This is a genomic window from Pseudomonas sp. S35 (assembly GCF_009866765.1).
In the GTDB taxonomy this organism is placed as follows: Bacteria; Pseudomonadota; Gammaproteobacteria; order Pseudomonadales; family Pseudomonadaceae; genus Aquipseudomonas.
In genome coordinates this window covers 6,054,182-6,508,519 of the sequence record NZ_CP019431.1, presented here as the reverse complement: position 1 = coordinate 6,508,519, position 454,338 = coordinate 6,054,182, and the positions used below count along the sequence as shown (strand labels likewise).

The following is a 454,338-nucleotide window of genomic DNA, read 5'->3' as shown; positions in this document are numbered from 1 at the left end:
TTATTGCTGTTGGGATCCAGGCCCAGATACTGCAAGGCCAGCGGCAGGATTTCCGACGGCGAGTCGAGCAAGGCGACGCCGCATTGCTTGAGCTTGCTGAGGTTCTCTGGCTTGAAGATCAGGTCCCAGCTGTCCACCGGCGCGTTGTCGCCCAGTGCGGCCTTGACCTTGGCCGGGTTGTAGCCGATCAGGATGGTGCCGTACATGTACGGCACGGCGAATTTATTGCCAGGGTCGTTGGCCTCGATCAGCTTCATCAGCTTGGGGTCGAGGTGGTTCCAGTTCGGCAGTTGGCTGCGGTCCAGAGGTTGGAACACACCGGCCTCGATCTGCTTGGCCAGGAATACATTGGACGGCACCACCACGTCATAGCCGGAGTTGCCGGTCAGCAACTTGGCCTCCAGGGCTTCGTTGGTGTCAAAGATGTCGTAGACCAGTTTGATCGCCGGGTTCTGCGCCTTGAAATCCTCCAAGGCCTTGGGCGTGATGTAGTCGAACCAGTTATAGACCCGCAGGGTTTTTTCTTCGGCATGGGCGGCGGTGCTTAGCACGGCGGCGCAAAGCACAAGTGACTGGAGCATGTTCATTCGGCTGACCCCTCAAAACCTTCGAGAACGTTGACGGCATTGATGCCAATTTCTTGCACGGCGTAGCCGCCTTCCATCACAAACAGCGTCGGCTTGCCCAGGCGGGCGATACGCGCGCCCATCGCCAGGTAGTCCGGGCTGTCGAGCTTGAATTGCGAGATGGGGTCGTCCTTGAACGTGTCCACCCCCAGGGAGACGACGATGATGTCGGCGCCATAATGCTCAATCTGCGTGCAGGCTTGTTCAAGCGCTGCGCTCCAGCCTTCCCAGCCGGAACCGGCCGGCAGCGGGTAATTGAAGTTGAAGCCTTCCCCAGCGCCTTCGCCGTGCTCGTCGGCATACCCCAGAAAGAATGGGAATTCTGCCTCCGGATGGCCGTGGATCGAGGTGAACAGCACATCGCTGCGCGCGTAGAAAATCGACTGGGTGCCGTTGCCGTGGTGGTAATCCACATCGAGGATCGCGACCTTTGAGTGGCCCTGATCGAGAAAGGCCTGGGCGGCGATGGCGGCATTGTTGAGGTAGCAATAACCGCCCATCAAGTCGCTGGCGGCGTGATGCCCCGGTGGGCGACACAGGGCAAAGGCGCTCCGGGCGCCGTGCTGGATCGCCTGTTGCGCGGTCAGCGCGACCTGCGCCGCGCTATAGGCCGCTTGCCAGGTACCGGCGGTGATCGGTGCGCCGCCGTCGAAGCTGTAATAACCCAATTGGCCGTGCAGGCTGGTGGGCAGGATCCGGCGCAGGGTGCGGGCCGGCCAGGTGTAGGGCAGCAGGTCACCGTCCTGGCCGAACTCGGTCCAGCGTGCCCAGGCACCTTTGAAGAAGTCCAGGTAGTCGCGGCTGTGGATACGCTGCAGCGGTGCCAGGCCGAAATCCTGGGGCGCGTGTACCGGGCCCAGTTCGCGGTCTTTGACGCGTTGCAGCACATGGTCGGCGCGCGAAGGCATCTCGAAGCAGGGCATCAATTGCCCGTCCATCAATTCGCAACGGCCGTGGTGCAGATGATGATCGTCCGAGTAGATCGTCAGCATTGTTGTTCTCCGCAGGCTGATGGGGTGCCCTGCAGTGTTGCCGTGTGCGCCGGTTTGGAGAACGGCAGGAGCGGCCAAAAGGGGATAAATATGGCCAAAGAGTGTGTCCGTTATTCGCCCCTAAAGTGTGCAGAGGGCGTCACAGCCGAAACTGACTCGGTGCCACGCCGCTCCAGCGCACGAAGGCGTGCCTGAAACTCGCGGTTTCGCTGAAGCCCAGTTGTTCGGCAATGCGGTAGATCGGCAGTTCATCCTCCCCCAGCAACTGCTTGGCCCGCTCGAAGCGCAGTTCGTCCAACAGCTCCTGGTAACTGCACCCGAGGTCGTGCAGGTGCCGGCGCAAAGTGCGCGGCGAGCAGTTCATTTGGTCGGCCAGGCCATCGATGCCGGGCGGGATGTTCAACTGCGCCGCCAGTAACAGGCGCACCCGACCGAGCCAAGCCTGGCGCCCGGTGAACTCGGTGTTTTGCTTGCGGCAACGCTCGGCCATGGCACGGTGGGTGATGGCGTCGGCCAGCGGCAACGGCTGGTCCAGCCAGCCCCGGTCAAAGGCGAAAGCATTGGCGCTGGCCTCAAAGGCCAGCGGGCAAGCGAAGTGCTCGGCATAACGCGCCCGGTAGTGGGGCGCGCAGTGTTCGAAACGGGCGCCGAGCAGCGGCAGACGATGGCCCAGCAGGTCGTCGCAGATCACGCTTAGCGACACCAGGCAGAACTCCACATTGAATGCGGTCAGTGCCGGGTTTTCCCGGTAATCGCCGGCGGTGAACCAGACCCGTTGGCCGTCGTCTTCCAGGCTCAGCTCAAACAGTGTTCCCAACAGCGCCGGGTAGCGCAGTGCCAGGCGCAAAGCGTCACCGAAGGTGGCACTGGTCAGTAGCGCATAACCGAGCATGCCGTAGGACGACACATGCATGCGGCGCCCCAGTTCCAGGCCGATATCCTGGCGCAACGCCACGGCGTTGGTGCACACGTGCATCTCCTGGTTAGTGGTGATGCGCGTATCGGCGCGGTCGAGGTCTGCCCCGCAGATACCGCTGCCGGCCAGTAACACGTGGCTGGGTACGCCGTGCTCTTTGAAGGTCTCCAGCACCAGCGAGACTGCGTTGAGGGTAGTCAGGTGCGAGTGCAGCATGGCGCGGATCCCTTCAGAGTTTGCTGGAGTGCAGCAAGTAGCGTGCCGCCGATCAGGCGTTGAAAAATACCCGGCGAGCTTGGTCCAGGTTGATCTCGCTGCGGTAGTAGTCAGTTCGTTGCTGCTGGTTCAGCCCGCTGAGCGTGTCGGCTTGCGAGCCTCGACGCTGCTCGGCAGGCGTTTTCAAGCGTGCTGACAGAAAGGCCTTGGGAGCGGTCCACGCGGCCGAATAATGGAAATGGGCGTACCACAGCAGGTTATGCGTACCGCGCTCGGTGATGGTGTATTCGTCCAGGTAGTCCGGCCTGGGGCCCTTTATTCGCCGTCGGTTGATGACTTTTTTGAGGGTGATCGCGTTGCGGTTCCTGAGCCACTCCACGCCGATCATGGTCGGTGGCTGCTGTTTCGTCATCTGCACCATGTGCTGGGTGGCCCGCCTGTACACCTGAATGACCGCTTCCTTGAGCTTTCGGCTGACGATGGTTGCAGTGCGCCGTTGGTGATCGGGAATCGGGTCGCGGGCCAGCGTTTGTTCAATCGCCTTTTCGGCGAGCTCCAGCAATTGCGCGTGTTGATGCAGCAGGTATTCGATGCCTACGGGGGTACGCCCGGCTTTTTGTGCCTGTTGGTCGGCGCGCTCGAGGAACGACGCCAGCCCATCAAGGTAGGCCTGGCCGTCGTCGATACAGGCCTGCATCGGGGGCGAAACAGGTGAGGGCTCGGATTCGGTGATGCGTTGCACCCACACGCCCGGTTCCTTTTCATGGTAGGTGGCAATGATTTGCTGGGTCAGCGGCGAGCGGATGTCCACCAGGTCGGTTTCAAGCCCCAGGGCAGTCAGTCGGGGCTCACCGATCAACATGCCGTTATAGCGCGTGTGGATGAATTTTCGCTTGGGTCTTGGCGGCGTAGGGGGCGGTGTCGGTCTGTTTCTGAGGCTGTCGCGCTCGGTATGCAATCGCGACAGGTGAGCCAGCGATGCGTTGGAAAAGTCGCTGATCTGCTTTCTCAAGTGTTCAACCTGCTCGGGAATAATGGCGCTGGCGAAGTCCTGGGGCAGGTCGTCCAGGCGCTCGTCGATGACCGAGAATTGTTCGATCAGGCTGGCGAGGGCTTCAATGCGTTCATCCAGGCGGGCCTCACTGCGTTCTTGCAGGGTGTCGCGCAACGTCTGTATCGCGATGTCGGCGGTATTGATGATGTGGTCGAGGGCGGTCCAGGCAGAGGGAGTGCTCTCAAGCGAGCTTTCTGTCAGGCACAGGTTACGCGACAGGGTGACGTTCAGGGCCTTGAGGTCGTGGCTGGTGTAGGAGGGCATTTGCTTCCTGCGCTCCTGGACCAGGCGCAACCCGTCCAGTGCCAGGGACTTGAGCTGCTCGAAGCGCGATTGCACGTAGTCCAGGCGAGTGATCATGTCCTGGTTCAACGAGGTCATGCGCCTGGCATCCTCGATATGCCGTTCCAAAGGGGCCTGGGCCTGTCGTTCGACCTGTTCGAGCACGGTGCGCAATTGAGGGGTGAAGCGTGTCTGGGCCTCCCGGATGCCGGCTTGGGACAGGTCCAGCTGGGCTTTCACATAGGCCAGTGCCCTGGGTTGGTAGTCCGTCAGCGGGCTGAAGACATTCAGGGTCTGCAGATGTTGCAATGCCGTTTCGTAGTCCGAGCGCTGGCTGTTGAGCTTGTCCAGATAGTGTTGGCGTTTGGCGCTCGCCGAGGTTTCGGGAGCCTGGGTCATATCCAGGTGAGCCCTTTGCAGTTCTTGCTGAGCGGCCTTCTTAGTGTTTTCAAACGCTTCCAGTTTGCTGCGCACCTCTGCTGCTTTTAGTGTCGCGGCATCGTCGGCTTTCTTGATTGCGCGTTTAGGTCCGCCGCCGCGCAAGCGTAGACGGGTATCAATGAACCAATCGCCCTGGGCGTTGTGAATCAGCGCTGGCCCGACACGCTCAGGCTGTTTTGGATCAACAATGACAAGGGGTTCGTCTGCCTGCACCGCGACCTCAAACCAGCGCGTACCGATGGGGGCATAGTATTTGCCCTGGGATCGATAGAGGTGCTGATAGGTGCCCTGGTCTTTGATGGCAGTGCCGATGGTGGGGGGTTTATCGACCTTGAAGCTATCGAGCACGGTGGCCAGGTCCTCAGGCAGGCGATTGATCGCGCCGCTGGTAAACAGCGATGAGTGCTGGTTTGGGGGCGTGTCATGGGTTGCGTAGGTGGGCAGCTGTTTGATCTCGATCGGTTCTGCGGCAGGCAGGGCGGGCGGTGATTTGGTCTCGCCCGGCAGCACCGGTCGCTGGCTTCGCATGGCGATGTGCAGGGTGATCGCCATGCCCAGGTTGAGCAAGACATCGGTCAGCGCAGTCCATTCGGCCTGTTTCTGGCCCAGCGCCTGGGCTTCGGCAAATTGCTGTAATTGATCGACGATCTGCCAGATCCAGGCGGCGGTGTTCACCGCCCGACTTGCAAACGGCAGCACGGCGTTGAAAAGCACCCAGCCTGCCTGCTTCAGGGTCGCCCAGCGTCTCTCGGCGTTGGACACCGATTGTCGATCCGCCAGTTCTATCAGCGCCTGGGTGTTGGCATCGAACAGGGCACCAAGCACGTCACCACTGAGGGACCGATCGCCCAGGGTCATGGGGCCGCTCAGGGCGAGCAGCTTATCGGGCTCCACCAGAAAGTCGGCGACAGCCCAAGGCGACGGCACATCCGCTGGGAACACGTAGTTGGCGTAGTCGCTGTGGGCCGCATCAGGTAGCCAAGCCAGCACGGTATCGCGCAGTTCGGGGGCTTGGGTAATGGCGTAGATCAGGTTGGCGGGCGAGCGATATTGGACCAGCGGCGGCTCGAACAGCGGGCGGTACAACAGGCAGGGGCCGGCAGTAACGTTTCGCGGGCCGATCACATACATGTTGGCCACTGCATCCTGGGTCGCATTTTTTCGGCGCTGGGGGACGAACGCCAGCGGGCGCATTACGATCGCTTGGCCATCGACATAGTGGTCGGCCGCATCGGGCGCCATCAGCGCGGCGACATACCGATAGCCGCGCTCATCAATCGCGTGTTCCTGGCGGATTTTGCTCTGCAAGGCCATCAGCGGTAATTGAATCCGCAACTGCTGGGCGTATAGGTTCTTGCGCCGGGCAGCCTCTTCGCGGATATCCAGCAGCTTGTGCTTGATCAGTTCGGGGTAAGTCTTGCCGATATCGACCTGGCTGATCAGCGATTCCACATAGTCGACGTCCAGCCATGCGGGCAGGTTCTTGCCGTTGCGCAGTTGGATCGACTTTTTGCCGATGGGCACGGCAATCAGATTCTGCAGCGCCAGTTCCGCCAGCGTAAAGGTGGCCGTGTCGGTCACCCCCGGTACGATAAACGTCCCCCAGGTGACGACGCTGCGGACCTGCATGACGAGCTTTTCCAATGCCAGGTTTTCAGCGTCCGGATGGTCTTGGAGCATCTGCTGTTTGATCTGCTCAAGCGCGTATTCCTGAATCGGCGGGATGTCCTCCAGGCAAGGCTGCCCAGCGTTCTGGCTGTTAAGCGCGGCCAAGTCCTTGAGGTGGCGTGCATAGAAGTTCAGATCGGTGGTGGACGCCAGGCTCAGCCAATCGGGGAGTGAATGGTGATACCAGCTCAGGTCGCGGCCGTTTTGAGTGATGGCGCCATTGTCCGCGGCCTGTGTGGTGTTCAGGGTGCGATTGATCTGGCTGGGGTCTGCTTGTCTGAGTTCTTCAAAGGTCATGGCGCCGACGGCTTCGACCTGTTGCGCGATCATGGCGCAGGCCAGTTGATCGAAGAAGTTGCCACTGGGCTCGAACAGGCGCCATTGCACCGTGGTGATGGCTGCGGATGTTCCCAGGTGCGCAGGCAGAGATTGGCCCAGTTGCTCCAGCGACGCGAACTTTTCATGCCCATTGAGCAAGGAGTAGGTGAGGATGAGGGTCCGGCCGTGATCCTGTCCGATCAGCGCCGCGATCATGGTCGGGCCCAGTTGCGCAGGGTGGGCGCCGTCAACTCTAGCGAAATCGATCAGATACGCTTTGCTGTCGAAAGGGTCGTTGACCTGGCGAATGCTGCGGTCGGGGGCGTAGTACAGCCTACGGGCCATCGCGCAGTCGACAGCATCCCATTGCTCGGATGGCTCGACGTTCCAGGCACTGCGCAAGGTACTGGAAAGCGTATGCCAGTGCGGCCCGTTGCCGTTGCTGGCGTTCCAGTAGGCGACCAACTGCTCCTGGTAGGCGCTGAGCAGCACCGGCGCCAGAGTGTTGAGGGTTCTGGCGATGTCGGTGATACGCACGGGCAAATGAATCGCCGGTTCGGTGACGGGATGGCGCGTGAGGAAATGTTCACCCTCAATGCACAGGGTCGGCGTGGCGAGTACCGCTTGCTTGACCAGGATATCGCTGAGGGCGTGATATTCGGTGGGCCTGGCGACGATTTGATCATTGACGACATCCCAGGCAGGCGTCGCCAGCAGGGTAATACTGGGGTCGATCCCCAGGGCTGGGTATTGCTGCTGCAGCGACTGACGCAACAGCGCGGTGGCCGCGTCCCTGAATGAAGGGCCCGCGTACAGCTGGGTAATCAGCTCCAGGTTGGCATTATTGCCGCCTGCTGGAGTGGACGTAGAAGTGCTCATGAGGCATCCCTGTCTTGCCGGTTGATGGAAACGGCCCGAGATACGGTCTCGGGGGGTTCCATGCTAGGGGCCGACAAGCCAGGAAAAGGGGTGTTTATGTCTCGGGGGTACGGAGTCTCAACTCAACTCCGCGCACAGGTCCAGTTCTACCAAGCGGCGCACTTGAGCAGTGTCCAGGCCCGCGCCGATCAATGCGTTGAGCTTGCCGAACACGGCCTCGCGGGTCATCCCGCCACCGGATAACACGCCCACGCCACGCAACCGGCTGCCGGCTTCGTAGACATCCAGCTCGACACCGCCTTCATGGCATTGGGTGATTGCGACCACCACGATGCCCAGCGCTTCTGCCCGCTTGAGGCTGGCGAGAAAGTCGGGGTTGTCGCTTGGGCCGGTCCCGCTGCCGTAGCACTCCAGTACCAACGCTTGAATGCCGCTGTCGATCAGACTGTCGAGTTGCGTCGCGGTGATACCGGGCACCAGTGGCAGCACGGCGACATTCGCCAGCGCTTTGGCGTGGCGGTAATGCAAGGCATCCGGAATGACCTCGGCCTTGGCCGCGCCGCCCTGGCGTTGCAGCGCGGCAAACGGGTGTCGGCCGAAACTGCGCACTTTGGCGCACCGTGTGGGTGCCAACAGCGTGCCGTGAAAATACAACTGCACGCCCGGCGCCAGGCCATTGCCCAGTGCGGCCAGCGCCCCGCTGACGTTTTCCCAGGCATCGCTGTCCGGCACGCCGGCAGGCAACATGGAACCGGTAAACACCACCGGTGCGGGCAGGCCCAGCAGTTGGAAGCTCATCGCGGCGGCGCTGTAGGCCAGGGTGTCGGTGCCGTGCAGGATCAACACGGCGTCGTAGCCTTCGTCCACGGCGTCAACCACGGCCGTGCGCAGGCGTTGCCAGTAGGCAGGTGTCATGTTGGCGCTGTCGATCAGCGGCGCCATTTCCCGCAAGCGCCACGCAGGCACGGGCTGGCTGGCAAGCTGTTCGCGCATGCGCGCTTCAAAACCGGATGCGGGGGCCAGCCCATTGGCGCTGGCCTGCATGCCGATGGTACCGCCGGTGTAGAGCACCATCACGTTGTTAGCTGATTGCATCGAAGACTCTCCTGAACGAAAAACGCCGCCGGGCCCAGAGCATGCCCAAGGCCGGGCGGCGTGTCATCTGGCTGCGATTAACGTTGCGCTTGAGCGCTCAGTTCAGCCGCCGGGGCCGCTTCGGTTTTCACCGGGTTGGCCGGCCAGGCCTTGCGGTCCAGGTCCAGGTCGGGGAACTGGCTGGAATCGAACACCGGGGTCTTGATGCCTGCGGCGCGCTGCTTGTCGTAGTCGTTCAGGATGCGCATGGCGATCTTGAACAGGAACGCCAGGGCGAACAGGTTGACGAAGGCCAGCATCGTCATGGTGATGTCGGCAAAGGCGAACACGGTGCCGAGGTTCTCGATGGAGCCCCAGAAGATCAACACCAGCACCAACGTGCGGTAGCCGATCAGCACCTTGCGGTTGTTGCCCACCAGGAAGCGCAGGTTGCTCTCGCCCAAGTAGTAGTTGTACATGATCGAGGTGAACACGAACAACGCCAGGGCCACCGAGATAAACATGCGGCCCCAGTCACCGACCACAGCGGCCAGGGAGTTCTGGGTCAGGGCAATACCGTCGCCTTCAAAACCTGGGGTGTAGAAACCGGAAAGCAGGATCAGCAGCGCGGTGCAGGTGCAGATCACGAAGGTATCGAGGAACACGCTGAACGCCTGGACCACGCCTTGGGCGATCGGGTGTTCTACGGAGGCCACCGCCGCCACGTTAGGCGCACTGCCCAAACCGGCTTCGTTGGCGAACACGCCGCGTTTCACACCCATGATGATCGCGCTGCCCACCAGGCCACCGAAGGCTTGGTCGAGGCCGAAGGCGCTCTTGACGATGGTCGCGAGCATGGCCGGTACGTGGTCGAATTGCAGCACGATCACATACAGGGTCACGGCGATGTAGACCAGGGTCTTGACCGGCACCAGCAGGTCGGCGATCGAGGCGATGCGCTTGATCCCACCGATGAACACCAGGCCCAGCAGCACCGCCAGCGCGAGGCCGGTGTAGGTGGTGTCGAGGCCAAAGGCGTTGTTCAGCGAGTGGGTCACGGCGTGGGCTTGCAGGCCGTTGAACGCGAAGCCGAAGGTCACCAGCAGCAGGAACGCCATGACCATCCCCAGCCAGCGTTTTTGCAGGCCGTGCTGGATGTAGTAGGCCGGGCCGCCACGGTAGGTGCCTTCGGCATCGGTGCGTTTGTACAGTTGGCCCAGGGAGCATTCGATAAAGCTCGACGACATGCCCACCAACGCGGTGACCCACATCCAGAACACTGCACCGGGGCCGCCGAGGGTGACGGCGATGCCGACACCGGCGATGTTACCGGCACCCACGCGGCCGGCCAGGCTGAGCATCAGCGCCTGGAACGAGCTGAGTTGATCGGAGCTGCTTTTGAGGCTGTCGCGAAATACCGCGAACATATGGAAGAAGTGGCGAAACTGGACGAAACGCGAGCGAATCGTGAAATAACCGCCGAGCCCGACAATGAGCACGATCAGTACTTTCCCTGAGAGGAAGTCGTTGATGACTTCGAGCATGGAGTGTTCCTCGCTGATTTTTTAATGGCAAACGCAGGACGGTTCGACGCCGTCGCATCGCACCAGGCAGTGCGCGACAGTTCGACCCCAATCCTTTTGCGGGTGTTGTTATTCATGCGGTTTCGCGCTGTACCGGGCCTCGTTACCGACGGCCGCAAGCGCGAGAGGGGCGGCACTATACCTAGGAGTAGATGATCCGTCTGCACGGGCCGATTAAAGGTTTCAGCGCCGCTGATTCGGGCAAGGCGGGTTTGCAGGGCGATATTGGAATTTTTATGGGCTTCATTTCACAACCTTGAGGCAAAAAAAAGGGCCTGAAGATCGAGCCTTCAGGCCCTCAAAAGGTGAGAGGTGTCTAGTCCCTCAACCTGGTGAGCGGTGCAACAAACGCTTAGGCCTTCAACGGGACCAAACGTGGAGCGATCATGTTTTCGGGGCGCAGGATGTCGTCGAGCATGGCGTCGTCGAGCAAGCCTTCTTCGCGCACCAGTTCCAGCACGCCACGGCCGCTTTCGAGGGCGATACGCGCAATGCGGGTGGCGTTTTCATAGCCGATGTACGGGTTCAGCGCAGTGACCAGGCCGATGGAGTGCTCCACCAGCTCGCGGCAACGGGCTTCGTTGGCGGTGATGCCGACGATGCAGTGCTCGCGCAGCATGTCCATGGCGCGTTGCAGCAGACGGATCGAGTCGAAGATCTTGAAAGCGATCAGCGGCTCCATCACGTTCAGTTGCAGCTGGCCGCCTTCGGCCGCCATGGTCAGGGCCAGGTCGTTGCCGATGACCTGGAACGCGACCTGGTTCACGGCTTCCGGGATCACCGGGTTGACCTTGCCGGGCATGATCGAGCTGCCTGGCTGACGCGCCGGCAGGTTGATCTCGTTGATGCCGGTGCGTGGGCCGCTGGACAGCAGGCGCAGGTCGTTACAGATCTTCGACAGCTTCACGGCGGTACGCTTGAGCATGCCGGAGAACAGCACGAAGGCGCCCATGTCGGAGGTGGCTTCGATCAGGTCGGCAGCCGGTACCAGCGGCTGGCCGCTGATAGTAGCCAGGCGTTGTACGGCCAGGGCCTGGTAACGCGGGTCGGCGTTGATGCCGGTGCCGATGGCGGTGCCGCCTAGGTTGACTTCGGTCAGCAGCTCCGGCGCCAGGGTTTTCAGGCGGGCCAGGTCTTCGCTCAGGGTGGTGGCGAAGGCGCGGAATTCCTGGCCGAGGGTCATCGGCACGGCGTCTTGCAATTGGGTGCGGCCCATTTTCAGCACGTGACCGAACTCGACGCCTTTGGCGGCGAAGGCTTGGATCAGGCTGTCGAGGCTGGCCAGCAGCGCGTCATGGCCCAGCAGCAGACCCAGGCGGATCGCGGTCGGGTAAGCGTCGTTGGTCGACTGCGCCATGTTCACGTCGTTGTTGGGGTGCAGGTACTGGTATTCGCCCTTTTGGTGACCCATGGCCTCCAGCGCGATGTTGGCGATGACTTCGTTGGCATTCATGTTGGTTGAAGTGCCGGCGCCGCCTTGAATCATGTCCACCACGAACTCTTCGTGGAAATCGCCGCGGATCAGACGAGCACAGGCTTCGCTGATGGCAGCGTGCTTGGCTTCGCTGAGCTGGCCCAACTCGCGGTTGGCGTCAGCGGCCGCTTGCTTGACCATTGCCAGACCGACCACCAATTTCGGGTAATGCGAAATCGGAACGCCCGAGAGGCGGAAGTTATTCACCGCTCGCAGGGTCTGGATGCCGTAATACGCTTGAGCCGGTACTTCAAGTACGCCAAGCAGGTCTTTTTCTGTGCGGAATGATGCAGCGGAGGACATGACGGAAATCATCTCGATAGGGACCCGGAACAGGCCGGAACACCGCGAATGCTAGGCCTGTAGGAAAATTTGGGCCAATGCTGTTAAGCACTGGCCTATGCATAAACGGCATAATGCAGATGTGACCCGGCTATCATGGCGGGCGTGTGTGCCAAAATGGTGCGTACCCGTGGGAGGCAGTGATGAACCTTGAGAGCAAATGGCTGGAAGACTTCAGCGCCTTGGCGGCGACGCGCAGCTTTTCCCAGGCGGCGGAGCGGCGCTTTGTCACCCAGCCGGCGTTCAGTCGGCGTATCCGCAGCCTTGAGGCCGCGCTGGGCCTGACCCTGGTCAATCGCTCCCGCACCCCGGTTGAGCTGACGGCGGCGGGGCAACTGTTCCTGGTCACGGCGCGCACCGTGGTCGAGCAACTCGGTGAAGTGCTGCGCCATTTGCATCACCTGGAAGGCGGGCAGGGCGAAGTCATGCAAGTGGCCGCCGCCCACTCCCTGGCGCTGGGCTTCTTCCCGCGTTGGATCGCGCAATTGCGCAACGAAGGTTTGAACATCGCCACGCGCCTGGTCGCCACCAACGTCGGCGACGCCGTGCACGCCCTGCGCGAAGGCGGCTGCGACCTGATGCTGGCGTTCTACGACCCGGACGCGGCGATGCAGATGGACGCCGAAATCTTCCCGTCGCTGCACCTGGGCAACACCGAAATGCTCCCGGTGTGCGCCGCCGATGCCGACGGCAACCCGCTGTTCGACCTGGAGGGCGAGGGCAGTGTGCCGTTGCTGGCCTACAGCGCCGGCGCATTCCTCGGTCGTTCGGTGCACCTGTTGCTGCGCCAGCGTGCCTTGCGTTTTACCACCGTGTACGAAACCGCGATGGCCGACAGCCTCAAGAGCATGGCCCTGGAAGGCCTGGGCATTGCCTGGGTGCCACAGCTGAGCGTGCGCGCCGAACTGGCGCGCGGTGAACTGGTGGTGTGCGGCGGCCCGCAATGGCATGTGCCGCTGGAGATTCGGCTGTATCGCTGCGCGTTGGTACGCAAGGCGAATGTGCGGTTGTTGTGGCGCAAATTGGAAGGTGGCGCGGCGCAGAACACCTGAGCCCCCTCCCACAGTATTTTGCGGTGTGTGGGGCTGACTTTTAAGTCAATAAAACCGCCACTTTGCGCCGCTAGACAGATGGTCATCCGAGGGGCTGTTTATCTGGATTATTACGGTATACTGCGCGGCCTTCGGCCGGTCCAACCGGCCTAAATTCGTACAACAAGCCACGCCGGATTTCCCGCGTGGCTTGTTGTTTTTTGACGCGCCTGCGGGCGCCCAGAGAGAAGAGGCACGACGATGAGTGCATTGGTTGGCGTGATCATGGGCTCCAAGTCCGATTGGTCCACCCTTAGCCACACCGCCGATATGCTGGAAAAACTCGGCATTCCGTATGAAGTGAAAGTGGTCTCTGCCCACCGCACCCCGGACTTGCTGTTCCAGTATGCCGATGAAGCAGAATCCCGTGGCATCGAGGTGATCATCGCCGGTGCCGGCGGCGCAGCGCACCTGCCGGGCATGTGTGCAGCCAAGACCCACCTGCCAGTGCTGGGCGTACCGGTGCAGTCGGCAATGCTCTCGGGCGTGGATTCGCTGTTGTCCATCGTGCAGATGCCAGCCGGCATCCCGGTGGCCACCCTGGCAATCGGCAAGGCCGGTGCGATCAACGCAGCCCTGCTGTCCGCCAGCATCCTGGGCGCCAAGCACCCGCAGTTCCACGCGGTGCTGAAAACGTTCCGTGCTGAGCAGACAGACAGCGTGCTGGACAATCCAGACCCACGTATCGCCTGAGGTTGTTGACGATGAAAATCGGTGTAATCGGTGGCGGCCAACTGGGCCGCATGCTGGCCCTGGCGGGCACTCCGCTGGGGATGAACTTCGCTTTCCTGGATCCGGCGCCGGACGCGTGCGCCGCAGCCCTGGGTGAGCACCTGCGCGCTGACTACAGCGACCCGGACCACCTGCGCCAACTGGCCGACGAAGTCGACCTGGTGACCTTCGAGTTTGAAAGCGTCCCCGCCGAAACCGTGGCGTTCCTGTCGCAGTTCGTGCCGGTGTACCCGAGTGCCGAAGCCCTGCGCATCGCACGCGACCGCTGGTTTGAAAAGAGCATGTTCAAGGACCTGGGCATTCCAACCCCGGCCTTCGCCGATATCCAGTCCCAGGCGGACCTGGATGCTGCCGTTGCTTCCATCGGCCTGCCCGCGGTGTTGAAAACCCGCACCCTGGGTTACGACGGCAAGGGCCAGAAAGTCCTGCGCACCGCGGCCGATGTGGTCGGTACCTTCGCCGAACTGGGCAGCGTCGCCTGCCTGCTGGAAGGCTTCGTGCCGTTCACCGGCGAAGTCTCGCTGATCGCCGTGCGTGCCCGTGATGGCGAGACCCGCTTCTACCCGTTGGTGCACAACACCCACGACAGCGGCATTCTCAAGCTGTCCGTGGCCAGCACCGACCACCCGTTGCAGGCCCTGGCCGAAGATTATTCCAGCCGCGTGCTCAAGCAACTGGATTACGTCGGCGTGATGGCGTTCGAGTTCTTTGAAGTCGACGGTGGCCTCAAGGCCAACGAAATCGCCCCGCGCGTGCACAACTCCGGGCACTGGACCACCGAAGGCGCCGAGTGCAGCCAGTTCGAAAACCACCTGCGGGCGGTAGCGGGCTTGCCGTTGGGCTCCACGGCCAAGGTCGGTGAGAGCGCCATGCTCAACTTCATCGGTGTGGTGCCGCCGGTTGAGCGTGTGATGGCGATTGACGATTGCCACGTGCATCACTACGGCAAGGCCTTCAAGGCCGGGCGCAAGGTCGGCCACGCCAACCTGCGCTGCAAGGACCGCGCGACGCTGCAAGCGCAGATCCTCAAGGTCGAAGCGCTGATCGCCGAGCAATAAGCCACGTCCGACGGGAACCATTGGTGGCCGTTGTCTCTCTGATTGCAGGATGCCAAAGCCTGTCTAGGCTTTGGCATAGCTCACATCAATCAGAGGGAAATGCCATGGGTATCATCGGAACCATCTTTATCGGCCTGATCGTCGGTCTGCTCGCGCGTTTCCTCAAGCCTGGCGACGACAGCATGGGCTGGATCATGACCATCCTGCTGGGTATCGCCGGCTCCCTGGCCGCGACCTACGGTGGTCAGGCGCTGGGCATCTACCAGGCCGGCCAAGGTGCAGGCTTTCTCGGCGCGCTGGTCGGCGCGATCGTCCTGCTGGTGATCTACGGCCTGATCAAAAAGAAGTAATCCGCCGACAAAGTCCTCTGCGCTGCGCAGGCGCAGGGGGCTAGAATGCTCGGCACTTGTTACTTGCCGAGCCTCTCCATGCGCCGTCTTCTGTTGATTCTCCTCTTGCTGGGCCCTGGCCTGGCGCACGCCGGCGAACTGCCGGAAACCGACTGGCTCGACCTGATGCCACTGTCGGACCAAAAGGCTCTCGAAGCCATGCCCGAAATCGACCACAACTCCCCGGAAGCCCAAGGCACCTTCACCGACAAGGGCGGCCTCAAGCAGAGCAAAGGCTTGCCGGCGGTGATGTATTCGACCAAGACCGTGGCGGCCATGAACGGCAAGGACATCCGCATCGGCGGCTACCCGGTGCCGTTGGAAACCGACGCCAAGGGCCGCAGCACGCTGTTCTTCCTGGTGCCGTACCCAGGCGCGTGCATTCACGTACCGCCACCGCCGCCTAACCAACTGGTGCTGGTGCGTTATCCCAAGGGGTTGAAGCTGGATGATATCTACACGCCGTTGTGGGTCACGGGCACGCTGAAGGTGGAAAAGGTCAATAACGACCTGGCGGACGCGGCCTATGCGCTGGAGGCAGGCAAGGTGCGGGTCGTAAAGGAATCTGATTTATAAGGCACGGCACATTTTGATCGGTGTTTACAGCGCTGCACCCGCTATTTTTACACCTAGCGTGTGGCTTTCACCCGGCGCGAGTACCACCACATCATCCAGCACATTCGCCGTCTCGATGCACAGCATGCCCTGCCAGCCATCGGCGGCCATGTCGTCGAAGGCCTTGGCGCGTTCGGTCCAGGGGTTCCAGATCACGGTCGATTTCGAGCCTTCGCTGGTGAGCTGGATGCGACGCTGCCAGCCTGTGTCGACAATGCTCAACTGCGCGGGCGTATCGAGGTAGATGCGGTCGGTCTCGGCGCGAAAGTGCAGCAGGCCGGATTGTTTCTTCTCGCTCCAGCCGTCGGCGGTGTCGATGTACGCCGAGCCGTCCAGGCCGTCGACCTGCACGTTGCGCACGTCGCTCACGGCGAAGTAGGTGTGCAGCGCCTGGCTCAGGGTGACGGTGTCGGTGCCGCGGTTATGGCTGGTCAGGCGGATGTGAAGTTGCTCGTCCAGCAGCAGGCTCAGCGTCAGGTCGACCTGATGGGGCCAGCCTGGAAAGCCGCCCGGCGGCACGGGCAAGCTCAGGTCCACGCGCAGTGCTTCGCCTTCAAGCGTGGTCCCGGCCAGTTCCCAGAGTGCCGTGCGCACAAAACCGTGGGCGCCGGCTGGCTGCTCGCTCTGGCGCATGGCTTTCACGCTCTGCGGGTTGCGGTCGAACACGCCGAACCACGGCCAGCACACCGGTACGCCAGTGCGGATGCCTTTGCCTTGCTTGAATACGGCTGACGGATTAGGCCAGATCAGCGGCTGCTCGTCCTGGCGCTGGTAACTGAAGATGTGCGCGCCTTGCTGGGCGACCATCAGTTCTGCGCCGTTGTGGCGGATACGCCAGCAGTCCAGCTCGTCGATCTTCACGCTTTCAACGTGGGGCATAGGCATACACAGCACTCTTTATGGCAGGCAATGGGGCAATTGACCGTCAAAACCTGGTGAGGTTTAACGCGCGCGCGACGGAACCGAACGCGTGCGGCCGCTGCCGTCGATGGCGACGAACACAAACACCGCCTCGGTGACCTTGCGCCATTCGCTGGACAGCGGGTCGTCGCTCCATACTTCGACCATCATCTGGATCGAGCTGCGGCCGATTTCCAGGGCCTGGGTATAGAAGGACAACTGCGCGCCCACTGCCACCGGTACCAGGAACGCCATGCGATCAATCGCCACGGTGGCCACGCGACCGCCCGCAACCTTGCTGGCCATTGCCGTGCCGGCCAGGTCCATCTGCGCGACCAGCCAGCCGCCGAAGATATCGCCAAAACCATTGGTTTCACGCGGGAGCGCGGTGATTTGCAGGGCGAGATCGCCTTGCGGGATAGGATCTTCTTGTTCGAGTTCGATCATGCCGGGGGGCCTCTGACCCGTGACGCTTTTATAGATGGAGCAAGGTGGATAGCCGACTGTTGGAAAAACGTTTCAGCACAAACATACTCCGTTCGACACGTTTCTCGTAAGGCGTACTAAAGGGAAACTCTGCCAAAGCGGCTGGATGGCACCCAACGGCGATTTGGCACAGCAGCCCCTCAAGACGGCGGGTCTTACGCTCGCAAGGGCCGAGTATATCGACACCCTGGCGCCACGACGACCTCCCGGCGCTCATTTGGTCGGTAAATAGACGCTGTATCGCGGCTTTTGTGCACAACTGTTCTCCTGGCGCTGTGCTTTTTCAGGCGATTTGCTATCTTGCCAGACCCGCCGCCAGTCGCGGGCGTGCCGTCCTTATCAAGCTGATTACTATAAGAGAAGCCTTGCCATGTCCTCCGTGCCCGCAAGCAGTGCGCAACCGTCGCGCCCGCTGACCCGCAACGACTACAAAACCCTGTCGCTGTCTGCCTTGGGCGGGGCGCTGGAGTTTTACGATTTCATCATTTTCGTGTTTTTCGCCACCGTGGTCGGAAAACTGTTTTTCCCTGCCGATATGCCCGAATGGCTGCGCATGATGCAGACCTTCGGCATCTTCGCCGCCGGTTACCTGGCCCGCCCGCTGGGCGGCATCATCATGGCGCACTTCGGCGACCTGCTGGGCCGCAAGAAAATGTTCACCCTGAGCATCTTCATGATGGCCGTGCCGACCTTGATCATGGGCCTGCTGCCAACCTACGCGCAGATCGGCCTGTGGGCGCCGATCCTGCTGCTGCTGATGCGCGTCATCCAGGGCGCGGCAATTGGCGGCGAAGTACCGGGCGCTTGGGTGTTCGTCTCCGAACACGTACCGCCGCGCCATATCGGCTACGCCTGCGGCACCCTGACCAGCGGCCTCACCGCCGGTATCCTGCTGGGTTCGCTGGTGGCCACCGCGATCAACACGGCTTATACCCCCGAGCAGGTCTCGGATTACGCCTGGCGTATCCCGTTCCTGCTCGGTGGCGTGTTCGGCCTGCTCTCGGTGTACCTGCGTCGCTGGCTGCATGAAACGCCGATCTTCGCCGAGATGCAGCAGCGCAAGACCCTGGCCGCCGAACTGCCGTTGCGCGCGGTACTGCGTGACCACCGTGGCGCCATCGTGCTGTCGATGCTGCTGACCTGGCTGCTGTCGGCTGGCGTAGTAGTGGTCATCCTGATGACCCCGACGGTGCTGCAAACCGTTTACCACTTCAGCCCAACCGTTGCGCTGCAAGCCAACAGCCTGGCCATCGTCACCCTGAGCCTGGGTTGCATCGCCTCCGGCGCCCTGGCCGACCGCTTTGGTGCGGGTCGCGTGCTGATGGCCGGTTGTGCGCTGTTGCTGGCGACATCCTGGACCCTCTACCACAGCCTGATGGCTCACCCGGACTGGCTGTTCCCGCTGTACGCCTTGACCGGCCTGTTCGTCGGCACCATCGGCGTGGTGCCGTACGTGATGGTCAAAGCCTTCCCACCCGTAGTTCGCTTCAGTGGCTTGTCGTTCTCCTACAACGTGGCCTACGCCGTGTTTGGTGGCCTCACGCCGCTGGCGGTGTCGCTGTTGATGAAGGAAAGCGCGATGGGCCCGGCTTACTACGTGGCTGCCCTGTGTGTGATGGGGATGGTGGTGGGTGGGTATCTTTGGAAGCGTGGGCGTTAAAACACGGCCCGTGTGGCGAGGGATCAAGCTCCCTTGCCACCGAAAAGGAGTTCGTTCATTGATTACAGTATTTTACTGATCTGTCGCGTTACGTGCGCATAACCCCCGTATTTCCAAGCTTTTGTCCTCTCATTCGATAGTGGCCTTTCATCTAACTGTCACATTGCAGACATAGAGTGTTCACACGGCCTCCCGATACTTGGCCCCGATCCAACTATCCCTATCTGCTAGGAGCAAGGCATGAAACTGAAACGTTTGATGGCGGCAATGACTTTTGTCGCTGCTGGCGTTGCGACCGCCAACGCGGTGGCCGCTGGTGTTGATCCGGCAATCCCGGCTTACGTTAAGACCACTGGTGTGTCGGGCAACTTGTCCAGCGTCGGTTCCGATACCCTGGCTAACCTGATGACCCTGTGGGCCGAGGGTTACAAAAAGGAATACCCGAACGTCAACATCCAGATTCAAGCTGCCGGCTCCGCTACTGCGCCACCTGCGCTGACTGAAGGCACCTCCAACCTGGGCCCGATGAGCCGCAAGATGAAGGACACCGAACTGGCGGCCTTCGAGCAGAAGTACGGCTACAAGCCAACCGCTATCCCGGTTGCCGTGGATGCCCTGGCTGTGTTCGTGCACAAGGACAACCCAATCCAGCACCTGACCATGGAACAAGTCGACGCGATCTTCTCCTCAACGCGTCTGTGCGGTGGCAAAGCTGACGTGAAGACCTGGGGCGAACTCGGCGTGACCGGCGACCTGGCCAACAAGCCAGTGCAGCTGTTCGGTCGTAACTCGGTATCCGGCACCTACGGCTACTTCAAGGAAGAAGCCCTGTGCAAAGGCGACTACAAGCCTAACGTGAACGAACAACCAGGCTCGGCTTCGGTCGTGCAGTCGATCAGCTCCTCGCTGAACGGCATCGGTTACTCGGGCATCGGCTACAAGACCGCCAGCGTGAAGACTGTGCCTTTGGCCAAGAAAGGCAGCACTGACTACATCGAAGACACCGAAGAAAACGCCCTGAACGGCAAGTACCCGCTGTCGCGTTTCCTCTACGTTTACGTCAACAAAGCCCCGAACAAGCCTCTGGCGCCGCTGGAAGCTGAGTTCGTGAAACTGGTGCTGTCCAAACAGGGCCAGGAAGTTGTAGTGAAAGACGGCTACATCCCACTGCCAGCCAAAGTTGCCGCCAAGGCCCTGGCTGACCTGGGTCTGAAAGAAGGCAACTAAGTTGCCTGGCAGGACCGGCACGCCGGTCCTGCCTTCCTAATTTTTTAATCCGCTGCCAGCCCTGCTTCGCGGCGGATTTGTTGCGTCACTGCACTGTCATCTTTCTGTCATACAGGATCGCTAGGGTGTGCGCATGAATGATCTGGCCAATTCCACCATGACGACGACTTCCCCCCCCAAGCGCATTGATTTCAATACGCCTGAGCTGCAACGCAAGCGCCGCATTCGCGCGCTCAAAGATCGCCTGACCCGCTGGTACGTGCTGGTGGGCGGCCTTGCCGTTCTGGGCGCGATTACCCTGATCTTCTTCTTCCTCGCCTACGTCGTCGCGCCGTTGTTCCAGGGTGCCTCGCTGACCAAGGAAGACGCGCTGACCCCCGCCTGGATCCAGGACGCCGGCAAGCCGCTGATGATCTCCCTCGAAGAACAGAACCAGGTCGCCATGCGGGTTTCCGACAAGGGCCAGGCGCTGTTCTTTGACGTGCAAACCGGCGCCGAGCTCAAGCGCGTCGACCTGCCGCTTCCTGCCGGGGCCAGCGTTGCTTCTATTGGTGAAGACCAGCCGGGCAGCCCGCTGGTGATCCTTGGTTTTTCCAATGGCCAGTCGTTGGTGTTCCGCCACACCTATAAGGTGTCCTACCCGGACGGCAAGAAGACCATCACGCCTGCGATTGAATACCCTTACGGCGAAACGCCGATCGTGCTGGACGATGCCGGTCGCCCGTTGGAGCACGTCGCCCTCAACGCCACAGACACTTCCCTGGTGGTGGCCGGTTCGGCGGGTTCGCGCTTGAACGTGCTGACCCTGAGCCGCGAAGAAAACATGATGACCGGCGAAGTCACCAGCGAGCAGAAGCGTGTCGAGCTGCCGCAAATGACCGAGCCGGTGAAGGCGATCTTCATCGACCCGCGTCAGCAGTGGCTGTATGTGATCAACGGCCGTGCCCTGGCCGATGTGTTCAGCCTGCGCGACAAGAGCCTCAACGGGCGATACAAGCTGTTGGAAGATGGCAACGCCGAAATCACCGCCAGCACCCAACTGGTCGGCGGTATCTCGCTGGTCATCGGTAACTCCAAAGGTGGCCTGGCCCAGTGGTTCATGGCCCGTGACCCGGATGGCGAACAGCGCTTCAAGCAGATCCGTACCTTCCAAATGGGCACTGCGCCGATCGTTGAAATCACCGCCGAAGAACGCCGTAAAGGCTTCACTGCTCTCGACGCTTCCGGCCAGTTCGGCGTGTTCCACAGCACCGCCCACCGCACGTTGCTGGTGGACCCGGTGGTCGACGGCCAGGGCGTGTTCGGCCTGTCGCCACGGGCCAACCGCGTGATCGTGGAAGCCGGCGGCAAGCTGCAACCGTTGCTGCTCGACAACCCGCACCCGGAAGTGTCCTGGAGCGCACTGTGGAGCAAGGTCTGGTACGAAAACTACGACGAGCCTAAATACGTCTGGCAATCGACTGCCGCCAATACCGACTTCGAACCCAAGATGAGCCTGGCGCCGCTGACCTTCGGTACCTTGAAGGCGGCGTTCTACGCCATGCTGCTGGCCGCACCGCTGGCTGTCGCCGCGGCGATCTACACCGCCTACTTCATGGCCCCGAGCCTGCGCCGCAAGGTCAAGCCGGTGATCGAGTTGATGGAAGCGATGCCGACGGTGATCCTCGGCTTCTTCGCCGGCCTGTTCCTGGCGCCGTATGTGGAAGGGCATCTGCCGGGGATTTTCAGCCTGTTGATGCTGCTGCCGATAGGCATCCTGGTGGCGGGCTTTGTGTTCAGCCGCCTGCCAGAGTCGATCCGCCTGCGCGTTCCCGATGGCTGGGAAAGCGCGATCCTGATCCCGGTGATCCTGTTCGTGGGCTGGCTCTCGCTGTACATGAGCCCGTACCTGGAAACCTGGTTCTTCGGCGGCGACATGCGCATGTGGATCTCCCACGACCTCGGCATCACCTACGACCAGCGCAATGCCCTGGTAGTCGGTCTGGCGATGGGCTTCGCGGTGATCCCGAACATCTACTCCATCGCCGAAGACGCCGTGTTCAGCGTGCCGCGGGGCCTGACCCTGGGCTCCCTGGCCCTGGGCGCCACGCCGTGGCAAACCATGACCCGCGTGGTGATCCTGACCGCCAGCCCGGGCATCTTCTCGGCGCTGATGATCGGCATGGGCCGTGCAGTGGGCGAGACCATGATCGTACTGATGGCCACCGGTAACACGCCGGTGATGGAGATGAACCTGTTCGAAGGCCTGCGCACGCTGGCGGCCAACGTCGCGGTGGAGATGCCGGAGTCGGAAGTGGGCGGCAGTCACTACCGCGTGCTGTTCCTCTCGGCGCTGGTGCTGTTGCTGTTCACCTTCGTCATGAACACCCTCGCGGAGCTGATCCGTCAGCGTCTGCGCAAGAAATACTCGTCGCTTTAAGAAAGGTAGAAGTCTGTGAAACAGAACTCCCTGAATGGATGGTTCAAGAGCGGCGCTCCCGGCGTCTGGATCAGCGGTGGCGCGGTGTCCATCGCGGTCATCATGACCATTGGTTTGCTGGCAGTGATTGCGGTGCGCGGTCTGGGCCACTTTTGGCCGGCTGACCTGATCCAGGCCAACTACACCGTGCCGGGCCAGGCAAACCATATCGTCATCGGCGAAGTGGTGCAGAAAGAAGAAGTGCCCCGCGAGCGCCTGAAAAGTGCTGGCCTGCCGGTGCCCGATGAAGGCCCGGAATTCATGACCCGCGAGCTGATCAAGGTCGGCAACCGGGACCTCAATGGCAACGATTTCACCTGGATCGTCGGCGAGTGGTTGAAGGACCAGACCACACCGAAAAACCTGATGGCCATCGAGCGTCGTGAGTGGGGCAATTTCTACGGTACCTTGGTCAACGTCAAACAGGATGGCAAGGTCATCGCCGAAGGCGAGGCCGCGTGGCCGCAGCTGCAGGCCCGCGTTGACCGCGTGAACAAGCTGGCCGCCCAGCTCAAGAGCCTGGAGAAAACCGATATCGGCGCGATCAACGCCGGCCTCGAACGCATTCGCTTGCACGGGCGCAAACTGGAACTGGAAGGCAAGCTCGATGCCGCCGCCCAGGCCGATATGGATGCCGACCGCGCCGAGCTGAATGCGCGTTACCAGGACATCGAAGCGCGCCTGTCCGACCTGCACGCCCAGTTCAACCGCGATGCCCTGACCGCTCGTGATGGCAACGGCAAGGAAATCGAAATCGGCATCGGCAAAGTGGTGCACGCCTACCAGCCGAACGCTATGGGCACGCTGACCAAGATCGGTTTCTACTTCAGCAAGGTCTGGGAATTCCTGAGCGACGACCCGCGGGAAGCCAACACCGAAGGCGGGATCTTCCCGGCCATCTTCGGCACCGTGATGATGACCCTGATCATGGCGATGATCGTGACCCCGTTCGGCGTACTGGCGGCGGTGTACCTGCGTGAATACGCCAAGCAGAACACGCTGACCCGCATCATCCGTATCGCCGTGAACAACCTGGCCGGCGTACCGGCCATTGTCTACGGTGTGTTCGGCCTGGGCTTCTTCGTGTATGTACTGGGTGGCTCGGTTGACCGGCTGTTCTTCGCCGAAGCGCTGCCGGCACCGACCTTCGGTACGCCGGGCCTGCTGTGGGCCTCGCTGACCCTGGCGCTGCTGGCGGTACCGGTGGTGATCGTGGCCACCGAAGAAGGCCTGGCGCGGATTCCGCGTACGGTGCGTGAAGGTTCCCTGGCGCTGGGCGCGACCAAGGCGGAAACGCTGTGGAAGATCGTGCTGCCGATGGCCAGCCCGGCCATGATGACCGGCATGATCCTCGCCGTGGCCCGCGCCGCCGGTGAAGTGGCGCCGCTGATGCTGGTAGGTGTGGTGAAACTGGCCCCGTCGCTGCCGCTGGACGGCAACTACCCGTACCTGCACCTGGACCAGAAGATCATGCACTTGGGCTTCCACATCTATGACGTCGGCTTCCAGAGCCCCAACGTCGAAGCCGCACGGCCACTGGTGTACGCCACTGCCTTGCTGCTGGTGATGGTGATCGCCACGCTCAACCTGTCGGCGGTGTGGATACGTAACCACCTGCGCGAGAAATACAAAGCGTTGGATAGTTAATTGAAGTGAACGCGGACCAAATGTGGGACCGCGTTACACACAGATTTTTGAGTAGACCGCCACAGGCGGTTCAACGAAACGAATTGGTAGCACAGGGAGCATCCCATGCAACACGACACCCATTCCCACGGCATCAACATGTCGGCCCTGGGTCGCGACAAGCAGAGCCTGAGCCTGGCTGAAGAAACCGTGGCCATCGAAGTACCGGGCCTGAGCCTGTACTACGGTGAAAAGCAGGCGTTGTTCGACGTCAGCATGAACATCCCGAAGCAGCGTGTAACCGCCTTTATCGGCCCGTCGGGCTGCGGTAAGTCCACGTTGCTGCGTACCTTCAACCGTATGAACGACCTGGTCGACGGTTGCCGCGTGGACGGTGCCATCAACCTCTACGGCACCAACATCTATCGCAAGGGCGAAGACGTGGCCGAGCTGCGTCGTCGGGTCGGCATGGTGTTCCAGAAGCCCAACCCGTTCCCCAAGACCATCTACGAAAACGTGGTCTATGGCCTGCGCATCCAAGGCATCAACAAAAAGCGCATCCTCGATGAAGCCGTGGAATGGGCCTTGAAAGGCGCGGCGCTGTGGGATGAGGTCAAGGACCGCCTGCATGAGTCGGCCCTTGGCTTGTCCGGCGGCCAGCAGCAACGTCTGGTGATTGCCCGCACCATCGCGGTGGAGCCGGAAGTGTTGCTGCTCGACGAACCGTGCTCGGCACTCGACCCGATCTCGACGCTGAAGGTCGAAGAGCTGATCTACGAGCTCAAGTCCAAGTTCACCATCGTTATCGTGACCCACAACATGCAACAGGCGGCGCGGGTGTCGGACTACACCGCGTTCATGTACATGGGCAAACTGGTGGAATTCGGCGATACCGATACCCTGTTCACCAATCCGGCGAAGAAGCAGACCGAAGACTACATCACCGGTCGCTATGGCTAGGAAGCTGTGGTTCTGATTGCACTGACGCTGCGGTTCTCCGCACCTTACCGGACGCTCCAAGGACGCCAACATGATTAGCAAAGAAGGCCTTACCCATCACATCTCCGCGCAGTTCAACGCCGAGCTTGAGGAGGTGCGCAGCCACCTCCTGGCGATGGGCGGGCTGGTGGAGAAGCAAGTCAACGACGCGGTGACCGCGCTGATCGAGGCCGACTCGGGCCTGGCCCAGCAGGTGCGTGAGATCGATGACCAGATCAACCAGATGGAACGCAACATCGACGAAGAATGCCTGCGCATTCTGGCCCGTCGCCAGCCGGCGGCCTCGGACCTGCGTTTGATCATCAGCATCTCCAAGTCGGTGATCGACCTGGAGCGCATCGGCGACGAAGCCACCAAGATTGCCCGCCGCGCCATCCAACTGTGCGAAGAAGGCGAAGCGCCGCGCGGCTACGTGGAAGTGCGCCACATCGGCGACCAGGTGCGCAACATGGTGCGCGATGCCCTCGATGCGTTTGCGCGTTTTGACGCTGACCTGGCGTTGTCGGTGGCGCAGTACGACAAGGTCATCGACCGCGAATACAAGACGGCCCTGCGTGAACTGGCCACCTACATGATGGAAGACCCGCGCTCTATCTCGCGGGTCTTGAGCATCATCTGGGTGCTGCGTTCCTTGGAGCGGATCGGCGATCACGCACGCAATATCTCGGAATTGGTGATCTATCTGGTGCGCGGCACGGACGTACGGCACATGGGCCTCAAGCGCATGAAGGCCGAAGTTGAAGGTTCTGCCGATCAAATCCCTAATGTTCCGGGCGAACCTGACGATAAGTAAGGTTGCCCGAGAAATTAACGCCCGGCCTTTGGTCGGGCGTTTTCGTTTCTGGCATCTGAATTTTTTGCGCAGCGGAAGAAATAAAGTCCAGCTGTGACTACCGAGTTTTGGCAAAATGCCATCAGTCAGGCGTTCTGCGTGCCGAAGTTTTTATAGGATGAAGGGTCGATGAGTAAAGTCAGTGTATTGGTGGTGGATGACGCCTCGTTTATCCGCGATCTGGTGAAGAAGTGCCTGCGCAACTACTTCCCCGGGATCAAGCTTGAAGATGCGGTGAACGGCAAAAAGGCCCAGGCCATCCTGATGCGCGAGACCTTCGACCTGGTGCTGTGTGACTGGGAAATGCCAGAGATGTCCGGCCTGGAACTGTTGACCTGGTGCCGTGAGCAACCGCACCTCAAGGCTATGCCGTTTGTCATGGTGACCAGCCGTGGCGACAAAGAGAACGTGGTACAGGCTATCCAGGCCGGCGTTTCCGGTTACGTCAGCAAGCCGTTCACCAACGAGCAACTGCTGAACAAGGTCAAACAGGCCCTGCACAAGGTCGGCCGTCTTGATGCGCTGGTTGCCAGTGCACCGACCAAGATGAACTCCGCCTTCGGCAACGACTCCCTCAGCGCCCTGACCGGCGGCAAGCCTGAAGCGGTGCGTTCGGCGCCGATTGCCGCTGCAGCGCCTGCGCCAAGCAAAGGCCTGCTCAACAGCCCGCCGGTGCAAGCCCCAGCTGCAACACCGGCTGCCGGGCGTGGCCAGGGCCAACTGCGCCTGTCCAGCGGTACCCAGCAATGCGTGATCAAGGCACTGAGCATCAAGGAAGCGCTGCTGGTGGTGCGTCGCACTGAGGTCCTGCCTCAGGTACTGGAAAGCGCCGTGCTCGACCTGGAGCAAGGCGACAACGCCGAAGTGGCCCGCCTCAACGGCTACCTGCACGCCATCGTCGCCTTCGAGCCCAAGCCTGACAGCGATTGGCTGCAACTGACCTTCCGGTTTATCGACCAGGATGCGCAGAAGCTCGACTACATCTCTCGCCTGATCGCACGGGGCACGGCGCAGAAGCATTTCGTGCCGGGTGCGTAAGCGCCAGCATAGAGCTGTCATCCACACTTGCTAACCTGCCGCTCAGTCATCTCGGAAGGTTCACACCATGCTCCTTCGCCTTTTACTGTGCTGCGGGCTGGCCACGGTCACTACCTCGACCTTGGCCATGACCGTCTACAAATCCACCGACGCCAATGGTGTGGTGTTTTTCAGCGACCGGCACACCCCGGGCGCTCAAGCGTTTGAGCTGCAGGAGCGCCGAGTCGAGCGTGTAAGACGACCGGTGCTCGACATGCCCAAACCCCTCTACCGACCGCAAGCCTACCGCTACCCCTTACCCTGGCGCGGCGGCCCGTTCCGCCTGACCCAAGGCCCCAACGGCAGCTTCAGCCACACCGACGCCAAGAGTCGCTATGCGATGGACATCGCCATGCCCGAAGGCACGCCGATCATTGCGGCGCGCAGTGGGGTGGTGGTGAAAATCGAGAATAGCCAGGCCGGGCGCGGCAATGATGCGTCGGGGAATTTTGTGCGGGTGCAGCATGATGACGGCACACAGGGCGTGTACCTGCATCTCAAGCAAGGGTCGGTCAGTGTGAGGGCGGGGCAGCGTGTGGCACTGGGGAGCCCGCTGGCGTTGTCGGGCAATACCGGCAACAGCAGCGGGCCGCACCTGCACTTTGTGGTACAGCGCGCCACCGAGGCAGGGCTGGTGTCGATCCCGTATGAGTTCAACCAGCCGGTGGGCGCCTTGCCCAACTTTGCGTTGGGCAAGTGAGGCTCAGTCGAGCATCAACACCTTGGCCAGCACGATCTTCGGTCCTTTCATCTTCTTGATGATGATGCGCAGGCCTTCAACTTCCAGCACTTCTTCCTCTTCCGGCACCCGTTTCAGGGTTTCGTAGATCAGGCCGGCCAGGGTTTCGGCTTCGATGTGGTCCAGGTCGATGCCCAGCAGGCGCTCCACCTTGAACAGCGGCGTATCGCCGCGTACCAGCAGCTTGCCCGGCTGGTAGGCCAGGATGCCGCGCTCGGCCTTGCGGTGTTCGTCCTGGATATCGCCGACCAGCACTTCCAGCACGTCTTCCATCGTCAGGTAGCCGATGATGTTGCCGTCGGCCTCTTCGACCACGGCGAAGTGCGAGCCGCCCTTGCGGAACTGTTCCAGCAACTGCGACAGCGGCATGTGCCGCGACACGCGCTCCAGTGGGCGTGTCAGCTCGGCCAGGTTGAACGACTCGGGGATATGGTCGAGTTCGGCCAGCTCCAGCAGCAAGTCCTTGATGTGCAGCAGGCCGACGAACTCCTGGCGGACGCTGTCGTACACCGGGTAGCGGCTGAACTTGTGGCGGCGGAACAGCGCGAGGATTTCCTTGAGCGGTGCGTTGAACTCAAGCGTCACCAGGTCTTCCCGGGAGTTGGCCCAGTCCACCACTTCCAGCTCGCCCATTTCCACGGCGGAGGCCAGTACGCGCATGCCTTGGTCGCTCGGGTCCTGGCCTCGGCTGGAGTGCAGGATCAGCTTGAGTTCTTCGCGGCTGTAATGGTGCTCATGGTGCGGGCCAGGCTCGCCTTGGCCGGCGATACGCAGGATCGCGTTGGCGCTGGCGTTGAGCAGGTAGATCGCCGGGTACATCGCCCAGTAGAACAGGTACAGCGGCACCGCCGTCCACAGCGACAGCAACTCGGGCTTGCGAATCGCCCAGGACTTGGGTGCCAGCTCACCGACCACGATGTGCAGGTAGGAAATCACGAAGAACGCCGCAAAGAACGACACGCCTTTGATCACTTCCGGCGATTGGACGCCCATTGCGCCCAACAGCGGCTCCAGGATGTGCGCAAACGCCGGCTCACCGACCCAGCCCAGGCCCAGGGAGGCGAGGGTGATACCCAACTGGCAGGCCGACAGGTAGGCATCGAGCTGGTTGTGTACGGTGCGCAGGATCTGTCCGCGCCAGCCATTGGTGTGGGCGATGGCTTCGACCCGGGTCGAGCGCAACTTGACCATGGCAAACTCCGCCGCAACGAAAAATCCGTTGAGCAGTACCAGGATCAGAGCAAAAAGAATCATGCCGAAGTCGGCGAAGAGTGTGGCGAAGGTGATACCTGGGGAAGGGTCCATGATGGGGTTTTGCAGGTTCCGTGTGTTCAATAAGGGGTGACAGGTGGGCCTGAAAGGCAGGCGCAAGTCGGCCAATGTAGCGGCTGACGGGGCGCTTGACTAGTGGTTGCTGCCGGGTGGGGTGTGGAATGCATTGTCCAAAACACTGGAGATCCATTGTGGGAGGGGGCTTGCCCCCGATGGCGGGGTGTCAGTCAACTGATCTATGACTGCTCCACCGCTGTCGGGGGCAAGCCCCCTCCCACATTTCCAGCTGTGTTGTGTTCGGATTATTCGTCATTTCCGACGAGCCGCGAACGCGTCACCTGCCCCGGCGGAAAATGGCAGGTAAAGGTGCTGCCATGCCCCAGCACGCTGCTGATTTCCAGGCGCGCACGGTGGCGCAGCAGCACATGCTTGACGATCGCCAGGCCCAGCCCGGTGCCGCCGGTGTTGGAGTTGCGGCTGGAGTCGACGCGGTAGAAACGCTCGGTCAGGCGCGGCAGGTGCTTGGCGTCGATACCGATGCCGGAGTCCTGCACGCTCAGGTGCGCGCCTTGCTCGTCGGCCCACCAGCGGATGCGGATGGTGCCCTTGTCCTGGGTGTATTTCACGGCGTTGAACACCAGATTGGAGAACGCGCTGCGCAATTCGCCCTCGCTGCCCTTGAGCAACACCTGTGGGTCGGCGTCCAGGCTGATCTGCTGCCCACGCTCGCCCGACAGGGCCTGGGCGTCATTCTTGATGGTCTGCAACAGGCCTTGCACGGCCACCGGATGGTTGTCCGACGGGTAATCGGTGGCCTCAAGCTTGGCCAGCAACAGCAGGTCGTTGAGCAGGGTCTGCATGCGCGAACCCTGCTGCTGCATCTGTTGCAGGGCGCGGCTCCAGCGCGGGTTGATCTCGTCGACGTTGTCCAGCAACGTCTCCAGGTACCCGCAGATCACCGTCAGCGGCGTGCGCAGTTCGTGGGAGACATTGGCGACGAAGTCTTTGCGCATCTGCTCCAGCTGGTGGATGCGGGTCACGTCGCGCACCAGCATCAGGTGCTCGTTGTTGCCGTAGCGCGTCAGGTACAGCTGGATGCGCACGCGGTCGTTGGTCGGCGAGGGGATTTCCAGGGCTTCTTCGTAGTTGTCCTGCTCGAAGTATTCCTTGAAGCGCGGGTGGCGTACCAGGTTGGTCACGGGCTGGCCGCTGTCCTGGGGCGTCTTGAGGCCCAGCAGGGTCTCGGCGGCGCGGTTCCACCATTCCAGGTTGCCGTCGCTGTCGAGCATGATCACCGCGTCCTTCAGCGCGGCGGTGGACTCCTGCACCCGGTCGATCACCGCTTGCAGGCGCCCGCGCACCCGTTGGTCGCGGCGTTGCAGGTGGTAGATACTGTCGAACACCTCGCCCCACAGGCCGTAGCCGTCAGGTGGCGCTTCGTCGGGTTTGTGCTGGCGCAGCCATTCATGCAGGCGCAACAGCTGCTTGAGGGTCCAGCCCAGGTACAGGCCGATGCCGATGGCCAGGCTCCAACCGTAATAGCCGCTGATCAGCCCGACCAACAGGCAACCGGTGATCAGCAGGAGCATGTGGCGAATCAGGGTGCCATGCCAGTTCTGGTTCACTTAAACATGCGTCCTTGTCAGCTGTTAAGGGAGGAAAGTGACTGGCTCAGCCCTTGGTGGAGAACCGGTAGCCGGTACCGCGCACGGTTTGTACCAGATTCTCGTAGGCATCGCCCAAGGCTTTGCGCAGGCGACGGATATGTACGTCGACGGTGCGTTCTTCCACATACACGTTGCCGCCCCACACCTGGTCCAGCAACTGGCCACGGGTGTAGGCGCGTTCCTGATGGGTCATGAAAAATTGCAGCAGGCGGTATTCGGTAGGGCCCATCTCGGCCGGTGTGCCGTCGATGGTGACGCGGTGGCTGATCGGGTCGAGGATCAGGCCGCCGACCTCGATAGGCGCTTCGCCATCGGTCGGGCCGGCGCGGCGCAGTACGGCTTTCAGACGTGCTACCAGTTCCCGTGGGGAAAATGGTTTGGTGATGTAGTCGTCGGCGCCGACTTCCAGGCCCTGGATCTTGTTGTCCTCTTCGCCCTTGGCGGTGAGCATGATGATCGGGATATCCCCCGTCAGCTCATCACGCTTGAGGCGGCGGGCCAGTTCGATGCCGGAGGTGCCGGGCAGCATCCAGTCCAGCAGGATCAGGTCCGGCTTGCGGTCAACGATAATGGCATGGGCCTGCTGGGAGTTCTCCGCCTCCAGGCAGTCGTAGCCGGCCATTTCCAACGCAACGGCGATCATCTCGCGGATGGGCGCTTCGTCGTCAACAATCAGAATGCTCCTGCCAACCATGCTCAAAAATCCTCTTGTCATTTAACTGTCTTGCGCCGCATTAGATAACGGAATTATTGCAGTCGTGTGACAGTAATTTAGTCGCTCGGGCAATTGAGGGCACTCTGGACTAGGCTTTGGGTCCGAATCCTGACAACCACAAAAGGAAGGTTCCGATGACTGACAGCACTGTTTCCTGGAAAGCCCTGCTGGTAACGGCGGCGTTGACGCTGCCGACCCTGGCGTTCGCGGCGGAGCCGGCGATGACCGAAGGCGGCATGTTGGTGGATCACAAGGGCATGACGCTCTACACCTTCGATAAGGATGCCGATGGCAAGTCGGTGTGCAAGGACCAGTGTGCGACCAATTGGCCGCCGCTGAAAGCTGAATCCACAGACACAAAAACGGGCGATTGGACCGTCATTACCCGTGATGACCAGACCAGCCAATGGGCCTACAAAGGCAAGCCCGTCTACACCTACAAGGATGACCACAAGGCTGGGGACAAGACCGGGGATGGCAAGGGTGGCGCTTGGCATGTGATCAAGCCCTGAATCGGCTACGCCGCTAAAAGCATCGCGGGCAAGCCCGCTCCCACATTTTACGGTGTTCACACATCAAAATGTGGGAGGGGGCTTGCCCCCGATGGCGTCGGTACAGGCGCCACAAAACCTCAGCGCAACGCGTAGTCCAGGACAATCCCCACAAAAATCGCCAACCCCGCCCAATGGTTATGCAAAAACGCCTTGAAGCACTTCATGCGGTCCCGGTCGCGGGTGTACCAGAACTCCCAGGCAAAGCAGCCCGCCGCCGCCAGCAAGCCCAGGTGGAACCAGCCGCCCAGCTCGAACCGCGAGCCCGCCAGCAGCAGGCACACCAGCGCCAGGTTTTGCAGGGTCAGGATGATCACGCGGTCCGCATCGCCAAACAGGATCGCGGTGGACTTCACGCCGATCTTCAAGTCGTCGTCACGGTCGGTCATCGCGTAATAGGTGTCGTAGCCCACTGTCCACAGCAGGTTGGCGATGTACAGCAGCCATGCCGCAGCAGGCAAATCGCCGGTTTCGGCGGTAAACGCCATCGGCATCCCCCAGGAGAACGCCGCGCCCAACACCACCTGCGGGTAATAGGTGTAGCGCTTCATGAACGGGTAGCTCGCCGCCAGCGCCAACCCACCCAGGGACAACAGGATCGTGGTGGCGTTGGTCAGCAGCACCAGCAGGAAACTGATGCCCATCAGCACCGCAAAGAACACCAGCGCCTCTTTGGACCTGATCTTGCCGCTTACCAGCGGGCGCTGCTCGGTGCGCTTCACATGGCCGTCGACCTTGCGGTCGGCCCAGTCGTTGATCACGCAGCCGCCGGCTCGGGTCAGCACCACACCCAGCACGAAAACCACGATATTGATGAGGGACGGCGAACCCTTGCCGGCAATCCACAGCGCCCACAGCGTTGGCCACAGCAGCAGGTAGATGCCGATGGGCTTATCCATACGCGTCAACTGAATGAAATCCCAGGCCCTGGGGTTCAGGCGGTTCAAGGATTTGAGCAGGCGTTGGTACATCAGCGGTTCTCCGGGTGGTCGTGCAGCGCGTGCCAAAAGCTCGGCAAGAAGATTTCTGCCACCAGCACGCTCAGCGATCCGCGATCAAAACGCGAGCGGCGTGCCCATAGCCCCTGCGCCTGATCGGCAGTGGGCAGCCATTGTCGTGGGTAATGGCACACTTCGATTGCCTGGCGTGTGAAGGCTTGATCGCAGAACAGCAACTCGCCCAGGGAGCGGCTGCCCAGCTCATCCATGTGCAAGCCATCGCCCTGCAGGGCACTGCGCGCCGCCACGCTGCGGGCAAACACCCACGGCTGGCCGTGCCCACGCAAATACACTTCGCGCACCCAACCGATCGTGGCGGGGGCCAAGTCCAGGGCTGCGCACTCGTCGTCCCGTAGCGGCTGCCAGCCTTCGAACAACGGCGTCACGCTGAAACCGTCGTTGGACAGCCATGTCAGCCGCCGCGTCAGCGAGCCTTCATCGAACAGCCAATTGAGGGTCAAGGGCGCAGGCATAGGGCTCAAACGGCTCTGGATCAGCCATTGGCAAGCAGCGGGGAGGGCGATTGAGTGCGGCACGGAGAGTCAGTAATCGGCAGCAAAAGAGGCGGCGAGCTTATCATGGCACCCTGGACTTTTGCCGGGTTGAACCGGCACCTTGCGTCGATCGCGCTTGCATCTGCCGGCCCCGATCAGTACAAAACGCCCTGAGCCGCGCGGCAACGCTGGATCCATCGACCGTCGGCCAAGACGCCTGAACCTGAGGAAGCAAGTAATGAAGAAGTGGCAATGTATCGTCTGTGGCCTTATCTACAACGAAGCAGACGGCTGGCCTGATGATGGCATTGCGCCCGGCACCCGTTGGGAAGACGTCCCGGCAGACTGGCTGTGCCCGGATTGCGGCGTGGGCAAAATGGATTTCGAAATGATCGAAATCGCTTAATCCCGAATTTAAGAAACGTACTACAAGGAGAAAGGAATGAACGCACCTGTCGTGATCATCGGCACAGGGCTGGCCGGTTACAACGTAGCCCGGGAGTTTCGCAAGCTCGACAGCGAAACCCCCTTGCTGCTGATCACCGCAGATGACGGGCGCTCCTACTCCAAGCCCATGCTCTCCACCGGTTTTGGCAAGAACAAGGAAGCCGACGGCCTGTGCATGGCTGAACCGGGCGCCATGGCCGAGCAACTCAAGGCCCAAGTGCGCACCCACACCCGGGTCAGCGGCATCGACCCGGGCCACAAGCGCTTGTGGATCGGCGAGGAAGCGGTGGCTTACCGCGACCTGATCCTGGCCTGGGGCGCCCAAACCGTGCAGGTGCCCGTGGAGGGCGATGCGGCTGAACTGATTTTCCCGATCAACGATCTCGAAGACTACGCGCGCTTTCGCACCGCCGCCGCCGGCAAACACCGGGTGCTGCTGCTCGGCGCTGGCCTGATCGGCTGTGAATTCGCCAACGACCTGATCCTCGGCGGCTATGAAATCGACCTGGTGGCGCCGTGTGAGCAAGTCATGCCAACCCTGCTGCACCCGGCAGCCGCTGGCGCTGTACAGGCCGGGCTTGAAGGCCTGGGCGCGCGTTTCCACCTGGGCCCGGTGCTCAACCGCCTGCAACGTACCGCTGACGGCCTGCAAGCCCACCTGTCGGACGGCGAAGTGATCGCCTGCGACCTGGTGGTCTCGGCCATCGGTTTGCGCCCGCGCATCGACCTGGCCGCCGCAGCCGGCTTGCAAACCAACCGTGGGATCATGGTGGACCGCCACCTCAAGACCTCCCACGCCAATATCTACGCCTTGGGCGACTGCGCTGAGGTCGACGGCTTGAACTTGTTGTACGTCATGCCCCTGATGACCTGCGCCCGCGTCCTGGCCCAGACCCTGGCCGGTAACGCCACTGCCGTCAGCTATGGCCCAATGCCCGTCACCGTGAAAACCCCGGTCTGCCCGCTGGTGGTTTCGCCACCACCACGGGGCACCGAAGGCGTGTGGAGCGTTGAGGGCCAGGGCGCCGACATCAAGGCCCTGTGCCGCGACGCCAGCGGTCGCCTGCTGGGCTACGCGCTGACCGGCACGGCCGTGATGGAAAAACTCGCCCTCAACAAAGAACTTCCGCCGTTGCTGGCGTAAATGCTGGTCGTTCTGTCGGAATAAGCACGTTTTTCAGCCTAGAAAGGTCGCCGCAAGACTGGCGGAGCGTGCGAGGGCATGCCATCCTCACTTCCGTCTGCCGCAGAGTAGAGCCTGCGGCGCTTTGGGCGCCGTTCCGTCAGAGAGCGGCACGGACATAACAACAAAAAACCGTCAAAGAGGCTTCACACATGCGTAAACCAGAACTCGCAGCCGCCATCGCGGAAAAAGCGGATCTCACCAAAGAACAGGCCAACCGCGTCCTCAACGCCGTTCTCGAAGAAATCACCGGCGCCCTGCACCGCAAGGACAGCGTCACCCTGGTTGGCTTCGGTACCTTCCTGCAACGCCACCGCGGCGCCCGCACCGGCAAAAATCCACAAACCGGCGAGCCAGTGAAAATCAAAGCGAGCAATACCGTTGCGTTCAAGCCGGGCAAGTCGCTGAAAGATACCGTTAACGCGTAAGCAGTACCGTCTCGACAGGGGGGCGGGGTGGTAGAAGAAATGGGCACACCGATTCAGTCGAGTGCCCATTTTTTGTGGGTGTTGATTGACAATCCGTTCAGGTCGTTGTGGTAGTAGCGCACGCTTTGATGCTCGCCCGTGCCGTCCACTCGAGCTAGCGTTACATAGCCGTCTTCTTCATAGATATAGAGGCTGGTCTGGCTATGTCGGTGCTCCCGTAACAGACGGCGTGGGCATTGGGACTGCGTATCCGTGAGCCAACGGCCGTCGGGTAACTGTCCCAGAACGAATCGTAGCAATACCCAAATCGCGGGCTCGGCGTCAGGTCGATTGAAATTATTTGATCTTCATCTTTAACCAGCACATACCAATTAGCTGAGGCGGGATCTTTTAAGTCTTCGTTCATTACAGCAAAGTCTGAACGTTCTAGCGCTGGTGGCTGAACTGTGAAATTGTGCCGGGCCTGTGGATAAAAAACTGCGCTACTGTAATGTTGATAAAAATACGATAAGTCATCAGGAACGGGATGGTTCGACAAACCAATGGATGGTTCTGTCGTGCAATCAGAATTTTCTATCAATTCAAGAATTTTCATCTTCCGCATCCATTGTAGATAAAGAGGGTAACTTTAATTAAAATGAAATGCATCCATCCATTTTTGCCTCAGCCATTTGATCCTTTACCAATCGCCTCGCCACTCCTCAGCGTACTCTGACGTTGGGTCAAGGCCGACAATTTTCCCTATGGCGTAAATGTGTTCAAATATAGATTCGCGTTCGACAGTTTCTATTTCATCCTCGAAATAATTAATGTTAAGTATGCACTTTTTGAAGTTTTCCAAGAGGGTCGATTGATTTGTATTTTTGGGAAGTTGTTGCAGTTCACTGATAAGAGCTTCGAGCAACCTCTTTATCTTGGCGATAAGTTTTTTTTCACCCTCTAGATTGAGGTGATGTATTTGAAAGTCCTGTAACTCTTTGTTTTTCATTTGGCTGGACTCGATTTTTTGGCGTGTGGCGCTGAGATGCCTTTGAATAAGAATTCTTTGGATTTGTCCCAATTCACTCTGTTTTCAAAATAGTTTATTAAACGATTTTGTAGCTTTTCTGGATCGCCGATCATGCCTGATAATTCATATTTATAAATGGTGTCCAGGTCGTCGGTTAACGTTAAGTTGCTTTTCAATGTAATTGCATCAAGCGTTTCAAAAGAATCAGTCAGTTCTATAAGATCCGCGCCGTAATTACCGCCAATAATAGCTCTCAGCATTTTTTTTTCGGGAGGGCGCATATCTATGCGGACTTTATCCGATGACGGCTCACTTATGGCGAGGCCCTTCAAAGCCTTCGTGGACGTGAAAATAAAAAATAGCGGGTCAACTTTTTCGAGGTTTACACCTGTCCAGGTATCCTGAGTAGTTGTCAAGTCGAAAAACTGCAGGTAGTAGTTTTCACGCATCTGGACAAGCGTGTATAGGTCATCTTTTAGTTTTAAACTTAGAATCTTGCCTTCTTGCCATGTGATCTTCTTCAGCATCTTCCGGGACCTTTGGATTTCTTAGTTGGTTTTTGAGGTTTGACACCTCTATCCGTGAGCGCAGGCGGCCGCTGCGGTCATATTCGCTGCGCGTGGTGATCTGGCCTTGGGTACGCAGGACTTCACGGTGCAGGCGGTCGCGTTCGAAGTCGCAGATGACGCGGCCGTCGAGGCTGATCTGGTGCAGGTGGCCGCTGCCGTAGTACGGGCGGTTGAGCCAACGGCCGTCGGAGCATATAGTCTGGTCTCGCTATCAAGTGTGGCCTGGTATCCAGAATAAGCTTTTACCTCCCGATTTAATGATTTTCTCAATCAGCTCAGTAAATGATTTTGCGATCAGTGTGCTCTCATCGGCGGTCGGGTAACTGTCCCAGAACGAGTGGTAGCAGTAGCCAAATTGCGGGCCGGGTTTCAGGTCAATTGAAATTATTTGGTCCTCACATTTAACGAGCGCGTACCAGTTAGCTGAGTCTGGGTCCTCCAAGTCTTCGTTCATAACGACAAAGTCGGAACGTTCAAGTTCTGGCGCCTGAACCGTGAAGCTGTACTGTGCCCTTGGATAGAAAACAGCGCTGCTGAAATGGTTATAAAAATCGGCCAAGTCATCGGGGACGAGATTATTCGGCAACCCAGTGGAAGGTGCTGTCGTGCAGTCAGAATTCTCCATCAAATCAACGACTTTAATCAGGCTCATCTTCCGCATCCCTTACGCAGGTAGTTTTTCATTGCTTTGTTGTACTAGCCGCGTGAAGCCTTCGGGAAACCCTTAACTTCGGCAGCCTTAAAGATTTCGAGTGATGGGAGTGGATTTATTTATATTAATAAGTTGTTAGATAAGCCTGTTCATTTCCTCGTTATTCATATCCGGTGTGCTCAGGTGAATTGAACTAGGAAATAGCCGCCCAGATTGCCTTCCTTCAACTTTTTCGCTCGGTTATCGGCAAACACATAGCCGATACCTCCACCGAATATTCCTTCGTGACTAGGGCTGATTTTTGCAATGTCGGCGTCGGTTAGTTGAGCCAAGAAATAGTAGCGAGGGCTTTCATACAAAGGGTCTTGCAACCATGCGGGGCGCCCAAGCACCTTGCTGATAGCCGCGCCACTGTCCACGTCTTCCAATTCGTCCTCCATTTGTTCGGGAGTGAACGGTTGCTGGGCAATGTACGTTCGCGGAATTGGAGCAATCAACGTAGCGGGTGTTAGTTCGGAAGCCGCCAGTACATGAAGCAGAACTTGGCTATAGCCAAGTTGAAGTTTTTTCATCTCGCTTTGTTGATGGACCGTCAACTTTCGTACAGACGATCGTGTATACGTTTCGTCAGTTCGCTCAACGGAGACGAACACCGTAAGCGCCATCCCGGAGGGTATGAATGGAACGTCCAAGAACGTTGAGTTCATCGTAATCACCGGCAGCATAAGCTGACCGGTTTGCGGGTCTTTAGGCCACAGCTCAAGGTCTGTAAGCCACGCACCTCCACCTATTTGTCCAAGGTTATGGTCTTGCTCTGAGAAAATAATTTGATTGATACCCATAGCCGGTGATCCTTTAGAAACAACCTTTTCGTTTGGCGAATGACGCGGCAGAGCGCCTCGCCGTCCTGGCTTGTTGTTGCGTGATGATGCCGGTTTTGACCAGTGAGTTGTGTATGGCTTGGGACATGAGGCGAATCTCCAGCTTTCCGCGCTTAAGCATCTGATTGGGTCCCATCCCACGAGCGCGCCGCAAACGATTCTCCTCGGCATGCACCATGTCGTGATGCTCGGGAGATAGGGCAATCGACGGGTTGCCTTTGTAACGCCGACCTTTGGCGATACCTTTCTCTTCCAGAAATTTATTGCGGACAATCTCGTGTGCTTCCAGTCCATCATTCTTGTGGGCCTTTGCACCGTAACCTGCTACTTCGCCTTCTTTGAGCAGGCCAAGCGGATCAATCCACCCTGAGGTATTGGGCGCGTATTGGTAAAGGTTATAGCCTCCCGCCAACCCAATCGGATCCGGCGTCGTAAACCGCCCCACATCCGGATCATAAAACCGAAACGTGTTGTAGTGCAGCCCGATCTCCCGATCCAGATACTGCCCCTGGAACCGCACATTCTGCTCTTCGATAAAGTACGCTTCGCGCACCTCTTCGGCCGTATTCCCCCACACCTGATAGCGCGCCTGCCACACGGTCTTTCCATCAGTTTCGGTCAGTTGCTCAGGCAATCCATTCAGGTCGTTGTGGTAGTAGCGCACACGTTGATGCTCGCCCGTGCCGTCCACTCGAGCCAGCGGTACATAGCCGTCTTCTTCATAAATATAGAGGCTGGTCTGGCTATGTCGGTGCTCCTGCAGCAGGCGCAACCCCTCCCACTCAAAGCGGGTCTCGCCCAACGGGTAGCCGTTGCTGTCATGTTCGGTTTTAGCGATGCGCCGGCCGAGCGGGTCGTAGGTCATGTTCACGACCGTTTCGCGACCGTCTTTCTGGCTGCGGACTTCGATCAGGCGATGCTCGGCGTCGTAGGCAAACAGTTGTACGCCGCGTAGCGCACTGCGCTTTTCGATCATTCGGCCAAAACCGTCGTAGCGGTAGCGTTTGTCCTGATAGGTCAGCAGCTTGTTATGCACCACCAGGCCAGCGCTGGCCTGTGGGCCGTCCAGCAGGTTGGCGGCGGCATCGTAGGCGAAGGTTTCGCGCTGACCTTGCAGGTTGTCCTGGCTGGCAATGATGCGACCGGTGGCGTCGTAGTGCAGCAACTGACGATTGTCCCGTCCAGCGTCGCGGTCCCGCTCCAGGCGCCCGATCAGGTTGTCAGCCGGGTCATAGTCGAAGTGTTTTTGCTGGGCGGCCGGCAGTTGTGTGGGCTGGCCATTGGGGCGGCGTATCCGTGAGCGCAGGCGGCCGCTGCGGTCGTATTCGCTGCGTGTGGTGATCTGGCCTTGGGTACGCAGGACTTCACGGTGCAGGCGGTCGCGTTCGAAGTCGCAGATGACGCGGCCGTCGAGGTTGATCTGGTGCAGGTGGCCGCTGCCGTAGTAAAGGCGGTTGAGCCAGCGGCCGTCGGGCAACTGCGTCTGGATCAGGTTGCCGAGTTCATCGTAGTGATAGTTCAGGCTGCCGGCGGCGCTTTGTTCGATGAGCAACTGGCCGCGCGCGTCGTAGGCGAAGGCCAGTGCCTGGGTGGTTTCGTCATTGCCGATGAAGGTGACAGCGGTGAGTTGGTCCAACGGGTCGTAGGCGTATTCGGTGCGACCATCATCGGTTTGTTTCAACAGCAAGCGGCCCACTGCATCTCGTTCGAGGCGATGCACACTTGAAGGCTCAGGTGTCTGCCCGGTGGGCACGTACTCAACGGCGGCTACGTTATCCAGAAGGTCATAGGCATAACGTCGGGCGCTGCCGTCGAGGTCTTGTTGCTCCACGAGGCGGTCGCACGGGTCCCAGGTAAAGCGGTAACTCTCACCATTTTCATTGGTCAGGGTTTGGAGGTGCCCGTAGGCGTCGTAGCGGAACTCAATCTGCCGGCCGTGTGCATCTATTCGTTGGCGCACTTGCCCGCGGCGCCCGTATTGGTAGCGGGTGGTTTGACCCGCTGCATCGGTATAACCGATCAACAGACCGCTGGTGTCGCGCAGGTACTGTTCGGTGCGACCGTCCGGCATTTCGGTCTGCAACAGCCGGCCTTGGCCGTCGTGTCGATAACGCTGCCGTTCACCCAAGGCGTCGACGACCACCTGCAAATGGCCCTGGCGGTCGTACTCGAACGCTGTGGGATACCCTGAACAATCGATATGCTGGATTAACTGCCCGGTTTCATTCCAGCGCAGGGTTTTGCTCTTCCCCGTGGCATCGATGATTTCCACCACCTGACCAAAGGCGTCGTAGCGATAACGTGTGGCATGCCCCAAGGGGTCGATTTCGCTGACGCAATTGCCCCGCTGGTCGTACTGATATTGCCACGCGTGGCCTGCCGCATCGGTCTCCACCAGCGGCAGCGACCAATGCTCCAGCCACAACGTCGACTCGATACGCCCCAACGGATCCTGAGTGCTGCACAGGTTGCCGGACTCGTCATAGCCGAACTGCCATTTGCCGCCTTGTGGGTCAGTCGCGCTGAGCAACTGACGCTCCTCATTCCATTCGAATTGCCACGTCTTTCCCAGGTTGTCGGTGTACTCAGTGATCTGGTACTGCGAGTTCCAGCGGCGTGTGCTGAGACGCTGCAAGCCATCAGTAATGCGTGTCACGCCGGCCGCCAGGTCATAGTCGAACTGGTACTCGTCGCCCTCGTCGGTCCAGTGCCGCACCACGCGCCATTCGCTGCCGTCCACACAGCCCCATTGGTAGTAACAACGCAGCCCGGCGGGCAGTTGGTGCTCGACCATGCGCTGGCCGTCGTCATAGGCGAAGCGGCGTTGCACGTTTGCGTCGGTATCGCGTACTTCGGCCAGGTCGCCGCGAGAATCGTAGCTGTAACTGACAAGGGTTCCCCGGCTGTGATCGGGGTATAGCCGCTCGATGTGCTCCACTCGCGCCGGCCATTGCTGGCTGTAAACAAGTTCGACACGCACATGGTCGAACGTATCTCGTAAGTGGCTCAGCCGACCCTGAATGTCATAGTCGAGGAAGATTCGGTTGTCGTTGCGATCCCCCAATTGGCTAAGGCGCAGGCGTGAGGCGGTGCCTGGCGTTGGTTCGAATAGCCGATAGAGCCCATCAACGCTTTCAATCAGTAGTTGGCCATTGGTATTGCGCCGTACGCTCAAGCCTTCTCCTGCGCTGAATACGGCACCGCCCAGCGGGATGACGCCCATGTCGATCTGTCGCGCTTGCTCATCGGTATAGACCAGCCGTTCCCCACCTTCGGGGTGTACGCCAATCTCGACGCAGACCTCGTAGATCACGCTCCAGCTGGCACCGAACAGACCGTCGCGACGCTCGTCCCGGCTGCTGTAGTAGCGCTGCCACTCGATAGGGAGCAGGCCGGGCAGGGCGAAGTCCAGATCGTCTTCCCCATCAAGAATTTTCGCGCCGGTGGAGCTGTGTACCGGGTTGGGCGAGCCTGCTACTGCAGAGGTAATGGCATTGGTCACTTGGCTGGTGCCCCACGACACCAGTCCACCAACGACCATGCACGGCAGCTTGCTGAAAAACTTGGAGCCGCCGCCACGCAGCATCAACAGTGCGGTTACCGCCAGCCCGACACCGGGTGTCTTGCCACTGCGGATCTCGCGTACCACCACGGGGCTTCCGCCAATACGCACGTTGCTCGAGATCATCCCCGACTCGACAATCGACGCGTCGCACGTGCTGCGGTCGCCGCTGCGGGCGGCCGGCTGACCGTTGATCGTGACCTTGCTGGAGCCTTCGGCAATGAACTGCGGCGGCATTGGCGGATGCTTGGTGCAGATCACGATATCCAGTGGTTTGGGTACTGCACCGGGAGCAGGAACCGCCACTGTGGGTCGCCACATCTGCGAGAAGAAACCCTTGGCCATGTCAAGGTAGCTGGCTTCTTCGGGGCTACCGCCTTCGGCGGGTTGCGAACTGACTGGGCCGATAGCACCTGCGGCACGTGCAGAGGGTATGCCGTTGGTGAACGTGTTGTGGGAGCCGGTGGCGATGGTTGCCATCACCACCGGCGGAAATAACGCGTTGCCTATCCAGTCACAGACTTTTGTCAGCCCCTTGTCTGCCCCCGTCTTGCTCATGCCAATGCCGACGATGATGCCCACTACGGCGCCCAGCACAAAGCAGCCTAGCCCACCGGTTACGACCGTAATACCGGTGGCGGCCACAATTGCAGCAGTGGCAACCGCTGTAATAGCAACGTTGGCCGCAATTTCCAGCACGCCGCCCAGGATGTCGGCCATCGCCGAGGTGTGCAGCAGGCCGTCGCCGAGACGTGCCGCCCAGAGAGCGTCAGACATGGATTAGGGACTTCAAGGCTTGGGGTTCAGCTGCAAGGTGCTTTTGATAGTTGCCCAATGGGCGTTTTCAGCATCGCCCAAGGGTTGGGCTTTGACGTAACTCAGGGCAAGCATCTGCCGAGTGCCAGGTATTACAAGCGCCAATTGGTATTGATGGATGTGTTCGGTGCCCTTGCTGAACTGGTTATGCACTTCGATGGCGTCTATATCCTGCGCCGCGCCTACACGAAGTGCCTTGGCCGGTTGGTAGCGCAGGTCCTGTACCTGTTTCTCCAGCTTCGCCAGTTGCTCTTCGAAGTTGCTTTGCAGCGTCTCACCATCACCTAAAAGGCTACGGCTGACGATCAACGACGTACCCAGAGCGGCGAATTTCAGGATATTGATGGAAGCATCTTGAACGTCATCGCTGGGCAGCGTGAATTGCAGTTCATTGAGTTGATAGGTCATGAAACGGAATCTCGTTATTGGCCGGAAGGCGGCTTGGGAAACATGGAATTGACGGCCGCGTCGATTTCACCCTTGACCCCTTGGCCCATGGGTGTGGTACCGCCTTTTCCCCCAATGTTCAAATGCAGATTGCCGCCGGTGTTGATCTCGGAGCTGCCCTCGGAATACACATTGATCTGCACACCCGTGAGATTGATCTGGCCGCTGGCGTTGAGCTCCAGCACACTTTTGCCGCAAACCAGGCGCAAGTTTTCGCCCACTTCAATTAGATAGCTCTTGCTGATGGCGTCGGTTTTGCTGAACCCCACCATAAGCATGTCGTCATGCTTGACCGCACGCACGCGGTCGTTGCCAATCGTCACTACCTCGTCATGCCCAATGCTCTTGTTGCGGTCATGCCCCACCGAATGGCTCTCATCGACCTCCACCACAATGTCCTGATTGCGCTCGGCATGGATATACAACTGCTCCAACCCCTTCTTGTCCTCCATGCGGATTTCATTGAAGTTGGCCGGTGTGCCGCCCTTGCTCGAACGACTCTTCATGCCGCTCTGGGTCGCGTTTTCCGGCAGGTCGTAAGGCACGGTCTGCTCGGCGTTGTACACCCGCCCGGTGATGATCGGCCGGTCGGGGTCGCCTTCCAGAAAGCTCACAATCACTTCCTGACCGATCCGGGGGATCTGCATCGAGCCCCAGTTCTTGCCGGCCCAGGATTGCGACACGCGAATCCAGCACGAGCTGTTTTCGTTGGATTGGTCGTGACGGTCCCAGTAAAAGTGCACCTTCACGCGACCGAACTGGTCGGTCCAGATTTCCTCGCCTTTGGGGCCGACCACCAGCGCGGTCTGCGGGCCTTTGACGATGGGGCGATGGGTGTTGGCCAGCGGGCGAAAGCTTTGTTGGGCGTCGATGCAGGTCAGGCTGCTTTCGAACTGCGCAGAGCCTGAGCCACCGCCGCTTTCCAGGCTTTCCTGGACGATGAGGTAGCGACAGCCGACGATCAGGTATTCGCGGTTCTGGTCCTGGCGGCTGAAGCCGGTGAGGCTGAACAGGTGGCCCGAGCCGAGGCCGCGGGCATTGCCGTTGAACTCGATCTGCTCATGCAGGGTTTGCAGGGCTTCGATGCGGGTGCGCGCGTAGTGTTCGCCGTCGGCGCTTTGCACATAAGTGCCGGGGTAGTCGTACAGCGGGTAGTCGCCGGCAGTGTGCGGGCGCGGCATCGCCGAGCGCACGTCGATGCTGGCGCTGGGGCGCTGGAAGTCGTAGTCGTTGAGCTCCAGCGAGCCCGGCTGCACTTCCTGCGCCAGGTGCCAGTTGTGCATGTGGTCGCGTTCGCGCTGTTGTTCGTCCTTGGGGTAATACGGGATCGACGCATAGCCCGGCACCGTGGTGTGGGCGCCATAGGCGTCGGCCAGTACCAGCACGTGGCGGTCCTGTTCATGGCGGAAAAAGTAGTAGATGCCTTCCTGTTCCATCAGGCGGCTGACGAACTCGAAGCTGGTCTCGCGGTACTGCACGCAGTATTCCCACTCGCGGTACGGCCGGCTCAGGGCGTCTTCGAAGTCGGAAAACCCCAGGTCGCGAAACACCTGCTTGATGATCTGCGGGATGCTCAGGTTCTGGAAAATCCGGCAGTCCGAGGTGCGGGTCAGCAGCCAGAACCACGGGCGCAGCGTCACTTGGTAACTGGCGAACTGGCCCTGGTCGATGTTCTGGCTGCAACGCGCGACGATGCCGTGGAAGTGCCGCTCGCCACCGTCCGCCAGTTGCACGCCGACGCTCATCGGCTTGCCCAGCAACTGGTTGAGGTCGATGTTGGCGTCCAGGGACGTCAGTTGCAGCTCATAGTTGAACAGCCGCCCCAGCTCTTCGCCGCCGCCCATTTCATTGAGCAGCAGCACATCCGGCCCGAGGGGGCTGGTGATCTTGGCCAGGCGTGAGGCTTGGTTGAATAGCATCGGGCGTCTCGAAAATGACTAAATAACTGAAGAAACTGAGTTCAAATGTGGGAGGGGGCTTGCCCCCCCCCACATTTGCATTGCATTTCAACAGTCGTTATTCGGCGTCGCTGAAGTCGTAGTGCAATTCATTATCCCGACTACTGATCCGCACCCCCGCCAACGCCTTGCCTTCGAGCATGCGCGTGAGGAACTCGCGGCTCATGTCCGGCAGCAAACTGTTGGTGAGGATGGTGTCGATCATGCGCCCGCCGCTTTCGGTTTCGGTGCAGCGCGAAACGATCAAGTCCACCACCGCGTCGTCGTAGTCGAAGGCGACTTTGTGGGTGCTCTCCACACGCTTCTTGATGCGGCCCAGTTGCAGGCGGGTGATCGCCTTGAGCATCGTGTCGCTCAGCGGGTAGTACGGAATCGTCACCAGACGGCCGAGCAGCGCCGGCGGGAAAATCTCCAGCAGCGGCTGGCGCAGGGCCTTGGCGATTTCTTCCGGCTCGGGGATGTTCGCCGGGTCTTTGCAGACCTGGGAAATCAGCTCGGTGCCGGCGTTGGTGGTCAGCAGGATCAGGGTGTTCTTGAAGTCGATGACTCGGCCTTCGCCGTCTTCCATCACGCCCTTGTCGAACACCTGGAAGAAGATCTCGTGCACGTCCGGGTGGGCTTTTTCCACCTCGTCCAGCAGCACCACGCTGTAGGGTTTGCGCCGTACCGCTTCGGTCAATACGCCGCCTTCGCCGTAGCCGATATAGCCCGGTGGCGCGCCCTTGAGTGTGGACACCGTGTGAGCTTCCTGGAACTCGCTCATGTTGATGGTGATCACGTTCTGCTCACCGCCGTACATGGCTTCGGCCAGGGCCAGCGCGGTTTCGGTCTTGCCCACGCCGGAGGTGCCGGCGAGCATGAACACGCCAATCGGCTTGCTCGGGTTGTCGAGGCCGGCGCGGGAGGTCTGGATGCGCTTGGCGATCATCTGCAAGGCGTGGTCCTGGCCGATGATGCGTTTTTTCAGGTGCTGGTCGAGGTTGAGTACGGTTTCCAGCTCGTTGCGCGCCATGCGGCCCACTGGAATGCCGGTCCAGTCAGCGACCACCGAAGCCACGGCCTGGTAATCCACGGTCGGCAGGATCAACGGGGTTTCGCCTTGCAGCGCGGTCAGGCGCTGTTGCAGATCGACCAGCAACGCGCGCAATTCATCGTTGCCACTGTCCACCACGCCGGCTTTCTCGCGCAGGGTTGCGCGGGTGGCGAGCAACTCGTCCACCAGGGTTTTCTCTTCGGCCCAACGGCTTTCCAAGGTCGCCAGGCGCTCACGCTCGGTACTCAGCAAGGCTTCGCTGTTGCTCTGGCGCGCACCGATGTCGATGCCGATGGCATGCTCGCGGGCGATGATTTGCAGCTCGGTTTCCAGGGCTTCGATGCGGCGGCGGCTGTCGTCCACTTCGGCCGGCACGGCGTGCAGGCTGATAGCGACGCGGGCGCAGGCGGTGTCCAGCAGGCTCACGGATTTATCCGGCAACTGGCGTGCCGGAATGTAGCGGTGAGACAGCTTCACCGACGCTTCCAGCGCTTCATCGAGGATCTGCACCTGGTGGTGTTTTTCCATGGTCGAGGCCACGCCGCGCATCATCAGCAGGGCTTTGTCTTCTGATGGCTCGGCGACTTGCACCACTTGGAAACGACGGGTCAGGGCCGGATCTTTCTCGATGTGTTTCTTGTACTCGGCCCAGGTGGTGGCGGCCACGGTACGCAAGGTGCCTCGGGCGAGGGCAGGTTTGAGCAGGTTGGCCGCATCACCGGTCCCGGCGGCGCCACCGGCACCCACCAGCGTGTGGGCTTCGTCGATAAACAGGATGATCGGTTTGGGCGAGGCTTGCACGTCTTCGATGACCTGGCGCAGGCGCTGTTCAAACTCGCCTTTCATGCTGGCGCCGGCTTGCAGCAGGCCCACGTCGAGACTGCGCAGTTCCACGTCTTTCAGTGCCGGCGGTACGTCACCGGCGACGATGCGCAGGGCGAAGCCTTCGACCACGGCAGTCTTGCCCACCCCGGCTTCACCGGTGAGGATCGGGTTGTTCTGGCGTCGACGCATGAGGATGTCGACCAACTGGCGAATCTCTTCATCGCGGCCGACGATCGGGTCGAGCTTGCCGCTGCGCGCCTGTTCGGTCAGGTCCACGGTGAAACGCTTGAGGGCTTCTTGCTTGCCCATCGCGCTCGGCGCCATAGCGCCGCTGGCTTCGCCTGGAACACCGGCGTTGAAACCGTCGCTGGCGCTCAGGGCATTTTCCGGTGAGTCGCCGACGTACTCGTCAAAACGCTCGCTCAGGGCTTCGGCCTTGATCTTGTCGAACTCCGACGACAAACCCAGCAATGCATGGCGCAGGCTCGGGGTCTTGAGGATGCCCAGCACCAGGTAGCCGGTACGCACTTGGCTTTCGCCGAACATCAGGCTGCCGTAGACCCAGCCGCGTTCTACGGCTTCCTCAACATGGGACGACAGGTCGGTGATCGACGTCGAGCCGCGTGGCAGGCGGTCCAGGGCTTCGGTCAGGTCACGGGCCAGGCGTGCCGGCTCCACGTTGAACTGGCGGATGATGCGGTGCAGGTCCGAGTCCTGCAGTTGCAGCAACTGGTGAAACCAGTGGGCCAGTTCCACATAGGGGTTACCGCGCAATTTACAGAACACCGTGGCGGCTTCGATGGCCTTGTAGGCCACGTTGTTGAGTTTGCCGAACAACGCGGCGCGACTGATTTCACCCATGCTCTGGATTCCTTGAGGTGGTGGCGTGATCGGCGTAATGCCGGGCCAGGATTAGGTCGTTGGCATCAACCGCAGGGCGGCCGAGCCAGGTGTTGAAGCCCAGGCGGAACTGGCCGTTGAGTTGCAGCGCCGGGACTTCGGGTTGTTGCAAAACCAGGTTCAGATCCCAGTCCAATTCATGGCCCAGGTACTCGGCGACCCAGGCCACCAGCTCGTTGAACGGCTGATGACCGGGCAGCATGCCCATGTAGTCATCCAGCGTGAGCGGGCCCAGGCGGATACGGAATTTATGCTGGCGGTCCCACACATGGCTGCCCAGGCAGAAGTCCACGCCCAACCGGTTGGCGCTGACCCCCACGCGGCTGCGCTCGGGCAGTTCCAGCCATTGGCCGACGTATTCCTCAATCTCCACCGGCAGGCCGAAATATTCGCTGAGGATTGCCTTCAAGCCGTCTGGATAACGGGTCTGCGCCGACAAGTGGCCGCTGTAATGCAGCTTCGCGGTGTCGGGAATCAGCCCTTGGTTGAGCAGGCTCGGCATGCCGCGGCCGCTCAAGGCGGCGAGGCGTGCGGACCAGTAATCATCGTCCGGGCGGTCATGGCTGACCGTCGGCCGGGCTTCGGCCCAGGCGCGGTAAAACAGGCTGAGCAGACGGTGATGGAACACATCCAGGAACTGCTTGCTGGTGCTGTCGGCATTGTTGCGCTGGCGCTCGCGCACGTACTCGGTGATGTGCAGCGGCAATGGGCCGTTGGGGCCGCCCAGACCGAAAAAGAACTGCTCCAGCCGCGCCGGCTTGCCGTCGCCGCCGGGGTCGACCGAGGCCAACGTGGCCGGGGCGAAGGTGCAATCGGCCTGTTGCCCCAGACGCAGCGGGTCATCTGCCAGACGCAAGGAATGGCCCAGGCGCGGCAGCTCGGGCGATTCGCACTCGATACGCCGCAATGCCTGGAAGAAGTCATATTCCCAGGGCTCCTGATGCATCGCATCCAGGGTACTCACAGGGTCGGGCGCCGCCCGGGCTTGGCTTTCCATCGCATGATCTCGCCGCGTTCGGTGGTACGGATCACCGTTTCGGTAAAGCTGTTGATCGACACATAGCGTGCCAGGAAGCGCTCCAGTACCGCACCGAGCAGGAACACGCCGGTGCCGCGAAACGCGTTTTCATCGAATTCCAATGTGATCTCAAGGCCACGGCCAAACACAATCGGGCCGGGCATCGGCAGGCGTCGGGTCACGGCTTTGCTGCTGACCTCGCGCAGGCCTTCGATCTGCAATTGCAGCGCCGCATCGTTGCTGTCGCCGTACAGGCGCAGCAGTTCGCGCAACGCACCGGCGCCCTGGCCTTGCTCGCTCAAAGACAGGTAGTTGAGCGACAACTGGCTGATCAGGCGCCAGGCCTTGGCGTCATGGGCATGGCTGGCGCGCGGGCGGCTTGGGCCGGCGACGCAGCGCACGGCCAGCACTGGGGCGCTGTCGGCCAGGGTGAAGTCGGTCTTGCCATTGCCCACGCTCATGAACAGCGGCAAATCGCGGTTGGTGCACAGCGCCGTCACGCCCAGTTGGCGCAAGTCGTGGCCGTAGGGCGCCTGGCGGCTGTCCACCAGGCTGACGAAGGTTTCGCTGCCCACATAGGTGGAACGCGGGCCGTTGCGACGTTGGTCGCTGGACAATACGCGGGGCTCGCGACGCACCGTGTAGTAGGCCTGATCACGGCCATAACGGGACGGGTCACGCACCGCGTAGAACGGCAAGAACGGCTGCTCTGGCCCGGTGCCGTGGCCGGTGATGCCGCTGAGCGAGTGAATCTCGAAATCCATCGGCCGTGTGCGGTCGGCGATCACATGGTGCTCGTTGACCCGGTCGGACAAGTGGATACGGTCCACGCGCTTGGGGAACAGGTTGATCGCCGGCGTGCAGAACGGCAGGAACTGCGCCGCGCCGACACTGCCTTCCAGGCTCGGTTCGTGGCGGTCGAACAGTACGATCAGCTCCAGTTCCTGGCCGTCGCAGCGTTTGACCGCACGGCTCAGCTCGGCGAATTCGACGAACAGGAAGCGATGGGGCAGGGCGAAGTATTCCTGCAACAGCCGATAGCCCTGGAACGCCCGCGCTACCACCGGCATGGCCGCGTCGGCGTCGTCAAAACCGCGGGAGCGCAGTGCGTCCTGGGGCAAGCGCTCGACCCAATCGCCACCGGGCTTGCGTGCGAACACCGCGCAGGCGTTGCCCAGCAGTTGCTCGTAAAGGCGGAACGGTTGCTCATCGGCGCCGCTGAGGTACAGCGGCAGGCTGTCCAGATCGAGGCTGTTGAACGGCAATTCGGCGCCGGTGCGCAGGGTCAGGCGCAAGCCGGCCTTGGCCTTGGGCTCGCTGGCGGCCAGGCGGCCGAGCACGGCGGCAGGGTTGCCGAAGTATTCGGCGTTGCTCACCTGCAACGGCCACAACGTCACCGGGTGCGCGGTGCGGTACTCGCAGCAGGTCTGGGTTTCGCGGCCCAGGGCTGCGCGCAGTACGGTGTCGCGGGGCAGCGGGAAACCGCTGGCCAGGGAGCCTTCGTCGGGGTCCGTCTGCAATTGCACCACGGTCATCGACGGCGTGGGCGCCAGGTAATGCGGGTAGGCGATTTCCAGCAGGTTGTGGGTGAAGGTCGGGTACTCGGCGTCGAGTTTGAGCTGCACGCGGGCCGTGAGGTAGGCAAAGCCTTCGAGCAAGCGTTCGACGTAAGGGTCGGCGCAGTCCATGCCGGACAACGTCAGCCGACTGGCGATCTTCGGGTATTCCTTGGCGAACTCGGCGGCGCTTTCGCGCACGTGGTGCAGTTCCTGGTTGTACAGCTCCAGCAGGCGCGGGTTCATGGGCGTCTCCGCTGGTCGGCGTTCACCACGCGCACATGCCCGGACTCAAGGTCCAGGTCGGTTTGCAGCAACAGGCGCAACGGCACCGGCTGCGCCCACAGGTCACCTTCGATCTCGAAACTCAGGGCGTTGTGGTTCATCTCGCCGTGGCCGACCCGGGCTTTGACGCGCAGGGTGTGGCGCAAAATGCGTGGTTCAAAGGTGGCGATGGCCTGGTAGATCAGGGCTTCCAGGGCCTTGATGTCGACACTGGAAACACTGTTGCCCGCCAGCGCCGGCAGGCCGTAATTGACCACCGAGGTGCCGGCCTGTGTGTGCAGCGTGGCATCGGCATCGAGCAACGACGTGGTGTTGAGCAACCACGCCAGGTCGCGCAGCACCGAGGCTTTCAATTGGGTCAGGGACAGCACGCGTTTGTCGGCGCTTTCCTTGGGATTGGTTGGATCGTCGTCGGTCAGCCGGTCCAGCAAGGACGGCTGCAGACGGTCGCGGGAAGCGATTTCAGTTACCACCAAAGCAGCTCCACGGACGGGTTGCGAGAGGGACAAAATGCCTGGGGCCGCGGCGGGGTGCCGCGGCCGCCGAAGCTATCAGCGCTTGGTGTTGGAACGGATGTTCCAGCCAAACTTGATTGCGCCGCCGTCTTTGGTGCCGTCGGCTTTTTGCGGCTGGTAGTCGACCATCACTTGGGCGAAGTTCAGGGTGACGTTCTCGGTCAGGCGGTCATCGGAGCCCGAACCGCCGGTGCTCAGGGACGTGACCAGCACTTCTTCCAGGTTGATCACCATGTACTCGACCTGGCTTTCACCACCGGCCTTGCGCACGGTCAGCTTGACCTTGTCGATGTGCTTGCCGCTGGCGCAGTGCATCATCAGGTTCGGCGAGGCCTTGTCGACGTACTTGGTCAGCGACAGGTCCTGGATATTCACCTTGCCCGCACCGCCGCCGCCGCCAACATGCATGTTGCCGGACTGGGCCATGCCCCAGCTCCAGTTCAGCACGTCGATTTCGTCCTTGTGGGCCTTGTCCATGGACTCGCCCTTGATGTCGCCGATCTTGATGAAAATATCAACAGCCATGTTTTCTCCCTGTGTGGCGCGTGCCACTGAATTTGAGTGACTCCAAATGGGCAGTGCTTTTGTGTGGGAGGGGGCTTGCCCCCGATGCAGGCACCGCGGTGTGTCAGTCACACCCCAGTGATGCTATCGGGGGCAAGCCCCCTCCCACAGCAGAGCCCGCTCATCCGTGGGTTAGGCGCTTTTCGCCGAAGGCAGCTTCGATACCAGGCGCAGCGACACGGTCAGCCCTTCAAGCTGATAGTGCGGGCGCAGGTAGAACTTGGAGTTGTAGTACCCCGGGTTGCCTTCGACGTCTTCCACGATCACTTCGGCGGCAGCCAATGGGTGCTGGGCCTTGGTGGTTTCGGTGGAGTGCGCCGGGTCGCCGTCGACGTAGTTGAGGATCCAGTCCTGCAACCAGCGCTGCATCTCGTCCTTCTCTTTGAAGGAACCGATCTTGTCGCGCACGATGCACTTTAAGTAGTGCGCGAAACGGCAGGTGGCGAACAGGTACGGCAGGCGCGCAGCCAGGTTGGCGTTGGCGGTGGCGTCCGGGTCGTCGTATTCGGCCGGTTTCTGCAACGACTGGGCGCCGATGAACGCGGCGAAGTCGGTGTTCTTCTTGTGCAGCAGCGGCATGAAACCGTTCTTCGCCAGCTCCGCTTCACGGCGGTCGCTGATGGCGATTTCGGTCGGGCACTTCATGTCCACGCCACCGTCATCGGTAGGGAACGTGTGGGCTGGCAGATTTTCCACTTCACCGCCGGACTCCACGCCACGGATGCGCGAGCACCAGCCGTAGTGTTTGAACGAACGGTTGATGTTCACCGCCATCGCGTACGCGGCGTTGGCCCAGGTGTACTTGGAGCTGTCGGCGCCGTCGGTGTTTTCTTCGAAGGCGAAGGCTTCCACCGGGTCGGTCTTGGCGCCGTACGGCAGGCGCGCCAGGAAGCGCGGCATGGTCAGGCCGATGTAGCGCGAGTCTTCCGATTCACGCAGCGAGCGCCAGCCGGCGTATTCCGGGGTGGTGAAGATCTTGGTCAGGTCGCGCGGGTTCGACAGTTCTTGCCACGAGCCCATGCCCATCACGGTCGGCGAGGCCGCAGCGATGAACGGGGCGTGCATGGCGGCGCAGACTTTCGACAGCTCGCCCAGCAGCTCGACGTCCGGAGGCGACTGGTCGAAGTAGTAGTCGCCGACCAGGCAACCATAAGGTTCGCCGCCGAACTGGCCGTATTCTTCTTCGTACATCTTCTTGAAGATCGGGCTCTGGTCCCACGCGGTGCCCTTGAATTTCTTCAGGGTCTTGTGCAGGTCCGGCTTGGAGATGTTGAGCACGCGAATCTTCAGTTGCTCATCGCTCTCGGTGTTGTTGACCAGGTAGTGCAGGCCACGCCAGGCGCTTTCCAGTTGTTGGAAATCCTGGTGATGGATGATCTGGTTGACCTGGGCGGTGAGCTTGGCGTCGATGGCGGCGATGATCGATTCAATCGACTTGATCGCGTCATTGGACACCAGGTCAGTCTGGGCCAGGGCTTGTTCAGCCAAGGTGCGCACGGCGGTTTCCACGGCTTCGCGGGCACGCTCGGTCTTGGGCTTGAACTCTTGCAGCAGCAGGTTGGCGAACTCGCTGGCTTCTTCGGTGGCACCCAGGATCTGGCTGCCTTCGCGGGCGGTATTGTCGGTCATGATTACTGGTCCCCTGCAGGCTTGGGCGCGCTGGCAAGTGCCTGAAGCAGTGCCGGGTCCTTGATCGCCTTCATGATGATTTCTTCAGCGCCGGTCTTGCCGTCCATGTAGGTCAGCAGGTTGGCCAGCTGGGTGCGGGCTTCGAGCAGTTGGTTCAGCGAGTCGACCTTGCGGGCCACGGCGGCCGGGCTGAAGTCGTCCATGCTTTCGAACGTGATGTCCAGGCTCAGGTTGCCTTCGCCGGTCAGCTCGTTCGGTACGTGGAACGCTACGCGCGGCTGCATGGCCTTGAGGCGCGAGTCGAAGTTGTCGACGTCCACTTCAAGGAACTTGCGATCAGCCACTGGCGCCAGAGGCTCGGCAGGTTTGCCGGCGAGGTCGGCCATCACACCCATCACGAAGGGCAGCTGGACCTTTTTCTCGGCGCCGTAGAGCTCGACGTCGTACTCGATCTGCACCCGAGGCGCGCGGTTGCGCGCGATGAATTTCTGAGAACTTTGCTTCGCCACGTTGCTGCTCCTGGTCGCTTGAGCGACGGTGTTGTTACTGCAAGGCCTGGCGACTTACTCGCCGTCCGGGCCACGCAGGTTTTCAAATTGGGACATGCCATCGGGAATCAGGTTGCGCACGATCGCCGCGAAGTCGGCATGCACCAGGTTCTTCGCCCGGTTCAACAGCACCGGCAGTGGGCTCGAAGGCTCGTGCCGGGTGTAATACGCAAGGATCTTGTCGAGGCTGCGCAGCACGTCGTCGCGGTTGGCGATGTCGCCGACCGGGCGCGCTAAGGCGGGGGCAGCGGCATACTCGACCGAGGGGGCACTGTCGTCACTGACGGCCTCGGGTTCGCTGCTGCCTTGGGTGTCTGGAACCGCTTGGTTGAGCACTTGCAACGCCTGCTTGAGCGGCTGCTTCAAGAGGCTCAGGTCCACGCCCTGGGCGGAACCGACCTGGTCGCTGACCTGCTGCTCGATGGCTTCGCAGGCTGCGCGCGCGGCGCTCAAGGCGTCGCGGGTGGCTTGCAGTTGCTCGGGGTCGCTGTCGAGGAATGCAGCGTTCAACTGCTGCGCGCCGAGTTGCTCATCGGGGAAACTCATCAAGCCGCTGGCGTTCAGCGCGGCGCGCAGGCTCACGGGGCCGAAGGTGCGCGAGCGCGTGAGGATGCTCTCGCGCAGCAGGCGGATCGTCGCGTCGCTGGTCAGGCCAGACAGTGCGTTGATGCGCACGGTGGGGTCGTTATCGTCGTCGGCATCCAGGCGCGGGTGCAGCTCGGCCCAGTACTCGCGCAGCAGTGCGTTGATCAGCGTGAGCGCGTCGGCCAGCCCGGCCACGCCTTGGAGGGCGAGGGCGCTTTGCAGCAGAAAGTGGGTGATGCGCAGGTCTTTGCTGCGCTGCAGCAAGTCGAGGCTTTGTTGCTGGATGCTGCGCCAGTCCGGCGGTTCAGCGGGCAGGATGGAATCACCCATGCTGCGCTCGGGCTGGCCCTTGGCATCACGCTCCAGTTGGAGAAATTGCGCGTCATATTCCATGTCTTCGCCACAGGGCGAAGTCGCGCAAACGGCGGCGAGCAGCAACGGCACATCCACTGAAATTGATCTCCCTATCAGCCCGTTAGATGGCGGGCAATTCATGCATTAGTTGCGTAATGAACTTTGCATGTTTTCTTGGTCATATAAGCGTGACGCCACTAATGTGCCATCACTGGTGTTCAAGAAGTTGTGCATTTTTGGTGTAGTAGTTAGGGCTTGTCAAGGTAAGCTATTCGCCCTCTGTGACAGATGTGCGGTGCTTAACAACCTGCGCGACTGGTGGGTCGAACGACGCACCAGGACAGGATTTTTGTCATAGAGCCCAGTTAAGATCAGCGATCATGCTGGCATCAGCAGGTTGTAGACGGTCGGATGCACGACCTGATGGGGGCTCTCGGGAATCACTGTCCCGTGAATCGCCCGCGCGCGAAGTATCAGCAAGGAGGCAAGATGTCGCTGTGTTTGACTATCACTAGTTATCACAAGATCACCCCAGGGCAATGCGCCGAAAAGTCCATGAACCAGGGCTCGATGGCGATCGGCCGCAGTTCGGATAATGACTGGGTATTGCCTGATCCTGAGCGGCTGGTGTCTTCGAAACACTGCGTTATTCAATACAAAGATGGCCGTTATTATCTAACCGATAACAGTACAAACGGTGTGGAGTTGGTCAGCGCCGGTATTCGCATGCGCCGGGGTAATAGCGAGCTGTTGCAAGATGGCGAGCTGATCCGCATCGGCGATTACGAGATTCAGGCGCGTATCGACTTCAACGTGCAGGCCGTCGACAGCCAGTCGTTTACCGGTGATTCGCCGAACAGTTTTGAGGCCTTGATGGGGGCCGTGGTGAGCGCGCCGGTGGCGAGCCCGGTGATCGCGCCGCAGTTCCAGGGGGCTTCGTCGATGGACACTCTGCCGGACCTGTTCGACTTTCTCAGCCCTACCGCCGTGCCGCCGCCCACCGTGCCAGACCATGTGCCCTCCCAGCAGCACGACTTCCGCCCGCCGACGCCGGTGGCCGTGCCCGCGGTCGAAGCGCCCGTGGTGTCGGGCTCGCTGATTCCTGAGGACTGGGACCTGTTCGGCGACACGCCGGCGCCCGTGTTCAGCGCCGCGCCGCCATCGCCGCCGCCACCTGCTCCCGTTATCCAGCCGCCACCTGTGGTCGAGCCCGTGCTCCCCGTGGCCGACACGCAACCGCAGCCTGACCTGTTGCAGGCTTTCCTGCGGGGCGCCGGCCTTGACCAACTGCGCCTGGACAACGCGCAGGCCCAAGCCCAGATGGAAAACATCGGCCGCAGCTACCGGCTGATGGTCGAAGGCCTGATCGACGTGCTGCGCGCCCGTGCCAGCCTCAAGGGCGAGTTCCGCATGCAGCAGACGATGATCCAGCCCGCTGAAAACAATCCGTTGAAATTCGCCCCGAATGCCGACGAGGCGCTCCTGCTTTTGCTTCGCCATGGCAACCAAGCGTTTATGGCGCCGGACGTTGCCGTGCGGGACAGTTTCGACGACCTGCGCGCCCACCAACTGGCGGTGATGGCCGGGGTGGAAGCGGCCATCAAACACCTGCTCACGCGCTTCGAGCCGGCGCAGTTGGAAGAGCGCATGGGCAAGCCCGGCGGGCTATCGAGCATTTTCAACGGCTCGCGCCAGGCCCAGTACTGGCAGCAGTTCACCGAGCTCTACGGCAATATTTCCCGCGAGGCCCAGGAAGACTTCCAGGACCTGTTCGGCCGCGAATTCAGCCGAGCCTACGAAGAACACAGCGCACGACAGCGTCGCTAACGCCACGCCGCAACAATGGATCAACGGATAGCTAAGTACGTCATTGAGGACGCAGGATGATTCCCAGGTTTTTACTCGCAGTCGCCTCCGCGCTGCTGCTGACGGCGTGTGCCAACGACGCGGTCAAACCCGAAGCGGCGGCCGAGGAGCCAGTGGACACCGCCGCCGTCGAGTTGCACTTCCACGCGATCTCCGGGCTCAACCCCGGTGCCAGCGGCCAGGCCGCCCCGGTGCGGGTGCGCATTTTCGAATTGAAAAACGCCGCCACCTTCGCCCGCTCCGATTACTTCGCCCTGGCGGACCGTGCGCAATCCACCCTCGGCCTGGACTTGCTGGACCAGGATGAAGTGATGGTGCAGCCCGGCCAGCAACTGAGCATTCAGCGCGACCTCGACCCGTCCACGCGCCAGATCGGCCTGTTGGTCGGCTATCGCGAGTTGGATCGCGCGCAATGGCGCACGGTGATCAACGTACCCGCGCGCCAATACACCGAATACCAGATCAGCCTCGATGTGCGCGCCGTGCGCGCCGACGTCGTGGTTACCCCATCCAGCCCTGCCCAATAAGAAGCAATCGGAGCCCCCATGTCCTGGAACAATCGCGTGGTCTGGTCGGAAGGCATGTTCATTGGAACGCAGCACTTCCAGCAGCATGACCGTTACCTGGAAAACCTGATCGACGCCCGCAGCCGCCCGTTGTCTGCCGGCGCCTGGGGGTTTTCCGAGTTGCTGATCGACCAGGGCTTGCTGGCCCAGGGCAAGCTGGCCATCGTCTCGGCACGCGGCCTGCTGCCCGACGGTACGCCGTTCAACATTCCCCAGGACGACCTGGCGCCGAGCCCGCTGAACATCGACGACAACCTGCGTGACGGCCTGGTGTACCTGGCCTTGCCGCTCAAGCGCGCCGGTGCGCGAGACACGGTGGACGAAGGCGAAGCCCTGGAAGCTGCGCGCTACGTAAGCCAGGTGCGCGAAGTGCGCGACGACAACGCCCCGTTCGAAAACCGTGCGCCAGTGGCCGTGGGTTCCCGTGCGTTGCGCCTATTGACCGCCCAGGACGGCATCAGCGACTACGCCGCCATCGGCCTGGTGCGCATCAAGGAAAAACGCGCCGACCGCGCCCTGGTGCTCGACGACAGCTACATCCCGCCGGTATTGGACGTGGCCGCGAGCAAACCGCTGAGCGCATTTCGCAGTGAGCTGCTGGGCCTGTTGCACCAGCGCGGCGAAGCCCTGGCTGGCCGCGTGGTTGCCTCGGGCGCCGGTGGTGCCTCGGAGATTGCCGACTTCATGCTGCTGCAACTGGTCAACCGCGCCCAGCCGCTGATCCAGCATTTCAGCCAATTGAGCCCGCTGCACCCAGAGCGTTTCTTCAGCGAACTGGTGAGCCTGGCCGGCGAGTTCTCGACCTTTTCCACCGCGGGCCGTCGCCCCCAGGAATACCCGCAGTACCAGCACGACGACCTGGCCCTGAGCTACGCCCCGGTGATGGCGGCGCTGCGTGAGGCGTTGTCGATGCTGATCGACAGCAAGGCCACGCCGATCCCGATTGTGGAAAAAGCCTACGGCATCCACGTGGCGATGCTGGCGGACAAAACCCTGCTCGACAACGCCAGTTTCATCCTGGTGGTGCGCGCCGATGTGCCCGGCGAAACCCTGCGCGGCCGCTTCGGCCAGCAGAGCAAGGTGGGCGCGGTGGAGCACATCCGCGACATGGTCAACCTGCAACTGCCGGGCATTGGCCTGGTCCCGTTGCCGGTGGCGCCGCGCCAACTGCCGTACCACGCGGGCAGCACCTATTACGAGTTGGATCGGGGCAGCGAGCACTGGCAACAACTGAGCAACTCCGGTGGTTTTGCCTTCCATATCGCCGGGCAGTTCCCGGGCTTGAACCTGGCCTTCTGGGCGATCCGAGGATAATCCGCGATGCATCCCAATGATGACGACCGCACCCAGTTCATGCCGCGCCCAGGTGGCCGTGCGCCGGAACCTGTGCGTGCAGAGCCAGCCCCGCTGTCGATGCCGGCCGCACCGATGCTCACCGGCAAAAGCCAGGGCCTCAACCCCCTGGAAAGCGCCGCCGGCCCGCTGCTGGCCTTGCTGACGCGCCTGCGCAACACCATCGCCCACCCGGCGCCGGCCAGCCTGCGTGCGCAATTGCTGGCCTACCTGCGCCAGTTCGAAGAGCGCGCCGAAGCCGCCGGTGTGGCGCGCAACGAAGTGCTGCTGGCGCGTTACGCGCTGTGCACCGCCCTTGATGAAGCCGTGTTGAGCACGCCGTGGGGCAGCACCAGCGACTGGGGTAAGCAAAGCCTGCTGATCACCGTGCACAACGAAGCCTGGGGCGGCGAAAAAGTCTTCCAGTTGCTCGACCACTGCCTGCAAAGCCCACGCGAACGCCTGTACCTGCTGGAACTGTTGTACCTGTGCATGTGCCTGGGTTTCGAAGGGCGCTACCGCGTGATGAACGACGGTCGCAGCCAGTTGGAAGCCTTGCGCGAGCGCACCGCCGCGGCGATTCGCAGTGCCCGTGGCGAGCATGAACGCGAGCTGTCGCCGCACTGGCGTGGCGTGACCGTGGCGCGGGATCGACTGGCGCAATTCATGCCGCCGTGGATCGCTGTGGCCATCGGCCTGGCGCTGCTGCTGGCGTTGCTGTTCACCTTGCGCATGCTGCTGGCGTCGCAGGCAGAGCCGGTGTTCAAGAATATTCATGCCCTGGGCGAGATCCCGGTGCAGGCCATCGACCGTCCGGTGGCGCAGCCCAAAGTCATCGAGCGGCCGCGCCTGGCCGGTTTCCTGGCTGAAGATATCAAGGCCGGTCGCGTGGCCGTGGAAGATAAGGTCGACCGTTCGGTAGTGACCATTCGTGGCGATGAACTGTTCGCCTCGGCCAGCTCCAGCATTGTCGATGACTTCCAGCCGCTGATGCTGCGCATCGCCGATGCCATCCGCAAAGTGAAGGGCCAGGTGCGCGTCACCGGGCACAGCGACAATCGCCCGATTGCCACGCTGCGCTTCCCGTCCAACTGGGCGCTGTCTGAAGCACGGGCCAAGTCGGTGCTGGAGATCCTCGCGGCCAAGACCGGCCAGGCGGATCGCTTCAGTGCCGAGGGCCGAAGCGACACCGAGCCGTTGGCCACCAACAGCACAGCCGAAGGCCGCGCCCGCAATCGTCGGGTTGAAATCACCGTATTGGCGGAGGGCGTCGAGTGAAGGCGTTTTTCAGTTTCATGATTCGCTGGGTGATCCCGGTGCTGGGTTTGATCGCCCTGAGCCTGATCATCTGGTTTGTCGGGCCGTTGCTCGACGTACTGGTGCCGCAAGGGCGCCGTTGGGCGCTGATCATCCTGGTGTTCGCGGTGTGGATCGCCTACCGCGTATTCCGCATCATCCAGGCGCGCCGTCAGGCCGCCGAAGTGATGCGCAGCCTGGCCGCTGAAACCCCGGCCGACCCCAACAGCGTTGCCACCGCCGAAGAGTTGTCGACCCTGCGCCAGCGCATGGACGAAGCCCTGGCACTGCTGAAAAAAGCCAAGCTCGGCGGTGACGAGCGACGCAATCTCTACGAGCTGCCGTGGTACGTGATCATCGGCCCGCCGGGTTCGGGCAAGACCACCGCGCTGGTCAATTCCGGCCTGCACTTTCCATTGGCCGCGCAGTTGGGCGCCGGGGCGGTGCGTGGCGTCGGCGGTACGCGCAATTGCGATTGGTGGTTCACCGATCAAGCCGTATTGCTCGACACCGCTGGCCGCTACACCACTCAGGACAGCAACTCCACGGTAGACAAGGCCGCATGGCTGGGCTTCCTCGACCTGCTGAAAAAGCAGCGTTCACGCCGCCCCATCGACGGTGCGTTTATCGCCATCAGCCTCTCGGATCTGCTGCTCGGCACCGACGCCGAGCGCGCTGCCCATGCGGCTGCGATTCGCCTGCGTATCCAGGAGCTGTACACCCAACTGGGCGTGCGTTTCCCGATCTACCTGATGCTGACCAAGCTTGACCTGGTGCCGGGCTTTATGGAGTTCTTCGACAACCTGAGCAAGGAAGACCGCGCCCAGGTGTGGGGCATGACCTTTGCCCTGGACGACGGCAAGCACAGCGACAGCCCGCTGGCCCATCTGCAAAGTGAATTCGCAGGCCTGGAGCAACGCCTCAATGAGCGTCTGGTGGAGCGTCTGCAACAGGAACGCGACCCGGCGCGGCGCGACCTGATCTACGGCTTCGCGCAGCAGTTCGGCGCGTTGAAAGATTGCCTGCAAAGCTTCCTCGAAGGCGTGTTCAAACCCAACGCCTTTGAAGAGCGCGTGTTGCTGCGCGGTGTGTATTTCACCAGCGGTACCCAGGAAGGCAGCCCGATCGATCGCCTGATCGGCGCCATGGCCCAGAGCATGAACCTGGACCGCCAGCACCTGGCACGCCAGAGCGGCACCGGGCGCAGTTACTTCATCGAAAAACTCTTCACCGCCGTGGCGTTTGCCGAGCGTGGCCTGGTGGGGGTGAGCCCCAAGGTCGAGCGTCGGCGCAAGTGGATTGCACGCGGTGTGCTCGCGGCCACGGTGGCGTTGGTGGTGGTGGTCAGTGGCCTGTGGTGGGTGAGTTATCGCGCCAACCAGGCGTATATCGACCAGGTCGACCAGAAGGTCGCACCCCTGGGCCAGACCGTGCAGAACCTGAGCCCGGCGCAGCGTGAAGTGCTCGCCGTACTGCCGTTGCTCAACGCAGTGAAGCACCTCGCCGGCGATTCGCCGAGTTGGTCCGAAGGCCTGGGTTTGTACCAGGGCGACATGCTCGAAGCCGAATCCGCCAGCGTGTACCGCAAGCTGCTGATCGCGGTGTTCGCGCCGCGCCTGGTGACGCGCATCGAAGAGCAACTGCACGGCGGCGGCAACTCGGACTTCCTCTACGAAGGCCTCAAGGCCTACCTGATGCTGGCCGACAGCGAGCATTACGACCCGGACTTCATCAAGGCCTGGATCGCCCTCGACTGGGACCGCAACCTGCCGCGCGACCTGCCGGCCGAGCAGCGCCAGGCGTTGAGCGGGCACTTGCAGGCGCTGTTCGATCGTCACCCACCGAACGCACGCCTGGACCCGCGCTTGATCGACGATCTGCGTCGCCAGTTGCAGCAGCTGCCGGTGGCCCAGCGTGTCTACGACCGGGTCAAGCGCCAGAAACTGCCCGAAGGCATCCCGGACTTTCGCCTCAACGAAGCCGCTGGCCGTGATGCCGCGCTGGTGTTCAGCCGCAAGAGCGGCAAGCCGTTGGGCGAGCCGTTGAGTGGGTTTTTTACCGCCAAGGGCTATCGCCAGGCATTCCTGCTGAGCAGCCTGAACCAGACCGGCACCCTCGCCGAGGAGCAATGGGTGCTCGGCCATGAACAGGCCGATCAGCAGAACGTGGTGAGCCTGGCCGCCGACGTGCGTCGCCTGTACTTCCAGGACTACCAGCGCCAGTGGGATGCGTTGCTGGCGGACATCGACTTTGTGCCGATCACCAGCGTGGCTCAGGCGGCCGACGTGCTGCGGGTGATTTCCGGGCCAAGCTCGCCGCTGAAGAAGCTGCTGGTGGCGGTGGCAAAGGAAACGGACCTGCAAGCCGAAGAGCGTCAACTGGCTGCCAAAGGCGTACCGGTTGAAGGCGGTGTCGACAAGCTCAAAGAGCGCCTGGGCAGCCTGCTCGGCCAGGAGCAACCGACCGCCAATGCACCGCAGGCGGCGGATGATCCGGTGACTGCGCACTTTGCCGAACTCAACAGCATCGTCAGCAAGAATGAAGGCGAGCCGGCGGCCATCGATGGCCTGTTGTCGGACATGAATGCGCTGTATGTGCAGGTCAGTGCCATGGTCGGCGCCAGTGGCGATGCGTTGCTCGGTGAGGCAAAAAACCAGGCGGCGGCTGCGGCCACGCGGGTCAGCCTGAATGCCGAACGCCAACCGCCGCTGGTGCAGGGCATGGTCAAGTCGGTGGTCAACTCCACCACCAACAGCATGATGGGCGGGGTGCGTAACCAACTGAACGCGGCCTGGGTCAGCGAAGTAGTCAACGTGTATCGCCAGTCATTGGCGGGGCGTTACCCGATGTCGCCAGGCAGTGCGCGGGACGCGACGCTGGATGACTTCGGCCAGTTCTTTGGTGTGGGCGGGGTGATGGATAACTACTTCCGCAAATACCTGCAGCCCTACGTGGACACGTCTGCGCAGACCTGGCGCTGGCAGCCGGGCGCCGCGCAGAAGCTGGGGATCGCGCCGGGTGTGCTGCAAACCTTCCAGCGCGCCGCGACGATTCGTGATGCGTTCTTCCGGTCGGGGGGCACCCAGCCCATCGTGCGTTTCGAGCTCAAGCCGGTGTCGATGGACCCGACCATCACCCAGTTCCTGCTCGACCTCGACGGCCAGCAATTGAGCTACGACCACGGCCCAAGCCGCCCGGTAGCAATGCAATGGCCGAACCCTGGCAGCATTGGGGTGGTGCGGATCTCGATCATGCCGCCGGCGGCCAGCGGCCGTTCGGGCGTGACCCTGGACGGTCCGTGGGCGTGGTTCCGCCTGCTGGAGCAATCGGACCTAACCGCCGGCAACTCGCCGGACCGTTTCAACCTGCGCCTGCGGGTCGACGGCGCGAGCATCGCCTACGAGTTGCGCGCCAACAGTGCCTTCAACCCGTTCAAGAGCCGCGTGCTCACTGGCTTCAGCCTGCCGGAGCGGCTATGACGGTGCTGGGTTTCTACGGCAAGTTGGCCAGCCGCGGGGACTTTGTCAGCCGCGCCTTGCCCCAGAGCTTTGTCGGCCCGTGGGACAGCTGGCTGGCGGCAGGTTTGCTCGCCAGCCAGAACAGCCTGGGCGGTGATTGGCTCAACGTGTACCTGGTCAGCCCGCTGTGGCGCTTCGTGCTGGCGCCGGGTGTGTGCGGGCCGGAGGTGGCGGCGGGCGTGGTGATGCCGAGCATTGACCGGGTCGGGCGCTATTTCCCGCTGGCGGTGGTGGCGTTGCTTGATCACGACACCAACCCTGCTTCGTTGGTGGGTGGGCCGGACGCGTGGTTCGAGCAGGCCGAAGAGTTGTTGCTCAGCACCCTGGACAGCGGCGCGACCTTTGAAAGCTTCAACGACCGCCTCGACCAGCTTGGCTTGCCGACGACCGAGCCGCGTGCGGTCGACAGCCGTTTCGCCGGGCTGCAACGGGTCGCCGCCACGCTGCCTCATGGGCGCATGGCTGCCCTCGCCGAACAGGCCTGCGAAGGCGCAAGCCTGTGGTGGGGTCGCGGCTCGGAACGTATTTCCCCAGGTTTATTGCGGTGTCAGGGCTTGCCCGCCACCGGCGATTTTGCGCAGTTTTTGCTCGGACAAGAAGGTGTGGTGTAGATGGGCGCGACGTACAAATCCGCGAGCAAAAGCCATGTGGGCATGGTGCGCCAGGTCAACGAAGATGCGTGCCTGGACCTGCCGGAAAACCGCCTGTGGGTGGTGGCCGATGGCATGGGCGGGCATGCGGCGGGGGATTACGTCAGTAGCCTGATCGTCGACAGCCTGCGCAATGTGCCGCTGGGCCGTTCCCTCGACGAATACTCGGCGGCCCTGCGCAATGACCTGATCCGCATCAACGCCGCCGTGCGCGAAGAAACCGCCAACCGGGGCGTGACCATGATGGGCAGCACCGTGGTGGTGCTGGCGGCACGCGGCCTGCGCGGCGTATGCCTGTGGGCCGGTGACAGTCGCCTGTACCGCCTGCGCGACGGCGTGCTCGAAGGTATTTCCCGCGACCACAGCTACGTGCAAGACCTGCAAGACAGCGGCCTGCTCAGCGAAGCCGATGCCCGCGTGCACCCGCGCGCCAATATCGTCACCCGCGCCGTCGGCGTGGAAGCCCAGCTTGAAGTGGCGGTGGTCGACCTGTTGATTGCCCCCGGCGACAGCTACCTGTTGTGCAGCGATGGCCTGAACAAGACCGTCGAAGACCATGAAATCCGCGACGTGCTCAGCCACGACGCGCCGGATGAAATCGTGCGCAGCCTGGTGCACCTGGGGCTCAATCGCGGCGCGCCGGACAACATCACCGCCATCGTTGTGAAGGTATCGGCATGAATATCGTGATTCCTGGCTACGACATCGAAGGCGAGATCGGCGAAGGCGCAATGGCCAGCGTGTACCTGGCGACCCAGCGCTCGCTGGAACGCAAGGTGGCGTTGAAGGTGATGGCGGCGGCGCTGGCGGCCGACCCGAGCTTCTGCGAGCGCTTTCTGCGCGAGGGCAAGACCCTGGCGCGGCTTTCGCACCCGCACACCGTGACCATCCATGACATCGGCAATGTCGGTGAGCTGTATTACATGGCGATGGAGTTCCTGCCCAACGGCACGCTCAAAGAGCGCATTGCCGCCGGTATGACGCCGGAGCAGGGCGTGACGCTGATCCGCCAGATCGCCTCGGCGCTGGGGTATGCCCATGCTCAAGGCTTGGTGCACCGCGACGTCAAGCCGGCCAACATCCTGTTCCGCGCCGACGGCACGGCGGTGTTGTCGGACTTCGGCATCGCCAAGTCCCTGGATGACCGTACGCAGTTCACCCAGGCCGGTTTTGCCGTGGGCACGCCGAGCTACATGAGCCCGGAACAAGCGCGGGGCCAGGAGATCGATGGCCGCGCCGACCTGTATGCGCTGGGCGTGGTGCTGTATGAAATCCTGGTCGGCAAGCTGCCGTACAGCGGCACCGACGCACTCTCCACCGCCCTGGCGCACCTGACCGAACCGTTGCCGGAATTGCCAGTGCATCACGGCCGTTATCAGGGCGTGTTGCGCAAGCTGCTGGCGAAGGACCCGGCCGAGCGGTTCCCGGATGCGGCGGCGTTGCTGCTGGCGCTGGATCAATTGCCGATGGAGTCGCCGCAAGCCACGCTGGTGCGGCCGATTCCCCTCAGCTTCGACCTGGGCGGCATCACGCCGGAGTCCATCGAAATCCCCACCGCCAAACCCGAACCGGTGCGCCAGCCAGTGGTGCCGCCGGCGCAGCACAGCGAGCAGCGTCGCGGGCCGGTGTTGGCGCTGGCAGCGGTGGCTGTGGCGGTTGCCCTGGCGATTGGCGGCGCGTCCTATTGGTGGCTGAGTGGCGATGATGAGCCCGCCAAGCCACCGGCCGCCGTGGTGCCCGCTGCGACACACGCAACACCAGCAACACCTGCAGCGGCAGTGGTCGAGGCGGATGGCGGTCAGCGTCCGCTGTTGATGGCGGGCAAGAAGACCCTGTTCCAGCGCGTCCTCAGCAAGCCCGGCGCGAAGCTTTCGGATGAGGCCGGCGGTGCGCCAGGCAAAGCCTTGCCGGCGTTCTCGGTGCTCTATGTGTACCAACGCAAGGACGTCGACGGCCAACCGTGGGTGCGCGTCGGCACCGCCACCGACGGGCGCAGCGACGGTTGGCTGCCGGCCGCCCAGGTCAGCGACTGGAAGCAGAGCCTGGTGCTCAAGTTCACCGAGCGTTCGGGCCGGGCGCCGGTGATGTTCCTGCGCCAGTCCGGCGAAGTGGAAAAGCTGCTCGCCGACCCGGCCGCCGCCAAAGGCGCATTGGCCAAGGCGCAGAAAAACCGTGAAGACAACGGGCAAATCCTCGCCCTGGAGCCGACCGCCAGCGCCGTGCCGCAGAACCAGTTCTACCTGTTGCCGATCTTCGATTCAAAAGAGAGCTTCGACGAAAACGGCCAACCGGTGCAGTTGCTCAATGTCGCCTCCATCGACCCTGGCAGCAGCGCCGTCGCCAAGCCCGCCGCGCCCGTGATCAACGCCAACGCTGATGCGTTCCGTACCGCCGTGGTGCTGGTGGTGGATACCACGGTGTCGATGCAGCCGTATATCGACCAGATCCGCGACGTGGTGCACGAGTTGCAAACCCGCATTGGCGCACGCGGTGAGCTCGATAGCGTCAGCTTCGGCATGGTCGGTTTTCGCAGCAGCATCAAGAAAACCCCCGGCCTGGAATACGTGGCCAAGACCTTGATCAGCCTTGACCAAGGCCGCGATCCGCAACGTTTCCTCGACATGGCGCGCCAAGTCAAAGCCTCCACCGTGTCGAGCCATTCGTTCAACGAAGACGCGTTTGCCGGGGTGATGCAGGCGGTGGACGGCATGGACTGGTCGGGCTATGGCGGGCGCATCATCCTGCTGGTCACCGATGCGGGCGCGCTGCGCAAGAACGACCCGTTCGCCGCTACCCAGATGAACGAAGCCGAAGTGCGCCAGGCCGCGCTGGGCAAGCAGATCAAGATCTACGCCCTGCACCTGCGCAGCGACGCCGGCAAGAAAACCCACGCCGGCGCCGAGAGCCAGTACCGCATCCTCACCGCCGACGCCAACCCGCAGATCGGCGACCTGTACACACCGGTGCCCGGTGGCGATGTGCGCAAGCTGGGTGAGCGTGTCGACGAGATCGGCAGCGTGTTCGCCAACCTGGTGCACCAAGTGCGCAGCAACACCCCGCAGCCGGTGCCGCTGCTCGGTGCGGCGCCGACCCTGGCGGACAAATCTGCCGCCGTCGGTTACGCCATGCACATGGACTTCCTCGGCCGTAAAACCGCGAGCCAGGCGCCGCAACTGGTGAGTGCCTGGACCGCCGACCGCGACCTGACCAACCCGGCGCTGCCAGCGTTCCAGGTGTGCGTGATGCTGACCAAGCTGCAGCTCAACGACTTGCAGCAGTCGCTGAAACTGATCGTCGACGCGGCGCGCAAGACCCAGACGTCGCCCAAGGACTTCTTCCAGGAAATCGCCAGCGCCTCTGCCTACATGAGCCGCGACCCGCAAGCCCTGCGCAAGGGCGGCAACCTGGCCGATGGCGGCATCCTCGGCGAATACCTGGAAGGCCTGCCGTACCGCAGCAAGTCGCTGAACATGACCCAGGATTTGTGGTTGTCGTTGAGCGTGGCCGAGCAGGAAGACTTTATCGACGAGCTGGATTCGAAGATCCGCCTCTACGAAACCTTCCACAATGACCTGGCCAACTGGGTCCGTTTCGGTGATGCCGAACCGGGCGATGCGTTGTACCGCGTGCCGTTGTCGACGCTGCCGTAATGCTGAACCTGAGCGCGGTGCACAAGAGCCGGGGCGTCGGGAGCCAGCGCTATAGCCTGGTGATCCCGGCACTGCACCTGCGTGCCGGGGAGCAGTTGGCGATTGTCGGGCCCAGCGGTTGCGGCAAAAGCACCTTGCTGGATCTGCTGGCGTTGGTCTTGGCGCCGGATCAGGTGGGCTGCTTTGAATTCAATCAGCAGGACATTAGCGGGCTGTGGCGTGCCGATCAGCAATCGGCCCTGGCCGCATTGCGCAGCCAGCATCTGGGCTATGTGCTGCAAACCGGCGGCCTGCTGGGTTTTCTCGATGTGCGCAGCAATATCGCCTTGTCCCGGCAACTGCTGGGTTTGAGAGATGACGGTAGCGTGGCGCGCCTGGCCGAACAGCTGGAAATCAGCGACCAGTTGGCGAAGAAGCCCTCGGCCCTGTCGGTGGGCCAGCGCCAGCGTGTGAGTTGCGCCCGGGCTTTGGCCCACGCGCCGCAACTGGTGCTGGCGGATGAACCCACCGCGTCCCTCGACCCCTTGAACGCCGAGCGTGTGATGCACGCCCTGCTGGCCCAGGCTCGTGAGCACCATGCTGCGTGCGTGATCGCCACCCACGATGAACCCCTGGCCCGCGCCAGTGGCTTGCAGGTGCGGCGTATCAGTTGCCGCCGCGCTGCCGACGGCGGCGTCACCGCCACCCTTGGGGAAGCGTGCTGATGCGCATCCCCTTGATCGCTTCTTTGGCCTGGCAGGATTACCGCAACGATGCGTGGCTGTCGGCGTGCTCGGTGCTGGCACTGGTGGCGGTGATCGCGCCGTTGCTGGTGTTATTCGGCCTGAAATTTGGACTGGTTAGCAGTTTGACCGAACGTTTGCAGACCGACCCCGCCACCCGTGAAATTATTCCGCTGGGCGGTGGTCGATTCAGCAGCGGATTTATCGAGCAGCTTGGCCAGCGCAGCGATGTGGCGTTTGCCGTGCCACGCACGCGGCAGATTGCGGCGACGGCGCAGGTGGGTACGTTGACCTTGGAGATGCTGCCGACGGCGCCGGGTGATCCGTTGTTGGGCGCTCTGGCGCTGCCACACGGCCTGGACCAGATCGTGCTGAGCCACACCGCTGCCGAGAAGCTGGCAGCGCGGCCTGGGGACTTGTTGGAAGCCCGCTTCGCCCGCCAAGTCGCGGGACGTGTCGAGGAGCAGCGCACTCGGGTGCAGGTGGTTGGGGTGCTGGCGCTGCAAGCTTTCGCCCGCGACGGGCTGTTCGCTGACCTGGGCTTGTTGGAAGCGGCGGAAGATTATCGCGATGGTCGCGCCGTACCGGCATTGGGTTGGGCGGGCGATGAAGTGACGGTGAGTGAGCAGCGGGTGTACCCGGCGTTTCGTTTGTATGCGCGCAACCTCACCGACGTAGAACCCCTGCGGATATTTTTTGCCGGGCAGAATCTGTTGGTAGCCACCCAGGCGAACACCATCGCCCAGGTGCAGTCGTTGAGCCGCAACCTGTCGATCGTATTCTGGGTGATCGCCGGGCTGGCGTTGGCGGGTGCGTTTGCGGCGATCTTCGCCGGGGCGTTGGCCGCGGTGGCGCGCAAGCGTCGAGAATTGTCGGTGTTGCGCCTGTTGGGCTTTTCTACCGGCGCGCTGTTGCTGTTTGTGGTGGTGCAGGCGCTGTACAGCGCAGGGTTTGCCGCCGTGCTCAGTGCCGGGCTGTATGGCCTGGCCGAGTCAGCGTTGAACAAATTATTTGTGCAGGTGCCGGGCGAGTACGCCAGTCATCTGTTGGCGCGTCACTACGGCCTGGCCCTGGTTGCCGTCCTCGGCGTCAGTGCCGTGGCGGCGGCCTGCGGTGGTTGGCGAGTGGCGCGTATCCAGGCTTCTGAAGGAATCAGAGATGTATAAGTTATTGGGCGCCGCTGTGGCGCTGAGCCTGGCTTCAATGGCCTGGGCCGATGAAGCCAGCGACAAGCTGGACAACCCCAAACCGTTGCCGGATGACGTGAGCCTGCCGCTGCCGTGCGAGGGCAACATGGTGTTCCGCTACGCCTACGTGCTGGCGCAGGGCACCCTGGACGACCGCGAAATCAGCCTCGGCTACCCCTTCGCCGAAGGCGAGGCCGGTTACCAGCAGTCGTTTATTTCCGGCTACCGCCGCGACTTCATCAACGGCCAGTTCACCCTCAAGGATTTGCCGAAAGACTGGAGCAAAGTCATCGCGCCCTTGATGCCCAGGACCGATGCCAAGACCCCACTCAAACCGATGTTGTACTTCATCGGCAAGTACGAAGTGACCGCGCGTCAATATGCCCAGGTGATGGCTCAGGCGCAGTCCCTGGCCAGCGGTGAAGCGGCGCCGGCCTGCGATGCGCCGACCGGCATGGCCGGGCGTTTGCCCAAGGTAAAACTGTCGCGGTTTGAGGCCGAGCGGTTTTCGGCGGTGTACAGCGCCTGGCTGATGAAATACCACCGGGAGTTGTTGCCGGTCAGCGGCCGCGGTTCGTCGGCAGAAGACGGCGGCCTGGGTTTTGTGCGCCTGCCCACCGAAGTGGAATGGGAGTTCGCCGCGCGCGGTGGCCAAGCGGTGAGCCGTCAGGATCTGGAAGGGCGGCTGTTCCCGCGCCGTGTCGAAGGCAGCGAAAGCGACGGCCCGCTGGGTGATTACGCGGTGTTCAACCAGGTCGCCGGTGGCACCGGGCAGGCGGCGCGGCTGATGCCCATCGGCACCAAATTGCCCAACCCGATCGGTATGTTCGATGTGATCGGCAACGCGGCAGAGATGGTTCAGGAGTCCTTCCAACTGGTGCACGCCGGGCGTCGCCAGGGCACCTATGGCGGCTTTGTGGTCAAGGGCGGCAACTACCTGGAAGGCGAGGGCACGCTGTTCACCGGCATGCGCCGCGAATATCCGCTGTTCGCCGCCGACGGCACCGAGCAAAGCAACGAAACCACCGGTTTTCGTGTGGCGATTGGCGCGCTGTCGGCGCCGCGTTCGCGCTACAAGGAGCTGTTTGCGCAGTGGCAAAAGGAAGGGCGCCTGGCGTCGCTGACGGACGCCATCGATGACGCTCAGGACCCAACCAAGCGCCTGGACAGCATCATCGCCGCCAGCGTCGATCCCAAGCTGCAAGCCGAATTGGGGCTGGTCAACGAAGAGCTCAAGCGCAATGTCTCGCTGATCGCCCAGCAACGCGAAGAAGCGGCGGGCAACCTGATCCAGTCGGCCGCGTTGGTGGCCGAGACCATCAGCAACTACAACATCCGCCTGGCCAACCTGCAGAAGAGCCGCCAACAGTCCCTGGACAACAAGGACCAGGCGAGCGCGCAGTTGTTTGATATGGCCATTGCCAACGGCCGCAGCGCCCTCGACGGCGCGGTGGCGATTTATATCGACAACCTGGCGACCGGCACGCGCTACACCGATGCGGTGATCCAGGCGCAGTTTCAACGGATCAAGGAAGAGTTGGATCGCAAGCCCGTGCTCGGCAAGAGCCTGGTGACGCGCGCGACACTGTTCGTCCGCCATGTCGGCAACTACCGCAAACAACAGCGGGCCGACCCGGCGACGATCTTGAAGGAATTGCTCGCAGCGAGCGGTCAGCGGTCTTGACCGTTGGTTGTGCGGCGAGCTTGGAAGGGACTCAGGCGGCGGTTGCCGTGCTGGGCAAGTCAAACTTAGAAGAGAACACAACTTATGCTTTTTTCCCGTAAGGCGGTTTCCAAGCGTCATCTGTTGCTGATTGCCGCCGGCTTCAGCACCGTGCTGACAGGTTGCGCGACGTCGCCGGCCTCCAAGGTCGCGTCCAGCACCAAGGTCGAGTACTACCCCAACTGCTACGAGCCGGTGCAGCACCTGCGTGCCACCGATTCGAACATGACCAAGTCGGTTGTCACCGGTGCGGCCATCGGCGCGGCCGGCGGTGCCCTGCTGGGCGCCCTGACCGGCGACAAGGAAAAGCGCGGCCGTAACGCCGCGATCGGCGCAGCGGGTGGTGCCCTGGCCGGCGGCGCGGCGGGCTACTACACCGAGCGTCAGAAGCAAGTCGCCGATGACAACCAACGCATCGCCTCCTACGCCGCCGATGTGAACAAAAGCGCTTCCGATATCGACCGCAGCACCGCGTACGCCAAAGCGTCGCAACAGTGCTACCAGAGCGCATTCACCAAGCTGGTCTCGGACCGCAAGGCCAAGACCGTCAACGACACCGAAGGCCGCAAGCGCCTGGCGGAAATCGTCTCGGGCTTGAAGGAGTCCAATGACCTGATCGTCGCGGTCAACGGCAAGGCCGCTGAAGACCTGAACAATTACACCCAGGCGTACGAGAAAGACCTGCAACAAGTTGGTGTACAGCGTGCCGACGTGGTCACCGTGGCTCAGGCCGATGCAACGCCTGTCGTGACACCGTCCAACAAGAAGAAGGGCACAGGTACCAAGCCGCCGAAGAAGCCACCGCTGCCAACCGTACCGACCGAAGCGGTTTCCACCGAGAAAACCTTCCAGACCGCCCAGACCAAGCAAGATGAAAGCAAGAAGGTCGCCAGCGCCGGCAAGGCTCAGATCGAAGGCACCTGCCGCGATCCAAACCTGGCCGACTGGGCGCCGGTACCTTGCCCTAACGTTTAAGTAACATGCTGCTATAAGCGTCAAACGCCAGCCGATCTTCCGCTAATGCGCAAGATCGGTAGCGTTCTTTTTGCAAATCGTTAAACTGCTGCGGCCACTCAATAATTACACCGAGGCCGTGTGCATGAAATTTCGTCTTCTGCTGTGGGTGCTGGGCCTGATGATGGGCAAAGCCAGCCGCACCAATCCTGCCTTCCAGCAACAGTTGGGTGACAAAGACCTGGCGTTCCAGTTGCAGACCCTCGACGGCAAGGTTGCCCGTCACTTCATCGTTAAAGACCAGCGCATCACCAGCCGCTCAGGGGTTCACCCTGCGCCGGCGTTTGCCATTGCCTTCAAAGATGCCGCCTACGGCTTCGCCACGATGCAGGCGAAGAACAAGCAGCTGGCGTTCATGACGGGGATTCAGGACAAGTCGATCCAGATCAAGGGCAACCCGGCGCTGGTGATCTGGTTCCAGGGGTTGACCAAGTATTTGAAACCGAAGAAAAAGAAGTCGGCCTGACAGAGCACCTGGCCCTGTAGTGAGCGGGCTTGCCCCGCGCTGGGCTGCGAAGCGGCCCCGTCAGCGCCACCCAGTTTTTCCAGATACACCGAGTGAGCTGGTTTTGGGGCCGCTACGCAGCCCAGCGCGGGGCAAGCCCGCTCACCACGACAGCCTGTTTCATTGGACGTTATGTAGATACCCATGGCCATCGGGGCGTCGGTATCTACACAACGCTCAAAGGCTTACACATAACTGTGTGGTGAGCGCGTTTTTTTGTGGTGAGCGGGCTTGCCCCGCGCTGGGCTGCGAAGCGGCCCTGTCAGCGCCACCCAGTTTTTCCAGATACACCGAGTGAGCTGGTTTTGGGTCTGCTACGCAGTCCGGCGCGGGGCAAGCCCGCTCACCGCGACAAGCCCCGTCATCCTTAGAGTGCGCGTCAGCCCTGGCTGAACTGAGAAGCCAGCTCACGCAACAGCACTTCGGCGTCCAGCACTTTACCGACGACTTCCTCAGCCTTGTCGCGGCTCAAACCCAAGCGCTCAAGCAGTTCGTCCGGGATGGTTTCATCCGGCCCGGAGCCAATCCCGCGGCTACGCAGCAGGCGCACGGCCAAACACACCAGGTTCGGGTATTCGGCGTATTGGCCGTCGTAGGTCGGGTCGTGCTGAAAGCGCAGGGCGGTGGACAGTTCGTCGGGCATGTCCCAGTAGCGCATCAGCCAGGCGCCGATCTGTTCACGGCTGATGCCCAGCAGGTGCTGTTCCACGTAGCTGTGGCACAGGTGCGGGTTGACCTCCAGGTGGCGGCAGATCAGCGAGAAGTGCGGCGGGAACACGTGGGCCAGCAGCAGATAGCCGAAGTTGTGCAGCAAGCCGGCCAGGTAGGTCAGGCCAGCTTCGGGGCGCTGTGCGCGGGGCATGGCGCGGGTCAGGCCTTCGATCACGGCGGCGGTGTAGATCGACTGGTGCCAGTACGGCGTGGCTTGGTGCGGGTGGTCCTTGGGCAGGCTCAAGGTCTTGCCCAAGGCCAGGCCCAGCGCCAGGTTGATCACCAGATCAAAACCCAGCACGCGCACTATTGCGTCTTCCACTGAGCGGATTTTACCCGGTGAGGCGTAGTACGGCGATGCCGCCCAGCTCACCACTTGGGCCGCCAGGGCCGGGTCGGTTTCGACCACACCGGTGATGTCATCGATGGTGGCGTTGGGGTCGACACGCAGTTTGATGATCTTCTGCGCGGTGTCGGCCAGCGGTGGAATCTCGATGGTCGCTTCCAGGCGCTGCTGGATGCGGCGGGCGGTGAACGCCTGCATGGCCTGGGTGATTTCCTCGCGGTCATCATTGGGCCGGTCGAGGTTCGGGCGGATGTTGCTCAGCGGCTCGCCGAAGTGCGCGGCGCTGGCCTTGGTGAGCATGGTCTTGAAAGCGTCGCTGGCGATCTCCAGCAGCAACCCGGCTTCGCCCGAATGCACCAGCAGGTTAGGCTCGTCGAGCAGGCTGCCCTCGTACAGGCATGGCGAACTGGTGAGCGCGGGCAGGCCTGGCAGCAGGCTCAGGTCATGCTTGTCCAGCATGCGCCGGACGCGATCCGGCGACACGGCGATGAGGCGGCGACCGGTGAGTTCGGCAAGGCGGTTGAGGTCGAGCAGTTGGTTTTGCGGGAACAGCACCATCAGTGCGCCCACCGCATCTTCCAGCAGCACGGCCTGCACCTTTCGCGCAGGATTCAGGCCCGGTTGTTCTGCGACTTCCGTGTAGGGGATGGCGAGCTTTGCGAGCAGCGCCCGAATAACCGGTGGAGCGGTCAGCGGGGCTGTGGCGAGGGCAACTTCTGACATGGCCTGATCCAATTTCTTACAGTCATCGGAGTATAACCAGCTTGGTACACCTGTAGGTCGCTTAAGTGAGTCAAGCGTCACACTTGGCCGTATTGCTGCCCATGGCGCAGCCAGCGATCGAGCAGCGGGCTGACGTGATCCGGCCAGCGCTCCAGCAGGGCTTGCGCCGCATCGCGCACGGCGGGCAACAGGTCGGCATCGCGCATCAGGTCGGCGACCTTGAACTGCAGCAGGCCGGTCTGGCGGGTGCCGAGCATTTCGCCGGGGCCGCGCAGTTCGAGGTCTTTCTCGGCGATGACAAACCCGTCGTTGGTCTCGCGCATGATACCCAGGCGCTGGCGGCCGATCTGCGACAGCGGTGGGTGATACAGCAGTACGCAATGGCTGGCGGCGCTGCCCCGGCCCACGCGGCCGCGCAGTTGGTGCAGCTGCGCCAGGCCCAGGCGCTCGGGGTTCTCGATGATCATCAGGCTGGCGTTGGGCACGTCCACGCCGACTTCGATCACGGTGGTGGCCACCAGCAGTTGCAGGTTGCCGGCCTTGAATTCGGCCATGACGGCGGCTTTTTCGGCGGGCTTCATGCGCCCGTGGATCAGCCCGACCTTGAGTTCGCCGAGGGCGCTGGTGAGGTCTTCATAGGTGGTCTCGGCGGCCTGGCAGGTGAGTTCTTCAGACTCTTCGATCAGCGTGCATACCCAGTAGGCCTGGCGCCCTTCGGCGCAGGCCCCGCGTACGCGCTCGATCACTTCGACGCGCCGTGTGTCGGTGACCAGCACGGTGTTGACCGGGGTCCGGCCGGGCGGCAGTTCGTCGAGGATCGAGGTGTCGAGGTCGGCGTAGGCGCTCATCGCCAGGGTGCGTGGGATCGGGGTGGCGGTCATGATCAACTGGTGTGGGTTCATGCGCCCGCCCACACCTTTCTGGCGCAGGGCCAGGCGCTGTTGCACGCCGAAGCGGTGCTGTTCGTCGATGATCACCAGCGCCAGGTTCTTGAACTGCACTTCGTCCTGGAACAGCGCATGGGTGCCCACCACCATCGGTGCGCCGCCGGCGATCTGTTCCAGGGACGCTGCGCGGTTCTTGCCCTTGAGCTTGCCGGCCAGCCACGCGACTTCCAGGCCCAAGGGTTCGAGCCAGCGCTTGAAGGTGATGAAGTGCTGCTCAGCCAGAATCTCGGTGGGCGCCATCAGCGCCACCTGGTAACCGGCTTCCAGTGCCTGCAAGGCGGCGAGGGCGGCAACCACGGTCTTGCCCGCGCCTACGTCGCCCTGGATCAGCCGGAGCATGGGTTCTTTCTGGCTGAGGTCGTAGGCTATTTCATTGCCTACGCGTTGCTGGGCCCCGGTCGGCGCAAAGCCGAGGTTGGCCAGGTACTGCGCAGGCAGACGCGTGGCCTTGGGCATCGCGGGGGCGCGCAGGGAGCGCATGCTCTCGCGCAGGCGTTGCTGGGACAGTTGGTGGGTCAGCAGTTCTTCGAAGGCCAGGCGGTGTTGGGCCCAGTGATGACCCAAGGCCAGTTCGTCGACATCGGCGTCGGCGGGCGGGTTATGCAGATAGCGAATCGCATCGTCCAGCGGCGCCAGTTGGTAGTCGCGGGCCAGTTCCAGGGGGAGCCAGTCGGGCAGGCTTTTCGGGCCGAGCATCGTCAGCGTCTGCATGCACAACTGGCGCAGGCGTTGTTGGGTCAGGCCTTCGGTGAGCGGGTAGATCGGCGTGAGTGTGGTGTCCACCGGTGGCGGTTCGTCGCCGGTAATTGCGCGGTATTCCGGGTGGTAGATCTCCAGGCCCGAGGCGCCGGGCCGTGCTTCGCCATAGCAGCGCACGCGGGTGCCGCGCTTGAGGCCGTCCTTTTGTGCATTGCTGAAATGGTAGAAGCGCAGGCTCAGCCCACCGGTGCCATCCTGCAAGCGCACCACCAGGCTGCGGCGCTTGCCCATCACCACGTCGGCGCCGCTGACGGTGCCTTCGACCACGGCGTCCTGCCCAGGACGTAGATGGCCGATGGGCACTACGCGGGTGCGGTCCTGATAACGCAGGGGCAGGTGGAACAGCACGTCCTGGAGGTTTTCCAGGCCAACCTTGGCGAGTTTCTCGGCCATGGCTTCACCGACACCCTTGAGTGCCGTCACCGACACCTGCGACAGCTCAGTCATACGGTTGATCAGCTCGCAACAGCGGGCGGCTTGGCCACCGAGCACAGGCGGATCGAGTCGGCGAGGATCTCAATTGCCTTGGGCCGTGGAAAGCTGGCGCGCCAGGCGATGGCCACGGTACGGAATGGCACGGGTGGCGTGAGTGGGCGCACTTCGATCACGCCGGGGGCGTAGTGATGGCTGTCCACCGCCGACAACGGCAGGATCGAGATGCCCAGGCCGGAGGCGACCATGTGGCGAATGGTTTCCAGGGAGCTGGATTCGACGGTGGTGTGCTTGGCGCCGTCGTTGCCTTTGGTCAGGGTCGGGCAGGCTTCGAGTACCTGGTCGCGGAAACAGTGGCCCTCGCCCAGCAACAGCAGGCTCTTGTCGTTGAGCAGGCCGGCGTCGATGGTGGTTTTCTGGGTCCACGGGTGGGAGGCCGGCATCAGCACCTGGAACGGCTCATCGTAGAGTTGCAGGGTGAGCACGTCGGCTTCGTTGAACGGCAGGGCGATGATGATCGCGTCCAACTCGCCGTTGCGCAGCTTGTCGCGCAGCACGTGAGTGAAGTTTTCTTCGATATACAGCGGCATCTGCGGCGCGACGCGGTGCAGTTGCGGGATCAGGTGTGGGAACAGGTACGGGCCGACGGTATAGATGGCGCCGACTTTCAGCGGTGCGGTCAGCTGGTTCTTGCCAGCCTGGGCCAGCTCGCGAATGCTTTGTGCTTGCTCCAGCACCTTTTGAGCCTGGGCCACAATGCCTTCGCCCACCGGGGTGAGGCGCACGGCGCTTTTGCTGCGCTCGAAAATCAGCACACCGAGTTCGTCTTCAAGCTTTTTCACGCCCACCGAGAGTGTCGGCTGGCTGACGTGGCAACGCTCGGCCGCGTGGCCAAAGTGCTGCTCTTGGGCGAGGGTAACGATGTAGCGCAATTCTGTAAGAGTCATAGCGGGCGTCCATGAGGTTGCGGGCCAAGCATACCGGCTGCAATCGATAGACGCACGTTATCAGAATCTTATTGGGGATTGAGCGGGGAGTTAGGGGGGATTTGAGCTGTGCACCATCAAATGTGGGAGGGGGCAAGCCCTCTCCCACATTGCCCAACGCATGCCTTTAGCGGCGACGCTTCTCGATGTTGTACACGAACGGTGCAACGATCTCGATGCTGCCGCTTTTCACCATGTCGGCCGGTGGCTTGGGCAGCGGCTGGGCACGACGGATCATGTCCAGTGTGGCGCGGTCCAGGTCGGCGTTGCCGGAACGGCCCACCAACTCGTAGGACAGCACGTTGCCTTCGGCATCGACCACGAAGCGCAGGCGGTTCAAGCCTTCCTTGCCACGCGCCTGGGCGCCTGGCGGGTACTTCTTGTACTTCTGCAAGTGCGCCAGCAGGGTACCTTCCCAGGATGCCTTGGCCGCGATTTGCTGCGGTGACGGGCCTGGAACCGGCTGGGCCGATTTTTCAGCGGGCGCGTTGGTCGGTGGAGCATCGCTCGGAGGGTCCTCGGAAGGCTTCTCCTTGGGCGGCTCGATCTTTTTCTCCACCGGCTTGGGCGGTTGTGGCTTGGGCTTGGGCTTGACCGGCTTGGGCACCTGGATCGTTGGCTTGGGTGCCTCGGCCAGTTTCGGCAGGGGCAGTTCTTCCACCGGCGCAGGCGGTTGTGGCGGCGTGATCACCTTGGGCGGTGCCGGCGGCGGCGGTGCTGGCATCGGCGCCAGGTCAATGACCATGGCGGCCGGTGGCAACTGCACGGTATGCGGCGCGGACCAATGGAGCGCGATGGCAATCGCGACGGCATGCACGCCCAGCACGACGGCAAGGCTGGTGCCATAACGCGTCAGTTTGTGGCGCGTCGTGATCATTTCTTGGCTGCCGTCTCAAGTCCGACCAGGCCTACCTTGAGGTAGCCGGCTGCCCGCAGGGCATCCATCACGCTCATCAGGTCGCCGTAGTCCACGCCCTTGTCGGCCTGGAAGAAGATCGTCGTGTCTTTCTTGCCTTGGGTCTTGGCGTCGAGCACCTGCCCCAGGGTTTCGGCTTTGACTTCTTCTTCACCCAGGAACAGACGCTGGTCCGCCTTGACGCTGAGGAACACCGGCTTCTCCGGCCGCGGCGCCGGTTTTGCGCTGGATGCGGGCAGGTCGACCTTGATGTCTACGGTGGCCAGCGGTGCGGCCACCATGAAGATGATCAGCAGCACCAGCATCACGTCGATAAACGGCGTGACGTTGATTTCGTGGTTCTCGACGAGCTCGTCGTCGCCTTGGTTCAAATGCAGGCCCATGGCCGATTACCCCACTTTCACCATGTGCGGTTGCGAGCTGCGCTCGGTAGGCAGGTGATCGAGGTCGCGGCTGACCAGCAGCAGGACTTCTGCCGACGCGTCGGATACCTGGGCTTTGTAGCCGGCAATCGAACGGGCGAAGACGTTGTAGATCACTACCGCAGGAATTGCCGCAACCAGGCCCAAGGCGGTTGCCAGCAGCGCTTCTGCGATGCCTGGGGCAACGACGGCGAGGTTGGTGGTCTGGGTTTTGGCGATACCGATAAAGCTGTTCATGATGCCCCACACGGTACCGAACAGACCGACAAACGGTGCGGTGGAACCGATGGTGGCGAGTACGCCGGTGCCGCTGCTCATGTTGCGACCGCACGCTGCAACCAGGCGCTCCAGGCGGAAGGCAACACGTTCCTTGATGCCTTCTTTTTCGCGGGTGTTGGCCGACAGGCGCATTTCTTCCAGTGCGTCATGGACCAGGGTGTTGGCCAGGGTGCCCTTCTTGGTTGCGCTTTCGCTCGCTTCCTTGAGGGTGGTGGCCTTTTTCAGGTGCACGATTTCAGTGCGCAGGCGACGCTTGGCGCCCAGCAGTTCGAAGCCCTTGGCGATCCAGATGGTCCAGGTGATGATCGAGGCAATGGCCAGGCCGATCATCACGGCTTTCACCACGACGTCAGCATTCTGGTACATGCCCCACGGCGACAGATCGTGGGCCATGCCCAGGGTGTTGTCTTCTTCCAGGACTACGCCGGTTTCATCGGCGGCGCCAGGGTCGGCAGCCAGCGTTGGGTCCGTGGCGACTGGCGCAGCGGCGGGCGCGGCCGGGGCAGCAGCATTGTGCTCGGCGGCCGGCGGCGTGGCTGGGGCGGTGGCGTCGGCGAATGCAGCGGTCGGCGCCAGCAGCACGCTGAACAGCATCGCAGCAATCGCGCGCCAGGCGCGGGATGGGCCGTGAAGCTTGGTTGGCGAAGCGGGGGTTGTATTACGTGTCATGCTGGCCGGACCTGAGAGGAAAAAATGGAGTGAGCGTCCTTCCAGACCCAGTGGGTCGAGGACAAATGGGCCGTTATTATTGCAAGTAATTCTTGTTAACAGAAGTAATACAGTAACTTTATTTGCCCTTTTTCTGGCCGACGGTCATGTGTGAGGGCTAATCTAGGCCTTTAAGAGCGGAGTTTTGTGATGTCTGTGCCTTCTGTTGTGATTGCCGGATGCGGTGATGTGGGTAGTCGGCTGGCTAGCCAATTGCTGGCCTCGGGATGGGAGGTTCATGGCTTGCGTCGCGATATTTCGCGCCTGCCCGACGGCGTGATCGGCATTGCTGGCGACCTGTTCAACAAAGATTGCCCCGACACTTGGCCCATCGGCGGGGTGGATTACCTGGTGTATTGCGCTGCCGCGACCGATCACGATGAAGCTGGCTATCGCGCCGCCTACGTTCACGGTTTGCAGCATGTGCTGGAGTGGTTGCAGGATTACGGCCAGGCGCCCAAGCATTTGCTGTTTGTATCCAGCAGCAGCGTATACGGGCAGCAGGGTGGCGAGTGGGTCGACGAGACCTCTGATACGCAGGCCAAAGGCTATTCCGGGCAAGTGATGCTCGAAGCCGAGCAGGTAGCCCTCAATAGTGGCATTCCTGCGAGCATTGTACGGTTGACCGGTATTTACGGCCCCGGACGCGAATGGCTGCTGACTCAGGTACGCCAGGGTTACCGTGTAGCCATTGATCCACCTTTATATGGCAACCGCATCCACGCCGATGACGCGGCCGGTTTGCTCGCATTTTTGTTGCGCCATGTGGAGCAGGGTGGGGCGCTGGACAAGGTCTACATCGGCGTCGACGACGCGCCAGCGCCATTGGCCGAGGTAGTGGCTTGGTTGCGTGAGTACCTGGGTGTCACGCAATGGTCAGAGGACGCCAGCGTGCGGCGCGCGGGCAGCAAGCAATGCAGCAACAAACGCATCAAGGCGTTGGGCTGGTCGCCGAGGTACCCAAGTTATCGGGAAGGGTATGCCGCGATCCTTGAGGGCAAGCGCTGATGGGAGAGAGGTCGAGAGGCTAATGCCGGTCAGTTAAGGGCGAACACTGTACCTGTGGCGAGGGAGCAAGCTCCCTCGTCACAGGTGAGTTTTTTGCCCTTTTACCTCTTAGCCCAGAGGCTCCTTTTTTCACTGTTTTTCCAGCAGCCACTGCCGTGCGCCTGGGGTCAGTTCAGGAATTTCATCGGGGTTCGAGAGGTTGATCGCCCGGAGAATCTCCATTTGCTTACCGGTGCGCACGAAAATCCAGGCGTCGCCCCTGTCACCCTGGCTCAGGTAGACAGTGTCATTGCCCGCGCCCTGGGAGGCGCAGTCACCGTCCAGGCACAGTTCGTATCCGTCTGTATCTGCTAGCCCGGAAACCTGGCCGTCTGCGGTAAACACGACCATTGTGCCGATACCTGGGCCTTCGATGATGCGCCATTGCCCTCCCAGATAGGCTGAGTTCAGGGCTCTTCTGAATGTGTTGCTGGGCCGGTCCCCGGTTTTGCCGGTATCGGTCGGGCGGCTGAAGACTTGCTGGGCGACATACTCCGTGCTCATTTGTATCAGCTGTTTGTTGTCGAGGCGCAACTCATCCGTGCTGTAGCCGTCATAGTCGACGGTCCAGGTGTTGGAGGATGTTTGTGAGAGCTGGCCTTCACCTATTTCAAAGCCGTTGCTCACCTGGGCCTTGCCAGTATGAGTGTCGATGTTCCATTCCAGATTCCAGCCGCTGGTGTTCAGCGGTTGACCTGAGGCAGCGGCGTCAATGAGTGCCTGGTTGATCCACAGGCCACTGATATCCGTATCTGGCGGCGCGGGGGTGCAACCGCCAAGCAACAAAAAACCGAGGGTAAGCAACGTGCGCATGGAATGCTCTCTGAGGGTAAAAAACCATGGCGCAGGCTAAAGAAAAAGGAGCCCTTGGGCTCCTTTGTTTCGTATCACTGTTTTTCCAGCAGCCACTGACGCGGCCCCGGCGTAAACGAGGGCACCTCATCGGTCTGTGCGGTGTTGATCGCCTGGAAGATTTCCAGTTGCTCGCCTTTTCGGGCAAAGATCCACGGGTTGCCCACGCCGTTGAGTTGCAGCCAGATGCTGTCGTAGCCGCCACTCATGGACGCGCAGTCACCTGCCAGGCACAGGGAGTAACGATCGACGCCCGGTAAGCCTGCGACCTTGCCGTCAGGCTGGAACTGCACGGTGGCGCCGTTGCCGAAGCCGTCGGTGATCTTCCAGTCGCCGCCCATGTACGCCGCGTACAGCGCGCGTTCGAAATTCGCGCCCAGTGGCGCGCCTTCCGGGGCTGGGTCTTTGGCGCGGGCAAACAGCTGTTCGGGCTCATTGTCGTTGGCCACTTGCAGCAGTTGTGTGCCTTTGCGCTTGAGTTCGGTGGCGGAGCTGCCGTAGAAGTCCACGCTCCAGGCGCCGGATTGCTCGCCCAGCAACTTGCCTTCGGCAACTTCAAAACCATTGTAGTAGCGCGCCTGTGCTGCCTTGGAGTTGACCTCCCACTCCAGGTTTGGGCCAAAGCTTTGCAGCGCTTCACGCAAAGGGCCGCCCTTGGCTGCCGCGTCGATGGCGACCTGGTTGATCCAGGTGCCGCTCACATCCAGGTCGGCCGGGTTGCTGGCGCAGCCGCCGAGCAACAGGGCGAGCAACGAAGTGGCTACAAGCGCTTTGCGCATCATGAAATCCTTTTAAAACGAAGTCGGCGCAGCCTGTGGGGAGCTGCGCCGGGTGTTTTTACTCGATGACCAGAATCGCGTCCATCTCAACCTGTGCACCCTTCGGCAGGGCGGCAACGCCGATCGCGGCGCGGGCTGGGTAAGGCTGTTCGAAGTATTTGCCCATGATCTCGTTGACCTTGGCGAAGTGGCTCAGGTCGGTGAGGAAGATGTTCAGCTTGACGATGTCCTTGAACGAACCGCCAGCAGCTTCGGCCACGGACTTGAGGTTCTCGAAGACCTGTACGGTCTGCGCTTCGAAGCCTTCCACCAGTTCCATGGTCTTTGGGTCCAGCGGGATCTGGCCGGACATGTAGACAGTGTTACCCGCCTTGATCGCCTGGGAGTAAGTACCGATGGCGGCCGGGGCCTTGTCGCTGGTGATAACAGTCTTGGTCATTTGTGACTCCTTGTAAGAGTTGGGTTAAGCACGCATACGGGTGATGCGGATGACCCCGGTCAAGGCGCGCAGCTTCTTGATCACGCGGGCCAGGTGCACGCGGTCGTGCACGCTGACCACCAGTTGGACCACGCTGATGCGACCATCGCGTTCGTCCATGCTGATTTTTTCGATATTGCCGTCGGCCGCGTTGACGCTGCTGGCCAGCAGGGCGATCAGGCCGCGCTGGTGTTCCAGCTCCACACGCAACTCGACGTTGAATTCGCCGGTGACATCCTTGGCCCACGAGAGCTGGATGCATTTTTCCGGGTTGTGGCGGATCTCGGTGATGTTGCGGCAGTTGTCCAGGTGCACGACCATGCCTTTGCCTGCGGACAGGTGGCCGACAATCGGGTCGCCCGGGATCGGCGTGCAGCACTTGGCGTAGCTGAGCACCAGGCCCTCGGTGCCGCGAATCGCCAGCGGGCCTTCGGGGCTTGGCAGCTGTTCGCCTTCGCCGAGCAGGCGGCGGGCGACGACGTAGGCCATGCGGTTGCCCAGGCCGATATCTTCCAGCAGGTCCTCGACGGTTTCCTGGCGATACTCGTGGAGCATCGCTTGCACGCGCTCCTGCGGGATCTTGTCCAGGGCGCTGTCGAAACCGTTGAGCACCTTGTTTAGCAGGCGTTCGCCCAGGCTGATGGACTCGGAACGGCGCTGCAGTTTCAGCGCATGGCGGATGTGCGTGCGCGCCTTGCCGGTGACCACGAAGTTCAGCCATGCCGGGTTCGGGCGTGCGCCCGGTGCGCTGACGATCTCCACTGTAGAGCCGCTTTGCAGCGGTTCCGACAGCGGGGCCAGGCGCCGGTTGATGCGGCAGGCAATGCAGCTGTTGCCCACATCGGTGTGCACCGCGTAGGCGAAGTCGACCGCCGTGGAGCCTTTGGGCAGCTCCATGATCCGGCCCTTGGGCGTGAACACGTAGACCTCGTCCGGGAACAGGTCGATCTTCACGCTTTCGATGAATTCCAGGGAGTTGCCGGCACGTTGTTGCATTTCCAGCACGCCTTTGACCCACTGGCGGGCGCGGGCGTGGGTGCCTTTTGGCTGCTCGTCGCCACTGGACTTGTACAACCAGTGGGCGGCGATGCCGTTGTTGGCCATCTCTTCCATTTCGCGGGTGCGGATCTGGATCTCGATCGGCACGCCGTGCATGCCGAACAGCGTGGTATGCAGCGACTGATAGCCGTTGGCCTTGGGAATCGCGATGTAGTCCTTGAAGCGCCCTGGCAGCGGTTTGTACAAATTATGTACAGCGCCCAGCACGCGGTAGCAGGTGTCGACCTTGTCGACGATGATCCGGAACGCGTACACGTCCATGATCTCGTTGAAGGCCCGACGCTTGCCGCGCATCTTCTTGTAGATGCCGTAGATGTGTTTCTGCCGGCCGCTGACCTCGCCCTCGATCTCGTCGATCGCCAGGCAGTGGCTCAGCGACTCTTCGATCTTGTTGACGATTTCCTTGCGGTTGCCCCGGGCGCGCTTGACCGCCTGGTAGATGCGCGCCGAGCGCATCGGGTGCATGGCCTTGAAGCCGAGGTCTTCGAACTCGATACGAATGGCGTGCATGCCCAGCCGGTTGGCGATGGGTGCGTAGATTTCCAGGGTTTCCTTGGCGATGCGCCGACGTTTTTCGCCGGACAGCACTTCCAGCGTGCGCATGTTGTGCAGCCGGTCGGCCAGCTTGACCAGGATTACCCGGATATCGCGGGCCATCGCCATGGCCATCTTCTGGAAGTTTTCCGCCTGGGCTTCGGCCTTGGTCTCGAAGTTCATCTGGGTCAGCTTGCTGACCCCATCGACCAGTTCGGCCACGGTTTCGCCAAATTGCGCACTGAGCGCTTCCTTGGCAATACCGGTGTCTTCGATCACGTCATGCAGCATCGCGGCCATCAGGCTCTGATGGTCCATGTGCATGTCGGCAAGAATATTCGCCACCGCAAGAGGATGGGTGACATACGCCTCACCGCTACGGCGGCGTTGGCCGTCGTGGGCTTGTTCGGCATAGAAATACGCTCGGCGGACCAGGTTGACCTGGTCGGGGCCGAGGTAGGTCGATAAGCGATCGGCGAGGGCGTCTATGCTCGGCAAAGTGTGAACTCCTGCCGAAGGCTGTGACCCCGCGCCGTGCTACGTCGACCAGGCATAGGCTTAGACGGCCTCGTTGGACTCGTCCTCGAACGCTGCAAACAGCGGTTCGTCTTCAACGATTTCAGCGTTGGCGATGAACTCGTAGCTCATCAGGCCTTCAGCGATTTCACGCAGGGCTACAACGGTAGGCTTGTCGTTTTCCCACTGGACCAGGGGCTCTTTGCCGCCAGTGGCCAGTTGACGGGCACGCTTGGTAGAGAGCATGACCAGCTCAAAGCGGTTTGCCACGTGGTCTAGGCAGTCTTCAACGGTTACGCGGGCCATGATATTCCTCGGAGCGGATGCAAGATGCGCGCTGCCCGGTTGGGCGAGCGGACTAAACAGTTTAAAAAATCACCAGCGTTTAGGGAAGCGCTGATTTTTCGCAGGCCCTCGCAAAACCGCTACAAGCGCCAATGTAAAGCCCTTGCAGCGGTTTTGGGAAGGGGCAATCAGCCGAGCAATTCGGCCAGTAACTTGCCAAAACGCTGTTGTTGACGCTTTTGCTGGAGCTGATTGGTGCGGAAAATCGCCTTCAGGTCATCCAGTGCGTGGGAAAAATCGTCATTGATGATCAGGTAGTCGTAGTCGACGTAGTGGCTCATTTCGCTGACGGCTTCACGCATGCGGCCTTCGATGATCTCGTCGCTGTCCTGGCCACGGTTGGTCAGGCGCTGGTGCAAGGCTTCGAGCGACGGCGGCAGGATGAAGATCGAGCGTGCCTGGGGCATCAGCTTGCGCACTTGTTCGGCGCCCTGCCAGTCGATTTCCAAGATCAGGTCGTGACCTTCGTCGAGGGTCTGCTGCAGGTGGCTTTGCGAGGTGCCATACAGGTTGCCGAACACCTCGGCGCGCTCCAGGAAGTCGCCGTGCTCGATCATCTTGACGAACTCGGTGCGCTCGACGAAGTGATAGTGCACGCCGTTCATCTCGCCCGGACGCATGGCGCGGGTGGTGTGGGAGACCGAGATGCGGATCTGATCGTTGGTGTCGGTCAGCGCCTTGACCAGGCTGCTCTTGCCCGCGCCCGAAGGGGCGGAAATGATGTAAAGGGTGCCAGTGCTATGGGTCATGGAGGTTGCCTTACTCAATATTCTGTACTTGTTCGCGCATCTGCTCGATCAACACTTTAAGGTTGACCGCAGCCGTGGTGCTGCGCGGGTCAAATGCCTTGGAGCCCAGTGTATTGGCTTCGCGGTTGAGTTCCTGCATCAGGAAATCCAGGCGCCGACCGGCGGCGCCACCGGACTTGAGCACGCGCCGCACCTCAAGAATGTGGGTGCTCAGGCGGTCGAGTTCTTCTGCGACGTCGCTCTTTTGTGCCAGCAGGACCATTTCCTGTTCCAGGCGCACGGGGTCGAGGTCGGCTTTCATATCGGTGAAGCGGTCGAGGACCTTCTGGCGCTGGGTGGCGAGCATCTGCGGCACTAGCTCGCGCAGGGTGACAACGTCTTCTTCGATCGAGGTCAGGCGCTCGTTGATCAGGCGCGCGAGTTCGGCGCCTTCTCGCTCGCGACCGGCCTTGAGCTCCTTCAAGCCCTGGTTGAACAGGGCGAGGGCTTCGGCGTTGAGGGCTTGCGGGTCGGTGGCGTCGGCCACCAGCACGCCGGGCCAGGCCAGCACTTCCAGGGGGTTCAGCGCGGCGGGTTGCTTGATCAGGCCGGCGATGGTTTCGGCGGCGGCGACCAGTTGGGCGGCGCGCTCGCGATCCACTTGCAGCGGTTTGCCGGTGGTCTCTTCGGTAAAGCGCAGGGTGCATTCGAGCTTGCCGCGGGAAATGCCTTGGCGCAGCGCTTCACGTACGGCGCCCTCGAGGTCGCGGAACGATTCCGGCAGGCGCAGGTGCGGCTCCAGGTAGCGGCTGTTGACCGAGCGCAGTTCCCAGCTCAGGGTGCCTTGGGCGCCGGCTTTTTCGACGCGGGCGAAGGCGGTCATGCTGTGCACCATGGAGGTACCTCGCGTTGCAGCCCCGCAAACACGGGCTGATGGTTAAGAAGGCGCAGGATTGTAGCGCAGTGGGCCGGGCGCGCCCAACCAATGGGCGATAGGCTGCCCATTCGTTACCGGATTTTTTAGCAGTGCCCCGAATCGGCTCGCGGCTCTATAATGCTCGGCAGTTTTTCGTCCTCCGTACAGGTATCCCCTATGAAACGTCCAAGTGGTCGCGCTGCCGATCAGCTCCGCTCGATCCGCATCACCCGCAACTACACCAAACACGCCGAGGGATCCGTACTGGTCGAGTTTGGCGATACCAAGGTGATCTGCACCGTCAGCGTCGAAAACGGCGTGCCGCGTTTCCTCAAGGGCCAGGGCCAGGGTTGGTTGACTGCCGAGTACGGCATGCTGCCGCGCGCTACCGGCGAGCGTAACCAACGTGAAGCCAGCCGTGGCAAGCAAGGCGGGCGCACCCTGGAAATCCAGCGCCTGATCGGTCGCTCCCTGCGTGCAGCCCTGGACATGTCCAAGCTGGGCGACGTGACCCTGTACGTCGACTGCGACGTGATCCAGGCCGATGGTGGCACCCGCACTGCCTCCATCACCGGCGCCATGGTGGCCCTGGTCGACGCACTCAAAGTGATCAAGAAGCGTGGCGGCCTGAAGGGCGGTGACCCGCTCAAGCAGATGATCGCTGCGGTATCGGTCGGCATGTACCAGGGCGAGCCAGTGCTGGACCTGGACTACCTGGAAGACTCGGCTGCCGAGACCGACCTGAACGTGGTGATGACCAGCACCGGTGGCTTCATCGAAGTGCAGGGTACCGCCGAAGGCGCGCCATTCCAGCCGGCCGAGTTGAACGCCATGCTGGCCCTGGCGCAAAAAGGCATGACTGAAATCTTCGAACTGCAGAACGCCGCCCTGGCCGACTGAGCCCGCCTCAAGGAGAAGTGCCATGAATGACAGCCAAATGCCGGTACCTACGCCTTCCTACGAAGTGCGGCAGGGGGCGATGTTGTGTCATCTCGCGGCGTTTCTGGGGTTTGTGTTCCCCTTTGGCAGTGTCGTCGGGCCGCTGATGCTGTGGCAGATGAAGGAAGTGGACCCGTTCATTGATGATCAGGGCAAGGAAGCCTTGAATTTCCAGATCACCGTGGCTATCGCCTGGCTGACATGCATCGTGCTGGCCTTTGCGGTGATCGGGTTTTTCCTGATGTTTGCCCTGGCGATTGCCACGGTGGTGCTGACGATCATCGCCAGCATCAAGGCCAACAAGGGGGTTGCCTATCGCTATCCCTTGACCTGGCGTGTGATCAAATAATGAGCGCCCACAAAAAACCGACAGCGATGTCGGTTTTTTGTGCCTGGAGAAAGACCTTAGATGGTCAGTGTCCAGTCGTAGTCCACGATCAGCGGCGCATGCTGCGAGAAGCGCGGCTGGCGCGGCAAGCGTGCGCTGCGAACAAACCGACGCAGGCCAGGGGTCAGCAACTGGTAGTCGAAACGCCAGCCCAGGTTGAGCATCTCAGCCTGTTCGTTGTCTGGCCACCAGCTGTACTGGTCGCCTTCGCGGCTGACTTCGCGCAGGGCATCTACATAACCCATGTTGCCGACAATCTCGTCCATCCAGGCCCGTTCCGGCGCCAGGAAGCCCGGGGATTGCTGGCTGTCGCGCCAGTTCTTGATATCCAGCTTCTGTTGCGCCACGTACAGCGAGCCACAATAAATGTACTCGCGACGTTTGCGCCGCTGTTTATCCAGATAACGGGCGAAGTCGTCCATTAGCTTGAACTTCTGGTTCAAGTCTTCATCGCCGTTCTGCCCCGAAGGAAGCAGCAAGGTCGCGATGCTGACCTTATCGAAATCGGCTTGCAGGTAGCGCCCGTAGCGGTCGGCTGTCTCGAAGCCGAGGCCGCTGATGACCGCCTTGGGTTGCAACCGCGAATACAAAGCCACGCCACCTTGGGTGGGCACTTCGGCATCGCAGGCATAAAGGAAGTAGCCATCCAGTTGGAAGGCTGGGTCGTCCAGTTCAAAGGCGGAGGCGCGGGTGTCCTGCAGGCAGATGACGTCGGCATTCTGGGCTTGCAGCCAACTGAGCAAACCACGCTCGACTGCAGCCTGAATTCCATTAACGTTCACACTGATGATCCGCATAAATGGCCCCAAAAATCGCGTGCGTGTATGATACACGCCGTCTACCTAATTAGCTAAATCCGTGGTATCTGAGGCTTTTTTCATGCAGGCGTATCAACGCGATTTCATTCGTTTTGCCATCGATCGCGGCGTTTTGCGCTTCGGTGAGTTCACTCTCAAGTCCGGGCGCACCAGCCCGTACTTCTTCAATGCTGGCTTGTTCAACTCGGGTTCGGCCCTGGCTCAGTTGGGTCGTTTCTACGCGGCAGCCATCGTTGAAAGCGGTATTTCCTTCGACGTGCTGTTTGGCCCGGCCTACAAGGGTATACCCCTGGCGGCTACAACGGCCGTGGCTTTGGCTGAGCATCACGGGCGGGACCTGCCGTGGTGCTTCAACCGCAAGGAAGCCAAGGCCCATGGCGAAGGCGGCAGCCTGGTGGGCGCGCCGCTGACTGGCGACGTGCTGATCATCGACGACGTCATCACCGCAGGCACCGCGATCCGTGAAGTGATGCAGATCATCGCCTCCCAGGACGGCGCCAAGGCTGCCGGCGTGCTGATCGCGCTGAACCGCCAGGAGCGCGGCAACGGCGAGTTGTCGGCGATCCAGGAAGTGGAGCGCGACTTTGGCATTCCGGTGGTGAGCATCGTGTCGTTGAACCAGGTGTTGCAGTTCCTGGAAGATGACCCGCAGTTAAAGCAGCACTTGCCGGCGGTGCGTGCGTACCGCGAGCAATTCGGCGTCTGACACCGGACGTATTGCAGGCGCAAGCAAATGTGGGAGGGGGCAAGCCCCCTCCCACATTTTGTTTGCAGCGGTTAAGGACGCTTGCGGTTGCTGATCAGCGTGCCCACACCGGTATCGGTGAAGATTTCCAGCAGGATCGCATTCGGCACACGACCATCCAGGATCAGCGAGCTGCCAACACCGCCTTGCACCGCTTCCAGCGCGCAACGGATCTTCGGCAGCATGCCGCCGTAGATGGTGCCGTCGGCGATCAGTTCGTCCACTTGTTGAGTGGTCAAGCCGGTCAACACCTTGCCTTCCTTGTCCATCAGGCCGGCGATGTTGGTCAGCAGCATCAGCTTTTCAGCTTTCAGCGCCTCGGCCACCTTGCCCGCCACCAGGTCGGCGTTGATGTTGTAGGACTCGCCGTTGGCGCCCACGCCGATTGGGGCGATCACGGGGATGAAATCACCCTTGACCAGCAGGTTCAGCAGGTCGGTGTTGATGCCGATCACTTCGCCCACCTGGCCGATGTCGATGATTTCCGGCTGGGTCATTTCCGGCGTCTGACGGGTCACGGTCAGTTTTTTCGCACGGATCAGTTCCGCGTCCTTGCCGGTCAGGCCAATGGCGCTGCCGCCGTGGCGGTTGATCAGGTTCACGATGTCTTTGTTCACCTGGCCGCCGAGGACCATCTCCACCACGTCCATGGTTTGCGCGTCAGTGACGCGCATGCCATCGATGAAGTGACTCTCGATCGACAAGCGCTTGAGCAGGTCGCCGATTTGCGGGCCGCCGCCGTGCACCACCACCGGGTTGATCCCCACGGCTTTCATCAGCACGATATCGCGGGCGAAGCCGGTCTTCAGCTCGTCGCTTTCCATGGCATTGCCGCCGTACTTGATCACCAGCGTCTTGCCGACATAGCGTCGAATGTAAGGCAACGCTTCGGACAGGACCTTGGCGGTGTTGGCAGCGGCTTCGCGTTCGAGGGTCATTCAGGGCTCCGGTGTAAAAAATCAGAACGGTAATTGGAGATCAGGGGCAACACGTTTCAACTGGGCGTGGAACACGTCCTTGATGCGCTGCAACTCAGCCTCGGTATCCGCCTCGAAACGCAGGACCAGCACCGGTGTGGTGTTGGACGCGCGAACCAGGCCCCAGCCTTTGGCGTAATCGACTCGCACACCATCAATGGTGGTCAGGTTGGCGCCTTCACCCCATTGCGCATCGTGCAGTGCGTCAATGATGCTGAATTTGCTCTCCTCGGTCACATGGATATTGATCTCTGGCGTAGAAATATCATTCGGGAAGGTCTGGAACAGCGAATCGCAGGTGGATTTTTCCTTGCTGAGGATCTCCAGCAGACGAGCGGCGCTGTAAATGCCATCGTCAAAACCGAACCAGCGCTCCTTGAAGAACACGTGGCCGCTCATTTCACCGGCCAACAGGGCGCCGGTTTCCTTCATTTTCTTTTTGATCAACGAATGACCGGTCTTCCACATTAGCGGGCGACCGCCGTATTCCTTGATCAATGGCGTAAGGCGGCGAGTGCACTTCACGTCGAAAATGATTTCGGCGTTGGGATTGCGTGCCACGACGTCGCGGGCGAACAGCATCAGCAGGCGGTCGGGGAATACGATGTCGCCGGTTTCTGTCACAACGCCTACGCGATCGCCGTCACCGTCGAAGGCCAGGCCGACGTCGGCGCCGGTTTCCTTGACCTTGGCGATCAGGTCTACCAGGTTTTCAGGCTTGCCCGGGTCCGGGTGGTGGTTGGGGAAGTTGCCATCGACGTCGCAGAACAGCGGGATCACTTCGCAGTTCAGGGCCTCAAGCAATTGCGGGGCGATCACGCCGGCCGCGCCGTTGCCGCAGTCCACCACCACTTTGAGGCGGCGTGCGAGCTTGACGTCGCGAGTGATCTCGTCGGAGTAGCGCTGCAGGATGTCGACCTTGGTAATGCTGCCTTTGCCGCTGGTCAGGTTGTTAGTCTTCAGGCGCTCGTGCAGGGCCTGGATCTGTTCGTTGGCCAGGGTATCGCCGGCGATGACGATCTTGAAGCCGTTGTAGTCCGACGGGTTGTGGCTGCCGGTGAGCATCACCCCGGATTTGCCGGCCAGCACGTTGGCGGCGTAGTACAGCGCGGGCGTTGGCACCAGGCCGACGTCGCTGACATGGCAGCCGCTGTCGGCCAGGCCCTGGATCAGTTGCTCCACCAGCTCGGGACCGGAGAGGCGTCCGTCACGGCCGACCGAGACGTTGGGCTCATCCTGGGCCAGGCTCTGGGCACCGATGGCGCGGCCGATCCAGTAGGCGGTTTCGGCGGTCAGGGTCTTGGGCACCACGCCACGAATGTCATAGGCGCGAAAGATGCTGTCGGGGAATGTCGGGGCTACTCGGGCTGCGGTACTCATCGCGGGGGGAAACTCCATCTGAAGGGGGCAAGGCTGGCTGTAATGTGGCTGGCCGGCAGGCTCAAACTGAAGGGTATGACGGTGTTTTCGGCAGAGAGTTCGTGGTGCAAAAGTGCCATCGGCGTTTGGATGCCTCGCTTTGCTCTGCGTAATGCATTGATTTCGCTAGGGAAATCTCGCTGATAAATTCCGCGCATTCTTCATCCTGAAAAGCCATGCGGTGGCCTCTGACCGGACGAAAGCGTCCGGCCAGGTTCAGCTTAGTCAGTGGCTGCCCGAATGCCCAAAACCGCCTGCGCCGCGTTGGGTTTCGTCGAACTCCTGCACCAGTTCGAAGTGCGCCTGTACCACTGGCACAAGAACGAGCTGGGCGATGCGTTCGCCGACCGCGATGTTGAATGCGGTCTGGCCGCGGTTCCAGCAGGACACCATCAGTTCGCCTTGGTAATCCGAGTCGATCAGGCCCACCAGGTTGCCCAGCACGATGCCGTGTTTGTGGCCCAGGCCAGAGCGCGGCAGGATCAGTGCCGCCAGGCCAGGGTCGCCGACGTAGATCGACAGGCCGGTAGGGATCAGGACGGTCTGGCCCGGCTCAAGCACGGTGTCTTGCTTGAGCATGGCGCGCAGGTCCAGGCCAGCGGAACCTGGGGTGGCGTAGGCCGGCAGTGGGAATTCGGTGCCGATGCGGGGGTCGAGGATCTTGGCTTGCAAAGCGTGCATGGAAATTAAACCTGGTTCAGCCGTTGGGCGATAAAAGAGATCAGTTGGCGGGCAATTTTGCCCTTGCTGGTCTGGGCGAAAAGGGTGGCGTGCAGGTCGCGGTCGATCACGCTGCAGGCGTTTTCCTCACTGTTGAAGCCGATGCTCGGGTTGGCGACATCATTGGCAACGATCAGGTCGAGGTTTTTGTCTTTCAGTTTGCGCGCGGCGTAGTCCAGCAGGTGCTCGGTTTCGGCGGCGAAGCCGACACTGAACGGGCGATCCGGCCGGGTGGCGATGGTGGCCAGGATGTCCGGGTTGCGCACCATTTGCAGGAGCAGGCCGTCGCCGCTTGTAGGGTCTTTCTTGAGCTTTTGCGGGGCGACGACTTCCGGGCGGTAGTCTGCAACTGCTGCCGAGGCGATAAACAGGTCGCAGGGAATCGCCGCTTCACAGGCCGCGAGCATGTCCCGGGCGCTGACTACGTCGATTCGGGTGACGCGGTCTGGTGTCGGCAAATGCACCGGGCCGGTGATCAGGGTGACACGAGCACCCGCTTCGACCGCGGCTTCGGCCAGCGCAAAGCCCATTTTCCCTGAGCTATGGTTGGTGATGTAGCGCACCGGGTCGATGTTTTCCTGGGTTGGGCCGGCGGTGATCAGCACGTGTTTGCCGGTCAGGGCCAGGTGCTGGAAGCACTCGGCGGCGCACAGCGCCAGGTCGGTGGCTTCGAGCATGCGGCCCATGCCGACATCGCCACAGGCCTGGCTGCCGGAGGCCGGGCCGAACACCTTGAGGCCACGGCTTTGCAGGAGCTGGGTGTTGGCCTGGGTGGCCGGGTCGCGCCACATGGCCTGGTTCATGGCCGGGGCGATGGCAACGGTGGCGTCGGTGGCCAGTACCAGGGTGGTCAGCAGGTCGTCGGCGATACCTTGGGCCAATCGGGCGATCAGGTCGGCGGTGGCCGGGGCGATCAGCACCAGGTCGGCCCATTTGGCCAGTTCGATATGGCCCATGGCGGCTTCGGCCGCCGGGTCCAGCAGGTCCAGGTGAACCGGGTGGCCGGACAAGGCTTGCATGGTCAGCGGCGTGATGAACTCGCTGCCGCCACGGGTCATGACCACGCGCACTTCGGCGCCTTGGTCCAGGAGCCTGCGAACCAGTTCTGCGCTCTTGTAGGCGGCAATGCCGCCGCCGACGCCGAGAACGATGCGTTTCCGATACAGACGCTGCATTGGTTTGCCTTTCCAGTTCAGTGAAGCCAGTTCAGTGACGCCTGCGATCTCCCCTCCCCAGGTGAAATCGCACGCAAAAAAGAGGGCCTACGATAACACAGCGCCCGCTGGGCAACAGCGGCGCACATGCACAGGGAGGTGGGATGAGTATTCGAGATTGGCCGGCGACAGAGCGGCCGCGGGAGAAGCTTTTGGCGTGGGGGGCGGCGAGTTTGTCAGACGCTGAACTATTGGCGATTTTCTTGCGCACCGGTGTCCCCGGGAAAAGCGCGGTGGACCTGGCGCGAAGCCTGTTGGCGCAATTTGGTGGCTTGCGCCCGCTGCTGGAGGCCAGCCAGACGTTGTTCAGCCAGCAAGCGGGCCTGGGGCCAGCAAAATTTGCCCAGTTGCAGGCGGTGTTGGAAATGGCCCGCCGCCATATGGCCGAGCGGCTGCGCAGTGAGTCGGTGCTCGAAAGCCCGCTGGCTGTGCGCAGCTATCTCAAGGCGCTGCTGCGCCATGAGCCCCACGAGATCTTTGGATGCCTGTTTCTTGATTCAAAGCACCGAGTGTTGGGTTTCGAGGCCCTGTTCCAAGGCACCATCGATGCTACGGTGGTTTACCCTCGGCAAGTGGTCAAGCGCGCGCTGGCGTACAACGCTGCAGCGTTGATCCTGTGCCACAACCATCCTTCCGGAAGTGCGGAGCCCAGCGCGGCTGATCGAACATTGACCAAGACCCTTCAGAAGGCCCTGGAAGTGGTGGACGTGCGGTTGCTGGATCACATTATCGTAGGGGATGGCGACCCATTGTCGATGGCTGAACATGGGTGGATGTAGAGAACGCCGCCGCACGTTTCAAGCTGCAAGCCTCAAGTGGGCTTGCAGCTTGTACCTCAGGGCTTGACGCTGACTTTCGAGAAATCCTGGCGCCCGAACGGGCTCACCTGGTAACCCTCGACACTCTTGCGCGCCAGGGCGAACGCCGTTGGGTGCGCCAGCGGCAGCCACAGTGCCTGCTGCTGGATCTGCGCTTGGGCCTGTTGATACAGCTTGCTGCGCACCCCTTGCTCGCTGGTGGTCTTGCCCGCGCTGATCAGCTTGTCCAGCGCCGGGTCGCAGTAGCGAGCGAAGTTGGTGCCGGATTTCACCGCTGCGCAGGAGAACTGCGGCGTCAGGAAGTTATCCGGGTCGCCGTTGTCGCCGGCCCACCCCATGAACAGCAGATCGTGCTCACCCGCCTTGGCGCGGCGAATCAACTCGCCCCATTCGATCACGCGGATCTCGGCCTGGATGCCGACCTTGGCCAGGTCGGCTTGTAGCAATTGCGCGCCCAGGTTCGGATTGGGGTTGAGCAGGCTGCCGGTGGGGCGGGTCCAGATTGTGGTCTTGAAGCCGTCCTTGAGCCCGGCGCGATCCAGCAGGGCCTTGGCCTTGGCGAGGTCCTGTGGATAACCCGGCAGATCCTTGGCGTAGCTCCAGGTGTTGGGTGGGTAAGGGCCATTGGCAGCTTCGGCAGTGCCTTCAAACACGGCCTTGAGGTAGCTGGCCTTGTCGAATGCCAGGTTGATCGCCTGACGCACTTCGGGCTTGTCCAATGGTGGATGCTGGCTGTTGATGGCCACGAATGCGGTCATGAACGCGGCGGTCTTTTCTACCTTGAGCGTAGGATCTTTCTCTGCCTCGCCCACATCCAACGGCTTGGGAGACAGGGCGATCTGGCACTCATCGCGGCGCAGTTTCTGCAAGCGCACATTGGCGTCGGGGGTAATGGCGAAGATCAAGTTATCCACAGCCGGTTTGCCGCCAAAGTAGTCCAGGTTGGCCTTGTAGCGAACCACGGCATCTTTCTGGAAACGGCTGAAAATGAACGGCCCGGTGCCGATCGGTTGGCTGTTGAGCTTCTCGGGTGTACCGGCCTTGAGCAGCTTGTCGGCGTATTCGGCCGGGTAGATCGAGGCAAAGCCCATGCTCAGGGCCGCAAGGAAGGTGGAGTCGGCGTGATCCAGGGTGAAGCGCACCGTCAGCGGGTCGAGGGCGTCGATCTTCTTGACCAGTGTCGGCAATTGCAGGGACTGGGCGTGGGGGAAGCCGCTCTGGGCGATCTTGTGCCACGGGTTGGCGGGGTCGAGCATGCGCTCGAAGCTGAAGCGCACGTCCTCGGCGGTCAGGCTGCGGCTTGGGGTGAAGTACTCGGTACGATGGAATTTAACGTCCGGGTGCAGCTTGAAGGTGTACGTCAGGCCGTCCGGCGATACGTCCCAGCTGTCCGCCAGGCTTGGCACCAGCTTGCCGCTGGCGGCATCGAAGTCCACCAGGCGGTTCATCAGCACGTCGGCCGAGGCATTGGTGGTGGTCAGCGAGTTGTACTGCACCACATCGAACCCTTCGGGGCTGGCCTCGGTGCACACGCTCAGGTTGGTGGCGGCAGAGGCCAGCGGCGCGATAAAGAGAGGGGCAAGCAACAACGGTAGGGCAGCGAGGCGCATAGTCGGTTTCCTTTGCAGATCGAAGGCCCATCTGCGAGTGCAGTCTGGAAAAGTCCTACCGTAGTGGTCTGGTTGATAAATGACTAGTCCATTTTTGCCTGTGCTTTTGGCTCAAATGCTGTTTTGATGGCACCTCAGATTGTTTCGCCGCGCACTTTACGGTGCGCGCGGGCGCTGAAAATCATTCTGTGCGACGAGCGGTCGGCTGTTGTAGCGGCCCCTCCTGGCAACGGTTCAGGCGTCAACGGCCGAGATTTACTCAGGTAAAAACACACTCGCTGTTGTTGCACCAGGGTCTTTCTGGTATAAAGCAGCGCTCTTTTCTAGGGGCCCGGTTCCTTCGCTTGTAGGTGTAGCCGGTAAGACCCTAAAGAAACGCGGCGCCTGGCGCCAAATGACTGAGAGATTAAGCGGCCAACCCATGCCGGGTTGGGCATGTGGTTTTAGAGGGCTGAGGCATGTCGAGAGTCTGTCAAGTTACCGGTAAGGGTCCGGTGACTGGGAATAACATTTCCCACGCAAATAACAAAACCCGTCGTCGTTTCCTGCCGAACCTGCAGCATCACCGCTTCTGGGTTGAAGAAGAGAAACGTTTTGTTCGCCTGCGTGTATCTGCCAAAGGCATGCGCATCATCGACAAGCGTGGCATCACTGTCGTGCTGGCCGAAATCCGTGCCGCTGGCAAGATCTAAGGAGCTCTATCATGCGTGAATTGATTCGAATGATCTCTAGCGCCGGTACTGGTCACTTCTACACTACCGACAAGAACAAGCGTACTACCCCGGACAAGCTCGAAAAGAAAATGTTCGACCCGCGCGTTCGCAAGCACGTGATCTACAAAGAAGGCAAAATCAAGTAATTGATTTTCTTCCTTGTGAAAAAAAGCCCGTATCTCACGATGCGGGCTTTTTTTTGCCTGGCGTTTACTGGTCAGGCTTTCTGTTCGAACACCACGTAGATCTTGCGGCAGGCTTGCAGCACTTCCCAGGTACCGCTGAAACCGGCCGGGATCACAAAGCGGTCACCGGCGCGCAAGGTCTTGGCGTTACCCTCGGCGTCGCGTAGCACGGACACACCCTGCACGATCTCGCAATACTCATGCTCGGTGTAGTTGACCTTCCATTGCCCGACTTGGCCCTCCCAGACCCCGGCGTTCATCTGGCCGCACGGACTGTTGTAGTGGTTGTAGACCGTTTGCTCGGGATCGCCCTTGAGGATTTTTTCGGCGGCAGGGCGATAGCGCTCGGGGGCGGTGTTGGCTTGGCTGAAGTCGACGATGTCCTGGATGCTCATGTGCGTGTCCCGTCTGGCCTGCGGTTGGAGAGCCCAAAGTTTATGTTTATTAAAATGAACATCGCAAGGGCGTTTACCGGCGTTATGTCAAATATATTGAAACATCCCCAGCCGCTGGTTTAGGGTGGCAGCTGCCTTGCGCCGAACCACAGGCGGGCGGGCAAGCATTCTTTAAGGCTGCCGGGGGACATCGCCTGGCCCTTGTATTCAACAAGAGGAGGACACTCGCATGACCACCCTGACCCGTGCCGATTGGGAACAACGCGCCAAGGATCTGAAGATCGAGGGCCGCGCCTACATCAATGGCGAATACACCGCCGCTGTTTCCGGTGACACCTTCGAATGCCTCAGCCCGGTCGATGGCCGCCTGTTGACCACCGTTTCCAGCTGTGACGCCGCCGACGCCCAGCGTGCCGTGGAAAATGCCCGCGCCACCTTCAATTCCGGCGTCTGGTCGCGCCTGGCGCCGGCCAAACGCAAAGCCACCATGATCCGTTTCGCCGCGCTGCTCAAGGCCAATGCCAAAGAGCTGGCACTGCTCGAAACCCTGGACATGGGCAAGCCGATCAGCGACTCCCTGAACATCGACGTACCCGGCGCGGCGAATGCCCTGAGCTGGAGCGGCGAGGCCATCGACAAGATCTACGACGAAGTTGCCGCAACGCCGCACGATCAACTGGGCCTGGTGACCCGCGAGCCGGTCGGCGTGGTTGGCGCCATCGTGCCGTGGAACTTCCCGTTGATGATGGCCTGCTGGAAACTCGGCCCTGCGCTCTCCACCGGCAACTCGGTGATCCTCAAGCCGTCCGAGAAATCCCCGCTCACGGCCATCCGTATCGCGGCCCTGGCGGTTGAAGCCGGTATCCCGAAAGGCGTGTTCAACGTGCTGCCGGGCTACGGCCATACCGTTGGCAATGCGCTGGCGTTGCACATGGACGTCGACACCCTGGTGTTCACCGGCTCGACCAAGATCGCCAAGCAGCTGTTGATTCGCTCCGGCGAGTCGAACATGAAGCGCGTGTGGCTGGAAGCCGGCGGCAAGAGCCCGAACATCGTGTTCGCCGACGCCCCGGACCTGCAAGCGGCCGCCAACTCTGCTGCCAGCGCCATCGCCTTCAACCAGGGCGAAGTCTGCACTGCCGGTTCGCGCCTGCTGGTGGAACGCTCGATCAAAGATTCATTCCTGCCGCTGGTCATCGAGGCGCTCAAGGCCTGGAAACCCGGCAACCCGCTGGACCCGGCGACCACCGTCGGCGCGCTGGTGGACACCCAGCAGATGAACACCGTGCTGTCGTACATCGAGGCGGGTCACAGCGATGGCGCCAAGTTGGTGGCTGGCGGCAAGCGCATCCTGGAGGAAACCGGCGGTACCTACGTCGAGCCAACGATTTTCGACGGCGTGACCAACGCCATGAAGATCGCCCAGGAAGAGATCTTCGGCCCGGTCCTGTCGGTGATTACCTTCGACAGCGCCGAAGAAGCCATCAAGATTGCCAACGACACGGTGTATGGCCTGGCCGCAGCGGTATGGACGGCTGATATCTCCAAGGCGCACCTGACCGCCAAGGCCTTGCGCGCCGGTAGCGTGTGGGTCAACCAGTACGATGGCGGCGACATGACCGCGCCGTTTGGTGGTTTCAAGCAATCGGGCAATGGCCGCGACAAGTCGCTGCATGCGTTCGACAAATACACCGAGCTGAAGTCCACCTGGATCAAGCTCTAAGCAACACCGCAGGCCAAATGTGGGAGGGGGCTTGCCCCCGATAGCAGCGTGTCAGGCACTTAACGTGCTCAATGACCCGCCGCCATCGGGGGCAAGCCCTCTCCCACACTGTTTTGTGTGTTCTCAAGAATTATCCACAGGAGCGTGGCAATGCGTTGGGCGACTTATTTCGCCGTGTTGGCCTCGGTACTCAGTGTCGGCCTGGCTCTGGGGGTGAGCATGCCGTTGGTGTCCCTGCGCCTGGAAGGTTGGGGCTACGGCAGTTTCGCCATCGGCGTGATGGCCGCGATGCCGGCGTTCGGCGTATTGCTCGGCGCCAAGGTCTCTAGCCGGCTGGCCGCATGGCTCGGCACTGCCAATCTGATGCGTCTGTGTATGTGGTGCGGGGCGGTGTCCATCGGTTTACTGGCGATCCTGCCCAGCTACCCGATATGGCTGGTTCTGCGCCTGATGATCGGGGTGATCCTGACCATCGTGTTTATCCTCGGTGAAAGCTGGATCAACCAGTTGGTGGTGGAGCAGTGGCGTGGTCGATTGGTGGCGCTATACGGTTGCAGTTATGCCTTGAGCCAACTGTCCGGGCCACTGCTGCTGGGCGTGATCGGCACCGACCATGACTATGGCATCTGGGTCGGTGTGGGCTTGTTGGTGATTGCCCCGCTGGCATTGCTGGGCCGTTGCGGCGCACCCACCGCCGATTCGTTCAGCGTGACCTTCGCCGACCTGTGGCGCTTTTGCCGCAGCCTGCCGGCGATTGCCTGGGCGGTGGCGCTGTTCGCCGCGTTCGAGGCGATGATCCTGACACTGCTGCCGGTGTATTGCCTGCAACAAGGCTTCACCGCCGAGATTGCCCTGGCGATGGTCAGCGCGGTGGTGGTCGGCGATGCGCTGCTGCAATTGCCCATCGGCGCGCTGGCCGACTACCTGCCGCGACGTACGCTGTTTCTGAGTTGCGCGGTGCTGTTGCTGGTGTCGAGCCTGGCGATTCCCTTGGCGTTGCACACGTTGCTGATCTGGCCGATATGGGTGTTGTTCGGCGCCAGTGCGGGCGGGTTGTTTACGCTGTCGCTGATCTTGATCGGCGAGCGTTATCGCGATGATGCGCTGGTGCGTGCCAACGCTCATATCGCGCAGTTGTGGGGGATCGGTTGCCTGATCGGCCCGCTGGTGGCCGGCGCCGGCAGCCAGTGGATCAGCGGGCATGCGTTGCCCTTCCTGATGGCAGCCGGGGCGTTGGGGTTGGTGCTGCTGTTGCTGCGCCAGGGTGCATTCGGTGCCGCACAGCCAGCCTGACATTTGATCCATTGCGTTTCTAGAGCATGCGTTCCAGGCCGACGCTGGTGGCGAACCATGCATTGAACCGCCGCCACCAACTGCCAGGCTCGCGGGCCAGGGTGTGCAACTGGCCGTTATCTTCAGTCACCCACACCACCTGGCCGCCCTGCAATTTCGCCTCATAGCTCAAGGCTGGCGCCATGCCTTGCAGCGCCAGGTTGCGCACGTGTTCCGCCAGCTCGGGGCTGTCCACCAATACGCCGACTTCGGTGTTCCACAGCACAGAGCGCGGGTCGAAGTTGAGCGAGCCGATAAACGACTTCGTCCGATCAAAGATCATCGCCTTGCTGTGCAGGCTCGAGTCTGAGCCGCGCAAGGTGCCCCGGCGAAACAGGTGCGGGCCGCTGCCGCTGCCGTCACCCGGCTGGCGGCGCAGCTCGAAGAGTTTGACCCCGTGCTCCAGCAGCGCCTTGCGATACGGCGCATAGCCACCGTGCACAGCCGGCACGTCGGTGGCTTCAAGGGCATTGGTCAGCAGGCTCACCGAAACACCCGCGTCGGCCCGGCCTGTCAGGTACACCAGCCCAGGTTGCCCCGGCACGAAGTACGCCGAGATCATTATCAGCTCGTGGTCGACGCCCTCAAGCTCCGGCGCCAGTTGGGTCGTCAGCAGCAGGCGCGGGTCTGGGTCGGCCTTGGCCAGCACCTTGCTCGGCGCGTCCCACAGCGCCTGGTTCCAGGCCCAGATCAGCTCGCGGCGCCAGATGTCCATGCGTGGTTGGGTCTGGTAGGCGCGCAGGCGGTTGTACAGCGCGTGATTTTGCTGGCGCGATTCGGCCAGCGACGCTTCAAGGCGCGCGCGCGCGGCGGCCAAGTCGCCTTTGGAGGGGCTGTTTGAGACGAAGTCATCGATGGGCTTGCTCAGCGCGCTGTTCCAATACTGATCGAAACTGTGCCCGAGCTGCTCGGCTACCGGCCCGACGCTGAGCATGTCGATATCGGTGAAGTTCAGGTTGGGCTCTGCGTCGAAATACTCATCCCCCAGGTTTCGCCCGCCGACGATGGCCACGCTGTTGTCCGCCAGCCACAGTTTGTTGTGCATGCGCCGGTGTTGCAGCGACAGGTCGAACAGGCGCCCCAGAGCCCGCGTCACACCGGTGCTGCGCCCCAGGTGCAGGGGGTTGAACAGGCGAATCTCGATCTTGGGGTGGGCGGCGAGGGTGGCGATGATCTGGTCGAGGCCGTCGCTGGTGGTGTCATCCAGCAGGATGCGCACACGCACGCCACGGTCGGCGGCCTTGAGCAGTTCATCCACCAGCATGCGCGTGCTGATGCCGTCGTGGACGATGTAGTACTGCAAGTCGAGGCTGGCCTGGGCGTTGCGGATCAGCTCGGCGCGAGCCATGAACGCTTCGCTGCTGTTGGGCAGCAGGCGAAAGCCCGAGCGACCCTGATACGGTGCGGCCTGGGCCTGGATCGAGCGCCCGAACGACGACTGTGCCGCCGGCAGCGCGTCGCTGGGGATGCGCGGTGTGCTCACCGTGGCGCAGCCACCCAGGGCGAGGGCTCCCAACAGGCAAAACGGTAAAAGCCGTCGAATCATCAAGGGAGGCGCTTCCAGATCAGGGCGGTTGTCGGCATATGACGGCGATTTCTCGCGAAAGGTCAGTCTGCCGACTCGGCCAGCATCTTGATCGCCGCGGCACCGACCTTGCGCACGGCTTCTTCAACCTGCGGCGTGGGCTTGGCAGCGTAGTTCATGCGCAGGCAATTGCGGTATTTGCCCGACGCCGAAAAAATGCTGCCCACGGCCACCTGTACGCCCTGTTCTATCAGCACGCGATTGAGCTTGAGGGTATCGAAGCCGTCCGGCAGCTCTATCCACAGCATGAAGCTGCCCTGGGGACGGCTGGCGCGGGTGCCAGTTGGGAAGTAGCGGGTAACCCAATCGAGCATCAAGTCGCGATTGCGTTGGTATTGGGTGCGCATCCGTCGCAAATGCGGTTCGAAATGGCCGCCCTTGAGGAACTCGGCGATGGCGATCTGCGGTTGGGTCGCGGTGGAGCCGGTGCTGATGTATTTCATGTGCAGCACCCGCTCAAGGTAGCGCCCGGGGGCTACCCAGCCAATGCGCAGGCCGGGCGCCAGGGTCTTCGAGAACGAGCTGCACAGCAACACACGGCCGTCTTCGTCGAAGGATTTAATGGTGCGCGGGCGTGGGTAGCTGTAGGCCAGTTCGCCATACACATCGTCTTCGATGATCGCCACGTCAAAGCGTTGGGCCAGGGTCAGCAAGGCGCGTTTGCGCGCCTCCGGCATGATGTAGCCCAGCGGGTTGTTGCAGTTGGGAGTGAGCTGGATAACCTTGATCGGCCATTGTTCCAGCGCCAGTTCCAGGGCCTCGAGGCTGATGCCGGTGATCGGATCTGTGGGGATTTCCAGGGCTTTCATGCCCAGCCCCTTGAGGGTCTGCATGGCGCCGTGGAAGCTGGGTGAGTCCACCGCGACGATATCCCCAGGCTCGCAAATCGCGTGGATGCTGGCAGACAGCGCCTCGTGGCAGCCCGTGGTGATCACGATGTCTTCGGCGGTCAGTTGGCAGCCGGAGTCCAATGACAGCCGGGCAATTTGCTCGCGTAATTCCATACAGCCAAGGATGTTGTCGTAGTACAGCCCAGGCAGATCCTGGCGTCGGCTGACGCGGGCAAGGCTTCGCAGCAAGGGCTTCATGGTGGGCGACAATACATCCGGCATGCCTCGGCCCATCTGTATGACGTCTTTGCGTGGTACGGCGCGAATCAGTTCCAGCACCTGGTCCCATTGGGAAATGTCCACCGGGCGTTGTGCCGGTCGGCCTACTTCGGGCAGGGCCGGTAGTTCGCGGCCAACGGGCACGAAGTAGCCCGATTTCGGCTTGGGCATTGCCAGGCCGTTATCTTCCAGCAAGCGATAAGCCTGCTGCACGGTACTCAGGCTGACCCCGTGCTCTACGCTCAAGGCCCGTACAGACGGCAGGCGATCACCGGGGCGATAGAAGCCCTGCTCGATGCGCGTGCCCAGCACTTGCGCGAGGTTGACGTAGAGGGTCATGGCGGTCGCTCCCAAAGGACCAGTACAGATAGGCGGAAAATACAGGATTCAGCCGTACATAGGCAGTGTCTGTATGGATTTAATATAGATGGGTTGAATCTGTAATGGTTTTTGCCGTTCTTGCATGCTGGTCACTCAAGGCAACACGCCAAAGAGGGGCAGCAAAATGAACGGCATGAGCGATGTGCGGCTGGCGTTACACAGTCAGGAACTGGAAGCAGGGCAGGGGCGGGCACTGTCTGCGCTCACGGCTAACCGCTGGAGCCTGTTCTGGCATCGCCGTCACACACGCAAGGCTTTGCTGGCGTTGACCCGCGAGCAGTTGCAGGATATCGGGCTGACCGCCGAGCAGGCGCGCCAGGAAGGCTTGAAGCCCTTCTGGCGCGGCTGATTCACACCAGCTCTTTGAGGCGGTGCCAGAGCATCCCCAGTGCCAGTAGCGGCGAGCGCAGGTGCTTGCCGCCGGGGAAGGTGATGTGCGGCACCTTGGCGAACAGGTCGAAACGACCCTGTTGCTGGCCGCTGATGGCTTCGGCCAGCAGCTTGCCCGCCAGGTGCGTGGCGTTGAGGCCGTGGCCCGCGTAGGCCTGGGCGTAATACACGTTGGGTTGATCCGCCAGCCGGCCGATCTGTGGCAAGCGGTTGGCGCCGATGCCGATCATGCCGCCCCACTGATAGTCGATTTTCGCGGCGGCCAATTGCGGGAAGACCTGCAACATTTTCGGCCGCATATAAGCGCCGATATCCTGGGGGTCACGGCCGGAATAGTGGCAGGCCCCGCCGAACAACAGGCGACGGTCGGCGCTAAGGCGAAAGTAATCCACCGTCACTCGCTGGTCACACACCGCCATGTTCTGCGGCAGCAGGTTGGCGGCTTGCGCTTCGCTCAACGGCTCGGTGGCGATGATGTAGCTGCCGGCAGGTAGCACTTTGCCGCTCAGGTGCGGGTTGAGGCCATTGAGGTAGGCATTACAGGCCAGCACCAGGGTCTTGGCGCGCACGTGGCCGTGGGCGGTGTGCACCTTGACCTCGGGGCCGTAGTCGATGCGCGTCACTTCGGACTGCTCAAACAACTGTACGCCCAAGCCCTGCGCGGCGGCCGCTTCGCCGAGGGCCAGGTTCAGCGGGTGCAGGTGGCCTGAACCCATGTCGATCATGCCGCCCACGTAGCGCTCTGAGCCGATCACGCTGCCCATCTCGGCGGCTTGCAGCAGGCGCACCTCATGGCGATAGCCCAAGCCGCGCAGTTCTGCGGCGTCTTCGGCCAGGCCGTGCAAGTCGCGAGGCTTGTTGGCGAGGTCGCAGTAACCCCAGGTCAGGTCGCAGGGGATCTGGTAGCGCTCGACACGCTCACGCACGATCTCCACGGCTTCCAGGCCCATCCGCTTCATCTGGCGCACGCCATCGGCGCCGATCACGTTGGTGAACTGGTCCAGGCCGTGGCCGACCCCGCGAATCAACTGGCCGCCATTGCGCCCGCTGGCCCCCCAGGCGATCTTGCGCGCCTCCAGCAACACCACGCTGAACCCACGCTCGGCCAGTTCCAGGGCCGTGTTGAGTCCGGAGAAACCCCCGCCGACCACGCACACGTCGGCAATCATTTCGCCCACCAACGCCGAGTAATCGGGTTGCGGCGCGCTGCTGGCGGCGTAGTAGGACGCGGTGTGCCGGGCGCTGGCGGTCATGGGGAGCCTCCCTGTTTGGAAAATTTGACGCAGGATACAGCGGTCGGACGAAGCTGTCTGCGCAGGGCATTTTGCGTCAGAATCCACGCCTATTCGCCGTTCGGTACCTGCTTCGATGAGTTGCAACAGTCAGAAAATCAGCGCATTGCGCCGACAGATTCCTTCGTTCGAGTGCGTTCCGGGATGCCACGACTGCTGCGGGCCGGTGACTACATCGCCCGAGGAAATGTCGCGTCTGCCGCGTAAGACCGCTGCCGAGCAAGACGCGGCCATGGACGAGCTGAACTGCGTGCACCTGGGGCCCAACGGTTGCACGGTGTATGGCGAGCGGCCGTTGATCTGCCGCTTGTTCGGCACCACCAAAACCTTGCCATGCCCCAACGGGCGGCGGCCGGTGGAGCTGATTCACCCGCGCGTGGAGAAGCAGATCCATGAGTACATGGCGAGTACCCGACAGGTGCTGGTGTAGCGGGGCTAGATCAACTGTGGGGCAAGCCCCTCCCACATTTGACCCAGTTGTGTCAGTCAATCCGGGATCGGCAGGTTCAGGCTCTCTTTCACCTCTTCCATCACGATGTAGCTCTTGGATTCCCGCACATGGGGCAACTTGAGCAGAATATCCCCCAGCAATTTGCGGTACGACGCCATCTCGGAAATCCGCGCTTTCACCAGGTAGTCAAAGTCGCCGGACACCAGGTGACACTCCAGCACATGGGGCAGTTTCAGCACGGCCCGGCGGAATTCCTCGAAGGTGTCGCCGGACTTGTAATCGAGGCTGATCTCGACAAATACCAGCAAACTCCCCTTCAAATGCTGGGGGTTGAGCCGCGCGTTATAGCCCATGATGATCCCTTCACGCTCCAACCGGCGGACTCGCTCGGTACAGGGTGTGGTCGACAGCCCGACCTTCTCCCCCAGCTCGGTGAACGAAATTCGCCCGTCGGTCTGCAGGATGCGCAGGATGTTGCGGTCGATCTTGTCCAGCTCCCGCTTGGTCTGGGTGTTGGTACGCATAGGGGATACGCCTCTGTGAAAAGGGTTTTTGCCGAGAATTGTCGCCAAATATAGGCATTTATATAGTGAAATGCACTGGTGATTGCTTTTTATACTGCGCTCATCATTGCTCGAACAACACACGTCGGCGGCCAAGCCGCGATGAGGATATAAAAATGCGCGTTCTGGTCTTGGGTAGCGGCGTCATTGGTGTGACCAGTGCCTACTATTTGGCTCGGGCCGGTTTTGAGGTGGTCGTGGTCGACCGCCAGCCAGCCGCTGCCATGGAAACCAGCTTCGCCAACGCCGGCCAGGTGTCCCCAGGCTACGCGTCGCCATGGGCTGCACCGGGCGTGCCGCTCAAGGCCATCAAGTGGCTGTTGCAACGTCATGCGCCGCTGGCGATCAAGGCCACCGCTGATATCGACCAATACCTGTGGATGGCGCAGATGCTGCGCAACTGCACCGCCAGCCGCTACGCGGTGAACAAGGAGCGCATGGTGCGCCTGTCCGAGTACAGCCGCGACTGTCTCGACGAACTGCGCGCCGAGACCGGTATTGCCTACGAAGGCCGCAGCCTGGGGACTACCCAGCTGTTCCGCACCCAGGCCCAGTTGGATGGCGCCGCCAAAGACATCGCCGTGTTGAAAGAATCCGGCGTGCCCTTCGAGCTGCTCGACCGCGACGGCATTGCCCGTGTAGAGCCGGCCCTGGCCAACGTCACCGATATCCTCGCCGGCGCCCTGCGCCTGCCGAACGACCAGACCGGCGACTGTCAGATGTTCACCACCCGCCTGGCCGAGATGTGCAAGCAGTTGGGCGTGGAGTTCCGTTTCGAACAAGACATCCAGCGCCTCGACCGCGCCGGCGATCGCATCAATGGCGTGTGGATCGACGGCAAGCTGGAAACCGCCGACCGCTACGTGCTGGCCCTCGGCAGCTACTCGCCGAAACTGCTCAAGCCGCTGGGGATCAAGGCGCCGGTGTACCCGCTCAAGGGTTACTCGCTGACTGTGCCGATCACCAACCCGGCAATGGCGCCGACGTCGACCATTCTCGACGAGACCTACAAAGTCGCGATCACCCGTTTCGACAACCGTATTCGTGTCGGCGGCATGGCCGAAATAGCCGGTTTTGACCTGTCGCTTAACCCGCGTCGGCGCGAAACCCTGGAGATGATCGTCAACGACCTTTATCCTTTGGGCGGCGATCTGGCCACCGCCGAATTCTGGACCGGCCTGCGCCCGACCACACCCGATGGCACGCCGATTGTCGGTGCCACCCCGTTCAAGAATCTGTTCCTGAACACCGGTCACGGCACCCTCGGTTGGACGATGGCGTGTGGCTCCGGTCGTTTGCTGGCTGACCTGATGGCGAAGAAAACTCCGCAGATCAGCGCCGCAGGCCTCGATATTTCCCGTTACGGCAACCACCAGGAGTCCGCACAACATGTCAATCCAGCGCCAGCTCACCAATGAGCGCATGAGCCAGATCGTCGTCCACAGCGGTACCGTGTATCTGGCCGGGCAAGTCGGCGACGACATGAACGCCGGGATTGAACAGCAGACCCGTGAAACCCTGGCCAATATCGAGCGCTTGCTGGACTTGGCCGGCACCGACAAGGCCAAGTTGCTGTCGGTGACGATCTACCTGAAGGACATCGACGCCGATTTCGCCGGCATGAACGCGGTGTGGGACACCTGGCTGCCCAAAGGCGTCGCCCCGGCTCGCGCCACGGTTGAAGCCAAGCTGTGCGAACCGGAAATTCTGGTAGAGCTGTCCGTCGTGGCAGCCTTGCCTTAAACACGATCCCTCTCCCGGTGCCGATGCAGTCTGTCGGTGCCGGTTTTTCTTCACTTCGCTGCCTAGAAGCCTGCCGCCATGCGTCCAGCCCGTGCCCTGATCGACCTCCAAGCCCTGCGCCACAACTACCAACTGGCCCGTGAAGTCACCGGGGCCAAGGCCCTTGCCGTGGTCAAGGCCGACGCCTACGGTCATGGCGCCGTGCGTGTGGCCCAGGCGCTGGAGGCCGAGGCCGATGGGTTTGCGGTGGCGTGCATCGAAGAGGCGCTGGAGCTGCGCGCTGCCGGCATTCGTGCGCCGGTGCTGCTGCTGGAAGGCTTTTTCGAGGCCGACGAACTGCCACTGATCATCGAGCATGATTTGTGGTGCGTGGTGCATTCGCTGTGGCAACTGGAGGCGATTGAACAGGCCAAGCTGAGCAAGCCCCTGACGATCTGGCTCAAGCTGGATTCGGGCATGCACCGCGTCGGCCTGCACCCCAAGGATTACCACGCGGCGTACCAGCGTCTGCTAGCCAGCGGCAAAGTCGCGAAAATCGTCTTGATGAGCCACTTTGCCCGCGCCGATGAACTCGACTGCGTCAGCAGCAACGAACAAGTCGCGGTGTTTGAAGCCGCACGCCAAGGCCTGGCGGCCGAGGTCAGCCTACGCAATTCGCCATCGGTGCTGGGCTGGCCGAGCGTGTCCAGCGACTGGGTGCGCCCGGGCATCATGCTCTACGGCGCGACGCCGTTTGGCGAAGACCACGCCATCGCAGCACGTTTGCAGCCGGTGATGACTCTGGAATCGAAAGTGATCTGCGTGCGTGAACTGCCGGCCGGCGAACCGGTGGGCTACGGCGCTCGCTTCATTACGCCCAAACCGATGCGCATCGGTGTGGTTGCCATGGGCTATGCCGATGGCTACCCGCGCCACGCGCCTACCGGTACGCCCGTACTGGTGGCCGGGCAGCGCAGCCAATTGCTGGGGCGTGTGTCCATGGACATGTTGTGCGTCGACCTGACGGATGTGCCTGAGGCTGGCCTGGGCTCCACGGTAGAGCTGTGGGGTAAACATATCCTCGCCAGTGAGGTTGCGGTTGCCGCCGAGACTATTCCCTACCAGATCTTCTGCAACCTGCGCCGGGTGCCAAGGCTCTATTGCGGCGCTTGATCGCCGCGTACGAACACAGCTGCCTGGGATTTAGGCCCAAGTGTTGTAAATACTGAACGCTGTCGCCATGATAACGCTCAATTACAACAAAGCCTGAATCCTAGGAGGCTCCCGCATTGGACGTCGGCGAACGACTGCAATCCATCCGTAAGTTGAAGGGTCTTTCCCAGCGTGAGCTCGCCAAGCGCGCGGGTGTCACCAACAGCACCATTTCGATGATCGAAAAAAACAGTGTCAGCCCCTCGATCAGCTCCTTGCGCAAGGTGCTGGGCGGCATCCCCATGTCCATGGTCGAGTTCTTTTCCGAGGAGATCCTCCAGGAAATACCCACGCAGATCGTCTATAAAGCCAATGAGCTGATCGACATCTCTGACGGCGCCGTCACCATGAAACTGGTGGGTCGGGCGCACCCGAGCCGGGCCATCGCGTTTCTCAACGAGATCTACCCACCGGGCGCCGACACCGGCGAAGAAATGCTCACCCACGAAGGCGAAGAAACCGGGATTCTGGTGGAAGGTCGCCTGGAGTTGGTGGTCGGTCTTGAAACTTTTGTGCTCGAAGCCGGCGATAGCTACTACTTTGAAAGTACCAAGCCCCATCGTTTTCGCAATCCGTTCGACGTACCGGCGCGGCTAATCAGCGCAGCCACACCCGCGAACTTTTAAGAAAAGAGGCGTCCTGCCAGCGTTGCAGAGACCCCGAGCTGTATTCCGCGAGGCCGAATCTCCCTTTATTTAATAGGGTTGTTTCGGCCCGGCGGGCTAACCGTTATACTTTCGCCGCCTGCGAAACCGTGGCCGCAGGCGTGAATAGCCACCATTGAGGGTGAACGCGTGAACCTAATTATGAAAATGCTGGCTGCACCAGCAACCGTACTGGCCCTATGGGCTGTGAGCGCACAAGCTGCGACCAATGATGACATTGCCAAGCGCCTGGAACCCGTGGGCCAGGTCTGCGTTCAGGGCCAGGAATGCAAAGGCATGGAAGTCGCCGTGGCCGCAGGCGGCGGCGGTGGTGCGAAAACCCCGGATGAAGTCATCGCCAAACACTGCAACGCGTGCCACGGCACCGGCCTGCTGAACGCACCAAAAATCGGTGACACTGCCGCCTGGAAAGAACGCGCCGATCACCAGGGCGGCCTCGACGGCATCCTGGCCAAGGCGATCACCGGTATCAATGCCATGCCGCCAAAAGGCACGTGTGCGGATTGCTCGGATGATGAGCTGAAGGGTGCGATCAAGAAAATGTCTGGCCTGTAATCAGCCGATCTTCGCCAAAAACGCCGCTTACGAGCGGCTTTTTTGTGCCTGCAATCTTGGTTTCGAGCTGTTCATTGCAGCAAAGACCCGGCAAGCTCGGTCCAACCCCTAATCACGGAATGTTCAGGAGGGTCGGATGGTGCAGTTGTGTTCAATCGAGCAAGCAGTTGACGACGTACTGGCGCGCTTGCCGGCGCATATCCACATGGGCATGCCGCTGGGCCTGGGCAAGCCCAATCTGTTCGTCAATGCGCTGTACCGGCGTATCGCCAAGCTGCCAGAGCGGGCGCTGACGATCTACACCGCACTAAGCCTGGGCCGCCCGACGCTCGGCGATGGTTTGCAGAAGCGCTTTCTCGAACCCTTTATCGAGCGGGTGTTTGGCGACTATCCCGAGTTGGATTTCCTGGCCGACCTGCATAAAGACGCTCTTCCCAAAAACATCCATGTGCAGCAGTTTTTCATGCAGCCCGGCAGCCTGTTGCACAGCGAATCGGCCCAGCAGAGCTACGTGAGCAGCAACTACAGCCACGCCGCCCGCGATATCAACGCAGCGGGCCTGAACCTGGTCGCGCAGCTGGTCGCCAGCAGCAGCGAACACCCGGATCGCCTGAGCCTGAGCTGCAACCCGGATATCACCCTCGACCTGTTGCCGATGATTGCCAAGCGTCGTGAGGCCGGCGAAACCATTCTGGTAGTCGGCCAGGTTCACAGCGACTTGCCCTACATGCCCGGGGACGCTGAACTGGGCATGGATGCTTTCGATTACCTGATCGATGAAAAAGACAGCACCACGTTGTTCTCCACGCCGAATATGCCGGTGGGTTTCCAGGACCACTTTATCGGTCTGCATGCCAGCACCCTCGTGCGTGACGGTGGCACCTTGCAGATCGGCATCGGCTCCATGGGGGATGCGCTGACGGCCGCGCTGTTGGCCCGCCAGGCGGACAATGAGTCCTATCGACTGCTGCTGACAGACTTGGATGTGTACCAATGGGCGCCGTTGATCAGCCGAGAAGGCGGCGTCGACCCCTTCGCCCGTGGCCTCTACGGTTGCAGTGAAATGTTCGTCAACGGCCTGCTGGTACTGGCAGACGCGGGGATTATCCGCCGCAAGGTCTACCCGGATGTGGCTACGCAAGAACAGGCTAACGCCGGTACGCTCGACGATGCCGCGCAGCCCGACGGCATCTCGATCCACGGCGGATTCTTCCTTGGCCCGAGCAGTTTTTACCAGCGCCTGCAGGAAATGACTCACGCCAAGCGCCTCGAATTCAACATGACCCGTATCAGCTACATCAACGAGCTGTATGGCCAGGAAGAGCTCAAGCGCCTGCAGCGCCTGGACGCGCGGTTTATCAACAGCGCGATCATGGTGACGCTGCTCGGCGCGGGTGTCGCCGACCAACTGGACGACGGCCGCGTGCTCAGCGGTGTGGGCGGGCAATACAACTTCGTAGCACAAGGCCATGCGTTGGACGGTGCGCGGTCGATCCTGATCTTGCGCAGTTGGCGCGAGTCGGCAGGGGAGGTCAGTTCCAACATTGTGTGGGAATACGGCCACTGCACGATTCCTCGGCACCTGCGGGACATTGTCATCACCGAGTACGGCATTGCCGATTTGCGTGGGCAGACGGATGCCAAGGTGATCGAGGCGTTGCTCAATATCACTGACTCACGGTTCCAGGACGACTTGATCGAGCAGGCGCAAAAGGCCGGCAAGCTAGCGAAGGATTTCCAGCTGGATCCACGCTTTGCCGACAACACGCCGGAACGGTTACAGGCGATTCAAGCGCGTCATCGTCGGCTGTTCCCGGAGTATCCACTGGGCAGCGATTTCACGGACGAGGAGCGGGATTTGCTGCGGGCGCTGAACTGGCTCAAGAGCAAATTCAAGCTCACGGAGATTCTGGAGTTGGGCAAGGCGGCGTTGGATGCGCCGGAGCCAGAGGCGTTTCCCAAGCATCTGGAACGCATGGGATTGAATAAGCCCGATGGGCTGAAAGAAGATTTGTATCAGCGGCTGTTGCTCGCTGGCCTGCTGGCCACCGCGAATTAGCCAGCAGCGCCGGGCTTTTGTGGTGAGCGGGCTTGCCCCGCGCGAGGCAAGTTCGCTCACTACAAAAATACCGCCAGGCGTGATTATTCGATGAAGGTCACTACGCCGCCTTCCAACGATTTCACCCGTGCCAGGGATTCCACTCGGTATCCCTGCGCGTCCAACTCCGCACGGCCGCCCTGGAACGACTTCTCGATCACGATCCCCAAGCCAGCAACGGTCGCGCCGGCTTGCTTGATGATCGAAATCAGCGCCTGGGATGCCTTGCCGTTGGCCAGGAAGTCATCGATGACCAGTACGCGGTCGCTGCTGGTCAGGTGGCGAGGGGAAATCGCCACGGTGCTTTCGACCTTCTTGGTGAAGGAATATACCGTCGCCGACAGCAGGTTTTCCGTCAGGGTCAGGGATTGCTGCTTGCGGGCGAAGATCACCGGTACGCCCAGGTTCAGGCCGGTCATGATCGCAGGAGCAATGCCCGACGCTTCGATGGTGACGATCTTGGTGATGCCCGAGTCCTTGAACAGTGCGGCGAATTCGTCGCCGATCAGCTTCATCAGTGCCGGGTCGATCTGGTGGTTCAGAAAGGCGTCGACCTTCAGGACCTGATCGGAAAGCACGATGCCTTCTTCGCGAATTTTCTTGTGCAGTGCTTCCACGGAAAGCTTCCTCTAATGGCGGGTTGTGCGCCGAAAGTAGATTAAAAAGTAGTCGATTCTAGCGCTTTAACATCGCGCGGATGTCCGCCAGGGCGGTGTTGCCGCGGACGGCCTTCACCTCGGTCGGGGTGTCGTCATTGCCTTCCCAGGCCAGGTCATCCGGCGGCAGTTCATCCAGGAACCGGCTGGGGGCACAATCGATGATCTCGCCGTATTGCTTGCGCTTGGCGGCAAAGGTGAAGGCCAGGGTCTGACGCGCGCGGGTAATGCCCACGTAGGCCAGGCGCCGTTCTTCCTCGATGGTGTCGGCTTCGATGCTGGAGCGGTGCGGGAGGATTTCCTCTTCCATGCCCATGATGAACACGTAGGGAAATTCCAGGCCCTTGGAGGCGTGCAAGGTCATCATCTGCACACCCTCGGCGCCGTCTTCCTCTTCCTGCTGGCGTTCGAGCATGTCGCGCAGCACCAGCTTGCCGATGGCGTCTTCGACGGTCATCTCGCCGTCTTCGTCTTTTTCCAGGGTGTTCTTCAGCGCCTCGATCAGGAACCAGACGTTGCCCATGCGGTAATCCGCGGCCTTGTCGCTGGAGCTGTTGGTGCGCAGCCAGTTTTCATAGTCGATGTCCATGACCATGCTGCGCAGGGCGCTGATCGGGTCTTCACCGGCGCACTGCTCGCGCACCTTGTCCATGAAGCGCTTGAAGCGCGCCAGGCGGTCGGTGAAACGCGTGTCCAGGTGTTCGCCCAGGCCGATCTCGTCGGTGGCGGCGTACATCGAGATCTTGCGTTCGGTGGCGTAGTTGCCGAGCTTTTCCAGGGTGGTGGAGCCGATTTCCCGGCGCGGCACGTTGATCACACGCAGGAAGGCGTTGTCATCGTCCGGATTCACGATCAACCGGAAGTAGGCCATCAGATCCTTGACTTCCTGGCGTCCGAAAAAGCTGTTGCCCCCCGACAGACGATACGGAATCTGGTGGTGCTGCAACTTCAGCTCGATCAGCTTGGCCTGGTAGTTACCGCGATACAGGATCGCAAAGTCGCTGTAGGGCCGGTCGGTACGCAGGTGCAAGGTGAGCAACTCGACGGCCACGCGCTCGGCTTCGGCGTCTTCGTTGCGACAGCGGATCACGCGGATCTCATCGCCGTGGCCCATCTCACTCCACAGTTGTTTTTCAAACTCGTGGGGGTTGTTCGAGATCAGCACGTTGGCGCAGCGCAGGATGCGGCTGGTGGAACGGTAGTTCTGCTCCAGCATCACCACTTTCAAGGACGGATAGTCGACCTTGAGCAGCATCAGGTTTTCCGGACGGGCGCCGCGCCAGGCGTAGATCGACTGGTCATCGTCGCCCACCACGGTGAACTGGTTGCGCTTGCCGATCAGCAACTTCACCAGCAAATACTGGCTGGCGTTGGTGTCCTGGTATTCGTCCACCAGCAGGTAGCGCACCTTGTTCTGCCACTTTTCGAGGATGTCGGCGTGTTCCTGGAACAGCTTCACCGGCTGCAGGATCAAGTCGTCGAAATCCACCGCATTGAACGCCTTGAGCGTGCGCTGGTAGTGGGTGTAGACGATGGCGGCGGTCTGTTCCTTGGGGTTGCGTGCGGTTTCCAGGGCTTCGGCGGGCAGGATCAGGTCGTTTTTCCAGGCGCCGATCATGTTCTTGATCTCGTCGACGCCGTCGTCGCCCGCGTATTCCTTCTGCATGATGTCGGTCATCAGGGCTTTGACGTCGGTCTCGTCGAAGATCGAGAAACCCGGCTTGTAGCCCAGCCGCGCATGCTCCTTGCGGATGATGTTCAGCCCCAGGTTGTGGAAGGTGCACACCGTGAGGCCACGGCCTTCGCCACCCTTGAGCAGGGTGCCGACACGCTCCTTCATCTCGCGCGCCGCCTTGTTGGTAAAGGTCATGGCGACGATGTACTGGGCGCGGATGCCACAGCTCTGGATCAGGTGCGCGATCTTGCGGGTGATCACGCTGGTCTTGCCGGAACCGGCACCGGCGAGCACCAATAGAGGGCCGCCGACGTAGTTCACGGCTTCTTGCTGCCGGGGATTGAGTCGGGACATACGAAATTCAGGGAATCGTTGCTAAAAAGGGCGGGCATTTTAACAGGCTGGCAAGATTCTGCTGCTCTGGATCGACGGTGTGACGTACCACTCGATCTAAATTTGCCGGTTTTGCTACTTTGCCGCAGGATGTGCGGGATTTAGCACTAAAGTTTACCGTCTGTGCATTTGATAACCCTTATCATTGGTGATTATCAGGCCGCACGTCATAATGCCCGCCGCCAACGAATTTTTGCAGAGTCTAGGGAGCTAGCTTGTCTACGCCTGTCGAACCCTTGCGTTTGCTGCTACTGGCCGATGCGCCTGAGTGGGCAGCGTTGTTGCGCGAGTGCCTGGCGCCGATGGGCGATGGGGCTGTGCTGATCAGCGCGCCAAACTGGGACTCGGTAAGTCGTCTGTTCGACGATGACGCCAGCGCCGTGCTGTTGACCACGCCCAGCCTGCAACCCGGCCCCGGCCGCTGCAGCTTGCCGTGCGTATTGCTGTTGGAGCAGGAACCGCTGGTTTCGCCGCTTGGCGTCAGTGACTGGCTGATCCGTGGCGGACTCGACGCTGACACACTGCGCCGCTGCCTGCGGCATGTGCGTGAGCGCGGCGTGTTGGAAAACACGCTGCAACGCCTGGCCGAACAAGACCCGCTCACCGGCATTGCCAACCGCCAGGGCTTCCAGACCCTGCTGGCTGCGCGGTTGGCCGAGAACGAAGGTCGCGGCCTGGCGCTCGGTCATCTGGACCTCGACAACTTCCGCCATGCCAACGACGCTCTTGGCCACCAGGCTGGCGACCGTTTGATCCTGCAAGTGGTGTCGCGGCTCAAGAGCCAGCTTGAGGTCGGCGACCAACTGGCGCGCCTGGGCAGCGACGAATTCGCGCTGCTCATCGATACCCGCCGCGCACCGCAGCGCGCCGAGTGGATGGCCGAGCGCATCACCGAAGCCATGTCCGAACCCTATTGGGTGGATGGCGAAAGCCTGCTGATCGGTTGCAGCCTGGGCGTGGCCCATGCCCGCGCTCGGGCGGGTGCCGACCCGCTGATGTGGCACGCCCATATCGCCATGCAGCAAGCCAAAAGCACCCAGGGTTGCACCTTTCATATCTTCAACGAACGCATCAACCGCAACGCGCGCAGCCTGGCCGACCTGGAAAGCGAGCTGCGCCGCGCCTTGCGCCGTGATGAGTTGGAGCTGCATTACCAGCCGCGCCTGGACCTGGATGACGGCCATATCGTCGGCCTCGAAGCCCTGGTGCGCTGGCGCCACGGCGAGCGCGGCCTGTTGCCGCCCAGCGAGTTCGTGCCCCTGGCCGAGCAAAGCGGCCTGATCGTGCCGTTGGGTTATTGGGTGATCTCCCGGGCCCTGCGCGACATGCAGGACCTGCGCGAGCGCGGCCTGCCGCCGCTGCACATGGCGGTCAACCTGTCGTTCCGCCAGTTCCAGGACAGCCAGTTGCTCTCAACCCTCAGCCGGCTGATCAGCGAGCGTGGCGTGGAGGCGCAATGGTTGGAGTTCGAACTGACCGAAACCGCCGTGATGCGCCGCAGCGACCTGGTCAAGCAGACTATGGACGCCCTCGGCCGGCTGGGCGTGCGGTTTTCCCTGGATGACTTCGGCACCGGTTTCTCGTCGTTTGTGCACCTCAACAGCCTGCCGATTGCCTTGTTGAAGATCGACAAAAGCTTTGTCGGCGGCATGGAGGAGCGCGAAGAGAACCGCAAACTGGTGCACGCGATGATCAACCTGGCGCACAACCTCAACCTGGAAGTGGTGGCCGAAGGTGTGGAAACTCCGGAGCAGTTGGCGCTTTTGCGCTTGTTTGGCTGCGACCAAGCCCAGGGCTATCTCATCAGCAAGCCGTTGCCGTTACCGGAGTTGGTGGAGTACCTGACATTTGGCAAGGGCCAGCAGGCGCTGCTGGGCTGCTGACCTGTAAACCCAATCAACTGTGGGAGGGGGCTTTTACTCTGTTTGTGCAGCCTGAAACGAGGCTTGAACCTCAGGCTCCTGGCGAATCATGCGCTTGATCTTCGCTTCAAACGCCCAGGTCAGGCTGACAGCCGCACACGCCAACCCCAGCGCCAATCCCCACCACACCCCCGTCGGCCCCCAACCCAGGGTGAAGGCCATCAGCCAGGCCGAAGGCGCGCCGATCAACCAGTAGCAGCCCAAGCCCACCAGGAAGGTGGTCTTGGCGTCCTTGAGCCCACGGATGCAGCCCATCGCGATGGTCTGCACGCCGTCGAACAGCTCGAACCATGCCGCGACGGCCAGCAGGCTGACGGCGAGCACGATCACCTCATGGAACGCCGGGTCGTCATGGTCGAGGAACAGCCCGATCAGCGGGTCGGAAAACAGCCACAGCACCACGGCAAACCCCAACATCACCGTTGCGCCAAAACCGATGCCGACGCGGCCGGCCATGCGCGCCTGCAGCAACTGCCCAGCGCCGTAATGCTGGCCGATACGCATGGTGACGGCGTAGGACATGCCAGCCGGCACCATGAAGGCTACCGAGACGATCTGCAGGGCAATCTGATGCGCCGCCAATTGCGTGCTGCCCATGGTGCCCATGCACAGCGCGGCAAAGGCAAACAACCCGACTTCCACCGCATAGGTGCCGCCAATCGGCAGGCCCAGGCGCCACAACTCGCGCAGATACTGAGTGTTGAGGCGCAGCAGGCCGGCGCTCAACGGGTAGGCGGCGTAAGCGCGGTTGCTGCGGATGTACCACATCAGTGTCAGGGCCATGCCATTGGCGACGATGGCGGTGACCAGGCCAATGCCCAACAAGCCGAGTTTCGGCAGGCCGAACATGCCTTCGATCAAGGCGTGGTTGAGCAGGTAGTTGAGCACCGTACCGCCAAGGCTGATCACCATCACCGGGGTGGCCTTGCCGATGGCACTGGTGAAGCCGCGCAAGGCCATGAAGCTCAGGTAGCCGGGCAGGGCGAACGGCAACAGGGTCAGAAATTGCCCCGCCGACTGCACGTTGGTGTCGGTCTGGCCGAACATCAGCAGCACCGGCTTGAGGTTCCACAGCAGCAACGCCGCCGCCAGGGCCATCAGCCAGGCGAGCCAGAGCCCGGCCTGGGTCAGGCGGGTGGCGCCTTCGATGTCGCCAGCGCCGTGCCGGATAGCCACCAGGGTGCCCACGGCGGCAATCACGCCGATGCAGAAAATGGACACGAACGAATAGCTCGCCGCACCCAGGCCACCACCGGCCAAAGCCTCGGGGCTCAGGCGCGCCATCATCAGGGTGTCGGTCAGCACCATCAGCATGTGCGCCAACTGCGAGGCAATCAACGGCCCTGACAGCCGCAGAATGGCCCAGAGTTCGGTACGTGCCGGATGCTGCATGATCATCACGCTCAGAAGGTCAGAGGGTTGGGGAGGGTTCGATTCTCGGCGCTCTCAGCCCATTGCACAAAGGGATAAAAGCGATCATTCGCATGATTAAAACTCATGCTGGATTTATTCTGGTAGGGTTTTGTCATCGTGCTGTCGGAGCTTTCCCTATGTCTCGTCGTCTTCCTCCGCTTTATGCCCTGCGGGCATTTGAAGCGGCCTCCCGGCACAATTCCTTCACCCGCGCCGCCGAAGAACTGTCGATCACCCAAAGTGCGGTGAGCCGACATATCCGCACGCTCGAAGAGCATTTTGCCTGCCGCCTGTTCCAACGCAGCGGCCGCAACCTCCAGCTCACGGAAGCGGCGCGCCTGCTGTTGCCCGGTGTGCGCGAGGGGTTCGCGGCGCTGGAGCGGGCCTGCCATACCTTGAACGCTGAAGATGACATCCTGCGCATGAAGGCGCCTTCCACCCTGACCATGCGTTGGCTGTTGGCGCGGCTCAGTCGCTTCCGGGCGTTACAGCCGGGCAATGAGGTGCAACTGACCAGCGCCTGGATGAGCGTGGACGAGGTGGACTTCAACCAGGAGCCGTTCGATTGCGCGGTGTTATTGAGCTACGGGCATTTTCCAGCGGATTGGGAAGCCTGCTATCTGTTCCCCGAGCTGTTGATTCCGGTGGGTGCACCGAACCTGTTGAACGACGGTCCTTGGGACGTGACCCGCCTGGCCGGCGCCGAGTTACTGCACCCCACACCCGACCGCCGAGACTGGCGCAATTGGCTGGAGCGCATGGGGCTATCGTCCCAGGTGTCGCTCAAAGGCGGGCAGGTGTTCGATACCTTGGAGCTGGGCATGATCGCCGCCGCCCGCGGTTATGGCGTGTCGATGGGCGACCTGCTGATGGTGGCCGAGGATGTGGCGCAGGGGCGCTTGAGCTTGCCGTGGCCGACTGCGGTAGCGAGTGGGGAAAATTACTATTTGGTGTGGCCGAAAACCCGTCCAGGCGGTGAGCGCTTGCGGCGTCTGGCGGATTTCCTCCAGAGCGAGGTGCAGGCCATGGTTTTACCCGACGTCGAACGGCTCAATTGAGGGGTTTTGACTCAGCGACGCAACCGTTTGCGTGATACCCCTGCGATTCGCTCAAGTATTGCAAAACGCCGCCGAAGTAGGTGTGTTGGAACCATCGTGCACCAACGTTTCCCACCAGATAATTTGCCGAGCAGCGCTATGAGATCAGGATGATCCTGGCCTCGGCCAGGAGCTGTCATGTCTCAACCTCGCGCCCGGATTGCCTCCCAGTTAGGTCTCGCGTTAGCCGTGATTTTGGCTGTCGTCATCAGCGGCAGTACTGTTTTCGCCTTGCGTTCCCTCGATTCCGCCAACCTCGATACCCGCGAGGAGCACCTGGCCAGCGAGGCGCGCTTGCTTGCCGACCAACTCAATACCTTCCACAGCACGTTGCGCGAGAGCACCCAGCGCCTGACGGGGTTGTTCGAGAAGCGCTTCAGCGCCGGGTTGACGGTGCAGGCCGATCAGCCGGTCGCGGTGGCTGGGGTTCAGACCCCGAGCCTGTTGCTGGGCAGCGAAGTGCTCAACAACAACTTCACCGAAGTTGACGAGTTCAAGCAGATGTCCGGCGGCGTGGCCACGGTATTTGTGCGCAGCGGCGACGACTTTATCCGCATCAGCACCTCCCTGACCAAGCAGGACGGCAGTCGCGCGATCGGCACCGTGCTGGATCGCCAGGGGCCGGCTTACCAGCGTGTGCTCGGTGGCCAGGCGTATATTGGCCGCGCGGTGTTGTTCGACCGCTCCTACATGACCCAGTACAGCCCCGTACGCGACACCCGCGGCAAAGTGATCGCCGTGCTGTTCATCGGTTTTGACTACACCGACGCTCAGGCCGCTCAGTTCGAGAACCTCAAGCGCTTTCGCATCGGCCAGACCGGTTCCCTGGCGTTGCTCGACGAGCAGAAGCGCTGGTTGGTGCCGCCGGCGGGTGTGCAGGCGTTGGACCAGTCGGTTGCGGTGATGCTGGACCTGGCCAAGACCCCAGGCAAAGGCCACTTCTGGAGCGACAAGAACGAAGATTTCTACAGTGTTTCGGTGCCGTTCGACGGTGGCCCTTGGGCTGTGGTCGCGAGCATGCCGAAAGCTGAAATCCGCGCAGTGACCTGGGCGGTGGGCATTCGCCTGGTGATCGGCAGCGTGCTGGCGATGTTGCTGGCAGTGGGCGCCACGGTGTGGCTGCTGCGCAGCAAGCTGCAACCGCTGAGTGACTTGGTACGCCAGGCCGAAGCCTTGGGCGCGGGCGACTTGAGCGCACGCCTCAACGTATCCAGCCATGACGAAATCGGCCAACTGGCGCGCAGCTTCAACCAGATGGGTGAAGCGCTGTCGACGATGGTTTCCCATATCCGCAAGGCGGCCGAGGAGGTCAATAGTCGGGCCCAGGCGTTGTCCGGTCTGTCCGGTGGGGCCTATGACGGCATGGAGCAGCAGTCCGGCGAAATCACCAGCATGGCCGGCGCGGTGGAAGAGTTCAGTGCCACCTCGCTGAACATTGCCGACAACATGGGCAACACCGAGCGCCTGGCCCAAGAAAATGCCCAGCAAACCCGCATTGGTCGCAATTCGATGCAGGAGGCGTCGTCGTCGCTGGAACATATCGCGACCGCGCTGAACAGCACGGCCACAGTGATCAATACCCTGGGCCAGCGCTCCCAGGAAATCGGCGGCATCGTCGGTGTGATCACGTCCATCGCCGAACAGACCAACCTGTTGGCGCTCAACGCGGCCATCGAGGCTGCACGCGCCGGTGAACAGGGCCGTGGGTTTGCCGTGGTGGCTGATGAAGTACGCAACCTGGCATCGCGCACCCGCGAAGCCACCGATGAAATTTCCGGGATGATCCAGAGCATCCAGCGGGAAACCGGTAACGCCATCAGCACTATGGAACACGGCAACACGCTGATGCAGGAAGGCTTGTCGCGCAACGCCGACGTAGCCTCGGCCCTGGCGCGCATTGATGAGCAGAGCCGCTCGGCCGGCCAGCAATTCGCCGCGATCACCACCGCCACCCAAGAGCAGAGCAGCACCGCGACCTTGCTCAGCAGCAACTTGCAGAGCATCGCGCTGGCTAACAGCGAGCAGCGTGAGGTGGTGTCGAACCTGGCGATTACTGCCAAGGAACTGGAGACATTGGCGGCGGGCTTGCGGCATGAGGTTGACAGGTTTCGTTGAGGTTCAGTGGTCTCCGAGCCTGTGGTCCACGCGCTTGCCAATATCTTTGAGTCGCGCCAGTTGATCGACCATCCCTGGCGCTTCATCCATGCTGGTGACGAAGGTCCACAGGTAGGTCATGACCGCGTAGATGTGGCCGGCCTTGACCGCCGGCGACAACGCCAACTGACAGATTGCAACCACAAACAACAATGCCGCCAGCGTACCGAGGAACAGATACGCTGCAGCCTCACGGTCTGACAGCCAGATGCGCAGGCGTGACAGCACGTGGTAGTGGCGTCGCACGGTGGGGGCGCCAACCTTTTCCACCAGGCCGATTTCTTTCTCCAGGCGATCATTCAGGCGCTCATGCAGCTCCTGGTTGCGTTGGGCAACGCGTGGCAGCAGCGTGATGCACAGCAGCAGTGCGGCCAGGCACGCCAGGCCGACCCAGGGCTCGATCACGATCAGCATCACCGCAGCACCGACTATCGACACCAGTGCCGTGGCGATAATCGGCACGTGCTTTTCAAAAAAGTCGACGAACTCCCGCGCGAGCACCACCCGTGCAGCGGATTTCGATGTGCTGTGGTTCTGCTGGCGCTGATTGAGGATCACCGGTACTGCAAGGTCGGCGTAGATCTGTGTGAAGGTGCTGGCATCCAGTGCACGCCGCGCGGCCCCGACCACCCATAACGCCATGACGACGAGGGCGTAGAACTGCGCGCTACTGGCGTATCCACGGATAATCGAGTCCACCGCAAACCCGGCTAACAGCGGATAGGCCAGCAACAACGCGTTCTCAAGTGCCACCGGTGACAAGGTGCAGAACAGTTTTGCGGGATAGGCTTTGGCAATGGACTTGAGCGTCTGGCTGGCGGACTGTTGGCCGATTCTCTTGCTTTCTTCGATCAGAACCTGAGGGGTGAGGGATGTCATGGGTGCACCAAGGGGTTGATAGACGCTATCCTTGAGCGACTGCTCAAGTATCTTTGAGCGATCGCTCAAAAATCAAGCGCCGCTTATCTGTCGGTGCTCGAAGGAATTGCCTATGTCGCGTATCGACCGTAAAGACCAGATCATCACCGCCGCCCTGGAGCTGTTTCGCAGCAAGGGTTTTGCCGATGTATCCACCCGCGATCTGGCCGAGCATGCCGGCTTATCCCGTAGCCACGTCTATCACTACTTCAGCGACTGGAATGAGTTGCGCCGCGAAGCCTTCGTGCGTTTTGCCAATGAACAATTGGATGAAGTGCGCGAACCGTTGGCGGATGCGCCGCCTCTGGAGGCGCTTGTGGGGTTCTTGAGCGACTGCCTGCCAAGCACCGCTGATGCGGGATGGGCGCTGTGGCTGGATGCCTGGGATGAGGCCATGCACGATGCGCAAATGGCCCAGGCTTACCTGGTGATCAACGCCCGATGGCAAAGCATGCTCGCCGAGGTGATCGAGTGTGGCGTTGCGGCTGAGGTCTTTCGTTGCCAATCGCCTCAACGCGCTGCGCGCCAGATATTCGCGCTGGCAATGGGGTATGCCGATGACCTGATGCTCAAGCCTTCCGCCGAGTCGGCAGAAGCAGTGTTGGATGAGGTGCTGGAAGTGGCGAGGCTGCTACTGGGTTTCTCCCGACCGCTGTTAGCCAACTGCTGCCGGTTGGTACTGTAGTGCCTTCGCCAAATATGGCGAGCGATACATTCTACTTGCTCAAGGTCCGCTGGGGTACGCGCGACTTTGAGCAGTCGATGGGCCGAGCGTAGCGCACAGCACCCTTGTAGTAGGCGCGTTGGGCCAATCCACGGTTCGATAAAAAGAACACCGCCACTCCGACTACTGAAACTATCGCTGTGGCGATGATCGGCACATGTCTTTCGAAGACATCGACAAGGTGTCGCGCCAACACCATGCTAGCGGCAACTCCCGATGTTCTGTGTTTTAGCCCATGCAGGCTGAGGATTACTCGGACCAATAAATCAGTGAAGGTATATGTGAGTGTGTGGGTGTTCGAGACTCATCATACGTTTGTCCTATTGCTCAGATTCTTGGTCGAATATTGGGCAGAAGCGACACCGGATGAGGTTATTAGGGGCCGCATATCTATTATTCTCAGCCAACCAAACCAACCATACGGGTATGGTTTTGCCTTTGTACGCAAACTTTCTTGTCGGGAAAAGTGTCCGCGATACATAACTGTGCTTTGACGTAACAGAGGGCCAAGCCGCTCTTACCGTGACGTTCAACCATGCGTAATGATTGTGCGGGTGCGATTTTTCAGAAGTGTTTCTAATTCCCTCGTTTCGAGCATGACTGAAATGCTCGGCTGTCATTTATCCGGTAGTTGAAATTGGATAGGATCCATTTGAGCTTAATACGGTTGTACTGATGTCTTACCCGGAGATATAAATCTGATGAGTGAATCTAGATCGTTTGATATCAATCAAGTGCAGATGGATATTCTTAATAGTGAACCCTATACCGGTCACGACATGTTTTGGGAGCAGCACCGATTTGCTCGGGATGGTTATTTGAAGATTAATCATTTGATTGATCCGATGGTACGAGATGAAATCATCACCGACGTGAAATGCTTATTGGCTAATCATTCAAAACGGCGTGATCTTCTGATCGAATCAACTGGCAATACGCCGCGTTATCTGAGTAATGTCACTCGCGATGATATTGAAAAGTTTGGAAAATATATCCCGACTGCCTATAAATCAAAATATTTGTTGAGTTTGATTCGAAGTATTGTGAAGGAGGAGGTCATCCCTACACCGTGGAGATGGGATAACTATATCATTAATAGTCAACATAAAGCGGGAGATACACATGGATGGCACTGGGGAGACTATCCGTACACAATTATTTGGGTCGTAGAAGCCCCAAGTATAGAATCTGGAGGATTGCTAGAGTGTGTGCCGCACACGAACTGGGATAAGAAGAATTCCAGAATAGAACGTCTGTTGGTAGAAAATACTATCGACTCATACTTTCATGTGACGGGAGACGTATATCTTTTAAAGGCAGATACAACGCTGCATCGTGTAAAGCCATTAACTCAGGATGTGGTACGTATAATTTTAAACACTACATGGGAACGTGCGCGTGATAAAGAGCGTCATGTAGAACATGAGACTTTTGTTTTCAGGGATTGATCTTCGTATCAGGATCAAAAGATGAGCATAAAATACAGTCACACCAACTTGGTCACGCCCAACTGGAGGCGACTTGCAAATTTTTATAAGAAGGTATTTGGATGTGAGCAAGTCGGGCCGCAGCGTTTTCTGTCAGGGAAAAGTCTGTCAGGAGGAACCAACGTCGAGAGTGCGCAAATTGAGGGCGTGCATTTGAGGCTTCCAGGTTGTGGTGCAGAAGGTCCAACGTTGGAAATATTTCAGTATCGCAAGATTAAAGAACGTGAGATCTCATACGCGAATTCTAAGGGGTTAACGCATATTGCTTTCGAGGTGTCGGACTTGAATGAAGTATGCTTAAAAGTTATTCGCGAGGGCGGTTGGATGCTCGGAAAGTTGGTAAGTCAGGTTGTGGAGGGCGTGGGCGTTTGTACCTTTGTCTATGTGAGAGATCCAGACAGAAACATCATCGAAATACAGGTATGGGAGTGAGCGTTAATGGCTATTCTTGCACAGTTCGATTTAGTTAAACCTAGATTTTCAAAGGATGATCCGCGTATGGAAGGGTTTTACTCGTCGACCCAGTATGTAAACGGACTAGCTGAGCGTCATCCGGGTTTTATATGGCGAGAGAGTAACGAAGATCAAAAGCGACTGGATGAACTATGGGGTGAAGGTTATCTCTATACACTTTCATTGTGGAAAGATCCTGAGGCCTTAAAAGATTTTTTATATCGAACGCCCCATGATGAGTTTCGTCGACGAGGACCAGAGTGGTTCTTGCCTTTAAGAGGGCCTCGTGTGGTGTTGTGGTGGGTTGATAATAACCATTTTCCAACATTGGAAGAGGCACATGAAAAAATGACGCTACTTTACGAAATCGGCCCTTCCTTACAAGCATTTGATCTTAAGTCAAGCACACTCCCTGCCGTAATCTATTAGGAGCCTATATATGAACTGTGAAAGTCGAGAAGGCCAGCAATATTTAGCCGATTATTATCGAGCGCTCTTGAGTGATCCCGCGGACTTGGTAGGCCAGGGCCCACACTTGCATGCATTACGGAGAGTGATAGAGCGAATAGAAAGTGAGTGGACTGCTGCAGAAGAAGATAGATTGGATATTCAAAGTCTTCCCAAAACAAAGGAGGGGTTTTTAAAGTGGTACTTGAATCGAGAAAAAGGTATTAATGAAGAAATTGCCTTTTTTGTTGATTATATAAAGTATAGCGCGACATTGGAGCAGGTTGCATTTTACATTTGTATGGAGGAAATGGTGGATGGCTCCTTTGATGATCTGATGGCCATTGTGCAGGTAGGGATGCCAGTGCATTGTAAAATGGTAGCAGGAGAGAACTATTGGGATGAGATGGGGAACGGAAACTTCGATTTTGTCCATACGTCTATGTTCAAAATATCTTCTGCTTATATGCGTCAGGTTTTAGCGCGGACAGATGTTAGTTTAGGAGTGGCTTCTAAAGAGTGTTTGATGAATGGGAATATACTCCTAATGTGGGCAGTTCGTCGAGAATTTAACGTTCGGTTGATAGGAGCTATGGGATTGGTCGAAGGATCGGCGCCAGCTCGATTTGGCGCTACAACACACGCACTCGAGCGATTGAGTTTACCTCGCGAGGTTATCGCTTATCACAAGGCTCATATCGGTATCGATACTCGTCATAGCGAAGCTTGGTTTGAAACAGTGTTGCAGCACTATTCACAAACTGGCGCGGAGGTAATCCAGGAGTTGGCAATTGGAGTTATGATTCGCTACAACGTTGCGGTTAAATATTATAAGTATATGTACGAAGCCATGCGGGGTATCTGAGTATGAAGACGCTCCAATCTATAGTAGTCATTGATCCTGTCAGCTCCGCTAGGCGATACGGAACTGAGATAACAAAGAAAGGTTTTCGTTCGGTGGCGCTTGTTACGAGAGACCGATTCCCCGGGATGCTCGACAGATTGCACAGTTGCGATGGGTTCGAGATGACTGTTAAGGCCTACGATTTTTCTGAAGCAATCGAAAGGCTTTTGGACCTTAATGTTAAGGCCATTTTACCAGGGTCTGACTCTGCTCTTAAGTTGAGTGATGAACTGGCTCAATATTTCGGTCTGATTGGTAATCCGGTCGCAACGCGGCAAGCGAGGACCAACAAACTCGCAATGAAGCATCGCCTGCATGCCAATAGCGTTCCAGCAACTATCTCTACAGAAGTTTCGCTGGATCAACTACTCAAGTGTGATTCTGTTGAGTTTAAGTACCCAGCCGTAGTGAAACCTTGCCAGGGGACGGGGAGCAAAAATGTTAAAATTTGTCATAGTCGAGCTGATGTCTTTAAGGCAGTCGCGGCGATCGAATCGGCGCATGAGGGTTATATACAAGAGGAGAGAGGTGCTCTAATTGAAACGTTCATTGAAGGGCCTGAGTATTTCATGGCTACAGCGAATTTCGGAAAATATAAAAAGAAAAATATATTATGTTTTGCGGAGTACGAAAAAATCCGAGTTGGTAACAATCCCAGCGTGTACAAAAATATTCGATCCCTATCAACCTTGAGTTCGCAGGCAAGGCATGCATTCAAATATATAAGAAAAATCAATGAGGCCTTAGAGGTAGACTATGGGATTAATGACATCGAGTTTAAAAACTCCGTAGATGGATGGGTTATTATTGAACAAAACGGGCGGCTTCCTGGGGCTAATGTGCCCGCTATTGCAGAGCAATGCACTGGATTGAATTGGTATAGCCTCAATCTTGATGTTTTTCTAGGGCGCTTTATAGGTGATTTCAAAGGTGTTAACTATAAAAAACATTTTTGTATTTGTTGTCTTGTTAATGTGAGTGTAGGAGAAGTTATTTCAGTTTCAGGTATTGATGAAGTCAAAGAGCTTTCCTCGTTGGTCAATATCGATGTGTTGGTAAAGGCTGGAGATCTTGTTCAGGATACCCAAGATTTTTTATCCACATGGGGATTTGTGTATTTAATGCATGAAAATCAAAATGTTCTCGAAGAGCACTCGAAACTAGTGCATGGCGTTATGCGGCTGCATTGCCGTTAGTATTCAGTTTAGAGGCAATTCGCTCAGAATAGTAATGCCCATATTCCATCGCGGCGACTTTATGTAGGGCAACAGAATGGCTAGTTGGATGGTGCAAGTCTCTCTAATCCTTATTTTTTCTCTTGTGTTAGGGCGATTAGCGGAGAAGGTCGGACAAAGCCGGATGATAGGAGAAATTAGTGCTGGCTTGTTATTGGGGGGGTCAGTATTTGGTGTCCTTTGGCCCCAGGGGCACGCCGTAGTATTTTTCACTGACTCTTTGGAGGATTTAAAGGTCCTTGCGGACTTGGGACTGGTGCTCCTAATGTTCGAGGTAGTATGGCATACGCCGTTTATGCATGCTGAAAAAATACGTCATACTAGATTGATACCCTTTGTCATCACCCTATTCGGAGTCTCATTAACGTTCCTGATTGGATGTCTAATTGCAACCATCTCCAAGGAAAGTGTAGCGCCTGATATCGCTTTTTGGCCGTACGTATTTTTCTGTGGTCTTGCGTTATCAGTTACAGCGTTGCCAGTATTAATCAGAATAATTAATCACTTGAGACATATATCTGTGTCGACGGCTTCTATTGCGTTATCTAGCGCAATCTACACGGACGTATTTGCTTGGGTCGGAGTAGCCTTTTTAGTTGCTTTTTATACTGCTGAAAAAACAAATATTGTTGGGGTGCTGATAAATACATTGAGTTTAATTGCGTTTTGTGGGTTTTCCTTTTACGTGATTCGTCCTCTAATCTCCCTTTTGTATCGTGAGCGAGCGGCTCAGAGAAATAAGAGCATGCAGTTAGTTTTTGCGATTTGTTATTGTTTGGTGAGCGCTGAGGTAACCTCAAAATTAGGATTCCATCAAGCCATAGGTGTGGTAATTGCGGCATATGTATTTTGCAAGGTTCCTGGGCTTGAGCATACTTGGAGGCGAACAGTTGGGAGTTTTGCGCATGTGTTTTTCATACCTTTATTTTTTGCTTATTCTGGGCTTCGGGTCAGTTTTGACTATTTTTCACAATTTGATACTTGGTTATGGCTAAGTATTTTTGCGGTCGGTGGTTTTTTCGGAAAAGTGGTGGGTACTTATTTAGGCGGTCGAATCTGCGGGCTGAGCCCGACTATAGCTATGGAGGTCGGCTTACTGATGAATACGAAAGGACTCGTCGAACTTGTAATTTTGAGTATCGGATTGCAGCTGGGGGTTTTATCGGAAAAGGCCTACGGAATTTTCCTAATTGTCGCACTTTTATCGATTGTGATGACTCCTCCGCTGCTGAAATTTTTTGCGAAGTTATACGGGGGGGGCGCTGATGTACAAATAAAAGGGATAAAGTGAGAAGTTGACTTTTTTATCGGTCCTAGACTACTTTCTGCCAATTATATAAAAATAATTTAAAGAAGTAGGAAGGGGACTACGGTTATGGATGTGATGATGGGGCTTGTTGCTGCATTGTTTTGGGGGGGGACTGATTTCCTTGTAGGGTTAAATGCCCGTGCTGTTGGCGTAAAAAGGGCTGTTTTTTTTGGTCAGGCATTAGGCTTTGTGTTGATGAGCATCCTATTGTTGCTTTACCCACTCTATTTTATCAAGTCGCTGTCAGCGCCCTTGGTAATTTGGGGCGCGGGGCTAGCTGCTGCGATATGCACCGTAGCAGGTGCTTTAGCACTCTCTAAAGCGTTTGCAGTCGGGAAGACCGCGGTTGTTGCACCGTTGATAACCTCTTATGGTGTATTTACCACTGCGCTAGCTTGGGCTAGTGGAGATGTTATTGTTCTTAGTCAGTTCGTTGGTATTCTAATCTGTGTCGTCGGGGTCCTGCTTACAAGCATTCATGTGGATGTTGATGTGAAGACAAATCGCAGAAATAAAGTGTCGATTCTTTTTGGTCTTGTAGCAGCGATTCTGTACGGTACAAGTTTTTGGATACAAGGGAAATATGCGCTTCCTATATTAGGTCCAGTTACAATGCTATGGCTGGGTTATGCCGTAGGTCTATTCGCGCTGTTTTTTATAGTGATTAAATTGAGTGCGGGTCTCAAATTGCCACCCCGAAAAAATATAGGCTTGTTAGTCATAGCTAGTTTGCTAAATTTAGGTGGGTTTTCCGCTTTTTCTTGGGGCGCTATTAATGGTTCAGTTTCTATTGTTACCGTAATCAGCACGCTTTCGGGTGGAATAGCTGCAATATTAGGTTGTTTGTTCCTCAAGGAACTGCTGCGAGGGTGGCAGGTACTCGGTGTTGTACTTGTGTTGATGGGGGCCATAATTTTGCATATGTTTAATTGATTAAACGGTTAAAGTTATTGTATGTTGAGTCTCTTGCTGTAGGGATGGTATTCATTCATTGAAATACTAATCCATCGAGGTCTTGCTTTTTAAGAGATTTCATTTTCTGGCTTGTTTTTAGTGTTGCGATGCGCACAGTTGGTTTTAGCGAAAGTATGGTTGCGGATATGAAAGTAATCACGAGCCTCAAGGTTGGTGATTTAAAATAATATGACGTTTTCATAGTGAAGCGAGAAGCTATATGCATAAGGATTATGTCGATATGCTCCCCTACATGGCTGCATTCGCAGTTGTAGTGGAAACAGGTAGTTTTATTGAGGCATCGGAAAAGCTAGGGGTATCTGCTTCTGCTGTTAGTCGGCAAATTTCAAAGTTGGAGGGGATTTTGTCTCTGCGCTTAATTGAGCGTAGTACACGACATCTAAAAGTAAATTCTGATGGTGTGAAAGTTTATTACCATTGTAAGGATTTGCTTGATTTTTCGTCGAGAGTATTTGATCTGAAAGAAGAGCTTGGGCAGCCGCAGGGTCTGATAAAGATCTCTGCCCCCAAAATGATGAACAACACTCTTAATCAGCTTATGCCAGAGTTTTTGCGAAAGTTTCCAAAAATAAACGTTCAGTTTATTTTTGATGGTGTTGAAGAAGATTTGGTTTCTGATGGGATTGATTTAAGTATAGGAATAACTGATGCGCCACCTTTGGGGTTGGTCGCTAGAAAACTCTTCAATGTAGATTTTATAGTGTGTGCAACGCCGGAGTATATCAATTTTTACGGAGTTCCAAATCACCCCTCTGAATTGTCGACGCATAGCTGTATCGCAATTGCTGACAGCTCAGGAGACAAGCGGTGGGAATTCGCTAATGAGCACGAAAAATCTGAAGTGATGATCAGCGGGCGCTATTGCTCGAATGATATTGAAGCGGTCCTCAAGGCGACGCTAAATGGTTTGGGAATAGCATGCTTACCTAGTGCCGCTACAGAGTCAGATCTGAGTGCGGGGCGGCTGATTGCTATTTTGCCAAACTGGAGATATATCGGCAGTTCTCAAGGTATGGCGTGGTTATTATATAAGCCTAATAAGTATGGCTCGAAAAAGTTGAAGGTTTTGGTTGATTATTTAATTGCGAACTTTTATGGGATCGTTCGCTGATTTTTATGTGTTTACTGTTGAATTCGTGCTTTTTCTGGAAAATTCTTAATCTATGTGTAGTAGACCACGGGATTGCAATTATATCTGACAGGTAACAGGTCAAGTTGTGTATAGGGTCTCAGGTGGAGGTTGCTGGTCGGTACTGCAGGGCCTCCGCCAAATGATGGCGAGCGATGCCTTCCACATGCTCAAGGTCTGCCAGAGTACGCGCGACCTTGAGCAGCCGGTGGGCTGCGCGTAGGGATAGCGTCAGCCGCTCACACGCGTCCTCCAGCCAGCTTTCATCGGCTTTCGCCAACTGGCAGTGTTCACGCAGCCGCGGCAGATCGAGAAACGCATTGGCACAACCTTGGCGCTGTTGCTGACGCTCACGGGCTTGTGCGACTTGGGCGGACGCTTGCGCGGTAGTGTCACTGGCCTGTCGGGAGGGGTTGAGCGCAGTAGCCTCGCGCGCCACGGTCAGGTGCAGATCAATCCGATCCAGCAACGGTCCGGACAGTTTGTTGCGATAGCGTTGGATCTGCTCCGGTGTACAGCGACAGCGCCCGCTAGGTTCACCCATATAGCCGCAAGGGCAGGGATTCATCGCCGCCACCAGTTGAAAGCGTGCCGGGAAACTTACGCGGTCGCGGGCGCGGGAAATTACGATATGCCCCGACTCCAGCGGTTCGCGCAAAACCTCCAGCACCTTGCGATCAAACTCCGGCAGCTCATCGAGGAACAGCACGCCATGGTGAGCCAGGGTGATTTCCCCAGGCTGTGGTTTCGAGCCGCCGCCCACCAGCGCCGGCCCTGACGCAGAGTGGTGTGGCTGGCGAAACGGCCGGTGTGGCCAATGGCTCAGCGGCGCGAGGCTGACGACGGACTGGATCGCCGCCACCTCAAGAGCTTCCTGTTCGCTCAAGGGGGGCAACAGGCCGGGCAGGCGACTGGCGAGCAAGGTCTTGCCGGTGCCCGGTGGGCCGCTGAACAAGGAATTCATACACCATTAGACCCTAACCCAAAGAAGCGTCAGAATGCGGCAAAGGGAGAGGAACGATGCCTAAGATATGGCCTTACATACGATTCAGTAGCGAAGAGCAACGCAAGGGCGATAGCCTGCGGCGGCAGCAAGATTTGATCGATAGCTTTGCAGCACGCCCTGAAATCATCGCTGAAGGAGCGGTGATTGATACAAGTCTTGACCTGAACGACCTCGGTGTATCCGGTTATACCGGCAAGAACATCTTAAAAGGGAGATTTAAGACGTTTTTAGACGCAGTTGATAGTGGAGTAGTCAAGAGAGGGGATTATCTCGCGGTGGAGGCAATTAACCGCATTACACGGCTTGATCCAATGGAAAGTCTCCCTATTATTCTTGACCTGTTGAACAAGGGCATAAAAATTGCCATCACTGCTAGCAGTCAAATTTATAAGCAGGGCGAAGACATCACTCAGTTATATATTGCCATTGGTGAGCTTCAGCGGGGTTTTATCGAGAGTAAGGAAAAGGGCAGGCGAGTTCGAGAGGCTTGGAACGGTAAAAAGCTAAGAGCCTCACAGACCGGCGAAGTAGCCACATCACGACTTCCGTTATGGCTCCGTGCACTTAAAACCATTGAACATGGTTCTACAATCAGATCCATCGAAGCAATATCTGAACGGGTTGACGTGGTGAGGGAAATATACCGACTTTCGGATAATAACGTCGGGGCCATTGCTACAGCGAGACTGTTAACCGAAAGAGGAATTCCTACATTTACACGAGAAAACTCAAGAAAAAATCCGAACTATGGTGATTTTTGGCAGCCGTCATATATCAAAAAAATTCTCGATAGCAGAGCGGTGATGGGCTACTACCAGCCAATGACTTGGGAGAAGCTGGAAGATAATCGGAGGCGTCGGATAAATCATGGATCGGAAATTTCTAACTATTTCCCTCAGATTATAAGCCCGGAACTCTATCGGCGTGTTCAGGAAAAAAGGAAGGGACGAGCGGAGGCGGGGCAGGGGAATAAAGGGAAGAAGTTTAGCAATCTTTTCACGAAGTTGGCCCATTGCTCGATATGCGGGGCTACTGCTACCCATATTAACAAAGGTTCAAACAAGAGTAAGGGGGGTAAATATTTAGTATGCTATCGTGCCAAACATGGCGGCTGTGGTTACAGGGCATGGCCTTATGAGGCAGTCGAAACAAAGCTCTTAACTTTTTTGGCTGAGGCTGATATTAAGAGTATTTTGAGTGAAGATAATAAGGTTGATGAGCTGGTTAATAAAAAGTATGAGATTGAATCGGAAGCCAGTGAGACGCAAGAGATGCTCGCTAATTTTAGGGCAGACTTTAAGCGATTGCGTGGCAAAGTCAGCGACTTGGAAAGGTCGATGACTATCGAGAGTGAACAGCGACTAGAGGAGTTGACCACTCAAAGGAAAGACATTGAGTCGAAAATTTATCAAGCATTAGAGCAGCAAAAAACCGATATAGATAAGGATATCGAAAGCTTACGGCATCTAAGCTGTACCGAAGATGAACAAACAGTTTTTGAAGTTAGGTCAAAAATCAATGAGCGTTTGCGGTTAATTATCCAAGATATTAAAATTGATTTTATAGATAGAACAGTTGAAATAAACTTTAAAAGTGGGGTTCGCCGTTTTCTTCATGAAGGCGGTATGTATGGAAATATTCCACCAAAAGCCGAAGGCGAGGAACGAGAGAAAGACCTTGCAGAAATAGCCGAGTGGTTCAATCTGACAGACGAGCAAAAAAAACAGAAACACAGCGACGCAGGATTTGCTATTGTTCCGCTTAAAGTAGGGTTATAACGGGGCTTTATGCCCCTTTTATACTTAATTCTGCTAATGAATCAAGCTCTCTTTCTAATGCGTAAGCAATTGTATTGAGGGTTGATGAGCGTACCTCGTTTTTCCATTTTTCATCGTCGCTCAAACTTCGTGCTTGGTGATTTTTTTTGCCGGCCCGCTCCCATATTTCAGCGTTAATTTCGGTAAGCCTACTGATTAAATAATTTTTAACTGTATCTATTTCATTCTTGTTCATATTTTTGCTCCTATAGTGATTTTCTTGCCGACCTTGTTTTCTGCCTGCTGAACTACGCTATCCAAAAGAACAGCGGTTTCAGGGTCAATGTTCAGGTCGTTAATTTTATTTATTGTGTTGTTTATTCTGTTTCCTTGTCTAGCTTCCTGCTTTTTATCTTGTTGCTCTACAGCGTCCATCCATTTAAAAACTTGATTTTGAAGCATCGCCGTAAGCCTTTGTAACTCTTTTGCATTTTCTATTTCATCTTCTAACCGTTCAATAACATTTTTTGTTGCTTTCTCCTGATCCTTGGTCGCTTTCTCAGCGGCTCTTTGCTGCAACTGCCAGTTTGCTTGTCGCTTCCCCAGATTAGTTTGTAGCGGCGTATAAGAAGAAACGTCTAAACCGCAATGTTTCAACACGGAGGCAGTAAACGAACGCTTGGCGACTCCAATCACAGCCTTTTGGTCAAGGTTCGCTATGGCCTTGCCGTCGATAACCCTTGAAACCATTACGTTAAGGTGCGGGTTATCTTGGTCATGCACATTTGCAAAAACTTTGCCTTTAAGTTGCGAGGTTGATGTTAACCCTATTTTTTCAGCTATCGAAGACATAACATCTTTAAAAACAGCCTTCCATTGTTCTTTGCTTGGTTTGTGAACAGTTGGGGGTAACACAAAGTTAAAACTTTGGGCATAACTCTCGACAGGGCGTCCGCCCTTACTCTTCGAGTTAGTCAAATCAAGCCTTACACTTTCACCAGCACACTCATTGACGAAACTTTCTACCGTCCCATAAATCGGAATTATCTCTCTTGTTTTGCCTTTGTGATTCGGATGATTCGGATCAGTCAAATATTTTCCGTATTTGATAACTCCGGCGTGCCTGCCCTTAACTCTTTCACTACGTACAAACCAGTTCCTTAAATTATTCGCCATGTTCAAAATATATGTTGTTCATATAAATGAATAACATATATTTTTCATTTGTAAATGGGTATCTGTCAAAAAATAAAAGCAATTCAAGATAGGACAACTCCTCCGGAGTTGACGGTTGGCCTATCGGCAACCTTCCTACTTGCTCAGGTCTGCGACCCGAGACCCGCTAAAGCAAAAATCCATTTGACCTGAAAATAAACTCCAGTGTAGCTTGGCTACCGTATTCAATGGAGGCTACACATGGACGCATTAGAGGCCATATCAGGAATAAAATGGTATTTCGAAGCAAAAAATCTAGCCATAAAAAATGCACTTCGAATACGCTGCCCGCTTTCGGTAGCTGACCAGAAAGATTTGAGAGTTAACTACTCTCAGTATCTCGCAAACTTACTGGCGGCAACGGAAATTCTCGCTAAGGATTTCAAAGGGCCCGACTCTAAAGCACACGAACGATATAAGGCTATTCTGTATGAGGCTTTGGATTTTGACTCCAATGGAAAAGGAGAAGCCAACTATCTGTACCTTAAAGAATTGAGAAACAGCGTGGTTCATAGGGGGGCAGATATTAGTTCATCAGCTCACATTGCAGAGGACGGACTCCCTTTACTAATTGTTCAGCAAGAAATATCGAATGAGTCAGGAAAATCGAAGAGGCAGGCTTTCGGCCTTTATCTACTTGATATAATCGAAAAGGCAGACCCTGCAATAGGTAGGGCCACATTAAGTCATTTGAGAATCGAGGGTCTACTTGAACTGAATATTTCCCCTGAAAAAGCAAAGGCAGAAGCACTAGAGTTCTTGAGGTCATCAATAGCAGTGCCCGAGCATGTAAAGCTAAATGCTGCCAAGCTCTTCGATGAGATCGATTTTGGTTCGGTTCAAGCAGCCCAAATAGATGAATTAATTAAACTATTGGAAGGCAAAGCTGTTGAAACCAATATTTTTAATAATACTTTGTAAACATCTAAAGCTAAAAGCTTTTATTGCCTAGGGTTTGACTTTTTGAATTGAAATGGTAAGTTGCTATAAACAGTGAAGCCCAAATGGCAGAACCATTTGGGCTTCGGGTTGATACTGATGACAGCAGTTCAACGTAATTAAAGTTATATCACCTCAAGACTTTATTTCAAGACCTTCTGCCGAAAAATAATCAATAACTATAAAATCAGTATTAGCCCTTCCGTAGTTTAGGAATAGGCCGAACCAGCCTTTTCAGGAGATAGTTGGACTACGCGAAGCAAGATCCTACAACGGGGAACTGGCAAGGAATTGGTTATCAGCCCGCAAGCCGCTGGAAACAGTGTTGAACAGGGTGCCAGATGCCGCACTACACAGGCATAAAGTGTTCAAAATTTAGGCGAGAGTGTATTTCGACCTAAATCCGAGAAAGGGACTCGCTGCCCTCATTCGGCAAAGGCTCTATTCTGAGAACTCAGTGAACGAAATTTTCGTTTTTTGCTGATTTGGTAGGAAGGAGCAGCTTTGCCGAGAAAGGCGAAGCCGCTTCGCGGCAATGCTGAGAGTTAAGAGCAAAGCGAAAACCCCTTAGGGTTTTCAAGACACACGCACGCGACCCCTGCCTTCACATAAGAACCTACCCGGCCCCCAAATGCACGGGTACAAGTCCCCGCACCTTTGGCGACCTAGGTCTTTAAGTCCAAAAAGGGTCCAACTCCCAGTCAGTTGGAAATCCTGCCGAACTTAGCTTCCCTTTTATTGCTGGATATTTGTTTGTAAGGTCGACTACGAACTGACATATAGCTATGTTTAAATTCAGTGACTTATTGATGACGTGTAGCAGCCCCAAAAAATGATATATTCTGTTTGGGTGAGATGGCAAATAATGTGGTGAGAACAGGTTAGTGATTTCCACCGGTTCTCGATAGTTTCCGTTCCAAGCCCGATTGTGGTGGGCACATACGTTCCGAATATCTCTAATTAACGTAATCCAATTGTTTAGATTTTTAAGGTTTCGAGCACCAAATTCTTTAGCCAATAGATCGAGCTTGTTGTTTGGTGGTGCTCCAAATAAATTTTTCTTCAAGCTACTATAAAATGTTTTTATATTCCCAAAAGTTGTCAGTTCGGAGATTGTCCAAAACGGAGGGAGTTGCTTGAAGTCAGGGTTGGTTTTGTTGTAATAGGTCGATTTGAAATGTAGAGCGAATGGGATTCTAGACTGTTGGAACTGAGAAGCAAGCCCAGACCTTACCGAGTTTATATTGGTTTCGAAAAGTGCATCGTCCAGATACCAAAACGGGTTTCCTGTATGTGCAGTTACTACTTGGTCAACTTTAGTTCGCAGTTTAATCTCTATGCGGCCAATGATAGAAAATAAAAAATTTCTCAGTTCTTCATCAAATCTATAAATTTCTACGCCATGTTCAAAAGTTGATCCTGCTTCATAGCAAGAATTGACCTCGTCGTAGAATGGCCAAAGGTAAATTTTAAATCTAAAGTAATTGATATTCTCTAAAGTTGACTGTGCTTGATTTGGGTCAGTGACAGTTAAACCTTTGGCTTGGAGGAAGGGGATGAGCCCCACTGGGTCGATGTGCGGCTTGAGGTATTCTGAATAGCTCATTTTTTTGCCAAAAAAAAGCCCAATGACTTCCTTGTTAAAGGACGTATCGGGCGTTGTTGGGATTCAATCTATCACAAAAAACAGGCTTGTCAACCCTTTCCTTGGATTCAGATTTGTTTGTGGCCAGCATTCTGCCCCTATGATCATAGCTTTTCTCCTTTTCGCGGGTTTTGCAAGGAAATGACGCTAAATGGGAACATTTTGCAGTCCAGCCCGTTGCGTTAACCCAGCAACTCTGAGTCCTTGATCTGATTTTTATGGGGTCTAATGGTTGCTTAAAAGAACAGGTTATGCGCACCCGCTGCGGCGATCAGCAGGGCGCGCTTTGCCGACAGTTGGCCCTGCACTTCGCTCAAGTCTGGGTAGGGTTTGTTCAGGTACAGCAAACCATCGGACTTGTAGGGCTCAATCGGCACGTGCCCATTGAGGTGCGCCACCACTTGCAACAAGTGGTCTACCGCAATCACCTTCAACCCCGACGCCAGGCACGCCTCCTCGGCATTCGCCCGAGGCACTATCACGGTGCGCCCGGCCTTGCGCGCCGCCAAAGCCGCCGGTAGCACGCCTTTCACCGCACGCACTTCACCGGACAACGCCAACTCACCCAGGCATTCAATGTCATCGAGCATCAACGCTGGCACCTGCACGCTGGCGGCGAGGATCCCCAGGGCAATCGCCAGATCAAAACGCCCGCCGTCCTTGGGCAGGTCGGCGGGCGCGAGGTTGAGGGTGATGCGGCGCGCGGGGTATTGCAGGGCCGAGTTGAGGATGGCGCTGCGCACGCGGTCTTTGCTTTCCTTGACGGCGGTTTCGGGCAAACCCACCAGTGTGAGGGACGGCAAGCCATTGGCCATATGCACTTCGACGGTGACGGCAGGGGCTTCGACGCCGATCTGGGCGCGGCTGTGGACGATGGCGAGGGACATGCTCGTTCCTTGAAATGGGCGGCCGCTTCCTGCGGTTTTTCAAGGGTAGATGAGGTGGGGGAGTGCAGCGTGGGGGAGGTTTTACAGAACGTATCCGAGGTGCAGCGCAAAACAAATGTGGGAGCGGGCTTGCTCGCGAATGCAGTCTGTCAGACACGAAGATGCTGACTGATCCAGCGCATTCGCGAGCAAGCCCGCTCCCACATTTTGACCGAGTTGCCTCAGTTACTCGGCAGTGTTGGTCAGCCGCGCTTCCAACTCTGCCACCTTCGCCTCCAGGCTCTCCAGCCGCGCACGCGTGCGGGCGAGCACCACCATCTGGCTGTCGAATTCTTCCCGGCTCACCAGGTCGAGTTTGCTGAAGCCGCTTTGCAGCAAGGCCTTGAATTGGCTTTCGATTTCATTGCGCGGCAGCGCGGTGTCACCGCTGAACAGGCGAGAGGCGTGGCCGCTCAGGGCGTCGAGGAGGTCTTTGGGCGCGAGCATGGGAAGTATTCCGGAAACTGTTGGCGGGCAGTGTATCACGCAGCGTCTATAGTCTTTTTCACGGCCTGCCGCGCACGCTTTTCGCGCATCAGGCTGGGCGAAGGCGCACCGTTTTCGTGCGCATTGCGGTCGCCAACTGGCCCGGCGGGTGGGGTTAAGTGGACAAAGGACTGATTTCAGTGATTTTTACGGAGCTGGCAAGGTTTCTGCTTAGACGATCATGACCCATGCACTGATGCAGTCGCTGTGACGAATGCAGTGCGCCGACGGATCAGGGGTACAGGTTTCGTCACCAGTGGTTAGCTGGCGCCGCAATGGCAATTGCCCTTGCGACGACGCGTTACAAAGCCAGGCACTGCGCTTAGACTTGAGACGGGTTTGTTTTCCTGGGGCAAGTCCACCAATTCGGGAGAGAGTTTTCATGAAGCTAGTCACTGCCATCATCAAGCCGTTCAAGTTGGACGATGTACGCGAGTCGTTGTCCGAGATCGGCGTGCAGGGCATTACCGTTACTGAGGTCAAGGGCTTCGGTCGGCAGAAGGGTCACACCGAGCTGTATCGCGGCGCTGAATACGTCGTCGATTTCCTGCCGAAGGTGAAGATTGATGTCGCCATTGACGACAAGGATCTTGACCGGGTTATCGAGGCGATAACCAAGGCTGCCAACACCGGCAAGATCGGTGACGGCAAGATCTTCGTGGTCAATCTGGAACAGGCTATTCGCATCCGTACCGGCGAAACCGATACCGACGCAATCTAAGCCGCCAAACCCCAACGCCCCAGGAGAAAACAATATGACTCTGCGTAAATTCGCAGGGCTCGGAGCCCTGTTGTCCATCGTAATGCCAAGCCTGGCCATGGCGGCAGACGAAGTGGCTGCTCCAGTCCTCAACTCCGGCGACACCGCCTGGATGCTGACCGCCACCGCATTGGTGCTGTTCATGACCATCCCCGGCTTGGCGCTGTTCTACGGCGGCATGGTCCGCTCCAAGAATATTCTGTCGGTGATGATGCAGTGCTTCGCCATCACCGGCCTGATCAGCATCCTGTGGGTCGTCTACGGCTACAGCATTGCGTTCGATACCACCGGTATGGAACAGGGTGTGGTCAACTTCAACTCCTTCTTCGGCGGCATGGGCAAGGCGTTCCTGGCGGGCGTGACCCCGGCCAGCATCACCGGGCCTGCGGCGTTGTTCCCTGAAGCCGTGTTCATCACCTTCCAGATGACCTTCGCGATCATCACCCCGGCGCTGATCGTCGGTGCCTTCGCCGAGCGTATGAAGTTCTCTGCGATGCTGATCTTCATGGGCATCTGGTTCACCCTGGTCTATGCGCCGATCGCGCACATGGTCTGGAGCGGCAACGGCGGCCTGATGTGGGACTGGGGCGTGCTGGACTTCGCCGGCGGCACCGTGGTGCACATCAACGCCGGTGTGGCTGGCCTGGTGGCGTGCATCGTGCTCGGCAAGCGTAAAGGCTTCCCGACCACCCCGATGGCCCCGCACAACCTGGGTTACACCCTGGTGGGCGCGGCAATGCTGTGGATCGGCTGGTTTGGCTTCAACGCCGGCTCCGCTGCTGCGGCCAACGGCACTGCCGGCATGGCGATGCTGGTGACTCAGATCGCCACCGCCGCCGCCGCGCTGGGCTGGATGTTCGCCGAGTGGATCACTCACGGCAAACCAAGCGCACTGGGTATCGCCTCGGGTGTGGTCGCAGGCCTGGTAGCCGTTACTCCGGCTGCCGGCACTGTTGGCCCGATGGGCGCCCTGGTGATCGGCTTGGTGGCCGGTGTGGTCTGCTTCTTCTGCGCGACCAGCCTCAAGCGCAAGCTGGGCTATGACGACTCCCTGGACGCATTCGGCGTGCACGGTATCGGCGGCATCGTCGGTGCCATCCTCACCGGTGTATTTGCAGCCCCTGCATTGGGCGGCTTCGGCACCGTGACCGATATCGCGGCTCAAGTCTGGATCCAGTGCAAAGGTGTCGGCTTCACCGTGATCTACACGGCGATCGTCACCTACGTCATCCTCAAGGTGCTCGACATGGTCATGGGCCTGCGTGTCACCGAAGAGGAAGAGGCTGTCGGCCTCGACCTGGCACAACACAACGAACGCGGCTACAACTTGTAAGTATGCGTAAAAAAATGCCCGGCTTGCCGGGCATTTTTTTGTCTGATGTTTGTCAGTCGTAACACGCTGTGCCGGTTTTTGCGCTGAGTTTGGGGTGAGGCGCCCATGGCGTTTTTCAGCGTGCGAATGTCTTACAGGCATGTAGGCATATTCGATACTTTGTTTTTTCCCAGAGCGCGCTAGAATGCGCGCCGATGGGCGGAGAACTGTATGTGGCAACAGACCCTGATTACCCTGCGGGCCAAGCCCCGGGGCTTTCACCTGGTGACCGATGAGTTGCTTGCCGGCTTGCCTGAACTGAAGGCGTGTCGTGTGGGCCTGTTGCACCTGTGGTTGCAGCACACCTCGGCGTCGTTGACCGTCAACGAGAATGCCGACCCGGCGGTTCGCCGTGACTTCGAGCGTTTTTTCAACTCGCTGGTGCCGCAAGGCCGCACCGGGTTCGAGCACAACGACGAAGGTCCGGACGACCTGCCGGCGCACTTCAAGGCCAGTCTCCTGGGCTGCCAGCTGAGTTTGCCGGTAAGGGCCGGCCGCTTGGCGATGGGGACCTGGCAAGGGGTTTATCTGGGCGAGCACCGTGATCACGGCGGTGCCCGTAAAGTCCTCGCCACCTTGCACGGTGATGGGGCATAAGCCACTGGTTATCCAGTGGATGTTGATTTTTTCCCGGTGGCCTCGACAGAGGGTAAAGCTGGGCTATAACTAATCTGCTTTTCGCAAGTCATGAGGTAGAACATGAGCGACGATGATCTGGAAAACGACGAACTCGAAGTAGGTGACGAAGACGACACCGAAGAAGGTCTTGAAGCGGCGGCTGATGACGTTGCTGAAGACGACGGTGGCGATGATGCGCCTGCCCCGGCTGCCAAAGGTAAAGCCAAGGCGGCTGTTTCGGTAGATGAATTGCCGAGCGTTGAAGCCAAGAACAAAGAGCGTGATGCCCTGGCCCGCGCGATGGAAGAGTTCCTCGCTAAAGGCGGCAAAGTGCAGGAAGTCGAGGCTAACGTGGTGGCCGACCCACCGAAGAAGCCGGATAACAAGTACGGCAGCCGACCTATCTGAGGTCTGCTTCCTGCTTGTAAAAAAGCCCGCCGTCGCTGCGGGCTTTTTCATGCCTGATGATTTATTGGAACCTTGTGGTTATCCCAATGTGTTACTGCCACTTGCGGAGCAATTCCGGTAGCTCGGTCAGACTGCGAATCTGCGCATCCGGGCGCTTGTCTGCTTCCCATGCTTTGTCCGTCGGGTTGAACCACACCGCGCGAAGCCCGGCCTGCTGGGCTCCGGCAATGTCATCCCCTGGGTGATCGCCGACGTGCACCGCCGCACTGGCATCGACGCCACCGCGTTGCAACGCTGCCTCGAACAATCGCGCATCCGGCTTGGCGATGCCGATATCCTCCGCACGCAAGGCAAAGTGGAAATAGTCCGCCAGGCCGACGCGCTGCACATCCGCGTTGCCGTTGGTGATCACCCCCAGCAGGAAGTGCTGGCGCAGCGCCTGCAACATCGGTTCGGCTTCGGGAAATACGGTGAGCTGGTGACGTGCGTGGATGAAGGCCTCGAAGCACACATCGGCCATCTCCGTGGCTTGTGGCTGTGGGTATCCGGCCTCCTCGAAGGCGTGCATCAGCACCCGGTGGCGCAGCACGCTGATGCGGTGTTTGAGCTCCGGGTGACGCTGCAACACCTGTTGGCGCAGGCTGGCGAAATGCTCCAGGGGCAAGTCGCCTACCTTGGAAGCATTGACCGCCAGCCATTCACGCATCGACGCTTCAGCGCTGATGATGACCGGCACGTTATCCCAGAGCGTGTCGTCCAGGTCGAAAGTGATCAGCTTGATACTCATGAGTCGCCGCCCTTGATGCGTTTGGCCCGTGGATGGGCGCTGTCGTACACCGTTGCCAGGTGTTGGAAGTCCAGATGGGTGTAGATCTGCGTGGTCTTGATATCGGAGTGGCCGAGCAGCTCTTGCACGGCGCGCAGGTCCTGGGATGACTCCAGCATATGACTGGCAAACGAGTGCCGCAGCATATGCGGGTGCAGGTTCTGGCCCAGTTCGCGCTCGCCGGCGGTCTTGACCCTTATTTGTATCGCCCGTGGCCCGAGGCGCCGGCCTTGCTGGCTGATAAATACCGCATCATCCGCCGGGTTGGCCAGCGCCCTGAGTGGCAACCACAGTTGCAGGGCTTCGCGGGCCTTTCTGCCCACCGGCAACACGCGGGTCTTGCTGCCCTTGCCCAGCACTTGCACCAAGCCGTCTGCCAGGTCCAGTTGGTCGAGGTTCAGGCCGGTCAGTTCCGACAGGCGCAGGCCTGAGGAATAGAACAATTCGAGGATGGCCTGATCGCGATGGGCGAGAAAGTCATCCTCCACGGCACCGTCCAGCAATTGCAGGGCGCGGTCAGTGTCCAGGGTCTTGGGCAGGCGCCGCTCTCCTTTGGGTGGAGACAGGCCATTGGCGGGGTCGTGGTCGCACAGGCCTTCGCGGTTGAGGTAGTGATAGAGCCCCCGCACCGCCGACAGCAGGCGTGACAGGCTGCGCGAGGACTGACCTTGCTGGTGCAGGCGTGCGATCAGACTGCGCAGGCTCTGGATGTCCAGGGCTTTCCAACTGGTGACCTGCTGTTTTTCGCAGTACGCCAGGACCTTGTTCAAGTCCCGCCGGTAAGCCTCCAGCGTATGGGGCGACACCTGGCGCTCGTTGCGCAGGTGAGCGCAGTAAGCGTCCAGTTGCCGTTCCATCGCTAGCGCACCGCGCGCAGGGCAGTGGTGAAGCGCGGTAGAACGCGGCCCAGCACTTCGGCGATGTAGGTCAGGAACAGCGTACCCACCGAGCTTTTATAGTGCGCAGGATCGCGGCTGGCGATGGCCAGTACGCCGTGCAAACCTTGATAGGTGAGGGCGACGACGGCGGTGGAGCCGATCTGTTTGCGCTGTTCGGCACCAAACAGGAAGTCCAACTCATGCTCGCGCAAGGTGCCGCTGATGGTCTTGCCTTCGCAGAGCAGGCCGCCAATTGCAGTTTGCGCGTCGCTGCCGCTGACCCAACGACCTACCGGCATCGGGTTGTCGCTGAACAGGATCAGGCTGACAAACGGCACCTGGAAGTCCTGGCGCAGGCTGTCTTCCACCGCGATCACGGTTTCTTCCAGGCTGGTGGCATCCATCAGCGCCAGAATCAGGCGACGGGTCTTGTCGAACAGGCGGTCGTTGTCGCGGGCCACGTCCATCAGATGCGAGAGCTTGTGACGCATCTCGATATTGCGCTCGCGCAGGATCTTCATCTGGCGCTCCACCAGCGACACGGTGTCGCCGCGCTGGTGGGGGATGCGCAGCGCCGGCAGCAGTTCTTCGTGCTCGACGAAGAAGTCCGGGTTCGCCTCAAGGTACGCCGCGACAGCAGCGGCCTCCAGACTTTCGCTCGGGGTTGCGGGTGCGGGTACTTGAGGCTTATCGGTCATTAGCTTGGCTCACTCATAGACGGACCTGTCCTTCGTATACACGCGAGGCCGGCCCGGTCATCAGCACCGGGTGGCCTGGGCCTGCCCATTCGATGGACAGGCGTCCACCGGGCAGGTCGATCAGCAGCGGCGAATCCATCCACCCTTGGCTGATCGCGGCCACGGCAGCGGCGCAAGCACCGGTGCCGCAGGCCTGGGTTTCGCCGGCGCCGCGTTCCCACACGCGCAATTGTGCGCGGGAACGGTCGATCACCTGCAGGAAGCCCACATTGACCCGTGCCGGAAAGCGCGGGTGGTGTTCGATCTTCGGCCCCAGTTCATGCACGGGGGCGTTGTTGATGTCGTTGACCCGCAGCACGGCATGGGGGTTGCCCATGGACACGGCAGCGATGTCGACCGATTGGCCATCCACGTCCAGTGCATAACTGACGGCCTGCTCGGTGGCCTGGAACGGAATATCCGCCGGCACCAGGCGCGGCGCGCCCATGTTGACGCTGATCTGGCCGTCGCTGCGGATGTCCAGTTCGATCACGCCGCTCTTGGTCTCGACGCGGATCTGGCGCTTGGCGGTCAGGCGCTTGTCCAGCACAAAACGTGCAAAGCAGCGCGCACCGTTACCGCACTGTTCCACTTCGGAGCCGTCGGAGTTGAAGATCCGGTAACGGAAATCAACCTCCGGGTTGCTCGGCGCCTCGACGATCAGCAGTTGGTCGAAACCAATCCCGGTATGCCGGTCGCCCCACTGTTTAGCGTGTTTGGGCAGGATGTGCGCGTGCTGGCTGACCAGGTCAAGGACCATGAAATCATTGCCCAACCCGTGCATCTTGGTAAAACGCAGCAGCATGGCTTACTCCGGCAGCAGGCTTTCGCCAGCATACAACTCGGCTACCGTCTCGCGGCGACGCACTTCAAACGCTTGATCACCGTCCACCAGCACCTCGGCGGTACGGCCGCGGGTGTTGTAGTTGGAACTCATGACAAACCCGTAGGCACCGGCCGAATGCACGGCCAGCAGATCGCCTTCTTCCAGGGCCAACTGGCGATCCTTGGCCAGGAAGTCGCCGGTTTCGCAGATCGGGCCGACGATGTCATAGGCGCGGGCTTCGCTTTCGCGAGGCGTCACGGCGGTGACATTCATCCAGGCCTGGTACAGCGCCGGGCGGATCAGGTCGTTCATCGCCGCGTCGACGATGGCGAAATCCTTGTGTTCGGTATGCTTGAGGTACTCGACCTGGGTCAGCAGCACACCGGCGTTGGCGACGATATAACGGCCTGGCTCGAACATCAGCGTCAGGTCGCGGCCTTCGGTGCGCTCGCGCACGGCTGCGATGTAGTCGGCAATCAGCGGCGGCTCTTCATCGCGATACCGCACGCCCACGCCACCACCGAGGTCGATGTGGTGCAGGTAGATGCCGCATTCGCCCAGGCGGTCGATCAGCGCCAGCAGACGGTCGAGCGCATCCAGGAACGGCGGCAGGGTGGTCAGTTGCGAGCCGATATGGCAGTCGACACCCAGCACTTCAAGGTTTGGCAACTGGGCGGCGCGGATGTACACGTCTTCGGCGTCGGCAATGGCGATGCCGAACTTGTTCTCTTTGAGACCGGTGGAAATGTAAGGGTGGGTGCCGGCATCGACGTCCGGGTTGACGCGCAGGGAGATCGGCGCGCGAACGCCCATCTCGGCGGCCACGACTTGCAGGCGCTCCAGCTCGTCCGTGGACTCGATGTTGAAGCAATGCACGCCGACTTCCAGGGCGCGACGCATGTCTTCGCGGCTCTTGCCGACGCCGGAGAACACGATCTTGTCAGCCTGGCCACCTGCGGCCAGTACCCGCTCCAGCTCGCCACGGGAAACGATGTCGAAACCGGCGCCAAGGCGCGCCAGGACATTGAGTACACCGAGGTTGGAGTTGGCCTTGACCGCGTAGCACACCAGGTGCGGTACGCCGTCCAGTGCGTCGGTGAAGGAGCGATATTGGGCTTCGATGTGCGCACGTGAGTACACGTACGTCGGGGTACCAAAGCGCTGGGCAATCGCGGACAGCGCCACGCCTTCCGCGAACAGCTCGCCGTCCCGGTAGTTAAAAGCGTCCATGAAGTTCCCTTATTCGTAGGTGTCGTGCTTATGCGCTTTGGATGGCTTTTGCGACGATTGCGCCTGTTCGTTCGGGTCTTTGCTGTCATCTGGCAGGTACAGCGGGCCTTTTTGACCACAGGCACTAACGAGGCAAGCGACCGCGACGAGCGCAGCAAGGGAAGAGATCAGGCGCTTCATGGCGAAATCCTTGAATATGCATTAATTGCGCCCGAGTATACCGACCACCCGCCGGCTTGCCTATGCGCTGAAATACCCGTCCGGCGGGGGTTTGCCGAGATTGTCGAGAAACGTCCTACGCTTGAAGGGGATATTTCATTCCGCCATTCGTGATGAAATCGGTATCCTTTGCAATCGGCGAAGCTCGCCCGTATGGTGCGGCGCTTGAGCAAAGCCAGACACTTTTGAGGTTGCCACAATGAGTTTGACCGAAGCCCGTTTTCACGACCTGGTGGATGCGACCCAGCAGGCGCTGGAAGATATTTTCGACGACAGCGGCCTGGACGTGGACCTGGAAAACTCGGCCGGCGTGCTGACTGTCAAGTTCGAGAGCGGCCAGCAACTGATCTTCAGTCGTCAGGAACCGTTGCGTCAGCTGTGGTTGGCAGCGCGTTCGGGTGGCGTGCACTTCGACTACGACGAAGAAAGCGGCAAATGGCAGTGCGACAAAAGTGAAGAGCTGTTGGGCGAGATGCTCATGCGCCTGGTTCTCGATTATACCGGCGCCGAGCTGGATTTCGACGAGATCTGATCGTGACCCAGCCCGCACCCGTACGCCCGCCCAAGCCGCTGTTCAGTAACGTCAGCCCGGCCGTGCCGTCACCTTGTATCAGTTTGTGTCGCCTGGACGAGCAAAAAGTCTGCCTCGGCTGCTTCCGCCACGTCGAAGACATCCGTGAATGGCGCTCCGCCGACGATGCCCGGCGCCGGGTGATCTGTGCCGAGGCCGAGCAGCGCAGGGCGCACGCCTGAGGCTGTCTTGTTTATTTGTGACGCTGTGGTAGTGTCCGGGTACGCCTCAACTCATCGAGGCCCGTGAGAACCCCGCCTTTTTTTGGCGGGGTTTTGCTTTTTTGTGCAGAAAAAAGGAGTCTGCCTGAATCATGACCACCGCACCGTCCATCATCCTCACCCGTCTTGACGTGCAGCGCCTTGAGCAATTGATCGACCGCTTGGGCGACGAGTTTCCTGGTGTCGAAGCGTTGCAGGCCGAACTCGACCGCGCTGAAGACGTGGTTGGCCACGATGAAGTGCCTGCGGGTGTCGTGACCATGAACTCCAGCGTGCATTGCCGTGAGCAGGGCAGCGGCAAGGACTACCACCTGACGCTGGTGTACCCGAAGCACGCGAATGCCGACGAAGGCAAGATTTCGATCATGGCGCCAGTGGGCAGCGCCTTGCTCGGCCTGCAAGTCGGCCAGCACATCGACTGGCCGGCGCCGGGTGGCAAGACGCTCAAGCTTGAGTTGCTCAGCGTTGAAGGCCAGCCCAAAGATGGCGGTGCTTTCCCGCTCTAAATCTGGCTCAGCGCCTCATTGAGTGACAGTTCCAGCTCGGCTTTGTAGCGCAGGTACAGGTTGCTCGGGCTTTGCACATCACCGAGCAGGCCTGACAGGTCGAGGTCGGTGATGTAGCAGCGGTAGCGTTCAGTCTCACGGCGCTGCCCGACGATTTCCTGGGCGACCACGGCAAACAGCTGGTCGCCGAACTCCAACTCGCAAAACTCCCGCTGATTGCAGTACAGGGTAATGCCCACCTGGCCCGGTGCGGCCTTGCCGATAATCGCCTGCACGTCGTAAAACGGTTTGTTCGTTGGGTTGTGCGGCGCTGGGCGAGGTTCAACGCCGCGCGCGCGCCCACTGCCTGACGGCAATAGCTGGTAATACAAGGTCTGCACCGCACCCAGCGGTTGTTGCGTGTCCAGCGGCGACAACGCGTCCCGTCGATAGATGATCGACTGCAGGAAGCGCTGCAACGGTGCCAACAGGCTTTGCTCATCATGAAACGGCAGGCGTTGTTGCCAGAGCGCGTTGAACTCGTCCAGCACATACAGTTCGGCAAAACCCTCGTTGACCCGGTAGAACACCTGCACACAATCGGCCATGCCCATGGGCAACAGCAGCGCCAGGTCGTGGTCTTCCAGGGCCCTGGCGTCCAGGTGCAATGGGCTGTAGCTCGCCAACTCCTCGCTGAGGTAGGCGATCAGTGCATCCTGGGTTGCCAGTGACACATGGGTGGCCTGGCCTGGCATCAACTCCATCACGTGGTAGTGCTGCTGGACCTGCAGCAAATAGCGGTGGTTGGACTGACCCAGCAACAGGTTCTGCGCGGTGTCGAAGATTTCTTCCACGCGCTGGGCAATGAACTGCGCGCGGTTGTGACAAAAACAACGCACCCGTAGGCGCGGCAGATGATCCGGCGGCAGTTGGTTGAGGTAGTCGCGCAGGCAGTCGAGCAAGGCGTGCGGGCCGTCGTAACGACTGACCATCACCTCGTTCCAACTGTTGAGCGTGACCTGGTCCAGGGTCAGCACCAGGTTGTCGCGCACTCCGGCGTAACTCAGCGAGTCGGTGCGCTCGGTGGTCATCAGGATGTTCAGTTCGCGGTGATGCTTGAGCGGGTCGACGCCGACGTTGATCAGCAGCAACACCTCTTCGGGCACCGCCGAGCGCAACAGGTTGACTTCGTCGACGCTGGCCAGCGGCAGGGCGACGGTCTGTTGCAGGCTGCCCAGCAGGTTGAACAGCTCGAATTCGGTCATGTCGCTGGTGCCGGGGTGCAGCGCCAGGCGGGTGCTGCTGTCGATCACGCCGTTGCGGTGGCACCAGGTGAGCATCTCCAGCAGGTCGCGGCTGCGCTTGATCGGCGCGAAGTGCTCCCATTCCAAGGCCGTGAGGTTGCCGTTGTACAGGCCCCAATGATGCTGGCCCGGCTCCTTGCGGTTGGGCGACTGCACCAGGGTCAGGGTGTCTTCGGCCAGGTCCGGGGCGATGCCAGGGTTGATGAACTCAACCTTGCCCGCCTTGCGTTCGAATGCGGCGTACAGGCGTCGGCCCAGCACGTTGAGGTCACGCTTGTTGATCAGGCTGACGGTCTGTTCGGTGCGGGCGAACTGGGTCAGGAACCGGTAGCTGTAATTCAGCTCGCTGACCAACGCGCGGCGCTCGGCGGCCACCTGGCGTACTTTCCATTGGCTACGGCTGTCCAGCAGGGCCAATTGGCGCGGGTCCCAGCCCCATTCGTGGGCCAGGCGCTCCAGCAACAGCCGCTGCCAACTGGTGCTGCGTTGGCCGGCGGTGAGTTTGCGATTGACCTTCAGGTACAGGGCGCGGCGTACCAGTTCCAGGCGTTCTGGCTCGTTGCGCGCTTTGAGGTATTCCTCGATGCGACGGTACACCACGATGTACGGGTCCAGCTCGTCCAGGTCCATCTGGTTGGCGAACACCGCGCGCTTGAAGCGCAGGCTCAGGCAATGCACGTTCGGGTGTTCGCTGGCGTAGACCTCGGTCAGCAGCAGTTTGAGCACCGACTTGTAGGGCGATTCAATGCCCTTGAACAGCTGCCACAGCCCGGCGCCAATGAATTCGCCGGGTGGGATGCGTGCCAGGTGGCCGAGGTCGAGGGTTTCATCGGCACGGATAAACCGCTTGGAGAGCAGCGTGTGGGTGAATTCGGCGTAACGGGTTTCTTCATACACGGGCACCAGCCACCAGATCGGCGTGCGCCCGGCCAGCCAGATGGCGGTGCGGTAGAACTCATCCAGCAGCAGGTAATGCTGGGTGGTACCGCAGTCGTCGGAGCTCAACTGGGTATCGCGTTCGCCAAGCACGAAGCGTGTTGGCTCGATCAGAAAGAAGTGCGCCTCGGCGCCCATGGTCATCGCCCAGGCCTCCAGCAGTTGGCATTTCTTGCGCAGTTCGGCCAGCTCGTTGTCACCCAGATCCGCTGCGTGGCACACCCACACATCCATATCACTCTGGTCCGCCTGGGCCAGCGTACCGAGGCTGCCCATCAGGAACAGGCCATGGATCGGCTTGGGCTGATTGACCGGGCGCGGTTTGTAAGAGAACGAGCGGGTCAGGCGCTGGGCTTCGGTCAGGGCCTGGGCGTCGGGTTCGAAGTTTGACAGCCCGGCTGGGGTGCTGCCCGATACATAGCCTGGCAACAGCGGATGATTGACGTGGAAAAACAGCGGCAGCAGCGTCAGCACGCTCTGCTGGCGCGGCGTCAGCCCCTCAACGGCGCGGGCCATGCGGCCTTCATTGAGTGCCATGAAGCGCGCACGCAATTGGGCCAGCACCTTGCGGTCGATGCCTTCGTCCAGGTCGGGGCGGATTTCATGGGTGCGGGTCATGTCGAACTCGGTGGCTCGCAGGGCCCGACGTGGGCGGCCGTGTAGGAGTTTACAGCCAGTAGCGTAGGAGGTTTAGAGGGAAATGATTTTTGACGCCAGAATTTCGCGCGTTCCACGGCAACGCCCTCGGAATCCGCAGCAGGCGGACTCCATGGGCGGTATCAGGTATCAGGCGGCTTCTTTGGTGCTGGCTGTAGTCAAGATGGTCAGCAGGGTTTGGGCCTGCTCGGCAGCGTCCCGGCCAAGGCTGGTCAGGTAGCCCCCGTCCGGCTGGTCAATAAGGCCTTTGGCATGGAGGCGCTTGGCAGCAGCGATTGCAGCAGGGGCGGCGGTGTTATGGACTTTCAGGCCTTCCTTGGTGCTGTCCAAGGGGAAGAGTACAAGGATTTCCAGTTCGGCAACCAACTCAGGGGTATACGACATAAGGACTCCAGACTTTCTAAAATTTATTAGAGGCTAGCAGGCCATAAGGTGAACGCACTTTGCCGAACTGTCCAGCGTGTTGCAGCGTGCCGGGGTTATTCCTTTTCAGGCGGCAGCTCAGGCAGCGCTCGTAGGGCGGCTTCGTACCACTGGGTATTGAATGCGCGGTCCTCATCGAGCATGGCGTCGATTTCGAATGCCAGCACGTGGGCCATCAGATTCAGGGTCTCTTCACGTTCATAACCCACCAGCGTCAGTTTGTTGAACGTGGCTTTGGCAGCGGGTGGGTTGTCGCTTTCGATTTGGTTTTCGATGGCTTCGATCAGCGTGTTTTCGGTGAATTCTTCTTCGTCGTTGTCGATATCGGTCGGCTCGCTCATGGCAGGCTCCTTAAGGAAAGGGCGCCAGTCTACCCCCATTCAGGCAGGTGATGCTGCTGGTCAGGGCGGCGCCCTGGATCTATAACTCCTGCAGCCAACCCCGCACACGGCCTGGAGGCTTTGCGATGCTCAAGCTCTACGGATTTTCGGTCAGCAACTACTACAACATGGTGAAACTGGCGCTGCTGGAGAAAGGCCTCTTGTTTGAAGAGGTGCCTTTCTACGCAGGCCAGACACCTGAAGCCCTGGCCGTGAGCCCCCGAGGCAAGGTGCCCGTGTTGGGGGTCAAACAGGGCTTTATCAACGAAACCAGTGTGATCCTCGAATACATCGAGCAAACCCAGGAAGGCCCGGCGCTGCTGCCGGCGGACCCGTTCCAGCGCGCCCAGGTGTTGGCGCTGTGCCGGGAAATCGAGCTGTACATCGAATTGCCTGCCCGTGCGTGTTTCGCCGAGGCGTTTTTTGGCATGCCGGTACCGGAGGCGATCAAGGACAAATCCAAGGCCGAGCTGTTGCTGGGGATGGGTTCTTTAGGCCGACACGGCAAGTTCGCGCCTTACGTGGCGGGGGAGAGCTTTACGATTGCAGACCTGTATTTCATGTACAGCGTGAACCTCGCCTGTGCGGTGGGCGAGAAGCTGTTTGGCCTGGATTTGCTGGCGCAAATGCCGGCGGCCAAGGCGTTGCTGGAAAAGCTGCATGCACTGCCCAATGCCCAGAAGGTCGCGGCGGACCGGGAGGCGGCGATGCCGGCGTTCATGGCGATGATTGCTGCCAAGAAATAGGTACCGCTTTTGTGGCGAGGGAGCTTGCTCGCGCTGGAGTGCGAAGCGCTCCCAAGATTTTGGGGCTGCTACGCAGCCCGGCGCGAGCAAGCTCCCTCGCCACAGGGATCAGCGGATAGCCAGTAAAGCCTGGCCGCGCACGACGGCGGCCTTCACCTGCGCCGGCGCAGTACCGCCGATGTGGTTACGCGCATTCACCGAGCCTTCCAAGGTGAGCACGGCAAACACGTCCTGCTCGATCTGGTCGCTGAACTGGCGCAGTTCTTCCAGGCTCATTTCCGCCAGGTCCTTGCCGGTCTCTACGCCGTATTTCACCGCGTGGCCGACGATTTCGTGGCAGTCACGGAACGGCAGGCCACGGCGTACCAAGTAGTCCGCCAGGTCCGTCGCGGTGGAGAAACCGCGCAAGGCCGCTTCACGCATGATCGCGTGTTTTGGCTTGATCGCCGGGATCATGTCGGCAAACGCACGCAGCGAGTCGCGCAGGGTATCGGCGGCGTCGAACAGCGGTTCCTTGTCTTCCTGGTTGTCCTTGTTGTAGGCCAGCGGCTGGCCTTTCATCAGGGTCAGCAGGCCCATCAGCGCGCCGAATACCCGGCCGCTCTTGCCACGTACCAACTCCGGCACGTCGGGGTTTTTCTTTTGCGGCATGATCGAGCTGCCGGTGCAGAAGCGGTCTGGCAGGTCAATGAACTGGAATTGCGCGCTGGTCCACAGCACCAGCTCTTCGGAGAAGCGCGACAAGTGCATCATCGCAATGCTGGCGGCGGCGCAGAATTCGATGGCGAAGTCGCGGTCGGATACGCCGTCCAGCGAGTTGCCGCCGACGGCATCGAAGCCCAGCAATTGCGCGGTGTACTCGCGGTCGATCGGGTACGTGGTGCCGGCCAGTGCGGCGCTGCCGAGCGGCATGCGGTTGGCGCGCTTGCGGCAATCGACCAGGCGTTCGTAGTCGCGGCTGAGCATTTCGAACCAAGCCAGCAGGTGGTGGCCGAAGGTCACGGGCTGGGCGGTCTGCAAGTGAGTGAAGCCGGGCATGATGGTGTCCGACTCGCGCTCTGCCTGCTCCAGCAGGCCTTTTTGCAGGCGAGTGATTTCGGACAGGATCAGGTCGATTTCATCGCGCAGCCACAGGCGGATATCGGTGGCCACCTGGTCGTTACGGCTACGGCCGGTGTGCAGTTTCTTGCCAGTCACACCGATACGGTCGGTGAGGCGGGCCTCGATATTCATGTGCACGTCTTCCAGGTCGACGCGCCAGTCGAACGTACCGGCTTCGATCTCACCGCGGATGGTGGTCAGGCCGTCGATGATGCTGTCGCGCTCGGCATCGGTCAGCACGCCGACTTTCGCCAGCATGGTGGCGTGGGCGATGGAGCCCATGATGTCGTGGCGGTACAGGCGCTGGTCGAAGGTGACGGAGGCGGTGAAACGGGCGACGAAGGCGTCGACGGGTTCACTGAAGCGGCCGCCCCAGGACTGGTTGGTCTTGTCGGTGCTCATGGATTCGCTCGTGGTCTGCTTAATTAAAGAGGCATGGAAGTCTGCCGGCGATAATAACAGGGTTGCCCCTGGAGGCGGTGCTGCGGGTCGTCGGCATTTTTATTTGTGCAAAGGATGGCTAAGTGCCTTGCCGTCGAACGCGTGCAGGACGAGACTGGAGATGGACGCGTGTTGATACGATATTTGACGATTGAGCACTATCGTCTCGGCAAGCGTCTACAGTTGGACTGATAGTGTGTGAATGCACCAAAGTCGGGTATTGCGGTCAGAGCCTGACTATCCATTTAAACGGGGGGTATTCGGATTGTGTATCAGCAAACCCTACGACGATGCCCGATGGCAGCAGGTCTTGGGCGCTATTGAACAGGTCCGGGTAAATATGGGTGCCGCTGCCGGGGCACTTTTTGCCGCTCGCGCTAGTCTTAGCGTGGATCGCTGTGACGCAAGTCACCGCACCTGTCTACGCTATCCTTGTGCGAGACTCACGCAGGAATCCAGCGCAATATGAATGTCCTGATCGTTGATGACGAACCCCAAGCCCGCGAGCGACTGAGCCGTTTGGTCAGTGAGCTCGAGGGTTATACAGTCCTTGAACCGAGCGCCAGCAACGGCGAGGAGGCGTTGACGCTGATCGACAGCCTCAAGCCCGATGTGGTGTTGCTCGATATCCGTATGCCGGGCCTCGATGGCCTGCAAGTTGCCGCTCGCCTGAGTGAGCGCGAATCGCCACCTGCGGTGGTGTTATGCGCCGCTCAAGAAGAGTTCGCAGCGCAGACGCTGGAAGCCAGTGACGTGAGTTTCGTGGTTAAGCCCGTGACTGCTGAAGCCCTGCTCAAGGCCTTGAAAAAGGCTGAACGTCCCAGTCGCAGCCAACTCGCCGCCTTGACCCAGCCAGCGGCCCAGAGTGGTAACGGGCCGCGCAGCCATATCAGCGCACGCACCCGCAAAGGCATCGAGCTGATCCCGCTGAGCCAGGTGGTCTATTTTATTGCCGATCACAAGTATGTGACCCTGCGGCACGAGGCCGGTGAAGTGTTGCTCGATGAGCCGCTCAAGGCCTTGGAAGACGAGTTTGGTGACCGCTTCGTACGTATCCACCGCAATGCACTGGTGGCCCGCGAGCGTATCGAACGCCTGCAACGTACACCTCTGGGGCACTTTCAGTTGTTCCTCAAGGGGCTCAATGGCGATGCCTTGATCGTCAGCCGGCGCCATGTCGCCGGCGTTCGCAAGATGATGCAGCAGCTTTAGCCCAAGGGCTGTGGCGAGGTCTGCAGTTGTTATCCCGGTGCGACGTGGCCAGGGAGGCCCCGCACTTGCTGATTCAAATCAAAGCGTATTTGCCTGAGCTGTTATTATCTGCCGTATCTATTCAGTACGGATTGATCCATGTCCTCTCGCGAAATCCGCATCGCCACCCGTAAAAGTGCCCTGGCCTTATGGCAGGCCGAATACGTCAAAGCACGCCTTGAGCAGGCCCATCCTGGCCTCAAGGTGTCCCTGGTGCCCATGGTCAGTCGCGGCGACAAGCTGCTCGACTCGCCACTGTCGAAGATTGGTGGCAAGGGCCTGTTCGTCAAGGAGCTGGAGACCGCGCTGCTGGAAAACGAAGCCGACATCGCCGTGCATTCGATGAAAGACGTGCCCATGGACTTCCCTGAAGGCCTGGGCCTTTTTTGCATCTGCGAGCGTGAAGACCCGCGTGATGCTTTCGTTTCCAACACCTATACTTCCCTGGATGAGCTGCCGCAAGGCAGCATTGTCGGCACGTCCAGCCTGCGTCGACAGGCGCAGTTGTTGAGCCGTCGCCCGGACCTGCAGATTCGCTTTCTGCGCGGCAACGTCAACACTCGCCTGGCCAAGCTGGACGCCGGGGAGTATGACGCGATCATCCTCGCGGCTGCCGGGTTGATCCGCCTGGGCTTCGAAGACCGCATCACCTCGGCCATCAGCGTCGAAGACAGCTTGCCTGCTGGCGGGCAGGGCGCGGTGGGCATCGAGTGCCGCACCGCGGATGCTGAAATCCATGCACTGCTCAAACCGCTTGATCACCACGACACTGAAGTGCGCGTGACGGCCGAGCGTGCCCTGAACAAACACCTCAACGGTGGCTGCCAAGTGCCCATCGCCTGCTACGCCGTGCTCGAAGGTGAAAACCTGTGGCTGCGCGGCTTGGTCGGCGACCCGGACGGTGGCACCTTGCTGACGGCCGAAGTGCGCGGGCCACAGCGCGACGCCACGGCCTTGGGGATCCAGGTCGCCGAAGAGTTGTTGGGTAAAGGCGCTGGCGCCATCCTGCAAAAAGTCTACGGCGAGGCCGGCCCGCAGTGACCGATTGGCGAGTGCTGCTGACACGGCCTGCGCAGGAATCGTCGGCCCTGGCAGCGGCGTTGCACGAAGCCGGTATCTTCAGCAGCAGCTTGCCTTTGCTGGACATTGAGCCGTTACCCGTTACCCCTGAACAACGGGCCGTCTTCGGCGATCTTGGCCGCTACTGCGCGGTGATCGTGGTGAGCAAGCCCGCTGCGCGCCTTGCCCTGCAACAGCGGGCTCGGCATCCCACGCCGCAAATGCCCTGGTTCAGCGTCGGCGCGGCGACTGCGCAGGTACTGGCCGATCACGGCCTTAACGTTCACTATCCCGAAACCGGCGACGACAGCGAGGCGTTGCTTCAATTGCCTGCGTTGCGCGAGGCTATCGCACGGCCGGATGCGCGGGTGTTGATCCTGCGTGGCGAGGGTGGTCGTGAGCTGCTGGCGGAGCGTTTGCGCGAGCAAGGTGCTAGTGTCGACTATCTGGAGTTGTACCGTCGGTTCATGCCGGCCTACGACGCCGGCGTGCTGGCGCAACGCATCCAGTTGGAACGCTTGAACGGCCTGGTGGTCAGCAGTGGGCAGGGTTTTTTGCACCTGCAAGCCTTGGCCGGTCCCGATTGGCCGCAGGTGGCACAGCTGCCGTTGTTCGTGCCCAGCCCACGAGTCGCCGAGATGGCACGGGCTGCTGGCGCAGAAAAAGTTGTGGATTGTCGCGGCGCGAGTGCCGCGGCTTTGTTAGTGGCGTTACGGAGTCATGCCGTTCCCACTCTCTGATACGCAAAGGACGGATACGTGAGCGAAACAGCCTTGCCTAAAGATGAAGCCCAACCCGCACTCGATGCGCCGGTTGAGTCACCGGTCACCGCGCCGCGCCGTGGCAATGGCCTGGCAGTTGTCGCCCTGCTGCTTGGTGCTGCAGGTGTCGCCGCCGGCGGGTGGGGGATCTGGCAGGTCCGCGCCCTGCAAGCCAGCAGCCAACAACAGCTGGGGCAGGTGCAGACCCTGGACGATCAATCCCAGTCCCTCAAACAGAGCCAGCAGCAGTTGGCTGCGCGTCTGGCCCAGTTACCGGGTGCGGACGAGTTGGAGGAGCGCCGCCGCCTGGTTGCCCAATTGCAGGGTGATCAACAGCGCCTGAACCAGCGCCTGGAAACCGTGTTGGGTGCCAGCCGCAAGGATTGGCGTCTGGCGGAAGCCGAGCACTTGATCCGTCTGGCGAGTCTGCGCCTGTCGGCCCTGCAAGATATCAACAGCGCCCAGGCACTGGTCCAGGGCGCCGACGAAATCCTGCGTGAACAGAGCGACCCAGGCTCCTACGCCGCCCGTGAGCAACTGGCCAAGAGCCTGGCCGCGCTGCGCAGTACCGAGCAGCCGGATCGTACCGGGCTGTACCTGCAACTGGCGGCGCTGCGTGACCAGGTTGTGCAACTGGCGGCCATTGCCCCCGAATATCAGCTCACCGAACCCGCTTCTCAGGGGCGCCCGACCGCAGATACAGACAACCGCTGGAGCCAGTGGTGGGAGCAGATATCTCGCTACTTCCGCATCGATTTCAACCCTGACGACAACATCCGGCCACTGCTCGCTGGCCAGGGCTTGAACCAAGTGCGCCTGGCCTTGAGCCTGGCCCTGGAGCAAGCCCAGTGGGCGGCACTCAATGGTGAGGCGGCCGTGTACAGCCGCTCGCTGGGCGAAGCGCGCAGCGTGTTGCAGGACAACTTCAACCAGGACAACCCGCAGAGCAAGGCGATGCTGGCGCGTATTGCCGAGCTTGAGCCCAAAGCCGTCTCGGTGGTGACGCCCGACTTGGCTGCGAGCCTGGCAGCGGTACAGGCATACCTCGAACGTCGTCACCTGTCTGCCGACGAAGCCAAGGCGGCGGCTGGCAAGCCGGCGACCCAGGAGTAGAGCCGATGAAGCGTTTCTATGTGATCCTGGTGTTGGCGATTGCGGTCGCCCTGGCACTGGCTGTGGGCATTTCGAAACACACGGGCTACGTGCTGATTACCTACCCTCACGTGCTGCATTACGAGTCGAGCCTGTGGGCGACGGTGGTGGCTGTGTTTGCCATCGGCCTTGCCCTCTACGTGATCCGTGTGTTGCTGAGCCTGGTGACCACCTCCGGTGGCGTGGTCAACCCGTGGTCGCGGCGTAACCGCAGTCGCCGTGTGCAGATCGCCATCGAGCAGGGCCAGATGGACCTCGCCGAAGGCCGCTGGGCCAGCGCCGAGCGCCACCTGCACCGCGCAGCCGAAGCAGAGCGCCAGCCGTTGCTGTACTACCTGGGCGCGGCCCGGGCGGCGAATGAGCAGGGGCGTTATGAAGAGTCGGATGGCTTGCTCGAGCGAGCCCTGGAGCGCCAGCCCCAGGCCGAACTGGCCGTTGCCCTGAGCCATGCGCAATTGCAGTTGGACCGTGGCGATACGGACGGCGCACTGACCACCTTGCAGGCCATGCACGAGCGTCATCCCCACAACGCCCAGGTATTGCGCCAGTTGCAGCGTTTGCATCAGCAACGTGGCGACTGGTCGTCGGTGATTCGCCTGCTGCCGGAGTTGCGCAAGGACAAGGTGCTGCCCGCCAGTGAGCTGGCCGAACTTGAGCGTCGCGCCTGGGGTGAAAACCTGACCCTCGCTGCCCAGCGCGAGGAGCAGGGTGAAGCGGGTTTGCAGTCCCTTGAGCGGGCCTGGCAGCAACTGACGTCTGCCCAGCGCCAGGAGCCTCAATTAGTCCTTGCCTATGCCGAGCAACTGCGTCAGTTAGGCGCAGATGCCAAGGCCGAGGAGGTCCTGCGCGGCGCCATCAAGCGCGGTTACGATAGTCACCTGATCCGGCTGTACGGCCTACTGCGCGGCAGCGACCCGGCCCGGCAATTGAAGTTTGCCGAGGGTTGGCTCAAGGACCATCTGCACGATGCCAGCCTGTTGCTGACGCTGGGCCGCTTGTGCCTGCAAAACAGCCTGTGGGGCAAGGCACGGGACTATCTCGACACGAGCCTGCAGGTGCAGCGCAACCCTGAAGCGTGCGCGGAGCTGGCGCGCCTGCTGGCCCAGTTGGGTGATACTGAACGAAGCAACCAGTTGTTTCAGGAAGGCCTGGGTCTTTTGGATAATCGCCTGTTGGCATCCCCGCTGCCGGTGCCTGTCCGGAGTTGATGTAGGAAAGGAGTACAGGGTTGGCTCAGGTGCGTCTGACAGTCAGCCCTTCAGTACTCTGAAAATACGCGTTCTGAGGCGCTTTTTCACAAACTCCTACGCTCAGTTGTCTGAGGTCCTCCAAGCTCTGTGGGAATGTCCCTGCGTTTTCACAGAATCGTCTGCGCTGGTGCGTATTGAAAGGGGTCAGGCCTTTCCTCTACCGTAACGACCTATCTTTCGCGATGCGGATAAAGCATGTCTTTGGCCCCTTCACGCTCCTTGTTTTTTCTTGCGTTCATGGCGGGTGCGCTGACATTGGGCGCGTCCTTTTATCTTGAGTTCGGTGCATCGTTGCGGCCCTGCTTCCTGTGTCAGATCCAGCGTATCTTTCTAGCCGCCTTCACGCTGATCAACCTGGTTGCCGCTATTCATAACCCCAGACGCTCCGCCGTCTGCCTTTACGGACTGGCGGGCATGGGGTGCGCACTGCTCGGTGCTATCACTGCTGTGCGTCAGGTGCTGCTGCAAAATGTCGCCTCTGACCAGCTTGCCGATTGCGGGCCCAGCCTGCACTACATGATCGAAAACCTGTCGCTGTGGCAGGCGCTGCAATTGACGGTCAAAGGCACCGTCGATTGTGTGGAAATCAATTGGACCTTGTTTGACTTGAGCCTTCCTGAATGGAGCTTGCTGTTTTTCCTGGGGATGCTGGTCCTGGGTGCTGTGCAGTTCTCAGGCGTGCTGATGGGCCAGCGCTTGCACCCGACAAGGCATTGAACGCAGGCCGCAGTTTGTAGGACCGGATTAAACACTTGTATGAACTTTCTCTCCTGCGTACCTTGAAGCCATAGTCATGCGGGCATAATCTGGCCCGCACGCGTTATTGAAACCGCTTGTCAGACTCGGCTTTGTCCCGCAGCACCTTTATCCTTGAAGCGTTGCGCGGGTATCAGGCGGCAGTGCCCCTATAGGGAAGAGAGATCATCATGCTGGAAAGTTGTCAGAATGCTCAGGAACGCTGGGGTGGAGTGCACAAGCTGATCGACAGCTGGTTGAAGGCACGTCACGAACTGGTTCGGGCCTTTGATGCGCTTGGCGCCAAGCCTGAGGCATTGGCTGAGAATCGCAAGCCGCTGCAGGAGTTCTGTGAAGTGTTGGTGGACTACGTGTCTGCCGGTCATTTCGGTGTCTACGAGCAACTTACCGAGGAGGCGCAAGCCTTCGATGATAAGCGTGGCCTGGAGTTGGCTGAGACCCTTTACCCACGCATCGATGTCATCACCGAAAAACTGCTGGAGTTCACCGACCTGTGTGATGCTGGCCAGTGTGTTGCCGAAAAATTCAAAGAGTTGGGCGCGCTGCTTCACGAGCGTTTCGAACTGGAAGATTGCCTGATCGAAGTTCTGCACAACGCCCACAAGGAAGAGCCTGCCACTCAGGCCTGATCGTTGATGGCGAGATGAAAAAACGGTGCGCATGGCGCACCTTTTTTTATGGGGTCAGTGTCGAGTGCCGAGCAATTCGATTTCGAACACCAGCGGTGTATAGGGTGCAATCAGCTCATCCGCACCGTCGGCACCATAGGCTTGGGCCGATGGGATCACCAGGCGCCATTTCGCCCCCACCGGCATCTGCTGCAACGCGCTGCTCCAGCCGCTGATTACGCTGTCCAGAGGAAACCATTGGGGTTGCGTGCTCTTGTCGAACACTGTGCCATCCGGCAATCGCCCCACGTATTTCACTTGAACCTGATCATTCGCGCCGGGCTTGCTACCGCTGCCGGGCGCCAGTTCGGTAAGCAGGATGCCATCGGCCAACTCGCGCACCCCTTTCGCGGTTTTTTCCTTGGCTAAAAACAGCTGTTCGGCGCTGAGGGCTTTTTCGATTTTGAGGGATTGGGCATTGTCTTCGGCCTGGGCCTCATGCTGCGCAAGAATCTGTTCGATACGCGCGTTATCCAGCGCCAGCGGCTTGCCTTGATATGCTTGCTTGAGGCCTTCGATCAAAGCCTGGATCTGAAGGTCCGGGACCTCGTGGCGCAGGCGCTCACCAAGGCTTGCGCCCAGGCTGTATGCAAGGTCGTGCTGGTCTTGAAGTGCAGTTTTTGCGGGCGATTGCTCGCTCGCATTGGCCACGGAAATCGCCAGGCCCAGAACAATGAAAAGGTAACGCGACATAGGCATTCTCCCGCCGAAAGTGCGACGGATTATGCCAGCGTGGATACGCAAAAAGTGCCGCGTATTTTCGTTATATCGATAAGAATTTTCCCACCGTGCAACGCAAGGCAAAGGATACTGTCAACATGCCCTAGCGGCGGTAAGAGCAGAGGGCTAGTATGAGCCGCACCCACGTCAGCCAGGAGGTAAACCATGTCGGCCAAACAGAAGCCTGTTAATACCCCGTTGCACTTACTCCAACAACTGTCGAGCAGCCTGCTTGAACATCTGGAAAGCGCGTGTTCCCAAGCGTTGGCCGATGCAGAAAAACTGCTCGCCAAGCTGGAAAAACAACGCGGTAAGGCGCAAGAAAAGCTGCACAAATCCCGCACCAAACTGCAAGACGCCGCCACTGCCGGCAAGGCCAAAGCTCAAGCCAAAGCCAAAGACGCTGTCAAAGAACTTGAGGACCTGCTGGACGCCCTCAAGGATCGTCAAGCTGAAACCCGCACCTATATTTCCCAACTCAAAAAAGATGCTCAGGAAAGCCTGAAATTGGCCCAGGGCGTTGGTCGTGTGAAAGAAGCTGTCGCGAAAGTGCTGGGCGCGCGTACTCCTGCAAAAGCCGTTGCCGCCAAGCCAGCTGCCAAAACCGCTGCTGCAAAACCAGCCGCCAAGCCAGCTGCTAAAACCGCTGCTGCAAAACCAGCCGCCAAGCCAGCTGCTAAAACCGCTGCTGCAAAACCAGCCGCCAAGCCAGCTGCTAAAACCGCTGCTGCAAAACCAGCCGCCAAGCCAGCTGCCAAAACCGCTGCTGCAAAACCAGCCGCCAAACCAGCTGCTAAAACCGCTGCTGCAAAACCAGCCGCCAAGCCAGCTGCTAAAACCGCTGCTGCAAAACCAGCCGCCAAGCCAGCTGCTAAAACCGCTGCTGCAAAACCAGCCGCCAAGCCAGCTGCTAAAACCGCTGCTGCAAAACCAGCCGCCAAGCCAGCTGCCAAAACTGCTGCTGCAAAACCAGCCGCCAAGCCAACTGCTAAAACCGCTGCTGCAAAACCGGCCGCCAAGCCAGTTGCTAAAACCGCTGCTGCAAAACCAGCCGCCAAGCCAGCTGCTAAAACTGCTGCTGTAAAACCAGCCGCCAAGCCAGCTGCTAAAACTGCTGCTGCAAAACCAGCCGCCAAACCAGCTGCCAAGCCTGCCGCAAAACCAGCCGCTGCAAAGCCAGCTGCAGCCAAGCCAGCGACCCCGGCGACCCCGGCCGCCGCAGCTCCAACGGCACCGGCCAGCAGCACTCCAGCACCGGTAGCGCCAAGCACCACCCCAACCAGCGCTTCCTAAGTGCCGGTGGCCACGACGCGCAGCTGCTGCAGCACGTCGTGGTCAAGGTTGGCGGCATCCTCAGTCGCCAGTCCTTCCAGCCATCGTTGTTGATTTGCGCTCTGGTTTGATGGCCACGCCAGTGCAAGCACCTCGAGGCGCATTATTAATTCCCGTTCGGCGTCCAACTCCAGGGCCTTGACCCGTTCCCGAAACGCCGCCAGTTGCCCATCCTGCTGCGCCCTGGCTCGCCATTGCATACGCAGCTGTCGCAACGGTTCGATCACCTGTACCTGCCAAGGCTTGGCGATGTGCTTCAGCGCTTGCACGCGCTCGGCTGTCAGCGCGACCCCTCTTTGTTCCAGCCACGCCCCACAGAGCAGCAGGCACACATCCGCGCCTTGCGCCTGCGCGCGCAGGCAGGCTTCTTCGACGCCCGGCCGGGCGTAAGTCGAGAGGGCAAAGCTCCACAGGTCAGCACACATATTCACACCCAAGCCAGCGGGCAACGAAGCTGGTAGACTCCGCCGCCATTATGATCCGACTTCAAAGCCTAACATTACAGCGTGGCCCGCAACGTCTTCTCGAAGACGCCGAGCTGACCCTGCACGCCGGTCACAAAGCCGGCCTGATCGGTGCCAACGGCGCCGGCAAATCCACGTTGTTTGCCCTGTTGCTGGGTGAGCTGACCCCGGACTCCGGGGACTGCCTGCTGCCGGCCGACTGGCGCATCGCCCATATGCGCCAGGAGATCGACACCCTGGACCGCATCGCGATCGACTACGTGCTCGATGGCGACCTGCGCCTGCGCCAGGTGCAACACGACCTCGCCGAGGCCGAAAAAGCCCAGGACGGCGCCGCCCAGGCCCGCTTGCACGCGGAACTGGACAGCGCCGATGGCTACACCGCTGACGCCCGTGCCCGCAAGATGCTCGCCGGCCTTGGTTTTACCAACGAACAGATGGACCGCCCGGTCGCCGACTTCTCCGGTGGCTGGCGCATGCGCCTGAACCTGGCCCAGGCGCTGATGTGTCCTTCGGATCTGTTGCTGCTCGACGAACCGACCAACCACTTGGACCTCGATGCGATCCTGTGGCTGGAAGATTTCCTCAAGAACTACCAGGGCACCCTGCTGCTGATCTCCCACGACCGGGATTTCCTCGACGCTGTGGTCGACAACATCGCCCACGTCGAACAGAAGAAAATCACCCTGTACCGTGGTGGCTACACCGCGTTCGAGCGGGCCCGTGCCGAGCGCCTGGCCCAGCAACAACAGGCGTTCGAGAAGCAGCAGGCGCAACGTGCGCATATGGAAAGCTACATCGCCCGCTTCAAGGCCCAGGCCACCAAGGCCCGCCAGGCCCAGAGCCGGATCAAGGCCCTGGAACGCATGGAAGAACTGTCGGCGGCCCACGTCGATTCGCCGTTCGACTTCGTGTTCCGCGAGTCGGTGAAGATCTCCAGCCCATTGCTGGACCTCTCGGATGCCCGCTTGGGTTATGGCGACAAAACCATCCTGGAAAAGGTCAAGCTGCAGCTCACGCCGGGTGCGCGCATCGGTTTGCTCGGCCCCAACGGCGCGGGCAAGTCGACGCTGATCAAGAACCTGTCAGGTGAGCTGCAACCCCTGGCCGGTCGCCTGACCCGTGGCGAGAACCTGGTGGTGGGCTACTTCGCCCAGCATCAGTTGGACTCCCTCGATGCCAAGGCCAGCCCGCTGTTGCACCTGCAACGCCTGGCGCCGACCGAGCGCGAGCAGCCCCTGCGCGACTTCCTCGGCGGTTTCGACTTCCGGGGTGCGCGTATCGATGAGCCGGTGCTGAACTTCTCCGGTGGCGAAAAAGCTCGCCTGGCCCTGGCGTTGATCGCCTGGGACCGGCCGAACCTACTGCTGCTCGACGAACCGACCAACCACCTGGACCTGGAAATGCGCCTGGCGCTGACCATGGCCTTGCAGGAATTCAGCGGTGCGGTCCTGGTGGTGTCTCACGATCGCCACCTGCTCAAAAGCACCACCGATAACTTCCTGCTGGTGGCCGATGGCAAAGTCGAAGAGTTCGACGGCGACCTCGACGACTATGCGCGCTGGCTGACCGATTACCGCCTGCGCAATGCGCCGGCCAGCAATACGCCCGTCAACCCGGACAAGACCGATAAGAAGGCCCAGCGCCAGGCTGCAGCTGCATTGCGCCAACAGTTGGCGCCGCACAAGCGCGAAGCCGACAAGCTGGAAGCCGAGTTGGGCAAGCTGCACGAGCGCCTGGCCAAGATCGAAGCCAGCCTGGGCGACAGCGCCGTGTACGAGGCCGCACGCAAGGATGAGTTGCGCGACTTGCTGGCCGAACAGGCCAAGCTCAAGGTGCGCGAAGGGCAATTGGAGGAAACCTGGATGGAAGCCCTCGAATTGCTCGAAAGCTTGCAAGCGGAGCTGGAGGCGCTGTCCTGATGGAAGCGCTGCAATTGCCGATACCGACGCAATGGGTCGAGCCCGTGTGGATCGGCGTGCAGATCCTGCTGATCCTGCTGGGCGCCTACCTCGCCCAGCGCTTCGTTGCCAAAGGCCTGACTCGGCTGGGTGAGCGTTACCCGTTCCCGCCGCAATTGTTGATGCCACTGCGCGGTGGCCTGCGCTGGCTGATCATGGGCAGTGCGCTGATCTTCGTGCTGGGCCGCCTGGGCGTGTCCGCCACCGTGCTGTGGACCGCGCTGTCGGGGTTTGTTGCGGTTGCCGCGGTGGCGTTCTTCGCCATGTGGTCGGTGCTGTCGAACCTGCTGTGCGCGATCTTGATCTTCACCGTCGGGCCGTTCCGCATTGGTGACATCGTTGAACTGGTGGATACCGTCGACAAACCGGGTGTGAAAGGCCGTGTGGTGGCGATCAACCTGCTCTACACCACGCTGATCGAAGTGGCGCAAGCTGGCACTGACAGCGCGATGGTGCAGGTGCCCAACAGCCTGTTCTTCCAGCGTTCGGTGCGCCGTTGGCCGGGGACTCATGTGTTTCCAGGCGATCGCTAGTATTCACATCTTGTAAAAATCTATAGCCAGCCTTTGGTCGGCGGAGTTAGCTTAAGGCCACAACCGCAAACTCTGTCCCGAGGTGTGCAATGGCACTCGATACGTGGCTGGCCTTTTTCCTGGCCAGTTGGATTATCTCCCTTTCCCCTGGCGCCGGTGCCATCGCTTCGATGTCCAGCGGCCTGCAATATGGTTTCGTGCGTGGCTACTGGAACGCCATCGGCCTGCAACTGGGCCTGGCGATGCAGATTGCCGTGGTGGCGGGTGGCTTGGGTGCCATTCTGGCGGCATCGTCTACCGCGTTTTATGCGATCAAATGGTTTGGCGTGGCGTACCTGGTGTACCTGGCGATCAAGCAATGGCGCGCCTTGCCTATGGACATGACCGATGACGCGGCGCCACGCCCGATCGGCAAGCCGATGGCAATGATGTTCCGTGGCTTCCTGGTCAATGCCAGCAACCCCAAGGCGTTGGTGTTCATGCTGGCGGTGCTGCCGCAGTTCGTGAACCCGCAGGCGCCACTGCTGGCGCAGTACCTGATCCTGGGAGCGACGATGATCAGCGTCGATATGATCGTGATGGCGGGGTATACGGGGCTCGCGTCGAAGGTGTTGCGCCTGTTGCGCACGCCGAAGCAGCAAAAACGTGTGAACCGTACGTTTGCCGGGTTGTTTGTCGGTGCGGCTGGCTTCCTCGCTAGCCTGCATCGCGCTACGGCATAACTGACGAAACCGAATCAAAACTGTGGAAGCTGGCTTGCCTGCGATAGCATCACCTCGGTGTACCTGATGTACCGAGGTGTCTGCATCGCAGGCAAGCCAGCTCCCACAGTGGTTTTATGGTGTTTGTGAAATCCTGGTTCAGCGCAGGATTTTTGGTGCTTCATCTCGTGGCAGGTTATTGCGCAGCACCGGTTGGTCAGGCGCTTGATAGCCGCCACCCAACTGCTCCGCCAACTGCCGCGCCACATCTTCACCCAGCGCTTTCGACACTTCCTTCACCACCCGCGGCCGGTTCAGGCTCACGCGTACGTCGCGGCTGTTCACCAGTTTGGTGTCCTGGCCTTCACCCATGGCGGTGAACGCCGAGGTGATCTCGAAGGTGCGTGTGTTGATCAGGCTGAAATCCGCCACCAGCGTCAGGCCCAGCACCGCCGAGTAGCTGTTGGTGTGGTCCAGGGCGTTGATGTCCTGGGTGAAGTCGATGTCGGACAGCGTGCCGAACAGCACGTAGTCCGCGCCCTTGAAGTGGCCGGCCTTGATGCGCTTGATCACGTCGTAGACGTCACCCTGGGCATCGGCGGTGTAGGGCGTGCCCTGCACCAGCTGGAACTGGCGGGACTTGAGGATCTGGCCCTTGATATCGCCGCTGAACTGGCGCAGCTCGGTCTGCTCGATGTAGCTGTTGCGGCTTTCGTACTCGCTGTAGTTCGTCGCGCCACTGGCGTGGTAGCTGCTTGCCTGGAAGTTGTTGCTGGCCGAGACCTGGTGGATGTATTCCTCGACCCGCGCCTCGTAGGCCAGGTCGGTCACCGCGATCTTCGGTGCGGCCGCGGCGCCAAAGGCGCACAGCAGGCCGATCATGCCAATCCATGCACGCATTGCTTAGCGCTCCGTGGTCTTGCGGATTTCTTTTTCGTCCATCCATTCGGCCAGGCCGCTCTCGACGTCGATCAGTTGCAGGCTGAACTTGTAGAACACGTCCTTGTAGTCCGAGCTGCGCTTGACGATGGAGCTGATGGAGCCTTCCAGGCGGTACTTGGCAGCGACCATGTTGCCGGTCTTGCTCACCGTGGATTTCTTGTACAGGCCGCTCTGGTTCTGCAGCTTGAGCTGGTCGACCTGGCTTTGCATGTCGGTGTTGTCGCTGGCGAAGCGCGCGGTGCCGGTTTTCATCAGTTGGGTCTTGATCGACGTGGTGATCTCGCGGGTGTCGATGTACTCGCTGGTCTTGTTCTTCACGTCATACACCTGCACCACCGGGCGGCCTTGCAGGATGCCGGACTGGGCGAGGGAGCGGGTCATGCTTTCGGCGATCATCTGCAGGTCGGTGGAGCCGAACTCGTTGGTCACCGTTTCCACGGCCTTGGTGTCGCCGTAGTTGATGTGCTTGCTGCCCAGCACGGGCGAAGTATTGGCGCAACCGCTGGCCAGGACGGCCACCACGGCGAGCATCGAAAAGCGTGCAAACATGGAGAAATCTCTCAAGAAGGGTGGACGGCTCAAGGGGTTTTGACTTCAAGGCGAAAGTCCGCCGCCTGGGGCAGATTGGCGATAGCCGGCAGGAAGGTCGCCTGGTTGGCGTACAGGTTCAGCACTTTCCAGGTTTCTTCATCGCCCACCGGGAAGCCGTCGGCGCCGAGCCAGGCGAAGCGGTAGTACAGGGTCTGGTTGCTGCTGGTGATGTTGCTCAACTGCACCTTGGCGGTGAGGAATCCGTTCTCGCGGGCTACGCGAATAGCGCCGACGGCGATGCCCTTGAACTTGCCCATCACCACGATTTTGCTCGCGGCACTGCCGGGTTCCGGCGGCGGGGTAGCGCAGCCAGCAAGCAGGATCAGCGCCAGGGCGCCGAGGATGAAACGACGCATAGCGTGCTCCTTAAGGTTGTTTGAGGGTGGCGATGGCCTGGGGCGGCGTGCTCGGCACTACATGGGCGGCAAGTCCGCCGGCGAACACTTGGTTGCCGACCACGCGCAGGGTAATCACTTGGTAGCGTTGGTCGGCCTTGACCGTCACCCGCGTGCCGCCCAGGGCGTTGGGCAGGCTGACCTGGTGCTCGCCGTGCTTGAGGCGCAAGCGGGTCACTTGGGTCATGTCCGGCAGGGTGCGCCAGGTGCGGGTGTCGGCACCCTCGGCCACGGCCGAGGCGATGCCCAGCACCAGGCCTGCCATCGGGTTGGTCTTGTTCAGGTTGTTTTGCGCCACGCCACGGGTGACCGCCCGCACGGTGGTGCGCAGGATGATCCCCGGCATGTCATCGCGCAGGGCGCGGCGCGACATCGCCGTGGTGCTGTTAAGCGCGGTGAGGTTCTGTTGCTGGCCGTCGACGCCGATCTGGGCGAAGGTCGCGGTGGAGTTGTCGGCCTTGATCACCGGGAATGACAAGGGGGTGATCACCAGGTTGCCATTGATCGGGATCGGCAGCGGCAGGCGGATCGAGTCGCGAGCCGGGGCCAGGCCGCTCTGGACCACGATCAGCACGTCGGTTTCATCCGCGCCGACCTTGGATTTGTCCAGGTCCAGCAGGGCTTGTTCCAGTAACGGCGTGTTGGGGCGCAGCTCGGCAGCCTTGCGATAACCGGGGGCGGCCAGGTCTTTTTCACCCAGGGCTTCATAGACGAAGCCGGCCAGGTAGTGGCTGAACGCACTCTGGTAGCTATTTTTGAGGCCGACCACCTCCGGCGCGTTCAGGGCCTCGACCGGGTAGCCGCTCAGGTCTTTCATCTGGGTGGTTACGCCAGCGCGCTCGGCGTCGTCCTCGCGCTTGAGGTATTCCTTGTCGCGCAGGTCGGCGATCACGGCCTCGCGTTCGTGGGTCTTCTTGATCTCGGTGCGTGCGCCGTCGAAGTCGTTCAGGGCCAGCAGGTTCAGGGCCATCTGGGTGGTCAGCATGACTTTTTCGTAGTCATAGCCTTCGTAGCGGCGCACTTTGTCGTTGGCCAGGAAGCTGCCGAACTGCGAAAGGTACCTTGCGCTGTCGAACTTGACCGACTCTTCCCACGTGTAGACTTGCAGGTCGGCGCTGCGCCAGGCGGTCTGGCTGCCGGTCAGGTCGCCCTTGGCGCGCAGTAACTCGCCCTTCTCGAAAAAATACAGCAGATCCTTGTCGTCGCCGGTGTTGTTCTTTTCCAGCAGGGTCAAGGCGCCGTCGACATTACCGCTGGCCAGTTGCTGGTTGGTGGCTTGCAGTTCGGTGTCGTAGCTGCGGAACATCGAACAGCCGCAGAGCAGTGTGGCCGCCGCGAGCACAAGCGGAGGTAAGGCGCGAAATACCATGCAACTTCTTCCCTGAAAGTAGTCAACCGATGTGGTAATTCCTCATAAGAAGGAGGAATTAAATTCCCTTTCGCACTAACAGGGCGCGGCATTATAGGCGCCGCTACTGGCAAAACAATGGCTTTTTGCCGTGGCCCAACCGACAGAAATGCCACTGGTGCGCTTTAACGTGCCTCGTCCTAACCCACCCCCAATCACGAACGCCTTGAGTCAAACCCCTTAAAGCTTAACAATGTGTTACTTCTTGTTTCCCCCTTGAGACTCATTCATGACTGCCCCCTTGCGTTTTCTCGCCTGGCTGCTGTTGCCGGCGTTGATGTCGTGCAGCTTCAACCTGTTGGCCGCCACTGCCGAGGGCGCTCCACAAGCCCTGCATTTGCTCGACTACATCGGCGCTGACTACCCGCCGACGGTGGAGGCGGGCAAGGTGGTGGATGATTCGGAATACCGCGAACAGGTGGAGTTTCTCGGGGTGTTGCAGGGGCTGGTAGCAGAGTTGCCCCAAAGGCCCGAGCGCGCCGAGTTGGTAAAGGGCGTTGATCAATTACTGTCAGCGGTCAAAGCGCACGAGGACGGCGCGAGCGTCGCCCGTCAGGCCCGTCAGTTGGGCGCCAAGCTGGCCGTCGCGTACGAAGTCAGCCAGGCCCCGGCCATCACGCCTGACCCCACGCGCGGCGCACCGCTTTACGCCCAGCATTGTTCGGTCTGCCACGGCACGGCCGGCGCGGGTGACGGCCCGGCGGGCGTGGGCATGACGCCGCCGCCTGCCAACCTGCAAGATGCCACGCGGCTGGATCGCCTGAGCCTCTACGCGATCTACAACACCCTGGGCTTGGGCGTCGAAGGCACCGATATGCCGTCCTTCGCCGACCAGTTGGACGACCGCCAGCGCTGGGACCTGGCCACCTACATCGCCGGGTTCACCGCTGATCCGGCTGCGGCACACAGTGAGCAGCCCCTCAACCTCGCCGACCTGGCGCGCCAAACCCCCAATGAAGTGCTCGCCGCAGACGGCCCGGCCGCTGCCGCAACCTTCCGCGCCCAGCGTGCGCAACCGCCGCAGGTCAAGCGTGGCCCGGCGCAGTTGCTCGACTACACCGCGACGACCTTGGACAAGAGCCTCGCTGCGTTCCGTAACGGTGATCACGAGCAAGCCTACGACCTGTCGGTGGCCGCTTATCTGGAAGGCTTCGAGCTGGTGGAAAGCTCCCTGGATAACGTCGACGCCAACGTGCGCAAGGACACCGAAAAGGCCCTGATGGCTTACCGTCAGTCGTTGCAGGACGGCTTGCCGGTCGAGCAAGTGCAGCAGCGTCTGGACGTGGCCAAGGGCAAGCTCAGCGAATCCGCCGGCTTGCTGGGCAGCGACGGTTTGAGCTGGTCACTGAGCTACATCTCCGGTTTGTTGATCCTGCTGCGTGAAGGCCTGGAAGCGATTCTGGTGCTGGCGGCGATCCTCGCTTTCCTGCGTAACACTGGCCAGCAGTCGGCGGTGCGCAGCGTTAACGTGGGCTGGGGCCTGGCGCTGTTGGCCGGCTTGGCCACCTGGGCATTGGCGGCGTACGTGATTGACGTGAGCGGCGCCCAGCGCGAGTTGCTTGAAGGCTGCACCGCACTGTTCGCCAGTGTGATGGTGTTGTGGCTGGGCGTGTGGATGCACGACCGCCGCCACGCCGCCGCCTGGCAGGACTACATCAAGAGCAGCCTGGTGGGCGGTGGCGGGCGCTTCGGTTTTGCGATGCTGGCGTTCTTCTCGGTGTACCGCGAGCTGTTCGAAGTGATCCTGTTCTACGAAACCCTGTGGCTGCAAGCCGGCCCGGCCGGACACAACGCCGTGCTGGCCGGTGGCGCCACCGCGCTGGTGCTGCTGGTGGGCTTGGCCTGGGTGATCCTGCGCGGTTCGGCGAAGCTGCCGCTGGCGCTGTTCTTCGGGATCAACGCGGCATTGCTGTGTGCACTGTCGGTGGTGTTTGCCGGGCATGGCGTAAAGGCGTTGCAGGAAGCAGGCATCTTCGGCACGCGGCCCGTGGCGTTCTTTGACTTCGACTGGCTGGGCATCCACGCCGATGCGTATTCGCTGAGTGCCCAGGCTGTGGCGATCCTGGCGATTGTGGTGCTGTATGGCCGTAGTCGCCTGGCCGAAAAACGTCGCGTGGCGGCCTGAGCATGCGGGTGTGGATCGATGCAGACGCCTGCCCTCGGGCGGCCAAGGACCAAGTGGTGAAGTTCGCCCTCAAGCGCCAGTTTGAAGTGGTGCTGGTGGCCGGGCAGAGCCAGATCAAGCCAGGCTTTGCCTGCGTGAAGCTGATCGTGGTGCCCAGCGGCCCGGACGCGGCGGATGATTACCTGGTGGAGCACGCAGTGCCTGGCGAGCTGGTGATCTGCAGTGATGTGCCGCTGGCCGATCGCCTGGTGAAAAAGGGCGTCACGGCGCTTGATCCGCGGGGCAAGGAGTTCAGCCCGGCGAACATGAGCGAGCGGCTGGCGGTGCGCAACCTGTTTACCGACCTGCGTGAGCAGGGGCAGATGGGCGGTGGGCCGCCGCCCCATAGTGAGAAGGACAAGCAGGCGTTTGCCAACTCACTCGACCGCATCCTCACCAAGTTGATGCGCCCGGCCTGACTCCCTGGTGAGGTGCCTGGCTTAATTGTGGCTGAGCAGCGTCAGTCGTTTTCGTGGGTCAGTTCCAGCACGCGGTCCACCAGTTTGTTGATGCCTGAGGCCACTTCACTGATGTGCTTGCCGAGCATGTAAGCCGGTGTGCTCACCAGCTTGCGCGCCTTGTCTTCGACGATGTCTTCAACCGTGCATTCCTGGTGGGTGGCGCCCATCTTGTCCAGGGCGGCGGCAGTGTCGGCACAGTTGCCGATGGTGCAGGTCACGCCGGGTCCGTAGATCTTCGCGGCCAGTGCTGGGGAAATACAGATCAGCCCCACCGGCTTGCCAGCCTCGGCAAAGGCTTCGGCCAATGCCAATACCTGTGGGTTGACGCTGCACTCGGCGCCTTTGACTGCAAAGTCCGACAGGTTCTTGGCCGCGCCAAACCCGCCGGGCACGATCAGCGCATCGAAGTCTTCGACGTCGGCCTCAGCGATGTCCTTCACCTCGCCTCGGGCAATGCGTGCCGACTCCACCAGCACGTTGCGCGACTCGGGCATTTCCTCGCCGGTGAGATGGTTGATCACATGCAGCTGCGCAATATCTGGCGCAAAACATTGGACCTGAGCACCGCGCTGGTCCAGGCGCAGCAGGGTGATCACGCTTTCGTGGATCTCTGCGCCGTCGTACACGCCGCAGCCGGAAAGGATCACTGCAATCTTTTTGCTCATGGGCATTTCTCCTGGGGTCTTGGCGTTAAATGTCTACTAATTTGTAACCTGTTGCCAATGGGATCTCACGCCGCTGCACCTAATCTTGATGTAACAAAAATAGACCGGACTAGACCATGGACTTCGTGCCTTACGCGGTACCGTTTTTCATTGCCTTGATTGTGGTGGAACTGCTCGCCGACCGTTGGCGTGGTCAGCGCAACTACCGGGTGGCGGACGCCATCAACAGCCTCAGCACCGGAGTGCTGTCCACCACCACCGGGTTATTGACCAAGGGTGTAGGGCTACTGACCTACGCGTTCGCCCTCAAGCACCTGGCCGTGATCGAGCTGCCTGCCCAGAGCATCTGGACCTGGGTGTTTGCCTTTGTGTTCTACGACTTCTGCTATTACTGGCTGCACCGCATGGGGCACGAGCGCAATATCCTGTGGGCCGCGCATTCGGTGCATCACCAGAGCGAGGACTACAACCTCAGCACTGCCCTGCGCCAGACCAGCACGGGCTTCCTGCTGAGCTGGATCTTCTACCTGCCCCTTGCCGTGCTCGGCGTGCCGTTGGTGGTGTTCATCAGCGTGGCGTCGCTGAACCTGCTCTATCAATTCTGGGTGCATACCCGCCATGTGCCCAAGCTTGGCTGGTTCGAGTGGTTCTTCGTCACACCGTCCAATCATCGGGCCCACCATGCACAGAACGCTCTCTACATGGATCGCAACTATGGCGGGGTGTTCATTTTTTGGGACCGGCTGTTCGGCACCTTCCAGGAAGAGGACGACAACGAACCAGTGGTTTTCGGCGTGACCACACCCCTGGCCAGCTGGAACCCGCTGTGGGCCAACTTGCAATTTTATGCACAGCTGTGGAGCGATGCCCGGCGTACCGAGAGCACGTGGGACAAGCTGCGCATCTGGTTCATGCGCACCGGCTGGCGCCCGGCGGATGTGAAGGCCAAATACCCCTTGGCCAAGCCCGACTTGAGCCAGTTTCGCAAATTCGACGTGCCACTGGATGTACGCCAGCAGGTGTACATCGCCTTGCAGTTTGCGGTGTATGTGGGGCTTGGCAGCTATTTGATGAATTTTGGCGAGGGTTTGCCCGCGCCCGCGCTGATTGTCGGCTGCAGTGCGATGGCGCTTGGATTGTTTACCTTGGGCGTGGCCCTGGAGAATCGCCCGTGGGCGTTGAAGGCTGAGCTGGCGCGCCTGGCGTTGAATGTGCCGCTGGTATGGCTGGCACCTCAGGTGGGTCTATGGCCGGCCAGCCACTTGGGCTGGCTGGGGCTGCTCAGTTACAGCCTGCTCAGCGTGATCGGCCTCTACTGCTGTAGAAGCCGGCTTACTCGACTGGCGTCTTAGGCGCTTCGAGCGAAGCGGGCTCGGCTGCGAGCCGGGCCTTGGCGTCGGCACAGGCCTGGCGGGCGATACGGGCGTTCTTGAAGCGTCGGCGCAGCCACAGGGCAAAGCCCAGCAAGAGCAAGGCGCCCAGTACCCACAACTCGTACTTCTTGACGCTACCCAGCATGCCTTCCAGCACCGCGCCGAAGTGATAAGCCGCCGCACCCAAGGCCGCGGCCCAGATGGCAGCACCAATACCGTTGAGGATCAGGTAGCGCAGTGGCGGATAGCCTGACAAGCCAATCGCGACGGGCATCACCGTGCGTAATCCGTAGACGAAGCGAAAGCTCAGCACCCAGATATCCGGGTGTTTGCGGATATGTTCCAGCGCCTTGTCGCCCATCAACTGCCAGCGCGGCTTGCGCGCCAACAGCTTGCGGCCGTGCTTGCGCCCCATGTAGTACCAAAGCTGGTCGCCGGCGTAGCTGCCAAAGAAGGCAACGACCACCACCAGGTTGATATCCATGTAGCCACGGAACGCCAGGAAGCCTGCGAGCACCAGAATGGTCTCGCCTTCAAAGAAGGTCCCGAGGAAGAGGGCAAAGTAGCCGAAGTCATGCAGAAATTGTTGAAGCATGGTCTGGGTGCTGGCGAAATGAACGCGCAGCCTACGCCTTCGTGAACATTCATGAAAGTATCGAGATGTGTCACGAAGTGAACAATTCCTACATAAACGACGAATGCGACTACAGGTCGCATCGTTAAGCACAACTGTCATACCTTCGTCATAATGGCCGCTTATAACTGCAACGCTCGCCCGTAAAACCGGGCTCAGGAGTCTGTCGTGAGCTTTACCCCAGCCAATCGCCTGTTTCCCGCCACCCGCTTGCGTCGCAATCGCCGTGACGATTTTTCGCGCCGTCTGGTTCGTGAAAACGTCCTGACGACGAACGATCTGATCCTGCCGGTATTTGTGCTGGACGGTGACAATCGGCGCGAAGCCGTGGCGTCGATGCCTGGGGTGGAGCGCTTGACCATTGATCTGCTGCTTGAAGAGGCGGCGGGTTGGGTCGAATTGGGGATTCCGGCGTTGGCGCTGTTCCCGGTCACGCCGGCTGAACTCAAGTCCCTGGATGCTGCCCAAGCCTGGAACCCGGACGGCATCGCCCAGCGCGCTACCCGCGCCCTGCGTGAGCGCTTCCCGGAGCTGGGGGTGATCACCGACGTAGCGTTGGACCCGTTCACCACCCACGGCCAGGATGGCATTCTGGACGAAGACGGCTATGTTCAGAACGACATCACCGTCGATGCGCTGGTCAAGCAAGCCTTGTCCCACGCCGCGGCAGGCGCTCAGGTGGTGGCGCCGTCGGACATGATGGACGGGCGCATCCAGGCGATTCGCGAAGCCCTGGAACTGGCCGGCCACGTCAATGTGCGGATCATGGCCTATTCGGCCAAGTACGCCAGCGCCTACTACGGCCCGTTCCGCGATGCGGTGGGCTCGGCCCTGAACCTGGGCAAGGCGAACAAAGCCTCTTACCAGATGGACCCGGCCAACAGCCATGAAGCCTTGCACGAAGTGGCGGCCGACCTGGCCGAAGGTGCCGACATGGTGATGGTCAAGCCGGGGATGCCGTACCTGGACATCCTTTGGCGGGTCAAAGATGAATTCAAGGTGCCGACCTTTGTCTATCAGGTCAGCGGCGAATACGCGATGCACATGGCTGCAATACAGAACGGATGGTTGAGTGAAGGGGTGATTCTGGAATCCCTGACGGCCTTTAAACGTGCCGGGGCTGATGGCATTCTGACCTACTTTGCCGCCCGCGCCGCCCAATTGCTTAGAGAGCAACAATAGCCCTCACAGGAACACTCGATGAATACCGAAGGACTCTCCGAAGTTGCAGTAAAAGACGCTCACCCGGTGGTCGAACAAATCGCCGAGACCCCGCCGGAGCTTGAACCGGCCCCGCCTGCCGTGGTGGCCGAAGCCCCCGCGCCAGCGCCGGTGCCGATGGTGACCAACCTGGATGACAGCAGCCTGTACATCCACCGCGAGCTGTCGCAACTGCAATTCAACATCCGCGTGCTGGAACAGGCGCTGGATGAGTCCTATCCGTTGCTCGAACGCCTTAAATTCCTGTTGATCTTCTCCAGTAACCTGGACGAGTTCTTCGAGATCCGCGTCGCCGGCCTCAAAAAGCAGATTACCTTCGCCCGTGAACAAGCCGGTGCCGACGGTCTGCAACCGCATCAGGCGCTGGCGCGCATCAGCGAACTGGTGCACGGCCATGTGGACCGCCAGTACGCGATCCTCAACGACATCCTGCTGCCGGAGCTGGAAAAACATCAGGTTCGCTTCATCCGTCGCCGCCACTGGACCACCAAGATCAAGACCTGGGTGCGCCGCTATTTCCGCGACGAGATCGCGCCGATCATCACCCCGATCGGCCTCGACCCGACGCACCCGTTTCCGTTGCTGGTGAACAAGAGCCTCAACTTCATCGTCGAGCTGGAAGGTATCGACGCCTTCGGTCGAGATTCCGGCCTGGCGATCATCCCGGCGCCGCGCCTGCTGCCACGGATCATCAAGGTACCGGAGGAGGTGGGGGGCGCTGGCGACAACTATGTATTCCTGTCGTCGATGATCCACGCCCATGCCGATGATTTGTTCCAAGGCATGAAGGTCAAGGGCTGCTACCAGTTCCGCCTGACCCGTAACGCCGACCTGGCGTTGGACTCCGAAGACGTCGAAGACTTGGCCCGTGCCCTGCGCGGCGAGCTGTTCTCGCGCCGTTACGGCGATGCGGTACGTCTGGAAGTGGCGGATACCTGCCCGAAACACCTGTCGGACTACCTGCTCAAGCAGTTCAACCTGGGCGAGACCGAGTTGTACCAGGTCAACGGCCCGGTGAACCTGACGCGCCTGTTCAGCATCACCGGCCTGGACAGTCACCCGGAGCTGCAATACACGCCGTTCACGCCGCAGATCCCCAAGCTGCTGCAAAACAGCGAGAACATTTTCAGCGTGGTGAGCAAGCAGGACATCCTGCTGCTGCACCCGTTCGAGTCCTTCACACCGGTGGTCGACCTGCTGCGCCAGGCCGCCAAGGACCCGCACGTCTTGGCCGTGCGCCAGACCCTGTACCGCAGCGGTGCCAACTCGGAAATCGTCGATGCCCTGGTGGACGCCGCGCGTAACGGCAAGGAAGTCACCGCGGTGATCGAGCTGCGTGCGCGGTTCGACGAAGAGTCCAACCTGCAACTGGCCAGCCGCCTGCAAGCAGCCGGTGCGGTGGTGATCTACGGCGTGGTCGGCTTCAAGACCCACGCCAAGATGATGCTGATCCTGCGTCGCGAAGCCGGCGAGATCGTGCGCTACGCCCACTTGGGCACCGGCAACTACCACGCCGGCAACGCCAAGCTGTACACCGACTACAGCCTGCTGACCTCCGACGACGCCTTGTGTGAAGACGTCGGCAAGTTGTTCAGCCAGTTGATCGGCATGGGCAAGACGCTGCGCATGAAGAAGCTGCTGCACGCACCGTTCACCCTCAAGAAGGGCATGCTCGACATGATTGCCCGCGAGACCCAGTTCGCCCTCGACGGTAAACCGGCGCACATCATTGCCAAGTTCAACTCGCTGACTGATCCGAAGATCATCCGCGCGCTGTACAAGGCCAGCCAGTCCGGCGTGCGCATCGACCTGGTGGTGCGTGGCATGTGCTGCCTGCGTCCGGGCATCGTGGGTGTGTCGCACAATATCCACGTGCGTTCGATCATCGGGCGCTTCCTGGAGCACACGCGGGTGTTCTACTTCCTCAACGGCGGCGAAGAGCAGATGTTCCTCTCCAGCGCCGACTGGATGGAGCGCAACCTCGACAAACGTGTGGAGACCTGCTTCCCGGTGGAAGGCAAGAAACTGATCGTGCGGGTGAAGAAGGAGCTGGAAAGCTACCTGACCGACAACACCCACAGCTGGAGCCTGCAGTCGGACGGCCGTTACGTGCGCAACACGCCGACCGGCAACCAGAACCCGCGCAGTGCGCAGGCGACGTTGCTGGAGAAGTTGGGTAGCCCGATTCTTGCGGTGAACTAAGCACCGACGCGGTCTGAAAATGTGGGAGGGGGCTTGCTCCCGATGAGAGAGTGTCAGTCAACAGATTCATTGACTGGTCCACTGCCATCGGGAGCAAGCCCCCTCCCACAGTTGTTTGCGGTGTTTTTAGCGCAGGTTCAGGCTGAACCCCACCCGTGTCAGCCACTCCGCTTCCTGCGCAAAGTCCGCCTGGGTCAGTTGGTTCTCGTCCAGCCAGCCTTTCGGAAACACGACATCCAGGCTGTCGCCGTTGGCGCGCAGTGTCACCTGAGGCATTTCCTGGGTGCCACGGATATGGTGGAACAGGATCGCAAAACGCAGCAGGACGCACAGGCGGATCAGCTTGATGCCTTCGTCGCCGAACTCGGCAAACTTGTCCTTGGGGATGTTACGGCGATGGCCACGCACCAGCAGTGCGAGCATCTGCTGGTCTTCCCGGGAGAAACCGGCCAGGTCGGAGTGCTCGATCAGGTAGGCGCCGTGCTTGTGGTAATGGTAGTGGGCGATATCCAGGCCCACTTCATGCACCTTGGCAGCCCAGCCCAGCAGCTCACGCCATACGCCGTCTTCCAGATCCCAGTCCTCGGCCACTTGGTCGAAGGCGTGCAGGGCTTTGCGTTCCACACGGGCGGCTTGTTCCAGGTCGACGTGATAACGCTCCATCAGCGAGCTGAGGGTGCGCTCACGCACGTCTTCGTGGTGATGGCGACCCAGCAGGTCGTAGAGCACGCCTTCACGCAGGGCGCCGTCGCAGTGGTCCATGCGTTGCAATTCGAGGGCGTCGAAGATCGCTTCGAGAATCGCCAGGCCGGCCGGGAAGATCGTGCGGCGGTCCGGCTTGATGCCGTCGAAGTCGATTTTTTCGGCATCGCCCAGCTTGAACAGCTTGCGCTTGAGCCAGGCCAGGCCTTCGGCATTGACCTCGCCAGTGCCGTGGCCGCCCGCCTTGAGGGCCAGGCCGATGGCGCGGATGGTGCCGGATGAGCCGATGGCTTCATCCCAGGTCAGGCGGTGCAGGGCGTGCTCGATGCTCATGATCTCCAGGCGCGCTGCCGTGTAGGCCTGGGCGTAGCGCGCCGGGGTGATCTTGCCGTCCTTGAAGTAGCGCTGGGTATAACTGACGCATCCCATCTGCAGGCTTTCGCGCAGCAGCGGTTCGAAACGCTGGCCGATGATGAACTCGGTACTGCCGCCGCCGATGTCTGCTACCAGGCGCTTGCCGGGGGTATCCGCCAGCGTGTGGGATACGCCGAGGTAGATCAGGCGCGCTTCTTCACGGCCAGAGATCACCTCTACCGGGTGGCCGAGGATTTCTTCGGCGCGACGGATGAATTCGCCACGGTTACGCGCTTCACGCAACGCGTTGGTACCGACGATTCGCACAGCGCCCAGGGGCATGCCGTTGATCAGTTGGGCGAAGCGCTTGAGGCAATCGAGCCCGCGCTGCATGGATTCTTCGTTGAGCTGGCGCTCGTCGTTGATCCCGGCAGCCAGTTGTACTTTCTCGCCGAGCCGCTCAAGGATGCGGATCTCACCGTTCTGGGCCTTGGCCACGACCATGTGAAAGCTGTTGGAGCCCAGGTCGATGGCGGCGATCAGGGACAGATTCTTGGCTTGGGATTGCGGCATGGTTTGGGGGTCTCGGTCGATAACCTTGCCATCGTGCCACGATCGACCGCTGACGCCAACGCGTAGCGCCAGACGAATTCCAATCAGTACCTCGGCGGAAATCGCAGAGGCGTGCTGTAGGAAGTTTTCATGACGTTTGTATTACAAGTTCGGTGGGTATTGTAGTTATTAAGTTTGGAAACTTTCATTTGTACGGTGTTCGCAAACTCCTACATGGTTTTGTATTGGTCCTCGGCTATTTTATTTTGATTCGTACAGTGATTGATCCTGCGAGAAAGTGTCGCGGCTGATCGTTCTTACGAGGGTTGATATTTTTTCCGGTTTTATCGTCTGTGTAGAGTGTTGATACTTTGTGTCGGCGTTTAGGCCGTGGTGGTATTTATTTATAGGTGGGCGTTTCAGAAGAGGGGGTTGCTGGCGGCCTTCTTGCGAAGTTCATGTTGTGAGCTTTTGATCATTAATCGTGTGTCAGATAAATAATCTTTGACTGAGGTGGGTTCTATATGAAGAAGAAAAGTGCGTTGTGCGTGGGTTTATTCCTAGCGGTTGCTGGTGCAAGCGTCCAGGCCGCGGATTTGCGTGTAAGGGGTTCCATTACACCGCCGAGCTGTAGTTTTGCCATCGGTAACTCGAACATTGATTATGGTCGGATTAATGCAGGCTCGTTGAACTCGACGAGTTATACCAAACTGGCAAAAAAGGGCACGCAGTATGCGGTGAGGTGTTCGTCTCCTACGATGGTCGGGATCAGGACCCTGGACAATCGTGCTTCCAGTAAAGTCCCTGGCATGATGCAGGTCATGTATAACCAGACCTATAACGACAGGTTCAACTTCGGCCTCGGCACGACGGCAAGGGGTGAGAGGATCGGCGGTTACGTTATCTTTATGGAAAATAACGTTGCTGATGGCCGGTCCGTTCTTGTCGCACGGTCGCCTAACAATGGGGCATCGTGGCACTACACCGACCCGGTGTTGGGGCAGTCGCCGGAGTTGGGCAGTTGGCGCACCAGCATCGCGTATTCACCCTCCAGGGTTGGCGTGGTTTCCGGTAACTTGATGGTTCAGCCCGTTATCAATAAAACCTCTGCATTGACCATGAACGGCGAAATCAGGCTGGATGGTCACGCTACCCTTGAGTTGGTCTATCTCTAAGTTGCCCGAGCACCACACTTATTGCCGTGAATGTTTTAACTGACGGCTGCAAGTGTTGCGTGTCGCTTCGCTGCTTATAAACAACGCTAGGTCGGCCAGCGCAGGCTGAAGCTTTTATTGTTTGAGGCTCTAACGTGCGTTGGCTGCTTTGCCGTGCCTGAAGTAAAGGGAAAATCGAATGAGCATCATCTCAATGTCAAAGGCGTTTATACCGTTTTACCTGTGCGTTAACTTTTTTTTATGTGGTGCAGCCTACGCCGATGGGATGGAGCCTGAAACTACTGTCATTGTGTTGAACGAGGCAGAGGGTGAGGTCAGTATTAATGTCAAAAATACCGACAACGCACCCGCACTGCTCCATTCGGCGGTTGAGGACATTCCGGAAGATCTTGAGCCGCTGGTGATCGTTACGCCGCCGGTGGCGAGGGTCGATGGTGGCGAGCTACAAATGGTGAGGTTCTTGGCTATCGGCAAGGAGCCGCTCAAGACCCAGCGTTTGAAACGTGTCACCTTCGAAGGCATTCCGCAAACCAAGCCTGGGTCGGGTGCCACGATCGGTATCAGCTTGCGGCAAAACGTGCCGTTGATTCTCCACCCCAGGGACCTGCCACAGCACAATTCGCCTTGGGAGCTGCTGACCTGGCGCCTTCAGGGCAAAACCTTGAGTGTGCAGAACGACAGCCCCTATGTCGTTCGTCTAGCCGCCGAGGTGCAGCTTAATCCGCAAAATACCAAAGCCTACCTGTCACGCACTTACATCCTGCCGGGGGAGGTGCTGAGCACCGAATTTTCAAGCCCTTCCCCGGATGCCACGACCGTGACCATCGCACCTGCCACTGTCTATGGCTTTAACGTAGATAGCTACGATGCCACCCTTTTAGCCAACACGCCTTGATCCCGCATGAGGAAACTAAACGGGGTCACCGGTGCTGTTCGTAAAAACCAGCGTGATAGGGGAAAGGCCCGCGCGCCTTTTATATTTAACCGCGTCAGTCTCCTTATCTGCGCCGCGATGTTGGCGGCGGGCACGGGGCACGCTTATGCCGAATCTGGGGCATCCCCCCCGGGATTCGATCTGAGTATCTTGCTGGCGCGTGGACTTGATCCATCGGTTGCCCGCTATTTTCGCGACGCACCCCGTTTCAGTGAAGGCGCTCGGGTCGTCGATCTGACGGTGAATGGCGAGCGTATTGGGTTGACCGATGTGCGGTTCGACCATGAGGGGAAGCTGTGTTTTACCCGAGGTCTGTTGGATCGAGCCGGTCTGCACACGCCCACTGCGGTGATAAACAACCAGGTTGGCGCTGATCAAGCCTGCCATGACTTTCTTGCCGAGTTTCCCAGCACGATCTTGAACCTGAACCCGGGCAGTGAAGCAGTGTCGATCGTGGCGCCAACCCAATCGATACGCGAACCGCAACGCGCTACCGGCCATTTCGTGCGAGGAGGAACGGCCGCCCTGCTCAACTACGACGTGCAAGGCGTCAACAGTCATTCGCGAGGGGACACGGGACGTTTTCTCTCGGCTTCTACGGAGGTAGGGTTCAACGTCGGTGATTGGATTGCACGCAGCCGTCAGCTCTATCTCTCTACCGAAGGTCGGTCAAGCACGGAACACTTGTACGCGTATGCGCAGCGGGATATTGCGCCGTTGGCGTCTACTTTCCAGGTGGGGCAAATATCCAGTCGTAGCCCCGTGTTTGGCGGGGTGCAAATGACGGGCGTTCAGCTGTCTCCAGACGGTGTGGAAGGGGGCGGCGGCGGCAATGGCGTGGTGGTCGAAGGCCAGGCGCTGAGTCAGTCGCGGGTAGAGGTACGTCAGTCGGGTGCACTGATCTATACGACGGTCGTGCCAGAAGGGCCGTTTGCGCTGAGCAACCTGCCGTTGCTCAACGGCACGAGTGACCTTGAGGTACGGGTTATCGAGACCCGTGGTGGACAGCGCAGTTTCGTCGTGCCCGCCGCTTCTTTTCGCGGTGCGGTGCCGATGAAGTCAGGCTATACGGCGGCTGTCGGCAGGGTTCGGGATGTGGACCGCAGTGGTGCCGATGAGCCTCTGCTGGGCATGGCCAGCGGGACCTTTGCGCTCAGCCCCAGCACCACCCTCAGCTCGGGTGTACAGGCCACCGATGACTACAACGCGCTGGGGGTGGCGCTGGACAGCAGTTTCTCCGAACGTTTCTCGGTTGGCTTTCGCAACAACCTGTCTCGCGATGGCGAGAAAAACGTACGGGGTATGCAAAACAGCATCTCGTTGGGCAGTGCATTGCCCAGGGACGTGCAAATGACCTTGAGCGCCACGACTCAGACCCGTGGCTATCGGGATGTGCTCGATGCTGTGCGCACCGATGTTGGCGAAGCGACGGACTCGCGTTTCAAAAACCAATACACCGCGGGCCTCAGTTGGGCAGACCCGCAGTTAGGCGCCTTCTCGGTCGGCTACACCCGTGCCGCACACTTCAACAGTCGCACCTCCTCGCAAGTCCATGGCTTCTGGAGCAAGGATTTCAAGTACGCCAATGTCGGGTTGAGCATGGACTCGCAGGTGGGCAATACCGGCAATCAGAAAGAAGACAACGAAGGGGTTGGCGTTCGTTTGCAGATCAGTGTGCCATTGGGCGGCGACCGTGCGTTGACGTCGACGGCCAGGCATCAGGGCGGGCGATCGAGTATCGGCACCGCCTACAGCGAACGTGTTGACGACACGCTCAATTATGAACTTCGCGCCGACAGCGACTTGGCACCTGACGTCCAGCATGCCCTGGGCGGTACGCTCAACACGACGTCCCGTTATGCCCAGTTGGGCCTGGGCGTCAACCGGGACGCCACCAGCAGCAGCTACAGCGGGCAGTTGCAAGGTGCGGTCGTGGCGCATGAGCGTGGGCTGACGCTGTCACCGTACAGGGTCGAGGATACCTTTGGGGTTGCTTCGGTCGGCGATGTGTCGGGCGCGCGCATCACCACGGCCCAGGGGCCCGTATGGACTGATCATTGGGGAATGGCGGTGATACCCGGCTTACCTGCGTATCAGAGCAGTTTTGTTGCGGTGGAAGGTAAATCCCTGCCACGACTGGTGGACATCAAGAACGGCACCAAGACCCTGGAAGTCGGGCGGGGCTCATTCAGCACGGTCGACTTTGAAGTGGTGAAGGTCCGGCGATTGCTGTTGCGTGCGACCGATGCAAGTGGCCAGCCGTTGCCCAAAGGCGCTTCGGTTTTCGCCGCAGACAAGACCTTCCTGACCACCGTCGTCGGGGACGGCCTGATCTTCCTGAATAACATTGACTCGCCGCAGGCCCTGACCGTATCAGCGCCTAACGCGACCTCTTGCACACTGCAAATCGACCTGGCGGAACAAAGCGATGGTGGCCAACATTATGAAAGCTCGGCGGCGGTCTGCCGCTAGTGGTGCCCTGGCGTCGGGAGCGCTTGCGGTTGTCGTGAGCCTGCTGACGGTGTTTGAGGTCTCGGCGGCTGAGTGTCGACTCTCAGTGAGCCAGCCGCACATTGATTACGGGCCTCTGCGCCCCGGTACGACGCACGATTCACGCGGGATACCTCTGGGCAAACGCGTGGTGCGTCTGAACGTGACCTGCCCTGACGACCGGTTGATCGCCTTGCGTTTTCGGGGTGTACCGGCGGATGCGCAGGGCTTTGGCTTTGGCCGGCACGGGCGTTTTGACGTGAGCCTGCAGCAGCCGCTGCTGGATGGCCAGCCGATGGAGTTGGCGCCGATGAACAGCCGTACCGAGCGCAGTGGCCAGTTGCGGCCTGATCAAGCGCTGGTGGTACTGAAGGCCGGACAGCCGATCGCCGGGCGGGTGTTTTCTGCGCAGGTGCAGGTCGATGCCTACCTATCGCACACCGCCCCGGCAGTACGCGATAAAACGCTGTTGGAGGGCGGTGGGCGTTTCGAGCTGGTACCGGGTGGTTGAACGATCAGGCGTGCGCCTCGGTGGTGCCGATGAAGTTTGCCAACTCAGCCGTCTGCGGGTTGGCAAACAGCAGCTTTGGATCGCCCACTTCATGCACTTTCCCTTGGTGCATGAACACCAGCTTGTCGCCGACCTCACGGGCAAAGCGCATCTCGTGAGTCACCATGATCAGGGTCATGCCGTCCTTGGCCAGTTGGCGCACCACGCTGAGCACTTCATTGACCAACTCCGGGTCCAGGGCCGAGGTGATTTCATCGCACAGCAGCACCTTGGGCGACATGGCCAGCGCGCGGGCGATGGCGACGCGTTGCTGCTGGCCGCCGGACAGGCGGTCGGGGAAAGCATCGAACTTTTCCCCCAGCCCGACACGCTCCAGCATCTGCCGGGCAAGCTGTGCCGCCTTGCCTTTGGGCACTTTCTGCACCACCTGCGGCGCGAGCATGACGTTTTCGCCGACGGTCAGGTGAGGGAACAGGTTGAACTGCTGGAACACCATGCCGACTTTCTGACGCAGGCTGCGCAGGTCCGCGCGGGCGGCGTCGAGGTATTCGCCGTCGACCTCGATCACGCCGTCGTTGATCGATTCCAGGCCGTTGAGGGTACGCAGCAAGGTGGATTTACCCGAGCCACTGCGGCCGATGATCGCCACCACCTGGCCTTCTTCAACCGTCAGGTCGATGCCCTTGAGGACATGGTGATCGCCGTAATACTTATGCAGGGCGGAAATTCTAAGCAGAGGCATGCAGTCTCCTTTCCAGGTAGCGCGCACTGAGGGACAAGGGGTAGCAGAGCAGGAAGTAACCGAGGGCCACCAGGCCGTAGACCATGAAGGGCTCGAAGGTGGCGTTGGCGAGCATGCCGCCGGTCTTGGTCAGTTCGGTGAAACCGATGATCGAGGTCACGGCGGTGCCTTTGACCACCTGCACCGAGAACCCTACGGTTGGCGCCACGGCAATGCGCAGCGCCTGGGGCAGGATCACGTAGCGCAGTTGCTCAAGCGGGTTCAGCGCCAGGCTGGCCGAGGCTTCCCACTGCCCGTGGGCGATGGAGTCGACGCAGCCGCGCCAGATTTCGGCGAGGTAGGCGCTGGTAAATAACGTGAGGGCAATGGCCGCCGCCAGCCAGGGCGAAATATCGATCCCCAGCAAGGCGATGCCGAAGAACACCAGGAACAGCTGCATCAACAGCGGCGTGCCCTGGAACAGTTCGATATAGAGACGCGCCACATTGCGTGGGAGCGCCTTGCTGCTGATGCGCATCGTCATCACCAGCAAGCCGATCAGGCCGCCGCCGATAAACGCTACCAGCGACAGCAACAAGGTCCATTGCAGGCCCGTGAGCAGGTTGCGCACGATGTCCCAGAACGAAAAATCACTCATCGGCTGTTCCTCATCACAAAGCGGCGGCCGATCCAGTTGAGCAACTGGCGAATCATCAACGCCATGCACAGGTACACCAAGGTGGTCAGGGCATAGGTTTCAAACGCGCGGAAATTGCGCGACTGGATAAAGTTGGCGGCGAAGCTCAGCTCTTCGGTGGCGATCTGCGAACACACTGCCGAACCGAGCATCACGATGATGATCTGGCTGCTCAGGGCCGGCCACACCTTGCCCAGCGCCGGCAGCAGCACCACATGGCGGAACGCTTCGAAACGCGTCATCGCCAGTGCGGCGGCGGCTTCCAGTTGCCCACGGGGGATGGCCTGGATGCCGGCGCGGATGATCTCCGTGGAGTAGGCGCCCAAGTTGATCACCATCGCCAGTACGGCGGCTTGCCACTCGGTGATCTTCAGCCCCAGGGACGGCAGGCCGAAGAAGATGAAGAACAACTGCACCAGGAACGGCGTGTTGCGGATCAACTCGACATACACGCCGAAGCACCAGGCGAATGGCTGGATCTTCCACGCCCGCACCACTGCGCCGACAGTGCCCAAGGCCACGCCAAGGATCGCGCCGATGACCGTCAGCTCAAGGGTGAACAGCGCGCCGCGTAGCAGCAGGTCGGTGTTGGCCAGCACGGGTACGAAGTCAAATTGATACGCCATGAGTCAGCTCCGTCGTATCAGAGATCAGCAGGCAGCGGCTCTTTGAGCCATTGCATCGCGTTCTTTTGCAGGCTGCCGTCAGCCTTGCCCGTGGCCAGGATCTGGTTGACCTTCTCCAGTAACGCCGGCTCGTTTTTGTTCACGCCGATGTACACCGGCGAGTCCTTGAGTTTCACCTTCAGCGCCGGCACACGTTTGGGGTTGCGCTCGCTGATCGCCACCATCACCACGTTGCCGCTGGCAATCAGATCGACTTGGCCGGCCAGGTAGGCGGCGATGGTCGAGTTGTTGTCTTCAAAACGCTTGATCGTTGCTTCCTTGGGCGCGACGGCGGTCAGCTCGATGTCTTCGATGGCGCCACGGGTCACACTGATGGTCTTGCCCTTGAGGTCGTCGAGGCTGTTGATGGCGGCATCAGGTGGGCCGAAAACGGCCAGGTAGAACGGCGCGTAGGCCTTGGAGAAGTCGATGACTTTTTCCCGCTCCGGGTTTTTGCCCAGGCTTGAGATCACCAGATCGACCTTGCCGGTGGTGAGGAACGGGATGCGGTTGGTGCTGTTGACCGGGGTCAGCTCCAGCTTGACCTTGAGCTGGTCGGCCAGCAGCTTGGCAGTGTCGATGTCCAGGCCGCGTGGCTTCATGTCGGGGCCGACTGAGCCGAACGGCGGGAAGTCCTGGGGCACGGCGACCTTGAGGGTGCCACGGGCGACGATATCGTCCAGACCATTGGCCTGGGCGGGTGCCTGGCTCAGCATCAGGCTGGCAAACAGGGCAGTAAGCAGGGCGCTGTAGCGCTTGGTCATGGCAACTCTCCGAGAAGGGCGAAGGGATTTTCTGGATTTGGCTTGCTTGGGGGATTGCACAGCCCATGCCAGCCCGCTCGGAATCGTCTGCAAGGCTGGAGTTTGTTGAGTTTCAGTGGTCTTACTGGTCTGAACAGTAGCTGAGCTTTTCGCACCCTTTTCGAGCGCCGCTAAAACCCTGCGAGCCCCTTTGGGGCGTGGCTTGCCGTCGGCCGCGAATAGCTTTACAACTAGCCGCTCTGTTGACTGAAACCTTGAGTTTTTTATGAATTCCATCGCCCAAGCCGTACCGGAAGCGGCCCTGCAGGCCATCCGCAAACTGATCAAGGAACAGGGCTTTGGGCCGGGCGATGCGTTGCCGTCCCAGCGCGACCTGGCGGTGCAGTTGGGCGTGAGCCGGGCGTCGCTCCGTGAGGCACTGTCGTCCCTGAGCGCCCTGGGCGTGGTCAGCGTGCAGCCGGGCAAAGGCGTGTTCGTGCAGGCGGTGGAGGACGCGCCGGGCTTTGCCTGGCCTTTCGCGGCCCAGGCCACGCCGCTGGATATCTTCCAGTTGCGCTACGCCTTGGAAGGGTTTGCGGCGGGCTTGGCAGCCGTCACGCTGACGATCGATGAGCTGGACCGTCTTGACGATAACGTTGAAGCAATGCGCAAGGTACTCAAGGCTGGCGACTTCGAGGCGGCGGCACGGCTGGACTTCGAGTTCCACCAGCGCATCCTGTTGGCCAGCGGCAACCAAGCGATGGTGAGTATCCTGAGTGCCAGCGCCGAGGTGTTCCTGGAAAGTCAGAAATTACCGTTCATCCGACCGGAGCGGGCTATGGAAACCTGGCAGGAACATCGCAAAATCCTGCGCGCCCTGGCCCGCCGCGCCAGTGCGGCGGCACAGAAAACCATGCAGGAACACGTACGCAACGCGGCGCTGCGTACGGGCATTGCCTTCGTGACACCGGTTACGCCTTGAGTTGGGCTATACCCAAACTCATGCACCACCATAGCAAGACTCAATCAGAGGCGGCTTCCTGAACGGGGGAAGGGCGGCTATGATGGGCAACGTTTTTTTTGCTTACAATCCGGAGACATCCATGAGCAACGATCTTATCAAGCACGTCACCGACGCGACCTTTGAGGCCGAAGTACTCAAGGCTGCTGGCCCGGTGCTGGTTGACTACTGGGCTGAATGGTGCGGCCCTTGCAAAATGATCGCTCCGGTCCTGGACGACATTGCAACCACTTACGAAGGCAAGCTGACCATTGCCAAGCTGAACATCGACGACAACCAGGAAACCCCGGCCAAGCACGGCGTGCGCGGTATTCCTACGCTGATGCTGTTCAAGAACGGCAACGTCGAAGCGACCAAAGTAGGTGCGCTGTCGAAGTCCCAGCTGCAAGCTTTCCTCGACGCCAACATCTAAGCGTCGTCAAAAAAGCCCCGCAAATCGCGGGGCTTTTTCGTTAAACAGGGCTAGACGCTCCGAAACTCAGGTGGTACATTCGGCCCCGCACTGGTTTCTCCACTGCCCCCTGCAAGCCGTCGCCGACGCATTCCTTTTCGATTAGTACGCGATCCTGTCGCCTTCTCTGCGGCGCGGCCTCATTAAGCCAAAAGCTTAATTTCCCCCCTCCATAAATGATTACGTCATTCCTATATGAATCTGACTGAACTCAAGCAAAAGCCGATTACCGACCTGCTCCAATTGGCCGAAGAAATGGGCATAGAAAATATGGCCCGTTCGCGCAAGCAGGACGTGATTTTCTCCCTGCTCAAGAAGCACGCGAAAAGCGGCGAGGAAATCTCCGGTGATGGCGTGCTGGAGATTCTCCAGGACGGCTTCGGCTTCCTCCGCTCTGCAGACGCTTCCTATCTCGCCGGCCCAGACGATATCTACGTCTCGCCGAGCCAGATCCGTCGCTTCAACTTGCGCACCGGTGACACCATCGTTGGCAAGATCCGCCCTCCGAAGGAAGGCGAGCGGTATTTCGCCCTGCTCAAGGTCGACACGATCAACTTCGATCGTCCAGAGAACGCGAAAAACAAGATTCTCTTCGAGAACCTGACCCCGCTGTTCCCGACCGTGCGCATGAAGATGGAAGCCGGTAACGGTTCCACCGAAGACTTGACCGGTCGTGTGATCGACCTGTGCGCCCCGATCGGCAAAGGCCAGCGTGGCCTGATCGTCGCACCGCCGAAAGCCGGTAAGACCATCATGCTGCAGAACATCGCAGCGAACATCGCGCGTAACAATCCTGAAGTTCACCTGATCGTATTGCTGATCGATGAGCGTCCGGAAGAAGTGACCGAAATGCAGCGCACCGTGCGCGGCGAAGTGGTTGCCTCGACGTTCGATGAGCCGCCAACCCGCCACGTGCAGGTTGCCGAAATGGTGATCGAGAAGGCCAAGCGCCTGGTCGAACACAAGAAGGACGTGGTGATCCTGCTCGACTCCATCACCCGTCTGGCCCGTGCCTACAACACCGTGATCCCGAGCTCCGGCAAGGTATTGACCGGTGGTGTCGATGCTCACGCCCTGGAGAAACCGAAGCGTTTCTTCGGCGCTGCGCGGAACATCGAAGAAGGCGGCTCGCTGACCATTATCGCCACCGCACTGGTTGAAACCGGTTCGAAGATGGACGAAGTGATCTACGAAGAGTTCAAGGGTACCGGCAACATGGAACTGCCGTTGGACCGTCGCATCGCGGAAAAACGCGTGTTCCCGGCGATCAACATCAACCGTTCCGGCACTCGCCGCGAAGAGTTGCTGACCGCCGACGACGAACTGCAGCGCATGTGGATCCTGCGCAAGCTGCTGCACCCGATGGATGAAGTTGCAGCCATCGAGTTCCTGATCGACAAGCTGAAAACCACCAAGACCAACGACGAGTTCTTCCTGTCGATGAAGCGTAAGTAATACGACGTTTGAGGTCCGAAAAAATGGCGCCCTCAGGGGCGCCATTTTTTTTCGCCTGCTTTTTAAGCGCCGTTGGCACCCAAATGCACCGCGATAAGCTGCCAGCCAGCTTCAGAGCAGGTAGGATGTACGCCTATTTTACGGGTGGCATGGTTAATGAAATTCAAGGATCTTCGGGATTTCGTGCAGCAACTTGAGCAGCGCGGAGAGTTGAAACGTATCCAGGTGCCGGTTTCCCCGGTGCTGGAAATGACTGAGATTTGCGACCGTACCCTGCGCAACAAGGGCCCGGCGCTGCTGTTCGAAAACCCGACCGGCTTTGATATTCCGGTGCTCGGCAACCTGTTCGGCACGCCCGATCGCGTGGCGTTCGGCATGGGCGCCGAGTCGGTCAGCGAACTGCGCGAGATCGGCAAGTTGCTGGCCTTCCTCAAGGAACCCGAGCCGCCCAAGGGCTTGAAGGACGCCTGGTCGAAGCTGCCGATCTTCCGCAAGATCATTGCCATGGCCCCCAAGGTGGTCAAGGACGCGGTGTGCCAGGAAGTGGTCATCGAAGGCGATGACGTCGATCTGGCCATGCTCCCGGTGCAGACCTGCTGGCCTGGCGACGTTGGCCCGCTGATTACCTGGGGCCTGACCGTCACCAAAGGGCCGAACAAGGACCGCCAAAACCTCGGTATCTACCGCCAGCAAGTGATCGGCCGCAACAAGGTGATCATGCGTTGGCTGAGCCACCGTGGCGGTGCCCTGGACTTCCGTGAGTGGTGTGAAAAACACCCCGGCCAGCCGTTTCCGGTCTCCGTAGCCCTGGGCGCCGACCCCGCCACGATCCTTGGCGCGGTGACCCCGGTGCCGGACAGCCTGTCCGAATACGCCTTCGCTGGCCTGCTGCGTGGCAACCGTACCGAGTTGGTGAAGTGCCGTGGCAACGACCTGCAAGTGCCGGCCACCGCTGAAATCATCCTCGAAGGCGTGATTCACCCTGGCGAGATGGCGGACGAAGGCCCCTACGGCGACCACACCGGCTACTACAACGAAGTCGACAGCTTCCCGGTGTTCACCGTCGAGCGCATCACCCACCGGATCAAGCCGATCTACCACAGCACCTACACCGGCCGGCCGCCGGATGAGCCGGCCATTCTTGGCGTGGCGCTCAACGAAGTGTTCGTGCCGATCCTGCAAAAGCAATTCCCGGAAATCACCGACTTCTACCTGCCGCCCGAGGGTTGCTCGTACCGCATGGCCATCGTGACCATGAAGAAGTCGTATCCGGGCCATGCCAAGCGCGTCATGCTCGGTGTGTGGTCGTTTTTGCGACAGTTCATGTACACCAAGTTCGTTATTGTCACCGACGACGACATCAACGCCCGCGACTGGAACGACGTGATCTGGGCCATCACCACGCGCATGGACCCCAAGCGCGATACGGTGATGATCGACAACACGCCGATCGACTACCTCGACTTCGCGTCGCCGGTATCGGGCCTGGGCTCCAAGATGGGCCTGGACGCCACCCACAAATGGCCGGGTGAAACCACCCGCGAGTGGGGCCGGGTGATCGTCAAGGATGAAGCCGTGACCGCGCGCGTCGACGCGATGTGGAAAGAATTGGGAATAGATTGATGCGTGTAACCCTGCAACCTTCCGGCGCTGTGCTGGAGCTGGTCCCTGGCGAACGAATCCTCGAAGGCGCACGTCGCCTGGGCTATGAATGCCCCCAGGCTTGCCGTAACGGCGTGTGCCACGTATGTGCCGCGCTGCTGGTGGAAGGCCGGGTGCAGCAAGCCGGTGAGGTGCGTGACCACGGTGAGTTCTACACCTGCATCGCCGAACCGCTGGAAGATTGCGTTGTGTTGTGGGATGGCGTGCTGGCGCCGGGAGAGTTGCCGTTGCGCAAGTTGTCGTGCCAATTGAGTGAGTGCGTGGACGTCGGTGGTGACGTGTGGCGCGTGCGTCTGCGTGCGCCGGCCGGCAAGGCGGTGCGTTACCACGCCGGGCAGTACCTGATGATCGAGCGGGAAAACGGCGAGAAATCGGCGTTCTCCCTGGCCTCGGCGCCCCATGCCGGACGTGAGCTGGAACTGCACGTGCTGGTCCGCGAGGACAGTGCGCGCAACCTGCTGGAGCAACTGCAACGTAACCAGATGGCACGTATCGAGCTGCCATTTGGCGATACCCACCTGGCCGAGCTGCCGGACGGGCCGCTGGTGTTGATCGCCGCCGGTACCGGCATGGCGCAGATGCACAGCCTGATCGAGCATTGCCGCGCCACCGGCTTCAAGCACCCGGTGCACCTGTACTGGGGCGTGCGTCGCCCGGAAGACTTCTACGATATCGAGCACTGGGACCAGTGGCTGCAACTGCCCAACCTGTTCCTGCACAAAGTCGTCAGTGACCTGTGCGGTTGGGAAGGGCGCTGCGGGTTGCTCCATGAAGCGGTGTGTGAAGACATCACCGACCTCAAGGCCGTGCACGTCTACGCCAGCGGCTCACCGGCGATGATCTACGGCACGCTGGATGCGCTGGTCGACGCCGGCATGGATGCGCACCAGATGCGCGCCGACGTATTCGCCTACGCGCCGCGCTAACGGCGTGGTGTAGTGAGCGGGCTTGCCCCGCGCTGGGCTGCGCAGCAGCCCCAATCCAGACATTGCGCTTTTTCAGCGAGACCTCATTGGCAGGTTTTGGGGCCGCTTCGCAACCCAGCTTTGGGCAAGCTCGCTCACCACAAAAAGCCCTTCCGAGCACAACAGCCCAGTCGCAACGTGCCAGTTAGAAGCGCACGCCGGTCGTCACCATCGCCGCATTGAACCCCAACAACACCAACTCCGCCGCTACCGGCCCGTAATGGGTGCCTACCGACGGAATGATCACTGGCGCCACGCCGAAACGGTTCAAGGGGATCTTGTCGCGGTACTGGCCGCGATAGCCTTGGAGCGCCCCGCCCGTGACCTTCAGGTACACCGGATAGTCGGTCATGTCATAGCGCTTGCCCGCATAGGCGTAGTACGAGCGCTGGCGGAACGAGTTGCGAAAGGTCGCCCCGCCATACACCCACCCCGATGCTTCATTGCGCTCCAGGCCGATCAGGTCTTGGTTGTTGTTGTGGTCCTTATCCGGCGCGAAGTGTCGGGTATAGACGCTGGTCTGCGCGTACCAGAAGCCCTTGTCGTCTTCGGCAACCGGCGATTCGCCAGCCAGCGCAGTGGTGGCCTGGGCCAGCAACAACAGGCCAGGCAGTCGGAGTTTTTTCATGGGTGCGACCTCGGTAGTCGGTTTGATAGGCGGCTAAGTGGGTCGTGATGTGCGGGCTATTTTGACGGTTTGGCGCGTGCCCAGGCTGAACCGGGGCTGAAAGCCGCGGGGTTGTTGCGGATAATCCTGACGGACGGGGTGCCGGGCTTATGCATTCGCTTATTCTTTAAAGGTATTTAATTTGTTACATGAATATCTTTAAGCTATATCGCTACGGACTACCGACTTTCTGCCAGTAACCAACAACTGACCGCCACCGCCCGCCAGCCGGATCGATCGTACGCACTCAGCGCATTGACCTGCTGAGTCTTGATTCCAAGGGGAGCGGTATGGGGAGTTACAAGAAACACGCGTTGTACTCAGCGATTTTGTCGGCCAATTTGCTGACCGCTGTGAGCTTCAATCCAGCCGTTGCGGCCGAAACGTCCGCCACCGATGCACCCAAACTCGACACTGTGATCGTCACCGGCACCCGCGCTCAAGAGCGTACGGCCAGTGCTTCGCTGTCGCCTATCGATGTGATCTCCGGCGACAGCCTGCGCAGCACTGGTTCCGATGAGCTGGGCGCCGTGTTGGCGCGCCTGATCCCGTCGATCAATTTCCCGCGTCCAAGCCTGGTGGACGGTGCGGAGTTGGTACGCCCTGCGCAGTTGCGCGGCCTGTCGCCGGATCAAGTGCTGGTGCTGGTCAACGGCAAGCGCCGCCATACCAGCGCCTTCGTCAACCTAGGCGGTGCCGTGGGCCGTGGCTCGGCGCCGGCGGACCTGAATGCGATCCCGCTGTCGGCGGTGGACCATATCGAAGTGCTGCGCGACGGTGCTTCGGCGCGCTACGGCTCGGATGCGATTGCCGGGGTGATCAACGTGATCCTCAAGCACGCCGACCAGGGCGGTTCGATCTCGACCAAGTTCGGTGAGTACAAAAAGGGGGACGGTATCCAGCGCAATGTCAGTGGCAACACCGGCCTGGCCTTGGGTGACAACGGCTTTATCAACCTGTCGGCCGAAGGCGCCGACAACGAATACACCAACCGCGCCGGGAATGATTACCGCCCGGCCAGCATCGGTTCTACCACGTACGGCCAGCGTGTTTTTCGTCAGGGTGAGCCGGCCACCAATGAAGGCAAATTCCAGTTCAACTCCGAATATTCCTTCAACGATTCGGCCGAGTTCTACACCTTCGGTGGCTACAGCAAACGGCGCGGCGAGACGGCGGCGTTTTACCGGGCGAGCAATGCGTCCAACAATATTGCTGCACTCAACCCCAATGGTTACTTGCCGCTGATCAAGGGCAACCTTGAAGACACTTCGCTGGTGGTGGGCTTGCGCGGGCTGCTGGCCGACGACTGGCATTACGACTTGTCGGCCAACTACGGCAAGAACCAGTACACACTCAGCACCGAAACCATCAACACCGCCCTCGGCCTGGCCACGCCGCGCAAGTTCGATAATGGCACCCTGAGCAACGACCAGAAGCAGGTCAGCCTGGACCTGTCCCGTGAATTTGACGTGGGTTGGCTGCCATACCCGGTTTCCGTAGCGTTTGGCGGCGAATACCTGCATCAGGGCTATGAAATCGAAGCGGGTGAGCCGGCGTCCTACTACCAGAGCGGCAGCTCGGGCCTGGCAGGGTTCCGTGAAGCGGATGCGGGCACCAGCTCACGCCATAACTGGGCGCAGTACCTGGACCTGGAAACCAATTTCACCGAAAAACTCAGCGCCTCGGCGGCCGTACGGCATGAGGACTACAGTGACTTCGGCTCCAATGTCAGCGGCGCGCTGTCGGCCCGTTATGATTTCACCCCGCAAGTGGCCTTGCGCGGCAGTATTTCCAACGGTTTCCGTGCGCCTTCCCTGGCCCAGCAAAACTTTGCCTACACCTCGTCGCAACTGATCGGCAGCACCATCCAGGAAGCCGGCACCTTCCCGGCCAACAGCCAAGTGGCGCGCTTGCTCGGCGCCGAAGACCTCAAGGCCGAGAAGTCACGCAACTACAGCCTTGGCCTGGTGCTGGAGCCGGCCGATGACCTGACGGTGACGGTGGACGTGTACCGCATCGACATTCGTGACCGTATCAGCCTGTCGTCCAACCTCGGCATCAACGCGGCGACGCGCGCCTACCTGCAAGCCAACGGCGTGGGCAATATCGACTACACCACCGCCCGCTACTTCACCAATGCCACCGACACCAGCACCGACGGTGTCGACCTGGTGGCCAACTATCGCTACCAGTTCGACAGCGGCATCCGCTGGAACAGCACCGTGGGCTACAACTACAACCACACCAAAGTCACCGACGTGAAACCCAACCCGGCGATCCTCGACAGCCTGGGCGCGAACCTGGTGCGGGTGGACCGCCGCGAACGCATTGGTTTGCTCGGTGATACCACCCCTCAGCACAAGTTGAGCCTGGGCAACGACTTCACGTTTGGCAATTGGGCGCTGCATAGCAATTTGGTGCGCTATGGTGAATTCACCAGCTACCAGGCGGACAAGGTCAATGACCAGACCTTCAAGGCAGCCTGGGTGCTGGACCTGTCGGCGGACTACAAGCTGAAGAGCTGGACCTTCACCGTGGGCGGCGACAACGTCACCGACAAATACCCGGAGAAGCTCAATGCCTTCGCCAGCAGCGGCGGCAACCTCGCCTATAGCACTTATTCGCCGTACGGTTACAGCGGCGCGTTTTATTACGGTAAAGTTGCTTACAACTGGTAATACACAGGAGGCGCACCGCTTTTCGCCATGACCGCCATTGAAACCGATCTTTTGCAGTTGGCTTACCCTCCGCGGCTCGATCTGGGGCCGCAACTCACTCACGAACAGTTGATGAGCTCGATGCAGGCCACCATGGGTCGGCACAAGGGTGGGCCGGTCTGGCTATTTGCGTATGGTTCGCTGATCTGGCGCCCTGAGTGTTCGTCGACCGAGCGTGTGCGGGCGCGGGTCCACGGTTATCACCGGGGCCTGTACCTGTGGTCTCACGAGCATCGGGGCACACCCGAAACGCCGGGCTTGGTGTTTGGGCTCGATCGTGGTGGCTCTTGCAGCGGGTTTGCCTACCGCTTGCCGGAAGACCAACTCGAGGCCTCGTTGTATGCCCTGTGGCAGCGCGAGATGCCTTACCCCTCGTACAAACCGCATTGGCTCAGCTGCCGTCTGGAAGATGGCAGTCAGGTGCAGGCGTTGGGGTTTGTCCTGGAGCGGCACTTGCCCAGCTATGCGGGCAACTTGCCGGATATCGTGCTCAACCATGTGCTGCAAAGCGCTTGCGGGCGTTACGGCACCACGCGCGATTATGTCGAGCAGACCGTGAACGCCCTGCGCAGCCACGCCATGCCAGATAGGAATCTGGAGGCGCGGCTCAAGCGTTGTGCAAAGGGCTGCCCAGGCGATTAACGCGCCGAGCTGACGCTGTTGGTGTGCCACAGCGTTGGGATCAGGAACGCGATGGCCAGCAGGCACGCGCCGATCAGCAGTACGAAACCGCCGTCCCAGCCGAAATGGTCCACCGTGTAGCCCATGGCCGCACTCGCCGCCACCGAGCCACCCAGGTAGCCGAACAGGCCCGTGAAGCCCGCAGCCGTACCGGCGGCTTTCTTCGGGGCCAGTTCCAGCGCTTGCAGGCCGATCAGCATCACCGGGCCGTAGATCAGAAAGCCGATGGAGAACAGCGCGATCATATCGACCATCGGGTTGCCCGGCGGGTTGAGCCAGTACACCAGCGTTGCCACGGTCACCAGCGCCATGAACACTACGCCGGTCAGGCCACGGTTGCCCCGGAAAATCTTGTCCGACATCCAACCGCACAGCAGCGTGCCGGGGATGCCCGCCCACTCGTAGAAGAAGTACGCCCACGAGGTTTTATCCACGTCGAAGTGCTTGGCTTCCTTCAGGTACGTCGGTGCCCAGTCCAGCACGCCGTAGCGCAGCAGGTAGACGAACACGTTGGCGAAGGCGATGTACCACAGCATTTTGTTGCGCAGCACGTACTTGACGAAGATTTCCTTGGCGCTGAATTCTTCTTCATGGCTGGCGTCGTAGCCTTCCGGGTAGTCGTTCTTGTATTGCTCGATGGGCGGCAGGCCTACCGATTGCGGGGTGTCGCGCATGGTGATGAAGGCAAACACCGCAACCGCCAGGGCCACAGTCGCCGGTACGTAGAAGGCTGCGTGCCAGTCGTTGAACCAGGCCATGCCCAGCAGGAACAGCGGGCCGATCAGGCCGCCGCCGACGTTGTGCGCCACGTTCCACACCGAAACCACGCCGCCGCGCTCTTTCTGCGACCACCAGTGCACCATGGTCCGCCCACTTGGCGGCCAGCCCATGCCCTGGGCCCAGCCGTTGATGAACAGCAAAATGAACATCATGGTCACGCTGGACGTTGCCCAAGGTGCGAAACCGAAAATGAACATCACACCCGCCGACACCAGCAGGCCGAAGGGCAGGAAGTAGCGCGGGTTGGAACGGTCGGATACCAGGCCCATGAGGAACTTGGACAGGCCGTAGGCAATCGCGATGGCCGACATCGCCAGGCCCAACTGGCCACGGGTGTAACCCTCGTCGATCAGGTACGGCATGGCCAGGGAGAAGTTTTTGCGCAGCAGGTAGTAGCCGGCGTAGCCAAAGAAAATACCAGCGAAGATCTGCCAGCGCAGTCGTCGGTAGGTGCTGTCTATTTTTTCTTCAGGCAGGGGCGCCTGGTGCGCGGCAGGACGAAAGAAAGCAAACATTCAAGAGCTCCAGATTTCTTGTTTTGACTGCGGATGCGAATGTTACAGTTTCGTTACCGAAAATAGCATCGCCACTTGGCGGCAAACACAGGAAATGAGAGCAAGTGCATGTTCTCTTACGAACATGTCGCGAATAGATAAGTGGTGGTCGCAAACAGTTTCTGAGGCGAGTAGAGATCCAAATGTGGGAGGGGGCTTGCCCCCGATAGCGGTGCTTCAGTCAACAGATGTATCACCTGACCCACTGCCATCGGGGGCAAGCCCCCTTCCACATTTGATTGCATTTGAGGTCGGTTAGCGGGTTTGGACGACCACCTTGCCGACAGCCTTGCGCTGCCCCAGATCATTGATCGCCTGGGCGGCCTGTTCGAGCGGATATACCTGGGACACCAGCGGCTTTAGCTTGCCCTCGCCATACCAGGTGAACAGTTGCTGGAAGTTCGCCGCATTATCTTGCGGCTGGCGCTGGGCAAACGAGCCCCAGAACACCCCGACCACCGCCGCGCCCTTGAGCAGCGCCAGGTTCACCGGCAACTCTGGAATGCGCCCGCTGGCAAAGCCCACTACCAGCAAACGCCCGTTCCAGGCGATGGCGCGGATGGCCTGGTCGAACAGGTCACCGCCCACCGGGTCGTAGATCACATCGGCGCCGTTGCCGTCGGTGAGGCGCTTGATCTCGTCTTTCAGGCTGGTTTCGCTGTAGTTGATCAGCTCATCGGCGCCGGCGGCCTTGGCCACGGCGAGTTTGTCGGCACTGCTCGCGGCGGCGATCACGCGGGCGCCCATGGCCTTGCCGATCTCCACCGCCGCCAGGCCCACCCCACCCGAGGCGCCGAGCACCAGCAGGGTTTCGCCAGGTTGCAGGTTGGCCCGTTGTTTCAGTGCGTGCATCGACGTGCCGTAGGTCATGCTGAAGGCGGCGGCGGTGTTGAAGTCCATGCTCGGCGGGATCGGCAGCACGTTGTAGCCCGGCACCGCGACCTGCTCGGCAAAACTGCCCCAGCCAGTGAGCGCCATGACGCGGTCACCGACTTTGAGGTGGCTGACTTTTTCGCCCACTTCGCTGACCACGCCCGACGCCTCGCCACCCGGCGAAAACGGGAAGGGCGGCTTGAACTGGTACTTGCCCTCGATGATCAAGGTGTCCGGGAAGTTCACCCCTGCCGCGTGCACGTCCAGCAGGATTTCGTTCTTCTTGATCGCCGGGCTGGCGATTTCTTCCAGCACCAGGGTTTCGGCGGGGCCGAAGGCTTTGCACAGCACAGCTTTCATCGGGCTATTCCTTTTGGTGTCGTGGCCGATAAGTGTAGGAGGGCAGGCCCGTGGGTCAACGAGCATGCCCAGCCCTGATAAGTCGCCATAAGCTTGTGCTCAGCCCTGCTAGCGTTATGCTACCCGGCACCGAATGTGAGGAATGAACTGTGAAAGCGTGGATCCTGTTGATGCTGGCCCTGACCTTGCCGATGGCAGCCCAGGCCGAAGAGGCGAAAGAAGGCGAGGCGCCGAAGGTCAGCTATATCAGCCTGAGCCCGCCGTTTGTGGGTAACTATGGGCTCGATGGCACGGCGAAACTCAAGGTGTTCAAGGCCGACATCGCCCTGCGTGTGACCGGCACCGAAGCGGCAGCGGCGGTCAAAGCCAACGACGCGTTGATCCGTAACCAGTTGGTGGCGCTGTTCACCCAGCAAACCAACGAGGCCATGAGCACCGTCGAAGGCAAGGAAAAACTGCGCCAGGAAGCCCTGAAACAAACCCAGCAAGTGATGAACGACGAGACCGGCAAGCCGGTGGTGGAAGACCTGTTGTTCAACAACCTGATCATTCAGTAACCTTCGGCGTCACCCCCCAGATCTTCAGCAAGGCAGCGCTGAAGGACGGCTCCAGCACGCGGTTGCCGTGGCCGCTGAGGTGGTTGGAGTCGAAGAACAGCGGCTTGTCGTTTGTGTCATAGGCCGAGCAGACCGGGCCGGGGCACAGCAGCGGTAGCGGGTCCCAGACATGCAATGCCTGATAGCGGGCTTGCAACTGCTCCAGCAGCTGCATTTGGGGCGCGCGCAGGCGATTGAGCTGGTAGCGCGCCATCGTCAGGCCCGGCGCGCAGACGGGGTTGGTGCGGTTGAACCCGTCCGAACAGCGATTGGGGGCTGCTTTGAACAGCGGTTTGGGCGCGTCGATCAAAATGTTGAGCCCTGCTTTTTGCAAGCGGCTCAACAGCGTGTCGGCGGCGACGCGTGCGGCGGCGAGCTGCTCGGCCGTCAGTTCGGCCAACGCCTCATCGATCATGGGCGCCTCACCTTCGCGCCACTCGCGCCCGGCCAACTCCGGCATGCGCAGCGAGGCCAGAAATACAACATCGCCCGGTCGGGCACGCGCCTCGATTTCCTGGAACTGGGCTTCGCGAGACGCGGCGCAGCGTGCAGGGTCCGGCCCGATAAGGCTGACGACGCTGCAACCGCCTTGCTCGTATTCCACCACCGTGACACCCAGTTTCAGCGAAACCTGTTTGAGCAGTGTGCGGTAGGCCGCGGTATGGGAATCGCCGATCACGAACAGCTGTCGCTGCGCCAGGCGTGGGTCGTCGAGGGGGGTGAAGTCTTCCTGGGGGTAATGCCTGTAGGCGTACCACGTGTAGGTATCGCGGGTCTGGCTGAGTGACAGGGCGGTCGGGTTAAGCGACAACCACTGCGCGCCCAGCCACAGCAGGCCGGTGATGCCCAAGCCGGCTGCAAACGTAAGGCCCGCCTTGCGTTGCACTGCCGACTTGCCGCTGCGTATCGGCGTTTCGATCCAGTGGTAGGACGCCGCTGCGAGGGCGATCACCAGCCAGGGGTACAGCAATTGCACCGCCAGCAGTTCCAGGCCGACGGTCCAGCGCAAAAAGACCGCGACCGGCCAGTGCCACAGGTAGAGCGAATAGGACAGGCGGCCGATATACGTCGCCAGCGGGTGCTGCAACAGGCGTTGCAGCGCATCGGGTGGGCTGGCGCCCCGCAGCACGATCCCGGCGATCATCAGCAGCGAGCCAGCCACAGTGACCATCGCCCAGGGAAAGGGGAACCGCCTGGGTTCGGCGAACAGAAAACCGATAATCACCAGAGCGAGGCCGACGGCCAACAGGCTCGGTGCCTGACGGTTGAGCGTGGGTGTTACTCCACGTGTCCCGATGACCTGGAACAGGATTGCACCGGCCGCCAGCTCCCAGAAACGTCCGGGCAACGAGTAAAACGCTGACAGCGGTGCGTGGGTGACCTGATAAGCGCCGACCAGCAGTGACGCGAAGGCCATTGACGGCAGCAGCGCCCACGTCAATGCAGACCGTTGGCGGTAGCGCAGCCATGCAAAGAACAGGGCCGGGAAGATCACGTAGAACTGTTCTTCAACCCCCAAAGACCACGTATGCAGATAGGGGTTGAGTTCGGCGCTGGGTGAAAAATAAGTGTCGGTGTTCCACGCCAGGACCACATTGCTCAGGCCAAAGAATGCGGCGAGGCCGGTGGTGTTGATCAGTTCACTGAGCCAGAACTGTGGCAGGAACATCGCGCTGAGCACGAAGCTCACACACAGCATGGTCAGCAGCGCGGGCAGGATGCGCAGCAGGCGGCGCCGGTAGAAGTCCGCCAGGTAGCGGCCGAAGCTCAGGTCGCGGCGCTCCCACAGCGACTGGCTGATCACATACCCGGAAACCACGAAGAACATGTCCACGCCGGTGAAGCCGCCGGGCAGCAGGCTGAACACATCCAAGTGGAAGACGATGACCGCGAGCACGGCGATGGCACGCAAGCCGTCGATGGCCGGTTTGTAAGTGCAGGTGGGCTGGGACACGCGGGCTTCCTCGCGAACGGGCAAAGTCCGGATTTTGCCCAAGCCGGCCCAGCACGACGACTGGCCGTTCGGACAGGTATGAGTCAGGGTGTTTCCCGATCAGGGCGCCAGGCTTTTGCGGAACCTGGCCAGCGCCACGACAAAGAACAACAAGCCGATCGCGGCCAGTGCCAGCAGGTCCGGCCGCGCCACGCCAACGCCTGCGTCCCGGAACAGAATCGCTGCACTCAAGCTCACAAAATGCGTCGACGGCGAGCCTTGCATCACCCATTGCAACCACTCGGGCATGCTGTCCAGCGGCGTACTGGCGCCTGATAAAAGCAGCATCGGGATGATCAATTAGCGCAGCGCCAGCACCGCGGCCCATTGTTCGGCGGTGACCGGCATCACCGACAAGCGGCTGCCTTTTTGCACCAGAGGCAGTTCGGCGAGGGCGGTTTGCTGTTTCAGGTAGCCCAGGCCCAGCACTTTGGGGAATGTTTGGACGTGCGCAACGTTGATCGCGCTCCACGGGTTTTTTTCCGGCGTGGCCTTGGCGTCGAAGTAGTGGCTGTCCGGTTCCAGCGCAGTCGGGTCCGGGTAGGCGGCTTCGACGATTTTGCCGATCCCGGCAATGCCCGGCTCGGGGCAACTGGAGTGGTAGAAGAAAAACGCGTCACCCACCGCCATGGCGCGCAGGAAGTTGCGCGCCTGGTAATTGCGCACGCCGTCCCAGCGCGTTTCGCCAAGCGTTTCCAGGCCTTTGATGGAGAGTTCGTCGGGCTCGGATTTCATCAGCCAGTAGGCCATTTTTGGGCTCCTGAAAAAGGCAGTGGGCAAGTTGTCAGGCAATTTGATGACAAACCGACAGTCGGTTGGCGCCAAGGTTTGCGTGTTGGTTCACGTTACCGCAAAATGCCGGCCTTTAAGCTTGACGCAGCTGCAACGGACTACTTTGGAACGTTGTTGTCATCGTGTACGAGGTGCCTGAAGGGGGGCAATCGATGCAACGTAAACCGGATTTACTATGGATTTTGGTGATTTTGTTTGGTCTGGGCGTCGTGACCACCGGGTATGCGCAAAGCTTGTGGTCGAACAAGACCGATGCGCCGGTCGAACTGGCTCAACAGCAGCCGCAACCCTTCAAGCGTTAACCCTTCCTCAAGACGCCGCTGCTTGCCGCGGCGTTTGTGCGACATACCACCGCTTATCGGTGACGGTGCCAGCCAATGGCACATCCCAACTGGCTTGTGCCAATCGATCGACCTTCTGACATTCATGGGCCAGGCCCAGCAGCGTCGGCTTGCGCCAGCGTTGGCGGCGCGCCAGGTAGGCGAGGCTGCGATCGTAGAAACCGCCGCCCATGCCCAGGCGGCCACCGGCGTCATCGAACCCCACCAACGGCAGCAACACCAGGTCCAGCGCCCACACCTTGCGCTGGCGCTTGGCGTTGACCCGTGGCTCCAGGATCCGAAAACGGTTGGGCTGCAGTTGTTCCCCAGGCTTCACGCGTTGGAACACCATCTTGGTGCGCGGCCAGGCGCTCAGCACCGGCAGGTAGGTGGCCTTGCCCCGGCGTTGAGCGGCACGCAGCAGCAGGCGAGGATCGATTTCGCCGTCCGTCGGTAGATACAAGGAAATATGTTTGGCCCGGCGAAACAGCGGGTGCTGTGCCAGTTGCCGATACAGGCCCTGCGCGGCCTGGCGCTGCTCGCTCGGTGTGAGGGCGCGGCGGGCTTTGCGCAGCATGCGTCGAAGGTGCGGACGGGAAAGCGGCGCAGGTTCGGTCATGGTTTTCGGCTCATAAAACAATGCCAGTCCGGGGACTGGCATTGAGTTTGGGAATTCAGGCTCCCCGACAGAGCCGCTGTCGACTTAGCCCTTGAACCCGAAAGTTCAAGGTGGAAGATGCAGTAGGCTTTAAGGCTTTCCGTCTAGCGGACATGCACACCAGCCCAACGTGCAACTTCCAGGGTAGTGCGAATCGGCTCAGGGACATCGCCGACTGGCAAACACGCCAGGGAGTGGGGCGAGTATACCTTAAACAGTCGCGGCAATCAGCCCTTGGGTGTGTCTGAATCGCTGGAAAGCACCAGATCAACACGTTCCAGCAGGTCACGCACCTGCTCGCGGGTCGAGCCGCTGGCCTGCACGTCAGGGCGTTCCTGCTTGTGCAGCAGGTCGTGGGTAATGTTCAGCGCGGCCATCACGGCGATACGGTCGGCGCCGATGACTTTGCCGCTGCTGCGGATTTCACGCATCTTGCCATCCAGGTAGCGCGCGGCGCTCACCAGGTTGTTGCGCTCTTCCTGGGGGCAGATGATCGAATATTCTTTGTCCAGGATCTGCACGGTGACGCTATTGCTTGAACTCATGAGTCTTGCTCCAGGGCCTTCAGGCGCGAAATCATCGATTCGACCTTACGCCGGGCGATTTCGTTTTTTTCAATGAGGTGAGCGCGTTCCTCGCGCCAGGTCTTTTCCTGAGCTAATAGGAGTCCGTTTTGACTCTTAAGTTGCTCGACCCGAGTAATTAGCAATTCGAGTCTGGCCATCAGCGCTTGCAGGTCGGTGTCTTCCATTGGGTTCCACTGGATTTTGTCTGATGAATGGCAACTGCAGGATAAACGATCTGACGCCCTTGATAGTCTTGGTACGTCTGCCGGTGCTAGGATACAGCGCTCCATTCTAGACATTGCGCCGTCTGGCGCCTAGCTCACCATGCCCATTCAGAACTCCCCGTACGATGCTTTTTCCAAACTGCTGAGCACCAGCGGTCATCCTTGCTCGCCTGCCGAACTGCACGGCGTGTTGCTCGGCCGCAGTTGCACCGGCGTTGGCTTTGATGCCGACAACTGGCTGGCCGACGTGGCCGAGCTGCTGGAAACCGAACCGACCGACAACGTGCGTAACGCGCTGATCGGCCTGCAAGAGATGGTCAAGGGCGAGCTGACCGGTGATGACGTCACCGTGGTCCTGCTGCTGCCGACCGACGACGCGCCGCTCACCGAGCGCGCCGCCGCGCTGGGCCAGTGGTGCCAGGGCTTCCTCCACGGTTTCGGCGTGAACGCCGGCGGCCTGGAGCTGAGCACCGATGCCAAGGAAGTGCTGCAGGACCTCGCTGCGATCTCCCAAGTGCAAGACGCGCTGGAAGAGTCCGAAGACGGCGAAGGCGACTACATGGAAGTCATGGAATACCTGCGCGTCGCGCCGTTGCTGCTGTTCACCGAGACCAAGAAGTCCGCTGAACCTGCTGCATCCAAGCCGTCACTGCACTAAGAAAGGAAGCCCATCTGCCCATGATCCATATCCCCAAAGCGGAATACACCCGCCGCCGCAAGGCGCTCATGGCGCAGATGGAACCCAATAGCATCGCGATTCTGCCGGCAGCCGCCGTGGCTATCCGCAATCGCGATGTCGAGCACGTCTATCGTCAGGACAGCGACTTCCAGTACCTGAGCGGTTTCCCTGAACCGGAAGCTGTGATCGTGCTGATGCCCGGTCGCCAGCACGGCGAGTACGTGCTGTTCTGCCGCGAACGCAACGCCGAGCGCGAATTGTGGGACGGCCTGCGTGCGGGTACCGAAGGCGCAATCCGTGACTTTGGCGCCGATGATGCCTTCCCCATCACCGATATCGACGACATCCTGCCCGGCCTGATCGAAGGCCGCGACCGGGTGTATTCGGCGATGGGCAGCAATGCCGAATTTGACCGGCACGTGATGGAGTGGATCAACGTGATCCGCTCTAAAGCGCACCTGGGCGCCCAGCCGCCGAACGAATTTGTTGCCCTGGATCATCTGCTCCACGACATGCGCCTGTATAAATCGGCGGCAGAAGTGAAAGTGATGCGCGAGGCCGCGCGGATTTCCTGCGCTGCCCACGTCAAGGCAATGCAGGCCAGCCGCGCCGGTTTGCATGAGTTCAGCCTGGAAGCCGAGCTGGATTACGAGTTCCGCAAAGGGGGCGCGAAGATGCCGGCCTACGGCTCCATCGTCGCCGCTGGGCGCAACAGCTGCATCCTGCATTACCAGCAGAATGACGCCGTGCTCAAGGACGGTGACCTGGTGCTGATCGACGCCGGTTGCGAGATCGACTGCTACGCCAGCGACATCACACGGACCTGGCCGGTCAACGGCAAGTTTTCACCTGAGCAAAAAGCGATCTACGAGGTTGTGCTGGCCTCCCAGGAAGCCGCCTTTGCCGAGATCGCACCGAACAAGCATTGGAACCAGGCCCACGAGGCGACCGTGCAGGTCATCACCGCCGGGCTGGTGAAGCTGGGGTTGCTGCAAGGTGACGTTGACGAACTGATCGCCAGCGAAGCCTACAAGCCCTTCTATATGCACCGCGCCGGCCACTGGCTGGGCATGGATGTGCATGATGTGGGCGAGTACAAGGTGGGCGGTGAATGGCGCGTGCTGGAAGTCGGCATGGCGCTGACCGTGGAACCGGGGATCTATATTTCGCCGGACAACCAGACTGTGGCGAAGAAATGGCGTGGCATTGGCGTACGCATCGAGGACGACGTGGTAGTGACCAAGCAAGGCTGTGAAATCCTGACCGGCGGCGTGCCCAAGACCGTCGCCGAGATCGAAGCGCTGATGGCGGCCGCCCGATGAGCCGGGTCAGCCTGGCGATTATCGGTGGCGGCTTGGTAGGCGCCAGCCTGGCGCTGGCGTTGCAGGCCGGGGCCAAGGCGCGGGGCTGGAAGATCGTGTTGATCGAACCCTTTGCACCGGGCGACAGCTACCAGCCAAGCTACGATGCGCGCTCATCGGCGCTGTCGTTTGGTGCGCGTCAGATTTACCAGCGCCTGGGCATCTGGCAGGACATCTCCCGTCGCGCCGAACCGATCAAGCAGATCCACGTGTCCGACCGTGGGCGTTTCTCCACCGCACGTTTGTCCGCTATGGAGGAGGGCGTGCCGGCCCTTGGCTACGTGGTGGAAAACGCCTGGCTCGGCCAATGCCTGTGGCAAGGCTTGGACAAAGACGTAGTCAGTTGGCGCTGCCCGGCGGAAGTCACCCGCATGGAGCCGCTGCCCGACGGCTATCGCCTGACCCTCAACGATGAAACCGTGCTCGAATGCGACCTCGCCGTGCTCGCCGATGGCGGCCGCTCAGGCTTGCGCGAGCAATTGGGCATCGGCGTGAAGACCCGTCCGTACAACCAGAGCGCGTTGATTGCCAACATCACACCCAGCGAAGCTCACAACGGCGAAGCCTTCGAGCGCTTCACCGACGAGGGGCCGATGGCCTTGCTGCCGCTGCCGGACAACCGCTGCGCGCTGGTCTGGACGCGCATCGGCATGGATGCGCAACGCCTGGCCGCGCTTGACGAGCGCAGTTTCCTGAGTGAATTGCAGGGCGTGTTCGGCTATCGCCTGGGCACCTTGAAGCAAGTCGGTGCGCGCCATCTGTATCCGCTGACCCTGGTGGAAGCCGAAGAGCAGGTGCGTTCCCACCTGGCGATCCTCGGCAACGCCGCCCACAGCCTGCACCCGATTGCCGGGCAGGGCTTCAACCTGTCCCTGCGCGATGCACATGCCCTGGCCGAGGCCTTGCTGGCCGGGCCGGCGATACCGGGCGACCTGGCGACCTTGCAAGCCTACCGCGAGCGCCAGCGCCTGGATCAGAAGTTGACCGTGGGCTTCTCCGATCAGGTCACGCGGCTGTTTGGCAGTGCACAACCGTTGGTCGCATTTGGCCGCAATATGGGGCTGCTGGGCCTGGATCTGCTGCCGCCGGCCAAGCGCTGGTTCGCCCGTCAGGCCATGGGCCTGGGCACGCGTCCCGATGCGTAAGTGGCTGGTGGCGCGGTTGGGCAAGGCGCGTTTGCTGCGTTGGGTCATGACGCTGTATCCGCCGTACCTGGGCGCGGGCGTCAGCGTGCAGCACATGAGCGCGGATTTTCGCCACGTCAAAGTGCGCATGGGCCTGGGCTGGTACAACCGTAATTACGTGGGCACGCAGTTCGGCGGCAGCCTGTATTCGATGGTCGACCCGTTCTACATGCTGATGCTGATGGAGAACCTGGGGCGCGACTACATCGTCTGGGACAAGGCCGCGAGCATCGACTTTATTTCGCCGGGCAAAGGCCCGGTGTATGCCGAATTCTTCATCGACGAGGCCTTGCTCGACGAGGTGCGTCGCCAGACCGAAGGCGGCGAGAAATACCTGCCCCACCTCAAGGTCGAGATTCATGACGGCTCCGGCACCCTGGTGGCGCGGGTCGACAAAACCCTTTACGTGCGGCGCAAGCCGCCAGCGAGACAGGCTTAAAGCATGGACATGCGCGCAGATGTGCTGATTGTCGGGGCCGGAATGGTCGGAAGCGCCCTGGCGCTGGCGTTGCAGGGCAGTGGCCTGCAGGTGCTGTTGCTCGACGGCAGCCCGCTGAGCGTCAAGCCGTTCGAGCATGATGCGGCTTTCGAGCCCCGCGTGAGCGCCTTGTCGGCTGCCAGCCAGCGCATTTTGGAGCGCCTGGGCGTGTGGGATGGCATTGTCTCGCGCCGCGCCAGCCCCTATGGCGAGATGCAAGTGTGGGACGGCAGCGGCACTGGGCAGATCCACTTCTCGGCAGCCAGCGTGCACGCCGACGTGCTCGGGCACATCGTCGAAAACCGCGTGGTGCAGGATGCCTTGCTCGATCGCCTGCACGACTGCGACCTGGGCCTGCTGGCCAATGCGCGCCTGGAACAGATGCGCCGTTCCGGCGATGACTGGCTGCTGACCCTGGCCGATGGCCGCACCCTGCGCGCGCCGCTGGTGGTCGCCGCCGACGGTGCCAACTCTGCTGTGCGCCGCCTGACCGGTACCGCCACCCGTGAATGGGATTACCTGCACAACGCCATCGTCACCAGCGTACGCAGCAGCCAGCCGCACCAGCGCACGGCGTGGCAACGCTTTACCGACACCGGCCCGCTGGCGTTTTTGCCGTTGGTGCGTGACGGGCAGGAGGACTGGTGTTCGATCGTCTGGTCGACCACGCCGGCTGAGTCCGAACGACTGATGGCCTTGGATGACGAACGTTTCTGTCGTGAGCTGGAACGCGCGTTTGAAGGGCGCCTTGGCACTGTGGTCAGCGCTGATCCACGGGTGTGCGTACCGTTGCGTCAGCGTCATGCCAAACGCTACGTGGCCGAGGGCCTGGCGTTGATCGGCGATGCGGCCCACGTGATCCACCCGCTGGCCGGGCAGGGCGTGAATCTGGGTTTCCTCGATGCGGCGGTACTGGCCGATGTGTTGTTGGCGGCCACCGAGCGCGGTGAGCGTCTGGCGGATGTGAAAGTGCTGAGCCGTTACGAACGTCGACGCATGCCGCACAACCTGGCCCTGATGGCGGCGATGGAAGGTTTTGAGCGGTTGTTCCAGGCCGATCAGCTGCCGTTGCGCTGGTTGCGCAATGCCGGGCTGAAGATGGTCGACCAGATGCCGGAAGCCAAGGCGGTGTTTGTGCGCCAGGCCTTGGGCTTAACGGGCGATTTGCCAGAACTCGCTAAACCCTGAGGCTTTTGTGCAACATCTGGTAACGCCTCCGCCGAGCGTTACCAAATGTGAGTCCCTATCATTTGCGCTCACTTTGCAAATGAGAGACCGCCCCCATGTTGGCACCCAAGCGCCTCCTGACTGCCCTGGCACTTACCCTGATCGGCAGCACCACCGTGCAGGCCGCCGACGAAGTGGTGGTCTACTCCTCGCGCATTGACGAACTGATCAAGCCGGTGTTTGACGCCTACACCAAAAAGACTGGCGTGCAGGTGAAGTTCATCACCGACAAGGAAGCCCCGCTGATGCAGCGCATCAAGGCCGAGGGCGAAAACGCCACCGCCGACCTGCTGCTCACCGTGGATGCCGGCAACCTTTGGCAGGCCGAGCAAATGGGCATTCTGCAACCGTTCACCTCACCTGTGATCGACAAGAACATCCCCCTGCAATACCGCTCATCCGCCCACGCCTGGACCGGCTTGAGCCTGCGCGCGCGGACCATCGCCTATTCCACCGACCGGGTAAAACCGGGTGACCTGACCACTTACGAAGCGTTGGCCGACAAGCAGTGGGAAGGCCGCCTGTGCCTGCGCACCGCGAAAAAGGTCTACAACCAGTCGCTGACCGCCACCCTGATCGAAACCCACGGCGCGGCCAAAACCGAAGAAATCGTCAAGGGCTGGGTGAATAACCTGTCCACCGACGTGTTCTCCGATGACATCGCGGTGCTGGAAGCGATCAACGCCGGGCAGTGCGACGTGGGCATCGTCAACACCTACTACTACGGCCGCCTGCACAAGCAGAAGCCAGACCTGGCGGTGAAGTTGTTCTGGCCGAACCAGGGCGACCGTGGCGTGCATGTGAACCTGTCGGGCATCGGCTTGACCAAGCACGCGCCACACCCGCAAGCCGCCAAGGCGCTGGTGGAGTGGATGACCACGCCAGAAGCGCAGAAGATTTTTGCCGATGTGAACCAGGAATTCCCGGCCAACCCGGCGGTGCCGCCGTCGGCTGAAGTCGCGACCTGGGGCAAGTTCGTGGCTGACACCTTGCCGGTGGAAGTGGCGGGCAAGCGTCAGGCTGAGGCGATTCGTTTGATGGATCGTGCGGGCTGGAACTAAGTACAATTTGTAGGACGCTGCAGATCCAAATGTGGGAGGGGGCTTGCCCCCGATGGCGGAGTGTCAGTCTACTCATCATTGACTGGTCCACTGCTATCGGGGGCAAGCCCCCTCTCACATTGGCATGTGGTGTTTTCAAGTTATTCATCTAACGAGAACTAACCTTTGGCCCATCCCGCCCAACGCCGCTGGTACCTGCCGGTCTTCAGCGCCGCCGCCTTGGTGCTGCTGCCGCTGAGCGTGCTGTTGCTGTCCTGGCAAAGCATCGACCAGCAGATCTGGTCCCACCTCTGGGACACCCAGATGCCCCGCCTGCTGGGCAATACCCTGACACTGGTGCTGGGCGTCGGCGTCGGCGTGACCCTGTTGGGCGTCAGCCTGGCCTGGCTGACCAGCCTTTGCGAGTTCCCCGGACGGCGTTGGCTCGACTGGGCGTTGATGCTGCCCTTCGCCATCCCTGCCTATGTGTTGGCCTTCGTGTTTGTCGGCCTGCTGGATTTCGCCGGCCCGGTGCAGACGCTGCTGCGGGAGTGTTTCGGCAGCGGTCTGCGCCTGCCTCGTGTGCGCTCCACCAGTGGTGTGATCATCGTATTGGTGCTGGTGTTCTACCCTTACGTCTACCTGCTGGCGCGTACTGCATTCCTGGCGCAGGGCAAAGGCCTGATGGAAGCTGCGCGAGTGCTCGGGCAATCGCCGTGGCAAGCGTTCTGGCGTGTGGCGCTGCCGATGGCACGACCGGCGATCGGTGCGGGTGTGGCGTTGGCGCTGATGGAAACCCTGGCGGATTTCGGTGCGGTCTCGGTGTTCAACTTCGATACCTTCACTACCGCGATCTATAAGACCTGGTACGGCTTTTTCAGTCTTTCCAGCGCCGCCCAACTGGCCAGCCTGTTACTGCTGGTAGTGATGCTGGTGCTGTACGGCGAGCGGCGTGCCCGTGGCGCGAGCCGACCCAGTAATGAGCGGCCTCGGGGCAAGGCGCTGTACCACTTGCGCGGGTTCAAGGCGGCAGCCGCCAGTACGTGGTGCGGCTTAGTATTTGCGTGCGCCTTTGTGATTCCGCTGTTGCAGTTGATTGCCTGGTTCTGGCAGCGCGGCCGGTTCGACCTGGATGAGCGCTATTCGGGGCTGATCGTCCACACCCTCTACCTCGGTGGTATCGCGGCGCTGATCACGGTCAGCGTGGCGCTGGTACTGGCCTTCGCCAACCGCCTGGCGCCGACCCGGGCGATTCGCTCCGGTATCAGCCTGGCCAATGTTGGCTATGCGTTGCCGGGTTCGGTGCTGGCGGTGTCGATCATGTTGGCGTTCAGCTACCTGGACCGGGAGCTGGTAGTGCCGCTTGCCGGCAAACCGTTGCTGCTGGGCAGCCTGTCGGCGCTGGTGCTGGCCTATCTGGTGCGTTTTCTGGCGGTGGCTTATGGGCCGCTGGAAAACAGCCTGGCACGCATTCGCCCGTCGTTGCCCGAAGCGGCGCGTAGCCTTGGCGTGAGTGGCCCGCGACTGTTTTGCAAGGTGTATCTGCCGCTTTTGCTTCCCGGCACCTTGAGTGCAGCCTTGTTGGTGTTCGTCGATGTGCTCAAGGAAATGCCCGCCACCCTGCTGATGCGCCCATTTGGCTGGGACACCCTGGCGGTACGCATCTTTGAAATGACCAGCGAAGGTGAATGGGCACGGGCCTCGTTGCCAGCCTTGACACTGGTGTTGGTGGGGCTGTTGCCGGTCATCGGGCTGATTCGACGTTCCGCCCGACCAATCGGCTAGGTGCCAGTCCTACGGCTTGCGGCTACAATGCGCGGCATTCGGTGCGCTCCATCCTTCGGATCGAGTCGCTGTGCGTGGCTGCAGGCCTTGTAATCCAAGGCGCTCAGCGCGAACAGCAATGCTGCGCACCTTCGCCAAGCCCGGAAGGAGAAACCCATGGGACAGCGTACGCCTCTGTATGACCTGCATCTCGCCCTCGGCGCGAAAATGGTCGATTTTGGCGGTTGGGATATGCCTTTGCACTACGGCTCGCAAGTTGAAGAACACCATCAGGTGCGACGCGACTGCGGGGTGTTCGATGTATCTCATATGACCGTGATCGATGTCACCGGCTCCCAGGCCAAGGAATGGCTCCAGCACTTGTTGGCCAATGACGTCGAACGTTTGCAGGGCTGTGGCCGTGCGTTGTACAGCGCCATGCTCAACGAGCGTGGCGGCGTGGTGGACGACATGATTGTCTATCGCACCGAAGCCGGGTACCGGCTGGTAGTCAACGCCGCCACCCGTGACCAGGACATGGCCTGGATGCAGGCGCAACTGGGCAGCTACCGCGTGCAACTGCATGAGCGCCCCGAGTTGGCCATGCTCGCCATCCAAGGCCCCCATGCGCGGCAGAAGATTGCCGAGTTGGTCACCCAGTCGCGCGGCACCCTGATCCACCAGCTCAAGCCTTTTGAAGGCCAGGCCGATGGCGATTGGTTTATCGCCCGCACGGGTTACACCGGTGAAGATGGCTTGGAAATTGTCCTGCCCGCCGATCAGGCGCCCGGTTTTTTCAACGATCTGGTGGGGGCGGGTATTTCACCCATCGGCCTCGGCGCACGGGACACCCTGCGTTTGGAAGCTGGCATGAACCTGTACGGCCAGGATATCCATCAGGACGTTTCGCCCTTGGCGGCCAACATGGCCTGGAGCATCGCCTGGGAACCTGCCGAGCGCGACTTCATCGGCCGCACGGCGCTGGAAGCCGAACTGGCCGCCGGTGTGCAGTTCAAACTGGTCGGGTTGGTACTGGAAGAACGTGGGGTTTTACGCGCTCATCAAGTGGTTCGTATCGCCAATGTTGGCGAAGGGGAGATCACCAGTGGTAGTTTCTCTCCTACGCTGAGCAAATCCATTGCCCTGGCGCGTGTACCGACGGCGACAGCCGATCGGGCCGAAGTGGAAATCCGCGGCAAGTGGTACCCGGTTCGAGTGGTCAAACCGACCTTCGTGCGCCATGGCAAAACCTTGATCTAACTATTTCCGGCAGGCCGATGGCCGCTGACACTACTTCTGAGGACACAGACTATGAGCAATATCCCGGCCGACCTGCGTTTTGCCGAGAGTCATGAATGGGCCCGTCTGGAAGCTGACGGTACGGTGACCGTCGGGATCTCCGACCATGCCCAGCAAGCGTTGGGGGACGTGGTGTTTGTTGAGTTGGCCGAAGTAGGGGCTCAGTTTGGCGCGACTGATCAGGCAGGTGTGGTGGAGTCGGTCAAGGCCGCTTCGGATATCTACTCCCCGGTTGCAGGCGAAGTGATTGCAGTCAACGAGGAACTGGATGGCAGCCCCGAACTGTTGAACTCCGACCCGTACGGCGCTTGGATCTTCAAGCTCAAGCCAAGCAACCCGTCTGATCTGGAAAAACTGCTGGATGCCGCTGGCTACAAAGCCGCTATCGGCGAGTAAGCGTAAGGCCAATGTGGGAGGGGGCTTGCTCCCGATGATGGAGTGTCAGTCTGCTTATTATTGGCTGACCCACCGCAATCGGGAGCAAGACCCTCCCACATTTATTTGCACCTGCCGTAAGTGATCAGCCTGCTTTCAATACCGCTTTAACCGCCGCCACCGAACGCTCGACATCTGCCTCTGTCATCGCCGTAAACATCGGCAACGACACGATCAAACGCCCAACCTTTTCCGCCACCGGGAACATGCCTTCCTTGAACCCCTGTGCCCGATAAAGGCTCAGCAGATGAATCGGCGGGTAGTGATAGCCAATGCCAACGCCATGAGCCTGCATCTGCTCCATGAAGGTCGCGCGGGCTGGCAAGCCGTCCTGACGCTCCGGCAGCACCAGTTGAAACAGGTGCCAGTTGCTGTTTTCGAAGTCGGCAGGTGGCAGTTGCGCGCCGTACTGCTCTTCAAAGTCACTGCCGAAACACTTGAAGTAATGCCGCGCCAGATGCTGGCGATGGGCGGTGATCTTCTCGATATGGGCAAACTGCCCCAGGCCGATGGCGGCAGCGATGTCGGTCATGTTGAACTTGCCGCCCAGCACATCCACATCCAGGCCGTCGAAGCCGGTACGGGTGACGCCCTGCAGACGGTATTTTTCTGCCAGGCGTGCTTCCTCGGTGTTGTTCAACACCAGGCAGCCGCCCTCGGAGGAGGTGATGTTCTTGTTGGCCTGGAAGCTGAACGATACGAAGTCCCCCGTGGCACCAATACGCTCGCCATCCCAGCTGGAGCCCAGCGCTTGCGCGGCGTCTTCGATGATCCGCAGGTTGTACTTGTTGGCCAGTGCGTAAAGCATTGGCATGTCCAGCGGCAGGCCAGCCAGATAGACCGGGATGATCGCCTTGGTACGCGGGGTGATTGCGGCTTCCACCTGCGCCAGATCGATGTTGCGGGTGGCCGGGTCGATATCGGCGAACACCGGTGTGGCGCCCACCTCCAGAATCACATTGGCGGTGGCCACCCAGGAGATTGGCGTAGTGATCACTTCATCCCCTGGCCCGATTCCGGCGATGCGCAAGGCAATCTCCATGGTGCAGGTGCCCGAGTTGAACGTGCGCACTGGCCGGCCGCCAAAGTACTCAGACAACTGCGCCTCGAACGCCTGCACTTTTGGCCCGCTGGTGATCCAGCCCGAGCGAAGCACATCGCCTACCGCCGAAATAGTGGCTTCATCGATGGTGGGTTTGGAGAACGGCAGAAAGGGCTGTTGGCTCATAGCGACGAAGGCATCCGTTTCAGGTTGGCGATGAATGAGAGGCTTATCAGTACCGGCATGGTTGCACGGTGTGACTGAATATAGCCTGTCGCCTGTGAATGAATTGTCACGTTGCGGGCAAAAAAATGCCGCTCGAGAGCGGCATTTTTCAGTACGCGAAGATCACTCGGTAACAGCGTTTTTCGCGAGGATGGCGTTCGCCAACTCCATGTCCGTGGCTTGCAGTCCAGGGTTGTCGGCGCGGACTTTCTGCATGGCGGCTTCTAGGTACGGGCCACGGATGCCGCCGTCACTGGCAACGAAGCTGCCTGCGTCGTCTTGTGCGGCAACCACCAGCTTGTGGTCCTTGAAGGTCAGGTACGTCGAGCCGGTGGTGGCGCCCGATGAAATGACGTTGCGCCAGAAACTGTCGGCCATGGCTGAACCGACAGGAAGGGAAAGCACAGCGAGGGTTGCGACAGCATATTTAAGACGCATGGTGGGTGACTCCGGTGGGGTTATCTGTAGGTTTTGATTGTAGATAGCCCAACCGAGTTCCATCACTGACTAAACAGTTTCAACCTTTAATATCACGCCGTCCTGGCCAGTCACCCGGACTTGAGCGCCTACGGGGCTGTCGGGGCCCGTCACCATCCACACGCCATCGCCGACCTTGACCTTACCTCGGCCGTCTACAATGGCTTGGTGCACCACAAAGGTGCGGCCAATAAGCTCTGAGCCGCGTTCATTCAGCCCAGGTTGATCACTGGCCTTGGCGCTGCTGCGTTGGCGTTTCCACCAATACACCGCCGTCATGATCGACAACACGGCGAACAGCAGCAGTTGCCACTCCAGCGCCAGTGGTGGCACCAGGAACTTGATCACGCCCACGGCAGCCGCTGCGATACCCATCCACAGCAGGTAGCCACCGGCGCCGAAGACCTCAAGAATCAACAGCACTGTACCCAGCGCCAGCCAATCCCAGAACGAAAGGTGCTGCAGGAAATCCCACATGGTGACGGCCTCAGCCTTTCTTGTTGTCGAACGTTGCCTTGACGATCTCGCCGATGCCGCCGACCGCACCGATCACCTGGCTGGCTTCCAGCGGCATGAGGATGACCTTGCTGTTGTTGGCCGATGCCAGCTTGCCCAGGGCGTCGATGTATTTTTGCGCGACGAAGTAGTTGATGGCCTGCACGTTACCGGTGGCGATTGCCTCGGAAACCACCTGGGTTGCACGGGCCTCAGCCTCTGCTTGACGTTCGCGGGCTTCAGACTCCAGGAATGCGGCTTGGCGTCCGCCTTCAGCTTCAAGAATCTGAGCCTGCTTCTTGCCTTCGGCCGTCAGAATTGCCGATGCCCGCAGGCCCTCGGCCTCAAGGATTTGTGCCCGTTTGATCCGCTCGGCTTTCATCTGGCCCGACATGGCCGCCATCAGGTCGGCGGGCGGGCTGATGTCCTTGATCTCGATACGGGTGATCTTGATGCCCCACGGTGCGGTGGCTTCGTCCACGGTTCGCAGCAGTTTTTCGTTGATGCCGTCACGCTGGCTGAGCATGGCATCCAGCTCCATGGAGCCGAGCACGGTACGGATATTGGTTTGCAGCAGGTTGCGGATGGCGTGTTCGAGGTTGTTGACCTCATAGGCAGCCTGGGCGGTATTGACCACCTGGAAGAAGCACACGGCGTCGATCTGCACGGTGGCGTTGTCGGCGGTGATGACTTCCTGGGGTGGAATATCCAGTACGCTTTCCATCACGTTGATCTTGCGACCGATGCGGTCCATGACCGGAATGATGATGTTCAGGCCAGGCTTGAGGGTGTTGGTGTAGCGGCCGAAGCGTTCGACCGTCCACTGGTAGCCCTGGGGTACGACCTTGAAGCCCATGAACAGGATGGCGATGGCCAAACCCACGAAAAGAAGCAGTACGGTTCCGATCTGCATAGCGATTCCCTATCTGATGGTGTCAGTCAAACGACGTTCGGCCGATTGTAACGGTGTTGTCACCGATAAGAACGGTTTCAGCCTGCGGTAATCAAACCATTTGTTACCGAATCCCCAGGCGTTACGCGCAACACCTCCGCCATCGTGGTCAGCCCCGCGTGTACCTTCCCCATGCCAGCCATGCGCAAACTGTGCATGCCTTGCGCAACTGCCGCCTGGCGCAGGGATTGCGCGTCGGTGCCTGGGGTGATCAGCGCCTTGAGCGTTTCGTTCAATACCATGATCTCGTATACCCCGGCTCGCCCTCGGTACCCGCTATTGCGGCACTCCCCACAGCCTGGCGCCTCATAGGCATCACCGACCTGCTGTTTGCAGTGAGGGCATATCAGCCGTACCAATCGCTGCGCCATCACTCCTATTAATGTGGCTTTGATCAAATAATGAGCAATGCCGAGTTCCTGCAAGCGGCTGATGGCGCTGGGTGCGTCGTTGGTGTGCAGTGTCGACAGTACCAAGTGCCCGGTCAGTGCGGCCTGGATCGCCATTTCTGCGGTTTCCTGGTCGCGGATCTCGCCGATCATGATGATGTCCGGGTCTTGGCGTAGCAGGGCGCGGATGCCGCTGGCGAAGGTCAGGTCAATGTTGTGCTGCACCTGCATCTGGTTGAACGTGGGTTCGACCATCTCGATCGGATCTTCCACGGTGCACAGGTTGACCTCGCGGGTCGCCAGTTGCTTGAGCGTGGTGTAGAGCGTGCTGGTCTTGCCGGAGCCGGTAGGGCCGGTGACGAGGATGATGCCGTTGGCCTGGCGGGTCATGGACTGCCAGCGTTGCTGGTCCTCGCTGGACAACCCCAGTTGGTCAAAGTCCTTGAGCAGCACGTGGGGGTCGAAAATCCGCATCACCAGCTTTTCGCCAAAGGCGGTGGGCAAGGTCGACAGGCGCAGCTCAACTTGCGCACCCGCCGGGCTTTTGGTCTTGACCCGGCCGTCCTGGGGTTGGCGCTTTTGCGCGACGTTCATGCGGCCCAGGCTTTTCAGGCGGCTGACCACCGCCATCGTCACCTGGGGTGGAAATTGGTAGACGTCGTGCAGCAGCCCATCAATGCGAAAACGCACCCGGCCCTGCTCACTGCCTGGCTCGATATGAATATCACTGGCCCTTTGGGCGAAGGCGTACTGCAACAGCCAGTCGACGATATTGACGATATGCGCGTCATTGGCGTCCGGCTCCTGTTCGCTGGCGCCCAGGTTGAGCATCTCGAAATGACCAGGCACCGCGACTTTTTGATCTGCGCCGCTGACGGACTTCGCCAGCCGGTAAAACTCGCTGATACACCGCTGAATGTCCTGGGGGTTGGCCACCACGCGCTTGATCGACCGCTTGAGTACTTGCGCCAGCCCGGGCTCCCAACTGCTGACGTAAGGCTGCGCACTGGCGACGGTGACGGTGTGCGCATCCACAGCCACCGCCAGAATGGCGTGGCGTTGGGCGAACGCGTGGGACATCAGGGGCACCACCGTTGCGACATCGATCTTCAGCGGGTCGATACGCAGGTAAGGTTGCCCGACATGCTGGGCCAGCCATTGGGTCAGGGTTTCCAGGGAAGGCCCGTGGGCGGCGATGCACTCCAAAGGGTGTTGGCTGTCGCTGGCCGGCATTGCCGATAAGCGCTGCGCGGTGTCGGGAGGGATCAAGCCGCCCGCCACCAAGGCCGGCAGCAACGCATGCAGTTCCAATCGCTGATCAACAGACATGTAGGGTTTCCTGGGTAGGCTTGGACGAAATTTCAGGCTAGCCAGCCCCGAAATTTCCTCCTCCCAGCGTGTGTTGCAGGTCTTTACTGTGCGGCCGCAACCATTGCTGCAGGCCCCACGGAATCAGCCGGCCACACGTCCAACGTGCACACGCTGATCAGGTTTCGAATCTTTTCTCCGATGACCTGGGCCCGATGCCAGCTCAGGCCGTCGATCACGATATCGATGTTCAGCAGGTCGCCTCCCCGGTTCACGCTGACTTGTCGAGGGGTGAGAAATTGCAGCGCGAAATAGTTGAATACCCGGCACAACACATCGGGCTCCGCCTCGGCGACGATCTGGTAATGCGCCTCGCAATGGGCGCTGGTGACAGCCCACGCGTCGACGCGGGCAGCAGGGTATGTGGTTTCGACGGCGTGCATGCTGACTCTCCAGATTCGATTGGAGGAATTTTTACATTCGCCAACGGAGATTTCTTATCTAAGATGGGCCGAGTTTGCGGAAAATCGAATAGATCAATTCAATACTAAGACAGTAAAAGGTATTTTTATGCAAAGCGATTTGGACGTCTACGACCGTCGAATCCTGGCCCTGTTGCAAGAGGACGCTTCGCTCTCCAGCGCACAGATCGCCGAACAGGTGGGATTGTCCCAATCGCCATGCTGGCGGCGCATTCAGCGGCTCAAGGAGGAGGGCGTTATCCGCGGCCAGGTGACGCTGTTGGATCGCAAGAAGATCGGCCTCAACACGCAGATTTTTGCCGAGGTCAAACTCAACGCCCACGGCCGATCCAACTTCACTGAGTTCACCGACGCGATTCGCGGCTTTCCAGAAGTATTGGAGTGTTATGTGCTGATGGGGGCGGTGGATTTTCTGCTGCGCATCGTGACGTCGGACATCGAGGCGTACGAGCGGTTTTTCTTTGAGAAGTTGTCGATGGTGCCGGGGATTCAGGAGGTCAATTCGATTGTGGCGTTGTCGGAGATCAAGTCCACCACCAGCCTGCCAGTATTGCGCTGACAGGTAAGGCCTCATCGCGGGCAAGCCCGGCTCCCACAGCAGAATGCATTCCAATGTGGGAGCGGGCTTGCCCGCGATAGCGATCTTACAGACGCAGCAAGGTCTTCCAGGCACGGTTCTGATACACCGCGATCGCCTGGTGCATCCGCGCATCCAGCGACTCATCGGTGATCGGCTGGTTGGCCAGTTGTACCAGCTTGTTCAACTCGCCGTACAAACGGTCCAGCTCTGGAATATCCACCACTTGACGCGCATGGTGCAGCCAGGCCTGGATGCGTTCGATACGCGGCAGTTGCTCGGCCAGGTCTTCCGGCTGTTGCTGGTAGCGCGGCAGTTGCAGGGCGACGGCGTCGTCGGCCAGCAGGCGCGGCAGCCAGTTGGTGATTTGCGCAGCGCCCTGGCGGTTGCCACGCACGTTGCGGTCAGCGGTCCAGGTGCGGGCCAGCAGCCAGCGCGACAGGTTGAGCGAGAACAAGCCCCAGCGCACGTCGTCCAATTCCTCGACGAACTGTTCCGGCGCGGCTTTGCGGATGTCTTCATCGTCATCACCGGCCTGGACCAGCGGGCGCCAGTCCTCCAGCAAGGCATCGAGTACGCTGCGCAATTCGCTGGTGGATTGACGCGGTGCGGCCTGGCCGAGACTGCCGATCAGGGCGCGCAATTCGCCGAGGTTGTCGACCCAGTCCTGTAGCAGGCGCCAGTGGCCATTGAAACGGTATTGCTCGGCCAGACGCTGGCTGCTGCCCAGCAGGTGCCACATGATTGCGGCGAAGGCATCGTCCAATGGCATTTCAGCGTGGATCTGCGGCGCTGGCAGGCTCAGGGAGTAGCTGCTCGCGTCATACAGGCGGTAGCCGCGCTCGGCCTTGCTGATATCGCACGGCATCAGGGCCAGGGTGGCGGCCAGTTCGGCGGCCAGTTCCAGCAGGGCAGCCGGCTCGCCTTCGCGCAGTTCCAGTTCCAGCTCGCAGATTTCTTCTTTCTGCTTGCCGACCACTACGTGGCCCAGGTCGAGGGCGGCTTCGATCACGACTTTGGCCTTGCCACGGCCCCAGGCGATTTCGGCGCGTTCACGCACGAAGTCGGTGGTGAAGATCGGCTTGAGGGTTTTCTTGTCCAGCTCGGCCAGTTGCTCGGGCCAGCATTCGCCGTCGAGTTTCTTCACGTCGAGCTTGGCTTTGGGCAGGTCCCAGTTGTACTCGTTACGCTGCGACAAGCCGGCGACGCTCTGGCCACGGGTCTTGAGGGTCTGGATGATGGCGTCACCGTCCTTGCGCAGGCGCAGGGCGACTTTGGCCTGGGCCAGGTCGCGCTCGGGGGTGTCGAAATACTGGTTCATCAACTCAAGGCGTTCCCAGCCACTTTTGTTGCGTTTTTTCAGTAACGGGTGCTCACGCAGCGCGGCGAGTGTTTCGCGGCTGACGCGGAGCTTGATTTCGGTTTCTTTCTGCATGGCCGGAAAATCCAGGATCGGGAGCGCAGCCGGGGAAAAGTGTGGCTGCCAAGGGCGTGCAGTGTACAGGACTGAGCCCGGCAACGTGCCGCAACGGTTTATTGTGTCGTGCAGATGGCTCTATAGTGGGGCTCATCCGGGAAGTTGAGAGACCGCGCATGCCGTTACCGTCCATGAAAGAGCAGTTCGCCGCCTTGATTGCCGCGCCGTCGGTCAGTTGCACCCAAGCGTCTCTCGACCAGACCAACCGCCCGGTGATCGATCTACTCGCCAGTTGGCTGGGGGACCTGGGCTTCGCCATCGACATCCAGCAGGTCAGCCCCGGCAAGTTCAACCTGCTCGCCAGTTTCGGCAGTGGCCCTGGTGGCCTGGTGCTGGCCGGCCATAGCGACACAGTCCCTTATGACGCTGCCCTGTGGAAAACCGACCCGCTCAAGCTGACGGAAGTCGACGGCCGTTGGGTAGGATTGGGCAGTTGCGACATGAAGGGCTTTTTCGCCCTGGCCATCGAAGCGGTATTGCCGCTGCTGGACCAACCGTTCAAGCAACCGTTGCTGATCCTCGCCACCTGCGATGAAGAAAGCTCCATGTCAGGCGCCCGCGCGCTGGCCGACGCCGGGCGCCCGCTGGGCCGCGCAGCGGTGATCGGCGAGCCCACGGGGCTTAAGCCGATCCGCTTGCATAAAGGTGTGATGATGGAACGCATCGACATCCTAGGGCGCAGCGGCCACTCATCGGACCCCAGCCTGGGCCACAGCGCCCTTGAAGCCATGCACGACGCCATTGGCGAACTGCGTGGCCTACGTCTGCTCTGGCAGCGCGAATACCGCAACCCGCAATTCAGCGTGCCACAGCCGACCATGAACTTCGGCTGCATCCATGGCGGCGACAACCCCAACCGTATCTGCGGCCAGTGCTCCCTGGAGTTCGACCTGCGGCCTTTGCCGGGCATGGATCCTGAGGTGTTGCGTGCGGCCATCCGCCAGAAGCTCGAACCCCTTGCCGAGCGCCATCAGGTCAAGATCGACTACGCGCCGCTGTTCCCCGAAGTACCGCCGTTCGAGCAACCAGAAGACGCTGAACTGGTGCGCGTTGCGCAACGATTGACCGGTCATCGTGCCGAAGCAGTAGCGTTCGGCACCGAAGCGCCTTATCTTCAGCGCCTTGGTTGTGAAACCCTGGTGCTTGGCCCTGGCGATATCGCCTGTGCGCACCAGCCGGGCGAGTACCTCGAAATGTCACGCTTGACGCCTACAGTGCGTCTATTGCGGGAACTGATTGAACATTACTGCCTGAAACCTGCATAAATTAACCCCTGCCTGTTCGTACATAGAAGGAGAGCGAGCGTGTCGCCAAGCCTGTTCCGACGATAACCATCAGCCCGCTGTGCGTTTTCACGATCCGTCCTTTTTTGGCTGCTTTTTATTACAGGCCCAGGTGTTATGCCCGAATACGTCAATTGGCTTCGTCACGCTTCGCCCTACATCAACGCCCACCGCGACTGCACCTTTGTCGTCATGCTGCCCGGCGACGGCGTGGATCATCCCAACTTCGGCAATATCGTCCACGACCTGGTGCTGCTCCACAGCCTGGGCGTGCGGCTGGTGCTGGTTCATGGCTCGCGCCCGCAGATCGAAGCGCGCCTTGAAGCGCGTGGCCTGATCCCGGCTTATCACGAAGGCATGCGCATCACCGACGCGCCCACGCTGGAGTGCGTGATCGACGCGGTCGGCCACCTGCGTATTGCTATCGAAGCGCGCTTGTCGATGGACATGGCCTCGTCCCCGATGCAGGGCTCGCGCCTGCGGGTGGCCAGCGGCAACCTCGTGACCGCGCGCCCGATCGGCGTGCTCGAAGGTGTGGATTACCACCACACTGGCGAAGTGCGTCGGGTCGATCGCAAGGGCATCAATCGCCTGCTGGATGAACGTTCCATCGTGCTGCTGTCGCCACTGGGTTACTCGCCGACCGGTGAGATCTTCAACCTGGCCTGCGAAGACGTCGCCACCCGCGCCGCCATCGACCTGGGGGCCGACAAGCTGCTGCTGTTCGGCGCCGACCTCGGCCTGATCGACGAAAACGGCCGCCTGGTGCGCGAACTGCGTCCGCAACAGGTACCGGCCCACCTGCAACGCCTGGGCAGCAGCAACTACCAGGCCGAGCTGCTCGATGCGGCCGCCGAGGCTTGCCGGGGCGGCGTAGGGCGCAGCCATATCGTCAGCTACGCCGAAGATGGCGCGCTGCTCACCGAGCTGTTTACCCGCGATGGCGGTGGCACCTTGGTGGCCCAGGAGCAATTCGAACTGGTGCGCGAGGCGGCGATTGAAGACGTCGGCGGCTTGCTCGACCTGATCAGCCCGCTGGAAGAGCAGGGCATCCTGGTGCGCCGTTCGCGGGAAGTGCTGGAGCGTGAGATCGAGCAGTTCAGCGTGGTCGAGCGCGAAGGCATGATCATCGCCTGTGCGGCGCTGTATCAGATTGCCGATTCGGATGCGGGCGAACTGGCCTGCCTGGCGGTGAACCCCGAGTACCGCCACGGCGGGCGGGGTGATGAGTTGCTCGAACGCATTGAAACCCGTGCCCGTGCCCAAGGCTTGAAAACCTTGTTCGTCCTCACCACCCGTACCGCCCACTGGTTCCGTGAACGTGGTTTTGTGCCGAGCACTGTCGACCGGCTGCCGTCGGCGCGGGCGTCGCTGTACAACTATCAGCGTAATTCGAAGATTTTCGAAAAGGCGCTGTAAACCCTATCTGCAGGTCGATGCAAATCCAAATGTGGGAGGGGGCAAGCCCCCTCCCACATTTTTGATCGCATTTATTCCTTGGCGAATTTGTCGGTCACGAAAGCCGAATAGTCCGGCAGCACCGTCTCAACCTTCCCCTGTTCCTTCAAAAACTTCGCCGTCTCCCCAATCGCCTTTGCCGTGCCGCCTTTAAGCAGTGCATCGGTTTGCTGCGCCTGGGCATCCGGGAACGTAGTGCCGGCCAACAACTCAGGAATGTCGGCCGCATTTGAACCTGTCAATTTGGCGATTTTTTGCACCGGTTCTGAATCCACCGTCCAGCTGTCTTTGTGGGCCGCATAGTCGGCGAATGAGTCCAGGGTGACCTTGGCAAACTTGGCCACGACCTCAGGGTGTTTCTCTGCAAAATCCTTGCGCGCCACCCACACTTCAAACGTCGGCGCGCCCCACCGGCCCACTTGGGCCGCGTCGGTCAGGTTTTTTCCGGTCTTGCGGATCTCTCCGAGCGCGGGCGACCACACAAAAGCACCGTCGATATCGCCACGTTTCCACGCAGCAGCAATTTCCGCCGGTTGCAGGTTCACCACCTTGACTTGCTTGGTGTCCAGGCCCCAGTGCTTCAAAGCGCCGAGCAGGCTGTAATGAGAGGTCGAGACAAAGGGCGTGGCGATGGTTTTGCCGATCAGGTCTTCGGGTTTGTCGATACCGCTGCCGTTGCGCACCACCAAGGCTTCAGAACTGTTGATCTGCGCCGATACGATGAACGCAACGATGGGTAGATTGCGCGAGGCAGCAGCTGCCAGGGGGCTGGAACCGAGGTTGCCGATTTGCACATCGCCGGACGCGATGGCGGTTACGACTTGCGGCCCACTGTTGAAGCGGCGCCAGGCAATCTTCTCGCCAATGGCCTTTTCATAGGCACCATCGGCCTGGGGGACTTTGCTGGGATCGATGCCAGTTTGGTAGCCGATGGTCAAATCGGCGGCTTGGACACTAAAAGAAACTATTAGTGACACAAAAACTGTAACAAATTGACGGGAGGATATGCGTTTGGCCATGATGGCGTCGCCTTTTTGATCGTGGGTGACGTATGCAGCAGAGCGGCCACACTAATCGATCTAAAAAAGCGCTAACAAATACCCTTTAGGAATTAGCTTATGGAGCGGTTGGTCTACCCTGACCTGCCTGTCTCATGCCAAGGCTTATTCCTAGATCGTATGAAAAAGAATGAAATAATTCTTTTTGGGTGTATGAAAAACTCATTACCCTGCAGGGACCAAATCAACTGCGATTAGACGAAGGTAGTAGACACACAAGGTTACGATTGACTTGTCAGTCACTATCCGGTGGTAATCGCGCATCTGTGGATCGAGGGCGTCAGACCCGAGACCAAAGAAATACAAAAATTAGAAATGAGAGGAGCGGTACATGAAGAAGTCCACCTTGGCTTTGGCTGTAGCTTTGGGCGCGATCGCCCAGCAAGCAGGCGCTGCCGGTTTTATCGAAGACAGCAAGGCCACACTGGGTCTGCGTAACTTCTACATCAACACTGATAACCGTGATGGCGCTACCAAAGCGGCCGGCGCGCAGAACAAGTCGGAAGAGTGGGGCCAAGCTTTCGACCTGCGCTTCATCTCCGGTTACACCCAAGGCACCGTAGGCTTTGGTCTTGACGCTATCGGCCTGCTGGGCGTGCGTCTGGATTCGGGCGGCGGCACCAACGGTGCCACTAAACCTTCGACCGGCAACGCTGGTTCTTACGGCGGCACGGTTTTCCCGAGCAAGTCCAACGGCGAAGCTGTTGATAACTACTCCAGCCTGGGCCTGACTGCCAAAGCCAAGATCTCCCAGACCGAATTGAAGCTGGGCACGCTGCAGCCAAAGCTGCCGGTTCTGGTGACCAACGATGGTCGTCTGCTGCCGCAAACCTTCCAGGGTGGCCAGATTACTACCAACGATATCAAGGACTTCACGCTGGTAGCGGGTCAGATCGAAAAGGCCAAGGGTCGTAACTCCAGCAACGTTGAAAACCTGTCTATCGCAGGTGCCAACGGTCGTACGGCCTCTGGTCGCGACAGCAACAAGTTCTATTACGCCGGTGGTGACTACAAAATCACCAAAGACCTGACTGCCCAGTACTACTACGGCAACCTGGATCAGTTCTACAAGCAACACTTCCTGGGCCTGCTGCACAACTGGGCCATCGGTCCTGGCGTGTTGAAAACCGACTTGCGCTACTTCAATAGCCGCTCTGACGGTAACAACAGCAACGACGCCACCTACTACACCAGCGGTGACTACGGTACTAACGCCGCCGGTAACAACATCACCAAGGGTAAAGTTGACAACAACCTGTACAGCGGCTTGTTTCTGTACACCGTTGAAGGTCACACCTTCGGTGGCGGTTACCAGGCCAGCAACGGCAACAGTGACTTCCCGTTCCTGAACCAGGGCGACGGTGCGTCGGCCTATCTGACCACTGACATGCAGATCGCCAAGTTCGCTCGCGCTGGCGAACGCACCTGGCAAGCTCGCTACGCTTATGACTTCGCCAAGGTTGGCGTGCCTGGCCTGACCGCCGGTGTGGTTTACCTGCGTGGCGATAACATCGACACTGCCGGCAAGGTCGGCTCTACAACGCCGCAACCTACTGTGAACTCCAACGGCGCGAGCGAGTGGGAACGTGACATCACTGTTGCCTACGTCGTGCCACAAGGTCCGCTGAAGAACGTTGGCGTAGCCTGGAAAAACGCCATGTGGCGCAACGACATTGCCGGCCAGCGCAATCAGGACGAAAACCGTCTGATCGTCAGCTACTCGCTGCCACTGTTCTAGTAGCGTGAAGCTGTTGTAAGGCTGTAAAAACCTTGCCCGGCGCAACGCCGGGCAAGGTGTCTTGCTTTCAAGTCGGGCTAAACCCCCGCAAGCCCTTCCTGAACCCCTCTTTGTACAGCGTCTCAAGGCCTTCTCGAACCTTGGAAACGATGGTGCGCCTCGTCCCTGCGCACGTCCAATGAACCCTTTTTTAATATTCCTTTATCGTCTAGATAAATCGATATTTATTCTTTTTAAATTATCCACAATCCATGCACAGTGGGCTCCATAAGCACTCACCAGGAGCCACACCATGAGCCTAAGACTGGGCGATATCGCCCCCGACTTCGAACAGGATTCCAGCGCCGGCAAGATTCGTTTCCACGAATGGTTGGGCGATAGCTGGGGTGTGTTGTTTTCCCACCCGGCGGACTTCACCCCGGTGTGCACCACCGAGCTGGGCTTTACCGCCAAGCTCAAGGACGAATTCGCCCAGCGCGGCGTCAAGGCCATTGCCCTGTCGGTCGACCCGGTGGACTCGCACCACAAGTGGATCGAAGACATCAACGAAACCCAGAACACCCTCGTCAACTTCCCGATCCTGGCCGACGCCGACCGCAAGGTCTCGGACCTCTACGACCTGATCCACCCCAACGCCAGTGACACCCTCACCGTGCGCTCGCTGTTCGTGATCGACCCGAACAAAAAGATTCGCCTGACCATCACCTACCCGGCCAGCACCGGGCGCAACTTCCACGAAATCCTGCGGGTCATCGACTCGCTGCAACTGACCGACAACCACAAGGTCGCCACCCCCGCCAACTGGCAGGACGGTGACGAAGTGGTGATCGTGCCCTCGCTCAAGGATGAGGAAGAGATCAAGAAGCGCTTTCCGAAGGGTTATCGGGCGGTGAAGCCGTACCTGCGGCTCACTCCACAACCCAATCGTTGAAGCGGATATAGCCATCGGGGGCAAGCCCCCTCCCACAGTTGACCGCCTTCTCCTGTGGGAGGGGGCTTGCCCCCGATGGTGTCGGTCAATGCAACACCTTTGAAAGTGAATCACAGCAGGGGTTTTCAGGCCGTTTCGACGGCCTTTTTTTTCGCCTGGCGGTTTTTAAGCTGTATATGCATTTAAAGAATAAACAAATGAAAAAATAAGATTTATAGATATATAAATCTGCTGATAAGGTCTGTCACATATTGGCGCCATCGCCACACAGCGAACCGCCGGCACTAGCTCAAGGAATTCCTGCATGTTGGTCGTAACACTTGGAGGCAGTCCCAGCCAGCGTTCCCGCTCCGGGGTCTTGCTGGAAAAAACCCGTCAATGGTTGCAAGACAAAGGCGTTGAAGTGGTGAGTTATCAGGTAAGGGACTTCCCGGCCGAAGACTTGCTGCATGCGCGCTTTGACAGCCCCAAGGTCATCGACCTGCTGCAACAGGTGGCTAACGCCGATGGTTTGGTGATCGCCACCCCGGTGTACAAGGCCTCGTTCTCCGGCGCGCTGAAAACCGTGCTCGACCTGCTGCCCGAACGCGCCCTGGCCCACAAGATCGTGTTGCCAATGGCCACTGGCGGCAGCATCGCGCACATGCTGGCGGTGGACTACGCCCTTAAGCCGGTGCTGTCGGCGTTGAAAGCCCAGGAATTGCTCCACGGCATTTTTGCCGAAGACAGCCAGATCGCCTACGCCGAAGGCAGCGCCCAGGCGCAACTGGTGCCTGTGCTCGAACACCGTTTGCACGAGGCCCTGGAGACGCTCTACAGCGCCATGGCCCGCCGCCCGAAACCGTTGGACCCCCATGTGTTGAATGACCGTTTGTTGACTGCTCGCTGGAGCATCTGAGCCTTACCCTTTAAGAAACACTCACCTTACTCAGCCGCCAACGGCCAAGCAGGTGCAGCCAAAACCCTAATCGCATATTTGGAGAGAGCGCCATGCGCACTGTCATCTTGCGTCGTGGTCTGGTCGCACTGTTTGCTGCGGCTGTGTCCTTCGGCGCCATCGTTCAAGCTCAAGCCGCCGAGACGCTTCGGATCGGTTATCAGAAATACGGCACGCTGGTGCTGCTCAAGGCCAAGGGCACCCTGGAAAAACGCCTGGCCGCCCAAGGCGTGCAGGTGCAATGGACTGAGTTTCCCGGCGGCCCGCAATTGCTTGAAGGCCTGAACGTCGGTTCCATCGACTTCGGCGTTACCGGCGAAACCCCGCCAGTGTTCGCCCAGGCTGCCGGTGCCGACCTGCTCTACGTGGCCTACGAGCCGCCAGCGCCGACCAGTGAAGCGATCCTGGTGCCGAAAGACTCGACGATCAAATCGGTGGCCGAGCTCAAGGGCAAGAAAATCGTGCTCAACAAAGGCTCCAACGTGCACTACCTGCTGGTGCGTGCACTGGAAGATGCCGGCCTCAAATACACCGACGTGCAGACCGTGTTCCTGCCGCCCGCCGATGCCCGCGCCGCGTTCGAACGTGGCAGCGTAGATGCCTGGGTGATCTGGGACCCGTACCAGGCTGCCGCCGAGAAACAACTGCAAGCGCGCACCCTGCGTGACGGCACCGGCATCGCCGACAACCACCAGTTCTACCTGGCGACCAAGCCCTACGCCGAGCAGCACCCTGAAGTGGTCAAGGCGCTGATTGAAGAAGTGCGCGCCGTGGGGGAATGGTCCAAGGCCAACCCCCAGGAAGTGACTGAACAAGTCGCGCCACTGCTCGGCCTGCCGGCAGATATCACCCTGACCTCGGTGAAACGCCAAGGCTACGGCGCATTGTTCCTGACCCCGGAAGTGGTCGCCGCCCAGCAAAAGATCGCCGACAGCTTCTACCAACTCAAATTGATCCCCAAGCCCTTGAACATCAAGGACGTGATCTGGACGCCGCCCGCCGCAGTGGCCAAAGCACCGTAATCCGACTTCTTCAGGAGACAACTCCATGAGCCTCAATATTTTCTGGTTCCTGCCTACCCACGGCGACGGCCATTACCTTGGCACCGCCGAAGGCGCTCGCGCCGTTGATCACGGTTATCTGCAGCAAGTGGCCCAGGCCGCCGACCGCTTGGGTTTTGGCGGGGTGTTGATCCCCACCGGACGCTCCTGCGAAGACTCCTGGCTGGTGGCCGCCTCGCTGATCCCAGTGACCCAGCGTCTGAAATTCCTCGTCGCGCTGCGCCCCGGGATCATTTCCCCGACGGTGGCGGCGCGTCAGGCGGCGACGCTGGATCGCCTGTCCGGCGGCCGTGCGTTGTTCAACCTGGTGACCGGTGGTGATCCGGAAGAATTGGCCGGTGATGGCTTGTTCCTCACTCACGAGGAGCGCTACCAGGCGTCGGTGGAATTCACCCGCATCTGGCGCCGCGTGCTGGAAGGCGAAACCGTGGACTACGACGGCGAGCACATCAGCGTCAAAGGCGCCAAGTTGCTCTACCCGCCTATCCAGCAACCACGTCCGCCGCTGTACTTTGGTGGCTCTTCCGAAGCCGCGCAGGACTTGGCAGCCGAGCAAGTGGAAATGGTGCTGACCTGGGGCGAGCCACCGGCCGCCGTCGCCGAGAAAATCGAACAGGTACGCGCCAAGGCCACGAAGCTGGGGCGCACCGTGCGCTTCGGCATTCGCCTGCATGTGATCGTGCGCGAAACCAACGATGAAGCCTGGAAAGCCGCCGACAAACTGATCTCCCATCTGGACGACGACACCATCAGCCGCGCCCAGGCTTCCCTGGCGCGTTTTGATTCGGTCGGCCAGCAGCGCATGGCCGCCTTGCATGGTGGCAACCGCGACAACCTCGAAGTCAGCCCCAACCTGTGGGCCGGTGTCGGCCTGGTGCGTGGCGGAGCGGGTACCGCGCTGGTGGGCGATGGCCCAACGGTTGCAGAGCGGGTCAAGGAGTACGCCGCGCTGGGCATCGACACCTTTATCTTCTCCGGCTATCCACACCTGGAAGAGTCGTATCGTGTGGCTGAGTTGCTGTTTCCGCACTTGGACATCGAACGTCCCGAGCTGCCGAAAAGCGCCGGCTACGTCAGCCCGTTCGGCGAAATGGTCGCCAACGACATCCTTCCCAAAGCTGCGTCACAGAGCTGAGGCGGCGTTATGAACTTTGAAAAATTGAGCCATCGCGTGGCGCCTTGGGTGCTGCCGATTCTATTGCTGGCGGTGTGGCAGTTGTCGGTGTCGGCGGGCTGGTTGTCGACGCGCATTCTTCCGGCCCCCAGTGCGGTGATTGAAGCCGGTGTCCACTTGGTCGCCAGTGGCGAAATCTGGACCCACCTGGCCATCAGCGGCTGGCGTGCCGGCCTGGGCTTTGTGATCGGCGGCGGCATTGGCCTGGCGCTGGGGTTTATCACTGGCCTGTCGAAATGGGGCGAGCGCCTGTTGGACAGCTCGGTGCAGATGATCCGCAACGTGCCGCACCTGGCGCTGATTCCGCTGGTGATCCTGTGGTTCGGGATTGACGAGACCGCGAAGATTTTCCTGGTGGCCCTCGGCACATTGTTCCCGATCTACCTGAACACCTATCACGGCATCCGCAACGTCGACCCGGCGCTGGTGGAAATGTCGCGCAGCTACGGTTTGTCCGGTTTCAGCCTGTTCTGGCAAGTGATCCTGCCGGGCGCGTTGCCCTCGATTTTGGTGGGCGTGCGCTTTGCCCTGGGCTTTATGTGGTTGACGCTGATCGTGGCGGAAACCATCTCTGCCAGCTCGGGTATCGGCTACCTGGCGATGAACGCCCGTGAATTCCTGCAAACCGACGTGGTGGTACTGGCCATCGTGATGTACGCGATTCTCGGCAAACTGGCCGACCTGGCTGCGCGTGGCCTGGAGCGGGTTTGGCTGCGCTGGCATCCGGCGTATCAAGTGAATAAAGGCGGTGCGGCATGACGGCTCAACAACCTCCGCGCCTGCTCAAGGGGATCCCCCTGGCGGTGCGCAAATTGCGCAAATCCTTTGGCGCACGGGAAGTGCTCAAAGAGATTGACTTGCACATTCCGGCGGGCCAGTTCGTCGCCGTGGTGGGTCGCAGCGGTTGCGGCAAAAGTACCTTGCTGCGTCTGCTGGCCGGTCTGGACAAGGCCAGCGGCGGCGAGCTGCTGGCCGGTTCCGCACCGCTGAGCGAAGCGATTGAAGACACGCGGCTGATGTTCCAGGAAGCACGTTTGCTGCCCTGGAAAAAGATCATCGACAACGTGGGCCTGGGCCTTAAAGGCAACTGGCGTCCCAAGGCGCTGGAGGCCCTGGAAGCGGTCGGCCTGGCCGAGCGCGCCGATGAATGGCCGGCGGCGTTGTCCGGTGGCCAGAAACAACGTGTTGCCCTGGCCCGCGCGCTGATCCACCAACCGCGCCTGCTGTTGCTCGACGAGCCGCTGGGCGCACTGGATGCCCTGACCCGCATCGAGATGCAGCAACTGATCGAAAACCTGTGGCAGAAGCACGGTTTCACCGTGTTGCTGGTCACTCATGACGTCAGCGAAGCCGTGGCGATTGCCGACCGGGTGATCCTGATCGAAGACGGCGAAATCGGCCTCGACCTGATCGTCGACCTGCCGCGCCCACGGGCCCGAGGTTCACATCGCCTGGCGGCGTTGGAAGCCGAAGTGCTCAACCGTGTGCTGTCGTTGCCCGGCACACCGCCGGAACCCGAACCTGTTTCACCGCTGCCTACGCAACTGCGTTGGGCTCAATAACTCATAGAGGAACACCATCATGACTATCAAAGCCATCAACGTGCGTAACCAGTTCAAAGGCACCATCAAGGAAATCGTGGTCGGCGACGTGCTGTCGGAAATCGATGTGCAGACCGCCTCCGGTATCGTCACTTCCGTGATCACCACGCGCTCCGTCAAAGAGCTGGAGCTGGTGATTGGCAGTGAAGTGATTGCCTTTGTGAAGTCGACCGAGGTGTCGATTGCCAAGTTGTGATTGGTCTTGAGGCCTCATCGGGGGCTTGCCCCCGATGAGGCCGGCCCAGTCAACGCAAGGCTTGGCGCTTGGGCAGGTAAGCCGGTAAATAAAGCCCCACATACGCATCAAACACACGCATCCCTTCCTCCGCCATCCGCGGCGTAATCAGCCCATGCTGATGCACCGAACGCGCGTAGACGCGGTCGCTCAATTCCAGCGCCAGGGCAAATACATCCACATCCGTGGGCAGGCTCGGCACGTCGAAATGCCGGCTGAACACCGCCAGCATCAAATCCCCCAATTCCAGATCATGCTGACGGTCGGCCTGGGTCACTTCAGTGAGGCCGTGCTGGGCGAGAATCAGTTGGCGGGCGGCGGCGTCGTGCTCGTAGATGGTGAGCATGCGCTGCTCGACGATGCAGGACAGGTCGCGCCAGTGCTTGAGTGAATCATGCTCGATAGGCGCCTGAATCGCCGCTCGGAACGCTGCGTGCACATCGGCCGTCAATGCCTCCAACAACGCCGGCACGCTGGCAAAAAAGTGGTACACCGACGACGGTGGGATCTGCGCGCGTTCGGCCACGCTGTAGATCGACAAACTCGCCACGCCTTCGGCGGCCAGCAAGGTGCGGGCGGCGTCGAGGATCGCGTCGATCCGGGCCTGGCTGCGGGCACGGGGTTTGCGAGGGGCGGCGGGGCGGGTGGTCATGGAAGTCTCCTACAAGGCAGCGGGCATTGTATGAGCACAGAGGTGGGTTGTCTGCCAGCCCGCCATCGGGGACTTTTGTGGTGAGCGGGCTTGCCCCGCGCTGGGCTGCGCAGCGGCCCCAATAAAAACGCCGCATTCTGACAGGCAGAATGCGGCGTCTGGTTTAGGGCGGCTTCGCCACCCAGCGCGGGACAAGCCCGCTCACCACAGCAAGCCCGCTCACCACATTTAATGCAGCCGCCGGTTAAACGGTATGCAGGTACCAGTTGTACTCAAGGTCGGAGATGGAGTGTTCAAACTCTTCCAGCTCACTTTCCTTACAGGCGACGAAGATATCGATGTATTTAGGATCGATGTACTTGGCCATCACCTCGCTGTCGTCCAACTCGCGCAGGGCATCGCGCAGGTTGTTCGGCAGGCTCTGCTCGTTCTGCTCGTAGCTGTTGCCTTCCACGGGTGCGCCCGGTTCGATCTTGTTGGTCAGACCGTGGTGCACGCCTGCCAGGACCGAAGCCATCAGCAGGTAAGGGTTGGCATCGGCGCCGGCCACACGGTGTTCGATACGTACGGCGTCGGACGAGCCGGTCGGTACGCGAATCGCCACGGTGCGGTTGTCCAGGCCCCAGCACGGCGAGTTCGGCACGTAGAACTGTGCGCCGAAACGACGGTAGGAGTTGACGTTGGGGCACAGGAACGCCATCTGGGCGGGTAGGGTCTCCAGCACACCGCCGATCGCGTGACGCAATGCGGCGTTCTGCTCGGGATCCTCGCTGGCAAAGATGTTCTTGCCGTCTTTGTCCAGGATCGAAATGTGCACGTGCAGCCCGTTGCCTGCCTGGCCTGGGTAAGGCTTGGCCATGAAGGTGGTGTCCATCTCATGGTCGTAGGCGATGTTCTTGATCAGGCGCTTGAGCAGTACCGCGTAATCGCACGCCTTGATCGGGTCGGCGACGTGGTGCAGGTTCACTTCGAACTGCGCCGGGGCACTTTCCTTGACGATGGCGTCAGCCGGGATGCCTTGCTCTTTGGCACCTTCCAGAATGTCCTGGAGGCAGTCGACGTATTCGTCGAGGTCGTCGATCAGGTAGACCTGTGTCGAGTGCGGGCGTTTGCCGGAGATCGGCGAGCGGGGCGGTTGTGGGCGGCCGTTCACGTTCTCCTGGTCGATCAGGTAGAACTCAAGCTCGAAGGCTGCGCAGATGGTCAGACCGAGGTCGTCAAATTTGCTTACAACTTGGCGGAGCACTTCGCGTGGATCGGCGAAGAAAGGTTCACCTTCAAGTTCGTGCATGGTCATCAGCAGTTGCGCGGTAGGGCGCTTTTGCCAAGGCTCATTGCACAGGGTGTCGGGGATTGGATAACAGATTCGGTCAGCATCACCGATGTCCAGACCCAGGCCGGTGCTTTCCACCGTCGAGCCATTGATATCCAGGGCAAATAAAGAGGCAGGCAGGTTAATGCCCTTCTCGTAAACCTTGTGGAGGCTGGTGCGTTCGATGCGCTTACCGCGCACCACACCATTCATATCCGCAATTAGAAGGTCTACGTACAGAACCTCAGGATGATCCTTAAGGAACGCGTTCGCTTCGTTAAGCTGAACGGCACGCGGGGGTACCGACATGATGCAACACCTTTGTTGTTAAAAATATCAATCATTGATCTTTTCTGGTTTCAGTCAACCCGAACGGCATGCCGAAGTCAAGCGAGGCCTTTTTTGCCCTAAAAAAGCGCTGTGAAGGCATTTCTGGGGCTTTTTGGGGCGGTTTTTTGCATTTGATCCGCTTGGGACTCGCAGGCTTGAGCGGGCCGTGTTGTATTTTTTACGGGGGTGTTGTGTAAAAAAATGAACAAGGCTAAGCTCGATTCAAACCCATAACAGCAATAATACCGGGGTGCTTCATGTTTCACCTGCCGCCGCTCGGCGTCTCTGCCTGCTTGTGCCAGGCGTTTCCTGCAGTCCGTTCACCCCGCGTGAATGCCGCTGCACCGGCCAATATTCTTGACGGCCCGTCCGACCTTTTCTTTGCCACCTCAACTGCCCCTGACCGGCTCCTTTCCAAGGAACCGATCAAGATTGTGCACGACTTTGGCGTGAGGAATGCAACGCTGCAGCAAATGGCAGGTAAGCTCCTACCCTGAATGAAAAAACGACGCGGATGCTGCGTCAACCAACGCCTGGCCTTTAATGGATGCCAGGAAACCCAGCCCAGAGGCATTTATGAGTAACAACCTCGACCAGCTCACCGATTGGTTGAAAGACCACAAGATCACAGAAGTCGAATGCATGATTGGCGACCTCACCGGCATCACCCGGGGCAAGATCTCGCCGACCAACAAGTTCATCGCCGAAAAAGGCATGCGTCTGCCCGAGAGTGTGCTGTTGCAGACCGTGACCGGCGACTATGTCGAAGACGACATCTATTACGAACTGCTCGACCCGGCCGACATCGACATGATCTGCCGCCCCGACCAGAACGCGGTGTTCCTTGTGCCGTGGGCCATCGAGCCGACCGCCCAGGTGATCCACGACACCTACGACAAGCAAGGCAACCCGATCGAGCTGTCGCCGCGCAACGTGCTCAAGAAAGTCCTCCAGCTCTACGCCGACAAAGGCTGGCAGCCCATCGTGGCGCCGGAGATGGAGTTCTACCTGACCAAACGCTGCGAAGACCCGGACTTCCCGCTGCAACCGCCGATTGGCCGTTCCGGTCGCCCGGAGACCGGTCGCCAATCCTTCTCTATAGAAGCGGCCAACGAATTCGACCCGCTGTTCGAAGACGTCTACGACTGGTGCGAACTGCAGGAACTGGACCTCGACACCCTGATCCACGAAGACGGCACCGCGCAGATGGAAATCAACTTCCGTCACGGCGACGCGCTGTCCCTGGCCGACCAGATCCTGGTGTTCAAACGCACCATGCGTGAGGCCGCGCTCAAGCACAACGTGGCGGCCACCTTCATGGCCAAGCCGATGACCGGCGAGCCCGGCAGCGCGATGCACCTGCACCAGAGCATCATCGACATCGCCACCGGCAAGAACGTCTTCTCCAATGAAGACGGGAGCATGAGCCAACTGTTCCTCAACCACATTGGCGGCCTGCAGAAATTCATCCCTGAATTGCTGCCGTTGTTCGCCCCCAACGTGAACTCCTTCCGCCGCTTCCTGCCGGATACCTCGGCGCCGGTGAACGTGGAATGGGGCGAAGAAAACCGCACCGTCGGCCTGCGCGTACCGGATGCCGGCCCGCAGAACCGCCGTGTGGAAAACCGCCTGCCGGGCGCCGACGCCAACCCGTACCTGGCCATTGCGGCCAGCCTGCTGTGTGGCTACATCGGCATGGTCGAAGGCCATAACCCAAGCGCGCCAGTGGTAGGTCGTGGTTACGAGCGGCGCAACCTGCGCCTGCCGTTGACCATCGAAGACGCCCTGGAGCGCATGGAAAACAGCAAGACCATCGAGAAATACCTGGGGCAGAAATTCATCACAGGCTACGTCGCGGTCAAGCGGGCCGAGCATGAAAACTTCAAGCGCGTGATCAGTTCGTGGGAGCGGGAATTCCTGCTCTTCGCCGTCTGATGCGCCGGGCGCGCCCTTTACACGGCGCGCCCTTCACTGAAAAGTCTAGGAGATTGGTATGTCCAGCAACAACCCGCAAACCCGTGAATGGCAAGCCTTGAGCAACGATCACCACCTGGCGCCGTTCAGCGACTTCAAGCAATTGAAAGAGAAAGGCCCACGGATCATCACCAAAGCCCACGGCGTGTATTTGTGGGACAGCGAAGGCAACAAGATCCTCGACGGCATGGCCGGCCTGTGGTGCGTGGCGATCGGTTACGGTCGCGATGAACTGGCTGACGCCGCCGCCAAACAAATGAAAGAACTGCCGTACTACAACCTGTTTTTCCAGACCGCTCACCCGCCGGTGCTGGAACTGGCCAAGGCCATTTCCGACATCGCGCCTGCCGGGATGAACCATGTGTTCTTCACCGGTTCCGGCTCCGAAGGCAACGACACCATGTTGCGTATGGTCCGCCACTACTGGGCGATCAAAGGCCAGCCGAACAAGAAAACCATCATCAGCCGCAAGAATGGCTACCACGGCTCTACCGTAGCCGGCGCGAGCCTGGGCGGCATGACGTATATGCACGAACAGGGCGACTTGCCGATCCCGGGCATCACCCACATAGCCCAGCCGTACTGGTTTGGCGAAGGCGGCGACATGAGCCCCGAAGAGTTCGGGATCTGGGCCGCCAACCAGTTGGAAGAGAAGATCCTCGAACTGGGCGTGGACACCGTCGGTGCCTTTATCGCCGAGCCGATCCAGGGCGCCGGCGGCGTGATCGTCCCGCCTGCCACCTACTGGCCGCGCATCAAGGAAATCCTCGCCAAGTACGACATCCTGTTTGTCGCCGACGAAGTGATCTGCGGGTTTGGCCGTACCGGTGAGTGGTTCGGCAGCGACTTCTACGACCTCAAGCCAGACATGATGACCATCGCCAAGGGCCTGACCTCGGGTTACATCCCCATGGGCGGCCTGATCGTGCGCGACGAAGTGGTCGAGGTGCTGAACGAAGGCGGCGATTTCAACCACGGTTTCACCTACTCCGGTCACCCGGTGGCCGCCGCGGTGGCCCTGGAAAACATCCGTATCCTGCGCGATGAAAAAATCATCGAGCAGGTCAACAGCGAAACGGCACCCTATTTGCAACGTCGTCTGCGCGAGCTCAATGATCACCCGTTGGTGGGCGAAGTTCGCGGTGTGGGTCTGTTGGGCGCCATTGAACTGGTGCAGGACAAGGCCACCCGCAAGCGTTATGAAGGCAAAGGCGTGGGCATGATTTGCCGCAACTTCTGCTTCAACAATGGCCTGATCATGCGCGCCGTGGGCGACACCATGATCATTTCGCCGCCGCTGGTGATCAGTAAGGCCGAGATTGACGAGTTGGTGACCAAGGCGCGCACGTGCCTGGACCTGACTTTGGCGGCATTGCAGGGCTAAGTGCTAGGCTCAGTGCGCAGCGCGCTGGGCAGTTATAAATGTAGGGGCTTTGGTTGAAAGCCGGCCCCTTAACTTGCCAGACTGTCGCCCTGTTTTGTTGCCCTCTGGAAGGGCCGCTGAACATAAAAGAACGTGGCCCAAAAAAGAAAAATTGGAGCATCACCAAATGAAGGCATTAGGTTTGAAGAACGCTGGCAAGACCCTCCTCGCCTTGTCCCTGATGGGCGCAATGGCGGGCGCGGCCCAGGCAGACGATAAGGTGCTGCACGTCTACAACTGGTCCGACTACATTGCACCGGACACCATCGCCAACTTTGAAAAAGAGTCGGGCATCAAAGTGGTGTACGACGTTTTTGACAGCAACGAGACCCTTGAGGCCAAGTTGCTGGCGGGCAAGTCCGGCTACGACATCGTCGTGCCGTCGAACAACTTCCTCGCCAAGCAGATCAAGGCCGGCGTTTACCAGGAGCTGGACACGTCCAAGCTGTCCAACTACGGCAACCTGAACAAGTCCCTGCTCAAAGCCGTGTCGGTCAGCGACCCGGACAACAAGCACGCCTTCCCATACATGTGGGGCTCCATCGGCATCGGCTACAACCCGGAGAAGGTCAAGGCCGCGCTGGGCGTGGACAAGATCGATTCGTGGGACGTGCTGCTCAAGCCTGAAAACATCGCCAAGCTGAAAAGCTGCGGCGTGAGCTTCCTCGATTCGCCAACCGAAATGCTGCCGATTGCGCTGCATTACCTGGGCCTGCCGACCGACAGCCAGAAGAAAGACGACCTCAAGCAAGCTGAAGCGTTGTTCCTGAAGATCCGTCCTTCGATCGGCTACTTCCACTCGTCCAAGTACATCTCGGACCTCGCCAACGGCAACATCTGCGTGGCCGTGGGTTACTCGGGTGACATCCAGCAGGCCAAGTCCCGCGCGGCTGAAGCCGGTGGCAAGGTCAAGGTGGCCTACGACATTCCGAAAGAAGGCGCCGGTAGCTTCTTCGACATGGTCGCCATCCCTAAAGATGCCGAAAACGTCGACGCCGCTTACAAGTTCATGAACTACCTGCTCAAGCCTGAAGTGATGGCGTCGATCACCGACAGCGTGCGCTTCCCGAACGGTAACGAGAAGGCCACTGCATTGGTCGACAAAGACATCACCAGCGACCCGGGCATCTACCCGCCAGCTGATGTGCAAGCCAAGCTCTACGCCATTGCTGATTTGCCAGCCGCAACCCAGCGTGAAATGACGCGCAGCTGGACCAAGATCAAATCCGGTAAATAACCCGTAGGACCTGTGGGAGTGGGCTTGTGTGGGAGGGGGCTTGCTCCCGATGGCGGTGTATCAGCAACAGATCCAGTGACTGACACTCCGCTATCGGGAGCAAGCCCCCTCCCACCCAGGTTCGCTCCTACAAATAATTAAATGACAGAAAGTTTTGCCGGATCGGTTTATCGAGGGTAAGTTGCGCGCCGGTTTTGTTGCCGGGCAACAACTTTAAGGCCCAACTATTTAAGAGGACCTCCACTTGCCAATTTCTTTATTTCGCCAAGCCATGCTGGTGGGTGCAGGTATCACGCTGGCGGTCAGCGTGCAGGCCGCATCGACGGTGCATATTTATAACTGGTCGGACTACATCGGTACCGACACCTTGGCCAACTTCGAAAAGGCCACCGGCATCAAGCCCGTGTATGACGTGTTTGATTCCAACGAAACCCTGGAAGGCAAGTTGCTGGCCGGGCGAACCGGCTACGACGTGGTCGTGCCGTCCAACCACTTCCTCGGCAAGCAGATCAAGGCCGGGGCGTTCCAGAAGCTCGACAAGTCGCTTCTGACAAATTACGCGAATCTTGACCCAGCGTTGCTCAAGCGCCTGGAAAAGAACGACCCAGGCAACCAGTACGCCGTGCCGTACCTGTGGGGCACCAACGGCATCGGCTACAACGTCGACAAAGTGAAGGAAGTGCTGGGCGTCGACAAGATCGACTCCTGGGCCGTGCTGTTCGAGCCGGAAAACATGAAAAAGCTGGCCACCTGCGGTGTGTCCTTCATGGACTCGGCAGATGAAATGCTGCCGGCGGTACTCAACTACATGGGCCTTGATCCCAACAGCACCAACCCGGACGACTACAAGAAGGCCGAAGAAAAGCTGCTCAAAGTGCGGCCCTACGTGACCTATTTCCATTCCTCCAAATACATCTCGGACCTGGCCAACGGCAACATCTGCGTGGCGGCCGGTTTCTCTGGCGATGTGTTCCAGGCCAAGGCCCGTGCGGCTGAGGCAGGCAAGGGCGTGAACATCGCCTACGCGATTCCGAAAGAAGGCGGCAACTTGTGGTTTGACGTGCTGGCGATCCCCAAGGATGCCACCAACCTCAAGGAAGCCCACGCCTACATCAACTATTTGCTGCAACCTGAGGTCATCGCCCAGGTCAGTGATTACGTCGGTTACGCCAACCCTAACCCTGGGGCGGACACACTGATGGAGCAATCGATACGCACCGACGAAGCGGTTTACCCACCGCAGGCGGTTCTCGATCGGACATTCGTCAACTTCGAGCTACCCCCGAAAGTGCAACGTTTAATGACCCGTAGCTGGACCAAGGTCAAGACGGGCAAGTAAGGCTCAAACTATCCTGGGTTCGCCGGCTGCGGCGAACTGCATTGTTTTTTTTTGGGAGTTTCGTAAATGGCAGTTGCCTCCGGCGCCTATAAGAAAGCCCTCGAAGGGGACCAGACACCGAAGAAGGTGCTGGTCAAAATCGACCGGGTCACGAAGAAGTTCGACGAGACGATTGCCGTGGACGATGTGTCCCTGGAAATCAAGAAAGGCGAAATCTTCGCCTTGCTCGGCGGTTCGGGTTCGGGCAAGTCCACCTTGCTGCGCATGCTCGCAGGCTTCGAGCGCCCGACCGAGGGCCGCATCTACCTCGACGGTGTGGACATCACCGATATGCCGCCCTACGAGCGGCCGATCAACATGATGTTCCAGTCCTACGCCCTGTTCCCACACATGACCGTGGCGCAGAACATCGCGTTCGGCCTGCAACAGGACAAGATCCCCAAGGCCGAAGTCGACGCCCGCGTGGCCGAGATGCTCAAGCTGGTGCAGATGAGCCAGTACGCCAAGCGCAAGCCGCACCAGTTGTCCGGCGGCCAGCGTCAGCGTGTGGCGCTGGCCCGCTCCCTGGCCAAGCGCCCGAAACTGCTGCTGCTCGATGAGCCGATGGGCGCCCTCGACAAGAAGCTGCGTTCGCAGATGCAGCTTGAACTGGTCGAGATCATCGAGCGCGTGGGCGTGACCTGCGTGATGGTGACCCACGACCAGGAAGAGGCCATGACGATGGCCGAGCGCATCGCGATCATGCATCTGGGCTGGATCGCCCAGATCGGCAGCCCGATCGACATCTACGAAACCCCTACCAGCCGCCTGGTGTGCGAGTTCATCGGCAACGTCAACATTTTCGACACCCAGGTGGTGGACGACGCCGAAGGCCACGCGGTGCTCAAGTGCCCGGACCTGGACCGCGACATCTACGTGGGCTACGGCATCGCCACGTCGGTGGAAGACAAGTCGGTGACCTACGCGATTCGCCCGGAAAAACTGCTGGTGACCACCGAAATGCCGACCTGCGAACACAACTGGTCCAGCGGCAAGGTGCACGACATCGCCTACCTGGGCGGCCACTCGGTGTTCTACGTGGAGCTGCCGAGCGGCAAGCTGGTGCAGTCCTTCGTGGCCAACGCCGAGCGCCGTGGCCAGCGGCCGACCTGGGGTGATCAGGTTTACGTGTGGTGGGAAGACGACAGCGGCGTGGTACTTCGCTCATGAACACAAAAAAGCTCAAGCGGCGCCTGAACCGCCTCGTCCCCAGCGGCAAGCAGGTGGTCATCGGGATTCCGTTCCTGTGGCTGTTCCTGTTTTTTGCCTTGCCGTTCTTCATCGTCCTGAAGATCAGCTTTGCCGAAGCCGACGTGGCGATCCCGCCGTACACCGAGATCTACACCTACGTTGAGCAAAAGCTGCAAGTGGTGCTGAACCTGGCCAACTACAGCCTGCTGGCGGGCGACGAGCTTTACATCGCCGCGTACCTGGGCTCGCTGAAGATGGCGTTCTTCAGCACGCTGCTGTGCCTGTTGATCGGCTACCCGATGGCCTACGCCATTGCCACTGCGCGCAAAGAGATGCAGACCGTGCTGGTGCTGCTGATCATGATGCCGACCTGGACCGCGATCCTGATCCGCGTGTATGCGTGGATGGGCATCCTCAGCAACAACGGGCTGCTCAATGGCTTCCTCATGTCCATGGGCCTGATCAACGAGCCGCTGCAGATCCTCAACACCAACATTGCGGTGTATATCGGCGTGGTCTATTCGTACCTGCCGTTCATGATCCTGCCGTTGTACGCCAACCTGGTGAAACACGACCAGAGCCTGCTGGAAGCCGCGTCCGACCTGGGTTCGAGCACCTTCAACAGCTTCTGGAAGATCACCGTGCCGCTGTCCAAGAACGGCATCATCGCCGGCTGCATGCTGGTGTTTATCCCGGTGGTGGGCGAGTTCGTGATTCCGGAACTGCTCGGCGGCCCGGAAACCCTGATGATCGGTAAAGTGTTGTGGCAAGAATTCTTCAACAACCGTGACTGGCCGGTGGCGTCTGCCTTGGCGGTGGTGATGCTGGCGATCCTGATCGTGCCGATCATTCTGTTTAACCGCAGCCAAGCCAAAGAATTGGAGGGCAAGATATGAAGCGCGTCAGTTTCTCAAGCTTCATGCTGGTGGCGGGGTTGGTGTTCATCTACCTGCCGATGCTGATCCTGGTGATCTACTCGTTCAACGAATCCAAGCTGGTGACGGTGTGGGGCGGTTGGTCGATCAAGTGGTACGTGGGTTTGCTGGACAACACCCAACTGATGGGCTCGGTGGCGCGCTCCCTGGAAATCGCCTGCTACACGGCGGTCGCCGCAGTGGCGTTGGGCACCTTGGCGGCGTTTGTGCTGACACGCATCAGCCAGTTCAAGGGCCGCACGCTGTTCGGCGGCCTGGTGACCGCGCCGCTGGTAATGCCGGAAGTGATCACCGGTCTGTCGCTGTTGCTGTTGTTCGTGGCGATGGCGCAGATGATCGGCTGGCCCCAGGAAAGGGGCATCGTCACCATCTGGATCGCTCACACCACGTTCTGTGCAGCGTATGTGGCGGTGGTAGTGTCGGCGCGCTTGCGTGAGCTGGACCTGTCGATCGAAGAGGCTGCAATGGACCTGGGGGCGCGGCCGTGGAAGGTGTTCTTCCTGATCACCATCCCGATGATCGCCCCATCGTTGGCGGCGGGCGGCATGATGTCGTTTGCGCTGTCCCTGGACGACTTGGTACTGGCCAGCTTCGTGTCGGGCCCTGGTTCGACGACCTTGCCGATGGAAGTGTTCTCGGCCGTGCGCCTTGGGGTTAAACCCGAGATCAACGCCGTGGCCAGTTTGATTCTGTTGGCGGTGTCGCTGGTGACTTTCCTGGTGTGGTTCTTCAGCCGTCGTGCTGAGGAGCATCGCAAGAAAGCCATTCAGCAAGCGATCGAAGAAGCCGCTGCGGATGGCTGGCAACAGCCAGACAAACGTCGGGCACCAGCGCCGGTCTAAAGACGGGTGCGGGTCAATGCGGGAGGGGGCTTGCCCCCTCCCACAGTTGATTGCATTTCAAGTCCACGGCGACGTGCGAATCACCTCGACAAAATTCATCGGCCTGAACCCCGGCGCCTGATCTACCAGCACATCGGTCTTCACGTTGCCAAACGTGGTCTGCGGGCGATGGCGCAAGCCGTCGGCAAAGGCGCAGATGATGCACTCCTTGAACCCTTCGCCCCGTGGATGCGCATGCACCACTGCTTCGCGCTGCACGTTGCTGAACGCGGCGTAGTCCATGCCCAGCACGTCCATTTCAACCCCGGCAGTCACCAGTGCCACGGTCGGGCGCAGATGCTGCGGCACGCCTGGCGTGGTGTGCAGGGCAATGGACAGCCACACCTGTTCGATGTCGTCATCGCTCAGCCCGTAGGGTTTGAGAAAAGCCGCCGCCGCGTTGGCGCCGTCCACCTCGAAGCGCTCGTCGTCACTGCGATGACCTTCCACCAGGCCCAAGTCATGGAACATCGCACCGACGTAGAGCAACTCCGGGTTGTAGGCCAACTGCTTGCGTTCACCGCTCAGCGCGCCAAACAGAAACACCCGGCGCGAGTGGTGATAGAGCAGGTCGGATTCGATGTCGCGGATATACTCGGTAGTGGCCTTGGCCAGGGCGCTGTCGGGGATCTTGATGCCGGCGATGGAAGTGGTCATGGTGGCTCTCCTGTGGAAAGCATCCAGTCTGGTCGCGCACGCGTGAAGCGGCCAGGGTGACGAGGGTGCGATCCCGGCCAATCTGGCGCGACATCGTGCCAAGGGTGTACACGATCAAATGTGGGCACTGGCTTGCCTGCGATAGCATCACCTCGGTATACCTGATGGGCCGAGTCGTCTGCATTGCAGGCAAGCCAGCGCCCACAGGGGTTTTGCGTCAGCCCGAGATATAAGGTTTGCCCATGCACAAAACCGTTGCGATCCTGATCTTTCCCGGCGTTCAATCACTGGACGTGACCGGCCCTATGGACGTGTTCTGCGAGGCCAACCGTTTCCTGGCGCCGCAAGATCATTACCGGTTGGAAGTAATCGGTTTCGGCCACGGCACGATGGCGGCTTCCAATGGCCTGTCACTTCAGGCCCACAAGCATTACAGCGAAGCCCTGCAAGCCTATGACTTGCTGCTGGTCGCCGGCGGCCCGCAGTTGCCCTTCGAGGAGTTCGGCGCTCAGTTCGATGAGTGGCTACGGGGCGCCACCGCCCGGGCGCAACGCTTCGGCTCGATCTGCAACGGCGCCTTCATGCTGGCCCGCGCCGGTCTGCTGGACGGCAAAACCGTCACCACCCATTGGGGCGACGCCGCTGACCTGGCGCGCCTGTGCCCTTCGGCCCAGGTCGAAGCCGACCGCCTTTACGTACAGGACGGCAACCTCTACACCTCGGCCGGGGTCACGGCGGGCATCGATTTGTCGCTGTACCTGCTGGCCCAGGACCATGGCCCGGAAGTGGCCTTGAGCGTGGCCAAGCGCCTGGTGGTGTTCACCCAGCGCTCGGGCGGGCAGTCGCAGTTCAGCCCGTTCCTGACGCCCCACGCCGAGAACACCTCGGCGGTGGCGCTGGTGCAGTTGTATGTATTGGCGAACCTGACTGGCGATTTGACCATCGCCGATCTGGCCAAGGCCGCCAACATGAGCGCGCGTAATTTCTCTCGGGTATTTGCCCGTGAAGCGCGGATAACCCCGGCGGAGTTTGTCGAGCGGGCACGGGTGGATGCGGCGCGGGTGATGCTCGAAAGCACCCACGCGCCGCTGAAAACCGTGGCCTACCAATGCGGTTTTCGCGACGCCCAGCATATGCGTAGTGTGTTCAACCGCCGGTTGGGCGTGACGCCGCAACAGTTGCGACTCAACTTTGCGGCGCCGGTCTAAGCGCCGATAGCAGTGTGTCAGCCAAACATTTTTTGCTGAGCGGCCGCTATCGGGCGGGCAGCAGTTTCAGGGTGCCACGGGTGTTGGCCGTGACTTCCTCATCACTGAAATGCGCCTGCTCGTAGCCGCCTTCGATATACGTCTGCGCCTGGTCGCTGTAGTGCCGATCGAACGGCACGCCGCTTTGGCCGACCGGGTTGATGGTCAACGCGTGAGCCACATCGGCGAAGTCGATCAGGCGCCGGGTCGATGGGCCGTAGGTTACCGGCCACGGCGCCGGGCCGATGGCAGCTGACTGGTTGTTCGGCACTTCGTGGCTGCCAGGGGCCGGGAAGGGGCCGGCATTGAAGATCAGGTCCAATGGCGGCTGTGAACCGAGCGGGTGGCCGTGGGTCAGGGTATGCGCCTCGCCCCACTGCCATTGGGTCGGGTCATCGCCGAAGGTGGCCTTCAGGTGTGCCAGGCTGTTGTCCCAGGCGAGTTTGACAGTGTCGGCGCGCTTGCCGTCCCACCAAGGCGAGGCCGGGTCGGCGGCCAGGCGTGGCAAAGCGGCGTCGACGACCCGTGTGGTAAGCAGGGTCTTGAACATGGCGTCGCCGAGTTTAGGGTGGAAGGCCGCGTCGGTGAGGTTGAACAGGAACTGGTTGAACAGCGTGGCGCTGGTGGAATCAAGCGGGTAGTCGCCTTTCCAGGCGGCCAGTTGTTCCACCAGTTTCAGCTGTGCCGGGTCTTTGACCACCTCACGCAGCACCGGCAACAGCGGCGCCAGCAGTCGCGGGCCGAAGGCGGTGGTGGTGCCCAACTGCAAGGCCTGGCTGTTGTTCACATCCCACTTCACGCTTTTGTCGCTCAGTTGCGCGTTCAATTGCTGGCCACGGTCGGCCAGGTTGTAATAGCCGGGGATCTCCATGCCGGTGGGCGATACCGGCTGGGCATTGGCCGACACCACGTAGCCTCGTGCCGGGTTTTCTTCCTGAGGGTTGGCGCTGAAGGGGTAGAAGCCCAACTTGTCGGCCTGGGCGGTGCTGCCGTCGAGGATGAACCCGGCACTGACGCCAGCCGGACGGATCGGCAACTGCGCCGCTGCCCACCAGCCGATATCGCCCTTGGCATTGGCCCACACGATATTCAGCCCTGGTGCCGACACCTTGGCCGCCGCCGCACGGGCCTTGGCCAGGGTGTCGGCGCGGTTGAGCTGGTAGAAGCCTTCGAGGATCGGGTTCTGGGTGTCGAGGAACGCCCACCACAGGGCGATGGGCGTCTTGCCGCCATTCTCGCCGAGCACATCATTGATGATCGGGCCGTGGGGAGAGTTGCGCAGGGTCAGGGTAACCGGCGCCTGGCCCTTCACCGCGATCTGTTGTTCGCTGCTGGTCATGTCGACCCAACGGCCCTGGTACCAGACCTGATTGGGGTTGTCCGGGTTGACCTTCTCGGCAATCAGGTCGACATCGTCGTTCTGGAACATGGTCAGGCTCCAGCCGAAATCCAGGTTGTGCCCCAGAAACGCCACCGGCACCAGCGCGTTGTGATAGCCATACAACTCAAAACCCGGCGCCGACAGGTGCGCCTCGTACCATACCGAGGGCACCGAGAAGCGAATATGCGGGTCACCCGCCAGTAACGGTTTGCCGCTTTTGGTACGACTGCCGCTAATGGCCCAGGCGTTGCTGCCTTCGAACTGCGGCAGGCCGTTGTCGGCCAGAGCCTGCTCGCTCAAGGACGCGATGGCGCCGAGGGTTTGCCAATCGCCGGCGGCGAGGTTGAGCGCGCCGTTGGGTTGCCAGTCGAGGTCGAAGACTTTCAGGTACTCGCCGCCCAACTGGTCGCGGACGTAGGTCAGCAACGGTTCGGTACGAAATGCGGCGGCAAAACTGTAGGCCATGTACCCGGCGACACTGATGGTGTCTTCGGCGGTGAACCGGCGCTTGGGGATACCCAGCACGTCGAACTCCATGGGGCTGGCGTGGCTGTCCTGATACTGATTGATCCCATCCAGATAGGCTTGCAGGGCCTTCCAGGGTGCAGAGTCGTGGTCCATCTGCTCCACATAGCGCAAGGCCCGTTCACGAATGCGCAGGCTGCGAAACAGCTTGTCGGTCTCCAGCAGCTTGGGGCCCAGCACCTCGGCCAACTCGCCACGGGACAGGCGCCGCATGATCTCCATCTGGAACAGCCGGTCCTGGGCATGCACATAGCCCAGGGCGCGATACAGGTCGGTCTCGTTCTCGGCGCGGATATGCGGCACGCCCCGGTCGTCGTAGCGCACCGTGACCGAGCGTTGCAGGTTGGCCAGTTCGACCGTGCCCTGGCGGGTAGGCTGTTTGCTGTATACGTACCAGCCGGCGCCAAGGGCGACCAGCACCAGCAGAACTGCGAGAGCCCGCAAGACGCGCTTCATGAACTTTCCTTATCGGGAATGGGGTGACTAACGATCTTCAGGCCACGAACAATAGCAGCCCACCGCCAGGGTGTGAGTGGCATTCACCTCGCGTCCGGCTTCAAGGGATTTCAGGATCGGCTCGATAAAACTGTTACTGGCGTTGCACGTCAGCCCTTCGCTGTAGGGCCCTAGATACGCAAGCTTGCCGTTGCGATCCCAGATCCCCACGGCGGGGCTGGCCGGTACCTGATCGGCGCCGGGCAGTGCGGTGAGGGTTTTCATGCCGCGCAGGTTGTCGGGCAGTTGGCCTTGGCTGCCGGGTTTTTGCAGGGCATAGAACTCGACGCCTTGGGGCGCGTATTGCTCGATCAGCTCGCCCAGGTGTTGCTGGTTGCCGACATTGCACGGGCAGGCCGGGTCCCAGAAGTGCACCAGGCGGATCGGGCCTGGCCCGCTCAGCTCTGCGGGCAGGCGCAGGGCATCGCCGGAAAACACCGCCGTGTGTTCGCTGAAGGCGCGCAGGTAGCGGCCCTGGAACCAGTCATACGCCGCCCACAGCACGCCGGCGCAGATAACCAGTATCAGGCTGGCGAACAGAGCGGTACGGTAGGGCGGTCGCATGCAGATCTATCCTCGAGGGTCGCGTAGCTTGCCATGCTTGTCCTGACAGATGAATATCGCAGCTCGATATTCATCTTCGCCGTAAGTCTGGAACCCTTTATGCCCGTCACCTTTGACCCCGATCATCTGCGCGACAGCTTGCGCTCCCTGGTGGATGCGCAAGCGCTCAGCGCCGAAGCGCGGGTGTACCAGCGTTTTTATGGATTGGACTTGGCCGGGCGCACAGTGCCGGCGGTGAGCCGTCTGGGCCGCTTCCAGGTGCGCGGGTTCGAGGTGGTGGGGCAGGTGTGGTTGGCGCCACAACCGGTGGCGACGATGTTTATGTTCCACGGCTTCTACGACCATATGGGCCTGTATCGCCACGTGGTGGACTGGGCGCTGGACCAGGGCTTCGTGGTAATCGCCTGCGACCTGCCAGGCCATGGTTTGTCCAGCGGCGCGCGGGCCAGCATCGACGATTTTGCGGTGTACCAGGAGGTGGTGCAGGCGCTGTTTGCCCAGGCCGAGGCATTGCAACTGCCGCAACCCTGGCATCTGTTCGGGCAAAGTACCGGCGGCGCGGTGGTGGTGGATCACCTGCTCAACCAGGGCGCAAACAGCCCGGCCCAGGGCAAGACCTTTTTGCTGTCGCCGTTGGTGCGGCCGCGTGCCTGGGGCTGGTCGCAGCTCAGCTATTACCTGCTGCGGCCGTTCGTAAAAGGCATCGCGCGGCGCTTCAGCGAGAACACCAACGACCCGCAATTCAAGCCGTTCCTGGAAGCTGACCCGCTACAGCCGCGCCAACTGCCCACCGCCTGGGTGGGTGCACTGTCGCGTTGGATCAAGCGCATCGAAGCCGCACCGCGCAGCTCGCGGCGGCCAGTGATCGTGCAGGGTGAGGAAGACATGACGGTGGACTGGCAGCACAATTTGCAGGTGTTGCGGGGCAAGTTTGATGAGCCTGAGGTGTTGATGTTGCCGCGTGGTCGGCATCACTTGGCGAATGAGATTCCCGAGATTCGTGATGAGTACTTCCGGTATTTGACAGACCATTTGAAATAACACAATCCAAATGTGGGAGGGGGCTTGCCCCCTCCCACATTTTCTACTGCGTCAGGCTTGAAGTGCTCTGGCCGACCGCCAGCCCTGCGCGGATCGCTGCCAGCGCCGCCTGGTAATACGCCTTACCCTCCGGTGACTCCGCAAACGTCGCGAACTCTTCCAGTTCCGGGTCAGACAAATCCCGATAGACATACAGCAGCGTGTTGTTCAGATCATTGCCAATCTGCTGCATCAACCGCTCACGTTGCCCATTCAACATGCTTTGAGCCTGACCACCGCCCAACAGGCCGGGGATCATCTGGCTCAAGCTGTCTGCAGCTACTCCGGCAATCGCCAGGCTGACTTCGGCCCCGGCTTCACGGGCCGGCAGCGCCTGTGCCAGATGGCCGATGATCAGGCTGCGAGTGGCGTCGGCTTCAATCTTCGGCAGGCCCTGGGCGTTTTTCGCCAGCTGGTCGCGGCGGGTGGCGAGCAGTTCGGCGGCAACAATCTTGCGGCCCAGCGGCGACTGGAAGAACGCCAGGGCAGGCTTGGGGTCTGCCAGGTTCTTGCGCAACTGCGCCTCGGCGCGTTGGTCCATGGGCTGGGCGGCAAAGCGTTTATTGCTGTTGTCCACCAGCGCCTGGTACACCGCCGGCGGTAGGCTGTTGCGGTAGCGCTGTTGGGCTGCGCTGAGGGCGTCATTGAAATGCGCACGTTGTTCGGCCCAGCCGGCGACCTTGTACAACTGGTCATGGCCGTCTGCCCAGGCGGGCAAAACGCAGAACATCAGCAAGGAAAAAAACAAACGACGCATATGGACTCCTGTCAGTCGGCCACTATTGTCCGTGTCGGGCGTAGGATTTGTCGAGAAGTCCTATCGGTCACCTGACTAAAGTGTGTTGAGACGCTCGACGGCGCTGTCGCAGTTGAAGGCGTATGGATACTATGCGCGCCATGCAAATACCCCTTGATCACCCCCTGCTGCAACGCATCGTCGACGACCTGGCCGAAAAGGGTTGGTCGCAGCAGAACGGCTTCCTGCCCCAGGCTCTGACCCTGGAACTGGCGGCTGAGTGCCGTAAACGTGCGGCCGAGGGTGAATTGGCGCCAGCGGCGGTGGGGCGCGGACCGGCCCAGGAGATTCGCGAGGGCATTCGCGGCGACCATATCCAGTGGCTGGAGGAGGGCGACGCGGCCGTCTGCGACAGCTACATGGCGGTGATGGACAGCCTGCGCCTGGCGATGAACCGGGGCTTGTTCCTTGGCCTGGAAGATTTCGAAAGCCATTTTGCGATGTACCCGCCAGGGGCGTTTTACCTCAAGCACCTGGACCGCTTCCGCGACGATGACCGGCGCATGGTCTCGGCGGTGATCTACTTGAACGACGCCTGGCTGCCCGAGCATGGCGGCCAATTGCGCATGTACCTCAAAGGCGGCGTCGAATACGATGTGGTGCCCACCGGCGGATGCCTGGTGGTGTTCCTGTCGGGCGAAGTGCCCCACGAAGTCATGCCTGCCACGCGCGAACGCCTGTCCCTCACCGGCTGGTTTCGCCGGCGGGGTAACGAGCCGTTTTAACCATGCAAAAGATACTGATCAGCCGCTGCCTGCTTGGGCACAAGGTGCGCTACGACGGCGGGGCCAGCGGGCCATTCGATCAACTGGCGGCGTGGCAGGCCGAAGGGCGAGTGGTTGCGATCTGCCCGGAAGTGTCGGGCGGTTTGCCGACGCCCAGGCCGTCTGCCGAGATTCCCGGTGGGCAAGGCATTGATGTCTGGGAAGGCCGGGCCAAAGTGCTCACGGCCGAAGGCGAAGATTTCAGCGCCGCCTTCCTCGACGGCGCCCGCCAAGCCTTGGCGCTGGTGCAGCGCCACAACATCCGCATCGCCATCCTCAAGGCCAACAGCCCGTCCTGCGGCAATCTGCTGACCTATGACGGCACCTTCACCGGCGTGAAGGTAAGTGGTGAAGGCGTCACGGCGGCGCTGCTCAAGCGCCACGGCGTGCAGGTGTTCAGTGAGCTGGAGTTGCCTGAGGCGGCGCAGGCGTTGGCGCTACTGTAGGGGCGTCGCCCTCGAACCACTTCTGCGACAGCGCCTTCAATCGGCCATCGTCCTTCACCCGTTTCAATGCCCCGTCCAGGCTCGTCTTGAACGCCGGGTTGCCCTTCTGGAACGGGATCGCCAGCTCAGGCTGGTCGCGATAAACCTCGCTGAAATCGAACTGATCCTCAAGCTCGGCAGTCTTAGCGATGTGGTTGATGGCCACATCGTATTTGCCGGTTGCCACCCCAGGCAGCAGATCGGCGTCATCGGTGGTGATAAACGAGGAGCGCACGTCCATTTCCTTTGCCAGCAGTTCACCCAGTTCGACTTCAAAACCGGTGAGCTTGTCGCCTTCCTTGAAATTGTAAGGGGGGGTGTTGGCTTGCAGGGCAATGCGCAGTTCACCGCGATCATTGACGTCGTCGATCAGTTCGGCATGAGCCAAGGGGCTCAGAAGAGGAAGCAAAAGTAACAGGCCAGGCGAAAAGCGCATGGTCACTCCTAAAGAATTCGAATGTGCGAGGCGCCGTTCAGCATCGCTTTGCTATGGTGGTGAGTGCCTTGGACAGCAATTTGTCGTGAAGTTGTCATAACCCTACAGATTTCACAGAAAAACTGGAGAAGCGAATGAAAGCCCTTTTGTCCCGTGCAACGATTGCCAGCCTGCTGCTGGGTGCCTCCGTGTTGGCGAATGCCGCCGATGTGCCTCGTACCCCCGCGCCCAAGGGGGCCGAGGTGTTTATTGTGTCGCCCAAAGATGGCGCGACTGTCGACAAGACCTTCACCGTCAAATTCGGCGTCAAGGGCCTGGACCTGGAGCCAATCGACAAGCAAGTGCCTAACGCGGGTCACCATCACCTGCTGGTCGACCAGGACGTGAAGGCGCTCAAGGCAGACGAAGCCATCCCCGCCACCGCTACCTCGATTCACTTCGGCAAGGCGCAAACCGAAACCGAGCTGACCCTGACCCCAGGCAAGCACACCCTGCAACTGGTGGCTGGCGATAATGTGCATCGCCAATTCGAGCCCACTGTAGCCTCGAAAGTGATCACGGTTGACGTTAAGTAATATTTGTTCAGACAAAAAAATGGGAGACCCCTGCGGGTCTCCCATTTTTTGTGCAGCGTTTAAAGCGTTAGAACAACACGCGGCTACGGATAGTGCCGTTGATGTGCTGCAGCTTCTCTTGCGCCAGGTCCGAGTACTCGGCGTCGACGTCGATCACCACGTAGCCGACCTTCTCGTTGGTCTGTAGGAACTGACCGGAGATGTTGATGCCGTTTTCCGCGAAGACCTTGTTGATCTCCATCATCACGCCAGGAATGTTCTGGTGGATGTGCAGCAGACGGTGCTTGCCAGGGTGAGCCGGCAGGGCCACTTCCGGGAAGTTCACGGACGAGACCGAGGTACCGTTGTCGCTGTACTTGACCAGTTTTTCCGAGACTTCCAGGCCGATGTTGGCTTGGGCTTCAGCGGTGGAGCCACCGATGTGCGGGGTCAGGATCACGTTGTCCAGGCCACGCAGCGGGCTTTCGAAGATGTCGTCGTTGGAGCGTGGCTCTACCGGGAATACGTCGATGGCGGCGCCGATCAGGTGCTTGTCCTTGATCGCATCGGCCAGGGCGTCCAGCTCAACCACGGTGCCGCGTGCAGCGTTGATCAGGATGCCGCCTTTCTTGATGGCGCGGATTTCCTTCTCGCCGATCATCCACTGGGTCTCAGCGGTTTCCGGAACGTGCAGGGTCACGATGTCCGACATGCCCAGCAGTTCGGTCAGGCTGGCCACTTGCGTGGCGTTGCCCAATGGCAGCTTGGTCAGGGTGTCGTAGAAGAACACCTGCATCCCTAAGCCTTCAGCCAGTACCGACAGCTGGGTGCCGATCGAACCGTAACCGACGATACCCAGCTTCTTACCGCGGATTTCGAAGGAGTTAGCCGCACTTTTGATCCAGCCGCCACGGTGGCAGGAAGCGTTCTTCTCTGGGATGCCGCGCAGCAGCAGGATGGCCTCGGCCAGCACCAGCTCCGCAACGGAACGGGTGTTGGAGTACGGTGCGTTGAACACCGCGATGCCGCGCTCGCGCGCTGCGTTGAGGTCGACTTGGTTGGTGCCGATGCAGAAACAGCCAACTGCCACGAGTTTCTTGGCGTGATCGAAGATTTCTTCGGTCAGCTGAGTGCGGGAGCGAATGCCGATGAAGTGCGCGTCGGCGATCTTTTCCTTGAGCTGGGCTTCCGGCAGAGAACTGGTGATGTACTCAATGCTGGTGTACCCGGCGGCTTTCAGAACGTCGACAGCCGATGGGTGGACGCCTTCCAGAAGAAGGAACTTGATCTTGCTCTTATCGAGAGAAGTCTTGCTCATCTGCGTAAACCTGTATCCCGGAGAAAAATGGCAGGGAGTCGGATCGCTTAAGCTGACCCGGACGGCAGGAAAGCCGTCACCGCAGAAACGCCCTTGGGCTCTGTCCTGCGGGGGCGGTATGCTAGCATACGCGCCCCGCAAACACTCATTCCTGCGACGTGAAGCGTTCTCAGGATGACCATGAATTGTTCGAGAGTTCTGTCGATGACCCATCCTGCCCTGATTGATGAGCTAAAGACCCTGGTTGAGCCCGGCAAAGTGCTGACCGACGCCGACTCCCTGGAGGCTTACGGCAAGGATTGGACCAAGCACTTCGCACCTGCGCCGACCGCCATCGTCTTCCCCAAGACCATTGAGCAGGTGCAGGCCATCGTGCGCTGGGCCAATGAACACAAGGTCGCGCTGGTGCCTTCCGGCGGTCGTACCGGCCTGTCGGCAGCGGCGGTGGCGGCCAATGGCGAAGTGGTTGTGTCGTTCGACTATATGAACCAGGTCCTCGACGTGAACCTCACCGACCGTACCGCTGTGTGCCAGCCGGGTGTGGTCACCAAGCAATTGCAGAACGTCGCCGAAGAAAAGGGTTTGTACTACCCGGTGGACTTCGCCTCGTCCGGTTCCAGCCAGATTGGCGGCAATATCGGCACCAATGCCGGCGGGATCAAGGTGATTCGCTACGGCATGACCCGTAACTGGGTAGCCGGTATGAAAGTCGTCACCGGCAAGGGTGACGTGCTGGAACTGAACCGTGACCTGATCAAGAACGCCACCGGCTACGACATGCGCCAGCTGTTTATCGGCGCTGAAGGCACCTTGGGCTTTGTGGTCGAAGCCACCATGCGCCTGGACCGGGCGCCGAAAAACCTCACCGCGATGGTGCTGGGTACCACCGATTTCGACTCGATCATGCCGGTGCTGCACGCGTTCCAGAGCAAGCTGGACCTGACTGCGTTCGAATTCTTCTCCGACAAGGCCCTGGCCAAGGTCATGGGCCGTGGCGATGTACCGGCGCCGTTCGAAACCGAGTGCCCGTTCTACGCGTTGCTGGAATTTGAAGCCACCACCGAAGAAGTCGCCAACCACGCCCTGGAAACCTTCGAGCACTGCGTCGAGCAGGGCTGGGTGCTGGACGGCGTGATGAGCCAGAGCGAAACCCAACTGCACAACCTGTGGAAACTGCGCGAGTACATCTCCGAGACCATTTCCCACTGGACGCCGTACAAGAACGACATCTCGGTCACCGTGTCCAAGGTGCCGGCGTTTTTGAAGGAAATCGACGCGATCGTCGGCGAACACTACCCGGACTTCGAAATCGTGTGGTTCGGCCACATCGGCGACGGCAACCTGCACCTGAACATCCTCAAGCCGCAAAACCTGAGCAAGGATGAGTTCTTCGCCAAGTGCGCCACCGTGAACAAGTGGGTGTTCGAAACCGTTCAGAAGTACAACGGCTCGATCTCCGCCGAGCACGGCGTGGGCATGACCAAGCGCGATTACCTGACCTACAGCCGTTCCCCGGTTGAAATCGAATACATGAAGGCCGTGAAAGCGGTATTCGACCCTAACGGGATCATGAACCCTGGCAAGATCTTCGCTGTTTAAGGAGTCGCTCCATGAGCTACCAGCACAAGTATGTCGACGGCACCAACATCCACTTCCCGTTGGGTAAAGTGGTGTGCATTGGGCGTAACTACGCCGAACATGCCAAGGAACTGGATAACCCGGTGCCGACCGAGCCGTTGCTGTTCATCAAGCCCGGCAGCTGTGTCGTGCCGCTGGAAGGCGGTTTTGCCATCCCTACCGAGCGTGGCTCGGTGCACTACGAAGCGGAAATCGCGGTATTGATCGGCAAGCCACTGTCGAACAAGCCAAGCCGTGAAGAAGTGCTGGATGCCATCTCCGGCTTCGCCCCGGCCCTGGATTTGACCCTGCGCGACAAACAGGCCGAATTGAAAGCCAAGGGCCTGCCCTGGGAAATCGCCAAGTCCTTCGATGGCGCAGCGGTGATTGCACCGTTCGTGGTCGGCAGCACGTTCCCGGACGTGACTGATATCGGCATTCGCCTGACCATCAACGGCGAAGTGCGCCAGGACGGCAACAGCGCGCAGATGCTCAACCCGATCATCCCGATGATCCAACACATGGCCGGCTGCTTCTCGCTGCAGGCCGGTGATGTGATCCTCACCGGCACCCCGGCTGGCGTAGGTCCGTTGAATGTGGGCGATGAGTTGGTGTTGGAGTTGGCGGGTGTGAACCGCTTCGAAAGCAGCGTTCGCTGACGCAACGCGGTCAAGAATGTGGGAGGGGGCTTGCTCCCGATAGCGGTGTATCAGCCAAGCATCTGGTGGCTGACACTCCCTTATCGGGAGCAAGCCCCCTCCTACATTGAACCTGTGCAGGCCTCAAGGTCCCCGCGTTTGCATTTTTTTCACACACTACCCGGATAATCCTTGGCCTTGTGCTATCCCCTAACACTGACTTTCCGGAAAAAGCGCCCCATGGCCGTGTCCCTACCTTCCGCCACACCCAAGCCGCGTTCTCGTTTTGCCCTGCGCTGGTATTCCTGGCTGTTTTTGGCGGGCGTGATCGTCTATGGCGTTGCCTGGGCCATGCATTGGGACGATCGCGGCATGCTGTGGGTGTCGGAGCGCTTTGAAACACCGGCTGAGCGCAGCGAAAGTGTGTGGTTGCCGGATTACCACGCCGTCATCGACGCGAAAGTGTTGCCAGGCATGGAGAAGGACGAGGCCTCGGATGTCTCCTACAACCCGCAGACCAAAACCCTGTTTTCCGTCATGGGCAAAAACCCATTCCTCGTTGAGTTGAGCCTGCAAGGCGATGTGCTGCGCAAGATGCCGCTCAATGGCTGGGAAAACCCGGAAGGCGTGACGGTGCTGGAAAATGGCCTGATCGCGGTGGTGGACGAGCGCCAGCACAGCCTGACCATCGTCAAGGTCGACGCGACGACCCAGCAGTTGAACAAGGCTGACTTCCCCGCCTATGAACTGGGGCCATCCAAAGACCAGAACAAAGCCTTTGAAGCGATCGCCTGGGACAAGCTAGGCCAGCAACTTGTGCTGGGTGAGGAGCGTCCACCGGCGTTGTTCACCTGGAAAAGCGATGGCGGCCAGACCTTGGTTGGCGACAAGCAAAAACTCGCCAGCAAAGAACTGGACATGCGCAACCTCTCGGCCCTGGCTGTCGACCCGCGCACCGGCCACCTCCTGGTGCTTTCGGCCGACTCCCACCTGTTGCTGGAGTTGGACGAGAAGGGCGAACAAGTCAGCTTCATGACCTTGCTTGGCGGCTTCAATGGCTTGAGCAAAACCATTCCCCGTGCAGAAGGGGTGACTATGGATGAGGATGGCACTTTGTATATGGTCAGTGAGCCAAACCTGTTCTATCGTTTCGAGAGACAGAAGTAACCGACAAATTACGTCGGATATTTCTCTAAGAGCGGCATTCGCCAGACAGCAGGGCGCGTTTAAGTTTAAATTCAGACAGGCGTGATATTCATTCGCCACTTTTGATTTTGAGCCCGTCCAATGCGCCGACTTGCCCGCCCCAAACCCATTCTGTTTCTCCTGGTGCTGATCGCCCTGATCTGCGCCGGGGTCGCTGGGCAGCACTTTCGCTTGTTCGAGCGCGCCTGGTTCAACTGGCAGGCGTGGCGCCAGCCGGCAGACGAACGTTCGATCGGCCTGGCGGATTACCGGGTGACCCTGGAGGCCCAGGTGATCGAGGGGCTCGCTGACGATGTCTCGGCCCTCACCTATGACCCGGTGCGCAAAAGCCTGTTTACCGTGACCAATCAGAACGCTGAACTGATCGAGCTCTCCCTGGAGGGCAAGATCCTGCGGCGCATCCCTTTGGTGGGGTTCGGCGATGCCGAAGCTGTGGAATTCATCAGCGACAACATCTATGTCATCACCGACGAGCGCCAGCAGCGGTTGATCAAGGTGCATGTGGACGACGACACCCAGTTCCTCGACGCCGCCGATGCGGAGCAGATGACCCTGGGCCTGCACGTAGGCGGCAACAAGGGTTTTGAAGGGTTGGCCTATGACTCGGTGGGCAAGCGCCTGTTCGTGGCCAAGGAGCGCGACCCGATGTTGATCTACGAGGTCCACGGGTTTCCCCATTTCAAGCCAGAGAAAACCTACTCGGTGCACGTGATCAACAACCCCAAGCGTGACGCTGGGCTGTTTGTGCGGGACCTGTCGAGCCTGCAGTACGACGAGCGCAGCGGCCATCTGCTGGCGCTGTCGGATGAGTCGTTTCTGGTGCTGGAACTGGATATCGACGGTCGCCCGTTGAGCAGCTTGTCACTGCTGAACGGGCGCCATGGCCTTAAAAAACGTGTGCCCCAGGCCGAAGGAATCGCCATGGATGACGAAGGCACGTTGTACCTGGTCAGTGAGCCGAACCTGTTCTACGTGTTCAAAAAAACCAGCCCCTGAAAACACCGCCAAGCCAATGTGGGAGGGGGCAAGCCCCCTTCCACATTTGGTTTTGCATCAGGCTTTTAGGGTTTTGACGCCCTCAGCGGTGCCGAGCAGCAGCACATCTGCCGGGCGCGCGGCAAACAGGCCATTGGTGACCACACCGACGATGGCGTTGATCTGGGCTTCCAGCGCCACCGGGTTGCTGATCTGCATATTGAACACGTCGAGGATGATGTTGCCGTTGTCGGTCAACACGCCTTCGCGGTACACCGGGTCGCCGCCCAGTTTCACCAGCTCGCGGGCCACGTGGCTGCGGGCCATCGGGATCACTTCCACCGGCAACGGGAAGGCGCCGAGGACGGGCACCAGCTTGCTGGCGTCGGCAATGCAGATGAACGTCTTGGCCACGGCCGCGACGATCTTCTCGCGGGTCAGGGCTGCGCCGCCGCCCTTGATCAGGTTCAGGTGCTCGTCGCTTTCATCGGCGCCGTCGACGTAGAACTCCAGGTCGCTCACGGTGTTGAGCTCGTACACCGGAATGCCGTGGCCTTTCAGGCGCGCGGCGGTGGCTTCGGAGCTGGCCACAGCGCCGTCGAACGCGCCCTTGTGCTGGGCCAGTGCATCGATAAAGCAATTGGCGGTGGAGCCGGTGCCGACACCGACGATGCTCTTGTCGTCGAGTTTTGGAAGGATTAAATCGACGGCGGCCTGGGCCACTGCCTGTTTGAGTTGATCCTGGGTCATGCGGGCTCCGGAACGGGCGGGGAGTTATCGAGGGGCGCGAGTATAACCCAACAAAACCTCGGGATTCGTGTGGTCGTACGGCCAAAAGCCGGGTTAGACTCCTCGGCCCTGCCCAACTCGCCCAGTGATTTCCGCCGATGCTTGAACAGTACGTCAAAAAGATCCTCACCTCGCGCGTCTACGACGTTGCCGTAGAAACCCCGCTACAGACCGCTCGCCAGCTCTCCGAGCGGCTGGGTAACAAGGTCTGGCTCAAGCGTGAAGACTTGCAGCCGGTGTTCTCGTTCAAGATTCGCGGCGCCTATAACAAGCTCACCCAACTGACTGACGAGGAGCGCGCACGCGGTGTGGTCACAGCCTCGGCGGGCAATCATGCGCAAGGCCTGGCCTTGGCGGCCAAGGTGCTGGGGGTCAAGGCGACTATCGTGATGCCCAAGACCACCCCTGAGATCAAGGTCGAAGGCGTGCGCTCCCGTGGTGGCAAAGTGGTGCTGCATGGTGATTCCTTCCCGGAAGCCCTGGCCTACTCGCTCAAACTGGTCGACGAAAAAGGCTACGTCTACATCCACCCCTACGATGATCCACACACCATTGCCGGGCAGGGCACCGTGGCGATGGAGATCCTGCGCCAGCACCCAGGGCCGCTGGACGCGATCTTTGTACCGGTGGGTGGTGGTGGCTTGATTGCAGGCATTGCGGCGTACGTGAAATACCTGCGTCCGGAGATCAAGATCATCGGCGTCGAACCGGACGACTCCAACTGCCTGCAGGCCGCGATGGCGGCGGGCGAGCGCGTGGTGCTGCCGGCAGTCGGGATCTTTGCCGACGGCGTGGCGGTGGCGCAGATCGGCCAGTACACCTTTGATATCTGCAAAGACTATGTCGATGAAGTGATCACCGTGAGCACCGACGAGATCTGTGCGGCGATCAAGGACATCTACGACGACACCCGTTCCATCACCGAGCCGGCAGGCGCGCTGGGTGTGGCCGGGATCAAGAAGTACGTGGAGACCCGTGGCGTCAGCGGCCAGACCTTTGTCGCCATCGACTCTGGCGCCAACGTCAACTTCGACCGCCTGCGTCACGTAGCCGAGCGCGCCGAGCTTGGTGAAGGCCGCGAAGCCATCATCGCCGTGACCATCCCGGAGCAGCCGGGCAGCTTCAAGGCGTTTTGCGAGGCCGTGGGCAAGCGCCAGATCACCGAATTCAACTACCGCTACCACTCCGGCAGCGAAGCGCACATCTTCGTTGGCGTGCAGACCCACCCGGAAACCGACCCGCGCAGCGCGTTGATCGCCAGCCTCACCGAGCAGGGTTTCCCGGTGCTGGACCTGACCGAAAACGAACTCGCCAAGTTGCACATCCGCCATATGGTCGGCGGCCATGCGGCGCACGTCAGTAATGAAGTGGTGTTTCGCTTCGAGTTCCCGGAGCGCCCGGGCGCCTTGTTCAACTTTCTTCACAAGTTGGGCGGGCGCTGGAACATCTCGATGTTCCACTATCGTAACCACGGCGCAGCCGACGGCCGTGTAGTCGCCGGCCTGCAAGTGCCGGCGAACGAGCGTCACCTCGTCCCCCCAGCGCTGGAAGCCATTGGCTACCCGTACTGGGATGAGAGCGATAACCCGGCCTACAAACTGTTCCTCGGTTGAGCGACTACGCTGATTGGGGGACGGCCTCTAAGGAATAAGAAACATGGAAACCCTGATGACGCTGAAAGTTATCCACATCGCGGCCACCGTGGTACTGCTGCTCAGCGGCCTCGGCCTGGCGCTGCTGGCCTGGCGCAAGCGCAGCGCCGGTCCTGCGGTGATCGTGCAGCGCCCTTGGGCGTTCGTGTGGTTGCTGATGGGGATTTGCGTGGTGAGCATGCCATTCACCGGCTGGTGGCTGGCACACCTGATCGGCTGGCCGCTGGGGCAGACCTGGATTCTGGGTTCCAGCCTTTTGTACACCGTGGCGGCGCTGGCGTGGTTCTGGCTGGTGGCGCGGCTTAACCGGCTGCGCAAGGGGGAGGGCGGTAGCCTGAATTTTACTCTGGTGCTGGCGGTGGTCAGTCTGGTGGGGTTTGTGGCGATTGCGGGGCTGATGGGCGCCAAGCCGGTTTAAGGCTTGGGACCGAGTTGTCCGCATCGGGGGCTTGCTCCCGATAGCGCCATCAGCTACGCAGCGTAATCACCGGCCAACCCCGCTTCTCGGCTTCGGCGCGCAAATTCGGGTCCGGGTCCACCGCCACCGCATGCGTCACCTGCTCCAACAGCGGCAGGTCATTCATCGAGTCGCTATAGAAGTAGCTGTCTTGCAGGCTATATCCCGTCTCTTCCAACCAACGGTTCAAACGCGTCACCTTGCCCTCACGAAAGCACGGCACATCGGTGCTGCGCCCGGTGTAGCGGCCATTTTCCATCTCGCATTCGGTGGCGATCAGGGTGTCGACACCCAGGCGTGCGGCAATCGGCGCGGTGACGAAACGGTTGGTGGCGGTGATGATCACCAACTTGTCGCCAGCGTCGCGATGTTTGGCCAGCAGTTCCAAGGCCAGCGGCAGCACGATCGGTTCGATGCAGTCGCGCATATAGTCGTTGTGCCACTCATCCAACTGATCCAGTTCGGTGCGGCCGAGGATCTCCAGGCAGAAGTTCAGGTAGGCGGCGTTATCCAGCTTGCCGGCCAGGTAGTCTTGATAGAACTCGTCGTTACGGGCCTTATAGGCCACCGGGTCGAGAATCCCGCGTTCACACAGGTAATCGCCCCACGCGTGGTCGCTGTCACCGCCGAGAAGGGTGTTGTCCAAGTCGAATAAAGCCAGGCGCATTGCAGTTACTCGCTGAAAAGTCTGTAAAAAGGTGTCCAGAATACGGTCTTTTCACAAGAGTGCACATAAGGTAAGAAGCCTCGTTGCCGCTTGCGCAACCTTTGTGGAACAATGCGACGATATGCGTTTGCGAGGTTGTTGCCGTGATCGACCCCGATGGTTTCCGTCCTAATGTCGGGATTATTCTTACGAATGATGCCGGACAGGTGCTATGGGCTCGCCGAATCAACCAAGATGCCTGGCAGTTTCCTCAAGGCGGAATCAACCCCGACGAAACCCCTGAAGACGCCTTGTACCGTGAGTTGAACGAAGAAGTCGGCCTTGAGCGCGAAGATGTGCAGATTCTGGCCTGTACCCGTGGCTGGTTGCGCTATCGTTTGCCGCAACGCCTGGTGCGTACCCACAGCCAACCGCTGTGCATCGGCCAGAAGCAGAAATGGTTTCTCCTGCGCCTGATCTCCAACGAGCAGCGGGTGCGGATGGATTTGACCGGTAAACCGGAGTTCGATGGCTGGCGTTGGGTCAGCTATTGGTACCCGTTGGGCCAGGTGGTGACATTCAAGCGCGAAGTTTATCGTCGCGCTCTCAAAGAGCTTGCCCCGCGCCTTTTAGCGCGCGACTGACGACGGAGTTCGACCCCGAGCCATGCTCAATACGCTGCGCAAGATCGTCCAGGAAGTTAACTCCGCCAAGGATCTCAAGGCGGCGTTGGGGATTATTGTGTTGCGCGTCAAGGAAGCCATGGGCAGCCAGGTCTGCTCGGTTTACCTGCTGGACCCAGAGACCAACCGTTTTGTGCTGATGGCTACGGAGGGCTTGAACAAGCGCTCCATCGGCAAAGTCAGCATGGCGCCCAATGAAGGTCTGGTGGGCCTGGTGGGGACGCGTGAAGAACCCCTGAACCTTGAAAACGCGGCCGATCACCCGCGTTACCGCTACTTTGCCGAAACCGGCGAAGAGCGCTACGCGTCATTCCTCGGCGCGCCGATCATCCACCACCGTCGCGTCGTCGGTGTGTTGGTCATCCAGCAGAAAGAGCGCCGCCAGTTCGACGAAGGTGAAGAAGCCTTCCTCGTGACCATGAGCGCGCAGCTCGCCGGGGTGATTGCCCACGCCGAAGCCACCGGTTCGATTCGCGGCCTGGGGCGTCAAGGCAAGGGCATCCAGGAAGCCAAGTTCGTCGGCGTACCGGGTTCGCCGGGTGCTGCCGTGGGTACGGCGGTGGTCATGCTGCCGCCGGCCGACCTCGATGTGGTGCCGGACAAGACCGTCAACGACATCGACGCCGAAATCAAACTGTTCAAGACCGCCCTGGAAGGCGTGCGCGCCGACATGCGCAACCTGTCGACCAAGCTGGCCACCCAACTGCGCCCCGAAGAGCGTGCGCTGTTCGACGTGTATCAGATGATGCTCGACGACGCGTCCCTGGGTAACGAAGTCAAAACCGTGATCAAGACCGGCCAATGGGCGCAGGGCGCGCTGCGCCAGGTGGTCACCGATCACGTCAACCGTTTCGAATTGATGGACGACGCCTACCTGCGCGAGCGCGCCTCGGATGTGCGCGACCTCGGTCGCCGTCTGCTGGCCTACCTGCAGGAAGACCGCACCACCAACCTGGTCTACCCCGACAACACCATCCTGATCAGCGAAGAACTGACCGCCACCATGCTCGGCGAAGTGCCGGAAGGCAAACTGGTGGGCCTGGTCTCGGTACTCGGTTCGGGTAACTCCCACGTCGCGATCCTGGCCCGGGCCATGGGCATTCCGACGGTGATGGGCCTGGTGGACCTGCCGTACTCCAAGGTCGACGGCATCGACATGATCGTCGATGGCCATCGCGGTGAAGTCTTCACCAACCCCAGCGACGTACTGCGCAAGCAATACGCCGAAGTGGTGGAAGAAGAGAAACAACTGGCGCTGGGCCTGGACTCATTGCGTGAGTTGCCGTGCGTGACCACCGATGGCCATCGCGTACCGCTGCTGGTCAATACCGGCCTGCTGGCCGACGTAGCCCGGGCACAACAGCGTGGCGCCGAAGGCGTGGGGCTGTACCGCACCGAAGTGCCGTTCATGATCAACCAGCGTTTCCCGAGTGAGAAGGAGCAGCTGGCGATCTATCGCGAGCAACTGCAAGCCTTCCACCCGTTGCCGGTGACCATGCGCAGCCTGGACATCGGCGGCGACAAGTCACTGTCGTATTTCCCGATCAAGGAAGACAACCCCTTCCTCGGCTGGCGCGGGATTCGCGTCACCCTCGACCATCCCGAAATTTTCCTCGTACAGACCCGCGCCATGCTCAAGGCCAGCGAAGGCCTGAACAACCTGCGCATCCTGTTGCCGATGATCTCCGGCACCCATGAGCTGGAAGAGGCGCTGCACCTGATTCACCGCGCCTGGGGCGAAGTGCGCGACGAAGGCGCCGACGTGCCGATGCCGCCCATTGGCGTGATGATCGAAATCCCGGCGGCGGTGTACCAGGCCAAAGAGCTGGCGCGGCAGGTGGACTTCCTGTCGGTGGGCTCCAACGACCTGACCCAATACCTGCTGGCCGTGGACCGTAACAACCCACGGGTGGCCGACCTCTACGACTACCTGCACCCGGCGGTGCTGCAAGCGCTGCAACATGTGGTGCGCGACGCCCATGCCGAAGGCAAGCCGGTGAGCATCTGCGGTGAAATGGCCGGTGACCCGGCGGCGGCAGTGCTGTTGATGGCGATGGGCTTTGACAGCCTGTCGATGAACGCCACCAACTTGCCGAAGGTGAAGTGGATGTTGCGTCAGGTTGACCTGAGCATGGCCAAGGAGTTGTTGGCCGAGTTGATGACCATCGACAACCCGCAAGTTATCCACAGCTCGCTGCAGTTGGCGCTGAAGAATCTGGGGCTGACGCGGATGATCAACCCGGCCTCTGCCAAAACTCTCTAGACCGTCATCGCAGGCAAGCCAGCTCCCACATTTGGAATGCATTCCCCTGTGGGAGCTGGCTTGCCTGCGATGAGCATAGGTATCTACACAACTCTTAGAGGCAGGCACAAAACCCTGTGGTGAGCGGGCTTGCCCCGCGCTGGGATGCGAAGCAGCCCCAATCCAGGCACCGCATTTTTTCAGTCATAACCCATTGGCCGGTTTTGGGGCCGCTTCGCACCCCAGCGCGGGGCAAGCCCGCTCACCACAAGGGCCTCGTTCGCTAAGGGTAGGTTTTCACCAAAGATGTGTAGATACCTATGCTGCGATGAGGCCAGTACAAGCGCCGCTAGATCTTGATTTCCACTTCGCCCAGCCGCCCACCATGGGGCCCAAAACTGCGCTCCACCATCCGCCGCGTTCCATCCGCATTCACAATCAACGCCGTACTCGCCCGCGTCCCATAACTGGGGCTGGCGATAAACACACTGGATAACAGGCTCTCCGTCGCCAACCCCACCCCGGTATCCGGCAAGTCTGCAAACGACGCCGTCTGCGGGTCACTCAAAATCCCCAGCAACACCTCCGGCTGCGGATCATCCAGCACCGCGCTCAACGCTGCCTTGGCTTTGAGCAATTTGGGCCACGGCGTATCCAGTCCGGCGTTGGACAAGCCATACACCCCGGCCTTCAACTGAGTCGGCTCAGTCTGGTTGGCGTTGTAATGCCACAGTTCATCCCGCGTGCCGACTAGCAGGTTAAACCCAGCATATTCAATCGAACGCCCGTTAACGTCGGCTAAATATTCGTCAATCGGCAGGCTCCCATTGAGAAATCGCGCCACCAGCTCCCCACGGGATTTACGTGCCGGCGGCTGGTGCGGATCACGGATATTGGTCAGGGCGGCAAAGCGTCCATCGGCATTTACCCCCAGCCAGGTGCCACCCGCTTCCTGATCGCGGCCGGCATAAACGTCGGGGGCATCAAGCCACTGGGCCAGCGGCAGGCTGGGGCGGGCGTAGAACTCATCGCGGTTGGCCGCGACGATCAGCGGTTGGGCGTGGCCCGGCCGCCAGGCGAAAACAATCAGGCACATCAGGCGTTTCCCTTTTGTGTTTTTTGTCACTCTACCCACACCGGCAGCGGTGTTCCATCGTATCCAGTTGGGCGCCGTGCCTTCCATCCGTTAACATGCCGGACTTGATTAGGGGGCTCCCATGGAATTTCTGCTGTATTTGCTGCTGGGCGCTTGCGCGGGCGTGCTCGCCGGGCTGTTTGGCGTGGGCGGCGGGATCATTATCGTGCCGGTGCTGGTGTTCAGTTTCACCTTGCAGGGCTTCGACCCGCAGGTGCTCACCCACCTGGCCGTGGGCACGTCCCTGGCGACCATCATATTTACCTCTGTCAACGCCGTGCGTGAACACCACCGACGTGGCGCGGTGCGTTGGCCAATATTCGTGTGGATGACGGTTGGTATCCTGATCGGTGCAGGCTTCGGCGCGCTGACCGCCGAGGCGATTTCCGGCCCGCATTTGCAGAAAGTCATCGGCGTGTTTGCGCTGATCATCGCCGTGCAGCTTGCCCTGGAAGTCAAACCCAAAGCCAGCCGCACCGTGCCGGGCAAGGTCGGCCTGACCCTGGCGGGCACGGTGATTGGCTGGGCGTCGGCGATCTTCGGGATTGGCGGCGGTTCGCTGACCGTGCCGTTTTTGACCTGGCGCAGCGTGCCGATGCAGCAGGCGGTGGCCACTTCATCGGCCTGTGGCCTGCCGATTGCCCTGGCCAGTACATTAAGTTTCATGATTCTGGGCTGGCATGACCCGTTGCTGCCCGCTCATAGTCTAGGGTTCGTGTATTTGCCGGCGCTGCTGGGCATTGCCCTGACCAGCATGGTGTTTGCCCGCTTCGGCGCACGCCTGGCGCATCGGTTGTCGCCGCGCTTGCTCAAGCGGCTGTTCGCCGGCCTGCTGTTTTGCGTAGGTTTAAACTTTTTGTTGTAACGCAGACTTAATCGCGCCCGGGCATGGTCGGGGCGCCATAACGCATGATTTAACGAGGAGTCGCAATGCTGCCTTACCCGCAGATCGACCCGGTGGCCCTGGCCATCGGTCCGCTGAAAATCCATTGGTACGGGTTGATGTACCTGATCGGCATCGGCGGTGCCTGGCTGCTGGCCTCTCGGCGCCTGAACCGTTTCGACCCGACCTGGACCAAGGAGAAACTCTCCGACATGGTCTTCTGGCTGTCGATGGGGGTCATTGTCGGCGGGCGATTGGGGTATGTGCTGTTTTACGACCTGTCCGCCTACATCGCCAACCCGACGCTGATTTTCGAAGTGTGGAAAGGCGGCATGGCGTTCCACGGCGGGTTCATCGGCGTAATGATCGCCGCCTGGTGGTTTGGCCGGCGCAATGGCAAATCGTTCTTCCAACTGATGGACTTCGTCGCGCCGCTGGTGCCGATTGGCCTGGGTGCTGGGCGCATCGGTAACTTCATCAACGCCGAGCTGTGGGGCAAGCCGACCGACGTGGCGTGGGCGATGGTGTTCCCGCCGTTCAGCGACCCGGCGCAACTGCCGCGCCACCCGTCGCAGCTGTACCAGTTCGCGTTGGAAGGTGTGGCGCTGTTCCTCATTCTGTACCTCTTCTCGCGCAAGCCGCGCCCGACCATGGCCGTTTCCGGCATGTTCGCGCTGTTTTACGGGATCTTCCGTTTCATCGTCGAATTCGTGCGCGTGCCGGATGCGCAATTGGGCTATCTCGCGTGGGGCTGGCTGACCATGGGTCAGGTGCTGAGCATCCCAATGATCCTCGTAGGTCTGGGTCTGCTGTGGTGGGCGTACAATCGCCCGCAGCCGCTGAAGAACACCGCGCTTTAAATTCGAACGCCTGGGCCTGCACGCGGGCCCAGGCTTCAACGATACGGGTACTTACATGAAGCAATATCTCGAACTACTGAACGACGTCGTGACCAATGGCCTGACCAAGGGCGATCGCACCGGCACCGGCACCAAGGCCGTGTTTGCCCGTCAGTATCGGCATAACTTGGCCGACGGCTTTCCGCTGCTGACCACCAAGAAGCTTCACTTCAAAAGCATCGCCAACGAGCTGATCTGGATGTTGAGCGGCAACACCAACATCAAGTGGCTCAACGAAAACGGCGTGAAGATCTGGGACGAGTGGGCCACCGAAGACGGCGACCTGGGCCCGGTCTACGGCGAGCAGTGGACCGCCTGGCCGACCAAGGACGGCGGCAAGATCAACCAGATCGACTATATGGTCGAGACGCTCAAGACCAACCCCAACAGCCGCCGCATCCTGTTCCACGGTTGGAACGTCGAGTACCTGCCGGACGAAACCAAGAGCCCCCAGGAAAACGCGCGCAACGGCAAACAAGCCCTGCCACCGTGCCACCTGCTGTACCAGGCGTTCGTGCATGACGGCCACCTGTCGATGCAGTTGTACATCCGCAGTTCCGACGTTTTCCTCGGCCTGCCGTACAACACCGCCGCGCTGGCGTTGCTGACCCATATGCTGGCCCAGCAGTGCGACCTGATCCCCCACGAGATCATCGTCACCACTGGCGACACCCATGCCTACAGCAACCATATGGAACAAATCCGCACACAACTGGCGCGCACGCCGAAGAAACTGCCGGAGTTGGTGATCAAGCGTAAGCCTGCGTCGATCTACGATTACAAGTTCGAAGACTTCGAAATCGTGGGCTATGACGCCGATCCAAGCATCAAGGCCGACGTGGCTATCTAGAGTCTGACGCTGTCCACTGTGGGAGGGGGCTTGCCCCCGATAGCGGTGGGTCAGCTAAGTATTGGGTGGCTGAATCTGCGCATCGGGGGCAAGCCCCCTCCCACATTTGGCCCGTTTAATGGCCGTGGCTTCTGCCCACATGTGAGGGCTCGGCCTCGCTGGCCGCCACACTCCCGCTGACCTCCAGCCGCTGCAAGATCCCACACTCCGGCCCACCGCCACAGCGTTGGCGCAAGTCCAGCAACTGCACCTGCAACGCCAACAGTCCATCGATCCGCGCTTTCACATGGTGGATATGCTCGTCGATCAACGCATTCACACTTTCACACTGGTCCTGTGGGCTGTCGCGCAGGCTGAGCAGGCTGCGGATTTCTTCCAGGGTCATGTCCAGGCTGCGGCAGTTGCGGATAAAGATCAGCCGCTCTGTATGCGCCTGGGTGTACACGCGGTAGTTGGCGTCGGTGCGGGCCGGTGGTGGAAGCAGGCCTTCTTTCTCGTAATACCGGATGGTTTCCACCTGACAGTCGGTCAGTTTGGCCAATTCGCCGATCTTCATCGCAGCAATCTCCAAATGGGTGCTTGACCCTATAGTGGCTACAGGGTCTTTACTTGGCAACAGGCACCTTTACGGACGCGACAGAATGAGCGATTCCCTGCACACCTCGCACAAACATGACCACGACCATGATCACGGCGAACCGAAGCTGACGCCTGTGCATAAACATGGCGGTGCCTGCTGCTCCGGCACGCCGGCGCCTGCGTTGGTGCAACTGAGCGAGGCGCCCACCGCTGGCGCGCGCTTGAGTACTTTCCGCATCGAAGCCATGGACTGCCCCACCGAGCAAACGCTGATCCAGAACAAACTGGGCAAGCTCGCCGGCGTGCAGCAATTGGAATTCAACCTGATCAACCGCATCCTCGGCGTCACCCATGACCTGCCGAGCACCGCGCCGATCATCGAGGCGATCAAATCCCTGGGCATGCAGGCCGATCCGATTGTAGAAGGCACCCCGGCCGCCGAGCCGCCCGCCAAGAAGCATTGGTGGCCGTTGGCAGTGTCCGGCATCGGCGCGTTGGGCGCCGAAGTGCTGCACTTCACCAACGCCGCGCCCACGTGGGTGATTGCCATCGTCGCACTGGTGTCGATCCTCAGCGGCGGCCTCACCACTTATAAAAAGGGCTGGATCGCCCTGAAAAACCTCAACCTGAACATCAACGCTTTGATGAGCATCGCCGTGACCGGCGCGATCCTGATCGGCCAATGGCCGGAAGCCGCTATGGTGATGTTCCTGTTCACCGTGGCTGAGCTGATTGAAGCCAAATCCTTGGACCGTGCGCGCAATGCCATCAGCGGCTTGATGCAGATGGCCCCGGAACAGGCCACGGTGCAGCAGGCGGATGGCAGTTGGGTTGAACAGGAAGTCAAAAGCATCGAACTGGGTGCCATCGTGCGGGTCAAGCCCGGCGAGCGCATCGGCCTGGACGGTGAAGTCACTGCCGGCCAATCCACCATCGACCAGGCGCCGATTACCGGTGAAAGCTTGCCGATTGAAAAGACCGTGGGCGATAAAGTCTTCGCCGGCACCATCAACCAGGCCGGCTCCCTGGAGTACAAGGTCACGGCCGCGGCCAATAACTCCACACTGGCGCGGATCATCCACGCGGTCGAACAGGCACAAGGCGCACGGGCACCGACTCAGCGCTTCGTCGACAGTTTCTCGAAGATCTACACCCCGGCCATATTCCTGCTGGCCTTGGGCGTGGCGATTATCCCGCCGCTGTTCATGGCAGGCCTGTGGTTCGACTGGATCTACCGCGCTCTGGTGCTGTTGGTGGTGGCCTGCCCCTGTGCCTTGGTGATCTCCACCCCGGTGACCATCGTCAGCGGCCTGGCGGCGGCAGCGCGCAAAGGCATCCTGATCAAGGGCGGCGTGTACCTGGAGGGTGGTTACAAGCTCGACTACCTGGCGCTGGACAAGACCGGCACCATCACCCACGGCAAACCGGTGCAAACCGATTACCTGGCGTTGTTCCCCAACGTCGCGGACACCGCACCGGCCCTGGCCGCCAGTTTGGCTGGGCGTTCCGACCACCCGGTGTCTTTGGCCATCGCCAAAGCGGCTGTGGATAAAAACCTGCAGGTTTTTGCTGTGGATAACTTCGCAGCCCTGGCCGGTCGTGGTGTGCGCGGCGACATCAACGGCCAGACCTACCACCTGGGCAACCACCGCCTGGTGGAAGACCTCGGGCTGTGCTCGCCGGCGCTGGAAGACAAACTCTTCGCCTTGGAGAAGCAAGGCAAGTCCGTGGTGTTGCTGCTCGACAAATCCGGCCCACTGGCGCTGTTCGCCGTGGCCGACACCGTCAAGGACAGCAGCCGCGAAGCCATCCAGCAACTGCACGACTTGGGCATCAAGACCCTGATGCTCACCGGCGACAACACCCACACCGCCCAGGCGATTGCGGCCCAGGTCGGCATCGATCAGGCACGGGGCGACCTGCTGCCTTCCGACAAACTGCAGGCCATCGAAGCCCTTTATGGCCAGGGCCACCGCGTGGGCATGGTCGGCGACGGCATCAACGACGCCCCGGCCCTGGCCCGCGCCGAGATCGGTTTCGCCATGGCCGCTGCCGGCACCGACACTGCCATCGAAACCGCTGACGTGGCGCTGATGGACGATGATTTGCGCAAGATCCCGGCATTCATTCGTTTGTCGCGGCAAACGTCGAGTATCCTCAAGCAGAACATCGCCCTGGCGCTGGTGATCAAGGCGATTTTCCTGGTGGTCACGTTCCTGGGCATGGCCACCATGTGGATGGCGGTCTTCGCCGACATGGGCGTGGCCTTGCTGGTGGTGTTCAATGGCCTGCGCCTGTTGCGCAAATAAAGCTTGAGAGGGTGGTGTGCTGAGTGCTGAGCTGAAGGCGTTTTTTATGGTCGCCCGCCTGGGGAGCATTACCCAGGCGGCGAAAAAACTCGGCCTGAGCCAGCCCACGGTCACCACCCAGATCCGCAACCTGGAAAGCCAATACGGCGTCGAGCTGTTCTATCGCGGTGGTCGCCGCCTCACCGTCAGCGACGAGGGTGCGCGGTTGCTGCCGATGGTCAAGGCGCTGTTGCAGCAGGAAGCGGATATCGAGTTCTTCCTGCGCAACAACGGCCAGGTACAGGGTGCCCTGCGCATTGCCGCGACCGCGCCGTATTACATCCTTGATCTGGTCAAAGCCTTTCGCGAACGCTTGCCGCAAGTGGAAGTGTCGGTGGAAATCGGCAACTCCCAACAGGTGCTCGAAGCGTTGGACGATTACCGCGTCGATGTCGCCGCTTCCTCGCAATTGCTCGAAGACCCGCGCTTGATCCGCCGCGTACTCGGCACCGACCCCTTGGTGCTCGCGGTGCATCGCAATCATCCCCTGGCCAAGCTCGACCATGTGCCATTGACCGCGTTGGCCGGGCATACGCTGTTGATGCGTGAAGCGGGCTCTACCACCCGGCGGCTGACCGAGGACATGTTGCAGGGCGCGGGTGTGAGCTATGGGCCGTTGTTGGAGATCGGCAGTCGCGAGTCGATTCGCGAAGCGGTGCTGCGCAATATCGGCATCAGCATCATCGCCCGCCAGGAAGTGCCCCATGACCCACAACTGCGGGTACTGACCATCGAGAATGCGCCGCAGATTCCGGAGTACTTGTACTGCCTCAAGGAACGCAAAGGCGCGCGGCTGCCGGCGGCCTTCCTCGGCCTGGCTCAAGAGATGTCTCCCATCTGAAGTGTTGCGGTGGTCTTGAGGGCCAATCGGGGGCAAGCCTAGACACCACACCTCTAAGGCCCCAACCCAAATCCACCAATACCACTATCGCCACGTTTTGCCTTCCTGCCACACGAGCGACGCATTGCCTGCCTAGCATGGCCTTCATCCGTTTGATGAGGTGCCACCATGCACACAACCCTGACCCAACCCGGCGCGCCCATGAAGGTGCGCGGTATCCAGAAACGCTTCGGCGCCTTCACTGCGCTGGACCACGTGTCCCTGGACGTCGCCGCTGGCGAGCTGGTGTGCCTGCTGGGGCCGTCCGGTTGTGGCAAGACCACCTTGCTGCGTTGCATCGCCGGTCTGGAGCGCCAGGACAGCGGCGAACTTTACCTGGGTGATCGTGATGTTTCCCTACTGCCGCCCCAGGCGCGGGACTACGGCATTCTGTTCCAGTCCTACGCGCTGTTTCCCAACCTGACCATTGAAGCGAACATCGGCTACGGCCTTACCGGCAGTGGTCGCGATGAGGTGCGCAAGCGGGTCGGGCAGATGCTGGAACTGGTGGGCCTGCTGGGCAGCGAAAAAAAATACCCCGGCCAGCTTTCCGGCGGCCAACAGCAACGTGTGGCCCTGGCCCGCGCCTTGGCGCCGGCGCCTTCGTTGTTGCTGTTGGACGAACCCATGTCGGCCCTCGACGCCCGCGTGCGCGAGCACCTGTGCACCGAGTTGCGCCAACTGCAACGACGCCTGGGCATCACCACCTTGATGGTCACCCACAACCAGGACGAAGCCATGTTGATGGCCGACCGCATCGCTGTGATGAACAACGGTAAGGTCGAGCAGTACGCCACGCCCCAGGAAATCTACGACCGCCCGGCCACGCCGTTCGTGGCGGAGTTTGTCGGCCAGGGTAATTGGCTGCCCTTCAGCCGTAACAGTGCCAGCCATGCTCAGGTCGGCGGGATGAACATGCGCCTGGCCGATGATGCCGGCGTGGCCAAGTCCGGCCGCCTGTTCTGTCGCCCGGAAGCCATCAGCGTCAACCCGCCGGTGCATGAAGAAAACCTGTTCCCGGCCAAGGTCCGCGAGATCACCTTCCTCGGCAACCGCTGCCGCATGAGCTTTGAACTGGAGCAGTTACCGGGTCATCCATTGCTCGCTGAACTGGCTCCAGAAGCCATGCCACGTCTGGGCGCCCAGGACATCTGGGTGGCTTTGCCGCCGCGCAGCCTGCAGGTGTTTGCCTGAGATGGCCGTGGATATGACATTGCCGATGCCCCGTGAAGTATCCCGCGCTGAAACAGGCGACCGCTTATTTGTGGTCGGCGGCAAAGTGCTGTGGCTGTGCTTGCTGAGCATCGCCGTCTTGATGCCGTTGTTGGCGATTTTCTGGCGCGGTTTCAGCAGCGAGGCCGGGCAGGGCGGTGGGCTGGTTGCTGCGCGGGAGTTGCTCACCAGCGCCAACTTCCACTGGCTGCTGGGCAATAGCCTGAAAGTCTCCTTCAGCGTCGCGGCCATTGTCGTACCGCTGGCTTACCTGTTTGCCTACGGGCTGCAACGCACGTTGATGCCTGGCAAGGCTATCTGGCGTGGCCTGTCGCTGCTGCCGTTGATGGCACCGTCAATGTTGCCGGGAATTGCACTGGTGTACCTGTTCGGCAACCAAGGCCTGCTGCGCGGGCTGCTTTCGGAGAATATCTACGGGTTCTGGGGGATTGTGTTGGGTGAGGTGATCTACACCTTCCCACACGCCTTGATGATCCTGCTGTCGGCGCTTTCCCTGGCGGATGCGCGGCTGTTCGACGCGGCCTCGAGCATGGGCGCCAGCCCGGCCCGGGCGTTTCGCAGTATCACCTGGCCGGCCACGCGCCAGGCTGTATTCGCCGCGTTTTGCCTGGTGTTTACCCTGACCATCACCGACTTCGGCGTGCCCGTGGTGGTCGGCGGTGATTACCAGGTGCTGGCGCTGGAAGCCTACAAGGCCGTGGTCGGCCAGCAACAGTTCGGACGCGGCGCCTTGATCGGCATGGTGTTGCTGCTGCCGGCGCTGTTCAGCTTTGGCGTGGATGCGTGGTTGCGCCGGCGTCATGGCGACGCCATGAGTGGCCGCGCCCAGGTGTTCCAGCCGGCGCCATCGCGGGTAAGGGATGGCTGCTACCTGGCCATTGTCCTACTGATCTGCGCCGTGTTGCTGATGGTGTTCGGCATGGCGGTGTATTCCTCGCTGGTCAAGTTCTGGCCGTACAACCTGTCGCTGTCGCTCAATCACTATCAGTTTGAAGACACGGCCGGTGGCGGTTGGCTGGCTTACCGCAACAGCCTGATCATGGCCCTGTGCACGGCATTGATCGGCAGCGTGCTGATCTTCACCGGCGCCTACCTGATGGAAAAAACCAAAGGCCAGAAGGGCCTGAACCTGGCGCTGCGCCTGCTCAGCTTTGTACCGATGGCCGTGCCGGGCTTGGTACTCGGCTTGGGCTACGTGTTCTTCTTCAACCTCAGCGGCAACCCGCTGCACGTGTTCTACGGCACCATGACCCTGCTGGTGGTGTGCACCATTGCGCACTATTTGACCACTGCGCAGATGACCGCCACCACCGCCCTGCGCCAGTTGGACAGCGAGTTCGAAGCCGCTGCGCTGTCGCTCAAGGCGCCGCTGTACCGCCATTACCTGCGCGTCACTGTGCCGATCTGCCTGCCGGCGCTGCTGGACATCGTGCGTTACCTGTTTGTGTCGGCGATGACCACCGTGTCCGCCGCGATCTTCCTCTACAGCCCCGACACCATTCTCGCCGCCGTCGCCGTGTTGAACATGGACGACGCCGGCAACGTGGGCGGCGCGGCGGCCATGTCGACCCTGATCCTGTTCACTTCGGCCGGCGTCTCGCTGCTGCTGGCGTGGGCCTCACGTGGCGCGCTGCGCCGCTCCCAAGCCTGGCGCCAAAGCCCGCCCGGCCAATAATCCCTGAAGGAGGTGTTCCATGTTCAAGCCCCTGGCGCTGGTCGCTGCCGTACTCACTGCATTCAGCCTGAATGCCTTCGCCAAGACCGAGCTGACCGTGTACACGGCCCTCGAAGCCGAGCAGTTGAAGACCTACAAAAAGGCCTTCGAGCAAGCCAACCCTGACATTGAGATCAAGTGGGTGCGCGACTCCACCGGCATCATCACCGCCAAGCTGCTGGCCGAGAAAGATCGCCCGCAAGCCGACGTAGTGTGGGGCCTGGCCGCCTCCAGCCTGGCGATCCTCGACCAGCAGGGCATGCTCGACAACTACGCACCGAAGGACCTGGACAAGATCGGCAAAAACTACCGCGACGCCGCCAACCCACCGGCCTGGGTCGGCATGGACGTGTGGGCCGCGACCATCTGCTTCAACACCGTCGAGGCCGAGAAACAGGGCCTGACCAAACCGGTGAGCTGGCAAGACCTGACCAAGCCTGAGTACAAGGGCAAGATCGTCATGCCCAACCCGGCGTCCTCCGGTACCGGTTTCCTGGATGTGAGCGCCTGGCTGCAGACCTACGGCGAGAAGCAGGGCTGGCAGTACATGGACGACCTGCACCGGAACATCGGCCAGTACGTTCACTCCGGTTCCAAGCCGTGCAAGCTGGCGGCGTCGGGGGAGTTCCCGATTGGTATTTCGTTTGAATACCCGGCGGTGCAGCTCAAGCGCCAGGGCGCGCCGCTGGACATCATCCTGCCGAAAGAAGGCCTGGGTTGGGACATCGAAGCGACTGCCGTGATCAAGGGCAGCGCCCATGCTGACGCGGCGAAGAAACTGGCCGACTTCTCCGCCAGCCCTGCGGCGATGGAGTTGTACAAGGACAACTTCGCCGTGCTTGCCCAGCCGGGTATCGCCAAGCCGCAGACCGAATTGCCGGCCGACTATGAGCAGCGTTTGATCAAGAACGACTTTGCCTGGGCGTCGAAGAATCGCGACAGCATTTTGACCGAGTGGCGCAAGCGCTATGACGGCAAGTCGGAGAAGGTGGCGGGTCAGTAATTGCTCCGTTTGGGCTGATGGCCTCATCGGGGGCTTGCCCCCGATGGCGGTCTTGAAAACAGGACATCACTAAATGACACACCACAGCGACCTGCTGATCATCGGCGCCGGCATCCTCGGCCTGTCCCACGCCTACGCCGCCGCCAAGCGTGGCCTCAAGGTCAAAGTCTTCGAGCGCAGTGCCACGCCGTTGGGCGCTTCGGTGCGTAACTTCGGCCAGGCGCTGGTCACCGGCCAACCACCGGGCCCGATGCTCGACCTGGCGCGCGAAAGCCGCGAGATCTGGGGCCATTGGGCACAAACCGCCGGCCTGCAGCTCAAGCGCAATGGCTCCTATCTGTTTGCCCGCAGCGAGGCTGAAGAACACTTATTGGAAGCCTTCTGCGCCGGGCGCGCGCAAGCGTACGGCTACAACGTCGAGTTACTGCAAGGCGCGGCAATGAAGGACTTGTACGGCGGCCAGTTCCGCCATCATCGTGCCGCGCTGCATGGCAAGGACGATCAGCAACTGTATTCCCGCGAGGCGATCCCGGCGTTGATCAACTACCTGGCGCAAGACCTGAACGTGGAGTTTCACTTCTCCACGCTCGTGCGCGACGTCGAGCCGGGCCAGTTGCACAGCACGGCGGGGAGCTTTCGCGGCGAGCAGATCATCGTCTGCTCCGGCCACGATTACCAAACCCTGCTGGCCGAAGCGATTGCGCCGCTCAACCCGCAGGTCTGTCGCCTGCAAATGCTGCGCGCCCGGCCGGTGCTCAACCTGAACCTGCAACACGCCTTGCTCACCGGCCTCAGTTGCGTGCATTACGGCGCCTTCGCCGACTTGCCGGAAGCCGCGCCGGTGCAGGCGCAGATCCTGCGCGAAGCACCGTACCTGCATGAGCATGGCATTCACTTGCTGATCAGCCCGACGCCTCACGGTGAACTGATCATCGGTGACTCCCATGATTACGGCAGCGATGCGTCGCCGTTCAACGCCGAGCAGGTCGATGACTGGATGATCGAATTGGCCCAGCAGACCTTGGGCTGCAAGATCCAGGTGGTGGAGCGTTGGCAGGGCGTTTACGGCTCGCGTGGGCCTGCGCCGTTTTCGTTCTTGCAGGCGGCGCCGGGCGTGAGTGCGGCGTTGATGCACACCGGCGTGGGCATGAGCGTGGGGCCGGCGATGGCCGAGCGCAATATCTGTGCATTGTGGGAGGCGTGATGAACCGGGAACAAGTGATTGCCGACGTCTTCGGACTGTACGAACAGCACGGCGCGGCGGATTACATCGGCGAGCCGGTGTCGCAGATCGAACACATGTCCCAGGCCGCGCAACGGGCGATGGCTGAGGGCTTCGACGATGAAGTGGTGTTGGCGGCGTTCTTCCACGATATCGGCCATCTCTGCGGCCAGGGTGGCGACAACATGGGCGGCTACGGCGTGGTCAGCCACGAGCGGCTGGGCGCGGATTACCTGCGTCGCGCGGGGTTCAGCGAGCGCATGGCCAAATTGGTGGAATATCACGTGCAAGCCAAGCGCTACCTGACCTTCAGCCAACCGGACTACTACGCCCGCCTGAGCGAAGCCAGCCGTCGTACCCTAGGCTATCAGGGCGGCGTGATGACAGCCGAGGAGGCACGGGCCTTCGAACAGGACCCGTTGTGTCACATCAGCCTGCGCATGCGCCACTGGGATGAACAGGCCAAGGCCCGGCACGTGCCGCTGCTCGACCTTGAAATCCTCAAGGCCAAGGCCCGGCAAGTGCTGGCGGCTTAAGTCTCGTCGAGGCGCTGGGCGAGGGCCTCGACCTGCTCCTGGCGTTCGGCCTGGCTCAGCTTGGCGTGGGGGTTGAGCGACGACCATTGCGGGTGGGCACGGGCTTTGTGCAGCGCCTCCGGCAACTTGCCTTCGCGCCAGGTTTTGTCCTGGGGCGTATCGACCTTGATGCTGTGCATCGCCGCGTGGCCGCGCACGCTCAGGGCCTTGAGCAACTGGCGTTGGCGCAGGGCGAGCAGGCGCAGCACGCTGTCATCCACGGTCAGCTCGCGCTGGCCTTTGATCTTGCCCAGCAGGCGGCTGCCATAGCTGCGCGCGGTTTGCAGCGCGCCCCCGGCGATGGCGCCGGCCAGGGCCGCGGCGCCCAGCGTCAGCCCGCCGACCAGCAGATCTACCCCGGCCCCCGCTGCGGCGCCGGCAGCGATCCCGCCACCCACGCGCACGCCGAGTTGCTTGAGGGTTTCCGGGTTGAACAGGTCGTCGCCCCAGCGGCCATCCAGCAGCGGCAAGTCGCTGGCGGCCGCGTCTTGTGGGCGGAAACCGAACAGCTTGAGCAGGGCGTCTACGCATTTTTGTTCGCGCTGGCGCACGGCCTTGCGTAAATCGCCGATGGCTTGCTGCTCATCTTCAGTGACCACGCTGCGCCGGCACGCGGCGCAGTCGATCAGCAACTCGGCGATCAAGCGTGCGGCGCTTTGCTGGCGGGCCTGGCGCTGGGCTTCTTGATCGAGGATCAGCCGTTCCAGTTGCGGCCGGGCGTTTTCCAGCAGCAGGGCGAGGCTTTCATACAGGCGACGTTCGCCGTCTTCCGGCGGTGCGACGCTGTCGAAACGCACCAGCGCATGCAGGCCGAGGCGGGCCAGGGCTTCGCGCCAGTCCGGCTCGCGGTGCTCGCTGCTGCTGACAAAATTGAGCACCGGCAGCAACGGTTTGCCGCAACTGGCCAGCACTTGCAGCTCATCGCGGTACTTGGCCAGCACCGGCTCGCGGGCGTCGATCACATACAGCCCGGCGTCCGAGGCCAGCAGTTGGCGCAGCACTTTGGCTTCCTGCTCGAAACGCTGGCGCGCTTCGCTGCCTTCCAGGAACCGCGCCAGGCGTGCCGGGCCGTCCAGGCGTTCGCCAGGGCGGTCGAGGCGTTCCAGGTAGTCGAGCAGGGCGATGGCATCTTCCAGGCCGGGCGTGTCATACAGCTCCAGCAGGGCTTCGCCGTCCACCGACAGGCGCGCGCCCTCCACATGCCGCGTGGTGCTGGGGCGATGGGACACTTCGCCGAAGCCCACGTCACGGGTCAGGGTGCGCAGCAGCGAGGTCTTGCCCACGTTGGTGTGGCCGACCACGGCAAGTTTCAGCGGTTTAGTCATGACCGGTCTCCAGCCAGTTCAGCGGCGCGCAGTCGGCAAACGGCAATTCCAGCTGATGCAGCGCGCTGTGCCAATCGCCCAGGCGTTCGGCATCCAGCGCTTGGCCGGGCGGCGCTTGCAGCAGCCAGACACGGGTGGCGGCGGCGCTGCGTGCGAGTTCGGCGATCAGTGCGAGACTGCCGCGATCCGGCGAGCGGCGTGGGTCGCAGGCGATGGCCAGGCGGGCGGGCGGGAAGCGGGTGAGTTGTTCCAGCAATTTGTGGCGCGATTCACGGCTGTCGAGGATGCCGGCATTTTTCACCTGAGCCGGCAGTTTGGGCGGCCAAGGGTGCTGGTCGTCCAGTTCGATGGCCACCAGCAGGGCGCCGTTGCTGTCCAATTCACTGACGCCGCCGGCGACGTGATGCAATTGCTCGGGCGCGGCGTCGTTGACCCCGAGGCGTTCGCTGCTGGGCATCAGGCGTTCGCGCAGTTGGCTGTAGCCCGGTAGGTTCAGGTCCAGGCGCAAGGCGGCGCGCCCGCGTTTCCAGCGCCACAGGCACAGCAGGGCGAGGAGCAGTCGCGGCAGCAGGCCGTAGACCAGCAATACGCCCACCAGCCAGGCGGCCCAGGCTTGGCGAGCGCTTTCGATATTCAGGGCCGAGTCGCCGCTGGCGCGAATCATCTCGACGGTGGGCACGCTGAAGCCAAGCAAGGCTGGCAGGCTGCCGAGGGCCTGGGTGACGGCGACGAAGGTGTCGGCGCCGAGAATGGTGGTCTCCCACACAAAGCCGTAGCGCCTGGTGGCGAGCAGCGTCAGCAATATCACCAGTGCGCTGAGCAAGGCCAGCAACCACAAACCGTTGACCAGTACGCCTACCGCCCAGCGATTGAGTTTCTGGCGTTGCAACACCAGCAACAACGCGGGCGCCAATTGCGCGGCCTTGGCGTCACGGGCTAGTTTTTCACTGAGCCACAGCCATAAGCGACCAAGGCTGGCGCTGTGTTCTCCAGCAAACAGCAGGCCCATTGCCCAGCTTATCAACAGGATCAGGTTCAAACCGAGCAGGCTGCCCAGGGCCCAGAACACATTCACCGGGGTCAAGCCGTTGCCAAGTGCCGCGAAGGCAAGCCCGGCGCCGCTGACTACGGCGACTAGCGCCAGCAGCACCAGTGCCAAACGCGCACCTTGCAGCCAGCGGGTGAGGGCGGCAGTCAGCCCATCGCGCTCGGCCAGATGCAAGGCGCGATGCTGGATACGCGTCGGCAGATCGCCGCCGGCCGTGCGGGCCAGGCGGTTGGCTTCCAAGTCCTCCAGGGCGCCTGCGTGTTCTTCACGCAGGCGCACGGTTTCTGTCAGCCAGAGTTTTTGCAGCGGGTTCAGTGCAGTCACGCGCCGTCCTGTTGTGTCAGTGAGCCTGGAGCATAACCGCTGGGTCGTGGCTCTGGTATTCTCGTCGCCATGAAAAAAACTCTCCCTTTAAGCCTGATCGCAGCCCTCGGTGAAAACCGCGTGATCGGCGTCGACAACAGCATGCCCTGGCATTTGCCGGGGGATTTCAAATATTTCAAGGCCACCACCCTGGGCAAGCCGATCATCATGGGGCGCAAGACCTGGGATTCCCTGGGCCGACCGCTGCCGGGGCGCTTGAATATCGTGGTTAGCCGTCAGACCGACCTGGCGCTGGAAGGTGCGGAAGTTTTTCCGTCGCTCGATGCCGCCGTGGCGCGGGCCGAAGCCTGGGCACTGGAGCAAGGCGTGGACGAGCTGATGCTGATCGGCGGCGCGCAGCTGTATGCGCAGGGGCTGGAGCAGGCCGATCGCCTGTACCTGACGCGGGTGGCGCTGAGCCCGGAAGGGGATGCTTGGTTTCCGGCGTTTGATCAGGGGCAGTGGAAGCTGGTGTCGAATCTAGAGAACCCAGCCGAGGGTGACAAACCGGCGTACAACTTTGAGGTCTGGGAGCACAACTGACTGTAGTGAGCGGGCTTGCCCCGCGCTGGGGGGCGAAGCCGCCCCAAATCCATGCAGCCCGGTCTAACTGAAACACCGCGATGCCTGGGTTTAGGGCGGCTTCGCCACCCAGCGCGGGGCAAGCCCGCTCACTACATGGCCGGGTTCAGGCCTGCGCTAGTTCGCCATGCTCATCGGCATCCAACAGCGCTTTATCCGTCTGCCCCATGATCTGACTGGTAATCGCGCCCGCCGTCATCGAACCGTTCACGTTCAACGCCGTACGGCCCATGTCGATCAACGGCTCCACGGAAATCAGCAGCGCCACCAGTGACACTGGCAAGCCCATCGCCGGCAGCACGATCAGCGCGGCAAAGGTCGCGCCGCCGCCCACGCCGGCCACACCGGCCGAACTCAGGGTCACAATCGCCACCAGGGTTGCGATCCACAGCGGGTCCAGTGGGTTGATACCCACGGTCGGCGCTACCATCACGGCCAACATCGCCGGATAAAGACCGGCACACCCGTTCTGGCCGATGGTCGCGCCAAACGAGGCGGCGAAACCGGCGATGGATTGCGGGATGCCCAGGCGACGGGTCTGCGCTTCAATGCTCAGCGGGATGGCCGCCGCGCTGGAGCGGCTAGTGAAGGCAAACGTCAGCACTGGCCAGACCTTGCGGAAAAACCGCAGCGGGTTGATCCCGGCCAGCGACAGCAGCAGGCCGTGCACCACGAACATCAGGCCCAGCGCCAGGTACGACACCAGCACGAAGCTGCCGAGCTTGATGATGTCTTGCAGGTTGGAGCCGGCGACCACTTTGGTCATCAATGCCAGCACGCCGTACGGGGTCAGCTTCATCACCAGGCGCACCAAGCGCATCACCCAGGCTTGCAGGGTGTCGATGGCGTTGAGCACTTTCTGGCCTTTTTCCACGTCATCCTTGAGCAGTTGCAGCGCGGCGACGCCCAGGAATGCAGCGAAAATCACCACGCTGATGATCGACGTCGGCTTGGCCCGGGCCAGGTCGGCAAACGGGTTGGATGGCACGAACGAGAGCAGCAACTGCGGGATATTCAGGTCGGCGACCTTGCCCGCGTAATCACTCTGGATCACTTGCAGGCGCGCCATTTCCTGGGTGCCGGCCACCAGGCCTTCGGCGGTGAGGCCGAACAGGTTGGTCAGGCCGATACCGATCAGCGCCGCAATCGCGGTGGTGAACAGCAGCGTGCCGATGGTCAGGAAGCTGATCTTGCCCAAGGAAGCCGCGTTGTGCAGACGCGCCACAGCGCTGAGGATCGACGCGAATACCAGCGGGATCACGATCATTTGCAGTAATTGCACGTAGCCATTACCGACCAGATCGAACCAGCCGATGGAGGCCTTGAGCACCGGGTTGCCGGCACCGTAGATGCTGTGCAGCGCCACACCGAACGCCACACCCAAGACCAGGGCGAACAGCACCTTCTTGGCGAGGCTCCAGTGAGTGCGGCGGGTTTGTGCCAGGCCCAACAGCAGGGCCACGAACACCAGTAAGTTGAGAATCAGGGGCAGATTCATTGAAGCTCCGTTGAGAAGGCAGCCAATCGCGTGAGCCTGCGATTGCGAACCGGAAAGCCTAACAGCTTGATATTTATTGATTTAATACCGATATGGAATGGCAACTGTCGTTTTTGGAATAAGCCGTTGACGCTCCGGCGTATGCCGTTGGCGGGATCAGGACGCGCACGGTCGCGCTCAACATGGGAACTGTCACGGGGATTTGTTAGCGTCAATGTCTTTCACTCAGGGAGACAACGCCTATGAAGCTCGTGCCGAAACTACTGGTATCCGCCGCACTTTGCCTGGGACTCGCCAGCCAGGCGTTTGCCGCCACCGAGTTGAAACACTGGCCCGCGCCTGCGGCCAAGCAACTGAACGACATGATCGCCGCCAACGCCAACAAGGGTAACTACGCGGTGTTCGACATGGACAACACCAGTTACCGCTACGACCTTGAAGAGTCCCTGCTGCCCTACATGGAAAACAAGGGCCTGATCACCCGCGACAGCCTCGATCCGTCGCTCAAGCTTATGCCGTTCAAAGACACCGCCGACCATAAGGAAAGCCTGTTCAGTTACTACTATCGCCTGTGCGAAGTGGACGACATGGTCTGCTACCCGTGGGTCGCCCAGGTATTTTCCGGCTTCACCCTCAAGGAGCTCAAGGTGCAGGTGGATGAGCTGATGGCGTCCGGCAAGCCAGTGCCGGTCAGCTATTTCGAAGGCGACGTGGTGAAGAAGTCCGAGGTGCAGCCGCCGAAAGTCTTCACCGGCCAGACCGAGTTGTACAACAAGCTGATGGAAAACGGCATCGAGGTGTACGTGATGACCGCCGCTTCCGAGGAGTTGGTGCGCATGGTCGCTGCCGATCCCAAGTACGGCTACAACGTCAAACCCGAAAACGTGATTGGCGTGACCACGCTGCTCAAGGACCGCAAGACCGGCGAACTGACCACCGCACGCAAACAGATCACCGCCGGCAAGTATGACGAGAAGGCCAACCTTGGCCTGGAACTCACGCCGTACCTGTGGACCCCGGCAACCTGGATGGCCGGTAAGCACGCGGCGATCCTCACCTACATCGACGAATGGAAAAAACCGGTGATCGTCGGCGGCGACACACCGACCAGCGACGGCTACATGCTGTTCCACGATGTGGACGTGGCCAAGGGTGGCGTTCACCTGTGGATCAACCGCAAGGACAAATACATGACCCAACTCAACGGCATGATGGCCAAGCATGCGGCGGCGCAGGCCAAGGAAGGGTTGCCGGTGACGGCGGACAAGAACTGGGTGATCGTCAAGCCGGAGGACATTCAGTAGGACCGAGTCGCCCTTTTCGCAGGCAAGCCAGCTCCCACATTTGAAAGTGTTCACAAACCGAAATGTGGGAGGTGGGTTGCCCCCGTTGGCTAACTGAACACCACAAAGGCAAGGCAAGAAATAGATATCAATTGCGAACCAATCTCATCCTCTGCTAGCGTGCGCACCTCCTGAACCCTCCGTTCCCCTCAAGGTCGTGCCGTGCTCTCCTGGAATTCGCAGATCGCGCGCCTGTTCGCGGAGCAGAAGAAAGCCCTCGAAGCCTTCGTCACCCGACGCACCGGCAGTGCCCAGGTGGCCGCTGACCTGACTCAGGAGTCGTTCCTGCGCCTGGCGCGCCTGGAGTCCGGCGAAAAAATCGACAACCTGCCAGCCTTCCTCTTCACCATCGCCAGCAACCTGGTGCGCGATCATCAGCGCCAGGCTATTCGCCGTGAGCGCCTGGATGCCGGCGAGCCCAGCGAAGAACTGCCGTGCAGCAACCCCGGCGCCGACGAACAATTGGCCGCCTACCAGCAAGAGCAACTGATGCAGGACGCCATCCTGGCGTTGCCCGAAGCGACTCGGCAGATCTTCCTGCTCTATCATGTCGACGAACTTTCCTACCGCGAGATTGGCGAACGCCTGTCGATCACCCCGCGCAGTGTGGAATACCAATTGCGTCGCGCCTTGATTGAATGCCGCGCCTACATCAAGACGCGGCTTGCCTGCGATGCACAAGGACGTCGGTCATGACTGCCACACCCACTGCCGACGAACTGTTCGCCGAAGCATCCGGCTGGTATTTCCGCTTGCAGGCCGACGACGTCACGCCCGCTGAGCTGGACGCGTTTGCCGTCTGGCTGGGCCAGGGCAGTGCCGAGGATCAAGCCTGGCAGGAAGTGCAGGCGATGCTTGGCGGCCTGCGCGAACCGGCGCGGGTGGTTCGCCGGGCGCAGCAAGCCGCCTGGCGCAGACCGGTGCGCCGTTGGGCCGTCGCCGCCGCCGTGCTGCTGGCGCTGGGCCTGACCGTGCAAAACACCCCCTGGCTCGACCGCCTGCGCGCCGACTACGCCACCGGCACCGGCGAGTTACGCAGCATTGAGTTGGCCGACGGCTCACACCTGCAACTCAATACCGACAGTGCGGTGCAGGTCCGCATGAGCGCCGGTGAACGGCAGATCCGTTTATTGCGCGGCGAAGGCTTCTTCGAGGTGACCAAAGACCCGGCGCGGCCCTTTGTGGTGCAGTCCGGCGATGGCTGGGTGAAGGTGGTCGGCACCCAGTTCAGCGTGGCGCGCCGTGATGCGCAGACGCGGGTGCAGGTGGCGCAGGGCAAGGTCGAGGTCAGCGCCGGCAGCGGCGCGCCGGTGTATCTGGAGCCTGGGCGGGCGGTGGAGTATCAGGGCCGGCAACTGGCGCAGGTGCATGGTTTCGAGCCGGCCAGCGGCTTTGCCTGGCGCCAGCGGCAACTGGTGTTCCGCCAGCAGCCGTTGTCCGAGGTGGTCAGCGAGTTGAACCGTTACTGGCCTGGCAAGACCCTGGTACTCGGTGACGCACTGCGCAATCGTGTGGTGTCCGGTGTGTTTGAAATCGACAAACCCGAGGCCGTGATCAAGGCGCTGGAGTACACCCTCAACCTGCACGCCGAGCACTACACCCCGTATTTACTGGTGCTGCGCGAAGGCAAGGCGTCTTGAACGCAACTTTTTGAAAAAACTTTCAGGGTTTCTCCCCAAGCGGTCGTCCTTGATCACTGAGGCGTAAATAGTAAGCACTCTCAAGTAGTGCGGCGCCGATCACAGACTTTTTGCACCGGGGAGCACCATCCATGGCACACCGATTCGCCGTACGGCCCTTGCTGGCACTGGCTATCTCATTGGCCAGCGGCACCGCGCCGCTGTATTTGCAGGCCGCCGAGACCACCCAGGCCCAGATGTACCGGTTTGATATTCCAGGGCAAAGCCTGGATGGCGCATTGGCGGCGTTTTCGGCGGTGACGCGGGTGCAGGTGCTGGTGTCCGGGGAGTTGACCCAAGGGGTGATGTCGCCGGGGGTAAAAGGCAACGTGGGACAACGTGAAGCCTTGGGGTCGCTGCTGGGAGGCACGGGGCTGAGTGCGGCGTTCATCAATGCAGACACCGTCACTCTGGAAAAACGCGTGGATACCGGTGACGCCCTGGAAGTCGGTGTAACCACCATCAGTGCTGAGCACTTGGGGACTACAACCGAAGGCAGCGGCTCTTACACCACGGGTGCGGTGACCATCGGCAAGAGTACGCAAAAGCTCAAGGACATCCCGCAATCGGTCAGCGTGCTGACGCGCAAGGCCATGGACGACCAGAACATCACCACGTTGACCCAGGCGATTGAAGCGGTGCCGGGCATGGCGTCGGTTAAGTCACCGGGGCCGGGGATGTTCATGTTTGCGCGTGGCTTCGAGATTGAATCGCTGCAATACGACGGTGTGCCGGTGCCGCGCAACGTCTATGCGCTGGGCAGCTACATCACCGAGAACATGGTGATCTACGACCGCATGGAAGTCCTGCGTGGCGCCGCCGGCCTGCTGCAAGGTGCAAACAGCCCGGGGGGCGCGGTGAATCTGGTGCGCAAACGTCCGCAGGCGGCGCCAACCGTAACGTTGAGCGCCAAGGCTGGCAGTTGGGACCGCTACGCCTCCCAGGCCGATGTGGGTGGCCCGTTGAACGAAGCCGGGACGATCCGTGGCCGGGCGGTGGTCAACTACGAAAAAGGCCACTCGTTCACCGACTACGTGTGGAACTGGGAGCAGACGGTCTACGGTGCATTGGACTTTGACCTGGACGATGACACTACGCTGGGTGTCGGTTTCAGTAACAAGAAAAGCCACGGGCGCCCGTATTTGATCGCCTTGCCACGTCATACCGATGGCGGCGCGCTGGACGTGTCGCGTTCGACTTATACAGGGGCGAGTTGGAACCGCTCGTTCAATGATCAGACGGCGGTGTACCTGGATCTTGAGCATCGCTTCAATGAGCACTGGAAGTTCAAAGCCTCTGCGTTGGCGATGAATGAGTCCAACGAAGCAACTTATCAATTCATCGTGGGTGCGGTTCCGGTGGGGAGTACCAAAAGTGGTAACTACGCCGACTATTCCACGGATTTCTATGGCAAGAACCGTGGCTTGGATATGTATGTCAGCGGTGATTTCGAGGCGCTGTCGTTCAAGCAAAGCCTGGTGCTGGGCGGCAACTATTCCAAGTACAACACCGATGATGGCTATGCCCGTGCGTTTACGCCCGGGGCGGATATCGGTGCAATTGATCATCACCGCCCGGAACCCACCTACAACGGTATTGCCGACCGCGCCAACCTGGCTTTAAGCACCTATGACATCACCCAGAAAGGCCTTTACGGCACCTGGCGGATCAACCTCACAGACCCTCTGACATTGATCCTCGGTGCCCGCACCAGTTGGTACGACTTTGCCTTTGACCAGGACAATTACTACGCCCGTGAGTATCAGGAGGGCGGTGAGAAAAACTCGGTCAAGAGCAACGGCAAGGTCACCCCGTTTGCTGGCTTGGTTTATGCGTTGGATGAGCAGTGGTCGGTATACGGCAGCTACGCGCAGGTGTTTATCCCGCAGACCCAGTTGACCCAGCAAAAGACCGGCCTGCCACCGATCGAGGGGCGCAACTACGAGGTGGGCGTCAAGGGTGAGTTGATGGATGGACGTCTCAATACATCCCTCGCATTGTTCCGCTATATTCACGAAAACCGCGCCGTTACTGACTTCAGTACGGACATTGATGGCCCCAATGCTTGCAGCGGTTGGTACTGCTCTACCGCTTCCGGCAAGGTGCGCAGCCAGGGGGTGGAGGCTGAGATCAGCGGCCAGTTGGCGCCGGGCCTGCAGGTCAGCAGCAGCTACACCTACAACACCACGGTGTTTTTGAAAGACACCGAACTCAAGGGCAAGGTCTTCAGCACAGCGGTGCCCAAGCACATGCTGCGGATCTGGGGTGACTACAAGCTGCCGGGGGATTTGAGCCGCATCAGCCTGGGTGCAGGCGTCAACGCGCAAACGGCGACCACCAGCTTCGACCGTAACTTTGGGCAGGCCGGCTTTGCGATCTTCAACTCACGGGTGGCCTATGAGGCCAGTGACGAAGTGACCCTGGCGGTGAACGTGAACAACATCCTCGACAAGCGCTACTACATCCCGTCTTACAGCCAGTTGGTGGGCAACAACTACTTTGGCGACCCACGCAACATGATGTTCAGCGTCACGTACAAGCCGCAGTTCTAAGCCATGTAGGTAAACAATGCGGGAGTGGCTTGCCCCTCCCACATTTGATCTTTGGTGTTCCTGGCATGATCACCAGGCAAAAAAATGCCCCGCACCTGGCGGGGCATTTTTATGCGCGAGGCTTACAGACCGTCAAGCATCGCCTTGTTACGCACTGCACCTTTGTCGGCGCTGGTGGCCAGCAGGGCATAAGCCTTCAAGGCGGTCGTCACTTTACGTGGACGCTTCTCAACCGGCTTCCAGCCTTTCTTGTCCTGCTCAACCCGGCGTGCCGCCAGTTCTTCGTCGCTGATCAACAGGTTGATCGAGCGGTTCGGAATGTCGATCAGTACCTTGTCGCCATCCTGCACCAGGCCAATCGCGCCACCGGCAGCGGCTTCCGGCGAGGCGTGGCCGATGGACAGGCCCGAGGTGCCGCCGGAGAAACGGCCGTCGGTCAGCAGGGCGCAGGCTTTGCCTAGGCCTTTGGACTTGAGGTAGGACGTCGGGTAGAGCATCTCCTGCATACCCGGGCCGCCTTTCGGGCCTTCGTAGCGGATGATCACGATGTCGCCTTCTTTCACTTCGTCAGCGAGGATGCCGCGTACCGAGCTGTCCTGGCTTTCGTAGATCTTGGCGCGACCTTCGAAGACGTGGATGGATTCGTCCACACCGGCAGTTTTGACCACGCAGCCGTCGAGGGCGATGTTGCCGTACAGCACGGCCAGGCCGCCTTCCTGGGAGTAGGCGTGCTCGACACTGCGGATGCAGCCGTTTTCACGGTCGTCGTCGAGGGTGTCCCACCGGGTCGACTGGCTGAACGCAGTCTGGGTCGGGATGCCCGCCGGACCGGCCTTGAAGAAGGTGTGCACGGCTTCGTCGTCAGTCTGGGTGATGTCCCACTTGGCGATGCCTTCGGCCAGGGACTTGCTGTGCACGGTCGGCAGGTCGGTGTGCAGCAGGCCGCCACGGGCCAGGGAACCGAGGATCGAGAAGATCCCGCCGGCGCGGTGCACGTCTTCCATGTGGTACTTCTGGATGTTCGGCGCGACCTTGCACAGTTGCGGCACATGGCGTGACAGGCGGTCGATGTCGCGCAGGTCGAAATCGATCTCGGCTTCCTGGGCGGCGGCCAGCAAGTGCAGGATGGTGTTGGTGGAACCGCCCATGGCGATGTCCAGGGTCATGGCGTTTTCGAAAGCCTTGAAGTTGGCAATGTTGCGCGGCAGTACCGAGTCATCGTTCTCGGTGTAGTAACGCTTGCACAGCTCGACGATGGTGCGGCCGGCCTGCAGGAACAACTGCTCGCGGTCGCTGTGGGTGGCCAGGGTGGAACCGTTGCCCGGCAACGCCAGGCCCAGGGCTTCCACCAGGCAGTTCATCGAGTTGGCGGTGAACATGCCGGAGCACGAACCGCACGTCGGGCAAGCGCTGCGCTCGTATTCCGCGACCTTCTCGTCAGAAGCGCTGGAATCGGCGGCGATGACCATCGCGTCGACCAGGTCGAGGCCGTGGGAGGCGAGTTTGGTCTTGCCGGCTTCCATCGGGCCGCCGGAGACGAAGATCACCGGGATGTTCAGGCGCAGGGCGGCCATCAGCATGCCGGGGGTGATCTTGTCGCAGTTGGAGATGCACACGATGGCGTCGGCGCAGTGGGCGTTGACCATGTATTCCACGGAGTCGGCGATGATCTCGCGGCTCGGCAGCGAATACAGCATGCCGTCATGGCCCATGGCGATGCCGTCGTCCACGGCGATGGTGTTGAATTCCTTGGCCACGCCGCCCGCGCGTTCGATCTCGCGGGCGACCAGTTGGCCCAGGTCCTTGAGGTGGACGTGGCCCGGTACGAACTGGGTGAACGAGTTGGCAATCGCGATGATCGGCTTCTTGAAGTCGTCATCTTTCATCCCCGTGGCACGCCACAATGCGCGCGCGCCGGCCATGTTGCGGCCGTGGGTGGATGTTTTCGAGCGGTAATCTGGCATGGAGCACTCCGGGCGGCTAATCAGGTAACTACTAATCAGGTACTACTGGGGAGTGAGCTTCTGTTGACGTCTGGAACACCCGAAAAATGGCACTGGTGTCCGGAAGTTGCCGCAAACGTGACGGGATCGCCGTGCGCATTGGCCTTGAGCTCATAAACCCGCCGGGGGATGACTGGCGATGAATAGGGCCGATTCTACACCGCTGGCGGCTGGAGGGAATGGTTGGGCGTGTATTGGCGGCGTCAACCGACGTCCAATAGTTGCTGGCGACGTGAAATCAATGAATTCAACACGAGAGCCGTTGTACTCAGCAGCAAAAAAGTCACTGCCAGGGTCATTTGCAAGTTAATCGTGCTTATGTTGATCAATGCGCTAATCAATCCACCCAGTATAAAAATTAAAGTATTCCCAGCCGATGCCGCCGTACCGGCACTGTCCGGGAACACGTCCATGGCTTTAGAGGTCGCGATGGGCCGACAAATGGTTGTGCCAGTCGTGCAGATAATCATTGGCACCAATACCGTCACCGTTGAAAGCTCAAACACGCGGGACAGAAAAAACATCAACAGTCCGGAGCAAAAAATCAGGGCCAAACCGAAAATGATCTGAGTCGTGGGCGCCAGCCAATTAGAGAGTATGTGAGCCACAATTCCGCCAGTCACGTAAGCCGCGCCGTAAAGCAGTAAGGTTAGGGAGAACTCATAGGTGGACAGCTTCAGATGATCCATGAATATAAGCGGTGATATGACAATGAATGAAAAATGACAGGCGAAAGCAATGGCTGCAATTAGCCAATAACCGACGAAACTTCCGCTGCTCAGTACCCGCTGATAAGCGCGGACGATATTTTGGTTCGGATGTGGCGTTGTAGGATGACCATCCAGAAAAAAGTACGCTTTTAATAAAGCGCCAACGGCCAATGTAATAAAAAGAAAAAAACTGCCAGGCCAATCAAGAAACTGTTGCAGTAGGCTGCCGAGTAGCGGTGATAGGGAGATAAAAATTCCGCTGGCTGTAATCATCAAGATGCGTAACCGATCCCTCTCTTTACCTTCAAACATATCTTGAACCAAGGCCTGTGATAGCACGAAACAGCCGCAGCCTATGGCTTGAATCATCCTGAATATCAGAAACCATGTGTATTCGTTCGAGAACACACAACCGGTTGCCCCGATGATTGATACAATCATCCCTCCAATCAACAAGCTCTTACGCCCAAGGGTATCTGAGAGTGGACCGATTAAAAGTTGTGATAGGGAGATGCCGATTGCAAAAAGGCTGATGGAGAACGCAATGTCTGCAGGCTTACTCTGAAAGTGCGCAGCCAGTGCGGGAAAGGATGGGAGTAGGACATCCAGAGGGAAAACACCGAGTAACACCATAGTCATTAATAGAATGACCGCAGATCTACGCTTTCTTTTGCCTTCGATAGATGTAGATGCATCATTCATCTAAAAGTCTCCTATTAGAGAACATCTGTCGGATTTCAGGTTGTTTGAAGCAGTCGGCTCTTTTCAATGCTTGAAGCGTCGAACTAGCACCTGAGCGCGTGCGAAAAATATGATGCTGTGGGTCCGCCATCGTGATCAGTATTTGCTGAACAGCGGTCTTGCTCAATTGCACGCTGCGTAAACTTCGCTCGAGCCATTTTTTATCAGATTCAAAGAAAATAAAAAGAATCTCTAGGAGCTGTCTTGCGGACGAGAGACGTACTTCGTCGCTCATTTGAAACCACAAATAATGAAATACCTCGCTAAAATAACGACTGTGTCTTGCTTCGTCAGCCAGATGGTCACTGAGCATCTCCTGAACGCTGCTTACCAGCGTATTTTGACAAACCTCACGCAGATCTTTAGCAATGATCGTTTCCGATACGAAGCCAATTAGAAACCATGTGAGCGCTCTCTGCTTATCCGGGGTTCTGTCGATAAGATGATTGAGCCGCGTTATTCGTCTGTGCGTGGTCGGTCGGTCAGTCATTCCGTAGAAGTCAATAACTTGCTCGGCAAGCTGATTGGAAAATAGCGCATGGTAACCTTCATCAGTATAGAGTTGCAGCGCAGCTGTTTTCATACGCCGCGGTATTGTAAATTCGAGCTCGTCATGAATGATTACTTCGACGGAGCGATTAACAATCCGGTGCTCAAGTAGTGTTGTGTAGTGAAGGAAGTTTACTAGGTGATTAGCGCAAAGACGTTTAGTGATGGCCGGATCGGCTGAGCTGATTTCCGGATGACTGAGGTAAGGAAGGAGAGCGGGGGGAAACCAATCTTGTGATTCCAGTTGTTTTTCTATGTCCGTAGGCAATTTATAGTGGTGATCACTGGTGCGTACCGATGCGTGAGTATTCCACTCTCCAAGAGTGAAGCGGTTCTTCCATATGCCAGGGTCGATGAGCGGCTCGATCATGCGCGCTACCCTCGGTTGTTCAACAGTGATTTCAGTTCTTTGCACATTACTTGTCCGTCGCTTTTACCGCACCCAAGAAAAAATAAGGCTTGTTCAGGGTTGTTTTCTTCAATATTTAACAATGATTCGACCTGATGGTCTGTCAGCGCGCCAGTCAACCAAGTGCTCAGTCCCAGCGCGGTCGCGACTAATTGAAAGGTTTGTGAGATATGACCTGCTTCGACATAGGCCATCCGATAAGCTCGCGAGTGTTCATATTTCCACCACAGTTTGTCGAATCGGCAAGTGATGAAAAGACCCGCTGGAAGATTGTTGATGAAGTGCTGTCCTGATAGCACATGTCCTAATGACTGATTAATCTGTTGGTTAACGAGGCTCAGCGTGTGCTCCGCTGCGTTATAAGCGTAGATTCCGGGTTGCAAACCCTCTATATTTTGAGCATACAGAAAACCTTCGCATGCGTTTAATCCTCCCCCAGATGGGCTGCTTCTTCGTGCCTCAAGGCCTTGCGCGACGCTTTCATCAATAGTGTTTATTCTTTCTTTTAAATAACCTAAGCATAGGTAAAGGATCGTACTTATGGCCTGTAAAGATACAGGTTCGCCCGTGAAGGTGCGGCAGGTTTTTCGGATAAATAAAACATGTATAAGTGAGTGCTCTGGTAGTTTAAGTGGCGTTGGTAGGTGAATTAAAGGGGCGTCAACGTGCTTGATGGATGTTCGGGCTAGAGGAGGAGGGATGTCTAGTGTTTTCTTACAGTGTTCAAGATAGATGCTCGCCCATTCAGCAGTGTTTTCGGGTACGTGGCTGCAAGGAATGTTCTTGGTGCCAATATGAAAGATTTTTGATAGTTCATCCCAGCCCCAAATAAGGCGCTCGGATGCGAGGGTTGTCAATATTCCTGCTGCGAATAACTGAGCGTCTATTGGGCTTGAGTTATCAAAGTTGTCTGGGTTGTTTATCAGCTCGGTGAGCCGTATTGAGTAGGCCAGGTTTAACTCGAACTGTTTATGGTTTTTATAGTCCCACACTACCGTGGCCGGTGTTCGGGGGAGAATGAATATATAAGGGGCTATTTGCATTGACTTGCCTTCCATTTATTCTGAAAGCGCTGGGTGGCCGGCACTCCCCAGCGTTTCATTTTCTTAGCGGGCTTTCGGCGCTACTACGAAAGCTAAGTTGGCAATGTGAGAAGTTTCCAGGTTGATTGTTTTCATTTTTGGATCTCCTTGATGTAGCTCGATTTGAGTTTAATATCACCGGCGAAGGTGATAATTGAAATCATAGGAGTTAATTATGAATTTTCAAGAAAAAATTGCGTAAGAATCTTCGAGTTTTTTTGTCGGAGTTGTACTACAGAATACAGCAGGCTTTTCGTTTTATGTTTAATTGGCTGCTGTTAAAAGGCTGTCGAGTGTGATGATTTGAGAGTAGTAAAGTTTGGGAGACCCCATTTGGAGTCCCCTTTCAGATGGGGTCAGCTGTTTGGCAACAACCGGCACGTAATGCTCTTGATGTACCGCGTCTCGACAATCGCCGGGTGCACCGGATGATCCGGGCCCTGGCCGCCGCGTTCGAGCATCTGGATATTGCGGTCCAGGTGGCGGGCGCTGGTGAGCAGGATGTTTTGCAGGTCGTCTTCCGGCAGGTGCATGGAGCACGAAGCGCTGACCAGGATGCCGTCCTTGCTGAGCAGGCGCATGGCTTGCTCGTTGAGGCGGCGGTAGGCGCCTTCGCCGTTTTTCATGTCTTTTTTGCGTTTGATGAAGGCCGGTGGGTCGGCGACGATCACGTCGAAACGCTCTTCGCTGGCTTTCAGTTCCTTCAGGGCTTCGAAGACGTCGCCTTCGATGCAGGTCATCTTCTCGGCAACGCCGTTCAGCGCAGCGTTGCGCTCGACGCCGTCGAGGGCGAAGGCGGATGCATCGACGCAGAACACTTCACTGGCGCCGAAGGCTGCAGCCTGCACGCCCCAGCCGCCGATGTAGCTGTACAGGTCGAGTACGCGTTTGCCTTTGGCGTATGGGGCCAGGCGCGCGCGGTTCATGCGGTGGTCGTAGAACCAGCCGGTTTTCTGGCCCTGGATCACCGGGGCTTCGAATTTCACGCCGTTCTCTTCCAGCGCAACCCACTCCGGCACCAGGCCGAATACGGTTTCGACGTAGCGGTTGAGGCCTTCGGCGTCGCGTGCGGCGGAGTCGTTCTTGAACAGGATGCCGCTTGGCTTGAGCACTTGGGTCAGCGCAGCGATCACGTCTTCTTTATGGGCTTCCATGGTCGCCGAAGCGATCTGCACCACCAGGATGTCGCCGAAACGGTCGACCACCAGGCCCGGCAGCAGGTCGGAATCGCCGTAGACCAGGCGGTAGAACGGCTTGTCGAACAGGCGATCACGCAGGGACAGGGCAACGTTGATGCGGTGCACCAGCAGCGACTTGTCCAGCGGCAACTTGATGTCACGCGACAGCAGACGGGCGCAGATCAGGTTGTTCGGGCTCATGGCCACGATGCCCAGGGTCTTGCCGCCGGCCGCTTCCAGGATTGCCTGGTCGCCTGCCTGGAAGCCGTGAAGTGGGGTGGCGGCCACGTCGATTTCGTTGCTGTAGACCCACAGGTGGCCGTTGCGCAAACGACGATCGGCGTTGGCTTTGAGACGCAGGCTTGGCAGGGACATGACGTCGCTCCGGAAAAAAGAGCGGGAGTATACCTGTTGCGCACCGGTTCATGTGGGAGCTGGCTTGCCTGCGATGCAGGCGGCGCGCTGTATCTGACGTACGGCGGTGATCCAATCGCAGGCAAGCCAGCTCCCACATTTGGTCCGGCGCCCATCCGGTTTTTGAGGTGTCGGTCAGCTTTGCTTAGGGGTTAGAATCCCCGCCTAGCCAAGAGTGTGTACTTATGTCCCAAGAGCTTTCCGCCGAACAGATCCAACAGGCCCTGCAAGGCATCAGCGTGCCGCCCCAACCGCAAATCATGGTGGATTTGCAGATGGAGCAGTACATGCCCGACCCGGACCTGGAAGTGATCGCCCGGTTGATCTCCCAGGACCCCGGCTTGTCCGGCGCACTGCTCAAGATCGTCAACTCGCCCTATTACGGCCTGAGCAACAAGATCGCCTCGATCCAGCGTGCGGTGAACCTGCTGGGCAGCCGGTCGATCATCAACCTGATCAACGCGCAGTCGATCCGGGGCGAGATGAGCGACGACACCATCGTCACCCTCAACCGCTTCTGGGACACGGCCCAGGACGTGGCCATGACCTGCCTCACCCTGGCCAAGCGCACGGGCTCCCAGGCAGTCGACGAGGCCTACGCCTTGGGCCTGTTCCACGATTGCGGCGTGCCGTTGATGCTCAAGCGATTTCCCAACTATATGACGGTGCTGGAGCAGGCCTACGCCAACGCCGGCACCGACTGCCGCGTGGTCGATACCGAAAACAACGCGTTCAACACCAACCATGCCGTGGTCGGTTACTACACCGCCAAATCGTGGCGCCTGCCGGAGCACGTGACCGACGCCATCGCCAACCACCACAACGCCCTGGCGATTTTCAGCGATGAGTCGGCACGCACCCCGCAGGTGAAAAACCTGCTGGCGATCCTGAAGATGGCCGAGCACATCTGTTCGTCCTATCGGGTACTGGGCAACCAGTCGGTGGACCACGAGTGGAATGCCGTCGGCCCTCTGGTGCTGGATTACGTTGGCCTGTCGGAGTACGACTTCGAAAGCATGAAGTTGTCGATCCGCGAACTGGGCGCACACTGACCCTTCCTTCAAGAGGTACGCATGCCCGAGTTACCTGAAGTCGAAACCACCCGCCGCGGGATTGCGCCGCACTTGGAAGGCCAGCGCGTCAGCCGCGTAGTGGTGCGTGAGCGGCGTCTGCGCTGGCCGATCCCGGAAGACCTGGATGTGCGCCTGTCCGGGCAGCGCATCGTGCTGGTGGAGCGGCGGGCCAAATACCTGTTGATCAATGCCGAAGTGGGCACCTTGATCAGCCACTTGGGCATGTCGGGCAACCTGCGTCTGGTGGAAGTCGGCATGCCGGCGGCCAAGCATGAGCATGTGGATATCGAGCTGGAATCGGGCATGGCCCTGCGTTACACCGACCCACGGCGCTTTGGTGCGATGCTCTGGAGCCAGGACCCGCATAACCATGAGTTGTTGCTGCGCCTGGGGCCGGAACCGTTGACCGATCTGTTTGACGGCGAGCGCTTGTTCCAGCTGTCCCGCAAACGGTCGATGGCGGTGAAGCCGTTCATCATGGACAACGCGGTGGTGGTGGGCGTGGGCAATATCTACGCGACCGAAGCGCTGTTTGCGGCGGGGATTGATCCGCGTCGCGAGGCCGGCGGCATTTCGCGGGCGCGGTATCTGAGGCTGGCGATTGAGATCAAGCGCGTGCTGGCGGCCGCCATCGAGCGTGGCGGTACAACCTTGCGGGACTTTATCGGTGGTGACGGGCAGCCGGGGTATTTCCAGCAGGAGCTATTCGTCTATGGCCGGGGAGGCGAGGCGTGCAAGGTCTGCGGGACTGAACTGCGCAATGTCGTGCTGGGGCAGCGGGCGAGTGTGTTTTGCCCGAGGTGTCAGGGCTGATCGCTGTGTAGTGGCTGATATCGCTATCGGGGGCAAGCCCCCTCACACACTTTGATTTGTGAATAGACTCAAAATGTGGGAGGGGGCTTGCCCCCGATGAGGCCCTTACAGGCAGTAAAGAAGCTCAAGCCTTACCGGTAATCTTCCGATACTTGTCCATCAATTCTTCTTCGGTCTCCGGACGCGCCTCATCCAGCGGAATGCAATCCACCGGGCACACTTGCTGGCACTGCGGCTCGTCGTAGTGACCGACGCACTGGGTGCACAGGTTGGGGTCGATCACGTAGATCTCTTCGCCTTGGGAAATCGCAGCGTTCGGGCACTCGGGTTCGCAGACGTCGCAATTGATGCAATCGTCGGTGATGATCAGGGACATGGAAACTCCTGCCAGGGCGCTCGGCCAAGGCATCTGAAAACTAATGCGCGCAATTGTGCCGCATTGGCGCCCGCAGTGCGAGCAGGCGCCGATAGAGTGGTCTTACTTCTTGAAGCGCAGGGTCAGCGCATCTGCCACGGCCGGGTGCACGAACTTGGTGATATCTCCGCCCAGAGCGGCGATTTCACGGACCAACGTCGAGGAAATGAACGAGTAACGTTCCGACGGCGTGAGGAACAGGCTCTCAACGTCCGGCGCCAGTTGGCGGTTCATGTTCGCCAGCTGGAATTCGTATTCGAAGTCCGACACCGCACGCAGGCCGCGCAGGAACACGTTGGCGTTCTGCTCTTTGGCGAAATGCGCCAGCAGTGTCGAAAAGCCCACCACTTCCACGTTAGGCAGGTGCTTGGTGACCTCACGCGCCAGCTCCACACGCTGTTCCAGGGGAAACAGCGGGTTTTTCTTGGGGCTGGCGGCGACCGCGATGATCACATGGTCGAACAAGCGAGAGGCGCGTTCGACCAGATCGCCATGGCCTTTTGTAATCGGGTCGAAGGTACCTGGGTACAACACTCGGTTCATCGCGTCGTCCTGGCGGAGTCCGTTGGGGAATCGGATGGTATCGCAGCCATCTCGGTCGGCCAAGTCGACTTATGTAGATAGAGGCCGCGTATCGAACGTTTTTTCACGCTGTTTTCAGACGTTCGGCCAATGCGGTCGCCAATTGGGCGGTCAATCCGTACACCGATAATTGCGGGTTGGCCCCAATGCTGGTGGGGAACAGCGAGCCATCGTGGATCGACAGGTTGCGCAATTGGTGATGCCGGCCAAGGCTGTCGGCCACGGCGTTTTTCGGGTCTTCACCCATGGCGCAACCGCCCATTACATGGGCGCTGCCCAAGCAGGTGCGGTGCAGTTCCAGGTTCAACCCGTCGATCAGCGTACGAGCTTCGGCCAGGTTTTTGACGTAGCGTGCATCGTGGTGCAGCGGTTTGACTGACGTGGCCCCCGCCGCAAACTGGATCTCGGCCATGCTGTGGAAGGCGCGGCGCAGGCCATCCCAAGCGTATGGCGACACCTGATAGTCGAGCACCGGTGTGCCGTCGGCGCGCAGTTCCACGTTGCCGCCCGGGCTGTCGGGGTGAAAACCGTCGCGCAGCAGGGCGAGCATGGCGTGGGTGTTGGGCAGTTGGCTCATGTCCAGAGCGTTTTGCGTGCCATAGCCCCCAAGCAAGGTGCTGGCCAACGCGGGATGTAAGGGTGGCGCCTCCAGCTTGTAGGACATTTTGCCGGTGGTGCCGTCCTGCCATTGAAAGTGATCGGAGTAGATCGACTGCGGTGCGCCGTAGAACGGGTTGATCACTTCATCGAACAGCGCGGCGGAGAAATTCACCAAGTGCAAAAAGGTGCGCTTGCCCAGCCGCGAGTGCGGGTCGGGTGCATCCGAGCGCATCAGCAGTGCCGGGCTGTTGATACCGCCGCCCGACAGCACGTAATGCTTGGCTTTCACCGTGATCTTGCGCCCGGTCGGCGATACGCAGCGCTCATCCATTGCCACGCATTCCAGGCTGCTGATGGTGTCGCCGCTGTATTTGAGCTGCTCGGCGCGGGCCAGGTAGAGCAACTCGCCGCCCTTCTCCAGGGTGGACGGGATGGTGGTCACCAGCATCGATTGCTTGGCGTTCACCGGGCAACCCATGCCGCAATAGCCCAGGTTGAAACAGCCACGCACATTGCGTGGGATCACATGCCAGCTATAGCCGAGCTTTTCGCAGCCTTTGCGGATCACGTCATTGTTGGCGTTCGGTGGTATGGCCCAGGGCGCGATGCCCAGGCGTTGCTCCATCTTCTCGAACCACGGCGCCATTTCGGCGCTGCTGTGGCCTTTGACCGCATATTCGCTGGCCCAGTGGGCGAGGGTGGCGTCCGGGGTGCGGAAACTGGAGGTCCAGTTGATCAACGTAGTGCCGCCCACCGCCCGGCCTTGCAGGATGGTGATCGCGCCGTCCTTGCTCATGCGGCCGATGCCTTCTTGGTACAGGCTGGTGTAGGCCTCGTCTTCGAGCAACTTGAAATCGCTGCTGGTCTTGAGCGGGCCTTCTTCGATCAGCAGCACCTTGTAGCCGGCGGCGCTGAGGATCTCAGCCGTGGTGCCGCCACCGGCGCCGCTGCCGATGATGGCGACGTCGGCTTCCAGGGTCAGGTCATTGTCGAGGGCGGCGCCGTTGTGGGTTTTCCAGCCACGGGCCAGGCCTTCGCGGAACAGATCGGGTACGGGCATCAGGGTCGTCTCTTGTTTTTATTGTGGGGGATGCAGATCAGATCTTCGGCGGACCGGGGTAGCCGCAATGGGCCCAGGACGCCGGCTGGAAGTACCAGGCCATGATCACCAACTTGAGCAGCGAGCCCTGGCCCATGCGCAGCAGGTTCAGGTAGCTGTTTTCCCAGCGGTGCAGGAAATTGCGGATTTGCTCCGCGCTGGCGTTCTCCCAACTGCCCCAGATACCGGTCAATGGGCCACGGGTAATGCCCATGCCCAATACGTCGAACAGTTGCTGGGTGAGCTTGAACATCTGCGGCGACAGGTGTTGCAGGCTGAAGTCGAGCTTTTTCAGGGTGTCTTCGACGCCGTTCGCGACTTCCTGGGCGCTGGCTACCCCTTCGAGCAACACCGGAATGACCGCGCGCAAAAACGGCAGGTCACTGCTGCGCAACAGCGCGAAGCCGCTGGCCGGTGTGCTGCTGGAGCAGCCGCTGAGGCTGGCACCGAGCCCCGCAGTGGCCAGGAAGGCGCTGGCGCACAGGCCGATTTTCAAGACGCCGCGCCGCGACAGCGCAGGTGTTTCAGTCAGGCTAGGGTTCATTGTTATTGTTGTCCCGTGGGTAGCGGTATCAGCGAATGAACAGCTTCTGGATCAACTTCTGGATAGCGTTGCCGTAGGGCGGGTAGATCAACTTGGCAGCGTTGAGCCGCTGCTTCACCAATACGCCCTTGGCCTTACTGAAGGTCAGGAAGCCTTCGTGGCCGTGGTAATGGCCCATGCCCGAGGGGCCGATGCCGCCAAAGGGCATGTCGTCCTGGGCCACGTGCAGCAAGGTGTCGTTCAGGCACACGCCGCCGGAATGGGTTTCGTGCAGCACACGGTTCTGCTCGGCCTTGTTGTAGCCGAAGTAATACAGGGCCAGTGGGCGCGGGCGTTGGTTGATGTAGGCAAACGCCTGGTCGAGTCCGCGATACGGCACGATTGGCAGCAGCGGGCCGAATATTTCGTCCTGCATCACCGTCATGTCGTCGCTGACATTCAGCAACAGGCTGTGGGCCATGCGCCGTGCCTGGCCTTGCTCGTACAGCGGGATCAGGGTGGCGCCTTTGTCGGTGGCGTCCTTGACGTAGCTATTGAGCCGAGCCAATTGCCGTTCATTGATGATTGCGGTGTAGTCCGGGTTGTCGGTCAGGGTCGGATAAAACCCGCGAACGGCCTTGCTGTAAGCCTCGACGAAACCCTCGACGCGGTCTTCCGGCACCAGTACGTAGTCCGGCGCCACGCAGGTTTGCCCGGCATTGAGGGCTTTGCCGAAGGCGATGCGTTCGGCGGCGTCCTTGAGCGGCACATCGGCGGACACGATGGCTGGCGACTTGCCGCCCAGCTCCAGGGTGACTGGCGTCAGGTGTTCCGCCGCTGCACGCATCACGTGTTTGCCGATGCTGGTAGCGCCGGTGAACAGCAGGTGGTCGAAGCGCAGCTTGGAAAACGCCATGCCCACTTCGGCCTCGCCCAGCACCACGCACACCAGGTCCTCGGGAAAGATCTTCGCCAGCAGGCTTTTGAGCAGTTCGCCGGTGGCGGGGGTGGACTCGCTGAGCTTGAGCATCACCCGGTTACCCGCCGCCAACGCACCGACCAACGGCCCGATGGCCAGGTACAGCGGGTAGTTCCAGGGCACGATCACCCCGACCACGCCCAGCGGTTGGTAGATGACTTTGGCTGACGCGGGTTGAAAAGCAATGCCTACAGCACGGCGGGACGGTTTCATCCAGCCCTTGAGGTGTTTGCTGGCGTAGTGAATACCGTGCAGGCTGGGCATCAATTCGGCGAACAGGGTTTCGTCGGCGCTGCGGTGGCTGAAGTCCTGGCTGATCGCGTTGATCAGCGCCTGGCGTTCGTCGCTGAGCAACTCGCGCAGGGCCTTGAGCCATTGCTGGCGTTGCGCGGCTGGCGGCATGGGGTTGGCGGCGTAGGCGCGGCGTTGGGTGTCGAACAGGTCCTGGAGTTGATCCAGCACCTGGGAATCCTGCAGGTAGGCAACGTTGGCAGACATGGCGCAGCACCGATTGTTATTGGTCTGCCTGGATTTTTAGAGTCATTGCTCTAAATTGTCAAATGACATTGCAGCAACATGCAGATTTAACCTGGCAAGGATAGGCCGTAAGATGCCCTATCACGTGTATAGAAGCTGATTCCCCTATGGCACCACGAGTAAAGACCAGCGAACGCATTGTGCAAACCAGCCTGGAGCTTTTTAACCAGCAGGGCGAGCGCAGTATCAGCACCAACCATATCGCCGCCCATATGGAAATTTCGCCGGGTAACCTGTACTACCACTTCCCCAACAAGCAGGCGATCATCGCCGTGCTGTTTCGTGAATACGAAGCACTGGTAGACAGCTTTCTGCGCCCGCCACAGGGGCGCGCCGCGACGGTCCAGGACAAGCGTTTCTACCTGCAGGCCTTGCTGGCCGGGATGTGGCGCTATCGCTTCCTGCATCGCGACCTTGAACATCTGCTGGAGAGCGATCCTGAGCTCGCCACCGGTTATCGGCGCTTTTCACAGCGGTGCCTGACCCAAGGCAATGCGATCTACCGGGGGTTTGTCGACGCGGGCATCCTCAACATGGACCCGGTGCAAACCGAAGCCCTGACCCTCAATGCCTGGATCATCCTCACCTCGTGGGTGCGGTTCTTATGCACCACCAATGAAAACTCCGCCCACTTGAGCGCCGAGGCCATCAAGCGCGGTGTGTATCAGGTGCTGGTGCTGGAGGCGGGGTTTGTCACGCCCCAGGCCAAAGAGGCGGTGGATGCGCTGTTCAAAGAGTTTTACGTGCCGTTGAACCAGGCACTGGAAGAAGTGAAGTAGACCTTTCCCACATGCATTCGTAGGAGTTCGTCATGCCGCTTGCCCAACTGATCAGTCCCCAGCAATTGGCCGAGCGCCAGGCGTCGGCCGGACTGGTGATCCTCGATTGCCGTTTTGCCCTGGAAGACCCGGATTACGGGCTTTGCAGCTATGCCGAAGGGCATATCGAAGGCGCGCAGTATGCCGATCTGGAGCGCCACCTCAGCGGGCCGGTGAGCAGGGGGGTGACTGGTCGTCATCCATTGCCGAATGCGGGCACGTTCGTCGAGCAGTTGCGTGCCTGGGGCATCAACGCCGACACGGACGTGGTGCTCTATGACGATGGCCCCGGGGCTTTTGCCGCCCGTGCGTGGTGGCTTTTGGCTTGGCTGGGCAAGCGCGAGGGTGTGTTTATCCTGGACGGTGGCCTCAAGGCCTGGCATGGCGCCGGTTTCCCGTTGAGCCTGGATGCGCCAGCGATCGAGCCAGGAACCTTTGCCGGTCAGCCGGACAGTCACCTGCTGTTGGATGCCGAACACCTGCAAAAACGCTTGGGCCAGCCAGGCCTGACCCTGATCGATGCCCGAGCCCAGCCACGTTTTCGCGGCGAAGTGGAGCCCATCGACCCGATTGCCGGGCACATCCCAGGGGCACAGTGTGCGGCGTTCAACGAAAACCTCGGCAGTGATGGCCGCTTCCTGCCGGCCGAACAGCTCAAGCAGCGCTTTGCCGCCCAGCTGAAGGGACGCGCACCGGAAGAACTGGTGGCGTATTGCGGTTCCGGGGTGACGGCCTGCCATAACCTGTTTGCGCTGAGTTTGGCGGGTTATCCGCTGGGCAAGCTGTATGCGGGGTCGTGGAGTGAGTGGATTACTGATCCGGCGCGGGCAATTGCTACGGGCGACTGAGTTCCCGGCCGTGTAAGCCCCCTCCCACATGTGCCCTAAGCCATTGGGGAATGCGCCGCTCAAGGTAGTAGCTGGGGCGTTTCAGTGAGCCATCGACAAACCCGACATGCCCACCTTTGGTCGTCAGCTCAAACTCGGTGCACGCCGACAGCTCACTGGCCTCAGGCAGGCTGTGGGCGAAGACGAACGGGTCATCGGCGGCATGGATAATCAGGGTCGGTGTGCGAATGTCGCCCAGGTAATACCGACTCGATGCCTTCCGATAATAGTCCTCGGCACTGAGAAAGCCGTGCAGCGGCGCGGTCACCCGGCCATCGAAATCCCAGAACGTGCGCATCTTCTCCAGAGAGCCGAGTGCTTCGAGGGTTTTTAGCCCATCCTCCCGACCATCCTGCAAAAACTGACGCTGCTTGACGCGGATATACGCCAGCATCTCGCGCATGAAGTGCTTCTGATAGACCCGCGAAAAGCCCAGCCCGATGCGGTCTGCGCACTGGTCCAGGCGAAACGGCACCGACACCGCCGCCGCGCCTTGCAAGCCCGACGCTTCGCCGGTTTCACCCAGGTGCTTGAGCAATACATTGCCGCCAAGGGAATAACCCACGGCATACAACGGCGCCAATGGCCGCTTGGCGCGCAAGTGCGCAATTGCAGCGGCCAGGTCTTCGCTGGCGCCCGAGTGATAGCTGCGGGCCAATAGATTTGGTTCCCCGGAGCATCCGCGCCAGTTCAGCGCCACGCTGGCCCAGCCTTGTGCGGCGAGGACTTTTTGCAGCCCGGCCACGTAAGGCGAGTTGGATGAACCGGTCAGCCCGTGCAGAACCAGCACCAAGGGGGCCTGCGCGTCATGGGGGCCATGCCAGTCGAGGTCGAGAAAGTCGCCGTCTTCCAGCCACAGGCGTTCGCGTTGGCGTTCGATATGGGTAGTGGGACGCCACAACGGCCCCCACAGTGTTTGCAGGTGGGGGTTGCCGAGGCCGAAGGCGGGGGTGAATCTTTCAGAAGAAGGGGTCATGCAGATCTCTGTGGCATGTGGTGAGCGGGCCCACCACAGAAGCCCGCACTGAGACTACTCGGCGTTTTCTACCACCCGGTGCCACAACGCGTAATACACCCGCCCGGATTTCTGCTCCCGGTGCAGACGCCACGCGCCGGGTAAACCCAGGGTGGACGGTGCGGTCTCGCTTTCAGTGTAGATCCACGCATCCGGCGCCAGCCATTGGCGTTCTTCAAGCAGTGCGCACACGGTCGGCAGCAGGTTCTGGTTGAACGGCGGGTCGAGGAACACCACGTCGTAGGCGCTGGCCGTCTGGGTTTCCAGGTAGCGCAGGGCGTCGGCGGTTTGTACCTGGCCATTGGTGCAGCGCAATGTGCCCAAGTGTTCCTTGAGGCTGGAGACCGCTACGTTACTGGCGTCGAGCGCCTGGGCCTGAGACGCGCCACGGGACAGCGCCTCCAGGAACAGCGCGCCACTGCCGGCGAACGGGTCCAGCACCTTGGCGCCCGCGATGTACGGCGCGAGCCAGTTGAACAGGGTTTCCCGCACGCGATCCGGCGTTGGGCGCAGGCCCACGACGTCGGGGAAGCTCAGCTTGCGGCTGCCCCATTCACCGCCAATGATGCGCAGTTGGCCCACACCGTTGTGTACGTTGTGGACAGGTTTTTTCGGGCGAGATGAACTGGCCATTAATGCTCCGGAACCCCGAGCGGCTGCTCGGCGGGTTTATCAGTGGGGGGCGGTAGTGGCTTTTGCGCAATCGTCGGGCCGGCGGTCACGATGACCATCTTGTCGGCGCTCAAGTGTTTATTCATTGCAGCCTTGACCTGCTCTACGGTCAGGGCCTGGGATTGTTTCATGAAATCTTCCAGATAGCTCAGCGGCAGGTTGTAGAAACCCATGGCGCCCAACTGCCCGACGATATCGGCGTTGCTCGCGGTAGACAGCGGGAAGCTGCCGGCCAGCTCGCGCTTGGCGTCATCCAGCTCTTTTTGCGTCGGGCCGGTCTTGAGGTAATCGGCGACTACGTCTTCGACCAGGCGCAGGGTGCCGCCGCTCATTTCGGCGCGGGTCTGCAGGTTGATCATGAACGGGCCGCGCACCTGCATCGGCGAGAAACCGGAGTACACGCCGTAGGTCAGCCCGCGCTTTTCACGCACTTCGCTCATCAAGCGGGTGCCGAAGCCGCCGCCACCGAGGATCTGGTTACCCAAGGACAAGGCCGCGTAGTCAGGGTCGGCGCGGTCGATGCCCAGTTGGGCAAACAGCAAATGCGTCTGCTTGGACGGGAACTCGATATGGCTCAGGCCGGCCTTTGGCTCGGTTGGCTGGGCAATCTTCGCCAGCGCCGGGCCTTTAGGTAGCGATGCGGACACCTTGGCGGTCATGGCTTCGGCTTCGGCGCGGGTCAGGTCGCCCACCACTGCAATCACCGCATTACCGGCGGCGTACGCCTTGGCGTGGAACGCCTGCAACTGTGCCAGGTTAATGTTCGGCACGCTTTGCGGGGTGCCTTCGCTCGGGTGCGCGTAAGGGTGGTCGCCATACAGGCGCTTGAACAGCTCCAGGCTGGCCAGTTTGCCGGGGTTCTGCTTCTGGTATTCAAAGCCGGCGAGGATCTGGTTCTTGATGCGGGCCAGGGAGTCGGCCGGGAAGGTCGGCTTGCCGATCACGTCGTCAAACAGCGCCAGGGCGGCGTCGCGTTTATCGCTGGCACTCAGGCTGCGCAGGGACACCAGCGCCATGTCGCGGTAAGCGCCATTGCCGAAGTCGGCGCCCAGGCCTTCAAAGCCACTGGCGATCTGGCTGACATCCTTGCCCGGCACGCCTTCGTTGAGCATGGCGTTGGTCATCAAGGCCAGGCCCGGCACGTTGCCGTCCTGGCTGCTGCCGGCGGCGAACAGGATGCGCACGTCGAACATCGGCAGTTCATGGGCTTCAACGAACAGCACCTTGGCGCCTTCGGCGGTGGTCCAGGTTTGCACGTCGAGCTTGCGGTTGGTCGGCGCCTTGCCGTCCAGCTCTGCCAGGGATTGCAGCTTGTTGCTCGATTGGGCTTTTTCCAATGCCGGGCTGGCGACGGAGTCGCTCGGACGCAGGAAGTACACGGCGCTGGCGGCGATCAGGGTGACGACGATCAGGCCGGGGAAGATCAGGCGGCTGCTTTTGCGATCACTCATGAGCGGTCTCCTCAGGCAGAACATGGGCGACACTCAGACGTTCGCGGGTGAAATAGGTGCGCGCGGCCTTTTGGATATCTTCCGGGGTCACGCTTTGCAGGTCGGCCAGCTCGGAATCCATCAGTTTCCAGGACAGGCCAACGGTTTCCAGGGAGCCGATGGCCGTGGCCTGGCTGGTGATCGAGTCACGCTGGTAGACCAGGCCGGCAATCACTTGGGCGCGGATACGCTCCAGTTCCTCGGCGGTCGGCGGCTTGGCTTTGAGCTCGTCCAGCAGGCGCCACAGGCCAGCTTCGGCTTGGGCGATGGTCTTTTTCTTCTGCTGGTTGGGAGTGGCCGACAGCATGAACAGCGTATCGCCACGGGTATAGGCGTCGTAATTGGTGGAGGCGGCGGAAACCAGCTCTTCGCCACGCTCCAACTGCTCCGAGATACGTGCACTGTAGCCGCCGTCCAGCAGGGCCGAGATCAGGCGCAAGGCTTGCACCGAGCGTTTGTCGTCGGCGGTCGCCAGGCTGGGTACGTTGAAACCGAGCATGACGCTCGGCAATTGGGTCTGCACGTGCATGGTCAACAGGCGCTCGCCAGGCTCGGCCAGTTCCATCGGGATCTTGGCCGGTGGCACGTCACGCTTGGGGATCGGGCCAAAGTAGCGCTGGGCCAGGTTCTTCACCTCGTCCGGGGTGACGTCGCCGACCACCACCAGGGTGGCGTTGTTCGGCACGTACCAGGATTGGTACCAGTGGCGCAGTTCTTCGACTTTCATGCGGTCCAGGTCAGCCATCCAGCCGATGGTCGGCGTGTGGTAGCCGCTGGCCGGGAAAGCCATCGCCTTGAAGCGCTCGAAGGCCTTGGACATTGGGTTATCGTCGGTGCGCAGGCGGCGTTCTTCTTTGATTACCTCGATTTCGCGGCTGAACTCGTCGGCCGGCAGGCGCAGGCTGGCCATGCGGTCGGCTTCCAGTTCGAAGGCCACGCCCAGGCGGTCGCGGGCCAGCACTTGGTAGTACGCGGTGTAGTCGTCGCTGGTGAACGCGTTTTCTTCCGCGCCCAGGTCGCGCAGGATCAGCGAGGCTTCGCCGGGTCCGACTTTGGCGCTGCCCTTGAACATCATGTGCTCCAGGGCGTGGGACAAACCGGTCTGGCCCGGGGTTTCGTAGCTCGAACCCACCTTGTACCAAACCTGGGAAACCACCACCGGGGCGCGATGATCTTCGCGCACGACGACCTTGAGGCCGTTGTCCAGGGTGAATTCATGGGTGGGTTGTGGGTCGGCAGCGAAAGCTGAAAGAGGCAGACAAACTGTGCTGAACAGCAGGCCTGCGGCGCGGCGGGCTAGAGCATTCATTCGTTTTTAAACCTGTTGGGCTGCCCGCTTGGTCTTAGCGTCGGCGGGCGAGGAGGTGCTAGGATACTGGTCGAATATACGGACGGCCACTGCGGCAGTCTTGTTGAGGCCCTATTTTGGCCTTACAAAATGTTGCGCATGAACGAGCTGGCTAAAAAACAGTCTGTTACGCATCGAATTTTATTTACCGGCGCGCCCCTCTGGCGCGTCGCTACCTTGAGATAGCCGTCTCCATGTTTGGTTCCAACGACGACAAGAAGACCCCAGCTGCGGCTGGCGAGAAAAAAGGCCTGTTCGGATGGCTGCGCAAAAAGCCGCAGGAAACCGTTGTCGAACAGCCACAGGTTCAAGTTGAGCCGATCCCCGAACCCGTAATAGAAGCCGAACCGGTTGCCGAAGCGCCGGCGCCGGTGGTGTTGCCGATGGCTGAACCGGTGTTGCAGCCAGTGGTTGAGGCTGTGCCGGAGCCGGAGCCGGAACCTGAGCACAAGCCGTGGCCTGAGTTGCCGGTGGCCGAAGAGCCTGTGGCATTGGTCGAAGACGTGCAGGCTGAACACGTGGCGCCGCCGATTCCTGCGGTGGTTGAGCCGGTTGAGGTGGTGGTCGAAGCGCCGCTCGTCGTGGAAGTCCCTGCGCCTGTGCCTGTTGTGGTTGCTGCACCCGTTGAGGTTGTCGAGCCAGAACCGCTCGCCCCATCCCCAGAAGCCAGCAAAACCGGCTTCTTCGCCCGTCTCAAGCAAGGCCTGAGCAAGACCAGCGCCAGCATCGGCGAAGGCATGGCCAGCCTGTTCCTGGGCAAGAAAGTCATTGATGACGAACTGCTGGAAGACATCGAGACCCGCCTGCTCACCGCAGACGTGGGCGTCGAAGCCACCGCCGTGATCATCCAGAGCCTGACCCAGAAGGTCGCGCGCAAGCAACTGACCGATGCCGATGCGCTCTACAAATCCTTGCAGGCCGAACTGGCTGCCATGCTCAAACCCGTGGAAGCCCCGCTGGTGATCACCCCGAACAAGCCGTTTGTGATCCTGGTGGTGGGCGTCAACGGCGCCGGCAAGACCACCACCATCGGCAAACTGGCCAAGAAGCTGCAACTGGAAGGCAAGAAAGTCATGCTGGCCGCCGGTGACACCTTCCGCGCCGCCGCCGTTGAGCAATTGCAGGTTTGGGGTGAGCGCAACAAGATCCCGGTGATCGCCCAGCACACCGGTGCCGACTCCGCTTCGGTGATCTTCGACGCGGTGCAAGCCGCCAAGGCCCGCAACATTGATGTGCTGATCGCCGATACCGCCGGTCGCCTGCACACCAAAGACAATTTGATGGAAGAGCTGAAGAAAGTGCGCCGCGTCATCGGCAAGCTGGATGCAGACGCGCCCCACGAAGTGCTGCTGGTGTTGGACGCCGGCACCGGCCAGAACGCCATCAGCCAGGCCAAGCAATTCAACCAGACGGTGCAACTGACCGGCCTAGCATTGACTAAGCTCGACGGCACGGCCAAAGGCGGCGTGATCTTTGCGTTGGCCAAACAGTTCGGGTTGCCGATTCGTTATATCGGCGTCGGTGAAGGCATCGACGACCTGCGCACCTTTGAAGCCGAACCCTTTGTAGAGGCATTGTTTGCCGAGCGGGAGCGTTCATGATTCGATTCGAACAGGTCGGTAAACGCTATGCCAACGGGCATGTGGGCTTGCATGAGCTGAGCTTTCGAGTGCGTCGTGGCGAATTTTTGTTCGTAACCGGGCATTCTGGCGCCGGTAAAAGTACCTTGTTGCGCCTGCTGCTGGCCATGGAACGCCCGACCACGGGCAAACTGCTGCTGGCTGGCCAGGACCTGGCCACCATCAGCAATGCGCAGATTCCCTACCTGCGCCGCCAGATCGGCGTGGTGTTCCAGAACCACCAGTTGCTGTTCGATCGCACCGTGTTCAACAACATCGCCCTGCCGTTGCAGATTCTCGGGCTGTCCAAGGCCGAGATCGTCAAGCGCGTGGATTCGGCCCTGGAGCGCGTGGCGCTGTCGGACAAGACCGACCTTTACCCCGGCGATCTTTCCACCGGCCAGCAACAGCGCGTCGGCATCGCCCGTGCCATCGTCCATCGCCCGGCCTTGCTGCTGGCGGACGAACCTACCGGTAACCTCGACCCGCGTCTGGCAGCCGAGATCATGGGGGTGTTCGAAGACATCAATCGCCTGGGCACCAGCGTATTGATCGCCAGTCACGACCTGGCGCTGATTGCCCGGATGCGCCACCGCATGCTGACCCTGCAGCGCGGTCGCTTGATCGGTGATGGGGAGGCTGGCGTATGAGTGCCACACGCAGCCCTAAAGTTTCTGAACGCGTGGCGCCGAAACCGGCCGACCCGCAACCGAAAAAGAAAAAACACGACGATGACGACGGCCCCGACTTCAGCACCTTGCTGCGCGCCTGGATCGAAAGTCATCGCGCCAGCCTGCTGGACAGCCTGCGCCGCTTGGGCAAACAGCCAATCGGCAGCTTTTTCACCTGCCTGGTGATGGCCGTGGCCTTGAGCCTGCCGATGGGTTTGTCGCTGCTGCTTAATAATGTGGAACGCCTTGGCGGTTCCTGGCAGCGCGCGGCGCAGATCTCGCTGTACCTGAACCTGGATGCCAGCACCCAAGAAGGCGAAGCGCTGCGTGACGACATCAAGAACATCCCTGGCGTGGCGGATGCGGAGTACGTCAGCCGCGATCAGGCGCTTGAGGAGTTCCAGCAACAGTCCGGCCTGGGCGAGGCGCTCAAGGAGCTGCCGCAGAACCCGTTGCCAGGCGTGGTGCTGGTGACGCCGAACGAAGTCGACAAGGCCGCGCTTGAGGCCCTGCGACAAAAACTCGCAGAGATGCCCAAGGTGCAGCAGGCGCAACTTGATCTAGTCTGGGTTGAGCGCTTGGCCGCCATCCTCAAGCTGGGCGACCGCTTTGTGTTCGGCCTGACGGTGCTGTTGGTGTCTGCATTACTTTTGGTGATAGGTAATACCATTCGTCTTCATATTGAAAACCGTCGCACCGAGATAGAAGTGATTAAACTGGTCGGCGGCACGGACAGCTATGTGCGTCGGCCTTTTCTGTACATGGGCGCGCTTTATGGCTTGGGTGCGGGGATTTTGTCCTGGGGCGTGCTGGCGTTTGGCCTGGATTGGCTGAACGACGCGGTCATCGGGCTTGCCGGGTTGTATGGCAGCGATTTCTCCCTGGCTGGCGTGCCGGTCGCCGATGGTCTGAGTCTCTTGCTTGGCGCGGTCTTGTTGGGGTATATCGGTGCCTGGATTGCGGTCGCACGGCATTTACGTGAGCTGGCACCAAAGTAGTTAATGTCAGATTAATGTGGTTTCGTTTGTATTGACCGTATCAGTGGTTTAGGGAACTTGTCCTGTGGTTCCCGGTCAATTTTCGCAGTGCTGAACTGCACGAGTTATGTGAGTCGGAGGTTTTTTCGTATGACCACTTCTTTGCAACCTGCTTATGCTCTGGTCCCGGGTGCGAACCTGGAAGCCTATGTGCACACGGTCAACAGCATTCCATTGCTGACGCCCGAGCAGGAGCGTGAACTGGCCGAGAGTCTCTACTATGAGCAGGATTTGGGGGCGGCTCGGCAGATGGTGCTCGCCCACCTGCGTTTTGTCGTACATATCGCCCGTAGCTACAGTGGCTACGGCCTGGCCCAGGCTGATCTGATCCAGGAAGGCAACGTTGGCCTGATGAAGGCTGTAAAGCGCTTCAACCCTGAAATGGGCGTGCGCCTGGTGTCGTTTGCCGTGCACTGGATCAAGGCGGAGATTCACGAGTTCATCCTGCGCAACTGGCGCATCGTGAAAGTCGCGACCACCAAGGCCCAGCGCAAACTGTTCTTCAACCTGCGCAGCCAGAAGAAACGCCTGGCGTGGCTGAACAACGAGGAAGTCCACCGCGTGGCCGAAAGCCTCGGCGTGGAGCCCCGCGAAGTGCGCGAGATGGAAAGCCGCCTGACTGGCCATGACATGGCCTTCGACCCGGCTGCTGAGGCAGATGACGACAGCGCCTTCCAATCGCCGGCCAACTACCTGGAAGACCACCGGTACGACCCGGCGCGTCAACTGGAAGACGCCGACTGGAGTGACAACTCCAACCACAACCTGCACGAAGCGCTGGAAGTGCTGGACGACCGCAGCCGTGACATCCTCTACCAGCGCTGGCTGGCGGAAGAAAAAGCCACGCTGCATGACCTGGCACAGAAGTACAACGTGTCGGCCGAGCGGATTCGTCAGCTTGAGAAAAGCGCGATGAACAAGCTGAAGTTGTCGATCGCGGCCTGATCCGGCTGGCAACACCGGGTCAAAAATGTGGGAGGGGGCAAGCCCCCTCCCACATTTGTTTTGTGTAGTGTCAGTCAGACCAGGGCGCTTTGCGGGAGTTATTCAGTTCCACAAGATAACCATCCCCACCCAACTGATTCATCTGCTGCCGAATCCACGCCGCGCGCCTTGCCACATACGCGGTCGGATGGCTCGCACTCCACACTCGTGGGTTGGGCAACACCGCCGCCAGATAACTGGCCTGTTGCCGCGAAAGCCCCTTGGCACTCACCCCAAAGTGATGCCGCGCCGCAGCCTCCGCGCCAAACACGCCTTCATCCCATTCCACGCTGTTGAGGTACACCTCAAGAATTCGCTGCTTGGGCCAGAGTATCTCGATCAAACCGGTAAACCACGCCTCCAGGCCCTTGCGCAGGTAGCTGCGGCCGGCCCACAGGAACAGGTTTTTCGACACTTGTTGGCTCAACGTACTGGCACCGCGAATCGAACCACCGCGTTCGTTGTGCAGGATCGCCGCCTGGATCGCGCCAAAATCAAAGCCCCAATGCTGCGGGAAGCGCTGGTCTTCACCGGCCATCACCGCCACTTTGAGGTCGTTGGAGATCTCGTCCCACGGCACCCAGGTGCGTTGCAGGTCAATGGGTTCGCCGTCGAACCAGGATTCGATCTTGCGCTCCACCATCAGCGCAGTGAACGGCGGCGGGACGACACGCAACAGCAGCACCAGCAGCACACTGCCGATGGCAAACCATTTGACGATTTTGAGAACACGACTGAAGAGGAGACGCAGCATAGAGATGGCTTGGCCGAACCCGTTGAGCGGGCCATTATACAGACCCTGCCCGATGAGTCTGACTGGAGTTCCCCATGCTGCGTAGCTTTCTGATGCTGGCCGCGTTTTTCGGCTTCACCGGTGTCGCCCTCGGCGCCTTCGCCGCCCATGGCCTGAAAAACCGCCTGAGCGCCGAATACCTGGCAATTTTCCACACCGGCGTGACCTACCAATTGGTGCACACCCTGGCGCTGTTCGGCGTGGCCTTGCTGGCGGCCCATCTTCCCGGCCGCCTGGTGACCTGGGCCGGCATCTCGTTTGTCGTCGGTATCCTGTTGTTCTCCGGCAGCCTGTATGTGCTGACCATGACCGGTATCAGCAAACTTGGCATCATCACACCGTTCGGCGGCTTGGCGTTCCTGCTCGGCTGGTTCTTCCTCGGCCTGTTTGCCTGGCGCCTGCAGGTCGTCTGACCAAGGGACTTGGGCCGGCAACACCAATCAAGCTAGAATGCTGGCCCCTAAAAACAATGGCGGCCCGCGGCATGCGCATTCTGTTGAACGGCGAATCCTTTGAACTGCCCGACGGTGAAACCGTTGCGGCCCTGCTGACCCGCCTGGACTTGACCGGGCGTCGCGTCGCAGTGGAGCTCAACCTGGATATCGTCCCGCGTAGCCTGCACACCGAGACTGCGCTGACCGAAGGTGATCAGGTCGAAGTGGTCCACGCCATCGGCGGCGGCTAGTCGCCTGCCCGAATTCTGCAGAACCTCACCCCATTTCGAGGATTTCCCATGAGCATCGTTCGTAGCGACAAGCCCTTCGTCCTGGCCGGTCGTACCTACCAGTCCCGCCTGCTGGTCGGCACCGGCAAATACCGCGACATGGAAGAAACCCGCCTGGCCATCGAAGCCTCGGGTGCCGAGATCGTGACCTTCGCCGTGCGCCGCACCAACCTCGGCCAGATCGAGGGCGAGCCGAACCTGCTCGAAGTGCTGTCGCCGGATCGCTACACCTTTTTGCCGAACACCGCCGGTTGCTACGACGCCATCGAAGCCGTGCGCACATGCCGCCTGGCCCGTGAGCTGCTCGACGGCCACAACCTGGTGAAGCTGGAAGTGCTGGCCGACCAGAAAACCCTGTTTCCCAATGTAATCGAAACCCTCAAGGCCGCCGAAACGCTGGTCAAGGAAGGCTTCGACGTGATGGTCTACACCAGTGATGACCCGATCATCGCCCGTCAATTGGCGGAGATCGGCTGCATCGCAGTGATGCCGCTGGCCGGCCTGATCGGTTCCGGCCTGGGTATCTGCAATCCGTATAACCTGCAGATCATCCTTGAAGAAGCCAAGATCCCGGTGCTGGTGGATGCCGGCGTAGGCACCGCCTCCGACGCCACCATCGCCATGGAACTGGGCTGCGACGCGGTGCTGATGAACTCGGCCATCGCCCATGCCCAGCAGCCAATCATGATGGCCGAAGCCATGCAACACGCCATTGTCGCAGGCCGCCTGGCTTACCTCGCCGGGCGCATGCCGAAAAAACTCTACGCCAGCGCCTCTTCGCCGCTGGATGGTCTGATCAAGTAAGAGCCATTGATGACTGAATCAAACGAAACGCCGAACACCGTGGAAGAAGCAGGCGACGAGTCCAAGCACCGCCGCATCAAGAGTTTTGTGATGCGCGCCGGCCGCATGACCGAAGGCCAGCAAAAGGGCCTGGAGCAAGGCACGCCGCTGTTCGTATTGCCCCTGGCCGACGCGCCGGTGGATTACGACCAAGTGTTCGGCCGTTCGGCTCCGCGCTCCCTGGAGATCGGTTTCGGCATGGGCCACTCCCTGCTGGAAATGGCCGCCGCCGCGCCGGACCAGGACTTCATCGGTGTGGAAGTGCACCGCCCAGGTGTCGGCGCACTGCTTAACGGCGTGCTGACCCAAGGCCTGAGCAACTTGCGGGTCTACGACTGCGACGCGATTGAAGTGCTCAACCGCTGCATCGCCGACAACAGCCTCGACCGCCTGATGCTGTTCTTCCCGGACCCGTGGCACAAATCCCGTCATCACAAGCGCCGCATCGTCCAGGCTTCCTTTGCAGAACTGGTACGCAGCAAGCTGAAAGTCGGCGGCATCCTGCACATGGCTACCGATTGGGAACCGTATGCCGAGTACATGCTGGAAGTGATGGATGTTGCCCCTGGCTACCGCAACCTGGCGCAAGACGGCAAATGCGTGCCACGCCCGGCTGAGCGGCCGATCACCAAGTTCGAACGTCGCGGTGAGCGGTTGGGGCATGGGGTGTGGGATTTGAAGTTCGAGAAAGTCGACTGACACCCCAGTAACCTGGAATGCGGTCAAAAATGTGGGAGGGGGCTTGCCCCCTCCCACAGTTGTTTTGTGTTGGATTTGAGGTCAGCGGCGGTCCGCGACGACGCCAATCAACACCAGCACCACCACCAACACCGGCGCCAGGCTGTAGTTATTGAACTGGCTCAACCCCCGCACAATCCACGGCGTGGCGTAGATCAGCGCGGCGCCGCTGCCGAACATGCACACCAATGCCATCAGTGGTACGCGCAACGCGCCAGCGACGCTGCCCAGGCGCGCTTCGACCCAGCCCTTGATGTCGGCGCCGAACAGCACCAGCAAACAGCCCACGAGGGCCAGGGAGATTTCCGACAGGTTGCTGCGGCTCCAGCGGGATACGGTGGCGAGCAGGTCGAGTACCAAATCCATGTGACTTCCTTAGAGCGTCAGCTCAAAAACTTCTGCAACAGGTCATTGAGAAAGAGTTGCCCGCGGTCGGTCGCCGCCAGGCGTGACGGTTCGACCTGCATTAAGCCACTTTGTTCTGCCTCGCGCCGCGCCTCATCGAGGCTCGCCAGGTCCAGGCCGGTACGTTCGGCGTAAAGCTTGGCATCGACGCCATCGGTAAGGCGCAGGGCGTTCATCAGGAATTCGAAGGGCAACTCGTCGTTGGTCAGTTCCTTCGCCCCGGCCTGGAAGCTCTTGGCGGGGTTGAGGTAGTCCTTCGGTGCACGGGTTTTCCAGGTGCGCACGATACGGCCGTCCGGGTGGCTGAGCTTGCCGTGGGCGCCGGCGCCGATGCCAATAAAGTCGCCGAAGCTCCAGTAATTCAGGTTATGTCGCGCCGGGCGGCCCGGTTGGGCGTAGGCCGACACTTCATATTGTGCGTAACCGTGCTCGGCCAGCAGCGCCTGACCGGCTTCCTGGATGTCCCACAGGGTGTCGTCTTCCGGCAGCGCGGGCGGCTGGTTCCAGAACACCGTGTTGGGTTCCAGGGTCAGTTGGTACCAGGATAAATGCGTGGGTTTGAGCGCGATGGCCTGGCGCAGGTCGCCGAGGGCGTCGTCCAGGGACTGATCGGGCAAGCCGTGCATCAGGTCCAGGTTGAAGTTATCGAACCCGGCCTGGCGCGCCATGCCGGCAGCGCGTACCGCTTCGTCGCCATTGTGGATACGGCCCAGGGCCTGGAGTTTTTCCTGCTGGAAGCTCTGTATGCCGATGGACAGGCGGTTGATCCCCAGCTTGCGATACGCCACGAACTTCTCTTGTTCGAACGTGCCGGGGTTGGCTTCCAGGGTGATCTCGATATCGCCGGCAAACGGGATGCGCGCCTGCACGCCTTTGAGCAGGCGCCCTAGCGCGGCTGCACTGAACAGGCTCGGCGTACCGCCACCGAAGAAGATCGAACTCAGTTCCCGGCCGTAAACGGCGTGCAGGTCCTGATCGAGGTCGGCCAACAGTGCGTCCACGTACTCTTCTTCCGGCAGCACTTTGCTTGCGGCGTGGGAGTTGAAGTCGCAGTAAGGGCATTTGCGCACGCACCACGGGATGTGGATATACAGCGCCAGGGGCGGCAGTACCGGCAAGGCCCCCCGAGTTGTTTGCGCGCCGCCGTGGATCAGCGGCAGCGCCGGGGTGTCGTGGGTCATTTCAGGCTCAGGCGTTGGCGTAGCAAATCCATTGCGCGGGCGCGGTGGCTGATCTGGTTCTTGTCGGCCGGGCTCAGCTCGGCGCTGGAGACATTACGCTCCGGCACCCAGAACAGAGGGTCATAGCCAAAACCCTGCTCACCGCTGGCCGCATGCAGGATGCGCCCGTGCCACAGGCCTTCGCAAAGGATCGGCAACGGGTCGTCGGCGTGCCGCACCAGGGCCAGCACGCAGACGAACTGCGCGCCGCGCATCGCGTCCGGCACGTCCTTGAGCGCGTCCAGCAGCTTGGCGTTGTTGGCTGCGTCGCCTTTGCCGTCGGCATAACGCGCCGAATAAATACCGGGGGCGCCGCCGAGGATATCCACCGCGAGGCCCGAATCATCCGCCAGCGCCGGCAGGCCGCAAATGCGTGAGGCATTGCGGGCCTTGAGGATGGCGTTCTCGACGAATGACAGGCCGGTCTCTTCCGGCTCCACCTGGCTGAACTCGCCGATCGAGCGCAGTTGCACGGATTCGCCGAGCATGGCCTGGAGTTCTTTGAGTTTGCCGGCGTTATGGCTGGCCAGTACGAGTTGAGTAAGGTTCATCATTCCGCCGGAAACAGTTCCTGGTTGAATTGGAAGCCATGGGCCTTGCCGCCGGTTTCAACGTTGATAGTGAACACGCGCACTTCCTGCTGCGGCACGTTGTACGGCGCGAGGTAATAGATCGCACCTTTTTCGGTGATCTGCTTGAACGTCAGGATCTCGCTCTTGCCGCTCAGGTCCTTGATGGTGCCGGTCACTTGGGCCGCCACAGGGGTCACGCCCTTGACCACGGACACATTGATCAAACCCTTGTTCTTGCTGCGCACCACGCCAACGGCCTGGGCCGTTTCGGGCTGCAGGAAGCTGGAGGTGAAGGTGTTGTAGTGCACGGTGATATCGCCAAATTCTTTCTGGCGTTTACTGTCGATAGCGTCCGCAGCCAAGGCGTTGGCACCCAGGCACGCAGTCAGTAGAAAAATAGCCAAGCGACTCATGAGCGTCCCTCTTGAAAATGATTAGACGGCAATTTTGTGGTCGGTCAGGCCAGGACTGCTGACCCGGTAAATACCGATTTCGCCCAACAGGTTGGGCCATAGTTTACTCGCCCAGCCGTGGCGGTGCTGTTGATCGACGGCAAGGCGGTTGATCACCTTGGCTTCACGCTCGCCACACAGCGCTTCGAAGTCTTCGAAGGTGCAGAAGTGGATATTCGGCGTGTTGTACCAGGTGTACGGCAGGAAGTCCGAGACCGGCATCCGGCCCTTGGTAGCCAGGTACCAGCGGCAGCGCCAGTGTCCGAAATTGGGGAAGGTGATGATGCACTGGCGGCCCACGCGCAGCATTTCGTCGAGGATGCGGTCCGGGTAGTGCACCGCTTGCAGGGCCTGGGTCATCACCACGATGTCGAAGCTGTTGCTGGCAAAGTTGCCCAGGCCCTTGTCCAGGTCCTGCTCGATCACGTTGATGCCCTTGGCCACGCACTGGGCGATGTTGTCCGGGTCGTTCTCCAGGCCATAGCCGGTGACTTGCTTGTTGTCGCGCAACCAACTCAGCAGTTCGCCATCGCCGCAGCCCAGGTCGAGCACGCGGCTGCCGGCGGGGATCCAGTCTTGGATGATGTCCAGGTCGGCTCTCATGGCGTTCTCACAAAATTATGCGGTTCATGTAGTTGCTGAAAGCCTGCAAGTAGCGCGGGATCGGAATCAGGAAGGCGTCGTGGCCTTGCGGAGCATCGATCTCCAGGTAGCAGACGTCTTTGCGCGCAGCCATCAGCGCATCCACCAGTTCGCGGGAGCGGGCCGGCGAAAAGCGCCAGTCGGTGGTGAACGACATCACGCAGAATTTGGCCGTGGCCCCTTCGAAGGTTTTGGCCAGGTCGTCGTTGTGGTTGGCCGCCGGGTCGAAGTAGTCCAGGGCCTTGGTCATCAGCAGGTAGGTGTTGGCGTCGAAACGCCCGGAGAACTCCTCGCCCTGATACCGCAGGTAGCTTTCCACCTGGAACTCGACGCTGTGGAAGTCGTAGTTGAGCTTTTCGCTCTTGAGGCCACGACCGAATTTCTCGCCCATGGAGTCGTCGGACAGGTAGGTGATATGCCCGACCATCCGCGCCAGCATCAAGCCGCGCTTGGGGATTACGCCCGCTTCCTGGAACGAACCGCCGTGGAACTCGGGGTCGGTGAGGATCGCCTGGCGCGCCACTTCGTTGAAGGCGATGTTCTGCGCCGATAACTTGGGGGCCGAGGCGATGGCCAGGCAATGGCGCACGCGGTCAGGGTACGTGATGGTCCACTGCAGCGCCTGCATACCGCCCAGGCTGCCGCCGATCACGGCCGCCCATTGGCCGATGCCCAGCAGGTCGGCGAGACGCGCCTGGCTGTGCACCCAGTCTTCCACGGTGAGTACCGGGAAGTCGGCGCCGAACGGCTTGCCGGTTTCCGGGTTGAGGCTGCTGGGGCCGGTGGAGCCGTTGCAACCGCCGAGGTTGTTGAGGCTGACCACAAAGAACCGGTTGGTGTCGATGGGCTTGCCAGGGCCGATGCAACTGTCCCACCAGCCGGGCTTGCGCTCGTCGGCACTGTGGAAACCGGCGGCGTGGTGATGACCGGACAAGGCGTGGCAGATCAGCACGGCGTTGCTCGCCGTGGCGTTCAATTGGCCGTAGGTTTCATAAATCAGGTCATAGGCTGGCAGCGAACGGCCACAGGCCAGGGCCAGCGGCTCGCTGAAGTGCGCCACTTGGGGCACGACCAGTCCAACAGAATCGGGGGGGAAGGCAGCTGGCATCGACCCTGCTCTCGTTTAAATGAGGCGTAAGTCTAAAGACCGCTGCACCTAGCGGCAAGCAAAGGCCGGAGGTTATCCGGCCTTTGCCTGAAAGCCAGGCTTGAATCAGATCAGCCCGAACAGTTCCTTGGGCATGTTCGCGAAGTCAGCCAGGTACGGGATCCCCCAGCCTTGGATCAGTTGGATCGCAATAAACGCGAAGATTGGCGAGATATCCAGGCCCCCCAGGTTGGGGATCAGGCGACGGAACGGTGCCAGCACCGGCTCGGTGATCTGGTAGACCAACTCGGCGCCTGGGCTGCGGCTGCCCGGCGCGACCCAGGACAGGATCACGCTGATGATCATCGACCAGAAGATGATCTTCAAAAACAGCGAGAAAATCCCGATCAATGCCCACGGCAACAGCAGCACGGTGTAGGGCAGGTAGCCCCTGAGCATCAATACCACCGCGAACAGCAGGATCTGCAGCAGCAGTGCCAGTACCAGTGACGACATGTCCAGGCCGAACATGCTCGGGATCACCCGGCGCAGTGGCTTGAGCAGCGGCTGGGTGGCCTTCACCACGAATTGGCACAGTGGGTTGTAGAAATTCGCCCGCACCAGTTGCAGGATAAAACGCATCAGCACGATCAGCAGGTACAGGCTGCCCAACGTCTGGATGATGAAGATGAGGGCGTCATTGAGTCCAAGCATCATGTATTCCTTCGTAGGGAGACGACTATTTACCCAGCTGCTCGGCCATTTCGGCCGAACGATGTGCCGCGGCACCCAGTGCTTTTTCCACCAAGGCTTCAAAGCCTCCGGCCTGGAATGATTCGATGGCCGCCTGCGTGGTGCCGCCAGGGGAGGTGACCCGACGGCGCAACTCGGCGGCATCCACGTCGCTGGCGACGGCCATTGTCGCGGCGCCCAGGGCGGTTTGCTCGGCCAGTTGCTCGGCGATGTCCTGCGGCAGGCCCAGTTTCACACCGGCTGCGGTCATGGCTTCGATCAGCAGGAAGAAGTACGCCGGGCCGCTGCCGGACACGGCGGTAACCGCGTCCAGTTGCTGCTCCTGTTCCAGCCACAGGGCGATGCCCACGGCGGACAGCAGCGCCTGGGCCTGGTCGCGCTGTTCGGCGCTGACTTCGGCGGTCGCGTACAGGCCGCTCACGCCCTGGCGCAGCAGTGCCGGGGTGTTGGGCATGCAACGTACGATCGGTTGGGCGCCGAGCCAGTTGTTCATGCTGGCGCAGGTGATGCCAGCGGCAATGGAGACCACCAATTGGTGTGGTTGCAGGTTCGGGCGCAGGCTCTCGCACACGGCCTTCATGGCCTGCGGCTTGACCGCCAGTACGATCACGTCGACGCCCTGGATGGCCTCGGCGTTGTCGGCGAAGGTGTCGATGCCATGTTCTGCTGTGATTCGGGCGCGTGTTTCGGCGCCCGGGTCGCTGGCGTGAATCTGTGCAGCGTCGAGGCCCTTGGCCCGCAGGCCACCGATCAGGCTGGCCGCCATGTTACCGGCGCCGATAAAGGCAATACGCGTGTCTTTCATGACTGGTCCTTAGCTAAATGGAAGTCAGCCATTGGATGGCTGGCCGTAGTCGCGGGCGCCAAACAGGGCGGTACCGATCCGCACCCAGGTGGCGCCTTGGGCGATGGCCGACTCAAGGTCGTGGCTCATGCCCATGGAAAGTGTGTCCAGCGGCAGGTTCAAACTGGCTTGCAGGTCGCGAACGCTGGCGAACGCGGCGTCTTGTTCGGCCCGATCGTCGGTCGGCTCGGGAATCGCCATCAAGCCCCGCAGTTTCAGGTGCGGCAGGGCGCTGATCGCGTTGGCCAGGGCCGGCAGGTCGGCGGGCGTACAGCCGGACTTGCTGGCTTCGCCACTGACGTTGACCTGGATGCAAATATTGAGCGGTGGCAGGTCGGCCGGGCGTTGTTCAGACAGGCGTTGTGCAATTTTGAGGCGGTCCACGGAATGCACCCAGGCGAAGTTCTCGGCGATAGCGCGCGTCTTGTTCGATTGAATGGGGCCGATGAAGTGCCAACTCAAGGGCAGGTCGGTCAATTCGGCCTGTTTGCCCAAGGCTTCCTGTAGATAGTTTTCGCCAAAGTCGCACATCCCGGCGGCATAGGCTTCGCGCACGGCTTGCGCGGGTTTGGTCTTGCTCACGGCCAGCAGGTGGATGCTGCTTGCGTCACGCTGCACGGCGTCGGCTGCGGCGCGGATGCGCTGGCTAACCAGGCCGATGTTGTCTGCTATCGTCGACATTCAAGATGCGCCCGTGGATATGGAGTCCGCGGCATTCTACTGGAAATGGAAAGCCCTATGGATATCACTGAATTGCTGGTGGCCGGCGTGCGCCGAGGCGCCTCCGACCTGCATTTGTCGGCCGGCCTGGCGCCGATGCTGCGGGTGGATGGCGAAGTGTGGCCGCTGGATTGGCCGCCACTGTCAGCTGCGCAAGTGGCGGATTTGCTCAGCCCACTGCTCAGCCAATACCAACGAAAGGATTTCGAAACCTCTCTTGAAACCGATTTTGCCTTCGAGCTGCCCGGTGTGGCGCGGTTCCGGGCGAATGTGTTCCAGCAGGCTCGTGGCATGGGCGCGGTGTTCCGCACCATTGCAGCCGAGGTCAAAAGCCTGGAAAGCCTGGGCCTGGGAGAGGTGTTCCAGCGTATTGCGCAGTTGCCGCGCGGCCTGGTGCTGGTGACCGGGCCCACTGGCTCAGGCAAGTCCACCACCCTGGCGGCGATGATCGATCACCTCAACCAGCATCGGCGTCAGCACATCCTCACGCTGGAAGACCCCATCGAATTTATCCACAGGCCGAAAAGCTCGCTGATCAACCAACGGCAGGTGCACCGCGACACTCACAGTTTTTCGGCGGCCTTGCGCTCGGCGCTGCGTGAAGACCCCGACGTGATCTTGGTGGGCGAACTGCGTGACCTGGAAACCATCCGCCTGGCGCTGACGGCGGCTGAAACCGGGCATTTGGTATTTGGCACCCTGCACACCGGCTCGGCGGCAAAGACCGTGGACAGGCTGGTGGACGTGTTCCCGGTCGGTGAAAAAGCCAGGGTGCGCTCGATGCTGTCGGAGTCGTTGCAGGCGGTGGTGTCACAGGTGCTGGTGAAGCGACTCGGCGGCGGGCGCGTGGCGGCCCATGAAATCATGTTGGGCACGCCGGCCATTCGTAATTTGATTCGTGAGGACAAGGTGGCGCAGATGGTCTCGGCGATCCAGACCGGCGGGGCGTTGGGGATGAAGACGTTGGATATGAGTTTGAAGGCGTTGGTCACGGAGGGCGTGATCAGCCGGGAAGAGGCAAGGGAGAAGGCGAGGGTGCCGGCAGACATATGAGGTCTTGCGGGCATGAAAATCAAATGTGGGAGGGGGCTTGCCCCCGATTGCAGTGGGTCAGGTACAGATAAGCTGACTGATTCACCGCGATCGGGAGCAAGCCCCCTCTCACATTGACTACTGCATTCCAGCTTCAGATCAGCGCTGGACGACTCGCAAGGTGTTCTGCTCTTTCGGCAGCACCCGCTTGGCAATCACGTAGTTCTTGTCCCAGAACGGCTTTTTCAGCGTGTCGATACTGACCGACTTGCCACGACGCGGTGCGTGGATAAAGCGGTCGTTGCCCAGGTAAATAGCAACGTGGTTCACCTGGCGGCTCTTGAGTTTGAAGAACAGCAGGTCACCCGGTTTCAGGTCCTTGCGGTCAACCTTCTGCCCGTGGCCGGCGGCCATGGCGTTGGAAGTGCGCGGCAGATCCACGGCGGCGACGTCGTTGAACGCATATTTCACCAGGCCGCTGCAGTCGAACCCTTTACTTGGGCTGCTGCCGCCCCAACGATAAGGTGTACCGAGCACGTTGACGGCGCGGCTGAGGACGGTGCTGCTCTGCTTGGTGTTGACGGCCACGAGGCCAGGCACTGTCTTGCCGTGGGCCTTGCTCAGTTGAGTCGGGCGGCTGACGGTGGGCTTTACCGATTTGGCAGTGCTCGGCGTGCTGTGGACTTTAGGGGTGAAACCATTAACGTTTGGAAGTCTTTGCTCACGATTGGTGGCGTGGGCGGCCAGTGGCATTAATAGGCAAATGGTTAGCCATGTCTTTAAAAATGGTCGCATTAGGCGTGGCTCTTATGGGTTTGCGCGCAACTTTATAACAGCTTTTTGTGTCGTTCTCAGGCCGTTTGTCGACTGAACCTTGACGTCAAAATCAGGAAATACGCGACGAATCGCCGCAATTGTCCTACACAAGTCAGGTGGCATAAGGCTTTCAGGGCAGGGAAGATACCATTTGCCGTACGTCGGGCGCCCGTAAAAAAGTCACAAAGAAAATGAAAAAATTTATCTATCGACGCAAAAGAGGTACGCGATGAACACCTATCAACAGGCGGGTCCGCAACAAGACACCCACAGCAAGGTGGTCGGTTACCTGCTCTGGATTTTCGGGTTTACTGGCGCGCATCGCTTCTATTACGGCAAGCCGGTGACCGGCACGATCTGGTTTTGCACCCTTGGGCTGTTGGGCATTGGCTGGCTGATCGACTTTTTCCTGATCCCGGCCATGGACCGTGAGGCGGACCTGCGTTTTACCGCGGGCCCTATCGAATACAATGTGGCGTGGATTCTGTTGACGTTTCTGGGGGTGTTCGGCGTGCACCGCATGTACCAGGGCAAATGGATCAGTGGCCTGATCTACCTGCTGACGCTTGGGTTGTTCTCGGTGGGGGTGCTGTATGACTTCTGGACGTTGAATACGCAGATTTCGATCCGCAATGCCGAGCGCAATTCGGGTCGCTGAGCTCTCAAACGTTAAATAGAGAACCAATGTGGGAGGGGGCAAGCCCCCTCCCACATTTACTGTCTCCGCTTTAGAGCGCTTGGTAGCTGATCCGCCCATCCACCAAGGTATAACGCACCGTGGCCGGCAGGCTATGGCCGATGAACGGGCAGTTTTCACCCTTCGACAGCCAGTGCTCCCCGGCAACCGTGGAGCTGGCCGGGTCAAACAACACCAAGTCCGCCGCCGCACCCACTGCCAACTTACCGGCCGGCAGGCGCAAGGCTTCGGCCGGGCCGGCGCTCAAGCGTGCCAGCAGCGTCGGCAAGTCCAGCAACCCGTCTTCCACCAAGGTCATCGCCAATGGCAGCAACAGCTCGACGCTGCTGATGCCCGGCTCGGTCGCGCCAAACGGTGCCAGCTTGGCATCGCGCTCATGGGGTTGGTGGTGGCTGGAAATCGCCGAGACCACACCGGATTTGACTGCCGCGCGCAAACCGTCACGGTCGGCCAGGGTGCGCAGCGGCGGTTGCACGTGGTACAGGCTGGAGAAGTCGATCAGCGCTTCATCCGTCAGAATCAACTGATACAGCGCCACATCCGCCGTCACCGGCAAGCCGCGGGCCTGGGCCTGCGCGATCAATGCCACGCCCCGTGCGCTGGTCAACTGGCTGAAGTGTGCGCGTACGCCGCTTTGCTCCACCAGCAACAGGTCGCGGGCCAGGGCCACGGTTTCGGCGGTTTCCGGGATGCCCGGCAAGCCGAGGAAACTGGCAACGGCGCCTTCATGGGCCAGGCCGCCTTCGGCCAGGTCGCGATCCTGGGAGTGGAAGATCACCGTCAGATCGAAGGTGGCCGCGTATTCCAGGGCGCGACACAGGGTGCGGGTGCTGCGGAAACTCTCCAGGCCGTTGCCGAAGGCGACGCAACCGGCGTCGCGCAGGGCGATCAGCTCGGCCAGTTGTTCGCCTTCCAGGCCTTTGCTCAGGGCGCCGATGGGGAACACTTTGCAATTGCCGGCTTCGCGGGCGCGGTCGAGGATCAGCTCGGTCACGGCTGACGTGTCGAGGATCGGCTTGGTGTGCGGTGGGCAGCACAGGCTGGTCACGCCACCGGCGGCTGCGGCGCGGGTCTCGCTGGCAATGGTGCCTTTGCGGCTGTAGCCCGGCTCGCGCAGGGCGACGTTCAGGTCCACCAGCCCAGGCGCGGCTACCAGGCCTTTGGCGTCGATCGTTTCGTTGGGGCTGAAACCGCTGGGGGCGGCGCCGATGGCAATGATCTTGCCGGCTTCCAGATGAAGATCGGTGACTTGATCCAGGCCACTGGCCGGGTCGATAACGCGAGCGCCAAGAATGCTGAGCTTCACTGGGCGTTCTCCTGCTCGAATTGACGTTGCGCGGTTTGCCCGCTCATGGCCATGGACATCACCGCCATGCGTACGGCGATGCCGTAGGTCACCTGGTTGAGAATCACCGATTGGTTGCCGTCGGCCACCGCCGACTCAATCTCCACCCCTCGGTTGATCGGGCCTGGGTGCATCACGATGGCATCCGGCTTGGCACCGGCCAGTCGTGCAGTGGTCAGGCCGAACAGGCGGTAGAACTCACCCTCGCTCGGCAGCAGGCCGCCGGCCATGCGCTCGCGTTGCAGGCGCAGCATGATCACCACGTCCACATCCTTGAGGCCTTGGGTCATGTCGGTGTAGACCTTCACGCCGTATTGCTCGATCCCGATGGGCAGCAGGGTTTTGGGCGCGATCACGCGGATATCCGGGCAACCCAGGGCTTTCAGGGCCAGCATGTTCGAGCGCGCCACACGTGAGTGCAGGATGTCGCCGACGATGGCCACCGAGAGGTTTTCAAAGCCGCCCTTGTGTCGGCGGATGGTGAGCATGTCGAGCATGCCCTGGGTCGGGTGCGCGTGACGGCCGTCGCCGCCGTTGATGATCGCCACCTGCGGGCACACATGCTCGGCGATGAAATGCGCGGCGCCGGAGTCGCCGTGGCGCACCACGAACATATCGGCGGCCATAGCTTCCAGGTTACGCAGGGTGTCAAGCAGGGTTTCGCCCTTGCTCGCCGACGAAGTGGACACGTTCAGTGTAATCACGTCGGCCGACAACCGCTGGGCCGCCAGTTCAAAGGTGGTGCGGGTGCGGGTCGAGTTCTCGAAGAACACGTTGCAGATGGTTTTGCCGCGCAGCAGCGGGACCTTCTTCACCGCCCGGCCACCGACTTCGAGGAACGAGTCGGCAGTGTCGAGGATTTCGGTGAGCAGTTCGCGGGGCAAACCGTCGAGGGACAAGAAATGTTGCAACTGGCCCTGAGCATTGAGCTGCAGCGGGCGCTTGGCATCTAGAGGCGTCATCGCGGGGACTCTTTACAAGGCGGTTTAAAGGGCAAGGTCTTGCAGTTCGAGTTCGAGCGGCGTGGGACCGGACAATTTTACCCGTTGCTGGGCTTGCAGCGACAGTGTGGCGCCGACCACATCCGGGCTGATCGGCAGCTCGCCGGCGTCCAGGTCCAGCAGGCAGACCAGCGTGATACTGGCCGGGCGGCCGTAGTCGAACAGTTCGTTCATGGCTGCGCGGATGGTGCGGCCGCTCATCAGCACGTCGTCGATCAGCACCAGATGCTGGCCTTCGACCTCGAACGGCAGGGCCGACGGTTGCACTTGCGGGTGCAGACCGTTCTGGCTGAAGTCGTCGCGGTAGAACGACACGTCCAGCGTGCCCAGGGGAGAATCGCTGCCCAGTTCTTCCAGCAGCGCCTGGGCCACCCACACACCGCCGGTGCGAATGCCAATAAAGCGCGGTTCGCTGATGGCACGGTGTTCCAGGTGCGCGTTGAGGCGTGTCGCCATCTGGCTGATCAGTTCGGCGGGATTGGGCAGGCTCATGGTGGCTCCTTCAAGGTAGGCGATAGTGTGTAGGAGCAAGCTTGCTCGCGAAGAACTCACAGGCACCGCGGTCATCCAGGTTTCATGCGTTATCGTTGACGTTTTTCGCGAGCAAGAACTAGGCGTCCCTCTCACTCCTACAAAAAGCGACAGGCAAGCTGCGCCAGTCAGGATTCAAATAAAGCGGTGTTTTCATCCAGCCAGCCCTGCAACAGCAAGGCGGCGGCGATGGCGTCCACCGGGTTGTCGCGATAGCTGCCCTTCTGCCCGCCACGGTCACGGCGCTCACCCTTGGCTTCAAAGGTGGTCAGGCGCTCGTCGTGGGTATAGAAGGGGATGTTGTAGCGGCCATTGAGGCGGCGGGCGAACTTTTCGGCGCGCAGGCACATATCGCTCGGGGTGCCGTCCATGTTCAGGGGCAGGCCGACCACCACCGCGTCGGGCTTCCACTCCTTGATCAGGGCTTCGACCTGGTTCCAGTCCGGTATGCCGTTCTGGGCTTTCAGGGTGCACAGCTCGCGAGCCTGGCCGGTGATGACCTGGCCGACCGCTACGCCGATCTGTTTGGTGCCGTAGTCAAAACCGAGGATCAGACGCAAGGCCATCAGGCGTGCCCCGCCTGGCTGGTCAACAGGCTGAGGTTGACCCGCAGTTTGGCTGCGGCCGCTTCCAGGCGCAGTTCGCTGGCGGTGTTGAACAGGATGTCGGCGTCGAAGGGGCAGGTCAGCCAGGCATTGCTGGCCAGTTCGGCTTCCAACTGCCCGGCTTCCCAGCCGGCGTATCCCAGGGTGATGACGCTGTGTTCAGGGCCTACGCCGTCGGCGATGGCAAACAACACATCCTGGGAAGTGGACAGCGACACACCGTCCAGGTCCACCGTGGCCTGGAACTTAGGCCCGGTCGGGTGCAGCACGAAGCCGCGATCAGTCTGTACCGGCCCGCCGATATAGATCGGCACGCTCTGGCAACGGGCCGGCGGGTCGATCTCGGGGCGCAGTTGTTCGAGGATATCGGCCAGGTTCAGCGTTTGCGGGCGGTTCACCACCAACCCCATCGCACCATTGGCGGTGTGCTCGACGATGTAGGTCAAGGTCTGCGCAAAGTTCGGGTCGGCCATATGGGGCATGGCGATCAGGAATTGGTGCTTGAGGTAGGTCGGGCTGACATTTTTCATGTCCACTAGTGTGGCGTTGGAGGGGCGAACTGACAAGCTGGACGTGACCCGAATACAGCGCTGTCGGCTTTTCTGTAGGAGCTCGCTCCTACAAGGGTGGGTGTGATCAGTTGCTGGAGAGTCGATCACCCTTGGCGAATTTCCAGGTGCGGATGATTTCGAGTCGATCCACATCGTTCAGGTCGCCGGTAAACGGCGCGAAGGGCGCGGCCAGGCGCACGATGCGCTGGGCGGCCTGGTCCAGCAGTGGCTGGCCGGAGGACTCCAGCACCTGCACTTCATATAACGAGCCGTCGCGGTTGATTGACACCAATAGACGCAAATTCCCGTAGATCTGCTGGCGCCGTGCCTCTTCCGGGTAGTTGAGGTTGCCGACGCGCTCAACTTTTTTGCGCCACTCGTCCTTATACCAGGCGCCCTTGTCACGCATGGTCGAGGCCGCGTTCAGGCGGTAGATGCGCGGGCGCTTGGCGTACAACTGCTGTTCGTTGGCCAGCTCGGCTTCCAGGCTGGAGATCTGATCGGAGAGCTGCGAACTGTCAAACGTGGGCGCTGGTTTCACCGGTTGTGGCTGCGGCTCAGTCTTGGTTTTTTCGCGCTGGACTGGGGCTTTTTGCGGTTTGGGCGCGATGGTGGTCACGGTGGCCTTGGGTGCGGCCTGCTTGACCTCGGGCTTGGGCACCGGCGGTGGCGTGACTTTGTTGACTTTGTTGTCCTGAAAGGGCGCCACTTCAGTGGTCTTGGGGATGGCTTTCTTATCGAGGGTGCCGCTGCCTTGCTGGTTGTCCTGGGCGATAAAGTCCGCCTTCTCGGGCTTCTTTTCGCTTTTGAAGGTGGCGAGGGTGATTTCCAGGGTCTGGGTGATCTGTTTGGGTTCGACCAGGGTAAAACCCACGCCGAGGATCAACGCCAGATGAATCAATGCCGCCAGGAACAGGGTAAATCCAAGCCGATCAGCCGGGCGCACGCCGCTGTGGGAGAGTTCGGGGGGCAGATCGGACCAGAGTGTCATGACAAGAAAACCAACATCGCGCGTTTCACAGGTGGCGCATGATAACGCAATGTTGGTGGGTATCCGGCTGTTCTATATCACTTGGCTTTCAGCTTGCGCTCGATGGCGACCATCAGCATTTCGCCGATGTTCGTGCCAAATGCATTGTCGATCTCGCGAATACAGGTCGGACTCGTGACGTTGATTTCGGTGAGGCTTTCACCAATTACGTCAAGGCCTACGAACAGTAAACCCTTTTCTCGCAGGGTCGGGCCAACCTGGCTGGCGATCCAGCGGTCTTTGTCTGACAACGGCCTTGCCTCACCGCGTCCGCCGGCCGCCAAGTTGCCACGGGTTTCGCCGGCCGCCGGGATACGTGCGAGGCAATAATCCACTGGCTCGCCATCGATCATCAGGATGCGCTTGTCGCCGTCCTTGATCGCCGGCAGGTACGCCTGGCCCATGATCTGCTGGGTGCCCAGCGCGGTCAGGGTTTCCAGGATCACCGACAGGTTCGGGTCGCCCGCGCGGTGACGGAAGATCGAGGTGCCGCCCATGCCGTCCAGCGGCTTGAGGATCACATCACCGTGTTTGGCGGCAAATTCACGCAGCACGTCGGCGCGGCGGCTGACCACGGTCGGCGGCGTGCACTGCGGGAACAGCGTGGCGAACAGCTTTTCATTGCAGTCGCGCAGGCTCTGCGGCTTGTTGACGATCAGCACGCCGGCACGTTCGGCCTGCTCCAGCAGGTAGGTGGAGTAGACGAACTCCATGTCGAACGGCGGGTCCTTGCGCATCAGGATCACGTCCAGGTCGCTCAGGGGGCTGTCGATTTCGTCCTGCAGTTCGAACCATTTTTGCGGGTTGGCGAACACCTGCAGCGGGCGCATGCGTGCGCGGGCTTCGCCGTCGCCCTGATAAAGGTCGCGCTGTTCCATATAGAACAAGGTCCAGCCGCGGGCCTGGGCGGCCAGGAGCATGGCCAGCGAACTGTCCTTTTTATAGGAAATGCTGGCGATAGGGTCCATGACAATGCCGACGCGAACGCTCATGGGGGATTTCCTCTAGCAAATTAGGGCGCATAAAAGTGGCGTCAGAGTGGCGCTGCGGCTGTTGTGGGTCAAGGAAAAACCACCGGGCGGGTGCCTCGATAGATTGCTCCCCGAGACTGTGCTAAAAAGACTGCCACGGCGCAGCAGCCCTTGAATTCCAAGGCTTGCGGCGCTCATCCTGTGCAACATCAGGCAGTACACACCGAAAACCGATTCGCTGTGGCGATGGTAGAGCAGATATGGAACAGCATTCCAACGCCTTGAGAGTGATGGTGATCGACGACTCGAAAACGATCCGCCGCACCGCCGAGACCCTGTTGAAGAACGTCGGGTGCGAAGTCATCACGGCCATCGACGGTTTCGATGCCCTGGCCCGGATTGTTGATCACCACCCGCACATTATCTTCGTCGACATCATGATGCCGCGCCTGGATGGCTATCAGACTTGCGCGCTGGTGAAGAACAACCCGGCGTTCAAGTCGATTCCGGTGATCATGCTGTCCTCCAAGGACGGTCTGTTCGACAAGGCCAAGGGGCGCATCGTGGGTGTCGATCAGTTTTTGACCAAGCCTTTCAGCAAGGAAGAACTGCTGGGTGCAATCAAGGCCTATGTGCCGGGGTTCGCCGCAGTAGAACAAGCACACTGACGCCGCCTCACAAGGGCCGGCGCCGACCAATGTAATGGGGAAAACCATGGCACGTGTTCTGATCGTCGACGATTCGCCGACTGAAATGTACAAACTCACCGGCATGCTGGAAAAGCACGGCCACCAGGTCCTCAAGGCCGAAAACGGTGCGGACGGCGTGGCCCTGGCCCGCCAGGAAAAGCCCGACGCAGTGCTGATGGACATCGTGATGCCGGGCCTCAATGGCTTCCAGGCCACGCGCCAGTTGTCCAAGGAGCCGGAAACCAATGGCATCCCGATCATCATCATCACCACGAAGGACCAGGAGACCGACAAGATCTGGGGCGCGCGCCAGGGCGCCAAGGACTACCTGACCAAGCCGGTGGACGAAGACACCCTGATCGCCACCCTGAACAAGGTGCTGGCCGGCTGACGGCACGCCATCATGACCGAGTCGCAAACCGCCTTCGAGCTGTTGCTGGACATCGACCGGCGCTGCCGCCTGTTGGCCGCCGACCTGCCGTCCCAGGAACCCCGCCTGCACCGCTGGAGCGGGATCGGCTTTCGCCTGGGGCAGCATTGGTATGTGGCGCCCATGGGCGAGGTCGCCGAAGTCCTGCATGAGCCGCGCTGCACTTTGATGCCCGGGGTCAAGGCCTGGGTCAAGGGTGTTGCTAACCTGCGCGGGCGCCTGTTGCCGGTGATGGACCTGGGCGGTTTCCTCGGCCTGGCGTTGTCCAAGGCGCGCAAGCAACGGCGGGTGCTGGTAGTGGAATACAACGATCTGTTTGTCGGGCTGCTGGTGGACGAGGTGGTGGGGATGCAGCATTTTGCACAGGACGCCTTGCTGGCCAATGCCAGCCCCAGTGCGCCGTTTATACAAGGCCAGTTCGACGGCCAACCGCTGTGGCAGGTCTTCAGCCCCTTCGCCCTGGCGCAGGCTCCAGGTTTCATGGATGTCGCCGCATGACCACCGCTACCACACCCAAACCCCAGGCCGGCTCGCGCAGCCGCTCGCAGATCATCGTGCTGTTTATTGCACTGATCGTATTCATCATGCTGCTGTTCGCCAACTTCGCGTACCTCAACACCCAGTCCACCTACGACAAGCAGTACATCGGCCACGCGGGCGAGCTGCGCGTGTTGTCCCAGCGCATCGCCAAGAACGCCACCGAAGCTGCCGCCGGCAAGGCCGCCGCGTTCAAATTGCTTGGGGATGCACGCAACGATTTTGCCCAGCGCTGGGGCTACCTGAAAAAAGGCGACCCGGACACCGGCCTGCCCGCAGCGCCGAGTGCCGTGCGCGCCGAGATGCGTGCGGTGCAGACCGACTGGGAAGCGCTGCTGAAAAACACAGACGCGATCCTCGCCAGCGAGCAGACCGTACTGTCCTTGCACCAAGTGGCCGCCACTCTCGCCGAAACCGTGCCGCAATTGCAGATGGAATCGGAAAAAGTCGTCGACATCCTGCTGCAGCGCGGCGCCCCGGCCAGCCAGGTGGCCTTGGCCCAGCGCCAGTCGCTGCTGGCCGAGCGCATCCTGGGCGCGGTCAACACCGTGCTGGCCGGCGACGAAACCGCCGTGCAGGCCGCCGATACCTTTGGCCGTGACGCCGCCCGGTTTGGCCAGGTGCTCAATGGCATGCTCAACGGCAACCCAGGCCTGCGCATCACTCAAGTCGAAGACCGTGACGCCCGTGCGCGGCTGACGGAAATTGCTGAGCTGTTCGAGTTCGTCTCCGGCTCCGTGGACGAAATCCTCGAAACCTCGCCACAGTTGTTCCAAGTGCGCGCCTCGGCGAGCAATATCTTCAACCTGTCGCAAACCCTGCTCGATGAAGCCTCGCACCTGGCCACCGGCTTTGAAAACCTGGCCAGCGGGCGCAGTTTCGACACCATTGGCGGCTATGTACTGGGCCTGCTGGCACTGGCCTCGATCATCCTGATCGGCCTGGTGATGGTGCGTGAGACCAACCGCCAACTGCGCGAGACTGCCGAGAAGAACGAGCGCAACCAGAACGCGATCATGCGTTTGCTCGATGAAATCGAAGACCTGGCCGATGGCGACCTCACCGTGACGGCTTCGGTGACTGAAGACTTCACCGGCACCATTGCCGACTCCATCAACTACTCCGTGGACCAACTGCGCGATCTGGTCGCGACGATCAACCTCACCGCCGGCCAGGTTGCCGGTGCGGTGCAAGACACCCAGGCCACCGCCATGCACTTGGCCCAGGCCTCGGAGCATCAGGCCCAGCAGATCGCCGAAGCGTCCACGGCGATCAACCAGATGGCCCAGTCCATCGACCAGGTGTCGGCCAACGCCGCCGAATCCTCGGCGGTGGCGGAGCGTTCGGTAGAAATCGCCAACAAGGGCAACGAGGTGGTGCACAACACCATCCACGGTATGGACAACATTCGCGAGCAGATCCAGGACACCGCCAAGCGCATCAAGCGCCTGGGTGAATCGTCCCAGGAGATTGGCGACATCGTCAGCCTGATCGACGACATTGCCGACCAGACCAACATCCTTGCCCTTAACGCCGCCATCCAGGCGAGCATGGCCGGGGATGCCGGACGTGGCTTTGCGGTGGTGGCCGATGAAGTGCAACGGCTGGCCGAGCGTTCATCGGCGGCCACGCGGCAGATCGAAACCCTGGTGCGGGCGATCCAGGCCGACACCAACGAGGCGGTCATCTCCATGGAGCAGACCACCACCGAAGTGGTGCGCGGTGCACGGCTGGCCCAGGATGCGGGTGTGGCGCTGGAAGAGATCGAAGGCGTGTCGAAGACGTTGGCCGCGCTGATCCAGAGTATCTCCAATGCGGCGCAGCAACAGACCTCGTCGGCGGGCCAGATCTCCCTGACCATGAATGTGATCCAGCAGATCACCAGCCAGACGTCGTCGGGGTCGACCGCCACGGCGGAAAGCATCGGTAACTTGGCGAAGATGGCGAGCCAGTTGCGCAGGTCGGTCTCAGGTTTCACCTTGCCGCCGCCCAAGTAGATGGACGATTGAAATGCAGTCAAAATGTGGCAGCGGGCTTGCTCCCATATTGGATCTCCAGTGTTTGTGAGATACCAGCAACCCACGAATTCTAAGCGGAGCAGTTATGGTTGATCGGCACGACTACGTGGCCCTCGAATGGGTCAAGGGCGACATTGCCGAGACCCTGAAACAGGCCCGTTCGGCGCTGGATGCGTTTGTCGAAACCCATGACGATGACGTGATCGGCCAATGCCTGGCCGGTATCCACCAGGTGCATGGCGCGCTGCAAATGGTCGAGTTCTACGGTGCGGCGCTGCTGGCCGAAGAGATCGAAGAACTGGCCCTGGCGCTCCAGGCCGGGCAGGTCGGCCAACGCGACGAAGGCATCCGCCTGTTGCAACAGGCCCTCGGCCAACTGCCGCTGTACCTCGACCGCGTACACAGTGCCCGCCGCGATCTGCCGTTGGTGGTGCTGCCGCTGCTCAACGACTTGCGCAGTGCGCGCGGTGAAAGCCTGCTCTCGGAAACCAGCCTGTTCAGCCCACAACTGCTGTCGATTGCGCCGTTGCCCGACGAGGCCCTGGCCCAGCGAGCGGTGCCGGACCTTCACGAACACCTGCGCCAATGGCACCAACTGCTGCAACAGGCGCTCGCCGGTCTGCTGCGCGAAGACCACGGCCCGAGCAACCTTGAAGACATGGCGCGGGTCTTCGCCCGGCTTGAAGCCTTGTGCCAGGGCGCGCCGTTGTTGCCGTTGTGGCAAGTCGCGTCGGCGCTGGTGGAAGGCATGCTCACCGGCGTGGTCGCCAACAGCCCGGCGCTGCGCAGCTTGCTCAAGGCCAGCGACAAGCAACTCAAGCGCCTGCTGGCCCAGGGCATCGGCGGTATCAACCAGTCGGCGCCGGATGAACTGCTCAAAAGCCTGCTGTTCTACGTGGCCAAAGTCACCCGGCCGACGCCGCGCATGCAAAGTCTGAAAGAACGCTATGGTCTTGATGAAGCCTTGCCCGACAGTGCCGTGGTCGATGCCGAGCGCGCACGCCTGGCCGGGCCGGACCGCAACGCCATGGGCTCGGTGCTCGGCGCGTTGTGCGAGGAGTTGGTACGAGTCAAGGAACGCCTCGACCTGTTCGTACGCAGCGACCGCCTGCACACCGGCGACCTCAATGCGCTGCTGGCGCCGTTGCGGCAGATCGCCGATACCCTGGCGGTGCTGGGGTTTGGCCAGCCGCGCAAGGTCATCATCGACCAGCTTGCGGTGGTGTTGAGCCTGGCCCAAGGCCAACGCGAACCCAACGACGCGGTGCTGATGGACGTCGCCGGCGCCTTGCTCTACGTCGAAGCCACATTGGCCGGCATGGCCGGCACTGTCGAGCCGGAAAGCCGCGAAGAAAGCCGCCTGCCCACCACCGACCTGACCCAGATTCACCAGTTGGTGGTCCGCGAATCCTGCCAATGCCTGAAACAGGCCAAAGAGTTGGTGATCGACTGCATCGAAGCCGGTTGGGACCGTCAGCGCCTGGAATCCCTGCCAGAACTGCTGAGCCAGGTGCGTGGCGCGCTGGCGATGATCCCGCTGCCCCGCGCCGCGAGCCTGATGCGCGGCTGCACCGATTACGTCGATGAACAGTTGATGGTCAACGACGCCCCGCCGTCCGAGGCGCAACTGGGGCAGTTTGCAGACGTGATCAGCAGCCTGGAGTACTACCTCGAACGCATGCTCCAAGACCCCGATGCCGCTGGCGAACGGGTATTGGAACTGGCCACCCAAAGCCTGGCTGCCTTGGGCTACCTGCCCGCGGAAAAACCCTGGCGCCAGGCGTTGTTGGCCCCCGACGGCGCACTGTCTACGGATGAGACGCCGAGCCAATCCCAGGTCGATGCCTTGGCCAACCCCACTTCGCGCCTCAACCCGCCGGCCCTGCAACGCCCCGGCAGCCTGCTGCCGCCGCCGGCCGATGAAGAACCCATCGACGATGAGCTGCGTGAAGTCTTCCTCGAAGAAACCGACGAAGTCCTGGAGGTGCTGCACCGTCACCTGCCCAACAGCGCCGACAAAACCGCCCAGGGCGAGATGCGCCGGGCCTTCCACACCTTGAAAGGCAGCGGCCGCATGGTGCGCGCCCTGGTGCTGGCCGAGCTGGCCTGGGCGGTGGAAAACCTGCTCAACCGCGTGCTGGAGCGCAGCGTGGCGCTCGGCCCCCAGATCCAGCAAGTCCTGGACGATGCCGTGGCCCTGCTGCCGGAATTGATCGCTGACTTTGCGACCGACGACCAACGCCAACGCGATGAGGTCGATGTCCTGGCCGCTCGCGCCCACGCCTTGGCCAGTGGCACCACCGTATCCGCTGGCGAGCCCCACGACCCGATGCTGCTGGAAATCTTCCGCAACGAAGCTCAGAGCCATCTGGACAGCCTCAACCACTTCCTGCAACAGGCCGCCGAACATGTGCCGCTGCAAGTCAGCGATGAGCTGCAACGCGCCCTGCATACCCTCAAGGGCAGCGCTTACATGGCCGGCGTATTGCCCATCGCCGAGCTGGTGCGTCCGCTGGATCACCTGACCCGCGAATACAAGGCCCATCGCCTGCCGCTGGACTTGGACGAAGTGGAACTGCTGCTCGAAGCCGAAGGCCTGTTCCAACGTGGGTTACGCCAACTGGACCGTGACCCTCTGGTACCGATCAAGGGCGCGGACGACTTGATCAACCGCACTCAAGCCTTGCTGGACCACCAGCTCACAGCATTGCTCGACGCGCCCAACACCGGCCTGCGGATCAAGCGCGACCCGCAACTGATCGCCAACTTCCTGGCCCAGGGCATGGACATCCTGCTCGACGCCGAAAGCCTGCTGCGTCGCTGGCAACAGCACCCCGGCGAGCGCCAGGAACTCACGGCGTTGCTGGATGAACTGACCACGCTGGGAGAGGGCGCGCACATCGCCGACCTGCACCCCATCGACGAGCTGTGCGAAGCCTTGCTCGACCTCTATGGCGCCGTGGAGGAGAGCAGCCTGGCGGTCAGCGAGCGGTTTTTCCAGGAGGCCGAACAGGCCCATGAAGCACTGATCAACATGCTCGACCAACTGGCGGCGGGCCAGGAAATCAGTCCGACGCCGGCACGGGTACAGGCCCTGCGCGAACTGCTGGACGACGCGCTGGACCCTTCAGCCACCGGCCTGATCAAAAGCGACGGCAGCCGCACCCTGAGCATCGCTGAACTGGGCGCCGCCACGGCACAGTTGGCGCATGAAACGGCGATGGACGATGAGATCGTCGAAATTTTCCTCGAAGAAGCCGTGGACATCCTCGACAGCGCCGGGCAGTCCCTCAAGCGCTGGCTGCTGGAGCCCGAAAACGCCGCTCCGCTGTCCTCGTTGCAGCGCGACCTGCACACCCTCAAGGGCGGCGCGCGCATGGCTGAAATCGGCCCGGTGGGCGACCTGGCCCATGAGTTGGAATGCCTCTACGAAGGCCTGGTGGACCGGCGCTACAGCTACTCCACCGAGCTGTCTCAAGTATTGATGGCCAGCCATGAGCGGCTGGCCTTGCAACTGGACGAACTGCAACAGCAGCAAGCCCTGAGCGACAGCGCCGAGCTGGTTGCCAAGCTGCGCGAGCTGCGCCAGAGCAGCACGCCTGCGGCCCCGGCCCCGGCCCCGGAAACGTCGGGCGCTGACCCCGAGTTACTGGACATATTCCTTGAAGAAGCTGGCGATATCCTCGACAGCTCCGGCAGTGCGCTGTTGCGCTGGCAGGCTGAGCCGAACAATCGCCAGGAAATCGAAACCCTGCTGCGCGACCTGCACACCCTCAAGGGTGGCGCACGCATGGTCGAGATCGGGCCGATTGGCGATCTGGCCCATGAACTGGAGTTTCTCTACGAAGGGCTGTCGGCCGGTGTGCTCGTGCCATCGGCCGAACTGTTCGCGCTGCTGCAAGGCTGCCATGACCGCCTGGCGCAGATGATCGACGCCGTGGCGGAGGGGGTGCCGGTGGGCTCGGTGGACAAGCTCATCGAACGCATCAAAAGCCTGGTGCACCCAAGCGCGGAACCGCTGGCGCCGGTCGCGTTGCCTGCTGGCAAGGCCGATGCGGTCGCTGATCCTGGCGCCGACATGGTGAAAATCTCTGCCGAGCTGCTGGATGACCTGGTCAACCTGGCTGGGGAAACCTCGATCTTGCGTGGCCGCATTGAACAACAAGTCAACGACGCACGCATCGCCCTGACCGAGGTGGAAACCACCATCGAGCGCATGCGCGATCAACTGCGCCGCCTCGACACCGAAACCCAGGGCCGCATCCTCAGCCGCCAGCAGGCCGAGGCCGAGCGCCTGGGCTACGAAGACTTCGACCCGCTGGAAATGGACCGCCATTCGCAGTTGCAGCAACTGTCCCGTGCGTTGTCCGAGTCCGCCTCCGATTTGCTCGACCTGAAGGACACCCTTGACCGGCGCAACGAGGACGCGCACGACTTGTTGCAGCAACAGGCACGCATCAACACCGAATTGCAGGAAGGCCTGATGCGCACGCGCATGGTGCCGTTCGAACGCATGCTGCCGCGCCTCAAGCGCATCGTGCGCCAGGTGGCGGGCGAGTTGGGCAAGGACGTGGAATTCATCGTCGGCAATGCCGAGGGCGAGATGGACCGCAACGTGCTGGAACGCATGGCGGCGCCGCTGGAACACATGCTGCGCAACGCCGTCGACCATGGCCTGGAGTCCCGTGAGGCGCGTCTGCTGGCCGGCAAGCCGCAAACGGGTCGTATCACCCTGGACCTGACCCACGAAGGCGGCGACATCGTGTTCGACATGCGCGACGACGGCGCTGGCGTGCCGCTGGACGCGGTGCGACGCAAGGCGATCAAGCGTGGTCTGCTCGGCCCCCATCAAGAGATCAGCGACCGCGACGTGTTGCAGTTCATCCTGCAGCCGGGGTTCTCCACGGCGGAAAAAATCACCCAGATTTCCGGGCGTGGCGTGGGCATGGACGTGGTGCACGAAGAAGTGCGTCAGCTCGGCGGCTCGATGTTCATTGAGTCCACGCCGGGTGAGGGCGTGCATTTTCGCATTCGCCTGCCGTTCACCGTGTCGGTCAACCGCGCGCTGATGGTGCAGTGCGCGGACGACCAATACGCGATCCCGCTCAACACCATCGAAGGGCTGGTGCGGGTGCTGCCCCATGAGTTGGCCGGGCACTACCAGCAAGAACCGCCGCATTATGAATATGCCGGGCAGCGTTACGAATTGTTCTACCTGGGCGATCTGCTGCACACCGTCGGTCGGCCTAAATTATTGGGCCAGTACCAGCCGGTACCGGTGCTGCTGGTGCAGTGTAATGAACGCCGTGTTGCGGTGCATGTGGATGCTATGGCCGGCACGCGCGAGATCGTGGTCAAGGGCCTGGGCCCGCAGTTCGCCGGGGTGCAGGGTTTGTCCGGCGCGACCATTCTGGGCGACGGCCGCGTGGTGCTGATCATCGACTTGCTGGCGCATATTCGCGCACAGCAGCCGGCCTTGCCGGCGCAGACGGTGGATGCGCCGCTGATCCTCAACGACCCGCTGAAAAAACGCCCGCTGCTGGTGCTGGTGGTGGACGACTCGGTCACCGTGCGCAAAGTCACCAGCCGCCTGCTGGAGCGCAACGGCATGAACGTACTGACCGCCAAGGACGGCATCGACGCCCTCGCGTTGCTTGAAGAACACACCCCGGACCTGATGCTGCTCGACATCGAAATGCCGCGCATGGACGGCTTCGAAGTGGCCACGCAAGTGCGCAACGACCCGCGCCTGATGCGCCTTCCGATCATCATGATCACCTCCCGCACCGGCCAGAAACACCGCGACCGTGCAATGGCCATCGGCGTCAACGACTACCTCGGCAAGCCGTATCAAGAGTCGGTGCTGCTGGAAAGCATCGCCTATTGGAGCAAGTCCCATGCTTGACCACCGCACCAGCCAACTCACCGGCCTGTTGCTGCCCCTGGCCGACCGTCACCTGGTGCTGCCCAACGTTGCCGTGGCGGAATTGATCGACTTCCAACGCGGCGAACCGGCCAGCGATGCACCGCCGTGGTACCTGCGGCAAGTGACGTGGCGGGATCGGCAAATACCGTTGATCAGCTTTGAAGCGGTGTGCGGCGAGGCCAGCGTGACTGGCGAACGCTCGCGGATCGTCGTCTTGAACGCTTTGGGCGGGCGGCCGACGTTGAAGTTTATTGCGCTGGTGATCCAGGGCATTCCCCGGTCGTACAAGCTGGACAGCGAGTTGAGCTACGTGGACGTGCCGCTGTGCCCCTTGGAACTGGCGGCGGTGCAGGTGGGCGAGCACGTGGCGAAGGTGCCGGACTTGATGGGGCTTGAAGCCTTATTGGTTGAGTCCGGACTGGCCTGACTCTAAGCCACGTGAGGATCCCCTGTGGAAGGGGCGTGTGATATTGCGTAGCAGGCAGACTTGCTCAAGCCCTCAATCAATCCGCGCAAACCGCTCAATCACTGGCTGCTCCCGATGCTCGGCCTGCCATAAGTCGTAGGCACTTTGCATCGACAACCATAACTGGGCGGTACTCACACCGGCTCGTTCCAACCGGACGGCAAGGTCCGGGCTGACCGGGGCGTGGCCATGCAAGATCCTTGAAAGAGTCTCGCGAGCGAAGCCAAGGCGTCGCGCCATTTCGGTAATGGTGATGCCCAGGGCAGGGATCACATCTTCAAGCAATATTTCACCGGGGTGAGGTGGGTTGTGCATCCCCATATCGATACCTCTACTCAGTGGTAGTCAAGAGAATCGACCAGTTCGACCTGGTCGTCGAACATCCGAAAAATGATGCGCCAGTTACCACTGATGCTGACGGACCAGTAGTCGATCAGGTCGCCCTTCAAATAATGGAAGCGCCAGCCGGGCAGGTCCAGTGCATCTGGGTGCTCGGCTTTGTCCAAAATGAGCAGAACACGGCGCAAACGCTTTGCATGATTTGCGTTGATGCCTCTGGTTGAACCGGTCTCATAGAAGGTCCTAAGTCCCTTATGTTTCCAACTGACGATCATGGCGTGATTGTGATGTGATACATCACGCTCTGCAATGGCCTTGCATCGGGTTTAACGGTCGGACTCATGATGTCTGCCAGTGGCACGATTCGGATGGAAAAGGCTAGAGAGACGGGTTCCGAGCAACAACCTGAAAAACCTGTCGGAGCGTTCCTTGCTGTCTATCGGAACGATGAAGGTAGGCAGGGCCTTCGGATTTTTCCTGCAAGATTTTGGGCCGAGCATGAACTGGTCGTGTGCAGCAATTCGCGTGCAAGCGGAAGAGGGCATTCATCTCAAGCCCGGCTCGGCTTTCGCCTATTCCTGGTTTTACTCTCAGGTCCGTGCGGCCGGCCCTTGGAACTACAAGAAGCGGGGGCGTCAGTACGAAGCTTTTGGTAAATTCAATTACGGTGCTACGGGCACGGTGCTGGGCATTCCCGAAAATGTGTTGCTGCGAGCCGCCGGTGTGGCTCAAACCGTCGCCAAAACTACCCGCCCGGATTTTGGATCATGGTGGGGCGGTGAGCCTTTTGGTGATGACCCACGGGACCAATATTGGATAAGAAAAGGTATTGAATATGCCATCTCGCAAGGCCACTGAGCGGCTCATGCCTGTTCTGCGTAATTGCTTGCTTGTGATCTGCCTGATCTATATCGGCGGCAGTTGGATCCTGTCGCCCGGTACACCGGACCTGGATGAGGTGGTGTTGAAGCATTCCCTGGGCAACGGTATGTCGATCTATGGTGCGCGAGATGGCCAAGGTGGCGCTACGGTGGGGTTTTCCTACAGGTATTACGTGCATAAGGATTTGGGAAGTGATCAGGAAATCCTCAGCGCATTAGTGTCTGCACCTCCTTTTCTCAAAACAAAAGAGCCGGATGTCCATGTCAATAATGAAGGGGGTGCCCTGCAGCTGGTTATTCAGGGAGAAGTGTATGAGTACCACAGTTACGCACTGGAAGGCCTGGGGAAGGTCAAGGTGATGATGGTGTTGTGATGGGGCAGCCCTCGGACTACTCCTGCAAGATTTTGAGCCGTGCATGAACTTGTGGTGACAGGACAGCGCGCCTAGTCTTCGTCCCGTCATCGCAAAAGACGGTGACACGGACGTGCAAGTCCGAGAAACCTGTTTAGGCGCACAAAACGCCTAGAACCAAAGGAACTGATCATTCCCTTTTTGGGACCGAAATCTCACAGGCACCGCTGCGCAAAATGTGGGAGGGGGCTTGCCCCCGATGGCCGTCTCAGGCCTGGCGATTGGCATACATCCGACACTCGGCCAGCAACGCCAGCAGATTCGGGTCACGCTCCTTGGCCTTCAGAAACACCACGCCAATCTGCTGCTGCAACCGGTACCTGGGTTGCAGCGGTATCAGCTTCACGCGGTTTTCATACACCGCCGCAATCCGCCCTGGCAGCAACGCGTAACCCACCCCTGAACTGACCATGCTCAACAGCGTGAAGATGTCATTGACCTGCATCGCCACCTTGAACAGCGGGCAGCGCAGGGCGTTTTCCAGGGAGTGGATGGCGCGGTGCACACTGACGTTGCTGGTTTGCAACTCGGCGGCGGCGCGCGCCAGGTTGCCGGTGCGCATGAACGCCAGGAAGATTTCGCGCTTTTTGAGGGTGAATTCTTCGTCGATCAGCATGGCCGTGGGCGCTTGTTCGAATGCCCTCGATTGTGCCCGCAAAACCGCGTGGCATCGCCGGAACGTCATGCGGCGCTTGCACTCTGATGCCCAAGGCGGGAGGCTTGCCGCCAGCCGTTAACGGTTAAAGGAGGTCGGTGACACATGTACCACGGGGAACGATTCAACGCCTGGAGCCATTTGCTCGGTGCTGTCGCGGCGTGTATGGGCGTCGTGTGGATGTTGGTGGTGGCGAGCCTCGATGGCAGCCCCTGGAAGATCGTCAGCGTGGCGATCTATGGCTTTACGCTGATGGTGCTGTACAGCGCCTCCACCGTGTACCACAGCGTGCGTGGGCGCCGAAAAACGATCATGCAGAAGGTCGACCACTTTTCGATCTACCTGTTGATCGCCGGCAGCTACACACCGTTTTGCCTGGTGACCTTAAGAGGGCCGTGGGGGTGGACGCTGTTCGGCATCGTGTGGGGGTTGGCGGTGATCGGCATTTTGCAGGAGATCAAGCCGCGCTCCGAGGCGCGCATCTTGTCGATCGTGATTTATGCGGTGATGGGCTGGATCGTGCTGGTGGCCGTCAAGCCGCTGATCGCCGCGCTGGGCATTGCCGGGTTTACCTGGCTGGCAGCGGGCGGGGTGTTGTACACCGTTGGCATCATCTTTTTTGCCCTGGAGGACCGCCTGCGGCATTCCCATGGGATTTGGCATCTGTTTGTGATTGGCGGCAGCTTGCTGCATTTCGTCGCGATCATGGGCTACGTGCTATAGGCGTTCCAGCAACTCACAGGCGCGGTTGCCGAAGATCTCCAGCAGCTTGGCCAACATATGCGGCGGCGGCTCATTGGCGCGGGTCAGGGCGTACAGGGTGATCGGCAGCGGCGGGGTGAGAGGGCGGATGCAGGTAGTGGCCGTTGAGGCGCCCAGCGCCGTAAAGGGGTCGATTACCGTCAAGCCGGCGCCGGACTCCACCATCGCACGGGCCAGTGAATAGGTTTGTACCGAGATCGTCACCCTCGGCGCCGGGTCGACGTTTTCCAGGTAACTGTCGAGTTTTGCCGCCAGTGGGTCCGCACTGGACAGGCCTATCAACGGCGCGCCGGCCAGGTCGGCCAATGGCAGCGGCAGATGCAGTTCAGCGTCCGGCCAATAACCTGTGGACGCCAAGGCCACCAGCACACCGTTGGCCAGCACTTGGGTGGTCAACCCCGGATGGCCGGAGAAGTTGAGGGTCAACGCCAGGTCAATCTCGCGCATCAGCAGTTTTTGCACCAGCTCGCGGCTATGGTCGCTGGACAGCTCACAGGCCATGTCCGGGTAGTCGCGGGTCCACTCCAGGATCGCCGGCGGCAGCAGCGACAGCGCCAACGTCGGTATCGCGCCGATGCGCACGCTGTGCCCCGGTGCGCGGCGCAAACTCTTGGCCAGGCGCCTTACGCCTTGCAGGCTTGCGGTGACTTTCTCGACTTCGCTTTCCAGCGCCAGGGCTTCCGGCGTGGGCTGCAACTTGCCGCGCACCCGCAAGAACAGTGGGAAGCCCAGTTGCAGTTCGGCGTGCTGCAACACCTTGGTCACCGCCGGTTGCGACACGTGCAGCAATTGCGCGGCGGCGCTGACCGAGCCGGTCTGGCGAATGGCTTGGAAAATTTCGATATGACGCAGGCGCATGGCAAGTCCATAACCTTTGTTTATAGGCGACCTATCTTTATTCATTGGCGATGGCCTGTCACCTGGGCCTACGCTTCAACCCTCTTGATTCGTGCGGGTGGCAGCGATGGTTAGCATCATTGGTGGTGGAGTGATCGGTTTGGCCAGCGCCTACGCGTTGGTACGCGCAGGCTATGAGGTGACAGTGATCGATGCCCGCGACAGCCTGGGCAGCGAGACCAGTTTCGCCAACGGCGGGCAGTTGTCCTACCGCTATGTGGCGCCATTGGCCGACGCCGGTGTGCCGCTGCAAGCGATTGGCTGGCTGTTGCGCGGTGATTCGCCGTTGAAGCTGCGCCCGCGCCTGGACCCGCAACAGTGGCGCTGGATGGCCGCGTTCATCGGCGCCTGCCGTGGCTCGGTGAACGCGCGTAACGCCGCCCACTTGCTGCGCCTGGCCTCCCTGAGCCAAAACACCTTGCAACAATGGCGTGTCGACGACCGCCTGGACGGCTTCGACTGGCGGCGTAACGGCAAGCTGGTGACGTTTCGCAATGCCGACACGTTTGCGCGAGCGCGCAGTAAGGTCGTCGACGTTCTGCAGCAACAGGTGCTGTCTACCCTCGATTGCGCCCGCCTGGAACCCGCACTGGCCCATGCGGCGCAGGGTTTTGTCGGCGGTATCTACACGCCGAATGAGGAAGTGGCCGACTGCCATGCCTTCTGCCAACGGCTGGCGCAGCGGCTTGAAGCATCGGGGCGCTGCACCTTTGTGCTGGGGCGCAAAGTGACCGGGCTGCGTCACGCCGACGGCGTGGTCACGGCCGTCGAGTTGGGCGATGAGGTGAAGCCGGTCACGCAACTGGTGTTGGCGGCCGGGCATCGCAGCGCCGAATTGGGGTTGCCGGGCCTGTCGCTGCCGCTGTATCCGCTCAAGGGCTACAGCCTGAGCGTGCCGATTGGCCCGCGGCACCATGCACCGAATGTGAGCATCACCGATTACGATCGAAAGATTGTCTACGCGCGTATCGGTGAGCAACTGCGGGTCGCGGCGATGGTGGATATCGTCGGTTTCGACGCTGGGCTTGAGCCCAAGCGACTGGCGCTGATGAAGCGTCAGTCTATCGAGACATTTCCTACGGCGGGTGATTACGCCAATGGGGTGGAATGGGCCGGTATGCGCCCCGCCACGCCTACCGGTGTGCCGCTGATCGGTGCCAGCGTCTATCGCAACGTGTGGTTGAACCTGGGTCATGGCGCGCTGGGCTTTACCCTGGCGTGCGGCAGTGGCCAGCTGTTGGCCGAGCTGATTGGCCAGCACACACCGTCCATTGATATGCAGGGCCTGACGCCCCGCGCCGCTTGAGGATGTAACCATGACCATTGATCGAATCAGCAGCAATGAGCGTCTTTCGGGGGCCGTGACCTTCAAGGACTTGGTGTTCTTGTCCGGCCAGGTGCCGGGTGACGGCCAGGACGTGGCAACACAAACCCGCGAAGTGCTGGCCAAGATCCACGGGCTGCTGGCCCAGGCAGGCAGCGACAAGGACCACCTGCTCAATGCGACCATCTACCTGAAAGACATCGGCACAGGCTTTGCGCCGATGAACGAGGTGTGGTCGGCGTGGCTGTCGCCGGGGATGGCGCCCACGCGCACCACCCTGCAGGCGGAGTTGGCGCGACCGAGTGTGCTGGTAGAAATCAGCGTTATCGCTGTACGTAAATAACCAACGGAACCTAACAATGAAAAAAATCCTGTTGACCGGTTGTACGCTGGGGCTGTTGTTTGGGGCTCAGGCTCAGGCAAATGAACCGGCGTTGGACGGCACGTTGAGCAAGATCGCCAACGCCAAGTCCATCACTTTGGGCTATCGCGATGCGTCGGTGCCGTTTTCCTATGTGGGGGATCACAGCGGCAAACCCATGGGCTATTCGGTGGACCTGGCGAGCAAGATCGTCGAGCGCATCCGGCAGAAAACCGGGTTGGCGGACCTCAAGGTGAAATACAACCTGGTGACGTCCCAGACCCGAATCCCGCTGGTGCAGAACGGCACCGTCGACCTGGAATGTGGCTCTACCGGCGTGACCGCCGAGCGGCAAAAGCAGGTGGCGTTTTCCTACGGGTTTATTTACGTGAAGGGCCAGTTGCTGACGGCTAAAGACAGCGGCATCAAGGGCTTTACCGATCTTGCGGGCAAGAACGTAGTGACCACCGCCGGCACCACCAACGAGCGTTTCCTAAAGAGCTACAACGCCGAACACAAAACCAATATGTTTGTGATCAGCGCCAAGGATCACGGCGAAGCCTTCAAGATGCTGGAGACGGGCCGCGCCGTAGCCTTCTACATGGATGACGCGCTGCTCTACGGCGAACGCGCCAAGGCCAAGGACCCGCACAAATGGATCGTGGTGGGCGAGGAGCAGTCGCGGGAAATCTACAGCTGCATGGTGCGCAAGGACGATCCGCAGTTTCTCGCGGTGGTCAACGACACGTTGGGCGACCTGTACAAAAGCGGCGAGATCAACGGGATTTACCAGCGCTGGTTCGAACAGCCGATTCCGCCCAAGGGCCTGAACCTGGAGTTCCCGATGACCAGCGAGTTGAAGGCGATTATTGCCAAGCCGGTCAGCGACCCTGTCGAGTAAGACGTGGCAACCCGATCCAAATGCGGGAGGGGCAAGCCTCCTTCCACATGTTTGATTGGGTTCGCAAAGGGGGGGCTAGAAGTCGCCCCACAGTTGTTGGGCGACGGCCAATGCGACTACGGGCGCGGTCTCGGTGCGCAACACCCGTGGACCCAGGCGGGCGGCGTGGAAACCGGCACCTTGGGCGGTGTCCACTTCGTGGTCGGTCAAGCCGCCTTCCGGCCCGATCAGGAAGGCCAGGCTCGACGGCTTGGCATGGCTGACCATCGGCTCCGCCACCGGGTGCAGTACCAGCTTCAGGTCGGCCTCGGCCTGCTTCAGCCAGTCGGCCAGCAACAGCGGTGGGTGAATCACCGGCACCGTCGAACGCCCGCATTGCTCGCAGGCGCTGATCGCCACCTGGCGCCAGTGCAGCAGGCGCTTGTCGGCGCGCTCGTCCTTGAGGCGCACTTCGCAGCGGTCGCTGAAAATCGGTGTGATTTCATTGACCCCCAGTTCAGTGGCTTTCTGGATCGCCCAGTCCATGCGCTCACCCCGCGACAGGCCCTGGCCGAGGTGAATGTGCAGTGGCGATTGGGTCTGGCCATTGAAGCGTTCGGTGAGGTGTACGGTGACGCGTTTTTTTCCGACCTCCAGCAACGTGCCGCGAAATTCTTGGCCGGAGCCATCGAATAATTGCACGGCGTCGCCATCGACCATGCGCAGCACGCGGCTGATGTAATGCGCCTGGGCTTCGGGCAGTTCATGGTCGCCGAGGCTCAGCGGGGTGTCGGTGAAAAAGCGGGACAGTCTCATTTCTGTTCTCTGAAGAGGTTTATGTAGGAGCGAGCTTGCTCGCGAAGAACCGACATCCGACGCAGCGATGCACCTGGAATACCTTCGCGAGCACGCGCGCTCCTACAAGGAGTTCTGCGGTCAGCCCGGGTCGCGAAAGCCTGGGTGAAAGTCTTTGGGCACGGCGACGCTGACTTTACTGTTAGTGGCGATATCGATCCCTTCGCTGGCGACCTCCGCGAGGAAGTCGATCTGCTCCGGTGTAATCACATACGGCGGCAGGAAATACACCACGCTACCCAACGGACGCAACAGCGCGCCACGTTCCAGGGCATGCTCGAACACCTTCAGGCCACGGCGTTCCTGCCACGGGTAGGCGGTCTTGGTGGCCTTGTCCTGGACCATCTCGATGGCCAGCACCATGCCGGTCTGGCGTACTTCCGAGACGTGCGGATGATCGACCAGATGTGCCGTGGCCGAGGCCATGCGCTGGGCCAATGCCTTGTTGTTTTCGATGACGTTGTCTTCTTCGAAAATATCCAGTGTCGCCAGGGCCGCCGCACACGCCAGCGGGTTGCCGGTGTAGCTGTGGGAATGCAGGAAGGCGCGCAGGGTGGGGTAGTCGTCGTAGAACGCGTCGTAGACATCATCGGTGGTGACCACCGCCGCCAGCGGCAGGTAGCCGCCCGTCAGGGCCTTGGACAGGCACAGGAAATCCGGGCGGATGCCGGCCTGTTCACAGGCGAACATCGTGCCGGTCCGCCCGAAGCCTACGGCGATTTCATCGTGGATCAGGTGCACGCCGTAGCGGTCGCAGGCTTCGCGCAGCAGCTTGAGGTACACCGGGTGGTACATGCGCATGCCGCCAGCGCCCTGGATCAGCGGCTCGACGATTACGGCGGCGACGGTGGCGTGGTTTTGCGCCAGGGTCTGTTCCATGGCCAGGAACATGTTGCGCGAGTGTTCTTCCCAGCTCATGCCTTCGGGGCGCAGGTAGCAGTCCGGGCTGGGCACCTTGAGGGTGTCGAGCAACAGCGCCTTGTACGTCTCGGTAAACAGCGGCACGTCGCCCACCGACATCGCCGCGATGGTTTCGCCGTGGTAGCTGTTGGTGAGGGTGACGAAGCGCTTTTTGTCCGGCAGGCCACGGTTGAGCCAGTAGTGAAAGCTCATCTTCAACGCGACTTCGATGCATGACGAGCCGTTGTCAGCGTAGAAGCAGCGGGTCAGGCCTTCGGGGGTCATCGCCACCAGGCGCTCGGACAGTTCGATCACCGGCTGGTGGCTGAAGCCGGCCAGGATCACGTGTTCCAGTTGGTCGACCTGGTCCTTGATGCGCTGGTTGATGCGCGGGTTGGCGTGGCCGAACACATTGACCCACCAGGAGCTGACGGCGTCGAGGTAGCGCTTGCCTTCGAAGTCTTCCAGCCAGACGCCTTCACCGCGCTTGATCGGGATCAGCGGCAACTGCTGGTGGTCTTTCATCTGGGTGCAGGGATGCCACAGCACTGCGAGGTCGCGTTGCATCCACTGGTTGTTCAGGCCCATCGGTGATCTCCTCGAAGCGGTCCTGCGTGCGGCGCAGGTGAAACAGTCGCGCAAGCCTATGCAATGGGCGGCTGTGTCACAACCTATTGCGCATCAATTGGCAGTAAACACAGGACGCACTGTCACGTTTCTTCTGGATAGTCCTTAATCCTTGGTTAATTTACTGTTCATACCCTCAAGATCGCATTTCTCGATATTTCAAAGCGAAATTTTCCGCTTTAATTCGATAGGTAATTCGCTAGTCTTGGGCGCAGCTCTTACGGGATTAAGTACATGCAGCTACGTAACTCTCCAGCCCGTTACGGCTGGGTCAGTATGATTTTGCACTGGGGCGTGGCCCTGGTGGTGTTTGGCCTGTTCGCGCTGGGCTTGTGGATGGTCGGCCTCGACTACTACAGCGCCTGGCGCAAAGACGCGCCGGACCTGCACAAGAGCATTGGCATCACGTTGTTTGCCATCATGCTGGTGCGAGTCGTCTGGCGCCTGCTCAGCCCGCCACCGCCACCGTTGGCCAGCTACAGCCGCTTGACCCGTATCGGCGCTGCATTTGGCCATGGGTTCCTGTATCTCGGGCTGTTTGCCGTGATGATCGCCGGTTACCTGATTTCCACCGCAGACGGTGTCGGTATCCCGGTGTTTGGCCTGTTTGAAATTCCTGCCGTGGTTTCCGGTCTACCGGACCAGGCAGACACATCCGGGGTGGTGCATCTGTATCTGGCCTGGGTGCTTGTGGTCTTCGCCGGCTTGCACGGCGTGGCCGCGTTGAAACACCACTTTATCGATCGTGATGCGACCCTCACGCGAATGCTGGGGCGCAAAGCCTGATGTTCAACCTCGACTCACAAGGAATAGAAAACATGTTGAAAAAGACACTCGCTGCTCTGGCAATCGGTACCGCTCTGCTGTCGGCAGGCCAGGTGATGGCCGCTGACTACAAGATCGACAAGGAAGGCCAGCACGCCTTCATCGATTGGAAGATCAGCCACCTGGGCTACAGCTTCATCCACGGTACCTTCAAGGACTGGGATGGTACGTTCAGCTGGGATGCCACCAAGCCTGAAGCCAGCAAAATCGCGGTCGACGTGAAAACCGCCAGCCTGTGGTCCAACCACGCTGAACGTGACAAACACATCGCTAGCAAGGATTTCCTGGACGTTGCCAAGTTTGCCGACGCCAAGTTCGTGTCCACCGCGGTTAAATCCACCGGCGAAAAAACCGCTGACGTGACCGGCGACCTGACTTTCCACGGCGTGACCAAGCCAGTGGTCTTCAAAGCCACCTTCAACGGTGAAGGCAAGGATCCATGGGGCGGCGAGCGTGCCGGCTTCAACGCCAAGACCACCGTCAACCTGAACGACTTCGGCATCAAGGGCCCAGGCCCGTCCTCGCAGACTGTTGACCTGGACATCTCGCTGGAAGGCGTGAAGCAGAAGTAATTTCTGCCTGACGTTGTGTCCAGTGTGGGAGGGGGCTTGCTCCCTGCCACATTTAGATTTCACAATGTTCAAGTTAATCGCCAGTCCAAAAAAATGCCCCACCTCGAAAGAGGCGGGGCATTTTTTATGGGGCGTTGAAACTCAGCGGTTGCGTGTCAGCAACGCCGGTTTTTCACCACGAGGACGGCCTGGCAACTGATCCAGCTGCTCAGGTGTCGGGAAGCGGTCAGCTTTCGACTCCTTGTGGATGATCTTTGGCGCTGGGCCGCCGCGTGGGTTCTGCACGGCTGGCTCGGACGAACGCGGCTGGTCGTCGCGGGCCGGGCGGCGGTTGTTGCTGCGCGAGTCTTCGCGACGGGCCTGGCCGTCACGGGGTGCGCCGCTGCGCGGGCCGCTGCGCTTGGCAGGTGGCGTACCCGTGGTGCCGCCGCTGCTGTTGCGTGGGCCGTTCTGACGAGCGCCCTGTGGCTGGCCGCCACGGGGTGCGCCAGTACCGGCGCCTGCGCCCTGGGCCGGAGCACCTGGACGACGGCCGCGGCCCTGGGCCGGTTTGGCCTGGGGCACGTAGTCGACGCGGTTGCCGAAGTTATCCACGTCGTCGTCGAGGAACTCGTCCGGGGCGCGGTCTGCGGCGGCGCGTGGTGGCTGGCTCGGCTGGCGCTGTTCGCGGGCCGGGGTGCCTTCACGGGGCTTCTGCTCACGGGCCGGGCGTTCGCCACGGCCGTTGGTGGGCGCTTTGTCCTTGCCGCCTTTGTCTTTGCCTTTGTCGCGACGACCACCGCCACCACCGCCGCCGTTCGGGCCATCGCCCTTCGGACCGCGTGGGTTGCGTGGGTTACGCACGTCCGGGCGCTCGCGCACTTCAGGCTTTTCGGCCTCTACGGCGCTGGCATCGAAGCCCATCAGGTCGCCGTCGGCGATTTTCTGCTTGGTCATGCGCTCGATGCTTTTCAGCAGTTTTTCTTCGTCCGGTGCAACCAGGGAGATGGCTTCACCCGAACGGCCGGCACGGCCAGTACGGCCGATACGGTGCACATAGTCTTCGTCGACGTTTGGCAGCTCGAAGTTGACCACGTGTGGCAGTTGGTCGATATCCAGGCCGCGGGCCGCGATATCGGTGGCCACCAGGATACGCACGGTACCGGCCTTGAAGTCGGCCAGGGCCTTGGTGCGCGCGTTCTGGCTCTTGTTGCCGTGGATGGCGACGGCGGTGAGGCCGTGCTTGTCCAGGTACTCGGCCAGGCGGTTGGCGCCGTGCTTGGTGCGGGTGAACACCAGCACCTGTTCCCACGCGCCGTGGGTGATCAGGTGCGCCAGCAGCGAGCGCTTGTGGCTGGCGGCGAGGCGGAACACGCGCTGCTCGATACGCTCGACCGTGGTGTTCGGCGGCGTGACTTCGATGCGTTCCGGGTTGTGCAGCAGCTTGCCGGCCAGGGCGGTGATGTCCTGGGAGAACGTTGCCGAGAACAGCAGGTTCTGACGTTTGGCCGGCAGGCGGGCGAGGACCTTTTTCACGTCATGGACAAAGCCCATGTCGAGCATGCGGTCAGCTTCGTCCAGCACGAGGATTTCCACGTGGGACAGATCGACACTGCCTTGGCCGCACAGGTCGAGCAAACGACCAGGGCATGCCACCAGCACGTCAACCCCGCGGGACATGGCCTGAACCTGTGGGTTCATGCCGACGCCGCCGAAGATGCAGGCACTGACGAACTTCAAGTCGCGGGCATACAGCTTGAAGCTGTCGTGCACTTGGGCGGCGAGTTCGCGGGTAGGGGTCAGGACCAGTACGCGCGGTTGGCGCGGGCCGTGACGCTGGGATTTGTCCGGGTGACCGTTGGGAAACAACCGCTCCAGAATCGGGAGGGCGAAGCCACCGGTTTTACCAGTACCTGTCTGTGCCGCAACCATCAGGTCGCGACCTTGCAACACGGCGGGAATGGCCCGCTGTTGCACCGGAGTAGGCTCGGTATAGCCCGCTGCCTCGATGGCGCGGACTAAAGCCTCGGAGAGACCGAGGGAAGCAAAGGACATGAGTAATCCTGTTTTAGTTAGGGCTTGGCCCAAAGGGATAATCTTGCCGGGCGTGAATGGCGCTTAGGGGAGCGCAATCCCGTCCGGTCCTGCTGCGTCTGGCGGGCACTCCACCGGCTCGCGCGGGCTTCAAAGCTGCGCTGTAGCGGGGTTGGGTGCCTTTTTCAAGACCTCAGCGGCCGGGCGTGAGCCTGGCGGAAAGGCCGCAGTATAACAGAGCAATCACTGCGCGCCGCTTTCCTGCTGCTCAACGGTGTGTCCTGAGGCCGTAATTGCTTGGTTTCCACCATATTTGGCACTCAAGGCGGCATAGGCCGGTTCCTGTTTGAAACGCTTGAGTTCGGCGGCGAAGCGTTGCACCAATAGGTCCATGCCTGCGCCACGGCGTACGGCGAGGTATTGCTGCTGGCGGTTGACCACCACCGGAGCCTGGCTGACCTTGCCCTCCAGGCCCAACGCATTGATCACATGCTGGCCAACGCGGCGGTCGGTGATCACCAGGTCGATGCGCCCGAGCAGCAACTTGCCGAAGTTGGCCTCATGGCTGGGTGCCGGCTCGCGATTGAATAGGGTGGAGTCGCTGAAGGGCGCGCCGTACAAGTAGCCTGGGGAGATGCCAACAGTCAGGCCGCGCAGGTCGTCGAGGCTTTGGGCCGGGTGAGGGCGTTCGTTGGCGTAGAACATCACGAACTCCACTTCCGACAGGGGTTCGCTGGGGTAAAGAAGCAGTGCGTCGCGGTCGTGGCTGTGGAAAATATCCAGTGCGCCATCGGCGTGGCCTTGGTCAAGCATGGCCAGGCAGCGCTTCCAGGGCAGGAACTGCCATTGCACCTCGACCCCCAGGCGCTGGAACACAATGACCGTGGCTTCGTAGTCCAGCCCGCGCATGGCGCCCTGGTCCTCATACACATAAGGTGCCCAGGGCTCGGTGACAATGCGCAATTTCTCGCCATAAGCGGCCAGGCTCAGGCAAGTAAAAAGCGCAACGGTCAACAACTTCAGAATAACGGGCATGCCCCGAGGTTACGACGCCCTTGCGCTAAAGAGAAGCTCTGGTACACGCATCTGCGGACGGCGCTTATTGTGAAGCCGAAGTCATCAGGTGTTCATAGATGGCTGCACGTCGCTCGCCGAGAATCAGGCGCACCACCGGGTTGGCGAACCAATGTTCGAGTTGGTGCGCGTCGACCGGGCATTTCTGGCGCTCTTCCTGGTTCTGCCGGGCCTTGTCCCACCAAACCGGGCCACAGGCTTGGTCGAATTCATTCTCATGCTCGTAGCAGCCGTAGAGAATCTCGCGGATAAACTGCTGCTTGCGTTTGGGCAGGGCCAGTGTGATCAGCTTGTACATCAGGCGTTGCAGGCGCGGTGGGCGCGGCAGGTGAGCCGATACGTTGCGTGTGTCGGCCAAGGCGTGGGCGCTGATGGGGGCGGCTGCGTGCTTGGTGATCCATGCCTTGACCTTGGCCCGGAACAGCTGCTTGCGGCTCCAGTAATGGTGGATCAGGTCCGGGCATTGGCGCACGTTAAGCGTGCGATACGCGGCTACCGACAGGCAGAACTCTTCCAAGGTATAGGCGCCGTGGGCCATCGGGAACAGTTCGTCCATCAGTTCGATCGAGCGGTCAAGGATAGGCGCGTCTTGCCGCGCCAGGCCCATGACTCCGGAGTTGAGCAGCCACATATCGTCGTCGGCCACGCCTTTGGCGGCCAGGTAGTTGGCCAGGGCTTCATACAGCACGCTTTCACGGTTATCGCCGTATTTGGCGTGAAAGGCATTGCATAGCACGGTGCCGGGCGCCACGCGCTCGAACAGCGCCATGGGCGAGTCGTGGAAGAACGTGTCGGTGTCGATCAGCAGCGCCCGTTCCGAGGTTTCCAGCACTTGGCGCAGCAGTACGTGTTTGGTACGGAAATGATAGCCGTGGGGCTCGCTCCAGCGCTTGCGGGTGGCCTCGTCCAATGAATGGACCTGCACCGGCAGGCCGAGGTAGGGGGCCGGGTTGTCGCTGAAGACCTGGATGTCCAGCGGCATGTCCTGGGGGCCTCCCAGGTGCGCCAGGGCGCTGGCGATGCTGAATACCGCTTCCTGATGATAGGTCTCGGCGCCGAACACCAGATAAACCAGCTGCGGGCGGGGAGTCGGGGACGCTGTATTCATTTACTGCTGGCTTCCTTTCCGGGTAGATAGACGAAAAAAGCCCCCGTAATAACGAGGGCCGGGTACTGCATTAAACCGGCCTAGCGTGGCAGTTTAAGGTTGTTCCAGATCGCGAGGCTCGGCTCGGTCTGGTTCAGGGTATAGAAATGCAACCCTGGTGCGCCGCCTTGTAACAAACGCTCACACATTTCGCTGATAACCTGCTCGCCGAACGCCTGGATGCTCTTGACGTCATCGCCATAGGCTTCCAGCTGCTTGCGCACCCAGCGTGGGATCTCGGCACCGCAGGCATCGGAGAAGCGTGCCAGCTTGCTGTAGTTGGTGATCGGCATGATGCCCGGCACGATCGGGATGTTCACACCCATAGCCCGCACGCGCTCGACGAAGTAGAAGTAGCTGTCGGCGTTGAAGAAATACTGGGTGATCGCGCTATCGGCGCCGGCGTTGGCCTTGCGCACGAAGTTCTGCAAATCGTCTTCGAAGTTGCGCGCCTGGGGGTGCATCTCCGGGTAAGCCGCCACTTCGATATGGAAGTGATCGCCGCTTTCCTCGCGGATGAAGCTCACCAGGTCGTTGGCGTAGCGCAGCTCACCGCTGGCCATGCCCATGCCGGACGGCAGGTCGCCACGCAGGGCGACGATACGCTTGATGCCGGCTGCCTTGTATTGGGTCAGCAGGCCGCGCAGGTCGGCCTTGCTGTCGCCCACGCACGACAAGTGCGGAGCGGCGGGAACTTTGACTTCGCTTTCCAGCTGCAACACGGTGTTGATCGTACGATCTCGGGTCGAGCCGCCGGCACCGTAGGTGCAGGAGAAGAAGTCGGGGTTGTAGCTGGCCAACTGCTTGGCAGTCGCCATCAGTTTTTCATGCCCAGCATCGGTCTTGGTCGGGAAGAACTCGAAGCTGTAGCGACGGTCTTGGGACATGGTCATACCCTTGGAAGCTCATAATTGCGCAACGTGCACACCGTCGATGTGGGAGGGGGCTTGCCCCCGATAGCGGAGTGTCAGTTAGTAAATATATCGACTGGCCCACCGCCATCGGGGGCAAGCCCCCTCCCACATTAGAAGCCCGCCCCCACTAGGAGAGCAGGCAGCAGGCATATCAGTAGCGGTAAGCGTGTGGCTTGAACGGACCTTCGACGGTCACGCCGATGTAGTCGGCCTGGGTCTTGGTCAGTTGAGTCACTACGCCGCCGAAGCCGCGGACCATTTCCAGGGCCACTTCTTCGTCGAGTTTCTTCGGCAGTACTTCAACAGTCAGGCGCTCGGCTTTCTGGGCTGGCGACAGGTCGGCGTATTTCTGGCCGAACAGGAAGATCTGGGCCAGGACCTGGTTGGCGAACGAGCCGTCCATGATGCGGCTTGGGTGGCCGGTGGCGTTACCCAGGTTTACCAGGCGGCCTTCAGCCAGCAGGATCAGGTAGTCGTCGTTCTGTGGGTCGAAATCGCCAGCGCCGGTACGGTGAACCTTGTGTACCTGCGGCTTCACTTCTTCCCATGCCCAGTTCTTGCGCATGAAAGCGGTGTCGATCTCGTTGTCGAAGTGACCGATGTTGCAGACAACGGCGCGCTTCTTCAGGGCCTTGAGCATGTTCGCGTCGCAAACATTCACGTTGCCGGTGGTGGTCACGATCAGGTCGATCTTGCCCAGCAGGGCCTTGTCGATGCTCGCTTCGGTGCCGTCGTTCTGGCCGTCGATGAACGGCGAAACCACTTCGAAACCGTCCATGCAGGCTTGCATGGCGCAGATCGGGTCAACTTCGGAGACTTTGACGATCATGCCTTCCTGACGCAGGGACTGGGACGAACCCTTGCCCACGTCACCGTAGCCGATCACCAGGGCTTGCTTGCCCGACAGCAGGTGGTCGGTGCCGCGCTTGATGGCGTCGTTCAGGCTGTGACGGCAGCCGTACTTGTTGTCGTTCTTGCTCTTGGTCACCGAGTCGTTGACGTTGATGGCCGGGATTTTCAGCTCGCCTTTGGCCAGCATGTCCAGCAGGCGGTGTACGCCGGTGGTGGTTTCTTCGGTCACGCCGTGGACGCGGTCCAGGATGGCCGGGTATTTCTTGTGCAGCAACTCGGTCAGGTCGCCGCCGTCGTCGAGGATCATGTTGGCATCCCAAGGCGCGCCATCTTTGAGGATGGTTTGCTCCAGGCACCACTCGTACTCTTCTTCGGTCTCGCCTTTCCAGGCGTATACCGCGATACCGGCAGCAGCGATCGCGGCAGCGGCCTGGTCTTGCGTCGAGAAGATGTTGCAGGACGACCAACGTACTTCGGCACCCAGGGCAACCAGGGTCTCGATCAGCACGGCAGTCTGAATGGTCATGTGGATGCAGCCGAGGATCTTCGCGCCCTTGAGCGGAAGCTCTGCGGCGTACTTGCGACGCAGGCCCATCAGGGCTGGCATTTCGGATTCGGCGATAAAGGTTTCGCGACGGCCCCAGGCAGCGAGGGACATGTCGGCGACTTTGTAGTCGGTGAAATCTGCAGGCGTGTTGACAGCGCTCATGAAGAGCCTCCATTCGTAGTGTGCGAATGGGCGCCGTTGTGCGTTTAGTATCGAGCCCGATGAACCAGGCCGGACAACGCCCCATCCGAGCCTGACAGGTTGAACCTGCTGCAGCGCCCCTCGGACAGGTGGCGGGAGAACGGTATCAATTGGAGATGACCGTTTTGAAACGGGGGCGATTATAGCCGTGTGCGCCCGACTTCCCAAGCCTTTCTGTCGCCAGCATGCAGATCGTTCATGGCGCTGATAGGCAATGGTGCATAGAGCTTGGGCCCTTGCTCTGCCATGATGTTGCCCATCATTCGGCAAGACGCTTTGGAGTGACCATGAACTTCCACACCCGCAAATGGGTAAAACCTGAAGACCTCAACCCCAACGGCACCCTGTTCGGTGGCAGCCTGCTGCGCTGGATCGACGAAGAAGCGGCCATCTACGCCATCGTCCAACTGGGCAACCAGCGCGTGGTGACCAAGTACATTTCCGAGATCAACTTCGTCAGTGCCTCGCGCCAGGGCGACATCATCGAGCTGGGTATCACCGCCACCGAGTTCGGCCGCACCTCCATCACCTTGACCTGTGAAGTGCGCAACAAGATCACGCGCAAAAGCATCCTCACCGTAGAGAAAATGGTCTTCGTCAACCTCGGCGAAGACGGTTTGCCGGCGCCTCATGGGCGTACCGAGATCAAATACGTCAAAGACCAGTTCCAGGACGACGGCGTCAGCGAGTAATCCTGCGTCGGGCCAGTGAACGCTATTGATAGGCCATAGGTCGTACCTGAACACCGCCCCCCCGTTCAGGTATCGCCATGGCCACGCAAGAAGACGGCAAGACCCCCAACTTGTCCCAGGAAGAGCAGCAGGACGTCGACAAGAACCAGCCGCCTCGCGCGGCGGTCCTGCACGAAATCATCCGTACCCAGGGCGACCAGGAACTTGAACGCAGCGTGGCGGCCCTGTGGTGGTCGGCATTGGCGGCGGGTTTGACCATGGGCCTGTCGCTGATGGCCATGGGATTGCTCAACTCACGTCTGCCCGAGGGTGAAGCCTTCAAAGTGATTGCCAGTTTTGGCTACTGCGCAGGCTTCCTCGCGGTGATCCTTGCGCGCCAGCAACTGTTCACTGAAAACACCCTGACCGCCGTACTGCCAGTCATGAGCAAGCCGACCCTTGGCAATGCCGGGCGCCTGTTACGGCTGTGGTCGGTGGTGCTGGTGGGCAACCTCTGCGGCACGTTGCTGGTGGCCTACGTGATGCTGCACCTGCCGATCTTCGACACCAAGACCGACATGGCCTTCCTGGAGATCGGTCGCAAGATCATGGAAAACAATCCCGGCCAGATGTTCGCCAAAGGCATCGTCTCCGGCTGGATGATCGCCACTATGGTGTGGATGATCCCGTCGATGGAAAGCGCCAAGATGTGGATCATCATCCTGATCACCTACTTGATGGCGCTGGGGGATTTCACCCATATCGTGGTGGGTTCGGCAGAAGTGTCTTATCTGGTGTTTGCTGGCGAGCTGCCGTGGGAGGATTTCTGGCTGGTGTTTGCCGGCCCGACACTGGCCGGCAATATCATCGGGGGCAGCTTTATCTTTGCCTTGATCAGCCATGCGCAGATTCGCAGCGAAGGCAGCTTGCCGGGCAAGAAGGCTGCGGACCCAAGGCATCCGCAGCGTATCGACAAGGATCAGTGAGCGTCAGGCGTGGCCTGGGGTTCGTCACGGGTCACGCGTTTGACCAGCTTGCCGATGCTCAAACCCTGCAACAGGATCGAGGACAGCACCACGATGTAAGTGATGCTCAGCAGCAGGTCGCGCTCCGGGCCCAGTGGCAGGGCCAACGCCAGTGCCACCGAAACCCCGCCGCGTAGGCCGCCCCAGGTGAGGATGCGAATGGTGCCACGCGGCACCGTGCGCCAGCGACGCAGCAACAAGATCGCGGGGGCCACGGTCAGCAGGCGTGACAGCAGGATCGCCACCGCCAGCAAGCTGGCTGCGAACACATGCAGCCAGTTGAACGGCAACAGCAACAACTCCATGCCGATCAGTGCAAACAGCAATGCGTTGAGCATGTCATCGAGCAATTCCCAGAAACCGTCCAGGTAGCGCCGGGTCATGTCGTTCATCGCCAATTTGCGCCCCAGGTTGCCGATGATCAGGCCGGCTACCACCATCGCAATCGGTGCGGACACGTGCAGCTCGGTGGCCATCGCCGAGCCGCCGATCACCAGCGCCAGAGTCAGCATGACCTCGATCTGGTGCTGCTCGATGCTCTTGATCATCAGGTACACCAAGTAGCCGATCAGCCCACCGAATACCACGCCGCCAATGGCTTCATGGACGAACAGCAGGGCGGTGGCGCCCACGGTAGGCGTCTCGCCCAATTGTGCGATGCCCAGCAGCACGGTAAAGACCACCACCGCTGTACCGTCGTTGAACAGCGACTCGCCGACGATGGTGGTTTTCAGCGGTTTGGACGCATTGGCGGTACGCAGCACACCAAGTACCGCAATCGGGTCGGTGGGCGAGATCAGCGCGCCGAACAGCAGGCAGTAGAGGAAGCTTACATGCCAGCCAAACAGGGCAAAAATGTAGTACGCCAGGCTGCCGATCACCACGGTGGCAATCAACACGCCGAAGGTGGCCAGCAGGCCGATGGGCCAACGGTAACTGCGCAGGTCGCTGAGGTTAACGTGCAGGGCGCCAGCGAACAGCAGGAATGACAGCATCCAGTTCATCAGCAGGTCGCCGAAGTCGATCTGGCCGATCAGTTGCTGGATGCGTTCTTCCAGGCCAGGGTAGCCGAGCACGCTCAGGCCTTGCAGGATCAGGGAAAACAGCAGGGCGGTGACCATCACGCCGATGGTCGGCGGCAGGCCGATAAACCGGAAGTTCACATAGGTGAGCAAAGTGGTGAGGCAAATGAAGGCGGCGACAAGTTCAAGCATCCGGGGTCCTTGGAGTGGGGGCAGATCAGGAATGAGTGGGTGGATGGACCGCAGCAGCGGCGTGAGGTTGCACGGCGCGTGATAGAACCTTTTGCTGCGTGGCGGCTCATAGCGGGTAAGTGCGGTTTAATATGTTTAGTGCTAAAACTCTAATCGCTGTTTAAAACTACAAAAGGAATGAGTGATGACGGTCGCTTTCTGGTGTGTGTTGATCGCAATTTTTCTGCCTTACCTGTGTACAGGCGTGGCCAAATTCAGCCAGGGCACGTTCGGGCCTCGGCAGAATCACGACCCGCGAGCTTTCCTGGATACCCTGCAAGGGTTTGCCAAGCGTGCCCACAGTGCGCAACTCAACGGCTTTGAAGTGACCCCGGCGTTTGCGGCGGCGGTGATTATCGCGCACTTGGCTGGCACGGCCGAACTGGTGACGATCAATGTGCTGGCGGTGCTGTTTATCACCAGCCGCCTGCTGTACATCATTTGCTACCTGGCCGATTGGGCGATATTGCGCTCGGTGGTGTGGGCGGTGGGCATGGCGTTGATTGCGAGTTTCTTCTTTGTCTCGATCTAAGGTCCAACGCGCACCCATTGTGGGAATGGGCTTGTAGTGAGCGGGCTTGCCCCGCACTGGGCTGCGAAGCAGCCCCAACAAAGCCACCGCAGTCAGCCTGATAGAGCGCGGCGCCAGGTTTTAAGGCTGCTTCGCAGCCCAGCGCGGGGCAAGCCCGCTCACCACATCAAGCCCGTTCACCACCGAGGCCCGCTCACCACAACAAGTCACGTTCACCGTTGATGTTCAGTGCCTATCAGCTTCCAGTCGGTGCATCCGGGACCTGCGGCAGCGCCGCCCCCTTGGGCCACAGCATCCAGATTTGCCCCTGCTGCTTCATATTCCCTGCCAGTTCACCTGCTGCGTCGCCGGTGCCCCAGAACAAGTCCGCACGCACTTCGCCGGTGATTGCGCCACCGGTATCCTGCGCCGCAACCGGGCGTGCCAGCGGCGTGCCGTCAGGCTTGGTAGTCGCCAGCCACAACAGGCTGCCCAGCGGGATCACCTTGCGGTCCACTGCCACGCTGTAGCCGGCGGTCAACGGCACGTTCAGCGAGCCGCGCGGGCCTTCGTTGCTGTCAGGGCGGGCGCTGAAGAACACGTAGCTGGGGTTGCTTGCCAACAGTTCCGGGATGCGCTCTGGATGCGCCTTGGCCCAGGCGCTGATGGCGCCCATGGTCACGTCTTCTTTCTTCAACTCACCTTGCTCCACCAGCCAGCGGCCGATAGGGCGGTACGGGTAGCCGTTCTGGTCGCCATAACCGACGCGCAGTTGGCGCCCGTCTTTCAACTGAATGCGGCCTGAGCCCTGGATCTGCAGAAATTGCAGGTCCATCGGCTGGGTCAGCCAGGCAATCGGCTTGGCGGTGGAGCCCTGACCGTTGATGGCGCTGGCATCGTCATACGGTTTGAGCACACGCCCTTCCAGGCGCCCGCGCAGGCGCTTGCCCTTGAGTTCGGGATAGATGCTTTCCAGGTTGACGATGATCAGGTCATCCGGCACGCCATACACCGGCACATGGGCGGTGGCGGTCTTGGTCAGGCTGCCGGGGTAGACCGGTTCGTAGTAGCCGGTGATCAAGCCGTTGGGGGTGTTGTCGGCCGAGCGCAGGCCGAACACATCCAGGCGCTCCTTGAGAAAACCGCGCACCGCCACGGCATTGCCCGGCACGCTGGCCGCTGCCGTACAGGTCGCGCCCCATACAGGGTCGGCCTTGAGGCGTTGGCAAGCACTGCGCCAAGACTCGAAGCCAGCCAGCAGGTCGCTGTCGGACACGGCCGGCAGCGCTTCCCAGGGTGCGCTTACGTAGGTCGCGACGGCATGGGGTTTGGCCACTTCATCTTTAGCTGTGTCGTTGCCGCTGTCCTTGCCCGCGTCGCAGCCGGCCAGCAGTGCAATCATCGGCAGAGCCCACGCCAGGCGGCGGCTCCAGGGTTTTAACATGAGACTCATACACGTAATTCCTGAAACGATTGCCCGCGCCTTAGCGCCCTTGGGCAACCCTTATTATTAATAGGGCTATTGGTCTTTGCGGGCGGGGCGAGGATACTGGCCGCCGTTTCCCGTGACCCTGAGCCACCATGACTTTTAAAAAATTGACGGCTGTATTGTTGGCCTGCCTGACACTGTCCGCCTGCGGCGGCGTCGATCCCAATTCGCCCCTGGGCCAGCGCAAGGCGATCTTCAAGCAAATGCTCAAGACCGGCGAAGACCTGGGCGGCATGCTGCGTGGGCGCCTCCCGTTCGACGGCGCGAAATTCGCCGACGGTGCGGTCAAGCTCAATGCGCTTTCCCATGAGCCTTGGAAGCATTTCCCGAGCGTGCGCGAAGAGGATCACACCAGCGCGAAGGACGACGTGTGGCAAAAACAGGCGCAATTCCAGCAACTGGCCCGCAACCTTGAGACGGCCACCGGTGAATTGGTGATCGCCAGTCAAGTGCAGCCCTACAAGGCCAGTAACCTGGGGCCAGCGGTGCAGAAAGTCGAAGATGCCTGCAGCGCTTGCCATAAGCAGTTTCGGGACCACTGACCGGCTTTATTGGTCGAGTTCTTCCACCGCGTCCTGTAATTCTTTGCGCGACTCGGCGAGCTTGTCCTTACGTTTGTTGATTTTTTCCGCGTCGCCCTTTTTCATTGCTTTGTCGAGGTCGGCCTGACGGCGGCTGACTTCGTGCTTGGCATCGAGCACCTTGTTTTCCCGCTCTTTCTTCAAGGACGCGTCGCTGCAATTGGCGGTGACTTCGCTCAGGGCTTTTTCCAGGCCGGCTTGTTGTGCGCTGTTGCCGTGGGCCTTGGCTTGTTCGATCTGAGTGCTGATGGCTTGGCGCTTGGCGGCGCAGCCGGTCAGTTGGGAGGCTTGTTCGGCGGCCATCAAGGGCGCGGCCATAAAGCTTGTGACTGTCAGCAGAGCAAGGGGGGCGAGGAATTTCATGTGGAGCTCCAGGGTCGCAAATGGCAGGGTGAATTCTGCTGTGGTTTAACGTGGCTGTGTTGGGTTCAAAACCCGTCTATCCCGGCCACGCGCAATGTTTCGGCAAGCGCCTGCACCTGGGGGGCGCGAAAAAAAGCGCTCAGTTGCGCTGCGCGACCCGGGCCGATGCCATCTTCGGCCTGCCAGGCTTGTGTGTCTTTGGCCGCCAGCGTTTGCCAGTTGCCGTCCAGATTGTTGCGTGCCACAGGTGGTACACCGAGGGCTTTGAGCCATTGTGCAAAAGGCCGTTGTCGGGCGCTGCGGATGCTATCGAGTACCTTCGCGCGGCTGCGCTCACCAAAGCCTTCAATGTTAGCAAGCTCTGCCGCATCCAGGGTTAACCAATCGAGAAAGCCTGCGATTAGACCGGCCTGGATCAATACGTTCCACGTCTCGCGGCCCATATGGGGCAAGGCCAGGCCCTGGTTGCCGCTCAGCCAGGTAAGGCGCGCGAGCAATTGCTCTTCGCAGCCGGGGTCCAGTTGCCAGCAACTCAAGGCGTGGAAGTCCCGAGGGTTGGGCACCGGTAGGTCGACCCTTGTGGTATTGCGCAGGATTACCTGGTCCAGCCGGGGAATCACCTGGCCTGCCAGGCTGATGGAGACTTGGTCGCCGGGGCGAATATCCAGTGTTTGCCAGCGCTTCAAAGAGCCGGCGCTGACCCGGCTGATCTGGCGGTCATCGAGTCGCACTGGCTCCAGTTCCAGGATGGGCGTGATGCGCCCAGTGCGTCCGATCCTGAACTGCACCTTGCGCACCAGCGCCAAGGCGCTGGTGGCGGGGTACTTCCAGGCGGCCGCCCAATACGGCGCACTGACTTGCCAGCGTTCGGCAGGCGCGTGCATCGCTTGGTGCAGCACCACCCCATCGGTGGCGAACGGCAGCGGGTGGGTGTACCAGTAGGTTCGCCATTGCGAGGCCTGGGCGAGGCTCTGGATAGGCCGGCTGTAACGCTGGCTGTCGGTAAAACCCCAGCGGGCCAGGGTGTTCTGACGCTCGCTGAATTGCGCGGGGCCGTCGGGCCAGGCCCAGACAAACAGGCCGATACCGGCGGCATCAGTGTCGCTCAAGTGTCGACGGTTCATCAGCCCGGCCACCTTGCTGCGGGCATTGAGTCCGCCATGTTCCGATTGCACATGCTCATCAAGGCGCCAGTAGAGTTCGCCTTGCAGCATCACGTCGATGGGCTCCGGCAGTTGCTGGAGGATGCCTGGGATCTTGCGGGCGGAGGTTGACCAGTCTTGGCCAAGGACACCGTCGCCGCGGCTGATTACCTGGCTCAACCGACCCTGACGGTACAGCAGGGTCACTGCAACGCCGTCCACCTTGGGTTGTACCCACACATCCTGTCGCGCGGCCAGCCAGGCATCAACTGCTTGTTCATCGCGCAGTTTGCCCAAGCCGGTATGTGCAACCGGATGAGGCAGCGTGCCCCGTGAGCTGGCCAACGGGTTGTCGGGTGCTGCTGTGAGCGGCGGGAAGCATTGGCGCCAATGCTCCAGGCGCTGGCGGGCTTGGTCGTAGAGTTCATCGCTGACGGGCGATTGGCCGAGGCGGTGGTAACTGTCATCCCACAGGCTGACCTGTTCGGCCAAGGTGTCGACCTGTGTTCGGGCCTCATCGGGGCAGTCCCCGGCCCTTGCCCAAAAGGCCAGCGCGCTGAGTAACAGAGCAATCAGTAAACGCATCGTGAGCATCCTTGCTCGAAAAGGGCGCCCAGCCTAAATGATTCCCTCGGTCACAAAAAAGCCCCGACGATGCGGGGCTTTTTACTGGGTGTTTCTATTACTTGAACAGACCGCCCAGGGCTTTCACGGCATCAGGCTTATCAGCCTTGGCTTCCTGGGTCTGCTGCTTGGCGTCGGCTTTGGCCTGGGCTTCGGAGAGTTTGTCACAACCTTTGTTGATCTGGTCTTGTGCGGCTTTGAAGGCCTTCACTTTCAAGGTGTCTTTGTTGGCTTCGGCTGCATCGATCTTGGTTTGCAGGTCTGCGGCTTGCTTCTGGCAGTCGCCGGAGTTACCGCCACCCAGTTGGGAGCTCAGGGCGCCACTCAGTGCGCTCAGGTCGGCGGACTGGGCCGGCAGTGCGAACAGGCTAAGCAGAAGGGCAGCAGGGGCGAGCGTGGAGATGCGCATGAAAAACCTCAATGTTCGATTGCCTGCGCGCGTGTCTGTCCCGGGCTGGCGCAGGGCAATATCCAAATAAGGTAGAGGGCCCGAGAGGGCGCGGATTCTAGAGGGCCATCATTGGGCCTGCAAGGTTTGGATCCAAAAAATGTGAAGGTGATCGCGCAGGCAATAAAAAACCCCGCCGAGTGAACCCGGCAGGGCTTTTGGGTGCAACGCGTGCTTACAGGCCGGCGGCAGTGCGCAGGTCGTTGGCGCGGTCGGTCTTTTCCCAGGTAAAGGTGGTGAAGGTGTCGTCGCCGACAGTCTTCTGCGCTGGGGTACGACCGAAGTGGCCGTAGGCTGCGGTTTCCTGGTACATCGGGTGCAGCAGGTCGAGCATGGTGGTGATCGCGTAAGGGCGCAGGTCGAAGATTTCGCGCACCAGTTTGACGATCTTGTCATCGCTGATCTTGCCGGTGCCGAAGGTGTTCAGCGAGATCGACGTAGGCTGGGCCACACCAATGGCGTAGGACACTTGAATCTCGCAACGCTCGGCCAGGCCGGCCGCGACGATGTTCTTGGCCACGTAACGACCGGCGTAGGCGGCCGAACGGTCAACCTTGGATGGGTCTTTACCGGAGAACGCGCCGCCGCCGTGACGGGCCATGCCGCCGTAGCTGTCGACGATGATCTTGCGACCGGTCAGGCCGCAGTCACCCACCGGGCCACCGATGATGAACTGGCCGGTCGGGTTGATGTGGAACTGGGTGTCCTTGCTCAGGAGTTCGGCAGGCAGTACGTGCTTGACGATCAGCTCCATCACACCTTCACGCAGGTCTGCGTAGGAAACTTCCGGGTTGTGCTGGGTCGACAGCACGACAGCATCGATGCCGACGACTTTGCCGCCTTCATAGCGGCAGGTCACCTGGGACTTGGCGTCCGGGCGCAGCCACGGCAGCAGGCCGGATTTGCGGGCTTCGGCCTGGCGCTGAACCAACTGGTGCGAGAAGGTGATCGGTGCTGGCATCAGCACGTCGGTTTCGTTGCTCGCGTAGCCGAACATCAGGCCCTGGTCGCCGGCGCCCTGGTCTTCTGGCTTGGCGCGGTCGACACCCTGGTTGATGTCTGGGGACTGCTTGCCGATGATGTTCATCACGCCGCAGGTTGCGCCATCGAAGCCGACGTCGGAGCTGGTGTAGCCGATGTCGGTGATCACGTCACGGACGATCTGCTCCAGGTCGACCCAGGCGCTGGTGGTCACTTCGCCGGCGATGATCGCTACACCGGTTTTCACCAGAGTCTCGCACGCCACGCGGGCGAACTTGTCTTCAGCAATAATGGCGTCCAGCACCGCGTCAGAAATCTGGTCGGCGATTTTGTCCGGATGCCCTTCAGACACGGACTCGGAGGTGAAAAGGGAGTATTCGCTCATCTCGATGTTTTCCTGATATTACCGATGGTGAGTGTCACCAGCCGGTCGCTGAAAATGGCGGACCTGGATCTGGAAACCATTACGTAAGCCTACATAGAGGCTTTCCCCGGGAACGAGCCCCGCAGCGGTGGCCCAACGGGCCAGATCGTCCTGTTCAAAACCCAACCAGAGATCACCGCAGGCCTCCCTGGCCCAATTCTGGTTGTGGCTGCATAAATCCGTAACCAACAGGCTACCGCCGGGGTGCAGCAACCCGGCCATTTGTTTTAAGGCGTCGGCGGGGGCGGCGAAATGGTGCAAGACCATGTTCAGCACCACGCAATCGGCCTTGATGGTCATGCCGTCCAAGGCGTCAGCCAGTTGCAGGGTGACATTGCCCAGGGCTTCGCGTTCGCAGAGCTGGCGTGCCAGTTCAAGCATCGCCGGGCTGTTGTCCAGTGCGGTGACCTGCTGAAAACGTCGCGCCAGTTCCGGTAGGAAGCCACCGTCCCCAGGCCCGACTTCCAAGGCCGTCGCTTCATCACTGAAGCTCAGCTTGTCCAACAACGCCAGTACGCTGTCGCGGTACTGGGCAAGACCGGCGATCAGGTCTTGTTGGGCACGAAATTTCTCGGCGACCCGTGCGAAAAAGTCCTGGCTCGCCGCAGCGCGTTGTCCGTGGACCTGGCTGATGCGCGATCGTACGTCCGTCGGCAGGCTCAGGTTGTCCACTTCTTCAAGCAGCGCTGCGTGCAGCTTGCCGCCAAGCAGCTCGGTGTGGGGCAGGGCGCGGCGGTAGAAAATCGCATTGCCTTCGCGGCGTGTGGCCACCAGGTCGGCCTGGGACAGCACTTTCAAATGGTGGCTCATGCCCGACTGGCCAATGGCGAAGATCTGCGCCAGCTCCAGCACCCCGAAGGAATCGTTGGCCAGCGCACGCAAGACATTCAGACGCAACGGATCGCCAGCGGCCTTGCACAAGGCTGCCAGCTCATCGCAATCGTCAGGACGCAGGGAGGGCATGGGTAGATTCATAAGGCCAGCAGTCTAGAGGCGGGTGGAACTCCTCGCAAGACCAATATCAAAAAGTTTTGATATTGGTCGATAAGTGGCGGTTATAAGCAGCCGCTATAACCTTTAGACGAAGCAGTAGCCGATTTCTGCAAGGGATTGGTGCGCAAAGGGCAGGAAAAACACCCACAAGTGACTATCTGTCATTGCCCGCAGGCGGTGGCTGAGGGAAAATGCCGGTCCTTTTTTCCGTTTCTTTTAAGCAAACCCCAGGAGATCAGCGATGCCCAGCCGTCGTGAGCGTGCCAACGCCATTCGTGCCCTCAGCATGGATGCCGTGCAAAAAGCCAACAGCGGCCATCCCGGTGCCCCGATGGGCATGGCGGATATCGCCGAGGTACTTTGGCGTGACTACCTGAAACACAACCCAAGCAACCCATCGTTCGCCGACCGTGACCGCTTCGTGCTGTCCAACGGCCACGGCTCGATGCTGATCTATTCGCTGCTGCACCTGACCGGCTACGACGTCACCATTGATGACCTCAAGAGCTTCCGCCAGCTGCACAGCCGCACCCCGGGCCACCCGGAATTCGGCTACACCCCAGGCGTCGAGACCACCACCGGTCCCCTGGGCCAAGGCCTGGCCAACGCGGTTGGTTTTGCGCTGGCTGAAAAAGTATTGGGCGCGCAGTTCAACCGCCCTGGCCACGACATCGTCGATCACCACACCTACGTGTTCCTGGGTGATGGCTGCATGATGGAAGGCATTTCCCACGAAGTCGCTTCCCTGGCCGGTACTCTGGGCCTGGGCAAACTGATTGCTTTCTATGATGACAACGGCATCTCCATCGACGGCGAAGTCGAAGGCTGGTTCACCGACGACACCCCGAAGCGTTTCGAAGCGTACAACTGGCAAGTGATCCGCAATGTCGACGGCCACGATCCGGAAGAGATCAAGACCGCCATCGACACCGCCCGCAAGAGCGCGCAGCCGACCCTGATCTGCTGCAAGACCACCATCGGCTTCGGTTCGCCGAACAAGCAAGGTAAAGAAGACTGCCACGGCGCCCCACTGGGCGACGCGGAAATCGCCCTGACCCGTGAAGCGCTGAAGTGGAACCACGGCCCGTTCGAAATCCCGGCCGACATCTACGCCGAGTGGGATGCCAAGGAAAAAGGCCTGGCCGCCGAAGCCGAGTGGGACCAGCGTTTCGCTGCCTACTCCGCCGAATTCCCAGAGCAGGCCAATGAGCTGGTGCGTCGTCTGGCCGGCGACCTGCCTGCCGACTTCTCGGAAAAAGCCTCGGCCTACATCGCCGAAGTCGCGGCCAAGGGCGAGACCATCGCCAGCCGTAAAGCCAGCCAGAACACCCTGAACGCCTTTGGCCCGCTGCTGCCCGAGTTCCTCGGCGGTTCGGCCGACCTGGCCGGTTCCAACCTGACCCTGTGGAAAGGTTGCAAAGGTGTTTCGGCTGAAGACGCCAGCGGCAACTACATGTACTACGGCGTGCGCGAGTTCGGCATGAGCGCCATCATGAACGGCGTGTCCCTGCACGGCGGCCTGGTGCCTTACGGAGCGACCTTCCTGATGTTCATGGAATACGCGCGCAACGCGGTACGCATGGCGGCGCTGATGAAGAAGCGTGTGATCCATGTCTACACCCACGACTCCATCGGTCTGGGCGAAGACGGCCCGACGCACCAGCCGGTCGAGCAACTGACCAGCCTGCGGACCACGCCGAACCTCGATTGCTGGCGCCCAGCCGACGCGGTGGAATCCGCCGTGGCCTGGAAGCACGCGATCGAGCGTAAGGATGGCCCTTCGGCGCTGATCTTCTCGCGTCAGAACCTGCAGCACCAAGTGCGTACCGACGCGCAGATCGCCGACATCGCGCGTGGCGGCTACGTGCTCAAGGACTGCATCGGCGAGCCGGAGCTGATCCTGATCTCCACCGGCTCCGAAGTCGGCCTGACGGTTCAGGCGTACGACAAGCTGACTGCCCAAGGCCGCAACGTACGTGTTGTGTCCATGCCGTGCACCAGCGTGTTCGAAGCCCAGGATGCTGGCTACAAGCAGTCGGTGTTGCCGTTGCAGGTCAGCGCCCGTATCGCCATCGAAGCGGCTCACGCCGACTACTGGTACAAGTACGTGGGCCTGGAAGGCCGCGTCATCGGCATGACCACCTACGGTGAGTCGGCGCCGGCGCCAGCGTTGTTCGAAGAGTTCGGTTTCACCCTGGAAAACATCCTGGGGCAGGCTGAAGAACTGCTGGAAGACTAAGGCTGTAGAGTGAGGTGGCTGGACTGGCCTCATCGCGAGCAAGCCCGCTCCCACATTTGGAATGCATCTCAAGTGTGGGAGCGGGCTTGCTCGCGATAGCGGTCGACCCGCCACCCTATTACCCAAGGTAATCGAGAACCCCATGCCCCAACCGCGTCCCTACAAAGTTGCACTCAACGGCTACGGCCGCATTGGTCGTTGCGTCTTGCGTGCCTTGTTCGAGCGGGGGGCGGCTGCCGGGTTTGAAATTGTCGCGATCAACGATTTGGCCGACATGGCCAGCATCGAATACCTGACACGCTTCGACTCCACCCACGGTCGCTTTCCCGGCGAAGTGCGGGTCGACGGCGATTGTCTGCATATCAATGGCGACTGCGTAAAAGTATTGCGCAGTGCGACCCCCGAGGGCATCGACTGGGCGGCGCTGGGCGTTGACCTGGTGTTGGAATGCTCCGGTGCCTATAACACCCGTGCCGATGGCCAGCGTTTTCTCGACGCCGGCGCGCCGCGTGTGCTGTTTTCCCAGCCGATGGCCAGCGAGGCGGATGTCGACGCCACCATCGTCTACGGCATCAACCAGGATTGCCTGACCGGCAATGAGCTGCTGGTGTCCAACGCTTCGTGCACCACCAACTGCAGTGTGCCGCTGTTGCGCCTGCTGGATCAGGCGATCGGCCTGGACTACGTGTCGATCACCACCATCCACTCGGCGATGAACGACCAGCCGGTGATCGATGCTTATCACCACGAAGACCTGCGTCGCACGCGTTCGGCGTTCCAGTCAGTGATTCCGGTGTCCACCGGCCTGGCACGGGGCATCGAGCGCCTGCTGCCGGAACTTGCCGGGCGAATTCAGGCCAAAGCCGTACGGGTGCCGACGGTGAACGTGTCCTGCCTGGACATCACCATGCAAACCGTCAGCGACACCGATGCGGTGGAGGTCAACCGGATTCTGCGCGACGCCGCCACCCGCGGCCCGCTCAAAGGCTTGCTGGCCTACACCGAGTTGCCCCACGCCAGTTGTGATTTCAACCATGACCCGCATTCGGCCATTGTCGATGCCAGCCAGACCCGCGTTTCCGGCCCCAGGCTGGTGAATATCCTGGCCTGGTTCGACAACGAATGGGGCTTTGCCAACCGGATGCTGGATGTTGCGGAACATTATCTGCACATCGCCTCTAAACAACCTCAACAACAGTAACTCAGGAACTGCGACCCATGACCGTGTTGAAGATGACCGACCTCGATCTGCAAGGTAAGCGCGTACTGATTCGCGAAGACCTCAACGTCCCAGTCAAGGACGGTGTTGTCACCAGCGATGCGCGAATCCTGGCCTCGCTGCCGACCATCAAGCTGGCCCTGGAAAAAGGCGCGGCCGTGATGGTCTGCTCCCACCTGGGCCGCCCGACCGAAGGTGAGTTCTGCGCCGAAAACAGTCTCAAGCCTGTGGCCGACTACCTGAGCAAGGCCCTGGGCCGTGACGTGCCGTTGGTGGCTGATTACCTGGGCGGCGTTGATGTGAAGGCCGGCGATATCGTGCTGTTCGAAAACGTGCGCTTCAACAAAGGTGAGAAAAAGAACAGCGACGAACTGGCCCAGCAATACGCTGCGCTGTGCGACGTGTTCGTGATGGATGCGTTCGGTACGGCTCACCGTGCTGAAGGCTCGACCCACGGCGTGGCCAAGTTCGCCAAGGTTGCGGCGGCTGGCCCGTTGCTGGCTGCCGAACTGGATGCACTGGGCAAGGCCCTGGGCGCTCCGGCCCAACCGATGGCCGCCATCGTGGCCGGCTCCAAGGTTTCCACCAAGCTGGACGTGCTCAACAGCCTCAGCCAGATCTGCAACCAGTTGATCGTGGGCGGCGGCATCGCCAACACGTTCCTGGCCGCCGCCGGCCACCCAGTGGGCAAGTCCCTCTACGAGCCGGACCTGCTGGACACCGCCCGCGCCATCGCCGCTAAAGTCAGCGTGCCATTGCCGGTGGACGTGGTCGTCGCCAAGGAATTCGCCGAAAGCGCCGCCGCCACCGTCAAGCTGATCGCGGATGTGGCCGACGACGACATGATCCTGGATATCGGCCCGCAAACCGCCGCCAACTTCGCTGAGCTGCTGAAAGCCTCCCAGACCATCCTGTGGAACGGCCCGGTTGGCGTGTTCGAGTTCGACCAGTTCGGCAACGGCACCAAGGTGCTGGCCAAGGCCATCGCGCAAAGCTCGGCGTTCTCCATTGCCGGCGGCGGTGACACCCTGGCGGCCATCGATAAATATGGCGTGGCTGACCAGATCTCCTACATTTCTACCGGTGGCGGCGCATTCCTGGAATTCGTCGAAGGCAAAGTCCTGCCTGCCGTTGAAGTGCTGGAAGCCCGAGCCAAAGGTTAAGGCGCGTGATCAGGAAAAGGAGCATTCCCATGATCAAGTCGTTGGCACTGGTGATCGCGGCGGGCCTGTTGGCCGGCTGCGGCAGCACGCCAAGCGCTGAGCCTGCGGCTGGAAAGCCTGGGCCCGCGCAGAAAAAAAGCTGCTACCAGGCTGACTGGCAAGCCGAGACCATGCCGGTGATCAACAAGCGCATCGGCAACGAACGGCTGGAGAAATATGACTCCGCGCCCAACGGTCAGGAACAGGGTTGCCCTTGACGGGTCTGATCAACTAACCGACAGCATCGGCGGCCTTTGGCGTCGATGCGAGGATTGGCAATGAAAGGCGTTATCGCCCTGGCAGCCCTGGCCCTATTGGCCGGTTGCAGCAGCATGAACATGTTCAACAAGGCAGAGCCTGCCGACAAATGGACCACCTGGACCTGCGATAGCAAGGCCGAGGTCAACTGGCGCTTTGCCAACGCGGCCAAATCCGAGGTGGATGTACGCCTTGGCGGGTCCGACCAGGTTTACCGGCTCAAGCAGGACGTTGCCGCCTCGGGCGTGCTGTACAGCAACGACCAGTTGGCATTTCACACAAAAGGTGAGGAAGGCCTGGTTTACTGGGTGGCCACCGATGATTTGATCGGGCGCGGCTGTAAGGCCCAGTAAACAGAACACGGTCTCGAATGTATTGAGATCCAGATGTGGGAGGGGGCTTGCTCCCGATTGCGGTGGGTCAGTCACCGAAGTCAGCGACTGATCGATCGCTATCGAGGGCAAGCCCCCTCCCACATTGATTCGGTTCCAAATGGCGAGCCGGACACTGCAATAACGATTCAGCAGGCCAGGCATGCAAAACCTGACCGGCAATAACTTGAATAGCAGCCGCCGCTACGGCAGGCTTGCACGATTAACGACCCTCGACCGGGAGAGACAACACAATGGCACTTATCAGCATGCGTCAAATGCTGGACCACGCAGCCGAGTTCGGCTACGGCGTCCCAGCCTTTAACGTCAACAACCTTGAGCAGATGCGCGCCATCATGGAAGCCGCTGACAAGACCGACTCCCCTGTGATCGTCCAGGCTTCGGCCGGTGCGCGCAAATACGCCGGCGCCCCGTTCCTGCGTCACCTGATCCTGGCTGCAATCGAAGAATTCCCGCACATCCCGGTGTGCATGCACCAGGACCACGGCACCAGCCCTGACGTGTGCCAGCGCTCCATCCAGCTGGGCTTCAGCTCGGTGATGATGGACGGCTCCCTCGGCGAAGACGGCAAGACCCCAACCGACTACGAGTACAACGTACGCGTGACCCAACAAACCGTAGCCATGGCCCACGCCTGCGGCGTTTCGGTTGAAGGCGAACTGGGTTGCCTGGGTTCCCTGGAAACCGGCATGGCCGGTGAAGAAGACGGCATCGGCGCTGAAGGTGTGCTGGATCACAGCCAGATGCTGACCGACCCGGAAGAAGCCGCCGACTTCGTCAAGAAGACCCAGGTCGACGCCCTGGCCATCGCCATCGGCACCAGCCACGGCGCCTACAAGTTCACCAAGCCGCCTACCGGCGACGTGCTGGCCATTGACCGCATCAAGGAAATCCACAAGCGCATCCCCAACACCCACCTGGTGATGCACGGTTCTTCCTCGGTCCCGCAAGAGTGGCTGGCGATCATCAACCAGTACGGCGGCGACATCAAAGAAACCTACGGCGTACCGGTTGAAGAAATCGTCGAAGGCATCAAGCACGGCGTGCGCAAGGTCAACATCGACACCGACCTGCGCCTGGCGTCCACCGGCGCCATGCGTCGCCTGATGGCGACCAACCCGAGTGAGTTCGACCCACGTAAATTCTTCGGCGCCACCGTGACCGCGATGCGTGATGTGTGTATCGCTCGTTATGAAGCGTTCGGTACTGCCGGTAATGCTTCGAAGATCAAGCCGATCTCGTTGGAAGCGATGTACCAGCGGTATTTGAAAGGTGAGTTGAACGCTAAGGTGAACTAAGCCAGAGATGTTTAAAAAACCCGCAGAGATGCGGGTTTTTTATAATGCGTTAAATATGAATATAAGGCTCTTTGTTCAAGGCTTTTGCTGTTAGAGAGATTTCTCGTGTTGGTATTTTTGATTAGTTGATTACAAAATCAACAGCGTTTGACCAGTCCTGGTTATTCCCAACGGTACCGTTTTCCAGATCCCGAACGACGACTTTGTAGTTTCCAGGCGCCAGTGGGCGAGTTGTGACGGTGAATGCGCCATTTGCGTATGCCTGGGTTTGTCCAAGCTCAGTACCGACATGGGCAATGGCGGCATAAACTCGAGCGTTTGGAACGGATGTGTAACCTGTAAGTGTTGCTGTATTGCCAATGATAGATATTGAGTCAATTCTGTTGTTAGCTATTTCTTTAGTCCTTTTTGATTAGGCCTAGTGGTGCTGGAAATGTCGTGGGTTTTAGTTTTATAACCCGTGTTGTGCAGGGTTAAAGTTAATGGCGTTTACCTTTTTCAGCACCTGTTAGAGTTAACAGTTAGTTATAGTTTTTTGATTGGCTTCGATGGAAAAACTAGAATAAGAGGTGTGCGCTAAAGGGGCGAATGTATTCAATCGGACTACGAATACAACGTGGGTGTCACCCAGCAAGCATGCGTGAGGTGTGTATCGCGCGTTATGAAGCGTTTGGTACTGCCGGTTCAAGCCGGTCTCGTTGGAAGCGATACACCAGCGGTATTTGAAAGGTGAGTTGAACGCCAAGGTGAACTGAGCCTTCAGCGTTTGAAAAGAAGCCCGCAGTGATGCGGGCTTTGTGGCTGGTACTTGATCAGGTTGCAGGTGTTGAATCGAAACCTCGATGTTCAATCACCCGAAACACATCGCTCACGTCCTGCACCAGGATGCGTGCGGTATTGGCCACGTTATTCAAGTCGCGCTCTGCAAAGTCCGGCAGGCCATCAGGTTGAGGTGTTCGAGGGCGGCGTTGAGGCGTTCTCGCAGGCAGGCGTGGAGGTCGAGCAGTGGGGCGTCGCTGTCGATCAGGAGCACGGGATTGTCGGTGGCGGTTTCGGTGCAGGGGTAGAAGCGGCGGGGTGGTAGTTGGCTCTTCATGGAAAATCCTTAACTCAATAGAAGAATGGCCACCGTTTGCTGCGAAACAAATAAGGTGGCAACTGTGCGCGGGTTCGCAGACCGAGGAGTTAAGACCCGGCAGACCCGAAGGTCTCCCACGCACAGCCGCCATAACAAAGACGGCCTTCGGCAGGAATGCCGGGGCTGTTTTGACGGGTGCGGTTTTAACTCTGTAGGGCTGCGAAACCCTATCGCCAGTCAATGCCGGCGACGGGGCGAACTATAAGCGGCGATTTTGCTTGTCGCAATGGTCGTGTAGGACGAGCACAGCGTCTTCAGGCAAAGCAGATCAACTGCGGGAGCCGGGCTTGCCCGCGATAGCCATGCATATCTGCACATCTTTGGTGAAAATATTACCTGAGCCCACGAGGCTCTTGTGGTGAGCGGGGCAAGCCCGCTCACCACAGAGTTATGTGTCAGCACTTTAAGTGCCTATGCCGTTATCTCGGGCAAACCCGGTTCCCACAGGGATGGTGGCGTGTTTAATACGGTCGCTTCACCGTGGAATCGTCCCTGGCACCACCGGACACTTCACTCGTGATCAATATCCAACTTGGCAAACGTCACCTTCGCCCCTTCCTTGCTGTCCCCACTGTTGTCTTGCACATACGCGCCCGCCTTGAAGTACAGCGGCTTGGCCGCCCAGGCCGCGCCGATGCGCTCGTTCCACTCGCTGTCGGCGGCGTACACGCTGAGCAGCCCGGCTTTGTTGAGGTTGATTACGTAGGTGAAGCTTTTCTCCAGTGGCACATTGGCGGCGACGATGATCACACGGCTCTCGTCTTCATCCGGGCGCATGCGCACTTTGGCGACGATGTTGCCGGTCTGGGTCTTTTCCTTGAACTGGTATTCGAGCTTGATCAGGGGTTTTTGGCTGTCATAGGCGTGGATCTGGCCAATGACGATCTTGCCGCTGGAGGGCACTTGGTTCACCGCCAATGTGGCCCGCAGGAAGTTGTCGGCGTCGGGGTAGGTCCAGTTGCGCAGGCGGCCGTCGGCGTAGGTTTCGCGCAGTTCGCTGCGGGGGTAGATGGCGTTTTCGGTGCGGGTGCCGGTGACGGGTGTCCAGAATTGCACGTTGCTGCCTTCGGCCTGGAAGTACTGGTCATTGAAGCCGCTGAGCAGTTTTGGCGTGTCGATGGTCGCGGGGGGCGAGCCGACCGGAATGCTCAGGTTCCAAGTGGAGAGGTCGATCATGGTGTTGGCCTTTTACAGGGGGTGAAGGCTTTGGCCCGGGGGCCAGACAGGTTCTTTATAGGCGGTGGCCGGCCTGTTGTTAAACATTTGCTGGCAATTTATTGGCGCCAAAGGAATGCCAAAAAGCCATGTTTCCCATGAACCGTGGGCTGTAGAGGTTGACCGTTAGTCGGCTGACTGAACTTTGGCGCAATGATGGCATCCACGTCACTTCTGATTTTCAGGATCCGGGGCTAGAGTGAGGCCTTGATGTTTGTCCGGCTTTTCTGTCAGAAATGACCGGATTAGACCTAAGGAAGAGTCCCAGCATGGAATGCGCTCCACATCACGGCGATGGCAGTTCGGTTCTTCTGGTGGTCGATGACTACCCGGAAAACCTGATCAGCATGCGTGCGCTTTTGCAGCGTGATGATTGGCAGGTGGTGACGGCATCCTCGGGTTTGGAGGCTCTGGAGTTGCTGCTGCTGCATGAAGTCGACCTGGTGTTGCTGGATGTGATGATGCCCGGCATGGACGGCTTCGAAGTCGCCCGCTTGATGCGCGGCAGCCAGCGCACACGCATGACCCCGATCATCTTTCTGAGTGCCAACGCCCAGTCGCCTGCCGCCGTGCTGGAAGGCTATGCCAGTGGCGCCATCGACTACCTGTTCAAACCTTTCGATCCGCATATCCTCAAGCCCAAGGTCCAGGCGTTGCTGGAGCACCAGCGCAACCGCCGAGCCTTGCAGCGCCTGAGCCATGATCTGGAGTCCGCTCGGGCGTTTAATGCGTCGGTGCTGGATAACGCCGCCGAGGGCATCCTGGTGGTGAGTGAGGAGGGCGTGATCGAGTACGCCAACCCGGCGATTTCGCGCCTGCTCAACGCGACGATCCAGGAGTTGCAAGGCCAGGACTTCCTGAGTTTCCTGCAAAAACCCCATGTACCCACTTGGCTGGATTCGCAGATGTACGCCGGTTACCGCAAGGGCGAAACCTGGCGTCTGCACGATGCGCTGCTACGCACGGGACGTGGCCAGCAGGTGCCGGTGGCGTTGTCGTGCGCGCCGCTGCCTGCCGAGCAGAAGGCTATGGTGGTGACGGTGCTGGACATGTCCGAAGTGCGGCACCTGCACCAGCAGTTGGAATTCCAGGCCGTGACCGACCCGCTGACCGGGCTGCTGAATCGACGCGGCTTCTACCAGGCGGTGGAAAACACGCTGTTGCGCAGCGAGCGCACCGAGCAGTCACTGGTGTTGTTGTACCTGGACCTTGACGGTTTCAAACGGGTCAACGACTCATTGGGCCATGATGCTGGTGACCGGGTGTTGCGCTGGGTGTCGGAGCAATTGCAGGGCTGCTTGCGTTCCTACGACATTATCGGGCGCATGGGCGGCGATGAATTTACCGCGCTGCTGGAGTTGGAATTCCCGGAACAGGCGGCCAAGATTTCGGAAAAACTGATCGAACGAGTGTCTGTTTGCCAGCAGGTCGACGGTTTGGATGTAATGCTCGGCGTGAGCATCGGCATTGCCACCTTCCCGGACTGCGGCGCGGATTTGAATGGTTTGTTGCGTGCGGCCGACATCGCCATGTACGAAGCCAAGCGCGCAGGCCGTCAGCAGTATCGCTATTACGACCAGGAAATGAACGGCCGCGCCCGTTCGCGGCTGATGCTCGAAGACAGCGTGCGCACGGCGATTCAAAGCAAGGAATTCACCCTGGTTTACCAGCCTCAGGTCTCGCTGGCGGACGGTCGTTTACGCGGCGTCGAGGCGTTGTTGCGCTGGCAGCACCCCAGTGTCGGCGATGTGCCGCCGGGTCTGTTTTTGCCGTTGCTGGAAGAGGCCCGGCTGATCAGCCAACTGAGCACCTGGATTTACCAGCAGGTCGCCGCCCAGCGCCAGGTGTGGCACAGCACCTTCGACGATGAGTTGGTGCTGAGCGTGAGCCTGAGCAGTAGCCAGTTCAATATGCCGAACCTGGCTAACCAATTGCAGCAGGTGATGGAGCGGCATGGGTTGCAGGCGCGGCAACTGGAGGTGGAAATCGGCGAGGAGTGCCTGATGAGTAACCTGGAGGAGGCCACCAAGCAGCTCAAGCTGCTGCGCCGAATCGGGGTGCGCATCGCGCTGGATGACTTTGGCTCGGGGCAGTGCTCCCTGGCCCATCTGCGCGACCTGGAATTCGACACCCTCAAGCTCGACCCGCAATTGGTTGCGCGCCTGCCGGGTTCGGCGCGGGACGCCGCTATGGCGCGCAGCATTATCGAGTTGTGCGCGCATTTTGAGGTGCTGGTGGTCGCCGAGGGCGTGGAAACCCAGGCGCAGGCCCAGTGGCTCAAGGCTCAGGGTTGCCCGTTTATCCAGGGGCCGTGGGCAGCGCAACCTCTGATGGCTGAGGACGTGGTCGACTGGTCACGCGCCCGCGTGCGTTGAATTCGCTACACTGGCGGCCATTCGATCCCCGTTGCAGACCTCAATGACCGCGCTGAAATACCTCCAGGCCTACCCCGCAGCCCTCCAGGAGCAAGTACGCCAACTGATCGCCAAGGACCAGTTGGGTGCCTATCTGGAACAGCGTTACCCCGAACGCCATGCCGTGCAGAGCGACAAAGCGCTGTACGCCTACGCCCTGGCCTTGAAGCAAGAGCACCTGCGCAATGCGCCGGCCATCGACAAGGTACTGTTCGATAATCGCCTGGACTTGACCCACCGCGCCCTCGGCCTGCACACCACGATTTCGCGGGTGCAGGGCGGCAACCTCAAATCCAAGAAAGAAATCCGCATTGCCTCGTTGTTCAAGGACGCCGCGCCGCAATTTCTGCGCATGATCGTGGTGCACGAACTGGCGCACTTCAAGGAGTCGGACCACAACAAGGCCTTTTACAAACTCTGCGACTATATGATGCCGGGCTACCACCAGGTTGAATTCGACCTGCGGGTGTACCTCACGTATCGCGACCTGCAGGGCAAACCCTGACCGCACAAGGCGACTGATCATGGATGTGAGCAAGACCAAAAGCAGCTTCTACCGCCGCCTGTATGTGGCGTACTTGATCGACAGCGGGCTGGCCAGCAATGTGCCGGCGCTGACCGACGCCACCGGCATGCCCCGGCGCACAGCGCAGGACACGATTGCGGCGTTGGCCGACCTGGATATCGTGTGTGAATTCGAGCAGCAAGACGGTGCCCGCAACCATGCCGGGCACTATCGGATTCGCGACTGGGGTGCGATTGATCGGGGATGGATCGCGGTGAATCTTGGCCAGATCAAGCGGGTTCTGGGTTATCCCTGAGTTCAGCGATGGCGGCCTTAAGCGCGGCGCATACCAATATGTGGAATATCATCCTCAAGGTATTCCTCACCCGCCACCACAAACCCATAGCGCCCGTAATAGCCCTGCAAATGCGCCTGAGCTGACAGAAAGATCGGCGTCTGTGGCCAGATATCCTCAATCTGCCTGAGGGTTTCTTCCATCATCGCGTGCCCCAGCCCGGTCCCCCGTGCCACCGGCGCGACGATCACCCGGCCAACTACCACATCGCCGCCTTGGGACTCAGGGTCCAGCAGGCGCAGGTAAGCCACCAGTTCATCATCTTTCCAGGCCATCAAGTGGTGGGTGTCGCCCGTCAGGTCCTGCCCGTCGATGTCCTGATAGACGCACTTCTGCTCGACAACGAAAACCTCGCCGCGCAAGCGCAGGATGGCGTACAGCTGCTCCTTGCCCAAGTCAGTGTGATGTTTGCAGACCCAATCGACTGTCATGGTGTGTTCTCACGTAAATGTCTGTGCTGGATAGTAAGCGCCATCGGCAACGCTGTCTAAATCAACTATTTTTGTGAGTGAAATCAATTTGCCATCATTGAGTGCATTCGCCGCGCGTTTCTTTGTGTAATCTTCAGCTACTGTTAGATCCTCAGTGCCCGCCAAGGACGTTAAGCATGCCGCGGTTTTCTCGTGCCTTTGCTTTGATTGGAGTGTTGCTGCTGGCCCAGCCTGCCGTCGCACAGCGCTTGCGCCTGGTCGCGGATGCATGGCCGCCGTTTACCGATGCCACCCTGATCAATGGCGGGTTGGCCACCGATATCGTCAGCACAGCCCTGGCCCGTGCGGGCTATGCCAGTGACTTCGAGCAGGTGCCCTGGGCTCGGGCACTGATGGGCGTGGGCGATGGGCGCTATGACGTGTTGGTCAATGCCTGGTACGACGACGCCCGTACGCAACTGGGGCAGTTTTCTGGGGAGTACCTGCTCAACCGCGTGCGCTTTATCAAGCGCCGTGACGATCCCATCGAATTTCAAAACCTTGAACAACTGCACGCCTACCCCATCGCCGTGGTGCGCGGGTATGCCTATTCGGCGGCGTTCGATGGGGACGCCCAGATGCAGAAAGTCCCTGTGCATAACTTCGCCATGGCCGTGCGCATGCTGGCGGCGCAGCGCGTGCGGTTGACGGTGGAGGATGAATACGTGGCGCGCTATTACCTGTCGCGCGAATCGGCGCGGGTGCGCAATACGGTGGAGTTCTTGCCCAAGCCGCTCAGTGAGAACAGCCTGCATATCCTGGTAAGCCTGAAGAACCCCGAGCATGAACAGATCGTGGCGAGCTTTGATCGTGAAATTGCCAAGATGAAGGCTGATGGTAGCTATGAGCGGTTGATGAAGGCTCACGGGATGTAGCGGCCTAAGCCGCGCTGGTGTCCTTGATCAAATGCGCCGCCAGCGTGCGCAACGGCCCCAACTGCCGGCAAATCAACGCCAATTGCGTCTGCACCAACCGTTGCCCTTCATCAATCTCATCCGGCATCTGCTCCAGGTCCGCCGCCAGGGCTTCTTCGGCGTCGCTCTGGATCGCAATCGGCTGCTTGTTGGCCAGCCCTGTGGCGATTTCATCGATGCTCGCCGCCAGTGTCTTCCCGGCGCCGTCGATCAAGTGCTCGCGTACCTCGGCCGGCAATTGCGTATCGCGGTGGGCGCCAAGGCCCGACAGGTAGCTGAGCAAGGTGTGGGACAGCACCAAAAAGCGGAAGCCCACGTCTGCTTCCTTACGAAAGTGCCCCGGTTCCATCAGCATGTTCGCCAGCGTGGTGGACAGCGCCGCATCCGCGTTGTGCGCGTTACGGCGTGCCAGGCGGTAGGCCAGGTCGTCGCTTTTGCCGGCGGCGTATTGCTGCATGATCTGGCGCAGGTAGATGCTGTTGCAGGTCAGGGTGTTGGCCAGCACTTTGTTCAGCCGCCGGCCTTGCCAGTCGGGCAGGAACAGGAATACCGCCAGGCCCGCAATCAGGCTGCCGAGCAGGGTGTCGAACAGCCGTGGCAGAAACAGCCCGTAGCCATCGCCCACTTGGTTGAAGCAGAACAGCACCATCAGGGTGATGGCCGCCGTGGCCAAGGTGTACCGGGTGGTGCGGTTGATAAAGAACACCAGGCCGGCGGCAATGGCGAACATCGATTGCACCAAGGGGCTTGGGAACAGATCGAACAGCGCCCAGGCCACCGTGAGGCCGATGGCGGTGCCGATGATCCGCTGGCCGAGCTTGCGCCGCGTCGCACCGTAGTTGGGTTGGCACACAAACAGGGTGGTGAGGATGATCCAGTAACCCTGGGAAGCGTGGATGGCATGCAAGGTGCCGTAGCCGATGGTCAGCGCCAGGGACAGGCGCAACGCATGGCGAAACAGCAGCGACGTCGGCGTAAGTTGGGTGCGCAGGCGCGTCCACATTTCCTTGAGGTTGCGCGGCGCACGGTCCAGCAGGTTGCTGTCGGTGGCGTCGGCCAGGGCGTCGGGGTTGCTCGCGTCGCCCAGCAGGCGGTCGAGGGTGGACAAGTTGGCGGCCAGCGCGCGCAACGAACGCAGCAGGCCGCGCCAGGCCGGGTTGCTCTGGATGCGCAGGTGTTCCAGGGAGGCATTCAGGTCGCTGAGGGCTTGGGCGAAGCTGTCGTCATAGATGAACGGTTGGCGCAGCTGGATCGACTCTGCCAGCGCCTGGCAGGCCTTGCCTTGCTGGCGCAGCAGGCGCTGGCAGCGGAACAGCACATCGCTATGGAAGAACGCATCGGCCAGGGCGTTGTAAGGGTAGTGGGAGGAGCTGGCGCGTTCGTGGATGTCCTGGGCCAGGAAGTACAGCTTCAGGTAACGACTGACTTTCGAACCCGGTCGACCATTGCCCACGCGGTGCAGGATGATTTCCTTCGCCGCATTCAACGCCGCCACCACCCGGCCATTTTGCTGGGCCAGTTCCAGGCGGCGTGCTTCCACGTCCAGCTGGCGGATCGGTTCGAACAACGAAGATTTGAGCTTGAGGTAGCGCCCCAATTCACGGAACAACCGCGCCAGGCTCTGCTGCACCGGCTGATTGGAAAACAGCGCCTGCCACAGCACCGACAACGCGCCGTACCAGGCGGCGCCGGCCACCAGCAGCAATGGCTCATGCCAGAAATCACTGACGGCACCGCCGCGTTGGTCCACGCCGATCATGGTGTAGACCGACAGAATCAGCGTGGCCGACGCAATCGCGCCATAGCGTTCACCCAAGGCGCCGAGCATGGTCAGGCCGAACGTTGCCAGGGCCAGCGAGAGGGCGAAAATCCACGGGTAAGGGAACAGCAACTCCACCGACAGCGCGGCGATGCTGAAACACACCAGCGTCACCGCCAGGGCGTTGAGACGGCCTTGCCAACTGTCGTCGGTCTCAGCCAGGGCGCTGGCGATGATTCCCAGGAACAGCGGGATCAGCAGCGCCATTTCATCCTGGTACCAGCACAGCGCCATGCTGCCGGTAAGGGCGATGAATACCCGAATGCTGTAACTGAATTTATCCAGCGCCCACAGGCGCCGCATGGACTGCTTGAACGAGGTCGATGACATGAAGTCGTGAGTCTTCCGGGACGATGCCGCTAAATTGAGCCATCAGTGACGCCACGGCAAGGGTGGTGATCACATCTCACTGCAATTTATTCCCTGGCACACCGCAAATCAAAATGTGGGAGGGGGCTTGCCCCCTCCCACATTTTCTACTGCGTCGTGTCAAACAAACTGCGCGGCCGCGTAACCGGAAGCCCACGCCCACTGGAAGTTAAACCCGCCCAGGTGCCCGGTCACGTCCAGCACTTCACCAATAAAGTACAACCCTGGGCTTTTCAGCGACTCCATAGTCTTGGACGACACTTCCCGCGTGTCCACACCCCCCAACGTCACCTCGGCGGTGCGATACCCCTCGGTCCCTGCCGGCACCAGCTGCCAGCACCCCAGCTTCTGCGCGATGTCGGCGATTTCGGCGTGGGTGTACTGCTTCATCGGCTTGGACACAAACCACGTCTGCGCCAGCAGGTTGGCCATCTTCTTGGTGAAGATCTCACCCAGCAGGGTTTTCAGCTCACTGTTGGGGTGCTCGACCTGCTGCTGTTGCAGCCAGGTGTGGGCGTCGTGGTCGGGCAGCAGGTTGATCTCCACGGTGTCGCCGGATTCCCAGTAGGAGGAAATCTGCAAGATCGCCGGCCCGCTCAAGCCGCGGTGGGTAAACAGGATGTTCTCGCGAAAGCTCTGGTCGTTGCAGCTGACCAGGCAATCGACCGAGGTGCCGGACAACTCGCCGCACACATCCTTGAGCTGATCGGTAATGGTGAACGGCACCAACCCGGCGCGGGTCGGCAGCAGTTCATGGCCGAATTGCTGGGCCACTTGATAACCAAAACCGGTGGCGCCCAAGGTTGGAATCGACAAGCCGCCCGTGGCGATCACCAGGGATTCGCAGCGCAGTTCACCCAAGGTGGTCTGCAGCTGGTAGCCGTTTTCGAGCTTGGCGATTTCCTGGATGGAGGTGTCCAGGTGCAGGCTCACGCCGGTCTGGATGCACTCGTCGAGCAGCATGCCGAGGATGTCGCTGGACTTGTTATCGCAGAACAGCTGGCCGAGTTTTTTCTCGTGGTACGGCACGCCGTGCTTGGCCACCAGCCCGATGAAATCCCACTGGGTATAGCGGGCCAGGGCGGATTTGCAGAAGTGCGCGTTGTGCGAGAGGAAGTTGGCAGGCTCGGTGTACATGTTGGTGAAATTGCAGCGGCCACCGCCGGACATCAGGATCTTTTTGCCGGCCTTGTTCGCGTGGTCGATCAACATCACCTTGCGCCCACGCCCGGCGGCGGTCAGTGCGCACATCAAGCCTGCGGCGCCGGCGCCAATGATCACAACTTCGGTCGAGCGCAAAACGGTGTCCTCACAAAATATTGATCTGAAATGCAATCAAAACTGTGGGAGAGGGCTTGCCCCCGATGTCGGTGTATCAGTGGCAGATGTACCGACTGACACACTGCAATCGGGGGCAAGCCCCCTCCCACATTTGGATCTCCATTGAATGGGAGATTTTTTACAGGATGCGAACGCGCAACGAACGGCCTTTGATCTTGCCGTCATTCAAACGCTGCAACGCCTGCTTGGCGATGCCGCGCTCTACGGCCACGAACGCCTGGAAGTCAAAGATCGCGATCTTGCCGACCTGGGCACCCGGGATGCCAGCGTCGCCGGTCAGTGCGCCGAGGATGTCGCCCGGACGCACTTTGTCTTTGCGGCCGGCGGCGATGCACAGGGTGCTCATCACCGGCAGCAGCGGACCACCGCTTTGCGGCTTGAGGTTGTCCAGTTGGTCCCAGTTCAGCGGCGACTTCTGCAGTTGCTCGATGGCCTGGGCGCGATGCGCTTCGGACGGTGCGACCAGGCTGATGGCAATGCCGGTCTCACCGGCGCGGCCGGTACGGCCGACCCGGTGGATGTGGATTTCCGAGTCGCGGGCCAATTCGACGTTGATCACCATGTCCAGCGCGTCAATGTCCAGGCCGCGAGCGGCGACGTCGGTGGCCACCAGCACCGAGGTGCTGCGGTTGGCAAACATCGCCAGCACCTGGTCACGGTCGCGCTGTTCCAGGTCGCCATGCAGGCCGACGGCGCAAATGCCCTTGGACGTCAGGTGGTCCACGGTTTCCTGCACTTGCTGCTTGGTGAAGCAGAACGCCACGCAGGACGCCGGGCGGAAGTGCGCCAGGACTTTGGTCACCGCGTCCATGCGTTCTTCCGGGGAGATCTCGAAGAAACGCTGCTCGATCTGGTCATCGGAGTGGAACGCCTCGGCCTTCACTTGCTGCGGCGCACGCATGAACTTGGACGCCAATTGCTTGATGCTCACCGGGTAGGTGGCCGAAAACAGCAGGGTCTGGCGGCGTGGCGGGGTCTTGCTGATGATGTCTTCGATGGCGTCGTAGAAGCCCATGTCGAGCATGCGGTCGGCTTCGTCGAGGATCAGCGTGTTCAGGCCATCGAGCACCAGCGAACCCTTGCGCAGGTGTTGCTGGATGCGGCCCGGGGTGCCGACGATCACGTGGGCGCCGTGCTCAAGGGACGCGATCTGCGGGCCGAGGGACACGCCGCCGCACAGGGTCAGCACCTTGATGTTGTCTTCGGCACGGGCCAGGCGACGGATTTCCTTGGCCACTTGGTCGGCCAGTTCACGGGTCGGGCACATCACCAGGGCCTGGCAGCCGAAGTAGCGCGGGTTGATCGGGTTCAACAGGCCGATACCGAATGCAGCGGTCTTGCCGCTGCCGGTCTTGGCCTGGGCAATCAGGTCCAGCCCCTTGAGGATCACCGGCAAGCTTTGCGCCTGGATCTGCGTCATCTCGACATAACCCAGCGAGTCGAGGTTAGCCAGCATGGCGGCGGACAGGGGCAAAGTATTAAAAGCGGTGGCGATGGTAGTCACGGGACTGGCTCTGCAAAACAAAATGTCGCGCAGTGTAGCAGCCCTGTGGGAATTTCCCCGCAAGTTCTAGACGAGCCGCCAGCTAATGCTCGATATGCTGCTCCGGGCTGACCGCGCGTTTGCCATCTTTTGGCGACAGTTGCAGGAAGATCGCCGCCGCCAGCATCGCCATGATGCCCACGGTGAGGAAGGTCAATTGGAAGGCGCCAAGGATACTGTCCACACCATCGTTGCCGGCCTCAGCGGTGAAACCGCCGAGCAGTGCACCGGCGCAGGCCACGCCGAGGCTTAAGGACAGTTGCGCCACCACCGACAGCAAGCTGTTGCCGCTGCTGGCCTGGGCGTCGTCGAGGTCGATCAGGGTCACGGTGTTCATCGCGGTAAATTGCAGGGAGTTGATCGCCCCCAGCACCGCGAGCATGCCCAGCAGCAAAGGGTAGGGCGTGTGTTCCGTGACCAGGCCCATGCTGGCGAGCATCAACCCCAACGCCAGGGTGTTGCCGGTCAGCACGATGCGATAACCCAGGCGCTCGATCAGCGGCCGCGCCACGGACTTGGCAAACATCGCCGCCGCCGCCAGGGGCAGCATGCTCATGCCGGCTTGCGACGGCGAGTAGCCCAGCGCCACCTGCAACAGCAGGGGGACCAGGAACGGCAGCGCGCCGCTGCCCAGGCGGGCGAACAGGTTGCCCAGAATGCCCACCGCAAAAGTGCGCGTCTTGAACAGCACCGGCGAGAACAGCGCATTGTCGATATGCCCGGCGCGCAGCCAATACGCCGCCAGGCAGGCCAGCCCGCCGAATAGCAGCAACATCACCCGCAGGTGCGGCAGGTGCAGTTCGCCCAGGCCTTCCATCGCGATGGTGATGAGTACCATCGCCGCGCCGAACAGCAGGAAGCCGATGCCATCGAAGCGCGTACGCTCGCTGCCGCGCAGGTCGGGGATGAATTTCCACACGGCGTAGCAGCCGATCATCCCCACGGGCAGGTTGATCAGGAAGATCCAGTGCCAGGTCAGGTATTGCACCATCCAGCCGCCCATGGTCGGGCCCAGCAACGGGCCGAGCAGGCCAGGGATGGTAATGAACCCCATGATCCGCACCAGTTCGGAGCGCGGGTAGGCACGTAAGACTACCAGCCGGCCGACCGGCAGCATCAACGCGCCGCCCAAGCCCTGCACCACCCGTGCGCCCACCAGCATGGTCAGGCTGCTGGACAAGGCGCACAGCAAGGACCCGATGCTGAACAGCATGATCGCGCCAAAGAAGATCTTCTTGGTGCCGAAACGGTCGGCGATCCAACCCGACGCCGGGATCAGCAGCGCGACGGTGAGCATGTAGGCAATGACCACGCCTTGCATGCGCAACGGGTTCTCGGCGAGGTCCCGCGCCATCGCCGGCAGGGCTGTGTTCAGAATCGTCCCATCCAGCGACTGCATGAAGAAGGCAATCGCGACCACCCAGGGCAGCCAGCGGGCGGTCTTGGCATCGAGCGGGACGCGATTCGGCATGGGAACCCTTTTGTTAGCAGGCTATGTGTTGGCGATTATGCGCCATTCGTCGCGCTTTTTCCCACTGGCGGTTGGTCTATGTCTGACAACACCGCGTGCTTGCCGACCAAAAAATTCAGCAGCGCGCGGTGCACCGACAAGGCCGCCTCGCGGGACTCCAGATCAAGCAAATGGCCAGTGTGCTCGGCCACGGCAAAGCTGCTGCGGCCCACGTACTGCTTGAACAATTGCGCTTCGGCGGCCGGGGTGTACTCGTCCAGCGTGCCATTGAGGAAATGCACCGGGGTTTCAATCTGCCGCAGTGCCGGCAGGTAGTTGCCGTCGCCCAGGCCCAGCACTTGGTGGATATGAAAGCGCGCCTGGCGATACTCGGTGGTGGCCATGCTCGACAGGTGGCGGTGGTTGTTGCGCTTGAGGCGTGGTGACAGGTATTTGCCGACCGTCTCGTTGAGCAAGTGGCCGACCGCGGATTTGTCATCGGCCTCGATCAGCACGCGCACGCGCTCCACATAATCGAGCATGGCCGGGTTGAGGCTGGGTGCCAGGGCCATCACCACCGAACTTTCGATGGACGGCGGGTTGTGCGCCAACGTCAGCAGCGTGGAGATGCCACCCCAGGAGGCCGACACCAGGTGGTTGACCTCAAAGCGCTCCACCAGGGCGCGCAGCATCTGCACTTCGTCGTCCTTGGTCACCAGGTCCAGGTCGGTGTTGTGCTCGCGGGAGTAGCCGGAGAATGGCAAATCGAACAGCAGCACATTGAAGTGCTCGGCCAGGCATTTGCTGGTGCGGGCGAACGAGCGGGTGGTGGACAGCGCGCCATTGACCATCAGCACGGTTTTCTTCTGCGGGTCGTGACCCAGTTGCTCCATGTGAACGTTGTAGTGCTTGAACAGCTTTTGTATGACGAAACTTCCATGGTTCATCGCAAAACTTCCTGTGGATGGCGGTATGCCACCAACCGTTATAACGAGGTTTTTTACAGGCGACAACAGGCTGCACGGGGAGGCGTGTGAGATGGGATTTGGCGGTAGGAATAGGTGAAACGAAGTCTCTGAAATCACCGCTAAGCAATGTGGGAGAGGGCCCCCTCCCACATTGGGTTTGCAGTGTTTAGAGGGTCAGCGTCAGGCGTTTTACCAAGGCGCCGGGGAGCAGGTTGGACGCAGTATTGCGCTGGCCATAGGTACTGGCCGACAGCAGCAATTCCCGCTCGGCAGTCAGCGCTTGCAACTGCGAACCCAGCAAGCTGTAGACGCTGTCATCAAAGCGCATGGTGCTGACCGGCGCCTTGATCTCGCCGTCTTCCACCCAGAAGGTAGCGAAGCGCGTCATGCCGGTGAGGCGTGCGGCCGGTAGGTCGGAGTAGTTCAGGTACCACAGGTTGCTGATGTACAGCCCGGTACCCAACTGTTTGAGGATGTCAGCCTGGGCCAGGCTGCCCGCCGCCATCTGCAAGGCGCTGGGGGATTCGTCGCTGCTCGCGCCGTTGGCACTCAGGCCATATTCGGCAGCGCTGCGCGAGTTGACCAATTGGCCGTCGGCCTTGCCAGCGTTGATCAGCGTCACATCGCCGCGCGGGTAGCCCTCGCTGGAAAACGCTTGGCTCAGGGAGCCGCTGACCTGCTCGTCCACCGTCACCAGCGGGCTGAGGTGTTGCTCACCGGCGTAGAGTTTTTGCAGCGAGCTGCCTTTGCTGGCGATGGCCTGGGCGGAGAAACCACCCCAGGTGATGATGCTGATGATTTCTTCCAGCGCCGCCGGGGCCAGGTAGGCGCGGTACTGTCCGGGCGCCAGTGGGTGCAACGGCCGGCCGAGGAACTCAAGCTGATCGCGGGCCTGTTGCAAACGGCGGTCGAACTCGGCGCTGTCCCAGGTGTGCCCGGCGTAGCTGGCTTTTACCGCTTCACCGTTGGCGTGGAACAGGCTGAAATCGAAGTTGAAGCTATTGGCCTGGTGCCAGCCGAATGCCCCGCCGGAACTGGCAAAGCCACGGCTGATCGGCCCGGCGGCGTAGATGCCCACCAAGTCCACGCCGTCGGCAGCCTGGCTGATGTCCTTCAGCACGAGGGCCAGGTCGGGCAGCGGCTGGGCCTGTTCGTTGTGGCTGTGCCAGGCGTTGTGGTTCAGCAGCAGATACGGGTCCTGCGGTAGCAGCGGCAAGGTCTCGCGCAGTTGCTGCAAACCCTCGGCGAGGCGCTGGCGGTCCAGTTCCGGTTCACCGGCCAGGGTGATGCTCAGGTCGGCATGGCGCCCGTCGTTGATCAACTTGAGGTTGAGGCTGGCCTGTTGCACCTGCCCGGCCTGACGCACCTTGGCGTGGTTAAAACGCACGAACTCGGATGACTCCGCTGCGTAGCCCAGGTGAAATTGTTCCTTGTCGGTGATGGCCTGCTTGAGCCACTCCACCAATGCCTTGAAGTTGTTCATCAGGCATCTCCCCCAAATACGTCAACGTTGCTGAACACACACGCCGGTGAGGCGTGGCCCACGCGAATCACCTGGTTGGGTTCGCCCTTGCCGCAGTTCGGCGTGCCCAGCACTTGGGTGGTGCTGGCGTCGCCCACGGCGCTGAGCTTGCGCCAGAACTGCGCGGAAATAGCCCGGTAGTTGGGGTTTTTCACCACGCCCTTGAGCTCGCCGTTTTCGATCAACTGGCCCCATTCGCAGCCGAACTGGAATTTGTTGCGCGCATCGTCAATGGACCACGACCGATTGGTCGACATCAGGATGCCGTTTTCGATGCCGCCCACCAACTGCGCGAAGCGCTTGTCGCCGGCTTCGATGTTCAGGTTGGCCATGCGGTCGATCGGTGCGCGGTTCCAACTGCTGGCGCGGCTGTTGGCCACGCCGCTCATGCCGGCGCGAAACTGCGACAGCGCGCCGCCCAGCGGCTTGAGCAGCAGCCCTTCGCGGATGAGGAATTGCTTGCTGGCGGCGGTGCCGTCGTCGTCATGGCTGTAGCTGGCGAGTTGCTCGGGAATGTCCGGATCGAAGGTCACGTTGAGCAGCGTGGAGCCGTATTGCAGATGGCCAAAGTCGCTGGCCTTCACAAAGCTGGTGCCGGCGTAGTTGCGTTCGTCGCCGAGGATGCGGTCCAGTTCCAGCGGGTGGCCGATGGACTCGTGGATCTGCAGGATCATCTGGTCTGGCATCAGCAGCAGGTCGCGGGGGCCTTGGGGGGTGTTCGGCGCCAGCAGCAATTGCAGGGCTTCGTCAGCCACCCGTGGCGCCGCACCGACCAGGCCGAAACGGCTGATCACTTCAAAGCCGCCTTGCTGGCCGAAGTTGCTGCCGCCGAGGGTGCGGGTCTGGCTGTCGTTGCCATCAAACGCGGTGACGTTGACGCCGGGGAACACAAAGCGCTGAGCCTGGCGCAACTCGGCGCCGGCCGTGTTGAGGTAGATCTGCTCGACGTGGGTCAGGCCCAGGCTCACATCCCAGCTCACCAGGCGCTCGTCCTTGGGCACGGCGGCGGACTCGTCGCCGAGCAGTTGGTAGCAGTCGCTCAGGGACGGGAAGGGCTGGTTGAGGTCGGGCGACAAGTAGTCGGCCACGTCACTGGACACGTGTTGGTCGCGCAGGTCGAGCAGGGCGTGCGGCTTGATCTGCCGGGCTTGCTGTTCGGCACGCTCAAGGGCGGCCTGCAGGCCGGCAAGGGAAATGTCGTGGGTCGCGGCGTAGGCTTCGACACCGTTGAGACGCACGGTGAGCATGGCGCCTTCGTCGTGGCTCAGGTGGGGCGGTTCGGCGACGTTCTTGCGCACCGAAAGGTACTGGCCGGATTCGCGTACGTAGCGCAGGGAGAAGAACTCAGCGGTGGTGCGCAGGGCCGCGAAGTGTTTTTTGAGTGTGGCGTGGTGGTAGAACATGGGGCCTTCCTTGTGGGCGGCTCAGCGCGGGCAGGCAGACAGAGTAGGCCTGGGCTGGGGGCTGATCAAGGGAGGTGGTTGTGCGTTGTTTGTCCGGGCCTCATCGGGGGCAAGCCCCCGATGGGAACACCGCGGTGTTTGAGTTACTGCACAATCTCACGCATCGGCTTGCCCCGCACCGGCGCACCGCCTGCTACATAGTAGTCAGCCGTGCTGCGCGGCAGCGCCTGGCGGCCACGGATCTTGTCGGCGATTTTCTCGGCGATCATGATCGTCGGCGCGTTCAAGTTGCCGGTGGTGATGATCGGCATGATCGAGGCGTCGACCACCCGCAGACCTTGCATGCCATGCACGCGGCCTTCGCCGTCCACTACCGCCATCTCGTCGGTGCCCATCTTGCACGAGCAGGACGGGTGGAACGCGGTCTCGGCGTGCTCGCGGATGAACGTGTCCAACTGCTCATCGGTTTGCACTTCAATACCTGGGCTGATTTCGCGGCCACGGTATTGATCCAATGCCGGCTGCTGCATGATTTCACGGGTCAGGCGGATGCCGTCGCGAAATTCCTGCCAGTCCTGCTCGGTGGCCATGTAGTTGAAGAGGATGCTCGGGTAGTCCCGTGGGTTCTTCGACTTCAGCTGGATACGGCCACGGCTCGGCGAACGCATGGAGCCCATGTGCGCCTGGAAACCGTGCTCTTTCACACCGTTGCTGCCGTTGTAGTTAATCGCGACAGGGAGGAAGTGGTACTGGATGTTCGGCCACTCGAATTCTTCACGGGTACGGATAAAACCGCCCGCTTCGAACTGGTTGCTGGCGCCGATGCCGGTGCCGTTGAACAGCCATTCGGCACCGATGGCCGGCTGGTTGTACCAGAGCAGCGACGGGTACAGCGACACCGGTTGGGTGCACGCATATTGCAGGTACAGCTCAAGGTGGTCCTGCAGGTTTTCGCCGACGCCGGGCAGGTCGTGGACCACCGGGATGTCGAGGCTTTCCAGCAATTTGGCCGGGCCCACGCCGGAGCGTTGCAGCAGTTGCGGCGAAGCGATTGCGCCGCTGCACACCAGCACTTCCTTGCGCGCACGGGCTTCAACGCGTTCTTCAGCCGCGCCGATCAGGTAACGCACGCCAACGGCACGCTTGCCTTCGAACAACACTTTGTCGGTGAGGGCGTGGGTGACGATGGTCAGGGTGGAACGTTTCTTGGCGGTATCCAGGTAACCGCGTGCGGTGCTGGCGCGACGGCCGTTCGGCGTGACGGTACGGTCCATCGGGCCGAAACCTTCCTGCTGGTAGCCGTTCAAGTCTTCGGTACGCGGGTAACCGGCCTGCACGCCGGCTTCGACCATGGCGTGGAACAATGGGTTGTTGCCCGCTTTAGGCGTGGTCACGCTGACCGGGCCATCGCCGCCGTGCCAATCGTTCGGGCCGATGTCGCGGGTTTCGGCCTTGCGGAAATACGGCAGGCAGTCGAGGTAGGTCCAGTTTTCCAGGCCTGGCAGTTTCGACCAGTTGTCGTAGTCCATAGCGTTGCCACGGATGTAGCACATGCCGTTGATCAGCGAGGAACCACCCAGGCCCTTGCCGCGACCGCATTCCATCCGGCGGCCGTCCATGTGTGGCTCTGGGTCGGTTTCGTAGGCCCAGTTGTAGCGACGGCCTTGCAGCGGGAATGCCAGGGCGGCGGGCATCTGGGTACGGAAATCGAGACGGTAGTCCGGGCCGCCGGCTTCCAGCAGCAGGACGGTGACGCCTTCGTCTTCGGTCAGACGGGTCGCCAGGGTGTTACCGGCAGAGCCGGCACCCACAATGATGTAGTCGTATTCTTGGGACATAAATGCACCCTCTTTGAAGTGTGGTCAGGTCGGGCCTCATCGGGAGCAAGCCCCCTCCCACATTTGAAGGTGTTCACACATCTGAACTTGTGAACACAGTCAGTGTGGGAGGGGGCTTGCCCCCCCCGATGAGGCCTCAAAGGCAATACAAGGCTCGGGTTCTTAGAACACCGAGGCGTAATCGCCCAGCTCAACCTGTACCGATTTGATGCGCGTGAAGTTATTGAGCGAGCTGATCCCGTTCTCACGACCCACACCCGATTGCTTGTAGCCACCGACCGGCATCTTCGCGTCGGACTCGCCCCAGGCGTTGATCCAGCAGATACCCGCTTCCAACTGATGAATCACACGGTGGGCGCGGTTCAGGTCTTTGGTCACCAGGCCCGCTGCCAGGCCGAAGTCGGTGTCGTTGGCGCGGCGGATCACTTCTTCTTCGGTTTCGTAGGTGAGGATGCTCATCACCGGGCCGAAGATTTCTTCACGCACGATCACCATGTCGTCGGTGCAGTCGGTGAACACGGTCGGTGCCACGAATGCGCCTTTGGCGAAGTCGCCGTCGGTCAGGCGGTCACCGCCGCACAGCAGGCGTGCGCCTTGCTCCTTGCCTTTGGCGATGTAGCCCAACACGCTTTCCATGTGGGCGAAGCTGACCAGCGGGCCGAAGTTGGTGTTTTCGTCTTCCGGGTTGCCGATGCGAATGCGCGCCACACGCTCAACGATCTTGGCTTCGAACGCGGCTTGCAGGTGCTTGGGCACGAACACGCGGGTGCCGTTGGTGCAGACCTGGCCGGAGCTGTAGAAGTTGGCCATCATCGCGGTGTCGGCGGCGCGATCGAGGTCGGCGTCGTCGAAAATGATCAGCGGGGACTTGCCGCCCAGTTCCATGGTCACGTCTTTGAGCGAGGAGCTCGAGGCGCTGGCCATGACTTTCTTGCCGGTGTCGGTGCCGCCGGTGAACGAGATTTTCTCGATGCGCGGGTGCTCGGTCAGCCAGGTGCCGACTTCACGGCCGCTGCCGGTCAGGACGTTGAACACACCGTCCGGAACACCAGCTTCGGTGTAGATCTCGGCCAGTTTCAAGGTGGTCAGCGAAGTGACTTCGCTTGGCTTGAAGATCATCGCGTTGCCAGCGGCCAGGGCCGGTGCGGATTTCCACAGGGCGATCTGGATCGGGTAGTTCCACGCGCCGATACCGGCTACTACGCCCAGTGGCTCGCGGCGGGTGTAGACGAAGGCGGTGTCGCGCAGCGGGATCTGCTCGCCTTCGATGGCGGGCACCAGGCCTGCGTAGTATTCCAGCACGTCGGCACCGGTGACGATGTCGACGTACTTGGTTTCGGAGAACGCTTTACCGGTGTCCAGGGTTTCCAGGGCGGCCAGTTCATCGTTGCGCTCGCGCAGGATGTCGACGGCACGGCGCAGGATGCGCGAACGCTCCATGGCGGTCATGGCGGCCCAGATTTTCTGGCCTTTCTCGGCGCTGACCACGGCGCGTTCAACGTCATCAAAGGTAGCGCGTTGCACTTGGGCGAGAACTTCACCGTTAGCCGGGTTGATGGCTTCGAAGGTGGCATCGCTGCCAGCGTCGCTGTAGCCGCCGTCAATGTAGAGTTTTTGCAGGTCGAAACGGGCCATAAAGTCCTCGCAAGTGCATAAGTGGTTGGCGTTAACCGCCGCCAAGTGGGCCATAAGGGTGTGGCAACACTGAGCGACAGCAGTTCAGGGGTTGAGCGGTTATGTGTGCTCTAACTCACCTGCTTGGCCAATTGGAAATCCATGTATTCGTAAGCGATCCGTTGCGCTTGCGCTGTGTCGAAAGCGTCTCCCGACAGGGCGCCGCGCAACCACAAACCGTCGATCAGGGCCGCCAGGCCTCGGGCTGCCTTGCGTGCGTGCGGCAGCGGCAGCGTTCGGCGGAACTGGCAGCACAGGTTGGAATACAGACGTTGATCGTTGATCCGCTGCAACCTGTGCAATGACGGGTGGTGCATGCTGGTGGCCCAGAAGGCCAACCAGGTTTTCATTGCCGGGCCGTTGACCTGGCTGGCATCGAAGTTGCCCTCGATGATCACTTGAAGGTGTGCCCGTGGGCTGTCGTCCGTGAGCGCAAGCCTGCGTTCGTGGACGTTCTCAATCAGCGCGTTCATCAAGTAGCGCATCGTCGCTGCAATAAGGCCGTTCTTGTCCTTGAAGTAGTGACTGATGATGCCGTTCGAAACGCCGGCCAAACGGGCGATCAGCGCAATGCTGGCATCGCCCATTCCGACCTGATCGATGGCCGTCAAAGTGGCTTCGATCAATTGCTGGCGGCGTATGGGTTGCATACCGACCTTGGGCATGTAGCACCTCTCCTTAGGCCTGCCGATGGGCGATGAACGTCCGTCGGCTTGGAGGCCAGTCTATTTTGTTTTGATTGAACGTTCAATCAACAAAGAATAAGCTCTGCGACAAATGGTCGCTGCCTACAGATATTTCCTACCTGAGAGCCGTGACATCCGGCACCTGCAAAAACCCTTGAAACGCCCTGTCTGCTGGTTCGGCAGGGGCTCAAGAATTTTCGGGGTGTCTTTATAACACCCGTCCGTCGACTGCCGAAAAATCGATGGCCTGGGATAACCGCTGCCTTGTGTTTCTCTCTCGCACTGCCCGGAGCATCTGCGCCATGAGTTCTGCCTCTCTTATAAAGACCCCGCCGGAAAAGGTACGGGTCAACGGTTGGGTGTTCTACACCTCCACCGCGCTGATTCTGTTGTTGACTGCCATCCTGATCATCGCCCCGCAGGAGGCCGGGCGCATGCTCGGCATTGCCCAGGCGTGGCTGTCTAAAAGCTTCGGCTGGTACTACATGGTGGTCATCGCCGCCTACCTGGTATTTGTGGTCGGCCTGGCATTTTCGTCCTACGGCAAACTGAAACTGGGCAGCAAGGACGACACCCCGGACTTCAGCTACGGCGCCTGGGCCGGCATGCTGTTCTCGTCGGGCATTGGTATCTCGTTGCTGTACTTCGGCGCCTCGGAGCCATTGGATCACTACTTCAACCCGCCCGAAGGCGCGCCGGCCAGCAATGGCGCGGCACGCCAGGCGTTGCAACTGACCTTCCTGCACTGGGGCCTGCATGGCTGGGCGATCTACGCCTTGGTCGGCCTGGCCGTGGCCTACTTTGCGTACCGCCATAACCAGCCGCTGGCGTTGCGTTCGGCGCTGTACCCGCTGATGGGCGAGCGTTGGGTCAAAGGCGCGGCCGGCCACGCGGTGGACGGTTTCGGCATGTTCGTGACCTTGCTGGGTCTGGTGACCAACCTGGGGATCGGTTCGTTGCAGGTGTCGTCCGGGTTGGAAAACCTGTTCGGCATGGAACACAGCAACACCAACCTGCTGATCGTGATCATCGTGATGAGCACCGTGGCGACCATCGCGGCTGTGTCGGGTGTGGAGAACGGCATTCGTCGCCTGTCCAACCTCAACATTGTGCTGTTCAGCGGCTTGCTGATCTTTGTGCTGCTGTTCGGCCCGACCCTGCACCTGCTCAACGGCCTGGTGCAGAACACCGGTGACTACCTCAACGGCATCGTGCTCAAGACCTTCGACCTGTATGTGTACGAAGGCGACGCTGAGAAGACCGAGCGCTGGATGGGCCTGTGGACCCTGTTCTACTGGGCCTGGTGGATTTCCTGGGCACCATTCGTAGGCATGTTCATCGCGCGTATTTCCCGTGGCCGTACAGTGCGTGAACTGGTGGCCGGCGTGCTGCTGATCCCGCTGGGCTTTACCCTGGCGTGGCTGTCGATCTTCGGTAACTCGGCGTTGGACCTGGTGCTCAATCAGGGCGCGGTGGAGTTGGGCAAGACGGCCCTGGAACAACCTTCCATGGCGATCTACCAACTGCTGGAGCATTACCCCGCGTCGAAAATCGTCATCGGTGTGTCGATCTTTGTGGGCTTCGTGCTGTTCCTGACCCCGGCAGATTCCGGCGCGGTGATGATGGCCAACCTGTCGTGCAAAGGCGGCAACGTGGACGAAGATGCGCCGCACTGGCTGCGCATCTTCTGGTCGGCGGTGATCACCCTGGTGACCATCGGCCTGCTGTTTGCCGGCAACTTCGAAGCCATGCAAACCATGGTGGTGTTGGCGGGGCTGCCGTTCTCGGTGGTGCTGATCTTCTTTATGTTCGGTCTGCACAAGGCCATGCGCCAAGACGCGGCGATCGAACAGGAGCAGGCGCAATTGGCTGAACGTGGGCGTCGTGGTTTCAGCGAGCGGTTGACCGCGCTGGACCTGCAACCGAGCCAAGGCACGGTGCAACGTTTCATGGACAAGCACGTAACGCCGGCGCTGGAAGAAGCGGCCGTCGCCCTGCGTGACCAGGGGATGGAAGTGCAGACGCTGCTGGGTAAATCCAAGCGCTGCATTGGTGTGCGTATCGAGATGGAAGAGGGCAACCCGTTTGTCTACGAAGTGAGCCTGGATGCTTACTCGGCGGCGCCCAATGACCTGCCTGAAGAAGAGCGCACCCGCTACTACCGTGCCGAGGTGTACCTGCACAACGGGCCTCAAGAGTACGACCTGATGGGCTTCGCCCAGGAGCAGATTACCCGGGACGTGCTCGATCAGTTTGAAAGCCATCGGCAGCTCCTTGGCCGTGTCTATAGCTGATAGTTGAGCTTGGCAATACTTTAAATGTGGGAGGGGGCTTGCTCCCGATGGCGGTGTATCAGTCTCAGCATCTGTAACTGATCCACCGCTATCGGGGGCAAGCCCCCTCTCACATTTTTAGCCCAGGTTTTTGCCTAGCAGGGCATGGTAGAGCTCACTGTCGCCGAGTATCCCCACCACCTTGTTGTTGTCATGCAACACCAGCTTGTTGCCCGTCTGGTAACGAATCTGCAGCGCATCACGCATGCCGATATTCGAGTCCACCAGCGTCGGCACGCGGTCCAGGCCTTCCACGGCTTGCCCCGGCGCCCAGTTCTGCAGGTTCATCACCACGCCATTCTGGCGCGCGCCTTGTATGGTGTTGCCTTCGGCCAGGTCCAGCCACGAGTCGCCGCCCGGGTCCAGGCACACTGAACCGTTCACACGTTTGCAGTTGTCCAGGGTGCGCATCAGGCTGCGGCCGCACAGCACGTTCAGCGGGTTGGTATGGGCGACGAAGGTGCGTACATAGTCGTCCGCCGGGTTCAGCACGATTTCTTCCGGCACGCTGTACTGGATGATCTTGCCGTCTTTCATGATCGCGATACGGCTGCCCAGCTTGAGCGCCTCGTCGAGGTCGTGGCTCACGAACACGATGGTTTTGCTCAGCTTGCGTTGCAGCTCCAGCAACTCGTCTTGCAAGCCTTGGCGAATCAACGGGTCGAGGGCGGAGAAGGGTTCGTCCATCAGCAGGATGTCGGCATCCATCGCCAACGCGCGGGCCAGGCCGACGCGCTGCTGCATGCCGCCGGACAGCTCGTCGGGCTTCTTGTTGCGCCACTGGGTCAGGCCCACCAGCTCCAGTTTCTCATCCACCAGCTTGCGCCGTTCTTTCTCGGGGCGGCCCTGCATTTCCAGGCCAAAGCTGATGTTCTCGCGCACCGTCAACCAAGGCATCAGGGCGAATTTCTGGAACACCATCGCGATGCGCTTGGTGCGCATCATTTTCAGCTCGGCGGGGGTGCAGGAGGCGATGTCGATCTGACGACCTTCATGCTCCACGAACAGTTGGCCACGGCTGACGGTGTTGAGGCCGTTGATGCAGCGCAGCAGGCTCGACTTGCCGGAGCCCGACAGGCCCATCAGCACGCAGATTTCGCCTTTCTCGATGTCCAGGCTGGCGTTTTCAACGCCGACAATCTGCCCGGTCTTTTTCAGGATCTCGTTACGGCTCATGCCCTGGTCCAGCAGCTTGAGCGCTTCGCGTGGGTCTTTGGAGAAGATCACGTCGACCTTGTCGAATCGGATAATGCTCATGCATCACCCCCTACTTTAGCGTCGGGTTGTTTGCAGATGCGGTCGAGCATGATGGCCAGCAACACGATTGCCAGGCCCGCTTCAAAGCCCAGGGCGATGTCGGCGGTGTTCAGCGCGTTGACCACCGGCTTGCCGAGGCCATCGGCGCCCACCAGGGCGGCGATCACCACCATCGACAACGACAGCATGATGCATTGGGTAATGCCGGCGGCAATGCTCGGCATGGCGTGGGGCAGTTCAATGCGCGAGAGCAATTGACGGCGCGAGCAGCCAAAGGCCTTGCCGGCGTCCATCAACTCTTGCGGTACATCGCGGATACCCAGGTAGGTCAGGCGGATCGGCGCGGCAATGGCGAATACCACCGTGGAGATCAACCCAGGCACCACACCCAGCCCGAAGAGGGTCAGGGTAGGGATGAGGTAGACGAAGGTCGGTACGGTCTGCATCAGATCGAGCACCGGCCGCATCATGGTGTAGAACATCGGTTTGTGCGCGGCAACAATGCCCAGCGGCACGCCGATGACCACGCAGACCAGGGTGGCGAACAGCACCTGCGCCAGGGTCTCCATGGTTTCCTGCCAGTACCCCAGGTTGAGGATCAGCAGGAAGGAGGCGATGACAAAAACAGTCAGTCCCCATTTACGTTGAATAAAGTGAGCCAGCAGCGCAATCAGACCGATCAATGCCAGCGGATTGAACCAGGTCAGCGCAAACGTCACGCCGTGGATCATCGTTTCCAGTGTCGATGCGATTGCGTCGAAGTAGTTGGCGCCGTGTTGGGTCAACCATTCGACGAAGGCAGCGATGTACTGGCCTAGTGGGATTTTCTGTTCAGTCAGCATGGTAGTGAGTGTCCACATGCGAAGAGGGAAAACATCCCGGGCCAGCGCACCAGCCCGGGGACAACGGAGTTATTTGTCGAGGTACGCTTTTACGGCGCCAAGGCCAGGTTGGCCGTCTACGGTGGTGACACCGGCGAGCCAGGTGTCGAGGACTTGCGGGTTCTTTTTCAGCCATGCCTTGGCGGCGGCGTCGGGCTTCATCTTGTCGTCCAGGACGTTACCCATCAGGGTGCTTTCCATGTTCAAGGTGAACGACAGGTTTTTCAGCAGTTGGCCGACGTTGCTGCATTCCTGGGTGTAGCCCTTGCGGACGTTGGTGTAGATGGTGGCCTGGCCGTAGTTGGGGCCGAACGAATCGTCACCCCCGGTCAGGTACTTCATCTTGAAGCGGGTGTTCATCGGGTGCGGTTCCCAGCCAAGGAACACGATGGCCTGATCGCGCTTGGAGGCGCGCTCAACCTGGGAGAGCATGCCGGCTTCGCTGGACTCGACCACTTTGAAACCGGCGGTTTTCAGGCCGAAAGCGTCTTTGTCGATGAGCGTCTGGATGGTGCGGTTGCCGTCGTTACCCGGCTCGATGCCGTAGATCTTGCCGCCCAACTCATCCTTGAATCTGGCGATATCGGCGAAGTCTTTCAGGCCCTTGTTGTACAGCGCCTCGGGGACCGCCAGGGTGTACTTGGCGTTCTCCAGGTTGGCGCGCACGGTTTCCACGGTGCCGGCATCACGGTACTGCTTGATGTCGTTTTCCATGGTCGGCATCCAGTTGCCGAGGAAGATGTCCATGTTCTTGCCATCGGCCAGGGACTTGTAGGTCACTGGGACCGAAATCATCGTGGTGCGCGGCTTGTAGCCCAGGCCCTTGAGGATTTCGCTGGTGGTCGCGGTGGTGACGGTGATGTCGGTCCAGCCGACATCGGAGAAGTTGACGGTCTTGCACTGTTCCGGTTCTGCAGCGTGCGCCATGACTGGCAGACTCAGCATGGCGGCCAACAACAACGAGGGTGAACCTTTCATCTGGGTAGACTCCTGTGTTTTTTCTGGCGGCCTGCGCCGCGCTTTATAAATGTTGCGGTTGGAGCGTGCGACAACAGCTCTGCCACGGTGCCTTGCAAACGAGTCGAGACTGATCATGTACCAGTGAAAATCTGACGCCTACAGGGGGCGTCGTATCCAGTACAGGGAGGGTCGTATCCAGTGTCGGTGACGTCGCTTACAGGTTTTTCCCAAGGCTAAACCGCAGTTTTTGCCCATCTGCACCGCTGAAAACGGCCAAAACAGGCGGTCGCACGCGAGCGACGCTCGTGAGCATGAGTGCGTCGGTGTGAGACGCCGTACGCGGCGGGAAAAGCTTGATGATGCCGCCATCTGGGCGATCTGAGCGTAGCACCTCGTTCAAGCCTGGCCGTGCTTATCGAGGAGTTCTACCGCAATGGCTATCAGCGTTTTCGACCTGTTCAAGATCGGCATCGGGCCTTCGAGTTCTCACACCGTCGGCCCCATGCGCGCCGCGGCGTTGTTCGTTCAAGGGTTGCGTGAACGTGACATGTTGGAGCAAGTGCGGCGCGTCGAAGTTCAGCTGTACGGCTCGTTGTCGGCCACTGGCATCGGCCACGGCAGCGACACCGCCACCATCATGGGCCTGATGGGGGAGTGGCCGGACACAATTGATCCATCGCAGATCGGCGTGCGCATTCACACCCTGCGCGAAACCGACACCCTGCTGCTGGACGGGCGTTTGCCGGTGCCGTTTGTCTGGGCGCGGGACATGCGCCTGCTCGACGAAAACCTGCCGTTCCATCCCAACGCCATGACCCTGGTGGTGTTCAGCGATGACGGCGAACTGTTCCGCGATACCTACTACTCCGTCGGCGGCGGTTTTGTGGTGGATCAAGCCCAGGCGCAAAGCGGCGTGGCCGATATGGACGGCACCGTACTGCCCTATGACTTTTCCAGCGCGGCCGAGCTGTTGCAGCTGTGCAAGACCCACAACCTGCGCGTCGCCGAATTGATGCTGGCCAACGAAAAGGTCTGGCGCTGCGAAGAAGAAATCCGCAGCGGCCTGATGAAGCTCTGGCGTGCCATGCAGGACTGCGTGGAGCAGGGCCTCAAGCACGAAGGCATCCTGCCCGGCGGCCTGAACGTGCGCCGCCGTGCCGCCAAGCTGCACCGCAGTTTGCAGGAGCTGGGCAAACCCAACGTGATCGGCTCGACCTTGAGCGCGATGGAGTGGGTCAACCTGTTCGCCCTGGCGGTCAACGAAGAAAACGCCGCCGGTGGGCGCATGGTCACCGCCCCCACCAACGGCGCGGCGGGGATCATCCCGGCGGTGCTGCATTACTTTATGAAATTCAGTGAAGAAGTCACCGAGGCCAACGTTGTCGACTACCTGCTCGGTGCGGCGGCGGTGGGCATTCTGTGCAAGAAGAACGCGTCGATCTCCGGCGCCGAAGTCGGTTGCCAGGGCGAGGTGGGGTCCGCCTGCGCAATGGCGGCGGCCGGGCTGGCCGAGATCCTTGGCGCCACGCCGGAGCAACTGTGCAACGCCGCCGAAATCGGCCTGGAGCACAACCTCGGCCTGACCTGCGACCCGGTGGGCGGGCTGGTGCAAGTGCCGTGTATCGAGCGCAATGCGATTGCGGCAGTGAAGGCGATCAACGCCGCGCAAATGGCCTTGCGCGGTGACGGCCAGCACTTTATCTCCCTGGACCGGGTGATCCGCACCATGCGCGATACCGGCGCGGACATGCATGACAAGTACAAAGAGACATCGCGCGGTGGCTTGGCGGTCAGCGCGGTGGAGTGCTGATGAGCTTGTTGTGATGAGTGGGGCCTTTGTGGTGAGCGGGGCAAGCCCGCTCACCACAAGTGAACACACAGACCCCACAGCGCCACTTTTTAGCGCGTCGCAAACAGATAAGTAGCTTGCAAACGATTTCCCCCTCGACCACCCGTCACCCGCGCTTGGGGTGACAGACTTCTCCTACGCCCTCAAAGCGCCTTCCCACAAGTGCTACCGATCTGCTCACGGGGCTCGAATAGGCTATCTCCTACGCCCTTTTGGGACATATCCCGCACTTCCCGCGCGGGCTTATATAGACGCGTCATGAGGTCGTTTTCAGGAGTTATTGAATAGCCATTCAATTTTAGGCACGGCATTTGCTCTATCAATTCAAAGCCTCTCTTCTTTATCGATGAAGAGCGCAATAACAAGAGCCTCGCCTGAGGCCATCACCCGCTTTGTGTGAGGAGATACCGCGATGACGTCGTTCAACTCAGGGGCCCAACCCCAGAACCGTGCGCCTCAATCCATCGGCTTTTTGCTGCTGGACAATTTCACGCTGATTTCCCTGGCGTCGGCTGTGGAGCCGCTGCGCATGGCCAACCAATTGTCCGGTCGCGAGCTGTATCGCTGGACAACCCTGAGTGTCGACGGCAACCAGGTCTGGGCCAGCGACGGTCTGCAAATCACTCCCGATGCTTCCATGCACAAAGCCCCGGCCCTGGACACGGTGATCGTGTGCGGCGGCGTGGGTATCCAACGTACCGTCACCCGTGAACATGTGTCGTGGCTGCAAAGCCAGGCGCGCCAGTCCCGTCGCCTTGGCGCCGTGTGCACCGGCAGTTGGGCCCTGGCCTGCGCCGGTTTGCTCGATGGGTTCGATTGCAGCGTGCACTGGGAATGCCTGGCGTCGATGCAGGAAGCCTTCCCGCGCGTCGCCATGAGCACACGCCTGTTCACCCTCGACCGCAACCGCTTCACCAGCTCCGGCGGCACCGCGCCGTTGGACATGATGCTGCACCTGATCAGCCGCGACCACGGCCGTGAACTGTCGGCCGCCATCTCCGAGATGTTTGTGTACGAGCGCATCCGCAACGAGCAGGACCACCAGCGCGTGCCACTCAAGCACATGCTTGGCACCAACCAGCCGAAGCTGCAGGAAATTGTCGCGCTGATGGAAGCCAACCTGGAAGAGCCGATCGACCTGGACGAACTGGCAGTGTACGTCGCCGTGTCGCGACGCCAGCTGGAGCGCCTGTTCCAGAAATACCTGCACTGCTCGCCGTCGCGCTATTACCTCAAGCTGCGCCTGATCCGTGCGCGGCAGTTGCTCAAGCAGACGCCGATGTCGATCATCGAAGTGGCATCGGTGTGCGGGTTTGTCTCCACGCCGCACTTTTCCAAGTGCTACCGCGAATACTTCGGCATTCCACCACGCGATGAACGCGTCGGTTCCAACACCACCCAACAGGTGGCGATGATGCCGATTCCGCAGGCGCTGGTATTGGCACCGTTGGCGGGGCCGATGTCGGCGTTGAGCCAGGCGCGCAACGAGTCGACTTTTGCCAGTGTGAGGCTCTAGACCGCGTCGCCTGCATCGGGGGCTTGCCCCCGATAGCGGTCTGTCAGGCCCCAGAGTTCTGCTTGAACTGCACCAAAGCCGGCAACAGCTGCTTATCAATCGCCTGACGCACCGCCGGCAAAATCGTCGCGCTGCCGGTGTACATCTGCTCAACCATACCCTTGAGCGCCTTGGCCCGTGCTTCGCTCAAGCCGCGTACCGCACACTCGCAAGCCTGCTCGGCGGTGGCGCCGCTGGAGACTTCGAAGCCCAGTGAGCGCAGTTGGCCCAGCAGGTCATCCTGGTCAATCAAATCCGCATGCATCATGACGTTTATCCTGGTGAGGGGAGCGGGGTCTGACTTCGATTCTGGTAGCCACCCAAGCGGTCGGCAAGGGCTGAATGCACGAATGCCTCAGATGGCTATGAGCATGTCGTTTTCGGGCCATTTGCCGGGCGCACTTACCGGCACACTGAACCCAGGCACACAGCTTGATGGTTTGGTCACCCTCGGGATGTAACGCTCTCACAAGGCACCTCTGCCCCGATCCAGTCACGGCTGGATCGGGGCTTTTTTTGCCGATTATTTTTTAGCGGGTAAACCGATGACCCGGCCGAGCAGGGCGGGCTTGGGCAGGTCGGTCTGTGCGGCGCGCAGGGCGATGATTTTCTCCAGCGTCGCCTCGGTAAACGGCGCCGAATGCGGACCGGCCAGATCCACATGCAAGAGCATCTGCTCGTTGCCCGCCAGCGCCCGCTCTTCGCCCACACGATGCAGGCTGTGATAGAGATGCAGGCGCTTGGCGTCGTGGGCGATCAGTTGCGTGTGCACCTGCACTTCGGCGCCCAGTTTCACCTCGTGCAAGTAGTTCAGGTGCAGTTCCAGGGTGAACAACGAGTGGCCGCTGGCTTCACGGTTGTCGCTGTCCAGGCCCAATGTGTCCATCAGCGCGTCGGTGGCGTAGCTGAAGATCAGCAGGTAGAACGCGTCGCGCAGGTGGCCGTTGTAGTCCACCCAATCGGCGAGGACCGGGGTGGTGTAGGTGGTCAGTGCAGGCATGGTGGGGTTTCCGTTATTCAGCGAAGGTCATGCCGTGTTTGGCCTTGGTGGTTTTCACCGCCTCCAGTACCGCCAGCAGGCAATCATCACGATAGCGCTCCAGCGCCGAAATGCTGTGGGTGCCCAACTGATCGCGGGTGCCATCCACCACGTCGTCGATCAATTTGTCGGTCAGCTCCGGCGCCGGCAGGTAGGTCCACGGCAACTGCAACGCCGGGCCGAACTGCGCCATGAAGTGCCGCATGCCGGCATCGCCGCCCGCCAGGGTATAGGTGAGGAAGGTGCCCATGAACGACCAGCGCAAACCCGCGCCAAAGCGGATGGCATCGTCGATTTCGCCGGTGGTGGCCACGCCGTCATTGACCAGGTGCAGTGCCTCACGCCATAGCGCTTCGAGCAGGCGGTCGGCGATAAAGCCGGGGACTTCCTTGCGCACATGCAGCGGGCGCATGCCGAGGGCCTCGTACACCGTGATCGCGGCCTGGATTGCCTCGGGCGCCGTGTGCTTGCCGCCCACCACTTCCACCAGCGGCAGCAGGTAGACCGGGTTGAACGGATGGCCGACCACACACCGTTGCGGGTGGGTCGAGCCCTCGTAGAACTCACTCGGCAACAGGCCGGAAGTGCTCGAGCCGATCAACGCATTGGGTTTGGCCGCCGCGCTGATCTTGCTGTGCAGTTCCAGTTTCAGTTCCAGGCGTTCGGGGGCGCTTTCCTGGATGAAATCGGCGTCTTTGACGCATTCTTCGATGGTGGCGACAAAGCGCAGGCGATCTTGTGACGCACCGGGTGCCAGGCCCTGTTTTTCGAGGGCGCCCCAGGCATTGGCGACGCGTTTGCGTAGCGCCGCTTCAGCGCCGGGCGCCGGGTCCCACGCCACCACATCCAAGCCGTGGGCCAGGGCGCGGGACACCCAGCCGCTGCCGATAACACCGCTGCCGAGGGCGGCGAAGGTTTTGATTTCTGTGATAAAGCTCATGGCGACGATCCTGAAGTATTCACACATTCTGTTTTGGGAACCGGCTCAAACTGTGGGAGGGAGCAAGCCCGCTCCCATATTTTTTACCCGCGTTTGGTCAGGCCCATCTTGATCCGGCCCTCGGCCGGGGTCATGACCCGCGCGCCCAGGCGGCTGAGGATTTCACTGGCGCGTTCCACCAGTTGGCCATTGGTCGCCAGCACGCCCTTGTCCAGCCACAGGTTGTCCTCCAGCCCGACCCGTACGTTGCCGCCCAGCAGCACCGCCTGCGCCGCCATTGGCATTTGCATGCGGCCGATGCCGAAGCCGGCCCACACCGCGTCGGCGGGCAGGTTGTCGACCATAGCTTTCATGGTGGTGGTGTCGGCCGGTGCGCCCCATGGGATACCCAGGCACAGTTGGAACAGTGGGTTGTCGAGCAGGCCTTCCTTGATCATCTGCTTGGCAAACCACAGGTGGCCGGTGTCGAAGATTTCCAGCTCGGCCTTTACGCCCAGTTCCTGGATGCGTTTGGCGCCGGCGCGCAGTTGCGCCGGCGTGGACACGTAAATGGTGTCGCCATCGCCGAAGTTCAGGGTGCCGCAGTCCAGGGTGCAGATTTCCGGCAGCAGTTCTTCAACGTGGGCCAGGCGCGTGAGCGGGCCGACCAGGTCGGTATTCGGGCCGAACGCCATCGGGTGTTCGCCGCCACCGATCTCCAGGTCGCCGCCCATGCCGGCGGTGAGGTTGACGATGATGTCGATGTCGGCCTCACGGATGCGCTCCATGACTTCGCGGTACAGCGCCACGTCACGGCTGAACTTGCCGGTTTCGGGGTCGCGCACATGGCAGTGCACCACCGTGGCGCCGGCCTTCGCCGCTTCAACTGCAGCGGCCGCGATTTGTTTGGGGGTGACCGGCACGTGTGGGCTTCTGGCGGTCGTGTCGCCAGCACCGGTGAGTGCGCAGGTGATGATGACGTCGTGGTTCATGGGGCGGTTCCTTACGGGCGTGTGATTTCAAGGCGTACGGTGCCGTTCGCAGCCAGGAGCGGCTGCGACACGGTGGTTCAAGTCAGGTTATTTGCTGGTGAGTTGCAGGTTGGCCGCAGCCGGTTTGCCGTCGAAGGTGGTCACGCCGTCCAGCCAGCGCGCCTGGTCTTGCGGGTGATCCTTGAGCCACTGCTTGGCGGATTCCAGAGCGTCCTTGTGATCGAGCAACGGCTGCATCATCCGGCTCTCGTCGGCGGCGGTGAACGTCAGGTTGGTCAGCAGCTTGTGCACGTTGGGGCACTGTGCGGCGTAGGTCGGCGCGGTGACCGTCCACACGCTGGCCATGCCTTCGTTCGGGCCCAGGGCGTCGTCGCTGCCTGTAAGGTAAGTCATCGCCACGTTGACGTTCATCGGGTGCGGCGCCCAGCCGAAGAACACCACGGCTTCCTTGCGGCGCACGGCGCGGTCCACGGCAGCGAGCATGCCGGCCTCACTGGATTCGACCAGTTGGAACTTGCCCAGGCCGAACTGGTTCTTGGCGATCATCGCCTTGATCTGCGTATTGGCGCCCGAACCCGGCTCGATGCCGTAGATCTTGCCGCCCAGCTCTTTGTCGAACTTGGCGATGTCGGCGAAGGTCTTCAGGCCCTTGTCCGCCAGGTAGGTCGGCACGGCGAGGGTGGCACGGGCGTCTTCCAGGCTTGGCTTGTCGAGGACTTTGACTTGCTTGGCGTCGACGAACGGCGTGATGGTCTGGGTCATCAGCGGGTTCCAGTAACCCAGGAACAGGTCCAGCCGCTGGTCGCGGATACCGGCGAAGATGATTTGCTGGGAGGCGCTGGTCTGTTTGGTCTTGTAGCCGAGGCCGTCGAGCAATACTTGGGTCATGGCACTGGTGGCGATGACGTCCGTCCAGTTCACCACGCCCATGCGCACGTTCTGGCATGAAGCGGCATCCGCTGCCATCAGGTTGGTGCTCAAAATGGCGCTGGCGCTGAGTGCAAGCACGCAGCGGCTGATCAGTCGATTCATGGTGGATCCCTCGGCAGGTCGTGATTGTGGGGTCCGGCGTCTTTGTGCGCCGTGCAGCCACGTTACGCAAGCCTGGGGCCGGCAAAACGCACGGCGGCGACCACCTCTTGCACTGCAGCGACCTGCCCCCTTGAATCCGCCCCTGAACGGGAGTATCACAGTGCCACGCTGCCCGTGCGACGAGAGCGCCACCATGTCCCAGGATTTCTACTTTTTGCTGATGCCGGGGTTTTCGGCCATTGGCTTTATCTGCGCGCTGGAACCGCTGCGCGTGGCCAACCGCTTTCGTGGCGAGCTGTACCGCTGGCATGTGCTGAGTGCCGATGGCGGCGCGGTGTTGGCGAGCAATGGTATGTCGGTCAATGTCGACGCCGCCCTGGAACCGCTGAAAAAAGGCGCGACCTTGCTGGTGGTGGCCGGCTTTGAGCCGCTGCAGTTCGCCAGCCCGGCCCTGGAGCACTGGCTGCGGCGCCTCGACCATGACGGCGTGACCCTCGGCGCCATCGACACCGGCGCTTTCGTGCTCGCCGAAGCGGGCCTGCTTGACGGCCATCGCCTGACGCTGCACTGGGAAGCCATCGACGCCTTCAAGGAGTCCTATCCTCACCTGACCGTGACCCAGGAACTGTTCGAGATCGACCGCCGCCGCATCACCTGCGCCGGCGGCACCGCGTCCATCGACCTGATGCTCGACCTGATCGCCCAGGCCCACGGCCCGGAGCTGGCGATCCAGGTCTCCGAACAATTCGTGCTGGGCCGCATCCGCCCGCGCAAAGACCACCAGCGCATGCAGATCGCCACGCGCTACGGCATCAGCAACAAGAAATTGGTGCAGGTGATCGGCGAGATGGAGCAGCACACCGAACCGCCCTTGAGCACCTTGGCCCTGGCCGATGCGATCAAAGTCACCCGACGCCAGTTGGAGCGGCTGTTCCGTCTGCACCTCAACGACACACCGAGCAACTTCTACCTCGGCCTGCGCCTGGAAAAAGCCCGGCAACTGCTGCGCCAGAGCGACATGAGTGTGCTGGAGGTGAGCATTGCGTGTGGGTTTGAGTCGCCGTCGTATTTCACCCGGAGTTATCGGGCGAGGTTTGGCAAGTGCCCACGGGAGGATCGGCGACAGCTTGAAAGCCAACCGACATTACAAGCTATTTAAAAAACGGGTGTCCGAGTTTTCAACGCACACCCGCCGAAATGTTTAATCAGGAATGTTAGTTAGTTTTATATTAACTATATTTTCATTGATATTTGATATGGCATACAACTCCTCATTAATTTGCTCATTTAAGCCTGCGCATATAAGCTCTGAGTCAAATACATTTTCGGTATCAACTGGTTTAAATAGAAAGTTTAAATCTTCTTGTTTGTCGAAAATGTTGCATTGATACTGGTGTGTAGTATCAATGCGCTCGCTAAAAACTATAAGTGGTGAAAGATTAAGGCAGTCTCCCGTCTCTAGATCATATATGTGACATTCGCTTTGACTAAATGGAATCGTCCCGTTATACATCAGTGTGTCAACGAACGGTTGGTTATCTATAGCTGATCTGAATAGCCCTGAAAATTGGTTTCTTCTTAGCCCTGATGCGGAAATTCTTTCAAAGAAGCCAAACATTCTGTCTTGTAGCGCAAGGTTACAGATGTTCATGATTAGCGTGAGGTGTCGATGCGATTCAACCTTTCCGCTCTCAAGTTTCGCGTGTTTGTGGTCGGTGAATTGACTAATTGCTAGTTCGAATTCTGGTTTAAGTTCATTGAATAGCTTTTCGTATTCTCTTGAGAAATGGTTTTTTGTTTTTAAGTTATTTAAACTATGTTCTAAAAGTGCTTTTAATGGTCCCATTGAGCGATGAGCAAATGCATTGAACGCTTTTCCTAATAAACCATGTGCTTTTGCTTCTGATGCCGCAGTGTATGCTGCGAAGCTCAGAGCTGCCTCAAATGCGTCGCGAGCTAAGTCAGTTGCATTTTTTTCATGATTTACTTGTAGATATTTTCGCAAAGGGATTGCAATCGGGTAGGGAAGGTGCGGTAGTATTTTTCTAAGATCTGACCAGCTAGCATCATTTGATCTTCTGGTTATGGTTATTATATTTTGATCTGTCAATTCGCAAATAGAGGAGTTACTTGTCCCAAAGTCGAAACCAATGAAAAACTGATTTTTTTGCGTGTTTGATGAGTCTGAGGTCATATCAATAACAAATGGTTTACCTTCAAATGAAGTTTCTGGTATTTGTTTGTCTGGGTTTCCAGAAGAATAAATAAATCTAGGGGTTGTAGTGCCATCGTCTTTGATAGTCAGTTCAATCTTGGTTTTGCTTTCAAAAAAAGTTTCACCGCGTGTATGGATTTTACTACTTTCTATATTATATCTTTCTTCGATTGATATTTCGCTTGAGTGATCCTGAGGCCTTAAAAAATAGTATTCCAAAATTCTTTTTGGCGGAGATGATAACTTTACTTTCCATGACAGGGGTTCATCAATGAAGTTTTTCAAAGATTGAGCCGAGGGGATAAGATCCCCTTCTTTGGTATTTGTCATGTCAATTTTGTCTTGGATGGATGTAAAGCGTTTGCTTTCCAGTCCTTTCTCATCGGGGTTAAGTATCAGCTTGATTGGGTTGTAAGTTACCGAAATAAATTCGCTGTCATGATCGAAGTAGCGGCGTGCGCATTCGATGGCTAGCCCTTTTGCCACGACCTCTTGGAAAGAAGAACTAAGAGGGAGTGGCTTCGCATGCCCGAGCTCTTCTGAGAAGTCTCTTTCGAGAAGTTTCTCTAATATTCTGATGTTCGATGATCCTCCTGAAATGAGGGTCGACGTAATCGGGCGACCACGCAGTGCTTCTCTCCCTCGGGAGATAACTTGTGATATGGTTTTTTTCAGCTGTTTATCCCAAACTTCGCGCTCAAATACAGTTTTAAATTGGTGTCCAATTAGTTCTGATTCATACCAAGAGGTATCAATAGAAAAAGGATTTTTTGGTAGCTTAATTGACGATTTTTCATAACATATATTATTTTCAATTGACCAGTTAGTTATCTGGTTTGTGATCTTTATTTTCGTGGCTTCAATTTCTTTTTCTATTTTTTCAATATTTTTTATGAATGCTCTTTTTTCCTCGTTCAGTTGATCAAATTTCAGTTCACCTTTCCGATATCTCTGAGCGGTAGTAATGTGTTGTCCAATTTTGCTTTTCGTTGCAGGATCTTCGAAGTCGCGCTTTATTAAATACTCTGCAAGGATCGTATTTATGTAAAACCCGCCAATCGGGATAGATGCAGCTGCAAGGGGTTTAGCATGTTTTCCGCTTTGGCTAATGTCGCCGTTATTCGTGGACTCTATGATGCAAGCGTCAAATGTTCCGCCGCCGAAGTCTATAATTAGCGCTATGTGTTTTATGTTATCTGACAGTTGAGGTGTACGAAGGCCATATCGATAATATTGATAAACAGCAAAAGGTTCCGGCAAAAAATCTATGGAGTCAAAATTGTGAAGTATTCTTTTTATATTATCTCTATAGTTTTTTATCCAGTTTTTTCCGGGTGTTTCGATTTGAAAAGATAACGGCTCTGCAACTATTATTTTTGCATTTATTCGATGGTTTCCATCTTTGGATAAAGTTGCTTTAGTGTGAAGAAGGACGTTGTCAAAAAAAGTTTTAGTCAGCTCAAATGCACTTTTTTCAGTATCTGTATTTGTTGGGAATTTTTTTCGATCTGGAGATGCAGAACCAGCAACAATGTCGCCCAGATCTACTTTAAAATTTCTATTGGCAACATTGCCTACTTTTTCATATTCCTCTGCTGCCGTTCCGATGTGCGCAATATCGTCGTTTTGATAGGTTATTACAGTTGGAATGTAGGTTTCACCGTTGATTTGTTTTAACTGAATTCCGTCAATCCAAATAGTTTTTTCTGTCTTGCTCATTGAAATCACTCTGTTTTAAGTTTCGGATTTTTATTTGAGTGTGGTGATTTTAGATTTTCGGCCGCAATTGCCAAGTAAATCGGTTGGCTCGTGAGTTAGAGGTTTTAAGGGTTTGAGTACTATATTTTGAGCGAGGTTAGAGTGGTTTTTAAAAAGGGTGTGGACTTTGGTGTTCTGGTCCCAGGTTTGGTGACTATTAGTTTTCGCGTTACGCATAATTTAAGCATTCCATTGCTAGTATATGTTTAGTTTGCGGGCGTTAATTTAAATTTTCGATATCTGTTACTTTTGGGGTGCTGTATGCATATACAGTTAAAAATCTAGCTACGCGTAGATATTTTCGCTGAATTTCTGAGATTAATCCGACTAAAAGCATTTTGCCAGTATCAATTTGTATGAGTCGAGGAGCAGTGGGCAATAGAGGTGCTCTAAAGTGTTGCCATTTGGTCATGTAGTGGGTTTCGAAAATCGATTGGTTTCACGTTTGGGAAATTTCAACGTTGTTTAACCGCCATATGAGCTTGCTGGAGGTCAGCATTGCGTGTGGGTTTGAGTCGCCGTCGTATTTCACCCGCAGTTATCGGGCAAGGTTTGCGAAGTGCCCAAGGGAGGATCGGCGACGGGAGGTGGTTTGACGGGCAATTATACTCAATTATACTCAAGACTATAATTTATAGTCCTTTCCATAATTGAGTATAAAACCATGTCCAAGCACAGCGGCTTCGTGTTCCGCCGCCCCGCCCTGGCGCGCAGCATTGCCGATGGTCTTGTGGGGGCCGGTATTCAGGATTTCACCTCCGGCCTGTTTCTCGCCGCGCCGCGCCGTACCGGTAAAAGTACGTTTTTGCGCGAAGACCTCATCCCGGAGTGTCAGTTGCGCAGTTGGCTGGCCGTGTACGTGGATCTGTGGGCCGACAAGGAAAAGGATCCCGCCGAGTTGATCGCCAGCGCCATAGCGGCCGCGCTGGTTCCCTATGAAAAGGGCATTCGCAAACTGGCCAAGAATATTGGCATCGAGAAGCTCAGCTTTCTGCGGACGTTGTCCTGGGATTTCAGCAAGCCGCAATTGCCTGTCGGCGCCACGTTGACCCAAGCGCTGGAATTGCTTCACAGCGCTGCGGAAAAACCCGTCGTATTGGTGATTGATGAAGCGCAGCACGCCTTGACCAGCGATTCGGGCATCAACGCCATGTTCGCGCTCAAAGCGGCCCGGGACCAACTCAACCAAGGTCGTGACGAAGACGGCAGCGGGTTGCATCTGGTGTTCACCGGCTCCAATCGCGACAAGCTGGCCCATTTGGTGCTGGGCAAAAGCCAACCGTTTTTCGGCTCCAGCATCACGCCGTTTCCGTTGCTCGGCAAAGAATTCACCCAGGCCTACACCGTGCACCTCAACGCGCACCTGGCCAAGACCAACCAATTCAACGCGGCCGATATTGATGAAGCTTTTGAGCTGGTGGGCCGGCGTCCCGAGATGTTGCGCACGATCATCGGTGAAGTCGCCCTGGAGCTAGGCGAGGCGAGCAACCTGGGCCAACTGCTGCACAGCCGCGCCGAACTGCTGCGCGCGGGTGTTTGGACCGAGTTCGAAAGCGCCTGGAACGCCCTGACAATCCCGCAGCGTGCGGTGCTGGCGGTGATGGTAGAGCGTTCGCAACACAACGAACCCTTCGCCCCGTTCACCGACAGCACCCTGACGGCGGTCAGCAAGGCGCTGGAGGACATGGGCAGCGACGTGGTGCCGGGCACCCAGACCATTCAGGCCTGTATCGATGCCATGCGCGACAAGGAGTTGGTATGGAAGTCGAGCCGGGGCGGTTATGCCCTGGAGGACAAAACGTTCGGCGACTGGCTGCTGCACAGGCGCCATACACCCCACTAAAAGCAACACACATCCAATGTGGGAGGGGGTTTGCCCTCGATAGCGGTGTGTCAGCCAAAGCTGTATCAACTGACAGTCCGTCATCGGGGGCAAGCCCCCTCCCACAGTAGATTTTCGGTGTGTGTTATTTCTTCAGCAGGGCGGAGCACGCGGTCTTGAAGGCCTCATGCTGATACTTGTTCAGTGTCGCCGGCAGATCAAAGCTGTGCTTCTTGTTTTGCGCATTGATGGTCTGCGGCGACAGCAGCGTCACTTCAACCCCCTCCAGTAATTGAAGCACCCCTTCAATCTTGAACGTCGTCGGGCCGCCGGCGAATTCGCCTTTCTTGCTGCGCTTCTTGATCGCGATGCGGGTGATGGCGTTGGCCTGTACAAACGCCTTCACCTGCGCAGCAAAGGCTTTGACGTTGGCCGCTTCATCGTCGTCGTCCAGGGCGATTTTCTTGGTGGCCAGGGCGACATGGTTCAGCGCCTGGTTATCCAGGGCGGCGATGGCGATGATGGCTTCGCTGCCTTTGATTTCGATGCCGCAAATAGTCATGAAAGGCCTTGGTTCAGAGTAAACGTGGCGGGGATTGTCGCTTATTCCTGGCCAATCGACTCCAGAAATTCCGACCGCTCATCACTCATCCGCGCCAGGCAGTCATTCTGCGCAATCGCGTACGCCTTGGTGCCGGTGACCGCCGGGAAGGTATCCACGGCGCAATCGGCATCACGCAGTTTTTCCCACTTCTGCTGGGCGTCCTTCAGACGAGCGGTAATGTCGGCCAGTTTGGTCTTGTCGCTGCCGTAGGTAGAACCCATGCGTTCGAGCAGGCCCTGATAGTTGTCTTTCAACAATTGTTCGGCGGTGGTTTTGTTGTAGGTGGCGCATTCCAGGGTTTGCTTGTCGTTTTCGATGCCATCGCACGGCGTGCTGTCGGTGTCTTCGGCCGCGTGGACGCCGGTTGCGATGAGTGCCAAAGCCAGGAAAATCGATTTCATTGCGCCATCTCATATCAGGTGATGCGCGAATTCTGGCTCAAGCGTAAGACAAAGAACAGCTGCCAGTCAGAGCTGTCATGTAGGCCTTTGTCGCGGATTGACGCTTTCGGCAATTCCCCTGTCGTTTTTGCACCCGGCTCAGGTTGCCCCTGGGCATATGCTGGCCCCAAAGCGCCGGCAGACGATTCGGCGCATGAATCGCCAATAAGGGGACGCCTGATGAGCCCAGCCGAATTGCACGCCGACAGCATCGTTATCGACGGGCTGATTATTGCCAAGTGGAACCGCGACCTGTTCGAGGACATGCGCAAAGGTGGCCTCACCGCCGCCAACTGCACCGTGTCGGTGTGGGAAGGCTTCCAGGCCACGATCAATAACATCGTTGCCAGCCAGACCCTGATCCGCGAGAACAGCGACCTGGTGATCCCGGTGAAAACCACCGCCGACATCCGTCGCGCCAAGGAACTGGGCAAGACCGGCATCATCTTCGGCTTCCAGAACGCCCATGCGTTTGAAGACCAGCTCGGCTACGTCGAGATCTTCAAGCAGCTCGGCGTCGGTGTGGTGCAGATGTGCTACAACACCCAGAACCTGGTGGGCACCGGTTGCTACGAGCGCGACGGCGGCCTGTCGGGTTTCGGGCGCGAGATCGTCGGTGAGATGAACCGCGTCGGCATCATGTGCGACCTCTCCCACGTCGGTTCCAAAACCAGCGAAGAAGTCATCCTCGAATCGAAAAAGCCGGTGTGCTACTCCCACTGCCTGCCGTCCGGCCTCAAAGAGCACCCGCGCAACAAGTCCGATGAAGAGCTTAAGTTTATTGCCGACCACGGCGGTTTTGTCGGCGTGACCATGTTCGCGCCGTTCCTGGCCAAGGGTATCGATTCGACCATCGACGACTACGCCGAAGCCATCGAATACACCATGAACATCGTCGGCGAAGACGCCATCGGCATCGGTACCGACTTCACCCAGGGTCATGGCCAGGATTTCTTCGAAATGCTGACCCATGACAAGGGCTACGCTCGCCGCCTGACCAGCTTCGGCAAGATCATCAACCCGCTGGGCATCCGCACTGTGGGCGAGTTCCCCAACCTCACCGAAACCCTGCTCAAGCGCGGCCACAGCGAGCGCGTGGTACGCAAGATCATGGGCGAGAACTGGGTCAACGTCCTCAAGGATGTCTGGGGCGAATAAGCCACCGCTGACACTTCTTTAACCCTCGGCCACTCGGCGCCGGGGGCATCCAAACGAATTTTCTGGAGTTAAGTTTCCATGGCCAAAATCGCCCCGCAATTGCCAATCGAAGTCGACAGCGAAACCGGTGTCTGGACCTCCGACGCCCTGCCGATGCTGTACGTGCCGCGCCATTTTTTCGTCAACAACCACATCGGTATCGAAGAAGTGCTGGGCGCCGATGCCTACGCCGAGATCCTCTACAAGGCCGGCTACAAATCTGCCTGGCACTGGTGTGAAAAAGAAGCCGAGTGCCACGGCCTGGAAGGCGTCGCGGTGTTCGAACACTACATGAAGCGCCTGTCGCAACGCGGCTGGGGCCTGTTCAAGACCCAGGACATCGACCTGGACAAAGGCACCGCCAGCGTCACGCTGGAACACTCGGCGTTCGTCTACGTGTACGGCAAGGTCGGGCGCAAAGTGGACTACATGTTCACCGGCTGGTTTGCCGGCGCTATGGACCAGATTCTGCAAGCGCGTGGCAGCACCATTCGCACTGTGGCCGAACAAGTCTACGGAGGCTCCGAAGAGGGCTTTGACTCCGGCCTGTTCACCGTCAAGCCGTTGTAAGCCGAGGACCGTGCCATGGCTTTCGAAGCAATGTTTGCGCCGATCCAGATCGGCAAACTAACCATCCGCAACCGCGTGCTCAGTACCGCCCACGCCGAGGTGTACGCCACCGACGGCGGCATGACCACCGACCGCTATGTGAAGTATTACGAAGAGAAAGCCAAGGGCGGCATTGGCCTGGCGATCTGCGGCGGCTCCTCAGTGGTTGCCATCGACAGCCCCCAGGAATGGTGGAGTTCGGTGAACCTGTCCACCGACCGCATCATCCCGCACTTCCAGAACCTGGCCGACGCCATGCACAAGCATGGCGCCAAGATCATGATCCAGATTACCCACATGGGCCGTCGCTCGCGTTGGGACGGCTTCAACTGGCCGACCCTGATGTCGCCGTCCGGCGTGCGTGAGCCGGTGCACCGCGCCACCTGCAAGACCATCGAGCCGGAAGAGATCTGGCGCGTGATCGGCAACTACGCCAGCGCCGCCAAACGCGCCAAGGCCGGTGGCCTGGACGGTGTGGAACTGTCAGCGGTGCACCAGCACATGATCGACCAGTTCTGGAGCCCGCGGGTCAACAAGCGTACCGACGAATGGGGCGGTACCTTTGAAGGCCGCATGAAGTTCGGTCTGGAAGTCCTCAAAGCGGTGCGCGCTGAGGTCGGTGACGACTTCTGCGTGGGCATGCGCCTGTGCGGTGACGAGTTCCACCCGGACGGCCTGTCCCACGAGGACATGAAGCAGATCGCCAAGTATTACGACGACACCGGCATGCTCGATTTCATCGGCGTGGTGGGCTCGGGTTGCGATACGCACAACACCCTGGCCAACGTGATCCCGAACATGAGCTACCCGCCGGAGCCGTTCCTGCACCTGGCGGCTGGCATCAAGGAAGTGGTCAAGGTTCCAGTGCTGCACGCGCAGAACATCAAGGACCCGAACCAGGCCACGCGCATTCTGGAAGGCGGCTATGTGGACATGGTCGGCATGACCCGTGCGCACATCGCCGACCCGCACCTGATCGCCAAGATCAAGATGGGCCAGATCGACCAGATCAAACAGTGCGTCGGCGCCAACTACTGCATCGACCGCCAGTACCAGGGCCTGGATGTGCTGTGCATCCAGAACGCCGCGACCTCCCGTGAATACATGGGCGTGCCGCACATCATCGAGAAATCCACCGGACCGAAACGTAAAGTCGTGGTGGTCGGTGCCGGCCCGGCCGGGATGGAAGCGGCGCGTGTTGCCGCCGAACGTGGCCACGACGTGACCCTGTTCGAGAAGAAAGAATTCATCGGCGGGCAGATCACAACCGCTTCCAAGGCGCCGCAGCGCGACCAGATCGCCGGCATCACCCGTTGGTTCCAGCTGGAACTGGCACGCTTGAAAGTCGACCTGCGCCTGGGCGTTGCCGCTGACGCAGACACCATCCTGGACCTGCGTCCGGACGTGGTGGTGCTGGCGGTCGGCGGGCATCCGTTTATCGAGCAGAACGAACACTGGGGCGCGGCCGAAGGCCTGGTGGTGAGTAGCTGGGACGTGCTCGACGGCAAAGTTGCGCCGGGCAAGAACGTGCTGGTCTACGACACCATCTGTGAATTCACCGGCATGTCGGTGGCGGACTTTTTGGCCGACAAAGGCTGCCAGGTGGAAATCGTCACCGACGACATCAAGCCGGGCGTGGCGATTGGCGGTACGTCGTTCCCCACCTACTACCGCAGCATGTACCCCAAAGAAGTGATCATGACCGGCGACATGATGCTGGAAAAGGTCTACCGCGAAGGCGACAAGCTGGTGGCGGTGCTGGAGAACGAATACACCGGCGCCAAAGAAGAGCGGGTAGTGGACCAGGTGGTGGTCGAGAACGGCGTGCGTCCGGACGAAGCCATCTACTACGGGCTCAAGGAAGGGTCGCGCAACAAGGGCCAGATCGACGTTGAAGCCTTGTTCGCGATCAAGCCACAGCCGTGCTTGAGCGAGGCGGGCGAGGGGTACTTGCTGTTCCGCATCGGTGACTGTGTGGCGCAGCGCAATACCCACGCTGCGATCTATGACGCCCTGCGCCTGTGCAAGGATTTCTAAGCCGCACACGGTCGAAAAATGTGGGAGGGGGCTTGCCCCCGATAGCGGAGTGTCAGTTGATACAGCTGTAGCTGACCCACTGCTATCGGGGGCAAGCCCCCTCCCACATTAAAGGCCAGTTTCACTTTAGATTTGTGTGGTCTGTGGGAGCTTCACCATGTTGAACACCTTGCTGCCTATTCTCTTGTTTGCCGCCCTGGGCCTTGCCGTCCTCGGCGCCCTGCGCCGGGTGAACATGTGGCGCCGTGGCCGCGCATCCAAAGTCGACCTGCTGGGCGGCCTGCTGGCCATGCCCAAGCGCTACATGGTCGATTTGCACCACGTGGTCGCCCGCGATAAATACATCGCCAACACCCACGTCGCGACCGCCCTGGGCTTTGTACTGTCGGCGTTGCTGGCGATTCTGGTGCATGGCTTCGGCCTGCAAAACCGCATCCTTGGTTACGCCTTGCTGCTGGCTTCGGTGCTGATGTTTGTCGGCGCCACGTTTGTGTACCTGCGTCGGCGCAACCCGCCGTCGCGCCTGTCCAAGGGCCCCTGGATGCGCCTGCCGAAAAGCCTGATGGCGTTCTCGGTGAGCTTCTTCGTGCTGACCTTGCCCGTGGCCGGGATTCTGCCGGCGGACTTCGGCGGCTGGCTGCTGGCCGCGCTGTTGAGCGTGGGGGTGCTGTGGGGCGTGTCCGAAATGTTCTTCGGCATGACCTGGGGCGGCCCGATGAAACACGCCTTCGCCGGTGCCCTGCACCTGGCCTGGCACCGTCGCGCCGAACGCTTTGGTGGTGGCCGCTCCACCGGTTTGAAACCGCTGGACCTCAGCGATAAATCCGCGCCGCTGGGCGTGGAGAAACCCAAGGATTTCACCTGGAACCAACTGCTCGGCTTCGACGCCTGCGTGCAGTGCGGCAAGTGCGAAGCGGCGTGCCCGGCTTTCGCTGCCGGCCAGCCGCTGAACCCGAAAAAACTCATCCAGGACATGGTGGTTGGCCTGGCCGGCGGCACCGATGCCAAGTTCGCCGGCAGCCCGTATCCGGGTAAAGCCATTGGCGAACACAGCGGCAACCCACACCAGCCCATCGTCAACGGCCTGGTGGACGCCGAGACCCTGTGGTCGTGCACCACCTGCCGTGCCTGTGTGGAAGAGTGCCCGATGATGATCGAGCACGTGGACGCCATCGTCGACATGCGCCGCCACCTCACCCTGGAAAAAGGCGCCACGCCGAACAAGGGCGCCGAAGTCCTGGAAAACCTGATCGCCACCGACAACCCCGGCGGTTTCGCACCGGGCGGTCGCCTCAACTGGGCGGCGGATTTGAACCTGCCGTTGCTCAGCGACAAAGGCAGCGTTGACGTACTGTTCTGGGTCGGCGACGGCGCCTTCGACATGCGCAACCAACGCACCCTGCGCGCCTTCGTCAAAGTGCTCAAAGCTGCCAAGGTCGACTTCGCTGTGCTCGGCCTGGAAGAACGCGACAGCGGTGACGTCGCCCGTCGCCTGGGCGATGAAGCGACCTTCCAACTGCTGGCCACCCGCAATATCCAGACCCTGGCCAAGTACAGTTTCAAGCGCATCGTCACTTGCGACCCCCACAGCTTCCATGTGCTGAAAAACGAGTACGGCGCCTTCAACGGCAACTACCGCGTGCAGCACCACAGCACTTTCATGGCCGAGCTGATTGGCGACGGCGCACTGAACCTGGGCCAGCACAAAGGCAGCAGCGTGACCTATCACGACCCGTGCTACCTGGGCCGCTACAACGGCGAATACGAGGCACCGCGCCAAGTGCTGCGGGCGCTGGGCATTGAGGTCAAGGAGATGCAACGCTCGGGCTTCCGTTCGCGCTGCTGCGGCGGTGGCGGCGGGGCGCCGATCACGGACATTCCTGGCAAGCAACGTATCCCCGACATGCGTATGGACGATATCCGCGAGACCGGCGCCGAGCTGGTGGCAGTTGGTTGCCCGCAATGCACGGCGATGCTTGAAGGAGTGGTCGAACCACGCCCGTTGATCAAGGACATTGCCGAACTGGTGGCCGACGCGTTGCTTGAAGACTCTGCGCCGGCGAAAGCGCCTAAACGTGAACCTGCGGAGGTGCACTGATGAGCGACATTATCCGCCGCGACCCACGGGCTCAATGGATCGCCCGTAACCGTCTGCACCCGCTTCACGCGGCGATGCAGCCAGTGCAACACAGCTGGATGGGGCCGAACGGCGTTATCCGCAAAAACGTACATGGCGTCGGTTTTATCGGCCCCAACGGCATCAAGCGCATCGACCGCAGCGGCGCCCAGCAGGGCGGCGCGGCCAAACGCACGGCGGCGGTGGAGGTGCAGTTGCCGCTGCATCAGGTGCCGCAGCCTGCGTTCTACATCAACGTGGTGCCGGACATGGTCGGCGGCCGCCTGAGCAGCCACGACCGTGACCTGCTCGGCCTGGCGCGACAACTGGCCGGTAACGACGGCGCGGTGTTGGCGGTGGTGTTTGGCGAGCACAAAGAAAGTGCCTTCGCGACGGCCGGTGTCGACCGGCTGCTGGTGCTGGAGGGTCATGAGTTCGACGGTTATTCACCCGAGCAACGCGTGCAGGGTTTGCGGGCGGTGGATATCCAGTTCAACCCACGCCATTGGTTGCTGCCCGACAGCCGCAGTGGCGGCGGTGAGTTGGGGCGGCGGTTTGCCGCGAGCCTCAAGGAACGTCCGGCCACGCGGGTGTGGCAGATCAAGGGTGACGAGTGCATCGGCCGCGCCGGCGCCGGCCAGGAAGACTTGGCGCGGCCATTGTCACGCCTGATCCTCGCCGCCGTCGAATGTGCCGATCCGGTCAGCGACACCCGCCATGAAGTCTTGCCCGTGGAGTTATCCACACCCCTGGCCCGCAGCCTGCCGCGTATCGAAGACCTCGGCGCGGTGGCGGTGGACCCGGCGGCGATTCCCATGGCCGAGGCGGAGTTTATTTTCTCTGGCGGCAACGGCGTGAAGGATTGGAACCTGTTCCACCAGACCGCCGCCGCCTTGGGCGCCACCGAAGGCGCATCGCGGGTGGCGGTGGACGACGGCTTTATGGCCCGCGATCGCCAGGTCGGCGCCAGTGGCACCTGGGTCACTGCACGGGTGTATGTGGCTGTGGGGATTTCCGGGGCGATCCAGCACCTGCAAGGCATCGGTGCCTGCGACAAAGTGGTGGCGATCAACCTCGATCCGGGTTGCGACATGATCAAGCGTGCCGACCTGTCGGTGATCGGCGAAAGTGCCGCGATACTGCAAGCCTTGATCGATGCGGTCGAGGCATACCGCAACGGCGCCAAGCGCGATGCGGCTTAGGGACATGACTATGACCACGAATGTAATCAGCCTGGTATCCATCGGCGCCCACCCCACCTCCGGGCGCCCGCGCCGCGCAGAGCAGGATGCACGCGCCGTCGAACTCGGCCTGCAAATGGCTGGGGACACGTTGCAGGTGCTGCACGCCGGCAACATCGCCGAACCGACCTTGCGCAGCTACCTGGGCATGGGTTTGCCGCAACTGCACGTGCTTGAACAACCGGCCGGTGCCGACGCGTTGCCGGTGCTCAGTGACTATCTGCGCGACGCCGGTGCCCACGTGGTACTCACCGGCAGCCAGGCCGAAACCGGTGAAGGTTCCGGCATGTTGCCGTTCCTGCTCGCTGAACAACTGGGCTGGCCGCTGATTGTCGGGCTGGCCCAGGTGGAGTCCATCGAAGGTGGCGTGGCCCATGTACTGCAAGCCTTGCCGCGTGGCCAGCGGCGGCGCTTGAAGGTGCGCTTGCCGTTTTTGGCGACGGTGGATAACGCCGCGCCCAAGCCTCGGCAAAGTGCATATGGGCCGGCGCAGCGCGGTGACTTGGCGGCCCATGAAGTCGAGGTTCAAGCCGATGAGTTATTCACCGGCGCCGTGCTGCAACCGGCCAAGCCTCGGCCCAAACGGCTCAAGGTGATCAAGGCCAAGAGCGGCGCCGACCGCATGAAGGCGGCCACGGCCAAGGCCAGTGGTGGCGGGGGGCAGGTGCTCAAGGGTGTGAGCGCCGAGGAAGGCGCCCAGGCCATTCTCAAGTTGCTGATCGAGGAAGGCGTGGTGCGCTAACCCACCAACACCGCCCCTGCGACATTGGATTTTCATTGGGGCGAAGATTCTGGGACAGGCTTGGGCACCAGGTCCGGCAACGGGGGTGGTAAGGGTTGCCAGGTGGCGTCCGGCTGTTGCATCGGTGGTGGCAGGGCCGGTGTGGGGTCGCCGCCAATCGGCTTGAGGATCATCTTCTCGGTGGTATCGCGCAGGATCATGCCCTGCGTTGAACTGCGCGCCTCGGTGCCGCTGTGAAAGGTGCTGATCTGGGAAATCGGCAGGTCCAGGTTGCGTTCGATCCTCGGCGTGAGCAGCAGGATGATCTCGGTTTTCTGCTGGGTATTCTGGTTCGTGCCGAACAGCTTCTTGCCGATCCACGGGATCTGGCTCAACCACGGCAGTCCCGAGCCTTCGTCGATGTCGGCGGTGCGGATCAGCCCCGAGACGATCTGGGTTTCATTGTTGCGGGCGGTCAGCAGGGTCTTGGTGGCGCGTGAGCCCAGCTCGAAGGTGGCCGGTACGTTTTCCGAGCCGGGAATGCGCTTGGTGATATGGCTCATTTCCACGTTCAACTCCAGGTTCACCTCATCGCTCAGGCTGATGTTGGGCTTGACCGTGATCTGCAACCCCACGTCCTGGTAAGACACCGACGAGGTAGTGATCTGGTTGGCCGTGGTGGTGGTGACCACCGGGATCTTGTCGCCGATATTCACCTGGGCTTCTTCGCGGTTGCGCACCCGTACCCTGGGGTTGGCCAGGGTCACGGTGTTGCCGCTGCGCTGCAGCATATTGATGCGCGCCGAGGTGCTGCCGGAATCGAGCAGGATGTTGTCGCCATTGATCCCGCGCAACGCGCTGATCGGGATGCCCGCCAGCCCCGCAGGCACGTTGGCGAGGTTGCCCACGGACAGGCCGACGCTTTCCGGGTACTGGATGCCCAGGTTCAATTCGTCGGTCAGGCTGACCTCTAGCACCTGGATGTCGATGGTCACTTCCGACTGCGCGATATCAATGGCTTCCACCAGTTTTTCCACCGCGCTGAGGGTGTCCAGGCCATCGCGCACGATCACCGCATTCAGGCGCTCGTCCACCAACACTTCCTTGGGCTTGAGCACCTGCTTGATCTCGGCGGCGATGACCTTGGGGTCGCCATGGCTGAGGTAGAAGGTGCGCACGGCCAGTTCGCGGTATTCACGTTCTTTATCCGGGCGTCGTGGGTAAACCAGGATGGTGTTGGCGTTGAGGATTTTCTTGTCCAGCCCTTGGGTGGTCAGCAGCAGGTTCAGCGCGTCTTCGGCGGTGGTGCGGCTGGCGGTCATGCTCGCCGAAGCGCTGGGATTGACGTCTTTGTCGATGACGAAGTTGACCCCCGACAGGCGCGCAATGGTCTCGAAAATCGTGGTCAGGCTCTGGGCGCTGAACTCCAGGCTCAGGGGTTTGCGCATGGCTTCGGAGAGGTCAGCGCTGAGGTAATCGGCGCTCACCAGTTCGCGGGTCAAGGCATTGCGAAAGTCCAGCGCCTCCCGGTAGTTGGGCTTTTGCGCGATGATCTGGCGCACCAGGTTGAGCGCTTCCACCGGGTTGGCGCGTTTCATTTCGTAGGCCCGGGCCAGTTGCGGGCGCAGGTGTTTCATCGCCTGGATGCTCTGGATTTCCTGGCGCGCACCGAGGTTGCCGGGGTCGTATTTAAGGATGGTTTGCAGGGCGCGAATGGCGCCGGCGTCGTCGCCGCGCATCAGGGCGGCGCTGGCCTCGCGGCTGTATTGGGCGACCAGCAATTCCAGTTTGCCGAACTGGGCCGTGCGCAGCTGAATATTGTCGGGGTCGGTCCTGGCCTCGGTTTGCAGCACTTCGACCGAGCGCACAATGTCGCCCTGTTGGCGCAACTCATCGCTGTGCTTGATGGTGCGTTCGGTCTGGCAGCCGCTCAGCCCGATCAAGGCCAGGCTCAAGGGAATCCACGTACGTATCGCCATGATCCTGTCCTGCCCCGGTCAGTGAGTGTCCAGCCGCAAAGTGCTGGCATGCTTGAGCGGCATGTAGGTCAGCACCACGGTGGTGTCGGTCAGCTTGTCCAGCCGGTAGTGCGCATCGAGCATTTTGCCGGGCACGATGCGGCCGGGGACCGCGCAGCGGTTGCACAAGGTGTATTGGCGTCCGTTACCGCGCAGTACGACGATTTTTGCCTGGTTTTCGTAACGCCACTGCGCACTCACGCTGAAGGGCAGCGGTGGCGGCTTGGGCGGTGAGGTGTCGACCGGTATCGGCGGTGGCGCCGGGGTCCACGTCTGGGCCGGAAACAGGTCGACCGATGCCTCCTGCGCTGTAACGGCGGCGGGTGCGGGGGCTGGCGGTGTTTCTACGGGGCGCCTGACGACTGGCGTTGACGGGGCCTCGGGCAGCTGCGCCGAGTCCTGCCAGAACAACCAGCCGCAGCCGATCAACGTCAGCAACAGCAGCACGCGCAAATACACGGGCAACTTCATTTGACCACCCCCAGCAGGCTCACCTTGAGGTTGATGTCCAGCATGCCGCTGCTGATGTCCTGGCGTTCCAGGCTTATGCGCTCGATACGCACGGCCGGTTCTTGCACGACGGCGGCCAGTGCTTGGCGCAGCACGGTGTAGGGGCCGGTGAGGGGAATGTCCACCTCCAGGCGTTGTACGCCGGTGTCGCCAGGGGCGGAGTAGCCCAGGGTGGTCTGCTCAATCACAAAGCCGTGTTGGGTGAGCAGGCCAAGCACTGTTTCCAGGCGGGGCGCAAAGTCCTCGGCGCTGGGGAGCCGCTCGACGGTCGCCGGTTCGGTGATGTGCACGTCCTGCGGCTGCTCGGCAATGCCGGCCTGCAGCGCTTCACGGCGCAGACGGTCGTGGCGGCCCGACGGGGCAATCAGCGTCACTTCGATCACCACCACGGCCACCATCACGCCCAGCGCCAGCAGGCCCCAGAAGCCTAAACGCTGCTGCCATTGCATCAGCTGCCAGCGCAAGCGTGGCAGGTGGCGAGCAAGAGGGGGCAGGGTCATTGCTGCGCGCCCACGGTGAGTTTGACCTGCACCGGGTGCTGCGGGTCGTTGGCCTTGCGTGCGCTGTGTTGCAGGTTCACCTGGACGCCAGGTTGGGCATTGAGCCGTTCGGCAAAGCGAAAGGCATCGGCCAGGCGTTTGGCTTCCAGATCCAGGTGGATCAACTGGCTCTGGGTGTTGACCTCCACGCGGGTCAGGGCGATGTCCTTGGACCAGGCTTGGGCCACGGCGTCCATCAGTGCGAACGGCGTTTGTGATTGCCGCGAAAAAACCGCCAGTTGTTGTTTTTGCTGGGGCGACAAGCGAATGGCGGCCTGGATCAATTGCTCCTGGCGGCGGGTCAATTGGATGTAGTGCTGCTCCAGTTCGTCGGTCTGGCGTTGCTGTTGCTCCATGCCTTGCCAGTGTTGCCAGAGGCTGAACAACAGCGCCGCAGCCACCGCCCACAACACGGCAACCAGGGGCCGATGAGTTGGCGTGGCCTGCTGGAAATCGACGCCAGGCGCTTGGGGCGCGTGCAGTTGTTGCCAGCGGCGGGCGAGCCTGGATGTCATTGTGGCGACCCCTCCAGCCAGGGGTGTAGCGGCCCTAGCCGATTGTCCGCAGCAGTGTTGGTGACGACCCGCGTGACCCGAGCGTGACGCTCTACCAGCAGGTCGGCGGTAAACAGGTTGTCGTGCAAGCTGCTGCCGCGCGGGGTCGGTATGCCACACACCTGCTCGAGCACGCCGCATTGTCGGTAGAGGCAGCTCAGGCTGTCGGCTTCGGGCACCGCCAGTACGCAGTCGTCGGGCAATTGGTGCCAGTACCGCTGCGCCACTGCCGTCAGCAGCGGCGTGCAGCTCACCAGGCGCAAGCGGTGCAACGTGAACAGGCCACGCAGGTCTTGCAGCAGCTCCCGTGGCGTCGCCGCCGCCAGGCGCGACTGCCCGAACGGGCTGTCGGCGAGCTGTACTTGCCAGCGCTCGGTGTCGATGCCGGCCTGTTGGCTGAAGGTGGCCTCGGCGAATCCCTGCCAATCGGCCGCGCTGTACAGGCCGTTTTGCCAGGCCAGCATCAGGTAGTTCACATGCGGGAACCCCAGCAGCACCGTGGCCCGGTCGAGACGCCGCACTCGGCCCCGAGGTGCCTGTTCCAACAATGCGGCGCAGGCCTCCAATGGCTCGCCCGCGTGTTGTGCGCGCCACACCGGCGCACCCAGCCAGCGCGTGCGTGCGGCCCACTCGGCGCCGGCGCTGTGCAGCCACACCACATGCTCAATAAAGGGAAATGACACGGTGTATCTCCTTGAGAGTGGTGTCGCCCTGGGCCGCATGGGCCAGGGCGATATCGCGGATAAACACGTGGCCGGCCTCGCGCGCCAGTTCGCGCAGGGTGGACGCCGAACTGCGCTTGAGCAGGCCTTCCTTGATGCTGTCGGTCAGTGTCAGCACTTCGGCCAGGGCGAGTCGGCCGCGATAGCCAGTGTGACGGCAGGCTTCGCAGCCTTTGCCGACGCGGTAGCGGCCCTGTTTGAGCAGGGTGTCGGGCAGCTGGGCGAGGTGGACGATCTCGGCGTCGGGGGCGGCGTCCACACCGCAGTCCGGGCAGATGCGGCGCACCAGGCGTTGGGCGACCACGCCGTTGAGGGCTTCGACAAAGCTCGCCGGGTCCACGTCCATGTAGGTAAAGCGCTCCAGCACACTGAACGCGCTGTTGGCGTGCACCGACGACAGCACCAGGTGCCCGGTCAGCGCCGCCTGCACGGCGATGCCGGCTGTTTCGCCGTCGCGGATCTCGCCCACCAGGATTGTGTCCGGGTCGTGGCGCAGGATCGAGCGCAGGCCACGGGCGAAGGTCAGGCCCTTTTTGTCGTTTACCGGGATTTGCAGCACGCCGGGCAGTTCGTATTCCACCGGGTCTTCGATGGTGATGATCTTTTTCTCGCCGGTGTTGGTCTCCGACAAGGCGGCATACAACGTGGTGGATTTGCCGCTGCCGGTGGGGCCGGTCACCAGCAACATGCCGTAGGGTTCGCTGGCCAGTACGCGGATGCGCGCAATGGTCTCGGCCGCCAGCCCAAGGTTGGCGAGGCTCAGGGATTCGCCGCGCTGGGACTTGTCGAGGATGCGCAGCACCGCATCTTCACCGTGGATACTGGGCATGATCGACACCCGAAAATCCACCTCGCGGCCCTGGATTTTCATCTTGAAGCGCCCGTCCTGGGGCACGCGGCGCTCGCCGATATCCAGCTCCGACAGCACCTTGATCCGCGACAGCGCCTGCTCGGCCATGTCCAGGCCGCTGGCTTGACCCATTTGCTGCAAGACGCCGTCGATGCGGTATTTGATGACCAGGCCCTGGGGCGTGGTTTCGACATGGATATCACTGGCGCGGCTTTGCAGCGCATCGAACAGCATGGAGTTGACCAGGCGTACCACGGGGTTGTCGTCGCGGGCGATGCTGCTCAGGGAAATTTCCTGGGCTGCCTGGCTGACATGGGCACTGTCATCGTCGTCGCCAAACGGCTGCATAAGCCGTTGGCTGGCTTCGGCGAGGGTCAGCTGGGCCTTGACCGCGCCGGGCAGGCTCATCGCCAGGGGCAGTTGGCGCAACGCTTTGGACGACTGCAACCAGTGCCGGCTGGCCAGGGTGAACGGGTTGCCCAGTACCAGGCAGGGTTGGCCGTGGTTATCCACAGGCAGCACGTTATGGATCAGCGCCAACGGCAATGCCAGCAGGTCGAAGCGCCAGTGTTCAGAGAGGTCGTGCGGTGCGATGGCGAGCAGGCCCAAGGGCTGGGCGATGGTGTGCAACTGGTCGGGTGCCTTATCCAATACGTCCAGCAGGTAATTGGCCAAGGTCATGCCCCGTTGTGTCGCCAGCGCTTGCCATTGCTGTGTCTGGTCGCTCATCGCGCTACCCCTGGATGGAACCTGCCAGTTCGAAAATCGGCATGTACAGCATGAACACAATCAAGCCGATCAAGCCGCCCACCACCAGCATCAACAGCGGCTCGAACACCTTGCTGAACAGCTCGATGGCCCGCTCCAGTGCTTCATCGTGAAACTGCGCAATGCGCTCGCACATGGCGGCCAGCTCGCCGCTTTGCTCACCCACCCGCAACAAGCGCTCGGCGACGGCAGTGGTCAGTTGATGGCGGGCGAGGGCGGTGGACAACGGCTGGCCGGCCTGGATATCGGTCATGGCCTGGCGCAGGAGGCCTTGACGCTCTTCGGGCAGCAGCGCACCGGACAATTGCACCGCCGTGACCACCGGCATGCCGCCCATCAGCAACATGCCGGTGGTGCGGTAAAACCGCGCGAGGATAAACAGCGTGCGTTGGGCGCCCAGGCTGGGGATTTTCCAGAACAGCTGGGCGGCGCGCCGCTTGAAGGCAGCGCTGCGCAACAACAGCGCCAAGGCGACGATCACCAGTACCAGGCCGAGCAGCAACGCCAGGCCGTGTGCATCCACCAGCGCACCCCACCACACCATGAACCGTGCGGTGGCCGGCAGGTCATTGACCGCGTCGAACACCGAGGCGAAGCGCGGTACCACGAAGAACAGCAAAAACAGCAGGATCAACGCGCCCACGCTGAGCACCACCAAGGGGTACATCAGGGCGCCGCTGACGCGCTTTTTCACGGTTTCCAGGTGGGCTTCAAAATGGTGGTAGCGGCGCAGGGCCACGGCCAGTTGGCCGCTGTGTTCGGAGGACGCCACGGTGGCGATCAACAGCGCAGGAAAGGTCTGGGGCGTGAGCTGCATCGCCTTGGACAGCGAGTTACCTTCGTACATCGACGCGAGCAAGTCGCTCATGACGTGCCGGTTGATGCCGGCGGGCGCCTTGTCGCGCAGGGTTTCCACCGCTTCCACCAGCACCAGGCCGGCGTCCAGCAGCACCACCAGTTCCTGGATAAACAGGCCCAGGGCGAACTGACTGCGCCGGCCGGGCAGTTTGAGTGAGCGACGGGCTTTCAGCGAGACAACGTGGACGCCCTCGGCCTGCAATTGCTGGCGCGCCTGGGCAAGGTCGAGGGCTTGCAGTTGCAGGGTTTGCATATGGCCGTCGCGGATGATGCGAGCGTCAATGTCGATCATGGCATTTGCCTCGCCCGTTGCTGGCGCTGTTGCAGCAACTCGCCGTAGTAACGCCACACCGCCAGGGCATAGCGCGAGCGCCGCCCTTGCCGGTCCGCCTTGGCGCCTGCGTTGTAGGCACCCACCGCTTGCCAGCTGTAACCCTGTTCGCGGATAAACCCGGCGAGGATCCACGCGCCGACCATCACGCTGGTACAGGGCTGGGTTATCAGGTGATGTTCGGTGATGCCCCACTGTGCGAGTGCGGGCAAGTGGCGGCTGTTGATCTGCATCAGACCGATGTCCTGGCTGCCATCACGGTTGACGTTGCGCGCGAGCGGGTTGAGGCCGGACTCCACTTTGGCGATGGCGTACAGCAGCAGCGGGTCGACGTGGTAACGGCTGGCCGCCAACTGCCAGCAATTGGCCTGGGCCACACCCGCTAGGCACAGCCAGGCCAAGGCCACTCGCAGCGTGCACATGACGGCTTACAGCCCGTACACGATGTCGGCGTAGGTGTTCACACCGCCCGCCTTGCCATCGCGACCCAGGGAGATGACCTCGGCATCGTTGGGCGCTGTGCCGGGGTTCTTGAACAGATAAGGGTTGCCCCAAGGATCGGGTGGTAACGCTTTTAAATAGGGGCCGTGCCAATTGCCTGCATTGGCCGGGCGCTCGGTGAGCGCACCCAGGCCGAGGGTTTCCTCAGGATAGTTGCCGTTATCCAGGCGGTACTGGTGCAAGGCATCCGCGAGGGACTTCATCTGGCCCTGGGCGGTCTGCACCTTGGCCAGCTCCAGGCGGTCGAACATCTTCGGACCGACATAGCCGGCGAGCAGGGCGATGATCAGCAGGACAACCAGAAGCTCCAGCAAGGTGAAGCCGTGTTGGGGGCTGTGGATAAGTGAGCGTGCGCGCATGGGGATACCCTGTTGGGAGTGCCAAGGTACGGCGGTTGTGTGTCACTCTCCCGGCCCGTTGTTTGACGGGCACCGCCGGTAGAACTGCGTTGGAACATGTACAGATCAACTCCATGTTCAACTGTAGCGTTGCTCGATATAAGGCGCCGTAAGGCGCCCTATAACGTTTGGCGCTTACGCTTATCCATTAACTGAATATGCGTGTGTGGTGCGATGATTTATTCCATCGCTTCCCAGGCTTCTTTCCACGCCCAGCCCGTACCCGGCGCATATGCCCGCGCGGCCCCTGCACACCAAGCGGTGTAAGGGTGGGGCTTGCACTTATAGTTTGCGCCCGCGTTGGTCACGATATCGCCGGCCTTATAAGGCGTGCCTTCTTTGTAAGCCGGGTAGTCCCCGCCGCCGCTTCCTGGCGTAACGGTGAGGCGGACAACGGCCTGATCGACTGCGTTGTTTTGCTGGTCGCGAACGAGCAGCTGTACTTTGAATTCAGTCGGCTCGGTGACGTTGTAGGCCTTACCGCTGACGGTTACTTCGTTGTAGGGAAGAGTCATCCCTGGGACGGTCCATAGATAGAGCAAGGGGCCTTTACTTCCTGTCGATCCGGCTCCGCTGAAGCTAAAGGCTTGTCCCGACTTCAACGTCGTCGGGCCTGTGATCCGTGCCACCGGTTTTGGGTCCTCACCTGCAATGATCGACATGGCCTGGGTGTAACCCTTGTTGGTGACATAGGTCGAGTTGATCAGCGGATTGGCCTGGTTGAACGTGATCGTCTGGCCTTCCAACTCGCCAATTTTGGCGATGGAGGGGTCGACTTTATCGGCTATTTCTTTCCCCCACTGGCCAACCGCCTCGTTGGCCGCAGTGATTTTATGAAAGATGTTGACCAGTTCCGTTCTCGCCGGGTCGACACCAAAGATCCGGAAATGCACGGTGTCCCCACGCTTGACGGTTTGCATATCGGCCGTGATGAACGAGCCGATATTGTGAGGTTCTTCAGGCACGCCGCCGCCTTGGTAACTCACATCTGAGCACGAGATGAAGAACTCGCCATTGGGGTCATTGCGTACCCAAATGCCGACAATCAGCCCATTACCCGCAACGCCACTGGGGATCGTTCTTACGATATCAAAGAACCCCGAGGCCCCTGGAAGCCTGGGCGGTGTCTGCCAATTTGTTTTAACAACTTCAAACTTCTGTTCGCTACCCAGTTGGATCAAGTCGCTCCATTTCAATATGTCCGTCGCGGTATTGAAACCGGGCCTACTGGTGAAGGCATAGAACTTGCTCGGCACATGCGGTGCGGTGCCGATAAGTCGCATCGTCAATGATTGCCCAGGAATAACATCCGTCTTCGTCCAATAGGGTGTTGGTTGATCCAAGCTGGCCTTTTTGGGGTCATTTGCGGAGCAGATCTGACCATCCTTGATAATGCTCTTGATCTGATCCAACGACGGATTATTAATCTCCGGAATGTGTGCAACCTCATTCCATTGTTGCGCGGCAAATACTTTCGCGGCCGAGCCAGTAAATATCTTTGCTGACTCTCGGCAGCCTTTGTCGACGATCGAGGAACCATCCTCTGATTGCCAGTAACCTCCGGTCGCCTGGCAGTTCACGGCGCGTGATGCGGGGAAGTCCAGCGCGCCATGTGCCCAACTTAAGGCCGGTGCCAGCAACGCGGCCGCCACGGTCCATTTGAGAAGCCTCTTCGTGTACTTATTCATGCTCTAGTCCACCTTCAATTCAGATAAACAAGTTCCGAACTGCTGGAACGATCAGTGTGTGGTTGTGCGCTTGCATCAATGTGTCAGCTGATCTCCCATGGGAGCGACGCGGGTTGCAGGGTTACTCTGCCCAGTGCCATGCAGAAACACCCACCCTTGATAACTGCCTTGCCCTGTAAAACTGTGATTGATGACGGCAAAGTTGCCTTGCTTGAAGGGCGTGCCGGCGGCGGTGCTGAACACGCCCATGATGGTGTCGCCCGGCCCGCTGACTACGCCCCAGTCGGCGGCGCCGGTCAGTGGGTCGGTGTAGACCCGGCGCAGGTAGCGCATGACGGTCGGCTGCCTGCGGTCGAGCACCAAGTCGTCGAGGGACTTGGGAAAGGTATTGCCCGCGGCGTAATACAGCCCGATCGCCCGGCGAATTTCGTTGCCCCGCGCCAGCAACTCCAGCTCGCGCTCGCGCTGCAACACGCTGGACCACAGGGTGCCCACTTCCATCAGCATCACGGCGACCACGGCCACCGTTACCAACATGCCCATGAACACCGAGCCGTGTTGCGGGTGTTTACCAGTCGGCATAGGCGCTCCCATCGTGGGCGGTGCCCGGTGCACCGCTGCGCACGTCGCCCAGGCCTTGCTCGTCCGACGGTTGCAGGTGCCAGGTGTCGCGCTTGCCGGTCAGTGGGTCCACGGGGATTTCGCGCAGGTAGCGGCGCTCCACCAAGGCGTCCAGGGAGTCCGGGTTGGCGCCGTGGTCTTCGCGGTATTGATCCAGGGCCTGGCGGATGGAGGACAGGTTGTGACGCAGCACGGTTTCCTGGGCCTTGGCGTGCTGGCGAAAGTACTGGGGCGTGACCAGGGTCATCAAGGTGGCGATGATGGCCATGACCACCAACAGTTCGATCAGGGTAAACCCCTGTTCACCACTGGCTGTATGACGTTCCATTCAAACTCTCCCGGGTGCTACGGGACGAAACGTCGAATACATCGTCTCCCTCTTGCGGGTTATCGGCAGTGCTCTTGTAGCTGCGCAGTTGCCAGGTGTCTGCGGGCGCACGGTCGGGGCATTCGCACACAGGATCGCGGGGAATGCGGCGCAGGAAGAAGAGTTTTTTGCCTTGCAGATCGGTCTTGTCCGTGACCCCCTCGACCAAGGTTTGCAAGGAGGGCGGGTAGCCGCTGTCGCTGAGGCTTTTTTCAATACGACCGTCGTCGGTGGCGGCTTTGTAAGCATCAATCGCACGGCGGATTTCCCGCAACGAACGTTGCAGGTCGAGTTCTCGATCGCGTTTGCCCATCAACGCCGTCAGCGGATAAGCCACTGTCGAAAGCGTGGCCAACAAGGCCAGCGTCAGTAGTAATTCAATCAGCGTAAAACCTTTGGCGCAGTGATGGCTGGAATGACCCTGCCACATCACTGATCTATCTCCCTCTGTCGCGCCAAGGACTTCTGCACTTACCCAGGCCATTGGATATCACTGCAAGCAAGAGTGTAGATGAACTTTAAATGTGGGTGATTTTTGTACGGTTGGCGGACAAACGGTCGGTTACCCACAATCGCTGTGCACGGGGCTGTGGATAAGGTGTTTGTGGTTGTCCACAGGCCCCGTCAAACCACGCCTGTAGCCTGCTGTATGAAAAACGACCAGCCTAAGTGACGGTTTTTACGGGCAATTGTGTGTGGATAAGGCGAACCCCCGTGTTCGACTTGCCCCCAAAGTCTGTTGGCGCTTCTGTGGATAAGATGTTCGCTACCCTCTGCAACCCACGAAATACGTGGGGTTGGCAGTATTGGTCAAAAATCATCCAAAAGCGCGTTTTGCCGAGTAAAAAGCGCTGTAAGCCGGTATTTATGCTGGGTTGAGGTGGTTTTCCACAGCACATGCAAAGTTGCCCCCAAACTCTGTTGGCGGTTCTGTGGATAAGGTGTTTGCGTACCGCTGGAGGCCACGGTTTATATGGTTTGCATGGAGTTGGTTATAAAATGATCAGTCGCGGGTTAAAACCGTAGACTTGAATAAGTCACGGATTTTCTTCAGTTAATTTCGGCCGGGCAACGCACTTGCCCACAATTGCTGTGGGTGGCTCTGTGGATAAGTTGTTGGGCGAAGGCTAAGAGGCAGGCTGTGAGAGGTCTCCAGCAGACTTGATTGAATTTTGATCAGCGGAGAGGGGCTTAGATATCGTCTTAACCCTCGCCGGCAAGTGCACGTTGCGTGCCGTAGCCGCTGTCGAGCCCCGGCGAGGCAGCGTCAGCGGTGTGTCAGGCAGACCGCAAACGCAGCCTCGCCGGGGCTCGGCAGCGGCTACGCACTATGAGTGGCCTCAATTACTCGTGCACGGCCACACCTTTGAGATACGGGGCTGGCGCGGCCCCCAGGTTGCTCAACAGGCGTTCGCTGTACCAGTCTACGAAATTCACCACGCCGAACTCATAAGTCTTGGAGTACGGGCCGGGCTGGTAAGCGGTGGAGTTGATGCCGCGCTGGTTCTCTTCGGCCAGGCGACGGTCTTGGTCGTTGGTGGCGTCCCACACTTGGCGCATGCGCTCCACGTCGTAGTCCACGCCTTCAACGGCGTCCTTGTGCACGATCCACTTGGTGGTGACCATGGTTTCCTGGGCACTGATCGGCCACACGGTGAACACGATGATGTGGTCGCCCATGCAGTGGTTCCACGAGTGCGGCAGGTGCAGGATGCGCATCGAGCCCAGGTCCGGGTTCTTGATGCGGCCCATCAGCTTGGCGCAGCCTTGCTTGCCGTCCAGCGTCATCGACACCGTGCCCTTGAGCAGCGGCATGCGCACGATGCGGTTACGCAGGCCGAAGCTGGCGTGGGCGTAAGGGATCTTCTCGGCGTCCCAGGCGGCTGCGGAGGCGGCTACGTGGTCCTTGAACGCCTGGTCGGCGCGTGGGTCGGTGACGTCGTCCCATTCCAGCAGGGTTTTCAACAGTTCGGGGTGCGACGCGTTGCAGTGGTAGCACTCGCGGTTGTTTTCCAGCACCAGTTTCCAGTTGGCCTTCTCGAACAAGGTGGTCTGGATCGCCACCTTGGTGTTCTCCATGTCGTACGGTTCCATGTAATGGTTCAGCGTCGACAGGAAGTCATCGATGGCCGGCGGGTTTTCGGCCAGGCTGATGAAGATGTAGCCACCGGCGGTCTTCACGTTCACAGGCTTGAGGCCGTACTGCTTCATGTCGAAGTCGGCGCCCATCTCGGTGCCGGCAAACAGCAGGCGGCCGTCCAGTTCGTAGGTCCACTGGTGGTAGTGGCACACGAGTTTGGCGACCTTGCCCTTGTCACTGGTGCACAGGCGCGAACCCCGGTGGCGGCAGACGTTGTGGAACGCATGCACCACGCCTTCGGCGCCACGGATCACGATGATCGGGTTCTTGCCGATTTGCAGGGTCAGGTAGTTGCCCTTGGCGGGAATTTCGCAGGTCATGCCGGCGATCAACCACTCTTTCTGGAAGATCTCCTGCATATCGATATCAAACAGCCGCTCATCAGAGTAGAACGGCTGCGGCAGCGAAAACGTGCGCTCGCGCTCTTGCAGCATTTGCGCGGTGGCCTTGCGTGCGGGTTCCAGCGGATCGCCCAAGCTTAAGGTTGCGGTGACGTCCATCGTGTGTGTCCTCATGGCCATTCTGTGTGGCCGAGATAAGTGGCTAATCAGGTTTGCAGCAAGGCGTAAAGAAAGCGTCTTTGTTGGGAGCGAGTGTGGGGCCGGCGTTGCGACGATCCTTATCCATGGGCGACATGGCCCAATCTGATCCCGACGCGCAACCCCCTGTCGTTGGGGGCTGGTCGCGATAAGTATGTGAATGTCGCAGATAGGTAAATGGGTGGTTCTCGCCTTACGCAGAATCGCCACCATAAAGCCGAACATCGGCCGTGGAGAACCAGCATGTCCAACAGTTTCCTGAATCCAGTCACTACCCAGACCTGGGCCAATGGTCGGCACATCGTCCGTTGCGTCAAAGTCATCCAGGAAACCTGGGACGTGCGCACCTTTTGCTTCATGGCCGACCAGCCGATCCTGTTCTTTTTCAAGCCGGGGCAGTTTGTCACCCTGGAGCTGGAAATCGACGGCCAGCCGATCATGCGTTCGTACACCATTTCGAGTTCGCCGTCGGTACCGTACAGCTTCTCGGTGACCATCAAGCGTGTGCCGGGTGGCAAGGTGTCCAACTGGCTGCACGACACCCTGCACGAGGGCCAGGAACTGGCGGTACACGGGCCGGTCGGGCTGTTCAACGCCATCGACTTCCCAAGCCCTAAAGTTCTGTACCTGAGCGGCGGCGTGGGCATTACCCCGGTGATGTCTATGGCGCGTTGGTTCTACGACACCAACGCCAATGTCGACATGACGTTTATCCACAGCGCCCGCTCGCCCAAAGACATCATCTACCACCGCGAGCTGGAGCACATGGCGTCGCGGATCGACAACTTCAGCCTGCACCTGATCTGCGAGAAGCATGGCCTGGGCGAGCCGTGGGCTGGGTATCGCGGTTACTTGAACCACAAGATGCTCGAACTGATGGTGCCCGACTTCCTGGAGCGCGAAGTGTTCTGCTGCGGCCCGACGCCCTACATGAATGCGGTGAAACGCCTGTTGGAAGTCGCCGGTTTCGACATGGCGCGCTATCACGAGGAGTCCTTCGGCGCCACGCCGCCGGAAGCCCGTGCGGATGCGGTGGAGCAAGCCGAACAAGCGGCGGATGCGCCGGAAGTCGATTTGGCGGACCTGCACCAGGTGGAGTTCATTGCCTCGGGCAAGAGCATCCGCGTGGCGCCGGGCGAAACCGTGCATGCGGCGGCGGCCAAGCTTGGGCTGCTGATTCCGAAAGCCTGCGGCATGGGGATTTGCGGGACGTGCAAGGTGATGAAGCTGGGCGGCGAGGTGGAGATGGAGCACAACGGCGGCATCACCGAGGAAGACGAAGCCGAAGGCTACATCCTGTCGTGCTGCAGCGTGCCGAAGGGTGATGTGCGTATCGAGTTCTAACAGCGAGGACCGCCCAATGTGGGAGGGGGCTTGCCCCCTCCCACATTTGTTTTATGTACATCAGTCAGTAATTTTCAGGCACCCATGACCTCGCGTATGTCTGCCGCCAATTCCCGCACACGCTCTTCCTCGGTATCCCACGCACACATGAAGCGCGCGCCGCCTTTGCCGATGAAGGTGTAGAAGCGCCAGCCCTTGGCCGTCAGCGCGGCAATGGCCGGTTCCGAGAGTTGCAGGAACACGCCATTGGCCTGCACCGGGAACATCAAATGCACCCCAGGAATATCCGCCACCAGGCTGCTCAGCAGTTGCGCGCATTGGTTGGCGTGGCGTGCGTGTTTGAGCCAGGCATCGTTTTCCAGCAGGCCCACCCACGGGGCGGACAGGAAGCGCATTTTCGACGCCAGTTGGCCGGCCTGTTTGCAGCGGTAGTCGAAGTCTTCGGCCAGTTTGTGGTTGAAAAACAGGATCGCTTCACCCACCGCCATGCCGTTCTTGGTGCCGCCAAAACACAGCACGTCCACACCGGCCTTCCAGGTCAGGTCTGCCGGCGAGCAGCCGAGGAACGCACAGGCGTTGGAGAAGCGTGCGCCGTCCATATGCAGGTTCAGGCCCAGCTCTTTGCAGGTGGCGCTGATGGCGCGAATTTCTTGCGGGGTGTACACGCTGCCGACTTCGGTGGCCTGGGTCAGGGTCACGACGCGTGGCTTGGGGTAGTGGATGTCCTGGCGCTTGAGGGCGATCTCGCGGATCGATTCCGGGGTCAGCTTGCCGTTTTCGGTGCGGGCTACAAGCAGCTTGGAGCCGTTGGAGAAAAATTCCGGCGCGCCACATTCGTCGGTTTCGACGTGGGCGGTTTCCGAGCAAATCACGCTATGGTAGCTCTGGCACAAGGACGACAGCGCCAGCGAGTTGGCGGCGGTGCCGTTGAAGGCGAAGAACACTTCACAGTCGGTTTCGAACAGGTTGCGGAAACCGTCGGCGGCGCGGTGGGTCCATTCATCATCGCCATAGGCGCGTTGATGGCCTTGGTTGGCTTGTTCCATGGCGGCCCAGGCTTCCGGGCAGATGCCAGAATAGTTGTCGCTGGCGAATTGTTGGCTCTTGTCAGTCATGGCCCATTCCTGTGGTCGATGTTGGTGCGCACTGTAACCAAGATCGTCGGGGGTGCGCACGCTCTGTAAACGCAAAGTCACTGGGGAATTATGCACGGTACTGGAATGATGCCTGTCGGACGCGTCCGTGATGGCGCTTTGGATCTGCTCAAGTGGCTGGCGCTGCTGAGTATGGTGCTCGATCACTTGCGCTATGTCGGCTTGAGCCTGGACGGTCTGTACATACCGGGGCGCCTGGCGTTCCCGTGGTTTTGCCTGGCGATTGCGGCGAACCTGCATCGGGTCAGAACGGCACCGGTGACGGGCCATTGGCGTTACCTGGGCTGGCTGCTGTTGTTCAGTGTGATCAGCGAAGTGCCGTATCGGCTGTTTATCGAGGATGCGGATACGTTGAATGTGTTGCCGACCCTGGCACTGGGTTTGCTGGTTGCCAGAGGATGGCAGCAGAAGGCGTTGGTTGGCCGAGGTTTAGCGCTGATTGCCCTGGTAACGGGTGCCGTATTTTCGGCACAGCTGATGTTCGGATTTTTCGGTGTATTGCTGCCGCTGGCGATGCTGCTGGTGTTCAAGCGGCCTTGGTATTTCAGTGTGTTGCCGGGGTTGGTCTGCGTGGCCGCCAACCAATGGCAGATCCTGCTCAATAGCGGCACGCCGGTCGCGCTACTGGGATTGGCCGCATGCCTGATTGCGCCATTGGCGGGATTGGTCTTATTACGACACGTCCATAACATCTCGCCGCCAGCCATGCGCCGCTGGGCGTATGCCCTTTATCCGCTGCATTTTTTGCTGTTACTACTTGTCCGTCAGATCAACGCTTAACCCCTGTGGGAGGGGGCTTGCCCCCGATAGCGGTGTGTCAGCCACAGCATGTGCAAGCTGATCCACTGTCATCGGGGGCAGGCCCCCTCCCACATTTATTCCGTGTTGTTCCGGCAATGTCGTAAACGCACCTTTGCGTGGCGTGCGTAGGCATTTGATCTGCCAGCGCCAGCCCTACCATCGCATCAAAGGGCCCTGCACGGGCCTCAACAATACGAAAGGCTGGGAGAGACGCGATGTTCAGCAAGAAAGACCAGATCCAGGGTTATGACGATGCACTGTTGGCGGCGATGAATGCCGAGGAGCAGCGTCAGGAAGATCATATCGAGCTGATCGCGTCAGAGAACTACACCAGCAAGCGTGTGATGGAAGCGCAAGGCAGCGGCCTCACCAACAAATACGCCGAAGGCTACCCAGGCAAGCGCTACTACGGTGGCTGCGAGCACGTGGACAAGGTTGAAGCGCTGGCCATCGAACGCGCCAAGCAACTGTTCGGCGCCGATTACGCCAACGTGCAGCCGCATTCCGGTTCGTCCGCCAACAGCGCTGTGTACCTGGCGCTGATCAATGCTGGCGACACCATCCTGGGCATGAGCCTGGCCCACGGCGGTCACTTGACCCACGGCGCCAAAGTGTCGTCCTCGGGCAAGCTGTACAACGCGGTGCAGTACGGCATCAACACCGACACGGGCCTGATCGACTACGACGAAGTCGAGCGCCTGGCTGTCGAGTGCCAGCCGAAAATGATCGTGGCCGGTTTCTCCGCCTACTCCAAGACCCTGGATTTCCCGCGCTTTCGTGCCATTGCCGACAAAGTCGGCGCGCTGCTGTTCGTCGACATGGCCCACGTGGCCGGCCTGGTCGCCGCTGGCCTGTACCCGAACCCGCTGCCGTACGCCGACGTGGTCACCACCACCACCCACAAGACCCTGCGCGGTCCACGTGGCGGCTTGATCCTGGCCAAGGCCAACGAAGCCATCGAGAAGAAACTCAACGCCGCCGTATTCCCTGGCGCCCAGGGCGGCCCGCTGATGCACGTCATCGCCGGCAAGGCCGTGTGCTTCAAGGAAGCCGCTGAGCCTGGCTTCAAGGCCTACCAGCAACAAGTGATCGACAACGCCCAGGCGATGGCCGGCGTGTTTATCCAGCGCGGCTACGATGTCGTGTCCGGCGGCACCGATAACCACCTGTTCCTGGTCAGCCTGATCCGTCAGGGCCTGACCGGCAAAGAGGCAGACGCCGCCCTGGGTCGCGCACACATCACCGTCAACAAGAACGCCGTGCCCAATGACCCGCAGTCGCCGTTCGTGACCTCGGGCCTGCGCATCGGCACCCCGGCGGTGACCACGCGTGGTTTCAAAGTGGCGCAGTGTGTCGAGTTGGCTGGCTGGATCTGCGACATCCTCGACAACCTCGGCGACGCCGATGTCGAGGCCAACGTGGCCAAGCACGTGTCTGCCCTGTGCGCTGATTTCCCGGTTTATCGCTGAGCGCGGTTTTGGAGTAATGACTATGCAACGCTACTCGGGCTTCGGCCTCTTCAAGCACTCCCTCAGCCATCACGAAAACTGGCAGAAGATGTGGCGCACGCCGACCCCGAAAAAGGTCTACGACGTGGTCATCGTCGGCGGCGGCGGGCATGGTCTGGCGACCGCTTATTACCTGGCCAAAGAACACGGCATCACCAACGTGGCCGTGGTCGAGAAAGGCTGGCTGGGCGGCGGTAACACCGCGCGCAACACCACCATCGTGCGGTCCAACTACCTGTGGGACGAGTCGGCGCACCTGTACGAACACGCGATGAAACTGTGGGAAGGCCTGTCCCAGGACCTGAACTACAACGTGATGTTCTCCCAGCGTGGCGTGTACAACCTGTGCCACACCCTGCAGGACATCCGTGATTCCGAGCGCCGCGTCAGCGCCAACCGCCTCAACGGCGTGGACGGCGAGCTGCTCAATGCCAAGCAAGTGGCCGACGAGATTCCGTACCTCGATTGCTCCAAGAACACCCGCTACCCGGTCCTCGGCGCCACCGTGCAACGGCGCGGCGGCGTGGCCCGTCACGATGCCGTGGCCTGGGGCTTTGCCCGTGCTGCCGACGCACTGGGCGTGGACCTGATCCAGCAGACCGAAGTGATCGGTTTTCGCAAGGAAAACGGCGTGTGCATCGGCGTGGAAACCAACAAGGGCTTTATCGGCGCCAAGCGCGTCGGTGTAGTCACGGCGGGTAACTCCGGCCATATGGCTTCGCTGGCGGGCTTCCGCCTGCCCATCGAATCCCACCCGCTGCAAGCGTTGGTGTCGGAGCCGATCAAGCCGATCATCGACAGCGTGATCATGTCCAACGCCGTGCACGGTTACATCAGCCAGTCCGACAAGGGCGACCTGGTGATCGGCGCGGGTATCGACGGCTACAACGGCTACGGCCAGCGTGGTTCGTACCCGGTGATCGAACACACCATCCAGGCCATCGTCGAGATGTTCCCGGTGCTGTCCCGCGTGCGCATGAACCGTCAGTGGGGCGGCATCGTCGACACCACGCCGGACGCGTGCCCGATCATCTCCAAGACCCCGGTGCCGAACATGTTCTTCAACTGCGGTTGGGGCACCGGTGGCTTCAAGGCCACGCCAGGCTCAGGCAACGTATTTGCCGCAAGCCTCGCCAAGGGTGAAATGCACCCGTTGGCCGCCCCTTTCTCCATCGACCGTTTCCACAACGGTGCGTTGATCGACGAACACGGCGCTGCGGCTGTCGCCCACTAACAGGAGAAATTTCCTATGTTGCATATCTTCTGTCCTCACTGTGGCGAACTGCGCTCCGAAGAGGAATTCCACGCGTCCGGCCAAGCGCACATCCCGCGCCCGCTGGACCCGAATACCTGCACCGACGAGCAGTGGGGCGACTACATGTTCTTTCGCGACAACCCACGTGGGCTGCACCACGAACTGTGGATCCATGCCGCCGGTTGCCGTCAGTACTTCAACGCCACCCGCGACACCGTCACCTACGAAATTCTTGAAACCTACAAGATCGGCGAGAAGCCGCAATTCACCGCCAAGGCCGCTGGAGAGAAGGTATGAGCCAGATCAATCGCCTGTCCAACGGTGGCCGGATCGACCGTAACAAAGTCCTGACCTTCAGCTTCAACGGCCAGAGCTACAAAGGCTTTGAAGGCGACACCCTGGCCGCCGCCCTGCTGGCCAACGGCGTCGACATCATCGGCCGCAGCTTCAAATACTCGCGCCCTCGCGGCATCTTTGCTGCAGGCGCCGAAGAGCCGAACGCGGTGCTGCAGATCGGCGCCACCGAAGCCACCCAGATCCCCAACGTGCGCGCCACGCAACAAGCGCTGTACCAAGGGTTGGTCGCCACCAGCACCAACGGCTGGCCGAACGTCAACACCGACGTAATGGGCATTCTCGGCAAGGTCGGCGGCAAGCTGATGCCGCCGGGTTTCTACTACAAAACCTTCATGTACCCGCAATCGTTCTGGATGACGTACGAGAAGTACATCCGTAAGGCCGCAGGTCTTGGCCGCTCGCCGACCGAGAACGATCCGGACACCTACGACAACTTCAACCGTCACTGCGACGTGCTGATCGTGGGCGCCGGCCCTGCTGGCCTGGCCGCTGCATTGGCGGCTGCGCGCAGCGGTGCCCGTGTGATCATCGCCGACGAGCAGGAAGAGTTCGGCGGGTCCTTGCTTGATTCCCGCGAAAGCCTCGACGGCAAACCGGCCGCCGAATGGGTTGCCAGCGTCATCGCCGAATTGAAAGCCCTGCCGGACGTGGTGCTGCTGCCCCGCGCCACCGTCAACGGCTACCACGACCATAACTTTCTGACCATTCACGAGCGCCTCACCGATCACCTGGGTGACCGTGCGCCGATCGGCGTGGTGCGTCAGCGTATCCACCGCGTACGCGCCAAGCGCGTGGTGCTGGCCACTGGTGCGTGCGAACGTCCGTTGGTGTACGGCAACAACGACGTGCCGGGCAACATGCTGGCCGGCGCAGTTTCCACCTACGTGCGCCGTTATGGCGTGGCACCGGGCAAGAAGCTGGTGCTGTCGACCAACAACGACCATGCCTACCGCGTTGCCCTGGACTGGCTCGACGCCGGTCTGCAAGTGATCGCCGTGGCCGATGTGCGCCACAACCCACGCGGCGCGCTGGTGGAAGAAGCCCGTGCCAAAGGCATCCGTATCCTCACCGGCAGCGCCGTGGTCGAAGCCCGTGGCACCAAGCGCGTGACCGCTGCGCGTATCGCCGCGATTGACGTCACAGCGCATAAAGTCAGCAGCCCCGGCGAATGGCTGGACTGCGACCTGGTGGCCAGCTCCGGCGGCTACAGCCCGGTGGTCCACTTGGCCTCGCACCTGGGCGGCAAGCCGACCTGGCGTGAAGACATCCTCGGTTTTGTACCGGGCGAAGCCCCACAGAAACGTGTGTGCGTCGGTGGCATCAATGGCGTCTACGGCCTCGGCGACTCCCTGGCCGACGGTTTTGAAGGCGGCGTACGCGCCGCCAGCGAAGCCGGTTTTGCCCCGGTGGAAGGCACGTTGCCAAAAGCCTTGAGCCGTCTTGAAGAGCCGACCCTGGCGATCTACCAGGTGCCGCACGACAAGCCGACCGCCCGGGCGCCGAAGCAATTCGTCGACCTGCAAAACGACGTCACTGCTGCCGCCATCGAACTCGCCACCCGCGAAGGTTTCGAGTCGGTCGAGCACGTCAAACGCTATACCGCGCTGGGCTTTGGCACCGACCAGGGCAAGCTGGGTAACGTCAACGGCCTGGCCATTGCCGCCCGCTCCCTGAACGTAACCATCCCGCAGATGGGCACCACCATGTTCCGTCCCAACTACACGCCGGTGACTTTCGGCGCGGTCGCGGGCCGGCACTGTGGGCACATCTTCGAACCGGTGCGCTACACCGCGCTGCAAGCCTGGCACGTGAAGAACGGCGCCGAGTTTGAAGACGTCGGCCAGTGGAAACGCCCGTGGTACTTCCCGCGCAACGGTGAAGACCTGCACGCTGCGGTCAAACGCGAATGCCTGGCCGTGCGCGACAGCGTCGGCCTGCTGGATGCGTCCACCCTCGGCAAGATCGACATTCAAGGCCCGGATGCCCGCGAGTTCCTCAACCGCATCTACAGCAACGCCTGGACCAAGCTCGACGTGGGCAAGGCGCGCTACGGCCTGATGTGCAAGGAAGACGGCATGGTCTTCGATGACGGCGTGACCGCCTGCATCGCCGACAACCACTTCCTGATGACCACCACCACCGGCGGTGCGGCTCGCGTGTTGCAGTGGCTGGAAATCTACCAACAGACCGAATGGCCGGACCTCAAGGTGTACTTCACCTCGGTCACCGACCACTGGGCGACCATGACCCTGTCCGGCCCCAACAGCCGCAAGCTGCTGGCGGAAGTGACCGACATCGACCTGGACAAGGACGGCTTCCCGTTCATGACCTGGAAAGAAGGCTTGGTCGGCGGCGTACCGGCGCGAGTGTTCCGTATCTCGTTTACCGGTGAGCTGTCGTACGAAGTCAACGTGCAGGCCGACTACGCCATGGGCGTGCTGGAAAAAATCGTCGAGGCCGGCAAAAAGTACAACCTGACCCCGTACGGCACCGAGACCATGCACGTCCTGCGGGCCGAGAAGGGCTTCATCATCGTCGGCCAAGACACCGACGGTTCGATGACCCCGGACGACCTGAACATGGGTTGGTGCGTTGGCCGCACCAAACCGTTCTCGTGGATCGGCTGGCGCGGCATGAACCGTGAAGACTGCGTGCGTGAAGAGCGCAAGCAATTGGTGGGCTTGAAGCCAATCGATCCAAACGTGTGGCTGCCGGAAGGCGCGCAGTTGGTGTTCGATCCGAAGCAGTCGATCCCGATGAAGATGGTCGGTCACGTGACCTCAAGTTATGCGCACAACTCCCTGGGTTATTCGTTTGCCATGGGCGTGGTGAAGGGCGGCTTGAAGCGCATTGGCGAGCGGGTGTTCTCACCGCAGGCGGATGGCAGCGTGATTGAGGCGCAGATTGTGTCTTCGGTGTTCTTTGACCCGAAAGGCGATCGCCAGAACATCTGATAGACCCAGTCGCCTGCATCGCAGGCAAGCCAGCTCCCACATTCCCCTGTGGGAGGGGGCTTGCCCCCGATGAGGCCAGAACAGACACCACAGCATTCAGAACAGGTGCTTTATGACAGCAGCCAATGTTTACCAACAACGCCCAACCACCGGGGCCAAGGCCGAGTCGTCGCTGCACCATGCCGACCTCGCCAGCCTGGTCGGCAAGGGCCGCAAGAACGCCGGCGTGACCGTGCGTGAAAAGAAACTCCTCGGCCACCTGACTATTCGTGGCGATGGGCATGACGCGGCCTTCGCCGCCGGCGTGCACAAGGCCCTGGGCATCGAGTTGCCCGGCGCTCTGCAAGTCATCGTCAAAGGCGAAACCAGCCTGCAATGGCTTGGCCCGGATGAGTGGTTGCTCATCGTGCCAAGCGGTGAAGAATTCGCTGCCGAACAGAACCTGCGTGCTGCCCTTGGCGACCTGCATATCCAGATCGTCAACGTCAGCGGCGGCCAGCAGATTCTCGAACTGAGCGGCCCGAACGTGCGCGACGTGCTGATGAAGTCCACCAGCTACGACGTGCACCCCGACAACTTCCCGGTGGGCAAGGCGGTGGGCACGGTGTTCGCCAAGTCGCAACTGGTGATCCGCCACACGGCACAAGACACCTGGGAACTGCTGATCCGCCGCAGCTTCTCGGACTACTGGTGGTTGTGGTTGCAGGACGCCTCGGCCGAGTTCGGCCTGAGCGTTCAAGCCTGAGGAAGAGCCCATGAGCCGCGCCCCTGATACATGGATTTTGACCGCCGACTGCCCCAGCGTGCTCGGCACGGTGGACGCGGTAACCCGCTACCTGTTCGAGCAGGGTTGCTACGTCACCGAACACCATTCGTTCGATGATCGCCTCTCGGGCCGATTTTTTATTCGGGTGGAATTCCGTCAACCCGACGGCTTCGACGAGCAGGGTTTTCGCGATGGCCTGGCCACTCGCGGTGAAGCCTTTGGCATGATCTTCGAGCTGACGGCGCCGAACTACCGGCCAAAAGTGGTGATCATGGTCTCCAAGGCCGATCACTGCCTCAACGACCTGTTGTACCGCCAGCGCATCGGCCAGCTGTCGATGGACGTGGTCGCGGTGGTGTCCAACCACCCCGATCTCAAACCTTTGGCCGACTGGCATCAAATTCCCTACTACCATTTCCCCCTCGACCCTAACGACAAACCGTCCCAGGAGCGTCAAGTGTGGCAGGTGGTGGAAGACACTGGCGCCGAACTGGTGATCCTTGCGCGCTACATGCAAGTGCTGTCGCCGGAGCTGTGCCGCAAGCTGGACGGCAAGGCCATCAATATTCATCACTCGTTGTTGCCGGGGTTCAAGGGTGCCAAGCCTTACCACCAGGCGTACAACAAGGGCGTGAAGCTGGTCGGTGCCACGGCGCATTACATCAACAACGACCTGGACGAAGGCCCGATCATCGCCCAAGGCGTGGAAGTGGTGGATCACAGCCACTATCCCGAGGACTTGATTGCCAAGGGGCGGGATATTGAAGGACTCACGTTGGCGCGGGCCGTTGGGTATCACATTGAGCGGCGGGTGTTCTTGAATGCCAATAGGACGGTGGTGCTCTGACTGACGCCATCGGGGGCTTGCCCCCGATGAGCATGGGTATCTACACAACTTCCAGTGAATACGGAATCTATGGCAATCAGGCTTCTGTGGTGAGCGGGCTTGCCCCGCGCTGGGCTGCGAAGCGGCCCCTAAAACGTTCACCTCGACTGATTCTGGCACTCTGCGGTGACCTTATTGGGGCTGCTGCGCAGCCCAGCGCGGGGCAAGCCCGCTCACCACAGAGTGATGTGTCAGCCTTTAAGAGTTGTGTAGATAGCTATGCCCCGATGAGGCCCCAAAAAACAACACAAGAAACAGCATCTGTACCCGAGCACTTAAACGCGCTGCCCACCCAAAAGGGCAGCGCAGTTCCATAAAAACAACAGCGAGGTGAAAGCATGTCTGGTAATCGTGGTGTCGTGTATCTCGGCAACGGCAAGGTCGAAGTACAGAAAATCGACTATCCCAAAATGCAGGACCCCCGTGGCAGGAAGATTGAGCACGGCGTCATCCTGCGCGTGGTCTCCACCAACATCTGCGGCTCCGACCAACACATGGTGCGTGGCCGCACCACTGCCCAGACCGGCCTGGTGCTCGGTCACGAGATCACCGGTGAAGTGATCGAGAAGGGCAGCGATGTCGAAAACCTGAAGATCGGCGACCTGGTGTCCGTCCCCTTCAACGTCGCCTGCGGCCGCTGCCGCTCCTGCAAAGAGCAGCACACCGGCGTGTGCCTGACCGTCAACCCGGCCCGTGCCGGCGGTGCCTATGGCTACGTCGACATGGGCGACTGGACCGGCGGCCAGGCCGAGTACGTGCTGGTGCCGTACGCCGACTTCAACTTGCTGAAACTGCCGGACCGCGACAAGGCCATGGAAAAAATCCGCGACCTGACCTGCCTCTCCGACATTCTCCCCACGGGCTACCACGGCGCCGTCACTGCCGGCGTTGGCCCAGGCAGCACCGTGTACATCGCCGGCGCCGGCCCGGTCGGCCTGGCCGCTGCCGCCTCCGCACGCCTGCTGGGCGCGGCGGTGGTGATCATTGGCGACGTCAACTCCATCCGCCTGGCCCACGCCAAGGCCCAGGGTTTTGAAATCGTCGACCTGTCTACCGACACCCCACTGCACGAACAAATCGCCGCCCTGCTTGGCGAACCCGAAGTGGACTGCGCGGTTGACTGCGTAGGCTTTGAAGCACGCGGCCACGGCCACGACGGCGTCAAGGCCGAAGCCCCGGCCACCGTACTCAACTCGCTGATGGGCGTAGTGCGCGTAGCCGGCAAGATCGGTATTCCTGGCCTGTACGTCACCGAAGATCCGGGTGCCGTCGACGCTGCTGCGAAAATGGGCAGCCTGAGCATCCGCTTTGGTTTGGGCTGGGCTAAATCCCACAGCTTCCACACCGGGCAAACGCCGGTGATGAAGTACAACCGCCAATTGATGCAGGCGATCATGTGGGACCGGATCAACATTGCTGAAATCGTTGGCGTGCAGGTGATCAGCCTGGATGATGCGCCACGTGGGTACGGCGAGTTCGATGCGGGCGTGCCGAAGAAGTTTGTGATTGATCCGCATAAGTTGTTTAGTGCGGCGTAAATATCAGGTTAAAAAAGGCGTCATTGACGCCTTTTTTTGCAGCTAGAAGTAAGCAAAGTACGAACTTATTACCATAGTTGTAAATGACGTAAGTGCGATGAGTGCGGGTATGACCATCCAGTGCTTGAGGGTTTTTGGGATTTTTTCAACGTCCTCGACAAGTACCATTCCCCTCCTTTCAATGATTATCGGGATAAGAATGACGGTGGCCATGGCGAATAGGCGTGATTGTCTTCCTTCAAACGGAAGAAAACGGCAGGTATGTCTGAACCCAACAATAAAGGAGCTATGTTGCGTATAGCGTTCTGCTGTATCGAGCTTCTCAAACATGACGTAAAAGGTCAGCGGGATACTGAGTAGCATGATGCCCCCCGCGCACATGGCTATATATTCCAGAGTCATTTAATTTTCCATCGTCCGGTAGAGGAGTGCACCCGTGTG

422 protein-coding genes, 1 other RNA gene, 6 pseudogenes and 1 riboswitch (1 of these 430 running past the window's edge) are annotated in these 454,338 nt (G+C 60.5%); of the genes and pseudogenes, 218 read left to right on the top strand and 211 right to left on the bottom strand.

Annotated features, from left to right (window positions below; translation table 11 throughout):
- The 7 genes from PspS35_RS29540 to aspA all read right to left on the bottom strand — a co-directional run.
- Positions 1–587: the 5' portion of a polyamine ABC transporter substrate-binding protein gene (locus tag PspS35_RS29540; RefSeq protein WP_159937885.1), read on the bottom strand. It extends 505 nt beyond the left edge of the window; the window shows 587 of its 1,092 coding nt (coding positions 1–587); it begins with the start codon at positions 585–587; its stop codon lies off the left edge, out of view.
- Positions 584–1,618, bottom strand: coding sequence for a histone deacetylase family protein (locus PspS35_RS29535; protein ID WP_159937884.1), 1,035 nt, complete (start codon positions 1,616–1,618; stop codon positions 584–586). The genes PspS35_RS29540 and PspS35_RS29535 overlap by 4 nt, the downstream gene beginning before the upstream one ends.
- A gap of 139 nt (positions 1,619–1,757) precedes the next feature.
- On the bottom strand, positions 1,758–2,750 hold the full coding sequence (locus tag PspS35_RS29530; protein ID WP_159937883.1) for an AraC family transcriptional regulator: 993 nt from the start codon (positions 2,748–2,750) through the stop codon (positions 1,758–1,760).
- Positions 2,751–2,802: 52 nt separating this feature from the next.
- A complete protein-coding gene (locus tag PspS35_RS29525) occupies positions 2,803–7,392 on the bottom strand; it encodes a hypothetical protein (RefSeq protein ID WP_159937882.1) in 4,590 nt (1,529 codons plus the stop codon).
- Positions 7,393–7,509: 117 nt separating this feature from the next.
- On the bottom strand, positions 7,510–8,487 hold the full coding sequence (locus PspS35_RS29520) for an asparaginase (protein ID WP_159937881.1): 978 nt from the start codon (positions 8,485–8,487) through the stop codon (positions 7,510–7,512).
- Between the two features lie 77 nt (positions 8,488–8,564).
- Entirely contained in the window at positions 8,565–10,010 is a 1,446-nt protein-coding gene (locus PspS35_RS29515; RefSeq protein WP_159937880.1) for an alanine/glycine:cation symporter family protein, read from the bottom strand.
- 391 nt (positions 10,011–10,401) lie between these two features.
- A complete protein-coding gene (gene aspA, locus PspS35_RS29510; protein WP_032884466.1) occupies positions 10,402–11,826 on the bottom strand; it encodes an aspartate ammonia-lyase in 1,425 nt (474 codons plus the stop codon).
- 182 nt (positions 11,827–12,008) lie between these two features.
- On the opposite strand from aspA, the gene PspS35_RS29505 reads away from it, so the two are divergent.
- The 5 genes from PspS35_RS29505 (at position 12,009) to PspS35_RS29485 (ending at position 15,711) form a co-directional block, all read left to right on the top strand.
- Complete coding sequence (locus tag PspS35_RS29505) at positions 12,009–12,917, top strand: LysR substrate-binding domain-containing protein (RefSeq protein ID WP_159937879.1); 909 nt, start codon at positions 12,009–12,011, stop codon at positions 12,915–12,917.
- A gap of 240 nt (positions 12,918–13,157) precedes the next feature.
- Positions 13,158–13,649, top strand: a complete 492-nt coding sequence (gene purE / locus PspS35_RS29500) for a 5-(carboxyamino)imidazole ribonucleotide mutase (RefSeq protein WP_159937878.1) — start codon at positions 13,158–13,160, stop codon at positions 13,647–13,649.
- Positions 13,650–13,660: 11 nt separating this feature from the next.
- Entirely contained in the window at positions 13,661–14,746 is a 1,086-nt protein-coding gene (locus PspS35_RS29495; protein WP_065933686.1) for a 5-(carboxyamino)imidazole ribonucleotide synthase, read from the top strand.
- Positions 14,747–14,850: 104 nt separating this feature from the next.
- Positions 14,851–15,096: a GlsB/YeaQ/YmgE family stress response membrane protein gene (locus tag PspS35_RS29490; RefSeq protein ID WP_105521296.1), complete on the top strand. Its 246-nt coding sequence runs from the start codon at positions 14,851–14,853 to the stop codon at positions 15,094–15,096.
- Positions 15,097–15,141: 45 nt separating this feature from the next.
- Positions 15,142–15,711, top strand: a complete 570-nt coding sequence (locus tag PspS35_RS29485; RefSeq protein WP_159937877.1) for a DUF3299 domain-containing protein — start codon at positions 15,142–15,144, stop codon at positions 15,709–15,711.
- 24 nt (positions 15,712–15,735) lie between these two features.
- Here the strand turns inward: PspS35_RS29485 and PspS35_RS29480 are convergent, their stop codons facing one another.
- Both PspS35_RS29480 and PspS35_RS29475 read right to left on the bottom strand, forming a co-directional pair.
- The gene (locus tag PspS35_RS29480) at positions 15,736–16,635 is read right to left on the bottom strand and encodes a D-hexose-6-phosphate mutarotase (protein ID WP_159937876.1); all 900 of its coding nucleotides are present in this window, start codon (positions 16,633–16,635) and stop codon (positions 15,736–15,738) included.
- A 57-nt stretch (positions 16,636–16,692) separates the two neighbouring features.
- On the bottom strand, positions 16,693–17,097 hold the full coding sequence (locus PspS35_RS29475) for an acyl-CoA thioesterase (protein ID WP_003176975.1): 405 nt from the start codon (positions 17,095–17,097) through the stop codon (positions 16,693–16,695).
- 409 nt (positions 17,098–17,506) lie between these two features.
- On the opposite strand from PspS35_RS29475, the gene PspS35_RS29470 reads away from it, so the two are divergent.
- The 8 genes from PspS35_RS29470 (at position 17,507) to PspS35_RS29435 (ending at position 27,715) form a co-directional block, all read left to right on the top strand.
- The gene (locus PspS35_RS29470; RefSeq protein ID WP_159937875.1) at positions 17,507–18,796 is read left to right on the top strand and encodes an MFS transporter; all 1,290 of its coding nucleotides are present in this window, start codon (positions 17,507–17,509) and stop codon (positions 18,794–18,796) included.
- 240 nt (positions 18,797–19,036) lie between these two features.
- On the top strand, positions 19,037–20,023 hold the full coding sequence (locus PspS35_RS29465) for a phosphate ABC transporter substrate-binding protein PstS (RefSeq protein ID WP_099586060.1): 987 nt from the start codon (positions 19,037–19,039) through the stop codon (positions 20,021–20,023).
- 385 nt (positions 20,024–20,408) lie between these two features.
- Entirely contained in the window at positions 20,409–22,442 is a 2,034-nt protein-coding gene (locus PspS35_RS29460; protein WP_174244899.1) for an ABC transporter permease subunit, read from the top strand.
- Between the two features lie 15 nt (positions 22,443–22,457).
- Positions 22,458–24,128: a phosphate ABC transporter permease PstA gene (gene pstA, locus PspS35_RS29455; RefSeq protein WP_159937873.1), complete on the top strand. Its 1,671-nt coding sequence runs from the start codon at positions 22,458–22,460 to the stop codon at positions 24,126–24,128.
- 105 nt (positions 24,129–24,233) lie between these two features.
- Positions 24,234–25,067: a phosphate ABC transporter ATP-binding protein PstB gene (pstB, locus tag PspS35_RS29450; RefSeq protein WP_159937872.1), complete on the top strand. Its 834-nt coding sequence runs from the start codon at positions 24,234–24,236 to the stop codon at positions 25,065–25,067.
- A 70-nt stretch (positions 25,068–25,137) separates the two neighbouring features.
- Complete coding sequence (gene phoU / locus PspS35_RS29445; protein WP_053127580.1) at positions 25,138–25,899, top strand: phosphate signaling complex protein PhoU; 762 nt, start codon at positions 25,138–25,140, stop codon at positions 25,897–25,899.
- Between the two features lie 168 nt (positions 25,900–26,067).
- Positions 26,068–26,976, top strand: coding sequence for a response regulator (locus tag PspS35_RS29440; RefSeq protein ID WP_159937871.1), 909 nt, complete (start codon positions 26,068–26,070; stop codon positions 26,974–26,976).
- A gap of 67 nt (positions 26,977–27,043) precedes the next feature.
- On the top strand, positions 27,044–27,715 hold the full coding sequence (locus tag PspS35_RS29435; protein WP_159937870.1) for a peptidoglycan DD-metalloendopeptidase family protein: 672 nt from the start codon (positions 27,044–27,046) through the stop codon (positions 27,713–27,715).
- Positions 27,716–27,718: 3 nt separating this feature from the next.
- Here the strand turns inward: PspS35_RS29435 and PspS35_RS29430 are convergent, their stop codons facing one another.
- The 3 genes from PspS35_RS29430 to phoB form a co-directional block, all read right to left on the bottom strand.
- A complete protein-coding gene (locus tag PspS35_RS29430; protein ID WP_159937869.1) occupies positions 27,719–29,059 on the bottom strand; it encodes a hemolysin family protein in 1,341 nt (446 codons plus the stop codon).
- Positions 29,060–29,328: 269 nt separating this feature from the next.
- Positions 29,329–30,615, bottom strand: coding sequence for a phosphate regulon sensor histidine kinase PhoR (gene phoR, locus PspS35_RS29425; RefSeq protein WP_238786090.1), 1,287 nt, complete (start codon positions 30,613–30,615; stop codon positions 29,329–29,331).
- An 82-nt stretch (positions 30,616–30,697) separates the two neighbouring features.
- Entirely contained in the window at positions 30,698–31,387 is a 690-nt protein-coding gene (phoB, locus tag PspS35_RS29420) for a phosphate regulon transcriptional regulator PhoB (RefSeq protein ID WP_003231714.1), read from the bottom strand.
- A gap of 155 nt (positions 31,388–31,542) precedes the next feature.
- Here phoB and PspS35_RS29415 point away from each other — a divergent pair, with 155 nt between their 5' ends.
- Complete coding sequence (locus tag PspS35_RS29415) at positions 31,543–31,920, top strand: hypothetical protein (protein WP_159937867.1); 378 nt, start codon at positions 31,543–31,545, stop codon at positions 31,918–31,920.
- Between the two features lie 119 nt (positions 31,921–32,039).
- Here PspS35_RS29415 and ubiA read toward each other — a convergent pair whose 3' ends face one another.
- Both ubiA and PspS35_RS29405 read right to left on the bottom strand, forming a co-directional pair.
- The gene (ubiA, locus tag PspS35_RS29410) at positions 32,040–32,930 is read right to left on the bottom strand and encodes a 4-hydroxybenzoate octaprenyltransferase (protein ID WP_159937866.1); all 891 of its coding nucleotides are present in this window, start codon (positions 32,928–32,930) and stop codon (positions 32,040–32,042) included.
- On the bottom strand, positions 32,930–33,493 hold the full coding sequence (locus PspS35_RS29405; protein WP_159937865.1) for a chorismate lyase: 564 nt from the start codon (positions 33,491–33,493) through the stop codon (positions 32,930–32,932). Before PspS35_RS29405 ends, ubiA begins: the two co-directional genes overlap by 1 nt.
- Before the next feature lie 196 nt (positions 33,494–33,689).
- On the opposite strand from PspS35_RS29405, the gene PspS35_RS29400 reads away from it, so the two are divergent.
- From PspS35_RS29400 to PspS35_RS29390, 3 genes are all read left to right on the top strand, one after another.
- Positions 33,690–33,857 (top strand): rubredoxin, encoded by a 168-nt coding sequence (locus PspS35_RS29400; RefSeq protein ID WP_032884447.1) that lies wholly within the window; start codon positions 33,690–33,692, stop codon positions 33,855–33,857.
- 36 nt (positions 33,858–33,893) lie between these two features.
- On the top strand, positions 33,894–35,042 hold the full coding sequence (locus tag PspS35_RS29395) for an FAD-dependent oxidoreductase (RefSeq protein ID WP_159937864.1): 1,149 nt from the start codon (positions 33,894–33,896) through the stop codon (positions 35,040–35,042).
- A 191-nt stretch (positions 35,043–35,233) separates the two neighbouring features.
- Entirely contained in the window at positions 35,234–35,509 is a 276-nt protein-coding gene (locus tag PspS35_RS29390) for an HU family DNA-binding protein (protein WP_003176958.1), read from the top strand.
- Positions 35,510–35,669: 160 nt separating this feature from the next.
- On the opposite strand, the gene PspS35_RS29385 is transcribed toward PspS35_RS29390, so the two are convergent.
- The 16 genes from PspS35_RS29385 to tssA form a co-directional block, all read right to left on the bottom strand.
- Entirely contained in the window at positions 35,670–36,104 is a 435-nt protein-coding gene (locus tag PspS35_RS29385) for a hypothetical protein (RefSeq protein WP_159937863.1), read from the bottom strand.
- Positions 36,105–36,188: 84 nt separating this feature from the next.
- Positions 36,189–36,497, bottom strand: a complete 309-nt coding sequence (locus PspS35_RS29380; protein ID WP_159937862.1) for a hypothetical protein — start codon at positions 36,495–36,497, stop codon at positions 36,189–36,191.
- Entirely contained in the window at positions 36,494–37,045 is a 552-nt protein-coding gene (locus PspS35_RS29375) for a hypothetical protein (protein ID WP_159937861.1), read from the bottom strand. The genes PspS35_RS29380 and PspS35_RS29375 overlap by 4 nt, the downstream gene beginning before the upstream one ends.
- A gap of 253 nt (positions 37,046–37,298) precedes the next feature.
- Complete coding sequence (locus tag PspS35_RS29370; RefSeq protein WP_159937860.1) at positions 37,299–37,739, bottom strand: hypothetical protein; 441 nt, start codon at positions 37,737–37,739, stop codon at positions 37,299–37,301.
- A 179-nt stretch (positions 37,740–37,918) separates the two neighbouring features.
- A complete protein-coding gene (locus PspS35_RS29365) occupies positions 37,919–38,581 on the bottom strand; it encodes a hypothetical protein (RefSeq protein ID WP_159937859.1) in 663 nt (220 codons plus the stop codon).
- Positions 38,582–38,594: 13 nt separating this feature from the next.
- Positions 38,595–42,959, bottom strand: a complete 4,365-nt coding sequence (locus PspS35_RS29360) for an RHS repeat-associated core domain-containing protein (protein ID WP_238785960.1) — start codon at positions 42,957–42,959, stop codon at positions 38,595–38,597.
- 12 nt (positions 42,960–42,971) lie between these two features.
- Positions 42,972–43,406 carry a DcrB-related protein gene (locus PspS35_RS29355; protein ID WP_159937858.1) on the bottom strand — a complete coding sequence of 145 codons (435 nt, stop codon included), beginning with the start codon at positions 43,404–43,406 and terminating at the stop codon, positions 42,972–42,974.
- A 14-nt stretch (positions 43,407–43,420) separates the two neighbouring features.
- A complete protein-coding gene (locus PspS35_RS29350; protein WP_159937857.1) occupies positions 43,421–45,364 on the bottom strand; it encodes a type VI secretion system tip protein VgrG in 1,944 nt (647 codons plus the stop codon).
- Between the two features lie 97 nt (positions 45,365–45,461).
- Positions 45,462–48,122 (bottom strand): type VI secretion system ATPase TssH, encoded by a 2,661-nt coding sequence (tssH, locus tag PspS35_RS29345; RefSeq protein WP_159937856.1) that lies wholly within the window; start codon positions 48,120–48,122, stop codon positions 45,462–45,464.
- Entirely contained in the window at positions 48,115–49,158 is a 1,044-nt protein-coding gene (gene tssG, locus PspS35_RS29340) for a type VI secretion system baseplate subunit TssG (protein WP_159937855.1), read from the bottom strand. The genes tssH and tssG overlap by 8 nt, the downstream gene beginning before the upstream one ends.
- Positions 49,122–50,981, bottom strand: a complete 1,860-nt coding sequence (tssF, locus tag PspS35_RS29335; RefSeq protein ID WP_159937854.1) for a type VI secretion system baseplate subunit TssF — start codon at positions 50,979–50,981, stop codon at positions 49,122–49,124. The genes tssG and tssF overlap by 37 nt, the downstream gene beginning before the upstream one ends.
- The gene (gene tssE / locus PspS35_RS29330) at positions 50,978–51,493 is read right to left on the bottom strand and encodes a type VI secretion system baseplate subunit TssE (protein ID WP_027608263.1); all 516 of its coding nucleotides are present in this window, start codon (positions 51,491–51,493) and stop codon (positions 50,978–50,980) included. Before tssE ends, tssF begins: the two co-directional genes overlap by 4 nt.
- A gap of 78 nt (positions 51,494–51,571) precedes the next feature.
- Positions 51,572–52,060 carry a type VI secretion system tube protein Hcp gene (locus PspS35_RS29325; RefSeq protein WP_017735732.1) on the bottom strand — a complete coding sequence of 163 codons (489 nt, stop codon included), beginning with the start codon at positions 52,058–52,060 and terminating at the stop codon, positions 51,572–51,574.
- A 171-nt stretch (positions 52,061–52,231) separates the two neighbouring features.
- Positions 52,232–53,728 (bottom strand): type VI secretion system contractile sheath large subunit, encoded by a 1,497-nt coding sequence (tssC, locus tag PspS35_RS29320; protein ID WP_101273612.1) that lies wholly within the window; start codon positions 53,726–53,728, stop codon positions 52,232–52,234.
- Between the two features lie 2 nt (positions 53,729–53,730).
- Positions 53,731–54,237, bottom strand: coding sequence for a type VI secretion system contractile sheath small subunit (tssB, locus tag PspS35_RS29315; protein ID WP_010207547.1), 507 nt, complete (start codon positions 54,235–54,237; stop codon positions 53,731–53,733).
- A 54-nt stretch (positions 54,238–54,291) separates the two neighbouring features.
- Positions 54,292–55,311: a type VI secretion system protein TssA gene (tssA, locus tag PspS35_RS29310; protein ID WP_159937853.1), complete on the bottom strand. Its 1,020-nt coding sequence runs from the start codon at positions 55,309–55,311 to the stop codon at positions 54,292–54,294.
- A gap of 393 nt (positions 55,312–55,704) precedes the next feature.
- Here tssA and tagH point away from each other — a divergent pair, with 393 nt between their 5' ends.
- The 13 genes from tagH (at position 55,705) to PspS35_RS29245 (ending at position 73,205) form a co-directional block, all read left to right on the top strand.
- Positions 55,705–57,042 (top strand): type VI secretion system-associated FHA domain protein TagH, encoded by a 1,338-nt coding sequence (tagH, locus tag PspS35_RS29305; protein ID WP_159937852.1) that lies wholly within the window; start codon positions 55,705–55,707, stop codon positions 57,040–57,042.
- 56 nt (positions 57,043–57,098) lie between these two features.
- On the top strand, positions 57,099–57,608 hold the full coding sequence (tssJ, locus tag PspS35_RS29300) for a type VI secretion system lipoprotein TssJ (RefSeq protein ID WP_159937851.1): 510 nt from the start codon (positions 57,099–57,101) through the stop codon (positions 57,606–57,608).
- 18 nt (positions 57,609–57,626) lie between these two features.
- Positions 57,627–58,961, top strand: coding sequence for a type VI secretion system baseplate subunit TssK (tssK, locus tag PspS35_RS29295; protein WP_159937850.1), 1,335 nt, complete (start codon positions 57,627–57,629; stop codon positions 58,959–58,961).
- Between the two features lie 6 nt (positions 58,962–58,967).
- Entirely contained in the window at positions 58,968–60,257 is a 1,290-nt protein-coding gene (locus tag PspS35_RS29290; protein ID WP_159937849.1) for a DotU family type VI secretion system protein, read from the top strand.
- Positions 60,254–63,754, top strand: coding sequence for a type VI secretion system membrane subunit TssM (gene tssM, locus PspS35_RS29285; protein WP_159937848.1), 3,501 nt, complete (start codon positions 60,254–60,256; stop codon positions 63,752–63,754). The genes PspS35_RS29290 and tssM overlap by 4 nt, the downstream gene beginning before the upstream one ends.
- Entirely contained in the window at positions 63,751–64,404 is a 654-nt protein-coding gene (gene tagF / locus PspS35_RS29280) for a type VI secretion system-associated protein TagF (RefSeq protein ID WP_159937847.1), read from the top strand. Before tssM ends, tagF begins: the two co-directional genes overlap by 4 nt.
- A complete protein-coding gene (locus tag PspS35_RS29275) occupies positions 64,405–65,124 on the top strand; it encodes a protein phosphatase 2C domain-containing protein (RefSeq protein ID WP_159937846.1) in 720 nt (239 codons plus the stop codon).
- The gene (locus PspS35_RS29270; RefSeq protein ID WP_159937845.1) at positions 65,121–68,093 is read left to right on the top strand and encodes a serine/threonine-protein kinase; all 2,973 of its coding nucleotides are present in this window, start codon (positions 65,121–65,123) and stop codon (positions 68,091–68,093) included. Before PspS35_RS29275 ends, PspS35_RS29270 begins: the two co-directional genes overlap by 4 nt.
- A complete protein-coding gene (locus PspS35_RS29265; RefSeq protein ID WP_159937844.1) occupies positions 68,093–68,797 on the top strand; it encodes an ABC transporter ATP-binding protein in 705 nt (234 codons plus the stop codon). Before PspS35_RS29270 ends, PspS35_RS29265 begins: the two co-directional genes overlap by 1 nt.
- The gene (locus PspS35_RS29260) at positions 68,797–69,981 is read left to right on the top strand and encodes an ABC transporter permease (protein ID WP_159937843.1); all 1,185 of its coding nucleotides are present in this window, start codon (positions 68,797–68,799) and stop codon (positions 69,979–69,981) included. Before PspS35_RS29265 ends, PspS35_RS29260 begins: the two co-directional genes overlap by 1 nt.
- A complete protein-coding gene (locus PspS35_RS29255) occupies positions 69,974–71,686 on the top strand; it encodes an SUMF1/EgtB/PvdO family nonheme iron enzyme (protein ID WP_159937842.1) in 1,713 nt (570 codons plus the stop codon). The genes PspS35_RS29260 and PspS35_RS29255 overlap by 8 nt, the downstream gene beginning before the upstream one ends.
- Positions 71,687–71,770: 84 nt before the next feature.
- A complete protein-coding gene (gene tagQ, locus PspS35_RS29250) occupies positions 71,771–72,700 on the top strand; it encodes a type VI secretion system-associated lipoprotein TagQ (protein WP_159937841.1) in 930 nt (309 codons plus the stop codon).
- Between the two features lie 124 nt (positions 72,701–72,824).
- The gene (locus PspS35_RS29245) at positions 72,825–73,205 is read left to right on the top strand and encodes a hypothetical protein (protein WP_042945972.1); all 381 of its coding nucleotides are present in this window, start codon (positions 72,825–72,827) and stop codon (positions 73,203–73,205) included.
- Between the two features lie 418 nt (positions 73,206–73,623).
- Here PspS35_RS29245 and PspS35_RS29240 read toward each other — a convergent pair whose 3' ends face one another.
- The 6 genes from PspS35_RS29240 to exbB all read right to left on the bottom strand — a co-directional run bounded on the left by PspS35_RS29240 (position 73,624) and on the right by exbB (position 80,434).
- Positions 73,624–75,024 (bottom strand): aminoacyl-tRNA deacylase and HDOD domain-containing protein, encoded by a 1,401-nt coding sequence (locus PspS35_RS29240; RefSeq protein WP_159937840.1) that lies wholly within the window; start codon positions 75,022–75,024, stop codon positions 73,624–73,626.
- A gap of 77 nt (positions 75,025–75,101) precedes the next feature.
- Positions 75,102–77,177 (bottom strand): ATP-dependent DNA helicase RecG, encoded by a 2,076-nt coding sequence (gene recG, locus PspS35_RS29235; RefSeq protein ID WP_159937839.1) that lies wholly within the window; start codon positions 77,175–77,177, stop codon positions 75,102–75,104.
- Between the two features lie 8 nt (positions 77,178–77,185).
- The gene (locus PspS35_RS29230) at positions 77,186–78,109 is read right to left on the bottom strand and encodes a hydrogen peroxide-inducible genes activator (RefSeq protein ID WP_159937838.1); all 924 of its coding nucleotides are present in this window, start codon (positions 78,107–78,109) and stop codon (positions 77,186–77,188) included.
- Between the two features lie 166 nt (positions 78,110–78,275).
- A complete protein-coding gene (locus PspS35_RS29225) occupies positions 78,276–79,025 on the bottom strand; it encodes an energy transducer TonB (RefSeq protein ID WP_159937837.1) in 750 nt (249 codons plus the stop codon).
- The gene (gene exbD / locus PspS35_RS29220) at positions 79,022–79,447 is read right to left on the bottom strand and encodes a TonB system transport protein ExbD (RefSeq protein WP_032884416.1); all 426 of its coding nucleotides are present in this window, start codon (positions 79,445–79,447) and stop codon (positions 79,022–79,024) included. Before exbD ends, PspS35_RS29225 begins: the two co-directional genes overlap by 4 nt.
- Positions 79,448–79,453: 6 nt before the next feature.
- Complete coding sequence (gene exbB / locus PspS35_RS29215; protein ID WP_159937836.1) at positions 79,454–80,434, bottom strand: tonB-system energizer ExbB; 981 nt, start codon at positions 80,432–80,434, stop codon at positions 79,454–79,456.
- Positions 80,435–80,623: 189 nt separating this feature from the next.
- Here exbB and PspS35_RS29210 point away from each other — a divergent pair, with 189 nt between their 5' ends.
- Positions 80,624–81,481 carry an SDR family oxidoreductase gene (locus tag PspS35_RS29210; protein ID WP_159937835.1) on the top strand — a complete coding sequence of 286 codons (858 nt, stop codon included), beginning with the start codon at positions 80,624–80,626 and terminating at the stop codon, positions 81,479–81,481.
- 129 nt (positions 81,482–81,610) lie between these two features.
- Here PspS35_RS29210 and PspS35_RS29205 read toward each other — a convergent pair whose 3' ends face one another.
- The 7 genes from PspS35_RS29205 to PspS35_RS29175 form a co-directional block, all read right to left on the bottom strand.
- Complete coding sequence (locus tag PspS35_RS29205; protein ID WP_159937834.1) at positions 81,611–82,333, bottom strand: hypothetical protein; 723 nt, start codon at positions 82,331–82,333, stop codon at positions 81,611–81,613.
- 74 nt (positions 82,334–82,407) lie between these two features.
- Positions 82,408–83,151: a hypothetical protein gene (locus tag PspS35_RS29200; RefSeq protein ID WP_159937833.1), complete on the bottom strand. Its 744-nt coding sequence runs from the start codon at positions 83,149–83,151 to the stop codon at positions 82,408–82,410.
- 58 nt (positions 83,152–83,209) lie between these two features.
- Complete coding sequence (locus PspS35_RS29195) at positions 83,210–83,590, bottom strand: RidA family protein (protein WP_003176922.1); 381 nt, start codon at positions 83,588–83,590, stop codon at positions 83,210–83,212.
- Positions 83,591–83,614: 24 nt separating this feature from the next.
- Positions 83,615–85,720 (bottom strand): bifunctional GTP diphosphokinase/guanosine-3',5'-bis pyrophosphate 3'-pyrophosphohydrolase, encoded by a 2,106-nt coding sequence (gene spoT / locus PspS35_RS29190; protein WP_032884411.1) that lies wholly within the window; start codon positions 85,718–85,720, stop codon positions 83,615–83,617.
- A gap of 60 nt (positions 85,721–85,780) precedes the next feature.
- Entirely contained in the window at positions 85,781–86,044 is a 264-nt protein-coding gene (gene rpoZ, locus PspS35_RS29185) for a DNA-directed RNA polymerase subunit omega (protein WP_017735757.1), read from the bottom strand.
- Positions 86,045–86,211: 167 nt separating this feature from the next.
- Positions 86,212–86,832 carry a guanylate kinase gene (gene gmk / locus PspS35_RS29180; protein ID WP_159937832.1) on the bottom strand — a complete coding sequence of 207 codons (621 nt, stop codon included), beginning with the start codon at positions 86,830–86,832 and terminating at the stop codon, positions 86,212–86,214.
- A gap of 10 nt (positions 86,833–86,842) precedes the next feature.
- Positions 86,843–87,706, bottom strand: a complete 864-nt coding sequence (locus PspS35_RS29175) for a YicC/YloC family endoribonuclease (protein ID WP_159937831.1) — start codon at positions 87,704–87,706, stop codon at positions 86,843–86,845.
- A 198-nt stretch (positions 87,707–87,904) separates the two neighbouring features.
- Between PspS35_RS29175 and rph the strand changes: the two genes are divergently transcribed.
- Positions 87,905–88,627, top strand: coding sequence for a ribonuclease PH (gene rph / locus PspS35_RS29170; RefSeq protein WP_016975928.1), 723 nt, complete (start codon positions 87,905–87,907; stop codon positions 88,625–88,627).
- Between the two features lie 22 nt (positions 88,628–88,649).
- Positions 88,650–89,015 carry a DUF4870 domain-containing protein gene (locus tag PspS35_RS29165; RefSeq protein WP_159937830.1) on the top strand — a complete coding sequence of 122 codons (366 nt, stop codon included), beginning with the start codon at positions 88,650–88,652 and terminating at the stop codon, positions 89,013–89,015.
- Positions 89,016–89,071: 56 nt separating this feature from the next.
- Here the strand turns inward: PspS35_RS29165 and PspS35_RS29160 are convergent, their stop codons facing one another.
- On the bottom strand, positions 89,072–89,851 hold the full coding sequence (locus PspS35_RS29160) for an exodeoxyribonuclease III (RefSeq protein ID WP_003195493.1): 780 nt from the start codon (positions 89,849–89,851) through the stop codon (positions 89,072–89,074).
- A gap of 82 nt (positions 89,852–89,933) precedes the next feature.
- Between PspS35_RS29160 and pyrE the strand changes: the two genes are divergently transcribed.
- Positions 89,934–90,578, top strand: coding sequence for an orotate phosphoribosyltransferase (gene pyrE, locus PspS35_RS29155; protein ID WP_099586019.1), 645 nt, complete (start codon positions 89,934–89,936; stop codon positions 90,576–90,578).
- 71 nt (positions 90,579–90,649) lie between these two features.
- Here the strand turns inward: pyrE and argB are convergent, their stop codons facing one another.
- From argB to coaBC, 4 genes and pseudogenes are all read right to left on the bottom strand, one after another.
- Positions 90,650–91,555, bottom strand: coding sequence for an acetylglutamate kinase (gene argB / locus PspS35_RS29150; protein ID WP_015886532.1), 906 nt, complete (start codon positions 91,553–91,555; stop codon positions 90,650–90,652).
- Positions 91,556–91,576: 21 nt separating this feature from the next.
- Positions 91,577–92,998 (bottom strand): annotated as a pseudogene (locus PspS35_RS29145) (phosphomannomutase/phosphoglucomutase); the annotation flags it as partial.
- A gap of 240 nt (positions 92,999–93,238) precedes the next feature.
- Positions 93,239–93,694, bottom strand: coding sequence for a dUTP diphosphatase (gene dut, locus PspS35_RS29140; protein ID WP_159937828.1), 456 nt, complete (start codon positions 93,692–93,694; stop codon positions 93,239–93,241).
- 5 nt (positions 93,695–93,699) lie between these two features.
- Complete coding sequence (coaBC, locus tag PspS35_RS29135; RefSeq protein ID WP_016970585.1) at positions 93,700–94,908, bottom strand: bifunctional phosphopantothenoylcysteine decarboxylase/phosphopantothenate--cysteine ligase CoaBC; 1,209 nt, start codon at positions 94,906–94,908, stop codon at positions 93,700–93,702.
- 143 nt (positions 94,909–95,051) lie between these two features.
- On the opposite strand from coaBC, the gene radC reads away from it, so the two are divergent.
- A complete protein-coding gene (radC, locus tag PspS35_RS29130) occupies positions 95,052–95,726 on the top strand; it encodes a DNA repair protein RadC (protein WP_159937827.1) in 675 nt (224 codons plus the stop codon).
- Positions 95,727–95,782: 56 nt separating this feature from the next.
- Here radC and PspS35_RS29125 read toward each other — a convergent pair whose 3' ends face one another.
- The gene (locus PspS35_RS29125; protein ID WP_159937826.1) at positions 95,783–97,375 is read right to left on the bottom strand and encodes an ABC transporter substrate-binding protein; all 1,593 of its coding nucleotides are present in this window, start codon (positions 97,373–97,375) and stop codon (positions 95,783–95,785) included.
- 458 nt (positions 97,376–97,833) lie between these two features.
- Here PspS35_RS29125 and rpmB point away from each other — a divergent pair, with 458 nt between their 5' ends.
- Together rpmB and rpmG are read left to right on the top strand one after the other, a co-directional pair.
- A complete protein-coding gene (gene rpmB / locus PspS35_RS29120) occupies positions 97,834–98,067 on the top strand; it encodes a 50S ribosomal protein L28 (protein ID WP_003176907.1) in 234 nt (77 codons plus the stop codon).
- Positions 98,068–98,078: 11 nt separating this feature from the next.
- Positions 98,079–98,234: a 50S ribosomal protein L33 gene (rpmG, locus tag PspS35_RS29115; protein ID WP_003176906.1), complete on the top strand. Its 156-nt coding sequence runs from the start codon at positions 98,079–98,081 to the stop codon at positions 98,232–98,234.
- Between the two features lie 71 nt (positions 98,235–98,305).
- On the opposite strand, the gene PspS35_RS29110 is transcribed toward rpmG, so the two are convergent.
- Positions 98,306–98,668, bottom strand: coding sequence for a cupin domain-containing protein (locus tag PspS35_RS29110; protein ID WP_159937825.1), 363 nt, complete (start codon positions 98,666–98,668; stop codon positions 98,306–98,308).
- A 229-nt stretch (positions 98,669–98,897) separates the two neighbouring features.
- On the opposite strand from PspS35_RS29110, the gene PspS35_RS29105 reads away from it, so the two are divergent.
- Positions 98,898–100,391, top strand: coding sequence for an aldehyde dehydrogenase (locus tag PspS35_RS29105; protein ID WP_159937824.1), 1,494 nt, complete (start codon positions 98,898–98,900; stop codon positions 100,389–100,391).
- A gap of 150 nt (positions 100,392–100,541) precedes the next feature.
- Positions 100,542–101,684, top strand: coding sequence for an MFS transporter (locus PspS35_RS29100; RefSeq protein WP_159937823.1), 1,143 nt, complete (start codon positions 100,542–100,544; stop codon positions 101,682–101,684).
- Between the two features lie 19 nt (positions 101,685–101,703).
- Here the strand turns inward: PspS35_RS29100 and PspS35_RS29095 are convergent, their stop codons facing one another.
- The gene (locus tag PspS35_RS29095; protein WP_159937822.1) at positions 101,704–103,269 is read right to left on the bottom strand and encodes a phospholipase D family protein; all 1,566 of its coding nucleotides are present in this window, start codon (positions 103,267–103,269) and stop codon (positions 101,704–101,706) included.
- Positions 103,270–103,331: 62 nt separating this feature from the next.
- The gene (locus PspS35_RS29090; RefSeq protein ID WP_159937821.1) at positions 103,332–104,756 is read right to left on the bottom strand and encodes a PLP-dependent aminotransferase family protein; all 1,425 of its coding nucleotides are present in this window, start codon (positions 104,754–104,756) and stop codon (positions 103,332–103,334) included.
- 166 nt (positions 104,757–104,922) lie between these two features.
- Here PspS35_RS29090 and PspS35_RS29085 point away from each other — a divergent pair, with 166 nt between their 5' ends.
- A complete protein-coding gene (locus PspS35_RS29085; protein ID WP_159937820.1) occupies positions 104,923–105,147 on the top strand; it encodes a DUF1127 domain-containing protein in 225 nt (74 codons plus the stop codon).
- Between the two features lies 1 nt (position 105,148).
- Here PspS35_RS29085 and PspS35_RS29080 read toward each other — a convergent pair whose 3' ends face one another.
- Positions 105,149–106,441, bottom strand: coding sequence for an FAD-binding oxidoreductase (locus PspS35_RS29080; RefSeq protein ID WP_159937819.1), 1,293 nt, complete (start codon positions 106,439–106,441; stop codon positions 105,149–105,151).
- Positions 106,442–106,556: 115 nt separating this feature from the next.
- Here PspS35_RS29080 and PspS35_RS29075 point away from each other — a divergent pair, with 115 nt between their 5' ends.
- Positions 106,557–106,910 (top strand): YkgJ family cysteine cluster protein, encoded by a 354-nt coding sequence (locus PspS35_RS29075; protein WP_159937818.1) that lies wholly within the window; start codon positions 106,557–106,559, stop codon positions 106,908–106,910.
- A gap of 56 nt (positions 106,911–106,966) precedes the next feature.
- Here PspS35_RS29075 and PspS35_RS29070 read toward each other — a convergent pair whose 3' ends face one another.
- A complete protein-coding gene (locus PspS35_RS29070; protein ID WP_003176896.1) occupies positions 106,967–107,455 on the bottom strand; it encodes an Lrp/AsnC ligand binding domain-containing protein in 489 nt (162 codons plus the stop codon).
- A 155-nt stretch (positions 107,456–107,610) separates the two neighbouring features.
- On the opposite strand from PspS35_RS29070, the gene dadA reads away from it, so the two are divergent.
- The 6 genes from dadA to PspS35_RS29040 all read left to right on the top strand — a co-directional run bounded on the left by dadA (position 107,611) and on the right by PspS35_RS29040 (position 113,707).
- Positions 107,611–108,912 carry a D-amino acid dehydrogenase gene (gene dadA, locus PspS35_RS29065; protein WP_159937817.1) on the top strand — a complete coding sequence of 434 codons (1,302 nt, stop codon included), beginning with the start codon at positions 107,611–107,613 and terminating at the stop codon, positions 108,910–108,912.
- Positions 108,884–109,237, top strand: coding sequence for a RidA family protein (locus PspS35_RS29060; RefSeq protein ID WP_159937816.1), 354 nt, complete (start codon positions 108,884–108,886; stop codon positions 109,235–109,237). The genes dadA and PspS35_RS29060 overlap by 29 nt, the downstream gene beginning before the upstream one ends.
- A gap of 78 nt (positions 109,238–109,315) precedes the next feature.
- Positions 109,316–110,389: an alanine racemase gene (alr, locus tag PspS35_RS29055; RefSeq protein WP_159937815.1), complete on the top strand. Its 1,074-nt coding sequence runs from the start codon at positions 109,316–109,318 to the stop codon at positions 110,387–110,389.
- Between the two features lie 116 nt (positions 110,390–110,505).
- Positions 110,506–111,054 carry a cupin domain-containing protein gene (locus PspS35_RS29050; RefSeq protein WP_003176893.1) on the top strand — a complete coding sequence of 183 codons (549 nt, stop codon included), beginning with the start codon at positions 110,506–110,508 and terminating at the stop codon, positions 111,052–111,054.
- A 180-nt stretch (positions 111,055–111,234) separates the two neighbouring features.
- A complete protein-coding gene (locus PspS35_RS29045) occupies positions 111,235–111,648 on the top strand; it encodes a c-type cytochrome (protein ID WP_090401453.1) in 414 nt (137 codons plus the stop codon).
- 136 nt (positions 111,649–111,784) lie between these two features.
- Positions 111,785–113,707 carry an acetyl-CoA hydrolase/transferase C-terminal domain-containing protein gene (locus tag PspS35_RS29040; RefSeq protein ID WP_159937814.1) on the top strand — a complete coding sequence of 641 codons (1,923 nt, stop codon included), beginning with the start codon at positions 111,785–111,787 and terminating at the stop codon, positions 113,705–113,707.
- An 83-nt stretch (positions 113,708–113,790) separates the two neighbouring features.
- On the opposite strand, the gene PspS35_RS29035 is transcribed toward PspS35_RS29040, so the two are convergent.
- Together PspS35_RS29035 and rep are read right to left on the bottom strand one after the other, a co-directional pair.
- Positions 113,791–114,363: a xanthine phosphoribosyltransferase gene (locus PspS35_RS29035; protein WP_025856334.1), complete on the bottom strand. Its 573-nt coding sequence runs from the start codon at positions 114,361–114,363 to the stop codon at positions 113,791–113,793.
- A gap of 58 nt (positions 114,364–114,421) precedes the next feature.
- A complete protein-coding gene (gene rep / locus PspS35_RS29030; protein WP_159937813.1) occupies positions 114,422–116,431 on the bottom strand; it encodes a DNA helicase Rep in 2,010 nt (669 codons plus the stop codon).
- A gap of 254 nt (positions 116,432–116,685) precedes the next feature.
- Between rep and PspS35_RS29025 the strand changes: the two genes are divergently transcribed.
- Positions 116,686–118,353 (top strand): bifunctional diguanylate cyclase/phosphodiesterase, encoded by a 1,668-nt coding sequence (locus tag PspS35_RS29025; protein ID WP_159937812.1) that lies wholly within the window; start codon positions 116,686–116,688, stop codon positions 118,351–118,353.
- A 33-nt stretch (positions 118,354–118,386) separates the two neighbouring features.
- Here PspS35_RS29025 and PspS35_RS29020 read toward each other — a convergent pair whose 3' ends face one another.
- Positions 118,387–119,790, bottom strand: a complete 1,404-nt coding sequence (locus PspS35_RS29020; protein WP_159937811.1) for a NorM family multidrug efflux MATE transporter — start codon at positions 119,788–119,790, stop codon at positions 118,387–118,389.
- Positions 119,791–119,942: 152 nt separating this feature from the next.
- Between PspS35_RS29020 and PspS35_RS29015 the strand changes: the two genes are divergently transcribed.
- Together PspS35_RS29015 and PspS35_RS29010 are read left to right on the top strand one after the other, a co-directional pair.
- Positions 119,943–120,863 carry a LysR substrate-binding domain-containing protein gene (locus PspS35_RS29015; RefSeq protein ID WP_159937810.1) on the top strand — a complete coding sequence of 307 codons (921 nt, stop codon included), beginning with the start codon at positions 119,943–119,945 and terminating at the stop codon, positions 120,861–120,863.
- Between the two features lie 177 nt (positions 120,864–121,040).
- Positions 121,041–123,017, top strand: a complete 1,977-nt coding sequence (locus tag PspS35_RS29010; RefSeq protein ID WP_159937809.1) for a methyl-accepting chemotaxis protein — start codon at positions 121,041–121,043, stop codon at positions 123,015–123,017.
- Between the two features lie 3 nt (positions 123,018–123,020).
- Here the strand turns inward: PspS35_RS29010 and PspS35_RS29005 are convergent, their stop codons facing one another.
- The gene (locus PspS35_RS29005; RefSeq protein ID WP_159937808.1) at positions 123,021–123,935 is read right to left on the bottom strand and encodes an ABC transporter six-transmembrane domain-containing protein; all 915 of its coding nucleotides are present in this window, start codon (positions 123,933–123,935) and stop codon (positions 123,021–123,023) included.
- Positions 123,936–124,047: 112 nt separating this feature from the next.
- On the opposite strand from PspS35_RS29005, the gene PspS35_RS29000 reads away from it, so the two are divergent.
- Positions 124,048–124,659: a TetR family transcriptional regulator C-terminal domain-containing protein gene (locus PspS35_RS29000; protein WP_159937807.1), complete on the top strand. Its 612-nt coding sequence runs from the start codon at positions 124,048–124,050 to the stop codon at positions 124,657–124,659.
- Here the strand turns inward: PspS35_RS29000 and PspS35_RS30595 are convergent.
- Positions 124,630–124,754, bottom strand: a pseudogene (locus PspS35_RS30595) (Mg chelatase-like protein); the annotation flags it as partial. The gene PspS35_RS29000 and the pseudogene PspS35_RS30595 overlap by 30 nt on opposite strands.
- 645 nt (positions 124,755–125,399) lie before the next feature.
- On the opposite strand from PspS35_RS30595, the gene PspS35_RS28990 reads away from it, so the two are divergent.
- The 8 genes from PspS35_RS28990 to PspS35_RS28955 all read left to right on the top strand — a co-directional run bounded on the left by PspS35_RS28990 (position 125,400) and on the right by PspS35_RS28955 (position 132,619).
- Entirely contained in the window at positions 125,400–126,146 is a 747-nt protein-coding gene (locus PspS35_RS28990; protein WP_159937805.1) for an ArpA protein, read from the top strand.
- 21 nt (positions 126,147–126,167) lie between these two features.
- Positions 126,168–126,617: a VOC family protein gene (locus PspS35_RS28985; protein WP_159937804.1), complete on the top strand. Its 450-nt coding sequence runs from the start codon at positions 126,168–126,170 to the stop codon at positions 126,615–126,617.
- 6 nt (positions 126,618–126,623) lie between these two features.
- A complete protein-coding gene (locus PspS35_RS28980; protein ID WP_159937803.1) occupies positions 126,624–127,067 on the top strand; it encodes a DUF3291 domain-containing protein in 444 nt (147 codons plus the stop codon).
- A gap of 10 nt (positions 127,068–127,077) precedes the next feature.
- On the top strand, positions 127,078–127,950 hold the full coding sequence (locus PspS35_RS28975; protein WP_159937802.1) for an iron-containing redox enzyme family protein: 873 nt from the start codon (positions 127,078–127,080) through the stop codon (positions 127,948–127,950).
- Between the two features lie 161 nt (positions 127,951–128,111).
- Entirely contained in the window at positions 128,112–129,185 is a 1,074-nt protein-coding gene (locus tag PspS35_RS28970; RefSeq protein WP_159937801.1) for an ATP-grasp domain-containing protein, read from the top strand.
- A gap of 76 nt (positions 129,186–129,261) precedes the next feature.
- Positions 129,262–130,515 carry a cation:proton antiporter gene (locus PspS35_RS28965; protein WP_159937800.1) on the top strand — a complete coding sequence of 418 codons (1,254 nt, stop codon included), beginning with the start codon at positions 129,262–129,264 and terminating at the stop codon, positions 130,513–130,515.
- Positions 130,516–130,599: 84 nt separating this feature from the next.
- Positions 130,600–131,466: a DMT family transporter gene (locus tag PspS35_RS28960; RefSeq protein WP_159937799.1), complete on the top strand. Its 867-nt coding sequence runs from the start codon at positions 130,600–130,602 to the stop codon at positions 131,464–131,466.
- A 241-nt stretch (positions 131,467–131,707) separates the two neighbouring features.
- Positions 131,708–132,619, top strand: coding sequence for a LysR family transcriptional regulator (locus tag PspS35_RS28955; RefSeq protein ID WP_159937798.1), 912 nt, complete (start codon positions 131,708–131,710; stop codon positions 132,617–132,619).
- Positions 132,620–132,737: 118 nt separating this feature from the next.
- On the opposite strand, the pseudogene PspS35_RS28950 reads toward PspS35_RS28955, so the two are convergent.
- Positions 132,738–133,598 (bottom strand): annotated as a pseudogene (locus tag PspS35_RS28950) (YifB family Mg chelatase-like AAA ATPase); the annotation flags it as partial.
- Positions 133,599–133,657: 59 nt separating this feature from the next.
- Here PspS35_RS28950 and PspS35_RS28945 point away from each other — a divergent pair.
- Positions 133,658–135,421 carry a recombinase family protein gene (locus tag PspS35_RS28945; protein ID WP_159937797.1) on the top strand — a complete coding sequence of 588 codons (1,764 nt, stop codon included), beginning with the start codon at positions 133,658–133,660 and terminating at the stop codon, positions 135,419–135,421.
- A 7-nt stretch (positions 135,422–135,428) separates the two neighbouring features.
- Here the strand turns inward: PspS35_RS28945 and PspS35_RS28940 are convergent, their stop codons facing one another.
- The gene (locus PspS35_RS28940) at positions 135,429–135,656 is read right to left on the bottom strand and encodes a hypothetical protein (protein ID WP_159937796.1); all 228 of its coding nucleotides are present in this window, start codon (positions 135,654–135,656) and stop codon (positions 135,429–135,431) included.
- Complete coding sequence (locus PspS35_RS28935) at positions 135,653–136,492, bottom strand: hypothetical protein (RefSeq protein WP_159937795.1); 840 nt, start codon at positions 136,490–136,492, stop codon at positions 135,653–135,655. The genes PspS35_RS28940 and PspS35_RS28935 overlap by 4 nt, the downstream gene beginning before the upstream one ends.
- Positions 136,493–136,816: 324 nt before the next feature.
- Here PspS35_RS28935 and PspS35_RS28930 point away from each other — a divergent pair, with 324 nt between their 5' ends.
- Positions 136,817–137,536, top strand: coding sequence for a hypothetical protein (locus PspS35_RS28930; protein ID WP_159937794.1), 720 nt, complete (start codon positions 136,817–136,819; stop codon positions 137,534–137,536).
- A gap of 691 nt (positions 137,537–138,227) precedes the next feature.
- On the opposite strand, the gene PspS35_RS28925 is transcribed toward PspS35_RS28930, so the two are convergent.
- The 3 genes and pseudogenes from PspS35_RS28925 to PspS35_RS28915 all read right to left on the bottom strand — a co-directional run bounded on the left by PspS35_RS28925 (position 138,228) and on the right by PspS35_RS28915 (position 140,572).
- Positions 138,228–139,160 (bottom strand): Abi family protein, encoded by a 933-nt coding sequence (locus tag PspS35_RS28925; protein ID WP_159937793.1) that lies wholly within the window; start codon positions 139,158–139,160, stop codon positions 138,228–138,230.
- Between the two features lie 284 nt (positions 139,161–139,444).
- Positions 139,445–140,086 (bottom strand): annotated as a pseudogene (locus tag PspS35_RS28920) (magnesium chelatase domain-containing protein); the annotation flags it as partial.
- A 225-nt stretch (positions 140,087–140,311) separates the two neighbouring features.
- On the bottom strand, positions 140,312–140,572 hold the full coding sequence (locus tag PspS35_RS28915; RefSeq protein ID WP_159937792.1) for an accessory factor UbiK family protein: 261 nt from the start codon (positions 140,570–140,572) through the stop codon (positions 140,312–140,314).
- A 421-nt stretch (positions 140,573–140,993) separates the two neighbouring features.
- Here PspS35_RS28915 and glnK point away from each other — a divergent pair, with 421 nt between their 5' ends.
- The 4 genes from glnK (at position 140,994) to sutA (ending at position 143,769) form a co-directional block, all read left to right on the top strand.
- Positions 140,994–141,332 (top strand): P-II family nitrogen regulator, encoded by a 339-nt coding sequence (gene glnK, locus PspS35_RS28910; protein WP_002555808.1) that lies wholly within the window; start codon positions 140,994–140,996, stop codon positions 141,330–141,332.
- A 34-nt stretch (positions 141,333–141,366) separates the two neighbouring features.
- Positions 141,367–142,704: an ammonium transporter gene (locus tag PspS35_RS28905; protein ID WP_112192747.1), complete on the top strand. Its 1,338-nt coding sequence runs from the start codon at positions 141,367–141,369 to the stop codon at positions 142,702–142,704.
- Between the two features lie 210 nt (positions 142,705–142,914).
- Positions 142,915–143,340: a secondary thiamine-phosphate synthase enzyme YjbQ gene (locus PspS35_RS28900; protein WP_159937791.1), complete on the top strand. Its 426-nt coding sequence runs from the start codon at positions 142,915–142,917 to the stop codon at positions 143,338–143,340.
- Positions 143,341–143,442: 102 nt separating this feature from the next.
- A complete protein-coding gene (sutA, locus tag PspS35_RS28895) occupies positions 143,443–143,769 on the top strand; it encodes a transcriptional regulator SutA (RefSeq protein ID WP_159937790.1) in 327 nt (108 codons plus the stop codon).
- Positions 143,770–143,860: 91 nt separating this feature from the next.
- On the opposite strand, the gene PspS35_RS28890 is transcribed toward sutA, so the two are convergent.
- Genes PspS35_RS28890 through PspS35_RS28865 form a run of 6 tightly spaced genes read right to left on the bottom strand, consistent with a single transcriptional unit; the run spans position 143,861 to position 148,446 of the window.
- On the bottom strand, positions 143,861–144,556 hold the full coding sequence (locus PspS35_RS28890; protein WP_159937789.1) for an HAD family hydrolase: 696 nt from the start codon (positions 144,554–144,556) through the stop codon (positions 143,861–143,863).
- Positions 144,553–145,452 (bottom strand): tyrosine recombinase XerC, encoded by a 900-nt coding sequence (xerC, locus tag PspS35_RS28885; RefSeq protein WP_159937788.1) that lies wholly within the window; start codon positions 145,450–145,452, stop codon positions 144,553–144,555. The genes PspS35_RS28890 and xerC overlap by 4 nt, the downstream gene beginning before the upstream one ends.
- Before the next feature lie 2 nt (positions 145,453–145,454).
- Positions 145,455–146,171 carry a DUF484 family protein gene (locus tag PspS35_RS28880; RefSeq protein ID WP_159937787.1) on the bottom strand — a complete coding sequence of 239 codons (717 nt, stop codon included), beginning with the start codon at positions 146,169–146,171 and terminating at the stop codon, positions 145,455–145,457.
- A gap of 13 nt (positions 146,172–146,184) precedes the next feature.
- Positions 146,185–147,015 (bottom strand): diaminopimelate epimerase, encoded by an 831-nt coding sequence (dapF, locus tag PspS35_RS28875; RefSeq protein ID WP_122305521.1) that lies wholly within the window; start codon positions 147,013–147,015, stop codon positions 146,185–146,187.
- 3 nt (positions 147,016–147,018) lie between these two features.
- On the bottom strand, positions 147,019–148,266 hold the full coding sequence (gene lysA, locus PspS35_RS28870; protein WP_159937786.1) for a diaminopimelate decarboxylase: 1,248 nt from the start codon (positions 148,264–148,266) through the stop codon (positions 147,019–147,021).
- A gap of 9 nt (positions 148,267–148,275) precedes the next feature.
- A complete protein-coding gene (locus PspS35_RS28865) occupies positions 148,276–148,446 on the bottom strand; it encodes a lipoprotein (RefSeq protein WP_010207449.1) in 171 nt (56 codons plus the stop codon).
- Between the two features lie 238 nt (positions 148,447–148,684).
- Between PspS35_RS28865 and cyaY the strand changes: the two genes are divergently transcribed.
- From cyaY to rnk, 3 genes are all read left to right on the top strand, one after another.
- Positions 148,685–149,017, top strand: a complete 333-nt coding sequence (cyaY, locus tag PspS35_RS28860) for an iron donor protein CyaY (protein ID WP_159937785.1) — start codon at positions 148,685–148,687, stop codon at positions 149,015–149,017.
- A 2-nt stretch (positions 149,018–149,019) separates the two neighbouring features.
- The gene (locus PspS35_RS28855; RefSeq protein ID WP_015886498.1) at positions 149,020–149,238 is read left to right on the top strand and encodes a DUF1289 domain-containing protein; all 219 of its coding nucleotides are present in this window, start codon (positions 149,020–149,022) and stop codon (positions 149,236–149,238) included.
- Between the two features lie 131 nt (positions 149,239–149,369).
- Complete coding sequence (gene rnk, locus PspS35_RS28850) at positions 149,370–149,783, top strand: nucleoside diphosphate kinase regulator (RefSeq protein ID WP_159937784.1); 414 nt, start codon at positions 149,370–149,372, stop codon at positions 149,781–149,783.
- On the opposite strand, the gene PspS35_RS28845 is transcribed toward rnk, so the two are convergent.
- The 3 genes from PspS35_RS28845 to PspS35_RS28835 form a co-directional block, all read right to left on the bottom strand.
- On the bottom strand, positions 149,780–152,620 hold the full coding sequence (locus tag PspS35_RS28845; RefSeq protein WP_159937783.1) for a class I adenylate cyclase: 2,841 nt from the start codon (positions 152,618–152,620) through the stop codon (positions 149,780–149,782). The two genes, rnk and PspS35_RS28845, sit on opposite strands and share 4 nt — an antisense overlap.
- A gap of 168 nt (positions 152,621–152,788) precedes the next feature.
- On the bottom strand, positions 152,789–153,043 hold the full coding sequence (locus tag PspS35_RS28840; protein ID WP_159937782.1) for a TIGR02647 family protein: 255 nt from the start codon (positions 153,041–153,043) through the stop codon (positions 152,789–152,791).
- A gap of 95 nt (positions 153,044–153,138) precedes the next feature.
- Positions 153,139–153,423, bottom strand: coding sequence for a hypothetical protein (locus PspS35_RS28835; protein WP_159937781.1), 285 nt, complete (start codon positions 153,421–153,423; stop codon positions 153,139–153,141).
- Between the two features lie 125 nt (positions 153,424–153,548).
- Here PspS35_RS28835 and PspS35_RS28830 point away from each other — a divergent pair, with 125 nt between their 5' ends.
- Positions 153,549–154,208, top strand: coding sequence for a glutathione S-transferase (locus PspS35_RS28830; RefSeq protein ID WP_159937780.1), 660 nt, complete (start codon positions 153,549–153,551; stop codon positions 154,206–154,208).
- Positions 154,209–154,316: 108 nt separating this feature from the next.
- On the opposite strand, the gene argH is transcribed toward PspS35_RS28830, so the two are convergent.
- On the bottom strand, positions 154,317–155,711 hold the full coding sequence (argH, locus tag PspS35_RS28825) for an argininosuccinate lyase (RefSeq protein ID WP_159937779.1): 1,395 nt from the start codon (positions 155,709–155,711) through the stop codon (positions 154,317–154,319).
- 504 nt (positions 155,712–156,215) lie between these two features.
- On the opposite strand from argH, the gene PspS35_RS28820 reads away from it, so the two are divergent.
- The 7 genes from PspS35_RS28820 to rsd all read left to right on the top strand — a co-directional run bounded on the left by PspS35_RS28820 (position 156,216) and on the right by rsd (position 162,608).
- Entirely contained in the window at positions 156,216–156,962 is a 747-nt protein-coding gene (locus PspS35_RS28820) for a LytTR family DNA-binding domain-containing protein (protein ID WP_159937778.1), read from the top strand.
- A 138-nt stretch (positions 156,963–157,100) separates the two neighbouring features.
- The gene (gene hemC, locus PspS35_RS28815) at positions 157,101–158,042 is read left to right on the top strand and encodes a hydroxymethylbilane synthase (RefSeq protein WP_159937777.1); all 942 of its coding nucleotides are present in this window, start codon (positions 157,101–157,103) and stop codon (positions 158,040–158,042) included.
- The gene (locus tag PspS35_RS30485; protein WP_238785959.1) at positions 158,039–158,800 is read left to right on the top strand and encodes a uroporphyrinogen-III synthase; all 762 of its coding nucleotides are present in this window, start codon (positions 158,039–158,041) and stop codon (positions 158,798–158,800) included. The genes hemC and PspS35_RS30485 overlap by 4 nt, the downstream gene beginning before the upstream one ends.
- Positions 158,801–158,818: 18 nt before the next feature.
- Positions 158,819–159,934, top strand: coding sequence for a uroporphyrinogen-III C-methyltransferase (locus PspS35_RS30480; protein WP_238785957.1), 1,116 nt, complete (start codon positions 158,819–158,821; stop codon positions 159,932–159,934).
- A gap of 5 nt (positions 159,935–159,939) precedes the next feature.
- Positions 159,940–161,181, top strand: a complete 1,242-nt coding sequence (locus tag PspS35_RS28805; protein WP_159937776.1) for a heme biosynthesis protein HemY — start codon at positions 159,940–159,942, stop codon at positions 161,179–161,181.
- 237 nt (positions 161,182–161,418) lie between these two features.
- Entirely contained in the window at positions 161,419–161,940 is a 522-nt protein-coding gene (locus tag PspS35_RS28800) for a disulfide bond formation protein B (protein WP_159937775.1), read from the top strand.
- A gap of 209 nt (positions 161,941–162,149) precedes the next feature.
- Positions 162,150–162,608 carry a sigma D regulator gene (rsd, locus tag PspS35_RS28795; protein ID WP_159937774.1) on the top strand — a complete coding sequence of 153 codons (459 nt, stop codon included), beginning with the start codon at positions 162,150–162,152 and terminating at the stop codon, positions 162,606–162,608.
- Between the two features lie 54 nt (positions 162,609–162,662).
- Here rsd and PspS35_RS28790 read toward each other — a convergent pair whose 3' ends face one another.
- The gene (locus PspS35_RS28790) at positions 162,663–163,340 is read right to left on the bottom strand and encodes an FKBP-type peptidyl-prolyl cis-trans isomerase (protein WP_159937773.1); all 678 of its coding nucleotides are present in this window, start codon (positions 163,338–163,340) and stop codon (positions 162,663–162,665) included.
- 192 nt (positions 163,341–163,532) lie between these two features.
- On the opposite strand from PspS35_RS28790, the gene PspS35_RS28785 reads away from it, so the two are divergent.
- Positions 163,533–164,660 (top strand): AlgP family protein, encoded by a 1,128-nt coding sequence (locus PspS35_RS28785; RefSeq protein WP_159937772.1) that lies wholly within the window; start codon positions 163,533–163,535, stop codon positions 164,658–164,660.
- Here PspS35_RS28785 and PspS35_RS28780 read toward each other — a convergent pair.
- Positions 164,657–165,124 (bottom strand): TIGR02444 family protein, encoded by a 468-nt coding sequence (locus tag PspS35_RS28780; RefSeq protein WP_159937771.1) that lies wholly within the window; start codon positions 165,122–165,124, stop codon positions 164,657–164,659. The two genes, PspS35_RS28785 and PspS35_RS28780, sit on opposite strands and share 4 nt — an antisense overlap.
- A 50-nt stretch (positions 165,125–165,174) precedes the next feature.
- Here PspS35_RS28780 and PspS35_RS28775 point away from each other — a divergent pair, with 50 nt between their 5' ends.
- From PspS35_RS28775 to PspS35_RS28765, 3 genes are all read left to right on the top strand, one after another.
- Positions 165,175–167,085: an ATP-binding cassette domain-containing protein gene (locus PspS35_RS28775; RefSeq protein ID WP_159937770.1), complete on the top strand. Its 1,911-nt coding sequence runs from the start codon at positions 165,175–165,177 to the stop codon at positions 167,083–167,085.
- A complete protein-coding gene (locus tag PspS35_RS28770; protein ID WP_159937769.1) occupies positions 167,085–167,657 on the top strand; it encodes a mechanosensitive ion channel family protein in 573 nt (190 codons plus the stop codon). The genes PspS35_RS28775 and PspS35_RS28770 overlap by 1 nt, the downstream gene beginning before the upstream one ends.
- A gap of 89 nt (positions 167,658–167,746) precedes the next feature.
- Complete coding sequence (locus PspS35_RS28765; protein WP_159937768.1) at positions 167,747–168,379, top strand: LysE family transporter; 633 nt, start codon at positions 167,747–167,749, stop codon at positions 168,377–168,379.
- A 138-nt stretch (positions 168,380–168,517) separates the two neighbouring features.
- Here the strand turns inward: PspS35_RS28765 and PspS35_RS28760 are convergent, their stop codons facing one another.
- From PspS35_RS28760 to PspS35_RS28745, 4 genes are read right to left on the bottom strand one after another with little or no spacing between them, the layout of a single operon-like run.
- Positions 168,518–169,258, bottom strand: a complete 741-nt coding sequence (locus PspS35_RS28760; protein WP_159937767.1) for a penicillin-binding protein activator LpoB — start codon at positions 169,256–169,258, stop codon at positions 168,518–168,520.
- 3 nt (positions 169,259–169,261) lie between these two features.
- A complete protein-coding gene (gene lpoB / locus PspS35_RS28755; RefSeq protein WP_159937766.1) occupies positions 169,262–169,849 on the bottom strand; it encodes a penicillin-binding protein activator LpoB in 588 nt (195 codons plus the stop codon).
- Positions 169,850–169,878: 29 nt separating this feature from the next.
- Positions 169,879–170,247 (bottom strand): YcfL family protein, encoded by a 369-nt coding sequence (locus PspS35_RS28750; RefSeq protein WP_159937765.1) that lies wholly within the window; start codon positions 170,245–170,247, stop codon positions 169,879–169,881.
- Positions 170,248–170,257: 10 nt separating this feature from the next.
- Entirely contained in the window at positions 170,258–171,655 is a 1,398-nt protein-coding gene (locus tag PspS35_RS28745) for a hypothetical protein (RefSeq protein WP_159937764.1), read from the bottom strand.
- Positions 171,656–171,923: 268 nt separating this feature from the next.
- Between PspS35_RS28745 and PspS35_RS28740 the strand changes: the two genes are divergently transcribed.
- Together PspS35_RS28740 and PspS35_RS28735 are read left to right on the top strand one after the other, a co-directional pair.
- Positions 171,924–173,819, top strand: coding sequence for a cytochrome c/FTR1 family iron permease (locus PspS35_RS28740; RefSeq protein WP_159937763.1), 1,896 nt, complete (start codon positions 171,924–171,926; stop codon positions 173,817–173,819).
- 2 nt (positions 173,820–173,821) lie between these two features.
- The gene (locus PspS35_RS28735; RefSeq protein ID WP_159937762.1) at positions 173,822–174,277 is read left to right on the top strand and encodes a YaiI/YqxD family protein; all 456 of its coding nucleotides are present in this window, start codon (positions 173,822–173,824) and stop codon (positions 174,275–174,277) included.
- A gap of 41 nt (positions 174,278–174,318) precedes the next feature.
- Here PspS35_RS28735 and elbB read toward each other — a convergent pair whose 3' ends face one another.
- Positions 174,319–174,984, bottom strand: a complete 666-nt coding sequence (gene elbB / locus PspS35_RS28730; RefSeq protein ID WP_159937761.1) for an isoprenoid biosynthesis glyoxalase ElbB — start codon at positions 174,982–174,984, stop codon at positions 174,319–174,321.
- 116 nt (positions 174,985–175,100) lie between these two features.
- Between elbB and PspS35_RS28725 the strand changes: the two genes are divergently transcribed.
- Positions 175,101–176,336, top strand: coding sequence for a sterol desaturase family protein (locus PspS35_RS28725; protein ID WP_159937760.1), 1,236 nt, complete (start codon positions 175,101–175,103; stop codon positions 176,334–176,336).
- On the opposite strand, the gene PspS35_RS28720 is transcribed toward PspS35_RS28725, so the two are convergent.
- Entirely contained in the window at positions 176,317–176,952 is a 636-nt protein-coding gene (locus PspS35_RS28720; protein ID WP_159937759.1) for a DedA family protein, read from the bottom strand. The two genes, PspS35_RS28725 and PspS35_RS28720, sit on opposite strands and share 20 nt — an antisense overlap.
- 207 nt (positions 176,953–177,159) lie before the next feature.
- Between PspS35_RS28720 and hemB the strand changes: the two genes are divergently transcribed.
- Positions 177,160–178,173, top strand: a complete 1,014-nt coding sequence (gene hemB, locus PspS35_RS28715) for a porphobilinogen synthase (protein WP_159937758.1) — start codon at positions 177,160–177,162, stop codon at positions 178,171–178,173.
- 18 nt (positions 178,174–178,191) lie between these two features.
- The gene (gene ppk1 / locus PspS35_RS28710; protein ID WP_159937757.1) at positions 178,192–180,414 is read left to right on the top strand and encodes a polyphosphate kinase 1; all 2,223 of its coding nucleotides are present in this window, start codon (positions 178,192–178,194) and stop codon (positions 180,412–180,414) included.
- 126 nt (positions 180,415–180,540) lie between these two features.
- Here the strand turns inward: ppk1 and ppx are convergent, their stop codons facing one another.
- Positions 180,541–182,043: an exopolyphosphatase gene (ppx, locus tag PspS35_RS28705; RefSeq protein ID WP_174244847.1), complete on the bottom strand. Its 1,503-nt coding sequence runs from the start codon at positions 182,041–182,043 to the stop codon at positions 180,541–180,543.
- Positions 182,044–182,546: 503 nt separating this feature from the next.
- Between ppx and PspS35_RS28700 the strand changes: the two genes are divergently transcribed.
- From PspS35_RS28700 to PspS35_RS28685, 4 genes are all read left to right on the top strand, one after another.
- Positions 182,547–183,197 carry a DUF1120 domain-containing protein gene (locus tag PspS35_RS28700; RefSeq protein ID WP_159937756.1) on the top strand — a complete coding sequence of 217 codons (651 nt, stop codon included), beginning with the start codon at positions 182,547–182,549 and terminating at the stop codon, positions 183,195–183,197.
- 178 nt (positions 183,198–183,375) lie between these two features.
- Positions 183,376–184,092 carry a fimbria/pilus chaperone family protein gene (locus PspS35_RS28695; RefSeq protein WP_238785955.1) on the top strand — a complete coding sequence of 239 codons (717 nt, stop codon included), beginning with the start codon at positions 183,376–183,378 and terminating at the stop codon, positions 184,090–184,092.
- A gap of 6 nt (positions 184,093–184,098) precedes the next feature.
- Positions 184,099–186,603, top strand: coding sequence for a fimbria/pilus outer membrane usher protein (locus tag PspS35_RS28690; protein ID WP_159937755.1), 2,505 nt, complete (start codon positions 184,099–184,101; stop codon positions 186,601–186,603).
- Between the two features lie 34 nt (positions 186,604–186,637).
- A complete protein-coding gene (locus PspS35_RS28685) occupies positions 186,638–187,132 on the top strand; it encodes a hypothetical protein (RefSeq protein ID WP_159937754.1) in 495 nt (164 codons plus the stop codon).
- Positions 187,133–187,136: 4 nt separating this feature from the next.
- Here the strand turns inward: PspS35_RS28685 and PspS35_RS28680 are convergent, their stop codons facing one another.
- Genes PspS35_RS28680 through PspS35_RS28665 form a run of 4 tightly spaced genes read right to left on the bottom strand, consistent with a single transcriptional unit; the run spans position 187,137 to position 189,979 of the window.
- Complete coding sequence (locus PspS35_RS28680; RefSeq protein ID WP_159937753.1) at positions 187,137–187,874, bottom strand: amino acid ABC transporter ATP-binding protein; 738 nt, start codon at positions 187,872–187,874, stop codon at positions 187,137–187,139.
- Positions 187,861–188,511 carry an amino acid ABC transporter permease gene (locus PspS35_RS28675; RefSeq protein WP_159937752.1) on the bottom strand — a complete coding sequence of 217 codons (651 nt, stop codon included), beginning with the start codon at positions 188,509–188,511 and terminating at the stop codon, positions 187,861–187,863. The genes PspS35_RS28680 and PspS35_RS28675 overlap by 14 nt, the downstream gene beginning before the upstream one ends.
- The gene (locus PspS35_RS28670; protein ID WP_159937751.1) at positions 188,508–189,176 is read right to left on the bottom strand and encodes an amino acid ABC transporter permease; all 669 of its coding nucleotides are present in this window, start codon (positions 189,174–189,176) and stop codon (positions 188,508–188,510) included. Before PspS35_RS28670 ends, PspS35_RS28675 begins: the two co-directional genes overlap by 4 nt.
- Before the next feature lie 17 nt (positions 189,177–189,193).
- Entirely contained in the window at positions 189,194–189,979 is a 786-nt protein-coding gene (locus PspS35_RS28665) for a transporter substrate-binding domain-containing protein (protein WP_159937750.1), read from the bottom strand.
- A 265-nt stretch (positions 189,980–190,244) separates the two neighbouring features.
- Between PspS35_RS28665 and PspS35_RS28660 the strand changes: the two genes are divergently transcribed.
- The 5 genes from PspS35_RS28660 (at position 190,245) to PspS35_RS28640 (ending at position 195,473) form a co-directional block, all read left to right on the top strand.
- Positions 190,245–190,940, top strand: coding sequence for an FCD domain-containing protein (locus PspS35_RS28660; RefSeq protein ID WP_159937749.1), 696 nt, complete (start codon positions 190,245–190,247; stop codon positions 190,938–190,940).
- 121 nt (positions 190,941–191,061) lie between these two features.
- Positions 191,062–191,391, top strand: a complete 330-nt coding sequence (trxA, locus tag PspS35_RS28655) for a thioredoxin TrxA (RefSeq protein ID WP_015886460.1) — start codon at positions 191,062–191,064, stop codon at positions 191,389–191,391.
- Between the two features lie 234 nt (positions 191,392–191,625).
- On the top strand, positions 191,626–192,885 hold the full coding sequence (gene rho / locus PspS35_RS28650) for a transcription termination factor Rho (RefSeq protein ID WP_003176825.1): 1,260 nt from the start codon (positions 191,626–191,628) through the stop codon (positions 192,883–192,885).
- A gap of 156 nt (positions 192,886–193,041) precedes the next feature.
- Positions 193,042–194,508 carry a 4-hydroxy-3-polyprenylbenzoate decarboxylase gene (gene ubiD, locus PspS35_RS28645; RefSeq protein WP_038444369.1) on the top strand — a complete coding sequence of 489 codons (1,467 nt, stop codon included), beginning with the start codon at positions 193,042–193,044 and terminating at the stop codon, positions 194,506–194,508.
- Entirely contained in the window at positions 194,508–195,473 is a 966-nt protein-coding gene (locus PspS35_RS28640) for a CDP-6-deoxy-delta-3,4-glucoseen reductase (protein WP_159937748.1), read from the top strand. The genes ubiD and PspS35_RS28640 overlap by 1 nt, the downstream gene beginning before the upstream one ends.
- Positions 195,474–195,657: 184 nt before the next feature.
- Here PspS35_RS28640 and PspS35_RS28635 read toward each other — a convergent pair whose 3' ends face one another.
- Complete coding sequence (locus PspS35_RS28635; RefSeq protein ID WP_159937747.1) at positions 195,658–196,140, bottom strand: sn-glycerol-3-phosphate transporter; 483 nt, start codon at positions 196,138–196,140, stop codon at positions 195,658–195,660.
- A 329-nt stretch (positions 196,141–196,469) separates the two neighbouring features.
- On the opposite strand from PspS35_RS28635, the gene PspS35_RS28630 reads away from it, so the two are divergent.
- On the top strand, positions 196,470–198,857 hold the full coding sequence (locus tag PspS35_RS28630) for a TonB-dependent receptor (protein WP_159937746.1): 2,388 nt from the start codon (positions 196,470–196,472) through the stop codon (positions 198,855–198,857).
- A gap of 27 nt (positions 198,858–198,884) precedes the next feature.
- On the top strand, positions 198,885–199,538 hold the full coding sequence (locus PspS35_RS28625; RefSeq protein WP_159937745.1) for a gamma-glutamylcyclotransferase: 654 nt from the start codon (positions 198,885–198,887) through the stop codon (positions 199,536–199,538).
- Here the strand turns inward: PspS35_RS28625 and glpT are convergent.
- Positions 199,535–200,872: a glycerol-3-phosphate transporter gene (glpT, locus tag PspS35_RS28620; RefSeq protein ID WP_159937744.1), complete on the bottom strand. Its 1,338-nt coding sequence runs from the start codon at positions 200,870–200,872 to the stop codon at positions 199,535–199,537. The two genes, PspS35_RS28625 and glpT, sit on opposite strands and share 4 nt — an antisense overlap.
- A 294-nt stretch (positions 200,873–201,166) precedes the next feature.
- On the bottom strand, positions 201,167–202,144 hold the full coding sequence (locus PspS35_RS28615; protein ID WP_159937743.1) for an NADPH:quinone oxidoreductase family protein: 978 nt from the start codon (positions 202,142–202,144) through the stop codon (positions 201,167–201,169).
- A 149-nt stretch (positions 202,145–202,293) separates the two neighbouring features.
- On the opposite strand from PspS35_RS28615, the gene PspS35_RS28610 reads away from it, so the two are divergent.
- Positions 202,294–202,701, top strand: coding sequence for a flagellar basal body-associated protein FliL (locus PspS35_RS28610; protein WP_032884296.1), 408 nt, complete (start codon positions 202,294–202,296; stop codon positions 202,699–202,701).
- Here PspS35_RS28610 and PspS35_RS28605 read toward each other — a convergent pair.
- The 3 genes from PspS35_RS28605 to PspS35_RS28595 all read right to left on the bottom strand — a co-directional run bounded on the left by PspS35_RS28605 (position 202,691) and on the right by PspS35_RS28595 (position 205,483).
- Positions 202,691–204,694 (bottom strand): acyltransferase family protein, encoded by a 2,004-nt coding sequence (locus PspS35_RS28605; protein WP_159937742.1) that lies wholly within the window; start codon positions 204,692–204,694, stop codon positions 202,691–202,693. The genes PspS35_RS28610 and PspS35_RS28605 overlap by 11 nt on opposite strands.
- A gap of 99 nt (positions 204,695–204,793) precedes the next feature.
- Positions 204,794–205,021, bottom strand: a complete 228-nt coding sequence (locus PspS35_RS30145) for an ABC transporter permease (RefSeq protein ID WP_159937741.1) — start codon at positions 205,019–205,021, stop codon at positions 204,794–204,796.
- 12 nt (positions 205,022–205,033) lie between these two features.
- Complete coding sequence (locus PspS35_RS28595) at positions 205,034–205,483, bottom strand: EVE domain-containing protein (RefSeq protein WP_159937740.1); 450 nt, start codon at positions 205,481–205,483, stop codon at positions 205,034–205,036.
- A gap of 194 nt (positions 205,484–205,677) precedes the next feature.
- Here PspS35_RS28595 and PspS35_RS30135 point away from each other — a divergent pair, with 194 nt between their 5' ends.
- Complete coding sequence (locus tag PspS35_RS30135) at positions 205,678–205,827, top strand: hypothetical protein (RefSeq protein ID WP_010207387.1); 150 nt, start codon at positions 205,678–205,680, stop codon at positions 205,825–205,827.
- A 7-nt stretch (positions 205,828–205,834) separates the two neighbouring features.
- On the opposite strand, the gene PspS35_RS28590 is transcribed toward PspS35_RS30135, so the two are convergent.
- From PspS35_RS28590 to PspS35_RS28575, 4 genes are all read right to left on the bottom strand, one after another.
- On the bottom strand, positions 205,835–206,464 hold the full coding sequence (locus PspS35_RS28590) for a 5-formyltetrahydrofolate cyclo-ligase (protein WP_159937739.1): 630 nt from the start codon (positions 206,462–206,464) through the stop codon (positions 205,835–205,837).
- A 57-nt stretch (positions 206,465–206,521) separates the two neighbouring features.
- A non-coding RNA gene (gene ssrS, locus PspS35_RS28585) (6S RNA) lies at positions 206,522–206,700 on the bottom strand.
- Between the two features lie 30 nt (positions 206,701–206,730).
- Positions 206,731–207,048 (bottom strand): cell division protein ZapA, encoded by a 318-nt coding sequence (locus PspS35_RS28580; RefSeq protein ID WP_159937738.1) that lies wholly within the window; start codon positions 207,046–207,048, stop codon positions 206,731–206,733.
- A complete protein-coding gene (locus PspS35_RS28575) occupies positions 207,045–207,254 on the bottom strand; it encodes a TIGR02449 family protein (RefSeq protein ID WP_007982902.1) in 210 nt (69 codons plus the stop codon). Before PspS35_RS28575 ends, PspS35_RS28580 begins: the two co-directional genes overlap by 4 nt.
- 139 nt (positions 207,255–207,393) lie before the next feature.
- Between PspS35_RS28575 and PspS35_RS28570 the strand changes: the two genes are divergently transcribed.
- The 9 genes from PspS35_RS28570 to gcvH all read left to right on the top strand — a co-directional run bounded on the left by PspS35_RS28570 (position 207,394) and on the right by gcvH (position 216,721).
- Complete coding sequence (locus PspS35_RS28570) at positions 207,394–207,951, top strand: YecA family protein (protein WP_159937737.1); 558 nt, start codon at positions 207,394–207,396, stop codon at positions 207,949–207,951.
- Between the two features lie 20 nt (positions 207,952–207,971).
- Positions 207,972–209,294 carry a Xaa-Pro aminopeptidase gene (gene pepP / locus PspS35_RS28565; protein WP_159937736.1) on the top strand — a complete coding sequence of 441 codons (1,323 nt, stop codon included), beginning with the start codon at positions 207,972–207,974 and terminating at the stop codon, positions 209,292–209,294.
- Entirely contained in the window at positions 209,291–210,478 is a 1,188-nt protein-coding gene (gene ubiH / locus PspS35_RS28560) for a 2-octaprenyl-6-methoxyphenyl hydroxylase (protein ID WP_159937735.1), read from the top strand. Before pepP ends, ubiH begins: the two co-directional genes overlap by 4 nt.
- Positions 210,471–210,956, top strand: coding sequence for a DUF4442 domain-containing protein (locus PspS35_RS28555; protein ID WP_159937734.1), 486 nt, complete (start codon positions 210,471–210,473; stop codon positions 210,954–210,956). The genes ubiH and PspS35_RS28555 overlap by 8 nt, the downstream gene beginning before the upstream one ends.
- Before the next feature lie 9 nt (positions 210,957–210,965).
- Positions 210,966–212,183 carry a 2-octaprenyl-3-methyl-6-methoxy-1,4-benzoquinol hydroxylase gene (locus PspS35_RS28550; RefSeq protein WP_174244898.1) on the top strand — a complete coding sequence of 406 codons (1,218 nt, stop codon included), beginning with the start codon at positions 210,966–210,968 and terminating at the stop codon, positions 212,181–212,183.
- 95 nt (positions 212,184–212,278) lie between these two features.
- Positions 212,279–213,283, top strand: coding sequence for an extracellular solute-binding protein (locus PspS35_RS28545; RefSeq protein ID WP_159937732.1), 1,005 nt, complete (start codon positions 212,279–212,281; stop codon positions 213,281–213,283).
- 165 nt (positions 213,284–213,448) lie between these two features.
- The gene (locus tag PspS35_RS28540) at positions 213,449–215,047 is read left to right on the top strand and encodes an iron ABC transporter permease (protein ID WP_159937731.1); all 1,599 of its coding nucleotides are present in this window, start codon (positions 213,449–213,451) and stop codon (positions 215,045–215,047) included.
- Between the two features lie 156 nt (positions 215,048–215,203).
- The gene (gcvT, locus tag PspS35_RS28535; protein WP_159937730.1) at positions 215,204–216,286 is read left to right on the top strand and encodes a glycine cleavage system aminomethyltransferase GcvT; all 1,083 of its coding nucleotides are present in this window, start codon (positions 215,204–215,206) and stop codon (positions 216,284–216,286) included.
- A 51-nt stretch (positions 216,287–216,337) separates the two neighbouring features.
- Positions 216,338–216,721, top strand: coding sequence for a glycine cleavage system protein GcvH (gene gcvH, locus PspS35_RS28530; RefSeq protein ID WP_159937729.1), 384 nt, complete (start codon positions 216,338–216,340; stop codon positions 216,719–216,721).
- A 124-nt stretch (positions 216,722–216,845) separates the two neighbouring features.
- Here gcvH and PspS35_RS28525 read toward each other — a convergent pair whose 3' ends face one another.
- From PspS35_RS28525 to PspS35_RS28500, 6 genes are all read right to left on the bottom strand, one after another.
- Positions 216,846–217,988: a DegT/DnrJ/EryC1/StrS aminotransferase family protein gene (locus tag PspS35_RS28525; protein ID WP_159937728.1), complete on the bottom strand. Its 1,143-nt coding sequence runs from the start codon at positions 217,986–217,988 to the stop codon at positions 216,846–216,848.
- Between the two features lie 162 nt (positions 217,989–218,150).
- Positions 218,151–218,465, bottom strand: coding sequence for a DUF2388 domain-containing protein (locus PspS35_RS28520; RefSeq protein ID WP_003176799.1), 315 nt, complete (start codon positions 218,463–218,465; stop codon positions 218,151–218,153).
- Positions 218,466–218,534: 69 nt separating this feature from the next.
- Positions 218,535–218,981, bottom strand: coding sequence for an NfeD family protein (locus PspS35_RS28515; RefSeq protein ID WP_159937727.1), 447 nt, complete (start codon positions 218,979–218,981; stop codon positions 218,535–218,537).
- A 10-nt stretch (positions 218,982–218,991) separates the two neighbouring features.
- The gene (locus PspS35_RS28510; RefSeq protein ID WP_046381704.1) at positions 218,992–219,912 is read right to left on the bottom strand and encodes an SPFH domain-containing protein; all 921 of its coding nucleotides are present in this window, start codon (positions 219,910–219,912) and stop codon (positions 218,992–218,994) included.
- Positions 219,913–219,989: 77 nt separating this feature from the next.
- Positions 219,990–221,669 (bottom strand): GspE/PulE family protein, encoded by a 1,680-nt coding sequence (locus PspS35_RS28505; RefSeq protein ID WP_159937726.1) that lies wholly within the window; start codon positions 221,667–221,669, stop codon positions 219,990–219,992.
- Between the two features lie 83 nt (positions 221,670–221,752).
- Positions 221,753–222,091 carry a hypothetical protein gene (locus PspS35_RS28500; protein WP_159937725.1) on the bottom strand — a complete coding sequence of 113 codons (339 nt, stop codon included), beginning with the start codon at positions 222,089–222,091 and terminating at the stop codon, positions 221,753–221,755.
- A gap of 127 nt (positions 222,092–222,218) precedes the next feature.
- On the opposite strand from PspS35_RS28500, the gene PspS35_RS28495 reads away from it, so the two are divergent.
- Entirely contained in the window at positions 222,219–222,689 is a 471-nt protein-coding gene (locus PspS35_RS28495) for an Lrp/AsnC family transcriptional regulator (protein ID WP_159937724.1), read from the top strand.
- An 85-nt stretch (positions 222,690–222,774) separates the two neighbouring features.
- Here the strand turns inward: PspS35_RS28495 and PspS35_RS28490 are convergent, their stop codons facing one another.
- Positions 222,775–224,142 (bottom strand): CYTH domain-containing protein, encoded by a 1,368-nt coding sequence (locus tag PspS35_RS28490; protein WP_159937723.1) that lies wholly within the window; start codon positions 224,140–224,142, stop codon positions 222,775–222,777.
- Positions 224,143–224,300: 158 nt separating this feature from the next.
- Here PspS35_RS28490 and argE point away from each other — a divergent pair, with 158 nt between their 5' ends.
- Together argE and argA are read left to right on the top strand one after the other, a co-directional pair.
- The gene (gene argE, locus PspS35_RS28485) at positions 224,301–225,449 is read left to right on the top strand and encodes an acetylornithine deacetylase (protein ID WP_159937722.1); all 1,149 of its coding nucleotides are present in this window, start codon (positions 224,301–224,303) and stop codon (positions 225,447–225,449) included.
- Between the two features lie 135 nt (positions 225,450–225,584).
- Positions 225,585–226,886, top strand: coding sequence for an amino-acid N-acetyltransferase (gene argA, locus PspS35_RS28480; protein ID WP_032884260.1), 1,302 nt, complete (start codon positions 225,585–225,587; stop codon positions 226,884–226,886).
- A 71-nt stretch (positions 226,887–226,957) separates the two neighbouring features.
- On the opposite strand, the gene tauA is transcribed toward argA, so the two are convergent.
- Positions 226,958–227,944, bottom strand: a complete 987-nt coding sequence (gene tauA, locus PspS35_RS28475; protein WP_159937721.1) for a taurine ABC transporter substrate-binding protein — start codon at positions 227,942–227,944, stop codon at positions 226,958–226,960.
- A gap of 370 nt (positions 227,945–228,314) precedes the next feature.
- Here tauA and PspS35_RS28470 point away from each other — a divergent pair, with 370 nt between their 5' ends.
- The 8 genes from PspS35_RS28470 (at position 228,315) to PspS35_RS28435 (ending at position 235,621) form a co-directional block, all read left to right on the top strand.
- Entirely contained in the window at positions 228,315–229,721 is a 1,407-nt protein-coding gene (locus tag PspS35_RS28470; RefSeq protein WP_159937720.1) for an OprD family porin, read from the top strand.
- Positions 229,722–230,013: 292 nt separating this feature from the next.
- Positions 230,014–230,652 (top strand): peroxiredoxin, encoded by a 639-nt coding sequence (locus tag PspS35_RS28465; protein WP_133075505.1) that lies wholly within the window; start codon positions 230,014–230,016, stop codon positions 230,650–230,652.
- A 304-nt stretch (positions 230,653–230,956) separates the two neighbouring features.
- A complete protein-coding gene (gene ssuE, locus PspS35_RS28460) occupies positions 230,957–231,550 on the top strand; it encodes an NADPH-dependent FMN reductase (RefSeq protein ID WP_032884253.1) in 594 nt (197 codons plus the stop codon).
- Positions 231,551–231,642: 92 nt separating this feature from the next.
- Positions 231,643–232,611, top strand: a complete 969-nt coding sequence (locus PspS35_RS28455; protein ID WP_159937719.1) for a sulfonate ABC transporter substrate-binding protein — start codon at positions 231,643–231,645, stop codon at positions 232,609–232,611.
- A 25-nt stretch (positions 232,612–232,636) separates the two neighbouring features.
- A complete protein-coding gene (gene ssuD, locus PspS35_RS28450; RefSeq protein WP_159937718.1) occupies positions 232,637–233,785 on the top strand; it encodes an FMNH2-dependent alkanesulfonate monooxygenase in 1,149 nt (382 codons plus the stop codon).
- A gap of 9 nt (positions 233,786–233,794) precedes the next feature.
- Positions 233,795–234,583 (top strand): aliphatic sulfonate ABC transporter permease SsuC, encoded by a 789-nt coding sequence (gene ssuC / locus PspS35_RS28445; RefSeq protein ID WP_159937717.1) that lies wholly within the window; start codon positions 233,795–233,797, stop codon positions 234,581–234,583.
- Positions 234,580–235,386 (top strand): aliphatic sulfonates ABC transporter ATP-binding protein, encoded by an 807-nt coding sequence (ssuB, locus tag PspS35_RS28440; RefSeq protein ID WP_159937716.1) that lies wholly within the window; start codon positions 234,580–234,582, stop codon positions 235,384–235,386. The genes ssuC and ssuB overlap by 4 nt, the downstream gene beginning before the upstream one ends.
- Positions 235,387–235,405: 19 nt before the next feature.
- Positions 235,406–235,621, top strand: a complete 216-nt coding sequence (locus PspS35_RS28435; RefSeq protein WP_003176783.1) for a TOBE domain-containing protein — start codon at positions 235,406–235,408, stop codon at positions 235,619–235,621.
- 49 nt (positions 235,622–235,670) lie between these two features.
- Here the strand turns inward: PspS35_RS28435 and PspS35_RS28430 are convergent, their stop codons facing one another.
- Complete coding sequence (locus PspS35_RS28430; protein ID WP_159937715.1) at positions 235,671–236,312, bottom strand: TetR/AcrR family transcriptional regulator; 642 nt, start codon at positions 236,310–236,312, stop codon at positions 235,671–235,673.
- A 244-nt stretch (positions 236,313–236,556) separates the two neighbouring features.
- Positions 236,557–237,933: a glutamine synthetase family protein gene (locus PspS35_RS28425; RefSeq protein ID WP_003213894.1), complete on the bottom strand. Its 1,377-nt coding sequence runs from the start codon at positions 237,931–237,933 to the stop codon at positions 236,557–236,559.
- A gap of 278 nt (positions 237,934–238,211) precedes the next feature.
- On the opposite strand from PspS35_RS28425, the gene PspS35_RS28420 reads away from it, so the two are divergent.
- The 8 genes from PspS35_RS28420 (at position 238,212) to PspS35_RS28385 (ending at position 246,934) form a co-directional block, all read left to right on the top strand.
- Positions 238,212–238,451 carry a hypothetical protein gene (locus tag PspS35_RS28420; RefSeq protein ID WP_159937714.1) on the top strand — a complete coding sequence of 80 codons (240 nt, stop codon included), beginning with the start codon at positions 238,212–238,214 and terminating at the stop codon, positions 238,449–238,451.
- A 79-nt stretch (positions 238,452–238,530) separates the two neighbouring features.
- Positions 238,531–239,889 (top strand): glutamine synthetase family protein, encoded by a 1,359-nt coding sequence (locus PspS35_RS28415; protein ID WP_099585910.1) that lies wholly within the window; start codon positions 238,531–238,533, stop codon positions 239,887–239,889.
- Positions 239,890–239,947: 58 nt separating this feature from the next.
- Positions 239,948–241,312: an aspartate aminotransferase family protein gene (locus PspS35_RS28410; RefSeq protein ID WP_159937713.1), complete on the top strand. Its 1,365-nt coding sequence runs from the start codon at positions 239,948–239,950 to the stop codon at positions 241,310–241,312.
- A gap of 181 nt (positions 241,313–241,493) precedes the next feature.
- Positions 241,494–242,588 carry a polyamine ABC transporter substrate-binding protein gene (locus PspS35_RS28405; RefSeq protein ID WP_159938127.1) on the top strand — a complete coding sequence of 365 codons (1,095 nt, stop codon included), beginning with the start codon at positions 241,494–241,496 and terminating at the stop codon, positions 242,586–242,588.
- A gap of 244 nt (positions 242,589–242,832) precedes the next feature.
- Positions 242,833–243,927, top strand: coding sequence for a polyamine ABC transporter substrate-binding protein (locus tag PspS35_RS28400; protein WP_159937712.1), 1,095 nt, complete (start codon positions 242,833–242,835; stop codon positions 243,925–243,927).
- A gap of 66 nt (positions 243,928–243,993) precedes the next feature.
- A complete protein-coding gene (gene potA, locus PspS35_RS28395; protein ID WP_003195240.1) occupies positions 243,994–245,136 on the top strand; it encodes a polyamine ABC transporter ATP-binding protein in 1,143 nt (380 codons plus the stop codon).
- Positions 245,133–246,053 (top strand): ABC transporter permease subunit, encoded by a 921-nt coding sequence (locus PspS35_RS28390; RefSeq protein ID WP_099585907.1) that lies wholly within the window; start codon positions 245,133–245,135, stop codon positions 246,051–246,053. The genes potA and PspS35_RS28390 overlap by 4 nt, the downstream gene beginning before the upstream one ends.
- Entirely contained in the window at positions 246,050–246,934 is an 885-nt protein-coding gene (locus tag PspS35_RS28385; RefSeq protein ID WP_159937711.1) for an ABC transporter permease subunit, read from the top strand. The genes PspS35_RS28390 and PspS35_RS28385 overlap by 4 nt, the downstream gene beginning before the upstream one ends.
- A gap of 57 nt (positions 246,935–246,991) precedes the next feature.
- Here the strand turns inward: PspS35_RS28385 and PspS35_RS28380 are convergent, their stop codons facing one another.
- The gene (locus tag PspS35_RS28380) at positions 246,992–247,630 is read right to left on the bottom strand and encodes an HD domain-containing protein (protein WP_159937710.1); all 639 of its coding nucleotides are present in this window, start codon (positions 247,628–247,630) and stop codon (positions 246,992–246,994) included.
- 242 nt (positions 247,631–247,872) lie between these two features.
- On the opposite strand from PspS35_RS28380, the gene PspS35_RS28375 reads away from it, so the two are divergent.
- Complete coding sequence (locus PspS35_RS28375) at positions 247,873–248,838, top strand: GlxA family transcriptional regulator (protein ID WP_159937709.1); 966 nt, start codon at positions 247,873–247,875, stop codon at positions 248,836–248,838.
- Positions 248,839–248,884: 46 nt separating this feature from the next.
- Here PspS35_RS28375 and PspS35_RS28370 read toward each other — a convergent pair whose 3' ends face one another.
- Together PspS35_RS28370 and PspS35_RS28365 are read right to left on the bottom strand one after the other, a co-directional pair.
- Complete coding sequence (locus tag PspS35_RS28370) at positions 248,885–251,239, bottom strand: penicillin acylase family protein (protein ID WP_159937708.1); 2,355 nt, start codon at positions 251,237–251,239, stop codon at positions 248,885–248,887.
- 27 nt (positions 251,240–251,266) lie between these two features.
- Entirely contained in the window at positions 251,267–251,842 is a 576-nt protein-coding gene (locus PspS35_RS28365) for a DUF6436 domain-containing protein (RefSeq protein WP_159937707.1), read from the bottom strand.
- A gap of 99 nt (positions 251,843–251,941) precedes the next feature.
- Here PspS35_RS28365 and PspS35_RS28360 point away from each other — a divergent pair, with 99 nt between their 5' ends.
- Entirely contained in the window at positions 251,942–252,883 is a 942-nt protein-coding gene (locus tag PspS35_RS28360) for an alpha/beta hydrolase (protein WP_159937706.1), read from the top strand.
- A 43-nt stretch (positions 252,884–252,926) separates the two neighbouring features.
- On the opposite strand, the gene PspS35_RS28355 is transcribed toward PspS35_RS28360, so the two are convergent.
- A complete protein-coding gene (locus PspS35_RS28355; RefSeq protein WP_159937705.1) occupies positions 252,927–253,679 on the bottom strand; it encodes a DUF2059 domain-containing protein in 753 nt (250 codons plus the stop codon).
- Between the two features lie 131 nt (positions 253,680–253,810).
- Between PspS35_RS28355 and PspS35_RS28350 the strand changes: the two genes are divergently transcribed.
- Together PspS35_RS28350 and PspS35_RS28345 are read left to right on the top strand one after the other, a co-directional pair.
- Entirely contained in the window at positions 253,811–254,443 is a 633-nt protein-coding gene (locus PspS35_RS28350; RefSeq protein ID WP_159938126.1) for a 2OG-Fe(II) oxygenase, read from the top strand.
- Positions 254,444–254,445: 2 nt separating this feature from the next.
- Positions 254,446–254,928: a DUF523 domain-containing protein gene (locus PspS35_RS28345; RefSeq protein ID WP_159937704.1), complete on the top strand. Its 483-nt coding sequence runs from the start codon at positions 254,446–254,448 to the stop codon at positions 254,926–254,928.
- Here PspS35_RS28345 and PspS35_RS28340 read toward each other — a convergent pair.
- A complete protein-coding gene (locus PspS35_RS28340) occupies positions 254,879–255,403 on the bottom strand; it encodes a transporter substrate-binding domain-containing protein (RefSeq protein ID WP_159937703.1) in 525 nt (174 codons plus the stop codon). The genes PspS35_RS28345 and PspS35_RS28340 overlap by 50 nt on opposite strands.
- Positions 255,404–255,537: 134 nt before the next feature.
- Between PspS35_RS28340 and PspS35_RS28335 the strand changes: the two genes are divergently transcribed.
- Positions 255,538–255,978: a DUF4399 domain-containing protein gene (locus PspS35_RS28335; protein ID WP_159937702.1), complete on the top strand. Its 441-nt coding sequence runs from the start codon at positions 255,538–255,540 to the stop codon at positions 255,976–255,978.
- A gap of 67 nt (positions 255,979–256,045) precedes the next feature.
- On the opposite strand, the gene serA is transcribed toward PspS35_RS28335, so the two are convergent.
- Entirely contained in the window at positions 256,046–257,275 is a 1,230-nt protein-coding gene (gene serA / locus PspS35_RS28330) for a phosphoglycerate dehydrogenase (protein WP_003195214.1), read from the bottom strand.
- A gap of 204 nt (positions 257,276–257,479) precedes the next feature.
- On the opposite strand from serA, the gene PspS35_RS28325 reads away from it, so the two are divergent.
- The 4 genes from PspS35_RS28325 (at position 257,480) to PspS35_RS28310 (ending at position 261,732) form a co-directional block, all read left to right on the top strand.
- A complete protein-coding gene (locus tag PspS35_RS28325; protein ID WP_159937701.1) occupies positions 257,480–258,874 on the top strand; it encodes an FAD-binding oxidoreductase in 1,395 nt (464 codons plus the stop codon).
- A gap of 11 nt (positions 258,875–258,885) precedes the next feature.
- Positions 258,886–259,551, top strand: coding sequence for a fumarylacetoacetate hydrolase family protein (locus PspS35_RS28320; protein ID WP_159937700.1), 666 nt, complete (start codon positions 258,886–258,888; stop codon positions 259,549–259,551).
- Between the two features lie 219 nt (positions 259,552–259,770).
- Positions 259,771–260,697, top strand: a complete 927-nt coding sequence (locus PspS35_RS28315) for an SdiA-regulated domain-containing protein (RefSeq protein WP_159937699.1) — start codon at positions 259,771–259,773, stop codon at positions 260,695–260,697.
- Positions 260,698–260,817: 120 nt separating this feature from the next.
- The gene (locus PspS35_RS28310; RefSeq protein WP_159937698.1) at positions 260,818–261,732 is read left to right on the top strand and encodes an SdiA-regulated domain-containing protein; all 915 of its coding nucleotides are present in this window, start codon (positions 260,818–260,820) and stop codon (positions 261,730–261,732) included.
- 57 nt (positions 261,733–261,789) lie between these two features.
- On the opposite strand, the gene rpiA is transcribed toward PspS35_RS28310, so the two are convergent.
- Positions 261,790–262,461 carry a ribose-5-phosphate isomerase RpiA gene (rpiA, locus tag PspS35_RS28305; protein WP_159937697.1) on the bottom strand — a complete coding sequence of 224 codons (672 nt, stop codon included), beginning with the start codon at positions 262,459–262,461 and terminating at the stop codon, positions 261,790–261,792.
- A 137-nt stretch (positions 262,462–262,598) separates the two neighbouring features.
- Here rpiA and ilvA point away from each other — a divergent pair, with 137 nt between their 5' ends.
- Positions 262,599–264,113 carry a threonine ammonia-lyase, biosynthetic gene (gene ilvA, locus PspS35_RS28300; RefSeq protein WP_159937696.1) on the top strand — a complete coding sequence of 505 codons (1,515 nt, stop codon included), beginning with the start codon at positions 262,599–262,601 and terminating at the stop codon, positions 264,111–264,113.
- 43 nt (positions 264,114–264,156) lie between these two features.
- Complete coding sequence (locus PspS35_RS28295) at positions 264,157–264,570, top strand: DUF2269 family protein (protein ID WP_159937695.1); 414 nt, start codon at positions 264,157–264,159, stop codon at positions 264,568–264,570.
- Between the two features lie 49 nt (positions 264,571–264,619).
- Here the strand turns inward: PspS35_RS28295 and PspS35_RS28290 are convergent, their stop codons facing one another.
- Entirely contained in the window at positions 264,620–265,276 is a 657-nt protein-coding gene (locus tag PspS35_RS28290) for an HAD family hydrolase (RefSeq protein WP_159937694.1), read from the bottom strand.
- 143 nt (positions 265,277–265,419) lie between these two features.
- On the opposite strand from PspS35_RS28290, the gene PspS35_RS28285 reads away from it, so the two are divergent.
- Together PspS35_RS28285 and ptsP are read left to right on the top strand one after the other, a co-directional pair.
- The gene (locus PspS35_RS28285) at positions 265,420–265,899 is read left to right on the top strand and encodes an RNA pyrophosphohydrolase (RefSeq protein ID WP_003176750.1); all 480 of its coding nucleotides are present in this window, start codon (positions 265,420–265,422) and stop codon (positions 265,897–265,899) included.
- Between the two features lie 22 nt (positions 265,900–265,921).
- Entirely contained in the window at positions 265,922–268,201 is a 2,280-nt protein-coding gene (gene ptsP, locus PspS35_RS28280; protein WP_159937693.1) for a phosphoenolpyruvate--protein phosphotransferase, read from the top strand.
- Positions 268,202–268,529: 328 nt separating this feature from the next.
- On the opposite strand, the gene PspS35_RS28275 is transcribed toward ptsP, so the two are convergent.
- A complete protein-coding gene (locus PspS35_RS28275; protein WP_159937692.1) occupies positions 268,530–269,276 on the bottom strand; it encodes an NRDE family protein in 747 nt (248 codons plus the stop codon).
- A gap of 121 nt (positions 269,277–269,397) precedes the next feature.
- Between PspS35_RS28275 and PspS35_RS28270 the strand changes: the two genes are divergently transcribed.
- From PspS35_RS28270 to PspS35_RS28260, 3 genes are all read left to right on the top strand, one after another.
- Positions 269,398–270,180, top strand: coding sequence for a sulfite exporter TauE/SafE family protein (locus tag PspS35_RS28270; RefSeq protein ID WP_159937691.1), 783 nt, complete (start codon positions 269,398–269,400; stop codon positions 270,178–270,180).
- 65 nt (positions 270,181–270,245) lie between these two features.
- Complete coding sequence (gene lgt, locus PspS35_RS28265) at positions 270,246–271,058, top strand: prolipoprotein diacylglyceryl transferase (RefSeq protein WP_159937690.1); 813 nt, start codon at positions 270,246–270,248, stop codon at positions 271,056–271,058.
- A gap of 55 nt (positions 271,059–271,113) precedes the next feature.
- The gene (locus PspS35_RS28260) at positions 271,114–271,947 is read left to right on the top strand and encodes a thymidylate synthase (RefSeq protein WP_159937689.1); all 834 of its coding nucleotides are present in this window, start codon (positions 271,114–271,116) and stop codon (positions 271,945–271,947) included.
- A 115-nt stretch (positions 271,948–272,062) separates the two neighbouring features.
- Here PspS35_RS28260 and cadR read toward each other — a convergent pair whose 3' ends face one another.
- On the bottom strand, positions 272,063–272,503 hold the full coding sequence (cadR, locus tag PspS35_RS28255; RefSeq protein WP_159937688.1) for a Cd(II)/Pb(II)-responsive transcriptional regulator: 441 nt from the start codon (positions 272,501–272,503) through the stop codon (positions 272,063–272,065).
- 85 nt (positions 272,504–272,588) lie between these two features.
- Here cadR and PspS35_RS28250 point away from each other — a divergent pair, with 85 nt between their 5' ends.
- From PspS35_RS28250 to PspS35_RS28220, 7 genes are all read left to right on the top strand, one after another.
- Positions 272,589–274,835, top strand: coding sequence for a heavy metal translocating P-type ATPase (locus tag PspS35_RS28250; RefSeq protein WP_159937687.1), 2,247 nt, complete (start codon positions 272,589–272,591; stop codon positions 274,833–274,835).
- Between the two features lie 16 nt (positions 274,836–274,851).
- Entirely contained in the window at positions 274,852–275,715 is an 864-nt protein-coding gene (locus PspS35_RS28245; protein ID WP_159937686.1) for a LysR family transcriptional regulator, read from the top strand.
- Between the two features lie 168 nt (positions 275,716–275,883).
- Positions 275,884–276,948 carry a putative 2-aminoethylphosphonate ABC transporter ATP-binding protein gene (locus tag PspS35_RS28240; protein WP_159937685.1) on the top strand — a complete coding sequence of 355 codons (1,065 nt, stop codon included), beginning with the start codon at positions 275,884–275,886 and terminating at the stop codon, positions 276,946–276,948.
- A 1-nt stretch (position 276,949) separates the two neighbouring features.
- Entirely contained in the window at positions 276,950–278,662 is a 1,713-nt protein-coding gene (locus PspS35_RS28235; RefSeq protein WP_159937684.1) for a putative 2-aminoethylphosphonate ABC transporter permease subunit, read from the top strand.
- Between the two features lie 19 nt (positions 278,663–278,681).
- A complete protein-coding gene (locus PspS35_RS28230) occupies positions 278,682–279,704 on the top strand; it encodes a putative 2-aminoethylphosphonate ABC transporter substrate-binding protein (RefSeq protein ID WP_159937683.1) in 1,023 nt (340 codons plus the stop codon).
- Positions 279,705–279,777: 73 nt separating this feature from the next.
- A complete protein-coding gene (locus tag PspS35_RS28225; protein ID WP_159937682.1) occupies positions 279,778–280,908 on the top strand; it encodes a TIGR03364 family FAD-dependent oxidoreductase in 1,131 nt (376 codons plus the stop codon).
- On the top strand, positions 280,908–281,462 hold the full coding sequence (locus PspS35_RS28220) for a phosphonate degradation HD-domain oxygenase (RefSeq protein ID WP_159937681.1): 555 nt from the start codon (positions 280,908–280,910) through the stop codon (positions 281,460–281,462). Before PspS35_RS28225 ends, PspS35_RS28220 begins: the two co-directional genes overlap by 1 nt.
- On the opposite strand, the gene PspS35_RS28215 is transcribed toward PspS35_RS28220, so the two are convergent.
- Positions 281,459–282,826: a DUF3482 domain-containing protein gene (locus PspS35_RS28215; protein WP_159937680.1), complete on the bottom strand. Its 1,368-nt coding sequence runs from the start codon at positions 282,824–282,826 to the stop codon at positions 281,459–281,461. The two genes, PspS35_RS28220 and PspS35_RS28215, sit on opposite strands and share 4 nt — an antisense overlap.
- Positions 282,819–284,198, bottom strand: a complete 1,380-nt coding sequence (locus tag PspS35_RS28210) for a DUF2868 domain-containing protein (RefSeq protein WP_159937679.1) — start codon at positions 284,196–284,198, stop codon at positions 282,819–282,821. The genes PspS35_RS28215 and PspS35_RS28210 overlap by 8 nt, the downstream gene beginning before the upstream one ends.
- A 69-nt stretch (positions 284,199–284,267) precedes the next feature.
- Between PspS35_RS28210 and PspS35_RS28205 the strand changes: the two genes are divergently transcribed.
- On the top strand, positions 284,268–284,780 hold the full coding sequence (locus tag PspS35_RS28205) for a dihydrofolate reductase (RefSeq protein WP_159937678.1): 513 nt from the start codon (positions 284,268–284,270) through the stop codon (positions 284,778–284,780).
- Positions 284,781–284,925: 145 nt separating this feature from the next.
- On the opposite strand, the gene PspS35_RS28200 is transcribed toward PspS35_RS28205, so the two are convergent.
- The gene (locus PspS35_RS28200) at positions 284,926–286,317 is read right to left on the bottom strand and encodes an L-cystine transporter (protein ID WP_159937677.1); all 1,392 of its coding nucleotides are present in this window, start codon (positions 286,315–286,317) and stop codon (positions 284,926–284,928) included.
- A 242-nt stretch (positions 286,318–286,559) separates the two neighbouring features.
- Between PspS35_RS28200 and PspS35_RS28195 the strand changes: the two genes are divergently transcribed.
- The 4 genes from PspS35_RS28195 to PspS35_RS28180 all read left to right on the top strand — a co-directional run bounded on the left by PspS35_RS28195 (position 286,560) and on the right by PspS35_RS28180 (position 291,891).
- Positions 286,560–287,621 (top strand): haloacid dehalogenase-like hydrolase, encoded by a 1,062-nt coding sequence (locus PspS35_RS28195; RefSeq protein WP_159937676.1) that lies wholly within the window; start codon positions 286,560–286,562, stop codon positions 287,619–287,621.
- A gap of 201 nt (positions 287,622–287,822) precedes the next feature.
- Positions 287,823–288,356, top strand: coding sequence for an RNA polymerase sigma factor (locus tag PspS35_RS28190; protein ID WP_122307980.1), 534 nt, complete (start codon positions 287,823–287,825; stop codon positions 288,354–288,356).
- The gene (locus PspS35_RS28185; RefSeq protein ID WP_159937675.1) at positions 288,353–289,300 is read left to right on the top strand and encodes a FecR family protein; all 948 of its coding nucleotides are present in this window, start codon (positions 288,353–288,355) and stop codon (positions 289,298–289,300) included. Before PspS35_RS28190 ends, PspS35_RS28185 begins: the two co-directional genes overlap by 4 nt.
- Positions 289,301–289,431: 131 nt before the next feature.
- Positions 289,432–291,891 (top strand): TonB-dependent siderophore receptor, encoded by a 2,460-nt coding sequence (locus PspS35_RS28180; protein ID WP_159937674.1) that lies wholly within the window; start codon positions 289,432–289,434, stop codon positions 291,889–291,891.
- 122 nt (positions 291,892–292,013) lie between these two features.
- On the opposite strand, the gene ilvD is transcribed toward PspS35_RS28180, so the two are convergent.
- From ilvD to PspS35_RS28155, 5 genes are all read right to left on the bottom strand, one after another.
- The gene (gene ilvD / locus PspS35_RS28175) at positions 292,014–293,855 is read right to left on the bottom strand and encodes a dihydroxy-acid dehydratase (RefSeq protein WP_159937673.1); all 1,842 of its coding nucleotides are present in this window, start codon (positions 293,853–293,855) and stop codon (positions 292,014–292,016) included.
- A 242-nt stretch (positions 293,856–294,097) separates the two neighbouring features.
- Positions 294,098–295,306, bottom strand: coding sequence for an MFS transporter (locus PspS35_RS28170; protein WP_159937672.1), 1,209 nt, complete (start codon positions 295,304–295,306; stop codon positions 294,098–294,100).
- Entirely contained in the window at positions 295,299–296,264 is a 966-nt protein-coding gene (locus PspS35_RS28165; RefSeq protein WP_159937671.1) for a diiron oxygenase, read from the bottom strand. The genes PspS35_RS28170 and PspS35_RS28165 overlap by 8 nt, the downstream gene beginning before the upstream one ends.
- A 5-nt stretch (positions 296,265–296,269) precedes the next feature.
- Complete coding sequence (locus PspS35_RS28160) at positions 296,270–297,346, bottom strand: SagB family peptide dehydrogenase (RefSeq protein WP_159937670.1); 1,077 nt, start codon at positions 297,344–297,346, stop codon at positions 296,270–296,272.
- Positions 297,347–297,741: 395 nt separating this feature from the next.
- Positions 297,742–298,938: a class I SAM-dependent rRNA methyltransferase gene (locus PspS35_RS28155; RefSeq protein ID WP_053127951.1), complete on the bottom strand. Its 1,197-nt coding sequence runs from the start codon at positions 298,936–298,938 to the stop codon at positions 297,742–297,744.
- Positions 298,939–299,216: 278 nt separating this feature from the next.
- On the opposite strand from PspS35_RS28155, the gene PspS35_RS28150 reads away from it, so the two are divergent.
- Positions 299,217–300,029: an HDOD domain-containing protein gene (locus PspS35_RS28150; RefSeq protein WP_174244896.1), complete on the top strand. Its 813-nt coding sequence runs from the start codon at positions 299,217–299,219 to the stop codon at positions 300,027–300,029.
- Positions 300,030–300,050: 21 nt separating this feature from the next.
- Positions 300,051–300,863: a bifunctional DNA-formamidopyrimidine glycosylase/DNA-(apurinic or apyrimidinic site) lyase gene (gene mutM, locus PspS35_RS28145; protein WP_159937668.1), complete on the top strand. Its 813-nt coding sequence runs from the start codon at positions 300,051–300,053 to the stop codon at positions 300,861–300,863.
- Positions 300,864–300,987: 124 nt separating this feature from the next.
- On the opposite strand, the gene PspS35_RS28140 is transcribed toward mutM, so the two are convergent.
- The 5 genes from PspS35_RS28140 to PspS35_RS28120 all read right to left on the bottom strand — a co-directional run bounded on the left by PspS35_RS28140 (position 300,988) and on the right by PspS35_RS28120 (position 305,559).
- On the bottom strand, positions 300,988–301,239 hold the full coding sequence (locus PspS35_RS28140) for a YfhL family 4Fe-4S dicluster ferredoxin (protein ID WP_159937667.1): 252 nt from the start codon (positions 301,237–301,239) through the stop codon (positions 300,988–300,990).
- A gap of 102 nt (positions 301,240–301,341) precedes the next feature.
- Positions 301,342–301,821, bottom strand: coding sequence for a pantetheine-phosphate adenylyltransferase (gene coaD / locus PspS35_RS28135; RefSeq protein WP_003176711.1), 480 nt, complete (start codon positions 301,819–301,821; stop codon positions 301,342–301,344).
- Positions 301,822–301,924: 103 nt separating this feature from the next.
- Positions 301,925–303,520: a GMC family oxidoreductase gene (locus tag PspS35_RS28130; RefSeq protein ID WP_159937666.1), complete on the bottom strand. Its 1,596-nt coding sequence runs from the start codon at positions 303,518–303,520 to the stop codon at positions 301,925–301,927.
- Between the two features lie 37 nt (positions 303,521–303,557).
- Positions 303,558–304,103 (bottom strand): twin-arginine translocation pathway signal protein, encoded by a 546-nt coding sequence (locus PspS35_RS28125; protein ID WP_159937665.1) that lies wholly within the window; start codon positions 304,101–304,103, stop codon positions 303,558–303,560.
- 28 nt (positions 304,104–304,131) lie between these two features.
- Positions 304,132–305,559, bottom strand: coding sequence for a coniferyl aldehyde dehydrogenase (locus tag PspS35_RS28120; protein WP_159937664.1), 1,428 nt, complete (start codon positions 305,557–305,559; stop codon positions 304,132–304,134).
- 146 nt (positions 305,560–305,705) lie between these two features.
- On the opposite strand from PspS35_RS28120, the gene PspS35_RS28115 reads away from it, so the two are divergent.
- Together PspS35_RS28115 and PspS35_RS28110 are read left to right on the top strand one after the other, a co-directional pair.
- Positions 305,706–306,377: a TetR/AcrR family transcriptional regulator gene (locus PspS35_RS28115; RefSeq protein ID WP_032884162.1), complete on the top strand. Its 672-nt coding sequence runs from the start codon at positions 305,706–305,708 to the stop codon at positions 306,375–306,377.
- A 32-nt stretch (positions 306,378–306,409) separates the two neighbouring features.
- On the top strand, positions 306,410–307,264 hold the full coding sequence (locus PspS35_RS28110) for a sulfurtransferase (protein WP_159937663.1): 855 nt from the start codon (positions 306,410–306,412) through the stop codon (positions 307,262–307,264).
- Here PspS35_RS28110 and PspS35_RS28105 read toward each other — a convergent pair.
- Genes PspS35_RS28105 through PspS35_RS28090 form a run of 4 tightly spaced genes read right to left on the bottom strand, consistent with a single transcriptional unit; the run spans position 307,251 to position 311,789 of the window.
- Positions 307,251–308,279, bottom strand: coding sequence for a hydrolase (locus PspS35_RS28105; protein WP_159937662.1), 1,029 nt, complete (start codon positions 308,277–308,279; stop codon positions 307,251–307,253). The genes PspS35_RS28110 and PspS35_RS28105 overlap by 14 nt on opposite strands.
- Positions 308,280–308,333: 54 nt before the next feature.
- Positions 308,334–308,951, bottom strand: a complete 618-nt coding sequence (gene rsmD, locus PspS35_RS28100) for a 16S rRNA (guanine(966)-N(2))-methyltransferase RsmD (protein ID WP_159937661.1) — start codon at positions 308,949–308,951, stop codon at positions 308,334–308,336.
- Positions 308,951–310,441 carry a pitrilysin family protein gene (locus tag PspS35_RS28095; RefSeq protein WP_159937660.1) on the bottom strand — a complete coding sequence of 497 codons (1,491 nt, stop codon included), beginning with the start codon at positions 310,439–310,441 and terminating at the stop codon, positions 308,951–308,953. The genes rsmD and PspS35_RS28095 overlap by 1 nt, the downstream gene beginning before the upstream one ends.
- Entirely contained in the window at positions 310,434–311,789 is a 1,356-nt protein-coding gene (locus tag PspS35_RS28090) for a pitrilysin family protein (RefSeq protein ID WP_137212359.1), read from the bottom strand. The genes PspS35_RS28095 and PspS35_RS28090 overlap by 8 nt, the downstream gene beginning before the upstream one ends.
- 233 nt (positions 311,790–312,022) lie before the next feature.
- On the opposite strand from PspS35_RS28090, the gene ftsY reads away from it, so the two are divergent.
- From ftsY to rpoH, 4 genes are all read left to right on the top strand, one after another.
- Entirely contained in the window at positions 312,023–313,429 is a 1,407-nt protein-coding gene (gene ftsY, locus PspS35_RS28085; RefSeq protein ID WP_159937659.1) for a signal recognition particle-docking protein FtsY, read from the top strand.
- Complete coding sequence (gene ftsE, locus PspS35_RS28080) at positions 313,426–314,097, top strand: cell division ATP-binding protein FtsE (RefSeq protein ID WP_017737950.1); 672 nt, start codon at positions 313,426–313,428, stop codon at positions 314,095–314,097. Before ftsY ends, ftsE begins: the two co-directional genes overlap by 4 nt.
- Positions 314,094–315,116 (top strand): permease-like cell division protein FtsX, encoded by a 1,023-nt coding sequence (ftsX, locus tag PspS35_RS28075; RefSeq protein ID WP_159937658.1) that lies wholly within the window; start codon positions 314,094–314,096, stop codon positions 315,114–315,116. Before ftsE ends, ftsX begins: the two co-directional genes overlap by 4 nt.
- Before the next feature lie 129 nt (positions 315,117–315,245).
- Complete coding sequence (gene rpoH / locus PspS35_RS28070) at positions 315,246–316,100, top strand: RNA polymerase sigma factor RpoH (RefSeq protein ID WP_003176698.1); 855 nt, start codon at positions 315,246–315,248, stop codon at positions 316,098–316,100.
- Positions 316,101–316,170: 70 nt separating this feature from the next.
- On the opposite strand, the gene mtgA is transcribed toward rpoH, so the two are convergent.
- The gene (gene mtgA / locus PspS35_RS28065) at positions 316,171–316,893 is read right to left on the bottom strand and encodes a monofunctional biosynthetic peptidoglycan transglycosylase (RefSeq protein ID WP_159937657.1); all 723 of its coding nucleotides are present in this window, start codon (positions 316,891–316,893) and stop codon (positions 316,171–316,173) included.
- Positions 316,894–316,967: 74 nt separating this feature from the next.
- Here mtgA and PspS35_RS28060 point away from each other — a divergent pair, with 74 nt between their 5' ends.
- From PspS35_RS28060 to trmB, 4 genes are all read left to right on the top strand, one after another.
- The gene (locus tag PspS35_RS28060; protein WP_159937656.1) at positions 316,968–317,345 is read left to right on the top strand and encodes a DUF423 domain-containing protein; all 378 of its coding nucleotides are present in this window, start codon (positions 316,968–316,970) and stop codon (positions 317,343–317,345) included.
- 71 nt (positions 317,346–317,416) lie between these two features.
- Positions 317,417–317,617 (top strand): sulfur carrier protein ThiS, encoded by a 201-nt coding sequence (gene thiS, locus PspS35_RS28055; RefSeq protein WP_202982117.1) that lies wholly within the window; start codon positions 317,417–317,419, stop codon positions 317,615–317,617.
- Positions 317,618–317,665: 48 nt separating this feature from the next.
- Entirely contained in the window at positions 317,666–318,460 is a 795-nt protein-coding gene (locus tag PspS35_RS28050) for a thiazole synthase (RefSeq protein ID WP_003234615.1), read from the top strand.
- Positions 318,461–318,469: 9 nt separating this feature from the next.
- A complete protein-coding gene (gene trmB, locus PspS35_RS28045) occupies positions 318,470–319,198 on the top strand; it encodes a tRNA (guanosine(46)-N7)-methyltransferase TrmB (protein ID WP_159937654.1) in 729 nt (242 codons plus the stop codon).
- Positions 319,199–319,279: 81 nt separating this feature from the next.
- Here the strand turns inward: trmB and PspS35_RS28040 are convergent, their stop codons facing one another.
- The 9 genes from PspS35_RS28040 to PspS35_RS28000 form a co-directional block, all read right to left on the bottom strand.
- Positions 319,280–319,603, bottom strand: a complete 324-nt coding sequence (locus tag PspS35_RS28040) for a DUF3392 domain-containing protein (protein WP_159937653.1) — start codon at positions 319,601–319,603, stop codon at positions 319,280–319,282.
- Positions 319,604–319,620: 17 nt separating this feature from the next.
- On the bottom strand, positions 319,621–320,823 hold the full coding sequence (gene hemW, locus PspS35_RS28035) for a radical SAM family heme chaperone HemW (protein ID WP_159937652.1): 1,203 nt from the start codon (positions 320,821–320,823) through the stop codon (positions 319,621–319,623).
- Positions 320,820–321,416, bottom strand: a complete 597-nt coding sequence (rdgB, locus tag PspS35_RS28030) for an RdgB/HAM1 family non-canonical purine NTP pyrophosphatase (protein ID WP_159937651.1) — start codon at positions 321,414–321,416, stop codon at positions 320,820–320,822. Before rdgB ends, hemW begins: the two co-directional genes overlap by 4 nt.
- The gene (locus tag PspS35_RS28025) at positions 321,413–321,847 is read right to left on the bottom strand and encodes a DUF4426 domain-containing protein (protein ID WP_159937650.1); all 435 of its coding nucleotides are present in this window, start codon (positions 321,845–321,847) and stop codon (positions 321,413–321,415) included. Before PspS35_RS28025 ends, rdgB begins: the two co-directional genes overlap by 4 nt.
- Before the next feature lie 21 nt (positions 321,848–321,868).
- Positions 321,869–322,489 (bottom strand): methionine biosynthesis protein MetW, encoded by a 621-nt coding sequence (gene metW, locus PspS35_RS28020; RefSeq protein WP_017735309.1) that lies wholly within the window; start codon positions 322,487–322,489, stop codon positions 321,869–321,871.
- Positions 322,490–322,496: 7 nt separating this feature from the next.
- Entirely contained in the window at positions 322,497–323,636 is a 1,140-nt protein-coding gene (locus tag PspS35_RS28015; protein WP_159937649.1) for a homoserine O-acetyltransferase, read from the bottom strand.
- A gap of 105 nt (positions 323,637–323,741) precedes the next feature.
- Positions 323,742–324,329 carry a YggT family protein gene (locus PspS35_RS28010; RefSeq protein WP_159937648.1) on the bottom strand — a complete coding sequence of 196 codons (588 nt, stop codon included), beginning with the start codon at positions 324,327–324,329 and terminating at the stop codon, positions 323,742–323,744.
- Between the two features lie 25 nt (positions 324,330–324,354).
- Complete coding sequence (gene proC, locus PspS35_RS28005) at positions 324,355–325,173, bottom strand: pyrroline-5-carboxylate reductase (protein WP_159937647.1); 819 nt, start codon at positions 325,171–325,173, stop codon at positions 324,355–324,357.
- Positions 325,174–325,197: 24 nt separating this feature from the next.
- Positions 325,198–325,893: a YggS family pyridoxal phosphate-dependent enzyme gene (locus PspS35_RS28000; RefSeq protein WP_159937646.1), complete on the bottom strand. Its 696-nt coding sequence runs from the start codon at positions 325,891–325,893 to the stop codon at positions 325,198–325,200.
- 57 nt (positions 325,894–325,950) lie between these two features.
- On the opposite strand from PspS35_RS28000, the gene PspS35_RS27995 reads away from it, so the two are divergent.
- Positions 325,951–326,985, top strand: a complete 1,035-nt coding sequence (locus PspS35_RS27995) for a type IV pilus twitching motility protein PilT (RefSeq protein ID WP_159937645.1) — start codon at positions 325,951–325,953, stop codon at positions 326,983–326,985.
- A 138-nt stretch (positions 326,986–327,123) separates the two neighbouring features.
- On the opposite strand, the gene PspS35_RS27990 is transcribed toward PspS35_RS27995, so the two are convergent.
- The gene (locus PspS35_RS27990; protein WP_159937644.1) at positions 327,124–327,759 is read right to left on the bottom strand and encodes a C40 family peptidase; all 636 of its coding nucleotides are present in this window, start codon (positions 327,757–327,759) and stop codon (positions 327,124–327,126) included.
- A 250-nt stretch (positions 327,760–328,009) separates the two neighbouring features.
- Here PspS35_RS27990 and PspS35_RS27985 point away from each other — a divergent pair, with 250 nt between their 5' ends.
- Complete coding sequence (locus PspS35_RS27985; RefSeq protein WP_159937643.1) at positions 328,010–328,438, top strand: NINE protein; 429 nt, start codon at positions 328,010–328,012, stop codon at positions 328,436–328,438.
- 70 nt (positions 328,439–328,508) lie between these two features.
- Here the strand turns inward: PspS35_RS27985 and PspS35_RS27980 are convergent, their stop codons facing one another.
- The 7 genes from PspS35_RS27980 to gshB all read right to left on the bottom strand — a co-directional run bounded on the left by PspS35_RS27980 (position 328,509) and on the right by gshB (position 334,532).
- On the bottom strand, positions 328,509–329,783 hold the full coding sequence (locus PspS35_RS27980) for a dihydroorotase (protein ID WP_159937642.1): 1,275 nt from the start codon (positions 329,781–329,783) through the stop codon (positions 328,509–328,511).
- Positions 329,780–330,784 (bottom strand): aspartate carbamoyltransferase catalytic subunit, encoded by a 1,005-nt coding sequence (locus tag PspS35_RS27975; protein WP_159937641.1) that lies wholly within the window; start codon positions 330,782–330,784, stop codon positions 329,780–329,782. The genes PspS35_RS27980 and PspS35_RS27975 overlap by 4 nt, the downstream gene beginning before the upstream one ends.
- Positions 330,785–330,808: 24 nt before the next feature.
- Positions 330,809–331,315, bottom strand: coding sequence for a bifunctional pyr operon transcriptional regulator/uracil phosphoribosyltransferase PyrR (gene pyrR, locus PspS35_RS27970; RefSeq protein WP_159937640.1), 507 nt, complete (start codon positions 331,313–331,315; stop codon positions 330,809–330,811).
- 167 nt (positions 331,316–331,482) lie between these two features.
- Positions 331,483–331,920, bottom strand: coding sequence for a Holliday junction resolvase RuvX (gene ruvX / locus PspS35_RS27965; protein ID WP_003176676.1), 438 nt, complete (start codon positions 331,918–331,920; stop codon positions 331,483–331,485).
- On the bottom strand, positions 331,920–332,489 hold the full coding sequence (locus PspS35_RS27960) for a YqgE/AlgH family protein (protein WP_159937639.1): 570 nt from the start codon (positions 332,487–332,489) through the stop codon (positions 331,920–331,922). The genes ruvX and PspS35_RS27960 overlap by 1 nt, the downstream gene beginning before the upstream one ends.
- A 106-nt stretch (positions 332,490–332,595) precedes the next feature.
- A complete protein-coding gene (locus tag PspS35_RS27955) occupies positions 332,596–333,501 on the bottom strand; it encodes an energy transducer TonB (RefSeq protein ID WP_159937638.1) in 906 nt (301 codons plus the stop codon).
- Between the two features lie 77 nt (positions 333,502–333,578).
- The gene (gene gshB / locus PspS35_RS27950) at positions 333,579–334,532 is read right to left on the bottom strand and encodes a glutathione synthase (protein ID WP_159937637.1); all 954 of its coding nucleotides are present in this window, start codon (positions 334,530–334,532) and stop codon (positions 333,579–333,581) included.
- 239 nt (positions 334,533–334,771) lie between these two features.
- Between gshB and pilG the strand changes: the two genes are divergently transcribed.
- The 6 genes from pilG (at position 334,772) to PspS35_RS27920 (ending at position 344,538) form a co-directional block, all read left to right on the top strand.
- On the top strand, positions 334,772–335,179 hold the full coding sequence (gene pilG / locus PspS35_RS27945; RefSeq protein ID WP_159937636.1) for a twitching motility response regulator PilG: 408 nt from the start codon (positions 334,772–334,774) through the stop codon (positions 335,177–335,179).
- Positions 335,180–335,225: 46 nt separating this feature from the next.
- Complete coding sequence (pilH, locus tag PspS35_RS27940) at positions 335,226–335,591, top strand: twitching motility response regulator PilH (protein ID WP_003234583.1); 366 nt, start codon at positions 335,226–335,228, stop codon at positions 335,589–335,591.
- Positions 335,592–335,603: 12 nt separating this feature from the next.
- On the top strand, positions 335,604–336,128 hold the full coding sequence (locus PspS35_RS27935; RefSeq protein WP_159937635.1) for a chemotaxis protein CheW: 525 nt from the start codon (positions 335,604–335,606) through the stop codon (positions 336,126–336,128).
- On the top strand, positions 336,125–338,164 hold the full coding sequence (locus PspS35_RS27930) for a methyl-accepting chemotaxis protein (protein ID WP_159937634.1): 2,040 nt from the start codon (positions 336,125–336,127) through the stop codon (positions 338,162–338,164). The genes PspS35_RS27935 and PspS35_RS27930 overlap by 4 nt, the downstream gene beginning before the upstream one ends.
- 106 nt (positions 338,165–338,270) lie before the next feature.
- The gene (locus tag PspS35_RS27925; protein WP_159937633.1) at positions 338,271–344,090 is read left to right on the top strand and encodes an Hpt domain-containing protein; all 5,820 of its coding nucleotides are present in this window, start codon (positions 338,271–338,273) and stop codon (positions 344,088–344,090) included.
- Positions 344,083–344,538 (top strand): chemotaxis protein CheW, encoded by a 456-nt coding sequence (locus tag PspS35_RS27920; protein ID WP_110620277.1) that lies wholly within the window; start codon positions 344,083–344,085, stop codon positions 344,536–344,538. Before PspS35_RS27925 ends, PspS35_RS27920 begins: the two co-directional genes overlap by 8 nt.
- A gap of 72 nt (positions 344,539–344,610) precedes the next feature.
- Here the strand turns inward: PspS35_RS27920 and PspS35_RS27915 are convergent, their stop codons facing one another.
- Both PspS35_RS27915 and PspS35_RS27910 read right to left on the bottom strand, forming a co-directional pair.
- A complete protein-coding gene (locus PspS35_RS27915; protein ID WP_159937632.1) occupies positions 344,611–344,898 on the bottom strand; it encodes a HigA family addiction module antitoxin in 288 nt (95 codons plus the stop codon).
- 14 nt (positions 344,899–344,912) lie between these two features.
- Entirely contained in the window at positions 344,913–345,191 is a 279-nt protein-coding gene (locus PspS35_RS27910; protein ID WP_159937631.1) for a type II toxin-antitoxin system RelE/ParE family toxin, read from the bottom strand.
- Positions 345,192–345,345: 154 nt separating this feature from the next.
- Between PspS35_RS27910 and PspS35_RS27905 the strand changes: the two genes are divergently transcribed.
- The gene (locus PspS35_RS27905; RefSeq protein WP_238785947.1) at positions 345,346–345,774 is read left to right on the top strand and encodes a polymorphic toxin type 44 domain-containing protein; all 429 of its coding nucleotides are present in this window, start codon (positions 345,346–345,348) and stop codon (positions 345,772–345,774) included.
- Entirely contained in the window at positions 345,752–346,171 is a 420-nt protein-coding gene (locus PspS35_RS27900; protein WP_159937630.1) for a hypothetical protein, read from the top strand. The genes PspS35_RS27905 and PspS35_RS27900 overlap by 23 nt, the downstream gene beginning before the upstream one ends.
- A 247-nt stretch (positions 346,172–346,418) precedes the next feature.
- On the opposite strand, the gene PspS35_RS27895 is transcribed toward PspS35_RS27900, so the two are convergent.
- Entirely contained in the window at positions 346,419–346,826 is a 408-nt protein-coding gene (locus PspS35_RS27895; RefSeq protein ID WP_159937629.1) for a LysR family transcriptional regulator, read from the bottom strand.
- 144 nt (positions 346,827–346,970) lie between these two features.
- On the opposite strand from PspS35_RS27895, the gene PspS35_RS27890 reads away from it, so the two are divergent.
- On the top strand, positions 346,971–347,588 hold the full coding sequence (locus tag PspS35_RS27890; RefSeq protein ID WP_159937628.1) for a hemolysin III family protein: 618 nt from the start codon (positions 346,971–346,973) through the stop codon (positions 347,586–347,588).
- Here PspS35_RS27890 and PspS35_RS27885 read toward each other — a convergent pair.
- Positions 347,583–348,485 carry a LysR substrate-binding domain-containing protein gene (locus tag PspS35_RS27885; RefSeq protein ID WP_159937627.1) on the bottom strand — a complete coding sequence of 301 codons (903 nt, stop codon included), beginning with the start codon at positions 348,483–348,485 and terminating at the stop codon, positions 347,583–347,585. The two genes, PspS35_RS27890 and PspS35_RS27885, sit on opposite strands and share 6 nt — an antisense overlap.
- A gap of 97 nt (positions 348,486–348,582) precedes the next feature.
- On the opposite strand from PspS35_RS27885, the gene PspS35_RS27880 reads away from it, so the two are divergent.
- From PspS35_RS27880 to PspS35_RS27870, 3 genes are read left to right on the top strand one after another with little or no spacing between them, the layout of a single operon-like run.
- Entirely contained in the window at positions 348,583–349,830 is a 1,248-nt protein-coding gene (locus PspS35_RS27880; protein ID WP_159937626.1) for a D-amino acid dehydrogenase, read from the top strand.
- A 10-nt stretch (positions 349,831–349,840) separates the two neighbouring features.
- Positions 349,841–350,191: a RidA family protein gene (locus PspS35_RS27875; RefSeq protein ID WP_159937625.1), complete on the top strand. Its 351-nt coding sequence runs from the start codon at positions 349,841–349,843 to the stop codon at positions 350,189–350,191.
- 16 nt (positions 350,192–350,207) lie between these two features.
- Positions 350,208–351,110 carry a transporter substrate-binding domain-containing protein gene (locus PspS35_RS27870; RefSeq protein WP_159937624.1) on the top strand — a complete coding sequence of 301 codons (903 nt, stop codon included), beginning with the start codon at positions 350,208–350,210 and terminating at the stop codon, positions 351,108–351,110.
- 75 nt (positions 351,111–351,185) lie between these two features.
- Here PspS35_RS27870 and PspS35_RS27865 read toward each other — a convergent pair whose 3' ends face one another.
- Entirely contained in the window at positions 351,186–351,905 is a 720-nt protein-coding gene (locus PspS35_RS27865) for a 16S rRNA (uracil(1498)-N(3))-methyltransferase (protein ID WP_159937623.1), read from the bottom strand.
- A 120-nt stretch (positions 351,906–352,025) separates the two neighbouring features.
- Positions 352,026–353,432, bottom strand: a complete 1,407-nt coding sequence (locus PspS35_RS27860; protein ID WP_159937622.1) for an adenosylmethionine--8-amino-7-oxononanoate transaminase — start codon at positions 353,430–353,432, stop codon at positions 352,026–352,028.
- A 273-nt stretch (positions 353,433–353,705) separates the two neighbouring features.
- On the opposite strand from PspS35_RS27860, the gene PspS35_RS27855 reads away from it, so the two are divergent.
- Both PspS35_RS27855 and PspS35_RS27850 read left to right on the top strand, forming a co-directional pair.
- Positions 353,706–354,257 carry a cytochrome b gene (locus PspS35_RS27855; protein ID WP_159937621.1) on the top strand — a complete coding sequence of 184 codons (552 nt, stop codon included), beginning with the start codon at positions 353,706–353,708 and terminating at the stop codon, positions 354,255–354,257.
- Between the two features lie 32 nt (positions 354,258–354,289).
- Positions 354,290–354,868, top strand: a complete 579-nt coding sequence (locus PspS35_RS27850) for a YceI family protein (protein WP_159937620.1) — start codon at positions 354,290–354,292, stop codon at positions 354,866–354,868.
- Positions 354,869–355,009: 141 nt separating this feature from the next.
- On the opposite strand, the gene PspS35_RS27845 is transcribed toward PspS35_RS27850, so the two are convergent.
- The 5 genes from PspS35_RS27845 to ahcY all read right to left on the bottom strand — a co-directional run bounded on the left by PspS35_RS27845 (position 355,010) and on the right by ahcY (position 361,577).
- On the bottom strand, positions 355,010–356,902 hold the full coding sequence (locus PspS35_RS27845; RefSeq protein WP_159937619.1) for a DEAD/DEAH box helicase: 1,893 nt from the start codon (positions 356,900–356,902) through the stop codon (positions 355,010–355,012).
- A gap of 222 nt (positions 356,903–357,124) precedes the next feature.
- The gene (locus PspS35_RS27840; protein WP_159937618.1) at positions 357,125–357,916 is read right to left on the bottom strand and encodes a transporter substrate-binding domain-containing protein; all 792 of its coding nucleotides are present in this window, start codon (positions 357,914–357,916) and stop codon (positions 357,125–357,127) included.
- Between the two features lie 64 nt (positions 357,917–357,980).
- Positions 357,981–359,063 carry a hypothetical protein gene (locus tag PspS35_RS27835; protein ID WP_159937617.1) on the bottom strand — a complete coding sequence of 361 codons (1,083 nt, stop codon included), beginning with the start codon at positions 359,061–359,063 and terminating at the stop codon, positions 357,981–357,983.
- Between the two features lie 80 nt (positions 359,064–359,143).
- The gene (metF, locus tag PspS35_RS27830; protein WP_159937616.1) at positions 359,144–359,989 is read right to left on the bottom strand and encodes a methylenetetrahydrofolate reductase [NAD(P)H]; all 846 of its coding nucleotides are present in this window, start codon (positions 359,987–359,989) and stop codon (positions 359,144–359,146) included.
- Positions 359,990–360,167: 178 nt separating this feature from the next.
- Positions 360,168–361,577 (bottom strand): adenosylhomocysteinase, encoded by a 1,410-nt coding sequence (ahcY, locus tag PspS35_RS27825; protein ID WP_159937615.1) that lies wholly within the window; start codon positions 361,575–361,577, stop codon positions 360,168–360,170.
- 21 nt (positions 361,578–361,598) lie between these two features.
- Positions 361,599–361,705, bottom strand: a riboswitch (S-adenosyl-L-homocysteine riboswitch).
- Between the two features lie 198 nt (positions 361,706–361,903).
- On the opposite strand from ahcY, the gene PspS35_RS27820 reads away from it, so the two are divergent.
- Together PspS35_RS27820 and PspS35_RS27815 are read left to right on the top strand one after the other, a co-directional pair.
- Complete coding sequence (locus PspS35_RS27820; RefSeq protein ID WP_032884068.1) at positions 361,904–362,308, top strand: hotdog domain-containing protein; 405 nt, start codon at positions 361,904–361,906, stop codon at positions 362,306–362,308.
- 77 nt (positions 362,309–362,385) lie between these two features.
- Positions 362,386–363,273, top strand: coding sequence for a formate/nitrite transporter family protein (locus PspS35_RS27815; protein WP_159937614.1), 888 nt, complete (start codon positions 362,386–362,388; stop codon positions 363,271–363,273).
- Here PspS35_RS27815 and PspS35_RS27810 read toward each other — a convergent pair.
- Entirely contained in the window at positions 363,267–364,526 is a 1,260-nt protein-coding gene (locus tag PspS35_RS27810; protein WP_159937613.1) for a sodium:proton antiporter, read from the bottom strand. The genes PspS35_RS27815 and PspS35_RS27810 overlap by 7 nt on opposite strands.
- 184 nt (positions 364,527–364,710) lie before the next feature.
- Between PspS35_RS27810 and PspS35_RS27805 the strand changes: the two genes are divergently transcribed.
- The gene (locus tag PspS35_RS27805; protein ID WP_159937612.1) at positions 364,711–365,097 is read left to right on the top strand and encodes an MAPEG family protein; all 387 of its coding nucleotides are present in this window, start codon (positions 364,711–364,713) and stop codon (positions 365,095–365,097) included.
- A 235-nt stretch (positions 365,098–365,332) separates the two neighbouring features.
- Here PspS35_RS27805 and PspS35_RS27800 read toward each other — a convergent pair whose 3' ends face one another.
- Complete coding sequence (locus PspS35_RS27800; RefSeq protein WP_159937611.1) at positions 365,333–366,529, bottom strand: MltA domain-containing protein; 1,197 nt, start codon at positions 366,527–366,529, stop codon at positions 365,333–365,335.
- A gap of 128 nt (positions 366,530–366,657) precedes the next feature.
- Between PspS35_RS27800 and PspS35_RS27795 the strand changes: the two genes are divergently transcribed.
- Positions 366,658–367,107, top strand: coding sequence for a cytochrome c (locus PspS35_RS27795; RefSeq protein ID WP_159937610.1), 450 nt, complete (start codon positions 366,658–366,660; stop codon positions 367,105–367,107).
- Positions 367,108–367,113: 6 nt separating this feature from the next.
- Here the strand turns inward: PspS35_RS27795 and PspS35_RS27790 are convergent, their stop codons facing one another.
- The 5 genes from PspS35_RS27790 to PspS35_RS27770 form a co-directional block, all read right to left on the bottom strand.
- Positions 367,114–367,509, bottom strand: coding sequence for a DUF1090 domain-containing protein (locus PspS35_RS27790; RefSeq protein ID WP_159937609.1), 396 nt, complete (start codon positions 367,507–367,509; stop codon positions 367,114–367,116).
- A gap of 65 nt (positions 367,510–367,574) precedes the next feature.
- Entirely contained in the window at positions 367,575–369,236 is a 1,662-nt protein-coding gene (ligB, locus tag PspS35_RS27785; RefSeq protein WP_159937608.1) for an NAD-dependent DNA ligase LigB, read from the bottom strand.
- A 97-nt stretch (positions 369,237–369,333) separates the two neighbouring features.
- The gene (locus tag PspS35_RS27780; RefSeq protein WP_159937607.1) at positions 369,334–369,684 is read right to left on the bottom strand and encodes a hypothetical protein; all 351 of its coding nucleotides are present in this window, start codon (positions 369,682–369,684) and stop codon (positions 369,334–369,336) included.
- 214 nt (positions 369,685–369,898) lie between these two features.
- Positions 369,899–371,089, bottom strand: a complete 1,191-nt coding sequence (metK, locus tag PspS35_RS27775) for a methionine adenosyltransferase (protein WP_159937606.1) — start codon at positions 371,087–371,089, stop codon at positions 369,899–369,901.
- 18 nt (positions 371,090–371,107) lie between these two features.
- Positions 371,108–372,103 carry a metalloregulator ArsR/SmtB family transcription factor gene (locus tag PspS35_RS27770; RefSeq protein WP_159937605.1) on the bottom strand — a complete coding sequence of 332 codons (996 nt, stop codon included), beginning with the start codon at positions 372,101–372,103 and terminating at the stop codon, positions 371,108–371,110.
- 259 nt (positions 372,104–372,362) lie between these two features.
- On the opposite strand from PspS35_RS27770, the gene tkt reads away from it, so the two are divergent.
- The 7 genes and pseudogenes from tkt to PspS35_RS27735 all read left to right on the top strand — a co-directional run.
- A complete protein-coding gene (tkt, locus tag PspS35_RS27765) occupies positions 372,363–374,360 on the top strand; it encodes a transketolase (RefSeq protein WP_159937604.1) in 1,998 nt (665 codons plus the stop codon).
- A gap of 142 nt (positions 374,361–374,502) precedes the next feature.
- Entirely contained in the window at positions 374,503–375,561 is a 1,059-nt protein-coding gene (gene epd, locus PspS35_RS27760) for an erythrose-4-phosphate dehydrogenase (RefSeq protein WP_159937603.1), read from the top strand.
- 17 nt (positions 375,562–375,578) lie between these two features.
- A complete protein-coding gene (locus PspS35_RS27755; protein WP_159937602.1) occupies positions 375,579–376,742 on the top strand; it encodes a phosphoglycerate kinase in 1,164 nt (387 codons plus the stop codon).
- A gap of 29 nt (positions 376,743–376,771) precedes the next feature.
- Entirely contained in the window at positions 376,772–376,999 is a 228-nt protein-coding gene (locus PspS35_RS27750) for a hypothetical protein (protein WP_159937601.1), read from the top strand.
- Between the two features lie 60 nt (positions 377,000–377,059).
- A complete protein-coding gene (locus PspS35_RS27745; RefSeq protein WP_159937600.1) occupies positions 377,060–377,392 on the top strand; it encodes an MliC family protein in 333 nt (110 codons plus the stop codon).
- A gap of 272 nt (positions 377,393–377,664) precedes the next feature.
- Complete coding sequence (gene fba, locus PspS35_RS27740) at positions 377,665–378,729, top strand: class II fructose-bisphosphate aldolase (protein ID WP_003234513.1); 1,065 nt, start codon at positions 377,665–377,667, stop codon at positions 378,727–378,729.
- A gap of 633 nt (positions 378,730–379,362) precedes the next feature.
- Positions 379,363–379,484, top strand: a pseudogene (locus tag PspS35_RS27735) (fructose-1,6-bisphosphate aldolase); the annotation flags it as partial.
- 57 nt (positions 379,485–379,541) lie between these two features.
- On the opposite strand, the pseudogene PspS35_RS27730 reads toward PspS35_RS27735, so the two are convergent.
- Together PspS35_RS27730 and PspS35_RS27725 are read right to left on the bottom strand one after the other, a co-directional pair.
- Positions 379,542–379,825, bottom strand: a pseudogene (locus tag PspS35_RS27730) (fructose-bisphosphate aldolase).
- Positions 379,826–380,377: 552 nt separating this feature from the next.
- On the bottom strand, positions 380,378–381,043 hold the full coding sequence (locus PspS35_RS27725; RefSeq protein WP_159937599.1) for a polysaccharide lyase family 7 protein: 666 nt from the start codon (positions 381,041–381,043) through the stop codon (positions 380,378–380,380).
- Positions 381,044–381,351: 308 nt separating this feature from the next.
- Between PspS35_RS27725 and PspS35_RS27720 the strand changes: the two genes are divergently transcribed.
- From PspS35_RS27720 to PspS35_RS27710, 3 genes are read left to right on the top strand one after another with little or no spacing between them, the layout of a single operon-like run.
- Positions 381,352–383,457 (top strand): EAL domain-containing protein, encoded by a 2,106-nt coding sequence (locus PspS35_RS27720; protein WP_159937598.1) that lies wholly within the window; start codon positions 381,352–381,354, stop codon positions 383,455–383,457.
- Between the two features lie 43 nt (positions 383,458–383,500).
- Entirely contained in the window at positions 383,501–384,001 is a 501-nt protein-coding gene (locus PspS35_RS27715) for a M48 family metallopeptidase (protein WP_159937597.1), read from the top strand.
- Between the two features lie 19 nt (positions 384,002–384,020).
- Entirely contained in the window at positions 384,021–384,317 is a 297-nt protein-coding gene (locus PspS35_RS27710; protein WP_159937596.1) for a winged helix-turn-helix domain-containing protein, read from the top strand.
- 17 nt (positions 384,318–384,334) lie between these two features.
- Here the strand turns inward: PspS35_RS27710 and PspS35_RS27705 are convergent, their stop codons facing one another.
- Complete coding sequence (locus PspS35_RS27705) at positions 384,335–384,787, bottom strand: GNAT family N-acetyltransferase (RefSeq protein ID WP_159937595.1); 453 nt, start codon at positions 384,785–384,787, stop codon at positions 384,335–384,337.
- 176 nt (positions 384,788–384,963) lie between these two features.
- Here PspS35_RS27705 and PspS35_RS27700 point away from each other — a divergent pair, with 176 nt between their 5' ends.
- Positions 384,964–385,701, top strand: a complete 738-nt coding sequence (locus PspS35_RS27700) for a transporter substrate-binding domain-containing protein (protein WP_159937594.1) — start codon at positions 384,964–384,966, stop codon at positions 385,699–385,701.
- A 4-nt stretch (positions 385,702–385,705) separates the two neighbouring features.
- Here the strand turns inward: PspS35_RS27700 and yccS are convergent, their stop codons facing one another.
- The 10 genes from yccS to betI all read right to left on the bottom strand — a co-directional run bounded on the left by yccS (position 385,706) and on the right by betI (position 400,332).
- Positions 385,706–387,889: a YccS family putative transporter gene (yccS, locus tag PspS35_RS27695; RefSeq protein WP_159937593.1), complete on the bottom strand. Its 2,184-nt coding sequence runs from the start codon at positions 387,887–387,889 to the stop codon at positions 385,706–385,708.
- 159 nt (positions 387,890–388,048) lie between these two features.
- The gene (locus tag PspS35_RS27690; protein WP_159937592.1) at positions 388,049–389,227 is read right to left on the bottom strand and encodes an NAD(P)/FAD-dependent oxidoreductase; all 1,179 of its coding nucleotides are present in this window, start codon (positions 389,225–389,227) and stop codon (positions 388,049–388,051) included.
- 160 nt (positions 389,228–389,387) lie between these two features.
- The gene (gene dbpA, locus PspS35_RS27685) at positions 389,388–390,725 is read right to left on the bottom strand and encodes an ATP-dependent RNA helicase DbpA (RefSeq protein ID WP_238786087.1); all 1,338 of its coding nucleotides are present in this window, start codon (positions 390,723–390,725) and stop codon (positions 389,388–389,390) included.
- A gap of 130 nt (positions 390,726–390,855) precedes the next feature.
- The gene (gene mdtD / locus PspS35_RS27680) at positions 390,856–392,283 is read right to left on the bottom strand and encodes a multidrug transporter subunit MdtD (protein WP_159937590.1); all 1,428 of its coding nucleotides are present in this window, start codon (positions 392,281–392,283) and stop codon (positions 390,856–390,858) included.
- A gap of 35 nt (positions 392,284–392,318) precedes the next feature.
- Positions 392,319–393,209: an alpha/beta hydrolase gene (locus PspS35_RS27675; RefSeq protein ID WP_159937589.1), complete on the bottom strand. Its 891-nt coding sequence runs from the start codon at positions 393,207–393,209 to the stop codon at positions 392,319–392,321.
- A gap of 187 nt (positions 393,210–393,396) precedes the next feature.
- Complete coding sequence (locus PspS35_RS27670; protein ID WP_159937588.1) at positions 393,397–394,713, bottom strand: TldD/PmbA family protein; 1,317 nt, start codon at positions 394,711–394,713, stop codon at positions 393,397–393,399.
- A complete protein-coding gene (locus tag PspS35_RS27665) occupies positions 394,713–396,155 on the bottom strand; it encodes a TldD/PmbA family protein (RefSeq protein WP_159937587.1) in 1,443 nt (480 codons plus the stop codon). Before PspS35_RS27665 ends, PspS35_RS27670 begins: the two co-directional genes overlap by 1 nt.
- 143 nt (positions 396,156–396,298) lie before the next feature.
- Entirely contained in the window at positions 396,299–397,993 is a 1,695-nt protein-coding gene (gene betA / locus PspS35_RS27660; protein WP_159937586.1) for a choline dehydrogenase, read from the bottom strand.
- Between the two features lie 162 nt (positions 397,994–398,155).
- Positions 398,156–399,628, bottom strand: coding sequence for a betaine-aldehyde dehydrogenase (betB, locus tag PspS35_RS27655; protein ID WP_159937585.1), 1,473 nt, complete (start codon positions 399,626–399,628; stop codon positions 398,156–398,158).
- Between the two features lie 110 nt (positions 399,629–399,738).
- Complete coding sequence (gene betI / locus PspS35_RS27650; protein WP_032884029.1) at positions 399,739–400,332, bottom strand: transcriptional regulator BetI; 594 nt, start codon at positions 400,330–400,332, stop codon at positions 399,739–399,741.
- A gap of 380 nt (positions 400,333–400,712) precedes the next feature.
- Here betI and PspS35_RS27645 point away from each other — a divergent pair, with 380 nt between their 5' ends.
- A complete protein-coding gene (locus PspS35_RS27645) occupies positions 400,713–402,647 on the top strand; it encodes a BCCT family transporter (RefSeq protein ID WP_238786085.1) in 1,935 nt (644 codons plus the stop codon).
- Between the two features lie 117 nt (positions 402,648–402,764).
- Here PspS35_RS27645 and choV read toward each other — a convergent pair whose 3' ends face one another.
- From choV to PspS35_RS27630, 3 genes are all read right to left on the bottom strand, one after another.
- Complete coding sequence (gene choV, locus PspS35_RS27640; protein ID WP_159937583.1) at positions 402,765–403,943, bottom strand: choline ABC transporter ATP-binding protein; 1,179 nt, start codon at positions 403,941–403,943, stop codon at positions 402,765–402,767.
- A complete protein-coding gene (gene choW / locus PspS35_RS27635; protein ID WP_010207125.1) occupies positions 403,940–404,785 on the bottom strand; it encodes a choline ABC transporter permease subunit in 846 nt (281 codons plus the stop codon). Before choW ends, choV begins: the two co-directional genes overlap by 4 nt.
- Positions 404,786–404,854: 69 nt before the next feature.
- On the bottom strand, positions 404,855–405,802 hold the full coding sequence (locus PspS35_RS27630) for a choline ABC transporter substrate-binding protein (protein ID WP_159937582.1): 948 nt from the start codon (positions 405,800–405,802) through the stop codon (positions 404,855–404,857).
- A 415-nt stretch (positions 405,803–406,217) separates the two neighbouring features.
- Here PspS35_RS27630 and PspS35_RS27625 point away from each other — a divergent pair, with 415 nt between their 5' ends.
- Together PspS35_RS27625 and PspS35_RS27620 are read left to right on the top strand one after the other, a co-directional pair.
- Positions 406,218–407,594 (top strand): L-serine ammonia-lyase, encoded by a 1,377-nt coding sequence (locus tag PspS35_RS27625; RefSeq protein ID WP_159937581.1) that lies wholly within the window; start codon positions 406,218–406,220, stop codon positions 407,592–407,594.
- 451 nt (positions 407,595–408,045) lie between these two features.
- Positions 408,046–409,149, top strand: coding sequence for a GlxA family transcriptional regulator (locus tag PspS35_RS27620; RefSeq protein WP_099585767.1), 1,104 nt, complete (start codon positions 408,046–408,048; stop codon positions 409,147–409,149).
- A 43-nt stretch (positions 409,150–409,192) separates the two neighbouring features.
- Here the strand turns inward: PspS35_RS27620 and PspS35_RS27615 are convergent, their stop codons facing one another.
- The 5 genes from PspS35_RS27615 to PspS35_RS27595 all read right to left on the bottom strand — a co-directional run bounded on the left by PspS35_RS27615 (position 409,193) and on the right by PspS35_RS27595 (position 413,170).
- The gene (locus tag PspS35_RS27615) at positions 409,193–409,456 is read right to left on the bottom strand and encodes a hypothetical protein (RefSeq protein ID WP_010207120.1); all 264 of its coding nucleotides are present in this window, start codon (positions 409,454–409,456) and stop codon (positions 409,193–409,195) included.
- 255 nt (positions 409,457–409,711) lie between these two features.
- Entirely contained in the window at positions 409,712–410,188 is a 477-nt protein-coding gene (locus tag PspS35_RS27610; RefSeq protein ID WP_159937580.1) for a thioesterase family protein, read from the bottom strand.
- Positions 410,189–410,201: 13 nt separating this feature from the next.
- On the bottom strand, positions 410,202–411,167 hold the full coding sequence (locus PspS35_RS27605; protein WP_159937579.1) for an L-carnitine dehydrogenase: 966 nt from the start codon (positions 411,165–411,167) through the stop codon (positions 410,202–410,204).
- Positions 411,168–411,250: 83 nt separating this feature from the next.
- Positions 411,251–412,138, bottom strand: a complete 888-nt coding sequence (locus PspS35_RS27600; protein ID WP_159937578.1) for a 3-keto-5-aminohexanoate cleavage protein — start codon at positions 412,136–412,138, stop codon at positions 411,251–411,253.
- 87 nt (positions 412,139–412,225) lie between these two features.
- The gene (locus PspS35_RS27595) at positions 412,226–413,170 is read right to left on the bottom strand and encodes a choline ABC transporter substrate-binding protein (RefSeq protein WP_159937577.1); all 945 of its coding nucleotides are present in this window, start codon (positions 413,168–413,170) and stop codon (positions 412,226–412,228) included.
- 193 nt (positions 413,171–413,363) lie between these two features.
- Here PspS35_RS27595 and PspS35_RS27590 point away from each other — a divergent pair, with 193 nt between their 5' ends.
- On the top strand, positions 413,364–414,329 hold the full coding sequence (locus PspS35_RS27590; protein WP_174244846.1) for a GlxA family transcriptional regulator: 966 nt from the start codon (positions 413,364–413,366) through the stop codon (positions 414,327–414,329).
- Between the two features lie 42 nt (positions 414,330–414,371).
- Here the strand turns inward: PspS35_RS27590 and PspS35_RS27585 are convergent, their stop codons facing one another.
- A complete protein-coding gene (locus PspS35_RS27585; RefSeq protein ID WP_159937575.1) occupies positions 414,372–417,104 on the bottom strand; it encodes a hypothetical protein in 2,733 nt (910 codons plus the stop codon).
- Between the two features lie 467 nt (positions 417,105–417,571).
- Between PspS35_RS27585 and PspS35_RS27580 the strand changes: the two genes are divergently transcribed.
- Both PspS35_RS27580 and PspS35_RS27575 read left to right on the top strand, forming a co-directional pair.
- A complete protein-coding gene (locus PspS35_RS27580; protein WP_342795422.1) occupies positions 417,572–417,739 on the top strand; it encodes a helix-turn-helix domain-containing protein in 168 nt (55 codons plus the stop codon).
- Between the two features lie 68 nt (positions 417,740–417,807).
- Positions 417,808–418,986, top strand: a complete 1,179-nt coding sequence (locus tag PspS35_RS27575) for an AAA family ATPase (protein ID WP_159937574.1) — start codon at positions 417,808–417,810, stop codon at positions 418,984–418,986.
- 124 nt (positions 418,987–419,110) lie between these two features.
- On the opposite strand, the gene PspS35_RS27570 is transcribed toward PspS35_RS27575, so the two are convergent.
- Together PspS35_RS27570 and PspS35_RS27565 are read right to left on the bottom strand one after the other, a co-directional pair.
- On the bottom strand, positions 419,111–419,527 hold the full coding sequence (locus PspS35_RS27570) for a DUF3010 family protein (RefSeq protein WP_159937573.1): 417 nt from the start codon (positions 419,525–419,527) through the stop codon (positions 419,111–419,113).
- A 41-nt stretch (positions 419,528–419,568) separates the two neighbouring features.
- Positions 419,569–419,970: a lysozyme inhibitor LprI family protein gene (locus PspS35_RS27565; protein ID WP_032884009.1), complete on the bottom strand. Its 402-nt coding sequence runs from the start codon at positions 419,968–419,970 to the stop codon at positions 419,569–419,571.
- A 219-nt stretch (positions 419,971–420,189) separates the two neighbouring features.
- Between PspS35_RS27565 and PspS35_RS27560 the strand changes: the two genes are divergently transcribed.
- The 6 genes from PspS35_RS27560 to PspS35_RS27535 all read left to right on the top strand — a co-directional run bounded on the left by PspS35_RS27560 (position 420,190) and on the right by PspS35_RS27535 (position 427,951).
- Entirely contained in the window at positions 420,190–421,167 is a 978-nt protein-coding gene (locus tag PspS35_RS27560; RefSeq protein ID WP_003176573.1) for a dipeptidase, read from the top strand.
- A 78-nt stretch (positions 421,168–421,245) separates the two neighbouring features.
- Positions 421,246–421,776, top strand: coding sequence for a DUF5943 domain-containing protein (locus PspS35_RS27555; protein WP_159937572.1), 531 nt, complete (start codon positions 421,246–421,248; stop codon positions 421,774–421,776).
- Between the two features lie 15 nt (positions 421,777–421,791).
- Positions 421,792–423,852, top strand: coding sequence for a dimethylglycine demethylation protein DgcA (gene dgcA / locus PspS35_RS27550; protein WP_159937571.1), 2,061 nt, complete (start codon positions 421,792–421,794; stop codon positions 423,850–423,852).
- A 157-nt stretch (positions 423,853–424,009) separates the two neighbouring features.
- Positions 424,010–425,950: a dimethylglycine demethylation protein DgcB gene (gene dgcB / locus PspS35_RS27545; RefSeq protein ID WP_159937570.1), complete on the top strand. Its 1,941-nt coding sequence runs from the start codon at positions 424,010–424,012 to the stop codon at positions 425,948–425,950.
- A complete protein-coding gene (locus PspS35_RS27540) occupies positions 425,950–427,170 on the top strand; it encodes an electron transfer flavoprotein subunit alpha/FixB family protein (protein WP_159937569.1) in 1,221 nt (406 codons plus the stop codon). The genes dgcB and PspS35_RS27540 overlap by 1 nt, the downstream gene beginning before the upstream one ends.
- 10 nt (positions 427,171–427,180) lie before the next feature.
- A complete protein-coding gene (locus PspS35_RS27535; RefSeq protein ID WP_159937568.1) occupies positions 427,181–427,951 on the top strand; it encodes an electron transfer flavoprotein subunit beta in 771 nt (256 codons plus the stop codon).
- Positions 427,952–427,983: 32 nt separating this feature from the next.
- Here PspS35_RS27535 and PspS35_RS27530 read toward each other — a convergent pair whose 3' ends face one another.
- The 14 genes from PspS35_RS27530 to gbcA form a co-directional block, all read right to left on the bottom strand.
- Positions 427,984–429,909 (bottom strand): secretin N-terminal domain-containing protein, encoded by a 1,926-nt coding sequence (locus PspS35_RS27530; RefSeq protein ID WP_159937567.1) that lies wholly within the window; start codon positions 429,907–429,909, stop codon positions 427,984–427,986.
- 18 nt (positions 429,910–429,927) lie between these two features.
- Positions 429,928–430,419 carry a hypothetical protein gene (locus PspS35_RS27525; protein WP_159937566.1) on the bottom strand — a complete coding sequence of 164 codons (492 nt, stop codon included), beginning with the start codon at positions 430,417–430,419 and terminating at the stop codon, positions 429,928–429,930.
- On the bottom strand, positions 430,416–430,958 hold the full coding sequence (locus PspS35_RS27520; RefSeq protein WP_238785944.1) for a hypothetical protein: 543 nt from the start codon (positions 430,956–430,958) through the stop codon (positions 430,416–430,418). The genes PspS35_RS27525 and PspS35_RS27520 overlap by 4 nt, the downstream gene beginning before the upstream one ends.
- A complete protein-coding gene (locus PspS35_RS27515) occupies positions 430,955–431,512 on the bottom strand; it encodes a hypothetical protein (protein ID WP_159937565.1) in 558 nt (185 codons plus the stop codon). The genes PspS35_RS27520 and PspS35_RS27515 overlap by 4 nt, the downstream gene beginning before the upstream one ends.
- Positions 431,509–432,234: a hypothetical protein gene (locus PspS35_RS27510; RefSeq protein WP_159937564.1), complete on the bottom strand. Its 726-nt coding sequence runs from the start codon at positions 432,232–432,234 to the stop codon at positions 431,509–431,511. The genes PspS35_RS27515 and PspS35_RS27510 overlap by 4 nt, the downstream gene beginning before the upstream one ends.
- Positions 432,215–433,852 carry a GspE/PulE family protein gene (locus PspS35_RS27505; protein WP_159937563.1) on the bottom strand — a complete coding sequence of 546 codons (1,638 nt, stop codon included), beginning with the start codon at positions 433,850–433,852 and terminating at the stop codon, positions 432,215–432,217. Before PspS35_RS27505 ends, PspS35_RS27510 begins: the two co-directional genes overlap by 20 nt.
- 4 nt (positions 433,853–433,856) lie before the next feature.
- Entirely contained in the window at positions 433,857–435,041 is a 1,185-nt protein-coding gene (locus tag PspS35_RS27500; RefSeq protein ID WP_159937562.1) for a type II secretion system F family protein, read from the bottom strand.
- Positions 435,038–435,502: a transglycosylase SLT domain-containing protein gene (locus PspS35_RS27495; protein ID WP_159937561.1), complete on the bottom strand. Its 465-nt coding sequence runs from the start codon at positions 435,500–435,502 to the stop codon at positions 435,038–435,040. Before PspS35_RS27495 ends, PspS35_RS27500 begins: the two co-directional genes overlap by 4 nt.
- A 6-nt stretch (positions 435,503–435,508) precedes the next feature.
- The gene (gene gspG / locus PspS35_RS27490; protein ID WP_159937560.1) at positions 435,509–435,940 is read right to left on the bottom strand and encodes a type II secretion system major pseudopilin GspG; all 432 of its coding nucleotides are present in this window, start codon (positions 435,938–435,940) and stop codon (positions 435,509–435,511) included.
- Between the two features lie 218 nt (positions 435,941–436,158).
- Positions 436,159–437,667 carry a lytic polysaccharide monooxygenase gene (locus PspS35_RS27485; RefSeq protein ID WP_159937559.1) on the bottom strand — a complete coding sequence of 503 codons (1,509 nt, stop codon included), beginning with the start codon at positions 437,665–437,667 and terminating at the stop codon, positions 436,159–436,161.
- A 75-nt stretch (positions 437,668–437,742) separates the two neighbouring features.
- Positions 437,743–438,249: a type II secretion system protein gene (locus tag PspS35_RS27480; RefSeq protein ID WP_174244845.1), complete on the bottom strand. Its 507-nt coding sequence runs from the start codon at positions 438,247–438,249 to the stop codon at positions 437,743–437,745.
- Positions 438,236–438,616, bottom strand: coding sequence for a prepilin-type N-terminal cleavage/methylation domain-containing protein (locus PspS35_RS27475; RefSeq protein ID WP_159937558.1), 381 nt, complete (start codon positions 438,614–438,616; stop codon positions 438,236–438,238). Before PspS35_RS27475 ends, PspS35_RS27480 begins: the two co-directional genes overlap by 14 nt.
- The gene (locus tag PspS35_RS27470; protein ID WP_159938122.1) at positions 438,591–439,085 is read right to left on the bottom strand and encodes a type II secretion system protein; all 495 of its coding nucleotides are present in this window, start codon (positions 439,083–439,085) and stop codon (positions 438,591–438,593) included. The genes PspS35_RS27475 and PspS35_RS27470 overlap by 26 nt, the downstream gene beginning before the upstream one ends.
- A gap of 914 nt (positions 439,086–439,999) precedes the next feature.
- Entirely contained in the window at positions 440,000–441,295 is a 1,296-nt protein-coding gene (gene gbcA / locus PspS35_RS27465) for a glycine-betaine demethylase subunit GbcA (RefSeq protein ID WP_159937557.1), read from the bottom strand.
- Between the two features lie 282 nt (positions 441,296–441,577).
- Here gbcA and gbcB point away from each other — a divergent pair, with 282 nt between their 5' ends.
- Positions 441,578–442,678, top strand: a complete 1,101-nt coding sequence (gene gbcB / locus PspS35_RS27460; RefSeq protein WP_159937556.1) for a glycine-betaine demethylase subunit GbcB — start codon at positions 441,578–441,580, stop codon at positions 442,676–442,678.
- 74 nt (positions 442,679–442,752) lie between these two features.
- On the opposite strand, the gene PspS35_RS27455 is transcribed toward gbcB, so the two are convergent.
- Positions 442,753–443,793: a low specificity L-threonine aldolase gene (locus PspS35_RS27455; RefSeq protein ID WP_159937555.1), complete on the bottom strand. Its 1,041-nt coding sequence runs from the start codon at positions 443,791–443,793 to the stop codon at positions 442,753–442,755.
- Positions 443,794–443,883: 90 nt separating this feature from the next.
- Here PspS35_RS27455 and PspS35_RS27450 point away from each other — a divergent pair, with 90 nt between their 5' ends.
- From PspS35_RS27450 to fdhA, 8 genes are all read left to right on the top strand, one after another.
- A complete protein-coding gene (locus PspS35_RS27450) occupies positions 443,884–444,612 on the top strand; it encodes a TraX family protein (protein WP_159937554.1) in 729 nt (242 codons plus the stop codon).
- A gap of 236 nt (positions 444,613–444,848) precedes the next feature.
- Positions 444,849–446,102, top strand: coding sequence for a serine hydroxymethyltransferase (glyA, locus tag PspS35_RS27445; protein WP_159937553.1), 1,254 nt, complete (start codon positions 444,849–444,851; stop codon positions 446,100–446,102).
- A 22-nt stretch (positions 446,103–446,124) separates the two neighbouring features.
- On the top strand, positions 446,125–447,375 hold the full coding sequence (locus tag PspS35_RS27440; protein WP_010207084.1) for a sarcosine oxidase subunit beta: 1,251 nt from the start codon (positions 446,125–446,127) through the stop codon (positions 447,373–447,375).
- A gap of 15 nt (positions 447,376–447,390) precedes the next feature.
- On the top strand, positions 447,391–447,693 hold the full coding sequence (locus PspS35_RS27435) for a sarcosine oxidase subunit delta (protein WP_159937552.1): 303 nt from the start codon (positions 447,391–447,393) through the stop codon (positions 447,691–447,693).
- On the top strand, positions 447,690–450,707 hold the full coding sequence (locus tag PspS35_RS27430; RefSeq protein ID WP_159937551.1) for a sarcosine oxidase subunit alpha: 3,018 nt from the start codon (positions 447,690–447,692) through the stop codon (positions 450,705–450,707). The genes PspS35_RS27435 and PspS35_RS27430 overlap by 4 nt, the downstream gene beginning before the upstream one ends.
- 112 nt (positions 450,708–450,819) lie before the next feature.
- Positions 450,820–451,452 carry a sarcosine oxidase subunit gamma family protein gene (soxG, locus tag PspS35_RS27425; protein ID WP_159937550.1) on the top strand — a complete coding sequence of 211 codons (633 nt, stop codon included), beginning with the start codon at positions 450,820–450,822 and terminating at the stop codon, positions 451,450–451,452.
- A 10-nt stretch (positions 451,453–451,462) separates the two neighbouring features.
- Positions 451,463–452,320, top strand: coding sequence for a formyltetrahydrofolate deformylase (purU, locus tag PspS35_RS27420; RefSeq protein ID WP_016977808.1), 858 nt, complete (start codon positions 451,463–451,465; stop codon positions 452,318–452,320).
- A gap of 377 nt (positions 452,321–452,697) precedes the next feature.
- Positions 452,698–453,897, top strand: a complete 1,200-nt coding sequence (gene fdhA / locus PspS35_RS27415; RefSeq protein ID WP_005792122.1) for a formaldehyde dehydrogenase, glutathione-independent — start codon at positions 452,698–452,700, stop codon at positions 453,895–453,897.
- Between the two features lie 42 nt (positions 453,898–453,939).
- Here fdhA and PspS35_RS27410 read toward each other — a convergent pair whose 3' ends face one another.
- Positions 453,940–454,299: a hypothetical protein gene (locus PspS35_RS27410; protein WP_159937549.1), complete on the bottom strand. Its 360-nt coding sequence runs from the start codon at positions 454,297–454,299 to the stop codon at positions 453,940–453,942.
- Positions 454,300–454,338 lie beyond the last annotated feature (39 nt).

Coding starts and splice junctions, on each gene's coding strand:
- PspS35_RS29535 (WP_159937884.1), bottom strand. CDS start 1,618: ATGCTGACGATCTACTCGGACGATCATCATCTGCACCACGGCCGTTGC.
- PspS35_RS29530 (WP_159937883.1), bottom strand. CDS start 2,750: ATGCTGCACTCGCACCTGACTACCCTCAACGCAGTCTCGCTGGTGCTG.
- PspS35_RS29525 (WP_159937882.1), bottom strand. CDS start 7,392: ATGAGCACTTCTACGTCCACTCCAGCAGGCGGCAATAATGCCAACCTG.
- PspS35_RS29520 (WP_159937881.1), bottom strand. CDS start 8,487: ATGCAATCAGCTAACAACGTGATGGTGCTCTACACCGGCGGTACCATC.
- PspS35_RS29515 (WP_159937880.1), bottom strand. CDS start 10,010: ATGCTCGAAGTCATCAACGACTTCCTCTCAGGGAAAGTACTGATCGTG.
- aspA (WP_032884466.1), bottom strand. CDS start 11,826: ATGTCCTCCGCTGCATCATTCCGCACAGAAAAAGACCTGCTTGGCGTA.
- PspS35_RS29505 (WP_159937879.1), top strand. CDS start 12,009: ATGAACCTTGAGAGCAAATGGCTGGAAGACTTCAGCGCCTTGGCGGCG.
- purE (WP_159937878.1), top strand. CDS start 13,158: ATGAGTGCATTGGTTGGCGTGATCATGGGCTCCAAGTCCGATTGGTCC.
- PspS35_RS29495 (WP_065933686.1), top strand. CDS start 13,661: ATGAAAATCGGTGTAATCGGTGGCGGCCAACTGGGCCGCATGCTGGCC.
- PspS35_RS29490 (WP_105521296.1), top strand. CDS start 14,851: ATGGGTATCATCGGAACCATCTTTATCGGCCTGATCGTCGGTCTGCTC.
- PspS35_RS29485 (WP_159937877.1), top strand. CDS start 15,142: ATGCTCGGCACTTGTTACTTGCCGAGCCTCTCCATGCGCCGTCTTCTG.
- PspS35_RS29480 (WP_159937876.1), bottom strand. CDS start 16,635: ATGCCTATGCCCCACGTTGAAAGCGTGAAGATCGACGAGCTGGACTGC.
- PspS35_RS29475 (WP_003176975.1), bottom strand. CDS start 17,097: ATGATCGAACTCGAACAAGAAGATCCTATCCCGCAAGGCGATCTCGCC.
- PspS35_RS29470 (WP_159937875.1), top strand. CDS start 17,507: ATGTCCTCCGTGCCCGCAAGCAGTGCGCAACCGTCGCGCCCGCTGACC.
- PspS35_RS29465 (WP_099586060.1), top strand. CDS start 19,037: ATGAAACTGAAACGTTTGATGGCGGCAATGACTTTTGTCGCTGCTGGC.
- pstB (WP_159937872.1), top strand. CDS start 24,234: ATGCAACACGACACCCATTCCCACGGCATCAACATGTCGGCCCTGGGT.
- phoU (WP_053127580.1), top strand. CDS start 25,138: ATGATTAGCAAAGAAGGCCTTACCCATCACATCTCCGCGCAGTTCAAC.
- PspS35_RS29440 (WP_159937871.1), top strand. CDS start 26,068: ATGAGTAAAGTCAGTGTATTGGTGGTGGATGACGCCTCGTTTATCCGC.
- PspS35_RS29435 (WP_159937870.1), top strand. CDS start 27,044: ATGCTCCTTCGCCTTTTACTGTGCTGCGGGCTGGCCACGGTCACTACC.
- PspS35_RS29430 (WP_159937869.1), bottom strand. CDS start 29,059: ATGGACCCTTCCCCAGGTATCACCTTCGCCACACTCTTCGCCGACTTC.
- phoR (WP_238786090.1), bottom strand. CDS start 30,615: ATGCTCCTGCTGATCACCGGTTGCCTGTTGGTCGGGCTGATCAGCGGC.
- phoB (WP_003231714.1), bottom strand. CDS start 31,387: ATGGTTGGCAGGAGCATTCTGATTGTTGACGACGAAGCGCCCATCCGC.
- PspS35_RS29415 (WP_159937867.1), top strand. CDS start 31,543: ATGACTGACAGCACTGTTTCCTGGAAAGCCCTGCTGGTAACGGCGGCG.
- ubiA (WP_159937866.1), bottom strand. CDS start 32,930: ATGTACCAACGCCTGCTCAAATCCTTGAACCGCCTGAACCCCAGGGCC.
- PspS35_RS29400 (WP_032884447.1), top strand. CDS start 33,690: ATGAAGAAGTGGCAATGTATCGTCTGTGGCCTTATCTACAACGAAGCA.
- PspS35_RS29395 (WP_159937864.1), top strand. CDS start 33,894: ATGAACGCACCTGTCGTGATCATCGGCACAGGGCTGGCCGGTTACAAC.
- PspS35_RS29390 (WP_003176958.1), top strand. CDS start 35,234: ATGCGTAAACCAGAACTCGCAGCCGCCATCGCGGAAAAAGCGGATCTC.
- PspS35_RS29385 (WP_159937863.1), bottom strand. CDS start 36,104: ATGAAAATTCTTGAATTGATAGAAAATTCTGATTGCACGACAGAACCA.
- PspS35_RS29380 (WP_159937862.1), bottom strand. CDS start 36,497: ATGAAAAACAAAGAGTTACAGGACTTTCAAATACATCACCTCAATCTA.
- PspS35_RS29375 (WP_159937861.1), bottom strand. CDS start 37,045: ATGCTGAAGAAGATCACATGGCAAGAAGGCAAGATTCTAAGTTTAAAA.
- PspS35_RS29370 (WP_159937860.1), bottom strand. CDS start 37,739: ATGAGCCTGATTAAAGTCGTTGATTTGATGGAGAATTCTGACTGCACG.
- PspS35_RS29365 (WP_159937859.1), bottom strand. CDS start 38,581: ATGGGTATCAATCAAATTATTTTCTCAGAGCAAGACCATAACCTTGGA.
- PspS35_RS29360 (WP_238785960.1), bottom strand. CDS start 42,959: ATGTCTGACGCTCTCTGGGCGGCACGTCTCGGCGACGGCCTGCTGCAC.
- PspS35_RS29355 (WP_159937858.1), bottom strand. CDS start 43,406: ATGACCTATCAACTCAATGAACTGCAATTCACGCTGCCCAGCGATGAC.
- PspS35_RS29350 (WP_159937857.1), bottom strand. CDS start 45,364: ATGCTATTCAACCAAGCCTCACGCCTGGCCAAGATCACCAGCCCCCTC.
- tssH (WP_159937856.1), bottom strand. CDS start 48,122: ATGGGTGAAATCAGTCGCGCCGCGTTGTTCGGCAAACTCAACAACGTG.
- tssG (WP_159937855.1), bottom strand. CDS start 49,158: ATGGAAAGCCAAGCCCGGGCGGCGCCCGACCCTGTGAGTACCCTGGAT.
- tssF (WP_159937854.1), bottom strand. CDS start 50,981: ATGAACCCGCGCCTGCTGGAGCTGTACAACCAGGAACTGCACCACGTG.
- PspS35_RS29325 (WP_017735732.1), bottom strand. CDS start 52,060: ATGGCTGTTGATATTTTCATCAAGATCGGCGACATCAAGGGCGAGTCC.
- tssC (WP_101273612.1), bottom strand. CDS start 53,728: ATGACCGACAATACCGCCCGCGAAGGCAGCCAGATCCTGGGTGCCACC.
- tagH (WP_159937852.1), top strand. CDS start 55,705: ATGTCGCTGTGTTTGACTATCACTAGTTATCACAAGATCACCCCAGGG.
- tssJ (WP_159937851.1), top strand. CDS start 57,099: ATGATTCCCAGGTTTTTACTCGCAGTCGCCTCCGCGCTGCTGCTGACG.
- tssK (WP_159937850.1), top strand. CDS start 57,627: ATGTCCTGGAACAATCGCGTGGTCTGGTCGGAAGGCATGTTCATTGGA.
- PspS35_RS29290 (WP_159937849.1), top strand. CDS start 58,968: ATGCATCCCAATGATGACGACCGCACCCAGTTCATGCCGCGCCCAGGT.
- tagF (WP_159937847.1), top strand. CDS start 63,751: ATGACGGTGCTGGGTTTCTACGGCAAGTTGGCCAGCCGCGGGGACTTT.
- PspS35_RS29275 (WP_159937846.1), top strand. CDS start 64,405: ATGGGCGCGACGTACAAATCCGCGAGCAAAAGCCATGTGGGCATGGTG.
- PspS35_RS29270 (WP_159937845.1), top strand. CDS start 65,121: ATGAATATCGTGATTCCTGGCTACGACATCGAAGGCGAGATCGGCGAA.
- PspS35_RS29265 (WP_159937844.1), top strand. CDS start 68,093: ATGCTGAACCTGAGCGCGGTGCACAAGAGCCGGGGCGTCGGGAGCCAG.
- PspS35_RS29260 (WP_159937843.1), top strand. CDS start 68,797: ATGCGCATCCCCTTGATCGCTTCTTTGGCCTGGCAGGATTACCGCAAC.
- PspS35_RS29255 (WP_159937842.1), top strand. CDS start 69,974: ATGTATAAGTTATTGGGCGCCGCTGTGGCGCTGAGCCTGGCTTCAATG.
- tagQ (WP_159937841.1), top strand. CDS start 71,771: ATGCTTTTTTCCCGTAAGGCGGTTTCCAAGCGTCATCTGTTGCTGATT.
- PspS35_RS29245 (WP_042945972.1), top strand. CDS start 72,825: ATGAAATTTCGTCTTCTGCTGTGGGTGCTGGGCCTGATGATGGGCAAA.
- PspS35_RS29240 (WP_159937840.1), bottom strand. CDS start 75,024: ATGTCAGAAGTTGCCCTCGCCACAGCCCCGCTGACCGCTCCACCGGTT.
- recG (WP_159937839.1), bottom strand. CDS start 77,177: ATGACTGAGCTGTCGCAGGTGTCGGTGACGGCACTCAAGGGTGTCGGT.
- PspS35_RS29230 (WP_159937838.1), bottom strand. CDS start 78,109: ATGACTCTTACAGAATTGCGCTACATCGTTACCCTCGCCCAAGAGCAG.
- PspS35_RS29225 (WP_159937837.1), bottom strand. CDS start 79,025: ATGATCACGACGCGCCACAAACTGACGCGTTATGGCACCAGCCTTGCC.
- exbD (WP_032884416.1), bottom strand. CDS start 79,447: ATGGGCCTGCATTTGAACCAAGGCGACGACGAGCTCGTCGAGAACCAC.
- exbB (WP_159937836.1), bottom strand. CDS start 80,434: ATGACACGTAATACAACCCCCGCTTCGCCAACCAAGCTTCACGGCCCA.
- PspS35_RS29210 (WP_159937835.1), top strand. CDS start 80,624: ATGTCTGTGCCTTCTGTTGTGATTGCCGGATGCGGTGATGTGGGTAGT.
- PspS35_RS29205 (WP_159937834.1), bottom strand. CDS start 82,333: ATGCGCACGTTGCTTACCCTCGGTTTTTTGTTGCTTGGCGGTTGCACC.
- PspS35_RS29200 (WP_159937833.1), bottom strand. CDS start 83,151: ATGCGCAAAGCGCTTGTAGCCACTTCGTTGCTCGCCCTGTTGCTCGGC.
- PspS35_RS29195 (WP_003176922.1), bottom strand. CDS start 83,590: ATGACCAAGACTGTTATCACCAGCGACAAGGCCCCGGCCGCCATCGGT.
- rpoZ (WP_017735757.1), bottom strand. CDS start 86,044: ATGGCCCGCGTAACCGTTGAAGACTGCCTAGACCACGTGGCAAACCGC.
- gmk (WP_159937832.1), bottom strand. CDS start 86,832: ATGACCCATAGCACTGGCACCCTTTACATCATTTCCGCCCCTTCGGGC.
- PspS35_RS29175 (WP_159937831.1), bottom strand. CDS start 87,706: ATGGTGCACAGCATGACCGCCTTCGCCCGCGTCGAAAAAGCCGGCGCC.
- rph (WP_016975928.1), top strand. CDS start 87,905: ATGAAACGTCCAAGTGGTCGCGCTGCCGATCAGCTCCGCTCGATCCGC.
- PspS35_RS29165 (WP_159937830.1), top strand. CDS start 88,650: ATGAATGACAGCCAAATGCCGGTACCTACGCCTTCCTACGAAGTGCGG.
- PspS35_RS29160 (WP_003195493.1), bottom strand. CDS start 89,851: ATGCGGATCATCAGTGTGAACGTTAATGGAATTCAGGCTGCAGTCGAG.
- pyrE (WP_099586019.1), top strand. CDS start 89,934: ATGCAGGCGTATCAACGCGATTTCATTCGTTTTGCCATCGATCGCGGC.
- argB (WP_015886532.1), bottom strand. CDS start 91,555: ATGACCCTCGAACGCGAAGCCGCTGCCAACACCGCCAAGGTCCTGTCC.
- dut (WP_159937828.1), bottom strand. CDS start 93,694: ATGCACGCTTTGCAAGCCAAGATCCTCGACCCCCGCATCGGCACCGAA.
- coaBC (WP_016970585.1), bottom strand. CDS start 94,908: ATGCAGCGTCTGTATCGGAAACGCATCGTTCTCGGCGTCGGCGGCGGC.
- radC (WP_159937827.1), top strand. CDS start 95,052: ATGAGTATTCGAGATTGGCCGGCGACAGAGCGGCCGCGGGAGAAGCTT.
- PspS35_RS29125 (WP_159937826.1), bottom strand. CDS start 97,375: ATGCGCCTCGCTGCCCTACCGTTGTTGCTTGCCCCTCTCTTTATCGCG.
- rpmB (WP_003176907.1), top strand. CDS start 97,834: ATGTCGAGAGTCTGTCAAGTTACCGGTAAGGGTCCGGTGACTGGGAAT.
- rpmG (WP_003176906.1), top strand. CDS start 98,079: ATGCGTGAATTGATTCGAATGATCTCTAGCGCCGGTACTGGTCACTTC.
- PspS35_RS29110 (WP_159937825.1), bottom strand. CDS start 98,668: ATGAGCATCCAGGACATCGTCGACTTCAGCCAAGCCAACACCGCCCCC.
- PspS35_RS29105 (WP_159937824.1), top strand. CDS start 98,898: ATGACCACCCTGACCCGTGCCGATTGGGAACAACGCGCCAAGGATCTG.
- PspS35_RS29100 (WP_159937823.1), top strand. CDS start 100,542: ATGCGTTGGGCGACTTATTTCGCCGTGTTGGCCTCGGTACTCAGTGTC.
- PspS35_RS29095 (WP_159937822.1), bottom strand. CDS start 103,269: ATGATTCGACGGCTTTTACCGTTTTGCCTGTTGGGAGCCCTCGCCCTG.
- PspS35_RS29090 (WP_159937821.1), bottom strand. CDS start 104,756: ATGACCCTCTACGTCAACCTCGCGCAAGTGCTGGGCACGCGCATCGAG.
- PspS35_RS29085 (WP_159937820.1), top strand. CDS start 104,923: ATGAACGGCATGAGCGATGTGCGGCTGGCGTTACACAGTCAGGAACTG.
- PspS35_RS29080 (WP_159937819.1), bottom strand. CDS start 106,441: ATGACCGCCAGCGCCCGGCACACCGCGTCCTACTACGCCGCCAGCAGC.
- PspS35_RS29075 (WP_159937818.1), top strand. CDS start 106,557: ATGAGTTGCAACAGTCAGAAAATCAGCGCATTGCGCCGACAGATTCCT.
- PspS35_RS29070 (WP_003176896.1), bottom strand. CDS start 107,455: ATGCGTACCAACACCCAGACCAAGCGGGAGCTGGACAAGATCGACCGC.
- dadA (WP_159937817.1), top strand. CDS start 107,611: ATGCGCGTTCTGGTCTTGGGTAGCGGCGTCATTGGTGTGACCAGTGCC.
- PspS35_RS29060 (WP_159937816.1), top strand. CDS start 108,884: ATGTCAATCCAGCGCCAGCTCACCAATGAGCGCATGAGCCAGATCGTC.
- alr (WP_159937815.1), top strand. CDS start 109,316: ATGCGTCCAGCCCGTGCCCTGATCGACCTCCAAGCCCTGCGCCACAAC.
- PspS35_RS29045 (WP_090401453.1), top strand. CDS start 111,235: ATGAAAATGCTGGCTGCACCAGCAACCGTACTGGCCCTATGGGCTGTG.
- PspS35_RS29040 (WP_159937814.1), top strand. CDS start 111,785: ATGGTGCAGTTGTGTTCAATCGAGCAAGCAGTTGACGACGTACTGGCG.
- rep (WP_159937813.1), bottom strand. CDS start 116,431: ATGTCCCGACTCAATCCCCGGCAGCAAGAAGCCGTGAACTACGTCGGC.
- PspS35_RS29020 (WP_159937811.1), bottom strand. CDS start 119,790: ATGATCATGCAGCATCCGGCACGTACCGAACTCTGGGCCATTCTGCGG.
- PspS35_RS29015 (WP_159937810.1), top strand. CDS start 119,943: ATGTCTCGTCGTCTTCCTCCGCTTTATGCCCTGCGGGCATTTGAAGCG.
- PspS35_RS29010 (WP_159937809.1), top strand. CDS start 121,041: ATGTCTCAACCTCGCGCCCGGATTGCCTCCCAGTTAGGTCTCGCGTTA.
- PspS35_RS29005 (WP_159937808.1), bottom strand. CDS start 123,935: ATGACATCCCTCACCCCTCAGGTTCTGATCGAAGAAAGCAAGAGAATC.
- PspS35_RS29000 (WP_159937807.1), top strand. CDS start 124,048: ATGTCGCGTATCGACCGTAAAGACCAGATCATCACCGCCGCCCTGGAG.
- PspS35_RS28990 (WP_159937805.1), top strand. CDS start 125,400: ATGAGTGAATCTAGATCGTTTGATATCAATCAAGTGCAGATGGATATT.
- PspS35_RS28985 (WP_159937804.1), top strand. CDS start 126,168: ATGAGCATAAAATACAGTCACACCAACTTGGTCACGCCCAACTGGAGG.
- PspS35_RS28980 (WP_159937803.1), top strand. CDS start 126,624: ATGGCTATTCTTGCACAGTTCGATTTAGTTAAACCTAGATTTTCAAAG.
- PspS35_RS28975 (WP_159937802.1), top strand. CDS start 127,078: ATGAACTGTGAAAGTCGAGAAGGCCAGCAATATTTAGCCGATTATTAT.
- PspS35_RS28970 (WP_159937801.1), top strand. CDS start 128,112: ATGACTGTTAAGGCCTACGATTTTTCTGAAGCAATCGAAAGGCTTTTG.
- PspS35_RS28965 (WP_159937800.1), top strand. CDS start 129,262: ATGGCTAGTTGGATGGTGCAAGTCTCTCTAATCCTTATTTTTTCTCTT.
- PspS35_RS28960 (WP_159937799.1), top strand. CDS start 130,600: ATGGATGTGATGATGGGGCTTGTTGCTGCATTGTTTTGGGGGGGGACT.
- PspS35_RS28955 (WP_159937798.1), top strand. CDS start 131,708: ATGCATAAGGATTATGTCGATATGCTCCCCTACATGGCTGCATTCGCA.
- PspS35_RS28945 (WP_159937797.1), top strand. CDS start 133,658: ATGCCTAAGATATGGCCTTACATACGATTCAGTAGCGAAGAGCAACGC.
- PspS35_RS28940 (WP_159937796.1), bottom strand. CDS start 135,656: ATGAACAAGAATGAAATAGATACAGTTAAAAATTATTTAATCAGTAGG.
- PspS35_RS28930 (WP_159937794.1), top strand. CDS start 136,817: ATGGACGCATTAGAGGCCATATCAGGAATAAAATGGTATTTCGAAGCA.
- PspS35_RS28925 (WP_159937793.1), bottom strand. CDS start 139,160: ATGAGCTATTCAGAATACCTCAAGCCGCACATCGACCCAGTGGGGCTC.
- PspS35_RS28915 (WP_159937792.1), bottom strand. CDS start 140,572: ATGCTCGCGCCCAAAGACCTCCTCGACGCCCTGAGCGGCCACGCCTCT.
- glnK (WP_002555808.1), top strand. CDS start 140,994: ATGAAGCTAGTCACTGCCATCATCAAGCCGTTCAAGTTGGACGATGTA.
- PspS35_RS28905 (WP_112192747.1), top strand. CDS start 141,367: ATGACTCTGCGTAAATTCGCAGGGCTCGGAGCCCTGTTGTCCATCGTA.
- PspS35_RS28900 (WP_159937791.1), top strand. CDS start 142,915: ATGTGGCAACAGACCCTGATTACCCTGCGGGCCAAGCCCCGGGGCTTT.
- sutA (WP_159937790.1), top strand. CDS start 143,443: ATGAGCGACGATGATCTGGAAAACGACGAACTCGAAGTAGGTGACGAA.
- PspS35_RS28890 (WP_159937789.1), bottom strand. CDS start 144,556: ATGAGTATCAAGCTGATCACTTTCGACCTGGACGACACGCTCTGGGAT.
- xerC (WP_159937788.1), bottom strand. CDS start 145,452: ATGGAACGGCAACTGGACGCTTACTGCGCTCACCTGCGCAACGAGCGC.
- PspS35_RS28880 (WP_159937787.1), bottom strand. CDS start 146,171: ATGACCGATAAGCCTCAAGTACCCGCACCCGCAACCCCGAGCGAAAGT.
- dapF (WP_122305521.1), bottom strand. CDS start 147,015: ATGCTGCTGCGTTTTACCAAGATGCACGGGTTGGGCAATGATTTCATG.
- lysA (WP_159937786.1), bottom strand. CDS start 148,266: ATGGACGCTTTTAACTACCGGGACGGCGAGCTGTTCGCGGAAGGCGTG.
- PspS35_RS28865 (WP_010207449.1), bottom strand. CDS start 148,446: ATGAAGCGCCTGATCTCTTCCCTTGCTGCGCTCGTCGCGGTCGCTTGC.
- cyaY (WP_159937785.1), top strand. CDS start 148,685: ATGAGTTTGACCGAAGCCCGTTTTCACGACCTGGTGGATGCGACCCAG.
- rnk (WP_159937784.1), top strand. CDS start 149,370: ATGACCACCGCACCGTCCATCATCCTCACCCGTCTTGACGTGCAGCGC.
- PspS35_RS28845 (WP_159937783.1), bottom strand. CDS start 152,620: ATGACCCGCACCCATGAAATCCGCCCCGACCTGGACGAAGGCATCGAC.
- PspS35_RS28840 (WP_159937782.1), bottom strand. CDS start 153,043: ATGTCGTATACCCCTGAGTTGGTTGCCGAACTGGAAATCCTTGTACTC.
- PspS35_RS28835 (WP_159937781.1), bottom strand. CDS start 153,423: ATGAGCGAGCCGACCGATATCGACAACGACGAAGAAGAATTCACCGAA.
- PspS35_RS28830 (WP_159937780.1), top strand. CDS start 153,549: ATGCTCAAGCTCTACGGATTTTCGGTCAGCAACTACTACAACATGGTG.
- argH (WP_159937779.1), bottom strand. CDS start 155,711: ATGAGCACCGACAAGACCAACCAGTCCTGGGGCGGCCGCTTCAGTGAA.
- PspS35_RS28820 (WP_159937778.1), top strand. CDS start 156,216: ATGAATGTCCTGATCGTTGATGACGAACCCCAAGCCCGCGAGCGACTG.
- hemC (WP_159937777.1), top strand. CDS start 157,101: ATGTCCTCTCGCGAAATCCGCATCGCCACCCGTAAAAGTGCCCTGGCC.
- PspS35_RS28805 (WP_159937776.1), top strand. CDS start 159,940: ATGAAGCGTTTCTATGTGATCCTGGTGTTGGCGATTGCGGTCGCCCTG.
- PspS35_RS28800 (WP_159937775.1), top strand. CDS start 161,419: ATGTCTTTGGCCCCTTCACGCTCCTTGTTTTTTCTTGCGTTCATGGCG.
- rsd (WP_159937774.1), top strand. CDS start 162,150: ATGCTGGAAAGTTGTCAGAATGCTCAGGAACGCTGGGGTGGAGTGCAC.
- PspS35_RS28790 (WP_159937773.1), bottom strand. CDS start 163,340: ATGTCGCGTTACCTTTTCATTGTTCTGGGCCTGGCGATTTCCGTGGCC.
- PspS35_RS28785 (WP_159937772.1), top strand. CDS start 163,533: ATGTCGGCCAAACAGAAGCCTGTTAATACCCCGTTGCACTTACTCCAA.
- PspS35_RS28780 (WP_159937771.1), bottom strand. CDS start 165,124: ATGTGTGCTGACCTGTGGAGCTTTGCCCTCTCGACTTACGCCCGGCCG.
- PspS35_RS28775 (WP_159937770.1), top strand. CDS start 165,175: ATGATCCGACTTCAAAGCCTAACATTACAGCGTGGCCCGCAACGTCTT.
- PspS35_RS28770 (WP_159937769.1), top strand. CDS start 167,085: ATGGAAGCGCTGCAATTGCCGATACCGACGCAATGGGTCGAGCCCGTG.
- PspS35_RS28765 (WP_159937768.1), top strand. CDS start 167,747: ATGGCACTCGATACGTGGCTGGCCTTTTTCCTGGCCAGTTGGATTATC.
- PspS35_RS28760 (WP_159937767.1), bottom strand. CDS start 169,258: ATGCGTGCATGGATTGGCATGATCGGCCTGCTGTGCGCCTTTGGCGCC.
- lpoB (WP_159937766.1), bottom strand. CDS start 169,849: ATGTTTGCACGCTTTTCGATGCTCGCCGTGGTGGCCGTCCTGGCCAGC.
- PspS35_RS28750 (WP_159937765.1), bottom strand. CDS start 170,247: ATGCGTCGTTTCATCCTCGGCGCCCTGGCGCTGATCCTGCTTGCTGGC.
- PspS35_RS28745 (WP_159937764.1), bottom strand. CDS start 171,655: ATGGTATTTCGCGCCTTACCTCCGCTTGTGCTCGCGGCGGCCACACTG.
- PspS35_RS28740 (WP_159937763.1), top strand. CDS start 171,924: ATGACTGCCCCCTTGCGTTTTCTCGCCTGGCTGCTGTTGCCGGCGTTG.
- PspS35_RS28735 (WP_159937762.1), top strand. CDS start 173,822: ATGCGGGTGTGGATCGATGCAGACGCCTGCCCTCGGGCGGCCAAGGAC.
- elbB (WP_159937761.1), bottom strand. CDS start 174,984: ATGAGCAAAAAGATTGCAGTGATCCTTTCCGGCTGCGGCGTGTACGAC.
- PspS35_RS28725 (WP_159937760.1), top strand. CDS start 175,101: ATGGACTTCGTGCCTTACGCGGTACCGTTTTTCATTGCCTTGATTGTG.
- PspS35_RS28720 (WP_159937759.1), bottom strand. CDS start 176,952: ATGCTTCAACAATTTCTGCATGACTTCGGCTACTTTGCCCTCTTCCTC.
- ppk1 (WP_159937757.1), top strand. CDS start 178,192: ATGAATACCGAAGGACTCTCCGAAGTTGCAGTAAAAGACGCTCACCCG.
- ppx (WP_174244847.1), bottom strand. CDS start 182,043: ATGCCGCAATCCCAAGCCAAGAATCTGTCCCTGATCGCCGCCATCGAC.
- PspS35_RS28700 (WP_159937756.1), top strand. CDS start 182,547: ATGAAGAAGAAAAGTGCGTTGTGCGTGGGTTTATTCCTAGCGGTTGCT.
- PspS35_RS28695 (WP_238785955.1), top strand. CDS start 183,376: ATGAGCATCATCTCAATGTCAAAGGCGTTTATACCGTTTTACCTGTGC.
- PspS35_RS28690 (WP_159937755.1), top strand. CDS start 184,099: ATGAGGAAACTAAACGGGGTCACCGGTGCTGTTCGTAAAAACCAGCGT.
- PspS35_RS28680 (WP_159937753.1), bottom strand. CDS start 187,874: ATGCCTCTGCTTAGAATTTCCGCCCTGCATAAGTATTACGGCGATCAC.
- PspS35_RS28675 (WP_159937752.1), bottom strand. CDS start 188,511: ATGAGTGATTTTTCGTTCTGGGACATCGTGCGCAACCTGCTCACGGGC.
- PspS35_RS28670 (WP_159937751.1), bottom strand. CDS start 189,176: ATGGCGTATCAATTTGACTTCGTACCCGTGCTGGCCAACACCGACCTG.
- PspS35_RS28665 (WP_159937750.1), bottom strand. CDS start 189,979: ATGACCAAGCGCTACAGCGCCCTGCTTACTGCCCTGTTTGCCAGCCTG.
- PspS35_RS28660 (WP_159937749.1), top strand. CDS start 190,245: ATGAATTCCATCGCCCAAGCCGTACCGGAAGCGGCCCTGCAGGCCATC.
- trxA (WP_015886460.1), top strand. CDS start 191,062: ATGAGCAACGATCTTATCAAGCACGTCACCGACGCGACCTTTGAGGCC.
- rho (WP_003176825.1), top strand. CDS start 191,626: ATGAATCTGACTGAACTCAAGCAAAAGCCGATTACCGACCTGCTCCAA.
- ubiD (WP_038444369.1), top strand. CDS start 193,042: ATGAAATTCAAGGATCTTCGGGATTTCGTGCAGCAACTTGAGCAGCGC.
- PspS35_RS28640 (WP_159937748.1), top strand. CDS start 194,508: ATGCGTGTAACCCTGCAACCTTCCGGCGCTGTGCTGGAGCTGGTCCCT.
- PspS35_RS28635 (WP_159937747.1), bottom strand. CDS start 196,140: ATGAAAAAACTCCGACTGCCTGGCCTGTTGTTGCTGGCCCAGGCCACC.
- PspS35_RS28630 (WP_159937746.1), top strand. CDS start 196,470: ATGGGGAGTTACAAGAAACACGCGTTGTACTCAGCGATTTTGTCGGCC.
- PspS35_RS28625 (WP_159937745.1), top strand. CDS start 198,885: ATGACCGCCATTGAAACCGATCTTTTGCAGTTGGCTTACCCTCCGCGG.
- glpT (WP_159937744.1), bottom strand. CDS start 200,872: ATGTTTGCTTTCTTTCGTCCTGCCGCGCACCAGGCGCCCCTGCCTGAA.
- PspS35_RS28615 (WP_159937743.1), bottom strand. CDS start 202,144: ATGAAAGCTGTGCTGTGCAAAGCCTTCGGCCCCGCCGAAACCCTGGTG.
- PspS35_RS30145 (WP_159937741.1), bottom strand. CDS start 205,021: ATGCTGCTTTTATCAGGCGCCAGTACGCCGCTGGACAGCATGCCCGAG.
- PspS35_RS28595 (WP_159937740.1), bottom strand. CDS start 205,483: ATGGCCTACTGGCTGATGAAATCCGAGCCCGACGAACTCTCCATCAAA.
- PspS35_RS30135 (WP_010207387.1), top strand. CDS start 205,678: ATGCAACGTAAACCGGATTTACTATGGATTTTGGTGATTTTGTTTGGT.
- PspS35_RS28590 (WP_159937739.1), bottom strand. CDS start 206,464: ATGACCGAACCTGCGCCGCTTTCCCGTCCGCACCTTCGACGCATGCTG.
- PspS35_RS28580 (WP_159937738.1), bottom strand. CDS start 207,048: ATGAGTTCAAGCAATAGCGTCACCGTGCAGATCCTGGACAAAGAATAT.
- PspS35_RS28575 (WP_007982902.1), bottom strand. CDS start 207,254: ATGGAAGACACCGACCTGCAAGCGCTGATGGCCAGACTCGAATTGCTA.
- PspS35_RS28570 (WP_159937737.1), top strand. CDS start 207,394: ATGCCCATTCAGAACTCCCCGTACGATGCTTTTTCCAAACTGCTGAGC.
- pepP (WP_159937736.1), top strand. CDS start 207,972: ATGATCCATATCCCCAAAGCGGAATACACCCGCCGCCGCAAGGCGCTC.
- ubiH (WP_159937735.1), top strand. CDS start 209,291: ATGAGCCGGGTCAGCCTGGCGATTATCGGTGGCGGCTTGGTAGGCGCC.
- PspS35_RS28555 (WP_159937734.1), top strand. CDS start 210,471: ATGCGTAAGTGGCTGGTGGCGCGGTTGGGCAAGGCGCGTTTGCTGCGT.
- PspS35_RS28550 (WP_174244898.1), top strand. CDS start 210,966: ATGCGCGCAGATGTGCTGATTGTCGGGGCCGGAATGGTCGGAAGCGCC.
- PspS35_RS28545 (WP_159937732.1), top strand. CDS start 212,279: ATGTTGGCACCCAAGCGCCTCCTGACTGCCCTGGCACTTACCCTGATC.
- gcvT (WP_159937730.1), top strand. CDS start 215,204: ATGGGACAGCGTACGCCTCTGTATGACCTGCATCTCGCCCTCGGCGCG.
- gcvH (WP_159937729.1), top strand. CDS start 216,338: ATGAGCAATATCCCGGCCGACCTGCGTTTTGCCGAGAGTCATGAATGG.
- PspS35_RS28525 (WP_159937728.1), bottom strand. CDS start 217,988: ATGAGCCAACAGCCCTTTCTGCCGTTCTCCAAACCCACCATCGATGAA.
- PspS35_RS28520 (WP_003176799.1), bottom strand. CDS start 218,465: ATGCGTCTTAAATATGCTGTCGCAACCCTCGCTGTGCTTTCCCTTCCT.
- PspS35_RS28515 (WP_159937727.1), bottom strand. CDS start 218,981: ATGTGGGATTTCCTGCAGCACCTTTCGTTCTGGGATTGGCTGGCGCTG.
- PspS35_RS28510 (WP_046381704.1), bottom strand. CDS start 219,912: ATGCAGATCGGAACCGTACTGCTTCTTTTCGTGGGTTTGGCCATCGCC.
- PspS35_RS28505 (WP_159937726.1), bottom strand. CDS start 221,669: ATGTCTGTTGATCAGCGATTGGAACTGCATGCGTTGCTGCCGGCCTTG.
- PspS35_RS28500 (WP_159937725.1), bottom strand. CDS start 222,091: ATGCACGCCGTCGAAACCACATACCCTGCTGCCCGCGTCGACGCGTGG.
- PspS35_RS28495 (WP_159937724.1), top strand. CDS start 222,219: ATGCAAAGCGATTTGGACGTCTACGACCGTCGAATCCTGGCCCTGTTG.
- PspS35_RS28490 (WP_159937723.1), bottom strand. CDS start 224,142: ATGCAGAAAGAAACCGAAATCAAGCTCCGCGTCAGCCGCGAAACACTC.
- argE (WP_159937722.1), top strand. CDS start 224,301: ATGCCGTTACCGTCCATGAAAGAGCAGTTCGCCGCCTTGATTGCCGCG.
- argA (WP_032884260.1), top strand. CDS start 225,585: ATGCCCGAATACGTCAATTGGCTTCGTCACGCTTCGCCCTACATCAAC.
- tauA (WP_159937721.1), bottom strand. CDS start 227,944: ATGGCCAAACGCATATCCTCCCGTCAATTTGTTACAGTTTTTGTGTCA.
- PspS35_RS28470 (WP_159937720.1), top strand. CDS start 228,315: ATGAAGAAGTCCACCTTGGCTTTGGCTGTAGCTTTGGGCGCGATCGCC.
- PspS35_RS28465 (WP_133075505.1), top strand. CDS start 230,014: ATGAGCCTAAGACTGGGCGATATCGCCCCCGACTTCGAACAGGATTCC.
- ssuE (WP_032884253.1), top strand. CDS start 230,957: ATGTTGGTCGTAACACTTGGAGGCAGTCCCAGCCAGCGTTCCCGCTCC.
- PspS35_RS28455 (WP_159937719.1), top strand. CDS start 231,643: ATGCGCACTGTCATCTTGCGTCGTGGTCTGGTCGCACTGTTTGCTGCG.
- ssuD (WP_159937718.1), top strand. CDS start 232,637: ATGAGCCTCAATATTTTCTGGTTCCTGCCTACCCACGGCGACGGCCAT.
- ssuC (WP_159937717.1), top strand. CDS start 233,795: ATGAACTTTGAAAAATTGAGCCATCGCGTGGCGCCTTGGGTGCTGCCG.
- ssuB (WP_159937716.1), top strand. CDS start 234,580: ATGACGGCTCAACAACCTCCGCGCCTGCTCAAGGGGATCCCCCTGGCG.
- PspS35_RS28435 (WP_003176783.1), top strand. CDS start 235,406: ATGACTATCAAAGCCATCAACGTGCGTAACCAGTTCAAAGGCACCATC.
- PspS35_RS28430 (WP_159937715.1), bottom strand. CDS start 236,312: ATGACCACCCGCCCCGCCGCCCCTCGCAAACCCCGTGCCCGCAGCCAG.
- PspS35_RS28425 (WP_003213894.1), bottom strand. CDS start 237,933: ATGTCGGTACCCCCGCGTGCCGTTCAGCTTAACGAAGCGAACGCGTTC.
- PspS35_RS28420 (WP_159937714.1), top strand. CDS start 238,212: ATGTTTCACCTGCCGCCGCTCGGCGTCTCTGCCTGCTTGTGCCAGGCG.
- PspS35_RS28415 (WP_099585910.1), top strand. CDS start 238,531: ATGAGTAACAACCTCGACCAGCTCACCGATTGGTTGAAAGACCACAAG.
- PspS35_RS28410 (WP_159937713.1), top strand. CDS start 239,948: ATGTCCAGCAACAACCCGCAAACCCGTGAATGGCAAGCCTTGAGCAAC.
- potA (WP_003195240.1), top strand. CDS start 243,994: ATGGCAGTTGCCTCCGGCGCCTATAAGAAAGCCCTCGAAGGGGACCAG.
- PspS35_RS28390 (WP_099585907.1), top strand. CDS start 245,133: ATGAACACAAAAAAGCTCAAGCGGCGCCTGAACCGCCTCGTCCCCAGC.
- PspS35_RS28385 (WP_159937711.1), top strand. CDS start 246,050: ATGAAGCGCGTCAGTTTCTCAAGCTTCATGCTGGTGGCGGGGTTGGTG.
- PspS35_RS28380 (WP_159937710.1), bottom strand. CDS start 247,630: ATGACCACTTCCATCGCCGGCATCAAGATCCCCGACAGCGCCCTGGCC.
- PspS35_RS28375 (WP_159937709.1), top strand. CDS start 247,873: ATGCACAAAACCGTTGCGATCCTGATCTTTCCCGGCGTTCAATCACTG.
- PspS35_RS28370 (WP_159937708.1), bottom strand. CDS start 251,239: ATGAAGCGCGTCTTGCGGGCTCTCGCAGTTCTGCTGGTGCTGGTCGCC.
- PspS35_RS28365 (WP_159937707.1), bottom strand. CDS start 251,842: ATGCGACCGCCCTACCGTACCGCTCTGTTCGCCAGCCTGATACTGGTT.
- PspS35_RS28360 (WP_159937706.1), top strand. CDS start 251,942: ATGCCCGTCACCTTTGACCCCGATCATCTGCGCGACAGCTTGCGCTCC.
- PspS35_RS28355 (WP_159937705.1), bottom strand. CDS start 253,679: ATGCGTCGTTTGTTTTTTTCCTTGCTGATGTTCTGCGTTTTGCCCGCC.
- PspS35_RS28350 (WP_159938126.1), top strand. CDS start 253,811: ATGCGCGCCATGCAAATACCCCTTGATCACCCCCTGCTGCAACGCATC.
- PspS35_RS28345 (WP_159937704.1), top strand. CDS start 254,446: ATGCAAAAGATACTGATCAGCCGCTGCCTGCTTGGGCACAAGGTGCGC.
- PspS35_RS28340 (WP_159937703.1), bottom strand. CDS start 255,403: ATGCGCTTTTCGCCTGGCCTGTTACTTTTGCTTCCTCTTCTGAGCCCC.
- PspS35_RS28335 (WP_159937702.1), top strand. CDS start 255,538: ATGAAAGCCCTTTTGTCCCGTGCAACGATTGCCAGCCTGCTGCTGGGT.
- serA (WP_003195214.1), bottom strand. CDS start 257,275: ATGAGCAAGACTTCTCTCGATAAGAGCAAGATCAAGTTCCTTCTTCTG.
- PspS35_RS28325 (WP_159937701.1), top strand. CDS start 257,480: ATGACCCATCCTGCCCTGATTGATGAGCTAAAGACCCTGGTTGAGCCC.
- PspS35_RS28320 (WP_159937700.1), top strand. CDS start 258,886: ATGAGCTACCAGCACAAGTATGTCGACGGCACCAACATCCACTTCCCG.
- PspS35_RS28315 (WP_159937699.1), top strand. CDS start 259,771: ATGGCCGTGTCCCTACCTTCCGCCACACCCAAGCCGCGTTCTCGTTTT.
- PspS35_RS28310 (WP_159937698.1), top strand. CDS start 260,818: ATGCGCCGACTTGCCCGCCCCAAACCCATTCTGTTTCTCCTGGTGCTG.
- rpiA (WP_159937697.1), bottom strand. CDS start 262,461: ATGACCCAGGATCAACTCAAACAGGCAGTGGCCCAGGCCGCCGTCGAT.
- ilvA (WP_159937696.1), top strand. CDS start 262,599: ATGCTTGAACAGTACGTCAAAAAGATCCTCACCTCGCGCGTCTACGAC.
- PspS35_RS28295 (WP_159937695.1), top strand. CDS start 264,157: ATGGAAACCCTGATGACGCTGAAAGTTATCCACATCGCGGCCACCGTG.
- PspS35_RS28290 (WP_159937694.1), bottom strand. CDS start 265,276: ATGCGCCTGGCTTTATTCGACTTGGACAACACCCTTCTCGGCGGTGAC.
- ptsP (WP_159937693.1), top strand. CDS start 265,922: ATGCTCAATACGCTGCGCAAGATCGTCCAGGAAGTTAACTCCGCCAAG.
- PspS35_RS28275 (WP_159937692.1), bottom strand. CDS start 269,276: ATGTGCCTGATTGTTTTCGCCTGGCGGCCGGGCCACGCCCAACCGCTG.
- PspS35_RS28270 (WP_159937691.1), top strand. CDS start 269,398: ATGGAATTTCTGCTGTATTTGCTGCTGGGCGCTTGCGCGGGCGTGCTC.
- lgt (WP_159937690.1), top strand. CDS start 270,246: ATGCTGCCTTACCCGCAGATCGACCCGGTGGCCCTGGCCATCGGTCCG.
- PspS35_RS28260 (WP_159937689.1), top strand. CDS start 271,114: ATGAAGCAATATCTCGAACTACTGAACGACGTCGTGACCAATGGCCTG.
- cadR (WP_159937688.1), bottom strand. CDS start 272,503: ATGAAGATCGGCGAATTGGCCAAACTGACCGACTGTCAGGTGGAAACC.
- PspS35_RS28250 (WP_159937687.1), top strand. CDS start 272,589: ATGAGCGATTCCCTGCACACCTCGCACAAACATGACCACGACCATGAT.
- PspS35_RS28240 (WP_159937685.1), top strand. CDS start 275,884: ATGCACACAACCCTGACCCAACCCGGCGCGCCCATGAAGGTGCGCGGT.
- PspS35_RS28235 (WP_159937684.1), top strand. CDS start 276,950: ATGGCCGTGGATATGACATTGCCGATGCCCCGTGAAGTATCCCGCGCT.
- PspS35_RS28230 (WP_159937683.1), top strand. CDS start 278,682: ATGTTCAAGCCCCTGGCGCTGGTCGCTGCCGTACTCACTGCATTCAGC.
- PspS35_RS28225 (WP_159937682.1), top strand. CDS start 279,778: ATGACACACCACAGCGACCTGCTGATCATCGGCGCCGGCATCCTCGGC.
- PspS35_RS28220 (WP_159937681.1), top strand. CDS start 280,908: ATGAACCGGGAACAAGTGATTGCCGACGTCTTCGGACTGTACGAACAG.
- PspS35_RS28215 (WP_159937680.1), bottom strand. CDS start 282,826: ATGACTAAACCGCTGAAACTTGCCGTGGTCGGCCACACCAACGTGGGC.
- PspS35_RS28205 (WP_159937678.1), top strand. CDS start 284,268: ATGAAAAAAACTCTCCCTTTAAGCCTGATCGCAGCCCTCGGTGAAAAC.
- PspS35_RS28200 (WP_159937677.1), bottom strand. CDS start 286,317: ATGAATCTGCCCCTGATTCTCAACTTACTGGTGTTCGTGGCCCTGCTG.
- PspS35_RS28195 (WP_159937676.1), top strand. CDS start 286,560: ATGAAGCTCGTGCCGAAACTACTGGTATCCGCCGCACTTTGCCTGGGA.
- PspS35_RS28185 (WP_159937675.1), top strand. CDS start 288,353: ATGACTGCCACACCCACTGCCGACGAACTGTTCGCCGAAGCATCCGGC.
- PspS35_RS28180 (WP_159937674.1), top strand. CDS start 289,432: ATGGCACACCGATTCGCCGTACGGCCCTTGCTGGCACTGGCTATCTCA.
- ilvD (WP_159937673.1), bottom strand. CDS start 293,855: ATGCCAGATTACCGCTCGAAAACATCCACCCACGGCCGCAACATGGCC.
- PspS35_RS28170 (WP_159937672.1), bottom strand. CDS start 295,306: ATGAATGATGCATCTACATCTATCGAAGGCAAAAGAAAGCGTAGATCT.
- PspS35_RS28165 (WP_159937671.1), bottom strand. CDS start 296,264: ATGATCGAGCCGCTCATCGACCCTGGCATATGGAAGAACCGCTTCACT.
- PspS35_RS28160 (WP_159937670.1), bottom strand. CDS start 297,346: ATGCAAATAGCCCCTTATATATTCATTCTCCCCCGAACACCGGCCACG.
- PspS35_RS28155 (WP_053127951.1), bottom strand. CDS start 298,938: ATGTCCCTGCCAAGCCTGCGTCTCAAAGCCAACGCCGATCGTCGTTTG.
- mutM (WP_159937668.1), top strand. CDS start 300,051: ATGCCCGAGTTACCTGAAGTCGAAACCACCCGCCGCGGGATTGCGCCG.
- PspS35_RS28140 (WP_159937667.1), bottom strand. CDS start 301,239: ATGTCCCTGATCATCACCGACGATTGCATCAATTGCGACGTCTGCGAA.
- coaD (WP_003176711.1), bottom strand. CDS start 301,821: ATGAACCGAGTGTTGTACCCAGGTACCTTCGACCCGATTACAAAAGGC.
- PspS35_RS28130 (WP_159937666.1), bottom strand. CDS start 303,520: ATGCCCGTACCCGATCTGTTCCGCGAAGGCCTGGCCCGTGGCTGGAAA.
- PspS35_RS28125 (WP_159937665.1), bottom strand. CDS start 304,103: ATGAACCCTAGCCTGACTGAAACACCTGCGCTGTCGCGGCGCGGCGTC.
- PspS35_RS28120 (WP_159937664.1), bottom strand. CDS start 305,559: ATGTCTGCCAACGTTGCCTACCTGCAGGATTCCCAGGTGCTGGATCAA.
- PspS35_RS28115 (WP_032884162.1), top strand. CDS start 305,706: ATGGCACCACGAGTAAAGACCAGCGAACGCATTGTGCAAACCAGCCTG.
- PspS35_RS28110 (WP_159937663.1), top strand. CDS start 306,410: ATGCCGCTTGCCCAACTGATCAGTCCCCAGCAATTGGCCGAGCGCCAG.
- PspS35_RS28105 (WP_159937662.1), bottom strand. CDS start 308,279: ATGACCCCTTCTTCTGAAAGATTCACCCCCGCCTTCGGCCTCGGCAAC.
- rsmD (WP_159937661.1), bottom strand. CDS start 308,951: ATGGCCAGTTCATCTCGCCCGAAAAAACCTGTCCACAACGTACACAAC.
- PspS35_RS28095 (WP_159937660.1), bottom strand. CDS start 310,441: ATGAGTGATCGCAAAAGCAGCCGCCTGATCTTCCCCGGCCTGATCGTC.
- PspS35_RS28090 (WP_137212359.1), bottom strand. CDS start 311,789: ATGAATGCTCTAGCCCGCCGCGCCGCAGGCCTGCTGTTCAGCACAGTT.
- ftsY (WP_159937659.1), top strand. CDS start 312,023: ATGTTTGGTTCCAACGACGACAAGAAGACCCCAGCTGCGGCTGGCGAG.
- ftsE (WP_017737950.1), top strand. CDS start 313,426: ATGATTCGATTCGAACAGGTCGGTAAACGCTATGCCAACGGGCATGTG.
- ftsX (WP_159937658.1), top strand. CDS start 314,094: ATGAGTGCCACACGCAGCCCTAAAGTTTCTGAACGCGTGGCGCCGAAA.
- rpoH (WP_003176698.1), top strand. CDS start 315,246: ATGACCACTTCTTTGCAACCTGCTTATGCTCTGGTCCCGGGTGCGAAC.
- mtgA (WP_159937657.1), bottom strand. CDS start 316,893: ATGCTGCGTCTCCTCTTCAGTCGTGTTCTCAAAATCGTCAAATGGTTT.
- PspS35_RS28060 (WP_159937656.1), top strand. CDS start 316,968: ATGCTGCGTAGCTTTCTGATGCTGGCCGCGTTTTTCGGCTTCACCGGT.
- thiS (WP_202982117.1), top strand. CDS start 317,417: ATGCGCATTCTGTTGAACGGCGAATCCTTTGAACTGCCCGACGGTGAA.
- PspS35_RS28050 (WP_003234615.1), top strand. CDS start 317,666: ATGAGCATCGTTCGTAGCGACAAGCCCTTCGTCCTGGCCGGTCGTACC.
- trmB (WP_159937654.1), top strand. CDS start 318,470: ATGACTGAATCAAACGAAACGCCGAACACCGTGGAAGAAGCAGGCGAC.
- PspS35_RS28040 (WP_159937653.1), bottom strand. CDS start 319,603: ATGGATTTGGTACTCGACCTGCTCGCCACCGTATCCCGCTGGAGCCGC.
- hemW (WP_159937652.1), bottom strand. CDS start 320,823: ATGACCCACGACACCCCGGCGCTGCCGCTGATCCACGGCGGCGCGCAA.
- rdgB (WP_159937651.1), bottom strand. CDS start 321,416: ATGATGAACCTTACTCAACTCGTACTGGCCAGCCATAACGCCGGCAAA.
- PspS35_RS28025 (WP_159937650.1), bottom strand. CDS start 321,847: ATGAGTCGCTTGGCTATTTTTCTACTGACTGCGTGCCTGGGTGCCAAC.
- metW (WP_017735309.1), bottom strand. CDS start 322,489: ATGAGAGCCGACCTGGACATCATCCAAGACTGGATCCCCGCCGGCAGC.
- PspS35_RS28015 (WP_159937649.1), bottom strand. CDS start 323,636: ATGCCAGCTGCCTTCCCCCCCGATTCTGTTGGACTGGTCGTGCCCCAA.
- PspS35_RS28010 (WP_159937648.1), bottom strand. CDS start 324,329: ATGCTTGGACTCAATGACGCCCTCATCTTCATCATCCAGACGTTGGGC.
- proC (WP_159937647.1), bottom strand. CDS start 325,173: ATGAAAGACACGCGTATTGCCTTTATCGGCGCCGGTAACATGGCGGCC.
- PspS35_RS28000 (WP_159937646.1), bottom strand. CDS start 325,893: ATGTCGACGATAGCAGACAACATCGGCCTGGTTAGCCAGCGCATCCGC.
- PspS35_RS27995 (WP_159937645.1), top strand. CDS start 325,951: ATGGATATCACTGAATTGCTGGTGGCCGGCGTGCGCCGAGGCGCCTCC.
- PspS35_RS27990 (WP_159937644.1), bottom strand. CDS start 327,759: ATGCGACCATTTTTAAAGACATGGCTAACCATTTGCCTATTAATGCCA.
- PspS35_RS27985 (WP_159937643.1), top strand. CDS start 328,010: ATGAACACCTATCAACAGGCGGGTCCGCAACAAGACACCCACAGCAAG.
- PspS35_RS27975 (WP_159937641.1), bottom strand. CDS start 330,784: ATGACGCCTCTAGATGCCAAGCGCCCGCTGCAGCTCAATGCTCAGGGC.
- pyrR (WP_159937640.1), bottom strand. CDS start 331,315: ATGAGCCTGCCCAATCCCGCCGAACTGATCAGCCAGATGGCGACACGC.
- ruvX (WP_003176676.1), bottom strand. CDS start 331,920: ATGGCCTTGCGTCTGATCCTCGGTTTTGACTACGGCACCAAACAGATC.
- PspS35_RS27960 (WP_159937639.1), bottom strand. CDS start 332,489: ATGAAAAATGTCAGCCCGACCTACCTCAAGCACCAATTCCTGATCGCC.
- PspS35_RS27955 (WP_159937638.1), bottom strand. CDS start 333,501: ATGACACTCTGGTCCGATCTGCCCCCCGAACTCTCCCACAGCGGCGTG.
- gshB (WP_159937637.1), bottom strand. CDS start 334,532: ATGAGCGTTCGCGTCGGCATTGTCATGGACCCTATCGCCAGCATTTCC.
- pilG (WP_159937636.1), top strand. CDS start 334,772: ATGGAACAGCATTCCAACGCCTTGAGAGTGATGGTGATCGACGACTCG.
- pilH (WP_003234583.1), top strand. CDS start 335,226: ATGGCACGTGTTCTGATCGTCGACGATTCGCCGACTGAAATGTACAAA.
- PspS35_RS27935 (WP_159937635.1), top strand. CDS start 335,604: ATGACCGAGTCGCAAACCGCCTTCGAGCTGTTGCTGGACATCGACCGG.
- PspS35_RS27930 (WP_159937634.1), top strand. CDS start 336,125: ATGACCACCGCTACCACACCCAAACCCCAGGCCGGCTCGCGCAGCCGC.
- PspS35_RS27925 (WP_159937633.1), top strand. CDS start 338,271: ATGGTTGATCGGCACGACTACGTGGCCCTCGAATGGGTCAAGGGCGAC.
- PspS35_RS27920 (WP_110620277.1), top strand. CDS start 344,083: ATGCTTGACCACCGCACCAGCCAACTCACCGGCCTGTTGCTGCCCCTG.
- PspS35_RS27915 (WP_159937632.1), bottom strand. CDS start 344,898: ATGGGGATGCACAACCCACCTCACCCCGGTGAAATATTGCTTGAAGAT.
- PspS35_RS27910 (WP_159937631.1), bottom strand. CDS start 345,191: ATGATCGTCAGTTGGAAACATAAGGGACTTAGGACCTTCTATGAGACC.
- PspS35_RS27900 (WP_159937630.1), top strand. CDS start 345,752: ATGCCATCTCGCAAGGCCACTGAGCGGCTCATGCCTGTTCTGCGTAAT.
- PspS35_RS27895 (WP_159937629.1), bottom strand. CDS start 346,826: ATGCTGATCGACGAAGAATTCACCCTCAAAAAGCGCGAAATCTTCCTG.
- PspS35_RS27890 (WP_159937628.1), top strand. CDS start 346,971: ATGTACCACGGGGAACGATTCAACGCCTGGAGCCATTTGCTCGGTGCT.
- PspS35_RS27885 (WP_159937627.1), bottom strand. CDS start 348,485: ATGCGCCTGCGTCATATCGAAATTTTCCAAGCCATTCGCCAGACCGGC.
- PspS35_RS27875 (WP_159937625.1), top strand. CDS start 349,841: ATGACCATTGATCGAATCAGCAGCAATGAGCGTCTTTCGGGGGCCGTG.
- PspS35_RS27870 (WP_159937624.1), top strand. CDS start 350,208: ATGAAAAAAATCCTGTTGACCGGTTGTACGCTGGGGCTGTTGTTTGGG.
- PspS35_RS27865 (WP_159937623.1), bottom strand. CDS start 351,905: ATGAGACTGTCCCGCTTTTTCACCGACACCCCGCTGAGCCTCGGCGAC.
- PspS35_RS27860 (WP_159937622.1), bottom strand. CDS start 353,432: ATGGGCCTGAACAACCAGTGGATGCAACGCGACCTCGCAGTGCTGTGG.
- PspS35_RS27855 (WP_159937621.1), top strand. CDS start 353,706: ATGCAGCTACGTAACTCTCCAGCCCGTTACGGCTGGGTCAGTATGATT.
- PspS35_RS27850 (WP_159937620.1), top strand. CDS start 354,290: ATGTTGAAAAAGACACTCGCTGCTCTGGCAATCGGTACCGCTCTGCTG.
- PspS35_RS27845 (WP_159937619.1), bottom strand. CDS start 356,902: ATGTCCTTTGCTTCCCTCGGTCTCTCCGAGGCTTTAGTCCGCGCCATC.
- PspS35_RS27840 (WP_159937618.1), bottom strand. CDS start 357,916: ATGCCCGTTATTCTGAAGTTGTTGACCGTTGCGCTTTTTACTTGCCTG.
- PspS35_RS27835 (WP_159937617.1), bottom strand. CDS start 359,063: ATGAATACAGCGTCCCCGACTCCCCGCCCGCAGCTGGTTTATCTGGTG.
- metF (WP_159937616.1), bottom strand. CDS start 359,989: ATGTCCCAAGACCGTCGCTACAGCTTCGAGTTCTTCCCGACCAAGACC.
- ahcY (WP_159937615.1), bottom strand. CDS start 361,577: ATGAGCGCTGTCAACACGCCTGCAGATTTCACCGACTACAAAGTCGCC.
- PspS35_RS27820 (WP_032884068.1), top strand. CDS start 361,904: ATGAACTTCCACACCCGCAAATGGGTAAAACCTGAAGACCTCAACCCC.
- PspS35_RS27815 (WP_159937614.1), top strand. CDS start 362,386: ATGGCCACGCAAGAAGACGGCAAGACCCCCAACTTGTCCCAGGAAGAG.
- PspS35_RS27810 (WP_159937613.1), bottom strand. CDS start 364,526: ATGCTTGAACTTGTCGCCGCCTTCATTTGCCTCACCACTTTGCTCACC.
- PspS35_RS27805 (WP_159937612.1), top strand. CDS start 364,711: ATGACGGTCGCTTTCTGGTGTGTGTTGATCGCAATTTTTCTGCCTTAC.
- PspS35_RS27800 (WP_159937611.1), bottom strand. CDS start 366,529: ATGAGTCTCATGTTAAAACCCTGGAGCCGCCGCCTGGCGTGGGCTCTG.
- PspS35_RS27795 (WP_159937610.1), top strand. CDS start 366,658: ATGACTTTTAAAAAATTGACGGCTGTATTGTTGGCCTGCCTGACACTG.
- PspS35_RS27790 (WP_159937609.1), bottom strand. CDS start 367,509: ATGAAATTCCTCGCCCCCCTTGCTCTGCTGACAGTCACAAGCTTTATG.
- ligB (WP_159937608.1), bottom strand. CDS start 369,236: ATGCGTTTACTGATTGCTCTGTTACTCAGCGCGCTGGCCTTTTGGGCA.
- PspS35_RS27780 (WP_159937607.1), bottom strand. CDS start 369,684: ATGCGCATCTCCACGCTCGCCCCTGCTGCCCTTCTGCTTAGCCTGTTC.
- metK (WP_159937606.1), bottom strand. CDS start 371,089: ATGAGCGAATACTCCCTTTTCACCTCCGAGTCCGTGTCTGAAGGGCAT.
- PspS35_RS27770 (WP_159937605.1), bottom strand. CDS start 372,103: ATGAATCTACCCATGCCCTCCCTGCGTCCTGACGATTGCGATGAGCTG.
- tkt (WP_159937604.1), top strand. CDS start 372,363: ATGCCCAGCCGTCGTGAGCGTGCCAACGCCATTCGTGCCCTCAGCATG.
- epd (WP_159937603.1), top strand. CDS start 374,503: ATGCCCCAACCGCGTCCCTACAAAGTTGCACTCAACGGCTACGGCCGC.
- PspS35_RS27755 (WP_159937602.1), top strand. CDS start 375,579: ATGACCGTGTTGAAGATGACCGACCTCGATCTGCAAGGTAAGCGCGTA.
- PspS35_RS27750 (WP_159937601.1), top strand. CDS start 376,772: ATGATCAAGTCGTTGGCACTGGTGATCGCGGCGGGCCTGTTGGCCGGC.
- PspS35_RS27745 (WP_159937600.1), top strand. CDS start 377,060: ATGAAAGGCGTTATCGCCCTGGCAGCCCTGGCCCTATTGGCCGGTTGC.
- fba (WP_003234513.1), top strand. CDS start 377,665: ATGGCACTTATCAGCATGCGTCAAATGCTGGACCACGCAGCCGAGTTC.
- PspS35_RS27725 (WP_159937599.1), bottom strand. CDS start 381,043: ATGATCGACCTCTCCACTTGGAACCTGAGCATTCCGGTCGGCTCGCCC.
- PspS35_RS27720 (WP_159937598.1), top strand. CDS start 381,352: ATGGAATGCGCTCCACATCACGGCGATGGCAGTTCGGTTCTTCTGGTG.
- PspS35_RS27715 (WP_159937597.1), top strand. CDS start 383,501: ATGACCGCGCTGAAATACCTCCAGGCCTACCCCGCAGCCCTCCAGGAG.
- PspS35_RS27710 (WP_159937596.1), top strand. CDS start 384,021: ATGGATGTGAGCAAGACCAAAAGCAGCTTCTACCGCCGCCTGTATGTG.
- PspS35_RS27705 (WP_159937595.1), bottom strand. CDS start 384,787: ATGACAGTCGATTGGGTCTGCAAACATCACACTGACTTGGGCAAGGAG.
- PspS35_RS27700 (WP_159937594.1), top strand. CDS start 384,964: ATGCCGCGGTTTTCTCGTGCCTTTGCTTTGATTGGAGTGTTGCTGCTG.
- yccS (WP_159937593.1), bottom strand. CDS start 387,889: ATGTCATCGACCTCGTTCAAGCAGTCCATGCGGCGCCTGTGGGCGCTG.
- dbpA (WP_238786087.1), bottom strand. CDS start 390,725: ATGCTGGCTAACCTCGACTCGCTGGGTTATGTCGAGATGACGCAGATC.
- mdtD (WP_159937590.1), bottom strand. CDS start 392,283: ATGCCGAATCGCGTCCCGCTCGATGCCAAGACCGCCCGCTGGCTGCCC.
- PspS35_RS27675 (WP_159937589.1), bottom strand. CDS start 393,209: ATGAACCATGGAAGTTTCGTCATACAAAAGCTGTTCAAGCACTACAAC.
- PspS35_RS27670 (WP_159937588.1), bottom strand. CDS start 394,713: ATGAACAACTTCAAGGCATTGGTGGAGTGGCTCAAGCAGGCCATCACC.
- PspS35_RS27665 (WP_159937587.1), bottom strand. CDS start 396,155: ATGTTCTACCACCACGCCACACTCAAAAAACACTTCGCGGCCCTGCGC.
- betA (WP_159937586.1), bottom strand. CDS start 397,993: ATGTCCCAAGAATACGACTACATCATTGTGGGTGCCGGCTCTGCCGGT.
- betB (WP_159937585.1), bottom strand. CDS start 399,628: ATGGCCCGTTTCGACCTGCAAAAACTCTACATTGACGGCGGCTACAGC.
- betI (WP_032884029.1), bottom strand. CDS start 400,332: ATGCCCAAGGTCGGTATGCAACCCATACGCCGCCAGCAATTGATCGAA.
- choV (WP_159937583.1), bottom strand. CDS start 403,943: ATGAGCATTATCCGATTCGACAAGGTCGACGTGATCTTCTCCAAAGAC.
- choW (WP_010207125.1), bottom strand. CDS start 404,785: ATGCTGACTGAACAGAAAATCCCACTAGGCCAGTACATCGCTGCCTTC.
- PspS35_RS27630 (WP_159937582.1), bottom strand. CDS start 405,802: ATGAAAGGTTCACCCTCGTTGTTGTTGGCCGCCATGCTGAGTCTGCCA.
- PspS35_RS27625 (WP_159937581.1), top strand. CDS start 406,218: ATGGCTATCAGCGTTTTCGACCTGTTCAAGATCGGCATCGGGCCTTCG.
- PspS35_RS27620 (WP_099585767.1), top strand. CDS start 408,046: ATGACGTCGTTCAACTCAGGGGCCCAACCCCAGAACCGTGCGCCTCAA.
- PspS35_RS27615 (WP_010207120.1), bottom strand. CDS start 409,456: ATGATGCATGCGGATTTGATTGACCAGGATGACCTGCTGGGCCAACTG.
- PspS35_RS27610 (WP_159937580.1), bottom strand. CDS start 410,188: ATGCCTGCACTGACCACCTACACCACCCCGGTCCTCGCCGATTGGGTG.
- PspS35_RS27605 (WP_159937579.1), bottom strand. CDS start 411,167: ATGAGCTTTATCACAGAAATCAAAACCTTCGCCGCCCTCGGCAGCGGT.
- PspS35_RS27600 (WP_159937578.1), bottom strand. CDS start 412,138: ATGAACCACGACGTCATCATCACCTGCGCACTCACCGGTGCTGGCGAC.
- PspS35_RS27595 (WP_159937577.1), bottom strand. CDS start 413,170: ATGAATCGACTGATCAGCCGCTGCGTGCTTGCACTCAGCGCCAGCGCC.
- PspS35_RS27590 (WP_174244846.1), top strand. CDS start 413,364: ATGTCCCAGGATTTCTACTTTTTGCTGATGCCGGGGTTTTCGGCCATT.
- PspS35_RS27585 (WP_159937575.1), bottom strand. CDS start 417,104: ATGAGCAAGACAGAAAAAACTATTTGGATTGACGGAATTCAGTTAAAA.
- PspS35_RS27575 (WP_159937574.1), top strand. CDS start 417,808: ATGTCCAAGCACAGCGGCTTCGTGTTCCGCCGCCCCGCCCTGGCGCGC.
- PspS35_RS27570 (WP_159937573.1), bottom strand. CDS start 419,527: ATGACTATTTGCGGCATCGAAATCAAAGGCAGCGAAGCCATCATCGCC.
- PspS35_RS27565 (WP_032884009.1), bottom strand. CDS start 419,970: ATGAAATCGATTTTCCTGGCTTTGGCACTCATCGCAACCGGCGTCCAC.
- PspS35_RS27560 (WP_003176573.1), top strand. CDS start 420,190: ATGAGCCCAGCCGAATTGCACGCCGACAGCATCGTTATCGACGGGCTG.
- PspS35_RS27555 (WP_159937572.1), top strand. CDS start 421,246: ATGGCCAAAATCGCCCCGCAATTGCCAATCGAAGTCGACAGCGAAACC.
- dgcA (WP_159937571.1), top strand. CDS start 421,792: ATGGCTTTCGAAGCAATGTTTGCGCCGATCCAGATCGGCAAACTAACC.
- dgcB (WP_159937570.1), top strand. CDS start 424,010: ATGTTGAACACCTTGCTGCCTATTCTCTTGTTTGCCGCCCTGGGCCTT.
- PspS35_RS27540 (WP_159937569.1), top strand. CDS start 425,950: ATGAGCGACATTATCCGCCGCGACCCACGGGCTCAATGGATCGCCCGT.
- PspS35_RS27535 (WP_159937568.1), top strand. CDS start 427,181: ATGACCACGAATGTAATCAGCCTGGTATCCATCGGCGCCCACCCCACC.
- PspS35_RS27530 (WP_159937567.1), bottom strand. CDS start 429,909: ATGGCGATACGTACGTGGATTCCCTTGAGCCTGGCCTTGATCGGGCTG.
- PspS35_RS27525 (WP_159937566.1), bottom strand. CDS start 430,419: ATGAAGTTGCCCGTGTATTTGCGCGTGCTGCTGTTGCTGACGTTGATC.
- PspS35_RS27520 (WP_238785944.1), bottom strand. CDS start 430,958: ATGACCCTGCCCCCTCTTGCTCGCCACCTGCCACGCTTGCGCTGGCAG.
- PspS35_RS27515 (WP_159937565.1), bottom strand. CDS start 431,512: ATGACATCCAGGCTCGCCCGCCGCTGGCAACAACTGCACGCGCCCCAA.
- PspS35_RS27505 (WP_159937563.1), bottom strand. CDS start 433,852: ATGAGCGACCAGACACAGCAATGGCAAGCGCTGGCGACACAACGGGGC.
- PspS35_RS27500 (WP_159937562.1), bottom strand. CDS start 435,041: ATGATCGACATTGACGCTCGCATCATCCGCGACGGCCATATGCAAACC.
- PspS35_RS27495 (WP_159937561.1), bottom strand. CDS start 435,502: ATGTGCACGCTGCGAGTGGCCTTGGCCTGGCTGTGCCTAGCGGGTGTG.
- gspG (WP_159937560.1), bottom strand. CDS start 435,940: ATGCGCGCACGCTCACTTATCCACAGCCCCCAACACGGCTTCACCTTG.
- PspS35_RS27485 (WP_159937559.1), bottom strand. CDS start 437,667: ATGAATAAGTACACGAAGAGGCTTCTCAAATGGACCGTGGCGGCCGCG.
- PspS35_RS27480 (WP_174244845.1), bottom strand. CDS start 438,249: ATGCCGACTGGTAAACACCCGCAACACGGCTCGGTGTTCATGGGCATG.
- PspS35_RS27475 (WP_159937558.1), bottom strand. CDS start 438,616: ATGGAACGTCATACAGCCAGTGGTGAACAGGGGTTTACCCTGATCGAA.
- PspS35_RS27470 (WP_159938122.1), bottom strand. CDS start 439,085: ATGTGGCAGGGTCATTCCAGCCATCACTGCGCCAAAGGTTTTACGCTG.
- gbcA (WP_159937557.1), bottom strand. CDS start 441,295: ATGGACGTCACCGCAACCTTAAGCTTGGGCGATCCGCTGGAACCCGCA.
- gbcB (WP_159937556.1), top strand. CDS start 441,578: ATGTCCAACAGTTTCCTGAATCCAGTCACTACCCAGACCTGGGCCAAT.
- PspS35_RS27455 (WP_159937555.1), bottom strand. CDS start 443,793: ATGACTGACAAGAGCCAACAATTCGCCAGCGACAACTATTCTGGCATC.
- PspS35_RS27450 (WP_159937554.1), top strand. CDS start 443,884: ATGCACGGTACTGGAATGATGCCTGTCGGACGCGTCCGTGATGGCGCT.
- glyA (WP_159937553.1), top strand. CDS start 444,849: ATGTTCAGCAAGAAAGACCAGATCCAGGGTTATGACGATGCACTGTTG.
- PspS35_RS27440 (WP_010207084.1), top strand. CDS start 446,125: ATGCAACGCTACTCGGGCTTCGGCCTCTTCAAGCACTCCCTCAGCCAT.
- PspS35_RS27435 (WP_159937552.1), top strand. CDS start 447,391: ATGTTGCATATCTTCTGTCCTCACTGTGGCGAACTGCGCTCCGAAGAG.
- PspS35_RS27430 (WP_159937551.1), top strand. CDS start 447,690: ATGAGCCAGATCAATCGCCTGTCCAACGGTGGCCGGATCGACCGTAAC.
- soxG (WP_159937550.1), top strand. CDS start 450,820: ATGACAGCAGCCAATGTTTACCAACAACGCCCAACCACCGGGGCCAAG.
- purU (WP_016977808.1), top strand. CDS start 451,463: ATGAGCCGCGCCCCTGATACATGGATTTTGACCGCCGACTGCCCCAGC.
- fdhA (WP_005792122.1), top strand. CDS start 452,698: ATGTCTGGTAATCGTGGTGTCGTGTATCTCGGCAACGGCAAGGTCGAA.
- PspS35_RS27410 (WP_159937549.1), bottom strand. CDS start 454,299: ATGACTCTGGAATATATAGCCATGTGCGCGGGGGGCATCATGCTACTC.